The sequence below is a fragment of the Phosphitispora fastidiosa genome, assembly GCF_019008365.1.
GTDB classification, from domain to species: Bacteria; Bacillota; Thermincolia; order Thermincolales; family UBA2595; genus Phosphitispora; species Phosphitispora fastidiosa.
This window is the reverse complement of record NZ_JAHHUL010000001.1, coordinates 1-461,373: the sequence shown is the minus strand read 5'-3', so window position 1 is coordinate 461,373 and position 461,373 is coordinate 1. Positions and strand designations below refer to the sequence as shown.

454 protein-coding genes, 3 tRNA genes, 2 pseudogenes and 5 riboswitches (1 of these 464 only partly in view) are annotated in these 461,373 nt (G+C 45.2%); of the genes and pseudogenes, 349 read left to right on the top strand and 110 right to left on the bottom strand.

Going from position 1 to position 461,373, the window contains the following annotated elements; all coding sequences use genetic code 11:
- Positions 1-1,492, bottom strand: partial view of a sensor histidine kinase gene (locus Ga0451573_RS02280; RefSeq protein WP_231682242.1) — the 5' portion only. It extends 446 nt beyond the left edge of the window; the window shows 1,492 of its 1,938 coding nt (coding positions 1-1,492); its start codon is at positions 1,490-1,492; its stop codon lies beyond the left edge, outside the window.
- A gap of 243 nt (positions 1,493-1,735) precedes the next feature.
- On the opposite strand from Ga0451573_RS02280, the gene Ga0451573_RS02275 reads away from it, so the two are divergent.
- From Ga0451573_RS02275 to Ga0451573_RS02250, 6 genes are all read left to right on the top strand, one after another.
- Positions 1,736-2,650, top strand: a complete 915-nt coding sequence (locus Ga0451573_RS02275) for a ClpP family protease (RefSeq protein WP_231682241.1) — start codon at positions 1,736-1,738, stop codon at positions 2,648-2,650.
- Positions 2,647-2,880 carry a YlzJ-like family protein gene (locus Ga0451573_RS02270; RefSeq protein ID WP_231682240.1) on the top strand — a complete coding sequence of 78 codons (234 nt, stop codon included), beginning with the start codon at positions 2,647-2,649 and terminating at the stop codon, positions 2,878-2,880. Before Ga0451573_RS02275 ends, Ga0451573_RS02270 begins: the two co-directional genes overlap by 4 nt.
- Positions 2,867-3,310, top strand: a complete 444-nt coding sequence (locus Ga0451573_RS02265) for a hypothetical protein (protein ID WP_231682239.1) — start codon at positions 2,867-2,869, stop codon at positions 3,308-3,310. The genes Ga0451573_RS02270 and Ga0451573_RS02265 overlap by 14 nt, the downstream gene beginning before the upstream one ends.
- A 182-nt stretch (positions 3,311-3,492) precedes the next feature.
- Positions 3,493-4,266 (top strand): undecaprenyl-diphosphate phosphatase, encoded by a 774-nt coding sequence (locus tag Ga0451573_RS02260; protein WP_231682238.1) that lies wholly within the window; start codon positions 3,493-3,495, stop codon positions 4,264-4,266.
- A gap of 284 nt (positions 4,267-4,550) precedes the next feature.
- Positions 4,551-6,854, top strand: coding sequence for a DNA translocase FtsK (locus Ga0451573_RS02255; protein ID WP_231682237.1), 2,304 nt, complete (start codon positions 4,551-4,553; stop codon positions 6,852-6,854).
- Positions 6,855-6,869: 15 nt separating this feature from the next.
- Positions 6,870-8,081, top strand: coding sequence for a BMP family lipoprotein (locus Ga0451573_RS02250; RefSeq protein WP_231682236.1), 1,212 nt, complete (start codon positions 6,870-6,872; stop codon positions 8,079-8,081).
- Here Ga0451573_RS02250 and Ga0451573_RS02245 read toward each other — a convergent pair.
- Positions 8,078-9,130 carry a YkvI family membrane protein gene (locus tag Ga0451573_RS02245; protein ID WP_231682235.1) on the bottom strand — a complete coding sequence of 351 codons (1,053 nt, stop codon included), beginning with the start codon at positions 9,128-9,130 and terminating at the stop codon, positions 8,078-8,080. The genes Ga0451573_RS02250 and Ga0451573_RS02245 overlap by 4 nt on opposite strands.
- 225 nt (positions 9,131-9,355) lie before the next feature.
- Here Ga0451573_RS02245 and Ga0451573_RS02240 point away from each other — a divergent pair, with 225 nt between their 5' ends.
- The 17 genes from Ga0451573_RS02240 (at position 9,356) to Ga0451573_RS02160 (ending at position 26,235) form a co-directional block, all read left to right on the top strand.
- Positions 9,356-10,150, top strand: coding sequence for a DUF1614 domain-containing protein (locus tag Ga0451573_RS02240; RefSeq protein ID WP_231682234.1), 795 nt, complete (start codon positions 9,356-9,358; stop codon positions 10,148-10,150).
- On the top strand, positions 10,143-11,360 hold the full coding sequence (gene spoIIP / locus Ga0451573_RS02235; RefSeq protein ID WP_231682233.1) for a stage II sporulation protein P: 1,218 nt from the start codon (positions 10,143-10,145) through the stop codon (positions 11,358-11,360). The genes Ga0451573_RS02240 and spoIIP overlap by 8 nt, the downstream gene beginning before the upstream one ends.
- A gap of 25 nt (positions 11,361-11,385) precedes the next feature.
- On the top strand, positions 11,386-12,279 hold the full coding sequence (locus Ga0451573_RS02230; protein WP_231682232.1) for a YIEGIA family protein: 894 nt from the start codon (positions 11,386-11,388) through the stop codon (positions 12,277-12,279).
- A 10-nt stretch (positions 12,280-12,289) separates the two neighbouring features.
- Positions 12,290-12,472 (top strand): capping complex subunit for YIEGIA, encoded by a 183-nt coding sequence (locus Ga0451573_RS02225; protein WP_231682231.1) that lies wholly within the window; start codon positions 12,290-12,292, stop codon positions 12,470-12,472.
- A 23-nt stretch (positions 12,473-12,495) separates the two neighbouring features.
- Entirely contained in the window at positions 12,496-12,984 is a 489-nt protein-coding gene (locus Ga0451573_RS02220; protein ID WP_231682230.1) for a DUF3189 family protein, read from the top strand.
- A gap of 11 nt (positions 12,985-12,995) precedes the next feature.
- On the top strand, positions 12,996-13,436 hold the full coding sequence (locus Ga0451573_RS02215) for a DUF3189 family protein (RefSeq protein ID WP_231682229.1): 441 nt from the start codon (positions 12,996-12,998) through the stop codon (positions 13,434-13,436).
- 119 nt (positions 13,437-13,555) lie between these two features.
- Positions 13,556-14,875 carry a DUF512 domain-containing protein gene (locus Ga0451573_RS02210; RefSeq protein WP_231682228.1) on the top strand — a complete coding sequence of 440 codons (1,320 nt, stop codon included), beginning with the start codon at positions 13,556-13,558 and terminating at the stop codon, positions 14,873-14,875.
- 12 nt (positions 14,876-14,887) lie between these two features.
- Positions 14,888-16,219: a ribosome biogenesis GTPase Der gene (gene der / locus Ga0451573_RS02205; RefSeq protein ID WP_231682227.1), complete on the top strand. Its 1,332-nt coding sequence runs from the start codon at positions 14,888-14,890 to the stop codon at positions 16,217-16,219.
- A gap of 20 nt (positions 16,220-16,239) precedes the next feature.
- A complete protein-coding gene (gene plsY, locus Ga0451573_RS02200) occupies positions 16,240-16,830 on the top strand; it encodes a glycerol-3-phosphate 1-O-acyltransferase PlsY (RefSeq protein ID WP_231682226.1) in 591 nt (196 codons plus the stop codon).
- A gap of 34 nt (positions 16,831-16,864) precedes the next feature.
- Positions 16,865-17,899: an NAD(P)H-dependent glycerol-3-phosphate dehydrogenase gene (locus Ga0451573_RS02195; RefSeq protein WP_231682225.1), complete on the top strand. Its 1,035-nt coding sequence runs from the start codon at positions 16,865-16,867 to the stop codon at positions 17,897-17,899.
- Between the two features lie 145 nt (positions 17,900-18,044).
- Entirely contained in the window at positions 18,045-18,746 is a 702-nt protein-coding gene (locus tag Ga0451573_RS02190; RefSeq protein WP_231682224.1) for a MerR family transcriptional regulator, read from the top strand.
- 21 nt (positions 18,747-18,767) lie between these two features.
- Positions 18,768-19,934, top strand: a complete 1,167-nt coding sequence (locus Ga0451573_RS02185) for a GreA/GreB family elongation factor (protein WP_231682223.1) — start codon at positions 18,768-18,770, stop codon at positions 19,932-19,934.
- Between the two features lie 231 nt (positions 19,935-20,165).
- Positions 20,166-21,050, top strand: a complete 885-nt coding sequence (locus Ga0451573_RS02180) for a glycoside hydrolase family 130 protein (RefSeq protein WP_492207349.1) — start codon at positions 20,166-20,168, stop codon at positions 21,048-21,050.
- Positions 21,051-21,167: 117 nt separating this feature from the next.
- Complete coding sequence (locus Ga0451573_RS02175; RefSeq protein WP_231682222.1) at positions 21,168-22,412, top strand: glycosyltransferase family 4 protein; 1,245 nt, start codon at positions 21,168-21,170, stop codon at positions 22,410-22,412.
- The gene (locus Ga0451573_RS02170; RefSeq protein ID WP_331459369.1) at positions 22,387-23,430 is read left to right on the top strand and encodes a glycosyltransferase; all 1,044 of its coding nucleotides are present in this window, start codon (positions 22,387-22,389) and stop codon (positions 23,428-23,430) included. Before Ga0451573_RS02175 ends, Ga0451573_RS02170 begins: the two co-directional genes overlap by 26 nt.
- Entirely contained in the window at positions 23,427-24,815 is a 1,389-nt protein-coding gene (locus Ga0451573_RS02165; protein WP_231682221.1) for a mannose-1-phosphate guanylyltransferase/mannose-6-phosphate isomerase, read from the top strand. Before Ga0451573_RS02170 ends, Ga0451573_RS02165 begins: the two co-directional genes overlap by 4 nt.
- A gap of 16 nt (positions 24,816-24,831) precedes the next feature.
- On the top strand, positions 24,832-26,235 hold the full coding sequence (locus Ga0451573_RS02160) for a phosphoglucomutase/phosphomannomutase family protein (RefSeq protein WP_231682220.1): 1,404 nt from the start codon (positions 24,832-24,834) through the stop codon (positions 26,233-26,235).
- Positions 26,236-26,321: 86 nt separating this feature from the next.
- Here Ga0451573_RS02160 and typA read toward each other — a convergent pair whose 3' ends face one another.
- Positions 26,322-28,166, bottom strand: a complete 1,845-nt coding sequence (gene typA, locus Ga0451573_RS02155) for a translational GTPase TypA (RefSeq protein WP_231682219.1) — start codon at positions 28,164-28,166, stop codon at positions 26,322-26,324.
- 284 nt (positions 28,167-28,450) lie between these two features.
- Between typA and spoIVA the strand changes: the two genes are divergently transcribed.
- From spoIVA to thrB, 8 genes are all read left to right on the top strand, one after another.
- Entirely contained in the window at positions 28,451-29,929 is a 1,479-nt protein-coding gene (spoIVA, locus tag Ga0451573_RS02150; protein ID WP_231682218.1) for a stage IV sporulation protein A, read from the top strand.
- A 198-nt stretch (positions 29,930-30,127) separates the two neighbouring features.
- Positions 30,128-31,741, top strand: a complete 1,614-nt coding sequence (locus Ga0451573_RS02145; RefSeq protein WP_231682217.1) for a peptide ABC transporter substrate-binding protein — start codon at positions 30,128-30,130, stop codon at positions 31,739-31,741.
- 25 nt (positions 31,742-31,766) lie between these two features.
- A complete protein-coding gene (locus Ga0451573_RS02140) occupies positions 31,767-32,690 on the top strand; it encodes an ABC transporter permease (protein ID WP_269438033.1) in 924 nt (307 codons plus the stop codon).
- Positions 32,687-33,511 carry an ABC transporter permease gene (locus tag Ga0451573_RS02135; protein ID WP_231682215.1) on the top strand — a complete coding sequence of 275 codons (825 nt, stop codon included), beginning with the start codon at positions 32,687-32,689 and terminating at the stop codon, positions 33,509-33,511. Before Ga0451573_RS02140 ends, Ga0451573_RS02135 begins: the two co-directional genes overlap by 4 nt.
- A gap of 163 nt (positions 33,512-33,674) precedes the next feature.
- A complete protein-coding gene (locus Ga0451573_RS02130; protein ID WP_231682214.1) occupies positions 33,675-34,655 on the top strand; it encodes an arsenic resistance protein in 981 nt (326 codons plus the stop codon).
- 342 nt (positions 34,656-34,997) lie between these two features.
- Positions 34,998-35,447 (top strand): ACT domain-containing protein, encoded by a 450-nt coding sequence (locus Ga0451573_RS02125; RefSeq protein ID WP_231682213.1) that lies wholly within the window; start codon positions 34,998-35,000, stop codon positions 35,445-35,447.
- A 26-nt stretch (positions 35,448-35,473) separates the two neighbouring features.
- Positions 35,474-36,766 carry a homoserine dehydrogenase gene (locus Ga0451573_RS02120; RefSeq protein ID WP_231682212.1) on the top strand — a complete coding sequence of 431 codons (1,293 nt, stop codon included), beginning with the start codon at positions 35,474-35,476 and terminating at the stop codon, positions 36,764-36,766.
- 24 nt (positions 36,767-36,790) lie between these two features.
- The gene (gene thrB / locus Ga0451573_RS02115) at positions 36,791-37,696 is read left to right on the top strand and encodes a homoserine kinase (protein WP_231682211.1); all 906 of its coding nucleotides are present in this window, start codon (positions 36,791-36,793) and stop codon (positions 37,694-37,696) included.
- Positions 37,697-37,796: 100 nt separating this feature from the next.
- Here thrB and Ga0451573_RS02110 read toward each other — a convergent pair whose 3' ends face one another.
- A complete protein-coding gene (locus Ga0451573_RS02110) occupies positions 37,797-39,107 on the bottom strand; it encodes an HD-GYP domain-containing protein (protein ID WP_231682210.1) in 1,311 nt (436 codons plus the stop codon).
- Between the two features lie 222 nt (positions 39,108-39,329).
- Positions 39,330-39,406: transfer RNA gene (locus Ga0451573_RS02105), tRNA-Pro, on the bottom strand.
- A 590-nt stretch (positions 39,407-39,996) separates the two neighbouring features.
- Here Ga0451573_RS02105 and Ga0451573_RS02100 point away from each other — a divergent pair.
- The 6 genes from Ga0451573_RS02100 (at position 39,997) to hslO (ending at position 47,908) form a co-directional block, all read left to right on the top strand.
- On the top strand, positions 39,997-40,833 hold the full coding sequence (locus Ga0451573_RS02100; protein WP_231682209.1) for an HDOD domain-containing protein: 837 nt from the start codon (positions 39,997-39,999) through the stop codon (positions 40,831-40,833).
- A 104-nt stretch (positions 40,834-40,937) separates the two neighbouring features.
- The gene (locus Ga0451573_RS02095) at positions 40,938-43,148 is read left to right on the top strand and encodes a hypothetical protein (protein WP_231682208.1); all 2,211 of its coding nucleotides are present in this window, start codon (positions 40,938-40,940) and stop codon (positions 43,146-43,148) included.
- Positions 43,149-43,174: 26 nt separating this feature from the next.
- The gene (locus tag Ga0451573_RS02090) at positions 43,175-43,846 is read left to right on the top strand and encodes a L,D-transpeptidase family protein (protein ID WP_231682207.1); all 672 of its coding nucleotides are present in this window, start codon (positions 43,175-43,177) and stop codon (positions 43,844-43,846) included.
- 132 nt (positions 43,847-43,978) lie between these two features.
- Positions 43,979-44,689 carry a polysaccharide deacetylase family protein gene (locus Ga0451573_RS02085; RefSeq protein WP_231682206.1) on the top strand — a complete coding sequence of 237 codons (711 nt, stop codon included), beginning with the start codon at positions 43,979-43,981 and terminating at the stop codon, positions 44,687-44,689.
- Positions 44,690-44,733: 44 nt separating this feature from the next.
- On the top strand, positions 44,734-47,022 hold the full coding sequence (locus Ga0451573_RS02080) for a hypothetical protein (RefSeq protein ID WP_231682205.1): 2,289 nt from the start codon (positions 44,734-44,736) through the stop codon (positions 47,020-47,022).
- A 13-nt stretch (positions 47,023-47,035) separates the two neighbouring features.
- Positions 47,036-47,908, top strand: a complete 873-nt coding sequence (gene hslO / locus Ga0451573_RS02075; RefSeq protein WP_231682204.1) for an Hsp33 family molecular chaperone HslO — start codon at positions 47,036-47,038, stop codon at positions 47,906-47,908.
- A 95-nt stretch (positions 47,909-48,003) separates the two neighbouring features.
- Here hslO and rpmB read toward each other — a convergent pair whose 3' ends face one another.
- Positions 48,004-48,219: a 50S ribosomal protein L28 gene (gene rpmB, locus Ga0451573_RS02070; RefSeq protein WP_231682203.1), complete on the bottom strand. Its 216-nt coding sequence runs from the start codon at positions 48,217-48,219 to the stop codon at positions 48,004-48,006.
- Positions 48,220-48,555: 336 nt separating this feature from the next.
- Here rpmB and Ga0451573_RS02065 point away from each other — a divergent pair, with 336 nt between their 5' ends.
- From Ga0451573_RS02065 to Ga0451573_RS02040, 6 genes are all read left to right on the top strand, one after another.
- Complete coding sequence (locus Ga0451573_RS02065) at positions 48,556-48,753, top strand: DUF1858 domain-containing protein (RefSeq protein WP_231682202.1); 198 nt, start codon at positions 48,556-48,558, stop codon at positions 48,751-48,753.
- A 117-nt stretch (positions 48,754-48,870) separates the two neighbouring features.
- Positions 48,871-49,203, top strand: a complete 333-nt coding sequence (locus Ga0451573_RS02060) for an Asp23/Gls24 family envelope stress response protein (protein WP_231682290.1) — start codon at positions 48,871-48,873, stop codon at positions 49,201-49,203.
- 26 nt (positions 49,204-49,229) lie between these two features.
- Positions 49,230-50,852 carry a DAK2 domain-containing protein gene (locus Ga0451573_RS02055; RefSeq protein WP_231682201.1) on the top strand — a complete coding sequence of 541 codons (1,623 nt, stop codon included), beginning with the start codon at positions 49,230-49,232 and terminating at the stop codon, positions 50,850-50,852.
- 19 nt (positions 50,853-50,871) lie between these two features.
- A complete protein-coding gene (locus tag Ga0451573_RS02050; RefSeq protein ID WP_231682200.1) occupies positions 50,872-51,717 on the top strand; it encodes a DegV family protein in 846 nt (281 codons plus the stop codon).
- 60 nt (positions 51,718-51,777) lie between these two features.
- On the top strand, positions 51,778-53,874 hold the full coding sequence (gene recG / locus Ga0451573_RS02045) for an ATP-dependent DNA helicase RecG (protein ID WP_231682199.1): 2,097 nt from the start codon (positions 51,778-51,780) through the stop codon (positions 53,872-53,874).
- A gap of 99 nt (positions 53,875-53,973) precedes the next feature.
- Positions 53,974-54,306 carry an ASCH domain-containing protein gene (locus Ga0451573_RS02040; RefSeq protein ID WP_231682198.1) on the top strand — a complete coding sequence of 111 codons (333 nt, stop codon included), beginning with the start codon at positions 53,974-53,976 and terminating at the stop codon, positions 54,304-54,306.
- Here Ga0451573_RS02040 and Ga0451573_RS02035 read toward each other — a convergent pair.
- Positions 54,303-56,075 carry an NADH-dependent [FeFe] hydrogenase, group A6 gene (locus Ga0451573_RS02035; RefSeq protein ID WP_331459368.1) on the bottom strand — a complete coding sequence of 591 codons (1,773 nt, stop codon included), beginning with the start codon at positions 56,073-56,075 and terminating at the stop codon, positions 54,303-54,305. The genes Ga0451573_RS02040 and Ga0451573_RS02035 overlap by 4 nt on opposite strands.
- A 140-nt stretch (positions 56,076-56,215) precedes the next feature.
- On the opposite strand from Ga0451573_RS02035, the gene Ga0451573_RS02030 reads away from it, so the two are divergent.
- From Ga0451573_RS02030 to Ga0451573_RS02020, 3 genes are all read left to right on the top strand, one after another.
- Positions 56,216-56,401 carry a hypothetical protein gene (locus Ga0451573_RS02030; protein ID WP_231682196.1) on the top strand — a complete coding sequence of 62 codons (186 nt, stop codon included), beginning with the start codon at positions 56,216-56,218 and terminating at the stop codon, positions 56,399-56,401.
- Positions 56,402-56,508: 107 nt separating this feature from the next.
- Positions 56,509-56,727: an alpha/beta-type small acid-soluble spore protein gene (locus Ga0451573_RS02025; protein ID WP_231682195.1), complete on the top strand. Its 219-nt coding sequence runs from the start codon at positions 56,509-56,511 to the stop codon at positions 56,725-56,727.
- Between the two features lie 59 nt (positions 56,728-56,786).
- Positions 56,787-57,017, top strand: coding sequence for an alpha/beta-type small acid-soluble spore protein (locus Ga0451573_RS02020; protein WP_231682194.1), 231 nt, complete (start codon positions 56,787-56,789; stop codon positions 57,015-57,017).
- 48 nt (positions 57,018-57,065) lie between these two features.
- Here Ga0451573_RS02020 and gpr read toward each other — a convergent pair whose 3' ends face one another.
- The 3 genes from gpr to Ga0451573_RS02005 all read right to left on the bottom strand — a co-directional run bounded on the left by gpr (position 57,066) and on the right by Ga0451573_RS02005 (position 60,760).
- Positions 57,066-58,073 carry a GPR endopeptidase gene (gene gpr / locus Ga0451573_RS02015; RefSeq protein WP_231682193.1) on the bottom strand — a complete coding sequence of 336 codons (1,008 nt, stop codon included), beginning with the start codon at positions 58,071-58,073 and terminating at the stop codon, positions 57,066-57,068.
- Between the two features lie 166 nt (positions 58,074-58,239).
- On the bottom strand, positions 58,240-59,559 hold the full coding sequence (locus Ga0451573_RS02010; RefSeq protein WP_231682192.1) for a nucleotide sugar dehydrogenase: 1,320 nt from the start codon (positions 59,557-59,559) through the stop codon (positions 58,240-58,242).
- A 25-nt stretch (positions 59,560-59,584) separates the two neighbouring features.
- Positions 59,585-60,760, bottom strand: coding sequence for a glycosyltransferase (locus Ga0451573_RS02005; protein WP_231682191.1), 1,176 nt, complete (start codon positions 60,758-60,760; stop codon positions 59,585-59,587).
- A 201-nt stretch (positions 60,761-60,961) separates the two neighbouring features.
- Between Ga0451573_RS02005 and Ga0451573_RS02000 the strand changes: the two genes are divergently transcribed.
- Positions 60,962-61,429 (top strand): ribonuclease H-like YkuK family protein, encoded by a 468-nt coding sequence (locus tag Ga0451573_RS02000; protein WP_231682190.1) that lies wholly within the window; start codon positions 60,962-60,964, stop codon positions 61,427-61,429.
- Between the two features lie 246 nt (positions 61,430-61,675).
- Here the strand turns inward: Ga0451573_RS02000 and Ga0451573_RS01995 are convergent, their stop codons facing one another.
- Positions 61,676-62,626 (bottom strand): reductive dehalogenase domain-containing protein, encoded by a 951-nt coding sequence (locus Ga0451573_RS01995; protein WP_231682189.1) that lies wholly within the window; start codon positions 62,624-62,626, stop codon positions 61,676-61,678.
- Between the two features lie 198 nt (positions 62,627-62,824).
- Between Ga0451573_RS01995 and Ga0451573_RS01990 the strand changes: the two genes are divergently transcribed.
- From Ga0451573_RS01990 to Ga0451573_RS01960, 7 genes are all read left to right on the top strand, one after another.
- The gene (locus Ga0451573_RS01990) at positions 62,825-63,565 is read left to right on the top strand and encodes an ROK family protein (protein WP_231682188.1); all 741 of its coding nucleotides are present in this window, start codon (positions 62,825-62,827) and stop codon (positions 63,563-63,565) included.
- A gap of 132 nt (positions 63,566-63,697) precedes the next feature.
- Positions 63,698-64,546 carry a phosphate ABC transporter substrate-binding protein gene (locus Ga0451573_RS01985; protein WP_231682187.1) on the top strand — a complete coding sequence of 283 codons (849 nt, stop codon included), beginning with the start codon at positions 63,698-63,700 and terminating at the stop codon, positions 64,544-64,546.
- Between the two features lie 45 nt (positions 64,547-64,591).
- Positions 64,592-65,485 carry a phosphate ABC transporter permease subunit PstC gene (gene pstC, locus Ga0451573_RS01980; protein ID WP_231682186.1) on the top strand — a complete coding sequence of 298 codons (894 nt, stop codon included), beginning with the start codon at positions 64,592-64,594 and terminating at the stop codon, positions 65,483-65,485.
- Positions 65,482-66,333 (top strand): phosphate ABC transporter permease PstA, encoded by an 852-nt coding sequence (gene pstA / locus Ga0451573_RS01975; protein ID WP_231682185.1) that lies wholly within the window; start codon positions 65,482-65,484, stop codon positions 66,331-66,333. The genes pstC and pstA overlap by 4 nt, the downstream gene beginning before the upstream one ends.
- 86 nt (positions 66,334-66,419) lie before the next feature.
- Complete coding sequence (gene rsmD / locus Ga0451573_RS01970; protein ID WP_231682184.1) at positions 66,420-67,004, top strand: 16S rRNA (guanine(966)-N(2))-methyltransferase RsmD; 585 nt, start codon at positions 66,420-66,422, stop codon at positions 67,002-67,004.
- A gap of 17 nt (positions 67,005-67,021) precedes the next feature.
- Positions 67,022-67,525 carry a pantetheine-phosphate adenylyltransferase gene (coaD, locus tag Ga0451573_RS01965; RefSeq protein WP_231682183.1) on the top strand — a complete coding sequence of 168 codons (504 nt, stop codon included), beginning with the start codon at positions 67,022-67,024 and terminating at the stop codon, positions 67,523-67,525.
- 91 nt (positions 67,526-67,616) lie between these two features.
- A complete protein-coding gene (locus Ga0451573_RS01960; protein ID WP_231682182.1) occupies positions 67,617-68,093 on the top strand; it encodes an ATPase in 477 nt (158 codons plus the stop codon).
- Between the two features lie 316 nt (positions 68,094-68,409).
- Here the strand turns inward: Ga0451573_RS01960 and ylbJ are convergent, their stop codons facing one another.
- Both ylbJ and Ga0451573_RS01950 read right to left on the bottom strand, forming a co-directional pair.
- Positions 68,410-69,645, bottom strand: a complete 1,236-nt coding sequence (gene ylbJ / locus Ga0451573_RS01955) for a sporulation integral membrane protein YlbJ (RefSeq protein ID WP_231682181.1) — start codon at positions 69,643-69,645, stop codon at positions 68,410-68,412.
- 122 nt (positions 69,646-69,767) lie between these two features.
- Positions 69,768-71,057, bottom strand: coding sequence for a nucleotidyltransferase (locus tag Ga0451573_RS01950; RefSeq protein WP_231682180.1), 1,290 nt, complete (start codon positions 71,055-71,057; stop codon positions 69,768-69,770).
- A 201-nt stretch (positions 71,058-71,258) separates the two neighbouring features.
- Between Ga0451573_RS01950 and pta the strand changes: the two genes are divergently transcribed.
- The 15 genes from pta (at position 71,259) to Ga0451573_RS01875 (ending at position 84,700) form a co-directional block, all read left to right on the top strand.
- Positions 71,259-72,281, top strand: coding sequence for a phosphate acetyltransferase (pta, locus tag Ga0451573_RS01945; RefSeq protein WP_231682179.1), 1,023 nt, complete (start codon positions 71,259-71,261; stop codon positions 72,279-72,281).
- Positions 72,282-72,328: 47 nt separating this feature from the next.
- Positions 72,329-72,850 carry a YceD family protein gene (locus tag Ga0451573_RS01940; protein ID WP_231682178.1) on the top strand — a complete coding sequence of 174 codons (522 nt, stop codon included), beginning with the start codon at positions 72,329-72,331 and terminating at the stop codon, positions 72,848-72,850.
- 21 nt (positions 72,851-72,871) lie between these two features.
- On the top strand, positions 72,872-73,054 hold the full coding sequence (gene rpmF / locus Ga0451573_RS01935; protein WP_231682177.1) for a 50S ribosomal protein L32: 183 nt from the start codon (positions 72,872-72,874) through the stop codon (positions 73,052-73,054).
- A 263-nt stretch (positions 73,055-73,317) separates the two neighbouring features.
- Positions 73,318-73,911 (top strand): transcription factor FapR, encoded by a 594-nt coding sequence (fapR, locus tag Ga0451573_RS01930; RefSeq protein ID WP_231682176.1) that lies wholly within the window; start codon positions 73,318-73,320, stop codon positions 73,909-73,911.
- The gene (gene plsX, locus Ga0451573_RS01925) at positions 73,895-74,914 is read left to right on the top strand and encodes a phosphate acyltransferase PlsX (RefSeq protein ID WP_231682175.1); all 1,020 of its coding nucleotides are present in this window, start codon (positions 73,895-73,897) and stop codon (positions 74,912-74,914) included. The genes fapR and plsX overlap by 17 nt, the downstream gene beginning before the upstream one ends.
- Positions 74,901-75,914: a beta-ketoacyl-ACP synthase III gene (locus Ga0451573_RS01920; RefSeq protein WP_331459367.1), complete on the top strand. Its 1,014-nt coding sequence runs from the start codon at positions 74,901-74,903 to the stop codon at positions 75,912-75,914. The genes plsX and Ga0451573_RS01920 overlap by 14 nt, the downstream gene beginning before the upstream one ends.
- Positions 75,915-75,952: 38 nt before the next feature.
- Positions 75,953-76,888, top strand: a complete 936-nt coding sequence (gene fabK / locus Ga0451573_RS01915) for an enoyl-[acyl-carrier-protein] reductase FabK (protein ID WP_231682174.1) — start codon at positions 75,953-75,955, stop codon at positions 76,886-76,888.
- A gap of 2 nt (positions 76,889-76,890) precedes the next feature.
- The gene (fabD, locus tag Ga0451573_RS01910; RefSeq protein ID WP_231682173.1) at positions 76,891-77,823 is read left to right on the top strand and encodes an ACP S-malonyltransferase; all 933 of its coding nucleotides are present in this window, start codon (positions 76,891-76,893) and stop codon (positions 77,821-77,823) included.
- Position 77,824: 1 nt separating this feature from the next.
- Positions 77,825-78,568, top strand: coding sequence for a 3-oxoacyl-[acyl-carrier-protein] reductase (gene fabG, locus Ga0451573_RS01905; protein WP_231682172.1), 744 nt, complete (start codon positions 77,825-77,827; stop codon positions 78,566-78,568).
- Positions 78,569-78,609: 41 nt separating this feature from the next.
- Positions 78,610-78,849, top strand: a complete 240-nt coding sequence (locus Ga0451573_RS01900) for an acyl carrier protein (protein ID WP_231682171.1) — start codon at positions 78,610-78,612, stop codon at positions 78,847-78,849.
- 132 nt (positions 78,850-78,981) lie between these two features.
- Positions 78,982-79,938, top strand: a complete 957-nt coding sequence (locus Ga0451573_RS01895) for an NAD(P)H-dependent flavin oxidoreductase (RefSeq protein ID WP_231682170.1) — start codon at positions 78,982-78,984, stop codon at positions 79,936-79,938.
- Between the two features lie 4 nt (positions 79,939-79,942).
- The gene (fabF, locus tag Ga0451573_RS01890) at positions 79,943-81,181 is read left to right on the top strand and encodes a beta-ketoacyl-ACP synthase II (protein ID WP_231682169.1); all 1,239 of its coding nucleotides are present in this window, start codon (positions 79,943-79,945) and stop codon (positions 81,179-81,181) included.
- Positions 81,174-81,905, top strand: a complete 732-nt coding sequence (rnc, locus tag Ga0451573_RS01885) for a ribonuclease III (protein WP_231682168.1) — start codon at positions 81,174-81,176, stop codon at positions 81,903-81,905. Before fabF ends, rnc begins: the two co-directional genes overlap by 8 nt.
- Complete coding sequence (locus Ga0451573_RS01880; RefSeq protein WP_231682167.1) at positions 81,898-82,971, top strand: elongator complex protein 3; 1,074 nt, start codon at positions 81,898-81,900, stop codon at positions 82,969-82,971. Before rnc ends, Ga0451573_RS01880 begins: the two co-directional genes overlap by 8 nt.
- A 223-nt stretch (positions 82,972-83,194) precedes the next feature.
- Positions 83,195-84,700, top strand: a complete 1,506-nt coding sequence (locus tag Ga0451573_RS01875; RefSeq protein ID WP_231682166.1) for a S41 family peptidase — start codon at positions 83,195-83,197, stop codon at positions 84,698-84,700.
- Positions 84,701-84,734: 34 nt separating this feature from the next.
- Here the strand turns inward: Ga0451573_RS01875 and Ga0451573_RS01870 are convergent, their stop codons facing one another.
- On the bottom strand, positions 84,735-85,181 hold the full coding sequence (locus tag Ga0451573_RS01870; RefSeq protein ID WP_231682165.1) for a hypothetical protein: 447 nt from the start codon (positions 85,179-85,181) through the stop codon (positions 84,735-84,737).
- 214 nt (positions 85,182-85,395) lie between these two features.
- On the opposite strand from Ga0451573_RS01870, the gene Ga0451573_RS01865 reads away from it, so the two are divergent.
- Together Ga0451573_RS01865 and Ga0451573_RS01860 are read left to right on the top strand one after the other, a co-directional pair.
- Positions 85,396-86,577 (top strand): AAA family ATPase, encoded by a 1,182-nt coding sequence (locus tag Ga0451573_RS01865; protein WP_231682164.1) that lies wholly within the window; start codon positions 85,396-85,398, stop codon positions 86,575-86,577.
- Complete coding sequence (locus Ga0451573_RS01860) at positions 86,574-87,131, top strand: DUF4276 family protein (RefSeq protein ID WP_231682163.1); 558 nt, start codon at positions 86,574-86,576, stop codon at positions 87,129-87,131. Before Ga0451573_RS01865 ends, Ga0451573_RS01860 begins: the two co-directional genes overlap by 4 nt.
- Positions 87,132-87,232: 101 nt before the next feature.
- On the opposite strand, the gene cobT is transcribed toward Ga0451573_RS01860, so the two are convergent.
- Positions 87,233-88,273 carry a nicotinate-nucleotide--dimethylbenzimidazole phosphoribosyltransferase gene (gene cobT, locus Ga0451573_RS01855; RefSeq protein ID WP_231682162.1) on the bottom strand — a complete coding sequence of 347 codons (1,041 nt, stop codon included), beginning with the start codon at positions 88,271-88,273 and terminating at the stop codon, positions 87,233-87,235.
- Between the two features lie 302 nt (positions 88,274-88,575).
- A riboswitch (cobalamin riboswitch) is annotated at positions 88,576-88,756 on the bottom strand.
- Between the two features lie 478 nt (positions 88,757-89,234).
- On the opposite strand from cobT, the gene smc reads away from it, so the two are divergent.
- From smc to Ga0451573_RS01775, 16 genes are all read left to right on the top strand, one after another.
- Positions 89,235-92,807: a chromosome segregation protein SMC gene (smc, locus tag Ga0451573_RS01850; protein ID WP_231682161.1), complete on the top strand. Its 3,573-nt coding sequence runs from the start codon at positions 89,235-89,237 to the stop codon at positions 92,805-92,807.
- 109 nt (positions 92,808-92,916) lie between these two features.
- Positions 92,917-94,056, top strand: coding sequence for a peptidase S7 (locus Ga0451573_RS01845; protein WP_231682160.1), 1,140 nt, complete (start codon positions 92,917-92,919; stop codon positions 94,054-94,056).
- 99 nt (positions 94,057-94,155) lie between these two features.
- Positions 94,156-95,067 carry a signal recognition particle-docking protein FtsY gene (ftsY, locus tag Ga0451573_RS01840; RefSeq protein ID WP_231682159.1) on the top strand — a complete coding sequence of 304 codons (912 nt, stop codon included), beginning with the start codon at positions 94,156-94,158 and terminating at the stop codon, positions 95,065-95,067.
- Between the two features lie 47 nt (positions 95,068-95,114).
- Entirely contained in the window at positions 95,115-95,915 is an 801-nt protein-coding gene (gene mtnP / locus Ga0451573_RS01835; RefSeq protein ID WP_231682158.1) for an S-methyl-5'-thioadenosine phosphorylase, read from the top strand.
- Between the two features lie 53 nt (positions 95,916-95,968).
- On the top strand, positions 95,969-97,000 hold the full coding sequence (gene mtnA, locus Ga0451573_RS01830) for an S-methyl-5-thioribose-1-phosphate isomerase (RefSeq protein ID WP_231682157.1): 1,032 nt from the start codon (positions 95,969-95,971) through the stop codon (positions 96,998-97,000).
- A gap of 13 nt (positions 97,001-97,013) precedes the next feature.
- On the top strand, positions 97,014-98,267 hold the full coding sequence (locus Ga0451573_RS01825) for an adenosylhomocysteinase (protein WP_269438032.1): 1,254 nt from the start codon (positions 97,014-97,016) through the stop codon (positions 98,265-98,267).
- Between the two features lie 20 nt (positions 98,268-98,287).
- The gene (locus tag Ga0451573_RS01820; RefSeq protein WP_231682156.1) at positions 98,288-99,592 is read left to right on the top strand and encodes an amidohydrolase; all 1,305 of its coding nucleotides are present in this window, start codon (positions 98,288-98,290) and stop codon (positions 99,590-99,592) included.
- 197 nt (positions 99,593-99,789) lie between these two features.
- Positions 99,790-99,987 carry a hypothetical protein gene (locus Ga0451573_RS01815; RefSeq protein ID WP_231682155.1) on the top strand — a complete coding sequence of 66 codons (198 nt, stop codon included), beginning with the start codon at positions 99,790-99,792 and terminating at the stop codon, positions 99,985-99,987.
- Positions 99,988-100,123: 136 nt separating this feature from the next.
- The gene (gene ylxM / locus Ga0451573_RS01810; protein WP_269438031.1) at positions 100,124-100,468 is read left to right on the top strand and encodes a YlxM family DNA-binding protein; all 345 of its coding nucleotides are present in this window, start codon (positions 100,124-100,126) and stop codon (positions 100,466-100,468) included.
- Positions 100,469-100,501: 33 nt separating this feature from the next.
- Positions 100,502-101,854, top strand: coding sequence for a signal recognition particle protein (gene ffh / locus Ga0451573_RS01805; protein ID WP_231682154.1), 1,353 nt, complete (start codon positions 100,502-100,504; stop codon positions 101,852-101,854).
- Positions 101,855-101,912: 58 nt separating this feature from the next.
- Positions 101,913-102,173 (top strand): 30S ribosomal protein S16, encoded by a 261-nt coding sequence (gene rpsP, locus Ga0451573_RS01800; RefSeq protein ID WP_231682153.1) that lies wholly within the window; start codon positions 101,913-101,915, stop codon positions 102,171-102,173.
- Between the two features lie 21 nt (positions 102,174-102,194).
- Positions 102,195-102,422 (top strand): KH domain-containing protein, encoded by a 228-nt coding sequence (locus tag Ga0451573_RS01795; protein WP_231682152.1) that lies wholly within the window; start codon positions 102,195-102,197, stop codon positions 102,420-102,422.
- 79 nt (positions 102,423-102,501) lie between these two features.
- Entirely contained in the window at positions 102,502-102,915 is a 414-nt protein-coding gene (locus Ga0451573_RS01790; RefSeq protein ID WP_231682151.1) for a YlqD family protein, read from the top strand.
- An 8-nt stretch (positions 102,916-102,923) separates the two neighbouring features.
- Positions 102,924-103,454 (top strand): ribosome maturation factor RimM, encoded by a 531-nt coding sequence (rimM, locus tag Ga0451573_RS01785; RefSeq protein ID WP_231682150.1) that lies wholly within the window; start codon positions 102,924-102,926, stop codon positions 103,452-103,454.
- Positions 103,455-103,478: 24 nt separating this feature from the next.
- The gene (gene trmD, locus Ga0451573_RS01780; protein WP_231682149.1) at positions 103,479-104,213 is read left to right on the top strand and encodes a tRNA (guanosine(37)-N1)-methyltransferase TrmD; all 735 of its coding nucleotides are present in this window, start codon (positions 103,479-103,481) and stop codon (positions 104,211-104,213) included.
- Between the two features lie 3 nt (positions 104,214-104,216).
- Positions 104,217-104,798: an RNA methyltransferase gene (locus Ga0451573_RS01775; protein ID WP_269438030.1), complete on the top strand. Its 582-nt coding sequence runs from the start codon at positions 104,217-104,219 to the stop codon at positions 104,796-104,798.
- Positions 104,799-104,897: 99 nt separating this feature from the next.
- Here the strand turns inward: Ga0451573_RS01775 and Ga0451573_RS01770 are convergent, their stop codons facing one another.
- Complete coding sequence (locus tag Ga0451573_RS01770) at positions 104,898-105,716, bottom strand: prohibitin family protein (RefSeq protein WP_435052279.1); 819 nt, start codon at positions 105,714-105,716, stop codon at positions 104,898-104,900.
- 319 nt (positions 105,717-106,035) lie between these two features.
- Between Ga0451573_RS01770 and rplS the strand changes: the two genes are divergently transcribed.
- From rplS to Ga0451573_RS01680, 18 genes are all read left to right on the top strand, one after another.
- Positions 106,036-106,380: a 50S ribosomal protein L19 gene (rplS, locus tag Ga0451573_RS01765; protein ID WP_231682147.1), complete on the top strand. Its 345-nt coding sequence runs from the start codon at positions 106,036-106,038 to the stop codon at positions 106,378-106,380.
- 56 nt (positions 106,381-106,436) lie between these two features.
- On the top strand, positions 106,437-107,036 hold the full coding sequence (gene lepB / locus Ga0451573_RS01760) for a signal peptidase I (protein ID WP_231682146.1): 600 nt from the start codon (positions 106,437-106,439) through the stop codon (positions 107,034-107,036).
- A gap of 35 nt (positions 107,037-107,071) precedes the next feature.
- The gene (gene ylqF, locus Ga0451573_RS01755) at positions 107,072-107,938 is read left to right on the top strand and encodes a ribosome biogenesis GTPase YlqF (protein WP_231682145.1); all 867 of its coding nucleotides are present in this window, start codon (positions 107,072-107,074) and stop codon (positions 107,936-107,938) included.
- 337 nt (positions 107,939-108,275) lie between these two features.
- Entirely contained in the window at positions 108,276-109,076 is an 801-nt protein-coding gene (gene rnhB, locus Ga0451573_RS01750) for a ribonuclease HII (protein ID WP_231682144.1), read from the top strand.
- Positions 109,077-109,253: 177 nt separating this feature from the next.
- Entirely contained in the window at positions 109,254-110,402 is a 1,149-nt protein-coding gene (locus Ga0451573_RS01745) for an HD-GYP domain-containing protein (protein ID WP_231682143.1), read from the top strand.
- Positions 110,403-110,541: 139 nt separating this feature from the next.
- Positions 110,542-110,898: an NADH-quinone oxidoreductase subunit A gene (locus Ga0451573_RS01740; RefSeq protein ID WP_231682142.1), complete on the top strand. Its 357-nt coding sequence runs from the start codon at positions 110,542-110,544 to the stop codon at positions 110,896-110,898.
- Positions 110,889-111,401, top strand: a complete 513-nt coding sequence (locus tag Ga0451573_RS01735) for an NADH-quinone oxidoreductase subunit B (RefSeq protein WP_231682141.1) — start codon at positions 110,889-110,891, stop codon at positions 111,399-111,401. Before Ga0451573_RS01740 ends, Ga0451573_RS01735 begins: the two co-directional genes overlap by 10 nt.
- Positions 111,394-111,843, top strand: a complete 450-nt coding sequence (locus Ga0451573_RS01730; protein ID WP_231682140.1) for an NADH-quinone oxidoreductase subunit C — start codon at positions 111,394-111,396, stop codon at positions 111,841-111,843. The genes Ga0451573_RS01735 and Ga0451573_RS01730 overlap by 8 nt, the downstream gene beginning before the upstream one ends.
- 56 nt (positions 111,844-111,899) lie before the next feature.
- Positions 111,900-113,003: an NADH-quinone oxidoreductase subunit D gene (locus Ga0451573_RS01725; protein WP_231682139.1), complete on the top strand. Its 1,104-nt coding sequence runs from the start codon at positions 111,900-111,902 to the stop codon at positions 113,001-113,003.
- A 48-nt stretch (positions 113,004-113,051) separates the two neighbouring features.
- Positions 113,052-114,104, top strand: coding sequence for an NADH-quinone oxidoreductase subunit NuoH (gene nuoH, locus Ga0451573_RS01720; RefSeq protein WP_231682138.1), 1,053 nt, complete (start codon positions 113,052-113,054; stop codon positions 114,102-114,104).
- A 12-nt stretch (positions 114,105-114,116) separates the two neighbouring features.
- Positions 114,117-114,584: a NuoI/complex I 23 kDa subunit family protein gene (locus Ga0451573_RS01715; protein ID WP_231682137.1), complete on the top strand. Its 468-nt coding sequence runs from the start codon at positions 114,117-114,119 to the stop codon at positions 114,582-114,584.
- Positions 114,585-114,599: 15 nt separating this feature from the next.
- The gene (locus Ga0451573_RS01710; protein ID WP_231682136.1) at positions 114,600-115,094 is read left to right on the top strand and encodes an NADH-quinone oxidoreductase subunit J family protein; all 495 of its coding nucleotides are present in this window, start codon (positions 114,600-114,602) and stop codon (positions 115,092-115,094) included.
- Positions 115,091-115,399, top strand: a complete 309-nt coding sequence (gene nuoK / locus Ga0451573_RS01705; RefSeq protein WP_269438029.1) for an NADH-quinone oxidoreductase subunit NuoK — start codon at positions 115,091-115,093, stop codon at positions 115,397-115,399. Before Ga0451573_RS01710 ends, nuoK begins: the two co-directional genes overlap by 4 nt.
- 33 nt (positions 115,400-115,432) lie before the next feature.
- Complete coding sequence (gene nuoL, locus Ga0451573_RS01700; protein WP_231682135.1) at positions 115,433-117,385, top strand: NADH-quinone oxidoreductase subunit L; 1,953 nt, start codon at positions 115,433-115,435, stop codon at positions 117,383-117,385.
- Positions 117,385-118,938: a complex I subunit 4 family protein gene (locus Ga0451573_RS01695; protein WP_231682134.1), complete on the top strand. Its 1,554-nt coding sequence runs from the start codon at positions 117,385-117,387 to the stop codon at positions 118,936-118,938. The genes nuoL and Ga0451573_RS01695 overlap by 1 nt, the downstream gene beginning before the upstream one ends.
- Positions 118,938-120,365, top strand: a complete 1,428-nt coding sequence (locus tag Ga0451573_RS01690; protein WP_231682133.1) for an NADH-quinone oxidoreductase subunit N — start codon at positions 118,938-118,940, stop codon at positions 120,363-120,365. The genes Ga0451573_RS01695 and Ga0451573_RS01690 overlap by 1 nt, the downstream gene beginning before the upstream one ends.
- A 161-nt stretch (positions 120,366-120,526) precedes the next feature.
- On the top strand, positions 120,527-120,892 hold the full coding sequence (locus tag Ga0451573_RS01685; RefSeq protein WP_231682132.1) for a YraN family protein: 366 nt from the start codon (positions 120,527-120,529) through the stop codon (positions 120,890-120,892).
- A gap of 12 nt (positions 120,893-120,904) precedes the next feature.
- Positions 120,905-122,452 carry a YifB family Mg chelatase-like AAA ATPase gene (locus Ga0451573_RS01680; RefSeq protein WP_231682131.1) on the top strand — a complete coding sequence of 516 codons (1,548 nt, stop codon included), beginning with the start codon at positions 120,905-120,907 and terminating at the stop codon, positions 122,450-122,452.
- Positions 122,453-122,463: 11 nt separating this feature from the next.
- Here the strand turns inward: Ga0451573_RS01680 and Ga0451573_RS01675 are convergent, their stop codons facing one another.
- Complete coding sequence (locus Ga0451573_RS01675; RefSeq protein ID WP_231682130.1) at positions 122,464-122,703, bottom strand: hypothetical protein; 240 nt, start codon at positions 122,701-122,703, stop codon at positions 122,464-122,466.
- Between the two features lie 235 nt (positions 122,704-122,938).
- Here Ga0451573_RS01675 and Ga0451573_RS01670 point away from each other — a divergent pair, with 235 nt between their 5' ends.
- Both Ga0451573_RS01670 and speE read left to right on the top strand, forming a co-directional pair.
- On the top strand, positions 122,939-124,681 hold the full coding sequence (locus tag Ga0451573_RS01670) for a sigma-54 interaction domain-containing protein (RefSeq protein ID WP_231682129.1): 1,743 nt from the start codon (positions 122,939-122,941) through the stop codon (positions 124,679-124,681).
- 104 nt (positions 124,682-124,785) lie between these two features.
- Positions 124,786-125,619: a polyamine aminopropyltransferase gene (gene speE / locus Ga0451573_RS01665; RefSeq protein ID WP_231682128.1), complete on the top strand. Its 834-nt coding sequence runs from the start codon at positions 124,786-124,788 to the stop codon at positions 125,617-125,619.
- 256 nt (positions 125,620-125,875) lie between these two features.
- Here the strand turns inward: speE and Ga0451573_RS01660 are convergent, their stop codons facing one another.
- Positions 125,876-126,025: a hypothetical protein gene (locus Ga0451573_RS01660; RefSeq protein ID WP_231682127.1), complete on the bottom strand. Its 150-nt coding sequence runs from the start codon at positions 126,023-126,025 to the stop codon at positions 125,876-125,878.
- 218 nt (positions 126,026-126,243) lie between these two features.
- Here Ga0451573_RS01660 and Ga0451573_RS01655 point away from each other — a divergent pair, with 218 nt between their 5' ends.
- From Ga0451573_RS01655 to Ga0451573_RS01605, 11 genes are all read left to right on the top strand, one after another.
- Positions 126,244-128,139: a PrkA family serine protein kinase gene (locus Ga0451573_RS01655; protein WP_231682126.1), complete on the top strand. Its 1,896-nt coding sequence runs from the start codon at positions 126,244-126,246 to the stop codon at positions 128,137-128,139.
- A 23-nt stretch (positions 128,140-128,162) separates the two neighbouring features.
- The gene (yhbH, locus tag Ga0451573_RS01650; RefSeq protein WP_231682125.1) at positions 128,163-129,314 is read left to right on the top strand and encodes a sporulation protein YhbH; all 1,152 of its coding nucleotides are present in this window, start codon (positions 128,163-128,165) and stop codon (positions 129,312-129,314) included.
- A gap of 40 nt (positions 129,315-129,354) precedes the next feature.
- Positions 129,355-130,788, top strand: coding sequence for a SpoVR family protein (locus Ga0451573_RS01645; protein WP_231682124.1), 1,434 nt, complete (start codon positions 129,355-129,357; stop codon positions 130,786-130,788).
- 371 nt (positions 130,789-131,159) lie between these two features.
- On the top strand, positions 131,160-131,795 hold the full coding sequence (locus Ga0451573_RS01640) for an adenylate kinase (protein WP_435052278.1): 636 nt from the start codon (positions 131,160-131,162) through the stop codon (positions 131,793-131,795).
- A gap of 397 nt (positions 131,796-132,192) precedes the next feature.
- Positions 132,193-132,999: a glutamate racemase gene (gene murI / locus Ga0451573_RS01635; protein WP_231682122.1), complete on the top strand. Its 807-nt coding sequence runs from the start codon at positions 132,193-132,195 to the stop codon at positions 132,997-132,999.
- 68 nt (positions 133,000-133,067) lie between these two features.
- On the top strand, positions 133,068-133,994 hold the full coding sequence (locus tag Ga0451573_RS01630; protein ID WP_231682121.1) for a selenium metabolism-associated LysR family transcriptional regulator: 927 nt from the start codon (positions 133,068-133,070) through the stop codon (positions 133,992-133,994).
- Entirely contained in the window at positions 133,991-134,533 is a 543-nt protein-coding gene (locus Ga0451573_RS01625; RefSeq protein WP_231682120.1) for a hypothetical protein, read from the top strand. The genes Ga0451573_RS01630 and Ga0451573_RS01625 overlap by 4 nt, the downstream gene beginning before the upstream one ends.
- A 78-nt stretch (positions 134,534-134,611) precedes the next feature.
- Positions 134,612-134,770, top strand: coding sequence for a hypothetical protein (locus Ga0451573_RS01620; RefSeq protein ID WP_231682119.1), 159 nt, complete (start codon positions 134,612-134,614; stop codon positions 134,768-134,770).
- The gene (locus Ga0451573_RS01615) at positions 134,754-135,443 is read left to right on the top strand and encodes a TVP38/TMEM64 family protein (protein ID WP_231682118.1); all 690 of its coding nucleotides are present in this window, start codon (positions 134,754-134,756) and stop codon (positions 135,441-135,443) included. The genes Ga0451573_RS01620 and Ga0451573_RS01615 overlap by 17 nt, the downstream gene beginning before the upstream one ends.
- Before the next feature lie 76 nt (positions 135,444-135,519).
- On the top strand, positions 135,520-135,819 hold the full coding sequence (locus Ga0451573_RS01610) for a hypothetical protein (RefSeq protein WP_231682117.1): 300 nt from the start codon (positions 135,520-135,522) through the stop codon (positions 135,817-135,819).
- Positions 135,806-136,513 (top strand): endonuclease III domain-containing protein, encoded by a 708-nt coding sequence (locus tag Ga0451573_RS01605; RefSeq protein WP_231682116.1) that lies wholly within the window; start codon positions 135,806-135,808, stop codon positions 136,511-136,513. The genes Ga0451573_RS01610 and Ga0451573_RS01605 overlap by 14 nt, the downstream gene beginning before the upstream one ends.
- A 3-nt stretch (positions 136,514-136,516) precedes the next feature.
- Here the strand turns inward: Ga0451573_RS01605 and Ga0451573_RS01600 are convergent, their stop codons facing one another.
- Positions 136,517-136,816 carry an antibiotic biosynthesis monooxygenase family protein gene (locus tag Ga0451573_RS01600; RefSeq protein WP_231682115.1) on the bottom strand — a complete coding sequence of 100 codons (300 nt, stop codon included), beginning with the start codon at positions 136,814-136,816 and terminating at the stop codon, positions 136,517-136,519.
- A gap of 227 nt (positions 136,817-137,043) precedes the next feature.
- Here Ga0451573_RS01600 and Ga0451573_RS19650 point away from each other — a divergent pair, with 227 nt between their 5' ends.
- Positions 137,044-137,166: a hypothetical protein gene (locus Ga0451573_RS19650; RefSeq protein WP_269438028.1), complete on the top strand. Its 123-nt coding sequence runs from the start codon at positions 137,044-137,046 to the stop codon at positions 137,164-137,166.
- A gap of 50 nt (positions 137,167-137,216) precedes the next feature.
- On the opposite strand, the gene Ga0451573_RS01595 is transcribed toward Ga0451573_RS19650, so the two are convergent.
- Positions 137,217-137,291: transfer RNA gene (locus Ga0451573_RS01595), tRNA-Arg, on the bottom strand.
- 156 nt (positions 137,292-137,447) lie between these two features.
- Between Ga0451573_RS01595 and Ga0451573_RS01590 the strand changes: the two genes are divergently transcribed.
- The 3 genes from Ga0451573_RS01590 to Ga0451573_RS01580 all read left to right on the top strand — a co-directional run bounded on the left by Ga0451573_RS01590 (position 137,448) and on the right by Ga0451573_RS01580 (position 141,033).
- Positions 137,448-139,790, top strand: coding sequence for a protein kinase domain-containing protein (locus Ga0451573_RS01590; RefSeq protein WP_231682114.1), 2,343 nt, complete (start codon positions 137,448-137,450; stop codon positions 139,788-139,790).
- Positions 139,791-140,159: 369 nt separating this feature from the next.
- Positions 140,160-140,627 (top strand): class I SAM-dependent methyltransferase, encoded by a 468-nt coding sequence (locus tag Ga0451573_RS01585; RefSeq protein ID WP_231682113.1) that lies wholly within the window; start codon positions 140,160-140,162, stop codon positions 140,625-140,627.
- Between the two features lie 67 nt (positions 140,628-140,694).
- On the top strand, positions 140,695-141,033 hold the full coding sequence (locus tag Ga0451573_RS01580) for a nucleotide pyrophosphohydrolase (RefSeq protein ID WP_231682112.1): 339 nt from the start codon (positions 140,695-140,697) through the stop codon (positions 141,031-141,033).
- A gap of 4 nt (positions 141,034-141,037) precedes the next feature.
- On the opposite strand, the gene pgsA (Ga0451573_RS01575) is transcribed toward Ga0451573_RS01580, so the two are convergent.
- Both pgsA (Ga0451573_RS01575) and Ga0451573_RS01570 read right to left on the bottom strand, forming a co-directional pair.
- The gene (pgsA, locus tag Ga0451573_RS01575) at positions 141,038-141,556 is read right to left on the bottom strand and encodes a CDP-diacylglycerol--glycerol-3-phosphate 3-phosphatidyltransferase (protein WP_231682111.1); all 519 of its coding nucleotides are present in this window, start codon (positions 141,554-141,556) and stop codon (positions 141,038-141,040) included.
- A 125-nt stretch (positions 141,557-141,681) separates the two neighbouring features.
- A complete protein-coding gene (locus Ga0451573_RS01570) occupies positions 141,682-141,894 on the bottom strand; it encodes a hypothetical protein (protein WP_231682110.1) in 213 nt (70 codons plus the stop codon).
- 375 nt (positions 141,895-142,269) lie between these two features.
- Here Ga0451573_RS01570 and pxpB point away from each other — a divergent pair, with 375 nt between their 5' ends.
- From pxpB to Ga0451573_RS01460, 23 genes are all read left to right on the top strand, one after another.
- Positions 142,270-142,965 (top strand): 5-oxoprolinase subunit PxpB, encoded by a 696-nt coding sequence (gene pxpB / locus Ga0451573_RS01565; protein ID WP_231682109.1) that lies wholly within the window; start codon positions 142,270-142,272, stop codon positions 142,963-142,965.
- Positions 142,946-143,761 carry a 5-oxoprolinase subunit PxpA gene (locus Ga0451573_RS01560; RefSeq protein ID WP_231682108.1) on the top strand — a complete coding sequence of 272 codons (816 nt, stop codon included), beginning with the start codon at positions 142,946-142,948 and terminating at the stop codon, positions 143,759-143,761. Before pxpB ends, Ga0451573_RS01560 begins: the two co-directional genes overlap by 20 nt.
- Before the next feature lies 1 nt (position 143,762).
- Complete coding sequence (locus Ga0451573_RS01555) at positions 143,763-144,803, top strand: 5-oxoprolinase subunit C family protein (RefSeq protein WP_231682107.1); 1,041 nt, start codon at positions 143,763-143,765, stop codon at positions 144,801-144,803.
- 20 nt (positions 144,804-144,823) lie between these two features.
- Positions 144,824-145,747, top strand: a complete 924-nt coding sequence (gene trxB, locus Ga0451573_RS01550; protein ID WP_231682106.1) for a thioredoxin-disulfide reductase — start codon at positions 144,824-144,826, stop codon at positions 145,745-145,747.
- Positions 145,748-145,914: 167 nt separating this feature from the next.
- Positions 145,915-146,118 (top strand): 4Fe-4S binding protein, encoded by a 204-nt coding sequence (locus Ga0451573_RS20200; RefSeq protein WP_353740059.1) that lies wholly within the window; start codon positions 145,915-145,917, stop codon positions 146,116-146,118.
- Entirely contained in the window at positions 146,076-146,324 is a 249-nt protein-coding gene (locus Ga0451573_RS01545) for a hypothetical protein (protein ID WP_231682105.1), read from the top strand. The genes Ga0451573_RS20200 and Ga0451573_RS01545 overlap by 43 nt, the downstream gene beginning before the upstream one ends.
- A 179-nt stretch (positions 146,325-146,503) precedes the next feature.
- Complete coding sequence (locus tag Ga0451573_RS01540; protein ID WP_231682104.1) at positions 146,504-146,662, top strand: hypothetical protein; 159 nt, start codon at positions 146,504-146,506, stop codon at positions 146,660-146,662.
- Positions 146,663-146,741: 79 nt separating this feature from the next.
- Positions 146,742-146,948: an FmdB family zinc ribbon protein gene (locus tag Ga0451573_RS01535; RefSeq protein ID WP_231682103.1), complete on the top strand. Its 207-nt coding sequence runs from the start codon at positions 146,742-146,744 to the stop codon at positions 146,946-146,948.
- 145 nt (positions 146,949-147,093) lie between these two features.
- Positions 147,094-147,792: a response regulator transcription factor gene (locus Ga0451573_RS01530; RefSeq protein WP_435052276.1), complete on the top strand. Its 699-nt coding sequence runs from the start codon at positions 147,094-147,096 to the stop codon at positions 147,790-147,792.
- Positions 147,789-149,567: a sensor histidine kinase gene (locus Ga0451573_RS01525; RefSeq protein ID WP_231682102.1), complete on the top strand. Its 1,779-nt coding sequence runs from the start codon at positions 147,789-147,791 to the stop codon at positions 149,565-149,567. Before Ga0451573_RS01530 ends, Ga0451573_RS01525 begins: the two co-directional genes overlap by 4 nt.
- Before the next feature lie 455 nt (positions 149,568-150,022).
- Positions 150,023-150,532: a universal stress protein gene (locus tag Ga0451573_RS01520; protein ID WP_231682101.1), complete on the top strand. Its 510-nt coding sequence runs from the start codon at positions 150,023-150,025 to the stop codon at positions 150,530-150,532.
- A gap of 189 nt (positions 150,533-150,721) precedes the next feature.
- Entirely contained in the window at positions 150,722-153,730 is a 3,009-nt protein-coding gene (locus Ga0451573_RS01515; RefSeq protein WP_231682100.1) for a helicase C-terminal domain-containing protein, read from the top strand.
- 70 nt (positions 153,731-153,800) lie between these two features.
- Positions 153,801-154,445, top strand: a complete 645-nt coding sequence (locus Ga0451573_RS01510; protein ID WP_231682099.1) for a phosphatidylserine decarboxylase family protein — start codon at positions 153,801-153,803, stop codon at positions 154,443-154,445.
- Positions 154,435-154,944, top strand: a complete 510-nt coding sequence (gene pssA / locus Ga0451573_RS01505) for a CDP-diacylglycerol--serine O-phosphatidyltransferase (RefSeq protein WP_231682098.1) — start codon at positions 154,435-154,437, stop codon at positions 154,942-154,944. Before Ga0451573_RS01510 ends, pssA begins: the two co-directional genes overlap by 11 nt.
- A gap of 586 nt (positions 154,945-155,530) precedes the next feature.
- The gene (locus Ga0451573_RS01500) at positions 155,531-156,121 is read left to right on the top strand and encodes a 4Fe-4S dicluster domain-containing protein (RefSeq protein ID WP_231682097.1); all 591 of its coding nucleotides are present in this window, start codon (positions 155,531-155,533) and stop codon (positions 156,119-156,121) included.
- A complete protein-coding gene (locus Ga0451573_RS01495) occupies positions 156,121-156,984 on the top strand; it encodes a CoB--CoM heterodisulfide reductase iron-sulfur subunit B family protein (protein WP_269438027.1) in 864 nt (287 codons plus the stop codon). The genes Ga0451573_RS01500 and Ga0451573_RS01495 overlap by 1 nt, the downstream gene beginning before the upstream one ends.
- A 41-nt stretch (positions 156,985-157,025) precedes the next feature.
- Positions 157,026-159,014: a CoB--CoM heterodisulfide reductase iron-sulfur subunit A family protein gene (locus Ga0451573_RS01490; protein WP_231682095.1), complete on the top strand. Its 1,989-nt coding sequence runs from the start codon at positions 157,026-157,028 to the stop codon at positions 159,012-159,014.
- The gene (locus Ga0451573_RS01485; RefSeq protein WP_231682094.1) at positions 159,005-159,442 is read left to right on the top strand and encodes a hydrogenase iron-sulfur subunit; all 438 of its coding nucleotides are present in this window, start codon (positions 159,005-159,007) and stop codon (positions 159,440-159,442) included. Before Ga0451573_RS01490 ends, Ga0451573_RS01485 begins: the two co-directional genes overlap by 10 nt.
- Positions 159,443-159,459: 17 nt before the next feature.
- Positions 159,460-160,422 (top strand): 4Fe-4S dicluster domain-containing protein, encoded by a 963-nt coding sequence (locus Ga0451573_RS01480; protein WP_231682093.1) that lies wholly within the window; start codon positions 159,460-159,462, stop codon positions 160,420-160,422.
- A 20-nt stretch (positions 160,423-160,442) separates the two neighbouring features.
- Entirely contained in the window at positions 160,443-161,465 is a 1,023-nt protein-coding gene (locus tag Ga0451573_RS01475; protein ID WP_231682092.1) for a 4Fe-4S dicluster domain-containing protein, read from the top strand.
- A 1-nt stretch (position 161,466) separates the two neighbouring features.
- A complete protein-coding gene (locus Ga0451573_RS01470) occupies positions 161,467-162,327 on the top strand; it encodes an FAD/NAD(P)-binding protein (protein ID WP_231682091.1) in 861 nt (286 codons plus the stop codon).
- A 269-nt stretch (positions 162,328-162,596) separates the two neighbouring features.
- Entirely contained in the window at positions 162,597-162,752 is a 156-nt protein-coding gene (locus Ga0451573_RS01465; protein WP_231682090.1) for a hypothetical protein, read from the top strand.
- Between the two features lie 91 nt (positions 162,753-162,843).
- On the top strand, positions 162,844-163,929 hold the full coding sequence (locus Ga0451573_RS01460; RefSeq protein WP_231682089.1) for a two-component system sensor histidine kinase NtrB: 1,086 nt from the start codon (positions 162,844-162,846) through the stop codon (positions 163,927-163,929).
- A gap of 151 nt (positions 163,930-164,080) precedes the next feature.
- Here Ga0451573_RS01460 and Ga0451573_RS01455 read toward each other — a convergent pair whose 3' ends face one another.
- The gene (locus Ga0451573_RS01455) at positions 164,081-164,476 is read right to left on the bottom strand and encodes a TIGR04086 family membrane protein (protein ID WP_231682088.1); all 396 of its coding nucleotides are present in this window, start codon (positions 164,474-164,476) and stop codon (positions 164,081-164,083) included.
- A 159-nt stretch (positions 164,477-164,635) separates the two neighbouring features.
- Here Ga0451573_RS01455 and Ga0451573_RS01450 point away from each other — a divergent pair, with 159 nt between their 5' ends.
- Genes Ga0451573_RS01450 through Ga0451573_RS01435 form a run of 4 tightly spaced genes read left to right on the top strand, consistent with a single transcriptional unit; the run spans position 164,636 to position 168,237 of the window.
- The gene (locus tag Ga0451573_RS01450; RefSeq protein ID WP_231682087.1) at positions 164,636-165,253 is read left to right on the top strand and encodes a TetR/AcrR family transcriptional regulator; all 618 of its coding nucleotides are present in this window, start codon (positions 164,636-164,638) and stop codon (positions 165,251-165,253) included.
- The gene (locus tag Ga0451573_RS01445) at positions 165,250-166,314 is read left to right on the top strand and encodes an HlyD family secretion protein (protein WP_231682086.1); all 1,065 of its coding nucleotides are present in this window, start codon (positions 165,250-165,252) and stop codon (positions 166,312-166,314) included. Before Ga0451573_RS01450 ends, Ga0451573_RS01445 begins: the two co-directional genes overlap by 4 nt.
- Positions 166,315-166,316: 2 nt before the next feature.
- The gene (locus Ga0451573_RS01440; RefSeq protein WP_231682085.1) at positions 166,317-167,090 is read left to right on the top strand and encodes an ABC transporter ATP-binding protein; all 774 of its coding nucleotides are present in this window, start codon (positions 166,317-166,319) and stop codon (positions 167,088-167,090) included.
- A 13-nt stretch (positions 167,091-167,103) separates the two neighbouring features.
- The gene (locus Ga0451573_RS01435; protein WP_231682084.1) at positions 167,104-168,237 is read left to right on the top strand and encodes an ABC transporter permease; all 1,134 of its coding nucleotides are present in this window, start codon (positions 167,104-167,106) and stop codon (positions 168,235-168,237) included.
- Between the two features lie 31 nt (positions 168,238-168,268).
- Here Ga0451573_RS01435 and Ga0451573_RS01430 read toward each other — a convergent pair whose 3' ends face one another.
- On the bottom strand, positions 168,269-168,676 hold the full coding sequence (locus Ga0451573_RS01430; protein WP_231682083.1) for a hemerythrin domain-containing protein: 408 nt from the start codon (positions 168,674-168,676) through the stop codon (positions 168,269-168,271).
- 508 nt (positions 168,677-169,184) lie between these two features.
- On the opposite strand from Ga0451573_RS01430, the gene Ga0451573_RS01425 reads away from it, so the two are divergent.
- From Ga0451573_RS01425 to Ga0451573_RS01365, 13 genes are all read left to right on the top strand, one after another.
- A complete protein-coding gene (locus tag Ga0451573_RS01425; RefSeq protein WP_231682082.1) occupies positions 169,185-169,685 on the top strand; it encodes a hypothetical protein in 501 nt (166 codons plus the stop codon).
- A gap of 17 nt (positions 169,686-169,702) precedes the next feature.
- On the top strand, positions 169,703-170,299 hold the full coding sequence (locus Ga0451573_RS01420; protein WP_231682081.1) for a hypothetical protein: 597 nt from the start codon (positions 169,703-169,705) through the stop codon (positions 170,297-170,299).
- A gap of 143 nt (positions 170,300-170,442) precedes the next feature.
- The gene (addB, locus tag Ga0451573_RS01415) at positions 170,443-173,928 is read left to right on the top strand and encodes a helicase-exonuclease AddAB subunit AddB (protein ID WP_231682080.1); all 3,486 of its coding nucleotides are present in this window, start codon (positions 170,443-170,445) and stop codon (positions 173,926-173,928) included.
- Positions 173,925-177,797 (top strand): helicase-exonuclease AddAB subunit AddA, encoded by a 3,873-nt coding sequence (gene addA / locus Ga0451573_RS01410; RefSeq protein WP_231682079.1) that lies wholly within the window; start codon positions 173,925-173,927, stop codon positions 177,795-177,797. The genes addB and addA overlap by 4 nt, the downstream gene beginning before the upstream one ends.
- Before the next feature lie 16 nt (positions 177,798-177,813).
- Complete coding sequence (locus tag Ga0451573_RS01405; RefSeq protein WP_231682078.1) at positions 177,814-179,031, top strand: metallophosphoesterase family protein; 1,218 nt, start codon at positions 177,814-177,816, stop codon at positions 179,029-179,031.
- Positions 179,012-182,206 carry an AAA family ATPase gene (locus Ga0451573_RS01400; protein ID WP_231682077.1) on the top strand — a complete coding sequence of 1,065 codons (3,195 nt, stop codon included), beginning with the start codon at positions 179,012-179,014 and terminating at the stop codon, positions 182,204-182,206. Before Ga0451573_RS01405 ends, Ga0451573_RS01400 begins: the two co-directional genes overlap by 20 nt.
- 122 nt (positions 182,207-182,328) lie before the next feature.
- Positions 182,329-183,414: a tetratricopeptide repeat protein gene (locus Ga0451573_RS01395; protein ID WP_231682076.1), complete on the top strand. Its 1,086-nt coding sequence runs from the start codon at positions 182,329-182,331 to the stop codon at positions 183,412-183,414.
- Positions 183,415-183,604: 190 nt separating this feature from the next.
- Positions 183,605-187,777, top strand: coding sequence for a hypothetical protein (locus tag Ga0451573_RS01390; protein WP_231682075.1), 4,173 nt, complete (start codon positions 183,605-183,607; stop codon positions 187,775-187,777).
- A gap of 77 nt (positions 187,778-187,854) precedes the next feature.
- Positions 187,855-189,048, top strand: a complete 1,194-nt coding sequence (locus Ga0451573_RS01385) for an ABC transporter substrate-binding protein (RefSeq protein WP_231682074.1) — start codon at positions 187,855-187,857, stop codon at positions 189,046-189,048.
- Positions 189,049-189,262: 214 nt separating this feature from the next.
- Positions 189,263-189,763, top strand: a complete 501-nt coding sequence (locus Ga0451573_RS01380) for a 4Fe-4S dicluster domain-containing protein (RefSeq protein WP_231682073.1) — start codon at positions 189,263-189,265, stop codon at positions 189,761-189,763.
- Positions 189,763-191,628 carry an anaerobic carbon-monoxide dehydrogenase catalytic subunit gene (cooS, locus tag Ga0451573_RS01375; RefSeq protein WP_231682072.1) on the top strand — a complete coding sequence of 622 codons (1,866 nt, stop codon included), beginning with the start codon at positions 189,763-189,765 and terminating at the stop codon, positions 191,626-191,628. The genes Ga0451573_RS01380 and cooS overlap by 1 nt, the downstream gene beginning before the upstream one ends.
- A 37-nt stretch (positions 191,629-191,665) precedes the next feature.
- Positions 191,666-192,904: an NAD(P)/FAD-dependent oxidoreductase gene (locus tag Ga0451573_RS01370; protein WP_231682071.1), complete on the top strand. Its 1,239-nt coding sequence runs from the start codon at positions 191,666-191,668 to the stop codon at positions 192,902-192,904.
- A gap of 204 nt (positions 192,905-193,108) precedes the next feature.
- On the top strand, positions 193,109-194,314 hold the full coding sequence (locus Ga0451573_RS01365; RefSeq protein ID WP_231682070.1) for a tetratricopeptide repeat protein: 1,206 nt from the start codon (positions 193,109-193,111) through the stop codon (positions 194,312-194,314).
- Between the two features lie 117 nt (positions 194,315-194,431).
- Here Ga0451573_RS01365 and Ga0451573_RS01360 read toward each other — a convergent pair whose 3' ends face one another.
- Positions 194,432-195,511 (bottom strand): GGDEF domain-containing protein, encoded by a 1,080-nt coding sequence (locus Ga0451573_RS01360; protein ID WP_231682069.1) that lies wholly within the window; start codon positions 195,509-195,511, stop codon positions 194,432-194,434.
- 82 nt (positions 195,512-195,593) lie between these two features.
- Between Ga0451573_RS01360 and Ga0451573_RS01355 the strand changes: the two genes are divergently transcribed.
- The 5 genes from Ga0451573_RS01355 to surE all read left to right on the top strand — a co-directional run bounded on the left by Ga0451573_RS01355 (position 195,594) and on the right by surE (position 198,909).
- Positions 195,594-196,238: a hypothetical protein gene (locus Ga0451573_RS01355; RefSeq protein WP_231682068.1), complete on the top strand. Its 645-nt coding sequence runs from the start codon at positions 195,594-195,596 to the stop codon at positions 196,236-196,238.
- A gap of 221 nt (positions 196,239-196,459) precedes the next feature.
- Positions 196,460-197,206: a 7-carboxy-7-deazaguanine synthase QueE gene (locus tag Ga0451573_RS01350; protein ID WP_231682067.1), complete on the top strand. Its 747-nt coding sequence runs from the start codon at positions 196,460-196,462 to the stop codon at positions 197,204-197,206.
- 13 nt (positions 197,207-197,219) lie between these two features.
- Positions 197,220-197,783, top strand: coding sequence for a GTP cyclohydrolase I FolE (gene folE, locus Ga0451573_RS01345; RefSeq protein ID WP_231682066.1), 564 nt, complete (start codon positions 197,220-197,222; stop codon positions 197,781-197,783).
- Between the two features lie 138 nt (positions 197,784-197,921).
- Positions 197,922-198,098, top strand: a complete 177-nt coding sequence (locus Ga0451573_RS01340; protein WP_231682065.1) for a YpmA family protein — start codon at positions 197,922-197,924, stop codon at positions 198,096-198,098.
- Between the two features lie 40 nt (positions 198,099-198,138).
- Positions 198,139-198,909: a 5'/3'-nucleotidase SurE gene (gene surE, locus Ga0451573_RS01335; protein ID WP_231682064.1), complete on the top strand. Its 771-nt coding sequence runs from the start codon at positions 198,139-198,141 to the stop codon at positions 198,907-198,909.
- Positions 198,910-199,027: 118 nt separating this feature from the next.
- Here surE and Ga0451573_RS01330 read toward each other — a convergent pair whose 3' ends face one another.
- The gene (locus Ga0451573_RS01330) at positions 199,028-200,581 is read right to left on the bottom strand and encodes a putative polysaccharide biosynthesis protein (protein WP_231682063.1); all 1,554 of its coding nucleotides are present in this window, start codon (positions 200,579-200,581) and stop codon (positions 199,028-199,030) included.
- 155 nt (positions 200,582-200,736) lie between these two features.
- Between Ga0451573_RS01330 and Ga0451573_RS01325 the strand changes: the two genes are divergently transcribed.
- Positions 200,737-201,282, top strand: a complete 546-nt coding sequence (locus Ga0451573_RS01325; protein WP_231682062.1) for a GNAT family N-acetyltransferase — start codon at positions 200,737-200,739, stop codon at positions 201,280-201,282.
- 40 nt (positions 201,283-201,322) lie between these two features.
- On the opposite strand, the gene Ga0451573_RS01320 is transcribed toward Ga0451573_RS01325, so the two are convergent.
- Positions 201,323-201,398: transfer RNA gene (locus tag Ga0451573_RS01320), tRNA-Trp, on the bottom strand.
- Between the two features lie 150 nt (positions 201,399-201,548).
- Between Ga0451573_RS01320 and Ga0451573_RS01315 the strand changes: the two genes are divergently transcribed.
- The 6 genes from Ga0451573_RS01315 to Ga0451573_RS01290 all read left to right on the top strand — a co-directional run bounded on the left by Ga0451573_RS01315 (position 201,549) and on the right by Ga0451573_RS01290 (position 205,236).
- The gene (locus Ga0451573_RS01315) at positions 201,549-202,406 is read left to right on the top strand and encodes a PHP domain-containing protein (RefSeq protein WP_231682061.1); all 858 of its coding nucleotides are present in this window, start codon (positions 201,549-201,551) and stop codon (positions 202,404-202,406) included.
- Positions 202,403-203,338 (top strand): D-alanine--D-alanine ligase, encoded by a 936-nt coding sequence (locus Ga0451573_RS01310; protein WP_231682060.1) that lies wholly within the window; start codon positions 202,403-202,405, stop codon positions 203,336-203,338. Before Ga0451573_RS01315 ends, Ga0451573_RS01310 begins: the two co-directional genes overlap by 4 nt.
- A 276-nt stretch (positions 203,339-203,614) precedes the next feature.
- On the top strand, positions 203,615-204,043 hold the full coding sequence (locus Ga0451573_RS01305; RefSeq protein WP_231682059.1) for a YkvA family protein: 429 nt from the start codon (positions 203,615-203,617) through the stop codon (positions 204,041-204,043).
- Positions 204,030-204,602 (top strand): GDSL-type esterase/lipase family protein, encoded by a 573-nt coding sequence (locus tag Ga0451573_RS01300; RefSeq protein WP_231682058.1) that lies wholly within the window; start codon positions 204,030-204,032, stop codon positions 204,600-204,602. Before Ga0451573_RS01305 ends, Ga0451573_RS01300 begins: the two co-directional genes overlap by 14 nt.
- A gap of 109 nt (positions 204,603-204,711) precedes the next feature.
- Positions 204,712-204,990 (top strand): late competence development ComFB family protein, encoded by a 279-nt coding sequence (locus tag Ga0451573_RS01295; RefSeq protein ID WP_231682057.1) that lies wholly within the window; start codon positions 204,712-204,714, stop codon positions 204,988-204,990.
- Between the two features lie 78 nt (positions 204,991-205,068).
- On the top strand, positions 205,069-205,236 hold the full coding sequence (locus Ga0451573_RS01290) for a DUF2197 domain-containing protein (protein ID WP_231682056.1): 168 nt from the start codon (positions 205,069-205,071) through the stop codon (positions 205,234-205,236).
- 277 nt (positions 205,237-205,513) lie between these two features.
- On the opposite strand, the gene Ga0451573_RS01285 is transcribed toward Ga0451573_RS01290, so the two are convergent.
- On the bottom strand, positions 205,514-206,458 hold the full coding sequence (locus tag Ga0451573_RS01285; protein WP_231682055.1) for a LysM peptidoglycan-binding domain-containing protein: 945 nt from the start codon (positions 206,456-206,458) through the stop codon (positions 205,514-205,516).
- Between the two features lie 220 nt (positions 206,459-206,678).
- Here Ga0451573_RS01285 and Ga0451573_RS01280 point away from each other — a divergent pair, with 220 nt between their 5' ends.
- The 6 genes from Ga0451573_RS01280 to Ga0451573_RS01255 all read left to right on the top strand — a co-directional run bounded on the left by Ga0451573_RS01280 (position 206,679) and on the right by Ga0451573_RS01255 (position 210,649).
- Positions 206,679-206,843 (top strand): Flp family type IVb pilin, encoded by a 165-nt coding sequence (locus tag Ga0451573_RS01280; protein ID WP_231682054.1) that lies wholly within the window; start codon positions 206,679-206,681, stop codon positions 206,841-206,843.
- A gap of 165 nt (positions 206,844-207,008) precedes the next feature.
- Positions 207,009-207,977: a MetQ/NlpA family ABC transporter substrate-binding protein gene (locus tag Ga0451573_RS01275; protein WP_231682053.1), complete on the top strand. Its 969-nt coding sequence runs from the start codon at positions 207,009-207,011 to the stop codon at positions 207,975-207,977.
- 28 nt (positions 207,978-208,005) lie between these two features.
- Positions 208,006-208,752, top strand: coding sequence for an ABC transporter ATP-binding protein (locus tag Ga0451573_RS01270; RefSeq protein WP_231682052.1), 747 nt, complete (start codon positions 208,006-208,008; stop codon positions 208,750-208,752).
- The gene (locus tag Ga0451573_RS01265; protein WP_231682051.1) at positions 208,752-209,507 is read left to right on the top strand and encodes an ABC transporter permease; all 756 of its coding nucleotides are present in this window, start codon (positions 208,752-208,754) and stop codon (positions 209,505-209,507) included. The genes Ga0451573_RS01270 and Ga0451573_RS01265 overlap by 1 nt, the downstream gene beginning before the upstream one ends.
- A gap of 25 nt (positions 209,508-209,532) precedes the next feature.
- Positions 209,533-210,210: a L,D-transpeptidase family protein gene (locus Ga0451573_RS01260; RefSeq protein WP_231682050.1), complete on the top strand. Its 678-nt coding sequence runs from the start codon at positions 209,533-209,535 to the stop codon at positions 210,208-210,210.
- 37 nt (positions 210,211-210,247) lie between these two features.
- The gene (locus Ga0451573_RS01255) at positions 210,248-210,649 is read left to right on the top strand and encodes a formylmethanofuran dehydrogenase subunit E family protein (protein ID WP_231682049.1); all 402 of its coding nucleotides are present in this window, start codon (positions 210,248-210,250) and stop codon (positions 210,647-210,649) included.
- A 2-nt stretch (positions 210,650-210,651) separates the two neighbouring features.
- Here the strand turns inward: Ga0451573_RS01255 and Ga0451573_RS01250 are convergent, their stop codons facing one another.
- Complete coding sequence (locus tag Ga0451573_RS01250) at positions 210,652-210,822, bottom strand: hypothetical protein (protein WP_231682048.1); 171 nt, start codon at positions 210,820-210,822, stop codon at positions 210,652-210,654.
- Between the two features lie 251 nt (positions 210,823-211,073).
- Here Ga0451573_RS01250 and Ga0451573_RS01245 point away from each other — a divergent pair, with 251 nt between their 5' ends.
- The 22 genes from Ga0451573_RS01245 to Ga0451573_RS01140 all read left to right on the top strand — a co-directional run bounded on the left by Ga0451573_RS01245 (position 211,074) and on the right by Ga0451573_RS01140 (position 233,043).
- Positions 211,074-213,557 carry a heavy metal translocating P-type ATPase gene (locus Ga0451573_RS01245; RefSeq protein ID WP_231682047.1) on the top strand — a complete coding sequence of 828 codons (2,484 nt, stop codon included), beginning with the start codon at positions 211,074-211,076 and terminating at the stop codon, positions 213,555-213,557.
- A 178-nt stretch (positions 213,558-213,735) separates the two neighbouring features.
- Positions 213,736-214,668 (top strand): TerC/Alx family metal homeostasis membrane protein, encoded by a 933-nt coding sequence (locus Ga0451573_RS01240; RefSeq protein ID WP_231682046.1) that lies wholly within the window; start codon positions 213,736-213,738, stop codon positions 214,666-214,668.
- 73 nt (positions 214,669-214,741) lie between these two features.
- Positions 214,742-215,344, top strand: a complete 603-nt coding sequence (locus Ga0451573_RS01235) for a DedA family protein (RefSeq protein WP_231682045.1) — start codon at positions 214,742-214,744, stop codon at positions 215,342-215,344.
- Positions 215,345-215,404: 60 nt separating this feature from the next.
- A complete protein-coding gene (locus Ga0451573_RS01230) occupies positions 215,405-215,638 on the top strand; it encodes a hypothetical protein (RefSeq protein ID WP_231682044.1) in 234 nt (77 codons plus the stop codon).
- Between the two features lie 128 nt (positions 215,639-215,766).
- Positions 215,767-216,894 carry a DUF362 domain-containing protein gene (locus tag Ga0451573_RS01225; protein ID WP_231682043.1) on the top strand — a complete coding sequence of 376 codons (1,128 nt, stop codon included), beginning with the start codon at positions 215,767-215,769 and terminating at the stop codon, positions 216,892-216,894.
- Positions 216,895-216,898: 4 nt separating this feature from the next.
- A complete protein-coding gene (locus tag Ga0451573_RS01220) occupies positions 216,899-217,180 on the top strand; it encodes a hypothetical protein (protein ID WP_231682042.1) in 282 nt (93 codons plus the stop codon).
- A complete protein-coding gene (locus Ga0451573_RS01215) occupies positions 217,181-218,158 on the top strand; it encodes a DMT family transporter (RefSeq protein WP_231682041.1) in 978 nt (325 codons plus the stop codon).
- A 186-nt stretch (positions 218,159-218,344) separates the two neighbouring features.
- Positions 218,345-218,701 (top strand): response regulator, encoded by a 357-nt coding sequence (locus Ga0451573_RS01210; RefSeq protein ID WP_231682040.1) that lies wholly within the window; start codon positions 218,345-218,347, stop codon positions 218,699-218,701.
- 20 nt (positions 218,702-218,721) lie between these two features.
- Positions 218,722-219,195 carry a chemotaxis protein CheX gene (locus Ga0451573_RS01205; RefSeq protein WP_231682039.1) on the top strand — a complete coding sequence of 158 codons (474 nt, stop codon included), beginning with the start codon at positions 218,722-218,724 and terminating at the stop codon, positions 219,193-219,195.
- A 130-nt stretch (positions 219,196-219,325) separates the two neighbouring features.
- Positions 219,326-221,518 carry an S-layer homology domain-containing protein gene (locus tag Ga0451573_RS01200; protein ID WP_231682038.1) on the top strand — a complete coding sequence of 731 codons (2,193 nt, stop codon included), beginning with the start codon at positions 219,326-219,328 and terminating at the stop codon, positions 221,516-221,518.
- 126 nt (positions 221,519-221,644) lie between these two features.
- The gene (locus Ga0451573_RS01195) at positions 221,645-222,289 is read left to right on the top strand and encodes an S-layer homology domain-containing protein (protein ID WP_231682037.1); all 645 of its coding nucleotides are present in this window, start codon (positions 221,645-221,647) and stop codon (positions 222,287-222,289) included.
- A gap of 415 nt (positions 222,290-222,704) precedes the next feature.
- Positions 222,705-223,556: a C-GCAxxG-C-C family protein gene (locus tag Ga0451573_RS01190; protein ID WP_231682036.1), complete on the top strand. Its 852-nt coding sequence runs from the start codon at positions 222,705-222,707 to the stop codon at positions 223,554-223,556.
- Between the two features lie 32 nt (positions 223,557-223,588).
- A complete protein-coding gene (locus tag Ga0451573_RS01185; protein ID WP_231682035.1) occupies positions 223,589-224,092 on the top strand; it encodes a cytochrome c3 family protein in 504 nt (167 codons plus the stop codon).
- Positions 224,093-224,292: 200 nt separating this feature from the next.
- A complete protein-coding gene (gene rffA / locus Ga0451573_RS01180) occupies positions 224,293-225,423 on the top strand; it encodes a dTDP-4-amino-4,6-dideoxygalactose transaminase (RefSeq protein WP_231682034.1) in 1,131 nt (376 codons plus the stop codon).
- Positions 225,420-227,246, top strand: coding sequence for a glycosyltransferase family protein (locus Ga0451573_RS01175; protein WP_231682033.1), 1,827 nt, complete (start codon positions 225,420-225,422; stop codon positions 227,244-227,246). Before rffA ends, Ga0451573_RS01175 begins: the two co-directional genes overlap by 4 nt.
- Positions 227,247-227,262: 16 nt before the next feature.
- Positions 227,263-228,027, top strand: a complete 765-nt coding sequence (locus Ga0451573_RS01170) for a glycosyltransferase family 2 protein (protein WP_231682032.1) — start codon at positions 227,263-227,265, stop codon at positions 228,025-228,027.
- On the top strand, positions 228,024-229,250 hold the full coding sequence (locus tag Ga0451573_RS01165; protein WP_231682031.1) for an ATP-grasp domain-containing protein: 1,227 nt from the start codon (positions 228,024-228,026) through the stop codon (positions 229,248-229,250). Before Ga0451573_RS01170 ends, Ga0451573_RS01165 begins: the two co-directional genes overlap by 4 nt.
- 34 nt (positions 229,251-229,284) lie before the next feature.
- A complete protein-coding gene (locus tag Ga0451573_RS01160; protein ID WP_231682030.1) occupies positions 229,285-229,662 on the top strand; it encodes an EamA family transporter in 378 nt (125 codons plus the stop codon).
- The gene (locus tag Ga0451573_RS01155; RefSeq protein WP_231682029.1) at positions 229,662-230,006 is read left to right on the top strand and encodes a DMT family transporter; all 345 of its coding nucleotides are present in this window, start codon (positions 229,662-229,664) and stop codon (positions 230,004-230,006) included. Before Ga0451573_RS01160 ends, Ga0451573_RS01155 begins: the two co-directional genes overlap by 1 nt.
- A 423-nt stretch (positions 230,007-230,429) precedes the next feature.
- Positions 230,430-231,503 (top strand): ABC transporter substrate-binding protein, encoded by a 1,074-nt coding sequence (locus tag Ga0451573_RS01150; protein WP_231682028.1) that lies wholly within the window; start codon positions 230,430-230,432, stop codon positions 231,501-231,503.
- Positions 231,500-232,276 carry an ABC transporter permease gene (locus Ga0451573_RS01145; RefSeq protein WP_231682027.1) on the top strand — a complete coding sequence of 259 codons (777 nt, stop codon included), beginning with the start codon at positions 231,500-231,502 and terminating at the stop codon, positions 232,274-232,276. Before Ga0451573_RS01150 ends, Ga0451573_RS01145 begins: the two co-directional genes overlap by 4 nt.
- Positions 232,258-233,043: an ABC transporter ATP-binding protein gene (locus tag Ga0451573_RS01140; protein ID WP_231682026.1), complete on the top strand. Its 786-nt coding sequence runs from the start codon at positions 232,258-232,260 to the stop codon at positions 233,041-233,043. Before Ga0451573_RS01145 ends, Ga0451573_RS01140 begins: the two co-directional genes overlap by 19 nt.
- Here Ga0451573_RS01140 and Ga0451573_RS01135 read toward each other — a convergent pair.
- Complete coding sequence (locus Ga0451573_RS01135; RefSeq protein WP_231682025.1) at positions 233,033-234,277, bottom strand: ArnT family glycosyltransferase; 1,245 nt, start codon at positions 234,275-234,277, stop codon at positions 233,033-233,035. The genes Ga0451573_RS01140 and Ga0451573_RS01135 overlap by 11 nt on opposite strands.
- Before the next feature lie 189 nt (positions 234,278-234,466).
- Between Ga0451573_RS01135 and Ga0451573_RS01130 the strand changes: the two genes are divergently transcribed.
- The 14 genes and pseudogenes from Ga0451573_RS01130 (at position 234,467) to ytfJ (ending at position 248,012) form a co-directional block, all read left to right on the top strand.
- A complete protein-coding gene (locus Ga0451573_RS01130; RefSeq protein WP_231682024.1) occupies positions 234,467-235,510 on the top strand; it encodes a uroporphyrinogen decarboxylase/cobalamine-independent methonine synthase family protein in 1,044 nt (347 codons plus the stop codon).
- A 79-nt stretch (positions 235,511-235,589) separates the two neighbouring features.
- Positions 235,590-235,787, top strand: a complete 198-nt coding sequence (locus Ga0451573_RS01125; protein WP_231682023.1) for a hypothetical protein — start codon at positions 235,590-235,592, stop codon at positions 235,785-235,787.
- A 133-nt stretch (positions 235,788-235,920) separates the two neighbouring features.
- Positions 235,921-237,276, top strand: a complete 1,356-nt coding sequence (gene lysA, locus Ga0451573_RS01120) for a diaminopimelate decarboxylase (protein ID WP_231682022.1) — start codon at positions 235,921-235,923, stop codon at positions 237,274-237,276.
- A 250-nt stretch (positions 237,277-237,526) separates the two neighbouring features.
- Positions 237,527-240,172: a CBS domain-containing protein gene (locus Ga0451573_RS01115; RefSeq protein ID WP_231682021.1), complete on the top strand. Its 2,646-nt coding sequence runs from the start codon at positions 237,527-237,529 to the stop codon at positions 240,170-240,172.
- A 57-nt stretch (positions 240,173-240,229) separates the two neighbouring features.
- A complete protein-coding gene (locus Ga0451573_RS01110) occupies positions 240,230-240,838 on the top strand; it encodes a site-2 protease family protein (RefSeq protein WP_231682020.1) in 609 nt (202 codons plus the stop codon).
- Positions 240,839-240,886: 48 nt separating this feature from the next.
- A pseudogene (gene trpS, locus Ga0451573_RS01105) lies at positions 240,887-241,891 on the top strand (tryptophan--tRNA ligase); the annotation flags it as partial.
- A gap of 259 nt (positions 241,892-242,150) precedes the next feature.
- The gene (locus Ga0451573_RS01100; protein WP_231682019.1) at positions 242,151-242,897 is read left to right on the top strand and encodes a segregation and condensation protein A; all 747 of its coding nucleotides are present in this window, start codon (positions 242,151-242,153) and stop codon (positions 242,895-242,897) included.
- Positions 242,898-242,933: 36 nt separating this feature from the next.
- Positions 242,934-243,536 (top strand): SMC-Scp complex subunit ScpB, encoded by a 603-nt coding sequence (gene scpB, locus Ga0451573_RS01095; protein ID WP_231682018.1) that lies wholly within the window; start codon positions 242,934-242,936, stop codon positions 243,534-243,536.
- The gene (locus Ga0451573_RS01090; RefSeq protein ID WP_231682017.1) at positions 243,526-243,921 is read left to right on the top strand and encodes a CoA-binding protein; all 396 of its coding nucleotides are present in this window, start codon (positions 243,526-243,528) and stop codon (positions 243,919-243,921) included. Before scpB ends, Ga0451573_RS01090 begins: the two co-directional genes overlap by 11 nt.
- A 122-nt stretch (positions 243,922-244,043) precedes the next feature.
- Complete coding sequence (locus Ga0451573_RS01085; protein WP_231682016.1) at positions 244,044-244,802, top strand: TIGR00266 family protein; 759 nt, start codon at positions 244,044-244,046, stop codon at positions 244,800-244,802.
- A gap of 169 nt (positions 244,803-244,971) precedes the next feature.
- Entirely contained in the window at positions 244,972-245,784 is an 813-nt protein-coding gene (locus tag Ga0451573_RS01080) for a copper amine oxidase N-terminal domain-containing protein (protein WP_231682015.1), read from the top strand.
- Positions 245,785-245,909: 125 nt separating this feature from the next.
- Complete coding sequence (locus Ga0451573_RS01075) at positions 245,910-246,809, top strand: helix-turn-helix domain-containing protein (RefSeq protein WP_231682014.1); 900 nt, start codon at positions 245,910-245,912, stop codon at positions 246,807-246,809.
- 89 nt (positions 246,810-246,898) lie between these two features.
- On the top strand, positions 246,899-247,546 hold the full coding sequence (locus Ga0451573_RS01070; RefSeq protein WP_231682013.1) for a DUF2953 domain-containing protein: 648 nt from the start codon (positions 246,899-246,901) through the stop codon (positions 247,544-247,546).
- 22 nt (positions 247,547-247,568) lie between these two features.
- On the top strand, positions 247,569-248,012 hold the full coding sequence (gene ytfJ / locus Ga0451573_RS01065) for a GerW family sporulation protein (RefSeq protein WP_231682012.1): 444 nt from the start codon (positions 247,569-247,571) through the stop codon (positions 248,010-248,012).
- 142 nt (positions 248,013-248,154) lie between these two features.
- Here ytfJ and dcm read toward each other — a convergent pair whose 3' ends face one another.
- Entirely contained in the window at positions 248,155-249,447 is a 1,293-nt protein-coding gene (dcm, locus tag Ga0451573_RS01060; RefSeq protein ID WP_231682011.1) for a DNA (cytosine-5-)-methyltransferase, read from the bottom strand.
- Positions 249,444-250,484, bottom strand: coding sequence for a hypothetical protein (locus Ga0451573_RS01055; protein ID WP_231682010.1), 1,041 nt, complete (start codon positions 250,482-250,484; stop codon positions 249,444-249,446). The genes dcm and Ga0451573_RS01055 overlap by 4 nt, the downstream gene beginning before the upstream one ends.
- A gap of 228 nt (positions 250,485-250,712) precedes the next feature.
- Between Ga0451573_RS01055 and Ga0451573_RS01050 the strand changes: the two genes are divergently transcribed.
- The 7 genes from Ga0451573_RS01050 (at position 250,713) to Ga0451573_RS01020 (ending at position 257,568) form a co-directional block, all read left to right on the top strand.
- On the top strand, positions 250,713-251,978 hold the full coding sequence (locus tag Ga0451573_RS01050) for an FAD-dependent oxidoreductase (protein WP_231682009.1): 1,266 nt from the start codon (positions 250,713-250,715) through the stop codon (positions 251,976-251,978).
- Positions 251,979-252,093: 115 nt separating this feature from the next.
- The gene (locus tag Ga0451573_RS01045) at positions 252,094-252,690 is read left to right on the top strand and encodes a nucleoside recognition domain-containing protein (RefSeq protein ID WP_231682008.1); all 597 of its coding nucleotides are present in this window, start codon (positions 252,094-252,096) and stop codon (positions 252,688-252,690) included.
- A gap of 6 nt (positions 252,691-252,696) precedes the next feature.
- Positions 252,697-253,233 (top strand): spore maturation protein, encoded by a 537-nt coding sequence (locus tag Ga0451573_RS01040; RefSeq protein ID WP_231682007.1) that lies wholly within the window; start codon positions 252,697-252,699, stop codon positions 253,231-253,233.
- A gap of 129 nt (positions 253,234-253,362) precedes the next feature.
- Positions 253,363-254,079 carry a pseudouridine synthase gene (locus Ga0451573_RS01035; RefSeq protein WP_231682006.1) on the top strand — a complete coding sequence of 239 codons (717 nt, stop codon included), beginning with the start codon at positions 253,363-253,365 and terminating at the stop codon, positions 254,077-254,079.
- 127 nt (positions 254,080-254,206) lie between these two features.
- Complete coding sequence (locus Ga0451573_RS01030; protein WP_231682005.1) at positions 254,207-255,310, top strand: hypothetical protein; 1,104 nt, start codon at positions 254,207-254,209, stop codon at positions 255,308-255,310.
- Positions 255,311-255,432: 122 nt separating this feature from the next.
- A complete protein-coding gene (locus tag Ga0451573_RS01025; RefSeq protein WP_231682004.1) occupies positions 255,433-257,079 on the top strand; it encodes an NAD+ synthase in 1,647 nt (548 codons plus the stop codon).
- Positions 257,080-257,109: 30 nt separating this feature from the next.
- Positions 257,110-257,568, top strand: coding sequence for a chemotaxis protein CheX (locus Ga0451573_RS01020; RefSeq protein ID WP_231682003.1), 459 nt, complete (start codon positions 257,110-257,112; stop codon positions 257,566-257,568).
- A 29-nt stretch (positions 257,569-257,597) separates the two neighbouring features.
- Here Ga0451573_RS01020 and Ga0451573_RS01015 read toward each other — a convergent pair whose 3' ends face one another.
- A complete protein-coding gene (locus tag Ga0451573_RS01015; protein WP_231682002.1) occupies positions 257,598-258,140 on the bottom strand; it encodes a DUF2179 domain-containing protein in 543 nt (180 codons plus the stop codon).
- 366 nt (positions 258,141-258,506) lie between these two features.
- Complete coding sequence (locus Ga0451573_RS01010; RefSeq protein ID WP_231682001.1) at positions 258,507-259,001, bottom strand: general stress protein; 495 nt, start codon at positions 258,999-259,001, stop codon at positions 258,507-258,509.
- A gap of 173 nt (positions 259,002-259,174) precedes the next feature.
- On the opposite strand from Ga0451573_RS01010, the gene Ga0451573_RS01005 reads away from it, so the two are divergent.
- From Ga0451573_RS01005 to Ga0451573_RS00995, 3 genes are all read left to right on the top strand, one after another.
- A complete protein-coding gene (locus Ga0451573_RS01005; RefSeq protein WP_231682000.1) occupies positions 259,175-259,417 on the top strand; it encodes a hypothetical protein in 243 nt (80 codons plus the stop codon).
- A 95-nt stretch (positions 259,418-259,512) separates the two neighbouring features.
- On the top strand, positions 259,513-259,977 hold the full coding sequence (locus tag Ga0451573_RS01000; protein WP_231681999.1) for a hypothetical protein: 465 nt from the start codon (positions 259,513-259,515) through the stop codon (positions 259,975-259,977).
- Positions 259,978-260,031: 54 nt separating this feature from the next.
- On the top strand, positions 260,032-260,901 hold the full coding sequence (locus Ga0451573_RS00995) for an HDOD domain-containing protein (RefSeq protein WP_231681998.1): 870 nt from the start codon (positions 260,032-260,034) through the stop codon (positions 260,899-260,901).
- 5 nt (positions 260,902-260,906) lie between these two features.
- Here the strand turns inward: Ga0451573_RS00995 and Ga0451573_RS00990 are convergent, their stop codons facing one another.
- The 3 genes from Ga0451573_RS00990 to Ga0451573_RS00980 form a co-directional block, all read right to left on the bottom strand.
- Positions 260,907-262,676 carry a vWA domain-containing protein gene (locus Ga0451573_RS00990; protein ID WP_231681997.1) on the bottom strand — a complete coding sequence of 590 codons (1,770 nt, stop codon included), beginning with the start codon at positions 262,674-262,676 and terminating at the stop codon, positions 260,907-260,909.
- An 82-nt stretch (positions 262,677-262,758) separates the two neighbouring features.
- On the bottom strand, positions 262,759-264,510 hold the full coding sequence (locus Ga0451573_RS00985; RefSeq protein WP_231681996.1) for a vWA domain-containing protein: 1,752 nt from the start codon (positions 264,508-264,510) through the stop codon (positions 262,759-262,761).
- 32 nt (positions 264,511-264,542) lie between these two features.
- Complete coding sequence (locus Ga0451573_RS00980) at positions 264,543-265,895, bottom strand: magnesium chelatase ATPase subunit I (protein WP_231681995.1); 1,353 nt, start codon at positions 265,893-265,895, stop codon at positions 264,543-264,545.
- 255 nt (positions 265,896-266,150) lie between these two features.
- On the opposite strand from Ga0451573_RS00980, the gene Ga0451573_RS00975 reads away from it, so the two are divergent.
- From Ga0451573_RS00975 to Ga0451573_RS00870, 22 genes are all read left to right on the top strand, one after another.
- On the top strand, positions 266,151-266,504 hold the full coding sequence (locus Ga0451573_RS00975) for a hypothetical protein (protein WP_231681994.1): 354 nt from the start codon (positions 266,151-266,153) through the stop codon (positions 266,502-266,504).
- A 121-nt stretch (positions 266,505-266,625) separates the two neighbouring features.
- Positions 266,626-267,039 (top strand): hypothetical protein, encoded by a 414-nt coding sequence (locus Ga0451573_RS00970; RefSeq protein ID WP_231681993.1) that lies wholly within the window; start codon positions 266,626-266,628, stop codon positions 267,037-267,039.
- A gap of 310 nt (positions 267,040-267,349) precedes the next feature.
- Positions 267,350-267,745 carry a CidA/LrgA family protein gene (locus Ga0451573_RS00965; protein ID WP_231681992.1) on the top strand — a complete coding sequence of 132 codons (396 nt, stop codon included), beginning with the start codon at positions 267,350-267,352 and terminating at the stop codon, positions 267,743-267,745.
- On the top strand, positions 267,726-268,421 hold the full coding sequence (locus Ga0451573_RS00960) for an LrgB family protein (protein ID WP_231681991.1): 696 nt from the start codon (positions 267,726-267,728) through the stop codon (positions 268,419-268,421). Before Ga0451573_RS00965 ends, Ga0451573_RS00960 begins: the two co-directional genes overlap by 20 nt.
- A 12-nt stretch (positions 268,422-268,433) precedes the next feature.
- Positions 268,434-269,669, top strand: a complete 1,236-nt coding sequence (locus Ga0451573_RS00955; protein ID WP_231681990.1) for a BaiN/RdsA family NAD(P)/FAD-dependent oxidoreductase — start codon at positions 268,434-268,436, stop codon at positions 269,667-269,669.
- A 95-nt stretch (positions 269,670-269,764) separates the two neighbouring features.
- Positions 269,765-269,995: a hypothetical protein gene (locus Ga0451573_RS00950; RefSeq protein ID WP_231681989.1), complete on the top strand. Its 231-nt coding sequence runs from the start codon at positions 269,765-269,767 to the stop codon at positions 269,993-269,995.
- A 23-nt stretch (positions 269,996-270,018) separates the two neighbouring features.
- Entirely contained in the window at positions 270,019-270,570 is a 552-nt protein-coding gene (locus Ga0451573_RS00945; protein WP_231681988.1) for a DUF502 domain-containing protein, read from the top strand.
- Positions 270,571-270,742: 172 nt separating this feature from the next.
- Entirely contained in the window at positions 270,743-271,114 is a 372-nt protein-coding gene (locus Ga0451573_RS00940; RefSeq protein ID WP_231682283.1) for a HutP family protein, read from the top strand.
- 37 nt (positions 271,115-271,151) lie between these two features.
- Positions 271,152-271,526 (top strand): chorismate mutase, encoded by a 375-nt coding sequence (gene aroH, locus Ga0451573_RS00935; RefSeq protein WP_231681987.1) that lies wholly within the window; start codon positions 271,152-271,154, stop codon positions 271,524-271,526.
- Between the two features lie 235 nt (positions 271,527-271,761).
- Positions 271,762-273,225: an anthranilate synthase component I gene (gene trpE, locus Ga0451573_RS00930; protein WP_231681986.1), complete on the top strand. Its 1,464-nt coding sequence runs from the start codon at positions 271,762-271,764 to the stop codon at positions 273,223-273,225.
- 1 nt (position 273,226) lies between these two features.
- Positions 273,227-273,802, top strand: a complete 576-nt coding sequence (gene pabA, locus Ga0451573_RS00925) for an aminodeoxychorismate/anthranilate synthase component II (protein WP_231681985.1) — start codon at positions 273,227-273,229, stop codon at positions 273,800-273,802.
- A gap of 248 nt (positions 273,803-274,050) precedes the next feature.
- Positions 274,051-275,097, top strand: coding sequence for an anthranilate phosphoribosyltransferase (gene trpD / locus Ga0451573_RS00920; protein ID WP_231681984.1), 1,047 nt, complete (start codon positions 274,051-274,053; stop codon positions 275,095-275,097).
- 2 nt (positions 275,098-275,099) lie between these two features.
- The gene (gene trpC, locus Ga0451573_RS00915) at positions 275,100-275,912 is read left to right on the top strand and encodes an indole-3-glycerol phosphate synthase TrpC (protein WP_231681983.1); all 813 of its coding nucleotides are present in this window, start codon (positions 275,100-275,102) and stop codon (positions 275,910-275,912) included.
- Positions 275,909-276,526: a phosphoribosylanthranilate isomerase gene (locus tag Ga0451573_RS00910; protein ID WP_231681982.1), complete on the top strand. Its 618-nt coding sequence runs from the start codon at positions 275,909-275,911 to the stop codon at positions 276,524-276,526. Before trpC ends, Ga0451573_RS00910 begins: the two co-directional genes overlap by 4 nt.
- Positions 276,519-277,709: a tryptophan synthase subunit beta gene (trpB, locus tag Ga0451573_RS00905; protein WP_231681981.1), complete on the top strand. Its 1,191-nt coding sequence runs from the start codon at positions 276,519-276,521 to the stop codon at positions 277,707-277,709. The genes Ga0451573_RS00910 and trpB overlap by 8 nt, the downstream gene beginning before the upstream one ends.
- Positions 277,710-278,543, top strand: coding sequence for a tryptophan synthase subunit alpha (gene trpA, locus Ga0451573_RS00900; protein ID WP_231681980.1), 834 nt, complete (start codon positions 277,710-277,712; stop codon positions 278,541-278,543).
- Positions 278,544-278,545: 2 nt separating this feature from the next.
- Positions 278,546-279,400 (top strand): 3-deoxy-7-phosphoheptulonate synthase, encoded by an 855-nt coding sequence (gene aroF / locus Ga0451573_RS00895; RefSeq protein WP_231681979.1) that lies wholly within the window; start codon positions 278,546-278,548, stop codon positions 279,398-279,400.
- Between the two features lie 258 nt (positions 279,401-279,658).
- Complete coding sequence (aroF, locus tag Ga0451573_RS00890; protein WP_231681978.1) at positions 279,659-280,672, top strand: 3-deoxy-7-phosphoheptulonate synthase; 1,014 nt, start codon at positions 279,659-279,661, stop codon at positions 280,670-280,672.
- A 39-nt stretch (positions 280,673-280,711) separates the two neighbouring features.
- Complete coding sequence (locus Ga0451573_RS00885; RefSeq protein ID WP_231681977.1) at positions 280,712-281,815, top strand: prephenate dehydrogenase; 1,104 nt, start codon at positions 280,712-280,714, stop codon at positions 281,813-281,815.
- A gap of 44 nt (positions 281,816-281,859) precedes the next feature.
- On the top strand, positions 281,860-283,158 hold the full coding sequence (aroA, locus tag Ga0451573_RS00880; protein ID WP_231681976.1) for a 3-phosphoshikimate 1-carboxyvinyltransferase: 1,299 nt from the start codon (positions 281,860-281,862) through the stop codon (positions 283,156-283,158).
- Between the two features lie 139 nt (positions 283,159-283,297).
- Positions 283,298-284,002, top strand: a complete 705-nt coding sequence (gene cmk / locus Ga0451573_RS00875; RefSeq protein ID WP_231681975.1) for a (d)CMP kinase — start codon at positions 283,298-283,300, stop codon at positions 284,000-284,002.
- Positions 284,003-284,068: 66 nt separating this feature from the next.
- Entirely contained in the window at positions 284,069-286,189 is a 2,121-nt protein-coding gene (locus tag Ga0451573_RS00870; RefSeq protein ID WP_231681974.1) for a bifunctional 4-hydroxy-3-methylbut-2-enyl diphosphate reductase/30S ribosomal protein S1, read from the top strand.
- A gap of 317 nt (positions 286,190-286,506) precedes the next feature.
- Here Ga0451573_RS00870 and Ga0451573_RS00865 read toward each other — a convergent pair whose 3' ends face one another.
- On the bottom strand, positions 286,507-287,481 hold the full coding sequence (locus Ga0451573_RS00865) for an SIR2 family protein (protein WP_231681973.1): 975 nt from the start codon (positions 287,479-287,481) through the stop codon (positions 286,507-286,509).
- 127 nt (positions 287,482-287,608) lie between these two features.
- Between Ga0451573_RS00865 and Ga0451573_RS00860 the strand changes: the two genes are divergently transcribed.
- The 33 genes from Ga0451573_RS00860 (at position 287,609) to Ga0451573_RS00700 (ending at position 320,478) form a co-directional block, all read left to right on the top strand.
- Complete coding sequence (locus Ga0451573_RS00860) at positions 287,609-288,622, top strand: PfkB family carbohydrate kinase (protein ID WP_231681972.1); 1,014 nt, start codon at positions 287,609-287,611, stop codon at positions 288,620-288,622.
- 81 nt (positions 288,623-288,703) lie between these two features.
- Positions 288,704-289,753: a tRNA 2-selenouridine(34) synthase MnmH gene (mnmH, locus tag Ga0451573_RS00855; RefSeq protein ID WP_231681971.1), complete on the top strand. Its 1,050-nt coding sequence runs from the start codon at positions 288,704-288,706 to the stop codon at positions 289,751-289,753.
- Between the two features lie 2 nt (positions 289,754-289,755).
- Complete coding sequence (locus Ga0451573_RS00850; protein WP_231681970.1) at positions 289,756-290,592, top strand: helix-turn-helix domain-containing protein; 837 nt, start codon at positions 289,756-289,758, stop codon at positions 290,590-290,592.
- A 25-nt stretch (positions 290,593-290,617) separates the two neighbouring features.
- The gene (locus tag Ga0451573_RS00845; RefSeq protein WP_231681969.1) at positions 290,618-291,118 is read left to right on the top strand and encodes a YajQ family cyclic di-GMP-binding protein; all 501 of its coding nucleotides are present in this window, start codon (positions 290,618-290,620) and stop codon (positions 291,116-291,118) included.
- Between the two features lie 75 nt (positions 291,119-291,193).
- Positions 291,194-292,981 (top strand): YgiQ family radical SAM protein, encoded by a 1,788-nt coding sequence (locus Ga0451573_RS00840; RefSeq protein WP_231681968.1) that lies wholly within the window; start codon positions 291,194-291,196, stop codon positions 292,979-292,981.
- Positions 292,982-293,057: 76 nt separating this feature from the next.
- Positions 293,058-294,401, top strand: coding sequence for a 30S ribosomal protein S12 methylthiotransferase RimO (rimO, locus tag Ga0451573_RS00835; protein ID WP_231681967.1), 1,344 nt, complete (start codon positions 293,058-293,060; stop codon positions 294,399-294,401).
- Positions 294,385-294,930, top strand: coding sequence for a CDP-diacylglycerol--glycerol-3-phosphate 3-phosphatidyltransferase (gene pgsA, locus Ga0451573_RS00830; protein ID WP_231681966.1), 546 nt, complete (start codon positions 294,385-294,387; stop codon positions 294,928-294,930). Before rimO ends, pgsA (Ga0451573_RS00830) begins: the two co-directional genes overlap by 17 nt.
- Positions 294,927-295,367, top strand: coding sequence for a phosphatidylglycerophosphatase A family protein (locus Ga0451573_RS00825; RefSeq protein ID WP_231681965.1), 441 nt, complete (start codon positions 294,927-294,929; stop codon positions 295,365-295,367). Before pgsA (Ga0451573_RS00830) ends, Ga0451573_RS00825 begins: the two co-directional genes overlap by 4 nt.
- A 35-nt stretch (positions 295,368-295,402) precedes the next feature.
- Positions 295,403-296,857 carry a phospholipase D family protein gene (locus tag Ga0451573_RS00820; RefSeq protein ID WP_231682282.1) on the top strand — a complete coding sequence of 485 codons (1,455 nt, stop codon included), beginning with the start codon at positions 295,403-295,405 and terminating at the stop codon, positions 296,855-296,857.
- An 87-nt stretch (positions 296,858-296,944) separates the two neighbouring features.
- Positions 296,945-297,358, top strand: a complete 414-nt coding sequence (locus Ga0451573_RS00815; RefSeq protein WP_231681964.1) for a hypothetical protein — start codon at positions 296,945-296,947, stop codon at positions 297,356-297,358.
- A gap of 357 nt (positions 297,359-297,715) precedes the next feature.
- Complete coding sequence (locus Ga0451573_RS00810) at positions 297,716-297,913, top strand: hypothetical protein (protein ID WP_231681963.1); 198 nt, start codon at positions 297,716-297,718, stop codon at positions 297,911-297,913.
- A gap of 2 nt (positions 297,914-297,915) precedes the next feature.
- The gene (locus tag Ga0451573_RS00805; RefSeq protein ID WP_231681962.1) at positions 297,916-298,458 is read left to right on the top strand and encodes a hypothetical protein; all 543 of its coding nucleotides are present in this window, start codon (positions 297,916-297,918) and stop codon (positions 298,456-298,458) included.
- A gap of 179 nt (positions 298,459-298,637) precedes the next feature.
- Positions 298,638-299,027 (top strand): hypothetical protein, encoded by a 390-nt coding sequence (locus tag Ga0451573_RS00800; protein WP_231681961.1) that lies wholly within the window; start codon positions 298,638-298,640, stop codon positions 299,025-299,027.
- A gap of 429 nt (positions 299,028-299,456) precedes the next feature.
- Positions 299,457-300,011, top strand: coding sequence for a hypothetical protein (locus Ga0451573_RS00795; RefSeq protein ID WP_231681960.1), 555 nt, complete (start codon positions 299,457-299,459; stop codon positions 300,009-300,011).
- Positions 300,008-301,519: an AAA family ATPase gene (locus tag Ga0451573_RS00790; RefSeq protein ID WP_435052275.1), complete on the top strand. Its 1,512-nt coding sequence runs from the start codon at positions 300,008-300,010 to the stop codon at positions 301,517-301,519. Before Ga0451573_RS00795 ends, Ga0451573_RS00790 begins: the two co-directional genes overlap by 4 nt.
- A gap of 192 nt (positions 301,520-301,711) precedes the next feature.
- Positions 301,712-302,971 (top strand): competence/damage-inducible protein A, encoded by a 1,260-nt coding sequence (locus tag Ga0451573_RS00785; protein ID WP_231681959.1) that lies wholly within the window; start codon positions 301,712-301,714, stop codon positions 302,969-302,971.
- Positions 302,899-304,350, top strand: a complete 1,452-nt coding sequence (locus Ga0451573_RS19975) for a metallophosphoesterase family protein (RefSeq protein ID WP_231681958.1) — start codon at positions 302,899-302,901, stop codon at positions 304,348-304,350. Before Ga0451573_RS00785 ends, Ga0451573_RS19975 begins: the two co-directional genes overlap by 73 nt.
- 119 nt (positions 304,351-304,469) lie before the next feature.
- Positions 304,470-306,062 carry a DEAD/DEAH box helicase gene (locus Ga0451573_RS00775; RefSeq protein ID WP_231681957.1) on the top strand — a complete coding sequence of 531 codons (1,593 nt, stop codon included), beginning with the start codon at positions 304,470-304,472 and terminating at the stop codon, positions 306,060-306,062.
- 64 nt (positions 306,063-306,126) lie between these two features.
- On the top strand, positions 306,127-306,564 hold the full coding sequence (locus Ga0451573_RS00770; protein ID WP_231681956.1) for a hypothetical protein: 438 nt from the start codon (positions 306,127-306,129) through the stop codon (positions 306,562-306,564).
- 108 nt (positions 306,565-306,672) lie between these two features.
- Complete coding sequence (gene recA, locus Ga0451573_RS00765) at positions 306,673-307,701, top strand: recombinase RecA (RefSeq protein ID WP_231681955.1); 1,029 nt, start codon at positions 306,673-306,675, stop codon at positions 307,699-307,701.
- 1 nt (position 307,702) lies between these two features.
- Positions 307,703-308,167: a regulatory protein RecX gene (locus tag Ga0451573_RS00760; RefSeq protein WP_231681954.1), complete on the top strand. Its 465-nt coding sequence runs from the start codon at positions 307,703-307,705 to the stop codon at positions 308,165-308,167.
- A gap of 408 nt (positions 308,168-308,575) precedes the next feature.
- Positions 308,576-310,114: a ribonuclease Y gene (gene rny, locus Ga0451573_RS00755; protein ID WP_231682280.1), complete on the top strand. Its 1,539-nt coding sequence runs from the start codon at positions 308,576-308,578 to the stop codon at positions 310,112-310,114.
- Positions 310,115-310,274: 160 nt separating this feature from the next.
- Complete coding sequence (locus tag Ga0451573_RS00750; protein ID WP_231681953.1) at positions 310,275-310,799, top strand: hypothetical protein; 525 nt, start codon at positions 310,275-310,277, stop codon at positions 310,797-310,799.
- Positions 310,800-310,816: 17 nt separating this feature from the next.
- Positions 310,817-311,596 carry a TIGR00282 family metallophosphoesterase gene (locus tag Ga0451573_RS00745; RefSeq protein WP_231681952.1) on the top strand — a complete coding sequence of 260 codons (780 nt, stop codon included), beginning with the start codon at positions 310,817-310,819 and terminating at the stop codon, positions 311,594-311,596.
- 139 nt (positions 311,597-311,735) lie between these two features.
- Positions 311,736-311,996 (top strand): stage V sporulation protein SpoVS, encoded by a 261-nt coding sequence (gene spoVS / locus Ga0451573_RS00740; RefSeq protein ID WP_041587715.1) that lies wholly within the window; start codon positions 311,736-311,738, stop codon positions 311,994-311,996.
- 172 nt (positions 311,997-312,168) lie between these two features.
- A complete protein-coding gene (locus Ga0451573_RS00735) occupies positions 312,169-313,161 on the top strand; it encodes a dipeptidase (RefSeq protein WP_231681951.1) in 993 nt (330 codons plus the stop codon).
- A gap of 19 nt (positions 313,162-313,180) precedes the next feature.
- Positions 313,181-314,347: an LL-diaminopimelate aminotransferase gene (locus Ga0451573_RS00730; RefSeq protein ID WP_231681950.1), complete on the top strand. Its 1,167-nt coding sequence runs from the start codon at positions 313,181-313,183 to the stop codon at positions 314,345-314,347.
- 75 nt (positions 314,348-314,422) lie between these two features.
- On the top strand, positions 314,423-314,722 hold the full coding sequence (locus Ga0451573_RS00725) for a translation initiation factor 2 (protein ID WP_231681949.1): 300 nt from the start codon (positions 314,423-314,425) through the stop codon (positions 314,720-314,722).
- Positions 314,723-314,967: 245 nt separating this feature from the next.
- Positions 314,968-317,316, top strand: coding sequence for a carbamoyltransferase HypF (hypF, locus tag Ga0451573_RS00720; RefSeq protein WP_231681948.1), 2,349 nt, complete (start codon positions 314,968-314,970; stop codon positions 317,314-317,316).
- Entirely contained in the window at positions 317,307-317,549 is a 243-nt protein-coding gene (locus Ga0451573_RS00715; protein WP_231681947.1) for a HypC/HybG/HupF family hydrogenase formation chaperone, read from the top strand. The genes hypF and Ga0451573_RS00715 overlap by 10 nt, the downstream gene beginning before the upstream one ends.
- Positions 317,550-317,574: 25 nt before the next feature.
- Positions 317,575-318,678, top strand: a complete 1,104-nt coding sequence (hypD, locus tag Ga0451573_RS00710) for a hydrogenase formation protein HypD (RefSeq protein WP_231681946.1) — start codon at positions 317,575-317,577, stop codon at positions 318,676-318,678.
- On the top strand, positions 318,668-319,678 hold the full coding sequence (gene hypE, locus Ga0451573_RS00705; protein WP_231681945.1) for a hydrogenase expression/formation protein HypE: 1,011 nt from the start codon (positions 318,668-318,670) through the stop codon (positions 319,676-319,678). The genes hypD and hypE overlap by 11 nt, the downstream gene beginning before the upstream one ends.
- A gap of 368 nt (positions 319,679-320,046) precedes the next feature.
- Positions 320,047-320,478: a DUF3842 family protein gene (locus tag Ga0451573_RS00700; RefSeq protein WP_231681944.1), complete on the top strand. Its 432-nt coding sequence runs from the start codon at positions 320,047-320,049 to the stop codon at positions 320,476-320,478.
- Here Ga0451573_RS00700 and Ga0451573_RS00695 read toward each other — a convergent pair.
- The gene (locus Ga0451573_RS00695) at positions 320,465-320,932 is read right to left on the bottom strand and encodes a NapC/NirT family cytochrome c (protein ID WP_231681943.1); all 468 of its coding nucleotides are present in this window, start codon (positions 320,930-320,932) and stop codon (positions 320,465-320,467) included. The two genes, Ga0451573_RS00700 and Ga0451573_RS00695, sit on opposite strands and share 14 nt — an antisense overlap.
- Positions 320,933-321,077: 145 nt before the next feature.
- Positions 321,078-321,249: riboswitch (cobalamin riboswitch) on the top strand.
- 140 nt (positions 321,250-321,389) lie between these two features.
- Between Ga0451573_RS00695 and cobU the strand changes: the two genes are divergently transcribed.
- The 9 genes from cobU to cobC are packed head-to-tail and all read left to right on the top strand — an operon-like array spanning position 321,390 to position 329,960.
- Positions 321,390-321,971: a bifunctional adenosylcobinamide kinase/adenosylcobinamide-phosphate guanylyltransferase gene (cobU, locus tag Ga0451573_RS00690; protein ID WP_231681942.1), complete on the top strand. Its 582-nt coding sequence runs from the start codon at positions 321,390-321,392 to the stop codon at positions 321,969-321,971.
- Entirely contained in the window at positions 321,961-323,532 is a 1,572-nt protein-coding gene (locus tag Ga0451573_RS00685) for a cobyric acid synthase (protein WP_231682279.1), read from the top strand. Before cobU ends, Ga0451573_RS00685 begins: the two co-directional genes overlap by 11 nt.
- 1 nt (position 323,533) lies before the next feature.
- Positions 323,534-324,496, top strand: a complete 963-nt coding sequence (cbiB, locus tag Ga0451573_RS00680) for an adenosylcobinamide-phosphate synthase CbiB (RefSeq protein ID WP_231681941.1) — start codon at positions 323,534-323,536, stop codon at positions 324,494-324,496.
- Positions 324,497-324,541: 45 nt separating this feature from the next.
- Complete coding sequence (locus Ga0451573_RS00675) at positions 324,542-325,975, top strand: cobyrinic acid a,c-diamide synthase CobB (RefSeq protein ID WP_231681940.1); 1,434 nt, start codon at positions 324,542-324,544, stop codon at positions 325,973-325,975.
- Positions 325,965-326,558 carry a cob(I)yrinic acid a,c-diamide adenosyltransferase gene (locus Ga0451573_RS00670; RefSeq protein ID WP_231681939.1) on the top strand — a complete coding sequence of 198 codons (594 nt, stop codon included), beginning with the start codon at positions 325,965-325,967 and terminating at the stop codon, positions 326,556-326,558. The genes Ga0451573_RS00675 and Ga0451573_RS00670 overlap by 11 nt, the downstream gene beginning before the upstream one ends.
- 17 nt (positions 326,559-326,575) lie before the next feature.
- Entirely contained in the window at positions 326,576-327,325 is a 750-nt protein-coding gene (cobS, locus tag Ga0451573_RS00665; RefSeq protein WP_231681938.1) for an adenosylcobinamide-GDP ribazoletransferase, read from the top strand.
- Between the two features lie 22 nt (positions 327,326-327,347).
- Complete coding sequence (locus Ga0451573_RS00660; protein WP_231681937.1) at positions 327,348-328,295, top strand: GHMP family kinase ATP-binding protein; 948 nt, start codon at positions 327,348-327,350, stop codon at positions 328,293-328,295.
- A complete protein-coding gene (cobD, locus tag Ga0451573_RS00655) occupies positions 328,232-329,323 on the top strand; it encodes a threonine-phosphate decarboxylase CobD (RefSeq protein WP_231681936.1) in 1,092 nt (363 codons plus the stop codon). Before Ga0451573_RS00660 ends, cobD begins: the two co-directional genes overlap by 64 nt.
- 1 nt (position 329,324) lies before the next feature.
- On the top strand, positions 329,325-329,960 hold the full coding sequence (cobC, locus tag Ga0451573_RS00650; RefSeq protein WP_231681935.1) for an alpha-ribazole phosphatase: 636 nt from the start codon (positions 329,325-329,327) through the stop codon (positions 329,958-329,960).
- Between the two features lie 39 nt (positions 329,961-329,999).
- Here the strand turns inward: cobC and Ga0451573_RS00645 are convergent, their stop codons facing one another.
- A complete protein-coding gene (locus Ga0451573_RS00645; RefSeq protein WP_231681934.1) occupies positions 330,000-330,443 on the bottom strand; it encodes a hypothetical protein in 444 nt (147 codons plus the stop codon).
- Between the two features lie 98 nt (positions 330,444-330,541).
- Here Ga0451573_RS00645 and Ga0451573_RS00640 point away from each other — a divergent pair, with 98 nt between their 5' ends.
- The 6 genes from Ga0451573_RS00640 to dinB all read left to right on the top strand — a co-directional run bounded on the left by Ga0451573_RS00640 (position 330,542) and on the right by dinB (position 334,871).
- Positions 330,542-331,231, top strand: a complete 690-nt coding sequence (locus Ga0451573_RS00640) for an aspartate/glutamate racemase family protein (protein WP_231681933.1) — start codon at positions 330,542-330,544, stop codon at positions 331,229-331,231.
- Positions 331,228-331,737, top strand: a complete 510-nt coding sequence (locus Ga0451573_RS00635; RefSeq protein WP_231681932.1) for a DUF2284 domain-containing protein — start codon at positions 331,228-331,230, stop codon at positions 331,735-331,737. The genes Ga0451573_RS00640 and Ga0451573_RS00635 overlap by 4 nt, the downstream gene beginning before the upstream one ends.
- A gap of 24 nt (positions 331,738-331,761) precedes the next feature.
- Positions 331,762-332,313, top strand: a complete 552-nt coding sequence (locus tag Ga0451573_RS00630; protein WP_231681931.1) for a DUF2284 domain-containing protein — start codon at positions 331,762-331,764, stop codon at positions 332,311-332,313.
- A gap of 71 nt (positions 332,314-332,384) precedes the next feature.
- Complete coding sequence (locus tag Ga0451573_RS00625) at positions 332,385-333,050, top strand: hypothetical protein (RefSeq protein ID WP_231681930.1); 666 nt, start codon at positions 332,385-332,387, stop codon at positions 333,048-333,050.
- Positions 333,051-333,112: 62 nt separating this feature from the next.
- A complete protein-coding gene (locus Ga0451573_RS00620; protein ID WP_231681929.1) occupies positions 333,113-333,682 on the top strand; it encodes a putative signal transducing protein in 570 nt (189 codons plus the stop codon).
- Between the two features lie 16 nt (positions 333,683-333,698).
- Entirely contained in the window at positions 333,699-334,871 is a 1,173-nt protein-coding gene (gene dinB / locus Ga0451573_RS00615) for a DNA polymerase IV (protein WP_231681928.1), read from the top strand.
- A gap of 32 nt (positions 334,872-334,903) precedes the next feature.
- On the opposite strand, the gene Ga0451573_RS00610 is transcribed toward dinB, so the two are convergent.
- The 3 genes from Ga0451573_RS00610 to Ga0451573_RS00600 form a co-directional block, all read right to left on the bottom strand.
- The gene (locus tag Ga0451573_RS00610; protein WP_231681927.1) at positions 334,904-336,094 is read right to left on the bottom strand and encodes a L,D-transpeptidase family protein; all 1,191 of its coding nucleotides are present in this window, start codon (positions 336,092-336,094) and stop codon (positions 334,904-334,906) included.
- 330 nt (positions 336,095-336,424) lie between these two features.
- Entirely contained in the window at positions 336,425-336,841 is a 417-nt protein-coding gene (locus Ga0451573_RS00605) for a secondary thiamine-phosphate synthase enzyme YjbQ (RefSeq protein ID WP_231681926.1), read from the bottom strand.
- 177 nt (positions 336,842-337,018) lie between these two features.
- Entirely contained in the window at positions 337,019-337,537 is a 519-nt protein-coding gene (locus tag Ga0451573_RS00600; RefSeq protein WP_231681925.1) for a spore coat protein, read from the bottom strand.
- A gap of 170 nt (positions 337,538-337,707) precedes the next feature.
- On the opposite strand from Ga0451573_RS00600, the gene Ga0451573_RS00595 reads away from it, so the two are divergent.
- Together Ga0451573_RS00595 and Ga0451573_RS00590 are read left to right on the top strand one after the other, a co-directional pair.
- On the top strand, positions 337,708-338,349 hold the full coding sequence (locus Ga0451573_RS00595; protein WP_231681924.1) for a hypothetical protein: 642 nt from the start codon (positions 337,708-337,710) through the stop codon (positions 338,347-338,349).
- A 10-nt stretch (positions 338,350-338,359) separates the two neighbouring features.
- Positions 338,360-338,512: a hypothetical protein gene (locus Ga0451573_RS00590; protein ID WP_231681923.1), complete on the top strand. Its 153-nt coding sequence runs from the start codon at positions 338,360-338,362 to the stop codon at positions 338,510-338,512.
- A 26-nt stretch (positions 338,513-338,538) separates the two neighbouring features.
- Here Ga0451573_RS00590 and Ga0451573_RS00585 read toward each other — a convergent pair whose 3' ends face one another.
- Positions 338,539-340,269 carry a glycosyltransferase gene (locus Ga0451573_RS00585; protein ID WP_231681922.1) on the bottom strand — a complete coding sequence of 577 codons (1,731 nt, stop codon included), beginning with the start codon at positions 340,267-340,269 and terminating at the stop codon, positions 338,539-338,541.
- Complete coding sequence (locus Ga0451573_RS00580) at positions 340,247-340,414, bottom strand: hypothetical protein (RefSeq protein WP_231681921.1); 168 nt, start codon at positions 340,412-340,414, stop codon at positions 340,247-340,249. The genes Ga0451573_RS00585 and Ga0451573_RS00580 overlap by 23 nt, the downstream gene beginning before the upstream one ends.
- A gap of 58 nt (positions 340,415-340,472) precedes the next feature.
- Between Ga0451573_RS00580 and Ga0451573_RS00575 the strand changes: the two genes are divergently transcribed.
- Entirely contained in the window at positions 340,473-341,264 is a 792-nt protein-coding gene (locus Ga0451573_RS00575) for a DUF6492 family protein (protein WP_231681920.1), read from the top strand.
- A 24-nt stretch (positions 341,265-341,288) separates the two neighbouring features.
- On the opposite strand, the gene Ga0451573_RS19970 is transcribed toward Ga0451573_RS00575, so the two are convergent.
- Entirely contained in the window at positions 341,289-342,650 is a 1,362-nt protein-coding gene (locus Ga0451573_RS19970) for a YheC/YheD family endospore coat-associated protein (protein WP_231681919.1), read from the bottom strand.
- 113 nt (positions 342,651-342,763) lie between these two features.
- Between Ga0451573_RS19970 and Ga0451573_RS19965 the strand changes: the two genes are divergently transcribed.
- The 20 genes from Ga0451573_RS19965 (at position 342,764) to Ga0451573_RS00475 (ending at position 373,727) form a co-directional block, all read left to right on the top strand.
- A complete protein-coding gene (locus Ga0451573_RS19965) occupies positions 342,764-343,477 on the top strand; it encodes a hypothetical protein (protein ID WP_331459363.1) in 714 nt (237 codons plus the stop codon).
- 28 nt (positions 343,478-343,505) lie between these two features.
- The gene (locus Ga0451573_RS00565; RefSeq protein WP_331459361.1) at positions 343,506-344,414 is read left to right on the top strand and encodes a phosphomannomutase/phosphoglucomutase; all 909 of its coding nucleotides are present in this window, start codon (positions 343,506-343,508) and stop codon (positions 344,412-344,414) included.
- 301 nt (positions 344,415-344,715) lie between these two features.
- Complete coding sequence (locus Ga0451573_RS00560; protein WP_231681918.1) at positions 344,716-345,669, top strand: Hachiman antiphage defense system protein HamA; 954 nt, start codon at positions 344,716-344,718, stop codon at positions 345,667-345,669.
- On the top strand, positions 345,653-347,707 hold the full coding sequence (locus Ga0451573_RS00555) for a DEAD/DEAH box helicase (RefSeq protein WP_231681917.1): 2,055 nt from the start codon (positions 345,653-345,655) through the stop codon (positions 347,705-347,707). The genes Ga0451573_RS00560 and Ga0451573_RS00555 overlap by 17 nt, the downstream gene beginning before the upstream one ends.
- Positions 347,708-348,327: 620 nt before the next feature.
- Positions 348,328-351,570 (top strand): DEAD/DEAH box helicase, encoded by a 3,243-nt coding sequence (locus Ga0451573_RS00550; protein WP_231681916.1) that lies wholly within the window; start codon positions 348,328-348,330, stop codon positions 351,568-351,570.
- 336 nt (positions 351,571-351,906) lie between these two features.
- Entirely contained in the window at positions 351,907-353,061 is a 1,155-nt protein-coding gene (locus Ga0451573_RS00545; RefSeq protein WP_231681915.1) for a hypothetical protein, read from the top strand.
- A 536-nt stretch (positions 353,062-353,597) separates the two neighbouring features.
- Positions 353,598-354,899, top strand: a complete 1,302-nt coding sequence (gene ltrA / locus Ga0451573_RS00540) for a group II intron reverse transcriptase/maturase (RefSeq protein WP_231681914.1) — start codon at positions 353,598-353,600, stop codon at positions 354,897-354,899.
- 92 nt (positions 354,900-354,991) lie between these two features.
- Positions 354,992-356,062 (top strand): AAA domain-containing protein, encoded by a 1,071-nt coding sequence (locus Ga0451573_RS00535; RefSeq protein WP_231681913.1) that lies wholly within the window; start codon positions 354,992-354,994, stop codon positions 356,060-356,062.
- Complete coding sequence (locus Ga0451573_RS00530) at positions 356,043-357,275, top strand: AAA domain-containing protein (RefSeq protein WP_231681912.1); 1,233 nt, start codon at positions 356,043-356,045, stop codon at positions 357,273-357,275. The genes Ga0451573_RS00535 and Ga0451573_RS00530 overlap by 20 nt, the downstream gene beginning before the upstream one ends.
- Positions 357,276-357,306: 31 nt before the next feature.
- Positions 357,307-357,504 (top strand): YwbE family protein, encoded by a 198-nt coding sequence (locus tag Ga0451573_RS00525; protein ID WP_269438023.1) that lies wholly within the window; start codon positions 357,307-357,309, stop codon positions 357,502-357,504.
- A 152-nt stretch (positions 357,505-357,656) separates the two neighbouring features.
- Positions 357,657-359,078, top strand: coding sequence for a sigma-54 interaction domain-containing protein (locus tag Ga0451573_RS00520; RefSeq protein WP_231681911.1), 1,422 nt, complete (start codon positions 357,657-357,659; stop codon positions 359,076-359,078).
- A gap of 17 nt (positions 359,079-359,095) precedes the next feature.
- Positions 359,096-360,607 (top strand): BCCT family transporter, encoded by a 1,512-nt coding sequence (locus tag Ga0451573_RS00515; protein ID WP_231681910.1) that lies wholly within the window; start codon positions 359,096-359,098, stop codon positions 360,605-360,607.
- A gap of 321 nt (positions 360,608-360,928) precedes the next feature.
- Positions 360,929-362,473, top strand: a complete 1,545-nt coding sequence (gene caiT, locus Ga0451573_RS00510; protein ID WP_231681909.1) for an L-carnitine/gamma-butyrobetaine antiporter — start codon at positions 360,929-360,931, stop codon at positions 362,471-362,473.
- A 27-nt stretch (positions 362,474-362,500) separates the two neighbouring features.
- The gene (locus Ga0451573_RS00505; RefSeq protein WP_231681908.1) at positions 362,501-363,295 is read left to right on the top strand and encodes a flavodoxin family protein; all 795 of its coding nucleotides are present in this window, start codon (positions 362,501-362,503) and stop codon (positions 363,293-363,295) included.
- 18 nt (positions 363,296-363,313) lie between these two features.
- The gene (locus Ga0451573_RS00500) at positions 363,314-363,469 is read left to right on the top strand and encodes a hypothetical protein (protein WP_231681907.1); all 156 of its coding nucleotides are present in this window, start codon (positions 363,314-363,316) and stop codon (positions 363,467-363,469) included.
- Positions 363,470-363,517: 48 nt separating this feature from the next.
- Complete coding sequence (locus Ga0451573_RS00495; protein WP_231681906.1) at positions 363,518-364,099, top strand: DUF975 family protein; 582 nt, start codon at positions 363,518-363,520, stop codon at positions 364,097-364,099.
- 15 nt (positions 364,100-364,114) lie between these two features.
- Positions 364,115-364,948 (top strand): EFR1 family ferrodoxin, encoded by an 834-nt coding sequence (locus Ga0451573_RS00490; protein ID WP_231681905.1) that lies wholly within the window; start codon positions 364,115-364,117, stop codon positions 364,946-364,948.
- 242 nt (positions 364,949-365,190) lie between these two features.
- Complete coding sequence (locus Ga0451573_RS00485; RefSeq protein WP_231681904.1) at positions 365,191-369,777, top strand: Calx-beta domain-containing protein; 4,587 nt, start codon at positions 365,191-365,193, stop codon at positions 369,775-369,777.
- A 130-nt stretch (positions 369,778-369,907) separates the two neighbouring features.
- Positions 369,908-371,548, top strand: a complete 1,641-nt coding sequence (locus Ga0451573_RS00480; protein ID WP_231681903.1) for an ABC-F family ATP-binding cassette domain-containing protein — start codon at positions 369,908-369,910, stop codon at positions 371,546-371,548.
- Between the two features lie 28 nt (positions 371,549-371,576).
- The gene (locus tag Ga0451573_RS00475; protein WP_231681902.1) at positions 371,577-373,727 is read left to right on the top strand and encodes a type IA DNA topoisomerase; all 2,151 of its coding nucleotides are present in this window, start codon (positions 371,577-371,579) and stop codon (positions 373,725-373,727) included.
- Between the two features lie 254 nt (positions 373,728-373,981).
- Here Ga0451573_RS00475 and Ga0451573_RS00470 read toward each other — a convergent pair whose 3' ends face one another.
- The 3 genes from Ga0451573_RS00470 to yneA all read right to left on the bottom strand — a co-directional run bounded on the left by Ga0451573_RS00470 (position 373,982) and on the right by yneA (position 376,283).
- Positions 373,982-374,191 (bottom strand): hypothetical protein, encoded by a 210-nt coding sequence (locus tag Ga0451573_RS00470; RefSeq protein WP_231681901.1) that lies wholly within the window; start codon positions 374,189-374,191, stop codon positions 373,982-373,984.
- Positions 374,192-374,960: 769 nt separating this feature from the next.
- Positions 374,961-375,866 carry a helix-turn-helix domain-containing protein gene (locus tag Ga0451573_RS00460; RefSeq protein WP_231681900.1) on the bottom strand — a complete coding sequence of 302 codons (906 nt, stop codon included), beginning with the start codon at positions 375,864-375,866 and terminating at the stop codon, positions 374,961-374,963.
- An 87-nt stretch (positions 375,867-375,953) separates the two neighbouring features.
- Positions 375,954-376,283 (bottom strand): cell division suppressor protein YneA, encoded by a 330-nt coding sequence (yneA, locus tag Ga0451573_RS00455; protein WP_231681899.1) that lies wholly within the window; start codon positions 376,281-376,283, stop codon positions 375,954-375,956.
- A gap of 201 nt (positions 376,284-376,484) precedes the next feature.
- Between yneA and lexA the strand changes: the two genes are divergently transcribed.
- Positions 376,485-377,099: a transcriptional repressor LexA gene (gene lexA / locus Ga0451573_RS00450; RefSeq protein ID WP_231681898.1), complete on the top strand. Its 615-nt coding sequence runs from the start codon at positions 376,485-376,487 to the stop codon at positions 377,097-377,099.
- A gap of 153 nt (positions 377,100-377,252) precedes the next feature.
- Here the strand turns inward: lexA and Ga0451573_RS00445 are convergent, their stop codons facing one another.
- The 6 genes from Ga0451573_RS00445 to Ga0451573_RS00415 form a co-directional block, all read right to left on the bottom strand.
- The gene (locus Ga0451573_RS00445; protein WP_231681897.1) at positions 377,253-377,708 is read right to left on the bottom strand and encodes a hydrogenase iron-sulfur subunit; all 456 of its coding nucleotides are present in this window, start codon (positions 377,706-377,708) and stop codon (positions 377,253-377,255) included.
- A gap of 178 nt (positions 377,709-377,886) precedes the next feature.
- A complete protein-coding gene (locus Ga0451573_RS00440; RefSeq protein ID WP_231681896.1) occupies positions 377,887-378,366 on the bottom strand; it encodes a DUF456 domain-containing protein in 480 nt (159 codons plus the stop codon).
- A gap of 21 nt (positions 378,367-378,387) precedes the next feature.
- A complete protein-coding gene (locus Ga0451573_RS19960) occupies positions 378,388-379,338 on the bottom strand; it encodes a response regulator (protein WP_331459359.1) in 951 nt (316 codons plus the stop codon).
- Between the two features lie 91 nt (positions 379,339-379,429).
- Complete coding sequence (locus Ga0451573_RS00425) at positions 379,430-380,701, bottom strand: methionine gamma-lyase family protein (protein ID WP_231681895.1); 1,272 nt, start codon at positions 380,699-380,701, stop codon at positions 379,430-379,432.
- The gene (hflX, locus tag Ga0451573_RS00420) at positions 380,688-382,556 is read right to left on the bottom strand and encodes a GTPase HflX (protein ID WP_231681894.1); all 1,869 of its coding nucleotides are present in this window, start codon (positions 382,554-382,556) and stop codon (positions 380,688-380,690) included. Before hflX ends, Ga0451573_RS00425 begins: the two co-directional genes overlap by 14 nt.
- 64 nt (positions 382,557-382,620) lie before the next feature.
- Entirely contained in the window at positions 382,621-383,613 is a 993-nt protein-coding gene (locus tag Ga0451573_RS00415; protein ID WP_269438022.1) for an AAA family ATPase, read from the bottom strand.
- A gap of 156 nt (positions 383,614-383,769) precedes the next feature.
- Positions 383,770-383,848, top strand: a riboswitch (cyclic di-GMP riboswitch).
- Between the two features lie 182 nt (positions 383,849-384,030).
- Here Ga0451573_RS00415 and Ga0451573_RS00410 point away from each other — a divergent pair.
- Complete coding sequence (locus Ga0451573_RS00410; protein WP_231681893.1) at positions 384,031-384,306, top strand: HU family DNA-binding protein; 276 nt, start codon at positions 384,031-384,033, stop codon at positions 384,304-384,306.
- 89 nt (positions 384,307-384,395) lie between these two features.
- Here the strand turns inward: Ga0451573_RS00410 and hfq are convergent, their stop codons facing one another.
- The 9 genes from hfq to miaB form a co-directional block, all read right to left on the bottom strand.
- Positions 384,396-384,638, bottom strand: a complete 243-nt coding sequence (gene hfq, locus Ga0451573_RS00405) for an RNA chaperone Hfq (RefSeq protein ID WP_231681892.1) — start codon at positions 384,636-384,638, stop codon at positions 384,396-384,398.
- 36 nt (positions 384,639-384,674) lie between these two features.
- Positions 384,675-385,625 carry a tRNA (adenosine(37)-N6)-dimethylallyltransferase MiaA gene (miaA, locus tag Ga0451573_RS00400; protein WP_231681891.1) on the bottom strand — a complete coding sequence of 317 codons (951 nt, stop codon included), beginning with the start codon at positions 385,623-385,625 and terminating at the stop codon, positions 384,675-384,677.
- A complete protein-coding gene (locus tag Ga0451573_RS00395) occupies positions 385,622-386,416 on the bottom strand; it encodes a class I SAM-dependent methyltransferase (protein ID WP_231681890.1) in 795 nt (264 codons plus the stop codon). Before Ga0451573_RS00395 ends, miaA begins: the two co-directional genes overlap by 4 nt.
- A gap of 2 nt (positions 386,417-386,418) precedes the next feature.
- Positions 386,419-388,221 (bottom strand): DNA mismatch repair endonuclease MutL, encoded by a 1,803-nt coding sequence (gene mutL, locus Ga0451573_RS00390; protein ID WP_231681889.1) that lies wholly within the window; start codon positions 388,219-388,221, stop codon positions 386,419-386,421.
- A gap of 33 nt (positions 388,222-388,254) precedes the next feature.
- A complete protein-coding gene (locus Ga0451573_RS00385) occupies positions 388,255-389,625 on the bottom strand; it encodes a histone deacetylase family protein (protein WP_231681888.1) in 1,371 nt (456 codons plus the stop codon).
- Between the two features lie 4 nt (positions 389,626-389,629).
- Positions 389,630-391,300: a hydantoinase/oxoprolinase family protein gene (locus tag Ga0451573_RS00380; RefSeq protein ID WP_231681887.1), complete on the bottom strand. Its 1,671-nt coding sequence runs from the start codon at positions 391,298-391,300 to the stop codon at positions 389,630-389,632.
- A 62-nt stretch (positions 391,301-391,362) separates the two neighbouring features.
- Positions 391,363-394,002, bottom strand: coding sequence for a DNA mismatch repair protein MutS (gene mutS / locus Ga0451573_RS00375; protein ID WP_231681886.1), 2,640 nt, complete (start codon positions 394,000-394,002; stop codon positions 391,363-391,365).
- A gap of 146 nt (positions 394,003-394,148) precedes the next feature.
- Entirely contained in the window at positions 394,149-394,550 is a 402-nt protein-coding gene (locus Ga0451573_RS00370; RefSeq protein ID WP_231681885.1) for a YlbF/YmcA family competence regulator, read from the bottom strand.
- 54 nt (positions 394,551-394,604) lie between these two features.
- Positions 394,605-395,957 carry a tRNA (N6-isopentenyl adenosine(37)-C2)-methylthiotransferase MiaB gene (miaB, locus tag Ga0451573_RS00365; protein WP_231681884.1) on the bottom strand — a complete coding sequence of 451 codons (1,353 nt, stop codon included), beginning with the start codon at positions 395,955-395,957 and terminating at the stop codon, positions 394,605-394,607.
- Positions 395,958-396,140: 183 nt separating this feature from the next.
- Between miaB and Ga0451573_RS00360 the strand changes: the two genes are divergently transcribed.
- Positions 396,141-396,662, top strand: a complete 522-nt coding sequence (locus tag Ga0451573_RS00360; RefSeq protein WP_231681883.1) for a DUF3231 family protein — start codon at positions 396,141-396,143, stop codon at positions 396,660-396,662.
- Positions 396,663-396,680: 18 nt separating this feature from the next.
- A complete protein-coding gene (locus Ga0451573_RS00355; RefSeq protein ID WP_231681882.1) occupies positions 396,681-397,199 on the top strand; it encodes a DUF3231 family protein in 519 nt (172 codons plus the stop codon).
- Positions 397,200-397,277: 78 nt separating this feature from the next.
- Here the strand turns inward: Ga0451573_RS00355 and Ga0451573_RS00350 are convergent, their stop codons facing one another.
- The 7 genes from Ga0451573_RS00350 to Ga0451573_RS00320 form a co-directional block, all read right to left on the bottom strand.
- Positions 397,278-398,486 carry an ATP-binding protein gene (locus tag Ga0451573_RS00350; RefSeq protein WP_231681881.1) on the bottom strand — a complete coding sequence of 403 codons (1,209 nt, stop codon included), beginning with the start codon at positions 398,484-398,486 and terminating at the stop codon, positions 397,278-397,280.
- Positions 398,487-398,511: 25 nt separating this feature from the next.
- A complete protein-coding gene (locus tag Ga0451573_RS00345) occupies positions 398,512-401,430 on the bottom strand; it encodes a chemotaxis protein CheB (RefSeq protein ID WP_231681880.1) in 2,919 nt (972 codons plus the stop codon).
- Positions 401,431-401,630: 200 nt separating this feature from the next.
- The gene (locus tag Ga0451573_RS00340) at positions 401,631-402,746 is read right to left on the bottom strand and encodes a Ger(x)C family spore germination protein (RefSeq protein WP_231681879.1); all 1,116 of its coding nucleotides are present in this window, start codon (positions 402,744-402,746) and stop codon (positions 401,631-401,633) included.
- A gap of 20 nt (positions 402,747-402,766) precedes the next feature.
- A complete protein-coding gene (locus Ga0451573_RS00335; RefSeq protein WP_231681878.1) occupies positions 402,767-403,882 on the bottom strand; it encodes a Ger(x)C family spore germination protein in 1,116 nt (371 codons plus the stop codon).
- Entirely contained in the window at positions 403,872-404,969 is a 1,098-nt protein-coding gene (locus Ga0451573_RS00330) for a GerAB/ArcD/ProY family transporter (protein WP_231681877.1), read from the bottom strand. The genes Ga0451573_RS00335 and Ga0451573_RS00330 overlap by 11 nt, the downstream gene beginning before the upstream one ends.
- Before the next feature lie 33 nt (positions 404,970-405,002).
- Positions 405,003-406,520: a spore germination protein gene (locus Ga0451573_RS00325; RefSeq protein WP_231681876.1), complete on the bottom strand. Its 1,518-nt coding sequence runs from the start codon at positions 406,518-406,520 to the stop codon at positions 405,003-405,005.
- A 143-nt stretch (positions 406,521-406,663) separates the two neighbouring features.
- The gene (locus Ga0451573_RS00320; protein ID WP_231681875.1) at positions 406,664-407,524 is read right to left on the bottom strand and encodes a YitT family protein; all 861 of its coding nucleotides are present in this window, start codon (positions 407,522-407,524) and stop codon (positions 406,664-406,666) included.
- A 233-nt stretch (positions 407,525-407,757) separates the two neighbouring features.
- Between Ga0451573_RS00320 and Ga0451573_RS19955 the strand changes: the two genes are divergently transcribed.
- The 5 genes from Ga0451573_RS19955 (at position 407,758) to Ga0451573_RS00295 (ending at position 411,532) form a co-directional block, all read left to right on the top strand.
- On the top strand, positions 407,758-407,907 hold the full coding sequence (locus tag Ga0451573_RS19955) for a MerR family DNA-binding transcriptional regulator (protein WP_331459370.1): 150 nt from the start codon (positions 407,758-407,760) through the stop codon (positions 407,905-407,907).
- Positions 407,882-408,133 (top strand): hypothetical protein, encoded by a 252-nt coding sequence (locus Ga0451573_RS00310; protein WP_231681874.1) that lies wholly within the window; start codon positions 407,882-407,884, stop codon positions 408,131-408,133. Before Ga0451573_RS19955 ends, Ga0451573_RS00310 begins: the two co-directional genes overlap by 26 nt.
- 42 nt (positions 408,134-408,175) lie before the next feature.
- Positions 408,176-409,468: a hemolysin family protein gene (locus Ga0451573_RS00305; RefSeq protein ID WP_231681873.1), complete on the top strand. Its 1,293-nt coding sequence runs from the start codon at positions 408,176-408,178 to the stop codon at positions 409,466-409,468.
- A gap of 196 nt (positions 409,469-409,664) precedes the next feature.
- Complete coding sequence (locus Ga0451573_RS00300) at positions 409,665-411,065, top strand: FMN-binding glutamate synthase family protein (RefSeq protein WP_231681872.1); 1,401 nt, start codon at positions 409,665-409,667, stop codon at positions 411,063-411,065.
- A gap of 17 nt (positions 411,066-411,082) precedes the next feature.
- Positions 411,083-411,532: a ferritin family protein gene (locus Ga0451573_RS00295; RefSeq protein ID WP_231681871.1), complete on the top strand. Its 450-nt coding sequence runs from the start codon at positions 411,083-411,085 to the stop codon at positions 411,530-411,532.
- Between the two features lie 52 nt (positions 411,533-411,584).
- On the opposite strand, the gene Ga0451573_RS00290 is transcribed toward Ga0451573_RS00295, so the two are convergent.
- The 4 genes from Ga0451573_RS00290 to Ga0451573_RS00275 all read right to left on the bottom strand — a co-directional run bounded on the left by Ga0451573_RS00290 (position 411,585) and on the right by Ga0451573_RS00275 (position 414,774).
- Positions 411,585-411,986 carry a helix-turn-helix domain-containing protein gene (locus Ga0451573_RS00290; protein WP_231681870.1) on the bottom strand — a complete coding sequence of 134 codons (402 nt, stop codon included), beginning with the start codon at positions 411,984-411,986 and terminating at the stop codon, positions 411,585-411,587.
- Between the two features lie 31 nt (positions 411,987-412,017).
- On the bottom strand, positions 412,018-412,365 hold the full coding sequence (locus tag Ga0451573_RS00285) for an ArsR/SmtB family transcription factor (protein ID WP_231681869.1): 348 nt from the start codon (positions 412,363-412,365) through the stop codon (positions 412,018-412,020).
- 185 nt (positions 412,366-412,550) lie between these two features.
- Complete coding sequence (locus Ga0451573_RS00280) at positions 412,551-414,131, bottom strand: S-layer homology domain-containing protein (RefSeq protein WP_231681868.1); 1,581 nt, start codon at positions 414,129-414,131, stop codon at positions 412,551-412,553.
- A 130-nt stretch (positions 414,132-414,261) separates the two neighbouring features.
- A riboswitch (cyclic di-GMP riboswitch) is annotated at positions 414,262-414,345 on the bottom strand.
- 150 nt (positions 414,346-414,495) lie between these two features.
- Positions 414,496-414,774 carry a YqhV family protein gene (locus Ga0451573_RS00275; RefSeq protein ID WP_231681867.1) on the bottom strand — a complete coding sequence of 93 codons (279 nt, stop codon included), beginning with the start codon at positions 414,772-414,774 and terminating at the stop codon, positions 414,496-414,498.
- A 150-nt stretch (positions 414,775-414,924) separates the two neighbouring features.
- Here Ga0451573_RS00275 and Ga0451573_RS00270 point away from each other — a divergent pair, with 150 nt between their 5' ends.
- The 4 genes from Ga0451573_RS00270 to Ga0451573_RS00255 all read left to right on the top strand — a co-directional run bounded on the left by Ga0451573_RS00270 (position 414,925) and on the right by Ga0451573_RS00255 (position 418,668).
- A complete protein-coding gene (locus tag Ga0451573_RS00270; RefSeq protein WP_231681866.1) occupies positions 414,925-416,295 on the top strand; it encodes an MFS transporter in 1,371 nt (456 codons plus the stop codon).
- A 132-nt stretch (positions 416,296-416,427) separates the two neighbouring features.
- A complete protein-coding gene (gene comA / locus Ga0451573_RS00265; RefSeq protein WP_231681865.1) occupies positions 416,428-417,264 on the top strand; it encodes a phosphosulfolactate synthase in 837 nt (278 codons plus the stop codon).
- A 5-nt stretch (positions 417,265-417,269) separates the two neighbouring features.
- The gene (locus Ga0451573_RS00260) at positions 417,270-418,022 is read left to right on the top strand and encodes a 2-phosphosulfolactate phosphatase (RefSeq protein ID WP_231681864.1); all 753 of its coding nucleotides are present in this window, start codon (positions 417,270-417,272) and stop codon (positions 418,020-418,022) included.
- A 193-nt stretch (positions 418,023-418,215) separates the two neighbouring features.
- Positions 418,216-418,668 carry a DUF441 domain-containing protein gene (locus Ga0451573_RS00255; protein WP_231681863.1) on the top strand — a complete coding sequence of 151 codons (453 nt, stop codon included), beginning with the start codon at positions 418,216-418,218 and terminating at the stop codon, positions 418,666-418,668.
- A gap of 43 nt (positions 418,669-418,711) precedes the next feature.
- Here Ga0451573_RS00255 and Ga0451573_RS00250 read toward each other — a convergent pair whose 3' ends face one another.
- Together Ga0451573_RS00250 and Ga0451573_RS00245 are read right to left on the bottom strand one after the other, a co-directional pair.
- Positions 418,712-419,332: a DUF3786 domain-containing protein gene (locus Ga0451573_RS00250; RefSeq protein WP_231681862.1), complete on the bottom strand. Its 621-nt coding sequence runs from the start codon at positions 419,330-419,332 to the stop codon at positions 418,712-418,714.
- 66 nt (positions 419,333-419,398) lie between these two features.
- The gene (locus tag Ga0451573_RS00245) at positions 419,399-419,794 is read right to left on the bottom strand and encodes a PilZ domain-containing protein (RefSeq protein WP_231681861.1); all 396 of its coding nucleotides are present in this window, start codon (positions 419,792-419,794) and stop codon (positions 419,399-419,401) included.
- A 103-nt stretch (positions 419,795-419,897) separates the two neighbouring features.
- Between Ga0451573_RS00245 and iadA the strand changes: the two genes are divergently transcribed.
- Positions 419,898-421,082 (top strand): beta-aspartyl-peptidase, encoded by a 1,185-nt coding sequence (gene iadA, locus Ga0451573_RS00240; RefSeq protein WP_231681860.1) that lies wholly within the window; start codon positions 419,898-419,900, stop codon positions 421,080-421,082.
- Between the two features lie 38 nt (positions 421,083-421,120).
- On the opposite strand, the gene Ga0451573_RS00235 is transcribed toward iadA, so the two are convergent.
- The 4 genes from Ga0451573_RS00235 to Ga0451573_RS00220 all read right to left on the bottom strand — a co-directional run bounded on the left by Ga0451573_RS00235 (position 421,121) and on the right by Ga0451573_RS00220 (position 424,283).
- The gene (locus tag Ga0451573_RS00235; RefSeq protein ID WP_231681859.1) at positions 421,121-421,666 is read right to left on the bottom strand and encodes a hypothetical protein; all 546 of its coding nucleotides are present in this window, start codon (positions 421,664-421,666) and stop codon (positions 421,121-421,123) included.
- Positions 421,667-421,748: 82 nt separating this feature from the next.
- Entirely contained in the window at positions 421,749-423,164 is a 1,416-nt protein-coding gene (locus Ga0451573_RS00230) for a sensor histidine kinase (protein WP_231681858.1), read from the bottom strand.
- The gene (locus tag Ga0451573_RS00225; RefSeq protein ID WP_231681857.1) at positions 423,161-423,844 is read right to left on the bottom strand and encodes a winged helix-turn-helix domain-containing protein; all 684 of its coding nucleotides are present in this window, start codon (positions 423,842-423,844) and stop codon (positions 423,161-423,163) included. Before Ga0451573_RS00225 ends, Ga0451573_RS00230 begins: the two co-directional genes overlap by 4 nt.
- A complete protein-coding gene (locus tag Ga0451573_RS00220) occupies positions 423,837-424,283 on the bottom strand; it encodes a hypothetical protein (RefSeq protein ID WP_231681856.1) in 447 nt (148 codons plus the stop codon). The genes Ga0451573_RS00225 and Ga0451573_RS00220 overlap by 8 nt, the downstream gene beginning before the upstream one ends.
- A gap of 156 nt (positions 424,284-424,439) precedes the next feature.
- On the opposite strand from Ga0451573_RS00220, the gene Ga0451573_RS00215 reads away from it, so the two are divergent.
- Together Ga0451573_RS00215 and minC are read left to right on the top strand one after the other, a co-directional pair.
- Positions 424,440-425,594 (top strand): sensor domain-containing diguanylate cyclase, encoded by a 1,155-nt coding sequence (locus Ga0451573_RS00215; protein WP_231681855.1) that lies wholly within the window; start codon positions 424,440-424,442, stop codon positions 425,592-425,594.
- Between the two features lie 328 nt (positions 425,595-425,922).
- Positions 425,923-426,654, top strand: coding sequence for a septum site-determining protein MinC (minC, locus tag Ga0451573_RS00210; protein WP_231681854.1), 732 nt, complete (start codon positions 425,923-425,925; stop codon positions 426,652-426,654).
- Between the two features lie 70 nt (positions 426,655-426,724).
- Here the strand turns inward: minC and Ga0451573_RS19635 are convergent, their stop codons facing one another.
- Complete coding sequence (locus Ga0451573_RS19635) at positions 426,725-426,859, bottom strand: hypothetical protein (protein WP_269438021.1); 135 nt, start codon at positions 426,857-426,859, stop codon at positions 426,725-426,727.
- 165 nt (positions 426,860-427,024) lie between these two features.
- Here Ga0451573_RS19635 and Ga0451573_RS00205 point away from each other — a divergent pair, with 165 nt between their 5' ends.
- Positions 427,025-427,213 (top strand): small, acid-soluble spore protein, alpha/beta type, encoded by a 189-nt coding sequence (locus Ga0451573_RS00205; protein ID WP_231681853.1) that lies wholly within the window; start codon positions 427,025-427,027, stop codon positions 427,211-427,213.
- Between the two features lie 93 nt (positions 427,214-427,306).
- Positions 427,307-427,402 carry a DUF1858 domain-containing protein gene (locus Ga0451573_RS00200; RefSeq protein ID WP_231681852.1) on the top strand — a complete coding sequence of 32 codons (96 nt, stop codon included), beginning with the start codon at positions 427,307-427,309 and terminating at the stop codon, positions 427,400-427,402.
- Positions 427,403-427,747: 345 nt separating this feature from the next.
- Here the strand turns inward: Ga0451573_RS00200 and Ga0451573_RS00195 are convergent, their stop codons facing one another.
- The 7 genes from Ga0451573_RS00195 to Ga0451573_RS20155 all read right to left on the bottom strand — a co-directional run bounded on the left by Ga0451573_RS00195 (position 427,748) and on the right by Ga0451573_RS20155 (position 433,959).
- The gene (locus tag Ga0451573_RS00195) at positions 427,748-428,281 is read right to left on the bottom strand and encodes an NUDIX domain-containing protein (RefSeq protein WP_231681851.1); all 534 of its coding nucleotides are present in this window, start codon (positions 428,279-428,281) and stop codon (positions 427,748-427,750) included.
- Between the two features lie 6 nt (positions 428,282-428,287).
- Positions 428,288-430,288, bottom strand: a complete 2,001-nt coding sequence (locus tag Ga0451573_RS00190; protein WP_231681850.1) for an Eco57I restriction-modification methylase domain-containing protein — start codon at positions 430,286-430,288, stop codon at positions 428,288-428,290.
- Positions 430,289-431,398 (bottom strand): putative lipid II flippase FtsW, encoded by a 1,110-nt coding sequence (gene ftsW, locus Ga0451573_RS00185; protein ID WP_231681849.1) that lies wholly within the window; start codon positions 431,396-431,398, stop codon positions 430,289-430,291.
- Positions 431,399-431,467: 69 nt separating this feature from the next.
- Positions 431,468-431,968, bottom strand: a complete 501-nt coding sequence (locus Ga0451573_RS00180) for a tetratricopeptide repeat protein (RefSeq protein ID WP_231681848.1) — start codon at positions 431,966-431,968, stop codon at positions 431,468-431,470.
- Between the two features lie 133 nt (positions 431,969-432,101).
- Positions 432,102-432,725, bottom strand: a complete 624-nt coding sequence (locus tag Ga0451573_RS00175; protein ID WP_231681847.1) for a DUF3786 domain-containing protein — start codon at positions 432,723-432,725, stop codon at positions 432,102-432,104.
- Positions 432,726-432,736: 11 nt separating this feature from the next.
- On the bottom strand, positions 432,737-433,843 hold the full coding sequence (locus Ga0451573_RS00170; protein ID WP_231681846.1) for an MGDG synthase family glycosyltransferase: 1,107 nt from the start codon (positions 433,841-433,843) through the stop codon (positions 432,737-432,739).
- Entirely contained in the window at positions 433,840-433,959 is a 120-nt protein-coding gene (locus Ga0451573_RS20155) for an RCKP-type rubredoxin-like domain-containing protein (RefSeq protein ID WP_337833070.1), read from the bottom strand. The genes Ga0451573_RS00170 and Ga0451573_RS20155 overlap by 4 nt, the downstream gene beginning before the upstream one ends.
- Before the next feature lie 125 nt (positions 433,960-434,084).
- Between Ga0451573_RS20155 and Ga0451573_RS00165 the strand changes: the two genes are divergently transcribed.
- Together Ga0451573_RS00165 and Ga0451573_RS00160 are read left to right on the top strand one after the other, a co-directional pair.
- The gene (locus tag Ga0451573_RS00165; RefSeq protein ID WP_231681845.1) at positions 434,085-434,444 is read left to right on the top strand and encodes a sulfite exporter TauE/SafE family protein; all 360 of its coding nucleotides are present in this window, start codon (positions 434,085-434,087) and stop codon (positions 434,442-434,444) included.
- Complete coding sequence (locus Ga0451573_RS00160) at positions 434,445-434,801, top strand: sulfite exporter TauE/SafE family protein (RefSeq protein ID WP_231681844.1); 357 nt, start codon at positions 434,445-434,447, stop codon at positions 434,799-434,801.
- A 319-nt stretch (positions 434,802-435,120) separates the two neighbouring features.
- Here the strand turns inward: Ga0451573_RS00160 and Ga0451573_RS00155 are convergent, their stop codons facing one another.
- From Ga0451573_RS00155 to Ga0451573_RS00110, 10 genes are all read right to left on the bottom strand, one after another.
- The gene (locus tag Ga0451573_RS00155) at positions 435,121-435,561 is read right to left on the bottom strand and encodes a Fur family transcriptional regulator (protein WP_231681843.1); all 441 of its coding nucleotides are present in this window, start codon (positions 435,559-435,561) and stop codon (positions 435,121-435,123) included.
- Positions 435,562-435,613: 52 nt separating this feature from the next.
- Positions 435,614-435,799 (bottom strand): hypothetical protein, encoded by a 186-nt coding sequence (locus Ga0451573_RS00150; RefSeq protein WP_231681842.1) that lies wholly within the window; start codon positions 435,797-435,799, stop codon positions 435,614-435,616.
- Positions 435,789-437,756: a ferrous iron transport protein B gene (gene feoB, locus Ga0451573_RS00145; protein WP_269438020.1), complete on the bottom strand. Its 1,968-nt coding sequence runs from the start codon at positions 437,754-437,756 to the stop codon at positions 435,789-435,791. The genes Ga0451573_RS00150 and feoB overlap by 11 nt, the downstream gene beginning before the upstream one ends.
- Before the next feature lie 35 nt (positions 437,757-437,791).
- Complete coding sequence (locus Ga0451573_RS00140) at positions 437,792-438,013, bottom strand: FeoA family protein (RefSeq protein WP_231681841.1); 222 nt, start codon at positions 438,011-438,013, stop codon at positions 437,792-437,794.
- 194 nt (positions 438,014-438,207) lie between these two features.
- Entirely contained in the window at positions 438,208-438,366 is a 159-nt protein-coding gene (locus tag Ga0451573_RS00135; protein WP_231681840.1) for an aspartyl-phosphate phosphatase Spo0E family protein, read from the bottom strand.
- Between the two features lie 92 nt (positions 438,367-438,458).
- Positions 438,459-438,544, bottom strand: a riboswitch (cyclic di-GMP riboswitch).
- 96 nt (positions 438,545-438,640) lie between these two features.
- Positions 438,641-440,059, bottom strand: coding sequence for a VWA domain-containing protein (locus Ga0451573_RS00130; RefSeq protein WP_231681839.1), 1,419 nt, complete (start codon positions 440,057-440,059; stop codon positions 438,641-438,643).
- A 16-nt stretch (positions 440,060-440,075) separates the two neighbouring features.
- Positions 440,076-440,942, bottom strand: a complete 867-nt coding sequence (locus tag Ga0451573_RS00125; RefSeq protein ID WP_231681838.1) for an AAA family ATPase — start codon at positions 440,940-440,942, stop codon at positions 440,076-440,078.
- Positions 440,943-441,022: 80 nt separating this feature from the next.
- Positions 441,023-441,319, bottom strand: a complete 297-nt coding sequence (locus Ga0451573_RS00120) for a hypothetical protein (protein WP_231681837.1) — start codon at positions 441,317-441,319, stop codon at positions 441,023-441,025.
- 103 nt (positions 441,320-441,422) lie between these two features.
- Entirely contained in the window at positions 441,423-442,877 is a 1,455-nt protein-coding gene (gene guaB / locus Ga0451573_RS00115; RefSeq protein WP_231681836.1) for an IMP dehydrogenase, read from the bottom strand.
- 77 nt (positions 442,878-442,954) lie between these two features.
- Entirely contained in the window at positions 442,955-443,338 is a 384-nt protein-coding gene (locus Ga0451573_RS00110) for an FxsA family protein (RefSeq protein WP_231681835.1), read from the bottom strand.
- A 142-nt stretch (positions 443,339-443,480) separates the two neighbouring features.
- Between Ga0451573_RS00110 and Ga0451573_RS00105 the strand changes: the two genes are divergently transcribed.
- On the top strand, positions 443,481-443,654 hold the full coding sequence (locus tag Ga0451573_RS00105) for a hypothetical protein (protein ID WP_231681834.1): 174 nt from the start codon (positions 443,481-443,483) through the stop codon (positions 443,652-443,654).
- 17 nt (positions 443,655-443,671) lie between these two features.
- Here Ga0451573_RS00105 and Ga0451573_RS00100 read toward each other — a convergent pair whose 3' ends face one another.
- The 3 genes from Ga0451573_RS00100 to Ga0451573_RS00090 all read right to left on the bottom strand — a co-directional run bounded on the left by Ga0451573_RS00100 (position 443,672) and on the right by Ga0451573_RS00090 (position 446,038).
- The gene (locus Ga0451573_RS00100; protein WP_231681833.1) at positions 443,672-443,896 is read right to left on the bottom strand and encodes a helix-turn-helix domain-containing protein; all 225 of its coding nucleotides are present in this window, start codon (positions 443,894-443,896) and stop codon (positions 443,672-443,674) included.
- Positions 443,897-443,973: 77 nt separating this feature from the next.
- Positions 443,974-445,671, bottom strand: coding sequence for an adenine deaminase (gene ade / locus Ga0451573_RS00095; RefSeq protein WP_231681832.1), 1,698 nt, complete (start codon positions 445,669-445,671; stop codon positions 443,974-443,976).
- 88 nt (positions 445,672-445,759) lie between these two features.
- On the bottom strand, positions 445,760-446,038 hold the full coding sequence (locus Ga0451573_RS00090; RefSeq protein ID WP_231681831.1) for a YkvA family protein: 279 nt from the start codon (positions 446,036-446,038) through the stop codon (positions 445,760-445,762).
- Between the two features lie 192 nt (positions 446,039-446,230).
- On the opposite strand from Ga0451573_RS00090, the gene Ga0451573_RS00085 reads away from it, so the two are divergent.
- Complete coding sequence (locus Ga0451573_RS00085; protein ID WP_231681830.1) at positions 446,231-446,707, top strand: hypothetical protein; 477 nt, start codon at positions 446,231-446,233, stop codon at positions 446,705-446,707.
- A 134-nt stretch (positions 446,708-446,841) separates the two neighbouring features.
- Here Ga0451573_RS00085 and Ga0451573_RS00080 read toward each other — a convergent pair whose 3' ends face one another.
- The 8 genes from Ga0451573_RS00080 to Ga0451573_RS00045 form a co-directional block, all read right to left on the bottom strand.
- Positions 446,842-448,065, bottom strand: coding sequence for a cytochrome c3 family protein (locus Ga0451573_RS00080; protein ID WP_231681829.1), 1,224 nt, complete (start codon positions 448,063-448,065; stop codon positions 446,842-446,844).
- A gap of 145 nt (positions 448,066-448,210) precedes the next feature.
- On the bottom strand, positions 448,211-449,410 hold the full coding sequence (locus tag Ga0451573_RS00075) for a cytochrome c3 family protein (RefSeq protein WP_231681828.1): 1,200 nt from the start codon (positions 449,408-449,410) through the stop codon (positions 448,211-448,213).
- Positions 449,411-449,475: 65 nt separating this feature from the next.
- The gene (locus tag Ga0451573_RS00070) at positions 449,476-450,546 is read right to left on the bottom strand and encodes an NHL repeat-containing protein (protein ID WP_231681827.1); all 1,071 of its coding nucleotides are present in this window, start codon (positions 450,544-450,546) and stop codon (positions 449,476-449,478) included.
- 21 nt (positions 450,547-450,567) lie between these two features.
- Positions 450,568-451,206, bottom strand: coding sequence for a tetratricopeptide repeat protein (locus tag Ga0451573_RS00065; RefSeq protein ID WP_231681826.1), 639 nt, complete (start codon positions 451,204-451,206; stop codon positions 450,568-450,570).
- Between the two features lie 253 nt (positions 451,207-451,459).
- Positions 451,460-452,830: a cytochrome c3 family protein gene (locus Ga0451573_RS00060; protein ID WP_231681825.1), complete on the bottom strand. Its 1,371-nt coding sequence runs from the start codon at positions 452,828-452,830 to the stop codon at positions 451,460-451,462.
- 22 nt (positions 452,831-452,852) lie between these two features.
- Positions 452,853-454,265: a fused MFS/spermidine synthase gene (locus tag Ga0451573_RS00055; RefSeq protein WP_231681824.1), complete on the bottom strand. Its 1,413-nt coding sequence runs from the start codon at positions 454,263-454,265 to the stop codon at positions 452,853-452,855.
- 191 nt (positions 454,266-454,456) lie between these two features.
- Positions 454,457-454,726, bottom strand: coding sequence for a DUF1294 domain-containing protein (locus Ga0451573_RS00050; protein WP_331459358.1), 270 nt, complete (start codon positions 454,724-454,726; stop codon positions 454,457-454,459).
- Entirely contained in the window at positions 454,723-455,421 is a 699-nt protein-coding gene (locus tag Ga0451573_RS00045) for a type 1 glutamine amidotransferase (RefSeq protein WP_231681823.1), read from the bottom strand. Before Ga0451573_RS00045 ends, Ga0451573_RS00050 begins: the two co-directional genes overlap by 4 nt.
- Before the next feature lie 508 nt (positions 455,422-455,929).
- On the opposite strand from Ga0451573_RS00045, the gene Ga0451573_RS00040 reads away from it, so the two are divergent.
- From Ga0451573_RS00040 to Ga0451573_RS00005, 8 genes and pseudogenes are all read left to right on the top strand, one after another.
- Positions 455,930-456,349, top strand: coding sequence for an exoribonuclease R (locus tag Ga0451573_RS00040; protein ID WP_231681822.1), 420 nt, complete (start codon positions 455,930-455,932; stop codon positions 456,347-456,349).
- A gap of 945 nt (positions 456,350-457,294) precedes the next feature.
- Positions 457,295-457,675, top strand: a complete 381-nt coding sequence (locus tag Ga0451573_RS00035; protein ID WP_231681821.1) for an AbrB/MazE/SpoVT family DNA-binding domain-containing protein — start codon at positions 457,295-457,297, stop codon at positions 457,673-457,675.
- A 1-nt stretch (position 457,676) separates the two neighbouring features.
- A complete protein-coding gene (locus tag Ga0451573_RS00030; protein WP_231681820.1) occupies positions 457,677-457,970 on the top strand; it encodes a type II toxin-antitoxin system RelE/ParE family toxin in 294 nt (97 codons plus the stop codon).
- Between the two features lie 952 nt (positions 457,971-458,922).
- Positions 458,923-459,228, top strand: coding sequence for a type II toxin-antitoxin system RelB/DinJ family antitoxin (locus Ga0451573_RS00025; protein ID WP_231681819.1), 306 nt, complete (start codon positions 458,923-458,925; stop codon positions 459,226-459,228).
- Complete coding sequence (locus tag Ga0451573_RS00020; RefSeq protein WP_231681818.1) at positions 459,225-459,539, top strand: type II toxin-antitoxin system RelE/ParE family toxin; 315 nt, start codon at positions 459,225-459,227, stop codon at positions 459,537-459,539. Before Ga0451573_RS00025 ends, Ga0451573_RS00020 begins: the two co-directional genes overlap by 4 nt.
- Positions 459,540-459,907: 368 nt before the next feature.
- Positions 459,908-460,303, top strand: a pseudogene (locus Ga0451573_RS00015) (IS91 family transposase); the annotation flags it as partial.
- Positions 460,304-460,604: 301 nt separating this feature from the next.
- Positions 460,605-460,973, top strand: coding sequence for a hypothetical protein (locus Ga0451573_RS00010; RefSeq protein ID WP_231681817.1), 369 nt, complete (start codon positions 460,605-460,607; stop codon positions 460,971-460,973).
- Positions 460,966-461,271 carry a plasmid mobilization protein gene (locus tag Ga0451573_RS00005; protein WP_231681816.1) on the top strand — a complete coding sequence of 102 codons (306 nt, stop codon included), beginning with the start codon at positions 460,966-460,968 and terminating at the stop codon, positions 461,269-461,271. The genes Ga0451573_RS00010 and Ga0451573_RS00005 overlap by 8 nt, the downstream gene beginning before the upstream one ends.
- Positions 461,272-461,373: the final 102 nt, after the last annotated feature.

Sequence of the window (461,373 nt, the reverse complement as noted above, 5' to 3'; positions counted from 1 at the left end):
AGGATTTTACAATACCCAGCTCGTATTCAAGAGAGACAGATGTGTTTTTATGATATAAGTCAAAATTAAATTTGCCATGAAGATAATTGCTTAATTCTGTAAGCAGGCTGCGGGCCTTTTCCGGCGATTCCCTGGTGAGATGGATGATGGTATTCAGGGTGTTATACAAAAAATGCGGGACAATCTGTGCCTGTAAAAAAGCCATCTCTGCTTTAGCCAATCGCTGTGCCTGTTGAAAAACATCTGCTATATATAAAGATAATGAGTGCATTTGACAAAGAATAAAAATAATGAGTCCGATGGAAAATGTATAAGCCAGGTCATAATTATTATGAACCTTGTAAACATAACCCATATCTATCAAAGCAGTTAGAAGCAGGAAACAGGTACCAAAAAGCAGCGTACCTGCACCCGGCTTCTTTTTTTTGGCAGCAGCGGCAATAACGGTAATCAAATAAATAAAGGCAATGACGAAAAGAATCAAATACAAGTGCATCAGAGGCCCAAATATTTTTAAGGGGGTAAAAATGATAATAATTATGTAAACCGAAAAAACAGTTACAATAGTATATAAAACCTTCTTGGGGAATTCTGCCTGGTACAGGCTGTACAATGATAATGCCAGGAGAACAGGCCCTGAGGGGACTGTAATGTATTCCAGCTTTGATATGAGGTTGAAGGATGTATTTGGAAACAGTAAAAAAATGACCACCTCTCTGACTAATAGCTCCCTTAAACCGGCCATTAGAGAAAACATGGCCAGATACAGACTGGTCATATCGTTTTGCATTACTGAAAAAATGACCAGGTAATAAAGAACTGAAATGAACAACACGCCAATCAGAATAAAGCTAAGCAGGAGGTTCAATTCCCGGTTTTTGTAAACCGCTGCTTCGGTGCCCAGTACAATGGACTCCCAGATGCCGCCCTTCACATGGTGAAAGTTAGAAACGTGAATCACAATATCCAGTTGGCTGGAATTAGTGTTTAAACTCCTAATCAAGGGCTTCCATTGGGGGAGTTCTTCTGTCGGTGATGTCCCCACAATGCCATTGGAGGATATCTCTTCACCGTTTATAAAAAGACGGTAGCTGCAGGACATATCAGGTACTTTCAGGGCTAGTTTTTCTTTGGAATCAGAGGGAAGTAAAACCTTTAGTTTATATGTACCGTAACCGGATGAACCAATTTTTGCCCCGTTATATTCAAAGGAATTCCATAAACCGGGGACAGTAATAACTCCATGAGCTGAACTCTCTTTGTTATCAGGTTTGACAAACTGTTGATAGAAAAATAACCATTCGCCGTCAAGTGAGTGTAATGGGTAATTAGCAAAATCCCAATCAGTTAAATCAAGTATGCCCTGTTGTGCTGTAAGTTCAGTTCTTACTATGCCTCTGTTATTTTTAAAACTGTTGTATTCAATAACAATAATCAGGGAGACCAGGGAGATTATTAATAGATAGATTATGTAACCTTTGTAATGCTTCATCTAGTTTCCCCCTGTTATTTAGTATCTCAACTTTCGCTGCTTCTGTTCTCCGGTTCTTTTTCTTATTTCACATTTTACCATAATACGACATTCTATGCAGTGAAAACTTAATGGTAAAAATTTAAAAGTTTGATTGATGCTGTAATATGATTGAGGCTGTAATGATACTAATGATAATTCGCTGAGTAATTTGTTAACAACTGTAACATACTAAGGGGGAAATAATATCAGGAGCGTGATTAGATGTCTGAATATTACTGGACGCGTTACCCCGGGCCGATGAATTCCGACGGTTCCGTACCGGGACGGTTTCCTTTTACAGGGGGACAGACACCGTTTGACCCCAACTATTATAATCCCCAGTCACCTGTGCCTCCGGGGACACCGGGAACCGAAGGTGAACCGGGGATACCTCCATTGCCCGGCGGGGAGCCACAGGCTGAACCTCAGCGGGTTAGAAAAACAAAGCAGGCAGCTAATAAAAAGGGGGATGTTGTTGATACCATAAAAGAACTGGGACAGATGACTGTGCCCCAGACCAAGACCAATATTCACTGTATGACCATTGTAGGTCAGATAGAAGGTCACTTGGTGCTGCCACCGCAAAATAAGACAACAAAGTACGAGCACATAATACCACAATTGGTTGCTTTGGAAGAGAATCCTGAAATTGAAGGGGTTCTGATTGTGTTAAATACTGTTGGCGGGGATGTGGAGGCAGGTCTGGCAATTGCTGAAATGATAACTAGCATGTCCAAAGCCACTGTGTCACTAGTGCTGGGTGGTGGACACAGTATTGGGGTTCCCATCGCCGTTTCCTCCAATTACTCATATATTGCGGAAACTGCAAGCATGACAATACACCCAATCAGGCTTACCGGACTTGTTATCGGAGTACCCCAAACATATGAGTATCTGGATAAAATGCAGGACAGAGTGGTAAACTTTCTTACCAGGCATTCACAGGTTACCGATAACAAGATTAGGGAGTTGATGTTCCGGACTGGGGACTTGGCCCGGGACATTGGTACGGTTCTGATAGGCAAAGATGCTGTAGAAGCCGGCCTGATTAATGAAGTAGGAGGAATCTCCCATGCTGTCAAAAAGCTCAACCAGTTGATTGAAGAAGGCAGAAATTCAGGGGGACTGGTGCAATGACACTAATATATACTCCGCTGCCAATAGAAATGGTTCTTGAGGGTATTGACAGAACCGGGCCGCAATATCAGGAATTGGAAGTCCAGGGGGTTAAACTTCAGGTTGAACAGTGTGGTCTTGACAGGTGCAGGATTGTACGGCTGATCAGCACCAATCCCATGGATTACCTAAAAAACGAATATCAGCCGGGCACTGAGCTTAGGTTCGTGCCACAGTTTGCGGATAATTGACAGGAGGCAGGAGGCAGGAGACAGGAGGCAGGAGACAGGAGGCAGGAGACAGGAGGCAGGAGACAGGAGACAGGAGACAGGAGACAGGAGACAGGAAACAGGAGACAGGAGGCAGGAGGCAGGAGACAGGAGACAGGAGACAGGAGACAGGAGACAGGAGACAGGAGGCAGGAGACAGGAGACAGGAGACAGGAGGCAGGAGGCAGGAGACAGGAGGCAGGAGACAGGAGACAGGAGGCAGGAGGCAGGAGACAGGAGACAGGAGACAGGAGACAGGAGACAGGAGGCAGGAGACAGGAGACAGGAGACAGGAGACAGGAGGCAGGAGGCAGGAGACAGGAGACGGGAGACAGGAGACAGGAGACAAGGAATGGACAGAGAGTGTGGGACGGCGGTTATCCGATTGGGTGTCGCCGTTTTTTTCATTTGATTTTATCCTGGAAATTCTCTATAATGTTCATTGTAGCCGTTACTTCTTCAGCAGTAAAGTCGGCAGGCGTTGCCAGGCGATTTTGGTTAAATGCGTGAAGCATGTATCCTTAGCATTCAGCTCATTTTTGATTCTGACTACTGACTACTGGCTACTTACTACTTTTTTAAAGGAGTTGTCACATGGGTATTCTAGAATCCATAATTCTTGGAGTAATTCAGGGTCTGACGGAGTTTCTGCCTATCAGCAGTTCAGGTCACCTGGTTTTGTTTCAGAAACTGCTGGGGGTTGAAGAGGGTGTCCTCACTTTTGATGTTCTGTTACACTTGGGAACACTGGTTGCAGTAATTGGTGTGTTCCGGAATGATATCATATCAATACTCAAACGCCCCTGGCAGAAGCTGACAGCCCTCCTCCTGGTGGCGACAATTCCAACAGGAATAATTGGGCTGACCTTTAAAGATTTTTTTGAAAGGCTTTTTGAATCTGGAAGTACTCTGGGAATTGAGTTCATCCTCACCGGTCTCATTATATGGTTTGCTGACAAAGCCAGGGATCGCGGCAAACAAATGGAGGATATCTCGTATTTGGATGCGGTGCTTGTTGGGACAATGCAGGGGGTTGCAATTCTGCCAGCTATTTCGCGTTCCGGGCTCACCATTGCCGGGTCATTATTTAGGGGAATTGACCGGGAGACTGCGGCGCGGTTTTCCTTTCTGGTATCCATACCTGCAATAGCGGGGGCTACCATTTTGGATCTCAAAGACCTCCAAAGTCTGCCGGCCGGAATGGGACTGCCTTATCTCATCGGTCCTCTGGTAGCTGCTGTGTCCGGCTATTGGGCCATTAAATTTATGATCAGGGTCCTGCAGAAAGGGAGTATGAGAGGTTTTGCTTATTATGTCTGGGGGCTCAGTATAGTGGTAATAGCGCTCCAGTTGACTGGAAGACTGTAGGTTCATTTGGCTCTTCTTTAAGCTGGATTAAAGATGAGGGCTGATGCCATTAGCCTTCTAATAGTGACATTGATTTTGTGAATGCCAATTGAGACAGGGGTAGATGTGTTCCGGAAGGCGGAGATGTTGCCCGCCGGAGGAATATATCTACCCCTGCCTTAACTAATCGAAAAAAATGGGGTTATCAGTAGCTGATGGCATCAGCTCTCCTTTACTTTTCTGGCCGGCACAAGAGGAATTGATTCGAGAATGTAGAATTTATTAATGTTGAGGTGACTTTTTATATGGCAAAGGCTTCGGACCGGCAGAGAAATAGATTTTATCAAATAGTTGGCATTGGCTGCCTGACTTTTGCAGTCCTTTCCTTTGTCAGCCTGTTTTCAAATTCAACAGGAGTGGTTGGGGAGTTTGTGGTTAAAGCAGTTAATGTAGTAGCAGGGGAAGGAAAGTATGTATTTCCCCTTGTAATTGCCTTTCTGGGCGTAAAAATGATGATGGAGTGGCACAAGGCAAGGTTTGAAAAGGAAATGCTGGTCGGGGTCGCCCTGCTTTTTGCCCTTGTACTGGTACTTTTACATTTACAGTTGGATACTGCCCAAAAGGATTTAACCAAGGTCGGAATTCAGGGCGAGGGCGGCGGGATAATCGGCGGGGTATTGTCTGCTATTCTCCTTACGGCTTTTGGCAGAACAGGGACCTACATAATTCTGGTCGCCCTTGTGGTAATTGCCGTGATGCTGACCACAAATATATCCTTTCCTACCATGTGGAAATTTGTCAGCGGTCAGGCAGTAATGATATGGAACCGCATTAGGGATATGGTCTCAGGTTTTATATTTACCGAGGTCGAGGAAGATGATGAAGATACAGTCCCTGAGGTTTTGCCCAAAAAGACGCCTGAGAAACGCCGGGTACTTTTTGACAGCAGCATTTTCAATTTCGGGAAGGAGCAAGATGAAGATATCACGGTAAAGGCCGAAGAAGATGATTTTCCCAAGATAAATATATATCCGGAACCTATTGAAAAGATTCTTGCAAATGAAGAGAACAGGGAGCGGGCTGACGTAATCAGTATTGAAGAGAGAAAAACAAGAAGCAAAAAAACTGAAAGTCAAAAAGATGGAACTCCCCAGTTACCAACAAGTTCAACCTCGAACTTCAGCCTTCCTCCACTGACACTGTTTTCAAAGAATACGAAAACCAGAAGCCCCAGGATGAATAAAGATATCACAGATAATGTAAGAATATTGGAGGACACTCTTGAAAGCTTTGGTGTCAAGGCCAAAGTAACCCAGGTGTCCAGAGGACCCGCAATAACAAGGTATGAGATCCAGCCTGCACCCGGTGTGAAGGTAAGCCGGATTGTAAATCTGGCAGATGATATATCACTGGGGCTGGCAGCATCAGGTGTCCGTATAGAGGCGCCGATACCCGGCAAAGCAGCGGTGGGTATAGAGGTCCCCAATAAAGAGATTTCGGTTGTAACTATGCGCGAGCTTTTAGAGTCTGAGGAGTTTGCTAAGGCCTCTTCCAAGCTTGCCTTTGTTCTGGGCAAGGATATTGCCGGGACAACTATACTGGCTGATCTGGCCCAGATGCCTCACCTCCTCATTGCCGGGGCCACCGGGTCAGGTAAGAGTGTGTGTATGAACACCCTGATAGCAAGTATACTTTTCAGGGCCAGACCTGATGAGGTTAAGCTCCTCATGATTGACCCCAAAATGGTTGAACTGACAACGTACAACGGAATTCCACACCTTATTTCACCTGTTGTCACTGATTCCAAGAAGGCAGCTACTTCACTGAGGTGGGCTGTCCGGGAGATGGAAAAGAGATATGAACACTTTGCCAGATCAGGGGTAAAGGATATATACAGGTTTAATCAAGCTGTGAAGGCTGGGAATGCAGAGTATGAATCGGGATTTATGCCCTTTATCATGGTAGTTATTGATGAACTGGCTGACTTGATGATGGTGGCGCCTGCCGATGTGGAGGATGCCATATGCCGCCTGGCCCAGATGGCCAGGGCTGCAGGCATGCATCTGGTAGTGGCCACCCAGAGACCCTCGGTTGATGTAATTACAGGATTGATTAAGGCAAATATTCCTTCGCGGATTGCCTTTGCCGTATCCTCACAGACAGATTCCAGGACCATTCTTGATATGGCCGGCGCCGAAAAGCTGCTGGGCAAAGGGGATATGCTTTTCTTCCCTGTCGGGGCTGTCAAGCCTATCAGGGTTCAGGGAGCGTTTATGTCAGACAAGGAAGTGGAAGCCCTTGTTTCTCACCTTAAACAGCAGGGAGTCCCGCAATTTGAGGAAGGGGTTATCCAGGATGATTCTCACAGCGCTAAGGACAGCGGTGAGGTAGACGAGCTGTTTAAAGAGGCGGTCCAGATATTGATTGAAAGCGGTCAGGCATCTATTTCCATGCTGCAACGGCGATTACGGATTGGGTATGCCAGAGCGGCCAGGCTGATAGACATGATGGAAGAACGCGGGATTGTTGGAAAATATGAAGGAAGTAAGCCAAGGGCGCTATTAATGACAATGGAACAGTTTATCAGAACCTTTGGGGATGAGCCATAGCAGGAGGGGGAAAAGATGGCGTTTAGACGTGTGGTAATATTTGGTTTACTGGTGGTAGTAATTTCTATCATTGGCGGCTGCTCCGGGAAGGCTGCTTCTGACAAACAGGAATATAAGCAGTATGGCTCTCGCGGACCGGAAAGCATCGGGGTTATTCTGGGGTCTGCGGAGAAGACCGGAGGGTTATTAAATGCTGCTGCAGCTTCAAGCGTGAAGGGATTAGCCGGAGAGCAGGGTTTGGAGTACACCATATTGTCACCCGGCGACCTGGTGAACAATGCCGAAACAATTAGGTTTCTGGCTGAGAACGGCCATGACCTCATAATTGCCGTCGGCCCGGAGCTGCAGGAGGATCTTAGCCGTTTAGCGCCTGAATACCCGGATACGGCGTTTGCCATTATCGAGGGCGAAGTAGACCAGCCAAATGTTTTAAGTATAAAAATCGGTGATGATGAAGGCGTTTTTCTGGCCGGAGTTGCTGCGGCATCTCTGACCAAAACAAACCTCGTTGGCTATATCGGAGGGGAACTGACTGATACCAGGCAGGAGAAAGCCTTTGCCCAGGGTGTCCAGTATATTAATCTGGCTGAAGGGAAACAGGTAAAGGTTGTTGCTGTCTATGCAGGGGTTACCAAAGAGGCTGCCGCGGAACCGGAACGTGGTAAAGAACTGGGGAACAAGCTGTATGACGCGGGGAGTGATGTGGTTTTTACGGCAGCCGGCAGCCTTGGCAAGGGTTTAGCCGGAGCGGCTGCAGAAAGGCGCAAAATTGCCCTCGCCAATGACCGGCAGCTGCTGGAAACAATGTCCTCGAATGTTTATAGTGCAGTTGTGCAGAAACCCGAAAAAGCGGTTTATACTGCTGCCGCCGGGATACTGAAAAACGGTGTTTCAGGTGGCAGGGCTGCATACGGCCTCAAAGAAGGCAGCGTCGATTTTGTCTTAAGCCAGGAGGTCTCCCCAGAATTAACCAATAAAATCATCGCTGTCAGGGAACAGGTTAAAAATGATCAAATAAAGCTCTATACGGTGCAAATACCGGAAGGGCTGGTAACTAAACTGAGCCACCTGCCGGTTGATCTTAAACGGACTTCAGGAACTGCACAGCCGGGAGTCCGCGAAACCCGCCAGGGAACAGGCTCATCCGGTGCAGCGGGCAGTACTGCGCCCAATGCAGGAAGTCCCACCGGTAACGGCAGTGCAGGAGAAGGTCAGCCTGGGGATTAACTCTTCTTTATAAGTGGGTATGAAAAAAGGCAGATCAGGAAGACCAGCGAAACATAGCCAAACAACGGGTACAATGTGCCCACCAGACCGGAAAATCCGAACTGGCTAAGGACCAGCGCCCCTAACAGGAGTACAATGGTCACACTTAAGTAACCGAATCTGGTATTAGCTGTAATCCTGGCTGCAAGGCCATAGATAGTGCCGATGATAGTTGTGAAAATTTCAGCCCAGAGGACAAAGGAAAAAACAGCCTGTATGACTGCGGTCATTGACCCGGCTACAAAGAGGCTGGGAATTTCATAACCGGCTGAAGCCGGGTAGTGGCTGAGGATGGCAAGGTTAATCAGCATTGCCAGCCCACCAAGTCCAAGACCGCCAAAAACACCGCCGAAGACAAGGGAACGGCGGTCTTTTATTTCATTGCCCAAAGGGGCCAGTACAGATACACCAAGGGTCAGATTATAGGCGGCATAAAGCAGGGCAGAGACATACCACAGGCTAGAAGCTCCCGCGGAGACAGGACGGAAATCCGAACATATGGCCAGAAGCCTGTCGCCGGATATGGCCGGAACAATGGCCAGAAGACATATAGTAATCATTAAGGGAACAACTACCGAGTTGGCGCTTATGATGCCCCGGATTCCGGAGAGGACGACAGCCAGTGAGATTATCAGGGTAAACAGTGTTCCCAGCCAGTATGGCAAACCCCACTGTTGGCAGAGTACTGCTCCAGAACCGGCCAGCATCACACTGAGGCTGCCGAACAGGAATACCCCGAGCACAAGGTCAACCACACGGCCCAGCCTGCTGCCACAGACATATATGACAACATCACCGAAGGAGCTGGCTCTCAGCTGATGACCGAGAACCATGATGAGGGTTCCCCCGGCACAGAAGATGATGCAGCTTAGCAAAATACCGAGAATCCCTGGCGGACCAAAGTGGCCGAAAAACTTTAAAATTTCCTGTCCTGATGCAAAGCCTGCCCCCACGATTGTACCTATAAAGGTTGTGGCAACCTTCCAGGTATCCTTGATAGACAGCGGCATTGGCACACCCCACTTATCTTTTGATTGGGCTCCAGATATGACCATTTTAAATTTCTGGTCATTTTCGAGAACCTACAATCAATATATTTTTTGTTTCGGGAAAAGATTACCTGACCAGACCAAACAGTTAGTCCGCGCTTTGAGAGATTTTGCATAAATCCCAATGGAGCAGGGAACTCTAGAGTATGCATCCATTACAAACACATTTTTGAAAGGAGAGTTTATATGACCAGGTTTCCATTGGGAATAATTGCGCTTGTTATTGTTTCAGTGCTGGTTTACTTTGGGCTTGCACATAGGATTTTGGATCGTCTTAGAATATCTGACAAAGTTGCACTGGGGATTTTGGCCGCTATGGTTGCGGGAAGTTTTGTAGATATTCCCATTGCTTTTGGCAGAATCGATGCCTCTGTCAATGTGGGTGGCGGACTAATCCCTATTGGACTGGCAATATATGTATTGACAAAAGCAGGAACCAAGAAGGAATGGTTCCGGACTCTGATTGCAACCGGGGTCACCGGAGTTGTCATCTATTATATAGGGTCTGTTTTGATGCAGGGTAATCCGGGAGGCCCTTTTGACAGGCTGGACCCCATATGGATGTACCCGATTATAGGGGGGGTGGTGGCATATGTTGCCGGAAGGTCCCGGAGGTCGGCTTTTATTGCCGCTACATTAGGGGTTCTCCTTTTAGATATCTTTAACTGGGTTTACCTGTTGTCCACAGGCACCCCCGGAAGAATAGCCATTGGAGGGGCCGGGGCCTTTGACTCTATCGTTCTGGCAGGAATTATTGCCGTACTGTTGGCAGAAATTATCGGAGAGTCCAGGGAAAGGCTTCAGGGAGGGCCGGCCAGCCGTGGCCGGGATCCCGAGCTTCTAAGCAATCTGGAAAACGCCGAATATGCAAGTACTATGGGCATTAAAGATAACAGTATTAAAGACAAAGGCATTAAAGAGAAGCCGGGTTTGCAGGATTCCTGCCAGAAGAAAAAAGAGGCGGGTGATTCTAATGAATAGAAGGCCACAGCTAATATTTGGTATCATAATAATGGTATTTGGGCTCGGGCTGATGTCAGTTCCCCTGATAAGGTTAATTCCGGCAGTGCAGCAGGCCTCAACAATACCTTTTCTGGATAGGCTTGCTTCCGGCGGTTTTGAACAGGAACTCAAGGCCGGGGAGTATATAAGTGTAGTTGATGAAAAGACGGGAGCAGCTCTGGATATGACCGGAAGGGTAGTATATGTCGGAGATGAATTTATAAATGAAAATAATGAGCAGTATAGAATAACTAAGGTCAGGGGCGATCAGGCCTTTGCCAAAAAGACAGGAGTGGCTTCCGACATCGTCTATAAGGACGAATGGGATACAGCACCTGCTGCAGGGATTGGCAGCGCCGGCAGCAATGGAAAGGCCCAGATAGCTATTTACCATACACATACTGATGAATCATATGTTCCTACCGACGGAGCTGAAAGCAAGCCTGCGGAGGGGGGGATTCTGAAGGTTGGCAGCAGCCTGGCTGAAAAGCTGAAGGCCAAGGGAATAACGGTTCTTGATGATAAAACACCTCATGAGCCGCATGATGCCAATGCCTACCACAGGTCCAGGAAAACAGCCGTCAGGCTTCTTAAAGAAAGCCCTGTGGCCCTGCTGGATGTCCACCGGGATGGGGTTCCTGACCCGGAATTCTATAAGGAAACCGTAGAAGGTGAAGATATCACCAAAATTAGGATGGTTGTCGGCAGGCAAAACCCCAAGATGGCCACCAACCTGCAGTTTGCCAAAGATATCAAGGCTTATATGGATAAACATAAACCAGGGCTTATTAAGGGTATTTTCATCGGTAAGGGGAACTACAACCAGGACTTGGGCCCAAAAGCAATATTACTTGAAGTAGGAACCCATACCAATAAACGGGAAAGCGCTGAAGATGGCGCTGCGCTGTTTGCCGATGCCTTTCCTAATTTACTTAATTTAAAACCCGCCGCTGAAGGAGGCGGAGCAGGTGGAATCACCACACCCGGCGAAACTCCGGGACAATCGGGCAGCGCTTGGTCAACTCTGGGCTGGATAGTGGGAATAGTACTTGCAGCAGGCGCGATATTCCTGTTTGTCAGCACCGGAAGCATCAAGGGTGTTACCAGTAAACTGGGTGAACTGAGGAAGACTGAGTTTGCCAACTTCTTCGGGTTGAAAAAGGATAGCAAAAGAGATAAGGAAGAATAAGCTATGATACACGGGGGCAGTCCGGATGGATGAATATGGCATGACTATTGGCCTGGGGGTACTTATGGGACTTCTGGCCAGAGCATATATGTTAAGATCTGATTATCGTCAGTACCCGGGTTACCCCCATGGCTATGTAACTCATTTATCACTTGGCTTTATTGCCGCAGCTTTGGGGTCGGTAGCTTTACCAGCAATTGCAGAAAAGGAATTTGCCGCAGTCACGTTTCTGGCTCTGGCGGGCCAGCAGTTCCGGGAAGTACGGAACATGGAACGCGAGAGCCTGGCAGCACTGGAAGCAGCAGAGCTTGTACCAAGAGGACATGATTATATCGAAGGAATAGCCAGAGTATTTGAGGCCAGAAATTATCTTGTTATACTGACTGCACTTGCAGCAAGTTCAGCTAATTATATTACCGGCCGGCCCCTATTATCAATATTTGTGGGAATTATTTTGACCCTATTATCTGGTGTTCTGATGCGCGGCAAGGTTATTGGGAACATTGCCGGAGTGAAGGCAGGTAGACTTAGTTTTAAGGGAGCGCTCCTCCTGGTAGATGAAATTGATATTATGAATATCGGGCTGCCTGGAATGAGGGAAAAGGTATTAAATGACGGCCTTGGTGTGGTTATCCACCCCAAAGATGATAATGCCAGGGCAACTCTCCATAATATGGGCCAACGGCAGGCAATAGCTCATGTAGCCACAACCATACTGGGGACCAAGAAAGATGTTGACACACCCGAATTTACACCTATGGTCAGAAAAAACATCGATACCGGCGCTATTGCCCTGTTTTGTGTGCCTGCTGAAAAGGATATAGACAGCCTGGTGGCAGCAGTTGAACGGGTTCCAGTCCTGGAAAGTGCCTGGAGAGCGCCGCTAAAAACAAAGGCCGGCAGAATTGCCGCAGACTGAGGAGGCCTCTATGAGCGCTGAAGAACTTATGGCAGTTGTCACAATAAATAAGGATGCGGTGGGGGGGGATGTCCCCATCTTTTATGCCAAGACAGATGAAGAACAGGCTCAAATAGCAACAACCCTGGCCAAGGTACTTAGAGGCATGGTTCATGACATCGGCAATGGCGATTATGTAATAGTCAGGCATTAAACTAATCTGTCAGGAGGCCAGAGATGAAAATCATATATCACTGCTACGGAGGCGCCCATTCTTCGGTAACCGCAGCAGCAGTTCACCTGGGATGGCTGCCTACAGACCGCATTCCCGGGTCGGATGAGATAAAGGCAATACCTTATTTTGACAGGCCGGTAACCGGTGACCACGGAAGGCTGCAGTTTATGGGAAATGATGAATTCGGCAATGACATATACGTAATTGGGCGGCGGAATGCGGCCCGGGTTTTTGAAAACATGGCCATTGGAATGGCTCAGGTCTATGGTTTTTGTTCTGAGCAGCTTGTTTTAGTCAATGTTATGCCATATGTTAACTGGAAGATGGTTGTCGGAGGTTTTACCTCCCGGAAACTCGGCTTTACAGCTATCGGGAGACCGGTGGTTACAGCAGGTGTCAAAGCTGCTTACTGGAAAATTGTAAGTATTGTTAATCGCATTAAGGTTTGCACGGCCTCGGGAAACACAGTGGGACTGAAACGGGCAAATTAATGGGAGGAGCAATGAAGGTTTTTTTCATTTGCCGGTCAGGGCATCATACTTCAGTTATTGCGGCATCCCTGTATCTAGGGAGACTGACCGAAACAAAAATAAATATAAAAGATATCTTCAGCCTCCCGGGCTTTGATGAAACAGATTTCAGGGAAACCGGAAGGCCCTTTTTTGCTGGGGCAGATTGCTCCGGAACAGAGGTTTATACCATTGGGGCATTATCTTTTGGCAGTTTATTAAAAAAAGCAGCTAATGAAATGATAAAACTCTTCAACGGGACCACCACAGGCTGGCAGGTTATTGACACCTCTTCGTGTGTCAGCAGGTGGACAGTGTGGGGGCTAAGAGCCAAAAGGCTGCACCTGAGGTTCCTGGCAAAGGCTTTTTTCTGTCTGGGGGCCATAAAGGAGACCCGCCGGCTGGCAGGCTTGTTAAAGACAATTGACAATTGACAGTGAACATTTGGCCAATTGGTAACCGATAAAGCGCATTTGGCGCTTTTTCTTGACTTCAAGGTAAACTTAGAGGATAATTATTGGAGATAACATACAAGATTTGGGGCTGAAACACGGTGGGTAAACAAAAACCGGTTGTAGATGTAGTCAGGGCAGGCAGTATTGCTGATGAACTGGGAGTAGAACGGGGTGATAGGCTCCTGACAATTAACGGCAGCCGTCCCGGGGATCTGATTGACTACAGGTTCTTGTGTGCAGATGACTACATTCAAATAGAAGTAATGAAAAAGAATGGCGAAGTTTGGGCCTGTGACATAGAAAAGGATTTTGACGAAGACCTGGGCATTGGTTTTGTCCGGGATACCTTTGACGGAATCAGGAACTGTGCCAACAGGTGTATTTTTTGTTTTGTCGACCAGATGCCACCCGGGATGAGGGAAACCCTTTATGTGAAAGATGATGATTTCAGATTGTCATTTTTGCACGGCAACTTTATTACCCTAACCAACCTGACAGCTAAAGACATGGAGCGGATAGTCAGCATGAGGCTGAGTCCTCTCTATATTTCGGTACATACAACTAACCCTGAGTTAAGGAAACAAATGCTGGGAAGTCCCAAGGCTGTTAAGATAATGCAGCAGATGTCCACCCTGGCGGAGGCGGGTATAGAAATGCATGCCCAGATTGTACTCTGTCCCGGTATTAACGATGGCCCCGAGCTTGACAGGACTATTGGTGACCTGGGTTCATTATATCCCGGCATAAAATCAGTGGCTATCGTTCCGGTGGGTCTGACCCGGTTTCGCCGGGGTCTGGCGGATCTCAGGAAGTTTACCCGGAAAGAGGCGGGGTATCTGATTGAACACCTGCAGAGACTCCGGGAGGGGTTTTTGGGCAGATATGGCGACCCGCTTATTTATCCGGCAGATGAATTTTTTGTATTGGCCGGGCAGGGTTTTCCACCGGCTGAGTATTACCGGGATTTTCCCCAGCTAGAAAACGGTGTCGGTCTGGTACGGCTTTTTTATGACAGTTTTGAGGGCTGCCAGGGGTTACTTCCGGAGGAACTGGCGCAGAATAAGAGTATTGCCATAGTTACCGGGGCATCCGGAGGCTATGTGCTGGAACCGGTGGTCAACAGGCTTAACAGGGTTCGGAATCTTCATGTTAAGACCATATGTGCGGTTAATGCCTATTTTGGTGAAGATGTAACCGCTGCCGGGCTGTTGACAGGCCAGGATATAATTGATGCCCTTAAGAGGGAGGAAACCCGGTTTGATCTGATTCTCCTGCCCTCTGTTACCTGTAAAAAGGATGAACCCGTTTTCCTTGACGGCAAAACACCGGATGCACTGGAACAGGAACTGGGGATTAAGGTGCAGATAGTTGATACAGACCAGGGAGCAGAACACCTGATTAAGATGATAATTGACTGAGGAGGTCCTGTTGTGGCAAAACCAATCGTAGCAATAGTGGGCAGGCCTAATGTGGGCAAATCCACGATTTTTAACAGAATAGCCAGCTCGGGAGGCATGGTGGCAATTGTTGAAGACAAGCCGGGGGTGACCCGTGACAGGCTTTACCGGGATGCCGAATGGCTGAACACGGAATTTACTCTTGTAGATACCGGAGGTGTCGAATTCCGGGATGTTACTGACACCATTTCACAGGGAGTGCACCTTCAGGCCAAACTGGCTATAGATGAAGCTGATGTAATTTTATTTATTGTTGATGCCAGGGAAGGACTGGTGCCGGTTGATGAAGAAGTAGCCCGGGTACTGCGGAAAGCCAACAAGCCTGTTATTCTGGTATCTAATAAGGTTGAGGATTTTTCAGCAGGTTATGATATATATGATTTCTATAGGCTGGGCTTAGGTGAACCGGTAATGATATCGGCTGCCCATGGCAAGAATATCGGTGACCTGCTGGACCGGGTAATCGAGCTCCTGCCTGATTCGTCAGGGGATGAGGATATTGATGAGGATACGGTGAAAATTGCGGTAATTGGGCGGCCCAATGTGGGGAAATCTTCAATCGTGAATTCAATTCTGGGAGTAGAACGGGTGATTGTCAGCGATGTTGCCGGGACTACCAGAGATGCTATTGATACATACTTTGAGCAGGGCGACCAAAAGTATCTCCTGATTGATACTGCCGGAATGAGAAAAAGGGGTAAGATTAATGTACCTACGGAACGTTACAGTGTCATCAGGTCATTAAGGGCTGTTGACAGGTCTGATGTGGTTCTGATGGTCATTGATGCCGTTGAGGGTGTAATTGAGCAGGACAAGAAAATAGCAGGTTATGCTCATGACGGAGGAAGAGCCATAGTAATTGTTGTCAACAAATGGGACCTGGTGGAAAAGGACGATAAGACCGTCCTCAAGTATACCGAAGACATTAGGGAGCAGCTGGGTTTTATGCAGTATGCGCCGGTTATCTTCGTTTCAGCCCTGACCAGGAAACGGGTTCCGAGAATTCTGGAACTGGTGAACTATGTTGCTGAACAGCACGCGATGAGGATTTCCACAAGTAACCTCAATGAATTGATTCAGGAAGCTATTTTGCTTAATCCGCCTCCATCAGATAAAGGCAAGAGGCTGAAAATACTATATGGGACTCAGGCTTCGGTTAAACCACCCACATTTATTATTTTTGTCAATGACACTGAGCTGATGCACTTTTCTTATCTGAGATACCTGGAAAATCAGCTGCGGAGCAGTTTTGGTTTTGAAGGGACTCCTATCAGAATGGTTGTCCGCCAGCGTAAGGAAGATTAAAAGAGTCTGGAGGGGAGTCAATGAGCGGATATGTGGCGGTATTTGCCGGTTACCTGCTGGGGTCGATACCTTTTGGCTACCTGGTGAGCAAATACTGGAAAGGCATCAACATTCTTGAACACGGCAGCGGTAATATCGGGTTTACCAATGTCCTCCGCACCTTGGGCTGGCCCCCTGCAGCTGTTGTTCTGGCGGGCGACATCAGTAAAGGCTCCCTGGCCGCATGGCTGGGATTATATACCGGTGGCGAAGTTTTTGGTATTATTTGTGGATTGGCCGCCCTGATCGGTCACAGTTTTTCTGTTTTTCTTAAATTTCGGGGGGGTAAATTGGTAGCTTCCGGTTTTGGGGTACTGCTGATGCTTGTTCCTGAGGTTGCTCTCACGGCGCTGGCCACCTGGCTGGCCGTGGTATTTCTGACCAGATATGTATCCCTGGCTTCGATAACTGCCAGTGGGGCTATGTTCCTATCCGTGTTCCTGTTTCATGAATCTGCTGCAATGAAGATATTTGGCGCTGTTGCTGCAGTTTTTGTTATCCTGAGACACAGGAGCAATATAAAAAGGCTGCTTAAGGGAGAGGAGACTAAGATCAGCCGGAAAAACAGGTGAAAGTGTTTTTCGCGGCGTTAACGGGAGGTAAAAAATGGAGAGAGTAACCGTCATCGGGGCCGGAAGCTGGGGTACGGCTATAGCCGTACTTCTGGCAAGAAAAGACCTGCAGGTGAAAATGTGGTCAGTGGAAAACCCGGTCGTGGAGGAAATGAATAGTAAAAGGACAAACGAATCCTATCTTCCGGGAGTTATCATCCCGGACTCTGTATCTGTTTATCATTCTGTTGCAGAAGCCCTGAGGGAAGCCACCGTTATTATCATGAGTGTCCCTTCACAGGCCTTTCGTGAGGTAGTGCAAAATATTCTCCCGCTACTTACCGGGGAAGAACTGATTGTAAATACCGCCAAAGGAATTGAGGAGGCATCTCTAAAGCGGCTCTCTGAGGTGTTTTATGAAGAAGCAGGCAGGGATTTATATGACAAGTATGTTGCCCTGTCAGGCCCCAGCCATGCTGAAGAGGTGAGCCGGGAAATCCCCACCACCGTATCTGCTGCAGGAACTAACAGGAAAAGCTGTGAAAGGGCACAGGAACTGTTCATGTCACCGAGGTTCAGGGTATATACCAATCCGGACCTTGTGGGAATAGAAATCGGAGGGGCTTTGAAGAATGTAATCGCAATTTGTACAGGTATTTCAGACGGGCTGGGTTTTGGTGATAATACCAAAGCAGCGCTGATGACCCGGGGTCTTGCCGAAATATCCCGGCTGGGTGTTGCCATGGGTGCTAATCCCCTTACTTTTGCAGGTCTTGCCGGGGTGGGGGACCTCATTGTCACCTGTACCAGTATGCACAGCCGCAACCGGAGATTCGGCATAGAAGTGGGCAAAGGCCAAACAGTTGCAGAAGCCCTGAAGACTGTAAGGATGGTCGTTGAAGGTTACCGCACAACGGGAGCGGCTTACCGGCTGGGCAAAAATGCCGGGGTAAGCATGCCTATAACCGAACAGGCCTATAATATACTCTATGAGGGCGGGAACACGGCGGAATCTGTATCCAAGCTGATGATGCGAGGTAAAAAGCACGAAATGGAAGAGGTTGTTGAGACCGCTTACCCCGAATGGTAAAGGCCAGTTTCGCTGAGCTGTGAGGTGATACCTTGCAGCTTATTTTATTTTATAGTGCTTTCGGATTAATGATGAAAATATTTATATCACCTTGACTAAAGATTACAAATAATATATAATCATAAGCATATGGAGGGATTATTTGGTGGATACTAATAAAGAAATTGAGGAGATTAAAGGAAGACTTAAAATAATTGAGCAGAAACTTGAGATTTTATCTGAGAACAAAGAAATATATCTTACTCTGGATGTGGCCGCAAACGAATTGGGGAAATCCGAGTTAACTGTTAGAAGGTGGGTTCAGGAAGGCAAGGTTAATCCTGTGCTAACCTCAAAAGGACAAATGTTATTTACTCTCAAACAAATAACTGAGTTAAGTGAGGAACTTCAGGTCGGGAGTTCTTATGGACTGAAGATTTTATATGCGAATTGGACCCGGGAGGCGCCGGAGAGGATTGCGTTTCCCAAAAACAGATATAACATAGCAAAAAGTATGGCACCAGGCATGTTGTGTTTGGTTTACCTTACCCATCCAATTAAAAGGATTGTGACTGTAACTGAGATTACAGGGACAATTGAGACAGGTGCAAAACGATGGCCTGACCAAGAGCGGGAATATCCTCGCTGGCCATTTGTTGTTCCGCACAAAAAGATATTGGGTTTAAAAGAAGGGCTGACTCTTAAGGAAGCGGGAATAGATTTCAGACCACGGCCAGGCGATACTTATCTGAAATTAGATAAAGCAACATTTGACGGAATTGTCAGCACTTTAAAAGAACAGCCGGATTACGACTGGTGCAAATGGTTAGAACTGTATAGTGATTATTGTGAAATCAATACACGATAGATGGTAAAGGAGGAACACAAAATGCATTTAAAAGCAGAACAGAGAAGCAGTTGGCGAAACTCTGTCAGATTGAATAGTATTGTAACACTTAGATATCAATATACGGTTAATGACGAAAAAGAGACGGCCTATGAAACCTTTAAGATTGTAGGCAGTTTGGCAGACGATTGTGTTCACAATTGTGTTAGCTTTAGCAGCAAAACCGGCAAGGCTCTATGGGGTGGGGTTAAGGATCAGAATGTTTCAATTGAAGGATATGATACTGCCTCAATTGTTAAGATAGTAAACAATGCGATATCTTACGGGGTTGGCCAGGACAGCATTATAGAAATAGAGCTTTACAAAGACTTTGATTGCACAGACTTTGCCGGGACAAAAGTGGTGGGTTGTCATGATGATATCAGGAGTCAATTTAAAAATAAAGAAATCAACAGTGTCGTAAAATTATATCACCCCAGAAAGAGACCGGAGTTTGCTAAAATAAGAGGAACTGTTTCCTGCCAGGAAGCACAACTGATTAAAGGGGCAAATATGAATTCTTACCTGGATGCCGGCGATTATCGTGAAGCCTTAAAAGCTATCAGTGGTATTCGGGAGTTTATTGTGGATTCTGGAGATATCACAGAGAATACCATTGAGATAATTGAAAAAATGGTAATTTGTTACCTGAATACCAATTCCGTTACAGATGCTATAGATGTTCTGAACTATTTGCTTAATTTTAAATTTGACAAGGGTCTGATGAACAAGGTGAATGTCATGATTAATATTCTGACGAAAGTTAAGGCCGAACTTGAAGCTAGTACCATTGAGGAGAAGACACCCGCCACCAGAAGCAATGCTTATAGTTCATACGCTGGTTTGGGCAGAATTTCCAGTGACTTGGGTGTTTTTAGCGAAGCAATTAACTTTTATAAAAAAGCGATAAAGATCGGTCATGATCAGCAGTGTGGGGAAGAGGAGTTAATTGAGGCTTACAAGGGATTGGTAACAGTGTTTGTTAAAACCGAAAATATCGAAAAAGCCCAACAATATGCTGAGATTTGGAATGGTATAGCGGAAAAGGTTATGAATGCCGACCTGCAAAAAACATTAAAGTCTATATCTGATTTATTAAGTACATTTTCTAATAATCCACGGGCTAAGGACACAAAACGCAGAATACTTGCTTTATTGAATTGTGCTTAAAGAAATAAACGGCGCTGTAAATTTAGCGTATTAAATATACGCTGGGATTGCGGCGCCGTTTATTCCTTGGCCTACAGAAGTGTATTGTATATTTAGGAGGTTATTTAAATTAATCATAATAAATTTGAGACTAAACTGAAAAGCAATGGCAGTGGCTTTAAAGAACTCTTTCTGCGGAATCCGAACAATCCGATTTTGACGGCCAATGATTGGCCGTACCCGGCACATACCGTGTTCAATCCAGGGGTGACTATTTTTCATGGAAAGGTCCTGCTCCTTGCCCGGGTAGAGGATAGACGGGGATTTTCCCACCTTACCAAGGCCATCAGTGAAGATGGGGTTGGCAACTGGCAGATTGACGCCGTACCGACCCTGGAGCCTGATTTGGATAATCACCCTGAAGAACGATGGGGGATTGAAGACCCTCGGATTTCTTGGCTTGGAGAACTGGACAAGTGGGCTATTACCTATACTGCTTATTCTCGCGGCGGACCGCTCGTAGCTATGGCGTTAACGGACGATTTCGTAAATTTTAACCGGATTGGACCGGTTATGCCGCCGGAAGATAAAGATGCCGCGCTTTTTCCGCGCCGGATTAACGGGAAATGGGCGCTCATCCATCGTCCGATTGTTACTAACTACGTACCAGGCGCACACATCTGGCTGTCATACTCCGACGACCTGGTCCATTGGAGCAACGGCAGAGTCCTTATGTACGCCCGTCGAGGCGGCTGGTGGGATGGCGGCAAAATCGGCCTTTGCGCCCCTCCCTTAGAGACTGCTGAAGGCTGGCTTATGATATACCACGGGGTGCGCCATACAGCTGCCGGAGCGATTTACCGGCTTGGGTTGGCATTGCTTGATCTGGAAGATCCTCTTAAGGTCTTGCGGCGGAGTGATGAATGGGTGTTTGGCCCGGTGACGCCGTATGAACGGCAGGGAGATGTGGCCGATGTGGTTTTTCCGGGTGGCTGGGTGCTGGATGATACGACCGGACTGCTAAAAATGTACTACGGAGGAGCGGATACGTGCATTGCTTTGGCTACAGCTTCCATAGGCGATTTACTGGAATACCTGCGCAAGTGTCCGGAGCCAAAGAATGAGGTGAATTACTGAAAAGATCTGAATTTGCTGCGAGGAGACAATCGGAGCAAATTAAAATACTGACGGAAACAATGACGAAAATGATGATACTGAAATGATGATACTGAAATGATGAAATGGAGTGAGCCGATGAAGGTGAAAAAAATGAGCCAGATAAGGAATGTTACGTTTTTAAGCACATATCCTCCTCGGGTATGTGGGTTGGCTACATTTACGGAAGATCTGGTGAATGAAATCGACAAAGGGTCGTTATTCCGACCGACGGTTATTGCGGTTACCAATACTGAGGAATACGAGGACTTGCGGGTGGTGGCCAAACTTAGCCAGCACAACCGTGACAGCTACTACCAAACAGCCAGATGGGCAAACATGCATACCGACTTGCTGGTTATTGAGCATGAATATGGAATATTTGGCGGAGACTGTGGCGAATACATTATCGATTTAGCCAAGAATTTAACGGTACCTTTTATAATCACGACACATACTGTACTTATGAATCCATCCCAAAAACAAAAACTGGTTTTAGGGGAGCTTGGACGACTGGCCTCAATGGTGGTGACGATGGCTGAAAGTGCAGTCCCGCTATTAATAGAGACGTATGGTATTGAGCCAGGTAAAGTAATGGTTATTCCCCACGGGGTTCCAAGCATATCAGTTAAACCGCGGGAAGAACTAAAAGTCAGTCATGGCTTGGATAACAAGCAGGTCATCAGCAGTTTTGGCCTCTTAAGCCCTGCTAAAGGGCTGGAGTATGGAATTGAAGCTGTGGCTAAAGTTGTGCCGGAATACAAAAATCTGGTTTACCTCATCCTCGGCAAAACCCATCCCTGTGTTAAACAACTGGATGGCGAAAGTTACCGGGATAGCCTGATCGCCTTGGCGGAACGCCTGGGGGTGAGGGATAATATCCGGTTTATCGACAAGTACCTGACGAAAGATGAAGTAATAACATATCTCCATTTGTCTGACATGTATATGACGCCTTATCTGTCAAAAGAGCAGGCGGTCAGCGGGACATTGGCGTATGCTGTGGGATGCGGGCGGGTCGTCGTATCGACTCCATATCGTTATGCCCAGGAATTGCTGGGCGGTGGCCGGGGTATGCTTGGTGAATTCAGGGATGCCGGATCTTTGGCGTCGTGCATCAGAGGTGTACTCGACAATCCTTGGCAAAAAAAAGAAATGGAAAAAAAGATCTTGGCAGTCGGACAGCAGATGACGTGGGCCAAAGTAGCCGGTCGCTATACCAGGCTGTTCATAAACCTCATAGATGCACCCCAACAAAAGGGAGTATCCCTGCCGAAATCATTGAAGTATCCTATTGACGGGAAAGTGGGTAGAATAAGTGAATCAATTTGCAGAAACCTTTAATGATGCCCATATCTTCCGAATGACAGATGACACAGGCATGTTCCAACATGCGCGCTACAGCCTCCCGGACTTGCTGGAGGGTTATACCACCGACGACAACGCCCGGGCCCTGATAATGGCTGTGATGCTTTATGAGAGCCTCCAAAAACCTGAGTACCTTGCGCTGGTTTACCGCTATCTGTCTTTTGTCCTGTATGCTCAGAATGAAAGCGGCGGATTCCGAAATTTTATGACTTACAGTCGAATATTCAAGGAAAAAGAAGGCTCAGAGGATTGTTTTGGTCGCTGCTTGTGGGCCTTGGGATATACACTGAGCTCGTCAGCTATGCCTTGTGGAGTAAAAGAGGCCTGTAATGCTGCAGTTAAGCGAGCCCTGCCCAGGATTCCCACTCTGGAATGGTCGCATGGCCAGGCGTATGCTCTGATTGGCCTGAGTCTTATCGAAGGGGCTGAAGTTGATTGCCTCATGTCCGGCCTGGCCGATTCACTTGTTAACCGGTTTGCACACTTCGCCGGGGAGAAGGATTGGCGCTGGTTTGAGAACAGTCTTACTTACGGCAATGCAGTGCTGCCGTGGTCTTTGTTCGCGGCTTACAGCCGCCTTGGACAGGATAAATTGATTGATGTGGCGCGGGAAAGTCTGGAGTTTATTGACCAGGTTACTTTTTATGACGGATGTTTCCGTCCGGTGGGTTGTAAAGGATGGCTTGTGCGGCATGGTGAGTTGGCCAGGTATGACGAGCAGCCTATTGAGGCATGTGCGGCTGCTTTGGCTCACCTGGCAGCACATCAGGCCACTGGAAACAGCGCGATGCTGGAGCTGGCGCAGCGGAGTTTTGCCTGGTATTTGGGCGAGAATTCTTGTCGTGAATCCCTGATTGACGCTGAGACCGGGGGATGTTGTGATGGCATCACTCCCGACGGCCTTAACCGCAACCAAGGGGCTGAAAGCATAGTCGGCTACTGCATTTCCGGCCTGGCTTTGGCGCAATATGAAAGGAAAGTGATTCTTTTATGAAAATTATCATTCTGGCAGGCGGGGGAGGAAGCCGCCTGTTCCCTCTTTCGCGCACCAGGTTTCCTAAGCAGTTTCTGAAATTGAATGGCGAAAGATCGTTGCTGGCCCAGACAATAGGGCGGTTTGCGGAACTGGTTAAGCCATCAGATATAGTTATTGTGACCAATCAGGAATATGTTCATTATGTAAAAACTGAACTGATCGCATCTCAGGCCCAAGAGGCGCATGTTTTGCTGGAGCCTGTGGCGCGGAATACCGCACCGGCCATTGCCTTAGCGGCCAGGTATTGTGTGGATCGACTGGGCTGCGGGTTGGATGAGGTGGTGGTTGTGACTCCCGCCGACCATATTATTCGATCAGCGGAAACATTTACTGCCAATCTGCGCCAGGCATTAAACATGGCTAAGATGAACAAACTTGTGACGCTTGGTGTAAAGCCGGATAGTCCGGAAACCGGCTATGGCTATATTCAGGTCGGCCAGCCATTGGGCGGCGGTTTTGCCGTCGAGTCGTTCCATGAGAAGCCGAACCAGGCAACGGCCGAGGCTTATCTCACCGCTGGGAGTTACTATTGGAATTCCGGGATGTTTGTGTTTACAATTGGCTGTTTTATGGATGAGTTACGGGAACATCAGCCGGATATTTACGCGCTCTCTGACACGGGCCTGGACACTATGACGGAGAATTTTGCTGAAATGCCTAACATCTCCATTGACTATGCCATAGTTGAGAAATCGAAACAGGTGGTGATGTCGCCGCTTACGACAGAATGGAGTGACATCGGCTCGTGGGATGCCATCTTTAACGTGTTGGACAAGGATGAGAATGGCAATGCTATTCAGGGTGACTGTATTCCCATTGACTGTTCAGATACTTTGATTTTGGGACACAGCCGTCTTATCGCCGGTATTGGACTGGAAGACCTCTTGGTAGTTGAGACCGACGATGTTATCTTAGTCGCCAAAAAGGGCGAGTCGCAGAAGGTAAAAGACTTAGTGAGTGAACTCACGGCACAGGGCCGGGTGGAAGCGGATGAACATACAACCATATATCGCCCTTGGGGGCACTATACGGTGCTAGGTTCCGGGCAGGGCTATAAAATGAAGAAGATCGTTGTTAATCCGGGGCAGGTACTTAGCCTGCAGATGCATTATCACAGGAGTGAGCATTGGATCGTTATCAGTGGTACAGCAAAGGTGACTATCGGTGAAACCCAACAGATGGTCCATGAGAACGAAAGCGTGTTTGTGCCGCAAACGACCAAACACCGTCTGGAAAATCCGGGCAGGCTTCGGCTTGAGATTATTGAGGTGCAAAACGGCAGTTATCTGGGTGAGGACGATATCGTACGATTTGAAGATATGTATGGCCGGGTAAGCACATAGAAGAGGGGGGATTGCAGTGATAGAATTTGGTACTGACGGTTGGCGCGGAATTATCAGTGAAGATTTCACCTTTAATAATGTCCGACTGGTCTCTGAAGGCATTGCAAACTATGTTAACAGTAACCGCGAAGCAGGAAAAGGCATTGTGGTTGGTTATGATGCCCGGTTTTTGTCGGCGAAGTATGCGGCTGACTGTGCGGCAGTGCTGGCCGGTAAAGGAATTAAGGTTTGGCTGGCCGATAGTATTCTGACAACCCCGGCGCTTAGCTGGCACGTAAGAGATTACGCCGCTGCCGGTGGTGTCATGATTACGGCAAGCCACAATCCGGGCGAATATAATGGGCTCAAGTTTAAAGCCGCTTATGGCGGGTCTGCTTCGCCGGAAATCATGGTCGAAATCGAGAAATTTGTCAGGCCGCTGGAAGAGAGCGGACGTACGTTTCCCAAGCCGGCCATGTCGCCGGAGGTAGAGTATTTTTCGCCGCGCGCTGCATATCTTGAGCACGTCAAGGCGATGCTGGATAAAAAGACTCTGACTGGTTTAAAGGGAAAAGTTATATTTGATGTCATGCACGGCGCGGCGATGGGATACCCGAGTGAACTGGCAAAGGAATACGGACTGGATATGCTTGAACTGCACAGTGAGTATAATCCTTCTTTTGGCGGCACAAACCCGGAGCCCATCGAGAAAAACCTTGCTGCACTAAGGCAGGCCATGGGGGAACATCAGGCATACATCGGCCTGGCCACAGATGGTGACGGTGACCGCATAGGCGCTATGGACGCCGACGGTCGTTTTATCAACCCTCACCAGATTATGGCCCTCCTGATAAAATATTTTGTTGAAAAGCGTGGCTGGACCGGTGGGATTGCGCTGACGGTAACAGTATCGGAACTGGTGAAGCAAGTCGCCGGGAAGTATGGCCTGAAGCTTTATGAAACGCCGGTTGGGTTTAAGTATATCACTACACTGATGCTAAATGAGGATATTTTGCTTGGTGGTGAGGAGTCAGGCGGCATTGGTCTGAAGGGCTATATCCCTGAACGGGATGGCATTATGCTGGGATATTTTTTAATTGAGATGGTGGCCGCTTATGGCAAAACGCTGGGCCAGTTAATTGATGAGATGATGGGGGAACTAGGCCGGTTCTGTTATGAACGGGAAGATATCCACCTGGAAATGGAAAAAAAGGATCATCTCATGAAGACACTTGCCGGGAACCCGCCGAGGATGTTGGATGGGCTGGAGTTTTTGTCAAACAATTTATCGGATGGATGCAAACTATATTTGTCGGATGGCTGGGTAATGTTCCGGGCTTCCGGTACGGAGCCTATCGTGCGCATTTATGCTGAGGCTAATGACCCCGGCCGTCTGAAGGAAATTATAAATAAAGCCATACGCTATGCAAACAACGCGTAAGGCCTCATTCCCGATAAAACGGATAATTTACATATCTATGGTTAAGCCGGCGATGCCCAAAATTGGCATCGCCGGCTTATTTTTTTCTACTGGGCCTTCATTACACTTAACTGCTTATTGTACTTGGCCCGTTCATCCTTATTCAGGACCTTTTTCCTCATCCGCACATTTGTTGGCGTTATCTCTACAAGTTCATCATCATTAATAAATTCAATGGATTCTTCAAGGGACAGCAGCCTTGGTTCCTTCAGTTTCAGTGTCTCGTCGGAACCGCTGGCCCTCATGTTGGTCAGGTGTTTGCGCTTGCAGACATTAATCTCAAGGTCTTTGTCACGGTTGTTCATGCCTACAATCATACCTTCATATACCTTTGTTCCGGGCTTTATAAAAAGTATGCCCCGGTCTTCAACCTGCAGCATCCCATAGGTTACTGCCTCTCCGGTTTCCCATGCTATCAGGGCTCCGTTGTATCTGGCCTTGATCTCCCCTTTGTATGGCTCGTAGCCGTTAAAGTTATGGCTCATAATCCCCCGGCCTCTGGTTTCGGTGAGAAACTCGGATCTGAACCCGATTAGTCCCCTGGCGGGAATGTTAAACTCGATTCTTGTCTCACTGGTGCTTATCGGGGTCATATTAATCATTTCACCTTTGCGTTTGCCCAGATTTTCAATAACCGTTCCCATGGCATTCTCAGGGACATCTATCATCAGGTATTCCATTGGTTCCATCAGTGTACCGTCTATGGTTTTATAGATAACCTCCGGTTTGGAAACCTGCATTTCGTAACCCTCACGCCTCATGTTTTCAATCAGGATGGACAGGTGAAGCTCACCACGTCCCGAAACCTTCAGGGCATCGGCGCTGTCAGTATCCTCCACCCTCAGGCTGACATTGGCGTCCAGTTCCCGGTAGAGTCGTTCCCTTAATTTGCGGGAGGTGACGAACTCGCCTTCTCTTCCGGCAAAGGGACTGTTGTTGACCATGAAATGCATGGAAAGGGTGGGTTCATCGACAGTGATTACCGGAAGCTGCTGGGGATTGTTGATATCTGCCAGCGTCTCCCCGATGTTGACATCCTCAAAGCCGACCACAGCAATGATGTCACCTGCTTCAGCAGTGTTGATCTCAGTTTTTTTCAGCCCTGAGTAAGTGAAAAGCCTCGCAATTTTGCCCCGTGCTACAGTTCCGTCATGTCTGATTACCGCAATTGTGTCTGACTGGGAAACGGTGCCCCGGTTTATTCTGCCGACAGCATACTTGCCAAGGTAATTATCATATTCCAGGTTTGCCACCAGCATTTGAAAGGTCCCCGCTGCATCACAGGAAGGAGCATCCACGCTGGAAATAATTGTTTCGAACAGTGGTTTCATATTAGTACTGCTGTCTTCAAGTTCTTCTTTGGCCCAGCCGTCTCTTGCAGAGGCGTAAATAACGGGAAAGTCCAGCTGTTCATCGGTGGCCCCAAGTTCGAGAAAAAGCTCAAAAACCTCGTCAATAACCTCATCAGGCCTGGCATCAGGCCTGTCTGCCTTATTAACCACAACGACGGGTTTCAGACTTGCTTCCAGGGCCTTGCGCAGCACAAACTTGGTTTGCGGCATGGGGCCTTCAAAGGCATCTACCAGCAGCAGTACGCCATCCACCATGCTGAGGGCGCGTTCAACCTCTCCTCCGAAATCGGCATGTCCCGGTGTATCAACAATGTTTATCTTAATTTCATTGTACATGACCGCTGTGTTTTTGGCCAAAATTGTGATACCGCGTTCCCGTTCCAGGTCATTGGAATCCATGATTCGCTCCGCAACTGTCTCATTATCCCTGAATATTCCGCTCTGTCTGAGCATACAGTCAACCAAGGTTGTTTTTCCGTGGTCTACGTGGGCGATAATGGCAATGTTCCTTATATTTATAACTTCTGTTTCATGACTCATTAAAAAATCACACTCCTTATTAAACGCAACATTCTTAGTATAGCAATATAGACGATATCTATCAAGTTATTTAATTTTAAATTCTTTTTTTTTACCGTCATAAAGGGGGGTTAGTCTCATATATATATATTGTTAATGTATGCCAATGGTAAAAAATTCAGGGACCTGCTATTACCAAATTAGAATTTTATTTGATATCTTATTAAAGTGTCTGCAGAGGAGGGATGGCCAGGGGAAAAACCTTAACACTTCAAATAGAATTTGCAAGAAAGGAGTGTGTGTAGTTGGAAAAACTGGACATCTTTCGGGACATAGCTGAGAGAACCGGGGGAGACATCTATTTGGGTGTCGTCGGCCCGGTGAGGACTGGTAAGTCAACTTTTATTAAGCGTTTTATGGACCTGTTGGTTATCAATAATATTAAGAATGTGCATGACAGGGAGAGGGCCAGGGATGAACTGCCGCAAAGCGGCGCCGGACGGACGATAATGACGACCGAACCCAAGTTTATACCCCAGGAAGCTGTGGAGATTCCTGTGAGCGCCAGCTTGAAGGTGAAAATGCGGGTTGTCGACTGTGTTGGTTATTCCGTGGAAGGAGCCTTGGGCTATGAGGAAAATGATGGCCCGAGAATGGTTCGAACCCCCTGGTTTGATGAGGAGATACCCTTTCAGGAGGCAGCGGAAATGGGAACCCGGAAGGTTATTGCCGACCATTCAACAATCGGGTTGGTAGTTACCACCGATGGGAGTATCACCGAGATTCCCAGAGCTAATTACATTCCTGCCGAAGAAAGGGTAGTGGAAGAACTTAAGGAACTTGACAAACCCTTCATTGTCGTCTTGAATTCTATCAAGCCCAAAGCTCCCGAAACCCAGGAACTTGCGGAGTCGCTGCGGGAAAAGTACAATGTTCCTGTCCTGAGTATGGATGTGGCCGAAATGATGCCGGAGGATATCCTGGAAATTCTTGAAGAAATCCTTTACGAATTCCCGGTAAATGAAGTTAATATTACCCTCCCCAAGTGGATCGAGGAGTTGGAAGAGAAGCACTGGCTTCGTGAAAAGTTTGAGGACGCTGTACGTAATACCGTAAGGGAAGTCCGCCGGTTGAGGGATATTGATAATGCGGTTGACCAGCTGGGGACTTTTGATTTTGTTGGGATGGTAAACCTTAGTGAAATGAATATGGGCACAGGTATTGCCACTATCGACATGGATGCTGAGGAGGGCATGTTTTACCAGATTCTCCAGGAGGTCTCCGGTTTTGAAATTGAAGGTGAACATACCCTGCTGCGCCTGATGAGAGACCTCAGCTTTGCGAAGAAGGAGTTTGACAAGGTCGCTTCAGCCCTTAATGAAGTAAAGGAAAGTGGATATGGTGTGGTAACCCCGCGTCTCGATGAAATGAACCTGGAAGAACCGGAACTGATTCGTCAGGGCAGCAGGTTTGGTGTCAGGCTTAAGGCAAGCGCCCCGTCCCTTCATATTATCAGGGCTGACATTACCACTGAACTGACTCCTATAATAGGTACCGAAAAACAGTGTGAGGAATTGGTTCGGTACATGCTCAATGAATTTGAGGAAAACCCGCAAAAAATCTGGGAGTCAAACATTTTCGGCAAATCACTCCATGACCTGGTCAGGGAAGGCATCCAAAACAAACTGCACCGGATGCCGGAAAATGCCCAGGCCAAACTCCAGGAAACCCTGCAGAGGATTGTCAATGACGGCAGTGGAGGCCTAATCTGTATAATAATTTAATCTGATGCCGATTGCAGGCTAAAGCATATATAACCCGTTTTAAACGTGTTTTGACATATTGTGATGTCAATGCCGGTTAGGACGGGTTTATTAATTAACTGAATTCCGGTCACACTGGAATAATTAGGAGGAATTTAGCGATATATGTCGAAGTGATAGGCAATTTAAGCATTTATTTTTAAGGGGGCGCGGGATTCAGTGATAAATAAAAAGGGCGCGGCTTTAGGCTTGATTCTTTTTTTAATAATGGTAACCGGTTGTGGTGTGGCTCAGAAACAAACTGCCGTTCCGCAGAAAGCCAGCCAGGTTGTCAGGTACAATCTGGGCGCTGAGCCTGAGTCTCTCGACCCGGCTAAAATGACCGGTATGGTCGAAGGCACTGTTGCCAATGCGCTTTTTGAAGGTCTGGTCAGGTATGATGATGCCAACAGACCACAGCCGGGAATTGCTGCTGAGTGGCAAATTTCTGATGACGGCCTTGTTTATACATTTAGGCTGCGGGATGCCAAATGGTCAAACGGTGACCCGGTAACTGCAGAAGACTTCAGATTTAGCTGGCTGCGGGTTTTAAACCCTGATACTGCTTCTGACTATGCTTACCAGCTTTATTACATCAAAGGGGCTGAGGAATACAACAGCGGCAGAGGAACGGCCGAAGATGTCGCTGTAAAGGCCAAAGATGCCCATACCCTTGAGGTCACCCTTAAGGCTCCGGCCAGGCAGTTTCTTGGTCTGACTGCTTTTCAGACTCTGATGCCGGTAAACCCAAAGGTAGTGGAGAAATATCCTGACTGGTATGCATCGCCGAAAAACTATGTGGGAAATGGGCCGTTCTTATTAGAAACATGGGAACATAAGCAAAAAATCACCCTGGTTAAAAACCCCAACTACTGGGCTGCCGGAGACGTAAAATTGGATAAACTGGAGATTTATCTATTGGAAGACGACAATACCGCATATGCCATGTACAAAACCGGCAGACTCGATTTTGTGGAACGGACACCGGCCCAGGAGATTGCGTTGAAAAAGCACGATTCTGATTTCCGTATTTTCCCTGACCTTTCAGCAGAAATATTTTGGTTTAATACCCAGCGGAAACCCCTGGACAACCCCAAGGTCAGAAAGGCCCTGGCGATGTCCATTGACAGGGCAGCTATAGTCCAACATGTGACTCAGGCAGGAGAGAAACCTGCTTATGCCTGGGTGCCTTTTGGTTTCACTGATGAACCGGCTGCAGTTGACTTCAGAGAAAAAGGAGGGAACCGGTATTTTACCGAAGATGTGGCAGCGGCCCGGAGGTTATTGGAAGAGGCCGGTTACCCACAAGGCAGGGGGTTTCCACCGCTTACCCTGCAGTTTAACAATAATGAAAGACACCGTAAGACAGCTGAGGCCATCCAGGAAATGTGGCGTCAGAACCTGGGCATAGAGATTAAGCTTGCTCCCAAGGAGTGGCAGGTCTATATGGCAGACCAGGCAGCCATGAATTATGATATTTCCAGGTCAGGATGGGGGCCGGATTACCTCGACCCGATGACCTTTATGGATGTGTTTTTGTCCGGCGGGGGTAACAATATTACAGGATGGTCAAATTACCGCTATGACAGCCTTATTGCACAGGCTAACGGAACTGGCGATAACTTTCTCAGAATGAAGGCAATGCATGAGGCGGAAGCTGTTCTTATGAATGAAATGCCGGTCATGCCGCTATATTTTTATGTCAATGATAATCTTATCCGGGAAAATATTCAAGGCATTATTGTTCCGCCTTTTGGGACTTATGCCGATTTTAGGAATGCATATGTAGAATAGGGTGGAGACCTTGGCTGGATATATTATGCGCAGGTTGGTAAACAGCCTGCTGGGTCTGTTGACAATTGCAACACTGGTGTTTTTTCTGATGCACGCTGTTCCTGGCGGCCCCTTTGCCTCTGAAAAGCAGCTTCCCCCTGAGGTAATCAACAATCTTAATGCCAGATACCACTTGGATCAGCCGCTTTGGAAGCAGTATGCGGACTATTTGGGAGGGCTGTTCCGCGGGGATCTTGGCCCTTCTTTTAAATATCCGGACAGGACTGTAAATGAACTTATCCGGGAAGGTTTTCCCGTTTCGGCCACCCTGGGCATAGCAGCTGTCTGTATTGCGGTTACTGCTGGATGTTCCCTGGGAATTTTTGCTGCATTAAACCACAACAAATGGCAGGATTTCCTGGCAGTAGGCTTGGCAGCGCTTAATTATTCCATTCCGGGGTTCGTGATGGCCCCGCTTCTTATTTATGTGTTTTCACTCAAGCTGGGTTGGTTTCCACCTGCCATGTGGGGTACCGCCGAACACCTGGTACTCCCTACACTGGCGCTGGCCGCCGGTCCGACAGCATTTATTGCTGCCCTGATGCGTTCCAGCATGCTGGAGGTTCTCCGCCAGGACTATATCAGGACTGCTCTGGCCAAAGGACTATCCAAAAAGGCTGTTGTTTATCGACATGGGATTAGAAATGCCCTGATACCGGTTATTGCTTACCTGGGGCCAATGACTGCCAGTGTATTGACCGGGAGTTTTGTGATTGAAAAGGTTTTTGCTATACCTGGGTTGGGGGAATATTTTGTTACTAGTATTACAAACAGGGACTATACCGTAATCATGGGGGTTACTTTATTTTATAGTGCAGTTCTCCTGGCCATAAACTTTATTATTGATATTGTGTTTGTGCTGGTAGACCCCAGGATAAGCCTGAGCGGGTCTGGGAGGTTGAAGGGATGAACTATGCCGCCTGGACTGTTTTAAAAAGAAATAAACCGGCGGTGCTGGGGATGATGGTAATAGGACTGCTGGTAATTATGGCTTTGGCTGGGCCGGCTGTCAGCGGCTATTCTTATGCGGGCCAAGACCTGGAGAACGCTAACCTGGGGCCTGGCGGGGACCATTGGTTTGGCACAGACAGCCTTGGGAGGGACTTGTTCACACGGGTCTGCTATGGAGCAAGAATTTCACTGGCAGTAGGTATTTTGGCTTGTATCGTCAGCGGTCTGTTAGGAATTGCATATGGCGGGTATTCCGGTTATGCCGGAGGCAGAACAGATGATATCATGATGCGGATTGTGGATATTTTTTCTGCCGTTCCTTTTATTCTGTATGTAATCCTATTGATGGTTGTAATCGAACCGGGCTTGATAACCGTCTTTGCGGCCCTGGGTATTACCGGTTGGATGAACATGGCGAGAATTGTTAGAGCCCAGGTGCTCAGCCTAAAAGAGAGGGAGTATGTACTGGCGGCGAAATCTATCGGAGCCGGCACCGGGCAGGTGCTTTTCCGGCATATTATCCCCAACACTGCTGGGCCTGTGATGGTAACTATGATATTTGGCATACCTGAAGCAATCTTTGCAGAGGCATTTCTGAGTTTTCTCGGACTGGGAGTAAGTATTCCCAAAGCCAGCTGGGGGGTGCTTGTCAGTGAAGGGATTGGCACGATAGGTCTTTATCCCTGGCAGTTGTTTTTCCCCGCTTTATTTATCAGTATTACCATAATGGCCTTCTACTTCTGGGGCAATGGCCTGAGGGATGCCCTTGACCGCTGTTGAATCTTAGAGTCCTTTAACAAGGGCTTTTTTTGTTTTCGTTTTTTACCCTTTCTACCTTGACAGATGAGAGATACGCAGAGTATAATCTAGGAAAATACCCCTGGGGGGTATAAGACTAATTCCGGCTTTTCCGGGGCAGGATATTGCCAGAAAGGGGATTAATATGTTAACCAAAATTTTTCACTTTCCTTCAAAGAATCTAATTGTAGCTATACCGGTTACGTTGCTTGCGGGGTTTATTACCGGGTACTATACCGATACCTCTTTTCTCAAAGCAGTAATTCTGCCTTTAACTTTCTTGATGATTTATCCCACTATGATAGGTTTCAAGGTTCAGGAGGCCTATAATCTTACACATATCAGGGTATTGGGGTTTTCACTGGCAATAAACTTCGTGATTATTCCGCTGCTGGCGTATATGCTGGGTATCCTGTTGCTGCCTGAACAACCCGAAATGATCGCCGGACTGGCTCTGGCATCTCTGCTGCCTACCAGTGGGATGACTATATCCTGGACTATGATATTTAAGGGGAATGTTCCTGCAGCCATCAAAATGACTGCTGTAGGGTTAATTACAGGTTCACTGCTGGCCCCTTGGTACTTGCTTGTCATGGTAGGCAAAATGGTCCCGATTAATATTACTCAATTGTTTTTCACCATATCGGTTATTGTCTTTTTGCCGCTTATATTAGGTAATTTAACGTTCAAGTTCCTCATGAAAAGGATGGAACCCAAGGAATTTCAGGCAAGGCTCAAGCCTCTTCTGCCCAGTTTCAGCCAGTGGGCCATGCTCCTGATCATATTTTCCAGTATCAGCATGAAGGCCAGGATGATAATCAGCCAGCCTGATCTGATTATAACAGGGTTTATAGTTCTGCTCCTGTTTTATGTATTCAATTTTCTTATCAGTACTGTTGCCGGCAGGGCCTTTTTCGGCAGGGAAGATGCCATTGCATTGGTCTATGGTACGGTGATGCGGAACCTGTCTATCTCTCTGGGAGTAGCCCTGGCTTCATTTGGTGTTAAGGCGGGACTGATTGTTACCCTGGCATTTATCATCCAGGTACAGACCGCTGCCTGGTACGGCAAGTTGAATGAAAGGTATGGTTTCATCGGGGAAAGGACCGCACCGGCAGAAAAGTAGGAAAGTCAGCCTCATATTTTAAGCATTAAATTCTAATATGGACAGGGGTAGATGTGTTCCGGATGGCGGAGTCTGTCGTCCGACCGGCCAGCGACCGGCGAAGCGGGAGCTGCTGCCGGCGGAGATGTAGCCCGCCGGAGGAATTCATCTACCCCTGTCTTATAACATTTTAAGCTTAAAATCACTGACTTTGTCAACATCCTGAAGGGCGGGAAATCCCGCCCGTTTTTCTATATTTTTCTTCGGGAAATTGGCTTGATATTTTTTCATACAGATGGTATACTTTAGAGAAAGTCCGTGCATGGTGGATGATATTCCGCGTGGGAGAGACGGTGGCGACATATGGTGAGAGAAGAGGCCAGGCAATATTATATCGTTGCTGTGGATATTTTGCCTGAGGCAATTAAAAAGACTGCAGATGTTAAAGAAATAATAGCCCGTGGCGAAGCTGGGACTGTAAATACAGCTGTGCAGAAAGTTGGAATGTCAAAAAGCGCTTTTTATAAATATCGCGATGGCGTATTTCCTTTTCATCGGGCGGTACATAACAAGATTGTTACTGTATCTCTTCTCCTGGAACACAAGTCAGGAGTCCTGTCTACCATTTTGAATACAATAGCGGCAGAACAGGGTAATATCCTGACAATTAACCAGGGTATCCCATTACAGGGACTTGCCAATGCGACTGTATCCATAGATACAGCCGGGATGACCGTGCCTGTAGCCACTCTTTTACAGGCGGTTGGCCTCATTAAGGGTGTAAAAAAAGTTGAAGTAATCGGACAGAGTTAGCATTGACACTAAAAGGAGGGCTAAAAATGGGAGGGAAATGCATTCAGGCAGCTTTGTTAGGCTGCGGCACTGTTGGTGGTGGAGTATGGAAGGTTTTAAACAACAACCAGGATATTATCCGGAAAAGGGCCGGTATTGATATAAAGATTAAGAAGGTCCTGGAAATTGATTTTGAGAAAGCGCAAAAAGCCGGTGTCCCGAAAGCTGTCCTGACTAAAAATCCGGATGATATTATCAATGATAAGGATATTGATATTGTAATTGAGGTTATTGGGGGAACTACCCTATCCAGGGAACTTATCCTGAGAGCAATGCAGGCTGGGAAGAGTGTTGTTACTGCAAATAAAGACCTGCTGGCTCAGGATGGTGAGGAACTTTTCGGCGCTGCTGGAAAAAACAAGGTTGATTTACTGTTTGAGGCCAGTGTAGGTGGTGGAATTCCCATAATCCACCCATTAAAGGAAGGCCTGTCAGGCAACCAAATCAAGGCTATTTACGGAATAGTTAATGGGACGACCAATTATATGTTAACCAAAATGAGCCAGGATGGCAGCAATTATGCAGATGTATTGACAGAAGCTCAGGAGAAGGGCTATGCTGAGGCTGACCCTACTTCTGATGTTGAGGGATATGACTCTGCCCGCAAACTGGCCATTCTATCATCTATTGCTTTTAATACCAGGGTTTCCTTCAAGGATGTTTACTGTGAAGGTATTTCTAAAATTACTGCAAGGGATATCATGTATGCCAAGGAATTGAACTATGTTGTCAAGCTCCTGGCAATAGGGAAAGAGACTGATGGCGAAATCGAAGTCAGGGTTCATCCCACGTTTATTCCACAGAGCCATCCCCTGGCATCGGTAAATGATGTTTTTAATGCCATTTTTATCCAGGGTGATGCTGTTGGAGATGTTATGTTTTATGGGCGTGGGGCTGGTGAACTGCCCACTGCATCTGCGGTGGTAGGAGATGTTATAGATGCCGCCCGAAATAAAATCATGAATGTCAGGGGACGTATTGCCTGTACCTGTTATGATAATAAGATTATCAGAGATATCGGGGATACCAAGGCCAAGTTCTATGTGCGTATGAAGGTCTTGGATAGAACGGGTGTATTGGCGGCTATTGCCAGTGTATTTGGTAACCAGGAAGTAAGCTTGGATTCGGTGATTCAGAAGAGGAATATCGGAAGTCTGGCTGAAATTGTATGGGTTACCCATGACGTACTGGAAAAAAATATTCAGGATGCCTTGAAAATTATCGGAGGATTGTCTATAGTTGAAGAGATATGTAATGTTATCAGAGTTGAGGGCGAATAAGCGGCAGATTTCGGAGGATTGGAAATGATTCGAGTTCAGATACCGGCCACTACGGCTAATATGGGTCCGGGTTTTGATACCTTGGGCATGGCCCTAAAACTGTTCAACATTGTGGAGATGGAAGAGACCCGCGCCGGGCTGCAGATTGATGTTGAGGGAGACGGTGCGGAAAAAATACCCCGTGACCCCGGCAATATTGTGTATATCGCTGCCTTAAGGGTTTTCAAGCATACGGGTTATGAACCACGAGGCCTAAGGATAAAAATAATAAACAATATTCCTGTTGCCAGGGGTTTAGGCAGCAGCGCTTCCGCAATAGTGGGGGGGCTGTTAGCGGCAAATATCCTGTCAGGAAACCGCCTTGGGGAGAAGGCGTTAATTAATCTGGCCACAGAAATTGAGGGACATCCGGACAATGTGGCTCCGGCTCTTGTTGGGGGGATAGTTGTTTCAGCACAGGCTGATGGGGAAGTGAAGTACTCCAAAATTGAACCACCGGCTAAACTCAAATGTATTGTGGCTATCCCGGATTTTGTACTGCCCACCAAACTTGCCCGGGAGGTGCTGCCACAGTCAGTATCTCTTTCTGATGCCGTTTATAATATTGGCAGAACAGCTCTTCTGGTTACTGCTTTGATGAAGCAGGACTTCACTCTTCTGGCTACAGCAATGGATGATAGGATACATCAGCCCTACAGGGCAAACCTGGTGCCTGGCATGAAGCGGGTTTTTGCAGCAGCTAAACTGGCAGGGGCCCGGGGGATATCGTTGAGCGGAGCAGGGCCAACCTTGATTGCCTTCTGTGACCATAATACTGATTTGATTGCTTCTGTAATGAAAGATACCTTTCTGCAAAGCGGAATTAAGGCCAGAGTACTGGAGCTGGAGCCAAACCCTGTTGGCGCTATAGCTCTTGAAGTTATGAAATAAATTAAATGATGCAGGCGTCGGTGTCCTATGGACTAATATCCAAGGTTACCCTGAGCGGCCTGCATCCTGTTTTTCTTGATGAACTTTTGCAGATGACTTTTCACGCAGTACGAGTGACTGCCTTATTGTTGTCCATGGAGAAGCCCAATTCATCAACAAGCACTTTTACCAGGTCAGAGTCAAACTGGGTACCGGCGCCTGAAATTATTTCATTGATCGCTGTTTGCTTGGATACAGGATTGCGATATGACCTGACTGATAACATGGCGTCAAAAGCATCAGATAGGGCAATAATCCTGGCGTGAAGGGGGATTTCGGCGCCCTTCAGACCAAAAGGATATCCGGTGCCGTCAATGCGTTCGTGGTGGTAAAGTACCGCTGGTGCTACATAACTTAAAGAATCAATTGAAGAGACTATTTTCGCCCCAATTTCGGGGTGTTTTTTTATGCGTGTAATTTCATCATCTCCTAAACTCAGGGGGTTGTTTAGGATACCTTCATCTATACCGATTTTTCCTATGTCGTGAAGAATTGCCCCACAGTACAGTTTGGTAAGCTCCTCAGGAGTAAGGCCAAGCTTGTTGCCTATTAACATCGCGTATTCAGTCACCCTGTCAGAGTGGCCTCTGGTATACTTGTCTTTGGCCTCAAGAGAAGTGATAAGGGCTCTGATGACATCCTGATAAGATTTTTCCTTGACCATGGTTTTTTCTTTATCAGCCTGGATAATATTCCCGATTATTTCCTTATGAATCGTAGAAATCGTTGCATAGAAATATAATATCAAGAGAGCAGGCTCGGCAGCCAGGAAAAGTACCGATTGGTCTGTAAGCAAGTATATATTCGTTAAATGAATAAGCTGTTTTACTACCAGAACAGATGTTGAGATGATCAGACCCTGTTTGATGTGCACATCAGATTTAGAGATGGCCGTGATTGTATAGATTAGCAGAAATGTATTCCATAATTCATAAAATGATTCTTCTACGATACCCATAAAGGGAGGTTGGATTGCATTACTGTTATGCAGCCATAAGGCTCCCACAAATGGGGTGAACAGGATTAACAGGGCCAGGTTAACCAGCAAAAATCTGGAATGATAGTCTGGTTTTGCGGTGACAAATGCGGCACCGATAAATATATAGCTAAGTGTTCGTAAAGCATGGTCAGCGACCGGAATTAATGAAGTATTGTATGACGTGTCTGAGATGATGGAATATATACTAATACCTGCGATAAGCGAGATTTGCAGCAGCATTGTGCCAAAGCCCAGGGCAAGGTATTTATAGACAGTATTTCTAAAGCGACGCCATTCTACCAGGGTCATCTGGGTGAGCAGAAGGGCAATCACGAAAGAGAAAATTTTAATGTAAAGGCGGAAATTTATATAGTCAAAATTGGAATAGTCCAACCAAAGCTCCCCCCCCTTTTTTTAATTTGACAAAATATTCTCAAATTTTATATTCGCCGGTATTTTTAAATTTCCTTCAAGATGTTTGAATATTTAAAAAGTTGTTCCCCAAAAGGTTCTGAGGGGCAGATATAATGCTATGCTGAGGAGCAGGCTCACAAAAAAAGCAGGGTACTGAACATTGTCAGCACTCTGCCGGTTAAATAATCGGATTAAATTAAATGGTCGGAGCGACACGATTTGAACGTGCGGCCTCTACCACCCCAAGGTAGCGCTCTACCAAACTGAGCTACGCCCCGACACAATAAGTATTATATACTATTAATCTTTATTTTGCAAGGTGCATCATCTGGTAATACTTCGAAGACTGTAGGGATAAATTATTGGGGTATTTCAACCCTCCATTCCGGTATTTCACGCCCACAAAACCGCATTATAGGCAGAATGCAAAGGGAAAAGAAGAGTATTGTCGAAGAAACGTAGAAGGATTTCAGAAGGGGATAATTGGCAAGGAAGGCGGGTTTTTAACTATGTACAAATGCCCATTGGGACAACAGTGTTTTCTCTTGGCAACAGATGATTTGTTAATGGTCTTAAAGAAAACTATTGTAAAAATGTACTGTAACAGAGCTTTTGAAAAATGTATCAGGTATCAGCTCTTCTTGCAGGGCAGGAAAGTGCCAAAGAATCTACTTCCGAATGACAGGGAATGCCTTACAATAGGATAGACAAAGCATACATATTAAGAAGCCGCTTGATGAGTTAAGCAGGCTTCTTATCTTAATGCGAAAAAAATATCGAAATGTGTCGAAGGAAAATGCTTATTTTGGTAGAATTAACTTGATTAAGCATGAGTTTATTTATATTTGGTTATCCTGGGAGGATGCACATGGATCAGCTTACCTTGAGCAAAATATTAATGAAGCTTGGTGATTTGCCTTCACTGCCGCAGGTAACCCATCAACTTGTCCGGTTAACCGAAGACTCCCGGGCAAATTCTGCTGATGTGAGCAGGATAATATGTCAGGATCAGGTATTGGCCTCGAAAGTGCTGAAAATGGTTAATTCAGCATATTATGGCATGCACAGGAGGGTTGCCACCATTTCAGAGGCAGTTACCATCCTTGGCATGAAAACGCTAAGGACTCTTGTGCTGGGGGCATCTGTACATAAGACTTTGAGTTCATTAAAGGGCAGGAGAGCCGTAAATCCGGAAAAGATATGGCGTCATTCTTATGCCTGTGCAGTATCAAGCAAATTGTTGGCCCACAAAATGGGAGTTCTTGAAAAGGAGCAGATATTTATTGCCGGCCTGCTTCATGATATCGGCAAAATAGTTTTTAATTTCTTTTTGCCTGACGACTATGCCGAGGCTGTCAGATTTGCAGCGGCGAAAGGATGTTCACTCTATCAGGCAGAAAAAGAAGTGTTTAATTTAACACATACGGATATTGGCAGACTTGTAGCCGAAAAGTGGAACCTTCCTTCAGCTCTGGTTGATCCGATTGGTCTGCACCATACTCCGCTGGCCCCCTGTGAAAATCCGAAGACAGTTCAGGTGGTATACTTTGGCAGCATATTGGCTGTGTTGGCAGGATACAGTGAAATCGGAAACAACAGCATTATGCTTGATAATAAGATGCTGGAAAAGTGGAGTCTTACATACGAGATGCTTCATAAAATGGCTGAAGAAATTAGGGGTAACATAAGTGTGGATTTCCTTTAATCCGGACCGCCTGAGAGCGGTTTTTTATTTTACTACAGGACGATAAGGTGCTAAAATTGTATTTAGGCTTTTGAAAACATATCAGACCAAGAGGGAGACATGTTATGTCCTTGAAAACATTTGCCAACAAGAGTATCAGAACGCTGCTGCTTTGTATAACAGCGGCAGTTGTATTGGCTGTCGCTGTACCCCTGGCAGCAGAAGCTGATACAGGCCGGAAAAAGGCGGTTGTTCTTATTGTAGATAATATCGCGCTTCAAGACCTTTCTTATGGAAATCTGCCTAATTTCCGGAAAACAATTGATTCCGGCGGAGTGGGACTGCTGAATACAAGGGTACAGTCCTATACGGAACGAAACCGGGCCAGCGCCTATCTGTCTATTGGTATGGGTGTACGTACATATCTTGATACTGCTGAAGTAGCCGCGAAAAACGGTAAACCCCTTGGGTCTTTGTATGAGATAACAGTAGAAAATGCCGCTGACCTGAGAGAAATTATTTCCAGGGATTTCTCTAACTATGTTTTTGGACAAATTGGGGAAACAGCCAGGCAGCATGGGTTTAGGACCGCTATTGTTGGCAATGCGGATACTGACAGGGAGATGCGGGAATCAACCCTGTTGGCAACTGACAACAAGGGTAAGATAAGCTGCGGTAATGTCGATGAAGATTTGCTCATAAAGGATGAAAAAGCTCCTTGGGGCCACCGTACCAATCCAGAAAGGCTGCTGGCAGATTCAGTTGCAGCCATGGAAAACTCTGACCTCATCTTCATTGATTTTGGTGATACTGCCAGGGTATATGAGGCACAGCAGCGACTCGGTTTAAAAGGAGACGCGTTCCGGGAGGCCAAGCTTAGGGCTTTAACAAATGCCGATAAATTTCTGGGTGACTTGCTCAGGGAGATGGATGACAGCACAGTTCTTGCCGTTATCAGTCCCACCCCGCCTGATGGTAAGGGCGCCAGCGCCCTTACACCAATTATAATCTATGACAAAAACACCCCGGTTTCCGGTGTTCTTGTCTCAGATACCACTAAACGGATAGGATTGACGGCTAACATCGATATCGGTCCGACTCTGTTTGACAGGTTAATATCTGTAGAATCTAATCCTGCTTTTGTGGGGGAGGGAATTTCTGCCGAAGCCGACAATGATAATTTGAACACTGTTTCCGGCAGCCTGTCCAGGTTTATACACTTAAACCGGTCCCGTTATGTGGTGCATGGCCTATACACATTTTTGCTGGTCTATGCGCTGGCGGCGCTGTTTATGCCTCTGACGGGAAGAAAGGTATTGTTCAAGCCCCGGGCGGGACGTGCAGGGGCATTAATGGTCCTGGCCCTCCCAGTGGTAGTTTTTGTAGTTTATTCACTTGTCAGGGATATTTCTGCCGTCAGGTATTACCTGGATGCTTTACTTACAATACTAATAACGGCAGCCCTGGGAATTGTTCTATCCAAGAGCACAGACCGAACCCTTGCGGGAATGGCAGCGCTAAGCCTGGCGGCAGCAGTTTTTCTGGTGACTGACCTGTTAACCGGATACCGGTATATTATTAACACTCCCCTTGGCTTTGACAATGTTTTCATGGGTGGCCGTTACTATGGGATAAATAATGATTGCATGGGTATTTTGCTGGGGTCATCGGTTTTTGCCCTCTTTTATATGCTGGAAAAATTTAAGATTGGCAGGTATCTCAGACTGGTCTTGGTTTTTACTGCCTTTATTCCGATAATTCTGTCACAGATTCCGGGTAATGGGTCAAATGTAGGGGGAACCATCGCAGCAATGAGTACCGCAATTATTGCGCTTCTAGCCTTGGTTTCCCACTATCCGGTGAAGAAGAGGAGGCTCTTTTTAGCTGTTATCTTTGTGTTCCTGCTGGAACTGTTTATAGCTTATCTGGATTATTTGTTCGGTGGGCAGACTCATGCCGGAAAAGTTATGGGGGCGCTGATTTCAGAGGGATTTGGGTCAAAGTTTATGGAAGTGCTGATCTCAAAACTCACACTGTTTGCCATAACTCTGGCCCTGCCGCCATGGAATGCCCTATTTGTTGTCCAGTTATATATTTACTATTTTGTAATTCGCAAACAGGCAGCCGGCAGCAGTCAGGTCAGAGAACATTTCCCCTTATTATTCCGCGCTTTTGAAGTTATCCTGTATGGCGGTATTATCGCATTTTTGTTTAATGATACCGGCCTGATAGCAACAGGGTTGATGTTTACTTATATGACCATGCCAATGGGGGTATTGGCAGTTGAAAATGATATTTTTGACGTATACACCTGTAGGCAAAAACAAAGAATATAAGCGAGATTATTCAAGGAGATGAGAAGTTGCTTACAAATTATCTCGCGGTAGTTATCTTTGTTTTTGTTGTCCTGGGACTGCCCGGTGGAGCCGTAGCAGATGTAAATCCTGCAAAGGAGGCGCCTGCAGGTAACGTTGAACTGGTTATCAGTGTAGACAGGCAGACATTAACTGTTTATGATGACGAAAAGGAATTCAAGGTATACCACGTTGCTGTGGGCAAACAGGAAACACCTACACCGATAGGTGTCTGGCAGGTTAAACGCAAGGCCAAAAACTGGGGTACCGGTTTTGGTTCCCGATGGATGGGACTGAATGTACCATGGGGGATATATGGGATTCATGGCACCAATAAGCCGTGGTCAATCGGGTCACATGCCAGTCACGGATGTATCCGGATGCACAACCGTGATGTGGAGGAACTCTATCAATGGGTCGAACAGGGTACGGTTGTCAGAATAGAGGGGAAGCTCTATCCGGCTTTATATGAGCTTCGGGATAAAGTCTACCGTGGGTCCAAAGGAAGTGTGGTCATGGAAGTACAGCAGGGGCTGATCAGAGAGGGGTATCTTAAAGGACCTGTTGACGGGATATTTGGAGGCGGCACGGAAGCTGCTCTGAAAAAGCTGCAAAAGGACCGGGGATTCGAGGTAACCGGTCAGGTTGATGTTGATATTTGGGGAGTACTGGGGTTATAAAGAAAAAATTATTAGACTCAGGTAAGCAAGGGGCCGCTCACGGCCCTTCTTGTTTTTTTCAGGAGGGGAAAAAGGATTCTTGTCGAATATAATTATTCCGGAAAACAAATAATTTCTGAAAAAGCGGGGTAAATGAATTTAATGGCAAAGTACGAGATAATAAAACCGGCGCCATTCCTTGCTGCTGCACTGGCAGTATCTTATTTTTTCCTGAACCTCATTTACTACATAAATCCGCCTGTTATTTTTAACGGAATTACTGATGAAAAGATTGTCGCCCTGACCTTTGATGATGGTCCGGACCCTCGCTTTTCACCTGAGATTGTTAGGATACTCAATGATTACCGGATTAAGGGTACCTTTTTTGTGGTGGGGGAACAGGTGGAGAAATACCCGGAACTGCTTAAGCTGGAGTATGAGGCCGGTCATGAAATAGCAAATCACTCTTATACTCACCGCAACATGGATTCTCTTGACCGTACCGCGGTGAGGGAGGAGATAACGAAAACAAATGGAATAATATACAAATACACGGGGCAAGATGTAAATTGGTTTCGCCCGCCTCGCTGTAAATATGACCTGAAGGTTAAACAGGAAGCCAAACATCAGGGGATGGACACAGTACTGTGGACTTCTGCTGCAGAATCCAAGAAGACATGTAATCCTGACGAAATGGCCTTATTAGTGGCAGCACAAGCCAGGCCCGGGGGCATCATCCTGCTCCATGACAGCCGTCTTGACAGAAGCGGGACGGTGAGAGCACTGCCTATGATTATTGAAAGTCTGCAGCTGCAAGGCTACAGATTTGTAACCCTTTCTGAACTGTTGGACCGAAAAAGCTGAAACACCGTGGGGACTGCACCCCGACCGGCTAAGGAGAGGCTAGTATGTTACAAAAGGTACGGTTATACATATTAATAATGATCATGGTTTTGCTTTTTTCAGCCTGTCCGGGTATGTCTGCACCGGCCCTTGGCTCTCCTCAGAGTGAACGGGATTGGGGCGGCAGGGCAATTATGGTAGTAGTGGATCGCATCACCTGGGATGATTTGATGAAAGCAGATGCCCCGGTGATGAAAAAGCTGGCTTTAACCGGAGTATGTGGGTTGATGACCACAAATCCTGCGGCCGGTGGGTCCAGAGAACCTGAGAACACCTATGCCACAATTGGTGCAGGAACAAAAATTCTGGGCGGGTCGTCGGGGGATCTGGGGCTTAACCTGTCCGAGCCTATGGAGAATGATACGGCGGGACATGCCTATTTCAGACGCACCGGAATCAGGGCTGGTAATGGACAGGTGGTGCATCTGGGGATTGCTGAAATGGAGAAGGTTAATCACAGACAGAAATATGGCTGGAGTATTGGCTCTATTGGAACCGTATTGCATGATAACGGGTTGAAAACTGCGGTGCTGGGAAATGCTGATCTGCCCGACAGCAGAAGTCCCCAAAAAGGATTGCGGCGGCAGGTGGCAAGTATTTCCATGGATGTTAACGGGATCACGGACTTTGGAGATGTTTCAGACAAGACATACAGGCCTGACCCCGGAAGTCCTGCAGGAGTTCGGACTAATTTTACCTATATATTAAATGAAGTTGTCAAGCTTGGAGGCGAAGCTGATTTTATAGTTATTGAAACCGGTGATACCTCGAGGATTAGTGAAAAAGCGCCGGTGCTGGATGATAAAGTAATGCTCAAACACAGGTATGATGCCATTAAACGGGTTGATGATTTTCTGGGCAGGCTCTTGGGGAAAATTGACCTGGAAAATGATATGCTGCTGATTGTAGTTCCGGGACCACCCGGGGAAGCCATTAGGAACGGAAACCTGGTGACACCTTTTATAATGGCCGGCAAAGGTGTTGAACAGGGCCTTGCCTGGTCAGGCACAGTTAAAAGGCCGGGCCTGATTGCCAATGTTGATATTGCCTCAGCCGTGATAGCATTTTTTGACTTGCCGGGGAAAACCGAAAGAGATAAGGATCCGGGACCCTTGTTTACAGGACAGGCTATCAGAACCCGGGATGTCACCGGATCGGGGACAATGCAAGCTGATGCTCTATCCGCTTTAAGCCGGCTAAATGAGGATCTGGTGTTTACTGCAAAGGCACGGAAACCTCTGGTCAGGGGATATCTTAATATAGAGCTAATAGTGATAGCTGTATGTGCACTTGCTGTCGGCCTGAGGAGACCCCTGGCCAGGCGGGCAGTTCCGCTATTGGCGGCTCTCACTGCTGTTCCCGGTGTATTGCTGTGCGTAAACCTGCTGCCCCGGTACGGGATGCTCTTAATAATAATCGAAGTTATCACCGTGACTGCTGTGATAACGTTTCTGGCAGTAAAACTATTCCCTGTGGGTTCACTGGCGCCTTTTGCAGTTACTACGGGGATGACAGTCCTGCTGATTATTGCTGATCTGTTTGCGGGAACCACTCTGGGCAAGACTTCTCCTATGAGTTATGACCCCATGGCCGGGGCCAGGTTTTACGGAATAGGTAATGAGTATATGGGGGTATTGATAGGAGCTGCTCTGGTATTTAGCGGGCTGCTTCTGGATACCGTGAAAAACTCACATTTCAAATGGTTAAAGCTTCTATTAGCGCCCTTGTATATAATGGTGATTCTTGCAATTGCCGCACCTGCACTGGGAACAAATGCCGGAGGCGCTATTGCTGCTGTTGCAGGTATGAGCAGCGCCGGGTTAATTCTCTTCGGGTCAGGTATCAACAAAAGGACTGTCTTGGCGGTTTCGGCAGCAGTTATCCTGAGTATAATTTGTTTTACATTCTATGACCTGACGAGGGCTGTTGAGGCACAGACCCATATTGGAAGGGCAGTTGGCCTCATAAATGAAAACGGTTTTACGGAGATCCGGAACATTATTTCCCGGAAACTGGCAGTAAACCTGAGACTCTTAAAATCTACTACCTGGAGTTGGTTTTTCTTTACCTGTATTTTGGCTATACTGTTATTAAAGAAAGGGTTTCCGGGGAAGTATGAAGGTTTTAGAAAACGGTATCCATGGTTTAACAAGGTGCTTACTCCGGTAATAATTGCCAGCTTTGCCGCCTTGGCCTTCAATGATTCCGGTATCGTGGCTGCAGCTACCATGATTACTTATGCGGTGGCGCCATTCCTGGCCGGACTTGCTTTGACAGATAAGAAGGTTTTGTAAATGGGGGATTTTAATGAAGGATTATCTTGTAGTGGGAACTAATAAAAAGGAAAATTTAAGAGTCTATGCTGCAGTAACCACCGGATTAGCCGAAGAAGCCAGGAGGAGGCATGATACCTCGCCGACAGCATCTGCGGCCCTGGGACGGGGGCTGACAGCCGGTGTACTCATGTCTGCAAATCTAAAGGGAGATGACCTGCTGACACTAAGGATAATCGGTGACGGTCCATTGGGCGCCCTGATAGTGACTTCAGATTCGGCAGGTAATGTCAGGGGCTATGCTCAGTGTCCTGAAGCAGACCTGCCATCACGGAACGGGAAACTGGATGTCGGTGGGCTGGTAGGGAAGAAAGGCGAGTTGTATGTAACAAAAAACATGGGCTTAAAGGATTCCTATACTGGCAGTGTTCCTATTGTGTCAGGTGAGATAGGTGAAGACATAGCGTACTACTATGCAAGGTCAGAGCAGATACCTTCTGTTGTAGCCCTGGGAGTGCTGGTAGATACAGATATAAGTGTCAGGGCTGCAGGGGGTTACCTTGTTCAGGCCTTTCCCGGCGCCGGAGCAGAGGATTTGGCAGCACTTGAACAACGGGCTCTGTCTTTGCCCGGCATCAGTTCACTCATAAATGAGGGGTCTGCACCTGAAGAATGGTTTAAAATACTGCTGGGAGATTTTGTGGAAATTGACCGAAGGCCGGTAAGCTTCCTGTGCCGGTGTTCCCGGGAAAAAATTGAGCAGGTGCTTATTGGCATGGGAGAAGCAGAAATCAGGGACATTATTGAGCATCAAAGAAGGACCGAAATAAGGTGCCATTTTTGCGGCGAGAAGTATTATTTTGAGAGACACGAAATGGAGAAGCTGCTTAAAGAGGCACAAAGCTAGCATAAAAAACCAAAAGCCACTTGAAAGTGGCTTACAGCTTGAACAAAATATTGCCTTATTATATATACCGTGCGCAACAATACTTCGCCGGGCAGTTAAACTGCCCTGTTAACTTTTCCGGAACGGAGGCACCTTGTACATACATTTATCCTGGCAGGAGTTCCGTTAACCAGGGCGCGCACTTTTTGAATGTTTGGTGACCATGTTCTTTTAGTACGGATATGGGAGTGACTCAGCTTGATTCCGGTTTTTACTCCCTTACCGCAGATTTCACATTTAGCCACGGAGATCCACCTCCTTAATGAATTCATAGCTTTACTATTGTAACAAAAAAATGGGTTTTATGCAAGAGTAGAGAAATTATTAATTATGAATTATTAATAAAGAAGGATTTATATTAAGTTTCATAGAATTTGTAAATATAATATTACCAGGTAAATAGATATAATAAGGTAAATAGATATAATAAGGTAAATAGATATAATAAGGTAAAGAGATATAATAAGGTAAATAGATATAATAAGGTAAAGAGATATAATAATATATAGGTAATGATGGTTTAATATATAGGTAATGATGGTTTAATATATAGGTAATGATGGTTTAATATATAGGTAATGATGGTTTAACAAGAAGGAGGGCAAGGTATGTTTAGCAAGGAGATGTCGATACTTGAGGCCCTGCAAGCTCATCCGAAGGCAAGAGAGATTTTCAGACAGCATGGTATGGCTTGTTTAAGCTGTATGGGAGCTGTAGAGGAGTCTATTGAGGCCGGTGCAAATATGCATGGGATTAATATTGATGTCCTGCTCAAAGACCTGAATTCATTGGCGGACAACTCATGATTCTCAGAAATTAATTTACTGTTAGGCAAAAATAAGATGGGGGGAACCTCATCTTTTTTGGCAGATAGGCAGAAAACTGCTTGAAGGGAGTGGATGGTTTTGAGTCAGCACGGTGATATGGGAGCAGTTAATATATCTGAAGAAGTTATTGCAACTATTGCGGGTGTCACTGCAGTAGAGTGTTACGGACTTGTTGGGATGGCATCCAGAAAACTGAAAGATGGTATTTACCAGCTGCTGGGAAAAGAGGATATCAAAAAAGGAGTAGAGGTAGCTATCAGCGGACGTGAAGTAACCCTGAGCCTTTTCATAGTTGTGGGCTATGGTGTTAATATTGCTGAAGTTGCTAAAAATGTCATTGAACGGGTTAAGTACAGTGTGGAAAATCAAACAGGACTTGTCGTCAAAAAAATCAATGTAAATGTTCAGGGAGTTAAACTGAACACCTGATAGTCAGCTTCAGGGGAGGGACATAAGTGGAAACTCATAATTTAACTGGCTATAATTTAAAAGCCATGCTGGATTCAGCTCTTTTGTGTCTGCAAGATAAATATAAAACAATCGATTCCCTAAACGTTTTCCCGGTGCCGGATGGTGATACCGGCACCAATATGTATCTAACGATGACTGCCGCCGTTGAAGAAGCTGCTAAGGCTGGCAGCCGGTCATCAATTACAGAGGTAGCTGAGGCTGCTTCCAGAGGCGCTTTGATGGGGGCCAGGGGTAATTCGGGCGTCATTCTTTCACAGCTTTTAAGAGGTCTGGCTCTTGGGCTTAGGGGCAGGGAAACCGTTACCGGGGAGGTCTTTGCAGAAGCCCTTAATGAAGGAGTCAGAGTTGCCTTTAGGGCGGTTATGAAACCTGTTGAGGGAACTATTTTAACTGTTGCCAGGGAAGCTGCTGCGGAAGCGGTCAGGGCTGCTGGGTATAATGCATCTGTGGCCGGACTTCTTGCTAAGGCATGTTCAGTTGCTGAAGATACCCTTAACCAAACCCCAGAGCTGCTGCCGGCATTGAAGGAAGCCGGAGTTGTTGATGCAGGTGGGATGGGATGGCTGGTTATATTAAAGGGCTTTTACCTTTCTGTTGGCGGAGAACAGCCGCTTCCTTCGCAAAAACCGGTTTTCACTGCCGCTCCGGATAGCAAAGATGCCGTACCTTTGGAAGGTGACCTCAAGTATCCCTACTGTACCGAAGTCCTTATTAGAAACCAGATTGAAGGCGGACAGGAACTGAGGGACCTCCTGGAGGGTCTCGGCGACAGCCTGATAGTTGTTGAGAATGATGGCTTAACGAAGGTACATGTGCATAGCAGCCATCCTGGGGAAGTGCTCGAAGTATGCCTCAAATTTGGTTCCCTTACCCAGGTCCAGGTCAGTAACATGAGTGAACAGTCTGAAGCCGCTCTTGAAGGTAAGCAGGAAAAGCAGGCAGACGGGCTGAAAAAATTTGGGATTGTATCTATTGCATTCGGAGCAGGAATTAAAAGCATTATGGAAAGTCTGGGGGCAGATATAGTAGTTTATGGGGGTCAGACCATGAATCCCAGCACACAGGAACTGAAAGATGCCGTGGATCGGGTCAATGCCGATACAGTGTTCATCCTGCCAAACAACAAGAATATTATTATGACTGCAGGACAGGTAGAAAATCTTACCGATAAAAACATTCAAGTTATTCCTACCAAAACTATGCCCCAAGGTATTTCTGCTTTGCTGACAGTGTCTCCCGAGGCAGGTATTGAAAAAATTTCCGGATTGATGCTGGAAACTCTGAAACACGTAAAGACCGGAGAAGTAACCTATGCCGTAAGAGACACCAGTGTCAACGGAACTGAAATAAATGAAGGAAGTATTATCGGTTTGACTGATGATAAAATAATTATTTCCGGAAAAGACCTCCCTGAAACGTTATCCGGACTTTTGGAAAATCTGGTAACTTCAGATGATGAGGTCTGTGCCTTGTATTACGGTGAACAGGTTACCCGTCAGGAGGCCGAAGAGGTGCTGGATATGCTCGAAGAAAAGTTTCCCCATATTGAATTTGAGGTGCACCAGGGGGGACAACCGCTATATTATTACATAATATCTGTTGAATAGAAGAAATGAGGTTTTTGAGATGGGTAATGTCAGAATTGTCACAGACAGTACTGCCGACCTGCCGCAGGAGCTAGTAGAAGCACTGGATATCGTAGTAGTGCCTCTGAAGGTCAGCTTTGGGAAGGATATATACCGTGACGGGGTTGATATCTCTTCAGATGAATTTATCAGCAGGCTGAAAAAAGAAGATTATCTGCCGGTTACCTCACAGCCTTCACCGGGAGAATTTGTTGCTATATATGAACAGCTTACATCCAAGGGTGACAGTATTATCTCAATTCATATTTCGTCACAGCTGAGTGGAACTGTCCAATCGGCCAAAACTGCCAAGGCAATGGTGGATTCCCGTGGTGTTTATGTTGTTGATTCCTGTTCAGCCAGCATGGGGCTTGGACTCATTGTCCTGGCTGCTGCCAAGGCCGCCAGGAATGGGGCTGCTGTGCGGCAGATTCTTGACATTGTCAATGAAAGAGTAGATAAAGGGTTTATAATCTTTATGGTAGGGACTTTAGAATACCTTGAAAAAGGTGGACGCATAGGTAAAGCAAATTCCTTTGTGGGGAGTCTCCTGAAGATAAAACCGATCCTAACACTAAATGACGGGGTGGTTGTTCCCCTGGAAAAAGTAAGAGGGGAAGGCAGGGCAATCAAAAGAATGGCGGAAATAGTCAGGGATATGACTGAAGGATCGAAGAAGTACAGCTCTTCTTTGGTTTATGGCAGCAATTATGCAAGTCTGATGCGGCTCAGAGAAAAAATTGTGCCCGGGTCTAACCTTCAGACACCGATAATAGCCAAACTGGGTCCGGTAATTATGTCACATACCGGGCCGGAGGTTATCGGAATTGCTGTTTGCCCGGAATAACCCTGAACAGTTATTCCCGTTGGTTATTTCCGGACATCAGTTGAAAAGTTGGTGCTCCTAATGGAACGTGTTGACAAGTCACCTGACAGATATAAAAAATCAGCTTCCTCCGGACTGCAGTCGTTAAAAGGTGTTGGCCCCAAGAGGGCGATGCTGCTGAGCAGGCTGGGGATTCATACAATAGAGGATTTGCTGTATCATTTTCCCCGAAAATATGAGGATAGAAGCCTGGTAAAGAAGATATCTCAGCTGCAAGATGGGGAAACCGCAACATTATTTGGCATTGTGACCGGCGTTAGGGATATTCGCCCCGGACGCGGGATGACCATAACTAAGGCTGCTCTTTTTGATGGGGCTGCAACCGCCTGCGCGGTGTGGTTTAATCAGCCCTATATCAAAAGAAAGGTACATAAAGGTACAAAGATTATTGTCACCGGTAAAGCAGAGCGAAAGTATGGTGATTTACAGCTTTCTGTATCTGATTATGAGGTTATTGAAAATGAAGAACCGGTTAATAGTGCAGGGATCGTTCCTGTTTATCCGGCAACAGAAGGCTTGCCGCCCAGAACGCTGCGGTTAATTATTAAAGATGCCCTTGAGCAGCGCCTGGATAGTATCAAAGAGTTTCTGCCATCTGATGTGCTGGAGAAATACAACCTGATGCCGATTGACCGGGCTATTAGCAGTATTCATTTTCCCGGAGATTTGGATGATGCGCAAAAAGCCAGGCGCCGGTTGGTTTTTGAGGAACTCCTGGTGCTGCAGACCGGTATTTGTATGCTACGCGGGACAGTTTCCCGGACAGTAGGTATTTGTCATAAGAAAGACGGTCCTCTGACCGCAGGTTTTCTGGGGAGACTGCCCTATAAAATGACCGGCGCTCAGAAAAGGGTTCTTAATGAAATCAGCAGGGATATGGAAAGTAAAAAGCCCATGAACAGGCTGATTCAGGGTGATGTGGGCTCAGGAAAAACGGTAGTAGCTGCAGCCGCACTTGTGAAGACTGTTGAAAGCGGATACCAGGGTGTGATGATGGCGCCAACCGAAATCCTGGCAACTCAGCACGCTGAAGGACTAATGGAAGTGCTCGGCCCCCTGGGGGTACAGGTAGCCCTGCTTACCGGAAGCTTGGGGAAAAAGGAAAAAGAAGCGATTATTCAGGATATCAGAGATGGCAGAACGGATATCGTGGTTGGGACTCATGCCCTGATACAGGATGGGGTAGCGTTTCAAAAATTGGGACTAGCGGTTACTGATGAGCAGCACCGGTTTGGGGTTAAACAGAGGGCAAAGCTTAACGATAAGGGCCAAAGACCTGATGTCCTGGTGATGACGGCGACACCGATTCCTCGTACTCTTGCTCTAACGGTCTATGGTGATCTGGATATTTCCGTAATAGATGAACTTCCCCCCGGACGCCGTGAAATAAAAACCTACTGGATTGCTGATACTGAGAAACAGCGAATATATAAGTTTATCCGCGAACAGGTAAATCAGGGGAGGCAGGTTTATTATGTGTGTCCCCTGGTAGAGGAATCAGAAAAAATGGATATCAGCGCTGCCCTTGAACTAGCAGCTCTGCTGCAGTCCGATATTTTTCCCGACCTTCAGGTTGGCCTGATGCACGGAAGGATGAAACAAGATGCCAAGGATATGGTAATGAAGGCTTTCCAGAATGGGAGCATCAACATTCTCACAGCAACCACTGTCATCGAAGTGGGAATAAATGTGCCTAATGCCACAGTAATGGTAATTGAAAATGCCGACAGGTTCGGGCTGGCTCAGCTGCATCAGTTAAGAGGCCGGGTAGGCAGGGGAGCACACCAGTCATATTGCATCCTTATTGCCAATCCGGCAACTGCTGAGGGCAAAGCACGGATGGATATTATGACTCGGACTAATGACGGGTTTTTAATAGCAGATGAGGACCTTAAGCTGAGAGGTCCCGGAGAATTTTTTGGAACCAGGCAATCGGGGCTGCCTGACCTGAAGATAGCTGATATTATCAGGGATTATAAAGCTCTCAGCGCCGCCAGAGAGGAGGCCATGGCGCTATTGCGCCGGGATCCCTGTTTAAAGCTTCCCGAAAATGTTAAGCTGCGGGAAAAATTAATGGCCAGATTTAGGGATACAGACAATTATTTCAGTACCAGTTAAGCAGGTGTTATTGACAAGGGGAATGTTTTGGCAATATAATTTCCATAGGGCAGGTCTTCTGCCTAAACTGAAATCTTTGAATAGGGGAGTTTTGCCGGGATGCCCGAAAACACACTTGTTTTTACTCCTGATGAGGAGGAAAAGGTACTAAAGAGAAGGCTTACAGACGTCTATGAATTCACCAGACCTCTGTTTAAAGAAGAAGATATCTGCAGTTGTGTTACAGAAACAGATATCATTCCTTTTGCCTATGTCAAAATACTGGCAATACACCGTCATAATTTCAGCCAGATTCTCCACTTTGATGCCGTATCTGCCGGTTACCTTACACTGGACAGCTTTAAGGAGGCCTTGGTAAAGAAGACTCCAAATGCTGTCAGTGAAGGAACTAAGGTTTGGCACATTATTTTTGAATTGGTAAAACAAACTTAATCCATGCTTGATGCTGACCCCTGTAGATCGTACAGGGGTATTTCCGTATAAGGGGTGTGCAGCAGCTGCCGGGAACGCTCACTTAACGGTTCACCCAGGAATTCGTCATAAAGCAGCTGTACATAAGGGTTTTCATGAGATTTCCGGATTTCTTTCAGCTTATCCTGCTGAAAAAGGGCTTCAGCCCTTTTATAGCGCTGCTCCATCTGACCGTCCCAGGTGTCCAGCCCGGGATAAACCGGCTGTCCGCCGCCTCCTACACAGCCCCCGGGACAGGCCATTATTTCAATAAAATCATACTTTAGTTCCCCAGATTTAACCCTGTCAATGAGCCTGCGGGCCTCACCGGTAGTCCTGGCTACAGCACAGCGTAATTTACGTTCACCAAGGTCTATTTCTGCTTCCTGTACTTTTTCAAATGACATTACTTCTCGTAATGGTATTTTTTCCAGTTGTTTGCCTGTCATCTTCTCGTATACTGTTCTTAAAGTCGCTTCCAAAACCCCGCCGCCGGAACCAAAGATAACCCCGGCCCCTGAGGCATAACCCATGGGATTATCATATTCCTCTTCCGGCATATCAGCTAGATTCAAGCCTGCGGTACGCAGCATATGTGCCAGCTCCCTGGTTGTCAGGACCACATCCACATCCTGGCCTCCGCTTGCCCTGGTGCCTTCCTCTCTTACAGCTTCCCATTTTTTGGCCACACATGGCATTACTGAAACACTGAAAATCGATTTTGGATCCAGACCCGCTTTTTTAGCATAATAAGTTTTTGCCAGCGCCCCAAATAACTGTTGTGGAGATTTGACACTGGACAGGTGGGGAATCAGCTCCGGGTAGAATAACAGGCAGAACCGCAGCCAACCCGGACAGCATGAAGTAAACTGGGGCAGGGGTCCGGCATTTTGCAGGCGATGCATCAGTTCATGCCCTTCTTCCATAACCACTACATCAGCCCCAAAGCAATCATCAAAAACTTTGTCAAAGCCAAGTCTTCTTATAGCTGCAACCATTTTCCCCGTTACCAGGGAACCCACCGGCATGCCAAATGCTTCACCAATCGTGGCTCTGATTGACGGCGCCGTTTGGATAATCACATGTTTAGAGGGGTCATTCAGGGCTTCCCAAACCTTCTCCTGATCCTCACGCTCATGTATGGCAGCAGTTGGACACAAGAGCAGGCATTGCCCACAGTAGATGCAGGGTGTCTCGGCAAGGCTCTTCTTAAATGCGGGTGATGCTACGGCGTCAAAACCCCTTTCTACTATCTGGTATATGCCGATTTCCTGGACATCCCTGCAAACTCTGACACACCGCCGGCATACGATGCATTTACCGGGTTCCCTGACCATTGCAGGTGACTGGTCATCTTTCGGCGGGTTTTTTCTTTCGCCTTTTACCAGCAGATTTGTGATATGGTATCGTTCTGCCAGAGATTGCAGTTCACATCTCTGATTTCGCACACATGTCAGGCAGTCAAAAGGGTGGTTGGATAAATAGAGTTCCAGGACCATTTTTCTTGCTTTAACCACTCGCGGGGAATGGGTATTCACGATCATTCCCTGGGCAGCCGGCATTGCACAAGAAGGCTGAAGCGTTTTTGTCCCTTCTATTTCAACCAGGCAGACCCGGCAGGCGCCTGTTACATTGAGTTCTTTTAAATAGCAGAGAGTGGGTATGTAGATTCCGGTGCTTCTGGCAGCTTCCAAAATCGTTGTCCCCGGTTCAACACTTATTTTTAATCCGTCTATAGTTAATGAAAACAATTTTCCACACATCCTTTCCGTATTTTAGTATGCCCGTTAGGAAGAATCAAATTTAATCAACCCCAAAAAATTTGTTGTTAAATGAACCAAGAATTACACAGTATTAATTAAATTATACTGACGATAATACTTAATGGGAGGTGATAAAACTGCATAAAAACAATAAATTCAATCAGAACAATAAGATAGATAATCTCAAGAATCAGGCGGAGTTGGAATTTGCCAACAGCAACTTTTTTAAACCATTATCACTGGACCAGAACTTCGCCGCAGACCAAGGCTTCACCAATCAGGTTTTTGAGGAAAAAGAAATTGATTCAAAGTAAATCTTTACTGCAACTTAATGCTGAACTGTCAGTTAATCATTTCTAGTATAACGCTCTTAATGGGAGCCTATACTATAACTAGCATCAAAGAGAGGAGGTGAAAAAGCATGGGTAGTGGTCAAAAAAGCAACAAACTGGTTGTACCTCAAGCTCAACAGGCAATGTACCAGTTCAAGTATGAAATGGCTAATGAAGTTGGTGTTTCCAACCAGATTCAGGGTGGCTACTGGGGACAAATCTCTTCAAGAGATTGTGGCGCTGTCGGTGGTCACATGGTTAAAAGGATGATTGAGGCTTATGAACAGTCACTGGCAGGGAAGGCTTAATCAACCCCCACAGTGAATCCAGATAACGAAGACAAAATGGAAGGGGGGATTTTCACTAGATGGGTACTGGTCAAAAAAGGAATGGTTTAGTTATCCCTGAAGCTTCTCAGGCAATGTACAACTTCAAGTATGAAATGGCTAATGAAGTTGGCATAACCAATCAGATTCAGGGTGGTTACTGGGGCCATATTTCGTCCAGAGATTGCGGCGCCGTTGGCGGTCATATGGTTAAAAGAATGATTGAGGCTTATGAGCAATCTCTGGCCGGACAACAAAAACCCCAGTTCTAATATAGATTGGTAAGCAGGTCTTAAAAGGCCTGCTTACCTTTTAGTTTCTTAGTGAAGATACATGTGAAACTCTTCAGGATCAATTGATGGATGTAGAGCAATTGAGATTCCTCCGGAAATAATTTTACCTATTGCTTCAATAAGTTCATCGATTTCTTTGGGTGTAACCATCAGGTTTGTCTTATATGGTCCCAGCACTTCCTTAACTATATTCTCCAAAATGATAGGATTAAAAGAACCTGTATTCTGCCCGATAGCAGCAGGGTTATTCGCCATCTGCTTCAGAAAGCTGTCCAGGGTGCCCTGGGCAATTACGGCGGCATTTACCACGGTAGGTACTCCAATGGCAATAACAGGTACTCCCATTGTTTCCCGGTTAATTCCCATTCTCTGGTTACCGATGCCGGAACCGGGGGCTATCCCGGTATCTGCAAGCTGGATGGAAGTTGCAATCCGCTCCGTATTCTGGGCTGCCAGGGCATCAATGGCAATTATCAGGTTTGGCCGGGTTTTTTCTACAACCCCCCTGATTATTTCAGCTGTCTCAATCCCGGTAATCCCAAGGACTCCCGGAGCCAATGCGCTGACGGAACGGAGACCGCCGCTTAAATCCTGTGGAGCATATTTTTTTAGATGCCTGGTTACCAGGGTATAGTTGATTACCCGCGGACCCAGGGCATCCGGTGTAGCATTCCAGTTGCCCAGTCCAACCAATAGGACACTGTCATCAGGACCAAGCTTAAGCATTGAGCCTAGCTGTTCTGCCAGAACTTCGGCAATTTCGTTGTGCACCTGCTTATTATTTTGTCTGATTTCCGGGGCATCAATCGTTATATATGTACCGACCGGTTTACCCATCATAGCTTCTGCAGAGTTATCCATGATGCGTATAATGGAAACCTCGGCATTGTCATAAGTTTTTTTGTCCATCACGACTCCCGGCACTTCCTGACCGGTGTCTCCCCTTACTATATCGTGAGCTTCCAGGGCCATATCTATTCCAATGCCCATATTTTCATATAATTCCCGTTTTCTCACTTTTACCCCCCTAAACATAATGAATTGCAGAAAAAATAATCACGAGATTAAAATATCCAAAATGATGTATATTATGCAGACAGAGAAATTGTATACAATATTTTTTTGTGAAAGGTGAGTTTGATCCAGAAACAAACAAAATGTCCAAGGCGTGAAAGCCTTGGACATTGAGGGAATTTTAAACTTATATTGAGTTAAATATGAAGCCTTGTTCTTCGACCTCGGTTCTGTTGTAAAGGTTTTTAGTGTCAACAATCACCGGTGCGCCTGCCTGGCTCATCAAGCTCTTAAACAGCCGGTAATTTGAATAACCGATGCCGTTTTGTTTTGCCAATACCAGAATGGCATTAGCGTCTTGAACAGCTTCTTCTAAGGAATTTACCTTAAAGCTGTGTTCGGTGGGAACAGCCGGGTCAAATGCGGCCACTTTGATTCCAGACATTTCCAGGAGTTTAATAACTTCCAGGGCCGGACTCAGCCTGTCATCACTGGAGTAATCCTTCATGGCCAATCCCAGCACAGCAACCTTGGCATCTCTGGGAGCAACTGGCAGGTGTTTGGTCACCATACTGACCACAAAGGCAGGCACATCTTCATTTATTTTCCTGGCAGTGCGCAGTAGTTTAAGAGGCACACCCAGTTCATCAGCTTTTGGGGTAAGGTAGTGCAGGGCGTTGGGGATACAGTACCCACCAACACCTGGGCCAGGCATGAGAAGCTTAACCCTTTTATGTGTATTTGCCAGTTTGATGACCTCGAAAATATCAATCTCAATTCCCTCACAAAAACGGGCAAACTCATTGACCATGGCTATGTTTACATCGCGGGAGATGTTTTCCATTACTTTGGCTGATTCTACCGCTTCGATTGAACTGGCAAGATGAAGTTCAGCTTTGGTAACAATGCCCATAAGTTGACGGGCCTTTTCGCGGCTGGCATCGTTAAATCCGCTGACAAGGGTAGGCATGTTTTCAAACTCATCAAAGGCCTTTCCTTCGGCGATACGTTCTGAGGAATATGCCAGGTAGAAGTCTTCCCCGGCTTTAAGCCCTGATTCCTCAAGAATAGGTCTCACGAAATTCCGGGTCATTCCCGGCACGAGAGTGCTTCTGACAAGCACCAGATCGCCTTTCTTGAGCCCTGAAGCTATGGTCCGTGAGCATGATTCGATATGGCTGAAATCATGTTCATTATTTACAACAGGTATACCGACTGTCATTACGAAGAAACTGCAGTTTGCCAGCGCTTCTGCGGAATCGGTGGTAGCCCTGAACTTTCCTGAGCTTAGCTGCTCTTTTAGAATCTGCTGAATAGGAGTCTCCTGATATTTTTCCAGGTGATGTGTAATCCCACTGTTTAATTGTTCCACCAGGTGAGAGTCAACATCCACACCGGTAACACTGCAGCCACGCAATGCGTAACTCAGGGCAAGGGGAAGACCCACAAACCCAAGACCAAAAATAGCTACTTTAACCCCTGCTGGGTCCAGATGCTTGTTAGACACTATCGTTTCCTCCTTTGATCATGTTTTAACTTTTATGTTTATATTTTTCCATTATTTTCTCAGTCATAAATTCAACCCGGCTTTCCCACGAATTCTCCCTTGCTCTTTCCAGGCGTTTTTCGAGTTTTTCAGGAGTTTCCTGAGACAGGGCTTGTTCAATTCCGCGGATAAATTCATCAGAACTGCCGGCAATTTCAACAACATCGGCAAAATCTGATACTCCCGGCATCGCGACAGATACAATCGGTTTTCCGGAAGCAAGGTATTCATAAAACTTCAACGGGCTGACTTTGTCGGTCAGTTCATTGATTTTAAAAGGGTTGATACAGACGTCAAACCCCTTTATATAGCGGGGAAGGTCGCCGACATCCTTGCGGCCCAGGAAATACACGTTGGGCATAGCTTTTAGGGCTGATACGTCTATTCCGGGGCCTACCGGGCCAATCATAACAAAAGACCATTCGGGATGGGCTGCAGCTGCATCCTTGACCAAATCAAGGTCAATCCAGTCCTGAATGACCCCGACAAAACCGATAACAGGACCGGGGACTGCTGCCATTTCTTCAGGAACTGCTGTATCCGGATCCTGGGCCTTCATGAAGTGTTCTACATTTGCCGCATTGGGGAGAAAATAAATTGTTTCAGCCAGGTTTTTTTTGGCCTCATAGAGGCCTTTGGCAGTTACAAAAACAATATCACAAAGGGCCATCAGGTCTTTTTCCATATCTGTCATCGTGGCCTTGTTAATAATTCCGGTATATTCTGAGTGTTCATCAACACAGTCATATATAAGCATATCATAGTCTCCGATGCTGTTAAGCAGGTCAGCTGTGTTTGGCATATATGTCCATAAAACCGGATTCCTAAAGTTAAGGGATTTTATCGCCTTTTTCAGGAAAAGTGAAATCCACCACTGGTTTAACCGGTTAATCAGACGGAATTTGTTGCCAAAGGGCAGTACTACAGGCGGGGAATACAGGAATATATTATTATTGAGCCGGCGCAAGCCCTGAAACCACATCCGCCATTTTTTCCACATACCATGGTCCTTGAACGGGGAAAGTAGTGTAATCGGCGGTTCTACATAGAGAATGGTGTTTGATTCCGGCAGCCGGGACATTACCTGTTGCTTTCGGGTCCAGATAGGGTCCCAGTCAACTGAAGATATGCAGATAACATGCTTGTTTTTAATACCCGACATTCCAGGCCTCCGTGTTCAATTTCTTTATGTATTAATTCCCCGAAATTCTATCTTTTCTATCATATTACAACTCAAATAAAAAGTAAAGAAGCTTGCAAACAACGCAAATTTTTCAATATTTCGGGTAAAAATATTGTAATAATTTTGCGGGTGTATGTATTTTAAGACATCTGATATAATAGTAACAGAGGTGTATAATTTATGCATTTTATCAGTCCCACGAGAGGAAAGCTGGAAATCGGAGAGATGTGTGATGATATAGGTAAATTTGTCAGTCAGCATCCCAGAGATAGGTTTCGCCTGATAATTGGCACTGATTCCCAACCTGGAAAGGCGACTTGTTTTGTGACGGCAATTATCGTCCACCGGGAAGGAAAAGGGGCTCGGTTTTATTACCGCCGTACTTATGATAAAACCCCTTTCACCTTGAGACACAGGATATTTGAAGAGGCTTCCAGGAGTCTTGAAATGGCGGGGCATATTATCCAATACCTATCAAGTATGCTTCCTGAAGTGACAATTGAGATTCATGTTGATATTGGCGAAAAAGGACGGACAAGAGACCTGATCCAGCAGGTAGTCCAGATGATTAACCTGAGCGGATTTGCCGCCAAGGTGAAGCCCTTTTCGTATGGAGCTACCAAGGTGGCAGACAGATTTACAAAATAGCGACAATGGAGGTAGCCCATAACCGTGGCTATTATCTTTGAATCATAAAAGTACAGGGATGGCAGATATATTCCTCCACGACGGCTACGATTCAGCTTGTTACCGGCTCCCGCTTGCGCGGGGCGCCGACAAGCGGACATCAGACTCGTCGTTCCGGAACATATCTGCCATCCCTTATTTTCATGGTCAAATATAGCCTTTATGGACTACTCCTTTGTCCCCATTTTTTTAACCGCGAATACCCTGTTACCGGGTATTGTAGGGGCAGTACTTCATACAAAGGGCACAGGCCAGGTTGTTGTCCGGATCAGCGGCCCAGTACTTTATACAGGCATCGGCATTTAGCGGCCATTTACTGACCCCGCGGACAACGGTTTTTTCGCCGTCTGGAATGGCATCAGCCGGACATAGCTGGGAACAGATAGCACAGTAATTACAAAAGTCCTGAATATGGTTGTTAGTGGGTTTGTCAATTTCCATAGGCAGGTCGGTGGTTACCACACCTGTCCTGAACCGGGGGCCATAATCAGGGGAGATGACATAACCGTTGCGGCCCAGTTCTCCCAGGCCGGCAGCGACCGCCAGGGGGGCGTGCAGCACTTCTTCCTGCCTGAAGTGATGTGCCAGGGCCGGGTATCCCAGCTCACGGATAAACTCCGCCAGCATAACTGCTATTTTGGCTGCTTCTACATACGCCCTTCCGGTTTCTGCATCAGATTCATAACTATTGGATTTTTCTATGTGGTCATAATCCATTACATAGCCCACTACAATGGCATACTTATGATTGTTTACAATTTCTTCTCCGAAGGTTCCATCTTCCAGGTCGGTGTTCCGACCGCGGTGGGTATATACATAAGCCTGGTCCAGAAGAGTGATGCCAACCAGAGAGGCCCCGAAGAATTTAGCTGCTCTCTTAATCTTTGTGCTGGTTTCGCCAGGGCTGTCCAGTTTTACCCGCTCCGGCTTAACCGGACCGTTGACGGCTCGGCGGAGGTGCCAGACAATACTGTTTTCTTTTCTGGTATAGGCGTAGAGCATACGCCAGAAGGGATCGGGAGATTCGCTCATCCAGCAGTCTTTGACATCTTCGCCAAGCAGCCCCATACCCAGCCGGGTAAAGGCTACATTGCGCTGGTCAAAACGTTCCTGGCGGCCGACTATTTCGGTACTGCCCAAGAATTGTTTTTTGTTCATTTATTAGCCGCTCCTTTTAAGATTATTTGAATTCAGTGCTGCTTTTGAAATAATATCAGAGATTCTATTTTTTCAAAAAGATTCCTTCCCGAAACAGAAATAATTTTACGATTCAAAAAATCGCGAGAAAATGGTAATATAAACAAACAGTATTAGATATGTCTCGACAGCTAATCATAAAGAAGGAGTGGGAATGGTATGAGATATACAATGGGTGTTCATATTAAAGCTAATTCCGTAAAGGTAGGGATGTTTGATTTGCGGGGCCATTACCTGCATTTCCGGGAAGAGAATTTGGATATTCATGAACCTAACCTTGTTGTGGAAAGGTTGTCTGCAGGTGTTAAGTACCTCGTTGATTATCGTGGCTCGAAATATGAAAATGTTGCCGGGATAGGTATTGCAATCGACGGCCAGGTTGATTTTAAAAACGGTGTGATCACAACCGCGCCTGAAATGAAATGGGAAAACGTGCCTATTACCGCGATGGCGCAGCGTTTACTGGACAAACCGGTTTTTGTAGACGACCTTCTTAATGTGATTGCCCTGGCAGAATTGAAAGAGGGTGCCGGATGGGGACAGAAAAATACAATTACGGTCTATTTCGGGGACTGTGTTGAGGTACGAATTATTAAAGACGGCAGGCTGCTGCGAGACGAAATCAAAGTATTCACGGGCGATGCCGGGGATTACGGGACAGTTAAGGAGTGGGACAGGAAACTTTTTCCGGAGCTGCGGAGACTTTCCGGGGAAATCAGCGCCGGCGTGATTGTCTTTCACGGTTTACCAGGAACTGAGAATGAGAGCTATTGGAAAACAGTAAACCTGTCCTGGCACAGGCACGCAGGAAAGAATATGCCGGATATCCTGCCGGCGGAGTTGGGCGAGGAAGCGCCGCTTTACGGTGCTGCCGGATTGGCTGCATTAGAACTCAGATAAAACTTTACAAGAATTAACACAATCTTAACATGGTATCAATTGCATCTTTACATTAATCATCTATAATCACAGTTGTGGGTAGTCAGATACCTGCTAACAAAACAGCAGAGCAAAGGGAGGAGAATCGGGAAGATGCATGCTTTGAAAAGTTTAAAAATCGCAGCAGTGATGGTACTGGTAGTAGTTACAGCAGTATTTGCTGCAGGATGCGGACGTTCAGAACAAAAGGATAATGAAAATGCTTCCGACGTCAGTGGAACGGTCAAGGTAGCCGGGTCCACATCAGTCCAGCCATTGTCGGAGGAACTGGTAGCCGCCTTTGAAGAACAGTATTCTGATGTGATGGTTAATGTACAGGGTGGCGGGTCAAGCGCCGGAGTAGAAGCCGCGAATTCAGGAACAGCTAATATTGGCACTTCTTCAAGGGAACTGAAAGACGAAGAAAAAGCCTATGGCCTGACGGAAACAGCTGTTGCCAGGGACGGGATCGCAGTTGTTGTTAACCCGGCCAATAATTTGGCAGACCTTACTGTGGAACAGGTTAAGAAGATTTTTAGCGGTGAAATTAAAAACTGGAATGAAGTTGGCGGAGGAAACAAGCCGATTACGGTAATTGTCCGTGAGGCAGGTTCGGGTACCAGAGGCGCTTTCGAGGAAATAGTGCTGGGTGATGATGCCAAATTTATCGCTAATGCTATTGTCCAGAACTCCACCGGTGCGGTTAAAAAAGGTGTCATCAGTGATCCCTATGCTGTCGGATTTATCTCCATGGGTTCAGTTGACAGCGCTGTCAAAGCGGTAAAAGTTGACGGAGTTGCAGCTTCGGCTGAGACTGTAATTGATGGTTCATATAAGATTGCAAGGCCTTTTCTTTACCTCACCAAGGGTGAACCTGATGCTGCCACCAAAGCCTTTATTGAGTTTGTACTTAGTGCAGAAGGCCAGCAAATAGTTGCCGAAGAGTTCATTCCTGTAAAATAAGCGGGCGGACAATGTCCGCCCTAATTCCGTTGGGAGTGATGCATATTGGACTACAAGGCGAAGGAAAAAGTATATGAAAAAATACTTTTATTCAGCGCATTCATATCTGTAATCACAGTTGTTTTAATCGGAGGATTCATCTTTATCGAAGGGTTACCTCTCATAAAAAAAGTAGGTGTGATTGATTTTCTGCTGGGACAAGAATGGTATCCCACAAAAGATATTTTTGGAATTCTGCCCATGATAGTGGGTACCTTTGCGGTTACCTTTGGCGCCCTTATTCTGGGAGTACCTCTTGGGGTGGCTACAGCTATTTTCCTGGCAGAATTTGCTCCTCCCAGAGTAAGTAAATTTGTGAGACCGGCTGTGGAGCTCCTGGCCGGTATTCCTTCAGTTGTTTATGGCCTGTTTGGGATGGTTATAGTTAATGAACTACTGATGCATATAGAAAGGACATATCTGGCTAATATCCTGAAGCCAGAATACCAAAGAGGGTACAGTGTGCTGTCAGCTGCCATTATTCTTGCTATTATGATATTACCTACTGTAATAAATATATCTGAAGATGCCATCCGTTCCGTCCCTAATGAATACAAAGAAGCATCACTTGCACTTGGGGCGACAGACTGGCAGACAATTTACAAAGTTACCATACCTGCCGCCAGTTCAGGCATCATAGCAGCTATTGTCTTGGGAATGGGACGTGCCCTTGGAGAGACGATGGCAGTTATCATGGTTGCGGGGAATACAGTTGCTGTCCCGGACTCAATCTTCGCACCGGTCCGTACCCTGACCGGGAATATTGCCATTGAAATGGGATATGCTGCCGGTGATCACGTTAAGGCTTTGTTTGCAACCGGTATAGTTCTGTTTGTCATTATCATGCTGCTGAATACAGTGGCTAGTTTTCTCGCCCAAAAGGGGGTCAGCCAGTCATGATCTCAGTTAAAACAAGCCAGAAAATAGCCAAAACAGCACTTTGGATTGCAGGTTTTTCCACTGTGGCCATATTGATGCTTGTTATCGGATATGTTCTTTTTGAAGGTCTCCATGTTGTTAATTGGGAATTCCTGACCGAGAAACCCAGGAAGATGGGGTCTCAGGGCGGTATTTTCCCCACCATTGTGGCTACCATATATTTTACGCTCTTAACACTGTTGATAGCTACACCAATCGGGGTCGGGGCTGCTATTTTCCTTACCGAGTATACCAGGGAAGGGAAAGTTACCCGGATTATCAGATTCGGTACCGAAGCTCTGGCAGGGATACCTTCTATTGTATTTGGCTTGTTTGGCTTTGCTTTTTTTGTAATTCTGCTGGAACCCATTACTCACGGATGGTCCTTGATATCAGGCGCCCTCACCGGAGCTACGATGATTCTGCCAACTTTGGTAAGGACTTCGGAGGAAGCTCTAAAAACGGTGCCATCCTCATACCGTGAAGGCAGTCTGGCTTTAGGCGCTACTAAGTGGCAGACTATTGTGAAGGTTGTGCTGCCAAGCGCTTTGCCCGGAATTATCACCGGAGTGATTCTTTCCATAGGCCGCGTTATCGGAGAAACCGCTGCTCTGATGTTAACCCTCGGAGGTTCCCTGAGGCTGCCGGAAAGCGTGTTTGACCCGGCGCGGACCATGTCCATGCACCTTTACCTGGTTGCTATGGAAGTTGGTACAAAGGAGGCCACTGAGAAGGCTTTTGGTACGGCAACAGTTTTAATTATAACAATATTCATTATAAATACTGCGGCAAATCAGATAATGAAAAGATTTATTGCCAAATCTTCTTGATAGTGCAATAATAAAATCGATTTTTAGATGAAATTGTGTTATAATTTGGATGTGCTAAAAATCCTCCAAAGAGGTGAGCGGAACAGGTGCGGGTAATAACCGGTACTGCAAAGGGACGCAGGCTGAAGTCACTAAAGGGTATGGAAACCCGGCCCACAATGGACCGCACAAAAGAATCCCTTTTCAACATTATCACTGAGTGGATTCCCGGATGCCGTTTTCTGGACCTTTATGCAGGAACCGGGGCAATTGGCATTGAAGCCATCAGCCGGGGAGCCGAGAGGGCTGTATTTATCGAAAAAAATCCGCGGGCTGTTAAAATAATTAGTGATAACCTTGAGTTGACCGGCTTGTCCGGCAGTGCGGAGGTTTTTTGTACAGATGCGGATAATGCTGTGGCGGTGCTGGCAAAAAGAAAACAACAGTTTGATATTATTTATATGGACCCTCCTTACGGCAGGGAACTTGTGCAGCAGAGCATAGGCCAGGTGTGTCGTAGTCCGATTCTTAGGTCTGAAGGCGTAATTATTGCAGAAAGCAGCAAAGTAGATGTGCTTCCGGAAAAAATTTTCTGCTTCAGGTTGTTTAGGCAGCAGAGGTATGGTGATACGATGCTGTCATTTTATCGGATGGAATCCGGGGCTTTTACGCGCGGAGAGGGGCAGTGTTAACAGAAAGGTGGCTTATTATGAGACTTGCTATATATCCCGGCAGTTTTGATCCTGTGACCAATGGCCATATCGATATAATTGAAAGAGCTGCCGCTCTATTTGAGCATGTTATTGTTTCTGTTTCTATAAATTCCGGCAAGACTCCACTGTTCACCCTGGAAGAGAGGGTAGAACTGCTCAGGGAAGCCCTTAAGTCATACGGCAATGTATCAGTCGACAGCTTTAAAGGCTTAACTGTTAAGCATGCAGCTGAAAAAAACGCCCAGGTAATCATAAGAGGACTGCGGGCAATTTCGGATTTCGAAAATGAATTTCAAATGGCCTTGACCAATAAAAAACTTCAGCCTGATGTTGAGACTGTATTTATGATGTCACAGGCAAAATGGTCATTTGTGAGTTCAAGTGTGCTCAAAGAAGTGGCTTCACTGGGAGGATGTATCGCTGATTTTGTTCCCAGTATAGTGGAGCAGGCTTTGAAAGAAAGATTCGAAGAATTATGGCAGCGCAGTAAAAACTCCTGAAATTGTTTACACCATAAAAAGGGAAAATGCCTTTCCGGGTTGAAATATAATTGTAGTTTCAGGTAAAACATTGTTATTGGGAGGAATGGACATGGATATCCTGGATGTCTTGAATGAGCTGGAAGAACTGGTTGAAGAAAGCACCAAGGTCCCCTTAATCGGTAAAATACTGATTGATGATGACCTGATTCTTGATATGATTGACCACATTCGCACCGCTCTCCCCGAGGAAATGCGTCTGGCCAAGTCAGTAGCTGTGGAGCGGGAACGAATAATCGAGGAAGCCAGAAATGAAGCCAAGAGAATTGTTATTGAAGCCCGGGATGAACTGAGCCGGATGGCAGGTGAAGATGAGCTGGTGAAACGGGCAAGGGAACAGGCCTCCGAAGTAATGGAACAAGCTAAAACCATTTCCCGGGAAATTAAAATTGGCGCATACCAGTATGCGGACGATCTATTGGGCAAGGGTGAGGATAATATCGAAAAAATTCTGAATCAGATCAGGAATGCCAGAGAAGAACTCCGCACTCCGCCGAAAAGTGAGCAGGAAGCTGCCCCCACTGAGTAATATATGGCATGCATTGATGCATCCAGGAATACATAACTTATGCGCGTGTTTTAAAGACATGCGCTTTTTTATTTATTAAGGAAATTACCCTTTTGCAGGGTTGTGGATAATTTCCTTAATAATGGGGGTTATAGGGGGTATGCCCCCTATTCTCCGGGGGTAACAGGAGCGAAGCGACGTCATAGGGGGCTGGCCCCCTTTGAACAAGAAAATTGACATCGAAGATAAATTTGACGAAGTCAATTTTCTTGTTATACTGCAGGATACGATTGTCTTTTCCACAAACATCCGCAAGGGGCAGGCTGCAGCCCGAGATCTAGATGCGTATCCGAATAACGGAAAAAGTACGAAATATATAAACAACTAGCGCTGTGGCAACCCAGAATGTTACTGTGTAAAAGCAGAGCCTGCTGCTTATGGCAAGGCTTAACCACCAGGAAAAAGTATATCCTGAACCGGGAACAGCGACTGCCGGCTTTGCCAGCCAGATCAGGACCGGTTTTAAATTAAGCATAATGGAGCATAACAAGCCGGCCAAACAGCCGTGAAAGATTCTGCTCAGAGTAAACAGTTTCATTCTTAGATCTGTTTCTCCTGTCATTGCAGCCACCTGGGCCAGAACCGACAGTCCGCTCCAGCCAAGAATGATACTGGCTGCGGCAGCTCTTTGGGCCAGTGGAGAAACTGTTTCTGAAGCCGCTTTGGTACCCAGGGTCATTTCGAAAAAACCCTGGCCCAGTGCGCTGACAGCGGCATCGGAAAATCCGGCAGGCGCCGCCAGGATACTCAGCGCCTGAGTTATCAGGGACATGACCCCGGTAAGCATGGTTACCCTGATGATAACAGAAAAGACAATTACAAAACCTCCGATCAGGAGGAGTTTGTTGACAGAGGAACTTATCGCATCCCCCAGCGCTCTCCCGAAGGGGAGCGGGTTTGACCCCGTAACCTTATGCATTTCTGCCAGGGCCCGGCGCAGGATATTATCTTTTGGTTCAACTCTGGGTGTGAATTCGGGGTCATTGGTCTTGTAAAAACGGAGCAGCAGACCAAGGATGAAATTAGCTGCATAGTGAGCCAGGGCAATGACGACACCCAGACGTGGATTGCCGAACATGCCCACACCTACGGCCACCAGCATAAACAGGGGAGAAGCATTGTTAGTGAAACACATCAGACGTTCACCTTCATATCTGGTACAGAGCCTTTCTTTTCGTAAGCGAGCGGTCAGAGAGGCGCTGATGGGAAATCCGGAACTATATCCAACTGCCATGACAAAGGAACCTGCCCCGGGAAGGTTAAACAGGGGACGCATCACGGGTTCCAGGAGCACTCCCATGAACTGGACGACACCATAGCTCATCAGGAGTTCAGAACTGATAAAAAAGGGCAGCAGCGCCGGAAACACAATGTTCCACCAAGCGCTTATTCCTGCCTTAGAGGCCTCAAAAACTTCTCTTGGATAAATGACCATACAGAATATTAAAAGGACGATTGCAGGAACAATCAGGCATATAGCAGTGAAACGGATTTTCCTTTGATTCGGGTGCATAATAAGTTCCCCCCATATAATGTTACGCCGGTAGGTATTCGGCACTAAAATTATATAAAGAGAACCTGTCTGGTAGAACGAAAAAAAATAAGGAGTTCAGGTATGCGCCTATCAGCACAGGGTCATTTGACAAAAGGCATGATTTTGCAGTCAAGGCCCTGGCGCGTTACGATCCGACCCGGATAAAGCAGGGTATAAATGTCTGTAGCTCTGACATCAAAAGCTAGCATTTGAGACACATTGTCACCTTGACCAAGGTAGGGTGATGTCCTGGTGATGACAGGTACTGAGGCCTGTTTTTTTATATTTTTCAGGGATGCCCGGCCCTGGGCCGACAGTCCTAGAACTCTTACATATAAAGGACCGCTTTTTTCAAAGGCATCTGCCATGTCCCTGGTATAACCCAGGAGGATGTATGAGAGTATCCTTTGTATCCGTGTCCAGGTATAGCGTTTTGTCTTAATCCCTTCCAGCAGCTTCCTGACCGAACCGGCTGTAAGGGACATTTCCAGAATACGGTTTTCCAGACCCTCGCCAACATCATTTAACAGTGACAGGTATTCGGGAGACAGGGTTCGCAGCAGGTAAAACAGAATCCTGTCGTAGTTATCTATATAGACAGGCCCCTGACCGCCGGCAATCTCACGTTTAATCACTTCCAGAGACGCAGCCGGGACAACCGCTGCAATACCATCTGTGCGGTTATTGTCACTTATCAGGCGTTCCCGGATACTGGTGGCGCTGGCAATACTGGCTGGGGCATCGCTGATAATATTATTGCTGTCCACTCCGGCGCTGTCAGTGCCGATTTCTCTGTCGTGGTAGCCGGAGGCAAATCTCTTGATAGCAGCGGGCACGATGCTGCTGCCGGTATTTATCAGCGCCTTCAGGTATTCAATGCCAAGGATGTTGTTGGGGCTTTTAAAGGTTTCTTCAGTCACCTCAACTCCCTGTTGGGCAAGGTGACGGGTTAAGGCTGCGGCTCGGGCTGCGGGGTAGGGCAGACCGGTACTGAGCAGCGTACTTAGGATTTCTTTGAATTTTACCGGCTCGCGGGCCAGCACCCGGGCTGCAGGCCACAGCATATCAGTATTGCCTGCTTCACTGCCAAAACAGACATGGGTGACCACACCCATTCTATCCAGCAGGGAAATAGAACCGAGGGCAAAGGCACTGGCGCTGCGCACCGAAAATGCAGTCGGGAGCTCCACTACCAGGTCGACACCACTGCGCACTGCCATTTCGGCCCGGGCCCATTTGTTGAACAGGGCTGGTTCCCCCCGCTGCAAAAAATGCCCGCTCATCACGGAAACCACCAGGTCAGCTGCACATTCTTGCCTGGCTTTCCGGACATGATACAGGTGTCCATTATGAAATGGATTATGTTCAGTAATAATTCCGACTATATTCATTGGCGCCTCCTAAATTTTTCCTGTCTGTTCCCGGTGTGTTCCAGCCTGACAAACAGGTTAGTTACTATATTATTTCCATCTTAAGCCAATAAAACCTGCCATATGTTAAGCTTTGGGTATATTTTAGTTAAAAAATTATGATGAAAACTTCCTCTTTGTGTAATAACTATAATAGTTGTTCCCGGATGAAGGGGGAGGACCATGAAGCTGCTTAAACAGATAAGGGAAAAGGCAAAAAAGCATTTGGCCAGGATAGTACTTCCCGAATCTACCGACCCCAGGGTACGGGAGGCTGCAGAGGTAGTAGCTGAAACCGGCGTTGCGGAGGTCATGCTGTTAAAAGGCAACAGGCATAATATACGCTGGCCCATAAAGCCGGGTATAAAATATGTGGATTTTCCACAGGACCATAAGGAAGAACTCAGTGGAATGCTCTATGAGCTAAGAAAAGGCAAAGGGCTGACTAAACAGGAAGCGGACCGCCTTTTGGAAAACCCTCTGTATTATGGGACCATGATGGTCAAGGCGGGATATGCCGATGGAGTGGTTGCGGGGTCATTGAGCCCCACGGCAGATGTTCTCAGACCGGCCCTGCAGATTATCAAGGGAGCGCCAGGCATATCAGTTGTTTCCGGAGCCTTTATAATGATAATGGGCAACCGGAGCTTTGGCCAGCAGGGTGTGATGGTTTTTGCCGATTGTGCTGTTAATCCTGACCCAACAGCGGAGCAACTGGCTGAAATTGCATACTCTTCTGCAATGACTGCCAAAACACTGGCCGGAATTGATGAACCGCGGGTTGGGATGCTCTCCTTTTCCACCAAAGGCAGTGCGGAACATAAGATGGTGGCCAAAGTGCGCCAGGCAACGGCCATAGCGAGTAAACGATATCCATTCCTTAGTGTTGATGGGGAGCTGCAGGCAGATGCAGCCCTGATTCCTGATGTGGGAGCGAGCAAGGCCCCTGAGAGCGCTGTGGCTGGACGGGTCAATGTGTTGATATTTCCGGATCTGCAGTCAGGAAATATTGGCTACAAGCTGGGGCAGCGGCTTGCCGGGGCAGAAGCGATTGGCCCTATTCTACAGGGGATAGCCCAGCCTGTAAATGACCTGTCAAGAGGCTGCAGTGTGGAAGATATAGTTAATGTAACTGCCATAACTGCGGTTCAGGCTCACAATATGGAAATTAAGGCAGGGGAAGTCACTTTTTCCTTGACAAAGTAAATCCCTAATGAGTATAATACTTGTTGTGATACTATGAGGTGGATAATATGTTCATCGATCTAACTACTGTCAGGAAGATACCGGGAAAAAAATTTCATTTTGATCTCCGGAAGGATATCGAGCCTCTGACACTGGGGAATGACAGGGTTGAATTCGTCAATTCGGTTCAGATTTCCCTTGATGTTAAAAACACCGGGAAGGTAATTGTCTTTAGTGGGCGATTCGACGGTGACACTGAGCTGGTGTGCAGCCGGTGTGTGGAGCGGTATCCATACCATGCAGGCTTTGACTTTAAGGAAGATTTCTGCCATGAGTTTGATGCTCAGGGGTTGTCTGACGAGGTCAGGGATCCGGAAGATGTTCACATTTTTCAAGGGAACAAAGTTGATTTTGGCAGTGTTATCAGGGAAAACCTTTACCTGCATATTCCCATGAAATCCGTGTGTGACGAAAACTGTAAGGGTCTATGTGTCCTTTGCGGTGTCAACCTGAATAATGAAACCTGTAAATGCACTAAAGAAGAGATAGACCCCAGGATGGAAGTCCTGAAAAAGTATTTTAACCGCTGAGATTTAAAGGAGGTGTAGGAAATGGGAGTACCGAAGAGAAGACATTCCAAAACCAGGAAAAACATGCGCAGAGCACAGCAGAAGATAGAAGCCCCGAGGTTCATTTTATGCCCGCAATGCCATGAACCCAAAATGCCTCACCGGGTTTGCCCGGGATGCGGCTATTACAAGGATAAAGAGGTTATTGCAACCGTAAATGAATAATTGTATTGGTCGCATCAGGTGTTTTCCTGATCAAATATTATGGCAGGCTGTCAGAGGGACAGCCTGCTTATTTGTTTATCCCGGAGTAATTTCGGAATAGAGGATTATTTTTTGCAGGCTCCCAGAGCGATGAAATTTATTAGTAATGACAGGACATCTACTGCTTGGAGGAATATTTTTCTGTGATATCTTGCAATATAAAAGATGGTATTATATACTATTGTTAGGACCAGGTACTAAATATAAATGGTGGTGGGGGAAGAATGGGTAGTGTATCTCTGCCAAAACCCATTAGACACAAAAAACTAAATTCATTTATTGCCGGGAACCCGTTTGTTACAGATGAGGAACTGGCCCGCATGTTTAATGTCAGTGTGCAGACTATCAGGCTTGACAGGCTTGAAATGGGTATTCCTGAACTTCGTGAAAGAACAAAGCAGTATGCCGAGAACTCTTATGCCAAGGTCAAGTCCCTGGCAGGCAGGGAAATTATTGGTGATCTAATCGACCTTGAACTTGAAAAATCCGGTCTGTCCCTCTTGGAGATAACGGGGGACATGGTGTTTGAGAGGAACCGGATTGCCAGGGGGCATATCCTGTTTGCCCAGGCAAATTCATTGGCTGTAGCCATTGTTGATGCCGAGGTGGCTCTTACGGGTGTAGCTAGGGTGTCGTTTGAAAGGCCCATTTCACTGGGGGAGAGAATTGTAGCCAAGGCGGTTATAAACAGCAAAAGTGGTAATAAATATAATATTTCGGTAACATCCAAATCCGGAGCTGAGGTGGTTTTTAAAGGCAAATTCAGAGTATTTGCCGTTGACCTCGAGGAGGGAGTAAAAATTGAAAATCGCGGTTGATGCCATGGGAGGCGATTACGCCCCGGTTGAAACAGTTAAAGGCGCAGTTGAAGCATCACAGGAGCTTGGATTGGAAATAATCCTGGTTGGGGATGAGGTTAGGATCAAAAAGGAATTGGCCCAATATGAAATCGGAAAAGCCGCTGTTTCCGTGATTCATGCTCCGGAAGTAATTGAAATGGGAGAAGCGCCTGGAGCAGCTATCAGAAAGAAGAAGAATTCGTCTATCGTTGTCAGTACCAGGCTGGTAAAGGAAGGCGCTGCTGATGCGGTTGTTTCGGCAGGCAATACGGGAGCGGCTATGGGTGCGGCCCTGCTGGGACTGGGACGGATAAAAGGCATTCACCGCCCGGCTATTGCTAGCGTGCTTCCTACAGTAAAAGGCAGAAGCCTTTTTCTGGATGTAGGCGCAAATGCGGTATGTGATCCCCAAAACCTCCTCCAGTTTGCGGTTATGGGTAGTATTTATTCTAATAAGATTCTTGGTGCAACAAACCCGAGGATAGGCCTGCTTAACATCGGCGAAGAGGAAACCAAGGGGAATCCCCTATATGTGGAAGCATATCAGCTTATTAAGGAAAGCGGGCTGAATTTTGTGGGCAATGTGGAGGGCCGTGACATTACGGGCGGAATTGCCGATGTTATTGTATGTGACGGCTTTGTGGGAAATATTGTCCTGAAGTTTGGTGAAGGCCTGGCCAAGGACCTTATGTCTATGCTCAGAGAAGAGTTCATGAAAAACATCTTTGTCAAAATCGGCGCTGCCTTGGTATTTTCGCAGGCCAAAGGCCTCAGGAAAAAAATTGATTATGCTGAAAGCGGCGGAGCTCCCCTCCTGGGAGTTAATGGAGTAGCGGTTATCAGCCACGGCAGTTCACAAGCCCGGGCAATCAAAAACGCCATCCGGGTGGCCAAAGAATGTGTTGAGATTCATGTAGTTAATTGTATAAAAGACAGTATTACGGAGAAACCGAATGGAGATGATGACAGTGCCAGTGGGTAGCATACCGGTGGGGATAACCGGTACCGGTATTTGTCTTCCGGAGAGGGTATTAACAAACCAGGAACTGGAAAAAATGGTTGATACCTCTGATGAATGGGTGAAAACAAGGACAGGTATTGGAGAGCGCAGGATTATTGACGAAACCATGACAACTTCTGACCTCGCCGTAAAGGCAGGAGAAATGGCACTGGAAAATGCCGGATTAACACCTGATGCAGTTGATTTAATTGTTGTGGCCACTGTAACGCCTGATATGTACTTTCCGTCAACGGCCTGTCTGGTACAGGAAAAGATTGGCGCCATAAAGGCGGCAGCATTTGACGTTTCCGCAGGATGTACCGGTTTTGTATATGCATTGGCTGTAGCCAGCCAGTTTGTTCAAACCGGTATGTATCAAACAGTTTTGGTTATTGGAGCAGAGGCTTTATCCAGGGTAATTGACTGGGGCGACAGGAATACCTGCGTTTTATTCGGAGACGGCGCCGGTGCGGTAGTTTTGAGACCGGTTGACCAGGGGTTTGGTATTCTTTCCCTCGAACTGGGCTCCGATGGTTCCGGCGGCGAGTTGTTAAAGCTCAGTGCGGCCGGATCCTTGTGCTGCGGGATCCCGGGAACTTCCGGTAAAGAAAGCAGGGCCGGATACGCAGAATATTTACAAATGGCTGGTTCAGAGGTATTTAAATTTGCTGTCCGCATTATGGGTGAATGTGCTGCCAACGCTGTTCTCAAAGCTGGGATGACCAACGGAGACATTAATCTTTTTATACCTCACCAAGCCAATATCCGGATCATTAAGGCTGCAGCAAAGAGGCTGAGACTGCCGGATGAAAAGGTATATGTAAATGTTGCCAAATACGGAAATACGTCTTCGGCATCAATACCAGTTGCCTTACATGAAGCTTTGCTTGAAGGGAAAATCAAAAAAGGTGACAATATTGCCCTGGTGGGCTTCGGAGCAGGCCTTACATGGGGAGCCGGGGTAATCAGATGGGCAGTATAACCGGAAGAACATTTGGAATAATCAGTAGGAGGAATTAGATGAGAAAAACTGTGATCTGTGATTTACTGGGTATAGAGTATCCCATTATTCAAGGCGGAATGGCATGGGTTTCTACGGCTTCGCTGGCAGCGGCCGTATCTGAAGCCGGGGGCCTGGGTATCATCGGTTCAGGCCATAATGACGGAAAATGGGTCCGGGAACAGGTGATAAGGGCCAGGGAAATAACGGCTAAACCTTTTGGGGTCAATGTTATGATGATGTCACCCTTTGTTGAGGAGGTAATGCAGGTTATTCTCGAAGAAAAGGTGCCGGTGATTACAACCGGAGCCGGAAACCCTGCAAAATACATACCCCAGCTTAAGGAGATTGGGACAAAAGTTATTCCTGTGATTCCGTCTGTAGCCCTGGCTCAGCGTTTGGAAAAGGCTGGAGTAGATGCTGTGGTGGCCGAGGGTACGGAATCGGGAGGACATATTGGTGAGTTAACGACAATGGCGCTGGTTCCTCAGGTTGTTGATGCTGTGAAAATACCTGTCATAGCAGCCGGAGGAATAGCGGACGGCAGGGGAGTGGTTGCGGCTCTTGCCCTCGGGGCAGCAGGAGTGCAGATTGGAACGAGGTTTATGTGTGCCCTGGAGTGCGAAATTCACGAAAACATCAAACAGATGATTTTGAAGGCAAAGGACAGGGATACTGCAGTCAGCGGTCGTGTTACCGGTCATCCGGTAAGGTCACTGAAAAACAAGCTGACCAAACTTTATGAAGAAATGGAAAGAAACTGTGCACCTGTTACGGAAATGGAGGAACTTGGCGCCGGGAAGCTGAAATCGGCCATGATTGACGGTGACACAGAAACAGGCACTGTTGCCTGTGGGCAGATAGCCGGCCTGATAAAAGAGATCAAGACAGCTGAGGAAATTATAAATGAAATAATCACAGGAGCCCGGTCAGTAGTGGCCACCCTGGAGGTGTAGCCATGAAAACTGCTTTTGTTTTCCCCGGGCAGGGGTCGCAATATGTAGGTATGGGCAAGGAATTATATGATAGTTTTTCTATTGCCAGGCAGGTTTTTGAGCAGGCGAATGAAGTCCTTGGATTTGACCTCAAGAAGCTGTGTTTTGAAGGCCCGGAGGATGAATTGAAAATGACCTCTAATACCCAGCCGGCAATTCTAACCGTAAGTACAGCCTGCCGGGAGGTGTTGCGGGAACATGGCATAACTCCTGACGCTGCTGCCGGGCACAGCCTTGGGGAATACTCTGCCCTGGTGGCCGCACAGGCCTTGACCTTTCCGGATTCAGTGCAGCTGGTCAGGAAACGGGGACTGTTTATGCAGGCTTGCTCCTCTGATGCCGGGATGGCAGCGGTTTTGGGGCTGGACACAGATAATGTGCTCAAGGCCTGTCAGAAAGCCTCGCTGGAAGGTGTAGTGGAAGCTGCCAACTATAATTGTCCCGGCCAGATTGTAATCGCAGGTGAAACACGGGCTCTTAACAAGGCCATGGAGTTATGTCTTGAATATGGGGCTAAGAGAGTTGTTCCATTACAGGTGAGCGGACCTTTTCATTCTAGTTTGATGCAGGAAGCAGCTGAGCGACTGGCTGCAGAGCTGGATAAGGTTACATTTAATGAGCCTGTCTGTCCGCTGATTTCAAATGTTACGGCCGAGACGGTCGGTTCCGCTGCCGAGGTCAGGCGGCTGCTGCTAAGACAGGTCAGCAGTCCCGTAAGGTGGGAAGGGTGCACCAGGCAGTTGGCGGAAATAGGTACAGAAGTATTTATTGAAACAGGCCCGGGTAAGGTATTATCGGGATTAGGCAAAAAAATTGTCAGGGAAAAAATATTTTTAAATGTCGAGGATGTGACGTCATTAGAAAAGACCCTTGATAATTTGAAGGAGGTTATATAGAATGGTTCTTAGAGGCAAAACTGCGCTTGTTACCGGTGCAGGCCGCGGTATAGGAAGAACAATAGCTCTCAGGCTTGCAGAAAGTGGAGCTGATGTGGCAGTAGTTGACCTTAGCCAGGAATCAGTTGCCGAAGTTGCTGCTGAAATCCGTAATCTGGGTCAGCGAGCTCTGGAACTATCAGGAAACGTTACTGTTGCAGATGAAGTTGACAATTTTGTAAAAAAAGCCGTAGCTGAATTTGGCAGAATAGATATTTTGGTGAATAATGCCGGTATCACCCGAGATACACTGTTACTACGGATGAAAGAAGAGGACTGGGATACAGTTCTCAATGTAAACTTAAAAGGCACGTTCCTTTGTACCAAGGCTGTTTCCAGGATAATGATGAAACAGAGGTATGGTAGGATAGTCAGCATATCGTCTGTGATTGGTTTGATGGGAAATGCCGGACAGGCCAATTACGGGGCTTCCAAGGCAGGAATTATCGGTTTTTCAAAATCGGTAGCCAGAGAGCTGGGGTCGCGGGGGATTACATGTAACGCTGTCGCTCCCGGGTTTATTGAAACCCAGATGACCGATGCTCTACCTGAGGATATGAAAAAAGAACTGATAAACCAGATTCCTCTTGGCAGGATTGGGAATCCTCAGGATGTGGCAGATGCGGTTTTGTTCCTGGTGTCTGATGCGGCCAGTTATATTACTGGGCAGACCATTGCTGTTGATGGCGGGATGGTAATGCAGTAATTTGAAAATACTTAGATGTTTGCTGGAAGGAGGTGCTGGAAATGTCAGCTGTTTTTGACAAGGTGAAAAGTATAATCGTGGACCAGTTGAGTGTCGAAGATGAAGAGGTAACCTTGGAATCCACGTTTGTAGACGACCTGGGTGCAGACTCATTAGATATAGTTGAACTGGTTATGGCTTTCGAGGAGGAATTTGATATGGAAATTCCTGATGAGGATGCTGAAAAAATTAAGACTGTGGGAAATGCTGTCAAATACATCGAAGAAAAGGAAAACCAGTAAGCGTGGTTTGCCGGAGTCCCGTGGATACATGCGGGACTCCTTACGAATTATTCTGACTGGTCTTTGAGGGTTTTTAACTGCAGAGTTTGTCAGCCTTGTGTCCTTTCTGCAGTGAAGAAATGGAGGAGAGAAATGAAATTTCCGGACTTTAAGATCGGGGACTTAATACCTGACATGCCTATAATCCAGGGTGGCATGGCTGTTAGGATTTCAACAGCCGACCTTGCCGCAGCTGTTGCTGAAGAGGGTGGAGTAGGCTTGATCGCGGCAACAGGGATGAGTGTTGATGAATTAAGAAAAGAGATTGCTAAAGCCAGGGATTTAACCAAGGGGATAGTAGGTATCAACATAATGTTCGCTGCCAGGGAATTTGCTAACCTTGTGAAGACCGCAATAGATGAAGGTATTGACCTGATTGTTTCCGGGGCCGGGTTTTCCAGGGATATGTTTACCTGGGGCAAAGCCTCCGGGGTGCCGGTTGTGCCTATTGTCTCAACACCAAAACTAGCCCAGCTTTCTGAAAGGCTGGGGGCCGCTGCAGTTGTTGTTGAAGGTAAGGAAGCCGGAGGGCATCTGGGTACTTTGGAATCAATGAAGGATCTTATTCCCAAAGTAAGAGCAGCTGTTAAAATTCCTGTTATTGCAGCCGGCGGAATTATTGACGGGAGCGCCATCAAAGAGGCTTTCGGGATGGGAGCCAATGCAGTCCAGATGGGCACCAGGTTTGTAGCCAGTGAGGAATGTAATGCCTCAGAGGAATTTAAGAGACTGTACCTTAAGGCCGAGCCTGAAGATGTTGTCCTTATCCAGAGTCCGGTAGGACTTCCGGGAAGGAGTATTATGAACAGTTTCATCAGGCGGCTGTTTGACGGAGATGACCTGAAACCCGATACCTGTGATAACTGTCTTAAAAAATGTTCCCGGTCCTTCTGCATTCTAAAGGCTCTCATCAGGTCACAGCAGGGTGATACAGAGAACGGACTTGTTTTTTCCGGGGAAAGAGTCGGTGAAATAAAAGATATATTACCGGTAAAAGAAATTTTTAAAAGACTTCTTCTTGAGATGGATAAGGCCGAGAGTGGGGTGTAGCAATTTGGATAAAAGAGTTGTAGTAACCGGAGTAGGGATGGTGACACCGGTTGGCACGGGCCGGGATAAGTTCTGGGATTCAATTGTCAACGGCAGGAGCGGCATTGTGCCAATCACACGGTTTGATGCACACCAGCTGCCTACCAGGATAGCCGGTGAAATCAGAGACTTTGATCCATTAGACTATCTTGATAAAAAAGAGGCCCGCAGGATGGATAGATATACCCATTTTGCCATTGCGGCCACAAATATAGCTCTGGAGGATGCCGGAATCCAACCGGATCAACTGGAAAAGGAGCGTGTCGGCATTCTGCTGGGTTCAGGTGTTGGGGGCATTGAGACCGTGGAAAATCAGGCCAGGGTTCTTATTGAAAAGGGCCCCGGCAGGATAAGCCCTTTCTTTGTCCCGATGATGATTGCTAATATCGCAGGCGCTCAGGTAGCTATTAGCTATGGTTTTAAGGGACCCAACCTGACGAGTGTCAGTGCGTGTGCATCTAGTACAAACTCAATCGGAGAAGCCTTCCGGCTTATCCAGAGGGGTGAGGTTGATGTAATGGTAACAGGAGGCACCGAGGCTCCGATTATTCCTCTGGCCATGGCAGGGTTCTGTTCCATGAAGGCTATGTCCACGAGGAATGATGCCCCTGAGAAGGCAAGCCGTCCCTTTGACAGGGAACGTGACGGTTTTATTATGGGTGAAGGTGCAGGTGTCCTGATTCTGGAATCACTTGACCATGCCCTTGCCAGGAATGCCCGGATTTATGCTGAACTGGCCGGGTATGGAGTAACTTGTGATGCGTATCACATCACTGCTTCAGACCCCGAAGGGGAAGGTGCAGCCAGGGCAATGGAACTTGCTCTCAGGGATGCCGGTATTGACCCCGGTGAAGTGGATTATATTAACGCTCATGGCACATCAACTCCGGTTGGTGATATTAGCGAAACCAAGGCCATTACAAAAGTTTTTCGGGAACATGCCCGGGATATTGCCATAAGTTCCACCAAGTCGATGACAGGTCATTTGCTTGGCGCTGCCGGGGGCATTGAAACCATTATTTGTGCTCTGGTTATCGTAAATAGTATCATCCCCCCGACGATTAACTATGAACACCCGGACCCCGAGTGTGACCTGTACTATGTGCCCAATAAGGCTGTAAGCCGTAATGTCAAGGTGGCGATGTCCAATTCCTTCGGATTTGGTGGTCATAATGCCACTGTGGTAGTGAAAAAGTATGAGTGATTTCCTGAATCAACTGAAAGCAAAATTAGGTATTGCATGGGATGACAGTAGTCACCTTACCCTGGCTCTTACCCATAGTTCTTATGCCCATGAAAACAAGAATGCTGAAATGGAGCATAACCAGCGGCTGGAATTTCTGGGAGATGCGGTACTGGAACTGGTTATCAGTGATTATCTTTACAGACAGTATCCCCAGTATCCTGAGGGAACCCTGACAAAGATCAGGGCAGGCATCGTATGTGAGCCGTCATTGGCAGAAGTGGCCGGTTCCCTGTGCCTGGGGGATTATTTGTATATGGGCAAGGGAGAGGAAAGGAGCGGGGGCAGGGAACGTCCCTCAATCCTTGCAGATGCCATGGAATCTCTTATCGGAGCAATCTACCTTGATCGCGGCATGGACACAACCTACCGGTTTATTCTGGATAAGCTGGGGCCGGTTATTGAGAGAGTTGTTAAGGATGGGGGTATTATCACAGATTATAAGACCCACCTTCAGGAACTTGTCCAGAAATACTGTGACAGCCCTCTTTCCTATGAGATAATAAAGGAGCATGGTCCCGACCACTGCAAGACCTTTGTTGCCGGAGTAAGTATCAGGGGCAGGCTGTGGGGCGAGGGAACCGGACGGACTAAGAAAGAGGCCGAACAGTTGGCGGCAAAAGATGTTTTAGAGAAAATTAATAATGGCGAACTTGATTTGGCAGGCTTGTGGAATAATGAATAAATCACATTATATTATTCCTGTCTTTGTTCCCGACCTTGGCTGTCCGCATCGGTGTGTTTTCTGCAATCAGAAGAAGATTACCGGACTGGAGCAGGTTCCCGACAGCAGGGAAGTGCGCAGAAAAATACAATCTTACCTGGAAACGATGCCCAAGGGTGAGGGGATTGTTAGGGAAGTAGCCTTTTATGGGGGAAGCTTCACAGCAGTGGATAAGGACTTGCAGAAGGAACTTCTGCAGCCCGCCTATGAATTCATGGTCAAAGGCGATATTAACAGCATTAGGGTTTCTACCAGGCCTGATGCGATATCGGAAGACATTTTGCTCCTGCTGTCAGGATACGGTGTTTCTACTGTTGAACTGGGAGTCCAGTCTATGGATGATGAAGTTCTCTGGAAGTCAGGCAGAGGGCATACCAGCAGAGATGTGCTGAGGGCCGCAGCCTTACTCAGGTCATGGGGTTTCAGCCTGGGCCTGCAGATGATGATCGGGCTTCCCGGGGCTGCAGAGGCAGCGGACCTGTTTACCGCGTCTGAACTGACAGCGCTGGCGCCGGATATGGTGAGGATTTATCCATGCCTGGTTTTAAAGGGGACACATCTTGAGGAACTGTATTGCAAAGGCGATTACCTTCCCCTGGAACTGTGGCAGGCTGTGCAGCGCTGCAAAAAAATCCTGGTTATGTTTGAAAAGGAAGGAATTAATGTAATCAGAATAGGGCTGCAGCCAAGTGAACAGATTAACCTCACGGGAGATGTGATAGCCGGGCCTTACCATCCCGCCTTTAGGGAGCTTGTTGAGAGTGCGGCGGCAAGGGATATGCTGGAACATCTCCTGGTGGAAGTGGCCGGTATTTCCCATGCCCGGGAAATAGTAGTTGAAGTTCCGGACCAGGATATTTCTGTGGTCAGGGGACATTCAGCAGGTAATGTAAAGTATTTGGCCCAAAAGATTGGTCTCAAGCGCCTGATTACCAAACCAAGCAGTGTTCTTGCCAGGGGCAGTATCAAGGTTGTTGGTATTGACGGACAACAGGCCTGTTACCAGATGCACAGGACAGAACTTTAGTAAGGGCTATCGACTGGTGACCAGCTAAAATGGCTAGTCAGCAGTCGGCAGCCCATATTTATTTACAATGAGGCAGATGTGTTCCGGAAGGCATGAGACGCCTGCGGGTACATCTGCCTTTTGTCTTTCCGCAGGTAAGAGCTACAGGTGGAGAGGGTTTTCCAAACTAATGTCGAATCATGAAAACATTGGTTTTTATGTTACTATACTGAGGAGGATTTTCATGAACAGGAACTTTTGCAGGCCGCTCAGCAAAGCTGTCTCAGTTATTGCAGTTATCACCCTGCTATGTCTTTCGGGACCCAATTTCGTTTCAGCACAGGAAAACAGCAACGCCGGTTCCTTAGAGTATCTGGACAGTATGATGGACTTCATTCAGGACAACTACCGGGATGATGTTTCTGACAGGCAGCTATTGGAGGGCGCGCTTAAAGGAATGTTTGCCGGACTTGACGACTATTCTGTCTTCTTTACTCCGGACGAAGCCAGTGATTTTATTTCAGACATGCAGGGTGAGTATTTTGGTATCGGGGTTATGATTTCAAAGGCTGGGGATTATGTGCTGGTCACCAAGGTGTTTCCCGCATCACCGGCTGAAGCTGCGGGAATTGTTCCTGGAGACCGGATTGTCGCTGTAGATGGGGAAAATATTATCGGTACTGCTATATATAATGCTTCAGCATTAATCAAGGGGGAGGCCGGGACTACGGTTGCTCTGGAGATTATCAGAGGCGGACAGCAGGGCGTGATAAAAGTTGAGGCCGTCAGAGGACCTGTCAGGGTCAACCCGGTTTCTTATGAAATAAATAATGAGATAGGTTACATAAAAATAGATGTCTTTAATGCAAACACCGCGGAATTTCTTGCTCCGGTCATGGAAGATATGGAGGACAGGAATATCAGCAAAATTATTCTTGACCTGAGGGGTAACCCCGGTGGAGAGGTGAATGAGGTAGTTGCAGCAGGCAGGTACTTTATCCCCAAAGGGCTGATTACCAGACTTGACTTCAAGTCTGAGGAGGCGGAAGACAGAGAATATTATTCTGATCTGGAAAAAGTCAGGTATGAACTGGTGGTACTGATAAACGGTATGAGCGCGAGCGCCAGTGAAATTCTGGCCGGAGCGGTTCAGGATACCGGAGCAGGGGTTTTGGTGGGAACCAGGACCTTTGGCAAATCGCGGGTTCAGAATGTAATTCCGCTCTTGACACCCGAGGCATCCGAAAAGTATCAGAAGCGGCTTGGAGTAAGGCTTGTGGACGGTTTTGAGCTGATTTCCCGGTATCAGGTTACTCCTGCCGATGATGAGATAATTGGGTGGGTGAAACTGACTACGGGAGAGTACTTTACCCCGGCAGGCAGGACTATCGACGGGGTCGGGCTGACACCGGATGTTGTTGTAGAGGACCCTGTATTGCTAAACGGAATCAGTGTTTACAATGTCAGCCGGCTTACCGTAAAATCCAAACCGACTCTGCATACCGAGAGTGTCGATGTCTTTAATGCAGAAAAAATACTGCAGATGCTTGATTACGATCTTGACGAACCTGATATGAAGTATGATGTGAAAACCGTAAGGGCAGTCGCCACATTCCAAAAGGATATGGGACTCTATTCCTACGGGGTGCTGGATTTTACCACCCAGAGCGCACTGAACAGAGAACTGGAACGACTCATTAAGGAGACAGACAAACAGTATGCCAAGGCGGTAGAGTTGTTGGACAGCTAGACCTAAACTTCGGTTAACATAAGCACTCTATTGATTAGACATGGAAGACACTCATTTCCTCAATCATATTATTGGCCCATGATTTCATAAACCCCATTTTTATCAGTTCATGGCAGTGGTAAATACTCTTTTTTAGTGATTCCCGGTCAAGCTTGTGGTTTTCGTAATGAACCTGGGCCAGGTTAGCATGTATCCAGGCGGTGTCTTCGTCATTTCCGGAAATCGACAGGGCATGGTCGAGCAGCCGCCGGGCAAAGTCAAGTTTGTTATCCGGAATTGCATTTGCCGCCGACGCCCAGAGCAGTTGGGCCCCGTTTTGGACAAGAAAACAGCTGTCACACCCGGGACTGCATACAGTCTTGTCCGGCGGACAGACGAGATACCTGGAATACTGTGCCAGATCCTCTTTGTCCGCAACAGAAAGGGAAAAGTAAAACTCTGTAAGCCCGTAGGATTTGATTGTCTGCATTAAATTTGGCAAATTAACCTGCTCCTTGATAAGGTATTTGCCGTTAGTGTTACCAATAATATACAAAATATGTGTTTGGCACTTGTCTTGTACGGACGAAATATAGCTATGATTGAAATTTTGTTTAGAAAAGATTAGGCAAGATATAATAATAAAGGGTGTTTTTGGAAGGGTAATTAATTTTTATGAAGAATATTATTTGAAAGATTATTGTTGGAGGGGTCTTATGAAAATTGAAGGACTACGGTTAAAGAATTTTAAGATTTTTAAAGACCTAAGACTCGTTAATTTACCGGATATGGTTGTTTTTTTAGGAGCGAACGGCTCCGGAAAATCAACTTTGTTCGATGCTTTTGGTTTTTTGCATGATTCCTTGATAGACAATGTAAGAGCAGCCTTAACAAAACGAGGCGGATTTAAGGAAGTTGTATCACGAGACCAGCAAGGACCAATCGAATTTGAAATTAAATTTAGGCCAGAACCGGGGGAACCATTAGTTACATATGAGCTCCATATTGGTTTAGACTGCTCTGGTCTGCCAGTAGTATCAAGAGAAGTATTAAAATATCGTCGTGGACAACAAGGTGCACCATGGCACTTTCTGGATTTTTCAAATGGCTCAGGGACAGCTATCGTAAATGAAAGCGAATATGGTAGATTAGGGGTAAAGGAAGAGCGTGAAGAACAAAAACTTGATTCGCCAGACATTCTTGCTATTAAAGGACTAGGGCAATTTCAAAAGTTTAAGCAAGTAGCTGCTTTCAGGAGATTAATTGAAGGGTGGCATGTTTCCGATTTTCATGTTCAAGCGGCTCGTGCTAGTGCTGATGCGGGTTACGCAGAACACCTTTCGCCTACAGGAGAGAACTTGCCACTAGTAGCGCAGTTTATGTATCAACATTATCCGGAAAAATTTAAGCAAATTTTACGCAAAATGGAATACAGAGTCCCAGGTATAAAGTCTGTAGAAGCAGTGGAAACTCCCGATGGACGAATAGTACTCAGGTTTCAAGATGGTTCTTTTAAAGACCCGTTTGTTGCGAGATATGTTTCTGATGGGACTATAAAAATGTTTGCTTACTTGTTATTATTGAATGACCCCAAGCCACACCCATTGTTATGTATTGAGGAACCTGAAAATCAACTGCATCCCGAACTTTTATTTGAACTTGCAGAAGAGTTTAGAGCTTACACACGAGCGGGAGGACAAGTGTTTATCTCTACGCATTCGCCTGATTTTGTTAACGGAGTTGAATTAAACGAATTATTTTGGTTAACAAAAAGTGATGGTTACAGTGAAGTTAAACGTGCATCCGACGATGAACTGCTCAGAAATTTAGTAGTTGAAGGTGATTTGCCAGGGGCATTATGGAAGCAAGGCTTCTTCGAGGGAGCTGGACCGCAATGAAGCATATAGTATTTTTATTGGAAGAGATTTCAATGAAAGCAGTTTTAGACGAAATACTTCCATCCATATTACCAGACGGATGTACCTTTCATACTATTAAACATGAAGGTAAAACAGACATGGAGAAATCAATTCCTCGTAAATTGCGTGCTTATAGAATTCCCGAAGTACAGTTTGTAGTGCTTCGTGACCAGGACAATAGTGATTGCAAACAGGTTAAACAAAGGCTATTGCAACTGTGCTTTGAAGGCGGACGAACTGATGCGTTAGTTCGTGTGGTCTGTCACGAGTTGGAATCATGGTTTTTAGGTGACCTTTCAGCAGTTGAAAAAGCTTTCAATTACAAAGGAATTGCTAGAAAACAAGAGAAAGCTCAATTTCGAAACCCAGATAAACTTGCTAACCCGTGCGAAGTACTGCAAAAAATGGTGCCCGAATATCAAAAATATAGTGGTTCGAAAAAAATTGCTAAATTCATGAAGATTGATACAAATTGTTCTTTGAGTTTTAACGCTTTTATCGAAGGGATTCGCAAGATTGTCGCAGCAAGCTAAATTCTTACTGCCCGGATGTTTCGTACTGTGGCATTTGGTGAGGTGTTGTACAAGATTTCCCCCGTGGCAGCGAGGAAAATCGGGTACAACACCTCATTATCTTACATGCCGATATCTTTAAAGGTCCCCACTTCATGAAGCATTTTTATTGATGCATCCAGCACCGACATGGCCAGGGCCGCCCCAGTGCCTTCCCCTAGTCTCATTTTCATATCCAGGATTGGCCTTAATCCCACGCATTCAAGCATGGTCCGGTGGGCCTGTTCTGCGGAACAGTGTGATGGAATCATAAAGCTCACCGAATTGGGAGCCAGTCTGGCGGCAATGAGAGCACCGGCGCTGGAGATAAAACCATCAACCACAACCGGAACCCTGCTTGCTGATGCTGCCAGTATGGTTCCGGCTATGCCGCCAATTTCCAGGCCGCCCACTTTTGCCAGGACATCAACAGGATCGTTCTTATCCGGACGGTTTAACTCAATGGCCTTCTGAATTACTACTGCTTTATTGGAAAGAGATTGGTCGTCAACACCGGTTCCCCGTCCGGTAACCTCTTCAGGGGTGAAACCGCCCAAAACCGAAAGGATGGCGCTGCTGGGGGTGGTATTACCAATTCCCATGTCCCCGGTACCCAGAACCCGGGCACCCTTGCTGATTTCATTATTGGCTATCTCAATTCCGGTTTCAATTGCCTTGACGGCTTCTTCCCGGGACATTGCCGGGCCCTTGAGCATATTATCGGTCCCGAATTTTATCTTCCGGTTGATGACCCCCGGGTGGTCAATTGGGGCAGCCACTCCGATATCAACGGGGACAATCTCTGCCCCGGCATGCCTGCCAAGTACGCAGACACTGGCAATTCCATCAGCAAAGGTTGGCATCATAGCAATAGTTACCATTGGGGGGAATGCGCTAACCCCTTCCTGGACCACACCATGGTCAGCTCCCATGACTATGATTACTTTTTTTCCTGTTTTGGGCATAGGGTCACTGTAGATGCCGCTAAGCTGAAGGACCATTTCCTCGAGTACGCCTAGGCTCCCGGGGGGCTTGATCAGATTGTTCAGCCTCTCCTGGGTCTGTTCCATGCTGGCACGGTCTAAATCCCCAATTTGCTGCAGGGTCTTTTCAAGTAAACTCATTTTTGTTTCCTCCTTGATTTTTAATAAATTTTTTTATTTAATTTTTTTTGTATATTCAAGGCTTTATACCTTGGATTCTTTATATGGTGAGATGTTGTACAAGATTTTCCTGGCACTGCCTTGTTGCCGGGGGGAGTGGCAGCTTAGACTCATAGGCGGCAGTGCGGAAAATCGATGCAATAGCTCACCATTCCCGCTCATTTCCAAGAGCTTACCTGCCGGAGAAAAACAAAAAGTTCACAGCTTATAAAGCTGTGAACTTTGCCATCATTCACCAATACCTGCATCATTCCACGAGATGCAGCAATATGACGGCTATGGCAGGTCTCCTGGCTTGTGATCATCACATGCTTTTCACCTTCCCCGAAAAACTCGAGTGGTCTGTTGAAGGCATGCTAACACTTACAGTGGCGGGACCGCTTGGGATTTTCACCCAATTCCCTATTCTCCTCATTAGAGGCACCAATAACCTTTGGGATATTTTTTTGTTTGAAAGTATATTATTATTATAAAAGAGTTGCCTGAAATTATCAATAAATAATTTTTAATATGTAATTAGAATTAAAATTGAGTTCTTCATAAACCCATCCTTTCTTTAACTTCTTTATTTATTGTAACATTAAAAGCCGGAAATTTCCCGGCTTTTGTAATTGTTATTAACGAATATCACAAAAACTGCGGCTCTGCATACCCTGATTAAAAAGGGTGAATTGTTGTGACCACCGTTTACTGTAATGAAGAGTGGTGCCGCTGGAATCGCTCCGGGAAGTGGTGTATCGCTAAAAAGGTGTGCATCAAAAGCCAAAATGGTCAACTGGTCTGTGAAACCAAAGAAATGTTTTTTGAAGAAAGGGACTGAGAAGGAAAGTGCCCTTTTTTTGTTGAATTCATTAAAACAGGAAAGCTTTAATTGATAAGTGTCATTAAGGCTGGTTTTTTCAAAATGTAAGGAGGAACCCTTTTGTACCTGAAGAGAATTGAGGTTCAGGGCTTCAAATCCCTGGCTGATAAAATAGAACTCCAGTTTACCCCGGGCATTACCGCTGTTGTTGGACCTAATGGGAGCGGCAAGAGTAATATTGCCGATGCTGTCAGGTGGGTGTTGGGTGAGCAGAGCGCCAAGACCCTCCGGGGCGCCAAGATGGAAGACGTAATTTTCTCCGGCAGTGACAGGAGAAAATCCGTAGGGATGGCTGAGGTATCTCTTACCCTTGATAACAGTACCGCCATATTTGCGCTGGATTATTCTGAAATAACGGTCACTCGGAGGGTTTATCGTTCCGGAGAAAGTGAATTTCTGATCAACAAATCTCCCTGCAGACTGAGGGATATCCATGAACTCTTCATGGACACCGGAATCGGCAGGGAAGGGTATTCCATTATTGGACAGGGCAAGATTGATGAAGTCCTCAGTACCAGGTCTGAAGACCGTCGAAATATTATTGAAGAGGCCGCCGGAATAGTAAAGTACAGGAGCCGTAAACAGCAGGCGGTCAAAAAACTTAATGACACAGAACAGAACCTGGTCCGTATCAGTGACATTATATCCGAACTGGGCATCCAGGTTGGCCCCCTTGAGGAGCAGTCCCAAAAAGCCGGGGAATACCTTGAGTACCGGAATGAGCTGGTTGAACTTGAGATTAACCTTTTGATTAATCAGATTGAGGACCAGAAACTGAAACTTGATGGGATTAATAATCAGGATGATGAATTGAGACAAAAGTTAATTGGCTTGGAGACCGGGTTAAGAAACCGCGAGTCAGAGATCGAAGAACATAAGCTTCATAACAGTAAACTTGATGAAGAAATTGCCGCCCTGCAGAAAGGTATCTATGATACCGGCAGCCTGATAGAAAAAAAGGAAGCCGAAATTACGGTGGCCCGCCAGAGACTACAGGATATCGGGAACCGGAAAGAGGGTCTCATCAGTGAAATAGAGGAACTGAAATGCAAAGAAGAGGCTGAGCGCAGCAGGCATGCCGGTGATGCCCGGTCTCTTGGGGAACTCAGGGGCAGGCTGGCTGATACAGGAAAAAAGCTGCAGCAGGCTGAGGATAAATTATTGCTGCTGGAACAGGAACTAGTGGAAGCACAGCAGAAAATCGAAGAAAAGAAGTCGGATATGATAGATTTGTTAAACGAGACTGCCGGAGTTAGGAATGCAATTAATTCCGGTGAAATAGAGGTTAAGAACCTGGGCCGCAGGATAAAAGACCTGGAGCAGCAGAGTGAGACCCTGAAACAGGAATACAGCCGGATTGTTGAGCGGGAAAAGGAACTGGATTTGGGACTGGGGGCTGTCAGAGAATCAATAACCGGCCGGAAAACCGAAAATGCCGGCTTTGAGGAGAGCAAAAACGGCTTCTCAGGTCAGCTGAAGAAACTGGCCGCAGACCTTGAACGGGATCGTGAGCAGTTGGGGCATAAATCCTCCCGCCTCAAGGCTTTGGAGGATCTGCAGAATGACTACGAGGGGTATTTCAGGGGCGTCAAAGAAGTGCTGGTGGCAGCTAAAAAAGGCCGGGATTGTCCCGGTATATGCGGGGTGGTTGCCGAGCTTATCACTGTTCCCCAAAAGTATGAGACTGCTGTTGAGGTTGCCCTTGGCGGCGCAGTCCAGCACATAGTGACTCAAACAGACGGTGATGCCAGGAAGGCTATCGAATATTTAAAAAAGAACAAGTTTGGCAGGGCGACCTTTCTGCCAATGAATACTGTCAAACCCTATAAAGATAAAAAAGCCGGAAACGTTCCTGCCGGCAGCGGTATATATGGCAGGGCTTCCGCGCTGGTAGAGTCTGAAGCCGGGTATTCACATATAGTTGAGTACCTCTTAGGCCGGGTCATTATTGTTGATGATATGAGGGCAGCCGCTCAGGCTGCCAGGGATACTGGATACACTATGAAGGTAGTCACTCTTGACGGGGATGTCGTTAACCCCGGGGGCTCCATGACGGGTGGGTTCTACAAAAAAGGAAGCTCCAACCTTCTAGGGCGGAACAGGGAGATTGCGGAAACCAGGGAACAGCGGGATACTCTGAAAAGCAGGGTTGCCGGAATGGAGAATCAGGCTGCCGCTATAAGGAAAGAATACGATGATTGTGTGCAGCGCATTGCGGAAAATGAAGCCCGGCTCCAGGAGCTTTGGATTGAAAAGACATCCCTTGAAAAGGATCTGGAGAATTTAAGAAAAGATAAAACCAGGGCTGAAAGTACAGAAAGTCTGGTCGGGGACGAAAAGGCAAATTTGGTCCAGGAATTGAGCAGCATCCAAAACAGTCTCAAAGAGCTGCAGCTGCGTCTTCAGGAAATGCAGTCAAAAGACGGTGAAACCCGAAAAGAAATTGCGGCCCAGCAAAATCGGCTTAAGAGCAGGGAAGAAGAACTCAGCCAACATTCCCGGCAGGTTACCGGAATCAAGGTGGACCTGGCCGGTCTGCAGCAGGCGGAAGTCAACTATGCCCAGATTATGGACAGGGTTACTGATGCCATTAAAGATATTGAGGTCCAGGTACAGCGCAAGCAGGGCCAGGTTATGGAATTTGACTCCCTGAAGGAACAGCTCGGGCAGGAAATCATCGGCCATCTGGAGGCAGTTGAGCGCTTAAGCAGGCAAAGGGGTGAAGGTGAAGAACTGTTGAATGAACGCAAAAACGAGAAGCAGTCAGCCGTGGCCCACATTATGGACAAGGAAGCCGTGATTAAAAAGCTGGCCAGGGAGACCGGACTTATCAGGGAACAGCTTCATTCTTCAGATGTTAAAAGGGCCAGGTTGGAATTTGAAATCGAAAACTCCCTGACCAAACTGGGAGAAGAATTTGAGATCACTTATGAAGAGGCGCTGTTCAAGAAATCAGAAATTCAGAATAAGAGAGAGGTCACTTCAAGAATCAAGAACCTCAGGGAATTAATCTCCGCCCTGGGAAGTGTAAATATTGGCGCTATTGAGGAATTTGAAAGGGTCAGGGAACGCTTTGAATTCCTGACTAAACAGTATGCTGATATGGAGCAGGCCAAGGAATCCCTTTATAAAGTTATCGACGAGATGGACCAGATCATGACCAGCAAGTTCAGTACAACATATCAGGAAATTAACCGGAATTTTGGCCTGGTATTTTCCAGGCTCTTCGGTGGGGGAAGAGCTGAGTTGGTATTAACCGACAGTGAGAATGTTCTGGAAACGGGAATAGACATTATCGCTCAGCCTCCCGGGAAAAAGCCTCAGCACCTATCCCTGCTGTCAGGGGGAGAGCGGGCGCTGACCGCAATATCACTCTTGTTTGCCATCCTGAAAACAAAGCCAAGCCCGTTCTGTGTGCTTGACGAAATTGAGGCCTCACTTGATGAGTCAAATGTAGATAGGTTTGCCGACTATCTGAAAGAGTTTGCGGTAAACACCCAATTTGTTGTGATTACTCACCGCAAGGGCACCATGGAGGCTGCAGATGTTATCTATGGCGTTACCATGGATGATGCCAGGGTTTCCAAACTGGTCTCCATGAAGCTGGGTGACGAAATCAGCAAGGTAAGCTGAAATAAATTACCGCATATGAAGTATATCCCCCGGAAAAGCTAAGCAGAAAAGGGGGTCTAAGGGCGGTTTGCCGCTGGACCCACAAAAATTACGGGGGAATAAATATAATATGACAGAGGTTAAAAGTATTGCCCATTACATTGTAAACAAGTTGGTTGATACTACCAGAGAAATCAGCCAGGGGCGGAATGCTGGCTGTTTTGGTTTCGTAAATGACCAGGGCATAGTGGACCGGATAACACCGGTGGCAGAGGGCGGGCTCAGCGGGATACCCCTCAGAAAATTATTGGGACATATCACGGATATGAAAGGGAAAAGTGTGATTGAGGGTCTTGAAGCTATTCCGGACAATGCGGCCTTCATTTCCACCAGGCCCGGGAAAACAGGACTGATCACAGATGTTACCGCTGCCGATTTCTTCAACATGCCCGTAATTGCCATTGGGGTAAAGCATGGGCAACTGGCCGGGGTGGGCATTGTATTTCCCCGGGCAAACTACTTTGATATGGCTACTGAATCAGAGAAAGTTGAATTGAGGATTCTGGCTGCCAGGACTGCTGATGAGGAAAAAGAGGTATTGCGTGAAACCACCGAACTGAGCCTGAAATATCTGGAGATTTCTGCAAGGCTTGAGGTGACGGAAACACCCGAACTTCCACCATATACACCCGAGAAACCAAAGGATTGGAAACTGCCGCAGCATCAAGTGAATTCAATTTCCCGGGAATTTGCTGAAACGCTTGTGGCCAGGTCTGTTGAAGTAGGCCAGGGCAGGGAAGTTGCCGCCATGGGAAGAATAGAAAAGAATGGCCACATCGTACAGGACGGGGAAATAGTAGTCGGGGGAATAGGATATGTCCCGTCTCGTATGCTGGCTTCCAGCAGCGTGGATATTTCGGGGAAATCACTTCGGGACATCTATGCCAATGAGGTATCCCAGGATGCGGTGATTGTGCATACACACCCAGGAGGAACCGGGGTCATGCATATGGGAGATGCTAATGCCGGACCAGGTTCCTGGGGACGTCCCATCGTCGCCATCGGACATGATTCTGCCGGCAAGGTGCGTGGTGCAACGGTAATAGAGGCTGTCACAGATGTCTACCGTTTTGCCGATGAAGATGAAGATCTGGGCCAGAAGTTCTTTGAGGTTGATACCCCGCAGGAAGAAGCAGAAATCAGGAACCGTAAATTCGGCGTAGCCCAGGAGTATACTAATTTGTGTAAACTGATTGAGATACAACTGTGATTATGTTACAATATTTGGGTTAGGTGAAAACCTGACCCGATTTTTGGTTATGCAGCACCTTCAGAGGAAATGGTAATATATTGGCAGGGGGAAAGACAAATGGGACTGTTTTCAAAGCTTAAAGAAGGCCTTACCAAAACCAGGCAAGGGTTTGTTGCCAAAATTGAAACCCTTGTCAGCGGGGGCAAAAAGATTGATGAAGAGTTATATGAGGAAATTGAAGAACTGCTGATTCAGGCTGACGTGGGAGTTAATACTGCTGTTGAGCTGGTGGAGGACCTCAGGAAAGCCGTAAAGGAACGTAAAGTTGATGATGCGGCTGAGTTAAGAAACATATTAAAAGAGTTGATAGCTGATATAATGGGTGAAGAACAGGCAGGCTTAAGCCTGAGGAGCAAACCTGCAGTAATAGTGGTGGTGGGAGTCAATGGGGTGGGGAAAACGACCACCATCGGCAAACTGGCCCACAATTTTAGGGAAGAAGGCCGTAAGGTGCTCCTGGCAGCAGGGGATACTTTCCGGGCTGCTGCTATAGACCAATTGCAGATATGGGCCGGCAGGGTTGGGTGTGACATAATCAAACACAGTGAGGGCGCCGACACAGCCGCTGTAGTATTTGACGCTATACAGGCCGCCAAGGCCAGGGATATTGATGTACTCATAGTCGATACGGCAGGACGGCTGCACACTAAAGCCAACCTAATGGAAGAACTGAAAAAGCTATTCCGGGTTATTTCCCGTGAGCTGCCTGATTCCCCTGATGAGGTTCTGCTTGTTCTGGATGCTACCACAGGGCAGAATGCCATCAGTCAGGCTAAAATATTTGGTGAGGCGTCCGGAGTAACCGGAATTGTCCTTACCAAACTGGATGGAACAGCCAAAGGCGGCGTAGTTATTGGGATAAAAACTGAGCTGAACATCCCGGTAAAATACGTAGGGGTGGGAGAAAAAATTGATGACCTCAGGGAGTTTGATCCTAAGGAATTTGTAGAGGCCTTATTTGGCGATTAGAACGCCGGGAAGACTTTGTTAATTGATTATTGACGGGGGTATTTAAAATGGTGAAAATCGGGATTATTGGCGGGACAGGTGTTTATGACCCTGAAATGCTTGATGGGATATCGGAGGAGCAGGTTAATACCGATTATGGTAACATAAAGGTAATGGTTGGAGAATACAAAGGGGTAAGAGCTGCCTTTCTTCCCAGGCACGGCGCAGACCATGCCGTTCCGCCGCACAAGGTAAACTACAGGGGCAATATCATGGCCCTGAAAAAACTAGGCGTAGAGCGTGTGGTGGCAACTGGAGCGGTTGGGTCCCTCAACCTGGAGATGATACCTGGTGAAGTCGTTCTGGTGGATCAGTTTATCGATTTTACCAAAAACAGAATTCAAACCTTCTATGACACTCCGGGAAATGGGGTGGTACATATTGATATGACAGAACCCTACTGCAATGATTTAAGAAAACTTGTGGCCGCTGCTGCCGAGGCGGTTGCTGTTCCGGTTAAGGGAAAAGGCACCTATATCTGTACAGAGGGGCCGCGATTTGAGACTCCGGCGGAGATTAAAATGTATAGTGCCCTGGGAGGAGAAGTGGTGGGGATGACCAGTGTCCCGGAAGTGGTGCTCGCCAGGGAAGCTGAAATGTGTTACTGTACCCTTGCCATGGTTACTAATTTTGCTGCCGGTATTTCACCTAATCTCCTAACACATGCAGAAGTCTTGGAAGCAATGGAAAAAAATCATGCCAACCTGAAAAAGCTTATTATGAAAACAATCGAAACCATGCCTGGCGAAAGAAACTGCCGCTGCGGGCAGGCCCTTGGAGAACTGGGTTCGCTGGGTCAGGGAAAGTAACATATATAAGGGAAAGTAAACATATATAATCAAATGAAAAATGGGTGTTGCCAATGAAGACAATGGACTGGTGTGATAAGGGACTGATACTGCTTGACCAGACCCGGCTTCCTCTTGAGGTAAGCTATATAACCTGCAGCACTGCAGAGGAAGTGGCAGTGGCTATTAAAACAATGCAGGTAAGGGGTGCTCCTGCCATCGGCGCGGCTGCAGCTTATGGTTTGGCGTTGGCAGCCCTTCATTCGGATAAGAGTGAGCGGAAAGCCTTTATCGATGAAATTGAAGCTGCCGCCTGGATGCTTGGGGCCACGCGGCCGACTGCAGTTAATCTTTTCTGGGCTCTGAACCGGATGACAAAAGTGGTCCTTAGTGCCGGTGACGCAGGAGTCCCGGAACTGAAAAAACTGCTTCTGGACGAGGCCCACCTGATTCTGCGGGAAGATATTGAAATGAATCAGAGGATGGGGAAGCTTGGCAGCCAGTTGGTGCCTCACGGCGCCAGGATTTTGACCCACTGTAATGCCGGGGCTCTGGCTACCGGTGGTTATGGCACCGCTCTTGGTGTTATCAGGGCGGCACATGAAGCTGGCAAAGAAGTGCAGGTTTTTGCCGATGAGACAAGACCTCTGCTTCAGGGAGCCAGGCTGACGGCTTGGGAATTGCAGCAGGACAGCATCCCGGTAACCCTGATTACTGACAATATGGCCGGGTATCTGATGCAAAAAGGTTTAATTGACCTTGCTGTGGTAGGTGCGGACAGAATTACAGCAAATGGCGATGTCGCCAATAAAATCGGTACTTATACAGTTGCGGTGCTGTGCGGGGAACACGGGATTCCGTTTTACGCTGCCGCTCCTTTTTCAACGATTGATATGAACCTTGAAAAGGGTGATGATATAATCATTGAGGAGAGGGAGGCATTTGAGGTGACCACTGTTTTCGGTCAGCAAATAGCTCCTCAGGGTATAAAGGTTATTAACCCGGCTTTTGATGTCACCCCAAATCGCCTGGTGACGGCAATAATTACGGACCGGGGCATCGTAAGGCCGCCATATATAGAAAGTTTGCGAAAATTATTCACTTAAGGAGGATTACATAATGGATTACATCGTCAGAGACATCAGCCTTGCTCCTTCAGGTAAACTTAAGATTGACTGGGTACGGGAGCATATGCCTGTACTTAATGAAATCCGTGAAGAATTTGAAAAGACCCAGGTGTTTAAAGGGGTAAAAGTAGCTGTAAGCATACACCTTGAGGCAAAAACAGCCTATCTGGCCACAGTATTGAAGGCCGGAGGTGCGGATGTTTCCATATCAGGAAGCAACCCGCTGTCTACCCAGGATGATGTGGCTGCTGCCCTTGCTGCAGATGAGATTAAGGTATATTCATGGTACAATGCCACTGCTGAAGAATATAAAGGACACCTGATCAAGGTGTTGGAAAACAAACCTGATATAGTCATTGATGACGGCGGCGACCTGGTAAACCTGCTGCATAATGAATGCAGCAGTCTGGCCGGACAGGTTATCGGAGGATGTGAGGAAACCACAACCGGTGTGCTGCGCCTGGAGGCCATGGAAAAGGCCGGGATTCTCAATTTCCCCATGATGGCCGTCAATGATGCCCTCTGCAAATACCTTTTTGATAATAGGTACGGGACCGGTGAGTCTGTCTGGACCGGAATTATGCGGACAACTAACCTGATTGTGGCCGGGAAGACCGTAGTGGTTGCCGGATATGGCTGGTGCGGCAAGGGTATTGCCATGAAGGCCAAGGGACTTGGCGCCAAGGTGATCATCACTGAGATTGACCCCATAAAAGCCATTGAGGCACATATGGATGGTTTTACTACTATGAGCATGGATGATGCTGCGGCTTTGGGTGATGTCTTCATTACCGTTACCGGCTGTAAGGATGTTATCCGGGGGAAACACTACGAAAAAATGAGGCATGGCGCTTTGCTGGCCAATGCGGGACATTTTGATGTTGAAATCAATAAGCCGGAGCTGCAGGCTGCTGCCAAAGGCACCCGGACAGTAAGGCACAACATAGAAGAATTCATGCTGCCTGATGGCAGAAAACTATATTTGCTGGCAGAAGGAAGATTGGTCAATCTTGCCGCAGGTGATGGTCACCCGGCAGAAATCATGGATATGTCTTTTGCCCTTCAGGCATTGTCAGCGAAATATATGCTGGAAAATGGCAAGGAATTGGGTAACAGGGTATACAAGGTTGCCGAAGAGATAGATAAGCGGGTTGCCGCAATCAAGCTTAAATCTCTGGGGACCACCATAGACAGGCTGACACCTGAACAGGAGAAGTATCTGTATGGATGGGAGCATGGGGAATAAGGATTATTAGGAGGGGGATTATGAGCAGACTTAAGATAACAAATGCCGTTATTATTCCAATGACTGAGGAAAACCTGATTATTAATGGCGGCGAAATTCATATAGAAGACAGTATCATCGTCTTTGCCGGCGCTTCCGGGGATGCCCCGCAGAACTGGTTGGCTGAGGATACTATTGATGCCGGAGGTATGGTGGCTATGCCCGGTTTTGTAAACTGCCACACCCATGCGGCGATGACACTGCTGCGGAGTTATGCAGATGACCTTCCCCTGATGCAGTGGCTGGAACAGCGGATCTGGCCTCTTGAGGAAAAATTGACCGGAGAAGATGTATACTGGGGGACCATGCTGTGTGTTCTTGAGTTGCTCAAATCAGGGACCACCTGTTTTGCCGATATGTACTTCTTTATGGACGATGTTGCCCGTGCTGTTGAAAAATGCGGCATTAGGGCCAGCCTTTCCCGGGGCATGGTCGGGGTGAATCCGAATGCTCAGTCTGCCCTTGTGGAGACAGAACAGTTCATCCAAAAATGGAACGGGGCGGCTGATGGCAGGATTAATACCATGGTTGGCCCACATGCTCCATACACCTGCCCTCCCGATTACCTGAAAAAGGTGCTGGCAATTGCAGAGAAGTACAGCACCGGGGTACATATTCATCTGGCTGAAACCCGGGTAGAATTTGATGATATCAAAAAACAGTACCGGAACACCCCCACAGAGTATTTAAATGATTGTGGAGTGTTGGATTACAAGGTTTTGGCAGCCCACTGTGTGCATGTTACCGAAAATGACCTCAAAATACTTCAGGAAAAGAACGTGGGGGTAGCCCATAACCCTGAAAGCAATATGAAACTGGCCAGCGGAATTGCCCCGGTTGCACAGATGCTGGCACAGGGGATTACTGTTGGTATTGGTACCGATGGAGCAGCCAGCAACAACAACCTTGATATGCTTGAGGAGATGCGCTCAGCCGCTCTCCTGCAAAAAGTCAGCACCGGAGACCCGACGGTAATTCCCTCCTACCAGGCGCTGGAAATGGCCACTGCAAACGGAGGCCGGGTTCTCGGGCTGGATATTGGAATGTTACGTCAGGGGTACAAGGCAGATATTATCCTGATTGATTTTGAGAAGCCTCACCTCTATCCCAAGCATGACCTGATAGCCCATACTGTATATGCCGCCCAGTCATCTGATGTGGACACCGTTATTGTTGATGGCGCTGTACTGATGCGGAACAGGAAACTCCTTACAATTGATGAACGGGAAGTACTGGAAAATGTTCAGAAATGTGCCAAGAGGATGGTTGGAGAGAAGACCATATAACCAGATAACCATACGCAGTGGATGTACATTTGAATGTTGGGGAAATTTGGTTAAGAATTATTTTAAATTAATTTAATTGATCAGAAGGAATTTGTTCTATTATGAAGAATAGTATGGTAAAATAAATAGTGAAAGTAATCACAAACACAAATAGCAGCTCTTGTTAATAGCAAGTGATGCTTATGGAGGTGAAGACAATGGCGGGACGGAGACTTACGGCTCTGCAGACAGAAAGAAGCCATCTGATTGACAGGTTGATGAGCCGTAACAGCGGCGAAAGGGCTAAAATCCTGGTGCGGATTATGGATCTGGAAGACGTTATCGAAAAGGCTGCGAAGGATGAAAAAAAGAATACAGCGCATAAAAAGCCTAGAACGAATAATGTACTTAGCTAGAGAAAAACTTAATTAAGAATTTTCGCAGTCAGGGGAGAGACCCCTGATTTTTTTTGTTGTTAATTACTTGACAAAGGCTGCCTGTTCTAATAAAATTCTAATGTAAAGGAAAAAACCTTTACAGGAGGGACGGAGCATGGTGAAGAAATTACAGCGGGTAGCCATGTTATATGATTTTTATGGAAAACTCCTGACCCCCAAACAGCAGGAGATTCATTCTTGTTATTATGAGCATGACCTGTCACTGGGTGAGATAGCGGAGGAATTTGGCGTTAGCAGGCAGGCAGTTCACGACATCCTGAAACGGGGAGAAAAGATCCTCGAATGCTATGAGGAAAAACTGATGCTGGTGAAGAAATTTAACATTGAGCATGATAAGCTAAACCAGGTATTAGCTCTTCTTGAAAGCCTTGAAAATGAATCCCTCAGAGAGAAAATAAGACAGGTAATCAGTGAAATAATTGACATACAGCAGGAATAGTCAGAACCCAATCGAATTCAAGGAGGTCTTCTGATGATTTTTGAAGGGCTTGCCGAGAAACTTCAGAAAACGTTTAAGAAGCTTAAGGGCAAGGGAAAGCTTAATGAAAAAGATGTTGAAGAGGCAATGCGGGAGGTGCGGGTCGCCCTCCTGGAAGCCGATGTTAATTTCAAGGTTGTCAAGGATTTTGTAAAAAAGCTCAAAGAGCGTGCCATTGGTCAGGAAATCATGGAGAGCCTGACACCGGGACAGCATGTAATTAAAATAGTAAATGACGAGTTAACCGAACTAATGGGCGGCACCCAGAGTAAAATCAGTATTTCTTCAAAACCACCCACTGTTATCATGTTGGTTGGTCTGCAAGGAGCAGGGAAGACGACTACGGCTGGAAAACTGGCCAATTTGTTGCGAAAACAGGGTAGGAGGCCTCTTATGGCTGCCGGTGACGTCTATCGCCCTGCAGCTATCAAACAACTGCAGGTACTGGGTGAACAGCTGGATATACCTGTTTATACTCTTGGAGATAAGACAAATCCTGTTGATATAGCCAAAGGGGCCGTGGAACATGCCCGTTCTTATGGGAACGACCTGGTTATTATTGATACCGCTGGACGGCTGCACATAAATGAAGAGCTTATGGATGAGCTGAAAAACATCCGGAGTACGGTTCATCCCCATGAAATTCTCTTTGTTATGGATGCAACAACCGGGCAGGATGCGGTTACTGTTGCCAAAACCTTTGATGAACAGTTGGGCATTGATGGTGTTATTATGACAAAACTTGACGGTGATACCCGGGGGGGAGCCGCTTTATCGGTTAAAGCCGTTACCGGAAAACCCATCAAGTTTGCCGGTATGGGTGAGAAACTGGATGCCCTGGAGCCCTTTCACCCAGACCGGATGGCTGCCAGGATACTTGGTATGGGTGATGTCCTGACCCTGATTGAAAAGGCCCAGACCGGCATGGATGCTGAAAAAGCCTTGGAAATCCAGCGGAAAATTAAGGCACAGGAATATACTCTGCAGGATTTTATGGAACAGATGGACCAGGTCAAAAGCATGGGACCTCTGGATGAGATAATCGGTATGATTCCGGGATTGGGCCAGGCAAAACAGCTTAAAAACCTCAAGGGAGCTGTTGATGAAAAAGAATTTGTTCACATGAGGGCAATTATTCAGTCAATGACCCCCAGGGAGCGCAAGGAACCCAAGGTGATCAAGGATAGCCGCAAAAAGCGGATTGCCAGGGGCAGTGGAACCAGGGTGAGTGATGTTAACCGTCTCCTGAAGCAGTTTGAAGAGACCAAGAAAATGATGAAACAGCTTACCGGAATGGAAAAAAGCATGAAAAAAGGCGGGGGATTAAAGCTTCCGTTCTTTAAATAGAGCCAAACACGAATAAAAAAGAAAATTATGGAAGACAATATCAAGGAGGTGATAACACATGGCAACAAGGATTCGTCTGAAAAGGCAGGGTGCTAAGAAAAAGCCCTTTTACCGCATAGTGGTGGCTGATTCCAGATCCCCCAGGGATGGTCGTTTTATTGAAGAAATTGGTTACTATGACCCGTGCAAAGATCCTGCAGAAGTCAAGATAAATGAAGAACAGGCAGTTAAGTGGCTGCAAAACGGGGCACAGCCGTCAGAGACCGTAAGAGCGCTTTTAAATAAAGCAGGGTTGATTGAAAAAGCCGCCGAGAAGTAGTACTGAGGGGGTTCCATTTTTATGAAAGAATTAGTTGAATTTCTTGCCAAATCCTTGGTTGATAACCCGGATGAGGTTATTGTGGATGTGGTTGAGGGAGATAAAGCACTGGTTCTGAAACTGAAGGTGACATCTGAGGATATGGGAAAAGTCATCGGAAAACAGGGAAGAATAGCAAAAGCTATCAGGACTATTGTCAAGGCTGCTGCCAGCAAGAAAGGCAAAAAAATCACCGTGGAAATTGTATAGCCGGCGGACGGTGGCAGAAATTATAGTTTACTAAAGGGGCTTGCTAAGCCCCTCTTTTAATCTGAAAAGAGGTATGCTTATGTCTGACGGCTTGAAAATAAAAAGGCCGGTAATCGTTAAGGTAAAGGTAACGGAAGGGTTTAAGGCCCGGATGGCTGCGGAAATCCAGGAAAACATCAAAAGACTTGACGCTGAAATGCAGCAGCTTGAATTCCAGGTAAAGAGAATGGCAGCTGAGCTGGAAAAGAAAAATCCCCAGGGGATTCCGGCAGCCAAACAGCATGTGGAAAATGAAAGACAGAAAAGAATAAATGCAAAAAACAAGCTGACAGAACAGTTGAAGAATATTGGCAGGATTGCCATTGGTGCCGAAGTTGTTCAAGGGTCCCTGGAATCTTACACCGAAATCAACATAGGCGATAACTGGGAAGACATAATGGGTGTTGAAGTTTTAGTCTGTGATAATAAAATAATAGATATTAGAAGGAGTTAGAAGGAGAAATGAAAACTCCGATGGATGAGCATGATAAACTGATTACTGTTGGAAAAATAGTCAACAGCCAAGGTATCAAAGGTGAAGTCAGGGTCTGGCCGCTGACTGATTTCTCCGAACGATTTAAAGACAACAGTACAGTTTTACTGGATATTAATGGTGAACTCAGACCCCTGACAGTTGAACACTCCTGGAAACACAAGAATTTTCTGGTGGTCAAGTTTAGGGAAATAATTGATATGAATTCTGCAAAGTCTGTAAAGGAAGGCTTGCTTAAGGTATCAAGGGACAGCTTACGGGAACTCCCCAGGGATACGTTTTATATTTTTGAAATTCTGGGTATGGAAGTGGTTACATCAGAGGGGTTCCCCCTGGGCAGGGTTAAAGATGTTATCCAGACCGGCAGTAATGATGTTTATGTTATTGCGGGACAGGAAAAGGAATACTTGATACCTGCCATCAGAGAGATTGTGAAAAATATTGATAGGGAAAACAGGCTGATAACTGTCGAGCCTATTGAAGGGCTTTTGGACCTCTAAAGCCTTGCAGGAAGGTGTAGGTTTATGAAAATTGATATCCTGACCCTTTTCCCGGAAATGTTTGCGGGCCCTTTTGACAACAGTATTATCAAGAGGGCCAGGGAGAAGGGCATGCTTGAAATTCACCTGACCAACATCAGGGATTTTGCCCATGATAAACACAGGATTGTTGATGATTATCCCTTTGGCGGCGGTTCCGGGATGGTAATGAAGCCGGAGCCGGTTTTTGAAGCTGTAGAACATGTTACAGCTGGGGGTAAAGGGAGCGCTGCCAGAGTTATTCTACTGTGTCCCCAGGGCGGGGTATTTGATCAGGAAACCGCTAAGAGGCTTGCCCGGGAAGCACACCTGGTCTTTATCTGCGGACATTATGAGGGTATTGACGAACGGGTCAGGGAGCGGATAGTTGATGAAGAACTCTCCATAGGTGATTTTGTGCTCACCGGTGGCGAAATTCCGGCAATGGTAGTGGTTGACGCCATTTCCAGGCTCATTCCCGGTGTTTTGGGAGATGAGGAGTCCTTTATTCACGACTCCTTTTATGACGGCATTCTGGAACATCCCCAATATACCCGTCCCAGGGAATTTGAAGGAATGCCGGTGCCTGAAGTTCTCTTGAGCGGCAATCATGAAAAAATCCGTCTGTGGCGCAGAAAAATGTCTTTACAGCGGACGATGGAACGCAGGCCTGACCTGTTGAAACTGGAAGACCTTTCTGCGGCAGACCGCAAACTTCTGGAACAGACTGAGGAGGATTAAGAGTTGGAGCCTGAAAACAAACCTAATGTCTACATAGGATTGCTTCATTATCCTGTCTATAATAAAAGAATGGATGTTATTTCAACATCGGTCACCAACCTTGATATTCACGATATTGCCAGGATTTCATGTACATATGATGTGAAACGTTATTATGTAATTCACCCCCTGGATACCCAGCGCAAGCTTATCGGGGATGTCCTGGACTACTGGCAGAATGGCTATGGGGCCACCTACAACTCTGACCGGAAGGCAGCCCTTGACAAAGTGGCGCTGATTCCGGGACTGGAGGAGACAAAAGAGGAAATCCGTAAGGAGACCGGTGTCCTTCCCACAGTCGTAACAACCGATGCCAGGATTTACCCCAACACCATAACCTACCGCGAGCTTCGCCGGCGATTGGGTGACGGCAGCCCTTACCTTATTTTATTTGGGACAGGCTGGGGCATCGAAAAAGATACTATGCTGGAGTGTGATTATATCCTGGAGCCTGTTTACGGCGCCGGAGATTATAACCACCTCAGTGTGCGCAGCGCTGTGGCTATTATTTTGGACCGGCTGCTGGGTGAGACATGGTGGTCCTGATAATCCGGGGCCGGAATATGTACTTTGGAGCTACAATGAATACTCCCCAGGAGCACGCTCCTGGGGAGTATATTTAAATACAGCTTAATTTAAGAAGGGCTATTTTACTGTGTTGACATCAATGAACGGAGTTGCACCACCGGTTACACTTGGGAGTTTACCGTCCCATTTCTCAATGGCTTTGATTTGAGCTTCAATTTCTCTCAAATCAATTAACTCTTGAGTAACTTCTTGTTTTTGAAGACGCAGGGATTCGGCTTCAGCTTTGGCCTGCTCGATTTTTTGTTGTGCCTCAACTTCGATACGCTGCAGGTCAAGCTTCGCTTTTAAGGCGTTTTGCTCAGCGATTTGTTTTTGTTCAATGGCGTTATTGTATTCTGGACTGAACTTGAACTCAGTGATGTTAATTTCATCGAGAGCCATAAAATAAGTTGAAAGTTTAGCGGCAAGAGTTTCCTTGACTTTAGCGCTAACCTCTGAACGTTTGGAAATCAGTTCTTCAGCAGTATATTGTGCAGTAACTGCTTTAACTGCTTCTCCGATGGCAGGGGCTACGATTCGGTCTTCATAGGCTAAACCAACATTTTGATAAAGCTTGTTGACTTCGTCCGGAACGAGGTGAAAGTTTACCGCGACGGTTGTGGTAACAACTTGTAAGTCCTTGGAAGCAGCAGTCTGATCTGACTGGGCTTTGCCAACTCGCACATCAATGGGGATAATTTTTTGAATGAAAGGAAGTTTAAAATGAAATCCTTCATTCAGGACAAGGGGTTTCACTGCGCCTAATTGAAGTACTATCCCTCGTGTACCTGGTTGAACAACGACGACAGAGTTGAAAGCAATCATGAGCAGAATAAGTCCTACTACTACAAGGGGAATTAGCACCTTGGTAGCTTTTCCGTTTGATTTGGGAATCATGTTCGTGATTTTGTCTTGATCCAATACATCAGCCTCCTTATGTTTAGTTAAATTTACTTCACAACTTATATCATACCTTAGGTAGTTACCAAATAGCTAGTAAATATTTTTGTAAATTCTTTTTGACATCTGCCGGTCAATAATCGTGATGTCAATAATCTTAACGCATTAGGAACAACTTTCTTGCTATTCAGGAATCGCTGTGATATAATATCATTTGTTAGCCTTGTAGGATCATGCCTTGGTCCTGCGGCAGGAAGGACGGTCCTCTGCCCGTTTTTGAGGGTTATGAACGTTCAAAGGAAGGAGGGTTACATAAATGGATTTTGTTAAGCTCATAGAAGAAGAGCAAATGAAAACGGGATTTCCTGAATTTAAACCTGGTGATACCGTTAACATCCACGTTAAGGTAGTGGAGGGCGGCCGGGAAAGGATTCAGCAGTTTCAGGGGGTTGTAATCAGGAGACGCGGCGGAGGAATGCGCGAGACGTTTACTGTACGCAGAATATCATATAATGTGGGAGTTGAAAGAACTTTTCCGCTTCACTCACCCCGAATTGATAAAATAGAAATAGTCCGGAAAGGGAAGGTGCGCCGGGCCAAGCTGTTCTATCTTAGAAAACTTAGGGGCAAAGCTGCCAGAATTAAGGAACAACATAGATAAAACTAAGGAGGGACTGGGTGACAGTCCCTTTTTGCCTTTAAACAGGGGGGAACAGGATGGAAGGGCAGAACTCAGGCGAAAACAGAAACATTTCGGAGGTAACGGGAATCGAGCCTGTGATGGAAGCAGCTGAAAGTGTTCCGGCTAAGAAGTACCTTTTTGGAGAAGTTCTTGAGTCTGTAGCTATTGCGGTTGTTTTGGCGGTTATCATCAGGGTTTTTCTGTTTCAGCCTTTTTTTATTCCTTCAGGGTCAATGGAACCGACCCTTATAGAGGGAGACCGTATTATTGTCAGTAAAATACATTACCGGTTGGGCAATCCCCAACGGGGCGAAATTATTGTGTTTAAATATCCTGTTGACCCTAAGAAAGACTTTATTAAGAGGGTCATCGGACTGCCGGGAGAGACGTTGGAAATCAGGGACAGCAAGCTTTATATAAACGGAGAGTTTGTGGAGCAGCCATTTCTGCCCCCGGGATTGAGTTATGGCAGCTACGGTCCGGTCACAATTCCCGAGGGGCAATACTTTATGATGGGTGACAACAGGAATAACAGTGAAGACAGCCGCTTCTGGGGGATGCTTCCCCAGGAGAATATTATTGGGAAAACACTTTTGATATACTGGCCCGTTAACAGGGTCCAACTGTTGCACTAGGATATATTTTTAGTGAACGAAGCAGGTGAACATTTATGGAACTTGATACAATTCAATGGTTTCCGGGACATATGGTCAAAGCCCGGAAAATGGTTCAGGAGAACCTGAAACTGGTAGATATAGTGGTTGAATTATTGGATGCACGGATTCCATTAAGCAGTCGCAACCCGGATATAGACTCCATTCTTGAAAAAAAGCCGCGGATTGTGGTTTTAAATAAGGCGGACCTGGCTAATGATTCACAGACAGAGCAGTGGAGTCGGTGGTTTCGTGAGGGAAACGGTCTGCAGTGTGTTGCTCTGGATTCCCAGCAGGGCAAGGGCATTGGCAGGCTGATAGGACTGGGACAGGAACTGGCAGTTCAGATAAATAAAAAACTTGCTACCAAAGGAAGAAAACCAAGGGCGGTCAGAATGATGATGGTGGGCATTCCCAATGTGGGGAAGTCTTCATTGATTAACAAGCTGGCCGGAAAGGGTTACACCAGAACAGGGGACCGGCCGGGCTTAACCCGCGGGAAACAATGGATAAGAGTTGGCCGGGGACTGGAACTTCTCGATACCCCGGGTATCCTGTGGCCTAAGTTTGAAGACCCCGAGGTTGGCTTCAGACTGGCTGTTACCGGAGCTATCAAGGATGAAATCATAAACATCGAACAGATAACAGTGAAGCTGATTAATTTCCTGACTGCAGCTTCACCTGATACTTTGATTAACAGGTATAAGCTTGGAGAGGTTGGTCCAGATCCCTATGAAACCCTGAGGTTAATTGGCGCCAAGAGAGGGTGTCTGGTATCTGGGGGTAATGTTGATACATTTAAGGCTGCAGTTATCGTTCTGAATGAGTTCAGGGGCGGAAAACTGGGACGGTTTACTCTGGATACAATTGAAAGCGATGCTTAAATAGTATAATCAGTTTAGTTGACAAACTCCATATTTTTTGAATACTAAACGTAATATGGACAGGGGTAGATGAATTCCTCGGGCGGGCTACATCTCCGCCGGCAGCCGCTCCCGCTTTGCGGTCGCGGGCCGGACGGACGACAGACTCCGCCCTCCGGAACACATCTACCCCTGTCTCATAACATTTTTAGAGTTCAATATTGTTGACTTTGTCAGCAACTGACGACACCTCAAGCATCATTTTTAATTTGAAATAAATTTTTGAAATAAGGAAGGGTTTTTTCCATTGAAGCAGAAAAAATATTATGTTATCCTTTAGTTTGAAATCGGAGGTTCTATGGATTTTTGCAATATGACGCTCAGTCAAATTCAGTCATTTTTAGCCGGAAATGGTCAGGAACTTGATGAGGAATCAATAACTGCCCTTAGCTGTGACCCGAGAGCCGGGGTCCGCAAAATTTACCAGCGTATCTGCCGCGAACGGGTTCTTGCTGAACAGGAAAGGGTTCGCCTGGGGAAGATGACTATTTACGAACGTGATGCTTTGGACAAAGGCTTTAGGTTTATCGCAGGTGTTGATGAGGTGGGCAGAGGCCCATTGGCAGGACCTGTTGCTGCTGCTGCAGTTATACTGCCTGTGGGGATTTTCCTCCCTGGATTAAACGATTCCAAAAAACTATCTCCTGCAAAAAGGGATTGTCTCTTTCGGGAAATCACGAAACAGGCGGTTTCCTGGTCTGTAGGGTTCGCCTCTGTTGAGGAGATTGACAGTCTTAATATCCTCCAGGCCAGCCTGGTGGCCATGCAGAGGGCTGTATCCAGTTTGCAGAAAGGCCCTGATTATATATTGGTGGATGCAGTAAGAATCCCTGGAATCAAGATTCCCCAGCTCCCGATAATAAAGGGGGACGGGAAGAGCGTCTCGATTGCGGCAGCATCGATAGTTGCCAAGGTAACCCGGGACCGCATGATGGAGGAATTGGAAAAGCTTTACCCCGGATACGGATTTGCCGGTCACAAAGGTTATGGCACACCGGAACACCTGGAGGCACTAAAGGCCTTTGGAACCTGTAACCTGCACCGGAAAACCTTTACCAGGAATTTCACGGCTGCAAAAGTACAGGGTAAGTTGTGGTAGTGTCTGAAACTGAACTCTATTAATCCTGTTATAACATAAAAATACACAAACATACAAAAGATACTGAATTTTTGGCAATTTTCTGCTGACAAGAAGGGATTTTTACTTTTAGTATAGAATATATATTAGTCAGGTGTTAAAGAATAATTGCACAATTAGCGTCCGGAGGCGAAGCTGTTGAAAAGGATAGCTATATATAACGCTAAGCCGGATATGGTTATTGCAAAAGAGATATATGGCCGAAATGGCCGCCTTCTTTTGAGCAGAGGCACTGTACTGACTCAAAAGTGGATAGACAAACTGTATTTATATGGTGTTCCGACTGTCTATATTGAGCCGGCAAGAATTCTGCCTGAGCCTGTCAGAAAAGAGGAAACACGCACACCGAGCAGGAAGGTGACGGCAGACAAGCGATGCCGGGAAGAGCTTCCCGACATCGTACCATATATTATCAGAGAAGAGGCTGAACAGGTTGTCAGGGAGATAATGCAGGATATCAAAGCAGGCAGCCTCTTTAAAGCTGAAAAAGCCCGTGCGATTATTGAAAAAATAACAAACCAGTTGATTAAGAACAGGCATATAAATGGTAAGTTGGCAGACATCAGAATTCTTGATGATTATACTTTTTCTCATTCGGTAAATGTCTGTATATTTGCAATTTCGACAGGGATTTTTATGGGGTATTCCAAGATAAGACTCAGAGAGTTGGGTATTGGAGCCCTGCTTCATGATGTCGGGAAGATGAAAATCCCAGAGGCAATTCTTCAAAAATGCGGTCCCCTTACTGAAGGGGAATTTGAACAAATTAAAAAGCATACCGTTTTAGGTTACCAACTTCTCAGTGATAACAGGGAGATAACTCCAAATGCTGCTCTGATTGCTTTGCAGCACCATGAATGTTACAATGGTTCGGGTTATCCCTGGGGTATAGATAATAAAGATATTCATGAATACTCGAAAATTGTTGCCATTGCTGATGTTTATGATGCTTTGACAGCGGACAGGGTATACAAAAATGCCATACTACCCTATGAAGCGATGGAAATCATCATTGCCTCCGGTGGTTATCAGTTTAATCCCAAAATTACAAGGTTATTTGTAGAACACTGTGAAATCTATCCCGTTGGCAGTACTGTTGAACTAAACACCGGAGAGTGTGGCATCATTACCGATGTCAACAGGGTGCTTCCAACCAGACCTACAGTTAAAATCATAAAAGATGTACAAGGGAATGAAATTGATAATGGGGCTGAAATTAACCTGATGGAAAAACCTACGGTATTTGTAAACACAATTATAAGTTTCCGCAGAATACCTTGCCTATAACCATAAGGCAGCCACAGTTGGGGTGCTGAATTGCAAGAATTTTCAGAGAAACACCGATTCAAAATACCTGTGGTTCCTGGTGGATATAGATAGAGAAAGCACTAATTAAATAAAAAATTCTAGTGAAAGGAGGGAAACTATGCTGACTGAGTATTCGGGAATACCGATAATAATTGTTTGGGCAATTGTATTCCCAGCGCTAATATTGGGAGCTTCAAAGTTGTTCCACCCGAAGAATCCCACACCGGTCAAGCTGCAGACTTATGAGTGCGGCTTGGAAACCCAAGGGGATACCTGGGTACAGTTCAAGATCAGTTATTTCATGTATGCATTAGTTTTTGTGGCCTTTGATGTGGAAACTGTTTTTCTTTATCCCTGGGCAATTAAATTCCAGAGCCTGGGTCTGTTTGCCATTGTTGAAATGTTTGTATTTATTGCCATTTTACTAGTTGGATTTTGGTATGCATGGAAGGAAGGGGCGTTAGAATGGATGTAATTAAACCACACGAATATGATGAGTTGCTGCGGAACAATGTTATCCTAAGTACCGTTGATGCTGCATTCAACTGGTGCCGTTCGCGGTCCATCTGGCCCTTGACCTTCGGTCTTGCCTGCTGTGCTATTGAGATGATGGCTGCAGGTGACGCGAGGTACGACATTGCGCGTTTTGGGTCTGAGGTTTACAAACCGTCTCCGCGGCAGTGTGACCTAATGATTATTGCCGGAACAATTACCAAGAAGATGCAGCCCCTGGTGGCTCGTCTTTATGAGCAGATGGCTGAGCCAAAATATGTTCTGGCCATGGGAAGCTGTGCCATAAGCGGTGGCCCATTTACAGATTCGTACAATGTTGTTAAGGGTGCAGATACCTTTTTGCCGGTAGATGTTTACGTTCCTGGATGCCCACCCAGGCCAGAAGCGCTGCTGTATGGTTTCTTGCAGATTCGGCAAAAAATTGCAAACCCAAAAAAGATTGAGGGGTTAAGGAAACATGGATAAAATTGTTAACAGAGAAGCTCTGGTGGGAGAGCTGAATAAGAAGTTCGGAGACTGTGCCGAGATTTTTGAGGACAATACTAATCAGTCAATTAAGGTTAACCCGGAAAAAATCGTAGAGGTTATGCAGGAAATCAGGGAAAATCCTGATTACGATTTCAAGGTTCTGATGAACCTGAGTTCTGTTGATTATCCGGAAAACTTTACAGTTGTATACCACTTGAATTCCTTGACTTATTTTCATAAACTGACTGTTAAAGTTGAACTGGATAAGGCAAAACCTCAGGTTCCCTCGATCACTTCACTTTGGATAGCCGCCAATGTTCAGGAAAGAGAAGTATATGACCTGATGGGGATCGAATTTACCGGACACCCCAATTTAAAGAGAATTTTGCTGTCTGATGATTTTGACGGCCATCCGCTGCGCAAAGACTATAAAAACTAAGCGCAAAAATTGTCATTACTGACTCCAAAATCGGGATTGTAGAGGTGTTAGAATTAATGTTAAAAACACAAGAGTTAACCCTGAACATGGGACCTCAACACCCTAGTACTCACGGCGTTTTCCGGTGTGTTTTAAAGCTTGAAGGGGAATATATCAGAGAGTGTGTCAACCATACCGGATATTTACACCGCGGGCTTGAAAAACTGGCTGAAGCCCGTACCTATACCCAGTTTATTCCCTATAATGGCAGGCTGGATTATGTATCAGGCATGCTCAATGAGCTGACATATGTCCAGACTGTTGAGAAACTAATGGGAATTACCGGAGAGATTCCGGAAAGGGCTGAGTATCTCCGGGTTATTATGGGCGAATTACAGCGTCTTGCCAGCCATGCTATCTATGTTGGCACCTTTGCCCTTGATATGGCTGGATTTACGCCCTTTATGTATGCGTTCCGTGATAGGGATAGAATGCTTGACCTTATTGAAGCGGCATCAGGACAGAGATTGATGCCCAATTATATGAGAATTGGCGGCGTGGCTGCAGACGTGGATGAAGCATGGTTTAAGGAACTGGAAAACCTGATGAATGATATGCCTGCCTGTATTGATGAGTATGACGGCATCCTTACCGGCAATGAAATCGTTCGGGCGAGAACTATTGGAGTAGCGCCTGTCAGTGCGGAAATGGCGCTCAGCTTTGGTTTTACCGGTCCTAACCTCAGGGCATCCGGTTTTGACTACGACCTCCGCAGGGATGAGCCTTACGGCATTTATGACAGGTTTAAGTTTGACGTGCCGGTAAGGAAAGATGGTGATACCTATGACAGGTACTGTGTTAGGGTAGCAGAAATGAGGGAAAGTGTTAAAATTATTAAACAGGCCATGAAGGATATTCCTGAAGGACCGATTATGGCTAAAGTTCCAAAGGTAATCAAACCACCGGTGGGTGAAGCCTTCCATCGCATAGAAAACTCCAAGGGTCACCTTGGGTTCCACATTGTCAGTGACGGTTCTACCAAGCCCTATCGCACCAGGATCTATTCACCCTGTTTTGTAAACCTGGGCTTCCTGCCGACAACTGCTAAAGGGCTGCACCTGATGGACCTGGTTGTTGCCCTCGCATCTATTGATATAGTTCTCGGTGAGGTTGACCGTTAAGTTGACCCAGGAGATGGAAGGAAAAAAAGGTTATAGGGGAGAAGATGCATGGAAATTTTTAATACAATTGCTAACGGCTTAAGAGACTGGCTAATGGGCAGTTTGGGATTCTCCGCTACGGCTACAGAGATAATCACTACGGCTGTTTGGACACTTGTGGCCATTCTGTTTGTAATGATTAACCTGATAATTCTGGTATGGATGGAACGTAAATTAGCCGCTTATTTTCAATTGCGTAGAGGTCCCAACCGCCTAGGACCGGCTGGGTTTTTACAGTTTCCGGTCGATATCGTAAAAGTGCTGGGTAAAGAAGATATTATTCCTGCAAATGCCGACAGGTTTATTTTCAAGATTGCCAGCACCTGTGCTTTTATTACAAGTCTTACGGCCTTTGCCGTGATACCTTTTAGTGAAGGAGTGGCTTTGCTGCAGAACCTCAATATCGGGATATTCTACTTTATTGCAGTTGGTTCCACAGCAACCCTGTCACTTCTGATGGGTGGCTGGTCTTCCAACAACAAGTATTCACTGCTTGGGGGCATGCGTACAGTTGCCCAGATGATTAGTTACGAAATTCCCATGGTTTTTTCACTGTTGGGTGTGGTCATGATAGCCGGGTCATTAAACCTGACTGATATTGTCAATGCTCAGAAGAACACGTGGTTTGTGATTCCCCAGTTAATTGCTTTTATTGTTTTCTTTGTTGCAGCTACAGCAGAGCTTAACAGGGGACCTTTCGACCTGGCAGAAGGTGAGCAGGAACTGGTTGCCGGTTACATGACCGAGTATTCCGGAATCCGCTGGGCTATTTATATGATTGCTGAGTATGGGAACCTGGTTGCCAGTTCAGCCATAATTTCCATTATGTTCCTTGGAGGATGGAATGCTCCTTTCGGCCTGACATTTATCCCACCGTTCCTATGGCTTATGCTCAAGATTTATCTGGTTATTTTCGTGTTTATGTGGATGCGTTGGACATTGCCAAGGATCCGGATAGACCACTTGATGCACTTCGGTTGGAAATTCCTTATTCCTGTTTCTTTGGCTAACATTTTGGTTACAGGCATAGGAGTTTACGTTTACCGGATGATAACTCTTTAAGGTGGTGAGATAATGTTTGGAAAAGGAATTTTTAAAGGACTTAAGATTACTATTGGACACCTTTTTGAGAAGAAAGTTACCCAACAGTATCCAGAGGAAAGACCCGTTTTACCTGCCCGTTCTAAAGGGTCCTTTGACCTGAATGTGGCCAAGTGTATTGCTTGCGGTCTTTGTTCCAATGCATGCCCTAATCATGTTATCAAGATTGAATCTGTTAAGGACGAAAACAACAAGAAGAAGCTGTCAGGTTACAAAATGTTGGCTGAACAATGCCTTTACTGCGGTTTTTGCGTAGAGGTTTGTCCTACCAAAGCCCTGCAGTGGAACCATGATTACGAAAGGGCAAAGTTTTTCCGTGATGAGGTAAATCTCGACCTTTATGCAAAATATACCCCGTCACCGGATGATGATAAGAAGGAAATACCCGAGAAAAATGTGAAACCTGAAGAAAAACAAGATGAATCGGCAAAGGCGAGTTAGGGGTGAAATAGTTAAATGAATTTTATGTTCTGGCTCATTGCCATAATTACGTTAGGGTCAGCATTAATGATGGTAATGAATAAAAACATTTTCCACAGCGCTCTTTTTATGGTAGTTACCTTTTTGGGGGTAGCCGCAGTTTATCTGATGTTATATGCCGACTTTATGGCTGCCGTACAGGTTCTGGTTTATGCAGGCGCGATTACTATCTTTATTGTTTTCGGTATCATGCTGACTCAAAGAGGAAACATGAAGGAAACCAACCTGTTTTCAAATCATGCGGCTTTGGCTGGCATCGTATCCCTGGCATTAGTTGTAATTAATGCCGTCATGGTTGTTTCAACCAACTGGCCTAAGACTGGAGCTGAGCCGCCTCAGGAAACTGTTGGCAGTATTGCAGAATTAATGCTTACCAAGTATGTAGTTCCTTTTGAAGTCGCTGCAATTCTCTTGCTGGTTGCACTCATCGGAGCGGTAATCATTGCGAAAGAGGTGAAAAAGACCTCATGATCGGATTAGAACACTTTCTGATTTTAAGTGGGACATTGTTTTGTATAGGTCTGTTTGGGGCTCTGGCTAAAAGAAATGCCATCGCAATTTTAATGGGCCTTGAACTTATGCTGAATGCGGTAAATATTAACCTCGTTGCCTTTGCCAGGTATGTTACCACAGGTATCCTGACAGGACACGTATTTGCCATCTTTGTAATTGCCGTAGCTGCCGCAGAGGTAGCTGTCGGTTTGGCGTTAATTGTTGCTATTTACCGTGACCGTATTTCAGTTAATGTCGATGATTTCGATTGGTTAAAATGGTAGTTTCTACTAACGAAGGTAGGTGCAAAGAACAAGATGATTGATTTTGCTCTTCACAACGCCTGGTTGATACCTCTCCTACCGGCAATTGCATTTTTGCTGATATTTCTTGTTTTCAGACCACTTCCTAAAGTAAGCGCTTTTATAGGAATTACAGCAATTCTGATGTCGTTTTTGCTGGCGGTTTGCATAGGTATAGGGGTAATCCAGGCCGGGGACCAGTTTGTCGAACAACCGCTCAAACAGGTGGTAACCTGGTTTGAAATGAGCGGTCTCAAGGTTGAAATGGGTGTCCAGATTGACCCGACATCAGCCATGATGCTGTTCATGGTAAGCCTGGTGGCTTTAATGGTTAATATTTATTCACTTGGCTACATGCACGGTGATGAAGCGTTCTCCCGTTTCTATGCTTTTTTGGCTCTGTTTGCCATGTCCATGCTGGGACTGGTTATCGCTCCCAACCTGTTGCAGATGTTTGTCTTCTGGGAGCTGGTAGGTTTGTGTTCATACCTGCTGATAGGTTTCTGGTGGCATAAGTACTCGGCACGGGAAGCTGCGAAAAAGGCCTTTATCACCACCCGCACCGGTGACTTTGGCCTGCTGCTGGGGATTCTTCTCCTGCAGATTAACTTTGGAACTCTTGACTTGATGACACTGGGTGAAATGATCCCCAACTTCCAGGATTATACCAACCTGTCTGTAGGTGGTTTGACAGCTATTGCTGCTATCCTGTTCTTGGGTCCGATCGGAAAATCAGGCCAGTTCCCGCTTCATGTGTGGCTGCCTGATGCCATGGAAGGCCCTACTCCGGTCAGTGCGCTGATTCATGCCGCAACTATGGTTGTCGCCGGTGTCTATCTGGTAGGGCGTAGTTTGATTCTCTTCCAAACCGTTCCGGGTGCAATGGCTTTTGTGGCCTTTATGGGTGGATTTACAGCCCTGTTTGCGGCGACTATTGCTATAACCCAGACCGAGATGAAAAAGATACTGGCTTATTCGACAGTATCACAGCTTGGTTATATGATGCTGGCACTGGGTGCTGGCAGCCTCACAGGCGGTATGTTCCACCTGTTTACACACGCCTTCTTCAAATCCCTGATGTTCCTTGGCGCAGGTAGTGTTTTGCATGCCATGAATAATGATGCCGACATCTGGAAGTATGGCGGACTGAAGAAGAAAATGCCGATTACTTACTGGACATTCCTTGTTGGATGTCTGGCTATTGCCGGTATCTTCCCCTTTGCAGGCTTCTTCAGTAAAGACGAGATCCTCCTGGTAGTTAAAGAGGCTTCTCACGGAGGTCAGTTTGCCGGACTTTATTTCGTGCTGTTTTGGATGGCTACGATTACTGCAGCCCTGACAGCCTTCTATATGTTCCGGATGTTCTTTATCTGCTTCCACGGCGAGCCGCGTGACAAGTCATTCCACCCGCATGAGGCACCGTTTTCGATGGCATTCCCCTTGGTTGTACTCTCAATATTCTCCATTTTCGGTGGGTTCATTGGGGCGCCATGGGTTGAGCATGGCTTCGGGTATTATGTAAGGCTCGGAGAATTCCACCATGCCGGTGTTGACTGGGCTATAATCATAGTGTCAACTATCCTGGCGCTGGGGTCAATTTTCCTGGCTTATTGGATTTACGGCAAAAAAGCTGTATCCCATGAGGCTCTGGCTCAGAAATTTGCCCCGCTTTACAAGCTGTCATTTAACAAGTACTATATTGATGAGATTTACCTGTGGCTGATCCACAATGTTCTTGATGGACTTGGCCGCGCCCTGTGGTGGTTTGATATCACAGTTGTTGACGGGATTATCAATGGAATCGGAAACGCTGCCAAAATACTTGGCAGTATCTTAAGACGTGTTCAGACCGGTAAACTCCAGCACTATGCCCTGGTATTATTTGCCGGAGTTGTGATCCTGGTATTAATCATGAGTTTTGCTGATACCAGTTCAGCCAGTCTGAGTCTGTTAGGAGGTGTAAGGTAATGGGTTTTCCCGTACTGACTGCTATTTTGCTGTCACCAATCATTGGGGCATTAATCAGTGTCTTTATACCCAAGGAAGAATCCAAGATAATTAAGGCAGTTGCCGGTATTACCACCTTCATCTCTCTGGTTCTGACCATTATTCTATACATTGTGTACTATACCCAATATGTGAAGACTGGAATAGGCGGTTTCGCTTTTACCGAAGACATCCCATGGGTTGCTGACCTTGGAGTCATTTACTCCCTGGGTGTTGACGGGTTTAGCCTGCCGATGCTGCTCTTGACAAACATTATCGGGTTTACATCAGTATTTTCGCGTTCCTGGAGTGTGGAAAAACGTGCCAAGGAATTTTACATCCTGCTCCTGATTCTGATTACCGGGGTTATGGGTACATTTATAGCCCGTGACCTGTTTATCTTCTTCCTCTTCTACGAAGTAGTGGTAATCCCCATTTATATTATGGTTATTATCTGGGGTAGTGGAAGTAAGACAAAGGATGTTACCAAGGAATATGCAGGTATGAAGCTGACTATCTACCTGCTGATAGGAAGCGCCTTCCTCCTCGCAGCTATGATCTGGATGTACAAGGAGGCGGCAGGAATTCTTGGTACCCCGACATTTGACATTGCCAAACTGGCAACTATTGATTTTTCGACTCAGTTTCAGATAGTGGTGTTTGGGATGATGGCATTTGGCTTTACCTGCCTGTTGTCAATGTTCCCGTTCCACTCCTGGTCACCTGACGGGTACGCCGGAGCGCCTACGGCGGTTTCCATGATTCACGCCGGTGTACTGAAAAAGATTGGTGGTTACGGTCTGATCCGGATTGGCCTGTTTATCCTTCCGGTTGGAGCAAAGTTCTGGGCTCCGCTGATAGCGATATTTGCAGTTGCTAACGTGGTCTATGCCGCACTAATCTGTCTGGCTCAAAAAGACATGAAGTATGTTGTCGGTTATTCCAGTGTCAGTCACATGGGCTTTGTTCTCATCGGGGTGGCATCTATGAACATCATCGGTCTTAACGGCGCTGTTGCCAACATGTTTGCCCATGGTGTCATGTCGGCCCTCTTCTTCTCTATGGTTGGTTACATTTATGCGGCCACCAAGAGCAGGTATATTCCTGACCTTGGCGGGTTAGCCCACCAGATGCCGGTTGCGGCTGTCGGTTTTGTGGTTGCAGCTATGGCATCAGCCGGTCTGCCGGGCCTGGTAAGCTTTGTACCTGAGTTTACGACCTTTGTAGGCGCATTTAAGGAACCATCCCTACAGATTCCGGCAATAATTGCCCTGACCGGTGTGGTTCTCGGTGCGGTCTATGTGCTGCGGATGGTTGCCAATGTATTGTTTGGACCCCGTAAGGAAGAGTGGGATCATGTAGAGGATATCAAAGGCTCGTACTGGATTCCGGTTGTAGTCTTAATTGTATTCATCGTCGCCTTTGGTGTATTCCCCTCCTTGCTCATGGATATGGTAGATTCCGGAGTGCAGCCTATTGCGGCTAAATTGGTTCAGGCCACAACCGCTGCAGCTCAGATGGGAGGGAGTATCTAATGGATCTGTCTTTGCTGACTATTGAAATTGCAACTGTCCTTCTGGCGATTGCGGTATTGGTCATCGGTCTGCTGATTCCCAAAGAACAGCGCTATGGACTGGGATATCTGGTAACCATAGGCCTGGCAATTATACTGTTTATCAGTTTTGGGTACTATGGTATAAATGCAACGGCATTTGAAGGTATGTACTATGTCGATGATTTTTCGATATTCTTCAAACAGCTGATCCTTGTTGCCGCTGTGCTGGTTACTCTTGCTGCAACACTGTATGTCAAGAAAATGGGCACAAATTATGGCGAGTTCTTCGTAATGACGGTTTTTGCAGCTGTTGGGATGATGGTGCTGTCATCTGCAGGTGAATTTATCACCCTGTACCTTGGCTTGGAAACAATGACCATCTCCTTCTATATTCTTACCGGGTTTAAGAAAAATGACAGCAAATCTGCTGAAGCCGGTATCAAATACCTGATTCTCGGAGCAATGTCCTCAGGTATTCTGCTTTACGGTTTAAGTCTTGTATACGGGATGACAGGGACAACGGTTATTTCAGAAGTTGCTGTGAAACTGGCGGAAATGGGCAGCCTGCCACCGGCTATGGTAGTCGGGATGGTCTTCCTGGTGGCCGGTTTCGGTTTTAAAATTTCTGCAGTACCGTTCCAAATGTGGTCCCCTGATGTATATGAGGGAGCCCCTACACCTGTTACCGCATTTCTTGCCGTAGGTTCCAAAGCAGCGGCATTTGCGGCTCTTATGCGGGTGTTCCTGGTTGCCTTCCCTGATTACAGTCTCCAGTGGAAGATGCTCTTTGCAGCACTCGCTGCTCTGACGATAATCATTGGTAACCTGGTAGCTATTCCACAGACAAACATTAAGAGAATGCTGGCTTACTCCAGTATTGCCCAGGCAGGTTACATCATGACCGGTGTAATTGCAGCCAGCGCGGCAGGGGTAAGGGGTGTAGCCTTCTATGGTATGCTGTATGTGTTTGCGACTATTGGAGCCTTTACTGTAGTCATGAACTTTTCCGCAAATACCGGCAGTGATGAGATTAAGGATTATGCAGGCCTGGCCCAGCGGTCACCATTAATGGCTGCAGTTTTGACGGTTTGTCTGCTCTCAATGGCAGGCATTCCACCTCTGGCAGGTTTTGCCGGTAAGTTTTACCTGTTCTCATCAATCGTAGACCAAGGCTACCTCTGGCTGGTCATTATCGGTCTGTTGATGAGTATGGCGTCAGTTTACTACTATCTTTCAGTTGCCAAAATAATGTATATGGCTGACCCGGTAGATGACAGTCCGATTGTGGTTCCGGCAGGAGCAAAAGCAGTTCTGCTGATTACTATGATAGTTACCGTGTTCCTCGGTGTTTATCCACAGCCGTTGTCAGTGCTGGCAAACCTTGCAGCTAATTCACTGTTCTTCTAAAAAAGAGCAACGGAAAGAAAGAAAAAATAAAAAATCAAACCTAAAAGGAAGCTAGGAAAAAGGAACCTGAGCAATCAGGTTCCTTTTTTTGGCCCAGATAAGTAAAAAAATGGTTACAAAGGAAAGCAGTGGCATGGTATAATGTTTCTGAGGTGTTAAAATTGGAGGGTCTTAACAAAAAGGAAATTGGAGCCATCGGGGAAGATATAGCAGCCAATGCCCTGATAGAACACGGCTACAAAATTCTCGAAAGGAATTTCCGGTGTCGGTATGGGGAAATCGATATAATTGCTGGATTCGGGGATACCGTTGTTTTTGTTGAGGTGAAAACGCGCCGGAATGGGCGCTACGGTTTTCCGGAGGAGGCTGTTGATTATAGAAAACAGAAGAAATTGAGGCTGCTGGCAGAATATTACCTGGCTAAAAATCGTAATTTGCCGCGAATCTTGAGATTTGATGTATATGCCATCAGGCTTGATGAAACTAATAGGCCGGAATCGGTCCGGGTATTGGAGAACTGTTTCTGAGGAGGAAGGATTTTGTTAGCAGTCGTTAAAAGTTTTGCCCTGAAAGGACTGGACGGATATCCCGTCGATGTTGAAGTAGATATTACTACCGGATTGCCAGGACTGGAAATCGTTGGACTTCCTGATACAGCCGTAAAGGAATCAAGGGAACGGGTCAGGGCTGCGATTCGCAATTCAGGAATGGAGTACCCCCTGGGAAGGATTACGGTAAATCTGGCTCCGGCTGATACAAAGAAGGAAGGTGCTGTTTTTGACCTCCCCATTGCGATAGGCATCCTTGCTGCTTCCGGACAGCTAATGAATAATGACTTTGGAAAACATGTCTTTCTTGGAGAACTCTCACTGGATGGCTCAGCCAGGGGGGTAACCGGTATCCTGCCATCAGTTATGGGTATTATGGAAAAAACCGCTTATCGAGAGATAATCGTTCCTGTTGACAATGCAGATGAGGCTGCTTTAGTCGCCGGAGTCAGGATACTGCCTGTAGCCAGCCTGGCTGAGGCTGTGGCTATTCTTGACGGTAGAGTATCAATAAAACCCCATGAAATCAATATAAATGAAATGCTGAAAAGCGGAGCTGACCCCTGTTCCGAAGATATGGCTGATGTTAACGGACATTACCGGGTTAAGAGAGCCCTGGAGGTTGCCGCTGCAGGGGGACATAATATCCTGATGACCGGACCCCCGGGGTCCGGGAAAACAATGATGGCCAGGAGACTGCGCCAGATTGTACCACAAATGGCTCTACAGGAGGCACTCGAAGTAACCAAAGTATATAGTGTGGCCGGATTGTTAAAAGCTAACCTGCCGCTGCTGACCGGCAGACCATTCAGGTCACCACATCACAATGTCTCCAGGGCAGGGATGATTGGCGGTGGGAGCAGTCCCAGACCGGGTGAGATCAGCCTGGCCCATTATGGGATACTTTATCTTGACGAGCTGCCAGAGTTTGCCAGGGATACCCTGGAGTCCCTGAGACAACCGATGGAAGACGGGAAGGTGTGTATATCCAGGGTGCATGGCAGTATTGAGTATCCTGCCCAAATGATGGTTGTGGCCTCAATGAATCCATGCCCCTGTGGTTATCTCGGAGATACCTCGACACAGTGTGTCTGCACTCCCATCCAGGTTAGCCGGTACAAGCACAGGATTTCCGGACCCTTAATAGACAGGATGGATATCCATATCGAGGTGCCTAGAATCCATTACCGCGAGCTTCAGGAAACGCACAAGAATGAAACTTCCGCACAGATCCGCCTAAGGGTCGAGAGGGCCAGGCAGCTCCAGCAGAAACGTTTTACCGGGACCGACATCCAGTCAAATTCACAGATGGGTGGCAGAGAAATAAGAAATTATTGTCAAATTGATGAAAAAACTGCGGAGCTTATGAAGAGCGCCTTTGAAAACCTGCAGTTAAGCGCCAGAGCTTATAAGAAAATACTAAAGGTTGCCAGAACGATAGCTGACCTGGACAAGAATGAAAAAATCTGTGAAAAACACCTTGCAGAGGCAATTCAGTACAGGAGTGGTGACCGTAGGTATCAACCCGGGACCTACTAACCCCAGTTGAGTCACCTTTCATTTCCTGGTTTTCCTGATTCCAATATATTTTCTAATTCTTGATTTCCCTCTGTCCTATTATCCAGCTTTAGATTATTAGCTGAATAGTTCAATTGGTTTCTTTTAGACTGCTGTTCCGGTTTTTTCTGGAACTGTGGATTCACAACGGCAATTAATGATTTGTACAGTACAGACAGACTGGCCCCAACACCGAACAAGAGCAGCAGAAAAGCTAATATTTTAGCGGGCACTGTCGTTTCTCCTTTAGTTTCTTTTCTTAATAGTAGTAGTGCCGCTATTCAAATTGAAATATTCTTATGAAATATTACTGGAACCATTAAGCTTCAAAAAACTACTATTTAGCACCGTAGAAACCCGTTTACCTTTCAAAACCGACCATTGCAGGAAAAACTAAAGTCAATGTGCCCACGATAAGATACAATAAAAACTGAAAAGGACTGTAACTTATCATGGGGTGTGAAGCAAATGATTTTATCTAGAAGAGCTGTCAATAACCTAAACTGGGAGTACAGCCTCAGTTCCATTCTGGACTCTGCCTATAATGGAATCATAGCGGTGGATAAAGATGGATACATAGTGATATTTAATAAACCTGCCCGGGAAATTTTCCGGCTTTTAAAGGATGTAGGGGGGATGCATATACAGGAAATAATGCCTGAATCATGCCTTCCTGTTGTCCTGCATGCCGGAATACCTGCATTAGGGCAGAAAGTTACTATTAATGGCAGAGAGTGTATTGCTAATTCGACCCCAATCATAAAGGATGGAGAGGTTGTTGGCGCTGTTGCGGTTCTTGAGGATCTAAATGCTTTTCAGGAAATCATTGATGAAATGGTATCGGTAAAAGAGTCCAGAGGAGTACTGGAGACTGTTCTCAGTAATGCCCACGAGGGTATAGTGGTGACCGACAAGGACGGTCATATTGAGATATGCAATGAGGCCTTCTGCAGCTTCTTGAGACTTAATAAGGAGAAGGTTATGAGTAAACATATCTCGGTGGTGCTGCCCGAACTCCAGATAAAAAGAGTTCTTGACAGTGGGGCACATCAATTGGCAGAGCCTATCCAGATAAAAGGCAGTGATGTAATTGTTTCTATAATTCCGGTGTATCATGAAAATGAATTATCCGGGGCTGTCGGCAAGTTAAGGTTCAAACCTGTGTATGAAATGGATTCTCTCGTTAACCAGGTGAACACTCTTAAAAACAAGCTGGAATACTATAAGGATCAGCTTGAAAAAGTATCTGGCGCCAAATATAAGGTGGAAAACATTGTCGGCAAGAGCCAGGTGATTATACAGCTTAAAGAAACAATAAAAAAAGTAGCCAACGGAGATTCAACAATATTGCTGCGGGGTGAATCCGGTACCGGAAGGGAACTTTTTGCCCACGCTATCCACCTGGAAAGTTCCAGGAAACACGGTCCCTTTGTTAGGGTGAATTGTTCGGCAGTCCCTGAAAACCTTATTGATGCTGAATTATTTGGTTTAGCTGAAAGGACCGTTAGTGGAACACTGAGACATGGGCAGATTGGTAAATTTGAATTGGCAGACCAGGGAACAATATTTATCGATGATATCGGAGCTGTTTCTCCTTCTCTGCAGGCCAAAATTATGAATATAATGCAGACCAGGGAGATTAAGAGAATTGGAGATGACCGCACAAAACTCGTTGATGTAAGGATTATCGCTGCTACAAAACAGAACCTTGATGAGATGGTCAAGCAGAACCTGTTTCGTGAGGATCTTTATTACAGGCTTAATGTCCTTACTTTTTATATCCCTCCTCTGCGTGACAGGCGTGAAGACCTTGAACCATTGATAAATTTTATGATTGGAAAATATAACAACGAATATGGTAAGAAGGTTATCGGGATTTCTTCTGAAGTATACAATATTTTCATCAAACACACCTGGCCTGGTAATGTTAGGGAAATGGACAGTGTAATGGAACGGATTTTTAATGTCATCGAAGACCAGATAATCCAGCCTCACCATCTCCCGGTATATCTTAAAAAGATGTCACAGGCACAGTTGCAGATAAATGACAGGATGTCACTTAAAACCATTCTGGAGGATACGGAACGAAATGCATTGATTCAGGCCCTCCAGAGGTCAGGAGGCAATAAGGTTAAAGCTGCCAGAAGCTTGGGGATTTCCAGGGCTGGTCTATACCAAAAACTGGAAAAATATCATCTCCTTGAAGAGTAATATCAAGTAGAACAATTTAAAATCTAGGTTTGATGCAGGATTTCCTTAATTTTGGCTAGAATAACTTACAGACACTATTCAGAGGAGGTTTCGAAGCTGAGATTATGGAATTCTTGATAAATGAAAAGCACACTGACGGATACTCAGTTACGTGGAAATTCAGCGAAACTGTTTATACTGAACGGACTGATTATCAGGATCTGGCTGTTATTGATACCATGGAGTTTGGCAGGGCTCTTGTTCTTGACGGCATTATTCAGACAACAGAAAAAGACGAATTTATATACCATGAAATGATAGCCCATCCGGCCATGATGGCTCATCCTAATCCCCAAAAAGTGCTGGTTATCGGCGGAGGGGACGGGGGTACTGTCAGGGAAGCGGTAAGATATCAGTCTGTCAAGCAGGCAGACCTTGTTGAAATTGATGAGAAGGTTATCTGGGCATCCCGGAAGTACCTGCCCGAAATAAGCTGCGCTCTTAGTGACAGCAGAGTAAGAATTTTTGTTGAGGATGGACTTGGATTTATCAAGAGGAAACAAAACTATTATGATGTGATTTTAGTAGATTCATCAGACCCCATCGGTCCCGCAATCGGACTTTTCGGGAAGGAATTTTACACAGATGTATACAATGCTTTAAAGGATGATGGCATACTTGTAGCTCAGACCGAGTCACCTGTATTTAACAGGGAACTCCTTTCAAGTGTACATAGAAATATTAAAGATATTTTCCCCATAACCAGAACGTACCTTACAGCAATCGCAACATATATCGGAGGTTTCTGGACGTTTACCTGTGGCAGCAAGAAATATGACCCGCTTGCCGTCACACCTGACTCGGACAGGTTACAGGAGATGAACCTGAAATACTACAATAAAGAAATCCATCAGGCCTGTTTTGCACTGCCCAATTTTATCAGGGAGATATTTGAATAAAGTGTCCAAGGCGTTACGCCTTGGATTTTTTGTTTTTCCTCTTTTAAGTATTATTTCCGGAAATGACTGAGGAATATGGTGAGCTATTGTACAAGATTTTCCTTGCACTGACACCGTTATGAGACTAGCTGCAAATCACCGGCAACAAGGCAGGGAGTCCCCGCATCCAAATACCATTACCGGTCATTTTCAGGAACCATTCACCTTGCGGAAAAACAAAAAAACTCAGGTTCAGTGCCTGAGTCCAAGTTAAGTCCTAGTATTTTAAGCTGACCTTACGGGGATAGATTCCTTTGCCCGATTTTTTAATTATCAGTTTTGCGATAGCAGTTTCACAGTCAGAACAGGTACCTCTTGATTTTTCTTCGATGGATATTTTTTCTCCACATATTTTACATGACTGCATTTACCCCACCTCCAAAGTTTTATTTTGATATTATCCTAAAATTCATACAATTGCCATAATATTTCTGCGAATAGAAGTTTTTGCCCACTGAACGGTTCTGAAAACGACAAAAATTGCAAAAATGCTTATTTAGGTTTTCATCCTACAACCTTAAGCATATAATGTTTAAGAAGAAATTAATTCCATAAAACTAAGGTCGTTTGGGGGGGAAGAATTACGTGGAAATACTTAAAGAGTTAGCCGATTACAGGAAGCAACAGGAAGTTTTGCAGTGGGAAGGTATCTTTGCTCAGTACCTGGATATGGTCACCAAGGATCCCCAAATAGCCCAATTATCTCATGCAAAAGTCTATCAAATGATCAAAGATAGCGGTATTAACGAAGAAAACGAAAGACTAAAGTATCATTTCTTTGATAAAGAAATCTTCGGACTGGATAAGACCATTGAACGGTTGGTTGAGGAGTACTTTCATCCCGCTGCCAGAAGACTGGACGTGCGAAAGCGGATACTGCTTTTAATGGGCCCGGTAAGTGGCGGGAAATCAACAATCGTGACTATGATCAAAAGAGGGTTGGAACAGTATTCTAAAACTGATAGGGGAGCAATGTACGGAATTAAGGGGTGCCCCATGCATGAAGAGCCTCTGCACATGGTACCCAAGGAAATGAGGAAGGAGTTTTGGCAGAGGCACGGGGTTTATATTGAGGGTGAATTATGCCCATCCTGTAGGATGATGCTGGAAAGAAAATATAATAACGATGTATCCCAGGTTATCGTGGAAAGGGTTATCTTATCTGAGGATCAAAGGATTGGCATTGGTACTTTCAGCCCGTCAGATCCCAAGTCTCAGGATATTGCAGAACTGACAGGAAGTATTGACTTTGCCACGATTACGGAATTTGGCAGTGAGTCCGACCCAAGGGCTTACAGATTTGACGGGGAATTGAATATTTCCAACAGGGGAATTATGGAGTTTCAGGAAATGCTCAAGTGTGATGAAAAGTTTCTCTATAACCTTTTAAGCCTGTCCCAGGAAGGAAACTTCAAAGCAGGACGATTTGCCCTCATATCAGCTGATGAGGTAATTATTGCCCATACCAATGAAGCTGAATACAGGAGCTTTATTGCTAACAGGAAGAATGAGGCTCTGCAATCAAGGATTATTGTGATGCCAGTTCCATATAACCTGAAAGTTTCTGAAGAAGTCAAAATTTATCAGAAGCTCATATCTCAGAGTGATATGACCGATATACACATTGCACCACATGCCTTAAAGACGGCTGCTATTTTTTCTGTCCTGTCAAGATTAAAGGAATCCAAGAAACAGGGTATGGACCTGATGAAGAAAATGAAGCTTTATGACGGTGAAGATGTGGAAGGATTCAAGCAAAAAGATATCAATGAACTTCAGGCAGAGGCTGTGGAAGAAGGCATGAGCGGTGTGGACCCGCGTTATGTAATTAACCGCATATCGACTGCATTGATAAGGAGTGGGACGGTATGCATCAATGCCCTGGACATTCTGCGGGCGTTAAAGGATGGTCTGGACCAGCACCCGTCAATAAGCAAAGAAGAGAAGGAACGGCTGCTTAACTTCATATCAGATGCAAGAAAAGAATATGATCATATATCCAAAAAAGAGATCCAAAAGGCATTTGTCTATTCCTTTGAGGAGTCAGCCAAGACGATGTTTAACAACTATCTTGACAATATTGAGTCCTACTGTAACGGGGTCAAGGTTAAGGACCCGATTACCGAGGAAGAAATGGACCCTGATGAGAAGCTCATGAGGTCTATAGAGGAGCAGATTGGCATATCTGAGAATTCCAAAAAGAGCTTTCGGGAAGAGATTCTGATTAGGCTTTCGAGTTATGCCAGGCAGGAAAAAAGGTTTGACTATAGTTCGCATGAACGGCTGAGGGAAGCTATCGAAAAGAAACTGTTTGCAGACCTCAAAGATATTGTTAAAATTACTACCTCCAGCAAGACACCAGATGCGGAACAGTTGAAGCGGGTTAATGAGGTTACTGCTAAGCTTATCGAAGACCACGGCTACTGCTCCGTTTGTGCCAATGAGCTGCTAAAATATGTAGGAAGTCTGTTGAACAGGTAAGTACTGTTATACTTCGGGAGGTGATGGCGTTGACAGGCACCAGCTTCATTGTGTCCAAGGACGACTGGTCCTTGCACCGTAAGGGGCATATTGACCAACAGCGCCATATGGAAAAAGTTAAGGAGGCCATTAAGAGAAACCTGGCCGACATTGTAGCCGAGGAAAGCATTATCATGTCCGAAGGCCGAAAAATAGTAAAAGTCCCGATAAGGTCCCTGGACGAATTTCATTTCAGATTCAATAGGAACAAGCAAAAGTATGTCGGTCAGGGTGATGGTGATACCAAACAGGGGGATGTACTGGGCCAGGACAGCAGCTCACAGGGCCCGGGAAAAGGGCCGGGGGCCGGTTCGGAGCCGGGAATGGATTACTATGAGGCTGAAATTACGGTTGATGAACTGGCCGAGCTAATCTTCGAGGATTTGGGTCTGCCCAATTTGAAGGAAAAAAAGCAGCAGGAGCTGATAAGCGAGTCGTTCCAGTTTAGGGATGTCAGAAAAAAAGGGATTATGAGTAATATTGATAAGCGCAGGACTATAATGGAGAGCATTAGAAGGAATGCAGTTGACGGGACCGGTGAAATTGCTATCAAGCCTGATGACCTGAGGTTTAAAACATGGGACCAGGATATCAGATACCAGTCAAATGCGGTTGTGATTGCCATGATGGATACTTCAGGTTCAATGGGTCCCTTCGAGAAGTATATAGCCAGGAGCTTTTTTTTCTGGATGGTCAGGTTTCTCCGGACCAAATACCAGAATGTTAACATCTTGTTTCTGGCACACCACACTGCTGCCAAGGAAGTCAGTGAAGAGGAGTTTTTTACCAAGGGGGAAAGCGGCGGTACCCGGTGTTCCTCTGTGTATGAACTGGCTCTGGAGATAATTCAAACGAGGTACAGTCCTGAAGACTATAATATCTATCCCTTTCATTTTTCTGACGGGGATAATCTGCCGTCAGATAATGGGAAGTGCCTGGAACTGGTACGAAAACTGCTTGATTTTTGTAATATTTTTGGTTATGGCGAGATTGAGGGACTATACTATAATTCAAGTTCACTTATGTCTGTCTACCGTAAGATAAATGATGAAAAGTTTACCAGTGTGCTCATAAAAGATAAAACAGGAGTTTATCCAGCGCTGAAGACCTTTTTCAAGCCCCATAACGAGACCTGATAAACAGAGCTCTTACAATTAACGGGTTAGGTGTGATGGGATGACTTCAGAAGAAATCAAACTGTTTCAGGAATCACTGGAACAGATATCAAATAAGGCCAAGGAATTTGGCTTGGATTTTTATGATATGCGTTTCGAAATTATTCCTTCTGATATTATTTACACATTTGGGGCATATGGAATGCCGACCAGATATTCTCACTGGTCTTTTGGCAAGGCATTCCACCGGATGAAGACACAGTATGACTATAATCTAAGTAAAATATATGAACTGGTCATTAATTCAAACCCTTGCTATGCCTTTCTCCTGGACGGGAATTTACTGATTCAGAACAAACTGGTAGCCGCACACGTTTATGCGCATTGTGATTTTTTCAAAAATAATAAATGGTTCAGGCATACCTCAAGAGACATGGTTGAGTCCATGTCCAGAAATGCGGACCGTATCAGGGAGTATGAATACAGGTTCGGGCGGCAGCGTGTGGAATCGTTGTTGGACTCCGCCCTGGCAATACAGGAGCATATTGACCCCAGACATAATATCGGCAGAGAGCAGGCCCCGCAGAAGGAGCAGTGCCAATATGGCAGATGCCGGCAGGAGCACAAGAAGAGAGTGACTCCTTATGATGACTTATGGAATATAGGGGTCCGCCAAGAAACAGAAAAAGATGCTGTCAATAAAAAGAAGAAGAAATTCCCGGTTGAACCGGAAAAGGACCTCCTTAAATTTATTGCTGTTTATGGCAGAGAGCTGGAAGAGTGGGAAAGGGATATCCTGTTTATTGTCAGGGAAGAAATGCTGTATTTTTGGCCACAGGTGGAAACTAAGATTATGAATGAAGGCTGGGCTACACTCTGGCATTCAAGAATAATGCGGGAAATTGATCTCGACGAGGAAGAAACCATAGAGTTTGCCAAAATGCATGCCGGAGTTGTCCAGAAATCAAGGTCTGGGCTTAATCCCTATTACATAGGTCTGAAAATCTGGGAGGATATCGAAAAAAGATGGGATAAACCATCTGAAGAGGAAAAGAAGAAATATGGTCGTTTGGACGGTCAAGGCCGTAAAAAGGTATTTGAGGTCAGAGAGACTGAAAATGATATCTCCTTTATCAGGAATTACCTGACTAAAGAACTTGTTGAGGAATTGGACCTTTTTCTGTTCCAAAAGGTATATACCAAGTGGCAGGTGGTGGAAACTGAGTGGGAAAAGGTAAGGGAAGGGTTTGTTACCATGCTGACAAACGGAGGATTCCCGCATATCCTGGTTGAAGACGGAAATTACAAGGGTGATGGTGAACTATACCTGCGCCACAGCCATGACAGCAGGGATCTGGACCTGTATTACCTTGAAAAGACCCTGCCATATGTATACAAACTGTGGGGCCGGACAGTCCATATGGAAACTGTAGTGGACAATAAAAAACAGCTGTATTCTTACAATGGGACTAAAATATCGAAACAGAGTCTGTGAACAATGGAGGCTTGTGTGTTAACAAGGCCTAAGACTAATGACAAATCATTGCACTGTTTTTGAGTAGCTAAAGTTCTTAGAAAACAAGGGTATATGTGTTCCAGAAGACGGAGTCTGTCGTCAACCGGTCCAAACCTTTGGGTAACGGATTGGGGGCCCCGTCGGAGGAACACATATACCCCTGTTCATGTAATAATTTGACAGCCAAAAAGAAGGTGTTAAGACTTCATCCAAATGTTAAGAATTTTCGCAGTAGTGTGTTTTTTTATGGGACAAAATGGGACAGATATGGTATAATTTTCTTATATATGATGCCATGGTAAATGGTATCGGAACATATAATTGAGGGAGGGGTAATACTTTTGAAACTGATGATTATGGGACCGCCCGGAGCAGGCAAAGGTACCCAGGCAGAGAGACTCGTTAAGGAACTCGATATCACCCATATTTCCACAGGGGATATGTTCCGCGCCGCCATCAAGGAAGGAACCGAAATGGGGAAAAAGGCCAAGGAATACATGGATAAAGGCCAACTGGTTCCTGATGAAGTGGTTGTCGGAATGGTAAAAGACAGGCTTTCACAGCCTGATTGTGAAAAAGGATTCCTGTTGGACGGCTTTCCGAGGACAGCAGCCCAGGCAGATGCCTTAAGCAAGACTTTGGATGACATGGGAATTAAGCTTGACGGGGTTATCAATATTGGAGTTCCCAGGGAAAGGCTGATGGCACGTCTGACCGGCCGCAGGGTTTGCAAAGCCTGTGGTGCCAGCTACCATGTTATTTTCAACTCACCCAAGCAGGAAGGTGTCTGTGACAGTTGCGGGGGAGAACTGTACCAGCGTTCCGATGATAATGAAGAGACTGTTTCCAACCGCCTTGATGTATATGAAGCTCAGACTCAGCCATTGATTGACTACTACAGCGAGCGGGGGGTTCTTTTAGAAATTAACGGTGATCAGGATATCAACCTGGTTCTCAAAGATGTGTTGGCAGCATTAAAGAAATAACTGCCGCCTACCTCTCACAGCAGTGTATATGCGGACCCGCGTACGGCGGTTCAATAGTTTGAGTGCGATACCTCGTATTTCTTAGCTATGTTAACATAGCTAAGGGATTCGAGGTATTTGTCTATACCTGTCCGTTATTTTGTCAGGCGCATTTTTGTCTTCAGTATATTTCAAAAAACGGTATATTTCTAAACACCGAAATGCCGAATTATATGATCGTGAAAATCGGAGGCCAGGTTTGACGCCAACGAAACGGCAAAGGCGGCGTGCTTCAGCAAATTGAAGGTGAAGCTGCTGGATACCAATAGTTTATTACAAAAATACAATAATTGATAAAGAGGAATCACATAATATATTATAGAATTTATAAAAGATGAACTAACCTGGGAGAGAACTAATGAACAATAATCTTAACAACTTACCTATTGGTGTATTTGATTCAGGAATCGGTGGCATCAGTCTTCTTGCGGAAATGGTGAGAACTATGCCTGGAGAACATTTTCTGTACCTTTCCGATTCGGCTAATGTCCCTTATGGGACCAAGAATCGCGAATGTATCAGGGAAGTTTCTCTTGCTGCGGCCCGACTGTTGTTTGCCAAAGGGATTAAAGCTCTGGTTGTTGCCTGTAATACTGCCACCAGTGCTGCGATTACATATATTCGCGAACAATATGAAATGCCTGTTATCGGAATGGAGCCGGCCATAAAGCCGGCTGTAGAAAAAAACGGTAAAGGTAAAATAATCGTTCTGGCCACACCGCTGACCTTAAAGGAAAACAAGTTCAACGACCTTTTCCGGAGATTTAACTGCAGTGCTGAAATTATTCCGATACCATGTCCGGGTTTTGCAGAGCTTATAGAGTCAGAGGCACAACCGGAAGTCATCAGGGAGTACCTTATCCATATTATTGGTGATGGCAGCCGGGTAAATTTCAATGAGGTATCAACTGTGGTTCTGGGATGTACTCATTACTGTTTTGTCAGGGATGAGATTTCCCGGGTTGTGGGGCCACAGGCAGTCATTATTGATGGAACTGAAGGAACCGCCAGGCATGTTATGAGGACATTAGAAGCAGGGGGCCTTGTGGCTGCTGAAAACAGCCCTAAAAGGGGTGTGGAATTTTTGACCACAGGTGACCCTGATTGCGTCATCCCCCTTTGTGAACGCTTTTTTGATAAAGCCTTGGGTATGCTCAATAAGTAATTTTTGTAAACATGTTTTTCAGTTACCAGCGAAATAACTAAAAACCAAATAAAATGAGGTGCCGGTAAATGTTCAGTCTGCGACAGCTTAAAGCGTTTGTTCTGGTAGCTGAAAATAAGAGTTTTACCAAAGCCGCCAAAAGGCTATATATGACACAGCCTGCGATAAGCGCCCAGATAAAAGTGCTGGAAGATAGACTGGAAGTCCAGCTTATGGAACGCAATGACAAGAGTGTTGTCCTCACTGAGGCTGGACAGCTGTTTTATGAGGAAGCAGGGAAGATATTGCAGCTATATGAAGGCTTTATGGAGGCTATTGATGAACTCAAAGGCATTCGCAGAGGCCGGCTCTTAATTTCAGCCAGCACTATTCCGGGAGAGTATGTACTGCCTATGCTGATGGGGGAATTTAGCAGGGAGTATCCAGGGATTGAACTTTGTCTTAAGATTGCTGATACAGGCGTGGTTGTGCAGCAGCTTATTGGCAGGGATATCGATTTAGGAATAATCGGGGCTCCGATACAACATGAAACTATTACTTTGAGTGAGTTTATCAGTGATGAACTAATAATAATTGGTCCTGCCACAGAGGGAACCCGAGACTTAGAATTAACCCCCAGTGAATTAGTGGCATCAAAGCTGATTCTCAGGGAACCGGATTCGGGGACCAGAATGATGTTTTGTAAAACGCTTGAGAATAATGGGTTTGATACAGAAAGTCTGCGGGTGGTAATGGAACTGGGAAGCACCAGGGCTATCATTACAGCTGTAGAAAGCGGTTTGGGTCTGAGTGTGGTTTCCCGGCTCTCTGCCCTTGATGCCCTCCAATTGGGGAAAGTCAGGGAAGTCAAGGTCAGCGGTATGGGCAGTCTGGAACGTTCCCTTTATTTAGCCTGGAATCATAACAGATATATTAGTTATTCTGCCCGGGCATTGTTAGAATATCTTGAAACAAATAAAGACCGTATTAATAAACTGATTTGGAGCCGAAAATGATGAAGATGCTGAAGATGCTGAAGATGCTGAAGTTGTTATGGAGAGCCTTGATTTTTATAGCTCGGGATGTATTTGTCGGATTTCTGGTGGCCCTCAGTGCTGCTCTGGTTATGTTCAGGTTAAATCCTGACATGAACAGGGTGATTGCTATACTGATACCGGCAGGAATAATTGCGGGGTTTTTTAAAGGTGTTGTGAAGTTTACTTTGCTAAATATTACCAGCTCTCTTCCCAGCAAAGGCTACCGGTTTAATTACCCTAAGTTCAAGCTGTTGGGCTTTTGGCTTGCAGCGCTGCTAGGTGCACTCTTGTTTGCATATGGGACTAATTTAAGTTTATGGTTTTCCGGTCCCATGGATCTGCTGAGAGACAATATAGTGCTCGGATTGTCAGATGAACAACCGCTGGAGTTGATGGCAGTCTTGATCTTTATCCTGGGTATTTCTGCTCATATTTACGAGCCCCCATATAACGAAGACGAAACTCTGCCTCCGGAAGAAGATGAGACCTCTGAAGAAGATGAGACAGAGTTGGAGTGAAACCTGGCGTTTGGTAATGTATACAGCTAATATTTACCCCCCTTTTAGGGCAGATTAAGTGTAAAAGGGGGTGGGACAGTGAACAGTCAGCCGTGTTTCGCTGATTGTGTTCATGCTGCTGACGGGGAATGCATGGTGAACGTGATTGGTAATGACAGGCTTGGTGAAGTGGAGTGTGCGTGTGAATTTTATAGGAAGAGAAAAAGAGAGAGCCAACAATATGAAGAACTATCCTAATAAAGCGGACAGGCCGTCCGGAAGCGGACAGCCTTTTTCTATAATAAGCCTTGCAGTTGCTGTTGTTTCGATTATAGGACTGTATTTATATAAACCGGTAAATCTCGAAGAAGTGTCTACTATTGAAGGTTTTGTCAGGTATGCAAAGTCTTTTGGGGTAATTATGCCGATAGTCATTTTTGAAATTATTCTTGTTCAGGCTATAGTTCCTGTGATTCCTTTTGTAATGTTATGCAGCGCCGCCGGCATACTAATTGGAGTGGGACAGGGAATAGCAATAATCTGGGCGGGAACACTGACCGGGGCTTCAATAACTTTTTTTTTATCAAGAACGATGGGATTCCGGTGGGCTCTTTCAAAGCACGAGGGAAAGGTTCCGGGATACCTGGAAAAGATGAATGGTACGGGGGGGTTCCTGGCTGTATTGACTCTAAGGCTCCTGCCATATTTTCCGGCTCCAATTATTAATATCACTGCCGGGATAAGCCAGATGAGGTTTGCCTCGTTTTTTTTGGCTTCTGCTATTGGCAAATTACCCTTTATAATAGGTTATACCTATGTGGGCAATAATCTTATCAACAGTAAAAATTATGCTCTGATGATGGCATTATTTGCGGCTTTGATTATTGTGCCTTATTTGATAATGGTAACCCTAAAAAAGAATTCCTCTTAAAAAAGCAAATAGGCAGGAAATACCATTTTCTGTGTCGAATTACAGGATACATAATTCTGGATTTGGGAGAAATGATATGCCTGTTAAGAGATGTATTTTATGTGGAAGACCTGCACATACCACAGCCGTTATTGGGATCAGAGATAAAAACTGGGTATGTTCATCATGCCGGGGCATTATTGACAAAAAGCTGTGTAAGGAAACCCCGGCAGATGATTCTGCAGGTGGACGTATCTGTAAAAACTGCATAAAAAGAAGGAACAGCGAGTGTCGATTTTTGGCAAGTGAAAGGCAAAAGATTATCAGGTGCAGTGACTGGGAAAGTAAGAACTTTGAGCGTTCCAAGAGAAGATGGGCTAAATTTGAACAGGAATGAAATTGCGAGTGCCCCAAAGGCTGGTGAAAACAGTATTCATGAACTAATGCAGATTTATAACAGGATGTTTGTATATTTTGGGCCCAGGAAATGGTGGCCGGGTGAAACAATTTTTGAGATCTGTGTTGGCGCTATACTGACACAGAGTGTTTCCTGGAAAAACGTTATGAAGGCTGTCGATAACCTGAAAAGAGCCGGACTTCTTGAACTGGAAAGTATGCACAACGCCTCAGTTGAAGCGATTGAACAGTGCATAATTCCCACAATGTATTATAGAATGAAAACCAAAAAATTGCAGGCGTTTGTAAGTCATGTAATGCAAAAATACGATGGAGACCTGGCCAAAATGTTCAGTAAAGATATGGACAGTTTAAGGATAGAATTACTGAGTATTTACGGCATTGGTCCAGAGACAGCGGACAGCATTATCCTATATGCGGCAGAAAAACCCGCCTTTGTTGTTGACGCATACACGCGGCGGATTTTCTCCAGATTGGGCATCTTCAATGAAGATGTTACCTATGACGAAATGAAGGACTATTTTATGCAGAGGCTTTCTCCTGACGTGCCCTTGTACAATGAGTACCATGCCTTAGTAACCGGAATCGGAAACAGGTTCTGCAGCAATAAAAGACCAAAATGTAAAGAATGTCCTTTATGTGAGAAATGCTGCTTTCCTCAGGGGAGGGAGTAGCTCTTATGAAATAACGGTAAAAGTTTCAATAGCGGGTTCCCCGGACAGGTGGATTAGCAGCTGAAGCATCGCTTTTTTGGTCCGGGGGTCTTTTTTGATTTCTTTTTTTGCCTGTTCATAGAGGGACTCATTCTCCCAGAGGGAATATACCAGAAGCTCATTTTCACTTTCAGTGCTTTTAGCCAGAAAACTGCTGATGTGTCCCTGTTTACTTGTTCCTAGTTCAGTGTTTTCCTGCAGCAGGGGTACTATTTTATCAATACGGCCGCTGCGTGTTTTTATTCTGGCAATGACTATTAACACCCAAAAACCTCCTTTTAATCTAGCCGGCGTAACAGCATCTTACCGGCATGATATATTGTATTCAGGGCATTCGTCCATGTGTTATTTTTGTTATGGAAATATAGTGAGCTGCAAAAAAAAAGATTGTGTCATAATTATTGAGGGAAATGCATATGATATTTTGTCTGTAACAAATACTGATTGAATGGGCTAAATGACATTCTATCAGCAGAATGGAGGAATTGAGAATGCTTAAGGAACTTATTGACCGGATTCTTGAAGACATTGGCCTTGAATCCATCAATGGCCGTGAACCGGAGGAAAATGGAGGATGGGGAGGAAAAAATGAGGAATTGGCAGATATAACATAAAAAGCGCCGTAAAGGCGCTTTTATGGTTGAATTATGTTTTGGTTAGTTTATGGTGCGCCCGGTAGGAATCGAACCTACGCTCCAGGTTCCGGAGACCTGTGCTCTATCCACTGAGCTACGGGCGCATTTTAATAGAACAATAATTAATATACCTGAAATCATGGGTAATGTCAAGATGGGAAAAATACCAAGGAGGATTTATACAGCAGAATGTAGAATGCTTGAACAGTTTGGGACTTATACCTGACATTTATGACAAATCTGGTAATGGTGGGAACAGCATGGGTAATGTTCTGAAAAAAGTCTCAATAATTTCAGGGGTTTACGGGCAGCCTGGGGAAGAAAAGGTGTCCGCTTTTCTTGCTGAGAATCTTTCGGACCGGTATGTTATTCTTAATTCCCCAAGAATTTACTATCATGGGGCTACCTATGATATTGATCATATTGTGATAGGCCCAAACGGTGTTTTTGTAGTTGAGACCAAAAATATGCAGGGACAGATTCAAGGCGGGATAATGGGTAACTGGGTTCAGGAAAGGCGCAAATCAGGCAAACGCTCCAAGGTGAAGATTGGCAATCCTGCCAATCAGGTTCACCAGTATGCCAAGGTGGTTAAGTCTTATATTGGTTCCCGGTGGGCTTACGAAAAAGATCATAAAATGAATGTCAAGGTTTATCCTGTTGTTGTCTTTGTTCACGAGGATATCGACATATCTAAAATGGAGTTCACCAAGCCGGGTTATATCGGCAGGGTAAAGATTCTGGAATTGGCAGAGCTTGTTGAATTTATTAACCGCAGAGAGGGAGCGGAATATACCGACGAAGAAATTCACGGGATGGCTGAACTGGTTGTCCCCGAAGACCAGAGGGACCAGACTGTATATTATTCGGTGGACAAGCTGCAGGAGTTTAGTGAAAGCTCTGCCGACCGCTATGAACTTTTTGAAGAAATTGGCCGCGGTAGTTTTGGCTCAGTTTACCGTGGCTTTGATTTTAAAGTTGATCGGGAAATTGCTGTCAAGCGGGTTTCCCTTTTAAACCGGTCCGAACACAGCACAATAAGCCGTTTTTATCGTGAGGCCCAGATAGCTTCAGAATTGAAACACGATAATATTGTAGGGGTATATGACTACTATGAAAAGTCAGGTGAACTCCACATTATCATGGAGTACATTGAAGGACAAGCCCTGGATGAATATGTAAAAAGCAATGATATTTCTGTGACCGTGGCCTTTGAGATTATGAAGAATATCTGTTCCGGGGTTTCCTATGCACATGAAAAACAGGTTGTGCATCGGGATTTAAAACCGTCTAATATCCTGATTTCTCATGATGGCGAGGTAAAGGTCGCTGATTTTGGGATAGCTAAAATACAGAATTCCACCAAACTTACCCTGGAAGGTACAGGCGCCGGAACTCCAATAATCATGTCACCGGAACAGATTGCCGGGCAGCCGGTAACCGAAAAAAGTGATATTTTTGCTCTGGGTGTGCTTCTCTATTACCTGGTTTCCGGAAGGTTACCTTTTGACGGAGAGTACATCGGAGAAATCATAAAGAAAATCACCCATTTGGAACCTGAGCCTCCGGGGCGTTACAATAAAGAATTAACCGGTGATATGGAGTCCGTAATTCTAAAGGCTCTGGAGAAAAATCCCGAGGACCGGTTCAAAAATGTGGCTGAAATGCTGAAAGCAATTGAAGAAATACTGGATACAGGGAGGTTAGCGGTCAAAGTCGGCCGGAAAAAATGGCTTAAATACCTCCCCAGGCATATCAGGGCAGCTTTCAGGTCGGAACGCAAGGTGTTTACAACCATTACTTTGATAAGTCTGCTTGTGTTTGCAGGTATTCTGGCAGTTCAAGGATTTAAAGATTCCAGGCAGCTTTCACAGGATGTACTGCTTACTAAACAATACGGGTTTAACAACGAAAACCTGCAGTTGTTGTTTGATAACCCTAAACTCTATATGGGACTTCCGGTTAATCTTGTCGGCAGAATTGAAAAGCTGGTAGAAATAGATAAAAACAATACTCAGTTTACTGTATCTGTAGGAGTTGGCGGCCAAGTGCGAACCAGGGATATTATCGTTAGTTATAACCTGCCTCACTCAGTGTTGCAGTTTTCCAATTTTATTGAAATTACAGGCAGCATCCAACATGTTATGAAAGTGAACGAAAATGAAGAGGTACCGCTTATTGTTGCTGATAAAGTGGAAGGTATTGAAGACCCGTGGTCAATACTTGCCCCGGCAAAGTATACAATTTACCCTGACAAAACCGTTACCCAAAACAATAAGGTCGTTCATCTGGAAAAGGTCGAATTTGCCGAGCGGGAAACAAGGCTTTATGTACAGATGGAAAATACGGGTAGTTCGGATGAACTCCTGGTGTTGACAAACACTATCGGCAAACAGGATGGACAGGAGTTTAAAGAACTGAAAAATAGTTATTATGGTCAGGGATTTCTTTCAATAGTTCAGCTGCAGCCTAAGCAGGAAGCCCGGGGAGTGATATTCCTGGAACCCATGGACAGCCAGAAAGGGGCAGCTATGGTTAGCCTGGGATCCACCAATGATGTCCTTATGGGACAGGAACCTTACGTTTTCGATATTGAGTGGTAAGAGGCCTGCATTGTTTTTGAGACGCAAAATTGTTGATTAATATAGGGGTAGATGTATTCCTACGGCGGGCTACGTCTCAACCGGTTAACCAAACCCACAAAAGTGGGTTTGGACCGGTTGACGACAGACACCGCCTTTCGGAACACATCTACCCCTATCTGATAACATTTTTATGTTCAAGAACAATGCAGTCCTTTACATTAAGCTGTTCCAGCAAAATTGAGGGCTGCCTTTGAGCTCATACTTTTGTTTCGGCGTAACCTCTGCGGGAATTTTGGGATAGAATACAATAACCAATGTTCGGGTATATTGTCCGGTAGATTTTAAAAGAATAAAAAATAAAAAGATGTTACAAAAGCGGGTGGTTTTATGTTAACGGTGCCTGCCAGCAGTCTGTCCCGATATCTTCCTCTGTTTGAGAGCCTCCAGAATAAGACCGTACTCGACTACGGATCAGGGAATCTCCGCAATGCTATTTATCTGCACCGGAGAGGGTATAAAGTCTATGCTGTTGACCTGCCCGGGAGGATTAAAAGCAAAGCTTTGCCAAGGCTAAGCCTTTTATTTGCAGATGAATTAAAAGACCTTAGCCTGGATGCAAATATAGCCATATGTACTTTTGTCCTAAACCTGATAGACTCAAACAAGAGAATAGAAGTAATGGATACAATTGCTGCTAATATGTCCAGGGGAGGGTATTTCCTTGTGGAGACCAGGGGATTAACCCTCAGGGAACTGGATCTGCTGATAGTACCCCGGGGGTTTGCCAGGATTCATGACCAACGTGGTAGGTATACCATGATAGCATTGTACAAATACCTTGGAGCATATCACTAAGAAATGTTTACAAAAGAGCCGGAGTGATTTACCATGTTGTTAACGATATGTCTGGGGAGGTAGTGTTGTGGAAGTCAGGGATATGCAGCAGGAGGTTGATCAATGGATCGGACAGTTTGAGGAAGGCTACTGGCATCCTCTTTCAATGCTGGCCCGAATGACTGAGGAGGTCGGGGAGCTGGCCCGGGAAGTAAATCATATTTATGGACAAAAAACCAAAAAAGCAGGTGAAAAAGAAGGCAGCCTGGCTCTGGAACTGGCTGATATACTTTTCATTATTATCTGTATGGCTAATTCACTGGAGCTTGATTTGGAAACAGCCTTCCAAGAAATGATGGAAAAATACCGGCAGCGGGATTCTGAGCGATGGACACGAAAAAGTGAATCAGACAGCAGCCGGAAATAGCCGGTTAATATGTACGGCGGCGGGCAAAACTCAGGGCGTAATTACTCAGGGCTATAACTGATATAATTCCGGCAAGGACAGTTACCAGGGAAGCTCCTGTAATTTTAAAAGCGCTGAAAAACAGGGCGGCATAAATGGCAATTGTGGCAGCTTTACCGTAGAAGTTGGCGCTTACCTGCAGGTGTTTCCTGATCACCATGAATAAGCTTCCGGTCACCAGAAGCAATTCCTTAACTATTACCAAGACCACCAGCCAAAAAGGAAACCTTCCAATCATAAACAATGAGGTCATCACAGATATTACCATGAGTTTATCTGCCAGGGGATCAAGGATTTTACCCAGAGGTGTTACCATATGCAGTTTTCTGGCCAGATAACCGTCAATTACATCAGTTATTCCTGCCACCGCCAATATTAACATTCCCCATAGCACGCGGTGGGGGCCGGCAGCCCAGAACACTATTAGAAAAACCGGAACCAGCAGTATTCTGACAACAGTTATCATATTTGGTAGATTAATCATATTCTGTCTCCTTTTTAATTGTAATACTATTATAAAACAAAAGACTGCTGATGTGCAAAACGGTTTTGTACAAGTTTGACAAATTTAAGCCTACCCTTAATTATTTCTCTAAGGGTAGGCTTAAATTAATCCTGCCAGTCGATGGTTTCATCATCAATTGTCGTAAGTTCGCTGTCATCAAGTGATATCAGGCCTTCACCGTCAAGTTTTCTAACCACCCGGAACAGGGATTGACGTTCATTTTCAGGCAGTTTGCTTACATACTCATTAATTTTAGAAGGGGATACATTGTTGGTAAATTTTATGCCCCCGTATTTTACAAAATTTTCTTCAGGCATTGACAATCACCTCCCTCAAACATATAATCTGGTTTAGGGGAGATATTATTATACACTCAAACATATTTTTAATGGAAAGTGGTGACCATGAGTGAACGCCAAGCTGTGCCCGTATTGTAATGAATATTCTTATTCTGCTTACATAGGCGCCCAGTGGATTTGTCCCAAGTGTGGAAAAGACATCACAGATGTTGGCTTGATGCCTGCTGAAAATTATTCTCAAAAATAGTGAAAGCCATATGCCGAAAAATGAAAAAGACTTTAACCCCCTTGGGCGGGATCACGTCAAGGGGTATTTTTTTTCCAATATGCAGAGATTAATTTCCAATATGCAGAGATTAATTTATTACATGCTCAGATTAAGTTGGTGGATAAATGAACATAGAGATCAGGTTTATGGGGGACAGCGCCTTAGTCATATTATATGGGCCAAAACAGACAAAAAGCGGTCTCTCCGCACTACCTCAGGATGAGGATAGGATCCAACGGGAAACTGCCGGAATAGAGCGGGACTATCTTTGCCTGTCCCGTGACAGACCTCTGTGGATAACGGATATTGTGCCATGTTTCAGCAGTATCGGGGTATACTATAATCCTGTATTAATCAGCCCTGTTGAAGCTGAAGACTTTATCCGCAGGCGCTTAACCCGGGAGGCCGGACCTATCCCGGCAAAAACCGCAGCGGTGTCCATTCCTGTCCGGTATGGAGGTGAGTATGGTCCCGACCTTCAGGCAGTATCAGAAGTTCTCGCCATGACCCCTGAAGAAGTTATCTGCGAACATTGTCAAAAGACTTATAACGTTTGGGCAATTGGCTTTTTACCGGGGTTTCCTTATATGGGGAGCCTCTCTGCTAAAATTGTCCTGCCTCGCAAAGCGACTCCGGTCAGAACAGTGGCGGCGGGTTCAGTGGCTATTGCCGGATACCAGACAGGGATCTATCCTTATGATTCCCCTGGGGGTTGGCATATCATCGGCAGGACTGAAATGAAAATGTTTGACCCTGAAAGGGCAGAACCTTGTCTTTTGAAACCGGGTGACAGGGTGCGTTTTGTCAGAATGGGAACATAATGGCGGGAAGAACGGGGTGATATGGATGCCTTCGATAGATATAAACTGTGATCTGGGAGAAGGTTTTGGCATATACAGCTTTGGCCAGGACCGGGAAATTATCGGCCTGGTAACCTCTGCCAATATTGCCTGTGGATTTCATGCCGGCGGTCCTGAACAAATGCATGAGACGGTAAGCTTATGTTTACGGAATGATGTGGCTATTGGAGCGCATCCCGGTTATCCTGACCTGCAGGGGTTTGGCAGGAGGGCAATCACATACAGCTTTTCCGAAATTAAAAACATGATTATTTACCAGGTAGGCGCCCTTGCAGCAATAGCCGGTTCCCTGGGAGGCCGAGTGGAATATATCAAGCCACATGGGGCGCTCTATAATACTGCGGCGGTTGATTCTCTTACCGCTTCAGCTGTACTCGAGGCTGCCGCAGGTTTGGGCGGACTGCCCCTGATGGTTCCCGCGGGGTCCGTAATTGCACGGTTGGCAGAGGAACAGGGAATGATAGTAATCAGGGAAGGATTTGCTGACCGTAACTATAATGACGATGGGACTCTGGTCGCCAGGGCCGGAGGAAATGCTTTAATCAAAAGCCCGGTCAGGGCTGCAGCACAGGTAGTAATGATGGCCAGGGAAGGAAAAATTACTACTGTAGGTGGAAATGAAATAGATTTAAATGTGGACAGTGTCTGTGTTCATGGTGACAATCCCGAAGCGTTAGCTGCTTTAAAGGAAATTCGCAGGGCGCTGGCAGAAAACAATATTGGTGTGGTCAAGATATCACAATTATTGGGTGGTTGAAATGTTTGCTGCTAAAGTAATTCACCGGGGATTCCTGACGACAGTTCAGGACCTGGGCAGGTTTGGATATAGACATCTGGGGGTACCGGTTTCCGGTGCAGCCGATTGTTGGGCTCTGATTACTGCCAATCGACTTGTGGGTAATGAGCCTGGTGCGGCTTGCCTGGAGATGACCCTGGCAGGCCCCGGTCTGTTATTTAGCAAAGATTGTATTGTTGCCATGACAGGTGCAGACATGAGTCCCAGGATATTCGGCAGGAAAGCCCCCATGTGGGAAAGTTTTCTCTGCAGTGCGGGTGATCTGCTTAGTTTTGGTTATCGCAGGAAGGGGTGCCGGACTTACCTGGCATTTGCCGGTGGAATTGATACTGCGCCTGTTATGGGAAGCCGGTCCACCTTTTTGACCGGGGGATTTGGCGGCCACGGTGGGCGGCTCCTGGCAAAAGGGGACTGCTTACCGGTTAGAAACGGTCCTGAAATCGAAAAATTATCCCTTGAAAACATGCTTGGAAAAAGATATCCTGTAAACAGACGACCTGTATATGCCGGTAGAATTACCGTCAGGGCTGTACCCGGTATTGACCGGGGCCTATTTTCAGAATTAGTATACCGTAAACTATTTGACACAGAATATATGGTAACCGGGCAGTCCGACAGGATGGGCTGCCGTCTGGAGGGTAACAATCTAGTTGTTTCCCGGACAGAGGCATTGACAGAGTCCTTTCCGGTAACTCCTGGCAGTATCCAGGTGCTGCCGACAGGGAAACCGGTTATTCTGATGCATGATGCCCAATCCACCGGAGGATATCCTCAGATTGGTTGTATCATTGCTGCTGACCTGTGGAAGGTGGCTCAGGCTGTACCGGGGGATGCAATAAAATTTTTGGAGACAGATGTACCTACAGCTCTAAAAATATTAAATGATAAGTATAAAGAAGCTGAGGTCATGGACAGGGCTCCACAAACCGAGTTTTACCAAAACACCGGAGAGAACCGGTATAAAGTGACCATAAAGGTTCAAAACCTTTGCTATAACAAATAACAGGACAGGAGTGTGACATTATGAATGATTATGATGCAGTAATTATTGGCGGCGGGCCGGCGGGCTTGTCGGCAGGTCTTTATGCAGCCAGAGCGAAACTGAAAACCGTTCTGATAGAGCGGGGGATGCCGGGAGGCCAAGCTTCCACAACTGATATGATTGAAAACTACCCGGGATTTCCTGAAGGGATACCCGGTCCCGATTTGGTGATGAATATGGATATTCAGGCCAGACGTTTTGGGGTTGAGCCCAAATTTACCGATGTGCTGTCAGTTGCCGAGATGCCTGCCGGGGGGTATCAGGTAAAGACTTCTGATGGGGACCTGACCACCAAAACAGTAATAATTGCAGCAGGGGCGCTTTCCAGACCCCTGGGTATTCCCGGGGAGGAAGAGTTCCGGGGACGCGGGGTGTCATACTGCGCCACCTGTGACGGGGCGTTTTTCCAGGGGAAAAAAGTAGCGGTGGTCGGCGGAGGGGATTCCTCAGTTCAGGAAGCCATATACCTGACAAAATTCGCGGAGAAGGTTTATATCATTCACCGCAGGGATGAGCTCAGGGCTACCAAGGTACTGCAGGAAAAAGCCCAGTCTAATGACCGGATAGAATTTATCCTGGATTCTGTGGTCACAAATGTGATGGGGAATGAACAGGTTGAAGCTGTAAAGGTAAAAAATATTAAGTCCGGTGAGGAAAAAGCCGTTGCTGTTGACGGGGTCTTTGTATACATCGGTAAAGATCCTTCAACAGAGCTTTTTAAGGGCTTTGTAGATACCGATGAACGGGGTTACATCATTACTGATGCCAAGATGCAGACATCCCGGCAGGGAGTGTTCGCGGCAGGTGACGTACGCCAGACGCCGCTGCGTCAGGTGGTCACAGCCGTCGCTGACGGAGCCGTGGCTGCAGTGTCAGCTGAAGAGTATATCGAATACTTGAAGTAAAGAGACTCTCAAAGAAGAGAGTTAGGGGCAGATAGGCCGGATGGACGACAGAGTTCACCTTCCGGAATACATCTGCCCCATTTTTGTAAACTGTTGTTGACATTTTTCCGGAAAAAGCTTAAAATGATAAATAAATACCCCCTGGGGGTATGGGCAGGCGTTAGCAGATGGGAATGATAATGATGGAGAAAAGAGCGGTAGTAATCCCGGACAGATGTAAAATATGCAGGTCGTGCATGGCGCGTGAGGCTTGTCCTGCCAAGGCCATTGAGCAGGAAGAACCAGATGAACCATATTACATTAATTCCTTTTGCCAGGGCTGTGGCAAATGTATAACACATTGCCCTTCAAAGGCTGTGATTATGGTTTGAAAACAATTATGGATGATGATAAAAAGCTGGCAGAACTGGAAAACCAATTGAGAGATCTGAAACAGAGGTGGCCTGCACATTCGGTTAAGCCGCAGATGATTGAGGAAATGGAAAGAATTGAAGATGAGATTGAGAACCTTCGGAAACTCCGCTCTCATAAAGATGTGGGATCCCCACGGGTTCTGAAGCAGGGAGGTGGCGCTTAATGAGTCAAAAGGTAAAAATTCAGGTATTTGGGTCCCGGCTGTTTGATAGCTGTTCTGGCGGCGGTTGAGGGTCATCACGGTCTCAGGAGGAGATCACGGCGCTTTTTCGGGAGATTTTAAACACAAAGTATGGCCAACAGGTATCCATACAGTATATTGATATTCAGGACAAAGAGGAGATGGCAGGATATCCCCGGGCCCGGGCAGTTATAAAAGAAAAACCGGTTTCTTCTCTGCCCCTGGTTGCTGTTGATGGCATACCATTGTGGATGGGCAGTATCTCATACAGCTACCTGGTAAAGGAGCTGGACAAAAAGGGGATTATGCCGGTGGCCTGAATACTTTCCTTTATTGACTTTTGGAGTATAGTTTTATATAATTTGCACAACCGGAAAACATAACATTGGGGGTGTAATTATGCCGGCTTATGATTTCAGGTGCAAGAGCTGTGACAGTCAATTTACCGTCAGGGTATCGATAAGCGAAAGAGATAAGGTAAGGTGCCCTGACTGTGGGACTTCAAATGTCAAACAGGTCTTGACGCCATTTTCTGTTACGGTTAAAGGCTCGCCGGGAAAAACTTCGTGTGACTCCGGGTGCGGGTCTGGCTCAATGTTTGGCTGAGGCTGACATTAAAGGACTGGCAGTCCTTTGTAAGAAAGATAAATAACCCGGAAATGAACGGTGCGCGCAATGCCAGGTAAATGGTGCGCGCCTTTTCTGATTTAGTCAAACATAATCCGGGTTTGAAAGAAGGAAGGTGTTTATTTTGCTGAAAAACGGTATTATTCTTGTGGCAGACGATGAACCGAAAATGCGGGATTTGGTGAAAATGTACCTTGGCAGGGAAGGATTTGAAGTTATTGAGGCCGGGGACGGGGAGAGTGCCCTGGAGCTCCTCAAAAAATCGGAAATTGACCTGGTTATTCTTGATATTATGATGCCAAAGGTTGATGGCCTGACGGTATGCCGGGAAATAAGAAGGGATTATGATATACCGGTTATTATGCTCACGGCAAGGGGCGAGGAAATTGACCGGGTACTTGGCTTTGAACTGGGAGCTGATGATTATGTTGTCAAGCCCTTCAGCCCCAGAGAGCTGGTTGCCAGGGTCAAGGCTCTTTTAAGGCGGGTTGGCGCCAAACAGCCCGGTGAACCCGGAAATATTCTGACCTTCCCCGGGCTTGTAATCAATCATGATGCCAGGGAAGTTGATGTCCAGGGCAATAAAATCAGCCTGACTCCGAAGGAATTTGAATTGTTGGCCTTTTTGGCCAAAAACTCCGGCAGGGTTTTTACCAGAGAACAGCTGCTGGAGCACGTTTGGGGTTATGATTTCTATGGTGACCTGAGAACCGTGGATACACACGTAAAAAAACTTAGAGAGAAATTATCCCGCTTCGGAGAGGCGGCAGCCTATTTGATTACCGTTTGGGGAGTTGGATATAAATTTGAGGTGGGCAAATGATCAACCGCAGCCTGGTAGGGAAATTATGGCTGGCAATATTGGTTTTGATTATCCTGGTAATGTTTTTCCTGGGTGTCTTTTTATCCCAGTTTTTTGGTGACTTTTACTTTTCCCTTAAATCCCAGGAACTGGTTAGAAATGGCGCCGAAATTGCAGATATGATTGCATCTGCTCCGGATCGCCAGGAATGGCAGGAAGAGCTTACGATGATAAGCCGGTACATAGATGCCAAAATTGTGATTACTGACAGGAGAGGGCTTATCAGGTCGTGCACTATTCAGGGCGGGGGCATGCATCGGGGAGATAAACTAATGTACCCTGATGTTGAAAGAATCCTGGAAGGTGATATTGTCACCCAAAGGGGAGAATATCCCGGTCTGGAGATGACCGTGCTTTCCGTGGGAGTACCTATCAAAATAAAGAATCAGGTAATCGGTGCAGTATTTCTGCATTCCCCGGTTGAGCCGGTAACCGATACGGTAAAAACTGTTCAGAAGTTTATTATGTATGGCACTGTAGGCACCATAATTTTGGCCACGATACTTGCATTTATCCTTTCCAAAAAAGTCACCAAACCCGTCCTTGACATGAATAGAGTCGCTTTGGAAATGGCCAGAGGCAATTTTCGGGAACGGGTAATCCCGGAATCTCAGGATGAGTTGGGGCTATTGGGCAACACCCTTAATTTTCTTTCTGCTGAGCTCCAGAAGAACATTGAAGCGCTGTCAACTGAAAAGGACCAATTAGAAAGCATTATCAGGAGTATGACAGATGCAGTGGTCACTTTTGATATCAATGGCAGTGTTTTGTTGATCAATCCACCTGCCAGGGAGCTTTTTAAACTCAGAGCAGAGACAGGAACCCCGCATATTAATGACCTTTCGGCCATTCCCATGGTTGCGGAAATGTTTCAGGAGGCATTGGCGGAGAAAAAGGAAATGAAAGGTGAGATACCTTTTGAGGAAAAGACACTTAAAGCTGTGCTGGCTCCGCTGCGGAATCAGGATGGAAACATCCGGGGAATTGTGGCAGTACTCCAGGATGTAACCAAGGAAAAGAGGCTGGAAATGCTGCGGAGGGAGTTTGTGGCCAATGTCTCCCATGAACTCAGGAGCCCTTTAAGCCTGCTGCAGGGATATGTGGAGGCCCTTGCTGACGGGTTGGCGGAGAACGAGGAAGAGCGCGGGCAGTACCTAAATATCCTGCTTGACGAAACCCTTAGACTGCGCAGGCTGGTTAATGACCTGCTGGACCTTACTCAGATGGAAACTGGAAACATGACTATGAGATTTGACAAGATATCCTTAAGTGAACTGATAATAAGGGTTACCGACAGGCTGCGGCCGCTCTTTGCGGAAAGAGGTAAAGAAATGACCGTAGCTGTTCCGGATAAGCTGCCTCCGGTATTGGGGGATGAAGACAGGCTGCAGCAGGTCTTGGTCAATCTCCTGGACAATGCAGCCAAGTTCACTCCCGAAGGGGGTGTGGTTCGGGTTTCCGCAGTTACCGGGCATGACCGGGTTGATATCAGTGTAACGGATTCCGGCCCCGGAATTCCGGAATCAGAGCTTGAACAGATATGGGAACGCTTCTATAAGGCCGATAAGGCCAGAACCAGGGACGAGGCAGGGGGGACGGGTCTGGGGTTGGCCATAGTAAAAAATATTATTCAGGCTCACCGGGGCAGTGTAAGTGTGACCAGCGAACCGGAGCGAGGGACTACTTTTAAAGTCAGCCTGAACATATATGATGAAGGGGTAAGCAAAAAAATATGACTGTATCGCAAGGATACAGCCGCAGAGAATAGGGAGAGGAGTTTTAGCATGTATTTGACATTGATTATGTTTAAATACTAAACCTTTACTGAAAAATTTTCTATAGTTACTCTCTTAATTGTAAAAAGTCAAAGGTTAACGGTTTCATTTCAGTAAACTATGGAGAATTTAGCTGCTGCATGTCTTTTTATTGTGTTGATATTACATATGTAGGTGATATTAAGCCCTCAAAACACCCATTTAACCTGGCATATAACCTTTTACACATATTTATTGTCCGGTTACCAGTAAAAAGTCTTAGTTTAATTTTGGAGATAAGGCAACAAAACGGCAGTTCACCTTTTATTTTTGCAGGTTAGCCGGAAAACCCTTTCAAATTCATAGGTATATTAATTAAAATATTCTTAGGAAGCTGGCTGGGCAAGGTAAGGGAATGGGGTTAAGGGGGAGTTACAATGGAGACGAATGAAGTTAGGGAAAAAAGCGCAGAATGGATGACCATGGATGAAATAACCGCTGTTCCCCAACCTGTTAAAAAGATTTTACTGGCTACTGACGGGTCGGTATCAGCAATAAAAGCTACTAAATTCTCTATTGGGCTGGCAAGAAAGGTAAATGCTGAAATCCTGGCTGTATATGTATCGGGAAACGAAGATAGTTTTGAAATCCCTAAGGAACTAAAGGGCAAAAAGTTTTTTGGGGGTGTACACCCGTGTGAGGCAGGGCTTGCTGTTGCCAAGGCCTTTGGTCAGGAGAACGGGGTGACGGTAAACACCACCATTCTGAGGGGAAGTGTACCCAGGAATATTGTCAAGGCTGCGATTGCGGACAATGTTGACTTGATAGTATTGGGTGAATCCGGGAGAACCGATTTGTCCCGCATATCCCTTGGTTCTGTATCTGAGACAGTTATGAGGCTGGCGCCATGTTCAGTGCTCATAGCACGTGACAGCACAGAAAAATAGAAATTCTAACAAAATGACAGGTATATACCTGTCATTTTTTTTCTGGACGTATAGGAAAGTATAAATTTTTTACCGGACTGGAGAGCTAAATTTATCCCTTGCGAATGTTTCAGCCGGGTCAGTGTTGCCATTGATACGGGTAATGGGTTAAAATCTAATATATAAAGTGAAGCAGGGAGAAAACAATTAATGGCAGATACTTACGTTTTTTTGGATATTGAAACAACCGGACTTAATCCTGAATCTGATGAAATTATTGAAATTGGGGTCATAGCTGTCAGGAAGGGTGAGGTTGTTGACAGGTTTCATACCCTGCTGAATCCCGGGAGAAAGCTTCCCGTTCAGATTGTGACCCTGACAGGCCTGACAGATGACATGTTAAGAGATGCCCCGGCGCTTTCCGGGGAAGCCGGAAAGTTGTGGAACTTCATCGGCGACTGCCCAATCTTTGGACATAATATATCCTTTGATATTAATTTCCTGCAGCAGAAGACAGGGTATTTGCTGTTAAACCCCAGCTTTGATACCCTGGACCTGGTTCAGGCAGTGCTGCCGAGGGCTGAAAGTTACCGTTTGGAAACTGTCAGGCAGATTCTGGGGGTAGGCAGCGCCGTTTCTCACAGGGCATTGGATGATGCCGAAGCAGCATGGGAAACGTTTAAAAAGTGTATAGAATTATTTGATCACTTTGACAATGAGATCCTGTTTCGGGCTGTTCAAGTACTCGGAAATTGTCAAACGACCTTTGCGGAAATCTTGGGCAGGCATTTAACCGAAACTGCGACTCGTTTTTCGGACCGGAAAAGAGGAGTTCCCTATGCCTATATGAGTGATTCCGGATCGGGAAACAGGAATCCCGGCGACCCGGGTTCAGACCGCCTGTTTACTGATAAAGCCGGAGGCAAATATCGTGGACCGGCTTTTGCAGGACTGGAAGAATATCTGGGACCTGAAGGTATTTTTGCAAAGAATGATCCCAAATACAAATACCGGCAGGGCCAGGTGGATATGCTGAGAACAGTTTCCGCCGGGTTTCGGGAAGGCAGGCACATTCTGGTCGAAGCCGGCACCGGTATCGGCAAATCCCTGGCATACCTGCTGCCTGCAGTTGTCTGGGCCTTAACTGACCGGACCAAGGTAGTTGTCTCCACACATACTATTAACTTACAGGAGCAGCTGCTCAATAAGGACCTTCCCCAAATAAGGGACATTGCAGGAATCGATTTCAAAGCAGCGCTCGTTAAAGGCCGGAACAATTATATCTGCCTGAGGCGCTGGGAAGAGATGCTGAAAAATGCTGCAGAGCCACGTGATACCGGCAGTGATAACAAATACCATCACCGGGAAACCGTTTTCTGCCTTAAAGTACTGGTATGGCTGACCATGACAGTTTCAGGTGAACGGTCAGAACTAAACATCTCCCCTGACCAGACCAGGTACTGGAGTGAGATAAATTCAGAGCAGGATCACTGTATTGGTCCCGGCTGCCGCTGGTTTGCCAGGCAGTGTTTCGTAAACAAGGCCAGAAGACAGGCTGAAACGGCAGACCTGCTGGTAGTCAATCATTCACTGCTGCTGGCTGATATCAAGGTCCAGAATAAGCTGCTGCCTCCTTACGATTATCTCGTCATCGATGAAGCCCACCACCTGGAAGACAGCGCTACACAGCAGCTGGGGTGGACAATCAGCCTCGCGGCTCTAAGGGTCTTTCTGTTATCAATGAATAGAAGTTTTAGAAAGGGCGGGGGACCTGGCCTGTTATTTCTGCTGAGGCAGATATTAAAAAATTATACCTGGAAACTCAGTGATTCTGCTGAGAAACTCGGAGGGTTTATCGATGAGGCCGTGGACCGGGTCAGCAAGAACTGTGACTCGGTTAATGAAACGGAAGAATTTTTCATAGAATGGGTAGACTGTAATTGTAATGAAAATTTTGATAATAACTGCTCTGTTCTCAGAATACGGGAACATCATAGACAGGATGCGTCATGGAAGGCTTATGCAAGTATTAAGGAGAATTACACCTACCGGGCGTCTCTGCTGGAAAAGATACTGGGGAAAATCGCTGGGTTACTGCAGAAGGAAGACGAAGAAGGTGAACACAAGGAGTTCATCTCCCTCATCAAAGATATTGAATATCAGCGCGGTTTCCTGAGGGAAGTTATTTCTCAGCTGAATCTGTTTTGTGATGGTGAATTAAACTCCGTGCACTGGATGGAAGTACAAAGGGGAGAAAAACCGGAGGTGAAGTTCCGCAGCGCCCCGGTTACGGTCAGCAGGTTATTGAGTGAGAACCTTTTTCTGACCAAGAAGAGCATACTTTTAACCTCGGCAACAATAAGTGTTGACGGAAAATTTGATCATTTTATGGAACGGACGGGACTTTCCCTGATCCCGGAAGAAAAGGTAGTTACCCGTCTTATTGAGTCTCCATTTTCCTATGAGCGTCAATCCCTCCTGTGTATTGTCAGGGACATTCCTGACCCGTCCTCTGTATGTGAAGCCGAATACGTCCAATTCATTAACCCGGTTATCAGGGATATTGCCCGGATATTTCGGGGTCGGACCCTAGTCCTGTTTACTTCACATAAAATGCTCCGGGAATCCTATCACAAACTGCGACCGGAATTGGAGCCCGAAGGAATCACTATTCTGGGGCACCGCATTGATGGCGGGCGGACCAGACTGGCAAATGAGTTTAGGAAAAACCCGTGCTGTGTCCTGTACGGTTCCAGCAGTTTCTGGGAAGGAATAGACCTGCCGGGAGACATGCTGCAGTGTGTTATTATTGTCAGGCTCCCTTTTTTACCGCCAAATACGCCGGTTATTGAGGCCCGGACGGAAAAGATTGCCAGGGAAAACAGGGACCCTTTTTTCGGGTTTACTGTTCCTGAGGCCGTTATTCAGCTTAAACAGGGATTCGGACGGCTTATCAGGACCGAGGAGGATGAGGGCGTTGTGGTTGTTCTTGATTGCAGGCTGGTGACAAGAAGGTATGGGCGGAAATTCCTGAGTTCTCTGCCAATAAAGACCCATATAAAAGGAGACACTCCGACGGTACTGCAGAAAGTCTCAGACTGGCATACCGGTGAGCGCGCAGGCTTCAGGGTTCGGAATCTTTTGGAAAATGCCGGTGATATTGAGAAACAGCTTGAATCATGGCGCAGGAAAAGAACAGAGGATGCTGATACGACATAAAACCCTTTTATTATTTATAAAAAGGTGGTAAAATGTAATGAGTTGATTTTTCAGGAGGTCTTTGGGTCACATGAAACAGAGCTTTATTATTGCAAGCGATGCCGCACCGTATCTTGCCGTTTTGGGGATTTTGACAGCAATTGCCCTTTATGTTTTTCCACCTGTTGCGTTGCTTCCGGGAATTTTACTTTTGTTTGTGGCCTTCTTCTTCAGGAATCCCAAAAGGCGGATACCTTCAGATGAAGGGGTCTTGGTGTCACCTGCTGATGGGACCGTCATGGATATTTCAGAGATTTATGAGGACAGGTTTCTGAAAAGCAGGGCTGTAAAAGTAACTATTTTCCTGTCGATTTTTAATGTTCACCTTAATCGGTCTCCTATCAGCGGAACTGTCAAATACCGCAGTTACAGGCCAGGCAAGATGATTCCTGCTTTCAAGAGTCATGCTTCGGAAATTAATGAAAGGAACTATGTCGGTATAGAAAATGATATTCTTAAGGTAATGGTTATCCAAATAACGGGGTTTATTGCCCGGCGCATCGTGTGTTGTGTGGAAAATAATGACACCTTGTCAAGGGGAGATCTCTTTGGTCTCATCAAATTCGGTTCTTGTACGGAGTTGATTGTCCCGACAGATGTCCATATTTTGGTGGCAAAAGGACAGAAAGTTGTTGGAGGGGAAACAGTTATTGGGAGGCTTACAGATGAACATTAAATTTATTCCGAGCCTGTTTACTTTATCCAACCTGCTGCTGGGAATAACCTCACTGATTTTTACCATGGAGGACGAGTATATCATATCAGCATCCATGATTTTGCTTGCTATGATTCTTGATGCCATGGACGGGCGGGTAGCCAGGCGACTTGATGCAACTTCTACTTTCGGGAAGGAATTGGATTCTCTGGCTGACCTGGTTTCCTTCGGTGTTGCGCCGGCTATACTGGTCTATGCTCTTGAACTGAAGTCCTTTGGGCCTGCAGGACTCATAGTATGCATAGCCTTTGCCCTTTGCGGCGCTATCAGGCTGGCCAGGTTTAATGTATTAAATGTTTCAGACTATTTTATAGGTGTTCCCATAACTGCTGCCGGAAGCTTGGTGGCTCTTATTGTACTGATTGGACACAGAGTATTTATACCGCCAATGGTTTATCCTGTACTCATGGTTGTCTTATCTTACCTGATGGTAAGCAATATTAAGGTGCGGAAATACTGAGACAATTTGGATACAAAATAATGAGGCTGTTGAAAACCGTCTGAGGTGATAACGGTTTTAACAGCCCTGAAGGTTGCGGGAAACGTTTCCCGCCTTATTGATTGTTATCCGCATGTGTTTGCGGATGGTGTTGTGGCGATTTGTGTCGAAATCATTGCTAATTAAATATTTTAATCAATGCTTTTCTGACAAATTGCGGAAGTCTGATAAAGTAAACTCGCAAGACCTCTCACCCCTTTATAATTCCGAATCTGTATATATATTATGGGAGACCGGCAGAATGGTGACTGTCCAATTCAAAAGTTCTTCAGAGAGATGTTTCAGGTCTCTTTTTTTTAATTGCGAACGCACGAATTACGCGGGTCTACAATTTTATTTAATTTTCGGAAAAATTTTTAAATGGAAAAAGGAATTATAAGGCCCGCATAGAATAAAATTATACAGGACATACTGTGTAATTTTATCACTTAATTTTGTTATAGTTTTCACATGGAAATTTATTCATTTTATAACCTTTTTAAGGAGGTGTTGGAACCGTCCATCACTGATATTCGGGTATTTACTTCTGACAAAGAGGGGTTGAGTAATGAGTTCTATGTTAAATTTATCTGCACAACAAAGAGAACACGGCGACTTCGCTGACAGGGTTTTTGAGGAATGCGGCGTAGATGTCCGTAAGTGCTACCAGTGTGGGAAGTGTTCTGCCGGATGTTCTGTTCATATCTGCGGCGGCATGGATATTTCCCCAAACCGTGTTATGCGTATGGTACAGCTCGGGATGGAAGAAGAGGTCATGAGGACAAGGACCATCTGGGCGTGTGTCCTGTGTTCCACATGTACAGCTCGCTGTCCCAGGGATATTGATATCCCCAGAGTTATGGACACAATCCGTATTATGGCCAAAAAGCGCGGTATTACCGAGGGCTTTAATAATGCTAATGTGTTCCACGATATCTTCATGAATTCCATTATAAAGTATGGCCGCGTATATGAGGCCGGATTATTTGTAACCCTGAAATTAAAGCAGTCAGGTACTATGTTTGCCGACCTGGCCATCGGTGTTCCGGCGATGATAAGCGCTGTTTTCAGAATGCCAAAATTTCCGCCGAAGATGAAGAATTCGGACCAGATCCGTAAAGTTGTCGAAAATTGCAAAAAGATTGAAGGTGAGAACTAATGCGATACGCTTATTATCCAGGATGTTCCCTCCATTCAATGGAAACGTCCTATGACCTTTCCGTGAAAGCGGTTTGCAAGCACCTGGGAGTCGAATTATGGGAAATTCCGGACTGGGTTTGCTGCGGCGCCAGTTCGGGCCATAGTATGGGCCATCTTGTCGGCCTGGCTATTCCGGCTAAAACTCTGGTCAAGGCTGAAAAAGAGGGCCTTGATGTTTTGGCCCCTTGTGCCGCCTGCTGGCAGAGGATGGTCTGGGTTAACCACGAAATCAACAACAGTCCGGAAATGAAAGACAAGATAAGCAGGGCTATTGAGGAAGAAATTAATGGTACCAGCAAAATATTTTCCATAATTGACTTCCTTGCCGCTATTGGTATGGATAAGATAGCCCAGACGGTGAAGAAACCCTTAAAAGGCTTGAAGGTAGCTTCATATTATGGCTGTTACTATGTTAAACCGCCAAAAGTTGCTCATGTTGATGATTCGGAAAACCCGCATTTAATGGATGACATGATGAAGGCTCTGGGCGCTGAGGCTGTTGACTGGCCGTTCAAAACCGAATGCTGCGGCGCCTCAATGATCTTCCAGGATGTGGACACTACGGTGTCAATGAGCAAAAAAGTTGTTGAGATGGCTTATAAGGCCGGTGCAGATGTGATTGTTACCGCCTGTCCGGTATGTGAGATGAATCTTGATATGAGGATGGAACAGATTAACAAGAAGTTTAAGACCAATTATAAGATTCCGGTGGTTTATTTTACAGAGTTAATGGCTTATGCCATGGGGTCGATGCCGCAGGAAATCGGTCTTGACAGCGGACATTGTACCGACACCCAATTATTGATGGCTAAAATCAGCTAGATTTTAACTAATAAAATCTTATTTTATGGGGAGCGATGCAAATGAAGAGAATAGGGGTGTTTCTTTGCTGGTGCGGCTCCAACATCGGGGGAGTAGTTGAGGTTCCTAAAGTGGCGGAATTTGTCAGAACCCTGCCCGGTGTAGCCTTCGTCCAGGAGAACAAGTATACTTGTTCTGAACCCGGACAGGCAGCCATGATCCAGGCAATCAAAGAACACAAAATTGATGCAGTGGTAGTTGCTTCCTGCTCACCGCGGATGCACCTGCCAACCTTTCAGAAGGCTGTTGAAACTGCAGGCTTGAACCCGTATCTGGTTGAAATGGCGAACCTCAGGGAGCATTGTGCCTGGGTACATTCTGCTGAACCGGAGAGGGCAACCCAGAAGGCTATGGATCTGGTTCGTAAGGCTGTGGCTAAGGTAGCCAAATTGGAACCGCTCTATGAGAGCTTTATCCCGGTAACCAAGCGTGCGCTTGTTATCGGCGGCGGTATTGCCGGTATCCAGGCTGCTCTGGATATTGCTGATGCCGGCCACCAGGTTGTTATTGTGGAGAAGGAAGCCACCATCGGCGGGAGGATGGCACAGCTTGACAAGACCTTCCCGACCCTTGACTGCGGCGCCTGAATTCTCACACCAAAGATGGTTGCTGCGGCGCAGCATCCGAACATTACGCTTTACACCTACTCTGAAGTTAATGCGGTAGGCGGCTATATTGGCAATTTTGATGTAACCATTAAAAAGAGAGCTAAGTATGTTGATTACTCCAAGTGTACCGGTTGTGGTATGTGTGAAACCAAGTGTCCCACCAAAAAGGTAACCAGTGAGTTTGATGAGGGTATGGGTCAGCGGACTGCCATTTACAAGCCCTTTGCCCAGTCAGTTCCTAACAAGCCGGTCATAGACAACAAATCCTGCAAGAAATTACTCGAAGGTAAATGCGGGGTTTGTGCCAAGGTTTGCCCTGCCGGGGCAATCAATTATGAAGACCAGGACGAACTGATAACCGAAAAATTCGGGGCTATTGTTATGGCCACCGGTTTTGACCTGATTAAATGGGGAGATTACTATCCTGAATATGGCGGGGGAACCATTACTGATGTTATTGACGGCCTGCAGTTTGAGCGTCTGGTCAATGCTGGTGGTCCCACCGGAGGCAAAATCAAGCGTCCCTCAGATGGCGAGACTCCTCAGACAGTTGTATTTATTAAGTGTGTTGGCTCAAGGGATACCCTTAAAGCCAAGTCATACTGTTCCAGAGCTTGCTGTATGTATACTGCCAAGCATGCCCACCAGGTGCGCGAGAAAATCAAAGGCTCCGATGTGTACGTCTTCTACATGGATGTACGTACTCCGGGTAAGCTGTATGACGAATTCTACATGCGGACCAGGGAGCAGGACGGAGCCAAGTATATCCGCGGCCAGGTATCCAAGATATATCAGGATGGCAGTAAGCTTATTGTCCGTAGTGAAGACACCCTGGTTGGCAAGAGTGTTGAGGTTGAGGCAGATATGGTAGTTGTAGAGACTGCTATGGTGTCCCGTCCGGATGCCGTTCAGGTGGCTCAAACGGTTGGTTTCTCATATGACAAGGATGGTTGGTTCACGGAAGCCCACCCGAAACTCCGTCCGGTGGAGACAAATACCGGAGGTGTGTTCCTTGCCGGATGCTGTCAGGGACCAAAGGATGTTCCTGACACTGTATCCCAGGCCAGCGCTGCGGCTGTCAAGGTTGTTGGCATGTTCTCCAAAGACCAGATGGCTACCAACCCGCAGATTGCAGCAGTTAATGAGGCAACCTGTGTCGGGTGTCTGCTCTGTAAACCAATTTGCCCATATAAGGCTATTGAGGCTAAGGAAATTCAAGAAAGAGTTCATGGTGAAACTGTTACCCGTACGGTTGCCAGCGTAAACTCCGGTCTCTGTCAGGGATGCGGGGCCTGTACCGCTGAATGCCGTTCCGGTTCCATTAACCTTAAAGGCTTCACCAACCTACAATTACTTGCGGAGGTGGATGCTGCATGTCTGTAAACGAAAAAGACCTGTCAAACTGGCAGCCAAAGATACTCGGTTTTGCATGCAACTGGTGCAGCTATGCAGGTGCGGACGTATGCGGGGTAAGCCGTTTTCAGCATCCTTCAACCATGAGGGTTGTCCGCGTTCCCTGTTCCGGGCGGGTTAACCCGCACTTTGTACTGAGGGCATTTCAGAGGGGGATTGATGGTGTCCTCGTAGGTGGCTGACACCCGGGAGACTGCCACTATGTTAGTGGTAATTATTATACCAGGAGAAGGTTTCTGGTCCTGAAACGACTCCTGGAGTATGTTGGATATGAACCTGGCCGTTTTAACGCACGCTGGATCTCTGGTTCGGAAGGCCAAAAATGGGCTGATACCACCAAGGAAATGACAGAACAGATTAAAGCCCTGGGTCCGAACAAGAGATTTGCAAAAGAATAGGGAGTTGAGGTGTGCATATGAACAAGGTAACTGAAAATCTTAGAAAAACAGCGGCCAAGTTATTACAGGACCAGGAAGTTAAAATGGTTATTGGGTACGGCACCGGTTCAGAGGCCGGGCGGACCCAGCCGGTATTTATAACATCCCCCGAAGATGCTGAAAAATTAGTTTGGAACCCATTCTGTGTTAATGGTCTGACCAAATACCTGTCAGATTTAAAGGGTTTTGACGGCAAAATTGCCGTTGTGGTTAAAGGCTGTGATTCCCGCGGTATATTCAGGCTGACCCAGGACAATATCATCCCGCGGGATAAAGTTGTTGTCCTTGGTATTCCCTGTGCGGGACAGATGTCATATCAGAAACTGGCAGCCAAAATCGATGTTTCCGGTCAGCTTACTGATGTGGATGAAAAAGGTGATAACCTGGAGCTTAAGACGACAAAGGGTAATTTCACTGTCAAGAAGAGTGAAGTTTTGCTTGACAAGTGTGCCCTCTGTGAGAACCATAACCCGGTTATTGCCGACCATCTGCTGGGTGATAAGATAGAGATAGCGCCTAAGCCGGAGGATTACGAAGAGATTAAGAAATATGAAGCTTTGTCAGTTGAAGAGAAAGCCAAGTTCTGGCTGTCTCACTTTGAACGCTGCATCCGCTGCTATGCATGCCGGAATACCTGTCCGGGATGTACCTGCAGGGAATGTGTGTTTGATGCTATTAAGCCTGACTGGGTTGGCAAGGAACTGAATGTTTCCGAAAATGAACTTTTCCACCTGACCAGGGCCATGCACCTTGCCGGTCGCTGTGTTGACTGCGGCGAGTGTGACCGGGTATGCCCCATGGATATCCCTATCAGACTGTTAAACAAGAAACTGCTCAAGGATTGCAAGGAATTATTTGAAATGGCTACTCCGGGTTCATCCGAAGAAGGCGGCTCCGTACTTGGACAGTACCGCCTGGAAGACCCCGAAGAATTCATGTAGGATGGAGAGGTGATTAACAGATGGCGAATAAATCCATTAAAAAGGACCAGGTGAAAAGCCTGCTTGATAAGCTCGCTCAGAGCAACCAGCTCATCGCCCCCATCCAAAGTGAAGGGATTACCTTATTTAAACCTGTTAAATCAGGTGAAGGCGTAGTGCTGGATTACCAGAATGCTCTGGTGCCGCCAAAGGACTTTTTCTTCCCTCAGAGTGAGAAGATGTTCACATACGATACTACTGACCCGTCATGGGCTATTACACCTGTAGATGGAGTCCCCAATAGGGTTTTGTTTGGGGCCAGGCCCTGTGATGTTAAGAGCATCCTGCTTCTCGACAAGGTATTTGATGCCGAGTTCAGAGATGACTATTACCTTGATAAGCGTAACAAAACCACCATTGTGGCTCTAAGCTGCAATGATGCCAGGCATACCTGCTTCTGCGGCGCATTTGGGATCTCACCGGGTGAGGCTGAAGGAGCAGATATCCTGCTGACCGACCTTGGTGACAGATACCTGGCAGAAGTGCTGACTGAAAAGGGTGAGGCTTTGGTCTCTTCTTGCAGCAGCCTGTTTACCGACGATGACGGTAATGGGCCGGCTGCCAAGGAAAAGGCAGTGGCTCCTGCCAAAGAAAAACAGATGCAGATAAGCCTTGAAGGGGTTAAGGAAAAACTGGATAACATGTTTGACCATCCCATTTGGGATACTGAATCTCTCAGGTGTATCGGGTGCGGGACCTGCACTTTTGTATGTCCGACCTGCCACTGCTTTGATATTGTTGACTTCAACAACCAGAGTTCAATTGGATACCGGTATCGCTGTGCAGACTCCTGTCAGTTTGCCAACTTCACCAGGGCTGCCGGCGGGCATCAACCGCGCCCCAGTAAGAAGGAGCGGACCCGCCAGCGTTTTATGCACAAGCTGAGGTATTTTGTTGACCGTTACGGCGATTTTGGCTGTGTAGGCTGTGGCCGTTGCGTTGAGAAATGCCCTGTCAACCTCGACATTGCACAAATCATCAACAAAGTAAAGGAGGTTGGCTAATATGTCCTGTAACTGCAATACTAGGGAAATAAAAGCCCCGTTGTTACCCAAAATAGCAACTATACAAAAGATAATCGATGAGAATGATAATATTAAAACATTCCAGGTTACTTTTGATGAAGAGGGAGTTTTAGAAAACTTCGGGAACCTGCCGGGCAACTGTGGGATGCTGTCCATCCTGGGAGTTGGCGAGGTCATGATTTCCATTACTTCTTCACCGACCAGAAAAGGCTTTTTGGAGTTCTCTATTGCCAATGTTGGAAGGGTGACCAATGTTATCCACCAATTAGATGTTGGTGAAAAGATAGCTATCCGCGGCCCATATGGCAACAACTTCCCCTTTGAAGAGATGAAGGGCAAGAACTGCCTCTTCGTGGCCGGTGGTATTGGTCTAGCGCCGCTCCGTTCTCTGATTGACTATGTTCTGGATAACCGTGATGACTATGGTCGTGTTGACATCGTCTATGGCGCCAGGACTTATGACCTGTTGTGTTTCAAGTATGACATCTTTGACAAGTGGCCCAAAATCAAGGATACCCATATCCACATTACCCTGGATGCTGAAGATCCTAAATGGGATGGACGCATAGGATTTATTACCCAGGACTGGTTACAGGAAATTATACCCAATATTGAAAACACCGTTCCGGTAACCTGTGGACCGCCAATTATGATTAAAATACAGCTCGGCAACTTCCAAAAAATGGGCTGGAAGCCCGAACAGATTATTACCACCCTGGAAATGAACATGAGATGCGGTGTTGGTAAATGCGGTCGCTGCAACATTGGTGAAAAGTATATCTGTGTTGACGGACCTGTATTTAACGTGGCCCAGATTAACCAGCTGCCACCTGAGTATTAATTCTCCAGGTTAGCCTATTGAGATTCATAGGATGTATTGAGAGTTACCAGGATGTAAATATGTGTGTTTTATAATGAGAGTGTCCCGTAAACGGGACACTCTCTGCTTTATTGCCATAGACCATGTATTTTTTGAGCCTTAAATTGTAATATTGACAGGGGTAGATGTGTTCCGGAAGGCGGTGTCTGTATGCTGCAGCCGGTCCGGTTCTTGGGAAGCTGCCTGACGCATATATATTAGTACGAAAACTAATGGCGGAGGTTGCACAAATGGGTAATGTAATTGCACGGGCCTTAACAAAGGGGTTAGATTCTCCTGCCCGCAGGGGGAACAGAAGGATGAGTTTTAGGCTTTTCTTCGGAACAGGTCTATTTATCGCAGGAGTGGTCATAACAGTAGCTGGAATTATTTCGGGAGGCATATAAAATGTATTAAAAATTTGTATAATGCAGAAGGAAAATTCTCGCAGAGAGTCGAAAAATCAATGTATTAGAAAAAATTTCCGGAGGTAACTTAATGGCCTCTATGATATCGCAGAACTGTTGCTTGAATAAAAAGAAATACTTTGCTGAACAATATGTAGACAATTCTGCATCTGCCATTATTGCAATAGACATAGAAGAAAAAGTGGTCATTTTCAATCAGGCTGCTGAAGATATAATGGGTATACCGGCAGATGAGATTCTGGGAAGGCCTTTTTGCGAACTTCAGGACCGAAAAACAGGAACACAGGACAGTATCTTGCTAAACACTCTGCGAATCGGGAGGCCATACAGTCATGTTGAGGCTAATATCGAAACACCATTGGGAATCATGAATGTAATGGCCTATACTACCCTGGTGAAAGATGAAAATGACAATGTAATTGGCGGGATTTTGAGCATACGGGATGTCACCGGTCAGAAACAGCTTGAAGAAAAAGTTGTGAAAGCAGAAAAGTTCTCTGTTATCGGGGAACTTGCGGCAGGTATTGCCCATGAGGTGAGAAATCCCCTGACATCTATCAAGGGGTTTCTGCAGTTGTTGGCACAGCGATTTCACAAGAACGACCAGGTTCAGCAGTATATAAGTATAATGCTTGATGAGATCCGGAGAATCAATAATATCATCTCCGAATTTTTGCTCCTGGCGAGACCGACGGTCCCTATCAAAAAGGTTACCGGAATCCATGGTATTCTTGACGAAATTGTCCTTTTAACTGAGGGAGAATTATATATAAAAAATATCCATTTAATAAGGGAGTATGATAATAGCTGTCCGACAGTTACAATTGATGTGGAACAGATAAAACAGGTATTTTTAAATTTGGTTACCAATGCCACTGCGGCAATGCCTAATAAGGGCAGGCTTACCATAAAAACGGCATATGACAGATTTGAGAATGCAGTCAGGATTTATTTTACCGATACTGGAATTGGTATAGACCCTTCTCACCTGGGCAGTATTTTTGACCCCTTTTTTACCACCAAGGAGGAGGGGACAGGCCTTGGTCTTACAGTATCGTACCGGATTATAGAAAATCATGGTGGTAAAATAGAAGTTCACAGCAGGCTGGGAGAAGGAACCAGCTTTATTGTCACCATTCCGGTAAACAAACAATAATTGAATCCGGTTCTTTTCAGAACTAACAGTTGGAGGAGACATGTTCATTCCAGAAGGGATCTGCAAATGCAGCGGTCCGCTCGGAATTAATTTGTCTCCTCCTTGCGTCAGATGGAGTTCAAACTTCACCTGAGATCCAAAAATCCGGTAATTATTCGCCAACACCCCAGATACCGCCCAGACACCCGGCTATTACAGCAGCCAGGATTTTTTTCAGGACCGCAAACCCCAAAACCCCATGAGGGAATACAGTACTGAATACTGTTGCCAGGACCAGGAAGATTAATCCGACTCCCAAACCGTGCAGCCAGCCCATCTTACCGGCCCTTCGTGCCGAAACCAGACCACCCAGGAAGATACTGACAAACAATATTGCCAACCCGATGACAGGGACCAGCCGTTCATTGAAAATGGTGTAAAACATTACCGTACCGCTTATTGTCATAAGAATCACCGATGCTATAACCGCGAGCAGAGAACCATAAAGAATTGCTGTGAAGTTAATATTTCCCTGTGGTTTTACTGTAGTGGTCAGCTTAAAGCTCACTTAATCACCTCCCAAAATTCAATTGTTTGTACAAAAATATTACCGAATCTCCGGAAATATTACTTATATTAAAAAAGTTGACACAGAGCCAAAACAGGAATAAAATTATGAGTGAGTACTCACTCATATGAATGCGGTTTTGGAAGGGGATGTTTGCTTTTGGGGGAACAAACCTCAAAAAGACGGCAGCAGATAATGGATGCTGCTATAAAAGTATTTGCAAAAAAAGGATTTAACGGTACAACAACAAGGGAGATAGCAAGGGAGGCCGGGATTGCTGAAGGAACTATTTTTCGCTATTTTAAAACTAAAAAGGACCTTTTGTTAAGCCTGGTGAGCCCATATGTTGTTCAAAGCCTTGCCGATACCCTTGAAGAGGTTTGCGGTGAAGATGACGAAACGGTTTTAAAAGCAATTCTTCGGAACAGGTTAAAAATTATCAATAAAAACATTGATCTTGTCAGGCTGCTGCTTGCCGAATCTCAGTTTCACCCCGAATTAAGGGAACTGTTTGTAGCTAAAATCGTAATGGAGGCAGCGGGCTTGCTGGAAAGGTATATTGCGCAAAAGATCGAAGACGGGGAGTACAAAGATATCGAACCTGCTATTGCGGTACGCGCTCTTGCCGGAATGACAGGAATTTTTGTGCTGTGGAGAGAGTATTTGGCGGGTGAAAAATACATTGCCTTTGAAGACGAAAAAGTTGTCGATGCAATTGCAGACATATACTTAAACGGAATCAGGAAGAGGTCTGGAGGAGGGAGTGTACAGGGATGATAACACTATATGGCAGTTTTGCAAAAAAAAGGACAGGTATATTATTAACAGGCGCCGCATTATCGGTCCTGGTATCATTTCTGTTTACAGCATCAGGCTGTGGCAGCAAGACTGATGACGGAATCCATGTTTCCGGTACTGTCTCTGCCGCAGAGGTGACTGTTAGCGCTGAAACCGGGGGAAGGATTACTGATATAACTGTTCAAGAGGGTGTTTATGTAAAAAGGGGAGAGGTTTTAGGGCGGCTTGACTCTAAAGTCCAGGCTCTCCAGGTAAATAAGGCCGAGGCCGGGCTGCGGGCAGCCGTTGAGAAAGCCAGGGAGACCAAATCAGGAAGCAGAGAACAATTGATAGCCCAGGCAGAGTTCACTGTCAACCAGTTTGATTCTCTTCAGCAGGGAGCCAGGCATACTATGCAAAATGCCGGCGAGACCCTGGAGCGGTTGAAACGGCTGTTTGCAGAGGGGGGGGCCACCCAGCAGCAGTTGTCTGATGCTGAAACAGGTTTGGCAGCGGCAAAGGCTCAATATGAGTCTTTTGCCTCGCAAAAAGGGTCAGCAGAGAAGCAGCTTGAGCTGTTGAAAAACGGGGCGACCAAGGAGACGGTCAATATCGCTGATGCCGGGGTAGAGTTGGCCCAGGCAGAGCTGGAAATAGCCAGGGCAAACCTGGAAAAAACGATTCTCTGTGCCCCGGTTGATGGGATTATAAGTTCAGTGAACTTCAATAATGGGGAAGTGGTTGCACCTGGTGCCGGATTGGTAAGCGTGCTGGTGAACAGAGACCTGTGGATTGATGTTTACGTGAGCGAGACCGAATTGCCGCATATAAAACTGGGGCAGCAGGCGGAAATCAGTATTGATGCTTTTCCTGAGAAAATATTTCATGGCCGGGCAGCCTTTATTTCCCCTGAAGCCGAGTTTACTCCCAAAAACCTTCAGACAAAAGATGAAAGGGTAAACATGGTTTTTGCAGTAAAAATTATGGTGACTGACGGAAACGATATTTTTAAGCCGGGGCTTCCGGCAGATGTCAGGATTCTGACCAGTCAGGAGGAATAACAGTGCAGACTGCAGCTCAGGTGAAGGAATTGACCAAAAGCTTCGGAGACCATGTCGCGGTTAGTCAGGTTTCCTTTGCAGTAAAAAAGGGTGAGATATTCGGGTTTCTGGGTTCCAACGGCTCAGGGAAGTCTACCACAATCCGGATGCTTTGCGGAATTCTGACCCCGACCTCTGGAAGTGGACAGGTATTAGGCTATGATATATACTCCCAGGCAGAGAAAATTAAACAAAATATCGGATACATGTCACAGAGGTTTAGTTTGTACGAGGAACTTACAGTTATGGAAAACTTGGAGTTTTATGCGGGAATTTACGGCCTGAACCGTTCACAGCAGAAACAGCGCATTTCTCAGGTGATTGAACTGGCCAGCCTTGAAGGCAGAGAGGGTTTTCAGGCACGGATGCTGTCAGGGGGCTGGAAACAGAGACTGGCTTTGGGGTGTGCTTTGCTTCACAGGCCGCCCCTGCTGTTCCTGGACGAACCTACCGCAGGTGTTGACCCGGTTTCCAGAAGGATTTTTTGGGAAATTATTAGGTATCTTGCAAATTCCGGGATTACAGTATTTGTGACAACCCATTACATGGATGAGGCTGAACTATGTGATTCTATCGGCTTTATCCATAATGGAATATTAACAGCTTATGGAACACCGGAAAACCTTAAGAAGGAATATGGGTATAAAACCCTTGAGGACGTGTTTATTGCGTTAGTGGGGAGCGAGGAGCTGAACAGGGTCAGGGAATTATTTGAAAGGGAGACCTTAATCCCATAAGGGGAGGGAAATAATGAACATACGCAGGATACTGTCAATTGTTAAAAAAGAGATAATTCAGATTAGAAGAGACCCACCCAGTCTGGTTATGGCTTTTGTGGTGCCGGTAATGATGCTGTTGATATTTGGTTATGCAGTAACTACAGATGTGGAACATATAAAAACTGCTGTCATGGATATGTCCAAGAGCCAGCAAAGCAGGCAGATGATTAGTGTTTTCAGAAACACCGGATATTTTGACCCTGACCTGTATGTTGAAAGCACCGGTGAAATGACCCGTCTTCTTGATAGCGGGCAAGCCAAGGTGGGGCTTATCATTCCCCCGGATTATGCGGTTAAGCTGCACCGGGGCGAACAGGCAGCGCTGCAGCTTTTGGTTGACGGGTCAGACCCTCTGGTAGCCCGCACCGCGCTATCTACAGCCCAGGTAATCACACAGAAAGAGTCCTATGATATAAAGGTGAAAACAATCAGGCAGGCAGGTGCCGGCGGTGATTTTCAGCCCGCGGTGGATCTGAGATACAGGGTCTGGTATAACCCCGATATGGAGAGCATGAAGTTTAATATCCCGGGCCTGGTGGGTCTGATACTGCAGAACATTACAATTCTGCTGACAGCTTTTGCCCTGGTCCGGGAACGGGAGAGGGGGACACTCGAACAGCTGCTGATAACTCCGGTCAGGCCTGCAGAACTCATAATCGGCAAGCTGATACCATATACAGTGATAGGTTTTGTTGATGTATTAATCATTTTAGGTTTCGGTGTGTTTTGGTTTAATGTGCCGGTAAATGGGAGTATCGTCCAACTGTTGTTTTTTTCTTTACTATTTTTAATGGGCGCCCTGGGGCTGGGCCTGTTTGTTTCCACAATTGCCAAAACTCAGCTTCAGGCCATGCAGATAGGATTTGCTATCATACTGCCCAGTGTACTCCTGTCAGGGTTTATGTTTCCCAGAGAATCGATGCCCCAGGTAATCCAGGCGATTGGTTATGCTCTGCCCCTGACCTATTTTCTGCAGATATTACGGGGAATTATATTAAAAGGGGTTGGCTTCACCTTCCTGTGGAAAGATATCATGATGTTAACTGCATTTGTTATAATTATACTTGTCCTGTCAGTAATCAGACTCAACAAACGACTTGACTGATCACGGCGCTAATTTAAGCCCACTGACAGCATTAGTTATTTAGGAAAGATGGCAGTTGGTCTTCCTCTTTGATTATATGGTGTCTTAGAACATGCTCAAGCCGCGTGCTGATATCAACGATTATTGCAGTGTCCTGTGCCTCAACAGCTGTGATGTACGCATCAAAAAGAGAATAAAGTTCTTCGTGCTCCTGCAGCATATCATCAATGAAATCCGACCCTGCAGGACTCTTTTTTTTAATTTCAACATAGATATTGGTTTCTTCACTTTTAAAATGAGGGATAATGACATTGTTGATAATATCGGCAAATTCTCTGAATTCAACAAATGTATTGGGTGTTGACATCCCAGCCTTCAGGTCCATTACGTTGCCGGTAAACTTGGCCAGCAGAATCATTACTGATTTGTGGTCCTCATGATATGTTTTCATCCAGTCCATATTATCTCCTCCTTAGTTTTTAAGTTTCTTGGGAATAGGGGTTTTTTATGTTCAAGGTTTTGCGCCTTGAACTTTTTTCCTCTAAGCTGCTATTAAAATGACTTTGCAGTACGGTGAGGTGTTGTCCAAGATTTTCCTAGCACTGATGCCGTGAGAAATATTACCGCAGTTCCGCTAAGCGAAGTACGGGACGCGGGCCACGGAAGGCCCGCGCCGCCACTGACCAGTGCGGAGCCGTTGCCGCTTTAGCGGCTTACGGCTTCCGGCCTACCCCTTGCGGGTACGGATGGCGAATTGGCGGTGCTCCCGGACTTCGTCAGGAACAAGGGTAGATTTCTCCGGCATCAGTGCGGAACATCGGGACAACACCTCACCGTATTTCATTCCACGAAAACCGCATTTCAGACCTTGAAACCTGCATTTCAAACCCATATGACAGGAAACGAACCGAAATATATGTAATAATATCATCAGATAACGAAACTAAATGCGATGGAGTTGAGGAGATTTGAACATTTCCGGCCACAATACATTTCTTTTATCTGATACAGCAATTATACCATCTATAATCATTATTGCAATCTTTTTGGTGTTTGTATACATCAGAAGCAAACGAAATCTTATCCGAGATGTTCAAAAAAAGGTGTTGATTCAAAATCCGTGTCTTATTTCTAACATAACCTTTCCAGCCAGGCATAAGAGAAGTGTATCACTTATTGCGGGCTTGACCGGAATCAGCGGAAGCGGAATATTGACAGTAGCCCAGGAGGGGGTTCAATATTTTGGCTACAAAGGTAGGGAAATCCCCTTGAATATTTCGATTGATGCAGCCAGACTTGAAGCAGTCTGGCTCGGGAAAGTCAGGCCTTTAAGCTCACGGCACTGGTTAGTGGTGGGTGATGGCAGCGAGAAACATTATTTTACTGCGGAAACAAGCAAAATGTTTGCTGACAACCAAGAAGAAACTAAGGAGATTTATGACTGTATTTGCTCAAAGGTGGGTAAATAAACCAGTCAGCTATGATTATGGAAAAGTCATTGACCTCAGGGGACTTAAAGGTAAAAGTATTATCAGCGCTGAAAGTGGTTTGTGAAGCCCGGTTGTTTGATAGGTCACTTATGGCATCACCTGTTGTTTTCTCCATTTATGAAATGGGGTTGTCAGGCAGTAGGCAGTTTAATGTAGTGGCAGAGCTTCGCTACAATTACAGGAATGGCTTGGCAGACTATAAGCACTGGTTCATCAACTGCGATGATGCTGAGATTGTTACAGTTGATACCCTGAAAAGATTTTTAGTCAGTCTGAGACACTTTTCTGAGCATAATATCAGAAAAATATTCATTACCTCAAGGTATCCTTTCAACAGAGGCGCCGTAAGGTATGCATTTGAAAAAAGGATTGGTCTGGCGCGTGTTTCTCCTGCTGCCGCAAATAAAAAACCTGATACAGGCAGTGACCTAATTTTGGGGATTGGTCCCCTGGAACTGAAAAAAGCGCTGTGCAACAATGAGTTTGGCATCAGAAGAAAATCATTTTACGGTTTTACCAGCAGGGGTAAGATAGAACACTTTGGATCTCTGGAAAACTATTTTCGCAGGGAAATGTTCAATATAATTCCATAAACGGCATAACTGTCCTGACTAAAGAGGGGCAATTTTTTTTGCGTTTGAAGAGGCAGGAAAGCATTACCTGACTTCCATAGTAAAGGAATAATTAAATAATGTGGCGAATTGTTCCTAGAACCAGACAAAGCGAGGTGGAAGGCTTGGAACTGCGGTTTATACTGGGGCGCGCCGGCGCCGGGAAGACGGGATATATATTTAAATATGTTCAGGAGGAGCTTGAGCGAAATCCGGACGGGTCCCCCATAATAATATTAGTACCGGAACAGGCGACCTTCCAGATGGAATATTACCTGTCAGCAAAGCTTGGCCTGGAGGGGTCTGTGAGGGCACAGGTCCTGAGCTTCCGCAGGCTTGCTTTCAGAGTGTTGCTGGAGACCGGAGGAGCGGCACGAACACCGGTGGGTGAACTTGGTAAAAGGATGATTTTGCGCCGCCTTCTGGAAAAGCACAAGCATGAATTAAGATTGTTTGGAAGTACTGCCGGACGCCCCGGCTTTCCGGACTGCCTTGCCAGGAGTATCGGGGAAATGAAGACTTACCTGATATCACCGGAGAAGCTGGAAAATGCGGCATCGCTGCTGGCAGAAAACGGACGGCTGCTGACAGATAAATTAACTGATATGGCTTTTTTGTATAAAGAGTTAGAAAAACAACTTGAAGACAGTTATACAGATCCGGATGATTACCTGAACCTTCTGGCAGAACAAATGCCCAAGGCCGAGACCTTTAATCAGGCCGAATTCTGGATAGACGGTTTTAAAGGATTTACGCCACAGGAACTGAAGGTAATTGAGGCCATCGTGCAGTCAACCGGTGCAGTAAACATATCTCTTTGTATTGATTCCACAAGTGTGGCGGAAAACCTTACCGAGAACGATGTATTTTACCCTGTATGGGAGACTTATAACAAACTGAAAGGGATCGGGGATAGGCTGCAGGTGAAAATTGCCAGCCCGGTCACATTCTCTGATGAGCCGCCCCGGCGTTTCTGTTCGGCAGGCGATCTGGCTCATCTGGAGAAATACTTTTTCAGCTATCCGGCCCCGCAATATCCGCCAAACCCGGGAAATGTCAGAATTGCTGCTGCTGCCAACAGAAGGGCTGAAGTAGAGGCATGTGCCCGGGAAATCATCCGCCAGGCCAGAGATGAAGGCAGGAGGTGGCGTGATTTCACAGTTTTGCTGCGGGAACTGGAAATGTACCATGACTTGATTACCGGTATTTTCACAGACCACCAGATACCATTTTTTATTGATCACAAACGAAAGGTAATGCACCATCCCTTGATTGAACTGATTCGTTCCGCACTGGAAACATCTGTGAAGAACTGGGCTTATGAGCCGGTATTCCGCTATCTGAAAACAGATCTGGTTCCGGTTGACCGGGAAAGTATCTATATGCTGGAAAACTACGTGTTAGCGAACGGCATCAAGGGATTTCGGTGGACAGACGACCGGGATTGGTCTTACCGGAAACAGAATACCCTGGGAGATGACCGGGAATTAACTGAAGAAGAAAGGGCCGGGCTGGCACAGATTAACGATACCAGGAGAAGGGCAGCCGGGGCGCTGACGGATTTTTGCCGTAAAATTGATACTGCCGGGAATGTTCGGGAGATGACAGCTATTCTGTATGAACTGCTGGAAGACCTGGGGGCCTGGAATACAATTAAAAGGTGGCGCGAAACCGATCATTGTGCAGGTAATATAGTATCTGCCAGGGAGCATACCCAGGTCTGGAAAAGTGTTATTGATTTATTTGATGAGGTGGTCGAAGCCCTGGGAGATGAGCAGACAGATTTGCCTACATATGCCGGAATCCTGGAAGCAGGTTTTGCCGGCCTGACACTTGGCATGATACCTCCCGGGCTTGACCAGGTGGTGGTGGGATCCCTTGACCGCTCCCGCAACCCGGATGTTAAAAACGTATTTATCCTGGGAGCCAGTGATGGGGTGTTTCCGGCCAGGCTTTCTGATGACGGGATATTTAATGATACTGAAAGGGAAAGGCTGGAACTGGCGGGAATAAGTTTAGCGCCGGGAAGCCGGAAAAAGTCTTTTGAGGAACAGTTCCTGGTTTATACTGCCCTCACCAGGGCCAGTGAGCGGTTGTGGGTTAGTTACCCGCTGGCTGATGACGAGGGCAGGGCCATTGGAGTATCACCGGTGATATCCAGGATCAGGGAACTGCTTCCTGGGGTCAGGGAAGACGGTTTTCAGGTAGAGCCCTTTACCGGTAGTGAGGCTGAGGGCATTGAATTCCTGGTTCATCCGGGGAGAGCACTGTCATACCTGGCTGGAAGGCTTCGCGATGCCAGAACGGGAAGGCCGGTTCACGGTATCTGGTGGGAGCTTTATAACCGGTTTATCTTAAGGGATGGTTCGGGTAAGGCCGGACAGGTCATGAATGCGGTATTTGGAGACAATACCGAAAAAAACCTCTCAAGAAGTACCAGCAGTATGCTTTACGGGAAAAACATCAAGGCCAGTGTTTCCAGGATAGAGCGTTTTGTATCCTGCCCTTTTGCGCATTTTTCTTCTTACGGGTTAAAGCTGAAAGAAAGGAATACGTTTCGTCTGGAAGCCCCCGATATGGGGGAACTTTTCCATGCCGCTCTGAAGGGGTTTGCCCAGGCGGTGGAGCGGAAGGGGGACGACTGGGGTAACCTGAGCAGGGAGGAATGTCTCCGGCTGAGTGAACAGACAGTTGATGAGCTGATACCGGGACTGCAGAACCAAATTCTATTGAGCAGCGCCAGATACCGGCACTTGGCCGGGAAACTTAAAAGGGCGGTTAACAGGGCTGCCCTGATACTTACCGACCATGCGCGCCGCAGCAGCTTCAGGCCGTGTGGGCTGGAAATATCCTTTGGGCCGGGAGGTCTGATGCCGGCAAAGATTATTCAGCTTCCGGGGGGTGAAACCCTGGAACTGGCCGGGCGTATTGACAGGCTTGACCAGGCTGTTTCTGAAAACAGCATTTATCTGAGGGTTATTGACTATAAATCAGGAGACCGCCGCTTAAACCTTGAAGAGGTTTATTACGGGCTGAGCCTGCAGTTGATTACATATCTTCATGTTGCTCTGGAGTATTTCGCTAAAGCCCAGGCCCAAGGCTGCCTGGTAAAGCCTGCCGGGATTCTCTACTTCACTGTTACCGATCCTCTGCTGCCGGTCCCTGGACCAATGACAGCCGCAGAGGCTGAGAGAGCAGTTGCTCTAAAATTGAAGATGAAGGGACTGCTGTTAGATAACCGGGCTGTATTCCGGTTAATGGATGCCTGGACTGAGACAGGCTATTCTGATCTATTTCCGGTCGGGATAAAGAATGACGGGACTTTTTACAGCAGCGCACCGGTCATTGGAGAAAAGCAGTTTGAACTGCTGTGCCGTTTTGTGGAGACGATTTTTCAGGATTACGGAAAGGGAGTTCTTGGTGGCAATGTCAATATCAGTCCTTATAAAATGCGGCATCAAAATGCCTGCCAATACTGCCGGTTCAAACCTGTATGCAGTTTTGATACCCTCATGGAAGGCAATCTTTTCAGGGTCCTGCGTCCTGTCCCGGAAAATGAGCTTTGGCAGAGGATATCAATGACAGCTGCCGGGGAAGGAGGTAAATCATGAGCGCTCCGAAATGGACACCGGAACAGCGTGATGCCATAACTGCACGAGGCTGTAACCTCCTGGTTTCTGCGGCGGCAGGCGCCGGAAAAACCGCCGTGCTCGTGGAACGGATTATCAGGCAGGTTACTGATATCTACAACCCTATTGATGTGGACAAGCTGCTGGTGGTGACTTTTACTAAGGCAGCGGCTGCTGAAATGCGGGAGCGGATAAGCGCCGCTATTGCCCGGGAACTCAACAATAACCCCGATTCCCTGCACTTAAGGCGCCAGTTGACCCTGCTAAACAGGGCTTCGGTAACTACCCTGCACTCCTTCTGCCTCGACATTCTGCGCCGGTATTTTTATAAAACAGACCTGGACCCTGCCTTCAGGATAGCTGATGATAATGAGGCTGCCCTGCTGCGCCTGGAGGTATTGGGGGAGTTATTCGAAGACTGTTATGAGAACAGAGATGAGGAGTTCCTTAAGCTGGTGGATGCATATGGCGGCTTACGGGATGACAGCTTTCTTCAGGACATGGTCCTGAAACTCTATGAGTTTTCTCACAGCAATCCGTGGCCTGAAGAGTGGCTGGAAGGTATTTATGATAAGTACTTGGCTGCGGGGGGGGGAGCCCCTGAGGCCCTTGACTGGGGCCGTTCCATAAAGGAATCAGTGCAGCTGCTTCTTAAGGGATGCGGTGACATCCTGGCTGACGCCGTGCGGACAGCATCCAGACCTGGCGGTCCTGCTGTCTACCTGCAGAACCTCAATGATGACATCCTTCTGGTTGACGATTTGCTGAAGGCTGCTTCAAGCTCCTGGGATGCCCTGTACAGCGTAATTAACAGCGCTCTGTTTAGTAAGCTGAAGCCTTGCAAAGGCAGTGATATAGACGAATATGCCCGGGACAAAGTAAAGCACAGCCGGGATGAAGTGAAGAAGACGGTTAATAGAATCAGGGCCGATTTTTTCTCCCGACCGGCGGCAGACCTGACTGCAGACCTTGTATTGATGGCGCCTCTGGTGAAGCGGTTGTCCTGTCTGACCATGGAATTCAGGGAAAGATATGCCAAAGCCAAGAATGACCGCTCCTTGGTTGACTTTTCAGACCTGGAGCATTACTGCCTGAAAATACTGATGGACCCGGCCTCAGTTCCCGGCAGGATAATCCCCTCAGATGCAGCCTGTGAAATGCAGGAGTATTTTACGGAGGTCTTTGTCGATGAGTATCAGGATACAAATGAGGTCCAGGAAACAATTCTGAATCTCGTTTCCGGAACAGGGGAGAATGCCACCAACCGGTTTATGGTTGGGGATGTCAAACAGTGTATCTACCGGTTCCGGCTGGCAGAGCCTGATTTGTTTCTGGAAAAGTATCACCAATACCCACGCTCCCAGGGGGGGCCTGAGAGGGGAATTGATCTGACCCGGAATTTCCGCAGCCGTTGTGAAGTTGTGGCTGCTGTTAACTATATATTCAGGCAGCTAATGAGCGGAACCCTTGATAGACTGGTCTATGATCAAAAGGCGGAATTAGTCCCCGGGGCGCAGTACCCTGACTGTGCAGCCGGTGTTTATAGTGCGGCCGATACCCCTATTGAAGTATATCTGCTGGAAAAGGATAATGTTTCCGGTGATGGAGATCTGCCGCAGGCTGAAGAACTGCCGCAGTCCGAAGGGCTGCCCCAGGACGGGGATTCTGACTCCGGCATGGAGTATGAACCGGAAGACCTGGATGCCACTCAGCGGGAGGCGCGGGTGACTGCAAAGAGAATAAGGGAAATGGTGTTAGGGAAAAAAGATGACGACACTCCGGGTCTTTTTGTGTTTGACGGGAAATCCGGGGATTACCGGCCGGTCAGGTATCGCGATATTGTTGTTCTGCTCAGGACAACCAGGAATACGGCAAATGTATTTCTGGAGGAATTCAGGGTTATGGGAATTCCGGCTTATGCCGATCTGGGCACAGGATATTTTGAAGCTGTTGAAGTAGAGACAATGATGTCACTCCTGAGGGTGATAGACAATCCGAGACAGGATATCCCGCTGGCCGCAGTCATGCGCTCTCCGGTGGTTGGGCTCAGCGCCGATGAACTGGCTTTTGTCCGCACCCATGACAGTAAAGGTGATTATTATGATGCGGTGCAGAAGTGTGCTGCCTCCAGTACAGGTATCGGTATCAAACTGGGGGCATTTTTGGAGCGGTTGGAAACCTGGCGGACCCTGGCAAGAAGGGGACCCCTTTCAGACCTTATTTGGAGGCTGCTGAATGAAACCGGGTATTTCGCCTATGTGGGCGGCATGCCCGGGGGCGCCCAGCGCCAGGCGAACCTGCGTGCCTTATATGACCGGTCCCGCCAGTTTGAGGCAACCAGTTTCCGGGGTCTGTTCAGGTTTCTCAGGTTTATCGAAAGATTCCGGGAAACAGGCAGTGACATGGGAACTGCCGGGGCGCTGGGTGAGAATGAAGATGTGGTCCGGATTATCAGCATTCATAAGAGCAAGGGGCTTGAATTTCCGGTGGTTTTTGCTGCCGGACTGGGTAAACAGTTTAATACCGCAGATCTCAGTAAAAAATCACTGCTGCATAAGAAAATGGGCCTGGGGCTGCCGGTTGTGGACCCAGAGCTGCGCCTGACCTATCCGACTATTGCTCAGCATGCCATTAAGCTATGCCTGAAAAAGGAACTCCTGGCCGAGGAGCTGCGCATACTGTATGTAGCGCTTACAAGGGCCAGGGAAAAGCTGGTCCTGGTAGGAACAGTGCCAAACCTGGCCAGGGCAGCTCTCGGGTGGTGTGAAACAGGTCGCAGAGCCGACCCGGAACAGCGCTTTCTGCCAGAAACCGCGCTGATGTCGGCAAGGAGTTACCTGGATTGGATAGGTCCTGCTTTGTCAAGACATCCCGACGGCGCCGCCCTGAGAAAAATATCCCCCGAAACAGGGGATGATTGGGCGGTCCTGGCTGATATTACGAGGTGGGAAATAATCATCCCTGAGCCACGGGCATCCCTAGCTGTATTGCCTGAGACGGGCTGTGAGCATGAGCAATTTATGGCACAGGTAAGACACCTGGAACCGGTTGCAGTTGAAGACCGCTATGGTGAATTCCTGGAAAACAGCCTTAACTGGAAATATCCCTGCACAGAATCTGCCGGTATCCCTGCCAAGGCTTCGGTAACGGAAATGAAGCAAAGATTTGCTGAAGCGGCAGAGGAAGCAGTGGAAGTAGACGAAGTAAATGAAGCAGTGGAAGCAGGCTCAGCAACAGATAAAGAAACAGAGAAAACCACAGCTATCCAAGGTGTCAGGCCCAAATTCCTGCAAAGGGTATCCGGTTTGTCGGCAGCGGAAAAAGGCTCGGCCATGCACCTGGTGATGCAGCATCTGACACTGGCAGAAGAGATGGATCATGACACTATCGTCCGGCAGGTACAGAGCATGCAGACAGCCGGGATGCTTACAGCTGAACAGGCGGCAGCCGTCAACATCACTGCTGTGCTGAAGTTCTTTAACGGGCCTCTGGGGCACAAGATGAAATCTGCCCTTAGAGTTAAACGGGAACTGGCATTCACTATGGCTGTGCCGGTATCCGAAATATATTTTGCCACAGGTGATAGTGACGCTGCAGGTGTGCTAGGCGGCAGCGGAGAGGAAAAGGTGATAGTTCAGGGTGTCATTGACTGCCTGATTGAAGATGCTGATGGATATAGCCTTATTGATTACAAGACCGACTACATTCCACCTGGAGGAATAGCAGAAACCGCAAAGAAATACCAGGGCCAATTGCGTCTATACGGCATGGCGGTGGAACGGATACTCAAGAGACCGGTGAAGGAGAAATACCTGTACTTTTTTGCAGCCGGCAGTGAAGTAAAGTGTTAGGGGAGATGTTTAAACAATGAAAATTCTACATACATCAGACTGGCATCTCGGCCGCACCCTGGAAGGCAGGAGCAGGATACCGGAGCAGCGCCTGTTTATTGATGAACTCTGTGCCATTGTTGACGAAAACGGGATTAATCTGATTTTAATTGCCGGAGATGTGTTTGACACCTATAACCCGCCGGCGGAGGCCGAGGCATTGTTTTATGAGGCTGTAGAACGGCTTGCCGGAAACGGTCTCAGGGGCGTTGTTGCCATCGCCGGAAATCATGACAGTCCGGACCGGCTTCATGCCGCCAATCCCATAGCACAAAAGCACGGCATCTATCTTTACGGTTATCCGGGTGAAGAGCTAACAGGGAGCGCTATGGTAAAAGGCGGGCCCGGCTGGGCGGAAATTGCGGTTCCCGGCTGCAGTGAGCATGCCTTGGTAGTTGTCCTGCCATATCCCTCTGAACAGAGGCTCAATGAGATATTGTCCGGATCCCTTGAGGATAAGGACATGCAGCTAGCCTATTCGGAAAGGGTCAAACTGGCCTTCAGTGAAGGAGCGGCTCACTTCCGGGATGATACAGTAAACCTTGCTGTGAGTCACCTGTTTGTTCTTGGCGGCAGGGCCTCGGAGTCAGAACGGGAAATCCAGTTGGGCGGAGCCTATGTGGTGGAACCCGCCGCTCTGCCGGCTAATGCCCACTATGTAGCCCTGGGCCACCTGCACCGCCCCCAGAAGGTTGGCGGCAGCCCGGTACCCAGCCGTTATTCGGGATCACCTCTCTGTTATAGCTTTTCAGAGGCTGACAGGCAAAAGGAGGTTGTCATTATTGATGCATTTCCGGGAAAAATAGCAGAGGTGGGCACTTTATGCCTTACCAGCGGAAAGCCCCTGCGCTCTCTCAGGTTTTCCTGCTATCAGGAGGCTTATAGCTGGTGTGAATCTGAGGAAAACCGACATTTGTGGGCCGATATGGAAATCGCCAGCGCGGAACCGCTGACTGCCTCACAGGTGGTTGATATAAGGAAATTGCACCCGGGTGTAATCAGTATCCGGGTTCTGCTTCCAGGGGTCAGTGAAGAAGAAACCGGTAACGTCCGGCGGCTCTCGGAGCTTTCGGCAGAAGAAAAGTTCAGGCGGTTCGCTGCCAGGGAAACAGGTGCATTCCCTGAACAGGAATTGGTGGAGATGTTCCTGGAACTCCTTGAGGGAGGTGATGCCGATGCAGCCGGTGATGCTTAAGTTCAGAGGACTGCAGAGCTACCGCGATGAACAGGTAATTGACTTTGGGCAGTTAGGCGCCGCCGGTATTTTTGGGGTATTTGGCCCGACAGGAGCGGGAAAATCCACCATTCTTGACGGGATTACCCTGGCCCTTTTCGGAAAGGTGACCCGGGCCAAAAGCGGGACCCGCGGCATAATGAATCAGTACGAGGATAAGCTTGCTGTTTCTTTTGAGTTTTCTCTGGGTGGGGAAAGATATCTTACCGAGCGGCTTTATCACAGGGACAGGCATGACCCTGATTCTGTCAAAATAAAGAATGCCAGGCTGGTGCAAACCTCTTCGGATTCTGTCCTGGCAGATAAGGCGAGTGACGTGGATGCCAGAGTAGCGGAACTTTTGGGGATGTCTTATGAGGACTTTTCGAGGGCAGTAATCCTGCCTCAGGGGAAATTTGACCAGTTTCTCAAACTAACCGGCGGCGAGCGGGCACGGATGCTGGAGAACATATTGAGGCTAGAGAGATATGGGGAGCAGTTATCAAAAAAGGTAACTGATCTGGAAAATGATTTGAAAAACAGGCTGGAAACTAATAATGGGCTCCTGGCCCAACTCGGTGAGGCTTCCGAGGAAGTAATTGCCACAGCTGAGGCTGACCTGGGAAAACAGGTACAGGCAGTAATGCACCAGGATCTGTTAAGAAAGCAGGCTGAAATTGAATTCAGGGAATTGGAGAAAACCGCCGGGCTTTACAGCGAGTTAGAGATAATGGTAAAGGAAAAACAGCGGCTGGATGCGGAGAGGCCGGTCATGGATAAACAGCGGGAGCGGCTCGAAAGGGCTCTCAAAGCTGAGCCTTTGCGCAGGCTCCTGGAGCAGGAGGCAGAAAATGTTCGCAAAGCCACAGATGCCGGTATGGTTTTAAAGCGACTGGAAGAAAAACAGGCAGATGCCGGGCAGAGGGAAGCAGAAGTTTTAATCCGGCTGCAGTCTGCAGAAAAAAAAGCGCCGTTAATTGATGACCTAAAGGAAAAAGAACTGCCACGGGCGGCCCTGGCAGCGGAATTTGAAAAACAGGTCTTGGTGTTGGAGGCAGAAACCGGTCGAATAAGAAAAGATCTTGAAGAGAAAACCAGCCAGATGGCAATGGCTTTTGATCAAGGTAAAAAACAGGGTGCGCTGTTGGAAAAGACCGGTAAGGAAAGTGCTTCCCAAAAGAAAAAACGTGAAGCCCTGTTACGGGTTCTTGAGTGCCGCGGCGCAATGGAAAGATGTCTGTCTGCCCTGGCTGAACTCGAAGGAGCCGAAAAACAGGAAACTGAAGTAAAAAATGCGCTGGCGGGAAAACAAAAGGCGCTTTCTGCCCAGGAAGAAAAAGTATTACAAATGCTGTCTGAAAACATGGAAGTCAAGCACGCAAAACCGGGTGAAAATGGTTTAGCAGACCTGATGAATAAGGCTGCCGCTGTTGTCAGTCAGGCTACCGACACTAAGCGGCTTCAGGCTCAAATCCTGGAAGGAGTAATTGCAGGGAACATGGCCGGGGCATTGGCAAACCGGCTGCGGACCGGAGCGCCCTGCCCGGTATGTGGGTCATTAAATCATCCCCAGCTTGCGGCAGAAGCTCACGGGGGAGATAGTGGGCTGGAAGATGCCAGGTCCAGGGCTGCAGAGGCCGGGCAGAGACTGGAACAACTGCTGGTATGGCAGCGCGAAACGGGGATAGAATATAATACCTACAAAAACATCCTGGCAGATATTAAAACAGAATACCTGCCTAACCGCGAAACAAAGACCCTGGCTGTAGAAGCAGCAGCGGCGAAGTTTACCACAGCCTTAGCACTGCTGGCTGAGGCTGCCGCTAAAACTGAGACTGGCGATATACTCGGATTGCCCTGGGACCCCTGCCGGGACCGGGGAAAGGTCCGTGAAGCCAGAAACACCCTGGTAAATGCAGAAAACAATGTTAAGTCCCTGGAGGACCAAATCAGGGTATCTGAAGAAAACATCAGGGCTGCTGAAGCAGAACTCTTCGAATTGAGGACCAGGTACAGGGAATTGGCTGCTGAAAAAGCCGGACTGGAAAACTCGCAGAATGCGGCAAGCAAAAGTCTGTTGGAGCAGCAAGCCGGGTTAACTGAAATAACCGGCGGGAAAACTGCCCGCGCTTTTGAGAAAGAGGTCAGGGACCAAATTGCTTTACTCCAGAGAGAGCTTACCGAGGCCCGCAAAACATGGGAATCGCTGCAGCACGAGAAACAGGAAATATCCCGGGATTTGGCTGTAGCTGCTGCGGGTATGAGCGGGTTAAGTGAGAGCCTGGACCGGCTGCGCAGCGAGCTTCGGGCTCAGGTTGCCAATGAGGGATTTGACAGCATTACAGACCTCAGGCAGGCCCTTATTGAACCTGGCGAGCGGAGTGGGATACAAAACACAATCAATGAGTATGATAACCAGTTGGATCACCTGGATAAAGGCATCAGGGGACTGCAGAACAAAATTGGGGCCGCGGAATTTGACTGCGAAAAACTGGAGCTGGCCAGGGAAAGCCTCGAGAAACTGGCCGTTGAATATGCTGAAGCCGTGAGGACAGAAGGTGTGCTGAAAAACCAACTGGCAGTGCTAAAGGAAAAACACAGCATCTGGAATCAGCTCAGGGAGGAAAAGAAGTATCTCCTGCGCAGGAGGGAACTGGCGGGTAAACTGATAAGTCTGCTCAAAGGAAGAAAATACGTTCAGTTTCTCGCTGAAGAACATTTGAGAGATATGGCTGCTGAAGCCTCCCTCAGGCTGGGGGCCCTTACCGGACAGAGATACAGCCTGGAACTTGACGAAAGCGGTAATTTCGTGATGCGGGATGATTACAGCGGTTCACAGAGGAGGCCTGTCAATACCCTGTCAGGAGGGGAGACCTTCCTCACTTCACTGGCCCTGGCTCTGGCCCTCTCATCAAAGATTCAGCTAAAGGGGCAATACCCACTGGGTTTCTTCTTCCTTGACGAAGGCTTTGGCACCCTTGACCAGGAAAAGCTGGAGATTGTCATGGGTACTCTGGAAAGGCTTCATGATGGCAGCCGGATGGTAGGTGTGATAACTCATGTGCCTGAACTAAGAAACAGGCTGCCCCGCAGTCTGGAAGTAATCCCGGCACAGCAGGACGGGACAGGAAGCAGGGTTGAGATTAAGGCAAATTAAAATCGATCAAATTTAGGATTTTCGAGCCCGGCGCAGATTGACCAAGTTACAGATGTAGTCATAAATATAAGATTACATCATAAGTTTAAAAGTAAATGGTTTAGTTTGCGGGAGGGTTGTTTTTGAAAAAAGATGATTTCAGCAGTATACATGAACAAATAGAAGTATACCTGAAGGCAGTAGAAAACAATCCCCAGGATATTTGGTCATTATTAAGGCTGGGCTATACCTATACCCGGGCTGAAATGTTCAGGGAGGCAGTCGCGGCATACATGAAAGCGATTGCACTTGACCCCTCCATGTACCTGGCACATTACGGGCTCGGTTATTCCTATATGAAGTCAAAGCGGATTGAAGAGGCTATCAGGTCTTTTGAGAATGCCCTGCACTACAATCCAAATTATGTCCAGGCGCTGTACCGGCTGGGATATATAGCCTGTGAACAGCAGCGGTATGAAGATGCGGTTGCTTATTTGCACAGACTGGTTAACCTGGAAGAAAAGCACGGGAAAGGATACTTTTGCCTGGGTAAAGCCTATAATTCGCTGGGAAACTGGGATGCAGCCATCGCAGCCCTGAATAGAGCCCTGGAACTTAACCCTAACTTTGAGTTTGCCTGGTATCAGTTAAGTCTTGCTTATACAGGCAAGAAACACTTTCACAAGGCATTGGAAACACTTCAGAAGGTGGCTGAGATAAACCCCAGGCTGGAATATGTATATGACCAGATGGGCCGGATTTATCTTAAAATCAGGCGCGGCGGGGATGCTGTTTTGATGCACCAGAAGGCGGTAGAAATAGCGCCTAAATTGGCACATCTGTGGAAAAACCTTGGCGTGGCTTATTTAAGAGAGAAAAAATACTGGGAGGCAATTGCAAGTCTGAATAAATCACTTGATATTAATAAAAATAACGGGACAGCCCATTACTATCTGGGATGTTCATATAGGAGTCTGGGAGAAAAAGAACTCTGCATAAAACATTTCCGGGAAACTCTGAGGCAGTTGCCAAATCACCAGAAGGCCAGAATGATTCTGCAGGAAATGGATGAATCCGGTGAAATGCTGCAGGAAAAAACCGCGGTGAGAAGCGGGGAAAACCAAATAGTGGGCGAAAGCAAAACAGGGGACGAAAACAGCAGGGTTTCAATGGATGAAAAGTTACTTCAGCTTAAGGAAAAGTGGCGGGATAATACTCCCTGCAAATGATTGACCGGCAATTTGCCGGTCTTTTTGGTATATTAATAGAGGCAAAGCTTGGGAAGAAAATAAGGGAAAGAGGTAGAAAAATTACCAATATTATTGTATACTATTATTGATAAAATACTATTTTCAATAGTACATACAAAACCGTAGAAAACGACAGGACACAGCGAAGGCGAATAGGGAGGGAAATGTCTTGACAGAAAAAATTGTTAATGCTTATCGTTTGATGAGCCTTCCAAAAAGGATTATACTGATTTTACTTATTCTTGCTGTGGCTGTCTCCGGTTATGTCGCTGCAGCTGCTGCTGCCGGCGGGGTTTCGTACAGCGATCGGTATCCGGCGGGAGGAAGTACTGTCGGCAATGCAGCACCCGATATCGGGGTCAAAATTTCCTTTACCGAAGGAATGGTTTCTGCTGATACTGTAAGCATGACACTTAATTCCCAACCTGTGCAGCCTTTAATTGATATATCAGCGGGAAGCGCTCTGGTGTCTTATACTCCTCAGGAAATGCTGGCAGACGGGGATTACACGGTTAATGTCAGTGTTTATGATTCCATAAAAGGCAGTGATGAAACCGATTCCTGGACTTTTACGGTTGATGCCGCACCTGACCTGGCAAACCTGGTTCCTGCCAGAGATGCTGTTATCTCTTCAGCCAGTCAGCAGGTTTCCATGAGCATCAGTGACAGGCTGGACAACCTTGACAAAGCTGCTCTTAAAGTAAAAATTGACGGTAAAGCAGTAACACCGGTGTTTAAATTTAAAGGACATAATGAAACCAGGATATATAGTGATTCCTGCGGTACATGGACCCAGACAGTATGGGTTGTGGACAGCTACCAAGAAGGAACGGTAAACTTTTCAGCCGACGGACTTGCAGATGGACTGCATGCTGTGGAAGTAAGCATAGCTGATGTAAAAGGGAATGCGATGACCGAAACATGGTCATTCACAGTAGGCACGCCGCCATCGTTCAGCGGACTGGTACCCGGGGCCGGCAGCTTTCAGGGAACAGTATCCCGGGTTTCTGCCGTGATAACTGATACCAATCCGGTTGACTGGGATACTGTGGTCATGAAGATAGACGGGGAAACGGCAGCACATACTGTTGATGCAGCAGCAAATACAGTTTATTTTGACGGCAGTTTTCCCACCGGCAGTTATGATGTTCATCTGGAGGCCGCAGATTCAGATGGAAACCTGGGCACAAAGACCTGGCAGTTTACTACAGATACCGGTTCTCCTGAGCCGGTTGCCCGGACTCCGGAACAGGGCAGCTCTGTAGAGAGCGCCGGCCAGCAGGTTTCTCTCGTGGTCAGGGACACCCTGGACAATCTGAATCAGGCCAGCGCCAGGGCCAAGCTGGACGGTGTTGCGGTAACGCCGGTATTTAAGTTTAAAGGACATCATGAAACACAGACCTTTGGCGACTCCTGCAGCAGCTGGACTGAGACCGTATGGGTAGTTGATACCTACAGGGAGGGAACAATAAGCTTTACGGCTTCCGGCCTTAAGGATGGCAGCCATACTGTGGAAATGAGTATAGCTGATACAAAAGGAAATACCATGACTGAAACATGGGCATTTAATATAGGCACACCGCCTTCGTTCAGCGGGTTTGTACCTGCTGCAGGGAGCAGTAAGGGCGGGGTGACCAGGGTTTCTGCAGTGATTCAGGATTCAAATGCCATTGACTGGGATACGGTGGTTATGAAGATAAACGGGACACTTGTATCACATACTGTTGACAGCATGACAAACACGGTTTATTATGACGGCAGTTTCCCCAGCGGAAGTTATCAGGCATATCTGGAAGTGAGTGACACTTCAGGGAACCTGGGTACCACTGCCTGGCAGTTTAATACAGATACCTCTTCACCTGAGCCTGTTGCCTGGACCCCTGAAAAAGGGGGAACCGTAAGAGTCTCAAATCCGGATGTGTCATTATTGGTTAGAGATACCCAGGATAACCTTGATAAGGCCAGCGTCCGGGCCAAAATTGACGGTGTTCCGGCTGCCCCGGTATTTCAATTTAAGGGCCACAGTGAGACCAGGACTTATGGAGATTCCTGCAGCAGCTGGACTGAGACGGTCTGGGTAGTTGACAGCTACAGGGAAGGAACGGTTAGTGTTCCGGCTTCAGGGCTGGCAGACGGGACTCACACTGCAGAGGTCAGCATAGCTGATACCAAAGGCAATGTAATGACCGAAACATGGTCCTTTACTGTTGGGGTGGCCCCAAAATTTACCGCTATTTCTCCGGCTGCCGGCAGTAAAAACAAGGGCAACGGTATTTCGGTCACCGCAAGTGACGGGAATGGGATAAACTGGGCCAGTGCTTTGATGCAGGTAAACGGACAGCCAGTGGACCCGGTGGTTGATCCTGCTGCCGGAACGGTTTCTTTTGCCGGAAGCATTCCGGACGGGAATACCTCGGTATATGTTGAGGTTAAGGATATTCTGGGCAATACCGGTTCACAGACGTGGAATTTCATCAAAGACTCCACACCTCCGGAAATGAAGTTCTTCCTTTACCGGACTGATAATACCGGTGTTGCCGGTACTGCAAAATCATTTGATAACGGCCTGGTGATTACCAACGGAATCCTCAAATTTACCGCACAGTTACATGACCTGATTAATATCCAGGGCGCTTCGGCAAACTTAAGGGGAACTGAAACCCTAAATGGCAGTATCGTGTCACTGGATGCTATGAATCTTGGCCTGCGTTACCGTGGTTATAATGATTCCTGTACAGGGGACTACATTATCACAGACAGGACTGAAGCTTATCTGAGTCACGAAAGTGTAATCAGAGACGGTGAATATATAATGACCCTCAACTACACTGATGAGCTGGGTAACTCGAAAGAATATCCGGTAACCTTTACTGTAGTATCACCGCCGGTTATCACAGGATTCGCACCACTTGAATATGGCATTGAGTGTCTGGAACCGGAAATATCGGCAGTGGTCAGGGATCCCAATGGAACTATTGGATCAATAGATATGAAACTGGACGGGGTTATAGTAAACCACAGCTTTGACCCGGTTTCGGGGAAGGTATCATATAAACCATCCCAGCCGCTGAGTGATGAAAGCTACCATACTGTTGTCCTTACTGCGGTTGACGACCAGGGACTGGTTACCACAAAGACATGGAAGTTCTACACCAATTCTAACCGGTATCCTGATATGGCTGATGCCAATTATACCAACTGCATGGCCTGCCACGATGTCAGCAATACCAGCATTCCCATTGAAAGCTCCATGCACCGGAAACTGCAGTTTTCCGGCAGTCACAGCGCCAATTGCGGGGAGTGCCACGATTATATTACAGCATATGCAGGTTGTGCCCAGTGCCATGGTGACCCTGATGAAGCAGAGGACTGGGGAGAGGGCCATGGTTACACTAAAAATATTGAATATAGCGCTGCCGGTTACGATACCATGTTCCCTATCAGGGTAAAACAGAATCGGGAGATCTTTGACTGTGTGATCTGTCACCAGCCCGGTTCCCAGGCCAAGGCACATGTGGGCTACCTGTATAAGGCTACCATGGTTATGGATAACCACGATATCCCTGACCTTCATAAAGTGTCTGACTCAGACTGCGCCAAATGCCACTCGACTTCTCTTACCAGGGAGCATGCCAGAGATGGCAGGGTTGACGGCAGCGGGAATCCGATAACCTGTAACACGTGCCATATGAGCACTGATACCATGGTAAAGAGCGCTATTGCAAATAATGACAAGAACTGCCTTTCCTGTCATGAGAACGCTGACCATGGAACAGTACATACAAGCAGCCTTGACAGCAACTGCCAGACCTGCCACAAGGCAGAACTTACATCAGAGCATATAAGCAATACAACAACTGCAGGCAGGAATTACAGCTGTGATACCTGCCACACCAGCTCCCTAAATGACGTTAAGAGAACCGTTGCCCGTGACAGCCTGGAATGTGCAGGATGCCACAGGCAGGGGCATAACATGGTCTTTGCTGATAAGTTCCCGGGAGACATTCCTCTTAATGACAACTTCCTGTGGAGTACTCCAATGGAAGCATCCATTTTCGCCGGGGAATCTGCGACTCCGGTGGGTTACGGCAGCGGACAGGTGGTTATATCGTCCAGAAGAGCTGATATTACTCCGGACACAGTATGGAATTATTACTATAACCAATTAAAGGCCGATGGCTGGATACTTAAGTCAGGAATGCCGTCAGACACAGCAGTTTACTTCTCTGAGGAGTTTGAGAAGGAAGGCAGATTTATTACCATCAGATGTTTTAACACGGTCTTAGCTGATGGCACAGGACCCGGAAACCTCGGTTACCGGACCGAAATATGGTATAAGTAGCAGACAGACCACACCAAGACCACGTTTAGACCGCGCCTTGGCGTGGTCTCTTGATAAAAAGAAAGGGGAATTTACTCTTGTATAAGAAAAGTTTAGTAATGATTTTAATCCTGGTGATTGCCATTGGCGCCGTTGGATGCGGCAGTAAAAACGAATCGGGAACCCAAAGTGGGCCCGGCAGTCCGGAAACCCAGGGGACCCAGCCGGAAGTTGTAGAAGTTGAGACAAATGCTGAAATTGGCCGGGATGTTATCAAAGACAAAGATTTGCTGAGCATTGCCTATGTAGCCATGACCAATGGCTCAGCCCAGGTTTTTATTAATCAGAAGTACCCAATCTTTGCTGAGGAAATGGAGAAGATAGGAAAAAGGGTTGAATTCATCGATGCCCACGGCCTTCAGGAAGTATATCCCATGTTGGACAGGAAAAAAGGGGCTCCGGAATTCATTTATATTCCTCATACCGCTTTTACAACTTATAACACCGGAAAATCAAAGTACGGCGGTAGTGACAAATATACGGTTATTGCCGGAAGCGTCCAGTCCAATGACGTAAATCTTGTTGCAAGGCCCGAAATAAAATCTCTTAAAGATCTGGATGGGAAAAAAGTGGGGATAGCAAATCTTAGGTATGCCGATGATTTTCAACTGAACAGGGTTTTAGCAGGTGTGGGGCTGGGGACCAGTACATATGGAGGTACTGTAGAAGTGGTCTGGGACAACATAATCAGTAACCTCTGGCAGAATTATGCAGACGGGGAATATGCCGCTATTGTTAACTTTGATAATGCCAATAACCTTCCCACAGCTTTGAGTAAGGTGTCAGGCAGTCATGTCTTTTCACTTAACCCGGATGGCTTGTTCGGCGAAATTCAGCCCCGGGTCTGGCTGGCGGCACAAAAAGAGCTGATTAATAATAACCCCGATTTGGTTAAAGCCTTTTTGCAGGCTCATGTAATGTCAACAGACAAGGCCATGGAACAACGGGATGAACTTCCTGCATTGAACAGGGAACTGCGTATTAAATGGTTTGCTGATAAAGGGGCTGCCAAAGAAGACCTGGAAAAGCAAAATACTTTGGATAAATTTGAAAAGTCCTGGCAGGAGGCGGCGGTTAGCTATGATCCCGGCATGAATTATGCTGCCGGGTTGCATGAATATATGAGCAAGGAAGGTCATTTTAAAGATTTACCCTTAAATGAATTTGTGCAGGTTGATTTGTTAAATGAGGTTTTGCAGGAAATGGGCAAGAAGCCCGTAAAGGCTGAATAATATTGTACCACGAGCGGAGCGAAGTGAAGTGAAGCATGGGGCTGACCCGAAAGTCTTAAATGACTGAGGGGCGGTCCCTTTAATTATTGAAAATGTTATGCAGGATAATTCTGAAAAGTGGCGAAAATTAGTGGTAAAAGCCAGAAAATAACATATAAAATAACATAAAATTCATATACACTTCTGGGATATCTTGAAGAAAGGAGGTGGAGGAATGAAGCAGGTCATGATTGATATCAGCAGGTGTTTGGGGTGTAAATCCTGTGAACTTGCCTGTGCAGTTGCCCATTCAGAATCAAAAAGCCTTGTAGGCGCGTTATTTGAGGGGGAAAAGCCTAAAAGGCGGGTCTGTGTTGAAACTGGCGATAAGATAACTTTTCCGCTGCAGTGCCGGCACTGTGAGGATGCCAGGTGTATCGATGCCTGTATGTCAGGCGCCATGTTCAGGGATGCGGAAACACAGACTGTGCAAGTAAACCCTGACAGGTGTGTGGGCTGCTGGATGTGTGTCATGGTATGTCCCTTTGGAGCAATTTTGCAGCAAAGGGAAGAAAACACAGCCATAAAATGTGACCGCTGTATTAATGAGGATGTTCCTGCATGTGTACAGGCGTGTCCTACAAAAGCGATAAAATTCATTGAAATAGATGCTTTCAGTAGGGATAAAAGAAACCAGTACCTGACAAATTTTCGGTTCTTGGAGGAGGGTAAGTAATGAAGTTTGATGAGATAACCATTGACCGGGCATCACAACAGATGCTGGGCAAGGCTGAAAAGGAAGGAATTGAGACAGTCTGGGACCGGCTTAAGGCACAGGAGCCGCAGTGCGGGTTCGGCCTGTTGGGAATTTGCTGCCGCAACTGCAATATGGGTCCTTGCCGGATTGACCCTTTTGGAGACGGCCCTGACAGGGGTGTCTGTGGGGCGACTGCAGATACTATTGTAGCCAGGAATCTCCTGCGGGCTATAGCTGCCGGAGCGGCAGCACATTCGGATCATGGCCGGGACATAGCAAATACGTTTTATGCGGCCGCCGCCGGTGATGCTGCAGACTACACCATCAAAGACGAAGCTAAGCTGAAGGCACTTGCCGGCGAGTTCGGGATTGGAACTGAGGGAAGAGAAAACAATAAAATAGCGCTTGATCTGGCCGGAGCAATTCTGGAGGAGTTTGGCAGTACCAAAGGGAAGCTTCAGTTTATCAACCGGGCTCCGGAAAAGAGGAGACAGCTCTGGGAAAAACTTGATATCCTGCCCAGAGGTATTGACAGGGAAATTGTTGAATGCCTGCACAGAACTCATATTGGAGTAGACAATGATTATGTCAACCTGGTTTTGCATGGACTGCGGACCTCCCTGGGTGACGGGTGGGGCGGTTCCCATATTGCCACTGAGCTTTCCGATGTCCTGTTCGGAGTTCCCAAGCCGGTTAGAGGGTCTTCAAATCTGGGGGTACTTAAGGAAGACTATGTTAATATAATTCTCCATGGTCATGAGCCGACACTTTCTGATATGATTGTTTTTGCAGCCCGTGATGAGCAGATCCTGGCTGAAGCCGCCAAGCTGGGGGCAAAAGGAATCAATGTATGCGGCATCTGCTGCACCGGAAACGAGATTCTGATGCGCCACGGTGTCCCTGTTGCCGGGAATTTCCTGCAGCAGGAACTGGCTATTATCACTGGAGCTGTGGAAGCCATGATAGTTGATGTCCAGTGTATCATGCCTGCCTTGACCCAGGTCGCCGGCTGCTATCATACCAGGATTATTTCAACTTCACCAAAAGCAAAATTCCCCGGCGCTGAGCATATTCCCTTTGAAGAGCACAATGCCCTGGAAACAGCCAAAAAAATTGTCCTCACAGCAGTGGACAACTTTAAAAACCGCAGGCCGGAGAAAGTCAGTATTCCAAATGACAAAATGGAATACATGGCGGGTTTCAGCGTTGAGGCCATTCTTGCTGCTTTGGGAGGTTCCCTGAATCCTCTTCTTGATGCCGTTAAGTCCGGCGCCATTAAAGGGATAGTGGGGGTTGTCGGGTGCAATAATCCGAAAGTTAAGCAGGACTCAGGGCATATTACGTTTGTCAGGGAACTGATTAAAAACGATATTCTGGTGGTAGGTACCGGGTGTGCTATGATTGCCTGTGCCAAACAGGGTTTACTCCTGCCTGAAGCTGCCGGGGAAGCGGGACACGGGCTTCGCAGTGTCTGTGAAAGCCTGGGAGTCCCTCCTGTGCTGCATATGGGGTCTTGTGTGGATATCAGCCGTATTCTTACGGTGGCTGCTGCCATGGCTAATGCCCTTGGTGTGGATATCAGTGATCTGCCGCTGGCCGGGGCTGCTCCCGAATGGATGTCTGAAAAAGCCGTTTCCATTGGCGCCTATGTGGTTGGTTCGGGAATCTATACCATCCTGGGGACCGTACCTCCCGTTCTGGGAAGCCCGAATGTGGTTCAACTGCTGACTAAGGGAGCTGAAGACGTGGTCGGAGCAGCCTTTGCTGTTGAGACAGACCCGGTGGCAGCCGCAGGCTTGGCACTGCAGCATATCCAAAAGAAGAGGGCAGCGCTGGGAATTTAGAGTAATCCAGAACTTGGTATCTTACGGGGGTGTAACCGTGCATTATGTTATTATAGGAGCCAGTGCAGCCGGGATAAGCGCGGCCGAGACCTTGGTCCGCCTTGAACCTGATGCGGAAATTACTGTGGTTTCCAGGGAAAAGGATATCGCCTATTCCCGCTGCCTGGTAACTTATTATATTTCAGGACAAATCAACAGGGATGCGGTTTTCATCAGAACCAGTGAGCAGTTAAAGGCCTTGGGAGTGCGCTTTATAGCCGCAACAGAGGCTGTAGGGCTGGATGCGGAGCAAAAACACATGACCTTATCAGATTCTGCGGTTATTTCCTATGACAGGCTTCTGGCGGCCTCCGGAGCATCACCGGTAATCCCGGATATTAAAGGAATAATAGGGCAGGGAGTATATACTCTGAGAACAATTGCAGATGCAGACAGCATCATTGCTGAAATAACAGAGAGTAAAGCTGTCGCTATTCTTGGGGACGGACTGGTGGCGGTAACTGCAGCAATAGCCCTGAATAAACGGGGGATGCGAGTTAGTCTGGTGGGGATTGCACCACATATTCTGGCGGGATTTCTTGACAGCAGGGCTGCCGGAATGATTCAGGACAGGTTGGCCGAAACCGGTATCCGATTTTACCTGGGGAAATCCTTTAACGAGGTGAATCGTGACACCGAAGGCAGACTCAATGGTGTTATCCTGTCTGACGGTACAAGCCTTGAGGCAGATATGGCTTTGGTTGCCGCCGGTGTGAAACCGGAATTAAAATTCTTCGGGGAAACGGCGGTTGCCGCAGAAAACGGGCTTCTGGTTGATGAATACATGGAAACAAGTATTCCGGGAATATATGCGGCAGGGGATGTGGTCCAGGCTTACGATGTTGTCAGAAATGCGCCGGTATGGAATCCACTGTGGCCCAATGCCGTTGAGCAGGGGCGTTTTGCCGCCCTGAATATGGCAGGAAGGAAAGCGCCGTACCGCGGCAGCGCCAATATGAATTCCCTTAATATAGGCGGTATCCCGTTGGTTTGTGCGGGAATTGCCAATTCCGAACTTCCTGACTATGAATCATTTTATGTTTCTGATAATAATTCGACATATGAAAAACTTGTATTCCGGAATGAAAAATTAGCAGGATTTATTTTGTTGGGAAAAACCGAAAAATCCGGTGTTTTAACATCTTTACTGAGACATGAAACCATCTCACCGACACAAAAGGCTAAACTTTTGCGAGGAGATTTTTCTTATACTGCCCTTACAGGTCCGAATCACTAAGAAGCCTGAAAACTGCATAAATTTAAACTGGAAATCCCCGGAAATGTTCGCATTTTTTCGGGGATTTTCGTTGTCATTTTGTGATGGTATTTGACGTACGATTCTTACTCTTTCTAGCAGGGAAAGGAATTTAACAAATTGAAACCCTTATTATGAATACTGAGGGAAACAAGTTAAAGACAAAAATTAAAGGAGAGGTCTGAAATGAGTAATATGGTTTTCCAGTATCAAAGGGTTTCTAATGCTAAGCAGGTATTTGATTCTCTGAAAAGGCTGTTCAGGCAGTTGTTTACCGTCACCAGTGTTTATTCACTGACCGGGTGGTTCTATGAGATAACAAAACAGGAGGACAAGGCGCTTCATTATTACGAAAAGGCTGTTAACACCTCATCTCAGAAGGGAAATTTGCATTTCAGAATAGGCCACCTACAGTACCGGAAAGGTCTGGTGAAGGAAGCCGGGGAGTCATTTCGCAAAGCTGCAGACTCAGGCATAAATGAGGCCCCGGTTTTCTGGGTAGAGGCAGGGGGAGTGAATGGTGTTCCGGAGGTTATTGATACAGATGCCATTAGCTGCCAATTGGTAAATATGCCTAACTCAGTTGAAGCTATGATTGCCAAAGGCAAGTACTATTACCAAAACGATTTGAGCAAAGAAGCCAAGTCCTGTTTCCGTCAGGCTCTGGATTTTGACCCGGAAAATACGGAAGCTCTGCTCCACTATGGTCTTTGCCTCTGTTCCGACGGTGAATATGAGGATGCGCTGGAACGATTTAAAAGATCTGCCGAAATTCAACCCGGTAATCCGGCAGTATACGTGAACATGGGATTGTGTTTCAGCAACCTGGGCGAGCATAAAAAGGCGCTAAAGTGCTACGAAAAAGCAGAGGAGCTTAAGCTGATTAATGTTGAACTCCTGAATAACAAGGGATTTTCCCTGGCCCAGTTGGGGGATCATGAAAAATCACTGCTTTGTTATGACTTAGCCCTGGAATGGAGCCCCAGTGACCTGACACTGCTGAGCAACAAGGGCACCTGTCTCTGTCAGGCCGGAAGGCATGCAGAAGCCATAAAATGTTTTGATACGGCTTTGGGAAAATACCCCAATGATGTCACCCTGCTAAACAATAAAGCCTTGTGTCTTGAAGCTATGGGAAGACATTTAGAGGCTCTGGCAGTATATAATGCCGGCTTGAAAACCGACCCCAAAAACAGTATGCTTAGTTTAAACAAGGGCGGATGTATGATTAAACTCAAAAGATATCAGGAAGCGCAAGCCTGTTATGACCGGATTATAAAGTATGACCCGGATAATCGTGAAGCATGGGGCTTCAAGGCTTCATTAATGGAGCAGATTGGAAATGATGACGATGCGGTTTACTGTTTTAACAGGTCTCTCGGACTGCACTGAACTGATGTTATATGTGGCAACAAATAGCCTTATACTATTCCGACTCAGCAAAAAAAAGTTACCGGTCACCTGGAATACCAGTGTGACGGGTAACTTTTTTTGCTGCGGTGAAAAGAATCATCTCCGCCGGTGTATCTTGTTGCGCCCTTTGTGCTTGGCAGTATACAGGACTTCATCGGCAATCCTGAGCAGCTGTTCCCCATTGTTGGCATCAATGGGGAAGCAGGCGACACCTCCACTGATAGTAATATTAACAGAGTTAGCAGTATCGGGGACATTTAGACAATGCTGCTCCACTGATATCCTGATTCGTTCTGCACAGGTGTATGCCTCCTCAATCCCCGTTGAGGGAAGAAGGATAAGAAACTCCTCGCCACCGTAACGGCATAATACATCTTTATCCCGGATATTGTTTTTAAAAATCAGAGTTACCTCTTTTAAGGCAATGTCTCCAGAAGGGTGACCATAGGTATCATTAAAATCCTTAAAATGGTCAATATCAATTATAATAAGTGATAAAGGCCTGTTAAACCTTTTAGAAAGGTCAATTTCCTTGTCCAGGCGCTGGGTGAAAAAGCGGTAGTTGTATAAACCTGTAAGCGGGTCTGTATTGGCCAGTTCCTCAACTTGAGCGTTATAGATGCACAACTGCTGGTAGGCCGACTGCAGCTCTGCTATTAATTCTTCTTTTTCCAACTGCTGCTGGTAAGTTCGCTTGAAGATGAATGAACTTAAAATCCCAAAGCATGCAGTAAAAGTCAGCTGAATTAAGAGTAATTCCGGGCTCAAAGTAATTTTATGGTAAACAAAGCCTACCACAGAGGTGCAGAGGTAAAGCAGTATGTTAATCAAAACAATCAGAGGGTATTTGGAAATTCCGTGCCTGATACCCATAACCAGCATGAGAAAATAGAATACCTGGGGAAGTCCTCCCGATTCATTAAATGTCAGGGTGAAGATATAAATCAGGTAAAGCGAGTCTATTATAGACAGAAAGAGAGAATACCGGTTGAGAGAAAGTTTTTCATGGTAAAAACTTATCAGGTAGTTGTAAAAGATAAAAATAACTGAAACAAAAAGGAGCCCGGTAGAAATCCTGCCGCTATAAAGCCAAAAAAGTACCGGGAAACCAAATATGGTCAACCAGCGTGCTTTGCAGATGAATAGTTCGTTAGCGCCACTGTTAAGGTTTTCCATAAGACACCGCCTTAACCGGTTAGATTCAAAAGAGGAAAAACCAATAATTTCGAGAAAAAGTATAAAAAAGGGGGTTGCACAAATGTTGAAAAAGAAGAGCAGAGTTATTGCTATATTGTTTGTCTTTGCCTTATTAATCATCCTGCTGCCCGGTTGCGGTACTGGAGATAAACCTGCGGCCGATAGCAGTGGATTTCTCAAAAATGATGCCCGGAAAAGTCTGCAAAGCGCTTATGCTGAAGACTATACCAGGATTTCCATAATCCGCGGAGCCTTAAACAAATACATTGTCAACCCCGATAACCCCAAATACCTCGGGACTGTGATGGGCGCTCTGGAAGCTGCCGTATTTCCCGAAGAGTACGAATTAAAACGGTTTACCCAGTTGGAAAACATATCGGCAGAGATGCGTAAAGAAATCATCAGCCAGCCTATGCTTGACATCACCGTTCAAACCAGGATAGTACTGAACCATATATATAGTGCAGTAATTAAACCGCTTTCGGACAGCCTTGATAAGGGTAACCCCATCACTACCGAGGAATTGCAGATAATCAATGCCGCAGCTCAGCAGCTTGACAGCCTGGCACAGGGTTATTCTGTATTATCCAATGATGGGGTTGACTTTAACAGTTCAGAGGCGCAGCGCTCTTTTATTTCACTGCAGAATTCTTTGAATGAACTTCAGAAGCTTGAACTTGTCAAATTAAGGGAAAATGAGCTGTGACATACTAAAAGGCTGCAAAAAAAATTAGCCGGAAAAAACTAACAAATTAAATAGATATAACAGTATTCGATATAATTCTTAATTATCCTGCCGTAAATAGCACTAAAAAAAAATCGCGAAATTTAGCAGGAGGTTTGGTTAAAATCTCGAATATAGTCTGAATAGAATTTTGAATTGCATAACAATTCAAAATATATCCTGGCAGATAAGGAGCATAATCGGTGGTGGCGGCAAATCTGGTCGAGGTTTTTACTTCCATTCAGGGTGAAGGACCCTATACGGGTGTCAGACAGGTCTTTATTCGGCTTTCCGGATGTAATCTGAGTTGTCGCTATTGTGATACAGATTGCGCCTTCGGGCAATACTTCCGCGTGGAGACCAGTCCCGGCAGCGGACGTTTTACCAGTTTACCAAATCCGGCAGAGACAGATACTGTCGCCGGGATAATCACCGACGCTGTTTCGGCGGCAGCAGTGCACAGTATCAGCCTTACCGGGGGAGAGCCTCTTCTGCAGCCAGAATTCATTAGCCAGTTAGGTTCAGTTTTGAAAGCCGAGGGATTCAGGATTTATCTGGAAACCAATGGAACTCTTCCGGAAGAGTTGGCTGAAGTTATGCCGGTAATTGACATAATAAGCATGGACATAAAACTACCGGATACTTCAGGTTATGATGATTTATGGGACAGACACGCCGAGTTCCTTAAAAAGAGTGCAGAGAAAGAAGTTTTTGTAAAGGTTGTAGTATCTTCAGAGACAAAAGACTCAGTGCTTATTAAAACGTGTAATTTGATAAGAGAGGTTGACCACAGGATACCTCTTATTATACAGCCTGTAACACCACATCAAGGGTTACCGGTTAGGCCCATGAGCATTGTGGCACTGATGGAATTGCAGGAGAAGGCGCTACAGTATATTTCAGATGTCAGAGTAATACCCCAGGTGCACAAATTTATGGGGCAGTTGTAAGGAGGACTAAAATATGTTTGACAAGGAAAAAATTGAAACAGCGGTTCGTATGATACTTGAGGCTATCGGTGAAGATCCGGAAAGGGAAGGTTTGGTGGCAACCCCTTCAAGAGTAGCCAGGATGTATGAAGAGATATTTTGCGGTATGTATGAAGATCCGCGCAAGCACCTGCAGGTGATGTTCACTGAAGACCATGAGGAAATGGTGCTCATTAAAGATATCCCTTTCTATTCCATGTGTGAGCATCACTTGCTGCCATTCTTTGGACAGGCACATGTAGCTTATATACCCAGAAAGGGAAAAATCACCGGACTTTCTAAACTGGCCCGTACTGTGGAGACCATTGCCAAAAGGCCCCAGCTGCAGGAACGGCTGACCTGTACTATTGCCGATATGATTATGGAATCCCTTAATGCTCTTGGTGTGCTGGTAGTTGTTGAAGCGGAACACATGTGTATGACCATGAGGGGTGTGAAGAAACCCGGGTCAATGACTCTTACTTCAGCGGTGCGTGGTTTGTTTAAAAGTAGTCAGGCTACCCGTGCGGAGGCTTTTTCATTGATAAGGAAACACTAAGAAAAGAAATGCCGGCATCCCTTTGGTTCATTGGGATTGCCGGTGTTTTATTATTCGCGGAGTACAGGCCACTTGATTTCTTGGTAAAAACTGATTACAATAGTTTCAGGCTGTATTTTCGGAAGGGGATTGTTTAACATGGCTGAGCAGGAAACCGATAAGCTGGAGCTTATTGCTTCCAAGCATTTTAAAAGTTATAATGAAATGTACAAGGTTGTTGATTATCTGAATAAGACCTTGAAGCATAAAAAAGTTATGTTTGGGCTTAATAAGAATCAAGATGGAACCCTGACAATTAATATATACGAAATATAAAGCAGGTTTGGCCTGCTTTTTTAGTCATAGGGAGGGACTTATGCTTATTCTTGTTAGTAATGATGACGGCATACAAGCCCCGGGTATCAATGCACTCAGAACAACCCTGGAACAGCTGGGGGATGTTTATGTGGTGGCACCGGACAGACCGAGAAGCGCTTCCGGCCTGGGGATAACCATCCACAAACCGCTGCGGGCTGAGCAAGTTGAGTTTTCCGGAAGCAGCTCTAAAGGCTATGCAGTCAATGGAACACCTTCAGATTGTGTCAAACTTGCCATCCAGGCGCTGCTGCCCCGCAGGCCTGATATTGTGGTGGCCGGAATTAATCTGGGGCCAAATCTGGGTACAGATGTGCTTTATTCGGGAACAGTCTCAGCTGCACTTGAAGGGGTAATCAATGATGTACCTTCAATCGCTGTCTCACTGGCTTCGTGGGAAAGTGCGGACTTTGATTTTGCGGCAGAGTTTACCCGGCGGCTTGTAGAGGTTGTAGTATGTAATGGGCTGCCGGATGAAATGCTTCTCAATGTAAATGTGCCTGCCCTGAAGGATGGCAGAAAACCTGCCAAAGTCGCAGTAACCCGACTGGGTAAGAGGCGTTATGAGAATACTTTTGAAAAGAGACGTGACCCCCGCGGCAAGGAATATTACTGGATGGGCGGCGAGGTTATGGATATAATGGCTGAACCGGGTACTGATATCGCCTCGGTCAAGAATGGCGAAATATCGGTCACCCCCTTGTGTTTTGATGTAACAGGCAATGACTTTATCAACATGGTCAGGGAATGGAATTTAGGCAGTATCTTATAAACTAATCGGATTATTTGGGGCCGGGATGGGTTATAGCAGTACCCGTCCCGGCTTCTGCTTAATGGGGCGTGCGCCGCTGATGTGCTGCTTGAAGAAGCTGATGTCTGAGCGGTGTTAATTATCGGATCAGTCTATTAATATATGGAAGCTTGCGGAGGTCATTTTTTTTCAGTGACCCCATCAAGGCCACAGCAAAAATGTAAAACACAAATCCACAGCCAAGGGAAACAATCACACTCAGGAAGTTTAGTCCCAGCGCCTGATGCAGTAACTTATATAATCCTGAGTAAATCATGGCCGTAAGCAGACCGGCTGTAACAGGCTTGAAGACGTCATTTTTGATGTTTATATGACAACCCGTTTTCCGGTAAAGTGACAGGATGTTAAGTCCGGCAGCCAGAATAAAAAAAACATCAAAACAATAAGCTATTGCATTTATCCCAAGTGACGGGCGAGAAGAAATTGTGTAGATACCGAGAATCTTGACGAATCCGGCAACAATCATATTTCTGAGAGGTATTACAGGGTAACCCAGCCCCTGAAGCACCCCGGTAGTCGTCTGCTGCAGGTAGGCAAAGAGTCCTCCAAAAGCAAGGATTGCCAGCAACTGCCCAGCTTCAGAAGAACCAAAAATAGCCTGAGTTATGGCATCGGGGAGAATCATAAATGCAGAAACAAAGGGGACCGCAGCCAGAAGTGTAACCCTTATGGCTTCACTGGTTCTGGAACTGACCACATAGCACCTGTTTTGCGCTACTGCCTCGGAAATTGCGGGAACCAGGCTTGTTGCCAGGGAAACTGTGATAACCGAGGGTACGGAAAGTAAGGTCAGAGCAACACCTGTAAGCTGCCCGTAAATTGCTGTCGCAGCTGATGTCGAATGACCGGCTTCCCTCAGTACATAGGGAATAAGCATTGAATCAATAGACAGCATTAGAGTTGCGGCAATTCGTCCCAGGGTTATCGGGGTACACATTTTAAAGAGTTTTCGTAAAATATTGTATGATGCAGTTATCCCTGGCAGGGATAGGACAATACTTAATGGCTTACGGCGCACAAAGCTGGTTATCAGGACTGTTAGACCGAATAACTCTCCGATAACACCGGCCCCGGCAATTCCGGCTGCTGCCCACTGGATTCCCCGGGGAAGCAGGTAAACAGCCAGACTTATTCCAAAAAAAACCCTGATTACCTGTTCGACAACCTGACTCACAGCAGGTGGCTTCATGTCCATCAAGCCCTGGAAGAAACCGCGAAATGCGGAACTCAACGAGACGATAAAAATTCCCGGGAGCAGGCACCTGAATACCGGATATACCATTTTATTAACAAAAACATGTTTCAGCAGCAGTGGTGATGCCATATAGGAAATTACCGTAAAAAAGCCTCCTGATACTATCAGAATTATAAGAGAGAGCCAGAGCACCTGGTAACTAAGCCTGCGGTTGCCGGTGACTTCCGCTTCTGAGACCAGTTTGGATATCCCCAATGGGATACCTGCTGTTGTGAGCACAATAATCAGGATATAGACGGGATATACCAGATTATACAGGCCCACACCTTCAGGCCCGATTAACCGGTAGATAGCTGCCTGATAAATAAAACCGATTACCCTGTTTACAGTGGCTGCTGCCATTAGTACCAAAGCACCGTGTACGAACGACCTTTTCATTGGTGACCTCCGGAATGGTTTATGCTTAATTAAATATTTATTAATCCAGGCTTGGATTATGTCTTATCATTGCTTTATCCCACAGCTAATTAAGAGGAATCTGTGGACGATTGTCTAATAATAATATCAACAAAGGAACAGGAGGATACCGCTTCATGAACTTGGCAGGAAACAAAGTCAGGATAAGAAACATTACCAGGGCAGATATTCCGCTGCTGGTTAAATGGAAAAACGACCCGGAAATAGCGGATCTTGTCAGGGGAGCGCCGATTAACACCACATTTGAAATTGAGAGCCGGAGATATGAAAAGGGCCTGGGTGAATATGATACCTTACGGCTGATTATTGAATCACTGACAGGCAGTTCGATTGGGTTTATATCACTGGGATCTATAGATAAAGAGAACCGGAAGGCAGAAGTGGGGATGCTCATAGGAGAGAAACGGATGTGGAACCAGGGGTACGGCACGGATGCACTGGTTACCCTGCTGAGGCATCTGTTTCTTGAATTGGATTTTCACCGGGTTGGACTCGAAGTTTTTGAATATAATGTCAGGGCTAAAAAGGTTTATGAAAAAATAGGTTTCAGTATAGAAGGCCTGGAACGACAAGGGTTATACAGGAATGGGAGATATTATGATGTTATTCTGATGGGAATTCTCAGGGACGAGTTTCTCGGTAAACACCGGATTTTCACATAAAAAAAACACTGTAACTTTGACAGTGTAAAAATCGTGTTTATGGCAGGGGAGACAGGACTCGAACCTGCAACCAACGGTTTTGGAGACCGCTACTCTACCAATTGAGCTACTCCCCTGCGATTCGTAGAACATCATTTAGTATAAATGATATGCGTTAATTTGTCAATTGATTCTGTCTTGTAAAATTGTAGCGGATTTTTATAAAAATTTAATGATATACTTAAAAAATGAGGTTTCCGGTAATATAATATTCTATGGAGGTAAAAATGTGTATCGATTTGCATATTCACACAACCGCGTCAGATGGCAACATTGACCCGGTGACGGTAGTTAAAATGGCTTTTGACGCAGGTCTTAGAACGATTGCTCTTGCAGACCATGAAAGTACCTTAGGATATCATCCCGCACGCCGTGCAGGAGTGGTATATGGCGTTAAGGTGATCCCGGCCGTTGAGATACTGACACTGTATCAGGGCAGAGAGGTGCATCTGCTTGGATACTTTAATGATCCGGATAACAGCTTTCTGCAGCAGGGACTTGCGGAGCTTCGCAATCGGAGAACCCTGTGTGCCAGGGCAACAGTGGAGAAATTAAGGGAGCTTGGCTTTAAAATATGCTGGGATGATGTGAAACAAATAGCTCATCCTGACAGCCCTGTCAGTAAAGGACATATTATGCGGGCATTGCATAATGCCGGGCATATCAAAGAACCGAAAGCTGCGATAGAAATTCTGACAAAGTATCTGCAGCGGGGTGGTCTAGCATATGTTGACTACGCATATCCTTTTGAGGAAGCAGTTAATTTTATCAAGGACTCTGAAGGGCTTGTTATTCTTGCCCATCCCGGATTAATCCGGGATGACCGGATAGTTGAGGAACTGTGCTTAAAAGAAATTGACGGGGTTGAGGTTTTTTATTACTATCTTGATGAACACAGAGACGAATATGTCTGCAGATATTATAAAAAAGCCCAGGAGCACAGACTTTTGAAAACCGGGGGAAGTGACTACCACGGTACTATAACACCGGTAATCCTGGGTGAAAACCCAGTGCCCTATGCGGAGGTCGCAGAATTTCTCAGCCTTTTTGGGATATCTGGAATAAATTTCGGAGGTGTTATATGACAAAAAAGGTAGCTATACTGTATGGCGGTCTGTCAACGGAGAGAGAAGTTTCCCTGAATACCGGGAAGTCCATCTTTGATGCCTTAAAAGACAAAGACTTTGATACTGTGCTTATTGATGCCGGAAGGGATCTCAGTGAAAAACTGCGGGAGATTGGGCCAGATGTTGCAGTTATTGCTCTTCATGGCAAATACGGAGAGGATGGCTGTGTCCAGGGACTTTTGGAAATTCTGGGCATACCCTATACAGGACCGGGAGTAATGGCGTGTTCTCTGGCAATGAATAAAATTATGACCAAAAAAATTTTCATTTACGAAAATATCCCCACACCGGAATTTTTGGTAATTGATGGGAAAAGATCCTCGCCTGTGGAAATCTCGCAAATTGTATTAAATAAAATGAAACTCCCTGTTGTGATAAAGTCTGCCAGTCAGGGTTCCTCAATCGGGGTCTGCTTTGCGTTCCAGGAAGATGAAGTAAAAGAAGGCATTGTTGAGTGTCTTAAGTATGATAATGAGATTCTTGTGGAACAGTTTATTAAAGGCCGTGAACTGACGGTATCTGTCATGGGTAATTCAGACCCTGTAGTGCTTCCCATCCTTGAAATAGTGTCTCAGTCCGGGTTATATGACTACCACGCTAAGTATACGACCGGAGCCAGCAGCCACTTTGCGGCAGAGCTTCCTGAGGCAATTAACAAGGAAATCAGGGGAATTGCTGCCAGGGCTTACCGTGCTGTTGGGTGCAGGGGCTTGTCCAGAGTTGATTTCCTGCTTAGTGAAAATAATGAGCCTTATGTCCTGGAAATTAATACAAGCCCTGGAATGACTGCTACGAGCCTTTTTCCTGACGCTGCCAGAGCGGCCGGGATAAGCTTTCCCGACTTGATTGAAAGACTCATTAACTACGCCTTCCAGGCCCCAAATACCTAAAAAGGCTAAGTTCCTATGTGTAATTTAAAAAATTATAATGTATTGCAGGAATTTAGAGATTATTGTAGAATTAATTAAATCACGCAGTAAATACTGGTTACTTTTACCAAACTGTGGTTGTTTTTATCAAAAAGCCCGCCTTCACCTTATATATTTAAGGTGTTTGCCTTAAGCGTCAGCTTGAGGCTTTTTTTTTACTTCAGGAAATTATATTTTCCCACATTTGTGGAAAAATGCAGCGGCATGAAGTATGCCTGGTGAAAGGAGAATGTTATTTTGAAAAAGCCCGCCGGTTTCGAAGCGAGCAGACGTAAGGCGGCAAATCTTGCCGGTGACCTCAAAAAGACAACAGAGATAATTAACAGGGCGATAATCAAGTCTGAGAAACAACAGGGGAAAATCGATAAAGTCCGTGATGAAATGGATTTGTTAATAAAAATGGTGGGAGCATGGGCAAGGGGAGAGTACAGAAGAGTCCCCTTAAAAACAATAATCACAGGGCTGGCAGCGCTTCTTTATTTTGTAAACCCGATTGATATGATTCCCGATTTCCTACTTGGGTTAGGGTTTCTTGATGATGTAACAGTGATAGCTTTTGTATTCAATTCAATCCGAAAAGACATCGGGGAATTTTCCCAATGGTGTGTGGATCAAAAAAGGCAATCTGGTGAAATTAAGGAAGGCAACGATTATGGACTCCAATAAAACGATTGTGAACTCCAATAAAATGGTATGTTTAGGTGACAGTATAACATGGGGTTATCCTTACGGGCCCGAATACTCGTGGGTGGCCTTGGCGGAAACTGCGCTGGGGACCCCGATGATTAATAAGGGTATTAACGGAGAGACGGCCCTGGATTTGTGGCGTCGTTTTGCCAGAGACGTTATTTCTAACGTTCCCAGCCACGTATTTATTATGGCGGGAACTAATGATGCCAGCATCGGAGTTTCCCTGGAGGAATTTAAGAGAAGTATTTTACAGATGACTGCCGGAGCTTGGGAAAAAGAGATTCGACCGGTGTTGGGACTGCCTATTCCAAGTTCTGACAGGTTTCTGGAAAATAATCTGCAAAAATATCGTCAGTGGCTCACAGAATACTCGGAAACGTCCGGGGTCTTGGTTGTGGATTTTTCTCCCGCTATGACAGACCTTTCGGGGCAGATAAATTACGGGTGTTATAATGATGAGGTTCACCCCAGCAAAGCAGGTTACCGGGCAATGGCGGGCGTTTTTAGTGAATTTTACCAAAATGTCATTAGATAATTTGCAGGAATTTCAAAATATTTGCTGAATAATTAACTAATGACTAAATTCGTATTTCTTTGGTTGTGAAAATTTTTTCATCCGAAACTGATCCTGGGTCGGAAGGGGTGTGGCTATTCTGGAACTTCATAACTACACAGAGAAAGTAGTCAGGGAGGTGCTTGATGAAGTCCTTGACAAGAAAGAGGGCTTGTGCAAATGTGAGCAGTGTCGTTTGGATATAATGGCTATTGCGCTGAACAACCTCCCTCCACAGTATTATGTATCTCAAAAGGGTGAAGTGTTTTCCAAACTTCTGGCATCATACATGGACACCAGGATAAAGGTGATTACTGAGATTACCAAAGCATTGCTTCAGGTGCAAAAAGAGCCGCATCATGATTTTTGAGCAGCTTGTAGAAGTATCCAATTTGGTATAATTATGATATATTAATAATAAAAGAGCCACTTTAAAGGGGGGGTAGGAATGCAAGTCAAGTGTATGATGTGTGGGAGAAAAGAGGGCATTACCGAGGAACATGTTGATTACAGAAAGATGCAAAAAAACCCTAAGGCCGTTTATATTTGCAACCTTTGTATGGCCCGGACCTTTCACGAGGCCAAAGAGGGTCAAAAACCTCATAAACCGATGTAATTCATTAAAAATATAACGAATAAGTTTATATTAGTGTAATTTCTTGCAAAATCCTAAATAGAATTTGTCTATAGTAAATAAATTATTTGGGGGAGGGGTAATAAGATGTTTCTTTCATGGGTGGATGCAGTTGTTTTTGGAATTATTGCCACGTTTTTTACCGGAGTTTTAGCGAGCGTCATTGCCAGGGCCGACTTGAAAACAGTGAAATCACGCAGCAAATAAAATAACGCCCTAGGGCGTTATTTTATTTGCTGTGTGTGGATTCGCTGAGTGGTCAAGGCCGTAAGTCACTCCCCTTGGACTCCGGCTGAATAGTAAGCTTCTGCCCGGCATAAAGGTTTCTGGGATTAAAAATATTGTTTGACTCCAGAATTTTATAGAATTTGAATCCGGTTCCGTAGAACTTTTCAGAAATAACCCACAGAGAATCGCCTTTTTGTACGATATAATAAATCGGTTCCGGTTGAGAAGTATTTTCCGATACCAGGATGGCGGGAATATCTATATCGGGCTCTGCGGATTTGTCTTCCGAAGGGGACACCAGAGCCGTGTCAGCGGGGGAGGAAGCTGTTTCCACTGGCGGTATGGGAGTTGCCCTTGAACTATCAACAATGGGGTTGGTAAGGTCTTTATACATAAGTCCTAAAACGCATATTGCAAAAAAAACCAAAAACAGGCCGGCTTTTTTCAGCCCAATTTTCAGACATAGGTTGGATGTTGCTTCCGGTTTTGAGTCCCCGGCAGAATCGCAGTTTCCCCCCGGGCTGTATTGTCCGGTAAATTCAGAAGATATAACCGGAATTAAACTATCTCCGGATTCACTTTTCTGATAGCAGTGGGGTGTGCCGTTACGGTCCAAGAAAAGAAACACCTGACCGGGAGTATCAAAGAATGTTTTATGAATATCGATATTTTGTTTCGGGGGCTGCCCGGAAGCTGGTGAATAATAATACCAGCCAACTATTTTGGCGTCTGGGTAATGCCGGTCCCGTTCTGTGTAAAACTCCTTCCACATTTGGGAATTAGTACGGAACTCGTCCAGAAAAGACTTTTTGTAAGCTGCCGGGACTGCGCCATAAACAATGGTAGTAACAATGCCGTCTTTTTCACTGATTTCACCCAGAAGAACGCCGCCCCAGTCACATGAAGGAGAGGCTTCAAAGATACCGGTTAGTTCAGGAATAATTGCAGTTGAAAGCAGTACCTCTGCAGTTGACATATTACCACCTTTTTCTACAATAAGTTCTTTAATATTTAACAGAATTCTACAAAATATTAATATTACCTGCCTTGATGTAAAAATGTTCCTGCTTTTTGGCATCGGGAAGTATTAACCCAAGAATGCTAAAGTAATAGTGAAGTATTAACGATATTTAAACAGAAGGTATCATAACTGTGTTTCCGAACCGGTTTAAGCTTTTCATGAAGGGTGGGAGACAATGAAGTTATTGGCAAAACTTGTTACTGAAAACAGCGGTCAGGGTTTGACAGAGTACGGCCTGGTGCTCGGACTTCTGGTAGTTGCCGCTGCCGGCGCATTGCTGCTGGCAGGACAAAGAGTGGTGCAGCTTTATACGGATTCAAATCTAGCCATACCCGACTAAGGGTGATTTGGGCGGTCAGATGAGTATACTCTAATAGTGAACTCATCAGCCGCTCATATTTTTTTCGCGAAAAGACAAAGGGTATTTGCCCGGAACTGTCGAAAAATTAAGATGCAATAAAAATAGCTGTAAAACTACAAATAAATGTTAAAAGGGGAGAGACCGGTGAAAAAGATATTGATTTTAGGAGCGGTTTTGCTTCTGGCGGTTGGCAGTGCGATAGGCTGCAGTGGTCCGGAGGAAACCGATTCCGCATCGCTTGACAGTCAGCCGCTGAAAATAGGTGTTCTGTTCATAGAGGATAATCTGCCCCTGTTTGTGGCCGATTCCGAGAACCAATTTAAACAGGCTGGGCTTAATGTAGAACTTATTCCTTTTCCCAGCGCTGCTGAACGGGATGCAGCCATGCAGGCAGGTCAGATTGACGGCGAGGCTGCTGATATTATTGCAGCATGTCTCCTGAAAAAAGGAGGCACCGATGTCAGGATAAGTTCGCTAACCCTTGGGGTGACCCCTGAAGAAGGAAGATTTGCCCTGCTGGGTTCGCCGGATTCAGACTTTAAGAGTCCTCAAGACCTGGCCGGAGTTGAAATAGCGATCTCAGAAAACACCATTATTGAATATGTTACTGATAAATTGCTGGCTAACGAGGGACTGGCAAAGGACCAGATAAAAAAAATAAGTATTCCCAAAATGCCTATCAGGGTTCAAATGCTGTCAAACAACCAGGTAAAGGCAGCCCTGCTTCCGGACCCGCTGGCTTCACTGGCTGAAAAACAGGGCGCCAAAGTGATTTTGGATGATACCCTTTCCGGGATTAACGTTTCCCAGGTTGTGCTGCTGTTCCGTAAAGAATCTGTTGACACCAAAAAGGAAGCCATCAGGAAGCTGATTCAGATTTATGGCGACGCAGGGCAGGATCTAACTCAGAACCCTGAAAAATACAGATCTCTGCTGATAGATAAGGCTAAAATACCTGAACCTGTCAAGGATACTTATAAAGCGCCTACATTTTCTTCTCCTCAGGTTCCGGCCCGTGAAGATGTGCTCAGTGTGGTAGATTGGATGGTAGAAAAAGAGCTTTTGAAAGAACCATATACCTATGAGGAACTTGTTGACGAATCCCTGATATAGTGTTCAGAAACTAAAGGAAGATATGCAGATGATTAATACTTATGAGCTTTCCCTCACTTATAACCAGGCCGAAAATCAGGTAGATGCCCTTAAAGATGTCACCTTTAACCTTGCAAAAGGGGAGAGCATGTCAATTATCGGGCCATCGGGATGTGGTAAGAGCACCCTTCTTTTTATCATTGCCGGGCTCTTAAAACCAACTTCCGGCCGGGTGGTAATTGATGGCTGTGAACCTGATGGTCCCGGGTCTGAAACTGCCTTGATCCTTCAGGATTACGGGCTGTTTCCATGGAAGACTGTCTATGAGAATGCCGGCCTGGGGTTAAAGGTAAAAGGATATAACAGAAAAGAACAGCAGGATATAATAATTCCGATCCTCCAGAAGCTTGGCCTGGCCGATTTTATGAGCAGCTATCCGGCCCAGCTCAGCGGCGGTCAGAGGCAAAGGGTGGGGATAGCCAGGTCTCTGGCTTTAAAACCCAAAATTCTGTTGATGGATGAACCACTGTCATCACTTGATGCTCTCACCAGGGAGACTTTGCAGCATTTTATTCTGGATATCTGGAGGGAGCATAAATTAACCCTTGTTCTGGTAACCCACAGCATCGAAGAGGCTGTGTTTCTGGGAAAAAAAATCTGTGTCATGTCAGACCGTCCCGGTATGATTAAGGAGATGATCCCAAACCCCATGATGGGAATGCCGGGGTTCAGGCAGCAGCAGGAGTTTCACCAATTATGTTCCAAGCTGCGGCGGCTTTTGGGGGTAGTAGAATAATGAAAAGAATTTCCCTTTGGAAGAAAACAATAGAAATATTTGCTGCTACACTGGTTATCATGGTTTTCTGGTATTTACTTGCAATATACGTGAAGAACAACATCCTGCCTACCCCTTTGGAGGCCATGAGTGAATTTTTTATGATTTTCAGCGGGACTCTCTGGAAGCATTTTTATATCAGCGCTTTTAGGGTTGTCATCAGTATTATCACTGCTATGCTCCTTGCTGTTCCCTTGGGACTGCTTCTGGGACGGGAAGAAAAACTGGACAGGTATATTGCGCCGGTGGTTTATCTTATTTATCCGATTCCCAAAATTGTCTTTTTACCGGTAGTATTTCTGCTTATGGGGCTGGGTAATTTACCCAAGATTTTCATGATTGGGCTGATTGTGTTTTTTCAGATTCTGGTTACTACCAGGGATGCCTCAAAGGGAGTACCGGTGCAGAATATCCATTCCATGACCTCCCTGGGGGCTGCTAAGTGGCAGATTTATTACCATGTTGTATGGCCGGCATGTCTGCCCAAGATACTGACTTCACTGCGGATAAGCCTGGGCACGGCAATTGCAGTCCTGTTTTTTGTGGAATCATTTGCAACTACAGAGGGGCTGGGCTATTTTATCATGGATGCCTGGAGCATGGCTGCGTACAGCCAAATGTTTGCCGGTATTATCGGGATGAGCTTTCTTGGCCTGATTCTGTATATTGTTCTGGATATGCTTGAAGCTAAATGGTGCAGGTGGCAGTACCTATAGAAACCTGCTGTCAGGAGGTCTCTACTTGTCGAAAAACAGGCTGAAGAAAATAATTATATCTACTCTGGCCGGAATTGTTCTGGTGATTAGTGCATATAATTTATGGGCTTACCAGGGAACCCTGTTGTCCCCTTTTATAAAAGATACAGTAACCGGGGAGCCTCACAAGCCGGTAACCACGATTGCAGCTGAAAAGGGCCTGGCGGCAGTGCCGGATGCCGGCATCCGGGTCGAAATAATTAAATCGGAGTATTTATTGGTTTTGTATGCCGGTAATGATGTCCTGAAAAAATATCCGGTCTCTCTGGGAAAACACCCTCTGGCAGATAAGGAGAAGGCCGGGGATGGCAAAACACCCCTGGGGGAGTTCAAAATCACGGAAAAGGACAGTTATTCTCCCCCTAAACGTTTTTATGGTTCACGGCTAATGATGTTGAATTACCCCAACAGAAAATATGCCCTAAAGGGTTTACACCAGGGGCTGATAACAAGCAAGGACTTCCTGGCCATCGAAAATGCCGAAAACAAAGGGGTCACCCCTCCACAGGATACCGAGATGGGCGGGGGCATAGCCATTCATGGCGGTTGGGGGCCGTTTATGGGCAATTCCTGGACCGGAGGGTCAATCGGACTTTATTCAAAAGATGCCGAAGAAATTTTTGAGTATGTCAATGAAGGGACAGAAGTTATTATAAAACAATAACCTGAATGAAGACAAAGGGTTGGAAGAATGGAGGATAATGATGGAATACAAAGATCTTCCTGAAGAAATCAGGGGCCTTATGGAGCACCACGGGCATCTCTGCTTTGGTGTCCTGCTGGGCTATAGGGCATGTAAGTATGCTGTTGATATAATCGGCATGTCGGAAAACATGAAAGTAATCATAGACAAAGGCGGGTGTGGCAATGATGCCGTCAGTTACCTGCTCAACTGTACCACGGAAAACGGCAGACTTGTGGTTCGGGAGGGGAAGGGGCAATATTGGTCATTTTTTAACTATGATGAAGATGAAGGCATCAGCCTGAAGCTAAATCCGGTTATTATATCTCAACTCCCCAAAGATAAGGAACAGGCCGAAAAATATATCATGGAACTGCCGGGAAACCTGCTGTTCATGGCAGAACCGTTTTTTGAAGCGTAATTTCAAACGGTTTCTTCTGTGGGATTAGGCTCTTCTGTCTCTGCGGCCTCTCCATTTGTACCCACACCGGGATAATCCTCATGAACTCCTGAATATGTGTCATAAACACCGGAATACATATTGTGTACCCCATCATAAGAGGCCTTAGGTGCTTCTTTCTTTTTTTCTGCCACATTATCTCCTCCAAAGAATATTATTTCTTTTATTGTTCCGCACATGATGGGATATATGCGTTGAGCTCTTTTAGCAAAAAAACGCACTACTATTAAAACCATTGCCTTGATAACAAAAAAGGGGATTGTGCATAATAAGCAAAACAGGAAAAACACTTAATGAAAGTATTTCCTTATAAAGTTGACTTTAAATAAAAAAGGCGGTAAAATTTAGAAAACATACCGGGTAAGGGTATGAGGGAGTGAGACCAATGAGCAGCAGGAAAATGAAACAAATAGAGCTGGATGTATCTGGGATGACATGCCAGCACTGTGTCAGAAGAGTAGAAAAGGCCCTGGAAGGGTTAAACGGGATATCCGATGTGCAAGTTGACCTGAAGGAATCTAAGGCAATTTTTAAATACATCCCTGAATTGGTCAATTTGGACCAAGTAAAAGATGCTGTGAGAGAAGCTGGGTATTCTGTGGGGGAAAAAGAAGTTTCCGGTAATGAAAGACAACCGGTTTCGGGATTGGATAACGAGTCTGATTTGCAAAACACAGCAGCAGTAAATGAAGGCAAGACGCAATTCAAAGTAAGCGGCATGACTTGTGCTAACTGTGCCCTTTCCATAGAAAAGGCCCTCAGGAATGCTCCGGGTGTCAGCAACGCTGCGGTCAACTTTGCCACTGAGTCGGTAACCGTTGCCTATGACCCTGAGCTGATAAATATTAACTCAATATATGACCGGGTCAAGGATGCGGGTTATACTCCGCTAGAAAAAGATGGAGCCGGCGAAGATGACCGGACAACAGTGAGAGAGCGAAACTGGCTGATATTCACTGCAGTCCTGGCGCTTCCGGTGATGCCTCTGATGTATCTTGTAGAGATGACGCCGACAGTAATGTACACCCTCCTGGTTATGGCCACAGTTGTGCAGTTTACGGCTGGCTGGACCTTTTACCGGGGTGCCTTCCACTCCCTAAAGAACAGGTCTGCAAATATGGATGTTCTGGTGGCCATTGGGATAACTTCGGCCTACGGGTACAGTGTCCTGACAACCTTTCCGGAGGTGTTTTTTCATGGACCTACTTTTTTTGATACCTCAATGCTGCTGATTATGTTTATCCGTTTTGGGAAGTTTCTTGAGGCAAGGGCGAAGGGAAGGGCCGGACAGGCCCTGAAAAAGCTTCTGGAACTGCAGGCCGACCGGGCGCGTATTCTTGTTGACGGAGTGGAACGGGAAATTGCGGCATCTGAGGTGCAGCCAGGAGATACAGTTATCGTAAAACCGGGGGAAAAGATCCCTCTTGACGGCGAAATTACCGAGGGCAAGGCAAGTATAGATGAATCAATGCTCACCGGAGAGTCCATTCCGGTAGAGAAGGGGCCGGGAGACCAGGTTATCGGGGCTACAATTAACAGGTCAGGAAGTATCAGAGTTAAAATAGAAAAAACCGGGAAGGATACTGTTTTGGCAGGGATTATTAAGATGGTGGAGGACGCTCAGGGTGTCAAACCGCCCATTCAGCGCCTTGCAGATACCATCTCAAATTATTTTGTGCCTACAGTTGTGTCTCTTGGAGTTGTTACCTTTGTTACGTGGTATTTTCTGCTGCAGGCCGATTTTGTTTTCTCATTTACGGCAACTATAGCCGTGCTCGTAATTGCCTGTCCGTGTGCCCTGGGATTGGCGACTCCTACAGCCATAATGGTTGGCAGTGGAGTCGGCTTAAATAGGGGGATATTATTTAAATCTGCGGCTGTGCTTGAAGGTATTGCAGGTTTGCAGGCTATTGGGTTTGATAAAACAGGGACACTTACCAAGGGCGCCCCTGAAGTAACTGATATTGCAGCTTATCCACCATATAGCGAAGCTCAAGTATTGAAAATTGCAGCAGCCGGTGAGGCGCCTTCAATTCATCCTTTGGCCCAGGCTGTAGTTGCTAAAGCTAACCGGGATGATGTAGAGATAAGTGAGGTTAAAGATTACACTGAAGAAAGCGGTTATGGAATTATCTGTACCCTTGAGGGCAAAAAGCTGCTCATAGGCAATCTGAAACTGATGCGGAAACACAATATTGACACAGAAGCTGCCGACAGGGATTTTAGCAGACTGGCAGAGTCAGGGAAGACAACCATGTTTTTGGCTTATGATGGCAGGATTGCGGGACTTATCGCTCTTTCGGATGTGCTCAAGGAAAACGCGGCTGAGGCCGTAAAAAGGCTTCATAACCTGGGTCTGAAGACTTTTATGATTACCGGTGACAATAAAAAGGTGGCTTCAGTTGTCGGCGCACAGGCTGGTATCGATGAAGTTGTTGCAGAAGTTCTGCCCCAGGATAAAATTGAAAATATCAAGCGCTATCAGGAGATGGGACTCAAGGTTGCCATGGTGGGTGATGGCATCAATGACGCTCCTGCTCTGGCCCAGGCTGATATAGGTATTGCCATTGGCTCAGGGACAGATGTGGCCAAGGAAACCGGTGACGTGGTTCTGGTCAAAAACGATATTATGGATGTAGAACGTGCTGTCAGGCTGGGGCGCAAAACCTTGGTCAAAATAAAGCAGAATCTGTTTTGGGCCCTGATTTATAATATGATTGGTATTCCGGTGGCTGCCGGAGTTCTCTATCCACTAACGGGAAAACTGCTGCCACCTGAGTGGGCTGGCCTGGCCATGGCATTTTCTTCTGTTTCGGTGGTACTTAATTCCCTGTTGTTAAAGGGCTTTGCCAAAAAGATTTCAGCCTGAAATTAACAGGTTTATACAAATATATGTTGAATCTTTGTCCCTAATAGAATAAAATATTAGTTGGACAGAGGGAGTAACTGCCCGTTTCACCACGGGAAGCAAAGTCGTCAGTACGGCGTAAGCCCGGCTTTGCCGGCCAAAGGTCTAGTGAGACTCTGCATCCGCCGTAAATGTGTGGATGTGGAGTTTTTTAATTTTGCATACTATTTGCGGTTTGTTTTTGCATCTCGGGGGTATGATTGCTGTAGAGGGGGCAGGCAAAATGTCAATCAAAAAAGCTATTAGGTGGGTCGGGTTTTGGATGGCCCTGGCGCTTTCCTTTAACGTTGGAGTTTACTTTTTCTTAGGCAAACAAAAGGCGCTTGAATTTCTGGGTGGGTATATTATTGAGCTTAGTCTTAGTTTAGACAACCTCTTCCTGTTTTTGCTCATTTTTTCAAGCTACTGCATTGCGCCGACTTATCAAAGAAGGGTGCTCAACTGGGGCATAATCGGGGCGGTTGTCCTTAGACTGATTTTTATTGCTCTGGGGGTTTCCATTGTAAACCGGTTTCACTGGGTATTGTACATTTTTGGGGTAATTCTGATTCTGAGCGGCATAAAAATGTTTTTGTCCAAAGAGGCTGAAGAATGTCGTTCCGACAGCGTTTTGCTTAGAATTTTGGGTAAAATCATGCCCATTTCCCGGGAATTAGACGGAGAAAAGTTTTTTGTCAAAATAAACGGTGTTCTTCATGCAACACCCCTGTTTGCAATTCTGGTCCTTATTGAAGGGTCAGACGTTTTATTTGCCATCGATTCAATACCGGCGATATTTTCAATAACAACAGACCCTTTTATTGTGTATGCATCAAATATTTTTGCCATACTGGGACTGAGGAATCTTTATTTTGTTCTGGAAAGAGTCCATAATGCATTTCGCTTTGTCAAGTACGGCGTAGCTGTAATCCTAACCTTCACCGGGATTAAACTGAGCATACTTTTTTTCCATATAGAGATACCCCTGGTGATGTCAGTTGTAATTATATTCAGTATAATTCTCCTTAGTGTCATAGCTTCATTGGTGTTTCCCAGCACTAAAGTGGCTAATGAACACGAAAGTGGCCAATAAACATGAATATGCTAATAAGGCCCGAATAAAAATGCAATAAAAGCTGTATATATTATAAGGGCGGAGGTAAAAAATGTTTTCGTGGCTGGAGCAGATACTAAAAAATGATCTTGAGCAATATAGACTGTTAGCGATATATGTTATGATGACCCTTGAAAGCGCCTGTATTCCAATTCCCAGTGAAATTGTCATGCCATATGCCGGTCACCTGGCTGCCAAGGGAAAGCTCGGTATAATGCAGGCTGCATTGGTGGCATCTGTAGCGAACCTGTCGGGAAGCTGGCTGGCATACGCTGTGGGCAGATATGGCGGCAGGGCTTTTATAGACAGATATGGCAGGTACATTTTTTTGTCCAAAAAGCATCTTAACCAAGCCGATTATTGGTTTGCCAGGCGCGGGGAAATCACAGTTTTCCTGTCCAGAATGCTTCCGGCAGTCAGGACATTTATTTCTCTGCCGGCCGGAATAGCCAAAATGGATTTTTTCAAGTTTTCCTTTTATTCATTTTTGGGTTCGCTGCCATGGAACCTTGCCTTGGTGTACCTGGGGTATATTTTTACCGATAAGTGGGATGTGCTGCAGAAACACCTTCATGAGTTCAATATCATTGTTTTTGCAGTTATCGGACTATTTGCAGCCCTATTTCTTGTTATCAGAAAACGAAAAAGACGTTAGCCACCGGATAAATTTTCTGGTAAGAGGGTATACTACCTGCTAAAAAACCGGAGGTTTAAGATGAACATAACTCTAGATTTAAGAATAGGCAATGAGGATGGGGTGCATAAGCTTAAAGATACCATTTCCAGGCTGGGGCCTGATGCGGAGCTCACAATTATAGTGGATACCATGGATGCCCAAAGTACAGACAGGCTTGTAGAAGAACTCCTGAATCACGGGTTTGACTACCTTCCCAAGGTATCGGACGGGACAGCTTATAACATTATTGCCAAAAGACATCTGCTCCAATAGAGAGATGCCTGACAGGCATAAAAAAATTTCTCCGGAAGGAGATATTTTTTTGTTCCCGAATTAGTTTATAGCAAATTGGTTATCAATAAGCACGGAGTTAGGTGATGGAAAGGTCGGAGGTGTGATTAATGAGTAAGGTTTGGTTTTGCAGGCTGGAAGACATGGCGGCTGATGCCGCGGTAGCCGAAAAAGTACTCTTGCTTTATGAAACGGCGGGATTTCCGGATATGTTTGAAGAGGGGGAATATACTGCCGTTAAAATCCATTTTGGTGAGGAAAACAATATCGGACATATTAGACCTGCTTGGATTAGGCCGCTGTTGGAAAGGATAGCTGCTACAGGAGCCAAGCCATTCCTCACAGATACAAATACGCTTTACAAGGGACAGAGGCAGAACTCCGTTGACCATCTGATGCAGGCTTACAGGCATGGGTTTAGTATAGAAAACCTGGGTGTTCCTGTGATTATTGCCGATGGTTTGCTGTCGAAGAACTTTTCGGAGATAGCTGTTGAAGGTATCCATCTAAAATCGGTAAAAATAGCTAATGACATTCTCCATAGTGAATCGATGGTCGTGTTGAGCCATGTAACCGGACATATTCTCAGCGGTATGGGAGCGGCTATAAAAAATGTGGCTATGGGGGCTGCTCCCCGCAGCGGAAAACAAGTACAGCATGCTGATGTAAAACCTGAGGTGGCGGCTGATAAGTGCAGAGGATGCATGAGCTGTATGGAGTGGTGTCCAAAAGACGCCATCGGGCTTTATGATGGGGTTGCCAGGATAGATAAGGAAAAATGCTATGGATGTGCTGAGTGTATTGCAACCTGCAGGCATGAGGCTATTAATCATTCGTTCAGGGGCACCAGCAGAATGCTTCAGGAAAAAATGGCGGAATATGCCTTAGGGGCGGTTAAAAATAAGCAGGGTAAAGTCTGTTATATCACCTTTTTGACACATATAACCAGGGAATGTGACTGTTTGAATGAAGCTCAGGATAGGATTACCCGGGATATTGGCATTCTTGCTTCTTATGACCCTGTTGCAGTCGATCGGGCTGCAGCTGATATCCTGAAACAAGAAGCAGGGAAAGATATTCTCAGGGAATTATGGCCTGATAACGACTATAACAACCAGATAAGCCATGCCGAAAAAATTGGTCTGGGAAAAACTCAATATGAGATTATAAATTTGGCAGAAGGTATATCCACAGATTTGTCGAATTCTGTGACTCAAGATAGTGATACGGGGAGGTAACCGGATGAATGTCTATTCCAAAATACTGGTCATAAATTTTGTTGTTCTTAATTTGTTGGTTCTGTTGTTACATTCCGTTTTCGTGGATATATTTGTAGGTCTTCTAGCGGTTTTTCTTGTTACCCTGGGAGTGATAACGGCAATTATCCGGACCTTGATTTATGATAATCCGGACAGGAAAAAAATGATTCTTGTGCTGAGTCTCCCGGCCTTCGGGATTCTAATGATAATTAATTCCATTGTTGCCAGCGGTTCTGCACAGGTATGCAGCATCATATTTAAATAGATGAAAACTCTAAAACATAAGATTTTTAATTACCAACCCGCTAAATTGCTTACCAACAAATATGGAGTTCTGGCAATTGCCGTATTTTGTTCAGTACTCTGGGGAAGCGCCTTTCCCGTACTTAAAATCAGCTATGACGAACTTGGTATGCTTCCGGAGGACTTCTCTGCCCAAATTGTCCTGGCCGGCATGAGGTTTTTCCTGGCTGCCGTTTTGTTATTTATTGTGATTTTACTCCAAAGGCAGCCGATAAAAGTAAAGCGGCATTTGATTGCTGAACTGCTGATCCTTGGCCTAGTGCAGACAGGACTACAGTATTCCTTTTTTTATTATGGACTCGCTCACACCTCAGGGATGAAGGGGTCTGTGCTTGCTTCCAGCGGAGTATTTTTTGTTGTCTTACTGGCTCATTATTATTATCAGAATGATAAGCTTAACCGGAACAAGGTCTTCGGCATGGCAGCAGGCTTAGCGGGAATAATCCTGGTTAATTCGGATAAGCACTTTAACCTTGTTTTTACCTGGCAGGGGGATGGCGCCCTAATCATGGCGGGTTTTCTCAGTGCAGTGGGACTTATCTTGGGCAAGAGGCTGTCCGGAAGTTTGCATCCTTTATTGGTTACCGGATGGCAGATGCTGTTTGGTTCAGTCTTAATGATTATGTTTGGGCTGACAGGGCTAAAGCCCCAATCCCTTTCATTTACCACAACAGCTTGGGTCTTATTGGCGTACTTAGCATTTCTTTCTGCAGTGTCATTTTCCCTGTGGTACTCACTGCTGAAATACAACAAAGCAGGGGAAATTGGCATTTACCAATTCATGATTCCGGTATCAGGGGTGCTTTTGTCATCAGTTTTTATACCGGGTGAAAGTTTTGATTTGATAGTGCTTGGCGGCCTGCTGCTGGTAACAATGGGAACAATTGCGGTTAACAGAGATCAGAAGCCGGAAATGATAAGCGCGAAAGAGAGGATTTAACGGACTTTGTGTCGAACTAAAAAGGAGCAGAGTCCTTTTTAGTTGGGTGAAGTTACCCAGCCAAGTATAATTATGTTGAAAAAAACATGCCAAAATTTGTTGTTGTGTAACAACTTATGTAGACAGTTGCTAAAAATTAGGTTAGAATTTTACTTAGGGTGAGTGACAGAAAAGGAGGACTCTCAAATGGCGACGGTTCTTGTTGTTGATGACGCCGCATTTATGAGAATGCGAGTAGCTAAACTGCTAAAAGAAAACGGTTACAATGTTGAAGAAGCAGAAAATGGTCAGGTAGCTGTGGAAAAATATGCTCAGATTAAGCCTGACATGGTATTAATGGACATTACCATGCCCGTTATGGATGGGCTGGCTGCTTTAGCAGAAATCACCAGGTATGATCCCGGGGCAAAGATTGTAATGTGCAGTGCACTGGGGCAGCAGAATACCGTTATGGCTGCTATTAAGGCAGGAGCTAAGGATTTTATTGTTAAACCCTATCAGCCTGATAAAATAATATCATCTATTAAACGTTTTGTAGGCTAAACTGAGGAGGAGGAGACGATTTGAAGGCAGAATTTATTAACCCCTTTATCATAGCAACAAAACAGGTTTTAAGCCAGGAACTGGGGAAACCGATAGGCATCCAGATAGGCAGTCTGACCATGCAAAAGTCCTCTTATACCGCCCTGGATATGACCGTGCTCATTGGTGTAACCGGAGCTGTCCAGGGGATTGTAATGTTCGGCCTTTCGGAAAGGGCTGTGAAAAACTTTGTTTCCGGGGTGCTGGGTGAGCCTGTCCCGGTAATTGACGCTATGGTAGAATCAGCAATTGCAGAAATGGGAAATGTGGTTACCGGTATTGCCAGTACAGAACTTGAAAAGGCCGGGTATCCCTGTACTTTGGCCCCACCTACCGTAATTACCGGCCGGGGGGTAATGATTTCGACAATAAATATACAGCGTCTGCAGGTTCCGCTGAAGACAGATGTTGGAGACATGGAAATTAGTGTGGCTTTGCGCGAGAACAAAAAATAGTTTTACATAACAGCTGTCATGGGACAGCTTGTTTTTTTTTGAAAAACACTCTTGGAAAATGGAACATTTTTCATCTGCTGCCGTCATAAATAATGAAAAGAATTTCAAATAATTTTGAGGGGGAGTAAAAATGAAGAGGGCTCTTGCGTTGTTACTGGTGATCGTTTTTGTCACCACCTTCCTTTTCCCGGCTTATAGTTTTGCCCAGTATGACCGGGATCTGGAAAAAGCCATCGAAACTGCTAAAACCGTTTTTGAAATCTCTGATGAATATGACAATTTCAGCTACAACATGCATAAACAGGGTGAAAGGACTATTTTTGAACTGATGTGGAATGACGAAAGTAATCGGCTGGGCAGTAAAAATGTGTCAATTGATACCTTGGGCAAGATTACCGGATATTATTCCTATAGTCCTGCTCCGGTAGATTACAGACCGAAGCTTCCGGCAATAAATAAGGAAGACGCCCGAACAAAAGCGGAAGACTTCATTAAGAAAATTAATGCAATACCATTTGAAAACCTCCAGTATCAACAAGAAGACCAGCGTTTGAATGTAAATGAATCGTCATATTATTTCAGGTACAACAGGATCGAAAAGGGAGTTCCCTATTACATGAACAATGTCCATGTATCGGTGAACAATGTAACCGGTAAAGTGGAAAGCTACAATTGTTCATGGAATTATGAACTTGATTTCCCGGATGTCACTGGTATTATAACTCTTGAAGAGGCACAAAAGATTTATGTTCAGGAACTGGGGCTCAAATTGCAGTACAAAATCAAATGGGAACCTGATAAGTACAATCCTTATCTGGTTTATACCAATGTATATTATAATCATTCGATTGATGCCGCTACAGGCGAAGTATTTGTTGCCGACCCCTATTACGGAATTTATAATGAAGGCGGCGCCGGTGAAAGGAAAATGGCAGATTCCGGCATGCACAGCTATGGCGGAGGAAATGAGGGAGTTTCCCTGACACCCAAAGAACGTGAAGCGATTGAGAATGCTGCCGGCATTATGAATGAAGACAAAGCAGAGGAGACCGCAAGGAAAGCGCTCAATATTGGAAATGACCTTAAGGTAACTAATATAAACCTGTATAAAAACTGGATAAATAACCAGGATTACTTATGGAATATTTACTTTACCAAGGAGCAGTCCGCCAAGGACAGTGTGACCAGGGACAGTTATTTCGTACCCGGTGAAAATTACAGTGTGAGTATTGATGCCAAAACGGGGGAACTGGTTAACTTCTATAAATCCGAGTATTCGGAAGTGAGTAAGCAGCCCAGGTATAATGAAGCACAGTCATTAAAGATTGCCACTGATTATATTAAAGCCCTGCAGCCGCAAAGGTATATTGAAACCGAGTATGTTACCTGGAATCAGCCGGTCAGACCACTGACAATAGAGGGTGAAAAACCAAGGCAGTACTATTTTACCTTTGAACGCAAGACCAATGGCGCATACTTCCCTGATAACGGTTTTAATGTTGCTGTTGATACGGTGACGGGAAGTGTCATCAGCTACTCATTTAACTGGTACAAGGGAGAGCTTCCCAAAACTGACGGAATACTCACCCTTGCTGATGCCAATACCTCCCTGCTGGAAAAGGTGGGACTGCAGCTGCAGTATACGCCGTACCGGAAAGAGGATGCCGCAGCTAAAATAATGCCTCCTCCTTATGAAGGACTTGAAGACAATGTAAAACTTGTTTATGCCCTAAAAACTGGCGTTCCGGCAAATATTGACCCTTACAGCGGGGTAATTCTTGACTACAATGCTGAACCTTATAGTTTAAATAATGTAAACCAATATACAGATATCAGCGGACACTATGCAGAAAATAAGATTATGGAACTGGCTACCTTTGGCATATCGCTGCCAGGGGAAAAATTTGAGCCTGATAATAAGATAACACAGAGGGAGTTCCTCTATTTACTGGAGAAAACTATCAATTCATATTACCCGAACAAAACGGATAAGGAAAAAGACAATGAACTCTACGCTAATCTTATCAGCAGGGGCGTAGTCCGTGAAGGTGAGCAGGCTCCTGATTCGTTTATGACAAGACAGGATGCGGTTAAGTTTATTATCAGGTCCCTAAACTACTCAAGGGTTGCCGAAATTGACAAAGGAATTTTTACTCTGCCCTTTAAAGATGCTGCCAAGATCGACAGAAAACTGTTCGGTTATGTGGCCGTAGCTTATGGTCTGAACATTGTCCAGGGAAACAACGGGTACTTCAACCCAACGGGACAGCTTACCAGAGGGCAGGCGGCAGTGACTATACATAATTTCCTTAATGCAAGATAAGGCAATTGATTTACCATATATTTCATGCCTCTTTGGGGAGGTAAAACTGCATCCATAGTCAAATAGGATAAATATATCAAAAATAGTTATGTTCATCAAAATCGACCCTAATGAGGAGAATTTACCATGATTAAGAAGGCCTCCCTGCTTATATTAATCCTTGCTGTGACAACCGCCCTAAGCTCTACCTTCCTCTTTGCCTCATGGGCGGGGCAGTTCAAAGACCTGGCGTCTTCACACTGGGCTTATGAAGAAATAAACAAATTAAAACAATTAGGATATATTAATGGTTATCCTGACGGAACCTTTAAGCCCGAAAACAACATCACCAGAGCAGAATTCGCTGCCATTATGAGCAGGATGGCAGGAGACCTTTACCCTGAAGGAAATATGTATGACAACTCCAGGATACTCGCTGATATGAATAAGGGGCACTGGGCATACGGGGCGGCAAAGGATATGCTAAGCCATATGAGTGGTCAGGATGCACAGAATATATTTAGTGCAGGTTTCTTACCGGAAAAGAAAATTACCAGAGAAGAGGTTGTGGCTATTATTCATGCCATCATCAAACAGCATACCGATTTTTCCGGCATAAAAATCACGGATTCGGGGTTCTCCGATATCAGCAGCGCCAGGTTTACCCAAAGCATAAATCTTTGTGTTCAGCAGGGTATTATCAACGGTTATCCCGACGGGACTTTTAAACCAGCCAGGAATATTACCAGGGCTGAGATAACAGCCATTCTCATCAGGGTAGCAGAGGGTTAGCAAAAAAAGTTTTAGAGGTAGATGGTCCAGGAGACAGACGATGTCGCCCGGCATACATCTACCTCTTTTTTTATTCCAAAAAAAATAAACTCGGGCTGAATTGTTTTAAAAATAAAAAAATTAGAAAAATTCAACAAACTAAGTATATACGTAAAATGAAAAAACATTACCTGCTGTAGCAGGAATTTTGAATTTATGATAGAATGTTAAGAAAGGCACATAGAGTAAATCTGCGACAATGAGATATAGAACTTAGTATATAAGAAACACAACATGTAATTAAATAACAAATATACCTATGTTTAATAAAACGAATTGTAAAAAATAGAAAGAGGTGGTCTGTTTTTTTTGAATGGCGGGAGATTGTGATTGGGAAGGAAGTATAACTACTAGAGAACAGAGGGAGGTTGTTTTGATGTTGGAAGAAAAGATTAACACAGACAAAGAGGGTCTGGAGAAACAGGCCAAGAGCCTTACAAGGAGAAAATTTCTGCTGGGTGCCGGGGCGCTGGCAACAGGTATGCTGGCTACCGGTATAGTGGGATGTGGCACAACTGCGCCAACTGATGCCGGTGCAGTAAAGACTTCCGGTACTGCCAAAGGTGAAACTGCTGCTGTGCCGTGGACTTATAAGAAACTTGATGTGGAATTGGTCAGAAAAAGAGGGTATGAGAACTATAAAAAAGGCGGCTGTATGTATGCTGCCGGAAACGCCCTTTTGGAAACACTGCAGGAGACTGTTGGCGGGCCTTGGAATACTCTGCCTAAAGAGATGTTTATGTATGGGGCCGGCGGCGCTTATAGCTGGGGAACTCTCTGCGGCGCCTTAAATGGCGCCCTGCTGATTCTAAACCTGGCAGCAGAGAACCATGCTGACCTTGGTAATGAGTTGATGGGATGGTACACTGAGTTCCCGTTCCCTTCCAATAAACACGAAGGATACTGTGAAATTAAGAATCAGATTACAACAGTAGCAAATTCCCCGCTTTGCCATGTTTCTGTGAGTACATGGGCAAATGCGGCCGATGCCAGGATTAATGAAAAAGCGAAAAAAGAACGCTGTGCCAAGCTCAGCGGTGACACTGCGGCACGTACTGCCGAACTTCTCAATGCAGCAATGGAGCAAAAGTTTGTTCCCGCATTCAAAGTCTCTAACGAATACTCCCACTGCATGGCCTGCCATCAGGGAGAAAAGAGTCTGCTGGACAACGAACAGGGTAAAATGAACTGCATCGATTGCCACGATGACCATACCAAGAAAGATTAACAGACACTGAATGAGGGAGGGAAATAAGCAGCATGGCGGACGGAAAGAAGCTGAAGATGTTTATTATTATCTTAGGAGTACTGATCTTGGCTGTAGTTAGCTTTGGAGCTCTTGAATATACATCAAAGACAGGATTCTGTAATAGCTGTCACGAAATGAATACGGCTTTCGCCGGGTGGGATACCGGTGTCCACCAGTCGTTACACTGTTATGAATGCCATACGGATGAAGGAATCATTGCCAAGGCCAAGGTTAAGGCCAACGGGCTCAGGGAAGTATATATCCATTTCACCCAGGATGTTAATATGGATGAGGTTGAGACAGAAGTGCCGGAAAGCAGATGTATTAAATGTCATGATATGTCTCAGCAGGATGAGTATGGTGAAAGGGTGGTCAATTTTCATAAACAGCATGAGCAGTTTAAATTTGACTGCCTCACCTGCCACAAATCAGCGGGGCATACCAAAAATTACTTTGAGGGTTTTGAGAATGAGGCCTGTAAGCAGTGTCACTTACCTGAGAAGCAACCCGGCTAAACCCCTTTGGGGCAATGTTAATTAATTTTAAATAAAGGCTTTGAAGCCCTGAATAAGCTTCAAGGCCTTTATTAGTTCGGGTTTTTAAAAAAAATTACAAGGATTTTGTCATTTTCTATCGAAATAATACGATTGGAATGGGCTTTAGAAGCTAACAATAGGAAAACAAGATAACCATGATATAAGGGGAACCAAATAAAATGAAGATACCATTTAATGTGCCACCGGTTACAGGAAAAGAAATTGATTATATCTCACGTGTTATCGTAAACAGAAGTCTATCAGGTGATGGTGAATTTACTGAAAAGTGCCGCCACTGGTTTGAGGAAAAACTGGGCTGTTTTAGCGCCCTGATGACCACTTCAGGAACCCATGCTCTTGAAATGGGGGCTATTCTGGCCGGTATCAAACAGGGTGACGAGGTAATTATGCCGTCATTTACTTTTGTTTCCACAGCTAATGCATTTGTCCTCAGAGGAGCCAGAATTGTTTTTGTCGATATTCGTCCTGACACAATGAATATTGATGAAAAACTGATTCCAGGTGCAGTTACAGAAAAAACCAAAGCGATTGTACCGGTCCATTATGCCGGTGTAGCCTGTGAGATGGAGGCAGTTATGGAGGCTGCCGGGAGATATGGCCTAACAGTCATTGAAGATGCTGCCCAGGGGGTAATGAGCGGTTACCGGGGCATGCCTCTGGGTACTATTGGGAATTTGGGGTGCTTCAGTTTTCATGAAACAAAGAACTATACCTGCGGGGAAGGCGGGGCCTTAGTTGTCAATGATGACAGCTTTGTCAAAAGAGCGGAAATAGTAAGGGAAAAAGGCACCAACCGCTCTGAATTTATACGGGGTGAGGTTGATAAATATACCTGGACAGATGTAGGCTCATCTTATCTGCCAAGTGAATTGAATACAGCCTTCTTATATGCACAGCTGGAAATGGCAGATGAAATAAAAGATGACCGGCTGAAAAGCTGGAAGTATTACTATGAACTCCTCAAGCTTCTTGCCGGCAGCGGGTATCTGGAGCTTCCCGTGATCCCGCAAGGCTGTGAACATAATGGCAGTATTTTTTATATTAAGCTTAAAGATAAAGCGGAACGCAGCAAAATTATCAGGTATCTCAGTGATAACGGAGTCAGGAGCGTGTTCCATTATATCCCTCTGCATAGTTCAATTGCAGGGGCCAGGTATGGATGTTTCCACGGTGAAGACAGGTATACAACCACTGAGAGTGAGCGCTTGTTGCGGCTGCCGCTGTATTATGGGCTGGCTGCTGATGATATTGAGTATACAGCAGGGCTGCTGAAGCGGTATTACCGGTGAAGGCTGTGAAGGTTGTGAAGTTTGTGAAGGAAAAGCGTACCAAACTGTACCACTTAATAATTCTGCTGACTGCAGTTTACCCGCTTTTGTACATCTGGCAGGGTCTGGACTTTACCGATACCGGTTTTTCCCTGACGAATTACCTTTGGGTATTTGATGACCCGCGAAGTATCGAAACAAGCAGCCGCATCTGGCTGACAAACATCCTGGGCGGCCTGTGGGTCCACTTTTTTGGAGACTCTCTGGGGGTCGCCGGATACAGGATGGCCGGCGCTATCCTGGCTTATGCAGCAATTTTTATGACATACCGGGCTCTGAGATTCCAGGTGAAAAAAGAATACCTTTTTCCCGGACTGTTTTTTGCCATGGTCTTTATCGGCAGGTCAGGTTTTATGCTGAATTATAACACTCTTACAGCATTCTTTTATGTATGGTCTGCATATTATCTGCTTACAGGCTTAAACAACGGCAAACAGCATTACCTGTTCATATCAGGGGCAGTCCTGGGGCTCAATATGTTTATCAGGCTGCCCAATATTTTGGGATTAATGCTGGGTGTATGCATATTATTTCACGGTTACCAGGACAGGGCGGGTATTTCCCAACCGGGAAGACGGATTTCCCTGTTTCTGGCAGGATATGGTGCTGCTGTTTTGGCAGTTCTGACTGCAATGTTGTTTCTGGGACATCTGGACAGTTACCTGGCTTCATTTGGAGAAACTCTTGTCATGCTTGGTGAAAATGAGGGACATCACGGCACCGGCAGGTTAACCGCAGCGCTGCTGGATATTTATAAAATAAGTTTTTTGAAGGCGGCAGCGCTGGCGGGGTATTTTGGCATTCTGTCGGCTGTGCTCAAATTGGTTGATAAACTGAACATAAAATTGAACAATAAGCTGAACAGTACATCGAACAGTACATTGAGCAGTAAATATGTACACTATGGAGTTATTACACTTGCCGGATTGCTGCCGCTGGTTGTTTATGAAGACTTCTACCGCAATTGGTATGGCATGGTGGGAGTTGTATCTGCACTTTTATTCCTGGGTTTGGCACTAAACCTGGTGCGCTTCCGCAAACTGAGCGGCATGACTGCAGATGGCGTCATTTCGGGCAGGGCCGGCAGTTCAGCAGCGCTGGCGGCATTAATCATTCTCCTGATTGTCCCGGCCGGTTCAGCAGATGGTTATGTTACCTCAGTATATGGAATGTACTTGGCAATACCCCTGGCTGTTCAGGGTATTGCGGAGTTTAATTACAGGTGGGGTCTGTCAACAGAGCATTACAGCTATACCATTAAACTGGGTTTTGTGTTACTGCTTGTCCTGACGCTGGCTGCGGGTTACCGGTATACCTACCGGGATTCTTCTTACAGGCTAAGCATGGCTTATCCGGTCGGCCATCAAAAGCTTCAGGGTGTCCTGACAACACGGGAAAGGGCTCAGGTCGTCACCGAACTGCTGGAAATCATGCCCGAATATGTAAAAGAAGGGGATTATCTCCTGGCCTATGAACAGATACCCCTGGTGTATTTTTTAACTGGAACCAGGCCTTATCTGTACGGTTCCTGGCCGATGCTCTATAGTCCGGGGAAATTTCAAAAAATGCTGGACAGGGCCCTGGCGGAAAGACCGGAACTTCCGGTGATTGTCCGGGCCAGGGGAAGTACTGAGAAGTTCGACTGGCCCCACAGCAAGACCCTCAGGGATGGTTATTACCTTGAGGGTTCGCGGAAGCTTATGAATGAATTTATTGCAGCCCAAAACTACCGGAGGGCATGGGAAAACAGTTTTTTTGAGATCCTGACACCTCCGGGGAAATAACAGGAGACGGATTATTATGGGGGGCATCATGTACTCAGTGGTAATTCCTGTTTATAATGGCGCAGAAACAGTTACGGCGCTGGCTGAAGGAATTTCAGATCTCTTTGACCGGATTGACAGCAGTTTCGAAGTGATTTTTGTTGATGACCACAGTGAGGATAATTCCTGGGACATCATCAGGGGACTGGCTGCCGCTGACAGCAGGATTGCAGCTATAAAGCTGGCTGCAAATTATGGGCAGCACAATGCTACTATTTGCGGCCTGTACTATGTGGTGGGCGATTTTATTATTACAATGGATGATGACCTTCAGCATTCTCCGGAGGATATCCCGAAGCTTATCCGGGAGATGGACGAATCCGGGGCTGATGTTGTAATCGCCAGATTAGTCAATAAAAAACATGACTGGCGCCGCAGAAAGGCCAGTGATTTAATGAGGCAGCTAAATGAGCTGTTTGCAAAAAAACCCAAGGGGTTACACCTGTCGTCTTTCAGGCTGATGAAAAAGGAAATTGCTGAAAAAATGCTCCGTACAGGAATGTCTTATATATTTATCCCGGCTCTTATATTCGGGGTTACCCAGAATGTTGTCAATACAGAAGTGGAGCATAGGAAAAGACAGTATGGAAACAGTGGTTACAGCTTTGGCAAAATGGTCGGACTGGCTGCCAGGCTGTTTATAAATGCAAATCCTGTATTACGGAGACTGCTTGTTAATAAGCGGCTTTCATATGTTGTGGAAGCACAGGCTGGAAGCCTGGAACGGAGGAAAAGTGATTGAAGGGAAAAGTATTGGTTCTGGGTGGGGGGCTGCTCCAGGTCCCGCTGCTGAAAATGGCCAGAGATAAGGGATATGAGGTACATCTCTCAGATTACTATAAAAATCCTCCCGGGCGGGTTCTGGCAGATAATTTCTTCCGGGCAAGCACTTTTTCTCTTGAAGAAAACCTGAAATATGCGGAGGAAATGGGGATAAATTGTGTCATGACTTTAGGCACAGACCAGCCGGTATATACGGCAGCCTTTGTTTCGGAAAAACTGGGACTGCCTCATCCTATAACCGCAGACCAGGGACTGAGTGTGACCAACAAGCAGTATATGAAGAAAATAATGACCGGTTCAGGTATCCCCAGCCCGAACTTCCGGGTGCTCAGAGAAAAGGGTGATCACAGCAGTGTGGGACTTAAATATCCGGTAGTATTAAAACCGGTTGACAGCCAGGGGCAGCGCGGGGTGTTTCTGCTCAACGGGAGGGAAGACACTGATACCATCGACAGGTATTTTGAGGAATCCATGGGATATAGCCGTACCGGGAAAGTAATCTTAGAAGAGTATTACAAAGGCGCTGAAATAACAGTCAACTGCTGGGTAAAGGGGGGGAGGGCATACCCCCTGATGATTACCGACCGTCTTCATTTCGATGATTCTGTAGCCCTGGGAATATGCAAGCAGCAACGTTTCCCGGCCAGGGGCGCCGCCGGTTATGACCAGGAGATTGACCGGATAATAAATAAACTTGCAGACACATTTAAAATCAGAGAAGGTCCTTTATATGTTCAGGCTGTGGCCGGCAGTGCAGGGATAAAAATTATCGAGTTTGGCTATAGAATTGGCGGGGGATTTGAGTCGGAAATCATCCCCAGGGTAACCGGAATTGATATCCTGGACCTGTATTTCACCCTTGTTGCCGAGGGCAGGAACACCTTTGAACCTGAACTGGCTGCGCGGAAAGCTGCCATGGGCTCAATATTCTTCATGCTGGCCAGGCCCGGAGTGATAACCAGGATAATAGTCCCGGAGGAATTTGCCGGATGTGGCAGGCTGTTTGTGAATTCAGGAGACGTTATCGGCACCGTAAAAAATGCGACCTCAAGGGTTGGCTGTTTTGCTTTTTACACCGACTCGCAATTGGAATATAACAACATGCTGGACAGGTTTGATTCACAGATGGCAATACTTGATGAAAACAATACCGATATCCTTATGCATGGAATATGGGAGTAACAATATGCAGACGAAGCCATATAGGAGTGACAATATGCAGATGAAGCCGCATGGCAGCAGCAATATGCCAATAAGGTCAAATTGCTGGCTTGTCCTGATTCCACTTGTGCTGATGGTCTTCGGTCAGATAATGTTTAAAATAGGTTCCGCTTATGGTGATTTTCTTAATATTTTTGTAATCAGCGGGTATATCGCTCTGTTGTCCAGGTCAATAATCTGGATAGCTGTTTTGCGGCGTCTACCCTTATCCTTTGCCTATCCTGTTTTGAGTCTGTCATTTGTATTTATCTTGTTGGCCTCATATTTTATTTTTCAGGAGCAGTTAACTTTTTGTAAGTTAACTGGATGCGTACTTATTATACTAGGAGTTTCTGCAATTTCCGTGGGGATGCAAAAAGGAGCAGAAAAATAATGGGTTATTTATATGTCTTTTTTATGGTATTATTCACAGTGGCAGGACAATTGCTGGCGAAAAGAGGCGCTTTGGATATGAACTTCACGTGGTCAGGACCAACCAGTTTGATAATGATTTTTAATAGATACATAATTTTGGCAGGGGTTATACTAATCGTCACACCGGTTTTCTATTATCTGGCCTTAAAAGAGCTGGAGCTTTCAGCTGTCTTTGCCTTTACGGGATTGAATTATGTTCTGGTCAGCCTTGGCGGGAAGGCATTTTTTGCTGAAAAGCTCAACAAATATCACTATATGGGAATGGCGCTGATTTTCCTTGGACTGTTGGTTTTCCCATTATAGTCAGGTCTCGGAAATGACCCGTGTGAAATCTGGTGAGCTATTGTATCGATTTTCCGTACTACCGCCTATGAGCTTGAGCTGACATCCCGCGGCATCAAGGCAGTGTCCCCGAACTCGATGGCTCATTGGGCTATTCTAATAAGATGGCCGCCTCTCGTTTTGGCGGGCCAAAACTTCCCGGCGGTCTTCGCCATCTTCGGACAGGCGGGGACTCCCTGCCTTGCTGCCGGCGCTGTGCAGCAAGGCTCATAACGGCGTCAGTACAAGGAAAATCTCATACAACATCTCACTAGATTTCACGGGTCATTTCCCGGACCTACCCGTGGGAAAACAAAGTCCAGGTTTAAAGCTTTAAACATAATGTAAAGCTTTGAATTAAAGGAAATGTTATTTGCATGATTAAGTATAAAAGGAGGGAAATATGTGAAAAAAAGAATTAATTCTGTGGCAGGTAAGGCCCTGACGTTATTACTGGTAGCACTGCTTATATCAGCAGGCGCCGGGTGCACCCGCGAAAAAGCTAGCGATGAAACAACGGAAGTAAAGATTGCTCCTGCAAAGATTAGGGTGTCACTGCAGTTCGGATTGGGCTATGCGCCGCTGCAGATAATGAAAGAAAAGAAGCTGATTGAAAAATATCTGCCCGGCATACAGGTGGAATGGATACAAATGGGAACAGGGGGTCTAATCAGAGAATCACTTATTGCAGGTGAACTTGATGCCGGTTTTATGGGTATTCCACCCTACCTGATAGCCTGGGATAAGGGAGTAGACTGGAAAATTGCCACAGCTCTGGCCAGTTCGCCACAGGGGCTGCAGACATATAGGGATGATATCAAGTCTCTAAGAGATTTTAAAGAGCATGACAAAATCGCTGTCCCCATCCCGGGCAGTGTGCAGCATATCCTGCTGGCAATGGCTGCCGAAAAGGAACTGGAAGACCCCAAGGCGCTTGACCACAACCTGGTTTCTATGGCTCACCCTGACGGGACGAATGCACTTATCAGTGAAAGGGGCATTACGGCACATTTTACTTCACCACCATATATTTTTGAAGAACTTACTTCAGCTAATATCAAGCAGGTTATCGATGCTGAGGAAGCCTTTGGCGGGGAACATACCTTCCTTGTCGGGGTTGTTACCAAAGAGTTTCATGACAAATATCCTGCTGCCTATGCAGCCTTTGTGGCAGCAGTCAATGAGGCTATCTACTATGTGAATCAAAACCCACGGGAAGCGGCTAAGATGCTGGCCCCTGAATTTAAAATGTCTGAAGAAAAGACATATGAATACCTGACATGGCCGGGAACAAATTTTACTTCTACTCCTTATGGCTTGATGGGATTTGCCGAATTTATGAAAATGTCGGGATATATCTCCAAAATGCCTACAGATTACAGTGAAATTGCATGGGAAAATGTAGGCGCCGCCATTGGCAACAAGGCAGGCGGTAAGTCGCCTGTGGAGGAAGCACAGTACAGGAAGACAACCAAATGAAAAAGAAATTTATCAATAGGTTAATATTTATCATTGGCTTGTCCGTGCTATGGGAAGGTACTGTCAGGTCCGGAATTTTTCCCAAAGCTGAACGGTTATTTCCTTCATTGGTGGATATTTTCAAGGCTCTTGCAGAGGTTACTGCCAGTGGCGAATTATTCGGGTTAATGGGATATTCTCTTTACCTGATCGTCTTGGGATTGTTTATTGGTCTGGTTCTGGCTCTGGTTTTGTCAATTCTGGCTATGTCATCACAGACAATAGCAAGTTTTGTCGATACGGCAGTTACCATTATGCACCCCCTGCCCGGAATAGCGTTGCTGCCTCTGGCAATACTGTGGTTTGGCACAGGCCAGGAACCTATTATATTTATAATAGTACACGCCATATTATGGCCTATGATTCTCAACATCATGGCCGGTTTCAAAGCTATACCTGCCATTTACAGGGAAGTAGGACAAAATATCGGACTGTCAGGCCCGAGACTGGCCATATCAATTATGCTGCCGGCGGCATTTCCCTACCTGCTGGCAGGACTTAAGATTGGGTGGGCGCGGTCCTGGCGGGCCCTGATAGCTGCAGAGATGATTTTTGGAACCTCTGGAACCCAGGGCGGCCTGGGCTGGTACATTTACCAACAGAGGTATTTTATCAACGTTTCCGGTGTTTTTGCAGCACTGATTGTGATTATGGTTATTGGGATACTTATTGAAGATATCTTATTTGGATTAATAGAAAGGAAAACGGTAAAAAAATGGGGAATGATAGCCTGATAGGACGGGAGGAACCCGGGAAACTAAGAATTTCAGATGTCAGTAAAACGTTTACCGGCGGCATTCAAAACCTGGCTGCTTTGGAAAAAGTCAGTATGGAAATAGATGAAGGTGACTTTGTATGTATCCTGGGACCCTCCGGCTGTGGTAAAACAACGCTTTTACGCTGTGTTGCCGGGCTGGAAAAACCGGACAGCGGAGAAATAGTACTGGGAGAAACTCCTGTCCGGGGCCCCGGCCCTGACCGGATAGTTGTCTTTCAGGATTTTGACCAACTGCTGCCATGGAAAACGGTAAAGGAAAATGTCGCGTTTCCCTTAAAAGTTAATAAGAAGGCCTCGGAAAAGGAAATCAGGGACACCGTGAAACAAAATCTGGCTCTTGTCGGCTTGAATGAATTTGAAAATTATTATCCACATCAGCTATCCGGGGGGATGAAGCAGCGAGCTGCCATCGCGCGAGCCCTTACAGTACATCCGAAAGTCCTTTTGATGGACGAGCCTTTTGCCAGTGTTGATTCCCTGACAAGGATGTCGCTCCAGAATGAACTGATTAAAATATGGGAAAAATTTCACCCGACAATTGTTTTTATTACACACAATGTTGAGGAGGCAGTGATCCTGGGCAGCAGGATTGCAGTAATGAGCAGCCGTCCCGGTACGATTAAAAAAGTTATCACAAATGAACTGCCAAGGCCTCGGACGGTTGGAAGTGCGGGTTTCAGCGAAAAGTGGAATGAGTTGAATAATTTGTTGGTCAATAATTGACCTGGATAAAACGCACTGTCTCCCAAATTTGTTCAATGAGGTGTACTGAGCTTATTATCAATAAAGGCATTAATGGAAATACATATCTGGGCAGCGGCAGAAAGACAAGCTGAATCAGAGTAAGCATGATGACGGCAGCGGCAAGAACCTTTAGCGGAGGTTTCCGTAACCCTGCCAAAAGTCCCACCCAGCCGAGGATCACTACAGGCAGGTGGATTATTTTCAGACCAAGCAAAAAATTACCTGTAAATCGCAGCCAGGGTTCCCGGAACATGATACTGAATTTCTCGATTGTAAACCATTTCAGGTATAATAAGGTTTCATTTTTAAAACCGCTGACAATCCGGTTCAGGGCATGTGTGGTCTGGTCTTCGGGATTGACACCTGCAAAGAGTTTTTCAACACCCAGCCGGTAATAGGGGTCTGTACCCGCCAGGAGCGGGTTGCCGGTCTGGGTCGCGGTAAGAATCAACTGATGAAAAGTAAGGTAATTTCTTATCCACCATGGTGTCATTAACAGAATAAAGAACACACTGAAGACAAGGAACATTTTTAAGGTGTTCCTTGTCTTTTGCTGAAACCGGGCCAGAACAAAGGGAACGAAGAAAAACGGCGCCAACTGGGGCTTTGTCAGCACCGCGGCGCCGAAAAAGATACCGCTGATTCCGGTGGCAGCCATAGAGTCCTGATCCAGGGCCAGGATTATTGTATATATATATGCCAAGAATAAAAAAGTAAAAAGTGATTCAGTCAAAAAAGCGCTGGTACTCCAGATTAGCGGCGGGTATACTGCTGCCACCAGAGCAGCAGTCATTGCGCCGGGCTTGCTGCATATGCGGCGGGCTAGCAGGTGAACAAGGCCTGCTGCGGCTGTCATCATTAAGGCCTGGTAGATGCGGACTGCGGTAACCGGACTGTCCGGGGAATAGCCGTGAACTATGTAAACCAGGGCCAGAAACATGGGGAATCCAGGGGTAACATACGTATTGGGAGATTCTGAATGATAACCGTAGATTTTTTTGTCAAGGAGCTGCCTTACCATGAGGTTATAGTTTTGCCCGTCGCTGAATGGTCCGGGCTGCTCTATTCCTAATAAAAAATAGAACCTCAGGCCAAGGGCTAGCAGGAGTATCAAACCAAGCAGCGCTAACTCTCTGGCGCTCCAGCGTGGCGCAGATGACCCCTGATATACTTTTCCTGATGATTTCAGGATATTTTGATTATATGACTTCATAGTTATGCCTCACTTTGCACTGATTACCGACTATATTTCTGATAGCTGACCGTATTAGTATCTCAATATCATACCAGTTTATGACACATATCACAGAAATTGCACTTAATTAACGTTAAAATATATTCAAAGAACAGACAATTATATAATAACAAAATTACCATAAAAAGGGAAGGAGGATACTTGAAAATGGAAAAAATATATAAGCTGCCGGGTAATTGTATGACAACCGCTATGGGGATTCTGCCCCATGATCAGGTGGAGGAGGCCATGAAACTGGCTCTCGGTGTTGATATCCCATTTTGGCCGCAGCTGCCGCATGCCGGTTTTTATGAAGACATGTATGTACAGATAACTGATAACTTCCCAGGCATCAGGATAGATGAGGGTGAACAGCGCATCCTTTTTGACACGGCTGAGTTTTACCGGGAACTTGACAGCTATGTGGAGAACTTTGACAATGACGACTATTTTCGGATTCAGGGAAGGTATTCGGCTGTTTACCGAAACTTTCTGGAAAATCCCGGGATAAAAAAATACCCCCTGATCAGGGGACAGTCCATCGGACCCATAAGCTTTGGCCTTAAGATTACTGATGAAAACAGGAAACCAATCATCTATAATGATGAAATAAGGTTCTTTCTGTATGAGTTTATGTCACGGAAAATCAATGTCCAGTATCGGGAGATATCAGAGGTTAATCCAAATAGTTTTGTATGGATAGATGAACCCGGGTTGAGTTTTATATTCGGCTCTTTCACGGGATATCCCGCCGAAAAAGCAGGGAAGGATTACCGGGATTTCCTCAGTCTGATTGAGGGGCCTAAGGGGATTCACCTCTGTGGCAACCCTGACTGGTCTTTCCTTCTGGAGACACTTGACCTCGATATACTCTCAGTTGATATCTTCAGTAATGGTAATATTTTCGTCAGGTATGTCGATCAGATTAAGGCATTTCTCGAAAAGGGAGGAATCATCTCCTGGGGCATAGTGCCCACCCTGACTGAGGAGTATGTTCAGGAATCTGCAGATACCCTGATAAGCCATTTAGAGGGGTTGTGGAACTATCTGGACAGCCGCGGCATCTCCATAGAAACTGTCGTTCGGCAGGCCTGGTTAGCGCCGGCAAGGTGCTGTCTGGTCAATCTGGACGGAACGGCAACGGTTACCAAAGCCTTTGATGTGCTCAGAAGAGTTTCTGAATATTTCAAAAAAAAATATAATTTAGAGTAAAAAAGCTAAAGTTTTGGTAGTATTGTTCCGATAAATACTTAAAAAGGGATACGGGATAACGTGGCAAGGAGGAGTTTAGGTGCACATTTCATCTCTGGTTAATTCGGCTTATTTTAAACCTCTGGTTTTAACTAAGGACCGCGAGAGCAAAAGTGCTGTAGACCGCACTCCGCCAATGAACGCGCTAAACATCAGTACAGGGGACACCCGGGATTTTGCGGTAATCCTTGAACTGACATCAAGAAAGAACAGCAGTAACAGTGAGCGTCTCAAATAGGCGCTCCTTTTCTTTTGCCCTGGTTCAATTGACTGTGGGTACAATATGTGTTAAAATTTAATGAAAATTTTCTTTTGTTGTCGGGAAATTGTTTATCGAACTGAAGCCAAATGTTGGGGAGGTAATCTGGACAGTGAAATTGCACGGGACTATGCGGATTAATGATAAGGGACACCTGGAGGTTGGCGGATGTGATACTGTTGAACTTGCCAGGGAATTTGGCACACCTTTGTATGTCATGGATGAAAACCATTTGCGGGACAACTGCAGGCAGTATTATGAGGCCTTTACCGGAACGTATCCGGACTCTCTGGTCATTTATGCCAGTAAGGCTTTTCTTACCCTGGCAATGTGCAGGCTCATTGAATCTGAGGGATTAGGGCTTGATGTGGTGTCAGGAGGGGAATTGTATACTGCTCTTAAAGCCGGTTTCCCTCCGGAATTAATTTATTTTCACGGCAACAACAAGTCAACTGAAGAACTGCGCATGGCTCTGGAGGCAGGTATTGGAAGAATTGTTGCCGACAATATGCAGGAACTGGATAAAATCAACGAGTTATCAGACAGGATGCATACCAGGACCGATGTGCTTATCAGGGTGACCCCGGGGATAGAGGCACATACACATGAATACATTCAGACGGGACAGATTGACTCCAAATTTGGCCTTGTTGTCAGCAATGGTCAGGCCCTTGAAGGGATTAAAAAGGCCCTGGAGTGTAATCACATCAACCTGATTGGGCTGCACTGCCATATAGGTTCTCAGATATTTGAACTGGAATCATACCAGCATACGGCTGAAGTTATGATGGAATTCCTGATAAAAGTTTACCGGGAAACAGGGCACAGGTTTGCTGAGCTTAACCTGGGAGGCGGTTTCGGGATATATTATGCTTCAGGAGATAAACCGGCAAGTATTAAGACTTATGCTGCCATGGTGATGGAGACAATCAGACAGCAGTGTGAGGAAAACCAGTATCCGATGCCCAAGGTCATTATTGAACCGGGCCGATCCATTGTGGGAACTGCAGGAGTTACCCTTTACACTGTGGGGACTGTCAAGGATATTCCCGGTGTCAGGAAATATGTTGCTGTTGACGGGGGAATGACAGATAATCCCAGACCGGCGCTCTACCAGGCGCGTTATGAGGCGATACTGGCCAATAAGGCTGACAGCCGGAAGATGGAAGAGGTATCGATAGCCGGAAAATGCTGTGAGTCAGGTGATATGCTGATTTGGGACCTGCATGTGCCTGAAGTCCAACCGGGCGATATTCTGGCGGTTTCCAGCACCGGGGCATATAACTATTCCATGTCCAGCAACTACAACAGGCTGGGCAAGCCTGCGGTGGTTTTTGTCAGGGACGGCCGGGCCGACCTTGTAGTGAAAAGGGAAACCTTTGATGATATCGTGAGAAATGATGTCCTGCCGGAAAGAATGAAAAAAGGACTGCCCAAAACAAAGGCAGAATTAAAAATATCAGGTTAAAATTGCGGGGTGGGGCTTGTACCCACCCCGCTGCTGTTGGGGTGCTCCGGCTATGTAAGGATAAGGAGTCAGAATTCAGGCGACAGGAGTCAGAATAACATTGATTTTATCCTGAAACTTATCTATAATTTTCATTGTAGCCGCTATTGCAGAAGAGCATTCTGAATTCTGATTTCTGAATTCCGACTTTCGTTTGCAGGTTTGCTGTGGTATGATATAAAGTTCCGGTAACGGCACAAGGAGGACAAGTATGGAGATAATAGTCAGCCACAATAATACGGATTTTGATGGACTGGCTTCAATGATAGCAGCCAAAAAACTGTTTCCTGATGCCGAACTGGTTTACAGTGGGAAACTACACCGTAATGTGAGAGAATTCATGTCCCTGCATAAGGATACTTTTAATTTCCGGCTGGCCCGGGATATTGCTCTTAAAGAAGTGACCAGGCTTATTCTGGTAGATACCAAAGGCATTTCCCGGATTGGAGAAGTGCGTGAGGTTCTCAAGAATCCTGAAATCGAAGTATACATATATGACCACCACCCGGCTTCGGCTGATGACCTGAAAGGTTCCCTGGAAGTAATTGAGGAAGTTGGTGCAGCCACTACTTTATTGGTTGAAATAATGAAAAAACAGGGCCTTGAAATAAACTCTTTTGAGGCCACGGTTTTTGCTCTGGGAATTTATGAGGATACGGACTGCCTGACCTTTACCAGTACCACCTCCAGGGACGCGGAGGCTGTTGCTTATTTGCTGTCACATGGGGCCAAGCTGCCGGTGGTTTCCGAGTTTATTGACAGACCACTGTCTGAGCAGCAAAAAAACCTTTTAAACAAACTCATTGTAGCTTCAGAGTCATATGATATAAACGGGGTGAAAATCCTTATCACCAGTGGAGAAATTGGGGAATATGTCGGGGGACTGGCCTTATTGGTGCACAAGATGGTTGATGTCTCAAATGCGGATGTGGCTATAGCAGCCGTCCTTATGGATGACCGGGTCCATATTGTGGGCCGGAGTCACGACCGGGTGGTAGATGTGTCCAGAATACTGGCCGGTTTTAACGGCGGCGGGCATGCCATGGCGGCATCGGCAACTGTCAGGGACGGAAATGTTGAGACTATTATCAATAAAATAAAAACCCTGCTGCAGGAGCATGTGAGACCGGAAGTAGCAGCAGAGAATATTATGTCTGCTCCTGTGAAAACTGTTACACTTGACACAACTATTGAAGAAGCAGGCAAGATATTGCTGCGGTACGGTCATACAGGACTTCCTGTGGTTGACGGGCAGAAAATGGCCGGGATTATTTCCCGGCGTGATATTGATAAGGCCAAACACCACGGACTTGGCCATGCTCCGGTAAAAGGCTTTATGTCACGGAGGGTAATCACAATTTCCGGAAAAACCACCCTTCCTGAAATCCAGCACCTGATGATTGACCATAACATAGGAAGGCTTCCTGTAGTCAACAATGGCCGTATTGAAGGAATAGTATCCCGGACAGATGTCTTAAGGTCCCTTCACGGTGAACACTACCCCGAAAAGTATGAGCGGATATATAATATCACCCAGGTGTCAACCGGCAACGGTTCCGATAACCTGAAGCTTCTTATGGCAGCCAATCTTTCTGGCCCCATCAGGGACCTGCTGGGACAGATCAGCTACCTGGCAGACCGCAGCGGGTACCGTGTGTTTGCGGTCGGCGGGTTCGTCAGAGACCTTATCCTGGGAGTGGAAAACCTGGATATTGATTTGGTGGTTGAAGGGGACGGACCTGGTTTTGCCCGTTCTCTGGCAGAGTTCCTCTGTGGGAGAGTCAGGGTCCATAACAAGTTCGGTACAGCTATGGTGATCCTTCATAATAATTTCCGGGTCGATGTGGCCACCGCGCGGACTGAATATTACGAATACCCGGCGGCGCTGCCAAAAGTAGAGGTATCATCATTGAAACAGGACCTCTACCGGCGTGACTTTACCATTAACGCCATGGCTTTAACTCTCAGCGCCAGGAATTTCGGCAAACTGGTGGATTATTTTGGCGGCAGGCGTGACCTTGAAGAAGGAATTATCAGGGTTCTGTATAATCTTAGTTTTGTAGAGGATCCTACCAGAATACTGAGGGCAGTCCGTTTTGAGCAGAGATATGGGTTCAGGATTGAAACCCAGACCCTTTCCTTGATAAAAAGGGCTATTAAGGCCAAAATGCTGGCAAAGCTGTCGGCAGACAGGGTCAGGGAAGAACTGAAACATATTCTTGGTGAAGCTTCACCGACGGGCGCTATTCTCAGGATGAGTGAACTGAATATATGGCCTTTTATTCTTCCCGCTGCCAACACTGACCAGGAGTCTCTGAGTATCCTGAAAAAGCTGCCCTTTGCCATGGAATTTGTCAGCTCTACAGGTGGCGGCCTGAAGTTGAATACATGGGTCCTGTACCTGGGGGTACTGGTAAGGGAAACCGGATGCCGGATTTCCCTGATTGATGAAAAACTCAGGATGAGCAGGGAAGAACAGCGGAAAATGAGTGAACTGCTGTGCCTCTGCCCTGAGGTTGTGAAACGGCTTTCCGGCAGGAAACCGATGAAGATGAGTGAAATCGCCTCAGCAGTACGGGAACTATCGGGCGAGGGATTTGCCTTTATCCTGGCAGTTGCCGGGGAGGAGGTTGTCACGGAACGGCTGAAAAATTATCTGGCCCGTGCCGGACACAATAAATTGTTAATAAGCGGAGAAGATATAAAGAGGCTGGGATATCAGCCGGCGCCTTATTTTAAAGATGCCCTTGATGCCGTTAGGGATGCCCGGCTTGACGGCGCAGTTGCCACCAGGGAGGACGAAATTAGATTTGTTGCTGAATTTCTCGACGGGCTGGGGGTCAGCAAGATCCAGTAATGCAAAATCCAGTGATGCAAAATCCAGTGATGCGGTTTCTGAAAGGAGTTAATTATTTTGTTTTTTGACATCCAGACCATGATATATATCCTGCCGGCCCTGCTGCTGGGGCTTACCCTGCATGAGTTTGCCCATGCCTATGTGGCCTCCAGACTTGGAGACCCCACTGCCAGGAACCTGGGCAGGCTTACCATAAACCCATTAAAGCACCTGGACCCTCTGGGGACCATATTTCTGCTGTTTTTTCATTTTGGATGGGCTAAACCGGTGCCGGTAAACCCGTTTCATTTCAAAGGTGACAGGCAGCGGGGCATGCTCTGGGTGTCCCTTGCCGGACCGGCTACAAATTTGCTGATAGCTGTGGTAACGGTACTTTTATGGAGGATAATGATGCCTCAGGGTGAAGTTATCCAGAGGATTCTTCATCTTATCGTGTACATTAATATTATCCTGGCGGTTTTCAATATTATTCCGGTTCCGCCGTTGGACGGGTCAAAAATTTTGGCCGGGATTCTGCCACACAAATATAGTCATATAATATACAACCTGGAAAAATACGGTTTCGTAATCCTGATTCTAATGATGGTTTTTGGAGTGATAGATGCTTTCCTGATGCCAATAGTAGGATTTGTTTATGATTTGCTGTTTAAACTGGCAGGGTTTTAAAAATAGTATCTCAGGGTTTTAAAAAAGGTTGTCACAGGAGGAGATAAGATGAGTAAAGGCACGATATTGAGCGGGATGAGACCGACGGGAAGGCTGCATATAGGACACCTGAGTGTTCTGGAGAACTGGGTCAGGCTTCAGGATGAATATAAATGTTATTTCATGATTGCTGATTTGCATTCCCTGACCACTAAGTTTGACGATACCACAGAACTGCCTAATGATACCAGACAGATGGTGTTGGATTGGCTGAGTGTGGGTATTGACCCGGTGAAAAACGCTGTTTTTGTGCAGTCATCGGTAAGGGAACATGCGGAACTGCACCTGTGTTTTTCGATGAATGCCCCTCTGGCATGGCTGGAAAGGTGTCCGACCTACAAGGACCAGCTGGCACAATTTGAAAAACAGGGCAAGGATATTACCACATATGGTTTTCTGGGATACCCGCTGCTCCAGGCGGCAGATATCCTGGTTTATCTGGCTGATACAGTGCCTGTGGGAGAAGACCAGCTGCCTCATATTGAATTAACCAGGGAGATTGCCCGCAGGTTTAATTTCCTGTACAAGACAGACTTGTTCCCCGAACCTAAAGCGCTCCTTGGCAGGTTTCCCATGGTTCCCGGGGTTGACGGCAGGAAAATGAGCAAAAGCTATGGAAATAATATTGCCATTTCTGCGACCACAGATGAGGTGAAGAAACGGGTCAATGCCATGGTTACTGACCCGCAGCGGATACGCAAAGAAGATCCGGGCCATCCGGAGGTGTGTATTGTACACAAATACCAGGAAATCTACAATAATGACATGTTGGAATATGTGCAGAAAGCATGCCGGGGTGCGGAACGCGGTTGTGTGTCCTGTAAAAAGGATCTTTTGGAAATCGTGGAAAAGATGCTGGCCCCCCTCCGGGAACGCCGGGCCAAATATGAAAACAGTACCTATAATGACCTTAGGCAGTATATAATGAATTTAAAAGAGCATCTGGCCGGCCAGGGTATCGGGCAGGCTGATGCTGCTGATAAGGAAAGGAAGCCGGAAACGGTTGTCGGTCGGTTTAAGGAGTTCAGCGGAACACGAAAGGAAAAAAATTATCTCAGTGAGATTGGCCAGTCAATTATTGATGACTATATGGCAGGTCTTTTTAGCGAAAGTGATGTCCGGGATATCCTGGATGCCAAATTGGACCTGGTAAACCTGATACTTATAAAGGGCAGCCAGAGGGCTCGGGTAACAGCCCGGGATACCATCAAAAAAGTCAGGGAAGCCATGAACCTCAGGTACTAGTTGAAATTATTCGGAGGAGGGAAGTCTTTTGGCCTACCAGATCAAGCTGGAAGTGTTTGAGGGCCCGTTTGACCTCCTGTTTCACCTGTTGGAAAAAAACGAAGTTGACATCTATGATATCCCCATCGCGAAAATTACCGCACAATACCTGGAATACATTACTGCTATACAGATGCTGGATCTCGAAGTTGCCAGCGAGTTCCTGGTAATGGCGGCAAGCCTCCTGGCAATCAAGGCCAGAATGCTGCTGCCCAAACCGCCGGTTGAGGATGAAGAGGCTCTGGAAGAATATGACCCCAGGGATGAACTGGTGGAAAAGCTTCTGGAATACAAAAAATTCAAGGTAATGGCTGACTTCTTTCAGGAAAAAGAGACTTTAATGAACAGGGTTTATACCCGGCCAAATGAAGAGGAAATGTTTTATCACCTCTTTCGGGAGGAAAACCCTCTTGAAGGGATAAACATGTCCACCCTCCTGGAAGCGCTGCAAGAAGTGCTGGAGCGGACAGTTGACCGGGAACTGACCGGCGAGATTCCAAGGGATGAAGTAACTACAAGGGACAAAATGAAGGAAATTATGCGCAGGCTGTTTTTTCACAACCGGGGAATTGCTTTTAAGGACCTGTTCCACCCCAGGGTTACCAGAGTAGAGGTGATTGTAACGTTTCTGGCCCTTCTGGAGTTGATTAAGCTTGGCCGGATAAGGGCATATCAGTCCAGGGCCTTTGGGGAGATAATGATTTACAGCAGAGAGAATGATACTGCCGAAGCCTAGAGGATATCGCTGCAGCCTAAAGGAGTGAATCAAACTATGGGCCTGATGTTCCCCCGGGAAACGAAAGCCATAATTGAATGCCTGCTGTTTGTATCAAAAGAGCCGCTGACTCTAAAGGATATGGCTCAGGTACTGGAGATGCCCGAGAATGAAATCAAAGTCCTGGCAGATGAACTCATGTCCCAATATACCAATGACAGCCGGGGCATTAACATAAACCTCGTTGCCAATGGGTATCAGATGTGTACCAGACCGGAAATGGCAGGTTATATTGAAAAACTTTATAAGCCTCAGGGGACACACGGACTTTCAAAAGCAGCCCTGGAGACCTTGGCCATAGTTGCCTATAAGCAGCCCATAACCAGGGCGGAAATTGAGGCTATCAGGGGTGTGAAGGTCGATAGCGCCATTGGAACACTGGCAGAAAAGAATCTGGTAAGAGAAGTAGGCCGGAAGGAAGGCCCCGGGAGGCCGATGTTGTTTGGGACAACACCGAGTTTCCTCAGGTATTTTGGTTTACAGGATCTTTCCGGATTGCCTGACCCCGACGAGTTTACCAGGCGTCATGGCGGCGGTGAAGCAGACAATTCCGGTGAAGAAATAATAACAGGTGAGGAAGGTGAAGAGGATGGATTTTGAGTCCATTGAGACCATTGCTGTTGTCGGACTTTCCAATAAGCCCGACAGGTCCAGCTACTGTGTAGCCAAGTATCTGCAGGATTGCGGATACCGGATTATTCCGGTTAATCCCACAGTTGACAGTGTCCTCGGAGAGAAGGCCTATCCTGATATAGATTCCATCCCGGCAGATATTGTTGTTGATGTGGTCGACATTTTTCGCAAATCCGAAGCTGTAATGCCCTTTGTCAGACAAGCGGTAAACAGGGGTGATGTCAGAGTCATCTGGATGCAGGAAGGTGTTTTTAATGAAGGAGCGGCTGAAGCTGCGCGAAATTCCGGACTTGAAGTGGTAATGGATAAATGCATCCTCAAGGCACACCAGAAGTGCAGCCTGAATTATTAAGGCTCGGCAAAATGAGCAATATTTTTATAGTAAACCGCAATGATTGGATAGCATAGTATTACCTATGGTGGTAAAGTTAAAATGATTACTCTTTACATAAAAATATGATGGGAGGCAGATGAATGGCTGATGTAATCGATTACAAGATTTATGGTGATGACATGCAGATGGTGGAAATTGAACTTGACCCTCAGGAGGGGGTGCGTGCCGAAGCCGGGATGATGATGTATATGGAAGACGGGATTGCCATGCAGACAGGTACCGGAGGCGGGCTGTTCAGCGGTTTCAAGAGAATGGTAACAGGTGAAAGCTTTTTCATCACCACATTTATGAACAGTGGCTCCAAAAAGGCAAATGTCGGTTTTGCAGCCCCGTATCCCGGAAAGATTATTCCTCTTGACCTGGATAAGCTGGGAGGGACTTTCCTTTGTCAGAAGGACAGCTTCCTGTGTGCCGCCAATGGAATTGACATTGAGGTGGCCTTTACTAAGAAGCTTGGAGCCGGACTGTTCGGCGGTGAGGGCTTTATCCTGCAAAAGCTGACAGGGAACGGATTGGCATTTATTCATTCTGGGGGCACAATTGTGGAACGAAACCTGGCTGCAGGAGAATCTCTTAGAGTGGATACCGGGTGTCTGGTCGGCTTCTCGCCATCGGTAGATTATGACATTCAGTTTGTCGGTGGATTTAAGAACGCCCTGTTTGGCGGCGAAGGTGTCTTCCTGGCACGGGTTACGGGACCGGGACTGGTTTACCTGCAGACCCTACCCTTTTCCAGGATGGCTGACCGGATTAAGGCAGCAGCAGGAGGGGCCCGTAACGAAGGTGGCTCAACTATAAATGCGGGGAACCTGATTGGATCGTTTTTTGGCAAGGACTGATTAAAGCGGCATGAAAAAGCGCCGGGGCTAAGACCCTGGCGTTTTTTTAATTACAGCAATAATACAAAAGTACATAGCAATATTGCGAAAGAATCCTGTGGCGAAAAATGTTAAAATAATTTAAGGCAAGCGGATATACCTACCAAAATTACGAACGGAGGGAATTTTAGTGAAAAAAAAGGTTGCTTTGATTCTGATGCTGACAGCAGTGCTGTGCCTGGTCTTTGGCGCTGCGGCCTATGCTGAGACCAAGACAGTTGTACTCAGGATAGGTGATCCCAACATGAGTGTTAATGGCTTGACACAGGAAATTGATCCGGCAAGGGGTACCAAGCCCGTGATTGTAAATGGCCGGACCCTGCTGCCTATCAGGGCTCTGGTGGAAAATATGGGGGCCACTATAGCGTGGAATGGCGATACTCGTCAGGTAACCATTACCACAGCCACAAAGACTATTCTGATGACTATCGACTATAATCAGGCCAGTGTCAAGGACATGACTTCAGCCACTGCTGACTGGGTTGTGAAGACACTGGACGTTCCCCCGACAATCATCAACAGCAGGACTATGATGCCGGTCCGGTTTATAACCGAGGAACTGGGCGCTCAGGTGGGCTGGGATGCCGCCACACAAACAGTAACTATCACCTTTACCAGTGGGGCAATTGACCAAATGAGTTGGACAGGGACATGGGACGCCGGCGATAGCGGAATGTTTATTTTTAATCAGTCGGGAAATAATGTAGCCACTGTCCAGGATAACGACGAATATGGTAGAATTACCGGTACTGTGTCCGGAAATGTGCTCACCGGCAAATGGTTTATCGATGTCGGCAATCAGGGAGATATAGTGTTTACTATGTCGGAAGACGGGAAAACCTTTGTAGGTGACTGGAAGTACAACTATCCCGGATTTGAAGTAGACCCTGAAGACGAGAATCAGGGATGGTGGAAAAATTATATTTTGGGTCAGCGAAACTAGACAATTTCAGGCCGAATTAGGGGAGAGACAGTTAATTCTGCCTCTCCCTTTTTGGCAAACATGGCGTTTTAGATAGATCTGTCGGCTTGGGACTTTATCAAGTGCAGCAATGTGAGGATGGTCACATGTATAACCGGGTTAAAAGGGTAATGAATCAAATACCTGCAGAACTTTTGGAAGGCATACAGGTGTGTTACAGTGAACGAATTGTTTTAGTGATGCCATTTAAAAAGAGTGGTAACCGCGAGAGCTTAGGAATACAGCCTGATGCTGACCATGAGATAATGGCCGAGATGATTAGTTTTCCATCAGATATGTCCCCAAATGATGTCAGGGATGTAATGTGTGACGGAATAACAAAAGTGTCCAGCTGTCATCAGGATAAATTGAAAAACTGCAGGCCAAATTTGATAGTGATCATGGTAGAAGATGTTTTTTTGAAAGATGTCTGCTCTTCAGTCTATCCGGAATACTTGGTTCAGCCTATAGCAGCCTCGGTAAATCTGGATGGCAGCATCATAAACCAGATAAACCTGTTTCTTGAAGAATACGAAAACCCCCGGTCAGGAAGTGAATATGTTTTAAGAAGCCTCAATTACCAGATTGTAGTCAGTTTGCTCCGCAACATTAACGGCACCAGGGGGGAAGTTGAGGTTAAAAAAAGACCTGCTAAGACTAATCCCAAAAAACGCTTAGAGAAAGAAAACATTACCAGGGCCATAAAATACCTGCAGAAGCATGTTACCGGAAACTTTTCCCTGAAACAGGTATCTAAGGTGGCCAATTTAAGTCCTTTTCACTTTATCCGCGTTTTTAAGGCTTATACCGGGAAAACTCCTTATGACTATTTCCTTGATATTAAAGTTGGCAGAGCCAGAGAGTTATTAATCAGGGAAAACAAGTCGGTCACAGAGGTGTGTTACCTTTGCGGTTTTAACAACCTCAGTCATTTTACGGCACTGTTTAAAAAAAGAGTGGGCCTGTCGCCTTCGGTATACAGAAAGAACCTTCATAACAGATTATAGGTATAGATATAGAATGTAAGTATAGCAGCCGGGCAAATCAGATAAAATATAACCTGTAGAGAGAAATATTTCCAACAGGGTGATTATCTATGTCCGGTTTTATCATTTTCGCGGGGGTTATGCTGATTATAATGGCAGCTGCACTTTTTATTCAAGTGCGGTTTGAAATTTATTTTGTGCGCCAGGGGACTAATGACCATTTAAGGGCAGAAGTATCACTGTTCAGGGGGCTTATTCGATATAAAGCAGAAATACCGATAGCAGAAATTGATATTAACCGTTTTAAACCACTGGTAAAGGTGAAAACAGATGCAGAAGGTGTCTCACCTCCTGTCGGACAAAAGGCAAAGGTTCTGAAATTCCCATTGTCAGAGCTGCTGCATCGTCTGCCAAGTTATATCAGACTGGGACTTAAGTATCTGAAACGTTATCGGAAAGCCTTAAAAGGCCTCCTCAAGTCAATCAGATTCCGTCATTTGAGCTGGAAGACTGAAATAGGCCTGGGAGACCCGGCAAATACCGGGATTGCCACAGGCTTTCTCTGGGCTGCCAAGGGTTTGATATACGGTGTTGTCAGCAGGAATGTCGGGACAGTTGACAGTCCTCCCATAATATCCATAATCCCATGTTATCAGCACACCTGTCTGAGACTAGAATTTCATTGCATATTTGATTTGCGAATAGGCAATATTATTATTGCAGGACTAAAATTTGTAAAATACAGATTTATTTCATAATGCCACAGGGAGGAAGATATTGATGAGCGATCATCCGATAGAAGGGCTAATGAAAACAGCAATGGAAAGTATTAAGGAAATGGTTGATGTGAATACAATTGTAGGCGATCCGGTGGAAACTCCTGACGGCAGTGTAATCATACCAGTGTCCAGAGTAGCCTGTGGATTTGCTGCGGGCGGCGGTGAGTTTGAAGGGGCCGCAGGGCAGCAGGAGAACGGCGGTGGCGGTGGCGGTGGTCAACAGGGCAGCGGTACAGCAATGCCGTTCGGCGGAGGCAGCGGAGCAGGTGTGTCTGTTCAGCCGGTTGGTTTTCTGGTAGTGGGACAGGGACAGATACGGTTGATGCCTGTTGATGGTAATGCCGTGGTTGACCGGATAATTGATGTTGCCCCACAGATGGTGTCACAGCTGCAGAGTATGTTCCGCAGAGAGCATCGACACCATGAACACCATGACGAATGTTAATAAACTAAGAAAGATAATTACGGTGGAAATGATTATCTTAATATAAAAATATCGAAAAAATTAATGGATATTGGAAACTTTTAACTGGTGTTTTAAAAAAACAAAGACCTGCATTAGCAGGTCTTAACCATGAGTCATAAAATTATCCACAAGCTTCGTCTAATTGTGTAAAACCTAAAGACTCTTGATTATTGTCTAATAAATCTTTTAAAACAGCCTCTACTACAGGAACTGTTACAGAATTTCCAAATTGCTTGTAAGCATAAGTATCGTTTGGATGGCAAATATATCTGTCAGGGAAGCCTTGTAACCTTGCACACTCCCTTGGAGTAATTCGCCTAACTAAATTATTCTGTACTATACCAAGTCTGTTAGCATCGCTAGAGGTTAAAGTAATTGAAATACTATCAGGGTCTAAGAATTTAAAGACTTCGAATGACATATTACCACAGACAGGATTATACTTATCATCGTCTTTTTGCAGGTATCCTTTATCGACAAGTGATTGAATGGTATCTAACAAATGAGGCTTATCGAAAAAGGTTTTGATTTGTTCAAGAGTTAGTTTCTTTCCATCTTGGTGAGTACCGAATTTTTTCTTTCTACGGTTAGCAATTAAACTATTCATAAACTCAATTTCTTCTGAAGTACAATCTCCTTTAATACCAAGTTCCCAAGAGTGAATTGAACTGCCACCTCTATAGTCTATTAAACGATAACCGTGAAGTGATTCGTAATTAGTCCCTACAACTTTGGATAATTTTCTTACAAAATCATCGGAACACATATATTGTTCACCTGGTGTTGTTTCCAATATATCTCTAACTAACTGAAACTCATGTTCTTTAAACAAGTCTAATTGTGTATTGCTACTCTTAAATATATGTGAATCAGCCGAACCTAAATCAGATTGCAATGTCAATCGTGGTTTTTTACCTAAGATACCAACAATGTACAATCTCACCCGATTCTGAGGAATTTTAAAATTACAGCTATTAAGTAATAAGTAGTCTACACCGTAGCCTAGATTCTCCAAGTTTGTAAGTATAGTCTTGAATGTTCTTCCCTTATCATGTGTAACCAAACCACGAACGTTTTCCAATAAAAATGCGGTTGGTTTGTGAGTACTTAAAATTCTTTCTATTTCAAAAAATAAAGTACCTCTCGTATCACCAAAACCTTGCTGTTTTCCAGCGTAAGAAAATGGTTGGCATGGGAAACCAGCTAAAAGGAAATCGAAACGAGGAATCTCATTTATCTGGTAAATATCTCCTGAAGGATACTCACCAAAGTTCAACTCATATGTTTCACATGCCTTAGTATCTATTTCACTTGATAAAACGCATTTGGTTTCAATCCCGAATGTGTTACAAGCGTTTTCAAATCCTAAACGAATACCACCTATCCCAGCAAATAAGTCGATAAAGCTAATCATCCCAATTTCTCCTTTATGAAACCGACTAAGATGTTCAGTTCATTGTCGCTGTATGCCACAGTACAATCGCTGTTTTCACAAATCGTTGAAATGGCACTTCTGCGTTGCATATTACCAGCACCGTCTATAACATAAGCTATATAGTTACCCGATTCTCTAAGCATATCATGTCGTGCTTTAGCTTGTCCTGCCTTCCTTTCAATTGTACTATTTGTGGTAACTTGAAAACTAACTTCGATTGCTACTGCTCTTTTGTTCTTCAGAACAACTATATCGAATGAAGTTAGTGTTCTAAACTCATTATGTGTAATTTTTTCAATATGTCCATTGCTAGTGACTTCGTAACCTTTGCCCAAGTTTTTTTTCAGATAATCGACGATATATGTTTGTGCTATTTGTCCAAGAGTATTAGCCTCTGCACCACCTGTAATTCGGCTGACAAAAATATACCTTTGTTTTATGAAATTATTTAGCTCATCAGTTTTCCCAATTAGGTTTCCAATTTCACATTTACTCAGAACATTAGAAACATCAGGGTCGATGGCGTTTGCCCCAAACAACAGTAACATAATCATATCAGATTTCAAATCATCTAAATCGTGTTTATTACTTAGCGTTGAACCGTCTATATGTAATTTCTTGTTGTTGAGTAACCCTTTATAAGGTAGCGAGGAAAAAGTATACCTGTAAGTAGTTTCATTCCAAATGAAATCAAAGTACCTGCGTGATGATGATTTTGGTGCTGGGAATACATTATGGAACTGCTGGTTAAGCCTTTGTATTTTTTCACCGCCAAAATCAGCGAGGACTACAAGGTGTTTTAAAAATAAATTGGCAGGAAAATTAGAAGTGGCAATTAACTCGAAAATCTTATCAGGTTTTTCAGTTGATAAATTCAAAATGGAAATAAATTTATCCTGAGTTTTAATTAATAATGGGATAACACTTGTTGAAGATTCCATGTCCGAAAGATAGTCGGGCCACCATAAAACAGCAGTTCTTTCAAGTTCTTCAACAGTTTTTTTCAATTTAGCCAAGTAATCACCCCTTTTCGATAACATATTGCATTTTTTAATTCTAACATTGTATATAAAGTACGACGTAATATGGTTGTTTTCCTTTAAAAACTGGTTACAAACTGTATCCTCTCAAGTTGAGAGGATTTCTGTTTTTAGTAAATAGTAGCGAAATCTTAATCTTGCCGCATATAATGGTGAGAACAGTAATTTGCTTTTGAGTCAACCGGCAGGAAGGAGGACTCAGATGTGAAGGTTGTTGTCGTCGGAGGAGGCTGGGCCGGGTGTGCTTCTGCCTATTTTGCATCAAAGGCAGGAGCAGAAGTAATCCTGGTAGAAAAAACCGACCTTTTACTTGGAACAGGCCTGGTTGGCGGAATCATGAGAAACAACGGGCGCTATACAGCGGCAGAGGAAGCAATAGCCCTTGGTGGAGGAGATATCTTTAAAGTTATTGAAACGGTAACCCGGCACCGGGACATAGATTTTCCTGGTCACAGGCATGCCCTGCTGTATGATGTACAGCGAATTGAGCGGGTAGTCCGCAGATGCCTGGAAGAGCAGGGGGTTAAAATATTATGCAGAAACCTGATCAAAGGTGTAGCTGTACATGACCGGGGAATAGAACATGTAGTCACTTCAGCAGATGAAGTAATTGCAGGTGATGTCTTTATTGATGCAACCGGGACAGCCGGACCAATGAATAATTGTATTAAACACGGTACAGGTTGTGCCATGTGTATCCTTCGCTGCCCTTCTTTTGGTTCCAGGGTGAGCCTGACAGCTTTGGCAGGAGTTAACGAAATTAAAGCAGGAGAAGGTACACAACAGTTCGAAGCTATGAGCGGTTCCTGCAAGCTTGACAAAAAATCCCTCAGAAAGAGCCTGGTCAAAGAACTTGACCACAATGGTGTTGTCATTATTCCGCTTCCGGAAAAGTACCACAAAAAAGATTCCCTGCGCAGAAAAGCCTGCCAACAGTATGCTATGGAAGAATATGTGACAAACCTGATAATTTTGGACACAGGACATGCCAAACTGATGACTCCTTTTTTCCCAATCGAAAGTTTAAGAGAATTAGAGGGCTTTAGGGAAGCCAGATATGCAGATCCATATTCGGGAGGACAGGGCAATTCCGTTAGGTTTATGGCTATGGCTCCCTGTGATGACTACCTCAGGGTGAATGGCATAAACAATCTCTTTTGTGCCGGGGAAAAAACAGGCCCTTTGGTAGGGCATACCGAAGCTATTATTACCGGAATGCTGGCAGGAGACAATGCCGCAAGGCTGGGAAAAGGCATGACTATGCGGGTTTTACCCACAGAACTTGCTCTGGGAGATATCATCTCTTTTATGCACAAGGAAATAAAAACAGAAGAAGGCCTGCAGCGCAAATATACCTTCTCTGGGTCCGTGTATTTTGAACGTATGATAAAAAAAGGCCTTTACACAACTGACCGGAAGGCAGTCCGGGAAAAAGTCAGGAAATTGGGGCTAAACGGATATTTTCAATAGTTTGAGTTTTAAAGGAGCAGAACCGTAGGGGTTCTATTTTTTTTTTGCTAAACATAATTATCAGTATAATAGGGACAAAGTACAGACTCAAAATTTTCCCTGCTGTGGAGGAACCATGGTCAATATAATCTGGGCCGCCATGCTGCTAACCGGCATTATGGTGGCTGCCGTCAATGGAAACATCGAAGCTGTAACCACTGCAGCCTTGAAGGGGGCGCAGTGGGCGGTTGATTTTGCCCTGGGTTTGATTGCTATTATGACGTTTTGGCTGGGTATTATGAAGGTAGCTGAAGAAGCCGGAATGGTTAGAATCCTTGGCACTATAGTTGAACCGGTCACCAGGTTCCTTTTCCCGACAGTGCCCAGGGACCACCCGGCAATGGGAGCGATAATCATGAACCTCAGTGCAAATGTACTTGGGTTGGGTAATGCGGCGACTCCCATGGGTTTGATAGCTATGAAGGAACTGCAGAAGCTGAATAAGTCTGAGCCTGAGTCCGCCAGTGAAGCCATGTGTACGTTTCTGGCTTTGAACACCTCATGCATAACCTTGATTCCGGCCACTATTATCGGGATTAGGATTCAGGCCGGGTCGCTAAACCCGACAGAGATAGTCGGGACAACGATTTTTGCCACATCCTGTGCAATGTTTGTGGCTATTGTTGTTGACAGGATTTTAAGAGCTTTATACAGGCGCAGAACATGGAGGTAGAAAAAGATGTTTATACATATGGTTACCCTAGCAGCAAAATGGGCGATTCCAGTGGTCCTTTTTGTGATAACTGTTTTCGCTCTGACAAGAAAGGTAAATGTTTATGAAGCATTTGTCCAGGGCGCCCAGGAGGGCTTCGCAACCGCGGTGAAGACAATTCCTTTTCTGGTAGCCATGTTTGTGGCCATAAGCGTATTCAGGTCATCAGGAGCCATGGACCTGTTTGTCAAATTAGTTTCACCGGTAACAGAAACCCTGGGCATTCCTGCTGAAGTGCTGCCCCTGGGAATCATGAGGCCGCTTTCAGGAGGCGGGGCGCTTGGGATTACGGCAGAACTCATCAAAACTTACGGCCCCGACAGTTTTATCGGGAGGCTGGCGTCAACACTGCAGGGCAGTACTGATACAACTTTTTTTGTATTGACACTCTATTTCGGGTCAGTTGGGGTTATTAGGTACAGGTATGCGGTATTTTCCGGCCTGTCAGCAGATATTACCGGATTTATAGCCTCGGTGATAGTTTGCAATATTGTGTTCAGGTAGGCGCTGCCCCAACCTTTACTTTCATAAACAGGGTTTGTACAGTATAATGAATGAAACATTGTATAATTCTTGAAAAACGGTATAAAGTAAACTGATGCAGTGTATTAACTTAAAAAGTAGGTGTTTTTTGTGGAACGTTTACAGAAATACCTTGCTCATGCAGGTATCGCTTCCAGGAGGTTTTGTGAGGAACTGATATCACAGGGAAAGGTTAAGGTTAATGGGAAAACAGTGACAGAAATGGGTGTGAAAATAGATCCGGAAAGTGACAGGATTGAGGTCAGGGGTAAATTAATCGGGAAGCCTGAAGAAAAGGTATATATTTTGCTGAATAAACCTAAGGGATATGTTACCACAGTGAGAGACCCACAGGGGCGGCCTAAGGTTACCGACCTTTTGACAGGTGTGGAGCAGAGGGTCTATCCTGTTGGCAGGCTTGACTTTGATACTGAAGGACTGCTTATTCTGACTAATGATGGAGATATTACCTATGGGCTGACCCATCCCAAACATGAACTGGGCAAGACCTATGTAGCTACGGTAAAAGGTGTTCCGGACAAGGACAAGCTGAAACGGTTCGGCAAGGGACTGCGCTTGGCAGATGGGGTGACTGCACCGGCAAAAGTGCGGCTGCTCAATAAAAAAGGGAGTAACGGTGTTCTGGAAATTACCATTTATGAAGGACGTAACCGGCAAATAAGAAGGATGTGTGAAACCATCGGGCATCCGGTTCTGGAACTAAAGCGGGTTTCCGTGGATTTTCTCAGGCTTGAGGGACTGGAAAAGGGGAAATTCCGATACCTCAATCAAGAGGAGATCAGTAAACTGAAAAACCTGATCGAGTAGACAGGTGGAGAAATACATCTCCACCTGTCTTATTTGGCAAGCATACTTTGGGCCGACAAAAATATACTTGTTTTAGCCGGAATTAATTTTTAAAAAGTATCCGGTTAAAAGGTATGGGGGTATTTAGATGGGCAGGCCCAAGGTGCATTATATTGACACCAGAATACTCTTTTTGCAAATAGCATTTATTGCTTTGGCGGTTATCCTTGGCGTTTCCTATCTGCGCTGGACTAAAGTAACCAGGGTTCAGTTCAGTTCCCCGGAGTTTAAGTCATCATGGGAAATTACTGATCAGGAGGTTGTCAGGGGAATTGCCGCAGGAGTTAAAGAAGCATCTCAGATTAATGGCGCTGAGCCGGAAAACATTTATGTAATGAAACTCTTCAGCAAAAAGGAGACCAGGGTATACCTTTTTGCCTCACCTGAGGTCATTTATGATATTAAGGGCAGCAGGTGTCTGCAGCCATTTGGTCAACTGCGCGGGGTATTAAATAAAGCAGCAGAGGAGTTGCGGTTGAGAAGCCCATATGGACAATTAATGCAGTGGGAAGAAGCACAACAGCTTTTACCACCGGGTGAAAATGTGAAAATATTTGATGTGGATACAGGAAAGAGTTTTCATGCAGTAAGGAAAGGCGGTTACAGTCACGCTGACATAAAGCCGGTAACTGAAAATGACAGTAAAGTCATCAGAGAAATTTTTGGCGGAACCTGGTGCTGGAAGAAGAGGGCTGTGGTGGTTCAGTCGGGTGGGATTAAATTTGCAGCTGCCCTCACGGGAATGCCTCACCTGCAGAACGGGGAAAGCGGGTGTTTTGACCTTAGGCTCCCTTTGACGGGTGATCGCAATAAGGGTGATACGGTGGCCTGCCGGCTGATGTATTACAAGGCCTCGGGCAGGCTGGATGAAGTCCTGCAAGAGGCAAATCCCTACGAAACCATACTCCTGCTGTTCACGGCCATAGACCAGCGGGATTGGCAGTCAGCCCGGTTGATGCTGACATCTCCGGAAGGGGTAAAGCAGAACAAACTTGAAAAATTAATCGGGGTCAGTGTATTGAATATAAAGGAAAAAGAAGACTTGGTTTACCGGCTTTCGGTGTCAGTTTCTTTTACAGACGGGCCCTATAATAACCGCAGAAACATCGAGGTGCAGCTGCGGCAGGACAAGAAGACCGGGACCTGCGTGGCTGAACCGGAGTTTCTGGCAACCCTCTTTGCCGGAGAATAATATACTTTTTTTTCAATTTTAATGTCAGAATATACAATTTTGTCCCGGTTTTTGGTATAATTGAACAGGAAATTACTATTAATATCGGAAATAGCGGTCAAATTTGGCAGGGGGGCAGACTAATGAAGGTAGTCATAGCACAGGTTAATCCAATTGTAGGTGATATTGAGGGAAACATCAGGAAATTGACTGAAACCCTCGGCAGCCTTGATAAGGAACGACCTGATCTGATTGTGTTTCCGGAGCTGTACCTGGTTGGCTATCCTCCCCGCGACCTCTTGGAAAGACAGTGGTTCATTGAAAGGACTGAGCAGGCAGTTGTCAGGATAAAGAAATTATCAATGGAATACCCGGAGACGGGGATTTTGCTGGGGGCTCCGACGCGCAGCAGCAGAAAAACAGGGAAGGCGCTGCATAACTCGGCATTATTGATTTGCAATGGAGAGACTCTGTTCAGTTATCACAAATCGCTCCTCCCGACCTATGATGTATTTGATGAAGCCAGATATTTTGAACCGGAGTTTGAAGTGGAAACAGTCAGCTTTAAGGGAGAGATACTGGGGATTTCGGTATGTGAGGACGCCTGGAATGTGCAGGATATGTGGAGTATCAGGAATTACGGATACGACCCGGTAGAGGAGCTTGTCAAAAAGGGGGCTACCCTGCTGATTAATATTTCGGCTTCGCCGTTTCAGGTGGGCAAAGAAGAGCTGCGTTTCCGGATTATCAGTAACCATGCACGTAGACACGGTGTGCCGTTCCTGTATGTTAATCAGGTGGGAGCCAATGATGAGCTGGTTTTTGACGGCAGAAGCATATGTGTTGATAAAAATGGTGTGCCTGTTAAAGTTCTGGCTGCTTTTGAAGAAGAACTGGCGTTTGTGGAGACCGGGATATCAGGAAGTCCCGGACTTTATACACCACTGGACAGGACAGGCTCCATATATAACGCTTTAGTTACCGGAATCGCGGATTATATGAGGAAATGCGGGTTTCAAAAGGCAATCCTGGGGCTGTCAGGGGGAATTGATTCTGCCGTGGTCTGCTGCCTGGCTGCAGCTGCAGTGGGGAATGAAAATGTGTTAGGGATATCGATGCCGTCACCATATTCCTCCACAGGCAGTGTGGAAGATTCCAGAAAGCTGGCTGAAAACCTTGGCATTGAGTTTAAGGTGATTCCTATTTCCGGCATTTATTCTTCATACCTGGGGTCTTTTGAGGAGCATTTTCGCGATCAGGAACCTGATATTGCTGAAGAGAACATCCAGGCCCGCATTCGCGGCAGTATTGTGATGGCCTTTTCCAATAAGTTTGGCTACCTGCTGTTGTCAACAGGTAATAAGAGTGAAATGTCAGTAGGTTATTGTACCCTTTATGGTGATATGAGCGGCGGTCTGAGTCCCATTTCAGATGTTCCCAAGACAATGGTTTATGAACTGGCAAGGTACATTAACCGGGAAAGGGAACTAATCCCGGAGGAGACCATTACCAAACCGCCATCAGCTGAATTAAAGCCTGACCAGTTGGACCAGGATACCCTGCCGGCATATGATATCCTTGACGGGATTCTGCATTACTATGTTGATGAAGGCTATGGTGCCGAAGATATTATTAAAAAAGGCTATGAGAGCGAAACGGTGTATTGGGTAATTCGCAATGTGAACAGAAACGAATATAAAAGAAAACAGGCTGCACCCGGCTTAAAAGTAACCACAAAGGCATTTGGAATTGGCAGGAGGATGCCTATTGCAGCAAAGTACCAAAGTTAGGCATGTTGTTACCGGAAGGGGGAAAGTTCTTTGAAAGCAGAGATTATAAATCCATTCCTTAGTTCAGCGAGAGAAATATTAGAAATGGAAACGGGTTTGACAGGAATAAGGGGGGAACTGTCCCTGGCTTCTTCCAAATGGACTACTCAGGAAATAACTGTAATTATAAACATAATTGGTGATGTTAAAGGAACGTTTCTGATCGGGATGACGATTAACACCGCAATGGAACTCGTTGGGATAATGCTGGGGGAAACAATTGCCGGTTTCAGCCATATGGTTATCAGCGGAATTGCCGAGATGGCTAACATTATTGCCGGAAGGGCGCTGACCAAGCTTGAGGAACTAGGCCATAACTCAGATATTACCCCTCCGATGCTGATATATGGGCAGAAGGCCAGCATTTCCACACTAAACCGGAAAAGAATCCAGATACCTCTCAAAACTGATATTGGGCTAATCGAAATAAGTATTGCTCTTGAAGGGTGACAGAGCGCAGCTAAGGGTTACTGATAAAATCAGTAACCCTTTCGCTTAATTGGGAAAGTGCCGCCGTGGATATTTTTGGCATCGGAGACTGTGAAAAACACATTAGGTGATACCTCGTCAAGAATTCTAACAGCGAGTTTGAGATCCTTCCGCTTTAGAGCGGCAAACAGAATGGTCCGTTTGCCGTGACGACCTTCGCCCTCCACCAGGGTTACCCCAAAACCGCGGCTTCTGAGGCTTTCTGCAATGAGCTCACATTGGCAGGGCTGAGGGAAGACCTGAAGGGAAACAAACCCAATAGCAAGCCTGTTTTCTATAAGGCTGCCGATGTAATTACCGGTGGCGAACCCGCCCGCATATGCAATTACTTTACCGATATCGTCTAATCCACCGGCCAGCACCTGGTTCAGAGCCAGGACAAAAACGGTGACTTCACAAAAGCCTATAAATGATGCCAGGATACGGCGGTCACGCATAAGCATCAACATTCTTAAAACATCCAGGGTCATGTCAATAACACGGGCAAAGAATATGAACAGATATGCTCCGACAGCAGGCAGCAGCCATTCCATGATAGAGTTCTCCCCCCCAAAAAAAACAAATAAAAATAGTCTACCTGTATATTATAAACAGGTTTCTGGATAATGCAATTGGAAACCTTTATTATTTTTAAGTTTTTTAATTAATGCAGGCTCATAGAAAAGAGAGCCCTCTACTTCGTTTATGTAGAGGGCGTATTATATTAAGTCCTGGGATGTTAATAAGACAGGGGTGGATGTGTTCCGGCAGGCGGAGTCTGTCGTCCGTCCGGCCCACCATGGCAGCTCTTAGCGCTTTAGCGCTTAGAGATGGCGGTACCCTTGGGGTAAACCCGCGAAGCGGGAGTGGAAGCCGGCGGAGACGTAGCCCGCCAGAGGAATACATCCACCCCTGTACTTTTAATTCCATGGTCTTAAGGGTTTGTCAATCGTTTTACTCCATTTCTGGACCATATGGGCTCCGAACTTGTTAAGCAGATTGGACACTTCACTTGCTTTACTGTTGTTTGTTTCGATTACGGTAAGGAAAAAGCCATCACTAACAAAGTTCTCCAGTTGGGCTGCATATTCACCGGAAACGCCGTAATAAGTCAGGGATTCTGCCAGAGACTTGTCACCCTGAACCAGTGCGCCGGCCAGTGGTCCTCCGGCAGAAACAGTACCCACTTCCGGGAGGTCAATTGTATCTGCCTGGACCAAAACACTGTTGAAGTCATGCAGGGACCCGGCAGTGGGATCAATCAAGCTTTCACCGGTATGGTTTTCACCATGTTCGGAGGTTTTCTTTAAGACAACGGAGATTTGGTTATTGGCATATCCCTGTAATTCAATTTCATCAATAGCCCGTTCAGCCTGGGTAACAGATCTAAAGACTCCGGTAATAGTACGGCGCAATAAAACCACCCCTTCAAAGAAAATTTTGGCATCATGCGTTTAAAGTATTGATAGTATTATGTTGATTTTATAGAAGGATTTATGCATAGAAAAACAGAGACTGTTCAATGATATTGGTGAATACTAAGGGGACTTCCTGACGATATTTAGAAAACGCTTAAGGAGTGGTAGTTGTGCCAAAATGCGCCCGGTGTGGCAATACATTCAGTTTTGGGAGTTCAGGAGTGCCGCCGGCTGCCCCGGCTGCAAACGGACCGATTTCAGGGTTAATCGCCAATTTTGATAAACAGGGATACATCACAGAAATGGACTCTCTGGCAAATGATCTGGACCTGGTTCAGGAAGCATGGGAGATGCCAAAAGAATATTTTGACACTTGTTATGAGTGTGGGAGTAATGAAATAATCTGGAATTAAGGGTCTGTGGCGTACTTTTTAGAAGTTCTTAGAAGGATTTTAAACAAGGTTGGCGAAAATGTACAGAAATTGCGGAGTTTGAAAGGGGATCAACAATGGTCAGGACAAGCATTGGTGATGAAGTAGTCAATACAGCTGTCAGAGTAAAGATTCGGCTTGACTATAAAGGCGTACAAAAGCCAGGTAAATTCTTTTTCGGTGGTAAAAGCACCGAAGAAGTAGCTGAGGAAGTCAGGGAACAACAGGTTCAAATGCTGCGAAATGTACCTATGCAGAGTATTGCCATTGAAGAAGTAGATATGAGCAGTGATGTATATATTGTATTTGACGAATTTATTAATGCACAGATAGCATTCGCTCCGGTTATCCTGACTGTAACTGCTGACAGCTTGGAAGATATAATCAGGTTTATTGCCAGGGAGGAGTTCCGAAAAATAGAGATAATTGAGCCGGAACATGTTGTCTTAAACAAGGTAGATATTGAACGTGTATTATTTAAGGTTAGTGAGGAACTAAGAAACTACCGGATGCTTATGGAGAGAAAATACAGTTCCAGATAGGCAGCAGCTGCGGGCAGGCGGCAGCGTAGAGCAGGCAGCAGTAGGCGACGGCTATTGAAAGGACTGATTTTTGTGGGGGAGTTGTCTTTAAATGATGTTGTCCAAAGGGTCGAGGAATTGCCGGCTTTACCGCATGTGACATACAGGGTGCTGGAACTGACCAGCAGGCCGGATACCACTCTGAGCCAACTAACAGAGATTATTACACAGGACCAAGTACTCACAGCAAAGGTGCTGCGGATGGCAAACTCGGTTTATTACGGTTATGCGCGGCGTATATACGGAATCACTGAAGCCCTGCTTATACTTGGCTTTAGTACCGTCAGGAACCTGGTTATGGCGGCTTCGGTGTACAACGTGATGGACAGGGAGGTCCAGGGGTATTTTTTGCCGCGGGGTGAATTGTGGAAACATTCCATGTCAACTGCCCTGATAGCCAGGTCCCTGGCGAAAAAAACCGGTTATGAACTTCCTGACCAGGCATTTGTGGCCGGACTGCTGCATGACATGGGGAAAATTATCCTCAATACATACATGAATCAAAAATTTGAAGATGTGATTTCCAAGGTGAACACAGAAAACATACCGTTCATGGCAGCAGAACGCCAGATACTTGGATTTGACCATGCCATGATGGGTTCCCGGGTAGCTGAAAAATGGAATCTGCCCTCTGAACTGGTTGAAGCAATCGCCAATCATCACACTCCCGCGCTGGCGAAGCATAATCCTAAGCTGACCTCTTTGGTCCATGTTGCTGATGCTGCCAGCATGTCTATGGGGATAGGGCTTGGCGGGGATGGGCTGCTTTATCCTTTTGACGGTTTTGCTACAGAACTGCTGGGCATGACCAGTGAATTAATAGAAGAAACGATTGCAGAAATAGCAGATTCCCTGATAGATGCGGAAACTATGATTGAAAACTGATACCACTATGTGAACGAAAACTGCTTATGACCGCTCTGGAATTCTTTTTTCACCTGGCTGACGATTCCTATCAAATTATTTCTGTCATTATCGTCAACTATATAAGAATTACCCTTTCCGGCTTCGGCAAGAAGGGGAAGAAACTCATGATTCGGGTCTATCCCGATACAGATGAAATGGATATTTTCTTCAGCAATCATTGCTGCTGCCTTGATTGCATCCTCTATAGGGTCTGTTGTCCACAGGGGATAATTGGGAATCCCGTCAGTAATCAGAACGAGTAGAGGATTGCGCGGCCGCTCTTTTTTAAACATGTCTACAGTGGTCTTCAGTCCAAGCGCCAGGGGGGTCAAACCACCTGGTATTATTTTTGACAGTCCCTGGTGCAGTTCACTATAACTGCGGGTAAATGGCACCAGAACTTTGGCCTGTCTTTCCTGAAAGGTAACCATGGATACCTTTTCCCGGCTGTTTAAGAGCAGGTACTCGGCAACATTGCTGACCGCCCTGATGCGGTCACCCATCATACTCCCGCTGCAGTCAACCAGGAGGCAGGTATCTACAGGTGCATAGGACTTTCTTGCATATACCTTGATATCTTTGACAGTAATATTGATAGAAGAGCTTTTGGAGAGAAAACTTCTCCTGGCTGCCTCCACAACTGTTTCCGGTACTGCAATTTCGCCCTTCCAGGATACAGGGTCATTTGGGGTGACCACTTTACGCCTGTTGGGAAACTGTTTTTCTTTTGATTTCAGGTGTGAATAACGGAATGATTGAAACTTTGGCTGAGTATGCCTGAACTGCCTGATGCACTTCCGTATTTGGGCAGCCAGTTCTTTCTTGTTTTTCTTTAAGAAATCCTGCATTTCATTACCTGTATCGGTAAGGGTATATCCAAAAAGTGTCTGCTTAACAATATCGTTTTTGACCAGCTGAGACACCAGCTTATCAAATTCTTTTTTGTCTTTCTGGAAACTCCCCAGCTTAAAGTTTCTGATAGGGGAGAGATACTTGAAGAAATCTACTACGGCTTCAATACTTCCCAGCCGCATCGCCAGGCTGTTCATCACCTGAAGCATGTTCTGGTGTCGCAGCGCTTCCGACAAACCTTTGGAAACCGGGGGTAGATAAAGGGTTGAAGCGGCGCTGGCTGCTCCTTCGTCAGCGCTGCCATAGTGGATAATTTTTATTACCTTGCGGAGTTGGGCGCCCTGATAGATGATGGCCCTTTCAATCTCATCAATCAGGCAGTAGGCTAAACTGTAATAACGGGGTTTCAGTTTTGCCAGCAGGTGAATGTGATTCAAATACCGGTCGTCAGTGCCCTTTACGGCCTTTTGGTCAGGATCCATGCTTGTCCCATAACCCAGCGCAGTCTGGAGATGAATTCCCCTGGAAATGTTGGCCGCTGCCAGATCCTGTTCTTCAGGGCTCAAGTCCTGATTACGGTCAACTGTATTCAGGTAATTGGGGATTATCTGTCTGATGCGGTTGGCTACATCAACCTGATTGATTTCGGCAGAGTTATGGAGGACGTCAATATGAACAACTTTACGCGGCTCTTCGAGATTAAAGTAGTGCTGCCCGGCATCCCTATCCCTGGAAATACCCACTTCACCCAAGGATTTAGCTGATTCATGATGGGCCAATTGACTCACAACTGCGGTTGTTCCCATAATGACGCCCTGGTTCATATCAAAATATCCGCCAAGGTTTTGGGAGACGATTTTCAGTTTTTGATAATTATAAGATGCTCTCTGATTTGCTGACAAGACTGTCACCGACCTTTCGTCAAACAATGTTAGCTAAAAAACAAAAAGGCCAGCGCAGTTGCTGGCCTCCGGACTGTACGTCTCAGGACTTTGTTTTTGATATTACCTTTCGTTCACCATGCATAATATTTATCAGACTGCTGCGGTCAATATCCTCCACGAGGTAGTAAGTTCCCTTTGCGGCCTCAGCCAGCGTGGGGATGAATTCTCCCAAGGGGTCGATTCCCACAGCAGTAAATCTTATCCTGTGTTTAGGAAAACTCCGGCATATATTAACGGCATCGGCAACAGGGTCCAGGCTGACCAGAGGGGTATTTGGCCTGCCGTCTGTAATTAAAACCAACAGGGGGTTCTTGGGTCTTGATTGTCTGATAAGTGTCAGCCCTGTTTCCAATCCTTTAGCCAGTGGAGTAAGGCCATGTGGTGCCAGGTTATTGAGGCTGGAGTGCATATATGAGTAATTTCTGGTAAATTCAATATTCACAGCGGCATCCCGCTCCTGGAATGACACCAGAGCTACTTTATCCCGGGTGGTTAGCAGCAGGTGTTCGGCTACCCATCTGACTGCGGAAATTTTGTCACCTTTCATGCTTCCGCTGCAGTCAGCTACAATGCAGATGTCAACAGGGGCCCGGGATCTTTTGGGACACACCATGATATCACGGTTGCAGATACATAAGGCGCTACTGTTTTCCAGATAACTTCGTTTGGCCGCATTAATGACAGTTTCGGGAACTGCAATGGGGTTTGAGCTGTTTGTTTCATTCCGGTTTACTGATTTTTTGTAGTTGTAATTAATGTTTTCTTTAACCGGACAGCGAGCAGGGTGTCCTAAGGGGGTTGCTCCCGCCTTTGCAGGAATCTGCCTGATAGCTTTACGGATTTGGGCAGCCAATTCTTTCTGGTGCCGGTGCAGGAAGTGGTTTAATTCATAGCCGCAGGCCGTTAAGGAATAACCCATCGGCTTTCCGATTACCAGATTAAGTTTTTCCATGTCCTTCAAAAGAATACCGAGAGATGGATGAGTTTTCATCATAACTCTCATGTTCAGAAATTTGGCAGGTGAGATGGAGCTTAAAAACTTAGCCAGTATTTCCAGGCTGCCAACCTGGACAGCAGCAGAATAAAGCGCTTGGAAGTAATTTTGAAACATTACCTCGGGTGGGGTACCGGTTTTATTGAAGGTAACCGGTACCCCTAAGGGAAAATTTTCGGGATTTGTCCTTGTAGTGGAATGATGTACAATATTTGATATCTGTCTCAGTTTAGTGTCCTGGTAAAGGATTGCTTTTTCGGTTTGGTCAACAATTGAATATATCAGTCCCAAATACTTTTGGGGAAGCCGGGCAAGGATGTGGACATGACTCATGACAGCGCCACCCGGGAGCCCCGGCGCTTTAAAGGGTTTCAGGACAGTACCTTCACCGGTGGCTGTTCTAAGATGGACCCTCTGAGCCAGATTAAGGGTAAGGGCTTCTCGTTCAATGCTGAGCCTTTCTTCCTTGCCTTCAACAAGGTCAAGGTATTCGGCTGTGGACACCAGAATGCGGTTGGCAAGATCGAAAACGTTAATTTCTGCAGGTTGATGATAAACATCTATGTGGATTACCTGATCATTTTCGACCATGTTAAAGAAAATCTTCCCGGCATCCCGGTCAGTGTAAATAATGACTGTTCCTTCAGAATCTCTGGGCTCAAAGTGAAAGTTCCGGCTGACAACTGCACAGCTTCCAAGGATAATGCCTTTACCGCATTCAAGATGGTCAGCAAGCGCTTTCCCGAGGGTAATCACCCTGGAACGCTGATAGACATTTTGTTGGTCTTCTTTTTTCATAAAGACACCTTCTTTAAAATTTAACGTACATATCAGGGCTTAAGGTTTTTGTCAGTCCGAATGAGGTCATTTAAATTGATTTCACTTATCCGTTTCAGGTCCGGAGGATGACCGGGAGTTTCGGAAACCTCCGGGAGGTCCGACTGAGTGTTTGCAGCAGCAAAGCTTATTTCATCGTGGTCCTTTTTTAAGCCGAGAGTGTTGAGCATCCTGTTTACCAGAGATTTACCGTCAGCAGATTGTTTTTCTTTTACCGGCACAGGTTCGGGAGAATCGGTTACTGCCAGGGTTTCATCATCCCGGCCCGCGCTTGCGGAAACCGTATTCACGGGAGTTGAAGAATGTCCGGGAGTGGAATTCATTATTCTTGTCAGTACTTCCACGTCAACCCGGTGGCGCAGGGCGAGGGGCAGCACTGTGATAACATCACTTACCAGTACGGTATCACGCTGTCTCAGGGCACAGTTTAACAGGGCAGCATGCTGGATTGCTTCGATAGCCCGGAAGCTCTCGATATCATACTTGACATAAAGCCTGGCAATGTAGTTTCTAAGGAAGTCAGGCAAGTCAAGTCCGGCATGTTTTCTGGCAATACCCTCAAGCTCTTTTCTGGCCCTGATATTCCGCGCCTGGATGTCCAGTGGGTTAACCGGTTCCTGAATCCTGACGTGACTGGCCTGTTTAAGGATATTGGCAATTGCGTCAGGGTCATCGGTCCGCTTCATATCAATTACCAAATCAAAGCGGTCGGCCAATTGACGCCTGATTTCCTGAAGCGGACCGGGTTCCTCGTCAGGGTTGGAAGCAGCCCAGACGGAGACTTGAACAGGAATCTCCACAACCGGAAGTCCTGTTTCCTCGATCTGGACACGGCCGGGTTTGGTACCCATAACATCAAGCAGGACATCAGTGAGTTCAGGAGAAGTGTCAGCGAGCCTGTTAATTTCATCAATGAAAATGATACCCCGGTGTGCCTGTGGAATGATGCCTGGCAGAATAGCTGCGGTTGGGTTTGTTCTGTCAGTGATTCCGGCTAGGTCAATACTTCCGACAATAGTTCCTATCTTAGCGGAATGAGAAATTTCCAGAAATGGCATTGGAATTTCCTCGGTTTCCAGCTGGGCAATGACATCAGGGTGAAGATCCCTGTGTGCTGGGCAGTGAGGCCTTTGCGGATCACAGTTGTACAGGCAGCCCTTGATTCTGGTTATCCGTGGGAAGATATCCCTGGCTGCACGCATAATAGTTGTTTTTCCGGTCCCTCTGAGACCTTCTGCATGAAGATGCAGGGGAACCCCCCATTTGGACGAAATGACTGTCATTTCGACAACGTCAAAGAGGGCGCTGTTGCCCTCGTGACGGGCTAACTGCAGGTAGTTTTTCACCAAATAAACCTCCTCTCGGAAGACGCCTGGCGCCAAAATTAAAAGGCCAGCAATAAGCTGGCCTCTGGACTCAAAAAACGTCTCCGGACTTTAAAAATACTCTGGACGCTAAAATATATTTACTTTTAATTTTTGTATTCGTCAGAATTCATATTTTTCCTTCCCAAGTATGTAAATTATTTCACTTTTTATAAGGAGACGGGAGTCAGGAGACAGGAGGCAGGAGTCAGGAGACGGGAGACGGGAGACAGGAGAGTGGAGTCAGGAGTCAGGAGACAGGAGGCAGGAGACAGGAGGCAGGAGACAGGAGACAGGAGAGTGGAGGCAGGAGTCAGGAGTCAGGAGACAGGAGTCAGGAGAGTGGAGTCAGGAGACGGGAGGCAGGAGACGGGAGACGGGAGGCAGGAGAGTGGAGTCAGGAGGCAGGAGACGGGAGGCAGGAGAGTGGTTAGGATGCAAATAACTCCGGCGTTAAATACACCATTGATTTTATTCCCGAAACTCTCTATAATTTTCCTTATAGCTGTTACCATAAGTATAGCTGTTACCATAAGTATAGCTGTTACCATAAGTGCCGTAAAGCCCCTGGCTTTAGCCATGGGGATATAAGGCACAGCGACCGAGGGGCTCAATGCCCCGAAAGTTGCTATATTATTTAAAAGGTGAACATATTTTCCCCGAACATAGGTTCTATATGGTATAATATTCCTATAGAGGGGAGGTGAACCAATTGTGTGTGACACAAAAAAACCATAAAAAATTGCAAATCACCGTAAAAATCAAACTTGAGCCAGGCAAAGAACAGGCTGAACGTCTTAAAACAACATCGGCAGCATATATTTGTCTGGTAAATCAAATCGTTGTTAACTACGTTGAGGCGGATATGAATCTCAAATATACAAGCAAAGATGTAATCGCAAACCTGCCCAGCGCAGTTAAAAATCAGGCTATTCAAGATGCGAAAAGCGTTTTTGCTAAGTATAAAAAAGCTGTTCTTACAAATGGCAAATTGAAGCCCGAAGACCAAAAGCAAATTAAAGTGCCTGTTCTCAAAAAACCCGTAGCTATTTGGAATAATCAAAACTACTTAAATATAAGTGCGGTTGCGGATACAAAACCCATCGGGATAGGGTTGGGGCTATGAATATTATGTCTGCAACTGTGGTAGACGGTGTAGCGTAAGCGATAGTCTGCCAGCCCCGGGAGCTAATACGCTCTGCCCGGGGACGGGCTGATGGCACAGCCCTAAGCTTGGGGCTATACTCCGATACCAGAAATGGACTTCGGTTTAATCACCCAAGAATCCCCTGCCTTTAGGCATGGGGAGTGTCAATTTCTAACTACTGAATTCTGACTACTAACTACTGTCTCCTGACTACTGTCTCCTGTCTCCTGACTACTTTTGTATACCAACTGATCAATCCTGATATTGGAAAAGGAGGACTAACCGGATAATGGCTGCCGTACATAAAAAGAAAAGGACAATAAAACTGTTTGAAGGGTTTGTAATTTTACTTCTAATGCAGAGTACCGGGACATTCCTGTCCAGGTATTTTGATCTTATCCTGCCGGGCAACCTCGTAGGATTGCTGCTGCTGTTCCTGGCCCTTGTCCTCAGGATAATAAAACTCGACCAGGTCGAAGAAGCGGCAGGGCTGCTGCTGGACAACATGATGGCCCTATTCATTCCGCTGAATGTCGGGCTGATCACAATCCTTCCCAGAATAAAACAGGAATGGCTGGCCATCATGGTGAGCCTGCTGGCAAGCACTGTACTGGTTATGGTGGTTACCGCCAAAGCAGTGGAATTCAGTGAAAGGGGGCGGAAGAATGTTAAACAGCCTTCTTAGGGAACCGTTAATCCAGATAACAGTTACCCTTGTTGTTTACCTGCTTGTGAATAGACTATACAGGAGATTCCATTTTTTTCTTTTTAATCCCCTGATCCTGGCTACAGTAATTGTCATCTATATATTGCATTATGCCAAAATTGATTATGCCGTCTATTCACAGGGAGGGGATATGATAACTTTTCTCCTGGGCCCGGCAACGGTGGCCTTAGGAGTTCCTTTATACAAGCAGCTGCCAAACATCAAGTCAAATTTGAAGGGCATTTCTGTTGGAGTCATTACAGGCAGCATAACTGCAATAGTCAGTACGATTTTCATCGCTAAGGCGCTGGGGGCCGGCAAAGAAACCCTCCTCTCAATTGCGGCTAAATCGACCACCATGCCTATCGCTATTGGTATAACCGGTATTTTAGGCGGGAACGATAAAATAATAGTGATGGCTGTAGCCATAACCGGGATTTTCGGCGGCGTTATCGGGGCTGAGGTTATGAAACTGGCGGGAATTAAGAGCAAGATAGCTGTTGGTATCGGAATAGGTACCGCCTCACATGCCGGAGGAACCTCCAGGGCCATCCAGATTGGTGAAACAGAAGGCTCCATGAGCGGCGCTGCCATAGTGCTGACCGGGCTGGTAACCGCTCTGCTGGCTCCATATATCGTCAAATGGTTAATCTAAGGATGGTGTATCATGAAGGTAATAGTTATCGGGGCAGGAGCTGCCGGTTTGATGGCAGCAGGACAGGCTGCTGCAAACGGAGCAGAAGTAACTGTCCTGGAAAAAAACGACCGGCCGGGCAGAAAACTGCTGATAACCGGAAAAGGCCGTTGTAATATCACCAATACCGATGAAATCAGGGAATTGATCAAAAACATTCCGGGCAATGGGCAGTTCCTTTACAGCGCTTTCTCCAAGTTCGGCAACTGGGATTTGATTTCCTTTCTAAATGAAAACGGTTTGCCGACAAAGGAGGAACGGGGTGGAAGGGTATTCCCTGTTTCTGACAAGGCCCAGGATGTAGTGGAGACCCTGGTTAATTACTGTGTCTCCAAAGGGGTTGAATTCAGATACAATGCAGGTGTCACCGGTATTTTGGCAGAGAATCAACAGGTAACCGCAGTCAAGTTAAAGAACGGTTCCCTGCTGAGTTGTGATGCGGTTATCCTGGCCGCGGGGGGCGCCTCCTATCCGGGCACCGGTTCCACAGGGGACGGTTACAGGATGGCTGCGGCGCTCGGTCATACTATAGTACCTCTTAAGCCATCGCTGATACCTCTGGAAACGGAAGAGGAATGGGTTAAAGAGCTTCAGGGCCTTGCTTTGAAGAACGTTGAGGCTACTGTTGTTTATGAAGGAGGTAAAGCTGCCGCAGAATTTGGAGAGATGCTGTTTACCCATTTCGGAGTCTCCGGACCTGTTATCCTGACTCTCAGCAGGATTGCTGCCGGTTTACTGGAAAAAGGGGGCCGGGCTGCGCTCACCATAAACCTTAAACCCGCCCTGTCACCGGAACAGCTTGACTCCAGAATACAGCGGGATTTTAGCGGACTTTTACGAAAGCAGTACAAAAATTCTCTGGGAGAACTGCTGCCAAAGTCATTGATTCCGGTTATCATAAAATTGTCGGGGATTTCCGGGGAAAAGCCGGTCCATCAGATAACTCGTGAAGAGAGACTGGGACTGGTCAGACTCTTACAGGGGCTGACATTGAACATCAGGGGTCTGCGGCCCCTTGCAGAGGCAATTGTCACCGCGGGAGGGATTTCGGTTAAGGAGATAAACCCCAAGACTATGGAGTCTAAACTAATTAAAGGACTTTTCCCGGCAGGGGAAGTTGTTGATGTGGACGGGTATACCGGTGGTTACAACCTGCAGGCAGCCTTCAGTATGGGTTTCCTGGCAGGCATTAACGCTGCCGGAGGATGAGGGGACCTTCCTTTAGATTACAGCGGGCAGGAAAACCGCCTCAGGCGTTGAATATCTCATCAAAGCCTGTTGCAGAAAAGGGGGTAAATACCGTTTTGACCAGATTAGGTTTTTATGTGGTGTTGTTCTATTTATGGCTGTTAATCTTGACAGCGACACATGTTGCGCTAAGTATTATTGTCTACAAGGATGCCAGGACCCTGAAACGGTCAGCGTTGGGACTAACCCCGGTGATGTGGGGGGCAGCAGCATTCTCACTGCCTGTAATTGGAATGTTTATATACTGGGTAATGAATTATTCGACCCTGAAACAGGGTTCCAATTAAAAGGAGACTGGAGTTGACCGGAAATGAAACGCATTGCCAAATACTTCTTTGAAGGTTTGATTATCCTGATGCCGGTGGCGCTTTCCCTGTACATAGTTTTTGTCCTGTTCAAAAAAATTGACGGACTGTTGAGGATTCCCATTCCCGGTTTAGGTTTTTTGGTTACTGTTGCTATAATAACCCTGATCGGCTTTTTGGCCTCAAACATCTTCACTAAAAAGCTCTTTGAACTGGTTGAAAGGCTGTTTACCAGGCTGCCGCTGGTTAAACTGCTGTATGGTTCCATCAAGGATCTAATCGGGGCTTTTGTCGGTGACAAGAAGAGCTTTGACAAACCGGTTGCAGTCAGCCTTTCCGGAGACGGCGCGGTGAAGGTGATCGGTTTCATCACAAAGGAAAGTCTGGATAACCTGGGGCTCAATGATTATGCTGCCGTTTACCTGCCCCAGTCATATAACTTTGCCGGAAACCTGCTGGTTTTGCCCAGAGAACGGATTATGCCCCTAAATGCAGACAGCGCCGATGTGATGGCATTTCTTGTTTCCGGAGGGGTATCCGGCGGCAAAAAAGCCTGATTGATTGCATTTTAAAAAACCATGTATTATAATTGTAATAAAACAGGCAGCAAGGCAGTTCGGGAATCAAGGGAAACCAGAATACTCCCCTTCCGGGGAGTATTTTAATTAGGGGGAATTATAGGTGTCAAACCATACCGGGAGCAGAAAAACTGCAGGAGTGGCTATAAAAATGGCCCTTACAGAAAGCAGGGAGGAAGAGAAGGCCCTGCAGAAGAGATATGCTACCGAAGGGATAAAGACCGCTGCCGTTGATTACGGCGGGGAATTTATTACCTCAGTTAAGAAGATCGTAGAGAGAGCAGTGGTGGCTGCCAAGAGAGAGGGAGTTATCAAAGATACCCATACCGATGAAGGGGCAGTAGCCGGGGCTACCAGGGAGGCCTTGAGCCAAATCATGCCAAAGGCTATCGGGTTGAATGTCGGCGGGAAAATAGGGATTGCCCATCAGAATGACCACATAACTGTCGCCGTGTTTTTTGGTATCGGGCTCCTGCATTTGGACGAGGTATCGATCGGATTGGGACATCGCGCTGTGTCGTAGTAATTAATAAAGCAAAGCATCAAGGAGGATGGTATTTATGGGAGAGAAATTGGTTCGCGGTATTAGGGGAGCGATTGCGGTTGGGGAGAATACGGCTGAAGAAATATTTAGAGGGACCGAGGAGCTTCTCAGGAGAATTGTTGAGGAAAATGGGATAAACACCGAGGATATTGCCAGTGTTTTTTTAACCACTACTCCGGACCTGAATGCCGAATTTCCGGCCACTGCGGCCAGGAGAATGGGGTGGACACTGGTGCCGCTGCTGTGTGCCAGGGAAATCGATGTACCCGGTAGAATGCCCAGGCTGATAAGGGTTCTGATGCATGTTAATACAACTAAGACCCAGGCGGAGATAAAGCACCAGTACCTGGGTGAGGCCGCAGCACTGAGGTCTGACCTGATGGAGAAATAAAACCATTGACACCACAAATTTGTCTGTGATATATTGTATACAATAGCAGTTTTAGAACAGTTGCTTATTAGAATAGTTGCTTTATCAGAAGGTTTAGTTTAGCAGAGCAGAGAAATGAAAAGATGAGCTGAGATGAGCTGAGATGAGTTTTGCTGGGTAAAGTTAATGTACCGGTACTCATTTGAGTACCGGTTTTTTGCGTTTTTCAGGAGGAGAAAGGTGGGGACCGTTAATAATGATATATCCTTGCTGTGATGAATACCTGGAACTAAGTAAGACATATAACCTGATTCCCGTTTATACTGAAATGGTTGTTGATATGGAAACAACAGTGTCCATTTTTAAAAAGGTCTGCCATGAGGATTATACATATATGCTGGAAAGCGTAGAGGGTGGCGAAAACCTCGCCAGGTATTCATTTATAGGGCTGGAGCCTATGGTGATTTACCGGTATGAAAATGGCTGCGGAATAGTTGAGGAAAATGGCGCTCAGACGAAGCTCACCGGGGGCCCGCTGGATATCCTGAAGCTTATAATGGACCGCTACCAGGCGCCTAAAATTGAGGGGCTGCCCAGGTTTTACGGGGGAGCTGTCGGTTACTTTGGTTACGATGTGGTCAGACACCTGGAAAATCTCCCCAAAGATACGGTTAAAGACCTTGACCTGCCTGATTGCAATTTTGTGATTACCCGCCTGGTGCTGGTATTTGACCACGTCAGGCACAAGATAAAAATAGTCTGCAATACCCAGCCGGGAGCAACACCTGAAGCTGCATACAATGATGCCGTTAACAGAATCAGGGATGTCCGGAATATCATCAAAGCACCTGCAAAAACCGGCAGATGTCAGGCAAAGAAATGCAGCTCCGGTGAAATTGATTCCAATATGTCCAAACAGGAATTTATGAACCATGTTGAAAAGGCCAAAGAATATATCCGGGCCGGTGATGTTTTTCAGGTAGTGCTTTCCCAGAGGCTGAAAACACCGCTCAGGAGTGACCCCTTTGACATTTACCGGGCTCTGCGGACAATAAACCCGGCGCCATACATGTATTATCTTAACTTCGGGGAAACGGTTATCATCGGGTCATCCCCGGAGATGCTGGTCAGGGTGGAAGACGATCAAGTACAGACCTGTCCTATAGCCGGTACCAGACCAAGGGGCTTGACAGCAGCGGAAGATGAGACACTGGGGATCGAACTGCTGGCAGACGAGAAGGAAAAAGCTGAACACATCATGCTTGTAGACCTTGGCAGAAATGACTTGGGGAAGGTCTGCGATTATGGTAGTATTAATATAAATGGCTTTATGGAGGTACAACGGTATTCCCACGTGATGCACATTGTGTCAACTGTCAGCGGACGCCTGCTGCCCGGAAAGACGGTATTTGATGCCCTGAAAGCCTGTTTCCCTGCCGGGACTGTTTCCGGAGCGCCCAAAATTCGGGCCATGGAGATAGTTGAGGAACTGGAACCCGTACGCAGAGGAGTTTATGCCGGGGCTATCGGGTATTTTGGTTTTACAGGAAACATGGATACCTGTATCACCATCAGGACCATCCTGGTGCACAACGGAATGACTTATGTGCAGGCAGGGGCCGGAATTGTTGCCGATTCCGACCCGGAAAGGGAATATCAGGAAACCATAAATAAAGCCATGGCTCTGCTGGAGACACTAACTCTTGAGGAGGTTGGCTGAAGTGATATTAATGATAGACAATTATGATTCCTTTACCTTTAATCTGGTGCAGTACCTGGGTGAATTGGGTGAGGACATCAGGGTTTACCGCAATGACAAAATCTCGGTTGCCGAAATCGAGGATTTGAATCCGGGACATATTGTTATTTCACCTGGGCCCTGTACCCCTAATGAAGCCGGAATATCCCTGGAGTTAATTGAACGGCTTGGCGGGAAGATTCCCATTCTCGGGGTCTGCCTGGGGCACCAGTCAATCGGACAGGTATACGGAGGCAGGGTAATCAGGGCCGAAAACCTGATGCACGGAAAGACCTCACTTATTCATCATGACGGGAAATCTGTATTTGCCGGCCTGCCTTCACCATTTACTGCCACCAGATATCATTCCCTGATTGTGGAGCGGGAATCACTTCCGGAATGTTTTGAAATAAGCGCCTGGACCGAAGAGGGTGAGATTATGGGACTGCGGCACAAAGAGCTTATTGTCGAGGGAGTCCAGTTCCACCCCGAATCCATCCTTACCGAGCATGGCAAGACATTGTTGAAGAATTTTCTCAATATGGGCTATGGGAAATGACCGGGAATGGAATATGGTGAGCTATTGTAACGATTTTCCGCCCTGCCGCCTATGAGTCTAAGCTGCCACTCTCCGGCAACAAGGCAGGGCAAGGAAAATCTTATACAATACCTCACCATATTCCACGGTCATTTCCAGAGCCCATAATAAAAAATAAAACAGGTCCAAGGCATAAATAAGGGTCTAAGGCACAGAATCTTCAACATAAGGGAATTATGTCGAGTATAGCTTAGAGGAGGAGAGATGAGATGATTAAGAATGCAATTGACCGGATTGTCGATGGTCAGAACCTGAGTGAGGAAGAGGCTGTTGTGCTGATGGAAGAGGTTATGAGCGGAAAGGCCACAGATGCCCAGATAGCTGCATTGATTACGGCTCTCAGGATTAAGGGGGAAACTGTTGCCGAGATTACCGGGTTTGCACGGGTGATGCGCAACAAGGCCACCCCTGTGAGGACAGGACATCCGTTTGTGGTGGATACCTGTGGGACCGGTGGCGACGGTTCCCATACCTTTAATATTTCCACAACGGTGGCGTTTGTTATCGCAGGCGCCGGAATCCCGGTGGCTAAGCACGGCAACCGCTCGGTTTCCAGCCGGAGCGGGAGCGCTGATGTGCTGGAAGCTCTGGGGATAAATATCAATCTGACGCCGGAACAGGCCGGGGATTGTATCGACCGGGCCGGAATCGGTTTCCTGTTTGCCCCTGCACTCCACGGGGCGATGAAATATGCCATCGGTCCCAGGAGGGAAATCGGGATCAGGACAGTTTTCAATATCCTGGGGCCCCTGACAAATCCGGCCGGAGCCCAGGTACAGATACTTGGGGTCTATGACCCGGCCCTGACCGAGGTAATGGCTGGTGTTCTGGCCAATCTTGGCACCAGAACGGCATTTGTGGTTCACGGCGCTGGAGGGCTTGATGAAATATCTATTATTGGGCCGAGCAGGGTGAGTGAAGTCAGAGATGGGACTGTGGTCACCTATGACCTCGATCCCAAAGAATATGGCATCAATTATGCTGCAATAGAGGATCTCAAGGGTGGCACAGCAGAGGAGAATGCTGTCATCACTCTTAGGATTCTGAGCGGCGAAACCGGTCCCAAGAGGGATATTGTGCTGCTCAATTCAGCTGTAGCCCTGTTGGCTGCAGGCGCTGTGCCGTCAATTGCAGAAGGAATTCAACAGGCTGCTATGATAATTGACTCCGGGGCGGCCCTGAGAAAGCTTAATGAGCTGAAGGAATTCAGCAATTCATTTACAGGTACGGATATGACTACAGCAAAGGTAGGATGACAGTGATTCTTGATAGAATAGTTGCTCAAAAAAAACTTGAACTGGACGAAATGAAGCGGCTTGTCCCTTTTGCTGAACTTAAGGTAAAGTGCGGCCTTTTAATTCAAAACGGGACCGGACAATATGGCCAGCAGGCAGAGTTTGCCTCTGGATTGAGAAAGGATGGAGAGGTGGCCCTGATTGCGGAAATCAAAAAAGCCTCACCGTCAAAAGGGCTGATTCGCAGCAGCTTTGACCACCTGGAGATTGCACAGATATACACTGCTTCAGGAGCTTCCGCCATATCTGTGCTGACTGACCGTGAGTTCTTCCAGGGCAGCCCGAACTATCTTAGTGATGTCAGCAAGACCACAGACCTGCCGTTACTCAGAAAAGACTTTATGATAGACCCCTATCAGCTTTTTGAGGCCAAACTGCTGGGAGCTGATGCGGTGCTGCTGATAATGGCAATTCTCACTGACGGGCAGGCAGCAGAACTAATAGAATACGCCGTTTTTCTGGGTCTTGAATGCCTGGTTGAGGTCCATACCGAACACGAACTGGAAAGAGCCCTGGGCTTGGAAGTAAAGTTGATAGGAATCAACAACCGGAACCTGCAGACCTTTAAAACCGACCTGGAAACCACCTTCAGGCTGAAAGAAATGATTACTGACAATGAAGTAACAGTTATCAGTGAAAGCGGGATTAATACCAGAGAAGATGTGCTCAGACTAAAGGAGCATGGGATTCATGCCATGCTGGTGGGTGAAGCCTTGATGAGAGAAACTGATATTGCTGCTAAAATAAGGCAGCTGCTGGGGAACCCAATGATATGATTATAAAAATATGTGGTTTGAGTGATGTCACAAGCGCCGTCTTTGCAGCAGAACAGGGCGCTGACCTGCTGGGATTTGTTTTTGCGGAAAGTACCAGAAGGGTCACTCCGGAACAGGCCAGGGGGATTATCGACGAAATCCCTTCAGCTGTAAGTAAAGTCGGAGTTTTTGTTAATGAAGACCACTCACTGATAAATGAGATTACAGAATTTTGCGGGCTGGACATGGTTCAGCTTCACGGCCGGGAAACACCTGAACAATGCCGGGAGATATCTGTCCCGGTAATTAAGGGCATTAGGATTAAAGATGACAATTCCCTGGAGGATATGGCCTGTTTCCAAGATTGTGTGGAAATGTTCGTCCTGGATACTTATGTTCCCGGGGCAGCGGGCGGCACAGGGAAGGTTTTTGACTGGAATACGGCCCTGCGCGGGGCAGCTTATGGCAGAATTCTGCTGGCAGGAGGCCTGACCCCGGAAAATGTCTGCAGGGCTATCGGGGCGGCAAAGCCATTTGGAGTAGATGTCAGCAGTGGAGTGGAAAGCTGCGGGAAAAAGGATTTGCATAAAATAGAGGCATTTATAGCGAGCGTTAGGGGGCTGAAAAATGTATAGATTACCTGATAACAGAGGACATTACGGCGATTTTGGCGGGAAATATGTCCCGGAAACCCTGATGCCGGCTCTCGAAGAACTGGAAAAGGCATATCAGGAAGCGCTTAATGATACTTCCTTTAGGGAGGAAATCAGATATTATCTCAATGAGTATGTGGGCCGGCCTTCACCGCTGTATTTTGCCGAAAGACTGACTGCATACTGCGGGGGCGCCAAAATATATCTGAAGCGGGAAGATCTGAACCACACCGGCGCTCATAAGATCAACAATACCATCGGACAGGTACTTCTGGCCAGGAGAATGGGCAAGAAAAGGGTTATTGCCGAGACCGGTGCAGGGCAGCACGGAGTCGCTACGGCGACCGCTGCTGCAATGTTCGGACTCGAGTGCGTGGTTTTTATGGGTGAGGAGGATATCCGCAGACAGGAACTGAATGTTTTCCGGATGAAGCTCCTGGGAGCAGAGGTCAGGCCTGTTGCTTCAGGAAGCCGCACACTCAAGGATGCCATGAATGAGGCTATTCGTGACTGGGTCACTAATGTCAGGAACACTTTTTATGTCCTGGGTTCTGTTGGCGGACCCCACCCTTATCCGATGATGGTGCGTAATTTCCAGAAGATAATCGGTGAGGAGACACGGGAACAGGTGCTCCATAAGGAGGGCCGCCTTCCTGACTGTATCATGGCCTGTGTGGGCGGGGGGAGTAATGCCATCGGGATATTCTACCCCTTTCTGGAGGACCGGGATGTGCAGCTGGTTGGAGTGGAAGCGGCCGGCCACGGTCTGGACACTCCTTACCATGCAGCTACCCTTACCAAGGGGTCCCATGGTGTCCTCCACGGCGCTTACAGCTATATCCTTCAGGATGAGGACGGGCAGATCCTGGAAGCCCACTCAGTTTCCGCAGGGCTGGATTACCCCGGGGTAGGCCCGGAACACAGCTATCTTAAGGAAACAGGCCGGGTCCGGTATACCAGTGTTACCGACAGCGAGGCCCTGGAGGCCTTTGGGGTGCTGTGCCGCACTGAGGGCATCATCCCGGCCCTGGAGAGTTCACATGCCCTGGCCTATGGTCTCAGGGCAATCCCGGAAATGCAGCCAGATGACATTGTGATTATCAATTTGTCAGGCCGCGGCGACAAGGATGTGCATACGGTTTCCGGAATTCCGGAGGTGAAATAAATGAATCGGATATCTCGAAAATTTGCGCAGCTCCGGGGTGAAAACAGGAAAGCCCTGGTTACCTTCATAACCGCAGGGGATCCTGACCTGCAAACCACTGTGGAACTTGTCCTTACCCTGGAAAAGGCAGGCGCTGACATCATTGAACTTGGGGTTCCTTATTCAGACCCGCTGGCCGACGGACCGGTGATTCAACAGGCCTCACAGCGGGCTTTGCAGTCAGGAACCTGTCTCAAAAAAATATTTGAGGCTGTGGCCCAACTGCGGCAGCAAACCGATATTCCCATTATCCTGATGACATATTATAATCCCCTTTTGCGCCACGGCCTGGAAAAGGTGGCTGCAGATGCTGCTGTTTCAGGTGTTGACGGGTTTATAGTACCTGACCTGCCCATGGAGGAGTCCGGTGACTTGAAACAGGAATTAACTCTGCGGAGCATTTCCCTGATTCCTCTGGTGGCCCCAACCAGCGGCCCGGAAAGAATAAAACAGATTACCACCGGCGGTTCCGGGTTTATTTACTGTGTGTCACTTACCGGCGTTACCGGGGTAAGAAAAGGACTCCCCGAGAACCTGAAAGAATTTACCGGGATTGTAAGGAGCGCCAGCCCGGTTCCTGTTGCCGTGGGATTTGGTATTTCAACACCGCAACAGGTGGCCGCAGTATCCCAATACTGTGATGCCGTAATAGTTGGCAGCGCTTTGGTCAAAACTATCGGTGAAAAGGCCGGTATGCCCGAATTTTACGATGCCATTTTCAGGCTTGTCAAAACCCTGAAAGAACCGTTATTATTAGAAGCAGAGAACAGTACCGGTCTCCGGGAGGTAAAATAGAAATGAGATATAAACTGGCCAGCAGAACAGAAAAAACTGATGACACTATTATTACTGTAGGTGACAGCAGTGTTGGCGGAAAACAGCTTGCAATCATTGCCGGACCGTGTGCCGTTGAGGACCGTGACTTGTTTATAAAAGCTGCAGTTCAGCTCAAAAATTATGGGGTCCAGATGCTCCGGGGAGGCGCCTTTAAACCACGGACATCACCCTATGCCTTTCAGGGGCTTGCCGAGGAAGGCCTGAAAATACTTGCCGAAGCCAGACGCACGACCGGTCTTCCCGTGGTTACCGAGGTTATGGATACCAGGGATGTCGAACTTGTTGCCGGCTATGCAGATGTTATTCAAATAGGCAGCAGGAATATGCAGAACTTTGTCCTGCTAAAAGAGGTGGGAAGGGGCAGCACGCCTGTTCTGCTGAAGAGAGGCCTGGCGGCAACTATTGAGGAATGGCTGATGGCTGCTGAATACGTCATGGCCGAAGGAAATAAAAATGTAATTCTATGTGAACGTGGTATCAGAACCTTCGAAACACATACCAGGAACACTCTGGATATCAGTGCGATACCGGCGGCACATCATCTTTCACATCTCCCGGTGATTGTTGATCCCAGCCATGCCGCGGGGAAATGGGGTATGGTTGCTCCTCTGGCTAAGGCTGCTGTGGCGGCAGGCGCTGATGGGCTGATTATTGAAGTTCATCCCTGTCCTGCTGAAGCCCTGTCTGATGGCGGGCAGTCCCTTAATATGGCTAATTTTTCTGAGCTTATGAGTCAATTGGTTCCGGTCGCAGAAGCAGTTGGGCGAAAGTGTAATTATGAGGGAAAAAAACTTGTCAGGCAAAATATAATATGATACGATAAATAATGTAGTTTTAATTGCAGGATGGTTAAAATAGCAGGATGGTTGTAACGGTAGGAAGGATTTATTGCAGGAGTGGTGGTTAACAAAAGACATCGGTAGAACGGTAGGAAGGGAGGTCATTATGCGAAGCTCAGGGGCACTCCTCTTTCAGGGGTGCCTTTTATTTCATTTATTCGTTCGGTTTCTATATGTTTGGTTTTAAAATGGCAGATACTTATATTTACATGAAAAGATAATGGAGGTACTGATATGATTATTGTTATGCACAGCGGCACTCAGAAAAATGAAGTGGATGAAGTCCTGAAAAGACTAAAAAATCTTGGTTTCCAGATACATCTTTCGGAAGGTGTGGAGCGGATCATTATCGGAGCAATTGGTGATAAGACAAGATTAAATGAAGTGTCCCTTGAGGCTATGCCCGGTGTGGAAAAAGTTGTACCTATTTTACAGCCATACAAGCTGGTCAGCCGCGAATTCAGGCATCATGATTCTGTAGTCAGGGTTGGGGAGCTTGAGTTCGGGGGAGGACAGATTCAAATCATGGCCGGACCCTGTGCGGTGGAAAGCAAGGAACAGCTGATGACGACTGCAGAACAGGTACGTAAGGCAGGGGCAACAGTGCTGCGGGGAGGTGCCTTTAAGCCGCGGACATCCCCTTATGCCTTTCAGGGTCTGGAGGAAGAAGGTCTGAAGATGCTGGCTGAAGCCAGGGAAAGAACAGGCCTGAAAATTGTGACTGAGGTGGTAGACCCCAGAACAGTTGAACTGGTATCCCAGTATGCGGATATACTACAGATTGGGGCCAGAAATATGCAGAACTTTTTTTTGCTTAAAGAAGTATCCTCTGCCAACAAACCGGTAGTTTTGAAGCGCGGCCCGTCAGCTACAATTGAGGAGTGGCTGATGGCTGCAGAGTATATTATGGCAGGCGGTAACTATGGGGTTATTCTCTGTGAAAGGGGCATCAGGACCTTTGAGACTTACCTCAGAAATACCCTGGACCTCAGCGCAGTGCCGGTAGCCAAGCACCTGTCACACCTGCCGGTAATCGTTGACCCCAGTCATGCCCTGGGTAAGTGGAGATTTGTCACCCCAATGGCCAGGGCAGCCATTGCTGCCGGTGCCGACGGACTCCTGGTAGAAGTTCACCCAGACCCGGCCAGCGCTCTTTGTGACGGCCCGCAGTCACTGACACCGGACAATTTTAGTGAACTGATGGATGAAATTAAAAAAGTAGCAGAGATTATGGATAGAACAATCTAACAATAAGTGACTGACAGAAAAGTAATGGGGAGATTTAACATGCAGCCAATATTTGATAAGATAACCATTATAGGTGTGGGACTCATCGGCGGTTCACTGGGGATGGCGGTTTTGAGCCGGGGACTGGCTGCCAGGGTTACCGGTGTTGATGAAAATCAAAACCTGGAGCTTGCAGTTGAGGCTGAAGCAATCCATGAAGGGGTCTCCTGTCTGGAAACTGCAGTTTGTGATGCCGATTTGGTAGTTGTGGCCACTCCTGTAGGGGTTACCACTGAAATTATCAGGAAAGCTGCCCCAATGATTAAGCAGGGATGTATCATTACAGATGTAGGCAGCACCAAGTCAGATATTGTCAGGGAGGCAGAAAGACTAATGCCTCCCGGAACCTGTTTTATCGGCGGACATCCGATGACCGGTTCGGAGATTAGTGGTGTTAAGGGCGCTGACAGGTATCTGTTTGAGAATGCGGTATATGTTTTAACACCCACCAAAAGCACAGATCGTGATGCAGTCGCCAAGGTAAGCCGTCTGGCCGCCGCCATTGGCGCCAGGGTGATTGAAATAGACCCTGACGAACATGACCTGATGGTGGCCACGGTAAGCCATCTGCCTCACATTGTGGCCACAGCGCTGGTAAATACTGCAGGAGACCTGGATTTTGAACACAGGGGGCTGTTGATGCTGGCGGCGGGAGGCTTCAGGGATACCACCAGGGTCGCTTCAGGACACCCGTTAATGTGGCGGGATATCTGTATTACAAACAGGGATAATATTCTAAAGGTTCTTGACCGGTTTGGCAGGGTACTTAAAGAGACCAGAGTGATGGTGGCAGCATGTGATCACAGCGCTCTGGCAGAGAGCTTTGGGAGGGCAGGAGAAACCAGGAGGAATATTCCTTCAGGAATTAGGGGTTACCTGCCACTGATGTATGAAATTACAGTGACCGTGCCCGACAGGCCGGGGGCAATTGCCGGACTGACTGCCTGTCTGGGTAATGCAGGTATTAACATTAATGATATTGAAATACTAAGGGTCAGGGAAGGCGAGGGAGGCACCGTCAGACTTGCTTTTGGAAGCCAGGCTGACCAGGACGCGGCTGTTATTCTCCTCCGCTCCCAGGGCATTGCTGCCAAAAAGAGATAAGAATAGTAGTGAACACGAATAGATTACATCAGAGGTGTATGTTTTTGAAACTCCAGGTTAGAAAAGCAGGTAAAATAAATAGTGAAATATCGGTTCCCGGTGACAAGTCGATATCCCATAGGGCTGTTATGCTGGGAGCATTGGCACAGGGACCAACTACGGTAACGAATTTTCTCATGGGAGCGGACTGCCTCAGTTCCATTGACTGCTTCAAAAAAATGGGCGCTGAATTTAGCAGGCCTGATAATAATACTATCATTGTTAAAGGAAATGGGCTGTATGGTCTCAGGGAACCTCAAGATGTCCTGGATGTCGGCAATTCCGGTACAACCATCAGACTGATGTTGGGAATCCTGGCCGGACAGCCATTTTTTTCCACAGTGACTGGTGATGCGTCTATATGCAAAAGGCCAATGGGAAGAGTTACTGAACCGTTGCTGGAGATGGGGGCAGTTATTGACGGCAGGCAAAATGGGTCTCTGGCCCCGCTGGCCGTCAGAGGAGGCGTTCTGAAACCTATCAAATTCAACTCGCCGGTAGCCAGCGCTCAGGTGAAATCAGCCATAATTCTGGCCGGGCTGTATGCCCGGGGTCAGACTGAAATTTGCGAACCCCATAAGTCCAGGGACCATACCGAGCGGATGCTTGCTTATCTTGGAGCGGAAATCGAGGTTAACCCAGGTGACGTAAAAATTAAGGGTGGGCCGACCTTGTCAGGTAAACCGGTTGAGGTTCCCGGGGACATTTCATCAGCTGCGTTCTTCATGGTTGCTGCAGCAGCAATTCCCGGTTCCCGGCTGATAGTTAAACGCGTGGGCTTAAATCCCACCAGAACAGGTATCATAGATGTTTTAAAAAATATGGGAGCAGAGATAACTATTCTTAATGAAGATGAGGTTAACGGGGAGCCGGTCGGAGATATCTGTGTCTGTGGAAGCGAACTTAAGGGGACTGTCATTGAGGGCAGCCTTATCCCCAGGCTTATTGATGAAATACCGGTAATCACTGTTGCCGCGGCAGCCGCAGCAGGAGAGACCGTGATCCGGGATGCGGCGGAATTGAAGGTTAAGGAATCCAACCGGATAGCGGTAATGGCCGTTGAGTTAAGGAAACTTGGTGTAAATGTAAGTGAATTAGAGGATGGTATGATTGTACAGGGAGGCGGCAGCTTAAAAGGCGCTGTCTGTGAAAGTCATGATGACCACAGAGTGGCCATGTCCATGGCGGTTGCAGGTCTCCTGGCAACAGGAGAGACCGTAATCAAAAACACCGGATGTATCGGGATATCATTTCCGGGGTTTGCCGAAACCTTGGCCGGCCTTACGGATTCTGCAAATATCTGAATAGAACCCGAAAAGAGACTGTGCGTTTTGCATAGTCTTTTAAAAATGTCCGCCACCACAAGGAAAAACCGTTCTTTTGTCGAAATAAAATACCTAGTTTGTGAAAATTCGGGGAATGACTATCTTAAGGAGTGGGAGCATGCGGCGAGAAGGGCGAAATTTGGTTGTGGCAATTGACGGGCCGGCCGGAGCCGGCAAAAGCACTGTGGCCAGACAGGTATCCAAGGATCTCGGGTACATTTACATCGATACGGGAGCCATGTACCGAGCGCTGACCGTGAAGGCCCTCAGGCAGGGAATCATCCTTAGTGACGAAGCAGCGCTTTCCCGGCTGGCAAAGGAGACCGAAATCCGGCTGACCTACCAGGACCATACCCAGGCTATTATCATGGATGGTGAGGATGTTAGTGTCGCCATACGTACTCCTCAGGTTTCGCAAAATGTTTCCCTGGTTGCCAGGGTGCCGGGTGTGAGGACTGAAATGGTAGAACTGCAGCGAAGACTTGCCCAAAAAGGCGGTATTGTCATGGATGGCAGGGACATCGGGACTTTTGTCCTTCCGGAAGCAGAATGCAAAATCTTCCTGACCGCATCTGCCAGGGAAAGAGCTATGAGAAGGGCCAGGGACCTGGAAGCTTCCGGTTATGAAGTTGATATTGACGAATTGGAAAAGGAAATTGCCACCAGGGATCGCATAGACAGTACGCGTGAAATGGCCCCGCTTCAGCAGGCATCTGATGCCATTCTAATAGACACATCTGATATGTCATTTAACGAGGTTGTCGACAAAATCAAAGAATATATCCGGCAAACACAGAGGAATTCGTTTATGGGCCTAGAATAAAAAAAAATACCGGTAAATATGAAATAATTACTAAAAGAGTTAAAATAAGCCCTTAGAGGTGGTATAATGAAGACAATCCTTGCACCCAAGGCAGGATTTTGTTTTGGGGTTAAGCGGGCTTTGGACCTGGCCATGCATACGGCTCAGCAGGAGGAAAAACCCATTTACACTCTGGGTCCCTTGATTCACAGTCCACAGGTAGTTGAAGACTTATCCCAAAAAGGGCTGAAGGTTGTCCAGGATATAGAAGAGATTCCTGAAGGAGTTATTATTGTCAGGTCACATGGCGTAGGCCCTGAGGTATTTGAAAGAGCTAAGGAACGAGGCCTCAAGGTCATTGATGCCACATGCCCTTTTGTAAAAAAAGCACAGGAACTGGCTAAGAAATTAAATGAACAGGGTTATCAGGTCATTGTTGTAGGTGATAAGGAGCATCCTGAAGTAACAGGTATTCTTGGCTGGACAGGGCATCAGGGTATAGTCGCCGAAACTCCCCAACAGGCCGAAAACATGCCTGCACAGAATAAAATCGGGATAATCAGCCAGACCACACAACCAGAGGAGAATTTCAACAAAATTGTTTCGGTTTTGCAGCAAAAATCTGATGATACTATCACTTATAACACAATCTGCCACGCTACCAGGGACAGGCAGGATGCTGCGGTTGAACTGGCCAAAAGCGTCCATGTGATGATTGTTGTTGGCGGGAAGAACAGCGCTAATACGCAGAAACTTGCACGTCTTTGTGCCGATACCGGCACTCCGACGTATCATATAGAAACTGCCGGTGAAATTGACAGGAAATGGCTTATCGGAATGGAACTGGTAGGGATTACTGCCGGGGCTTCGACCCCGGATTGGATAATAGAGGAGGTTAGGAGTTACATGGAAGATGTTACTAATCAGGAAAACGAAAAAAAACAACTTGAAGAGGCATTGACCGTAAAAGAACTCCGTAAAGGAGACATTGTCAAAGGTGTAGTGGTCCAGGTTGGCGATGATGAAGTTCTGGTAGATGTCGGCGGAAAGTCTGAAGGAGTTATCCCCATGAGGGAATGTTCATGTTGCGATATAAGGTCACCGAAAGATCTGTTTAATGTTGGAGATGAAGTAGAGGTTGCAGTCATTAGAGTGCAGGATGATGAGGGGAAAATACTCCTTTCCAAAAGAAAGGCAGATGCTGAAAAGGCCTGGGATGAGCTGGTACAAGCAGTAGATGAAAAAAGAATAGTTGAAGGTGTTGTTATGGAGGTTGTCAAAGGCGGTCTCCTGATGGATGTGGGTGTTCAGGCATTTATGCCTGCTTCACTGGTGGAAAGAGGCTATGTTGAAGATCTTGCCAAATATGTTGGGGAGAGACTTCAGGCCCGGGTTATTGAAGTGAGAAAAGAATCCAGAAAGGTAATTCTTTCGAGAAAAGCAGTTGTAGAAGAAGAATACCACAAACAGAGAGCTGCTCTCTGGGACGAGATTGAAGAGGGCCAGGTTCGCAAAGGAACTGTACGCAGGATGACAAATTTTGGCGCATTTGTAGACCTGGGTGGAATTGACGGCCTGCTCCATGTGTCTGAAATGGCTTGGTACAGGGTTGGCCATCCCTCGGAAATATTAAAGGAAAATGACGAGATTGAAGTTTTTGTCCTCGGTATTGACAGAGAAAATGAAAAAGTATCCCTCAGCCTGAAGAAAATAGTCCCAAATCCCTGGGACAAAATCGAACATAAATACAGCCAGGGACAGGTAGTCACAGGAAAGGTTGTGCGGTTGGTACCGTTTGGGGCATTTGTGGAACTCGAACCAGGTGTTGATGCACTTGTACATATTTCACAACTTGCACATAAACGCATTGGAACTCCCGGAGAGGTTGTCAGTGTTGGTGAACAGGTGACTGCAAAGGTTATTGAAGTTGACACCGAAAAACACAAGATAAGTATTTCCATAAAAGAGCTCGCTGAAAAGGAACCGGAAGCTCGTCAAAATGAAGTTACAGCAGAGAACATCGTTCAGGAAGATGTTCCGGCGCCAACCATCGGAGAGGGTCTCGATGCTGAAACGCACAAAAAGCTTATGGCAGCAATTGAAGAAAAACCGGAAGAAAAACCGGATGAAAAACCTGAAGAGGAAGCAAAAACAGAGCAGCCTGAGTCTGAAGATACAGAACCCACAGACACAGAACCCGCGGAATAAGACAACTTTATTCATTTTATGACTATTAAATTGTAATATGGACAGGGGTAGATGAATTCCTCTGGCGGGGCCCCCAACCCGTTACCGAAGCCCCGGCCTTTAGAAAGGCCGGGGCTTCGACGGATCGGGGGGACCCCCAGACGTCTCCGCCGGCAGCAGCTCCCGCTTTGCGGATTTACCCCAAGGGTACCGCCAACTCTAAGCGCTAAAGCGCTAAGAGTTGCCATGGCTGGCCGGACGGACGACAGACTCCGCCTGCCTGAATACATCTACCCCTGTCTTATAACATTTTTATAGTCACAAAATTATTGACTTTGTCAGGTGTTCATTTTACTTTCGGTCCACTCTGCAAAGGTCATTCCTGTATTACAGACTGAGTCCCCAAATAGCTGTTTAAACCGCTTAGCCGGTTTGTCCCAGCCGTTAACAAGAAAGACTCTTTGCTCAAGGCGGGATAATCTTGCGCCAAAGTCAAACAGTTGGTATGACAGTATATCGGCCGGAGGAAGGGAATAGCCGATAAAAAAGATTTCCCTTGCATCAGCCAGGGTTTTAAGGGCGCTGAACCACAGGCTGCGCAGTTTTGGCAGGGAGTAAGACTTAAAAAGTGTAGGGGCAATTATACAATGTCTGAGCCTTATGCTTTTACCCTGCAGGGAACAGTTCGGGCAGCTCAGAAGCGCTGAGGTGTCCTTATTTTTTTCGGATACACCGGGCAGGGGATGGATGGTGACAGATTCCGGAAAACGGTATATCTGCCCACAGTATGGGCAATAATACATGTTTATGGAACCATGCAGCTTAAAAACCCCGATGCCGGAGGCGCTGTTTTTACACATGGAAAGGCCGGGGTAATGGAAATCCTTACCTGAAACACTTAACAGGTTTTCTATTACCAGGTCGTAGTTAAAGGTGATTATGGAATCACCGGCTTTAAGGATACCGGCAAATATCTGGTACGATTTTTCCAGATAGTTGGTTTTGTCAGGACTGAGCAGTCTGGTAAATTCTTTCAATAGCAATTCTTCATAATAGATTACTTCATCATAATCGACATCGGGATAGGGTTTATAGTGTCTGATAATATCCATCCTGCTTAATATTTCTTCAAGGCTTGAGGCATTAATCCAATCAGACCTGCCCTGATAGAGGAAGTCGCTGATATAGGATTTCAGTTCTACAAGCTGCCGGGTGACCCGACCCTGGTGAAATATTTTTCCTAAAGCAGTTCCGGTTAGGGGAGCGCCCGCATCAGAAGAAAAACCTGAACCCAGGACAAAAACGCAGTTCATAGCAACCCTCCTGGCATTAGGGTGAAACAATTAGAGGTTCTTTATACCTTGACCAGAAAAATATAGTTTGATATACTTTTGTTGGCACCCATAAAGACAACCAAACAATTGTTTACGGAGGCTCTTTATGAGTAAAATAACCGAACGGGAAAAAGAAATCCTTAAAATATTAAAAAATGACCCTATGATAGCACAGGATGATCTGGCTCGGGTATTGGGGATATCCAGGTCTGCGGCGGCAGTTCATATTTCCAATCTAATCAGGAAGGGATACATTTTGGGGCGGGGCTATGTCTTTAATGACCGGACCGGAGTGTTGGTGATCGGCAGAATTTTTGTCGAAATTTCTGCGATAACAACCTGCGCCGGTGATTCTACAGCAGAAATCGATATTCGTCCAGGGGGCGCTGCTTACAATATATCTCTTCATCTGGCGGCACAGAATATCTCTACTCTTCCCGTAAGTGTTATCGGAAGAGATGACTATGGTGAGATGATACGGGAGAAACTGAATAGAAAAGGCTTGGATACCAGGCTGCTGGTGGTTCAGGATTGGTTCCCCACCCCCAGGAGGATTACCTTTGTTGACAAAGGCGAACCCGCGGAAATAATTGACGGGCGGGCAGCAGAGCTGCTTTCACCAGAGAAACTGCAGAGCATTGAAGTTACCATCAATAACTGCAGAATGGTCATTATTGATTCCGGTATTCCTGAGAGTACAGTCAGTCACATATGTGGTCTTTCTGCTGCGGCAGGAGTTCCCGTTTGTTTCAAGTTTAATGGTGATGTTTACGAAAAACATTATTATCAAAGAATTCAAATGTTTGATACTGTTTTGATGACAAAGGACACTGCAGAGGAGCTTTGTGAGTGTAAGATCAAAAACCTTGATGACGGTATCCGGGCTGCCCGGCAGATTGCTGAGAACGGGGCTGCCAAAGCTGTTATCGTCCTGCCTGAACTTGGGGTAGTCATGTTTGGAGAAGAGGGTTCTGTCTCTGTTCCGCTGCAGCCGGGTCGGGAAAAACTGGACAGGCGGGCTGTGGACATTTTTGCTGCCGGAGTAATCAATGGCATTATCAACTCCTATGACTACCGTCAGTCCATGAGACTGGCCCTTGGCGCAGCGGGACAGCAGTAGGACTGATACCTAATTTGCCAAAACGGAAGGAATAATAGTACTTTATGTAGAAACATAAATAGCCATAAGGGTGAAATTAAAATGTCAAATGAAATTTCTGTCCGGGAAGCGCTGGAGTTGCCGGGTGCAAAGATAATAGATGTCAGGTCCGAAGCCGAGTATGCAGAGGCTTCAATTCCGGGAGCTGTGAATATCCCTCTGCTTGATAACGCCCAAAGGGCTGAAGTGGGGAAGCTGTATAAGGAAAAAGGCGCCGGGGAGGCTGCGGAGCTGGGAATTCAGTTTGTTTCCCCCAAACTATCCGGAATCGTCAGTCAGTTCACCGAACAAGCCCAGGAAGGTCCCCTGGTAGTTTTTTGTTGGAGAGGCGGAATGCGCAGCAAGTCCGTGTGTTCTTTAATGGAATCAATGGGATTGCCTGTTTACAGACTGGTTGGCGGTTATAAGGCTTACCGCAAGTACGTCAATGAGTATCTTGCCAGGCCTTTGAGACACAAGGTGGTAGTTATTCATGGCCTGACAGGTGTCGGAAAAACCGAGGTGCTCCATGAACTGAGAAGGATGTCTTTACCTGCTGTGGATTTGGAAGGGTTGGCCAACAACCGGGGTTCAGTCTTTGGACAGATAGGGATGTATCCTCAGCCCAGCCAGAAGATGTTTGACAGTTTATTGGTAGAGGAACTGGCCTTGTGGGAAGCCGCCGGATATATCATCGTCGAATGTGAAAGCAGGCGGATAGGCAGGCTAATTCTTCCCGAAACCCTTACAGAAGCTATGAGAAACGGCATTAAAATATTGGCTTACTGTCCTTTAAAAATACGTATGGAACGTATAAAAAGAATATATAGTTCTAAAAATGAGTTTGGACTAGTAGAAAATAAGGAAGAATTGAAGAGAGCCATAAAATCTCTGGAAAGAAGAATTGGCAAACAGAGAACGGCTGATTTTTGCATGATGGTTGACCAGGGACAGCTTAATGAAGTAGTGGAACATCTCCTGGTTAGTTATTATGACCCTTTGTACCGGTATCCGTCCGAACCCAGTGGGCAGTATGACCTGAGTGTTGATACCAGTGATATTTCCACAGCAGCAAAAGAAATAAGCGCAGTACTTTCAAAAATGGAGGTGTGACCATGGGCGGCATTGGAGATAATCTTAAGAATGCGCGGGAGTCCAAAGGCATAAGCCTGAGGAAGGCTGAGGAAGACACGAAAATCAGGAAAAAATACCTCCAGGCACTTGAGGAAGGGAACTATGAGGTTATTCCGGGAAGAGTATATGCAAAGGGATTTCTACGTAATTATGCAAACTACCTTGGTCTTGACCAGGATGAAATACTTATGGAATATAAATTGCTGGGCACACCGGTGCGGGAAGGTTTTCAGGAATCCGAGTTCAAAAAGAAGTATCAGCAGCGGAGGACAAACCGTTCCAACAGAAAGACTTACCTGATGACAGCAGTGATCGCTCTTCTGGCGGTCTTTACACTTGTGGTTTACGGCTATATAAATAAAGACAATGGAGGTCTGGGGTTACAGGATGAGGACAATACTCCGCCAACTGAACAAACAGACAAAAACGATGGCCGGAACACAGGTGAAGGCGATAATCAGGAAGACGCCAATGTGCAGCAGGAACAGCAGTCGGACGAGCCGGGAGAAGCGGGAATTCCTCCTGCGGGGCAGAATGAAGGCCAGGGCGGTGCAGAAGGTGTTCAGCAGAATACCATGACAATTTTGCTCAAGGGTAAGGACCAGGTCTGCTGGATAAATATCCGGGTTGACGGGGCAAACACTTTTACCGGGAATATAGTTCCCGGGGAAACCAAAACCTTTACCGGAAGCAGTGTTGTAATGACCCTTGGCAATGCGGGAGCTGTTGAGGTTGTAAAGGACGGAACCAGCCTGGGGGTTTTGGGGGGATATGGAGAGGTGGTCAAAAACAGAGAATTTAGTGCGGAAACTCTGTAAATAATCAGGAAAGGAAGGCGAAATCATGGCAGCCAAAGAGAACAGCTTTGATATAGTATGTGAGGTTGATATGCAGGAAATTGACAATTCTCTCAATCAGGCAAGACGGGAAATTGAAACCCGCTTTGATTTTAAGGGCAGCAAGAGTGAGATAAAATTTGATGGAGAAGTGATTACTCTTATTTCAGATGATGATTTCAAGCTGAAAAACGTTATTGATATCCTGGAATCAAAGGTTATCAAGAGAGGTGTAGACGTCAGGACATTAAAGTATGGCAAGGTTGAAGCTGCCGCTGGAGATACAGTGAAGCAGCAGGTAAATATACAGCAGGGAATTGAGTCTGAACTTGCCAAAGACATTGTCAAAGAAATCAAAAAATCAAAAATTAAGGTCCAGGCTTCCATTCAGGGGGATAAAGTCAGAGTCGCCGGGAAAAACCGGGATGACCTGCAGGCGGTAATTCAACTGCTTAAGGAAAAGGAATATGATATTCCCCTGCAGTTCACCAATTACCGTTCCAGTTGATTATCCGAGGGGTGGTTAGCTGTCTTAAATTAAAAAAAATCAGGTAAATCCGGTGATAAAATGAGTCGTGATAAGATGAGTTATACTGACTTTCTTCCGATGACAAGGGAAGAAATGGACAAATACCACTGGCATTATGTAGATTTTCTTGTGGTAACAGGAGATGCCTATGTGGATCATCCCAGTTTCGGGACGGCAATAATAGCACGACTGCTGTCAAAACTGGGTTTTAAGGTAGGCATAATTGCCCAGCCTGACTGGCATGACACCGGTGATTTTACCAGGCTGGGAAAACCCAGGTATGCATGCCTGGTAACGGCCGGGAACCTTGATTCCATGGTAAGTAATTATACCGGAAACCGGAATCACAGGAAAAAGGACCTGTATTCACCGGGGGGCGTGCCGGGAAAACGCCCCGACAGAGCTGCAATTGTATACTCTAACCGGATCCGGGAGGCCTGGCCGGGGATTCCGCTGGTTATTGGCGGAATTGAAGCTAGCTTACGCCGGTTGGCACATTACGACTATTGGGACAACAAGGTGAGGCGTTCCATACTTCTGGATTCCAGGGCTGATATTCTCGTCTACGGCATGGGGGAAAAGCAGGTAGAAGAAATTGCCCTGAGACTTGCCAATGGAGAAGCAATAGGGCAGCTCACCGATATTCCGGGAACTGCGTATGTGGTTGGAGAAAAACCGCCGGCAGGTGCAATCTGTCTTCCGGGGTTCGATGAAGTCAGCGCTGCAAAATCTAAATATGCTGAAGCTTTCAGGCTGGCGTACGGTGAGCAGGACCCCTTCCGGGGCAGGACCCTGGTCCAGCCTCACGGGCTGCAGTATGTGGTGCAGAATGCGCCGGCTCAGCCTCTGACAACAGAAGAAATGGATGCAGTCTATGAAATGCCGTTTATGAGGAGTTACCACCCTGCCTATGCAAAATATGATGGAATCCCAGCCCTAAAGGAAGTGAAATTCAGCATTACTGCTCAAAGAGGATGCTTTGGAGGTTGTGCCTTTTGTGCCCTTAATTTTCATCAGGGCTGTATTATTCAACCCAGGAGTCATGACTCAATTTTGCGGGAAGCCAGGCTGTTAACGGAACTGCCGGATTTCAAGGGGATCATTCATGACGTGGGGGGCCCCACTGCTAATTTCCGCAAGCCTGCCTGCAGGGCCCAGCTTAAAAGAGGCACCTGTGCGGACAAGCACTGCCTGGCCCCTGATAAATGTAAAAATGTTAACGTTGACCATGCGGACCTCATTGAACTGCTTCGCAAGATACGCAGCCTGCCTGGGGTCAAAAAGGTATTTCTGCGTTCAGGTCTGAGGTATGATTACCTCTTATATGAAAAAGACCCGGAGGTCTTAAGAGAAATCTGCAAATACCACGTCAGCGGACAACTAAAGGTAGCTCCTGAGCATGTATCTTCAGGGGTGCTTAAAGTTATGCGGAAACCGGGACACGACATCTACAGGAGGTTTACCGATAAATTCTATGAGGCCAACCGCCTGCTTGGCAAGAAGCAGTATCTTGTGCCGTATTTTATTGCATCACACCCAGGAAGCACCTTAAAAGATGCCATAGAGCTGGCCGAGTATATCAGGGATATGGGATACAACCCGGAACAGGTTCAGGACTTCACCCCGACACCGGGCAGCCTTTCTACGTGTATATATTACACTGGAATTGATCCCCTGACCGGGCAGAAGGTCTATGTGCCCCGGTCATCAAAAGAGAGACAAATGCAGAGAGCCCTTATTCAGTACCGCAACCCCAAAAACCGCGGTCTGGTGAAAGAGGCTCTGAGAAAAGCGGGCAGGGAAGATCTGATCGGAAAAGGTCCCAAATGTCTGGTCCGCTGAAAAACTTTTTTGACACTGTACTGGTCATAATCTATACTAGTAAATATATACTTACATGCGGAGGTTTTAAATACAGGTGTACAAAATAAACATTTTAAGTCTTGGTTGTGCCAAAAACCTAGTTGACAGTGAAGTGATGACAGGCATGCTCCGCAAGGCAGGCTTCGAAATTACAGGCGCTCAGGATGTCGCAGATATTATAATAGTGAATACCTGTGGCTTCATATCCGATGCTAAGGAAGAAGCAATTGATGCTTTACTTGAGGCCGCACAGCAAAAAAAACAGGGTTCCTGCAGGGCTATTGTGGCTGCCGGCTGCCTGGCCCAGCGATACAGTAATGAGATTATGCAGGAGATACCGGAAATAGACGGTTTGATAGGCACAGGTGAGATCCCGCGTATTGTTGAAGTTGTTACGGCTGTTGCTGCAGGCGAAAAAATGATCTGTGTTGCTGCGGCACCTTCTTTTATTTATGATCATAATATGCCCCGGGAGCTTTTGACCCCGCACTATACTGCTTATATAAAGGTGGCTGAGGGCTGTAACAACAGGTGTGCCTACTGTGCAATTCCTCAGATAAGGGGAGAATATCGCAGCCGAAAACTGGAGTCGATAACAGCAGAAGCCCGGGCGCTTGCTGAGAAGGGTGTCAGGGAAATTAACCTGATAGCCCAGGATACCACCAGGTACGGACTTGATATCTATGGTGAATATAAGCTTGACGAATTGCTCCAAGGCATTTCAGGAATAGACGGGATTGAGTGGATTCGGATTCTCTATGCGTATCCGACACACTTTACTGACAGCCTTATTGAAGTCATGGCCTCTAATGATAAAATATGCAAATACCTTGACATCCCGCTGCAGCATGCAGATAACAATATACTCAGGAAGATGAACAGACAGGGCAGCAGTGAAGATGTGCTCAGCCTCATCGAAAAACTGAGACGAAACATTCCCGGGCTGGCCTTAAGGACATCTTTGATTGTAGGTTTCCCCGGCGAAACAGAACAAGAATACCAGACTTTGGCCGATTTTGTAAAAAAGGTCCGTTTTGACCACCTGGGTGTGTTCGTGTTTTCTCCTGAAGATGGAACTCCGGCTGCCGAAATGCCGGGACAGGTATCTGAGGAGATTAAAGAATATCGCAAAGACAGGTTAATGAAAATACAGCAGGAGCTATCCTATGCCAGGAATATTGGTAAAATAGGGGAGATAATTTCTGTTTTGATTGAAGGAAAAGTCGAAACTGAGGCAGAATTATATGAGGGTCGTACACAATATGATGCCCCAGAGGTTGACGGAATAGTATCTGTCAGGGGCATAAACCTGAAACCAGGTGATATTGTGCCTGTGAAAATTACTCATGCCTACGAGTATGACTTGATAGGAGAGGTAATAGATGAACCTGCCCAATAAGATAACCCTTGCCAGAATAATTCTGGTTCCAGTGTTTCTGGCCATTGTTTCAATAAAAATAAAATACGGTCATTTCCTGGCTGCGGGATTATTTATTTTAGCTGCCAGTACAGACGGCCTTGACGGCTATTTTGCCAGGAAACGGAACCAGGTAACCAAACTTGGCAAGTTTATGGATCCTCTCGCTGATAAACTGTTAGTTTCTGCTGCTCTGATTTCACTTGTTGAGCTTGATAAGATTACTGCTTGGGTGGCATTTGTGATTATAGGCCGGGAATTTGCGGTAACAGGGTTACGTTCAATAGCTGCTGCTGATGGTATTGTTATCTCTGCCAGTAAACTTGGTAAGTTGAAAACCATTTCACAGATAGTGGCTATTGTTTTTCTGTTAATTCAGGATTTCCCCTTCAGCTTGCTGAATATCCCAATAGGAAAAATCTCCATGGGTGTGGCCGTGTTTTTTACCATCTGGTCAGGCATTGATTACTTCAAGAGAGCCCGCCACTTCCTCAAAGCAGGTCAGAAATGAGAAAAAACATCATAATTCTACTGGCATCAGGTTTCGGACTTGGTTTAATTCCCAAAGCCCCCGGAACCTTTGGCACACTTCTGGGGCTTGTGCTGGCAGTATTATTTCCTGACAATATTTTTCTGATTACCAGTACTGTGGTTCTTGGGATATGGATTTCCCAGGAGGCAGAAATGGCCCTTCAGGAGCATGACAGCCCCAAGATAATTGTTGACGAAATTGCTGGTTATTTGATTGCGGTCTATACATGGAATGGAATTTACCTGATTATTGGATTCCTGCTTTTCCGTGCCCTTGACATTCTGAAACCGGCACCGATTAACCGTCTGCAGAAACTGCCGGGGGGATTTGGAGTTATGGCAGATGACCTTGCAGCAGGTCTTATTACTAATATTATCATGCAGGCTGCAGTATTTGTTTTTTTACATATTTTTTAAATATTATAGAGTTTGGGGGGCCCCATGTGAAGGCCATGTTTAATATCAGGCAGAATAGCGGAAGAGGCTTTAAAAAGTGGAAAACAATTGTTGTTTTCCTGCTTTTATTTACGGTGGCAGGCGCAGTTTATGGAACGCAAAAACCGCTGCCGGAAGGTGTTTCTGTTGCCAAGACACCCAACAATGTTTCCGATGTTGAATTTCTCTATGACCTTACGTATATGAAGGATGGCCAAAAGGTTCATGATCAGGAGATTTTTGACCGGGCCCTGGAGATTATCGGGGACGCTCAGGAATATATAGTTGTCGATATGTTCCTTTTTAATGATGAATACAACCGACAGTACAGTTACCCCGCATTGTCATCAAGTCTGGCAGATGCCCTGATAGAGAAGAAGCGTCAGCACCCTGAAACAGAGATTACCGTCATTACCGACGAAATTAATACTTTTTACGGATCTTATCCCTCAAAATATCTGGAACGAATGAAGGATAACGGCATCAGGGTTACTATTACCGACCTCACGAAGATAAGGGATTCAAACCCGGCATATTCCGGTTTCTGGAGAGTAGCTCTCCAGTGGTTTGGGTCACGGGGCAAGGGGTGGCTGCCCAATGCCTTTAGTCCTGATTCTCCGGAAGTAACTATGCGTTCATATCTAAAACTGCTTAATTTTAAGGCTAATCACAGGAAGGTCATCGTAACTGACAGTTATTCTCTGGTAACATCGGCAAACCCTCATGACGCCAGCGCTTACCACTCCAATATTGCTTTTGTGGTTGCAGGTGGGATTTCAGAACAGATTCTTGAGTCTGAAACTGCGGTGACAGCTTTTTCGGGGAATGCTGGCAGACAGCAAGCCACGGTGAATAGTGGTTCAGAACCTGAAGCAGGGGGAGATTTACAGGTAAGCCTGCTGACTGAAGGGAAAATTAAAAAGCACCTGATAGATTCTTTCAGAAACTCAGGGCCTGGGGATATGATCCAAATGGGGATGTTTTATCTCGGGGAACGGGACCTCATCGTGGAACTCCTGAAGGCATCAGAGAGAGGCACTGACATAAGACTTGTCCTTGACCCCAACAAGGATGCCTTTGGTATGGAGAAAAACGGGATTCCCAACAGGCCGGTGGCGTCAGAACTTAATGAAAAGTCGCAGGGCCGGATTAAAATCAGGTGGTATGATACCCATGGTGAACAGTATCACACCAAAATTGTAATGATCCAAGGAAAGCAAAAAACTGAGATTTACGGTGGTTCGGCAAACCTGACCAGACGGAACATCGGTGATTATAACCTGGAAACAGACCTGAAAATTACCGCCCCAAACAACAGTGATTTGGCACAGGACGCAGCTGCGTATTTCGAAACAATATGGAATAACCAGGGCGGGGAATATACATTGGATTTTGAAAAATACCGTGATGATTCCAAAGCAAAGTATTTTGTCTACCGGCTGCAGGAATGGAGTGGTCTCTCCAGTTTCTAAAGAGACCACGATTTTTTTACAGATAAGCGCTGCTACAGATAACTATCCACTTTTTTGCCGCATAGTATGTAATCAGGAGTGGATGCTATGAGAAAGAGTCCGGTAATAAATCCTGAGCAGGCGGCAAACATGGGAATGCGCCTGCAGGAAATGGGGCAGTTGCTTATCGCTGTCACCAACTTATTGTCCCAGCAGCCAATGCCCACCAGCAAAGGTGAAATACTGGCAGAAAAACCCAAACTCCCAAAGCTTCAGGGAAACTCCCAGTCTTCCCAACAATTGCAGCAGCTATTGCAGCAGTTATTCCCGCAGTTTAAGCTGCCCCAGGCAGGAAGCGAACTATCTGTACAATTGACAGCAGATCTGAATGACCGGCTAAACCGGCTTCAGGAAGATTTAGAGCCGCTAAAGGATCAACTGCCACAACTCAGGGAGGAGATCAGCCATTTCAGAGAACAGATGGCAGTCGTCGAAAATCTAATCAGGAATCAACAGACATAAGGAAACCACCTGCAGAGCAGGTGGTTTCCAGCTTATTGACAAACCCCATACTTTTTGATTATTAAAACGTAACATGAACAGGGGTTGATGAATTCCTCGGGCGGGGCCCCCAGACATCTCCGCCGGCAGCCGCTCCCGCCCTCCGGAACACATCTACCCTTGTCTTACAACATTTTTAGAGTTGTTTTGGTAATATTTATGTATTACAATCGTATACTATTATGTGCTGCCAGTTAGAATAATTAAATCAAGAGATTTCTTGACAAACATTTAACACTTTTATACATTATTTTGTCGACAATCAACTGGTATTTTATCATATTTCTCTTGATTTCGACACGAAAAGGGTGGTAAAATATGGACAGGAAAATTAATAAGAAAAGGAGGAGAAGCAAAATGGCTACTCAATTACAAGCTACTCCTACTCTTTATGGTAAAGATGCGAAGGAAATATTTAATGAAATAAATAGAGTTCCATCAAAGGAACAACGTATTAAAATACGTGAACATTACCGTAAGATGTTTGAAGGAGTTAAAACGAAGGGGCCTAAGTAATCATGTCTGAAAAATTAAATCGCAAGGCAATATTATTGGCTAAATTAACCGAAGAAGAATTAGGTGATTTAGCCAATTTTGATTGCAAAGATGAGGGAATGAATAAATTCTTAAAAAAAGAAGCTTATTCTGAACAACAGCTTGGAATGAACAATACTACGTTAATGTACTATGAAGGAACTTTAGCTGGTTTTTATTCCATTTGTGCTGATTCATTAAAACTAGCAGAAGAAGAACAATCTGAAGATTTAGTATATGCTACGGTTCCAGCTATAAAAATCGCTAGAATAGCAAGGGATGTAAAATTTAAAAACTTAGAAATCGGAAAATTTTTAATAGACCATGCAAAATATAAAGCGTTGGAAATTGATAATGAGCACTGTGGAGTAAGAATGATTACTTTAGATGCATACCTTAATCGTGTAGAATATTATGAATCACAAAAATTTAAGAAAAATGAACATAGAATGTATAATGGCAAAAATAGAACAACGGTAAGCATGAGATATGATATATACAGTGAAGCATTTCAAGACCTTCGATAACTGCGAAGGTCCTTTTATTTTGATTACTTCCGAATAGCCCAGCCGTTTCCACCAGTATTTAGGCGATGGACTGTGGCAACCCTAAAATTACTAACATTTTCATAAAGGCATTCTCCCATGTTGTCTAGAATACAGCAATATATTTTCTTATATCATAATAATCGGAAGGACTGTTGCTTATGTCAAAGAAGGTTACTCTTTTACTGTTTGTTATGCTGCTCTCGTTACTAACAATTAGTTCTTTATTATCAGGTTGTAGCAATTCATCAAAAAATGCGTTAAGCAAAAATAAAATTGCCTACGATAACCCATATAACGAAACCTTTTTCCCAAACGGAAAACCCACAAAGGAAGCTGCCACTTCATCCAATCCTGCTGTACAATTGGCTTATCGGATTTTTATGAGTAAATCAGTTCTGGTAGATTTGACTAAGGCTAACAATAACCAGGACGAATTAAAGGAAATAACTGCAAACCTTAAAAAGCTTGAAAAACTCGAAGGAGACCTAAAAGAAGGCAATAGACCCATTGAAGACATCAAAAGTGATTATATTAAAATAAGTCAATAAAAATAAAAGATAACTAAACTCCTCGTACATGAACTACCAGTGGTATTCTTATTTTTAACCCAAACAGTACAGTATTTCGTCTAAATTCGTTACTTGTTACATACATTCTCACAAGGAATTTTTTTATATTGCCACCTGCTCTGCAGGTGGTTTCCGTTTTTTATCACAGAGGGGGAGATGTGTTCTGAAAGGCGGAGTCTGTCGTCAACCGGTCCTCCCTTATAAATTGCATAGTGGCAGATGAGTTCCGAAAGAACGAGTCTGACGTCCGCCGGCCTGCGACCCGCACAGAGTGCGGAAGCAGTATGCCGGCGGAGTTGTAGCCGTTCTGAGGAACTTATCTGCCACTACTTTTCCAAACTTTCCATAAGGAACTGTCCAAAGGCATATGTTATAATGAGCCTATCAGGCAGAAAGGGGAGGAAAAAGTTGCAAATTAAAGGAATCAGAGTATCTGTCGTAATAGTAGTCCTAGCCGTAACTCTAGGTATCCTCCTGACTGTACAGTATTTTTACCAGAAATACAATGTTGAACAACCACTGTTCAAAATGTATTCAGATACTGAGCTTGTTGATGATGTCAAGCTTGACAACGAGGGGGAAGTGGTAACAGTTAACCTCAGTGTGAGGAAAACTGAAGACCTCAAGGAGGCATACCTTGAACTGAACGGTTACACAGAAAAAATACTGGGACACAATCAGTTTCACATGGAATTAAAGGACAAAAGGACAAAGGAACTTTCGGAAGCTTATTATAACAGCCAGTATATAATTTATGAGGCGCTGGCAAAGGGTGATTTCACAGAAATGGCTGCAGAAATACAGAATAACGCCAGGGATACCGGTGCTCAAGCAAGGGTATTTATTGACAATGATAATGTTTATATTTCATTTATCAAGGGCGATAAGTACCTTTATGAGGTGATCCCCAGAAATAATGCAGCCTCCAAAGTTTCTGGAATGTTAGGAAGTGATGCGTTATGACAAAAGGATTGATTAAAGAAATAGGGCTGGGAATAGGACTTGCTTTTATAGGCTTTCTGATTTGGAAAGGCTATGATGTATTACCACTGATGTTTATACTTGGCTTTTTTGCTGCCATGTATTTTCTTGCGGAAAGCAAGGGTCTGGTTAAACCTGTGGGAGTACAGGAGGTCACCGGCAAAAACACCAGTGAGGTTTATTTTGATGATATTGGCGGCCAGGCATCTGCCATCAAGGAGCTTAAAGAGGCCCTTGACTTTATCAAAAACTATGAGAAGATAAAAGAACTTGGTATCAGGCCCCTGAAGGGCATTCTGCTCCTGGGCCCTCCGGGAACCGGGAAGACCCTGATGGCAAAAGCTGCAGCAACCTATACAGATGCCGTATACATTGCCACCAGCGGTTCTGAATTTATAGAAATGTATGCCGGCGTAGGCGCCCAGAGGGTAAGGAAGTTGTTCAAATCAGCCCGGGATAAGGCTGCCAAGCTGGGGAAAAACAATGCCATGATTTTTATTGACGAGATAGAGGTCGTTGGCGGCAAGAGAGGCCAGAACAGCAGCCACATGGAATATGACCAGACCCTTAACCAGCTTCTGGTGGAAATGGACGGGATGAAAAACGATGATTCGGTAAAAGTCCTTTTAATTGCAGCTACCAACAGGGCAGATATGCTTGACCCGGCGTTGATGAGGCCGGGTCGGTTCGACAGGCATGTAAGGGTTGACCTGCCGTGCAAGGATGGCAGAGTTGAAATACTAAAGATTCATACCAGAAACAAACCCCTTGAGAATGATGTTGAGCTTGGGGCAATTGCCAGAGAGACCTTCGGCTTTTCCGGGGCTCACCTGGAGAGCCTTACCAATGAGGCTGCCATTTATGCTTTCAGGGAGGGAAGGGACAGGGTCAGCCTGAAACACTTCAAGGAAGCAATCGACAAAGTTATTATGGGGGAAAAACTTGATAAGCGTCCCAATGCAGATGAACTTAAAAGGGTTTCCATCCATGAAACAGGACATGCTCTGATAAGTGAAATCGTAAAGCCCGGTTCTGTTTCCACACTCACAATAAGCCCCAGGGGGAATGCCCTTGGGTATATGAGACAGACACCGGAAGATGACACCTACCTGTATACCATTGATTACCTGGAAAATCAGATTTCAATTATGCTGGCAGGTGCGCTGGCAGAGGAACTTATTTTCAGCAACAGGAGTACCGGGGCGTCTAATGACTTCGAAAAGGCAGTTGATTTAGCCAAAAGAATCATCCTTTCGGGGATGTCCAGGCTGGGTGTGGTTTCAGAAGACAGTCTTCCTAAGGATAAAATGTATGATGTGATAACTGAAATTATCAGGGAACAGGAAGGCATAGTTCAGAACACCTTATTGCCGTACAGAAAAAGAATAATTGAAATAACAGAAATACTTCTGGAACAGGAACAGCTTTCCGGGACTGATTTCAGGAAACTGGTTATTGAGGATGATGAACCGGCAGAAAAAGCCGGTTAAAAAGTTAATATTTTTTACCAAACAGGGCCGGCTGTGAAAGAAAATTTTCAGCCGGTCCTATTGAATTTAAACCGGCGCCTTCCAAACACGGAACAAATAATTAACTTCTGCCGGAAGGTTTTAAGGCTTACTTAAAAGAATAATATGTAATATTAAAGAAGTTACCAATTATTTTTGGAAAGGGGCTGGGTTATGCGGGCCGAACTGATTTCAACGGGAACAGAACTCTTATTGGGACAGATTGTGAATACAAATGCCCAGTTTATCGGCCAACGACTGGCCAAACTGGGAATAGACGTATTTTTTCAAACAACTGTGGGAGACAATGAATCACGCCTCAGAGAGGTTGTCAAAACTGCCATGGGAAGAGCTGACCTTATAATAGTTACCGGAGGACTTGGTCCGACCTCAGATGACCTTACCAGAGAAACCATTGCCGGAATGTTGGGTGCGGAGTTGGTTATGGATGAGGAGTCACTGGCACATATCAGGGATTTTTTTGAGATCAGAGGACGGATAATGCCTCAGATAAATGCCAAGCAGGCCTTAAACATTCACGGCGCTGTTACTATCCCCAACCGGATTGGGACTGCACCCGGAAGTATTGTGGAATTTGAAGGGAAGAGTATAGTCATTCTGCCGGGACCACCGGTCGAAATGAGGCCTATGTTTGTGGAAACCGTGGAGGACTATTTAAGGAAAATGACCGGGACTGATAAGGCCGTTATTGTCTCCAGGGTACTAAAAATTCTGGGGATGGGAGAATCCATGGTGGAAGAGCGTATCAGTGACCTTGTTGATAAACAGGTTAACCCTACGATTGCATTTCTGGCTCCCAAGGGAGAGGCATATATCAGGCTCACAGCAAAAGCAAACTCAGATGATGCAGCCGGGGAGATTATCTCCGGTGTCGAAGCAGAGATAAGGAACAGGCTGGGAGATTATATCTATGGAACAGATGATGACACCCTTGAAGGTGTTGTGGCTGGGCTGCTGCATAAACACGGGCTGACTGCTGCTACTGCAGAGTCTTGTACAGGGGGACTTATCGCCTCGCGGCTGACAGAGATACCTGGAGTGTCGGAAAACTTTGTCTGTGGATTCATTACCTATTCTAATGATGCCAAAATTAATATGCTGGGGGTATCCCGTGATACTCTGGAAAAATACGGGGCGGTCAGTGAACAGACAGCGCTGGAAATGGCTGTCGGGGCCAGAAATGCCGGAGGCACGGATGTAGCAGTTTCTGTAACCGGAATAGCAGGTCCCGGAGGGGGGACCCCCGAAAAACCTGTTGGGCAGGTATATATTGCTCTTGCCGGACAAGATAACGCCTTTGCTGTCAAAAACCTCTTTACCGGTGACCGGGAAGTCATCAGGTGGCAGTCGGCAAATGTGGCTTTGAATATATTGAGGAGGTATCTGCAGCATTACAACAGCCAGAAGGGATGAGCCTGATGAAGAAATATTTGCACTGTGTTTCGATCCCTTTATTTGCAATAATCGGAGCAATTGTTTTTGTAAACCTTTTTGCTCAGGTGGATTTTAATCTGCAGGCACTAAAGGCGACGATTTCAGTTCAGGCTTCCACTAAGGGGTATACTGTCTTACAGATAAACCCCTTTGGAGAGGTAATGGCAAAGACTCATAAAACGCCCCTGAGACTGAATATTTCCGTTGCCAATATTGATATGGAGCGTCTTACCAAACTGTTGGCATCAGGAACGGAACAGGATAAGATTATCAAAGATGCCAGAGTCGCTTTAGAGGAAGCTGTACGTAAGTTTATTATCCTTACAGCTATATTGGGTTTCACCGGTGGAATGTTCGGAGTGCTTGTCATCCAGAAAAGAAACCTTAAGGAGCTTATCCTTGGGGGGTTAATTGGTGTTGCTATTGTGTCCATGCTTATGCTGGGGACATACAGGACCTTTAATCTTGACCGGTTTCAGTCCCCCGAATACAATGGTGCGTTAAAGGCTGCCCCGTGGATGATCGGGCTGGCCGAAGAGGCGTTTAACACTGTAAATACCTGGGGGAAGCAGATGCGAGGCATCGCCACAAACCTGAACGGACTGTTTCAACGGGTGGAAAGCCTTCAGACCATGGCTTCCGGTGAAGGTGAAATAATGGTCCTTCATGTATCTGATATTCATAATAATCCGGCTTCACTGGAGTTTATTGACCAGATGGTGAAGACCTTTGGCATAGATATGGTTATTGATACCGGGGACCTTTCGGATTTTGGCACACCTCTTGAGGCCTCTCTGTTTGAGGGAATCAGGAAACTTGCAGTGCCATATGTCATTATCCCGGGCAACCATGAAACACCGGCAATTATTGAGGAAATGAAGCAATTGCCAAATGTGCTGCTTATTGAAAACGGTGTTTTGGATGTCGCCGGAATAAGGATAGCAGGTATCGCTGACCCTGCTTCAAATTCCCCGGATTACTCAGTGAATATGGACAAACTAAAGGAATTTGCACAGATACTGGAGGGAAATATAAAAAATGTGGAAAACAAGCCGGACCTGCTGGCAGTCCATAATGTGAAATTGGCGGAAAAGTTAACCGGTCAGGTTCCGGTTATCCTCAGCGGTCATGACCACCGGTTTAAGATCAATTTTAAAGGGGACTCTTTGTTTATTGACGCCGGAACATCAGGAGCTTCCGGTATAGGGGCTTTACAGACTGACAGTGACATACCCTATTCCTTTGTACTGCTGCATTTTGACCGCAGTGCTGCAGGAGTAAGGTTAAAATATACGGATACAATAACAATATCTGGCAGACAAAGCGGGTACAGCCTGGAAAGGAAGATTTATCCCTAATTATATGAAACAGTTTCCGAAAAATAATGACAAATAACGATTATTTGATATAATAAAATAAGTGTAATAATTGATGGAAAAGAAAGTGCAGTTTATTTTGAGAGGAGACCATAGCTTTCATGTATGACAAAAAGAAATTCGGTAATCTTGAATTCAGCAAGAAGATTTTTAATGCCATTAGTGAGATGGGCTTTGAAGCGCCGACACCGATTCAGGCAGAGGCGATTCCACTGCTTATGGAAGGGAAGGACGTAATCGGACAAGCCCAGACCGGAACGGGGAAGACTGCCGCGTTCGCCATTCCAATTATAGAAATGTTAAACCCGAGGTTTCGCGGTGTTCAGGCTCTGGTTCTGACCCCCACCAGGGAATTGGCCATACAGGTGGCCGAAGAAATAACCAGGATTGCAAAATATAAAGATGCGCGTGCCCTGGCCATCTATGGCGGCCAATCCATTGACCGGCAGATCCTGGCCCTCAAAAGAGGAGTACAGATAGTTGTCGGTACTCCCGGAAGGATACTGGACCATCTAAGGAGGAAAACCCTCAGGCTGCAAAATGTCGCCTTTATGGTTCTGGATGAAGCCGATGAAATGCTTGATATGGGATTTATTGAAGATATTGAAACAATCCTGAAGGAAACCCCTGAAGCTAAACAGACACTGCTATTTTCGGCAACAATGCCCAGGGAGATACAGGTACTGGCCCGCAAATACCTTAGAGACCCGGAAGTGCTCTCTGTCAGCAAGGATGAGCTTACTGTACCCCAAATAGAACAAGTTTATTATGAAGTCAAGGAATTTAATAAACTGGAAGGACTGTGCCGTGTCCTGGACACCTCAGAGATAAAACTGGCCATTATATTCTGCCGGACCAAGCGTGGTGTTGATGAGCTTGTCGCGGGCCTCGAAGCGCGCGGCTATGAGGCTGACGGGCTCCACGGGGATCTGACTCAAGCTCAGCGGAACAGGGTTATGAAAAAGTTCCGTGAGGGACATGTTGAGATACTGGTTGCCACTGACGTTGCCGCCAGGGGGCTTGATATTGACAATGTAAGTCATGTTATTAATTATGATCTGCCCCAGGATCCGGAATCTTACGTGCACCGCATAGGGCGAACGGGAAGAGCAGGTAAATCCGGTATTGCCGTATCATTTGTGATCCCTAAGGAGTACAGGCTGCTGAGACTGATAGAGAAAATAATTAGCACCAGAATCAAGAGGCTTAGGCTGCCAAGTTTTGAAGACGTCTTTGAAAGGCAGAGGGAAATTATTATCGAGAAGCTCTCCGAAACCATTGAACAGGGGAAATTAAGCCATTACCGCGCTATCATAGAGGAAATGGGAAATACTCATGATACTGTTGATATAGCAGCAGCAGCCCTGAGACTGGCTTTTGATATCGAAGGTTCCCAGAATTTCAGTGAAGATGCTGCGGTAGAGTTTGGCAATACCGGGGCTGAACCGGGAATGGTAAGGCTCTTTATGAGCATCGGAAGAGTTGATGAAGTTAGGCCTCAGGATGTAGTTAAAACTATTGCCGAAGAGGCCGGAATCCCCGGAAAGGTTATCGGCGCTATAAAAATATTTGACAGGTTTACTTTTGTAGAGGTACCCCAGGATGCTGCAGAGAAAGTGCTGTATTCAATGCATAAAAATGTCATCAAAGGCAAGAGGGTCCATGTAGAACCCGCAAAGGCAAGAAACAGATAGCAGCCGTGTGGTTGCTTTTTGTTTTTACCAGCTGCTAACACTTATTGAGATTGAGGGAAAATGAGTGGAAGAAGAAATTGTCATTCAAAAACTTAAAATTGACGCACAGGGGATAGCAAATGCCTGGTATGCGCTGCATGTGCTGAATACCGATAAGATAGGTCAGTTAAATCCATATCTGAGGAGCCGTTTCGGTATTGACAGGCAGTTGTGCTACAACCTGATACATATCATCTGCAGGTATCTTGAAAACAATGATGTAGGTAACGAAATACAGGAGTGGATAAACAGCTCTCTGTCAGTCGGGCAGTTGGAAACAGTTTCCGATGAACTCGTCAGTTTAAGAATTAATTTTCTCATGGAAGTTATTGATAATGAGTTAAACAGCCTCAGAGAAAACGGGAAGGTATCAGAGCCCATTATCTGGCAGTGCCGGGGCAAAATTACCGGAGTGCTTGAGTATGTTAAAAAGGAATATGTTGAGGCTCTGTTGAAACTGTGAATTAAATGATTTCAAAAAGAAAATTTTAAAAATATTTATTGACAGGGCTTCAAATTATTGGGTATAATGAACCTAAGAAACCGAACACATGTTTGAGGAGGGTATTTTATGTCAGATAAAGTTAAGGCTTTGGAAATGGCTTTAAACCAGATAGAAAAGCAGTTTGGTAAGGGTTCCATAATGAAACTGGGTGAAGCTGCGGCCAAGATGAATGTTGAAGTGATTCCCACAGGCGCAATAAGCCTGGATATTGCATTGGGAGTAGGCGGGATTCCGCGGGGAAGAGTTGTGGAAATCTATGGGCCGGAATCATCAGGTAAAACAACCGTAGCTTTGCACATCCTTGCTGAAGCCCAGAAAATGGGTGGGACTGCGGCATTTATAGATGCCGAGCATGCTCTTGACCCCGTTTATGCCCGGAGACTGGGAGTTGATATAGATAATTTACTGATATCTCAGCCTGATACCGGGGAACAGGCTCTTGAAATTGCAGAGGCCCTTGTCAGAAGCGGGGCAGTTGATGTTATTGTAGTTGATTCGGTTGCCGCCCTTGTTCCCAGGGCTGAAATCGAGGGAGAAATGGGTGATTCCCATGTGGGACTGCAGGCCAGATTGATGTCACAAGCCCTCAGAAAACTGACGGGAGCGATATCCAAATCCCATACAGTGGCTATTTTTATTAACCAGATCAGGGAAAAAGTAGGGGTCATGTTTGGAAACCCCGAAGTAACCCCAGGAGGCAGGGCACTGAAATTTTATGCCTCTGTGAGGCTTGAAATCAGGAAAACCGAAACCCTGAAACACGGGGCAGATATTGTCGGTGTGCGCACCAAAGCCAAAGTTGTTAAAAACAAGGTAGCGCCTCCCTTTAAACAGGCTGATTTTGACATCATGTATGGTGAGGGCATTTCAAGAGAGGGATGTATTATTGATATTGCCACAGAAATGAAAATAATCGAAAAAAGCGGTGCCTGGTACTCTTATAATGGGGAACGCCTTGGTCAGGGAAGAGAAAATGTTAAGGAATTCTTCAAAGAAAATACTGCTGTGGCCACAGAAATTGAAACCAAGATAAGAGAAGTCATAAATCCTGCTGCAGCAGCCGATAACCAGGTTAGTGCCACCAACGAAAAGTAGTATGCCTGCTGACCGTGAAAAAAAGGCACATGCCAAGGACGATGCCCTTAATTATATTTCATACAGACCGAGGTCAGCTTGGGAAGTACGGAAGAAACTTTTTGAAAAAGGATATGAAAGTGAAATTGTTTCCGAAGTGATTGGTTTTCTCGAAGAATACAGGTTTATTGATGATCTGGAATTCTCCCGGATGTGGCTGCGCAGCAGGACCAGGGACAAGCCTTCCGGGCGGCGTAAAATATCACATGAATTATTCCAGAAGGGGATTTCGCGTGATATCATCGAAGAGTGTCTTGCCGGTTACTCACCGGAACAGGAGGAAGAAATTGCCTGTCTTCTGGCAGAAAAGAAAATATCCCAGAAGGGATTTGAGTTAAAAAAAATAGAAGGTTTTCTTTTAAGAAGGGGATTTGACTACAATATAGTGAGAAAGGTTCTCTCAAAAATCTTAGAGAAAATTGGCTGATTTAAAGGCTGTGTTTCGCCGAAGGAAACAGTCCCGAGGCGCTTAGACAGGCCTTTTTACTGAAGATAAGCAGTAATTGTCAGTGTGAGAACGCTCAATGCTTGACATAACGGCCAAAAAAACTTAAAATTATACTTGGGAGAAACTAGAATAGGATTTAACTGCCATACATTTATGGTTTCTTATAGAGTAGAACTTTCCTCTTGTTTTTTTAAAAATAAAATATACTAAAACAATATATATGAGGCAGGTTTAAAATATAAGATGCTAACAGGAAGGTAAGCTGTTTTTACCGTACTTGATTGTTTATGGTAAGTAAAATCTCTTTCTGACCGGGTTTCTACTCGGTTTTTTGTTTGTTAAAAACAAAAAAATGACGACAAATAAAAAAATAGGAGGTGAACTAATATTACAGGGCAAACAATAATAATAGCAGTTGCTACAGGGTTTATTGCATTCATTGTTGGCTATTTTATCAGGAAATCACTGGCAGAGGCAAAGATATCATCAGCAGAAGAAGCCGCTAAAAAGATCAGGGAAGAAGCTGAAAAAGCCTCTGAAGCCAGAAAAAGGGAAGCGATTCTGGAAGCCAAGGAAGAAGTTCACAAGCTTCGCAGTGAGGTTGAGAAAGAACACCGCGAACGGAGAAACGAACTCCAGAGGACAGAACGCCGCCTGACTCAGAAGGAAGAGACTCTTGACAGAAAAATAGAATCAATTGAACGCAAAGAAGAAGGCCTGGGCCAAAAGGAAAATGAAATTGAAAAAGTAAGAACACAAATTAAGGAACTTCATGCAAAACAGCTTGCAGAGCTGGAACGACTGTCAGGACTTACTTCTGATGAAGCTCGGGAACTACTGCTGGCAAACATTGAGGATGAAATTCAGCATGAAGCAGCAATGTTGATTAAAGAAATTGAGTCAAAGGCCAAGGAAGAAGGAGAAAAGCGGGCCAGAGACATTATTTCACAGGCAATTCAGAGATGTGCTGCCGACCATGTGGCTGAGACAACAGTAACTGTTGTTGCACTGCCAAATGATGAAATGAAAGGCCGGATTATCGGTCGTGAGGGAAGAAATATCCGGACCCTGGAAACCCTTACAGGTATTGATTTAATTATTGATGATACTCCTGAAGCCGTTATTTTATCAGGCTTTGACCCGATTCGCCGTGAAGTTGCCAGAATAGCGCTTGAAAAATTAATCCTTGATGGAAGGATACATCCGGCCAGAATCGAGGAAATGGTGGAAAAAGCTCAGAAAGAAGTAGAAGTACAAATCAAGGAATCCGGTGAACAGGCAACTTTTGAAACAGGCGTACACGGTCTGCATCCTGAACTAATCAGACTTCTTGGCAGGCTCAGGTATCGTACAAGCTATGGTCAGAATGTTCTCAGACATTCGGTTGAGGTATCACAGCTTGCAGGTCTGATGGCTGGTGAACTTGGAGTTGATATTACTCTTGCCAAAAGGGCAGGTCTGCTTCATGATATAGGTAAATCCATTGATCACGAGACTGAAGGGCCTCATGTGACCATTGGAGCTGACCTGGCAAAGAAATACAAGGAGTCACCGGCAATAATAAATGCAGTTGGTGCACACCACGGTGATGAGGACGCTAAGACCATTGAGGCAGTACTGGTACAAGCGGCTGATGCCATTTCTGCAGCCAGACCGGGGGCTAGAAGAGAAACTCTGGAATCGTATATTAAACGTTTGGAGAAACTTGAAGCCATTACCAACTCCTTTGAAGGAGTTGAAAAGTCTTTTGCTATCCAAGCAGGGCGCGAGGTTCGGGTTATGGTTAAACCCGATAAGGTAGATGATTTATCTTCTGTCCGCCTGGTTAGGGATATTGCTAAAAGGATTGAAGAAGAGCTTGAATATCCCGGACAAATCAAGGTCATGGTAATCCGGGAAACTAGAGCAGTAGAATATGCGAAATAAGAAAACAGAGGGGTTGTCTCATTAGAGACATCCCCTTCTTAATTTTAACCTCACCACATATTGCCAGGGAAATATTTTTGTTTTGCAGGGGGTTATAGCAGGAAAAGCAGCTTGAGGTACAGAATCCTTTTAAATTGACTATTTTTGCGAGGTGACTTAAATGCAGCTACAATATAAGACTGCCCCCCAGGATGAGGTTTCAGACAGTATTGGACTTTTGATATCGATTTTAGTGCGTTACCCTGAATTGGGTACCATAAATTATGACCCTGAACTGCAGCAGCTACGGTTTACTTTTATTTTTTCGGGTGTATTAGATGAAGAAAAAATGGTTAATTTTAAAGACATGGTGGTTGCGAGTATTGAAGCATACAATTCTTTAGAGAATCGATCTCCACTGGTAACCGAGGTCAGGTTTAACCCATGTGAAGAGTTTACGATGCTGGAAATAATCAGAGATGTAGGCACAATGAGCCAGGAAGAATTATCAATGCTTATTGAACTGGTGCATTCTAATTTTAAAAAAGACCTCATTTTTGAAAAAAATGAATACCTTTTGGAAGAGGATCTCTTAATTCAAGAAGAGCTTATAGAACATATGCTTGAAAACATAAAGTTATCATTCCCCCAAAAAAACCTGATTGCTTTCAGGGAGGACGGCAGGGTGCTGGTATTCAATAAATAAATCGGAGGATAGATCCTTTGCGCATCTTAATGATTGGTGATATTTTCGGCCGACCGGGCAGGAAGGCTGTCAGGGAAAACCTGAGTTCAATTAAACAGGAACTTAAGCTGGACATGATCATTGCCAACGGAGAAAACGCATCCGGTGGAAATGGCATAACTCCCGCTACGGCCAATGAACTTTTTGATTATGGGATTGATGTCCTGACAATGGGCAACCACGTCTGGGATAAAAAAGAAATACTCGGACACATACAGAAAGAGCCAAGGATTATCAGGCCTGCCAATTATCCTCCGGGTACTCCGGGCAGAGGTTACGGTATATTTAATATTAACGGGGTCAATGTTGGAGTAATCAACTTATCAGGTCTGGTGTACCTTTTGAACCTTGATTGTCCCTTTAGGACTGTTGAACAGATTCTTAATGAAATAAATGATTTGACCAACATTATTATTGTGGATTTTCACGCGGAAGCCACCTCGGAGAAAATTGCCCTCGGATGGTATCTGGATGGTAAGGTCACTGCAGTAGCCGGTACACATACACATGTGCAGACTGCTGATGAAAGGATACTTCCAGGGGGGACAGCATATATCACAGATCTTGGCATGACAGGACCTCTTAATTCGATAATAGGAGTCAAAATAGATATTGCCCTAAAGAAGTTTATCACACAAATGCCTGTAAGGTTTGAGTCTGCTGACGGCCCCTTCCAGTTCAATGCAGTTGTTATTGAAGTTGATGAGGATACAGGCAGTGCAGTAAGCATTAACAGGGTATTCAATATTGAGTACTAAAGATGTAATTATATGAAATTTTTAAATAAGTCTGAAATATTTACTTGAGAAAAAGAGGAATTTTTAGTTAATTATCGAATATATTCGTTTATAAAGGATACGGCTAAAATTGATGCGTTCAAATAAGGAGGTTTTGATCATGGAAGTATTGAAGGTTTCAGCAAAATCCAACCCAAATTCAGTAGCAGGTGCTCTTGCCGGTGTTCTTCGGGAACGCGGCGGGGCAGAAATTCAAGCAATCGGCGCCGGCGCTTTAAACCAAGCTGTTAAAGCTGTAGCTATTGCCAGAGGATTCGTAGCACCTAGCGGAGTTGACCTCATTTGTATCCCTGCTTTTACTGACATTATCATTGATGGCGAAGAACGGACAGCAATTAAGCTTATTGTGGAGCCCAGGTAATTGGGATTATGGTAAGGCCAGGTAATTGATGGTTGTGCTGGGAACTAAGATTTCTAATACAAATCTATAAGTGAGACCCATAACCTGTTTGTTCAGTAGAATAAACAGGTTTTTCCATCATATATTGTCATAATAGAAGGTAATCAAACTAAAGAAACGCAAAAGGACTGATATGATGGTAAAGAAGAGTATTTCTGCAGATGCCCTGAACCTGCACCGGAAGTTAACTGTAGTTGACTGCCATTGTGACACCATTCTTCAGGTGGCCAGGGGAAAGGCTAAACTTGGACAATATAACCAAGCAGCACACATAGACATTCCTAAACTCCAGGAAGGCGGCACCAGAGTACAGTTTTTTGCCTTGTTCATTGAAACTGTCTTTAAACCGCAGCGCGCGCTGTCCAGGACACTGCAGCTAATTGATACCTTTGATGCGGAAATTGACTCCTGCAGCCATGTTTTATCTCAGGGACAGAATATGAAACAAATTAAAAGGGAATTGAAAAACGGTAAAATAGTTGCGGTAATGGGAATTGAAGGCGGGGAAGCCTTAAATGGTGATATTTCGGCATTAAGAATATTCTACAAGCTTGGAGTACGTTTCCTTGGACTGACGTGGAACCAGAGAAATGACATAGCTGACGGGGTTGCAGAAAAAATCACCGGTGGAGGGCTGACCTGTTTCGGACGCAATGTTGTCCAGGAAATGAACAGGCTGGGAATGATAGTTGACCTGGCTCATGTATCTGAAGCCGGTTTTTGGGATGTCCTGGAAATATCAAAGTTTCCGGTTATGGTATCACATGCCAACTGCCATAGTCTGTGCCATCACCCCAGGAATCTAAATGATGATCAGATTAAGGCTTTGGCGGAGACTAAGGGCATTTTCGGATTAAGCTTTGTTCCTGAGTTCCTTGGCAAAGGAAAAACCGGTATAAGTGACCTTTTGGACCATATCGACCATGTTGCCGGGCTGGCAGGAACAGATGTAATTGCCTTAGGTTCGGACTTTGACGGGATAGAAGAAACTCCTGCAGGCCTTAATGACTGCTGCTGTTATCCGTCAATTACTGCAGGGTTATTGGACCGCGGCTACACTGAAAAAGAGATTAAAGGAATCATGGGAGAAAACATGCTTAGATTTATGAAGAAAACTTTGAATTGATTAATAGGGGGAAACTTACTTGAAGACATCAAACAGGCTTGAAGGACTGAAGTCAGCAGTATTTGCTGAGCTTGACGAAATTAAGGAAGAAGTCGCCGCCGGGGGTTTATCTATCATTGACCTGAGTATCGGCAGCCCGGACATGCCGCCTATGCCGCACATATTTCATGCACTTCAGGAGGCCATTGATGATCTTGATAATTACGGGTATCCATCATCAAGAGGAACCCGGGATCTTAGGGAAACTATCTCCTGGTGGTATGGGCAGAGATTCGGGGTTCAGCTGGACCCGGAAACTGAGGTGCTGGTTTTGATGGGCTCCCAGGACGGGCTGGGACACATGCCTCTCTGTCTGCTTGATCCTGGTGATATTGCGCTGGTGCCAGACCCGGGATATCCTATTTACACTGCTGGAGTTATCCTGGCCGGGGGTGAGGTTTACCATATGCCCCTCAAGAAGGAGAATCAATATCTTCCTGACTTTGAGAAGATACCCGAAGATATTGCCAAAAGGGCTAATATGATGATTTTGAATTATCCTAACAATCCGGTAGCCGCTGTCGCTGACTCAGTCTTTTTTGACCGGGTGGTTGAGTTTGCCTCCAGGTATGATATTGTGGTCTGCCATGATGTTGCGTACTCAGAACTATCTTTTGACGGTTACAGGCCGCCAAGTTTCCTGGAATCGGAAGGCGCCATCAAAGTAGGCGTAGAGTTCCACTCGGTATCCAAAACCTATAACATGGCCGGGTGCAGGCTTGGCTTTGTGGTGGGCAACAGTGAAGTGATTGAAGCGCTGACAAGGGTGAAATCAAATATTGATTATGGTGTCTTTTTGCCCATCCAGATGGCTGGAATTACCGCATTGCGGGGCCCGCAGGATATCATTCGGCGGAATGCCGCCGCTTACAAAGCCAGAAGAGATATCCTGATTGACGGCCTGGCTAAAATCGGCTGGGTTATGGACAAGCCTCAGGCTACTATGTTTGTTTGGGCCCCGCTGCCAAAGGGATATACCTCCTCTGAAAAGTTCGCTGAAGATATCTTGCGCCAAACCGGTGTCGCTGTGGTCCCAGGAGTTGCCTTTGGCAGGCAGGGAGAGGGCTATGTTCGGATTGCCCTGGTCCAGGATAATGCGATAATTCAAGAAGCCGTAAGGCGCATTAGTGACAGATTCAGCTTCTGAACCGGTTCCTTCAATGTCTAAACACCGCCTTCTCAGCATATACTATAACTAGAAGTATCTGGGAGGGGTTACCGAATGGGAAATGACCGCTCTAAACTGCTGGAAGACAGAATCAGGGAGTTGGAGGGTAAAATCGAACATCTCAGGTTTAGCCGGCGGGTATTAATGAACCTGATAGAAAGAATAGAAAAAGACAAGTGTGATATTTTAACGAAACTTGAAAAAGAAAACCGCAAACTGCAGAAGAATAACAGCAGATATGCGCAGACACTCTTGAACAAGAACAGACAGATTATTGAGATGGAAACAAAATTGCAGATTATGATAAAAAGTTACCCACAGATTTATCCACATAGAGTCAACAATTGTGAATAATCTGAAAATGCTGCAAAAATTATAAAATTTCGCGGGAAACAGGACGTAAAGTCCTGTTTTTTGCGCAGCATTCAACTGTGTTAATTGGTAATTGTAACAATATTTGCAGCAGAGGGACAAAGTGCCGAAATTGCACCTGCCATGGTAGGTATTGCTAAAACAAAGAATATACTGGTATAATCAAGTTAAGCCCTAAGCGGAATAAGACAGTATCCACAGAAAACAGAAAGGTCCGGGGTTGTCAATTGTCAATTGCGAGGTATTTAATTACAGTAAAGGGTATTGTTCAGGGGGTTGGTTTCCGGCCCTTCGTATATAGTCTTGCCAAATCACACTCCCTCAGGGGAGCAGTAAAGAACAATCCCAAAGGTGTCGACATTGATGTCGAAGGAGAGCTTGAATCAGTAAAGAAATTTGTCGATGAACTTAAGCAGAAGGCTCCACCGCTGGCGAGAATAGAAGAAATAGCTATACAGACGGCTGCGCCGGAGAGGTATGCGGAATTTATCATTAAAGATTCGGAATGCAATACAGATAAAGACCTAATGGTTGCTGTTGATTCCGCCATCTGTGAGGACTGTCTGCAGGAACTTTTTGACGGCAGCGACAGACGGTTTAGGTATCCCTTTATTAATTGTACCAACTGTGGACCCAGGTTTACCATTATTAAAGATGTGCCTTATGACAGGGAACTTACCACTATGAAGGCTTTTCCCATGTGTCCTGACTGTCTTCAGGAGTACCGTGATCCGGGCAGCCGGAGGTTTCATGCCCAGCCTAATGCGTGTGCGGCATGCGGCCCCAGGGTCAAGCTGCGGGACTCCTCAGGCGGGCTCATTGATAAAGCAAACCCGATACAGAGGGCTGCTGAACTCCTGAGCGAAAATAACATCATTGCTGTTAAAGGACTGGGCGGGTATCACCTGGCCTGTAATGCACTAAGCAAAGAAGCCGTTTCCAGCCTGAGAGAAAGGAAGGTCAGGGAAGAAAAGCCTTTTGCAGTCATGGTCAAAGATGCGTCTCAGGCCGGCCTGTACTGCCAGGTCAGCAAGGATGAACAACTGCTCCTGGAGTCAAGGGCGCGACCCATTGTACTCCTGCGCAAAAAAGATAGTTTGCTGGCTGAAGAGACAGCCCCTGGAAATGCGTTTCTCGGGGTGATGCTTCCATACACCCCGCTGCATTATCTGCTTTTTGAGTATATTGACTTTCCTCTGGTAATGACAAGCGGAAACCTGAGTGATGAACCAATCGCTTATGAAGATGAAGATGCTTTTTTACGGCTTGGCGAGATAGCGGAATACTTTCTCACCCACAACAGGGTGATCAGCCACCGCTGTGATGATTCGGTAACACGTATATATAGGGAAAATGAATATCCTCTGAGAAGGTCCAGGGGATATGCGCCTGCCCCTATTAAGATTTCTGATTCATTTGTACCGGTACTTGCCGTTGGCGGGGAACAGAAAAATACCTTCTGCCTTACCAGGGGCAGTTATGCCTTTGTTAGTCACCATATAGGGGATCTGGAGAACCTGGAGACACTAAGTGCATTTGAAAAGGAAATACAGCTATATAAAAGGCTTTTTAATATAGAACCGGAAATTGTTGCCTATGACTATCATCCGGAATACCTGTCAACCAAGTATGCCCTTGAACTGAAGGGGATTCCCCAAACCGGGGTGCAGCACCACCATGCCCATACAGCTGCCTGCATGGCGGAACACGGTTTACAGGGCAGTGTCATCGGAGTCTGCTTCGACGGGACGGGTTTTGGACCTGACGGTTCCATCTGGGGAGGAGAGTTTTTACTGGCCTCACTGACAAGCTTCAAGAGGATAGGGCATCTCAGATATGTTCCCATGCCCGGCGGCGCCAGGGCTGTCAAAGAACCTTGGCGGATGGCTGCAGGTTACCTGCACAGCATGTTAGGAAGCAGTTGGCGGGAAGTGCCCGGAATCAGTTTCCTTAAGGTAAAAAACGGGATGCTCCTGGATACTCTTGGTGATATGATGGATAAGTGGCTGAACTGTCCACCCACATCGAGTATGGGAAGGCTTTTTGATGCAGCGGCAGCCCTGTTGGGAATCAGACATGAAGTGAATTATGAAGGTCAGGCGGCTGTAGAAATGGAGCAGCTTGCTGTGCAATATTTATATCATTGGAAACACATGAAGAGTAATGAACATATAAAAGGTATTCAACTTATAAAACAGGAAATACCGGGTTATTCATTTGCCTTAGAGGAAAAATCGAACACTTGGGAAATTGATACCAGGAACCTGATAAATGATATTATCAAAGAAATGTCCGAAGGAGTTCCGCTGGGTGAAATAGCTTATAGATTTCACCTGACTGTCACAGAAATAGTTATCAACACCTGCAGGATGGCCAGAGATGTCTATGGAGAAAACCGGGTGACCTTGAGCGGCGGGGTTTTTCAAAACATGCTGCTTCTTGATATGGCCCATCGACGGCTTGCAGAAGACGGTTTTGAGGTCTTTATTCACCGTGTTGTTCCCGCAAATGACGGGGGAATCTCCCTGGGACAGGCGGTTATTGCCAGTGAGAGGAGGAAGGCGGGATGTGTTTAGCGGTACCGGCAAAAATTGTATCCCTGGCAGGGATGACTGCCGAAATTGAAACCGGAGGGGTGACTAAAATGGTTAGTATTGACCTCGTACCTGAGGCTAAGATCAATGATTATGTACTTGTTCATGCGGGGTTTGCCATCCAGATCATCGATGAGGAAGAGGCCCTAAAGACCCTTGAATTATTTAGAGAAATATTGGAGTATGAAGCTTCTGAAGGAGTTAACGGAGCATAAATATTCTAAAGGAGTATAAGGCAGTATGAAGTTTCTGAAGGAGTACCGTGATAACGATATTGCCCGTGTGATTATCAGCAAAATCAATGAGGTTTCCCGCAAACCTGCCAAACTTATGGAGGTCTGCGGTACCCATACTGTTGCTATTTTCAGGCACGGTATCAGGGAGGTGCTGCCCCAAAACATCTCACTGATATCAGGACCGGGATGTCCTGTCTGTGTTACTCCCAACAGGCATATTGATGAAGCTTTGGAAATCTGCCGTCAACCAGGAGTTATTCTGACCACCTTTGGTGACATGATGAAGGTTCCGGGGTCATCGTCCAGTTTAGCTGCAGAGAAAGCAGCAGGGGCAGATATCAGGATTGTATATTCCACTATGGATGCCGTTGACCTGGCCAGGGACAACCCTGATAAAGAAACGGTTTTTTTCGGCATCGGGTTTGAGACCACTTCACCAACTGTGGCCGCAGCCATTCTCAGGGCCGAAAGAGAAGGTATCGGTAATTTCTCGGTGGTTGGAGCCCAAAAGCTTATTCCACAGGCCATCAGGGCCTTACTGGAGAGTAATGAAATCGGAGTCAATGGCTTTATTCTTCCCGGTCACGTAAGTTCACTGATTGGAACCAAGCCTTATGGTTTTATTGCAGAGGAGTTCTTGATACCGGCATTGGTTATCGGGTTCGAACCCGTGGACATCCTCCAGGGGATTTATATGCTGGTCAGACAGATTGAAGAGGGGACAGCCAGGGTGGAAATCCAGTATAACAGGGGCGTGCCTCCTGAGGGTAATCCACATGCTATGAATATCCTCTTTAAGGTTTTTCAGCCCGCTGATGCTATCTGGCGGGGGATGGGCACTATTCCCGGAACGGGGCTTGCGTTTAGACCCGAATACAGACGGTTTGATGCAGTAAAGAAGTATGGCATCCGTATTCAGGAAGACAGGGACCTGCCGGGGTGCAGGTGCGGCGAGGTGCTCAGAGGGGTTATTACTCCTCCCGAATGCGGCCATTTTGGACGAACCTGTATTCCTGAAAACCCGGTAGGCCCATGTATGGTTTCGGTTGAGGGCACGTGTGCCGCTTATTATAAATACGGGAAAGGAGCATCCGGTGATGAGGCATGACAAAATACTTCTGGCCCATGGCAGCGGAGGGAAGCTATCTCACGAGCTGGTCACGGAACTTTTTTTGCCGGTTTTTGATAACCCGGAACTGAACAGGCTTGATGACCGGGCAGAGGTCCAGGCTGAGGGAGTCAGACTGGCCTTTACCACAGACTCCTTTGTTGTCAGTCCGCCTTTTTTCCCCGGAGGAGATATTGGTAAACTGGCAGTCTGCGGGACGGTAAATGACCTGGCCATGGGTGGTGCAAACCCGCTCTGGCTGAGCACAGGCTTTATAATTGAAGAGGGTTTTGCCATGGAAAAGCTCAATGCTATTGTGCTTTCCATGAAAAAGGCGGCAGATGAGGCCGGGGTGAAGATTGTCTGCGGAGATACCAAGGTCGTTGAACGAGGTTCTTTGGACCAGATATTTATTAACACCTCAGGAATTGGCACAGTGCCTGAAGGTGTCCATATATCAGGCAACCGGGCTAAACCCGGTGACAAGGTGATTATCAATGGTTTTATCGGTGACCATGGGATAGCGGTAATGGCGGAACGCCAGGGCCTGTCCTTCAGGAATCAGATAACAAGTGATTGTGCGCCCTTGAACACTTTGGTCGCTGCAATGCTGAAAGTATCCAAAGATATCCATGTCCTCAGGGACCCAACCAGGGGAGGAGTTGCCACAACCCTCAATGAGATTGCAGTTCAGAGTAATATGGGAATTGTGCTCGACGAGAAATCGCTGCCGGTCAGGGATGAGGTCATGGCTGCCTGTGAGATTCTGGGTTTTGACCCCTTGTATGTTGCCAATGAGGGCAAGGTTCTGGCCGTAGTGCCCAAGGATGTGGCCGAATCAGTGGTTAGCGCCATGAAAAAAGACAGGTATGGCATTGACAGCGTGATTATTGGCGAGGTTATCGCTGACCATCAGGGGAAAGTAGTCTTATCCACCGGAATCGGTGGCAAAAGAATAGTAGATATGCTGGTTGGAGAGCAGCTTCCCAGGATATGTTAGTTATTCCTGCTCAGGCTGACTCCGGGAAATGACCGGCAATGGCATATGGTGAGATGTTATACCTATTTTCCGCACTGCCGCCTGAGAAATCTATCCTTGTTCCTGGCGAAGCCAAAGACTAAACCGCCAATTCGGCTCCTGCCTCAGTGGCGGCTCCGCCATCCATGGCTCCGGTCTTTGGCTTCGCTTAGCGGAACTGCGGTAATATTTCTCACGGCGGCAGTGCAAGGAAAATCTTGTACAACACCTCACCATATTCCCCGGTCATTTCCGGAGCCAACGGTTGCAGGAATAAATAAAAAATATAAGGTACAAGCTTTGAATACAAAAGATATCTAAATCAAAGAACAGTTCTGAGGAGATACTTTATGAAAATTGCTGTGATTGACGGTCAGGGTGGCGGAATCGGTAAATATATAATTGAACGGTTCAGGAAGGAGTTCCCGGAAGAAATAGAAATTATCGCTTTTGGGACCAATGCCCTGGCAGCTGCGGCCATGCTTAGAGCGGGGGCTAATGAAGGCGCTTCGGGTGAAAATGCCATTATATACAATTCCGGGCGAGTTGACCTGATTGTGGGGCCCATTGGAATCATTATAGCCAATTCGTTTTTAGGCGAGGTTACTCCCGGAATTGCCGCAGCCTTAGCTTCCAGCAGCGCCCCCAAGATACTGCTGCCGGTAATCAGGGACCGTATCGAAATAGCCGGTTTTAACCCTGAACCCCTGCCCCACCTTACAGATGACTTGATGGACAGGGTCAGGAGGTATTTGCCCCCTGGCATGATTAATCCCGGTTAAACTTTTCTGCTGTGAATAAATTGGCCCCGTGTCCTGCTGCCCTATGGCATTCCAGGCATTTGCGGTCACTCTTGAGCCATTGGTAGTGTTTGGCATCAAGCCTTACAGTATCAGGGTAATTATGATAATCCCCCAGGTGGCAGGCAACACAGTTTTGTTCAAAAATCTGTCCTTCTATAATAATTGTGTGCTGACCGGTTAATTCTTGATAGAGATAGTTAAGGCCCCGGGATTTTGAATGGAGCTTACCCAGGAACCCCATTGGTTCGTGACAGTAAAGGCAATTAATGTCCTTGTGAGCAGACTGCCGCCATGACACCAGATACGGCTTTACATCATGGCAGGTACCGCAGAAGGAAGGAAAGGATGTAGCGTAATAGCCTGCCATGAACGCAGCATAAAGCAAAATAATCGTCACTGAAATGATTAGGGCGCCTTTTTTCCAGGAAAGCAATATTATTACCTCCAATAGTACACCAAACGGTAATTGAATTTGTTTTAAATATCAGCTAATACTAGTATTTCATTATTGAATAGGATTTTATGTTTAATATTTGCAGACAAGTCTGAAAAACTATGATATAATTGAAATCACAAAAAAATATTTGTAACTTCTGGGTTTTTTTTAAAATGGGAATCAGGTTAAGCCTGAGCGGTCTCCGCCACTGTAACCGGGGAGTGCCCTTACATGATGCCACTCGTTTGAAGGGGAAGGCGTAAGCGGCATGTTTATCCGGGAGCCAGGATACCAGCCTGGAAGTGACCATACAGTCCTTCGAGAGAAAGGATTATGGTTGTTTCACAGGGGTTTTATGCCTTGATAACCATGTCCTCAGTCGTTGACTGGGGATTTTGTTTTGTCATGACACATAATACTATCCCGGCAAATACATACTTATGGAGTGTGCTTAATGAGAGGAAAACTGATTTTTGTTACCGGAGGTATCAGAAGCGGGAAAAGTGAATTTGCCGAGCTGCTAACCTCTAAACTTGGTCATAGAGTTACATATATCGCCACAGCACAGGCGCTGGATGAGGAAATGCGGCATCGCATCAGGCTCCACCGGGAAAGAAGGCCTGACATCTGGCAAACGATTGAAGAACCATACCGGGTGACGGAAATTATCAGGGAAAAAAACCATGGTTCTGATGTTATTTTGCTAGACTGCCTGACTCTGCTTTTGAGTAACCTGATGTTTAAAAAGGAACAGGAAACCGGTGGGGATTTTAAAAAAGAGTTTCAAACGGAGATTCTCCGGGAAATAGGTTTTCTTGCCAAGGCAGCCGCAGAAACTGAGGCCCATGTTGTCATTGTCTCCAATGAGGTGGGCATGACACTGGTTTCAGATAATTTTCTCGGCAGGCAGTATCAGGAACTGGTGGGAAAAGCCAATCAGATTATTGCCGCGGAAGCTGATAAGGCATACCTGGTAGTTGCCGGACATCCCATTGATCTGAAAAAGGAAGGGGCAGCAGTAAATGATGAATTCTAAATGTATCATGTTTCAGGGGACTGGCTCACATGTTGGTAAAAGTGTTTTAGTGGCAGCCTTGGGAAGAATTTTTCTGCAGGACGGATACAAGGTGGCGCCTTTTAAATCACAGAATATGGCCCTCAATTCATATGTGACCAAAGACGGAGGCGAGATGGGCAGAGCTCAGGTAGTTCAGGCTGAAGCCTGCGGTCTGGCCCCGGATGTGGTCATGAACCCGGTCCTGCTAAAGCCGACCGGTCAGGCTACATCCCAGGTCATTGTCCTTGGCAGGCCGGTGGGAAACCTTTCTGCCAAGGAGTATCATGAAAGGTATAATATGACGGCACTTGATGTGGTTGAGAATTCCCTCAACAAACTTAGATCAGAATTTGACATTATTGTCATTGAGGGTGCAGGCAGTCCGGCTGAAGTCAACCTACAGGCAACAGAAATCGTGAATATGAGGATTGCCAGAATGGCTGACTGTCCTGTACTGCTGGTGGCTGACATAGACAAGGGGGGCGCCCTGGCTGCGGTTGTAGGCACTCTTGAACTCCTTGACCCTGACGACAGGGCCCGGGTAAAAGGGGTGGTAATAAACAAGTTCCGTGGTGATGTCAAACTGTTTTACCCTGCAGTGGAGTTCCTGGAGCAAAAAACAGGGATTCCGGTAGTGGGAATTATTCCGTATTTCCAGGGCTTCAAAGTTCAGGAGGAAGACACAATTCCGGAGGACACCATTAAGGAAGCGGACAGAGTCCTTGAGAACAAGCTGGATATAGTTGTGATTAACCTGCCCCATATTTCCAATTTTACTGATTTTGACTGCCTGGCGGATGAGCCTGATGTACAGCTCAGGTATGTGTCAAATGGTAATAAGCTGGGCAATCCTGATATGGTTATCATTCCGGGCAGTAAGAATACCATCCACGACCTGGCGTTCCTTCAAAAATCCGGATTGTTTGCTCAGATTATTGCCCAGGAAAAGAGAGGGATACCCATTGTGGGCGTTTGTGGAGGGTTCCAGATACTGGGTACTGAGCTTCATGACCCGCTGCACACTGAGTCAGATATTGACAGCATGAAGGGTCTGGGGCTGTTAAATATGATAACAACTTTTGATCCTGATAAGATCACCACTCAGGTTCATGCGAAGATTGTAGGAAAAGGTCTCTTTTTTGATGGGATGCAGGGACAGGAGGTAACCGGGTACGAAATCCACATGGGACGTTCCGAGATTGGAGAAGGTGTGATACCTGCATTCCGGATATTTGAAAGGTCTACCAGGGAAGTCGATATCCTTGATGGAGCAATCCGCTCAGATGGCATGGTTTTCGGAACATATATCCATGGGATATTTGATAATGATTCCTTCCGCAGACACATCCTTGACCTGCTCAGAAAGCAGAAGGGCTGGGAGCCGCTGGAAGCCAGCGAAATAATGACAGTTTACCAGCAGCGTGAAAAGGACTTTAATAAGCTGGCTGAGGTGGTCAGGGGCAGTATGGATATGGATAAGGTATATGAAATTATGGGATTAAACGATAAATCAGGCCAGCAGGAGCAAGGAGCGGTCTAAGATGATACAAATAGCAGCCGCCTATGTGGTTGACCTGATAATAGGCGACCCCAGGCAGATTCCGCACCCGGTGGTGCTGATCGGAAAAATGATAGATGCCCTGGAGAGACAGCTCCGGAGATGGGCAGCCCCCGTGGTCGGCCTGAAAGTATCGGGTATGCTGCTTACTGCCATTACAGTGCTGGCAACATACCTGATAATGTGGGGAATTATTGCCGGAGCCTATATCATAAACCACTGGCTGGGTCTGTTCACCAGTATCTGGTTCCTGAGCACAACCATTGCGGTAAAAGGGCTGGGCAGCGCCGCTATGGAAATATACACACTGCTTAAAACAGGCAATTTGTCTGAGGCGCGAAAAAAGGTTGGCTGGATTGTCGGCCGCGATACCCAGAATCTTGATGAAGGCGAAATTTCCCGCGCAACTGTGGAGACCGTTGCTGAAAACATTGTTGATGGCATTATTGCACCGCTGTTTTACGGATTTATTGGCGGAGCTCCGTTGGCAATGGCCTATAAGGCGGTTAATACCCTTGACTCCATGGTAGGGTATAAAAATGATAAATACAAGGAACTCGGGTGGGCCTCAGCCAGGTTTGACGACCTCTGCAATTATATCCCTGCAAGGCTGACCGGGATATTTCTTATAATGGCCTTTCTATTAACCGGAAAGCCGGTAAATAAAGCCCTCAGGGTCATTGCCAGGGACTCCTCGGGTCACCCGAGCCCAAATAGCGGTATCCCTGAAGCCGCTGTAGCCGGGGCGTTAGGTATTCGCCTGGGCGGGGTCAACTATTACGGGGGGATTGAGTCTTTCCGGGCATACATGGGAGACCCGGAAATAGGTCTGGGGAAGACCCATATTCTGGATACAGTAAAAATAATGCATCTTACTTCTCTGATTACAGTACTAACCGGCAGCCTTGCCGTTTATGCAGTGCAGTGGCTGACTGCCGGATTATAATAACTGACAGAGCCGGATTAAAATAACCTTAAGGATGGAAAATACATGAAAATACCGAGGTTTATGATAGCCGGGACCCACAGCGGAGTGGGAAAAACAACTATAACAACAGGTATTATGGCTGCATTGGCAGAAGCCGGGTTTAATGTCCAGCCCTATAAGGTAGGACCTGACTACATTGACCCGACATATCACACCATGGCCACGGGAAACAAGAGCCGGAACCTGGATGCCTGGATTCTTGACGAGGATACTGTGAAAAAAGTATTTTTGAAGTCTGCCCCCAAGGCAGACATTGCAGTGGTGGAAGGTGTCATGGGTGTTTTTGACGGATCTTCAGGGACTGTTGACTTGGGGAGTTCGGCACATATTGCCAAACTGATTGATTGTCCGGTTGTCCTGATTGTTGACGTCAGGTCAATGGCCCGAAGTGCAGCCGCCCTTGTAGCCGGATTTCAGAACTTTGATCCGGACCTGAAAATCGCCGGTGTTATCCTCAACCGGATTGGCAGTGAGCGGCATCTCAAACTGGTAACCGAGGCCATAGAGACGTACTGCAGTATTCCCGTAGTGGGACATGTGAAGAAAAATGCCGGGCTGGAGCTGCCCTCACGGCATCTGGGGTTGGTTCCCACTGTTGAGGGAGGAGATCTCCCTAAAATGGTAAAATCACTTGCAGGTCAGATAATCGAAGGTATTGATACCGAAAGGCTGGTAAACATTGCCCGGAATGCTGCTGAAATCCCCGATGAAACCGCAGCATACTACATCGGGGCTTTAAGTTCAGGAATAGACCATGGCCGGCAAAACGTCAGGATTGGGATTGCTTTGGATGAAGCCTTTTCCTTTTACTATCAGGACAGCCTGGAAGCGCTGGAGTCAAAAGGCGCCGAGCTGGTGCCCTTCAGCCCGCTTCATGACCAGGCGCTGCCCGGAGAAATAGACGGTATGTATATTGGCGGCGGTTTCCCGGAAATATTCATCCAGGAACTGTCACAGAACAGTCCCCTGATGAAGGAAATCAAGCTGGCCGGGACGCAGGGGATGCCGGTATTTGCAGAATGCGGGGGCCTGATGTACCTTTCCCGGGAGATTGTGGATTTTGACGGAAACGGATACCAGATGGCAGGTCTTGTTCCCGGTTCCTGCATCATGGAAAAGAAGCTTGTCGGCATGGGTTATGTAGAGGCTGAATCGTTATCAGACAACATTCTTGCCCCCAAGGGCAAAAAAGCCAGGGGCCATGAATTTCATTATTCAAGAATAGAGCCAAGCAAAAATTCATATTTTAAATATGCATACAGGTTGCAGCGAAACCGATACCGGGAACCCGTCCTTGACGGATATGTTGACGGAAATATCCTTGCTTCTTATGTGCACCATCATTTTGCATCCGACCCGGAGTTAGCAGAACGGTTTGTGCAAAACTGTAATAATTTTAAAAAGAACCGTTTAAGGAAGTGTTCAGATGAAAATTGAAAAAGAATTCGGACTGGTGCAGGTTTATACAGGAAACGGCAAAGGTAAAACAACTGCTTCATTGGGATTGGCCGCCAGAGCTGTGGGGCACGGGTTCCGGGTCCACATGATCCAGTTTACCAAGGGCCGCTGCTATGCAGGCGAGCTGGCCCTCGCCCATCGATTGGCGCCCCAGTTTTCCATCAGCCAGTTTGGCAGAGGCTGCCGCATCGGTGTTTTGATCAAACAGGGATATAAGAAGTGTACCGGGTGCGGGGACTGCTTTCTGAAGGACCGCGGACCTGATGAGGACGACTTTGAACATGCGCGCCTAGGTTATGAAGAAGCTCTGGAATACCTGTCTGAAGGCAGATGTGATATGTTGATATTGGATGAAATTGGAAATGCAATACGCTATAATCTGGTTACAGCCGACCAGGTAGTCAAGCTGATCAAGAATAAACCGGCTAATATTGAACTGATTCTCACAGGCAGGGCGATTCCAGAGCAAATTACGGAACTTGCAGATCTGGTAACTGAAATGACAGAGCTTAAACACCCCTACAAAAAAGGTGTCGGGAGCAGGCGCGGTATTGAATATTAAGAAAAAGGGAGACAAACATGTGGTCTAGTTTTGTATTTGCACTTCAGTTTTTAACCCGGATACATATTGCAGACCCCGAATGGGATTACCGGAAATGCGGGGAGGGTTCGTCGTTCTTTCCGGCAGCAGGCCTTATCATCGGGGTATTTTTGTATCTTACGGCATTTCTGGGTTTAAAGCTGTTTACCCCCCTGATAGTGGCAGCTCTTCTGATTCTCATCGGGGTGGTAGTCAGCGGCGGACTTCATCTCGACGGTTTTATGGACACCATTGACGGGTTATTCAGTGGGAGAAGCCTTGAACGTAAATTGGAAATAATGAAGGACAGCCGGGTCGGCTCGTTTGGGGTTGTTGGGCTGGCATGCCTTTTTCTGATAAAGCTGGGTTTCATGGTTGAGCTGCTGAACCTGGGGAAAACCGGGTGGCTGTTTGCGGTACCTGTGTTTGCCCGCTGGTGTATGGTTTATTCCATAAGATATTTTCCGTATCTCAGACAGGCGGGCTTGGGGAATCCATACTCAGACCACACCGGGAAAAAGGAGTTTTTAACCGCATCAGTAATTACCGCAGTAGTTCTGCTAGGTGCCATGAGAACAGAAGTTTTGGTGTTTTTAGCCCTGATACCGTTAAATCATTTTTTTGCCAGGTGGGTCAACAGGACCCTTGGCGGTCTTACCGGAGACATCTATGGAGCAACGGCGGAACTCATGGAAGCCGCCGGCTTAATGGCCGTCTATCTGGCTTATACCACTCGTGTTTTTTATTAAGCTTAAAGGCAGGTAATGCAATATGCTGGGAATTGCACGGGCGCCGGGAACTTGTGGTGAACTGGTCCAGGGGAAACTTGATGGGACCAATTTACTGGTAACTTGTCCGGTTGACCTCTATTCAGTTGTTACGGTACAGTTAAATAAAACAGGAAATATAGTAGTTACCGACAACCTGCCCAAAGTAAAACTGGCTGTGGAAAGAACCCTGCAGTTTTTCGGTAAAACAGGCTATGGCGCGGAAATAACCGTGTTTTCACAGATTCCTTGCGGCAAAGGGATGGCCAGCAGTACTGCAGACATTGCCGCTGCCTGTGCCGCTGCGGCAAAAGGGCTGGACACGGAGATTTCCGATTGGGATATAGCCGGGATTGCGCTGTCAATAGAGCCGACAGATGGGCTGATGTTCCCCGGGATAACAGTTTTCGACCATATTGGAGGCAGGGCCGCCAGGATCCTGGGTCCGGCCCCGGAAATGGAGATTCTTATTATAGATCTTGGCGGGACAGTAGACACAGTTGGTTTTAATGCCAAAATGGACCTGGATGTTCTGAATATAGCAAAAGAAAATAAAATAGCGTTAGCTATGGCAAAAATCGAAAAGGGACTGGCAGTGGGGAACTGTCAGCTAATTGGCCAGGCTGCAACTGAAAGCGCTTATGCAAACCAGCATATGCTGCCCAAACCGGACCTGGATAGGATTTGTGATATCTGTAGGATGACCGGCGGACTGGGTGTCAATGTAGCCCACAGCGGCACCGTGATAGGTGTGCTGTTTGAAGCCGGAACCGGGTTTGCAGTTCGGGCCAGGGAGGTGTTCAGTGCGGAAGGGTTCGATGTTTTTTGCAAGACACGTATCATAAACGGCGGGATTGACGTTTTAGAAGAGAGAGCAGGTGATAAGTTTTGGAAACCATTGAACATATACACGGAGGAAACCTACGGGAGGCTGCGGAAAGGTACGGGATAAATGAGGCCGGTATCGTTGATTTCAGTGCCAACATAAATCCATTCGGGATGTCTTCCAAAGCTGTTGAAGCAATTATTAACAATATAGATGTGGTTACAAATTATCCGGATCCTCAGGCTGTGGTTTTACGCAGAGCTGTGTCTGAATGGCTCGGCCTGCCTGATAATATGATTGTTGCCGGTAACGGCGCAGTCGAAATACTGTATCTTCTGGCTAAAGTAATCGGGCCCGAACTGGCTTTGATTCCTGCCCCGACCTTTAATGAATATGAGATTGCAGTCAGGAACAACAAGGGTAAGGTAAGAGACTGCTGTCTTGATGAAGGCAGTGACTTTTCCCTGGACACAGGGGATGTTATCCGCCTGTGGCAGGATACGGATGCAGTCTTTATCTGTAATCCCAATAACCCGACCGGGAGACTGATTCCCCGGGATAAGCTGGAGGAATTGATAAAAAAGGCCGCCGGGCTCAGAAAATGGGTGATTGTAGATGAGGCCTTTATGGACTTTGTTGCCGATAGGGAAAACTACTCAGTTATGGACCTGGTTACCAAATACAGTAACCTTTTTGTGCTCTATTCACTGACCAAGTTTTTTGCCATTCCCGGACTGCGCCTTGGGATGGGAATCGGCAGCCCGGATATTATCGCAAAGATAAACAGAGTCAGGGACCCGTGGAATGTGAATTGTTTTGCCCAGCTTGTGGGTGCTGCGGTATTAAAGGATGAACAGTACATCTCTAATACCGTCTCTTTCGTTAATGAGGAAAAAACATTCCTTTATGACCGGATTAATAATATAATTGGACTAAGACCAATTGCCCCGAGCGCCAACTATATGCTGATTAATGTGGCCGGAACGGGGTATTCGGCTGCTGAGGTATGCCAAATGCTGGGTGAACAGGGTATCCTGGTCAGGGACTGCTCATCTTATAAGAATATGAGGCCTGTCTATATCAGGACAGCAGTTAAAAAGAGGGAAGAGAACAAGCTTTTGATTGAATCCTTGCAAAGATTGGGGAGAAAATAATTTGTCTGACACGAGAACCAGGCTTTATATAGTGCGCCATGGTGAAACGGAGTGGAATAAAACCCTGAGATACCAGGGGCACCGGGATATCCCCCTCAGTGAGGAGGGGCGTGTACAGGCCGCCCAAATTGCCAAAAGGCTGTCAGGAGAAAAACTGCACGCCGCCTATGCCAGTGATTTATCAAGGGCATTGGAGACGGCTGAGGCTATATCAGAATATCATGGCCTAGATGTGGCAAGAGTTCCGGAACTCAAGGAAACAAACTTCGGTTTATGGGAAGGCCTCACCTATGGTGAAATTGACAGGCAGTTTCACAGTGTAATGAAAGAGTGGTATAAAAATCCCCGGGATACCCAAATTCCTGGAGGCGAATCCCTGGGAGAGGTAGCAGACCGCTGCCAGGCTGGGATAGACAGAATTTTGAGTGAAAATCCCGGGAAAAATGTGCTGGTAGTGGCTCATGGCGGGATAATCAGGATAATTGTGGCCACCGTTCTGGGTATGAGCCTTAATGATTACTGGAAAATTAAACAGGATAATGTATCCCTTAATATTGTAGAGTTCTTCGAACCCGAACGGGCTATATTATGTTTACTGAATGACACGGCACACCTGGGGATGACTAACCATGGATAAGTTTACCTTGCCGATAAAATACCGCCCTTATACCAGCCCTTATACCAGCCGGGTATCTAATACCTTTAAAGAATAAGAAACAACAAGTCCATATATCAAGGCACCAATGAAGAAGAAGACTACGGTCTCCGGATAAAATCCCATAATAATAGGTATTTTAAAAATGGTTGCACCGGCCTTGATCAAATACCAGACAGCTGCTCCATAAAGCATTCCTTTCCAGATATAGTAACGGCTTGTGGTGCTGCTGATAATGTAAGCAAATAATATTCCAACTATGATGTCCCAGACAAGGTGGCTCACCAGACCCAGCGAGTTTGATAATAATCCGCCATTATCTTCAATAGCAAGAACTATTTTACCATAGGTAATGTAACCGGGACCGGTATAGCCAAATAACCTGGCTGCTGCTGCATACAAATTCTGAACAACTGCCCCTGCAGCGCCGGCGATAGCGCCATTGATAAGTCTGTCTTTAATCATATTTATTAACTCCTTATTTCGTTGTGATGTATGTTACTAATTTGCCTAATCTGATTAGAGGTTATACGGATATTTGTTCAGGGGAAGGGGGATTATTGATGCAAAAGCTGGGGATTATTGGAGGTATGGGACCTGAGTCAACTATTGACTACTATCGCTTAGCAATCAAAAAATACCGGGAAATGACCGGTGGTGCAGATTACCCAGAGCTGTTAATTAACAGTATAAGTATGACTAAAATGCTGCAGATGGTGTCTGATAAGGAGTGGGACAGCTTAACAGGATATTTGTCCGGCGCCCTGAAAGAGCTGGCAAATGCCGGCGCTGAATATGCAGTCATCGCTTCCAACACCCCACATATTGTGTTTGATGAGGTGCAGGCATTATCAAGTATACCTGTATTAAGTATAGTTGCCGAAACCTGTCAAAAGGCTAAAGCCCTGGGCTTGAAAAGAGTTGGTCTGCTGGGCACCGGGTTTACGATGAAGGCAGATTACTATACCAGGGTATTTGAAAAGGAAGGTATTGCAGTTATTGTACCTGATGCCGGGGAACAGGAATATATTAACACCAAGATATTTGCGGAACTGCAGTCATTAGTAATTAAGGCTGAGACGAAAAAGGAACTTTTGGCAATTGTAAAGCGGATGATTGACGATTCCAAGATAGAGGGTGTTGTTCTGGGATGTACAGAACTGCCCCTGATACTGGACCGGGATGAATATGGAATCAGTTTTTTGAACACCTCATTAATTCATGTGGAAAGTGCCATTAGGTACGGATTATGAATCAGGACCAGATGTATGAAAGTTTTATCAGGCGGGCCTGTGAGTTAGGGGCGGCCGCGGCAAAGGTTATTGATCCCAAAAATATCATAACCGCCGCATGGGTACTGATGAAGTGCCAGTTCGGATGCAGCGGCTATAACAGCAGCTGCTGCTGTCCGCCCAGGACACCCACTCCCGGGAAAATGCGTGAAATTATAGATTGTTACACAACAGCAATTTTGATTCACGGTGATGATTACAGAATTCAGAACAACCTGGTGGCAAACCTGGAGAGGGAAATTTTCCTGGCCGGATATCACAAGGCTCTGGGATTGGGCGCCGGGCCCTGTAAGCTGTGTCAGAAGTGCAGTATGGAAAAATGTATTCACCCCGAAAACGCCCGGCCTTCCATGGAGGCTTGTGGAATTGATGTCTATGCAACGGCGGGATTAAACGGGTTTCCAATAGAAGTTGTCAAAGATCGGTCTTGTGAGCAAAACAGTTTCGGCTTAATTCTGGTAGAATAGTACTACTTATTAAGGGGTGCTGCAATGTCTATTGATGAATTGATAATGCTATTAAAACAAGAAATATCCGATTCCAGGGTTAATTTCCGACCATTTGAAATTTCGGATGTTAAAGTTGAAGAAAGTGTTCGCTTGAAATGTATGATTCCGCCATGTCCGGATTTTGGACGGCGTAAATTCTGCCCACCAAATTTACCTGACCTTGACTTTATCCGAAAGGCTATATCTCAGTATCAGGGCGGTTTGCTTGTCAGTTTAACGATTCCGTTTAACAGTGAGGCCGTGACCGGAGTTAAACAGTTTGAACCACATCTGGAGTTGTTGAAAATTATCGGGCAGTGTGAAAAAATTGCCTGTGAAAACGTAAATCACCTGGCCTTTGGGCTTACCGTAGGGGGCTGCAATCTTTGTCCGGACTGTCCTCCGGCAGACGAACCATGCCGGCGTCCCCTGGAAGCGCGCCCCGGCGCCGATGGCTTCGGGATAGATATTACCGCCTTGGCCAGACAATTAGGAGTAAATATTGAATGGCCGATAACAACAGAATTGAACTTTTTGGGCATGATATTTGTATAAGCTGCAGCGGTAAGGCAGGCAGCTCTGATTACCTGTTAACAGCTTAAATGATAAAAAGAGGGTGGGTTAATTTGAAAAGGTTGTTTTTATTGCTGACTGTTGTTCTGATAGTTATTTTTTCTGCCGGATGTACCGGTTCTGCGGACGACAAGGCCAAACAACCGGATACGGAAAAAAAGACCGAACAGCCTAATAATGAAAACAAAGAAACAAAGGAAACAAAGGAACCGGTATCAGTTGAGGTTAGGAGCCGTGAGGCGATTACGGCGCTGAAACAAGATGACATGGAAAAACTTGCAGATATGGTCCATCCGGATAAAGGGATACGTTTTACCCCCTATGCTTATGTAAATACAGAAAAGGATGATGGCAACCTGGTTTTCACTGCAGCACAGGTCAGAAATTTTCCGAATGACAACGAAAAGTATACCTGGGGATACTTTGATGGCACCGGTGAACCGATATTATTGACTCCTGTGGAGTATTTCAAGAAATTTGTATATACTGCGGACTTTGCCAATGCCGAAAAGATAAGCGTTAATCATACTCTCGGGACAGGGAATGCCCTGGAAAACCAGTTTGAAGTATATTCTGAGGCCGATATTGTAGAATATTATTTTTCCGGCTTTGACGAACAATATCAGGGAATGGACTGGCAGAGCCTGAGACTGGTATTTGAGGAAGTTAATGAGAAACTGTATCTGGTGGGAATCATTCATAACCAGTGGACCATATAGCTCACCTGATATTGATACCGGCAATATGATGAGATAGAGTCATTGATTGGGGAGGGATAGTAATGCCCTGGTGTCCGAAATGCAGGAGATTTCAGGAGGAAGATGACCTGTGTGCTTACTGCTGGGTCGAAACCGTGCCCGAATTAGACCCTGAGCCTGAAGCAGAAGCAGAAGCAGAAACACCTATATGGGGCAAGGCAGCAGAAGTGCTTTTGGTTACTGTATCAGATGAACATGAAGCTGATCTGATACAGGCGCTGCTGGAGTCTCATAATATACTGACACTTCGCAAATACCGAGAAGGTGGGCAGTACCTTAAAGTATTTATGGGGGTTTCCAGGCTGGGTATCGATATTTTTGTATTGCAGCACCAGCTTCGGGAAGCCATGTTTCTGATTAACAGTGAAATTGCTGAAGATGATGATACCTGCGAATATTGTGAAGACAATGATATCTGTGAAGATGATAATAACTGCGAAGATGATGATAACTGTGAAGATAATGGGAACAGTGAAGGCAGTGAAGAGCGCGGGCAGATGGCTAAAAAGCTGACTTGGGTAATACTAATTCCTTTGATATTCGGAGTCTTATTTTCCGTTTGGTACTTGTTTGTTGAAGCGGGAAGATACTAGCAAAGAGGTTGGTAATTTGTGCAATATAATGCTGATTGATATGAACTCGTTTTTTGCATCAGTTCACCAGGCCCTTGATCCAGCCCTGAGGGGTAAGCCGGTAGTGGTTTGTGGGGACCCGGGCAAGAGACACGGCATTGTGCTGGCTGCCTCTTATGAGGCGAAGAAGTTTGGGGTGAAGACCACCATGCCCAAATGGGAGGCTGAGCAGCTGGTGTCGGGGGGTATTTATCTAAAGCCTGACCATGGGAAATACCTGGAGTTTTCCAAACGGATTATGAATATCATCAGAGACTTTTCTCCTCTTGTGGAGCAGTTCTCGATAGATGAAGCATTTGTAGACATGGCTGGGTCCCATTGTGATATTGTGGAGACAGCCAAACTGATAAAGAAAAGGATCTGGGAGGAAGCAGGCGTTTTGTGCTCTGTAGGTATTGGTCCCAACAAAGTTGTGGCTAAAATGGCTGCTGAACTGGAAAAGCCTGACGGCCTTACCCTGATTGCCAAAAGTGAAGTGCCGGCAAGACTCTGGCCGTTACCGGTGAAAAAATTATTCGGGGTAGGGGGCAGTACTCAGAAGAAGCTGAATTCCCTTGGGATTTACACAATTGGTGACCTGGCCGGATTTCCTCCGGATATCCTTGAAAGGAAACTGGGGGCCCCAGGACGGGTGCTGCACATGTCGGCAAATGGAGAAAGCTGCAGTTCAGTTAACCCCAATTCCCATGATGACCTTAAATCAATAGGGAATCAATTTACATTGAGCCGGGACTACAAAGGGGCGGAAATAAAAAAAGCCATTATGGAAATAGCTGAAAAAGTTGGGCACAGGGTAAGGCAGGGCAGGTATATGTGCAAAACGGTGACCCTGATACTCCGGGAAACAGATTTTACTAACCATGCTTGGTCACATACACTAAGTGAACACACCGATATTTCAGAAGAAATATGCAGCACGGCTGTAAGGCTGTTTAAGAGTAATTGGCCTCAGGACAAAAAAGTCAGGTTAATCGGGGTAAGTGTTTCCAATCTGGTCAAGAAGCGTTTTGAACAGGTTGACCTGTTTAATGAAAAAGAAAAACTGCGTAAACTTGACAATGCCTGTGACCAAATAAAGAATCGGTTTGGGTATGACAGTATAGTAAGGGGCATATCTCTGGAAAAACATTGGGATGACCCCATGAAATGAACTTAAAAATGATCCAGTCCCACTTCATTTGGTTATAAGTGAATAAACACCATAGTACCTCTGGGGATATTTTGGTAAACCCATTTAGCGTCTTCTTCGCTTAAACGAATACAACCATGGCTTGCCGGCAGTCCGAGTTTATCATGTTCATCCTGCTTAATTTCCCATTTATTATCCCGCGGAACAGAGTGTATCAAGACCTGTCCGACCAATCTGACCCAGTATGTAGCCCCTTCTCCAAACCGTGGAGACCAAAAACTGTGGCCCCTGTCTTGGGTATAAAAGAGGCCCAATGGGGTGGGAGTTTCCGGACGTCCTCCCGATGCCGGCATCAGGCGAATGATTTCATCACCTTTATATACTATGACACTATGGGTTTCCCCCAGATTGACATCCAACCAGTAGGTATCCTCCATCTTTAACGTATTAAAAGAAAAACAGTAATCTTCCAGTAACTCATTGGTAGCAGCTGTTACATTCAGATTTACTCTGTACTCTCTTCCCGGCAAAAAGCAATTGACAGGTTTGAAGAGGATTTTTTTTTCGCTTATTTCTGTTGCTCCGGTGAGGATTTTTTTTGTTTTCAGGTCTGTAATCTTCATGGAACCATTAATTATATCCTGGTCGAGAGTAACTTCTATTTTTTTATATAGAGATATGCCGGTACTTTGATCAGCCGGATTAGTGCTTAACACGCTAATTGGAGGGGCTGTGGCAAAGGTTATTTTCTTTTCTGCATCAAGTTCAGCCCCGCTTTTGCTGTGCAGGCCCGGAGTAATTATGATTTCATAAGAGGTGTTGTTTTCAAGGGGATGGAACGGTATGTACTGCCAACGGCTGTGGTCAGAATAGATTTTACCCTGATAATTAATGTTTACCGGCTCCACTTTTCCCGGTGCGGGAAGCTTGATAAATTCTTTGATGTCCTCAGGAGTTACGGGAGTGTTAAATAAAATTGGGACTGGGCCTCTCGTAGAGATGTCATGCAGTTCCTGATCTGAAACCAAAGAAACCGGGACAGAAGACCGAAACCTGGTTTTGAAACTCTTCTTAATGAAGGGCAGTTTCGTTCCAGCCCGATTAATTTTAACTGTTAACAGCTGGCCATATGGAAGACCATCTTGTTTCAGTGTTAAAACTGCAGTTGAACGGTTTTTCCACCTAAGCTTATAGGATATCTTTGTGGTTGGTATTTCAGGAAGAATGCTTATTTTAGACTTCAAATCATCCTGCTGCATAGGTAATATAAAATTGATTATCAGGTCTGTTTCAGCAGGGCCTTTATGTGTAGAGATTTTATAGCTGGAGTACCGTGTTATCCATAAACTCATTAACATGAAACAAATTAGACATATTACTAAACCCAAACCAGTCTTACTAAACAGAAAAATCTGGGGCCCTCGCAATAGGATACCTCCCGCTTTATTTTGGTTTTTGACTGACTTATTTTTATTTAACTATATTTCGGGAATGTCAAAAACATGCGGGTTTTCCTTTATCCAGAGAAGTTAAGCCTTCAGGCATAAAAAAAGAAGACAATTTGGTCTACTTTGTTATTCACCGATTATCTTAACTAATACCCGTTTTTTGCGTTTGCCGTCAAACTCACCATAAAATATCTGTTCCCAGGGGCCCAAATCCAATCTGCCGCCTGTTACGGCCACAACCACTTCCCGTCCCATGACAGTGCGCTTTAGGTGGGCATCAGCGTTGTCCTCATACCCATTATGGTGATATTGTTCATAGGGTTTCTCAGGCGCCAGCTTTTCCAACCAGGTTTCAAAATCCTGATGCAGCCCGCTTTCATCATCATTGATAAAGACACTGGCAGTGATATGCATGGCATTACATAGCAGCAGACCTTCCTTGATGCCACTTTCAGAAAGTACCTGTTCCACCTGTGGGGTGATGTTGATTAGTTTCCGCCTTTCTCTGGTTTCAAACCATAATTCTTTTCGGTGGCTTTTCATGATTTATCCCTCCCAATATACAACATCTAAGATATTAAAATTATTTCATATATATTTTACCTCAATGATGCCGAAAGTCAAAATGACGGCATTGATCACAGCAAAATAAAAACCTCACCGCTGGCAAAAGCCGGTGAGGCGGGGGATAACTTTTAGCGCATTTTAAGCTATTGCATGTTATTGAGGATTATACATACCCATACTTTTCATATAATTAAAAATATCTTCTCCATGCTGCTGTTCCTCTTTCTGAATGTGGTTAAGAGTCTGGCGCACGTTAGAATCTGTCATTTCGAAAATGGCGGTATCATATGCCCCGGAGACGTATTTTTCGGTCATCAAGAGGTCATTACACAAAGCCGCATCATTTGAGTCTGTTAACCCCATTCCGGACAGTCCCTGGTTAAAAGCATTCTGAAGCATGCTTTGCTGTTGTGCCCCTTGCTGCTGCATCCCTTGCTGCTGCATCCCCTGCTGCTGGGTTTGGGACTGCAGGTTTGGCGTCTGTCCGGAAAGAATCTGATTAACTGTGTTTAAATGCTGCTGTTCATGCTGGGCATGAGTATTAAACATTTGCTTTAACCGGGGATCCTGTGCCTTGTTGGCAAAACTGGTGTACTTCTGAATACAAATTTCCTCGTGCTTTTTCTGGTCTTCCAAAAGAAGCCTTTCTTTTTGGGTTAAGTTTAGTGACATATATACTACACCTCCATGTTATAGAGTGCCTAGAATAATGATTTTTATGCAGGTTCTTCTAAGACGGGGTGTTCGGGCTGGGGGCGGTCACAACTAAGTCTGTGATTCTTGGAACTCTCAGATGAGGGTTTACATATCTTATATGGGAGATCATAGAAGGAGGGATGTTTATGACAGACTTCCATGTAGTTTGGAGAGGGCCGGTTCTTGATGCCACCGGATATGGAACAGCAAGCAGAGAGTATGTCTTTGCCTTAGATAAACTGGGTGTCGATGTTAAGCTGGAAACATGGTCCTGGGGCCATCGGGTAAAAGAATGGGACTCTGCTAAAAAAACCAAGATAAAGGCCCTGATGGAGAAGCCGGACGCTTTATTCAAAAGAAGAGTTTTAGTCTACCATTCCCCGCCATGTAAGGTCGACATAAAAAAAGAAAGCATGAAGTTTGACCGCATTATTCTGAACACAGTTTGGGAAACAACCAAACTGCCTGATAACTGGCTGCCGATAATCAGCAAGTTTAATGCGGTGTGTGTCCCATCCCGGCTGAATATAGATGCCATGCATAACAGTGGTGTAAAAATACCGGTATTCCTAGTCCCGCACGGAATAGATAGAAATGAGTTTAAACCGGAAAATCAGAAGCTGCCATTCAAACAAACAGATGGGAAATTTGTGTTCCTGTCTGTCTTCGAGTTCCAGCGCCGCAAAAATCTCGAAACCTTGTTGAGGGCCTATTGGGAGGAATTTACCCATAAAGACAATACAGCTCTGTTAATCAAAACCCATTGGGGCAGGCATAATAGCCGCTGATATTCATGATTTGAAAGAGAAAATGAGAAAAGCCTATGAAAACCCTGAGCTTTGCAAACAAAAAGGACGGCAGGGCAGGGAAGATATGCGCCTGTTCTCCTGGGACAGAGGCGGTTTGGCGCTGAAAGAAGCCATAGAAGCTGTAATCAGCAACAGAATATAACCACCACTAAAAGCCATACCTGACAATCAAGGTATGGCTTTTGTCTTAAAGCTTTTCAGGAGAAATAAGTTCTTGTTTAAGGTCATCCCATTGTGAATTAGCTGGTTTACGATGGGCTGCATGGGTTTAAGGTCCCCCAGAACCAGAATACCATTGATTATTCCTTGTTTAAAAAGGGAAAGCGCCTGGTCAATATGCCGGTTATCGGTTTGTTGGTCTTTGGTATACCGGAGAGACAGTTTTATTTGAATCCCGGTTTCCGCACAGACGGTCTTGGTGAAATAATCGGAGTCCTCTTTGGAAGCAAGAAGGGCAGTGGCAGGGGTAAGGCCGTTTTTTTCATACCTTCTTTTTATATGCCTGACCGATATTTTTATAATTGCGGCCCGGGTCTCTGAACGGTTCTTTTTCGAGGTTGAATTGCGATCATAACGGTACTGATAAAGTACCCTGGGAACCATATCGATAGCGCCCAAATCCATCAAACGCAGGAACAGGTCATGGTCCTCTCCAATTCTATACTGTGGGTCATAACCTCCCGCCTGTAAAAAAGCCTTTCGTGAAATAACAGCCGAACCGTAACATATCCAGTAGCAATAAAATCTCCTTCTTTTTATGCGATTTAGGGTAAGATGAGGGGATGTCATCGATTTTGAAATGATTGGGGAATTCTCAGTCACCGGTGTTTCCGTTTTAATTATCTGGAACATCGAAAGTGCAGAAATCAGATCCGGGTGAGCCCTTAGATACCTTAACTGCTCTTCGATTCTGCCGGGAAGGCTGATATCATCGTCATCCTGCAGCACAAGCCATTCGTATTTTGCCTTGGCAGCAGCGAAATTACGGGCATAGGAAACGCCATGGTTTTCGGCAAGGTGGAAAACCTTCACCCGGGGGTCTGTTATGCTATCGAGAATTTTTGCGGTGTCATCCCTGGAGCCGTCATTTACAATAATAAATTCAAAATGTGGATAGGTTTGGTTTAAAATACTGTCTATGGATTCTTTCAGATATTCCTGACCATTATAGACAGCCATGATCACAGAAACCTTGTCTTCCACCAGGCTGTTATCTATTTCTTCATTGATATCGCGGGCAATATTATTCCAAGAGTAGTTATCGTTAACATAGCTGCGTCCACATGCAGCTATCTCTTGCAAAAGATCCTTCTGATGGCAGAATTCATTGATGATCTCAGGGAAATTTTCTATTTCGGCTTTCAGATAGTGTTTTTTATCAATCAGCTCCAATCCCCGGACACCAAACCCGGTAGAAAATAAGGGGATTCCTGCAGAGAGGAACTCAAGTGTTTTGATATTGACACCGGCGCCCGAAATTACAGGATTAACCGCTATATCCACACCGGCAAACAAGTCAACTTTTTTCCTGTTATTCACTCTGCCTAACAGTTTGACATTAGGCATTTCCCGGTCTTGAAATGGGCCGCAGCACCCTCCGGCAACAATAAAATCTATCTGGGGACACTTGTCTGCCAGATGATTGATAATATAATCAACTGCCTGGATGTTCGGGGGATAGTTAGCCCCGATGAAAAATGCGGTAATTCTATCACCGGCTGCTTCTTTGCGGGTAAGCCACTCATTTGGATTGATACCATTGGGCGCCAGCTTTACTTTTCCAGGGTTAAGGTTATACAGGGCAATAAAGCTTTCTCTTTCTTTTTCCGAAGTTGCGAACACCAAAGCAGCATTTTGGGCTAATTTATTTTCGAGGTCATAAACCATTGGAAAATACAACTTTTTCTCTGCGGTAGGATTGAGACAAGAGCGTTATATCATAGTAGTTACTAAGCTTATCATAAAGGTGGAAATATCTTATCTGGCCTCCAATAATGGGAGGCCTGGCGGCAGGGAAAAGATTTAAGACCAGTATTCTTCTCATTAAAACAGTCTCCTAAATATTTCCCATTCATATGATATCGGGAAAGGAGATGTTGTGCATGAATAAGATAGATGTTCTGATACCCGTTATTGAAAAGGACTTAGATGTTCTGCCACATGCCATTGACGCAGTCAGGAAACAGGTAAGGCATCCCTTAGGTGAAATTTTTATTGTCGCCCCCCAAAGTGCAAAAATCAGAGACTTATGCAGCGCCAGGAAATGCAGTTTTGTTGATGAAAACTCCGTATTGCCACTTACAAAAAAAGACCTGAACTACACCCCGACCAGAAATAATGTCACCGTGGACCGCTCAGGCTGGTTATTTCAACAATTGCTCAAGCTAAGCGGGGACACTCTTGGCAGCAGTGAGGGATTTTTGGTGCTTGATGCAGATACAGTGTTGATTCACCCGCACGTTTTTGAATATAATGATAAATCAATCCTTTTTTGCAGAACACTTTATTACAGACCCTATTTTTCAACTTATAAAAAACTGTTGGGAGAAGAGGCGCCAGGCCCTGCGCAGTCGTTATTCTTTGTCAGTCACTACATGTATTTCAAGAAAAAGCGCCTTTATGAGCTGAAAAAATTCATTGCATCCAGGCATGCCACGAATTGGTATATGGCCATATTAAACTCCATGAATAAGAGACAATGGGATAGTTTTTCGGAATATGAGACCTATGGGAATTTCATGTTGAAAAACTATCCACAGGAAATCATTTTGAAGCCGCGGCGAAACTTGAGTCTCAAAAGAAGCAGTATACACAATATCGGCAAAATTGACCTGAATCAGCTTTTCAAAAAGCATGGGATTCGTTCGGTTTCTTTTCACAGCTGGAATAAGTAGTTAAAGACTAATTTGCTGGTGATGCTAATATTCGAAACCGGCCAGGTGTACTGCATACGAAACCGGCAGTTTGAACATCTGATAAACCCAGTTGGGGAAATCAACCATGTGACTCCTGGGAACCATTCCCGGGTTGCCATTACCTTCAAGGACGAAGAGCTTACCTGATTGATTGACTACCACATCAAGGCCCAGTTCTCCCAGCGGTCCGTATTTTTTATCGAGCAGGTCTGCCGTTCTGGCGCCCAAGGCGGCCAGGGAATCGATGAGATCAGCTTTGGTGGTTTTAAGCCTGTTTTCAATATCGTTAAACAGACTGTTTAAAGGAATGAATCTACTGGCGCCGGCGGCGTGATTGGTCAAAAAGGAATTGCCTTTGGCCGCATTGGTAAAAATCGCCGGAACCACCCAGCCCCCCTGGCCGTTTTTGCATACCATGACCCGGAAGCAAAAAGGTTTGCCCCGATAGCCCATGATAGGAACCGCCTCCTGAATTATATATCGTCTCCGTGGATGACCAAATGCCTCCAATAATTTTAATACCTGGCGGGGCTTGGTCATTTCTTTTTCCAGAACCCTTCCCTTGACCATATACCGGCATATGATCCTGTCATCCTCCAGCGCAGCGGTGACAATTCCCGCACCCTGCATACCGGCCGCCGGCTTAATGAAAATTCTGCCGTGTTTTTCCAGTAAATCTGTAATGTCTGAAGCATCAGTGCAGAACCTGGTTTCGGGCAGGTGATTTCTTAAAACATTATCTTTACATAATGCAGTGTAGAAATCCAGCTTATTAATCAGGGTCTTTTTGTTAAATATTTTGCCTTTACCCATGTGTTTTTCAAGCTGGGTATGGATGCGGTAGGGGTTAGGGTAACACCTGTCGATAACGGCATCCGGATAGGGCAGGTCAGCCGGAGTCCAAGTCTTTACAGATGGATTGTAATAGTAACCTTGCACAGTATTTGTTTGGGGATTGACTCCCTGACTGCCGAAAACAAAAAGGAACCCGCTTTCCAGCATCACATGATAATTCAAATAGAAGTCAAAGTATTTATTGGCATAAGTGTTGGGGAAGGTGAGAATTCCAATAACAGGTCCCAGCCTCAGCTTTTTCTTCTTAATTCTTCTGATGGATAACTTAATATTTTCAGGTATGTGGAGTTCCTGCATAACTTTACGCGAGAGCTGCATTTCGCCTCCGGTTGGCGGTTGTGCTGCATTTAATTGAATGACATTAACTGAACATGCCAGGCTGCCAAATTTTAATTGCACCGGTTTTCCGACATCTATTTTCAGTTTGCTTATTAATGCAGGATAAAGCTTTATAACCGGTTCGCCGGTATCTAATTTAAGGATTTTGTAACTCATATTATTGGTGGACACTCAGTTTATCTCTCCTGTCTGTTTAGTTATTCCTTTCATAATATGTGAATTGAAGGCAGGTTGGTGAATTAATCCCGATAGATTACTCTTTAATGGAGAAGCTTCCGTCTTTTATGATCGTTTCCGGCAGTTTTGGCTGGGATGACCTGGGAACATGGCGCTCACTGGAGACGATTTACCCGGAGGACCCGCAGGGCAATATAAATGTTGGCAGCGCTGAATTCCTTGATGCTGCTAATTGTGTGGCCTATGCTGAGGATATGCCGGTTGCGGCCATCGGGGTAAAAGACCTGGTGATTGCTGTGAGCAAGGAGGGCGCTTTAATTTGTCATAAAGACCGGGTGCGGGAGGTCAGGCAAATAGTTGACAGGCTGAAGAACAGGGTGAACCCGGATATTTTCCGGGAATATGATATTCGCGGCCTGGCCAAAACTGAGCTTACGCCGCCGGTGATCTTCAGGGTAGGTCAGGCCTTTGGCCGGCTTATGGGAACAAAAGGCCTTCAGAGAGCGCTCATAGGGGGAGATATACGCCTATCAACACCGGTAATTCGTGAGAATCTAATTAAGGGGTTAACCTCTGTGGGGATTAATGTTGTGGATATGGGAACAGTTACTACTCCTTTATTTTATTTTGGCCTGCAGCAGCTTGATGCAGATGGCGGCATCATGATTACCGGAAGTCACAATCCCAAAGATTATAACGGCCTGAAGCTGGCTCTTGGCAAAACCACTATATATGGCAGTGAGATCCAGAAAATCCGCAGCCTGGTGGAGGAAGGCCCCAGCGCTGCAGCCGCCAGCCGCCCAAAAGGGAGAAGTCACTAAGATTAACATTTCAAATGATTATCTCAATATGCTGACCGATAAGATTAAACTGGGCCCCCGTAGATTAAAGGTAGTGGCAGATGCCGGGAATGGAGGGGCAGCCCTTTATATAGAACAGTTTTTGCAGAGCCTGGGTGATGAGGTCATCCCATTGTTTTGTGAAGCCGATGGGAGCTTCCCCAACCATCACCCTGACCCGGTCAGGAGAGAGAACCTGACACAGTTGACAGAGATAGTGCAAAAACACAATGCCGATGTGGGAATTGCGTATGACGGGGATGCAGACCGCCTCGGAGTTGTAGATGACCAGGGCCGGATAATCTGGGGTGACCGGCTGATGGTGCTCTTTTGGCGGGAAATACTGGCCAAACACCCGGCAGAGACGGCCCTGGTAGAAGTTAAGTGTTCTCAGGCCCTGGTAGATGAGATTACCAGGCTTGGCGGCAAACCTGTTTTTTGTAAAACGGGTCATTCCCTGATTAAGGCCAAAATGAATGAACTCAAATTGCTGTTTGCCGGGGAAATGTCAGGACACATGTTTTTTGCCGATGAGTTATATGGTTTTGATGATGCTTTTTACGCAACAGGCCGGTTGTTGAGAATCGTCTCCAATACTGAGCGGAAATTATCGGAACTGGTAAGTGATATTCCCATTTACCACAGTACGGATGAAACCAGAATCGACTGCCCCGATAACCGGAAGTTTAAGGTGATAGAGGAAATACGTAAAGGGGCCCTAAAGGAGTATCCGGCTATCACCATTGATGGGGTAAGAATTATTTATCCGGAAGGCTGGGGCCTGGTAAGGGCATCCAACACCCAGCCGGTTTTGGTGGCCAGATGTGAGTCCACCAGCAGTGAGGGGCTGGAGTTCATTGCCAGGGACCTCAAGGAGCGCATTCTGAGAGCCGGGGTTATGGATTTTACCTGGGAATAAGTTATGCCTAAAATGAGCGGCAGGAGAGGGGAGGGGGGTATTGGGCCATTTTGTGAGATGTACGATTTTGTGAGATATGTAGACAGGATGTGAGGAAATAACATATAATAGTACTAGCTGGGAAAATAAGACAAGCCATTTTTAGTATGGGGGGCGACCGCAGGCTTTTTGTGGTGTCCTTTTTTGTTGGGGGAAGATGGGACAGGGGTAGGGATGTGGTGTGGTGTTGGGGGAAGTTGGATCTTAAAGAAACTTGGTTAGAGAAAACTGGACATCTAACCTTAAAATTGAAGGTGTAAAGATGGCACAAAAAAATCAGGAAATAATACAAAAAAAGTTTGACTGCTTCAATGTATTTTCCTTTAAAGATAACTTTTCATTTTTTCACATTGAATTAGAGAATACTCTCAAATTCTATGAAATAGTATTTGATTATTTTTTTAGTGATGATAAGCTTATTCGGTATTGTGAAAATACAGCAAATATAAAATTCACACCTTCGATCACTCATTTTGTAATTCTTTATAAGCATTTAAAAACATACATAGATGATTTTAATTTGGAAAAGGATGTTTCTGAGTTTGATGAAACGATATGTTCTATTTTAATGGAAGAAATGAATTTAGAGGATAGAGACGGAAAAAGAATTGTACGATTGGATAAAATTGGTAAAATAGGTGAATATATTTTTTGTTGCTTATTATCTGATTTCTTTAACTTCAACTGTATTATACCAAAAGCTCATTTACAAACAGATTATAATATGAGTGTTTACGGTATAGATACACTTTTTTATTCAGAAGAAAATGATTTGCTATTGTTTGGAGAATCGAAATTTACTTTAAAGTTGGATAATGGGATTAATCTTATTAATAAATCATTATGTGAGTATGAAAAACAACTTTCCGATGAATTTGAATTAGTATTAAGTAGTCGCTTGTATAAAAATAAATTAAACAAATTCTCTGATGCCTTCGGTGATTTTGCAGAAATTAGTATAGATATTAAACAGTTTATTGATAAAGCGGGGATTACCCAAATAGGCATTCCCATTTTTATTGCACACGGAACAGAAACGGATCGTGCAATCATACTTAACAAATTAAGTAAAATTAAAAAATATACATATTTTGGACTAGATACAAAGTACATTTCTATCTCTTTGCCAATTATAGATAAAAATAAGTTGATAGGTGTTTTTACAAAAAAGATAAGAGAAAAGGAGGATTATTATAAGAATGAAGCAAGCAAATAATCCTCAGGTCTTGCGTGATAAATATATTCGGGAGTTGGCCAGAGCAGATAATCATACAACTAGGGCAAAAGAATTAGCCGATGATTTGTTCGCTTTAGACCTGACGGTATACTCTCAGAATTTCTCTTTTAATTCCGTTGTTTTTAATTCATTTGCAATCTCAGAAATTGATGAAGGGATATCATTACATCCAGAGCAAATGCAAATTATATTGCATATAACTAATCACCTAGCAACAATTATTAGCGCACCAACTAGCTTTGGAAAAACATTTTGTATTTTCGAGTATATAGTTAGGTATAGACCTCAAAATGTTGTATTGATAGTTCCCACATTGGCATTGGTGGATGAATACTTTAAAAAAATCATCAAAAAGTATCGACATAAATTTTTTAATTACAAGGTTCATACAGGGATAAATGAAGATAAAACATATAATTTCAACAGCTACAATATTTTTATTCTTACACATGATAGAATAGTGCATGAAACTGCATATCAAAAAATAGAGAAAATAGATTTTCTTGTTATCGATGAGGTTTATAAGCTTGAAACCGATAAAATGAATGCAAGAGTACTAGTTCTTAATATGGCTTATTACTATTTATCTAAGAAGGCTGAAAGATATGTTTTACTTGCACCATTTATTAAAGAGGTTCACGATACTGAAAAGCTAGAGAAAGCACCTGTTTTCTACAATTCAACTTACTCTCCTGTTGTAAACGATGTAAAGGTATGTCCGATAATCAATGAGGGTGATAGATTTACAGAATGTAGAAGGTTACTTAATCAACTAAATCCGTTAGATAAGACCCTAATCTACTTCCCAACAGTATCACGAATGTATAAATATATTACAGACGTGATTTCCTTGGAAGAGCCGTTGACTTCTTTGAATTCAAATATACAATTTTTTATTGAATGGGCTAAAGAAGAGATTCATGAAGAGTGGTGTTTAATAACGGCGTTAGAGCGTGGCTGTTTAATTCATAATGGCCAAATCCCTGTAGGAACAAGAATGTTCCAATTAGATTACTATCAGCAAAATGAAAACTATAATGTGATGCTTTGTACCTCTACGCTGCTTGAGGGAGTCAATACAACTGCAAAAAACATTATAATAACAAAACCGTCTAGACAATCAAATAACCCTGGAAATTCTTTTTCTGCATTTGATTTTTTTAATCTGGTTGGAAGAACAGGGAGATTATATCAACACTTTATAGGTGATGCCTATTACATTAAGTCCCCGAATGATCCGGAGTTCCATAAGACCGATGCAATAAAAAGTATTCGGTTTGAGATCACAGATGTTAGCAAAGATATTGATATACAAAAAGGTAATATTGAAGGACACCCAGATGTCTTGAAATTTTTGGAACTGTTGAATATAACAAAAGAAGAGTACCTTGAATTTATTGGGACAAAAACTAGATTTGACACCGTACTTGAGCTATATGAGAGATATTGTAAGAATAAAGATAACTTGTTGAAAAAACTTCAGTTTATCATGCTTAGCTCTAAGCCAGCGAGGCATCCATTAATTAAAGTGTTGGATTCAATTTGCGAATCAAGAACCAATAATTTGAGAGTCAATTTAATAACGAGCCTATTGAACAAACAACGGCCACGTATAAAAAAAGTTGTTGATGACGCAAGAATGTATTTTAAAAATGACATAAATTATCTCATATCAGAAGCAATAAAAATGAAAACGAGTTATATCGAACACACTTTTTACAATAAGGTCTCAATAATTCGTTTCTTTTTAATGAAAGATAATGTTGAAAACGAGCTGATAGATGTTCTTGATGATAGAGTGCTTGAAACAATTGAATACTTATATTTTTCGAACATTAAGCATAAAAAGATGTTATTGGATTTGGGAATATACGAACGTGATGTTGATAAAGTGATTAAAATTATTGGAGATGATTTTGATGATGCCTTCGAATTAAAGCAGAGGTTAACAGATAATTTTTTGAGGCTCAAGGGTATCAGCTATCTTTCAACGTACGTTATTAATAATATCATATGAATTGGACTAAGTAACCAGTTTTTCCTGAACTAGGTTTTATATAAGTGTTAATGTTTGTATGTCCATGTTTATAGGCGAACTAGCTGTAGGAAAGTAGTCAGTAAGATATCCTTAGATTGTATTGTCAGCACTGTCTTTAATAACAAAATAAGTAAGGTATTGCTCAAGCAATGGAAATTTATGTTGGATTATATATAACTTGGTAGGAAGTATTAATCTGTCTAGAACGGGAAGCTATGGAGGAATAGATCAAACATAAATTATGCAAGGGAATTAAAAATATTTAATGAAAAAGATAAAGTTGCTATTATAAATAATAAATTATAGAAGTACTAACTTCCATTAATTCATAAATGATTTGCTGGAAATCAATTGAACATTATAGCAAATGGATTTGCAGTCATCACAGACTATAACTATTGTTCATCGTTATGGGTATAAATCTCGGTAGTAGCAGTACATTCGTGGCCCGGTGTTTGCTGAAGAGAGCGAAGATATACCCTACCAAAATTATACATAAGGGTTGCTGCTTTAGGGCGTAGTTTATAGGCAGATATAGCTTTCGGGTCAAGTAATTATAGCCATATGGTGTGGGATTGAAATGATTGGGGGAGAGAAGAATGTATAAGTATTTCCTAGAGAGTCATCTGAAAAAGATAGGCAAATATCAAGATGCCTTGGTATTTTACAAAGGATTCCCGGAGAATTTTCTTGAGGAATTGAACCAAAGTTACCCTCGGTTTTATCAAGGGAATTCTCAAAGTGGTAAAGGACTTGATACCATCGCCCTTGAAGCATCCGCAAAGAAGGTTCAAGCAAAGTTCCTAAGCCTCGAGGAAGGTATTTACTGGGGCATTTATGAGGAGTATGTCCTTTTAAGCAATAGGTTTCAGGATCTGAATGATAGTTATGACGGCTCCATCATTATTGTAGAAAATAATTTCTTTAACAATGAATACCCTGTAAATTTTTCTCCAGAAATGGGACAAGCGGTCTTGGCTTATGTAAAATATATTGAATCAGAAGAAGAAAATATAGAGCCTTCAGAAGACGTAAAAATACTTTTGAATTATTATGGATACATAACTACCCGGTCAGCACAGCACTACTGCTCCTATGTAAACAAAGAAGACCATAATAGTAACGTTATTAATAAAAAGTTTTTTGATAACTATAAACCTATTAATAGAGAAGCTGTAAAGGCGGCAAGTCCGAAGTATGAAAATGATTATATATTTCCCAACTATCTAGATGATAGTTTTTATCAACTTAAGGAAAGCCTGCATTTTGGTGAATATCTTTACAGCCAGGGGATAGACATAGTTTTAGAAAGCACTGTCTTTCGGGATGAGTACTTAAAAGATGAAATCAGTATATTGAATCATGTTTGTAATAACCTCGGAGCTCCTATCAACCTTTTTTTAAGTAAACCCCAATTTACGCTTGAATACAGACCTGAATTACTATCTATTCTTAAAAGATACTGGGACACTAATGCTTCCTTCCGGGAACTGACCTTTTATGAAGATCCAGATGCAACTTTTGACATCATTAAAATTTCCCAAGGTGCCTTAATTGAAGATATTGTTAAACAGTGCGAAATAGCTAAAGAAGGAAACCATGAGTTTAAAGACATATTTATTACTGCGCCTACTGGGGCTGGAAAATCAGTATTGTTTCAGATACCCGCCATTTACTTAGCAGAAAAACATCAAAAATGGATGACTATAATTGTTACCCCTCTTATAGCTTTAATGCATGATCAGGTAGAGGCACTCAAGGATCGTGGGATTGATTATTGCGCATTTATTAATTCGGAGTTATCACTGGATCAAAGAGAATATACTTTAGAAGGTATCAGAGATGGGTCAATTTCTATACTGTATCTTTCTCCTGAACTTTTATTGTCCAATGACATTAGAAATTTTCTTGGAGAGAGACAAATAGGACTTATGGTAATAGATGAAGCCCACCTTATTACTACCTGGGGTCGTGACTTTAGGGTTGACTACTGGTATCTCGGAAATTTTATTAACAAAATTAGAAAGTATGAATTAGTTAATGATTTTCCAGTATTGGCCCTAACTGCTACGGCAGTCTACCATGGGCCGGATGACATGGTTCTTGAAACTATTGACAGTCTTTATATGAAAAACCCCAAGATTTATCTTGGTACTGTAAGGCGGGATGAAATATCATTCAAAATTATTAGTTTTAAGGAAAAAGGAAGCCACGAAGACCTAAAAATTCAACGAACAATTGAACGGATAAAAGAATTTGTTGACAATGACGAAAAAACAATAATCTATTTTCCGTGGGTAAGTCAGATAAAAGATGTTTTGACCAATGTAGACTCCCAGTACCGCTCATATGTTGGCACTTATTACGGACAACTCGACGCCTACTCAAAAGAAGAACTTATGGGTAAATTTAAAAATGGGAATATTAAAGTAATGCTTGCTACTAAAGCCTTTGGTATGGGCGTTGACATAAGCGACATAAATATCGTATATCACCATGCTCCTTCAGGAAATTTATGCGACTATGTTCAGGAAATTGGAAGAGTTGCTAGAGACAAAAACATAAAAGGCTTGGCTAAGGTTGATTTTCACGCTAACGACCTGAAGTTTGCAAGAATATTATATGGTTTATCAAGTATGAAGCAGTATCAGTTAAACTTCATGTTGAAAAAAATCCATGATATATACAAGAGAAATAAAAAACAAAACTTTTTAGTTTCGCCGGAAGCATTTAGTTACATATTTGACCAAAAAGATGATATTGAGCAAAAAGTAAAAAGTGGGTTACTCCTCATCGAAAAGGATTTACTTAAGAGGTATGGTTATCCGGTTGTACTCGTTAGACCCAGAAGCCTATTCTCTAAATGTTATGCATGCGTACCTGCTTCGATTGGCGAACAATTCCTTAAAAGTAAATTTGCAAAGTACGCTGTTGAAGTATCGGATATTGATCAGAACTGTAGATTCAATTCCGGTAATTTTGGAAGTAACGAATATATGACCAAGGACGTGGGGTGCATCTATGAGTTGGACCTAAAGGCAATATGGGAAAATCATTTTGAAAGCTTGAGTTTCCCACAGGTAAAAAAACTATTTTTTGACAAGGAGCTATTTGACTTTAGTGAACCAGTATACCCTCGTTTTAGGTTTAGTATAGAACTTATTGATCTTGCGGAAAAGGTAAAGGCTGGCATGGAAAAATATTTCGAATTGTTAAAATCGTGTTTTACAGAGATTTCCGGTAAGTATTTTGCACGGCAAGAACTTATTTCATTGCTAAACTACAGGTTGAAAAACGAGGTACTAGCCAGAAAAATCGCTAATATAATGCTAAACTTATTTGTTACTGATGTTAACTGGGGAGAATCTGGGAGGACTTTTAATAATGAAGAATTCATCCAGAAAAAGACTACTGAAAAAGGTGACGTTTATCGAGTAATTGACAGAGCTTACTATAAACTTAAAGGACGTTTTCTTCGGACTTTTAATGATCTGTTCCAGCATTCACAGTCAGATTACGAATTATTAAAATATATATCGTATGGAGATGTCAGGGGAAACCACGTAATAAAGCTCGCATACTTACTCGAAGCAATGGAATTAGGGACATATGAATTGTCAGGAGGTAAGAATCCGGAGATATTCATTCGTATTAACGATCCTTATAAGGTAAGAGTTATGGTTCAACGCAACGAGTACAGCAATGCAATTCTTACAGATGTTGACAGGCGGCAAAAAAAATCAATAGACATTATGCGAAATTTCTTTGCTGAATCTTATGAAGACATCGAAAGATGGGACATGATCGAAAACTACTTCCTGGGACGTGAAGTGTTAGAATAGAAGAGAAGTTTTTTGGGGGATATCAAACATTGCTTTTCTGAAGCTTATTTAGAAGAAGCAGATAAATATTGTTTCGAAGAACTGAAGTATCACGGTTTGTAGCCCGGATATATCTCATGGTGGCGACTATCTGGAACGGGAGGTTATTCTTAAAGAACGGTTGAAAGATGCCTTTAGGAAGGGAATTAATTTCATCTATTAGTTGTAAGGACAGCTACGTGTTATTATACGATGGTATGGAACTCTCCCTAATCCCCATATCATGGGAAATATGTAAACGTTATTGATTAGGCTAATAATGTGAAGTGTTAAGATGAAATAGGAGAAATTAGCATTATGAAATTAAACATATTCTATTCATGGGAATCGGATTTGCCAAACAATAAAAATCGTGGACTAATTGGCGATTGTATTGATAAAGCAATGCTGAATATTTATAGTAGATATAAAACGATATCTGAATATATTATTGAAACAGATAGTCGAAATGAATTGGGAACACCTGATTTGGCACAAACAATTTTTTCGAAGATAGATATTTGTGATATTTTCATTGCTGATATAAGTATTATTAATGCTAGAGGTGATAGTCGCCTCACACCTAATCCAAATGTTTTGTTAGAATTAGGTTTTGCATCTAAATCTATAGGATGGTCAAATATCGTATGTATTTATAATTTGGAATATGCCGAAGTTGAAAAACTGCCGTTTGATATTAGGTATAGAAAGCCAATTTGCTATAATACCGCAGCAGATATTGCATCGGCCAAAAAACTACTGATTAAATTATTGGAGTCATATATAGCCGAGATTATTGAAAAACGCGTGATAGACAAAAAAGAGTATCTAGAGACGAAACGACAAGTAGACTTGGGTATACAAGCAATTTTGATTGATTTGTGTACAATACTTTTCAAAAAGAGTGATAGAAATATTGATAGATATAACTATTCCAGAATGTTAAATAGTTCGGAAGAAGATATAGCCAACTTAATTGCCGATGAGAACTATCTTGGTTTTGAACTCTACAAAAATGTAACGCTTAACATTACGGAATTTGTTGACTTCTTTAAAGATGAAATAGAAACATATTTCTTACCTGAAAAAGAAAAAAGATTGATAGCAAAAATGGTGTATGCGCTGAGACAGTATAAACGTGTATTAGATAATGATAAAACCCTAGAGTTTATTGAAAAAGATACAGTGCATAAGATCATTTCAGGTAATGATATAAATCAAAATAATCCTAAAAATTTATTGATTTTGGTAGAACCAATAGATGATCAAAAAGCAATCGTTATTAGTGAAGGTAATTTCGAAAGACAAGATATTGGTATTTTGCTCTATAGATACTCAATTTGCAGGGATTCACAACCTTTTTTTGCGAGAAGCATATATAGCATTATTCAAATTGCAAATGATTGGATTAGAGAAACAGGAAATTACTTTATTCTGAACCCAAGACATTTTGAACGAGATAACCAAGGATAATACTGCTCATCTTCTCATTATCGTGCGCCGGATGACGGCATATATCTTAGCAGGTGGAAATCCTGTCTGGAAAGGTTTAAGCTGAACCACCAGTAGCGAGTCATGGATTCAATGCAGTAATGTATTAGGTCAAGCGTTGACAGCCAGGTGATAGGTATGAAATGTGATAGAGCCCCGAAATGAAGATTAGTGAAATGGCCGACATTCTGATAATGATGGAAGGCAACACACTATGAGCGTTAATAGCGAGCGAAATAGTGCATTTCCGGGGTCGAAGAGCCATACATGTCATACAATGGATACATGCTAACCCGGGAGACCCTGCTGTTTCTTAACATAGTAGTCCATATGTTGAGTATGTCGAACGACTAGGAAGGGAGGACGGCAAAAGAATGGCAGGGAGTCGGACAGCCACATATTACTGATGAACGTGGGTAATGCCACGGGAGGAAAGGTGCGAGGTGAATGAGAATTCACTGCTGCGTAGTACTATATCTTTAAGGAAACATTATCTGTACGCTGGGACAGGAGACATAATGGAAACGAAATTAAAGAGAATATCAGAAATATCTCAAGAAAACCCCAAGGAAGTATTTACATCCATCGGACATCTCATCAATGAAGAGATGTTAAGACAATGCCACAAAGAAATGGATAAGAATAAAGCGGCAGGTCTTGATGGCGTAAATAAGGATATGTATGACGAAAATCTGGATGCGAATCTGAAGAGACTGGAGAAGGCCTTGAAACAAAAATCGTATCGGCCACAACCAGTCAAACGGGTACATATCCCGAAAGACAACGGCAAAACAAGGCCGTTGGGAATAGCGGCGTACGAAGATAAGCTTGTTCAACAGGCTCTTAAGAAAATACTGGAAGCAGTATTTGAACCGAAATTCTATGATTGCATGTTCGGGTTTCGCCCGGATAGGAGCTGCCATGACGCACTGAAGAAACTGAATACCATGATTGAAAGAAACAGCACCAGCTATATATTGGATGCAGACATTAAGGGTTTCTTTGATAATTTGGACCACAAATGGTTAATAAAGTTTGTGGAAGTATGTATCAAAGATCCTAACATCATACGTCTAATTAAGAAGTTTCTAAAGGCCGGCATAACCGAGGATGGTGTATATAAAGAAACCGAAACTGGTACAGCACAGGGCTCCGGCTGTTCTCCAATACTGGCCAATATATACATGCACTATGTGCTGGTACTGTGGTTCTACAAAGTAGTAAAGCCACAGTTTAAAGGGTACTGCGAAATTGTGGTATATGCAGACGATTTTGTTTGCTGTTTTCAATACAAACACGAAGCAGAGCAGTTCTACGACCTACTCAAAGAACGGTTTGGTAAGTTTGGGCTTGAACTGGAAGACAGTAAAAGCCGCCTGATAGAATTCGGAAGATATGCTGAAGTCAACCGAAAAAGCAGGGGTGAAGGCAAGCCGGAAACTTTTGACTTTCTGGGATTTACCCACTACTGCAGTAGAAGCAGAAAAGGCTATTTTCGGGTGAAAAGGAAAACCAGCAAGAAGAAATTCAGGGCCAAACTGAAACTCTTTACTGAATGGGTGAAGCAAAATCGGACATTAAGGAAGAAAGAACTGATAGAAAAGTTGAACATAAAGCTGTCAGGCTACTACCGCTACTATGGGATAACGGATAATTTTACGGCGATGGATAAATTCTGGCGAAAAATCGTAAGAGCCGTCTTCATTTGGCTCAACAGACGAAGTCAGAGGAAAAGCTATACATGGGACAGATTTTATGACATGTTAAAGCACTATCCAATAGTTCGCCCCAAAATTTACGTTAATATTTATGAGATATGATGGGATAAGTACTTCGAGGAGCCGTATGCCCGAATTGGGCACGTACGGATCTATGAGGGTTGTGCGCTCAATTTAGCCACGGAGCAAATATTGTGGCACTCCCAAAGGAAACGGGGAGAAACGGTGAAAAAACTGAAATGAATAAACCACAAGCAGGGCAAATGCCGGTTTTCCCTTTCGGGTTTAATTTAAGCCAAAAATCTGCTGCTGAAAAAGCCTTGACCGAACAAATCAGTGTCATTGAAGGGCCTCCGGGAACGGGTAAAACCCAAACCATTCTGAACATTATTGCCAATGCCATCATAAATGAAAAAACCATTGCCGTTGTGTCCAATAACAACGCGGCAACGGCTAATGTTTTGGAGAAACTTCAGACATATGGCGCAGATTTTATTGCAGCCTACTTAGGAAACACCGAAAACAAAGAAAAATTCTTTGCCGGGCAAATGCAGGATTATCCTGATATGGCCGATTGGGTAATGGATAGCGACAGCTTTAATGCTGTAAATGACACACTTAAATCAAGTGGCAAAGAATTAGAAGAAATGCTTGAAGCGAAGAACGAGGCTGCTGTATTAAAGCAAGAGCTATCGTCGTTGTTAACCGAAAGAGAGTATTTTTACACCTATTATAATGAAACCAATGAAGAAATAGCGCCATATCGCTCTTTATATCGGCTTAATTCAGGCGCCGTTATGGAATTATGGTTGAATTACCAGCGCATAGCTAATGAGGATAAAGTTATCACGCTAAAACATAAGCTATTAAATCTGCTGCGCTATGGCATTTTTAGCTTTTCGTTTTATCAAAACTCCAACGAAAAGATTATAGCTTGTTTTCAAAAGTTTTATTACGAGAGCAGGGTAAACGAATTAACAAAGCAAATTGCTGCCCTGGAGACGCGGCTTGAAAGCTACCAGTTTGAAAGGTCAATAGAAGAATACACCCAAAACTCGCTGAAGCTGTTCAAGGCCAAACTGGCTGCCAGATATTCTCAACAAAAAAGCCGCAAGGTATTTACAAAGAAATCGTTATGGAGAGATTTTGCCTCTTTTATTGGAGAATATCCGGTTGTACTGAGCACGACTCATTCTTTGCGCACGTGTGCTGGGGACAACTATTTATTTGACTATGTGATTATGGATGAGGCCTCACAGGGTTGATATTGTTACCGGGGCGCTGGCGCTCTCTTGTGCAAAGCAGGCCCTTATCGTCGGAGATTTAATGCAGCTACCCAATGTTGTTCCGGAGAATATAGCAGAAGAAACCAATCAAATTTACCATAAATTTACCTTGCATAGCGCCTACCGGTATGCGGAACACAGCATTCTTTCTTCAATCGTAAAACTATATGAAGATGTTCCCCGAACATTATTAAAAGAGCATTACCGCTGTCATCCGAAAATTATCGGCTTCTGTAACCAAAAATTCTATAATAATGACCTTATTGTAATGACTGAGGAGAAAGGGCGTGAAAAACCCTTAGCAGTATATAAGACTGCCAAGGGAAATCATGCGCGGGGCAATTACAACCAGAGGCAGATTGACGTTATCTTGCAAGAAGTACTGCCACAACAAATCAGCAGTTCCGGTGAGCAGTCTATCGGTACTATTGCGCCTTATCGGCTGCAGACGAAAAAACTAAAAGAGACCGTCAGAGATGGAAACATTGAGGTGGATACAGTTCATAAGTTCCAAGGCCGTCAGAAACATGTTATAATTTTAACCACAGTTTCGAACAAAGTGAACGAATTTGTTGATAACCCAAACCTGATTAATGTGGCCATATCCCGCGCCATCGACAAGCTGATTATTGTTGTGTCAGATGAAGAAAATAAACACAATTCCAATATTGGCGATTTGATAAGATATATTGAGTACAATAATTACGAATTCATTAACAGCAGCATTTACTCGGTGTTTGATTTGTTATATCACAGCTACTCTGAACGGTTATTTTCAATTATGAAGAAAAAGAAGCATGTATCGGAATACGAATCGGAAAACCTGATGAATGTTGTGATTGAAGATGTTCTGAAGCAGCCGGAGTTCCAAAATCTAGACCGGGTAATGCATCAACCTCTTAAAATGCTGATTCGTAATCCGGAAAATTTGGATGATGCCGAATGCCAATATGCCATGAATATTTCAACACATACTGATTTCGTTATCTTTAACAAGCTTGATAAAATGCCTGTGCTGGTGGTGGAGGTAGATGGATATGCCTTCCATGCTAACAATCCAAAGCAGCTTGAAAAGGATAAGATTAAAGATACTATTTTGCAGAAGTATGAAATCCCGATTTTGAGAATTAAGACCAATGAAAGCGGAGAAGAAATGCGGCTGCGTGATAAACTTCTCCAAATTCTAAAGTGAAACCAAATACTTTTATAAGGTGGTAATATATTTGTCAGAACACACAGTCAGAAAAAATATCAAACCGGGAATGCAGGTTGAAATAGTTGAAAAACAAAACCAACGGTCCGGCAAATTAACCGCCGGTGAAGTGCAAACTATCTTAACACCTGGTCAAATTCATCCCAGGGGGATCAAAGTCAGACTAACTTCAGGGCAGGTGGGAAGAGTGCAACGGATAATCAAATAAAACGGCGCACCGCTTCACCTGCACACTTAATATTTTGAGTATCTTTTTAAGAAGGGTTCTTGGGGAAAATGTCGAATGATAAAATCTGCACCATTTTTTTACTTTGTTAGTAAATACAATAGTTCAGAATTAGGGTCTATGGAGGCAGTGTCATGACAGGAAAAAAGTCTCCCCAAAAGTCTGTGCCTGAGATACAAAACGAGCTTGATCAGGAAACCTTTCAAAAAATATTGGATAATTCCTATGATGAAATATTTGTCACTGATAAAAATGGAATTACCATCTATGTTAACAATGCCTGTGAGAGAAACTACGGAGTTACTGCTTCCCAACTGCTGGGCCAACAGCCAGGTCAGATGGCGGCAGAGGGCTACTGTTTTCCCCCGATAACTCCTCTGATTCTCAGTGAAAAGAAGATTATCACCCTTGAGCAGAAGACCATCACCGGAAAGAGGATTGTCACTACAGCGACACCCGTCTTTGACCAAAACGGCGAATTGGAGCTTATAGTTCAGAATGTGCGTGATATTTCCCAAATAGGTGAAATCAAACACGACCTGCAGGATACTTTAAAGCTGGTAGAAAGATATAAACACGAGGTTCAGGAGTTAAGAAAAAAAGAATTTCAAATCAGTAATCTGGTTGTCCGGAGCAAGCAAATGGAAGAACTCCTGGAATTAGTTCATAAGGTTGCCAGGGTGGATGCAAACATATTGATACTAGGCGAATCAGGAACCGGGAAAGGCGTTCTGGCAAAATATATCCATAATCTGAGCAGTCGCAGAGAGGGGCCCTTTATGACCATAAACTGTGCTGCCATCCCTGACCAGCTGCTGGAATCAGAACTATTTGGGTATGTCCCCGGCGCGTTCACCGGAGCTGAAAAGAAAGGTAAAACCGGGCTTTTTGAATTAGCTGATGGCGGCACCCTGTTCCTTGACGAAATCGGGGAAATACCTTTGAGACTCCAGGCCAAACTCTTACACGTTATCCAGGAACGCAGCTTCTGTCGTGTCGGGAGTACTGAACCCATCAAATTAGACTGCCGGATATTAGCTGCTACAAACCGCGACCTGAATAAGATGGTTCACGAAGGAGGGTTCAGGGAAGACCTGTATTATCGTCTCAATGTTATTGAGATAGAGATGCCGCCTCTCAGGGCAAGAACCGAAGACATCCCACACCTCATTTACTTCTTTATTAATAAATTTGATAAGGAATGCCACACAACCCACCAACTTTCTCATGAAGCCCTTGAAATACTTGTTCACTACCCTTGGCCGGGTAATATACGTGAGCTTGAGAACATGGTCGAAAGGTTGATAATAACTGTTACGGAGTCGGTAATTGAACCAAAACACCTGCCCAGGCAGCTCCGGGATAATTTTGAATCCCAGGAGATTTCAGGCACGGATTTTACCTCACTTGATTTGGCATTGGAAATGGTTGAAAAAAAATTGATAACCAGGGCTTATGAAATGTTAAAGAGTTCATATAAGGTGGCCAAGGCTTTAAATATAAGTCAAAGCAAAGCATCCCGGCTAATTCGGAAATACGGTCTTGAACAGGGTTAATTAATGGAGGAATTCAGGTGAGGAAAGCTCGGATTGAGCCGGGTATCTTTTGGCCCGGGTTGGTTAGCGTGATTACGGTGACAGCAATATTAATAACACTCCCAAATGCTGAAAATAAGGCAGCCTCACTGTTGGCGGCCATAACACATTCATTTGACTGGTTGTTTCTCGGCTCAGTTTTTGCAATGTTTATCCTCCTGTTGTGGCTGGCATTCAGCCGGTATGGAAAAGTGAAGTTCGGCGCTCCTGATGACGCTCCTGATTTCTCTACTTTCAGTTGGATAGCGATGTTATTTAATGCCGGAATTGGGTCCTCCCTTTTTTACTGGGCAATGGCAGAACCGGTTTATTACATCAGCGGCCCACCGTTTGGAATTGCGCCAAACTCCGGTGAATCTTTGGAATGGGCAGTTGTATATGGAATGTTTCACTGGGGTTTCAGCGCCTGGGGTACATATGCCATCCCGGCTCTGGCCATTGCTTACTCATTTCATGTGCGTAAGAGCGCCCTGTTAAGGCCAAGTTCCGCTTGTGGTCATATTGGGCAAAGGGCAGGAGGCTGGGTCGGTAAAATCATTGATTTAACGATTGTTATTGGCCTGGTTGGCGGGATCGGAACAGCCCTGGGTGTGAATGTTCCGATGGTATCCACACTGGTTGGCAAAATGCTGGACAGACCTGATTCACTCCAGATGCAGATAATCATCCTGGTAATCTGGACTGCTTTGTTTGGAACCAGCGCCTATTTGGGGCTAAGACGCGGCATAAAGAAGCTGAGTGACTTTAATGCCATAACTTCAATAGCGCTATTATTTTTTGTTTTATTGGCAGGGCCAACTCTTTTTATTCTTTCAAATTTCACCAATAGTATGGGCCTGTTATTGAACAACTTTCCCCGGATGAGTTTTTATACCGATCCTATCCTGAAATCAGGGTTTCCGCAGAACTGGACGGTTTTTTACTGGGCCTGGTGGATTACCTGGGCTGTGTATATGGGACTTTTTGTGGCCCGCATTTCCAAAGGCAGAACTATCAGAGAACTGATTTGTGCCGAGTTGGTATGTGGCAGCCTGGGTTGTTTTGCTTATTTCGCGGTTTTCGGAGGTTACGCTGTTTACCTGGAAGGCCAGGGGGCGCTTTCCCTCACTAAAATACTGGAGCAGCAGGGGGCAGCAGAAGTTATCGCGGCGATTCTAAGCTCACTGCCCGCTGCAGGGTTAATTCTGCCGCTGTTTGTCCTTATATGTATAATTTCACAGGCTACCGGTTTGGATGCCGCGGCATATACCCTGGCAGCTATCTGTACCAGGCAGTCGGACCACTTTGATGAACCGGCGCCGTGGCACAGGTTATTCTGGGCGCTGGTGCTGGGGACCATGGCGCTGGGTTTGCTGGTTGTGGGCGGACTGAGAGTTGTCCAGCTATCTTCCGTAATTACAGCTGTTCCCATCATCTTCATTCTGTTTATTTTTATCTTTTCTTTATTTAAATGGCTGAGAGAAGATCATCCCTTGAAGCCGCGCAACTGACGGCAACAAAAAACGGTACATCTCCCGGAAAGGGAGTTGTACCGTTTTTATATTATTGAAAATGCAAATAAGTCACAAATGACTGAGGTAAGTCTCGATTGACTTAAATTCCCTCGGGTTAATATGCGCAGTTATAACCATATGGCGCTTAAGAGAAAAATTTATTTGCTTCTTCATCCTTGATATATAAGGGCTTATGGTATTCCAATGGTTAATTTTATAACACTACCTAATTTTGGCACGATATTTGCTAAATAAGTAAATGGATAAAACAAGTTATAGAAATTGGCAAACTCAATATTGTAGAAAGTGAGGAACTTTATGAATAGGCCCCAGAGGAATAGGCTTAAGACAGACCCGATGGTTTTTATTCCGCCAATTATTTTAATTTCCGCTTTTTGCTTATATGTTGTTTGGGATTCTCAGAGGGCCTCATTTTTACTGGAAAGCGCTTTTGATTTTGTCACTAATACCTTTGGATGGGCATTCCTGTGGTATACAGTAATTCTATTCGGGCTTTTCCTTTACTTTGTATTTGGCCCTTATGCTCATCGCAAGCTCGGCTCAGGTAAACCCGAATTCAATACCCTAACCTGGTGGGGGATGATGTTTACCACAAATTGCGGCGCCGGTGTTCTGTTCTGGGCTACCATGGAAGGGTTTTGGAATTTCCAGTCTCCGCCCTTCGGAGTAAAGCCATTTACACATGAAGCAGCCACCTGGGCTCTTTCATACCAGTTGTTTCATTGGGGTCCCTTGGCCTGGGCGATGTACACCGTCTTTGGCTTGGCATTTGGCTACCTGTTTTTTGTGAAAAAGAAAACTGTGGTCAGACCCAGTACGGCATGTGAGGCTTTACTGGGGCATCGTTTGGTAAATGGCTGGTTGGGAAAGGTCGTCGATATGTGCTACTTTTTCGGACTCATTGGAGGGACTGCAACTGCGATGGGCGCTAATACTCCCGTAGTATCAGAGCTCTTTGCCAAGACTTTTGGAATTGAACGGACTTTAACCCTGGATGCTTTCATTCTGATTACCTGGACTGTTTTTATAGCAATTATCGTATATTCCGGTCTTAATAAAGGCATTCGGCTGTTAAGTAATTTTAGGGTCTGCTTATCCATCGCCGTTATCCTGCTGGTATTAGTATTTGGCCCAACAAGGTTTATTATGGCAACCTTTACTGAGTCTGTTGGCAATCTGCTGCAAAACTTTTTTAGAATGACCTTCTATCTGGACCCTCATGCGGAATCGGGATTCCCTCAGAAATGGACTATTTTTTATTGGGCGTGGTATCTGACGCTGCTATTGCCAACCGGCATTTACTTTGCCAGAATCTCCAGGGGGAGGACAGTTCGGGAGTTTGCAGTGGCTACGGTTGCTTCCAGCACCTTAGGTGCGTGGTTGTTCTTTGGGATATTTTCCAGCCATATGCTGGATGTTTATTACAACAACCTGGTCCCGATTGCAGAAATACTGGATAAGAGCGGCCCCGCCGCGGCATCTGTGGCAATTTGGGGTACACTGCCCTTTGGTCGGGTAATGTTGTTTGTATTGACTGTACTTGCTTACATCAGCATGGCTACTGTGGTTAATGCATCTGTATATTCAATGGCCATGGTCTCTACTAAGGAACTAAGCGGCTATGAAGAACCGGCTGGGTGGAACAGGGTTTTCTGGTCCATAGCCATGGGGGGATTAACACTTGCCCTGGTATCTTTGGATCAGTTTAAGCCGGTACAAACTGTTACTGTTATTACTGCAGTACCCATGATTGTAATTACCCTAATGGTACTGGTCAGTTTCATGAAAAATATCAAGAAGGAATGGAGTACAGATAACGGTTTGAAACGTCAGAATGTATGATGGAATAAATTGAGGGGGGTTTAATTGATGAAGATTACGGCTGTTGTCGGTAGTCCCCATAAAGGGCAGACCTACCGGGTGGTTAAAACCTTTGCAGACGAATTAAAGAAGCATGGGGAAGTGGATTTTGAATATATATTTTTGAATGATCTCAACCTGCAGCTATGCCGGGGATGTGGCATCTGTCTGGAGAAAGGCGAAGAGTACTGCCCTTTGCACGATGACCTTAAAGCAGTTTCAAAAACGCTGATGGAATCAGATGGAGTAGTTTTTGCCGCACCGGTATATTCCCTGCAGGTACCTGCACAGCTGAAAATCCTGTTGGACCGTATGGCATATGTCTTCCACCGGCCATGTTTTTTCGGAAAAACCTTTATGCCGATTGTGACTCAGGGAGTATATGGTGATAAAGAGGTGCTGAAGTACCTGGGGTCTGTGGCCCAGTTTTGGGGTTTCAAGCTTTGCCGGGGAGTAGGGGTTACTACACCTCTTAAAGGTGAGCCTACTGCCGCTCAGCAGCAAACAATTGCTTTGGAAACAGCCAAAGCAGCTAACCAGTTTCATGAGCTGCTTACAAATCCGGAAATGCCGGCGCCCGGGATAAAGGAACTGATGATATTCAGGTTTGTGCGTACTTCACACAAAAGCGGTACCGGCCTGCCGGCGGACTATGAATACTTTAAGGCAAATGGATGGTTTGAAACAGATTATTTTTATGAAACCAAACTTGGCCTTATTAAGAGGGCTATTGGATGGTGGGCAGACAGGCAGTCTGCAAAGCAAGGTGAGAAAACGAGAAAACAACAAGCTGAATTAGTTTAAAGAAATGGGGGGAGTTATATGAACACAATCGAGGAAAAATTTAATGAAGTTGATGTTTTTGAGGAGGTTTTTGAGGGGGGAAAGGTTAATTCAGAATGGGATGAAACTCATACCGGGACTGAGATGCCTATTGCATATGTCTGGTCTTGGCTTTTTGATTTCATGATGTTCTAATTTATGGCGTTCTAATTCATGGTGTTCTAATTGAAAGGGGATAATTGATTGAAAGAGAATGCAGAATTACGGTTAATGGCCAGGGAACAGTTGAAGGGTAATTGGGGGATACCTATTTTGGTAAGTTTCCTTTTTACACTTATCATCAGTATTCCAGGCAGTATCACTGATTCCGGAGGATTGCTGGCTCTGATTATCACCGGCCCGATGACTCTTGGGCAGATTCAGTATTTCACCAGATTTAGTGATGGTGAGAAGCCACCGGTGGAGGCGCTTTTCGGAGGGTTTAAGCAGTTTGTTCCGGCAATGCTGCTCCAGTTGATTGTGACCGTACTGGTAGTCCTGTGGTCATTACTGCTGATTGTTCCGGGAATTATTGCGGCCTTAGGTTATTCCCAGGCATTTTACATCCTCAACGATAACCCGGGAATGGAAGCAATGGAGGCCCTGCGCCGGAGCAAAAATATGATGGAAGGCTATAAAAGCAAACTATTTATGATGTGGCTTAGCTTTATAGGCTGGGGACTCTTATGTATATTGACTCTGGGAATAGGTTTTCTCTGGCTGGCTCCCTATATCCAGTTATCCCTGGTACACTTTTATGCTGACCTAAAAGTCAATAGGGAGTAAGGGGAGGTTGTTCTCATGACCACGGAAATATATTATTTTTCCGGAACCGGGAATTCCTTACATGTGGCCAAAGAATTACAAAAACGTCTTCCGCAGACAAATCTAATACCACTTGTCAGCCTGTTAAACCAGGACGTCATTGAAACATACGGAGACGCGGTGGGTTTTGTATTCCCGATTCACTTCGCCACAGTGCCTATGATAGTAAAGAGTATTATCAGGAAAATGGATTTAAAATCAGCCCAATATGTTTTTGCAGCAGCCACCAGAGAGGGTACCCCCTGCAGCAGCGCATTCAAGAAAATAGAAAAGGGCTTGAAGAAAAAGGGGAAGGGCTTGGATTCTTATTTGATCCTGAATATGGCCAGCAATGACCCGAAATTTAAAGGATGGCATCAGGCAACGGTTACAGAAATAGCGGATTTTGAATTAGTAGTCCAGGATAAGCTTGATTTGTTTCAACATATTATAACAAATAAAGTACCCTATCTGGTAAATGACACCGATATTACTCATCCGGTTAACTTTTTCTTTGAATTTTTGGGGTCTGCTCTTATTGAAATCCCCAGCGATTACGGCAAAGCCTATTATGCTGATGAGAATTGTTCCGGCTGTGGGGTATGTGAAAAGGTTTGTTTATCCCAAAAGATAAAAATGGTTGATAAGAAACCCGTCTGGCAAAAGACAGTTACTTGTTTTGCCTGTGATGCCTGTCTTAATTTCTGTCCTGCGCAATCGGTCCAGATGAGATCCGGTCGTTTTATTAAATTTTACACCGACAAAAATGGACGGTATACACACCCAAATGCAACAGTAAATGATATTGCCGCGCAAAAACTAATGGTATAAATATTTTGTACAATTATTGATAGGAAAAGATTGGCTAACCGTACTACTTATGGTAAGATATATGTAGACAAAACATATGAGGTGTACGGTTATGAGAACAAAAAATAAAACCAAATCAATGGAATGTACCGATAAACACTAACAACCCAGTTAATGCTGGGTTGTTAGTTGTTTTATCTGTTAATCCTTAACAAACATAGCGATAATTGTTAGGAAAAGTACAAGAGGCAGGTTGATGAGGTATGCGTAAAAAAATCTACATTATCCTTTTAACAATAATATTAGCAGCATCATGCATATCTGTTTCTACCGCTGCTGATGCCAATTGGGATAAAAATAATCATAGTCAACAGATACCCCAGCCTGAATTGGTTTTTCCCGATCAGGGGAAGACATTTGCTACCTCAAGTCCTTTGTTAATAATAAGTGTTAATGCTTATACTGAATTAAAAGATGATGTTAAAATAAAAATTAATAAAAAACCTGTAAATGGCAAGGTAGAATTTACTAATTCCAATAACAAGGCCACAATTCTGGTGCAGCCTGAAAATCTGAATGATGGCGTTAACAGTATCGAAGTTAAAGTGAAGGATATCTCCGGTAACCAATTAACCGAAGAATGGACCTTTAATGTTTCCGAGAAACCCGTTGTCATTGAGACCGTTCCGGTTAATGGTGGAACGATTGCAAAAAACGGCACAATATCTTTTGAGCTTGCTGACAATGGCAGCATTGACCCAGACAGCATTTTATTACAGATTGACGGTATTCGTGTGGAACATAGTTATGACGAAACCACCGGCATAGTATCTTATAATTTAAGCAATATGAAGTTTCCACAAGCTGCTGCCATGTTTAGTCTGCTGGCCTCAGATTACCAACCCATCTTAACAAGTACTTTAATAAATGATTCACATATTGCAACTATTACTGCTTCTGATTCAAGTGGGAATATCCTTACAGCTTCCTTGAACTTTAATATACTTTCCACCGGACTGGAACCAAGTCTGAGCTTTAATTATCCGGGAGCTGTGATTGACACAGGCTCACCTGATTTAATAATAACTGTGAAATCAAACTCAGCAGCTAATGTATCAACTGATAATGTAGTTAAGGTCGATGGTGTGATTGTCTCCACAGACCTTCAGTTTCAAGGCCATTATGAGTCCGATAGCTGTGGCAGCTGGTGGGTTGTTGACAGTTATCAAGAGGCTGCAATAACATATCACGCGTCTGATTTGACAGATGGTCCACACATCATTGAGGTAACTGCCAAAGATATTGCAGGCAATATTTCAACACAATCCTGGTCATTCAGTGTGGCCGAACCAGCCAAATTCGACAGTAAATTTCCAAACGGGATAACAAATATTAATAATGCGGTTTCTGTCCGGGTTACCGACAATGACCCTATTGACCCATCATCTATTGTATTAAAAGTGGATGGTATGATAGCAGCACATTCATATGATAGTACCGCAAAAACCATCAGTTATCAGCCGGGAGCGCCTTTGGCTGATGGCTCTCATACCGTTTGGGTTTCCGCAAAGGGGACCGGCAGCGGCATTACAGGGAGTTCCAGTTGGAGCTATACTATTGAAACTTCGGGGCCGGAGTTGACGTTTTCTGATACGGGAGAATCTTATCCAACAGGTTCACCCCAGTTGGTTGTTACAGCGACAACTTCAATCAGCGATTTGGCAAATTATAACCTAGTTAAAGTTGACGGTGTGATTGTTTCCGCAGACCTTCAGTTTCAAGGCCATTGGGAGTCAGACAGCTGTGGCAGCTGGTGGGTTATTGACAGTTATAAAGGGGCGGCAATATCATATCAGGCCTCCGGGCTGCGAGATGGTCCACACACCATTGAAGTGACGGCCAAAGATAATTTAGGCAATACTGCAACCCGGTCCTGGACATTTAACGTGGCCGAACCACCCGCCTTTGACAATAAGTACCCAACCGGAGTAACAAATATTAATAATGCGGTTTCTGTCCGGGTTACCGACAATGACCCTATTGACCCATCATCTATTGTATTAAAAGTGGATGGTATGATAGCAGCACATTCATATGATAGTACCGCAAAAACCATCAGTTATCAGCCGGGAGCGCCTTTGGCTGATGGTTCTCATACCGTCTGGGTTTCCGCAAAGGGGACCGGCAGCGGCATTACGGGGAGTTCCAGTTGGAGCTATACTATTGAAACTTCGGGGCCGGAATTGACGTTTGCGGGTTCAGGAACAACTTTCACAACAGCGTCACCTAACCTGGTTGTTACAGCGAAGACCATTTTCAATAACATAGTAAACTACAGTATCGTTAAAATTGATGGGGTCATAGTTACAGCAGCCTTTGAGTATCCGGGGCACTGGGAATCAGATAGCTGTAGCGAATGGTGGGTTGTTGACAGTTATAAGGACGCATCTTTCACTTGTCAGGCTTCAGGTTTAATGGATGGAGCACATACCTTGGAAGTCACTGCAAAAGATGCTGCCGGGAATATCACAATTGCACAATGGACGTTTTATGTGGATACCTCGGCCAGCCGGGCCGTCAGGTTCAGTACTGCTAACTACGCTGTCACTGAAGGAGATCCGGTCACCATAACGGTACAAAGGACAGGCGCTTTATTGAATAATCCTTCTACAGTCATTTTAAGTACCGCAGATAATTCGGCAATCGATAATTCGGCAATTGCCGGAGAAGATTATGCCCCATTAACCCAAACTATTTCATTTAATGCCGAAGAAACCACGAAAACCGTCATTATTTCAACATTAGATGATATTTCGTTTGAAGGTGCGGAAGAGTTTAAGGTTACCCTCAGCAGTCCGGGTGGCTGTGTTTTGGGCAGCATTAACTCTGCAGCCATTAATATTTCCGATAATGATTCAAAACCCGAAATATCCTTCACCACAGAAGGATACACAGTCGATGAAGGAGATACAGTTACCGTTACTGTATCCAGAACCGGTTCAATAAGAGGCGCTTCTGCAGTTAATTATGCAGCTTCTGCGGGTACTGCCGGTTTAACGGATTATATCCCGACTGCCGGAACTCTGAATTTCGGACCGGGAGAGTCTGCCAAAACGTTTACAGTTATCACAAATTCAGACCTGGAAGTAGAGGGAGATGAAACAGTTAATATCAGTTTAACTGCTCCGGTTAATGCTGACTTGGCTGCCCCGGCAGCAGCGGTTTTAACAATTATCGATACAACACCACTGCCTGTAATAGAAGTTGAGGACACTAATTACAGCATGAGTGAAGGGGGAAGTGTTGCTGTCACGCTTACTCGCTCAGCCATAGGGACTGTTTCAACTGTTGACTATACTAGTTCCGACATCACAGCCGCCGCCGGAAGTGACTATAGTCCGGTTTCAGGAACGATAACCTTTGCAGCTGGTGAATTAAGCCAAGCCATTACCTTAACATCAATAGATGACGGCATCTTTGAACCTGATGAAAACTTCAGTTTAACCTTAAGCAGCCCAACAAATGCAGAGCTCGGAACTAATATAAACGCAAATGTTATCATAGTTGAAAACGATGCCCCGCCCCTGGTTGAGTTTGTTTCGGCAGCTTACAGCACAGTTGAAAACGCAGGTGTTGTTACTGTTACCGTGCAGCGGGCAGCAGCAGCGGTAACGTCAACCGTTGCTTATGCAGCAATTGATGGTACCGGAGAAGCAGGCGCGGATTATACCATGACTTCGGGAACACTTACATTTAATCCGGGTGAACTTGTAAAAAGCTTTGACATCCAGATTATTAATGACACTCTTTACGAATATGAGGAGAATTTCTACATTGCCTTAAGTAATCCTGTGATGGCAGCTTTGGGCACTCAAAATATAACTGAAATAACAATAACTGATGATGACCCGGCGCCGTTTGTGCAGTTTGAGTCCGCTGTATATAGTGTTGATGAAGGTGATTCTGTAGTTGTAACACTGACCAGAACAGGCGGAACAGACGTAGTTTCCACCATAGACTACAGCACCTCTGACGGTACAGCTGTGGCAGATTTGGATTATACCGCTTCCTCCGGAACGGTGACCTTTAATGTTGGGGAAGCTGCCAAAACCATAACAATATCAACCCATGATGACAGCTTATTTGAAGCAAATGAGACAATAACCCTGGTCTTGACAAATCCCCTCATAGCGGCAGTGGGAACTCCGGCGGCAGCCCAAATAATGATCAAGGACAACGAATTATCACTTATCGCATTTTCCTCAGCTTCGTATGAGGTCGCGGAAGGTGATACCATCACTGTTACTGTAATAAGAACAGGTGATACAGCCAATAGCGCTGATGTAAGTTATGCTGCAATTACCGGAGGAACAGCAGCGGCCGGCGTTGATTACACACCGGTTTCAGGAACATTGACCTTCAACCCCGGTGAAACCTCAAAAACGTTCTCCATCAGCAGTATTCATGATACCAGAGCCGAATTTAATGAAAGTGTAAATATTGAGCTGCTGAGCTGTTCCGGAAGCGCCTTAGAAGGTACAGATGCCCGGAAATCTGCGGTTCTGACTATCCTTGACGATGACAGTCCTTCGGAAAATATAGTTGATCTGCAGTTCAGTTCCCCATCTTTTGTTGCCGTACCTGTGGGAGCAACAACAGAAACTTACCTCTACGGAATTGACAACAACGGAGAATCCGCTGATATCACTCAGATATCGACGTGGAGTTCATCAAATCCGGAGGTAGCAACTGCGAATGCGGGGAAAATTACAGGCCGCGGAATCGGAACCACTGTAGTAAGTGCCAAATACAATAGTCTTGTAAAGCAAATTACAGTGGTTGTCAGGTAGAAGAGGGGTAACCCCCCTCTTTTTTCTTCCCCAAATACATTATAAAAGTTTAATTAATTTTGATTTTCTAGTATAATAGTTAGATAGTGACTTTTTCAGAATAACTATAAATTATAAAGGCGGTAGAAAATTGATCAGTACAAGCGGAGTTAGTTTGACTTATGGCAAAAGGACGTTATTTGAGGATGTGAATATTAAATTTGTTCCCGGGAATTGTTATGGTTTGATTGGAGCTAACGGAGCAGGCAAGTCAACCTTTCTGCAGATACTGGCAGGGGAAATCGAGCCTACCAAAGGGGAAGTAATTATTACTCCCGGAGAGAGATTAGCGATTCTTAAGCAGGATCACTTTGAGTTTGATGAATTTGAGGTTTTAAAAACGGTAATTATGGGACACCGCAGGCTGTATGAAATTATGGATGCCAAGGATGCTATTTATGCCAAGACTGATTTTTCTGATGCCGATGGCATGGAGGCTGCCGAACTGGAGGCTGAATTTGCAGAACTTAATGGCTGGGAGGCTGAGTCGGAGGCGGCTGCATTGTTAACCGGCTTAGGTGTACCTGTGGAACTCCATGGTAAGAAAATGAAGAATATAGAAGGCATGATAAAGGTCAGGGTTCTCTTGGCCCAGGCATTGTTCGGCAATCCCGACATTCTTTTGCTGGACGAGCCCACAAACCATCTCGATCCCCAGTCCATTACCTGGCTGGATCATTTTATATATAATTACAAAAACACCGTCATCGTTATTTCACATGACAGGCACTTTTTAAATAAAGTATGTACCCACATCGCTGATATTGATTACGGTAAGGTCCAACTGTATGTAGGTAACTACGATTTCTGGTATGAATCAAGTCAGTTAGCGGTTAAGCTGTTGAAAGAGGCTAACAAGAAAACAGAGGAAAAAACCCAGGAGCTAAAGAAATTTATCCAGAGATTCAGCTCTAATGCTTCAAAAGCCAAACAAGCTACGGCCAGAAAAAAACAATTGGAAAAACTCACTTTGGAAGATATCAAACCTTCGTCAAGAAAATACCCTTTTATTGATTTCAAACCTGAGCGGGAAGCAGGGAATAACCTGCTGTCTGTGGAAGAGCTGAATAAATCTGTTGATGGTGAAAAGGTTCTGGACAACCTTACTTTCACCGTATACCCCGGTGATAAAATAGCCCTGGTGGGTCCCAATGAACTGGCTAAAACTACCCTCCTTCAAGTCTTGATCGGCGAAATTGAGGCTGACAGCGGGGAGTATAAGTGGGGCGTGACAACTTCCCAGGCTTATTTCCCTAAGGATAATAACAGCCATTTTGATGTTGATCTGAACCTTGTTGATTGGCTGCGCCAGTATTCCTCTGATCAGGATGAATCTTTTATTCGGGGATTTTTAGGTCGAATGTTTTTTTCCGGTGAGGAGGCTCTCAAAAAAGCCAGTGTTATTTCAGGCGGCGAAAAAGTCCGCTGTATGCTGTCCCGGATGATGCTGAGCGGAGCTAATGTATTATTATTGGATGAACCTACCAACCACCTGGATTTGGAATCTATCACGGCCTTAAATAACGGCCTTATTAATTTTAAGGGTACTGTCTTATTTGTGTCACATGATCACCAATTTGTGCAAACAATTGCTAACAGGATTATTGAGATTACCCCTAAAGGGCTAATTGATAAGCAAATGACATATGACGAGTATATGGAAGACGAAGCTATCGCCAGATTGAGAGATGACATGTATTCAGAGGATAACCTGCTGACAATGGCAAACTGAAGCAGGGTTTATGAAGGGACAGGTCCTATTGACTAAACTTGTAATAACTGAAAAACCCAGTGTTGCCAAAGATATTGCCAGCGTACTGGGGAGGTTTGTGTCTAAGAGCGGCTATCTGGAGAATAAAGACTATCATATAACCTGGGCTGTCGGACATTTAGTGGAATTAGCGACACCGGACGAATATGTGGGCGCCGGCAGGTGGAAATTAACTAATCTGCCGGTAATACCTGATACTTTCAAACTCAACATATCACCCAAAACAGCCAGTCAGTTCACCGTAATAAACAACCTCATCAAAAAAAACAGCTATGAATTTGTCATCTGTGGTACTGATGCCGGAAGGGAAGGGGAGTTAATCTTCCGGTACATCTATCAGATGACAGGCTGCACTCTGCCTGTGAAAAGACTGTGGATTAGTTCGATGGCCGGCCCTGACATTCAAAAGGGTTTTGATACCTTGCTGGATGGGACGGCCAAGGATAATTTAGCCCAGGCTGCCTACTGCAGAGCTGAAGCTGATTGGTTAGTCGGCATGAACGGTACCAGGGCAATGTCAGTGAAACATGGTGTTACCCTTAGTGTCGGCCGGGTACAGACTCCTACGCTGGCGATGATAGTTAACAGGGAAGAACAAATCCGTAATTTCATACCGACACCCTACTGGGAAGTACACGCTGTTTTTGAAAACCCTGACGGACACTACACGGGTAAATATATTAATGATAATAATACGAAAATTGACACTGAGTCAGCAGCAAAAGAAGTATCAGATAATGTAACCGGTAAAGTTGGCATAATTGGTTCTGTAGTCAACAAAAAAACTGAAGAAGCGCCGCCAAAACTGTATAATCTAACCGACTTACAGCGGGAATGCAACAAAAAGTACGCACTATCTGCAGCCAAAACTCTGGAAATAGTACAAAAGCTTTATGAAGAATTCAAGTTTATTACATACCCCAGAACAGACTCAAACCACCTTGCTGCGGCCCAGATCCCAACATTTCCGGTTATCCTGAAAAATCTGCAGTCTATTCAGGAATTGGCTAAATTCATTGCGCCGTTACTGGCCTTGCCAAAGCTGCCGGTTAATAAGAAATTTGTGGATGATGCAAAACTCACAGACCACCATGCCATCATTCCGACTGAAGTAAAACCCGATCTAAAGCGTTTAAATACAGATCAGCGCAATGTATATATGTTAATTGCCAAGCGGTTTACAGCCGTTTTTTATAGCCCGTGCAAAGCTGAAAATACAACAATCATTACCAAGGTTGAAAAATATAAGTTTAAAACAACCGGCAAGGTAATCATTAAGCCCGGCTGGACAGCCATATATACGGCTGAGCCGAAGGTGAAGGATGAGGATACAGATAAAGAAGACGAAGAAGCCCAGACCCTCCCGGCGGTGAAAAAGGGAGATTGCTTTAATGTTGCCAAGGCAGTGGTGCTCTCCAAGAAAACAAAAAAACCATCCCAGTTTACTGAGGCCAGTCTGTTGGGAGCAATGGAAACTGCCGGCAAGCTGATTGAAGATGAAGAACTGCGGACAAAAATGAAGAGTATCTCCCTGGGCACTCCCGCAACCAGAGCTTCAATAATCGAAACCCTGATTAGCAGAGAGTATATAGTGCGCAAGGGAAAAATATTAATCCCATCAGAAAAAGGAATAAGACTAATAAAACTCATCCCGGAAGCGGAATTAACACAACCTGAATTAACTGCCAATTGGGAAAAAAGGCTGGCTGATATCGAAAAGGGACTGGATACCAGACAGGAATTTATGAATGATATTAAAAAATTCACTGCTGCACTTGTTTCAAATGTAAAAATGCAAAATACCAATCAAAATACCAATCAGAAAACCATGAAAAGGCCAGTCGTGGGTATCTGCCCTAAATGCGGGGGACAGGTGATTAGAGGAAACAATGCCTGGGGATGCCTGAATATTAGGAGCGGAAATTGTGACTTTAAAATAGCATTTAAGATTAACAACATTGTACTCTCCGATGCACATGCCAGGCAGCTATTGTCACCCGAAAAAAAGACGGAAATAATCAGGGGTTTTTACGATGAAGACAAGAAAACCTACTTTGATGGAAGATGCACTTTAGATGCAGGCAATCCCGAAAAAATATTAATAGAAATTGACAAAAGTAATAAAATGACACTCCAATAACATTATCTTTCGCTAGTTTACATAATTATTATTATAGGAAGTTAATAAATACGCTATTTTTCGGTGTTCTTACATCATTGTTCTCCAGTACAAAAATACCACTCTTATCCTCCGGAAAACGAAGCCTCAGATTGCCCTGTAAGCCGCTTAAAAAGATGCCCTGGTATCTTTGTATCCCCTGGTATATTTCCGGGCCAATAATTTTACCTGTGTTGTTAGTAAAATACAAAAAATGAAGGTTACAAACAGAACCTTCATCTTTGCTTGAAAACTTTTGTATCAATTATTCTTAATTTTCTTTTGAGATCCTCAGCAATTATCACATCATCAATTTCACGTAATATTGCTCCGAAATCAATACATTTTGCACAATTGTCACAAATCTTATTTGGATCTAAATCACACGTATGGCATTCCAGGCAGTTATCACAGATTTTATTTTCTTCAAGCATACATTTTTTCATGTTCCCCACATCCTTTTGCTCACTGAGTCAAAGGAACTACCCATAAAATGCTAGTTTACATAACATAAAACAGGGGGGAGAGCAAGCTTAATAAGATTGCATAAGACTGCAAACTTATTACCATTCCTTTGATCTAATGAAAATAATCTAATGTAAAATTAATGTTGCTATCGTGGTTAGCAACGCCAACAAAAACGTTGACATACGCGCCGCTTGGACTGCTTTCAGTTCATGACCAGTTAGTGCGAATGAGTCTGGATTCGGTAGGACGTTGGATTCTGACAAATGTTGCATAAGTCTCGACCCACTTTCGGCTCGTGATAATATAAAGTTTTTCTAACAACATTTTAATATAGTACGCCAAACCAGGCATTATTATTTTGCCCAATAGGAAAAACTCGTTATTTAACGGTTAACTGGTAAGTTAAATGGTTATCTTGTGAAGAATATAGCAATTCAAAGGATGATTACTCCCATTAATAGTCGGGAGCCGTATTAATAAACGCTATCCCCTCTTCAATGGCAGTTCTGGCCACTTCTCTTGCTACTGCAGGAGCTACTTTTGTATACCGGGGAAAGCAAGTAAATTAATAATTTGGTTCGGGTAATCCGTTCTCCCTGTAGCAATAATATATGCACCGGCATCGCTGATTGGCTTAATCCGGCGCAGAAAGAGATGTCTCTTTTAACAAACAAAGATAATGTATAGTGAATTTATTAACTTGATGGCACACATAAGCCAATAATATTTGCGATGGCTAACCCTAGCTTAACTGATCTGATATTTCTTTAATTTATTATAGAGAGTTGCCAAGGATATATTGAGCGCCTTGGCAGCCTTTTTCTTTCCTTCAACAGAATATCCAAATCTGGTTAGGGCATGTCTCAACATTATTCTCTCCATTTTATCGATTGCCATTACATCTGATATATTTAGTTCATCTAGACCGTTAATTTGTCCCAGTCTGTCATAGAGACCCTCTATGATTGAGGTTGAGCGCTGTAGTTCCTCCATTAGACGGAAAATATCCGGACTCAGCCGGAACACTCCAATAACACCAGTCAGAGATTCTCTGACATTTATAGGAGTAACGGTATAACTGAATTCCTTAGTGTCATCACCAAATGAATATCTTTGGCCCACAATCTGCTGCCCGCACTTAGCACAGTGGTCAAACGGACTTCCCGGGTATTTTTCAAAGATATTATGATTTAGAAATTCTTTAGCACGTAATCCTAAGTATTTTTCGAACGTTTTGTTTATAAATTTAACGAAGCCATGGCGGTCTACAATTATAATGGCATCTTGTGCGGAGTTGAGCAGTGAAAATAATTCTGCCTCAGCCTTTTCTTTGCAGTCAGCAAGATTAACCAAAAGTTCAAGACTTGATGACTCTATCACTAGTGTATTGCTATTTTTAATTTCATTGATCTTTTCAGATATTGAAGGATTTCGCACAGTGTTGACGATTAGATTTATTTCCTGGTAATCAGATAATTGTTCAATAGATTTTAAAATGGCAACTTCATTTTCTATTTCTCTTGAAAATACATTGGAATCAAGCTCTAAGTCCACAATGCCGGTAATCTCAACCTTGGGATTATCGCGAAAGCAATAATAAAGAGAGGTTCCTTCACTGTCTGCACCAACAATGACCAGCTTTATTTTATTCACTTCCCCCAGCCCCTTAGGATTATTTTCGTAATATTGTATATTATTTGACAAATCATGAAATTATCCTTCGGCCAGAGGTAAAAAATTCTAAAAGTTTAATGGAATTTTTATTTTTTGCCCGGGATAAATGTCTGAATGTTTCATATTATTAATTCTTTTAATTTCATAGACTACCTTTTGGATGTTTTCGTTCACACAATATTGTTTTGATATTTCCCATAAAGTGTCTCCATTGTGCACTACGACCTCCCGATATTCTGCGCCGGTATAGCCGCTGGCAGTAGACCTAAAGAACAAAGACATCGCAGCCAACAGCACTAACGTAAGACAAAGCATCTTGGTAAACTTAAAGGGATTGAACTTAATTTTCCTCCTTTTATCTTTGCAGACTCTGTTCTTTGTATTAAAGGTATTCATCAGCACAACCTCCCGAACACTTGTTTGATAACAATATAGCACGAACAGGTGTTCTGTGTCAATCGTTTTTCGCATAAAACATAGGAAAACTTCTAAAAAAAACGAACAGACGTTTGCGCAAATATGTAAATAATGTTATAATTAAATTGAGCCTTACCGGTGGTCAGCAATCGGCAAATAACAGATTAAGGGGTGACTCTAGTGTATTCAGATATAAGTGAACGCCAGATATCAATTCTTAATTTTATAAAAAAAGAACTGCAAAAGAGAGGGTATCCCCCTTCGGTAAGGGAAATTGGCGTAGCTGTTGGGCTCAGCTCCAGTTCAACAGTCCATGGTCATTTAGCCCAACTTGAGAAAAAAGGTTATATCAGGCGTGATCCCACAAAGCCAAGGGCTATAGAAGTTATTGAGGGAGAGGGTAACTTTGTCCGCAAAGAGATTGTAAATGTTCCCATTGTCGGCAGGGTAACTGCAGGGGAACCCATTTTGGCAGTTGAAAACATCGAAGATACCTTCCCGCTTCCTATAGAATTTGTTAACAATGATAATGTATTTATCTTATCTGTGCGCGGGGAAAGCATGATAAATGCCGGGATTCTTGACGGGGATTACGTTGTGGTCAGGCAGCAATCTGTTGCCCGAAACGGTGAAATAGTTGTTGCTCTTTTAGAAGATGAAGCAACTGTAAAAACATTCTATAAAGAAAAAGACTATATCAGGTTACAGCCTGAAAATCCGTATATGGATCCCATTTATGCAACAGATGTCAAAATACTGGGTAAGGTAACCGGGGTGTTCAGACGCATTCAATGATTTAATTGAAATGTTTTCAAGTTGAATATAATTTTGCTTAGTATAATTAATAAACCCAGGCTTTTCCCAAGCCTGGGTTTGGTGTTATCAAAATGATGTCACTGTTTAATTATGTCACTGTTAAATTAAAGTATGCCAGATTCGACCGGAAAACTAGTTAACCCATCGTAATATACTGGGATGTGCTCCTTCAGTTCCCACGAAATTGCATTCAGCACCGTTTTGGTACTCTGTTTTCAGAAATTCAATCATATGTTCAACTATTTGAATAAGTTGTTCCCCACCGTATGGTGAAACACTGGCAATCTTTAGTTGTTCTTTGTGTAAACCAAATATGGGAAGAATATCTTTTAGAATTTGACGCCGCTTCATTATGGCTTTATTTCCAGGACAGCAGCAGGCATCCTTCGGACAGGCTACAACTAATCCGTCACAGCTTTTCCGAAGCAATTTAATGAAAACAAAAGGATCTAATTCGGATGGGCAGGAAACAGCCATCAACCTGACGTTTTCAGAAAAACGCAACTGCATTTCGGGCAGCAGTCTTTCCGACATGCCTTTACAGTTGTTGCATATTAGCAGAAGCACCAGTGGGTTACCAGTGTTCATAGTTCTCCCCCCTAACGGACTCTTGCACCAGTTAGTGATAAAAGTGTCAAAATATACATTTAAGTTCAAATCTTCTTATAATTAATTATAAAATAAAACTCCTGACAGTTCATGCAGTTTTCCGTTAATAAACCTATTTAAAGGTTTAATGGTCTGTGTTGAAAGTTACCGGAGAAGATTAAAAAACACCGGAAATAAAAATCATAATCATTGCAACTGCAAATATTACTTTGAATAATGCTCCACCTGCCAGGCCAACAAAACTGCCAAGGCCCACTTTTACAGCTTCCTCCGCCTGACGACCGCCCAGCAGCTCTCCAGTTACAGCCCCCACAAACGGACCAAGCAAAAGACCAGGAATACTAAAAATAATAACCCCCAAAATCCCACCGATAAACGAGCCCCAAGTACCATATTTTGTTGCACCATACTTTTTGGCCCCCAGAACTCCGGCGAAATAATCAATTAAAAGGGTTATAACCATTAAACTAAAAAGAATACCCAGAATCAGAGGAGTTATTTGATTAAAACCCTCGTAATACGCGTAACCAAGCGCAGAAAGAAATATTAAAGGAGTACCTGGGACTACCGGCAGCAAGGTGCCTGCAGTACCTAAGACCATAACCAGTAAAGCTATCCAAAAGGCTGCATTTAACAAGTCATTCCACCCCTGAGGTTATTATCTGTTTCTTCTATCCTTAACATACACACTGCCGAGTTTGGATTTTGCGTATTTTTTCATCTCTGCAGCAATTTCTGCCACCTGCCAATGACTGTCAATAAACCTGTTTTCATTAGATACGATTGCTATGGAAATGGTCATTAAAGGAAACTCTGTTTCCTGATTTGTCCTGTCTCTGGTGATAATGTAACCTCTTCTTCGGTCCTCTGAAGAATAGAACAGTGATATTGTACTGTCAAACTGACTGATAATTGATTTGCAGATTATATCAACTCTATCTATTGAAGTTATTGAAATAAAGTCATCACCACCGATGTGGCCCACAAAATCTCCCAAATTGCCATGTTCCTTGACATTTTTGTTTAGAAGATGTGCTACAAACTTAATAACTTCATCACCTTTAAGAAAACCGTAAACATCATTATATGCCTTGAAATTATCCAAATCAAGATAGAGTACTGCAAAAACCGACCCGTCTGCCAGCCTCTGTTTAATTTCTTCTTCAATGAGAATATTCCCAGGAAGGCCTGTCAGCGGGTTAAAGGATTTTTCCTGTTTTGCCCTGCGTAGGTGAGTCCTAACTCTAGCCACCAGTTCAAGAGTATCAAAGGGTTTGGTAATATAGTCATCTGCCCCGGCCTCAAGACCGGCCACTTTATCTTCTACCTGAACCTTGGAAGTAAGCATAATAATAGGAACGTGGCTGGTTCTGGTATCGTTCCTGAGCAGTCTGCAAATTTCATAGCCATTGAGTTTGGGCAGTACAACATCAAGCAGAATTATATCGGGAGTAGACTGATAAATTTTATCCATTGCGGAATTAAAGTCTGTAGCGCTGTCAACAGAAAAACCTTCTTTATGAAGACAGTCCTCAATAACCCTGAGCATAAATCTGTCATCATCAACAACGAGAACCTTAGCGTTTTTTGTGTTCTGCACTTTTTGCACTACCCACCCCCCTTTATCGACAACAATTCATAAATTTTATATTCTACTTTAAGATACTAATTCCTTCTATACTAACGACATAATTTAGTTACTAACGACACAATTTAGTTTTTTCAGCGATACACTCTCTGGCAGCAGAAATCAAGCCGAGCTTAACGTAGTCCCTGGAAATGCCCCCCTGCATATAAATCGCGTAGGGTTCCCTGATGGGACCGTCGGCGCTGAGTTCAATAGTTGACCCCGCTATAAAAGTACCTCCTGCCATGACCACCTTATCTGTGTAACCCGGCATAAGGACAGGTTCCGGAACAACATATCCGTCCAGCGGAGAGCCCTTCTGCAAACCGCGGCAAAATGCTACCATTTGTTCCTCGTTTTCCAAACAGAGGCCCTGAACAATATCTGACCGTGATTCGTTATATTTTGGAGATACCAAATAGCCCATTTTTTCGAATAGAGCTGAGGCAAACACAGCCCCCTTGATAGCCTCGCAAACTATATGAGGAGCCGAAAATATCCCTTGGAGAAACATCCGGTTATAGTCCAGGGTGGCGCCCACTTCCCCGCCAATTCCGGGGGCAGTCAGGCGGTGTGCCGCCATTTCAACCAATTCTGCCTTCCCCACTATATACCCACCTGTAGCAGCGATACCACCACCCATGTTTTTGATTAAGGAACCTGCAGCCAGGTCTGCACCGGCCTCAATTGGTTCAGTTTCTTCCACAAACTCACCATAACAATTATCAACAAAAATTATGGTGTTGCCGCTCACGCTCCTCACCGTTTCACAGACCTCACTAATTTGGGATATGCTTAGGGCAGGGCGCCATTCATATCCTCGCGAACGCTGTATAATCACCATCCTGGTGTTCTTATTAATTGCCGAAATTATCCCTTCCCTGTCCAGTCCACCATCAGGAAGGAAGTCAACTTCCCGGTATTTAATCCCCCATTGGGCAAGGTTGCCGGGAGCATTTCCTCTGATTCCCAGCACCTCCTGGAGAGTGTCATAGGGGGCTCCTGACACAGATAGGACTTCATCACCCGGTCTTAAGATGCCAAACAGACAAAGTGTTATAGCATGAGTCCCCGATACTATCTGACCTCTTACCAGAGCAGCTTCCGAACCGAAAACAGATGCAAAAACACTTTCGACAGCATCCCTGCCGGCATCTCCGTAACCATACCCTGTAGAACCCTTTAGGTGAAACTCGCTAACCCTGGCCTTATGAAATGCCTTGAGCACTTTGCTGTGGTTATGCAAAGAAATTTGATCAAGTCCTCTGTATACCGGGGTGATCAGTTCTTCAACCTCGCCAATGATTTTTTCCAAATCGAGGCTATTTATATCAGGTTTTTGCATTGGTGTTACCTCCGTCTAAACTGTCCGTTACCCGGAACTCTTCAGCCAGCGCCTTAGTCTCTTCATCGGCATCTATCATGATTTCAATATAGTGGTCAAGATAATTCTCCTGAAGCACTCTGGCCCGGTCATGAAACAAGGAGACCAAAGAAGCATTGGAGTAGGGAATTCTGCAGGTAACCCGGGTCATCCTTCCGGGAAGGTTTAAAGAAATCATTTCCAGCAGTTTGTCTATTCCCTGCCCTGTTTTGGCCGAAATAAAAACACTGCCGGGAAACCTGTTACGCCATAAGTCGGCTGCTCGTTCTCTATCTGCCTGATCAAGTTTGTCAATCTTGTTAAAAACAGTAATTATTGGGCTGTCATAAACTCCAAGGTCTGCCAGCAGCCTGTTAACCGAGTCCATTTGAGAGTCCATGGCCTGATGGCTGATATCAACGATGTGCAGCAGAACATCGGACTCAATTACTTCCTCAAGAGTTGCTCTAAAAGCCGCAATCAGGTGATGGGGTATCTTGTTAATGAATCCCACGGTATCAGATATCAGCGCCGGCCTGTTATCCGGCAGTTTCAACTGCCTGGTAGTAGGGTCAAGGGTGGCAAAAAGCTTGTCCTCAGCCAGGATCCCGGCGCCTGTCAGTCTGTTAAGCAGCGTGGATTTGCCTGAGTTGGTGTATCCGCAAATAGATACCACGGGTATGGAAATACGTTTTCTTCTGGCCCTGTGCAGTTCCCTGTTTTTCCGGACTGCTTCCAGTTCCTTTTTTAAATCGGTTATTCTTTTCCGAATTCTTCTGCGGTCAACTTCCAGTTTGGTTTCACCCGGTCCCCTTGTGCCGATTCCGCCTCCCAGCCTGGATAGAACCAGCCCTTTACCTGTGAGCCTGGGCAAAAGATAATTCAACTGGGCCAGCTCTACCTGCAGCTTTCCTTCCATTGTTCGGGCCCGCCGGGCAAAAATATCAAGAATGAGGGTTGTCCTGTCAACAGTTTTTATACCGGTTATCTCCTCCATGTTTCTCTGTTGGGCCGGACTCAGCTCATCATCAAAAATCAGTAGATCTGCCTTCAGGACCTGTGCCTGGAGGCCAAGCTCACGGGCCTTGCCCTTGCCGATATAGGTTGCCGGGTCTGGGCGCATTCTGGGCTGGATGGCTTGATACAACACTTTGACTCCGGCGGTATCAGCGAGCAGCGCCAGTTCTGCCAGAGATTCGGCAGCCTGTTCATCCGAGTCCGCCCGTCTTTTTACCGCAGCAAGAATCGCCCTTTCCGGGTGTTCTGCGGTATCTGGCGGCATTGCGGAAGCCTTTCCTGATATCTTTTTTTCCGTCATCCGTATAATCTCCATCAGACTGCTGTCGGAGATTGCTGAAATACTATATGGTCCGTAAAGAATATAATTCCCGGAACTGTCACCAGGATAAGGTTCGGCATGGTTCCTCATCCCCACATATATCTCAGTTTCCTGGTCACTGCCGAACCCCACTGAAGCAATAGCATCAAGATTAAGGGCATCTAAAGCTGACAGGTCAACATCACTGGGCATTGCGCTGCCTCCCGGATGGGTATGTACACACCTTACTCCGCTGAACCGTCTTTGACTGCGCCTGCATTTTACTTCTCCAAGGGTCACAGTTGATTTGTCGCCGACCGAAACATCAACAACTTTGCCTTTTCTATTAATATAAACCGAGATTTCCCTGTTAGTTTCTGCAGAAACAGAAATAACCAGAGATAAAATATCCCCGGTAACAAATTCGGAATCTTCGGTAGTCATCGTATATAGTTCTTCCAACCGCTGCAACTGGCTATTTTTCAAGCCGGCGATATTACCGCTAACATTTTCGGGCATTTTAGAACTCCTTTGTTATTACAAATTAGAATCACCTAACAACCAGAACGTTATCTGTTATTCGTTATAATATAAAATTCTCCTTCTTTACGTGATTACAAACTCTAAGTACTTCCTTTGCTTCCTCTATATCGTCATCAGTAATCAACATCAGGTCGGCAACGGTAATTTCCTCTCTGTTTATCAGTCGGACCGCCTGTCGTCTCATGGCCTTCTCAATCAAGTTTCTGACCAGCCTGGCATTTCCTGAATGCTCATATCCTTTTCCGGTGCTTAGTTCAATAATTCGTTTCAGAGCATCCCGGGCGGAGGGGGTTAGTTTATACTGCCGCTTCTCAAGCATCACGTCGGCAATTTGCAGCAGTTCTTTGATGGTATAGTCAGGAAAATCGATGTGTATCGGAAATCTGGACTTTAATCCGGGGTTTGTTTTAATAAATTCATTCATTTCCTGGTTATAACCGGCAAGTATCAGAATCAGGTTGTCTTTTTGGTCCTCCATGGCCTTCACCAAGGTATCAATAGCCTCTTTCCCAAAGTCTTTTTCTCCTCCTCTTGCCAGGGAATAGGCCTCATCAATAAAAAGTATGCCCCCTGAAGATTTCTTTAATTGTTCTCTGGTCTTCTGGGCTGTATGTCCAATATACTCACCAACAAGGTCGGCACGTTCAATTTCAATCAGATGCCCTTTTGACAATACATTCATTTCCCGGAAAAGTTTTCCGAGAATGCGAGCCACAGTGGTCTTCCCTGTCCCTGGATTGCCTCTGAAGATCATGTGCAGGACCAGGGGTTCCGAAACCAGTTTTTCCTGCTGCCTTCTCTTTTGAATTTCAATAAAGGCGCTTATTTCATATACCAGTTTTTTTACTGAATGTAAGCCTATCATATCATTAAGCTCATTGGTTATATTTTTTATCTGTTCTCTGCCTGCCGGCGCAAACGGCAATTCCTTGGACCCGGTATCAATGTGTTTTTCGACATGCTCCGCGGCATTGCTTTTTGCGGCATTGCTTTTTGCGGCCTTGCTCCTGGGGCGGACAATTCTTATTTCCAAAAGCCTTCCCCCTTAGTGCAAAGTATTTTACTCTACTATTATACGCACAATTACAACATCTGTGACAGGAAAATAAAAACCTTGTTATAATTTGGATATAATTGCAGGAATTTCAGAAGTTATGTAGAATAATTATTATCTGAATTAGTAAATTAGCGCTGATAAAGGCAAACTTTTCGTAAGAAAAGGACGCAAAACTACAGGGTCCTAAATAATGGGACAGCCAGTTGCCGCGAACAATGCATTTTTACCTGCTGGCAATGTTGGCAGGTTATTTTTTGGCGGGAATTCACACGGCTGCAAATTTCGTTCCGAAATATGCCGGCTGGCTTAAAACACTCGAAGGGAGGGTTCAATTCTTTAACAACATATATTTTTTGCGCCTGATAACCCAAAATATCAAAGGAGGTTTTCTTGTTGACCAAAACTGACCTGGTTGCTCAAGTTGCAGAGAAGGTAACTCTCAAGAAAAAAGATGTTGAGAAGGCTGTTAATGCGGTTTTTGACAGTATTCAGGATGCTCTTGCCAAGGGAGAAAAAGCTCAGTTTATCGGTTTCGGCACATTTGAGGTGAAAGAGCGTAAAGCCAGAAAAGGCCGTAACCCCCAAACGGGAAAAGTTATCAATATACCTGCTGCCAAGGTGCCGGTTTTTAAGGCAGGTAAAGCTCTTAAGGGTAAAGTAGCCAAATAAATTGACTAGAAAAAGAGGATGCCTCAAAGGACATCCTCTTTTATATTACCCTTATATTAAAAGTAACAGTATAGAATCTTATTGTAATTTCATGACTTCATTTGGTCACTCATGTTTGTGGAAATGGCCTTAAAAGGAGTTATTGTGGAAATGGCATGTTTGTATACCATTTGCTGTTTTCCATCATACTCAAGGATAACAGTAAAATTATCAAATCCCCGGACAATTCCCTTTAATTGAAAACCGTTAACCAGATATATAGTAACGGGAATATTCTCCTTCCTAACCTGGTTCAAAAATGAATCCTGTAAATTTATCTGCGTCTTTGTCATTCTGGTCCCTCCAAATTTCAGTTTTTCTTTTCTATTCTACGTTTTACCAAATTGTCCTTCTGATTCAGATACTATTTCGCTCGCAATTTCATCAAAATTGCTGTAGCTTTCGACATCTTTCCATTTGATTCTGGAATCTCGCCGGAACCATGTCAACTGCCTTTTGGCAAACCTGCGGGTATTACGTTTGATTAATTCCACCGCTTCTTCAAAACTGCATATACCGTTCAAATAATAAATAATTTCTTTGTACCCAATCGCCTGCATTGAAGTGTGGTGAGCCCCATATCCCATTTCCAAAAGTTTTTTTACCTCATCAACCAGCCCCCTTGAAATCATAACATCAACTCTTTTTTCTATTCTCCGGTATAAATTTTCCCTATCCATGGTCAATCCAAAGTATGCCAGATTGTACTTTGGCGGAAGCCTCTCTGAATGATACTGAAATTCAGAAATTGGCCTGCCAGTTGCATAATAGACTTCCAGCGCTCTGATAAGGCGTCGTGTATCATTGTGATGAATTCTTCCGGCTGAAACCGGATCAATGCTTTCCAGAAGCTTGACCAGAGGCTCTGTCCCCTGCTCCTCAGATAATTTCCTGAGTTCCTTCCTCTTTGCCGGGTTTTCACCCGGTGGAGTGAAATCATAATAATCAATAACAGACCTGATATAAAGTCCTGTGCCCCCAACAATAATGGGTAGCTTTCCTTTATTATGTATACTAACCAGATATTTTTCAACAAGTTTTTGGAAGACAGCCACATTAAATTCTTCATCCGGCTTAATGGAGTCTATCAGGTAATGTGGAATGCCACCCATCTCTTCTCCCGAAGGTTTGGCAGTACCAATATCCATGAATCTGTATACCTGCATGGAATCACCTGAGATAATCTCACCATCTATCATTTGAGCAGCCTTTACTCCAATTTCTGTTTTGCCGACCGCGGTCGGTCCCACTATAACTATTAAAGGCAGCAGCTCGTTCATAATCCTGCCTCCTGTTTTTCGATAATCCCAAAAGCAACGGGACTGTACCTGCCCCCAATAACAGCGCGGAATCCCAGCCTGGCGAATTCCTGGCTGAAGTTGTTTTCTTTCATAACTACCCGTTCCCGGGCAACCCTCAGGGCTTCTTGGACCGCTTCCGGGGATAAGGGGTCATATTTTACAATTCCCCTTAGCGGTTCCATCGAACTGGACTTCAGTCGGGGATGTCTGAACATGGGGTCGAAATAGACAACATCATATGCCTGATCTGGAATCCCGGTCAGGTACTGCTCATAAAAAGCACATTCAACCCGAATCCTTTCCACAGCCGATTTTAGGGCTAGTGATTCTGATTGGTAATTTGCCATCCCGTGTTTTACGAGCAGCGCTAATTCAGGGACTGCCTCAATACCGGTAACCAGGCCTTCCGGACCGGCGGCGAAGCTGGCAACAATAGCGTCAGAGCCGAGACCAAGGGTGCAGTCAAGCACGCTGCCGCCGGGTTTTAAAGCCATGGCAGCAATCATGTGGTCACTTTTCCCCTGTTTGATAGCTTTTATCCGGGGAACACTCATACTCGGGTGAAAAAAATATTCACCCCGGGAACTGTAAAGCTTCATATCACCATTTGCCACCACTATGATATTTTCTGCATTATGCTTAATTTTAAGGGCTTCGAGTGACATTCTGCTGCGCTCAACAAATTCTGTTTTTAAAACTTCAGCTGCCCACACGCCTATGACCACGGAACGCGGGTCAGGCTTGTGAGATGTGGTCACAATTGTCTGCATAGCTATAAAACCCTTTTAAACATTTTTTCCAGGTCATAACCGGAAAAATGTACCAAAGTAGGTCTGCCATGTGGACAGGTGTACGGATTCCGGGTATCTGCCAGTTGGTTCAGGAGTGACTCGATTTCCGGCATCCCCAGCCTGTCATTTGCTTTAATGGCGCTCTTGCAGGCCATTATAATCAGCATTTTCTCTTTAAGGGCCTTACCTGATATTGTGTACCGGTTGCGGGAAAAATAATCCAGTAAATCTAAAAATATTTCTTTAGCGCCATTTTTTACAACTGCCGCAGGAATAGCCCTGATAAGAAATGAATCTCCGCCGAAATGTTCCACTACAAAGCCCAGGTCAGCCAGTATTAGTATATTTTCATTGAGCACCTGGACTTCCTGGTGTGTTAACTCCAGGGTTACCGGAAAAAGAAGCTGTTCACTCACGATAAACTCTTCCGGCCGGTCCATGAATTTTTCGTAGAGTATCCTTTCATGGGCTGCATGCTGGTCGATGAGATACATCCCATCCACCCCCTGAGCAGCAATAAATGTGCTGTTAATCTGGCCGATAGGCCTGAGCCAGGGGAAACCCGGATCAGAGTCAGCAACCATGTCTCTGGCGGCGGTTTCCGTTTCAGCCGCCACGTATGGCACCGATGTGGCTGCTTCAGAAGCTGAGCAATAATCGACCTCCGGCATTTCAGAGACACTGTCCGGTTCCGGTGCAGGTCTGTTGAATTTAGGCTCCCAGACTTCCTGAACCGGTTTAACCGGCTTGATTCCCGGAAAAACTTTCTTCGGGACAGCCGCAGGCGGTATGAGCCTGTTTGAGCAAAGCGCTCCGGATACCGCTTCTGTGATGAACTCCGGCAAATCCAGGCTGTCCAGAAGCCTTACTTCTGTTTTAGCAGGATGGACATTGACATCAACCTCTGAAGGGTTAAGCGCAATCTTAATTACGAAAACCGGATACCTGCCCGTCATCAGCATTCCGTGATATGCTTTTTCAACAGCTTCACTGATTATCCGGTTCTTAACAAACCTGCCATTTATGTAAACAGTCTGGTGACTTCGTGAAGCCCTTGACAGTGAAGGCTTACCGATATATCCCCATAGCCGGGCGGTATCGTTTGCCGCCTCAAGAATCAGCATGTCCCTAGCCGTTTCCGCTCCGTAAACAGCCGCAATACTATCCCGCAGACTGCCGTTTACCGGTGTCTTCAGAAGAATACGGCCATTACTTTTCAGTTGAAATGAAATCTCCGGATAACCCATTGCAAATTTATTAACAACATCACTGACATGTCCTGCCTCCACATTTGGTGTTTTCATATGCTTCTTTCTGGCCGGAGTATTAAAAAAAAGTTCTCTTATACTTATTAATGTTCCCTGAGGGGAACCAGTTTCAAAACTATTTAGCGTATTTCCTCCCTCAATAACCAGACCGGTACCGGAAACAGCGCCGGCAGCACGTGTTTTCAGGCTCAGCCGTGATACTGCCGCAATACTTGGCAGGGCTTCACCCCTAAAACCAAGTGTCAGTATATTTTCCAAGTCTGCAGCATTCCTGATTTTACTGGTGGCATGGCGTGCAAAGGCAAGAACAGCATCATCGGGGTCCATGCCGCCGCCATTGTCGAAGACAGTAATTTCAGTCAAACCGCCGTCTGTGATAGAGATTTCGATACGGGTACTGCCGGCATCAATAGAATTTTCCACCAGTTCCTTTACAATTGATGCAGGTCTTTCGACAACCTCACCGGCTGCTATTTTATTGGCAACATGTTCTTCCAGCAGGACGATTCTGCCCATTCTATTCACCTGGCCTGTTTATCTTAGAATTTGTTATATTTCTTCCCGTTCCCGATCCTTTTCTCTGGAATAAACCCTGTATGTATCAGAAACCCGGTCCTGGAAGTACACGTAGTCATAAGCCTTTTTATCCATACCATGTTCGTATTCTGAATATGCTTCCTCCCTGCACTCATGACAGCCATTAAAGGGTATGCTAAGTGCAAGTATGTTTTGCGGCGCACCATGATAATGATATGCCTGTGAAACTATGGAGAGATATCCTCCACATTCCGGGCACAGCCTAAGCCTTTCGGTCTGTTGTTCATTAATCCCGTCAGTATCATAGAAGATTGATTTTTGTCTGCTGAAAAAATCGTTTTTAGCTCTCAATGCTCCCAAATCAATAGTGTTCCTCCGGTCCCACAGCTCTCTGACCTCATGTACCAGTTCAATAATCAGGGACATCTTTTCATCACTCATCTTATGCATTCCAGGCCTGTATTCGGGTTCCACAACATTACTGTAATCCATACCGGCCATTGCCAGGATAATTCCTGTATTCAGATAAGGAAGCGCTGTTTCAATGGCATAGCCTCCTTCCAGAACTGCCAGATCAGGCCTGAGTTTTTCATTAAGTCTTGCATAGCCCTGGGTGGTAACCTTCATATTTGCCAGGGGGTCGGTAAAGTGGTTATCCTGACCCGCAGAGTTGATTACCAGCTCAGGCTTGAATTCGTCCAACACAGGCAGAATCAGGTTGTCAAGGATGTAATGGATACCTTCATCAGTTGTGCCCACAGGCATAGGTACATTCAGGGTTCTGCCAAAAGCAGTTGGCCCTCCTGTCTCATTGGTAAAGCCGGTGCCCGGGAAAAGGGTGCGCCCGTCCTGATGAAAAGAAATGAAGAGCACCTCAGGGTCATGGTAAAAGATGTCCTGGGTCCCGTCACCGTGATGCACATCTGTATCGATTATGGCAATCCTTTTCAGGCCATATTGTTTTCTCAGGTAGTCTACCATTATTGCTTCATTATTTATATTACAGAACCCCCTGTTACCGTGCACAACTCTCATGGCGTGATGTCCCGGGGGTCTGATTATGGCGAAGCCGTTCCTGATCTCTCCTGCCATCAGGGCATCAGCCAGGGCCAGAGCGCCCCCTGCAGAAATCAGATGTGCTTCAGTTACCTGGTCCCTGACTCCGGGAACACAGATATGTGTCCTGGCAATGTCTTTGCATGATGCCATGCGTGGCTTGTACTCTCTAATCTGGGGCAGGTCCATGATTCCTTCTTCGAATATCTGGTCTCTGGTATATAAAAGCCTTTCCTCGCGTTCCGGGTGGGTCGGCGTTATCCGCCAGTCAAAAGCCGGAAAAAAGACCAGTCCGGTCTGCCCACTCTTTTTGCAGTTCCTGTTCATATTTTCACTGCTCCTGTCCCAGGTAAAATAAAATATCTCTCGGAGTCTGGACTGAAATGTCAAATATTTTACCTGTTGTTGTCCAGTTGCGCACCATGTTAAAGACTTCGCTGTGAACTACCTCCAGCTCTTTAACGTATTCCTTCACTCCCAGCCGTTCAGCTCTGGCAAAGAGAGCATCTTTGGCCAGTTTGACAGCATCGGACTCGTTAAATTGCTTACTTTGGGCTAATTTCCCCGAGTATCCGTCCTCAACAACGGTATAAGTTCCCTGTTCAGTATCAATCCGGACATTTGCCGTCACAGTTGGTTGGGCAACTGCGGCTCCAAGGGCATTGGCAACCTCGGCATGCTCAGGAATAATGGCATTACAATTCATCAAGGCAGCAGCTGCCGGGATAAGGCCTTTGGCAGCCCCGCCAACCCCAACCACGTTATTGGGGCGTATTTTGGCCCTCTGTTTGAACTCCCATATTCTGTAGGCGGGTTCCTGTTCCCAGTTAGTAAACATTTGCTCAATAGCATTAACAATAATTCGGGCTGCCTCTGAAATTATTTCAGCCGCTAATTCTTCAGGTTTTCTTTCTGCTTCAGCCGCTATTTTATTAACGATGTGAACTGCTCTGGATAAATCGCCGACATCGGTCTTGTTTAAAAACCTCAGGGCATCAGTAGGGGTAAGCCCTTCCCCTCCCATACAGTATGCCGGACCTTGTCTCTGGGGAAGTATTTGCACCTTCCCCTTCGTAATGACAACTGTGCTGTCACCTCCTAGGGGTACAGACCGGACGGCAAATGAAGTAATATTTGTCAGGTAATCCTCAACTGCTGCCCCTTTTGAGGCCAGCAGCGGTTTTCCTGACAATATCAGGGCCAGATCGGTAGTTGTCCCGCCAATGTCTGCCACAACAGAGGTCTGGCCTTTTGGCGACAGTGACATCGCCCCAAGAGCGCTGGCGGCGGGTCCCGAAAAAATGGTTTCCACCGGCATTCTGAGAGAGGAATCAGGCGGCAGCGTCCCTCCATCTGCTTTTAAAATAAAAACAGGGGCCGCAATGTTTCGCTTTTTCAGGGAATTCCTGACTGCCTCCCAAAATCCGGCAAAGACACCCTTGGTGGCAGCAGTCAGCATAGTAGTCGCTATCCTTCTGGGATAATTGAGCCGTCCTGATATCAAATGCCCCATCTCAATGTGCAGGTCACTGTCCAGCAGTCCCTTCATCAGAATTTCGTGACTGTGATTACGGTTGGAAAACTTGCCGACAACAGCTGCTGTACTGTAACCCTGTGCCTTGATATCCCGTCCTGCCCTGATGACCTCTTCCCTGTCTATGGGCACAATTTCCCGGCCTCTGAAATTAATGGCGCCGGAGACGATGTGTGTCAGGGTGTGAAAACGATACTCGCCGTGGCTCAGCCCCGGACCCGGCGACAAAATAAGGGCCACCGGCGGGATTTTCTTTTCAGCAATGACATTGGTCACCAGGGTAGTACTCAAAACAATCCGTTTGAGTCCTGTGACATCAATGTTAAGGGTGACCGCATCAAGGGCAGCAATCAGGCTATCCAGCAGACTATCATGTCTGGTTATGGTTTTATGTTTGGCAATAATTTTACTTCCGTCGGTAAGTACCGCATCAGTATAGGTTCCTCCGACATCGATTCCAATAAACAAGGTATCACCTTCACTTTACTTGTAGATACAATTCTTAAATTAGAAGCCTGTTACTTTAACTGCTATTCTTCACGTAATTTCAGGTGAAGCTTGTAAAGCAGGTTAAGAGCATCAATAGGTGTCAGGTTGAGAATGTCCAGTTTTTTGATTTCCTCTATAGCAGGGTTAATGTTTTCGGGTTCCTCAAAAATGCTTAACTGCCGGCGTTCATCAACCCGGGCATGTTTTTTCCTCCCGGCGGCAGCCTCCCGCTGTCCTTTAGCCAAGTCCTCAGTGGTTTCCAGGGTGGCCAGAATTTCCCTGGCCCTGGTAAGCACCTCACCGGGAAGGCCTGCCAGCCTGGCGACCTGAATGCCATAACTCCGGTCTGCTCCTCCCGGGACTATTTTTCTGAGGAATATTATATCTTCACCCTTTTCCCTTACAGCTATGCTGTGGTTTTGCACACCGGGAAAGATTTCGGCAAGCTCGGTAAGCTCGTGATAGTGAGTGGCAAACAGGGTCTTGGCCCCAATTTTACCGGTGTCCAGGATATATTCGGCTACTGCCCAGGCAATGCTCAAGCCGTCAAAGGTACTGGTGCCGCGGCCTATTTCATCAAGGATTACCAGGCTCTTAGAGGTGGCATTATTCAAAATATTGGCTACCTCATTCATTTCCACCATAAAGGTGGACTGCCCTGTGGCCAGGTCATCAGAAGCGCCGACTCTGGTAAAGATCCGGTCCACAATCCCGATTTTGGCATATTCGGCCGGGACAAACAAACCGGTCTGGGCCATCAGGCAAATCAGGGCAACTTCTCTCATATACGTACTTTTTCCAGCCATGTTCGGCCCGGTAATTATGTCCAGACGGTAGCCTGACCCGTCCAGATAAGTATCGTTGGGAACAAAAGGCTCATCTGAGAGCATCTTTTCCACAACAGGGTGTCTGCCCTCTTTTATTTCCAGCACATCACCGTCTGTGACCACCGGTTTGGTATAATTGTTTCTTACGGCTGCTTCCGCGTGTGACCGGTATACATCAAGAGCCGCTATCAGAGAGGCGCATTTCTGAATGCGCCGGACTTCCCTGTTTATTTTTTCACGTATCTCGCAGAACAGGTCATACTCCAGCTGGGTTACCCGGTCCTCAGCGCCCATAATCAGGTTCTCATATTCCTTCAACTGTGGTGTAATATAACGCTCAGCATTTGCCAGGGTCTGTTTCCTGGTATATTCCACAGGCACCATGGCCAGGTTTGACCTGGTGACTTCAATATAATACCCAAATACCTTGTTAAAACCTACTTTCAGGGACTTTATCCCTGTCCGTTCCTTTTCCTGGGCTTCAAGGGAGGCTATCCACTGTTTCCCTTCCCGGGAAGCGGTCCTCAGCTTGTCAACATCAGGACTAAAGCCTGTTTTAATAATGTTTCCGTCTCTTACCGAAAGAGGCGGCTCCTCATGAATGGAGTCCCTGATGAGGCTGACGACATCGTCCATGGAGTCAAGCGTTTCCTGGATTCGTGCCAGGCCGGGAGAATATGCATCCCGAAGCAGATCACACACCTGTGGCATAACCTCCAGGGAACCCTTCAAGGCTATTAAATCCCTGGCATTGGCAGAACCATAAGCAATCCTTCCTGCAAGCCGTTCCAGGTCATAAACCCTGTCCAGCAGCTTCCTGAGGTCACTCCTGATGATTGCATTGCTTGCCAGCTCTTCTACCGCGTCAAGCCGCTCCGAGATTGTGGCTATATCCAGGAGGGGCTGTTCCAGCCAAAGCTTCAGCAGCCTCGCTCCCATTGCGGTAACAGTGTGGTCAACAACCCACAAAAGCGACCCTTTTTTCTGGCCATCCCTGATTGTCTGGGTCAGCTCCAGGTTTCTGCGAGTGGCATTGTCCAGCAGCATGTAAAAGTCGGTGGTATATGGCACAATCTTGTTGATATGTGTCAGGGCCTTCTTCTGGGTTTCCTTGAGAAAGGCCAGCACACCTCCGGCAGCTCTGATCCCAAGTTGGATCCCTTCACAGCCAAAGCCCTCCAGGGAACATGTCCCGAAATGCTCCAGTAAAGCGTTATAGGAGACGCCGGAGGAGAATGACTTCCGCAAAAAATAATTTAAAGACAGGCCCCTGAATGCCGATAATTTGGCCTGGATTTCTTTGTTTTCTTTTAATTCATCGGGAAGGATGCACTCAACCGGTTTCAGGCGGGATATTTCATCAAGGAGCCTGCTCAAGGCCATGGGCCCGGTGATTTCAGTCATAGCAAAGTAACCCGTGGAAACCTCGGCAACTGCCACTCCGTATCCCAGGTCATCCCTGACAATACCTATCAGGAAATTATACCTGGTTTCATCCAGCATACTGCTTTCGGTAACCGTACCGGGAGTGATAATACGGGTCACTTCCCGTTTCACAATCCCTTTAGCGGTCCGGGGGTCTTCCACCTGTTCACAGATAGCTACTCTGAAGCCTTTGTCAATAAGGCGGGCAATATATGATTCAGCGGCATGATAAGGCACGCCGCACATGGGGGTTTTTTGTCCGCTGCCGCTGTCACGTGCGGTAAGCGTGATTTCCAGGGCTTTTGAGGCAACCTCTGCATCATTGAAAAACATCTCATAGAAGTCTCCCAGTCTGAAAAAAAGGATTGTATCCGGATGCTGTTCTTTTATAGTGAGATACTGCTTCATCATTGGAGTGAGTTCTGTCAAGAGTGTCCCTCCCTAGTATTAATGCCCTGTCCATATAATAATACCATAATCTGGCCTTGAACAAAAGTTTGTTAAAGTAAAGAGAGTGCCTCTTTTCGAAGACACTCCCCTGATTTTTTCCCATAATTCAATAAATTAATGAAGTTTTAGCTGCAGCTGCATCCCGAACCACAGGAAGGTCCGCATTCATCTGACCCGCAGTCACAGCCCCCCTGGTCTCCGGAAAGAGCTTTGGTAATAATAAGGTTTACACTCCTGAGGAGATTCTCAAAATTCTGGGAAGCCTCGATATAAGCCTTAATAGCAGGATTGCCATTCATTATGACTTCCATTTCAGAAACATTCTTTTTATCCTCATCACTAAGTTCCTGCCCGCTCATCTGCTTTTTGTAAATGTCTTCCTGAACCTTTTGAAATTTACCGATAATCTTGACTGCCTCCAGGTCCTTATTCATGTCTGTTTCTCTGATCTTCATAATCTCGAGTTCGGCGCTGCCGGCAATAAGTTCGGCTAATTCATTGGCCTTTTCCATAATCGCTGCTGACATCTGACTCACCTCCAATTCATAATATCTTCGACAATAGAATATAAAAACCTTTTTTTAAATCAGCTCACCATCAAGATGCCAGGTTCCGGCTTCGGTTATCCTGACCTGCAGCAGCCGCCCTGTCATTTCAGGAGTTCCCCTGAAAAACACCAGCTTATTTGTCCTGGTACGGCCTTCCATCAGGTCCGCGTTGCCGCTGTTAACACCTTCAACGAGTATTTCATGGGTTTTGCCCAGCTGGGCCAGGTTGTTTTCCTGGCTGATACTGTTCTGCAGGGTAATCAGCTTTTGAATCCGTTCCTTTTTAACTTGGTCATGAACCTGGTCAGTCATTTCAGCTGCCGGAGTCCCGGAACGCTTGTTGTAAACAAAGGTAAATGCCGCATCAAACCTGACCTGCTGCAGCAGGTCAAGGGTTTCCCTGAAGTCATCATCTGTTTCACCCGGGAATCCCACGATCAGGTCTGTAGTGATACTGGCATGAGGCATTTTCTTTCTTATTTTATTTACCAGGTTCAGATATGATTCCTTGGTATATCCCCTGTTCATTTCCTTCAGAACATTATTGCCACCGGCCTGCACCGGCAGGTGGAAGTGTTCACAAACCTTCTCAGTTGAAGCAATTACATCTATCAGCTTGTCATTGAAATCCCTGGGATGGGAGGTCATGTATCTGATCCTTGCCATGCCCTCAATCCTGTCAAGTTCCTGAAGCAGGTCGGCAAATTCAGTCTTGGGTTCCAGGTCTTTTCCATAGGAATTAACATTTTGTCCCAGGAGCATTACCTCTTTAAAGCCTTCACTAACGAGTCCCGCAACCTCTCTGATGACATCTGCAGGCAGACGGCTCCGTTCCCTCCCGCGCACATAAGGGACGATACAATAAGTACAGAAATTATTGCAGCCATACATAATGGTCACATAAGCCCTGATGCCTTCAGTCCGCTTTGAGGGCAGGTTCTCGACTATATTCCCCTCAGTTTCCCAGATATCTATAACTGCCTGGCGTTCTTCCTTTATTTTGCCAACCAGTTCCGGCAGCCGGTGCACATTATGGGTTCCAAAAACCAGTTCTACATGAGGAGCGCGTCTCCTGACCTTTGCTGCCATTTCAGACTGCTGTGTCATACAGCCACAGATGCCGATAATCAGGTCCGGGTTTTCACTCTTCAGGGCCTTCAGTTCCCCAATTCTGCCCCAAACCTTGTTCTCGGCGGTTTCCCTGACACAGCAGGTATTGAGAAGAATGATGTCTGCCTTGTTTAATTCACCCGTTGGCTGATACCCCATCTCCTGAAGCATGCCGGCAAGGATTTCCGAATCCCGTTCATTCATCTGGCAGCCAAATGTCATCAGGCAGTAGTGAAGCCCCTTATGTTCTATATTTATAGTCTTTCGTTGATTCATCTTATTCCTCCATGGAAAATCTTTTATTATTATATCACAACAGAGGAAAATATAGCAAAAATAACATTTTGTCTGCCTCTTTACGAAACTGTTTTCTTCCCTACCCTAAATTTGACAACCGATAACTGCACATAGAGAACACACAATTCTTGCATAATATTAAAAACAGAGAGGATGTTTCCTATGGTCGAGATAATGGATAAGATAGAAAGGATTGGTCAGATAGGGCTGTCAATTGGTGAAAAGCAAAATCTGATTGGTGTTAATGAATCTTGGTACGTATGGGATATGTTAGTGGCAAAGTATGATGCGATATATACAATCAATATTTTAGTTAATCTGACAAAGGACATGGACTTGATGTTATTGGATAAAAAAATATTAAAACTTTATGTAGAAGTAGCAAAAACGATGGAAGGTTTATTGACAGAATTTGGAGTACCGTTACCGGATAGATATCCTGAACGGGTAACTGCTATAGGAAACGTAGAGGTTATCACGGATAAATATATTTATTTGACTATGTTTGATACTGTGCAATCAATTATTTCATTAGCAGCCAGGTCTTTTACCCAATCCATGTCCCCTTATATAAGAAAAAAATTCAAGAAAATACTGTTAGCAAACGTTAAGCTATTTGATCTCATTGTAGAGTATGGTAAAATGAAAAATTATTTGTCGATGCCACCTATTTATAGACAATAATATAGGAGTGAGTCTAAATTGGATATTTTTAGCGGTTTTCAAAAGATTTCTGAGTTAGGGACCACGGTTCGGGATAAACAAACACTAATTAGTGTATCTGAAGTATGGCATCTTTGGGACCATTTGTCGGAGAGATATTCTATCTTAAATACAACTATTATTTTTCGAAACTTTGCCAGGGATAATGATCTTAAAATGGTTCTTGACCTGGGGGGTAAGACCCTTACCCAACAGGTTACTGAATTGGAAACTATCCTTGGCGAATACGGAATACAGCTTCCATACAGACCACCTGTTGATGTGGTGAGTGCAACCCAATATGAAGCTATAGATGATAAATACATTTTTAGACGTGTATTTAGGGGAATTCAATCCTTTGTTGAAACTCATGCTGAAGCTTTTTTGAGTAGTACCACACCGACAATCAGGCAAAAATTTAAGAAATTTGCAATTGAGGAAATGGATTTGTACGATAAACTGTTTGAATATGGAAAGCTGAAAGGCTTTACCATGGAACCACCGCCATATAGGGTCTAACCGTGAAAATAGGAGTGGCTCAAAGAGTTTTTCTTGCCAGAAAATATAAAAACCCGCAAAGGCGGGTTTAGATTGTTCTTATGCCAACCTGAACCGTACTGAAAATGTGGTTCCCCGGGGTAAGGATTTCACTTTGATAATAGCATTATGCCTGGCTGCTATGCTGTAACAAACCGTAAGACCCAAGCCGGTACCGTTTTCTTTAGTGGTAAGAAAAGGGGTACCCAATCTTTCCATCAGGTCGGGCTGGATTCCTGTTCCCTGGTCCTGAACGGCTAATACAACCGCTTCACTGTCTACATATGTTTTTATGGTCAGAGTTCCTTCGAATGACATGGCTTGGATGCCATTATTAAAAAGATTAAAAATCACTTGACGAATTTCTTCCTCATCTACCAATAGATCAGGGATATCGCCGAGTTCCAACTTAATGTTTTTACCGGTCCGGAGCGCATCAGCCAGAAGCAATGGATAGAGTGCTTTGACAATAGTGTTCAGATTATGATAATTTAAATTAACAACCTTGTTTTTTGCAAGTGAAAGAAACTCCGAAATAATTGAATTGGCCCGTTCCAGTTCTTCTAGCATAAGGTCAAGGTTTTCTTTATGATTCATAAACTCTTTGCTGCATTTAAACAATTGCAGAAAACCGCTGACTGTAGTCATAGGATTCCTGATTTCGTGAGCGATACTCGCAGCCATTTCACCTATTAAATTTAATCGTTCAAGACGGGATAGTTCTTTTTCCAACATTTTGCGTTCTGTAATATCTGTAATAATGGTTCTATAGCGAGAAATGTTTTTGCCGGCGATTTGAATCGGGACACTAAGTAATTGCACTTGAACAGGTGAGCTGTTTTTGGTAACAAGACTTAATTCTGTAACAACCTTTTGATTAAATCGCCTGCAATTACGCAGATGGTTTAGAAACAGCTTCAAATCGCTTTTTATTACCAAACTGCAAAAAGGAGTGCCTATCAACAGGGACCGTTCTTTGCCAATTAAAGATGCGCCGGTAAGGTTAATCTCCTGAATGCAGCCCCTGTCATCGAAGGTGACATAACCAACCGGAGCAAAGTCGTACAGAGCCGCATAACAGTTCCTTGATTCTTCCAAGTCCTCAAGGGCTTCCATCAGTGTCTGGCGTTGCGTCTCCAAGTCCAATTGTTTAGTCTGCAATTCTTCCAATAGCCGCTGAATTGCACCTGTTTCTACGCTGTCAATAGATTGCGGAGTATTGACTGATTTAATATCCTCTGGCGCAATATTTGTATCAAACTTGGCCAAGACAACTCCTCCTTTTGGGCTAGGGCTATTTCCCATCAGTAATGTCTTCAATGGCCATCAGGATCAACTTCACCCGGGTTTTTAAAGTAATGATCGGACGGGCATTGACCAGCATTGTCCTGCGACCGATATTTGGAAAATCATATTCGACTTTAAAATCCGTGAAAATGGTATTGTTGCAGAGAATATCCGTTAAGAGTTCTCGCAGCCGGGGAATATTCCACTGACCGTTTCCCATATCAAAAATAAGCTGATTTCGGGTTTCCTCCGGTGTAACCCGAAATGTATGATAAAAAGCCATGTTGGCTGATGTGAGATGCAGATTCGCGTCCAGGACCAGGAGCGGTTCTCTCACGGTCTCCACAATTGCTTCAGCGTATTCACAGGCTTCCTGGGATAACGTCAGGCTGTTTTTTAAAGCATCAATATCAACAAATGTCAGTACTACCCCGTTTATCTTGTTTTCTGCGGTTTTGTAGGGCCGTATTTGCATGGAATACCAGAAGCCCCACTTATCCTGCACTTCTTTTTCTTTAGAGATAAATTTATCAATAACTTCAAGGATTTCTTGCTCTAAATCAGGGATATTAACATTGGGATTAATATTACTGATGGGGCGGCCGACATCGGTAGCAATCAGGTTCAACAGCTTTTCCGCCGGGTAATTGAAACGACGTATGCAGAGAGCACCAGTGAGTATAACGACGGGGATATCGATACAGCGGAACAGGTTTTGTACATCGCTGTTGATGTCGTTTAATTCCTGGTTGCGGTGATGTAATTCGTCATTTAACGTCATCAACTCTTCATTGATAGATTGGAGCTCTTCTTTGGCAGTCTCCAGTTCTTCATTCATACTCTGCAGTTCTTCGTTGCTTGACTGTATTTCCTCGTTTGCAGCCCGCAGTGCCTCATTTGCAGACTCATGCTGATCGATAACAGAATGAAGATACTCCTTGTTGACAATAAGTTCTTCCTTCAACCTGACAATCTCACGATTTTCGTCCTGTTGCTTGATTTGTCCTTTTCTTCTCAGATTAGGATGGGTATTCCATCCCTTGGAAAAAGTTGGCAAAGCAGCGTTCTCAAATAAAACCAAGAAATAACGTGCTTTGTAAGATGATTCCTCGATAGGAATTACATGAACACTTACAATTTTGGATTGGCCATTATAAATAACGTGTAATCCTTCCTTTGTGAACGGACGATTTTCCTTTTTGGCCTGGTTAACAGCAGCTCGAAGCCCAAGCAGCAAGCCGTCACGGGCCATTTTTAAAAGGTTCAGACTCGGTGTTCCGGAAGCATGTTCCAGATAAGCCCCGGTATGTCCGCGAAACTGAATAACTTCCAGCGCTTCATTAATAATTACACCAGCCGGAGCAAATTTATTAATGACAATACGGTCTGATTGTTCTTTCACATCAGAAATCAGCCGTTCAGCTGCAGGATACTGACTTTTTACCTCAATCTTTTCAATAGTTGGTGCATACTCGTTGAATGGACAATCATAAATTAACGGAGTTGATACCGACTTTTTCAAATAAATCTTATACTTTTTATCTGCCAAATCAAATAAATCTGAATATACACCAACAGACTCCGATGTTCCAAGAAAGAGAAATCCTTTCGGCTTGAGGGCATAATGAAAAAAGGCAAACATTTTCTTTTGTAAAACAGGACCCAAATAAATCATTACATTCCGGCAACTGATCATATCCAACCGGGAGAAAGGCGGGTCCTTGGATATATCCTGCCTGGCGAAAATGCACATATCACGGACTTTTCGATTAATCTGGTATCCTTCTTCCACCTTGACAAAAAACCGTCGGAGACGTTCTGATGAGACATCGTTCTCAATAGTTCTCGGGTATATGCCTGCCCGGGCCCTTTCAATGACAGTCTCATTAACATCTGTGGCGAAAATCTGAATAGGGATATTGATGGCTATAGACTCCAAATACTCCGTTAAGAATATTGCGATTGAATAAGCCTCTTCTCCTGTCGAACACCCCGGTACCCACACCCGAACAGTTTCATCAGGAGTTCTGTTTTCCATAATGCTCGGGAAAATCAATTTTTTTAAGGTCTCAAATGCTTCAAAGTCCCGAAAAAAACTAGTCACATTGATTAATAAATCTTGATGCAGGGCGGCAACTTCCGCTGGGTTTTGCCCAAGGTAATCGACATAATCATCCAGTTTTTGAATCAGGTGTAAGCCCATGCGCCGCAATATACGCCGCTGTATTGTAAGTTGTTTATACTCAGCAAAATTTGTGCCGCTGACAGTATACAGCATCATAAATACCTTGTTGAGTTCATCAGCATTAAACAACTCATCGGTTTCTATCTCTATTTTTTTTAAAACACCGGAACAGGCTATTTTCCCCAGCTTACCGGCAATTTCTTCAGGCGTCAAGACAAAATCGACAGCACCTAAAGTGATAGCGCTCTGCGGCATACCATCGTATTTTGAAGATTCTGGAGTTTGGGCAAAGGTTATGCCGCCAACAGTTTTTATAGCTCTCAATCCCTGGGAACCGTCCGTACCGTTTCCCGATAGTATCACCCCAATTGGCGTACCATTTTGATTCTTTGCCAGTGATTCCAAAAAGGTATCAATAGGCTTATACTGCGAAACTTTTTCCGTCCGTGGCACAAGGTAAAGGGTCCCTTTTAAAACAGTCGCGTCCATTCCTGCTGGAATGACATAGATATGGTCAGGTTTTACCACAGTTTTATTTTTCACATCGATAACTGGCATATTGGTCGTCCTGGAAAGAATGTCAGCCAATATGCTCTTATGTTTAGGTTCCATGTGCTGAACAAGTACAAACGCCATACCGGTATCAACAGGCAGATTTCTTAATAATCTCGAAAAAGATTCCAAACCTCCGGCCGAAGCACCAACACCAACTATCGGGCAAATTGTTTTTCTGCTCCCCAAACTCTTCAGCTCCTCATTCCTGCTTCGTTCGATTGGACTCAATAAATTTCTTGTTTAAATCATATGTAGTTTGTGATTCGACATATGCAGATATTTATCCTTTGGAGAAAACGTCGAATTTTGGTCATAATGGAAAAAACCCACAATAGTGGGTTTGAAACTTTTGGGGGAGTAGAGACAAAATCGCAGTCTCCTGCGTTCTACCTGAATAATCCTGTTTCTTTTAAGGTGAAACTGGTATTTACAAAAAATTTCGCTGCCGGGTACACCTGATGCCAGTCAATTTTATTCCACTGACTGGGATACGCAATCCGTAATTTATCCCCAAAACCTACCGGGTCTGATTCTAAACCCTGTAGTTTCACTATCAGGTCTTCGATTTTTCTTTTGGTTAACATCTCAGCCTGTCTTTCGATTTCCTTTTTTTCTTTCAGTAAAATTTCGCGGCGTGGAACGTTTTCTACCATAACCCCATGGATTTTAGCTTTAACGTCAAAAGTCATTGTTCCGTCAGAAGATAATTTAGGTGTTATTTGGGTTTTGGAAACAACATTCTTAAAAGCCGCATACTTGTTTTCCCCGAGTGGTATTGTTTGGTATCCTACATCTGTACCCCTGATCAAAGCAAGGGTTTGCGTTTCATCCACACTCAATTCGTCAACCATACGGTTGCGGGAGAAAACTGCGGTGCCGGCTATTTTGTAGTTATTTTGCGATTGGTCAATTATCGGAATATATAAATCACCTGTTCTTTTATCAAGAACAGAATAGACTCTCCACAAATCCACGGGGATAGCCAATGACCTCTTAAACGGCGAACGAAAATAAAAATCGACATAGTTGCCTATAGGGTCATTAGCATTATTTTTTATATCGAAAAGTTTTGCGGGATCTGTTTTTGTAATCAGAACATTTGTGTTGGGCGGCACCAATGGAATCCGCCCGATAAAATCCAACAGATCATTTATATTCTTACGGGCCACCTTGTCTGAAATAACAATTACCCGGGTCTGTCCAAAGAAAATATTTCTTTCAGTGTTGGATTGAATTTGGGTCCAGGCATCAACTAATGAGTCACCTTCTCCGGATATAACGAAATTGCGTTTCTCAAATTGCTGAACTGCCCCAACATTGGGAGGCACCTGAGAACCGGGAACAGTTAAAGCAACACCCATTTTTAATTTTTTGGGATTGCCGGTATCAAAAAACACGGCATTTGATATTCCCCGCCGGGGTATTTCTTCAACATCCCAACATCCTGTTAAAAAGGGCATGATAAATAATATAACAACCAAAAATATATTTTTACGCAACATTTTTAGGCCACCTTATTTCCTTACCTGAATAATCCAGTCTCTTTTATTGTGAATTTTGTCTCAACATTAAATTTTGCCCCGGGATAGACCTTGTACCAATCAATATTTTTCCACTGTCCGGGATATTCAATCCTTACCTTATCGCCAAAACCTACCGGGTCTGAGTCTAAACCCTGTAGTTTTGCTAACAGGTTTTCGATTTTTCTTTTAATTAACATCTCACCCTGTTTTTCAATTTCCTTTTTTTCTTTTAGAAGAATTTCCCGGTGAGGGACATTTTCTACCAATATCCCTTGAATCTTAGACTTAACATCAAAAGTAAGTATTCCCTCAGACGACACTTTTGTCGTTATATCAGTTTTTGAACGAACATTCTTAAAAGCCTTATAATTGTTTTCTCCCATGGGGAATGTTTGGTATCCCACATCTGTACCCCTGATTGTGGCAAGTGTCTGGGTCTCATCCATAGACAACTCGCCAACCATACGGTTGCGGGAAAATACCGCCGTGCCCGCTATTTTATAATTGTTTTGTGATTGTTCAATCATCGGAATATAAATATCACCTGCTTTTTTGTCAATAATAGAATTAACCTTCCACAAGTCTACCGGGATAGCAAATGATCTCTTAAACGGTGACTGGGCAAAAAAATCCACGTAGTTACCTATAGGGTCATTAGCATTGTTTTTCATGTCGAAGAGTTTTACAGGGTCAGTTTTTGTAATCAGAACCTTTGTCTTTGGGGGTACCAGCGGTATCCTCCCGATAAAATCTAAAAGGTCATTGATATTCTCACGGGCAAACTTGTCTGAAAGCACAATAGCCCTGATTTGGCCGAAGAAAATATCTCTCTCTACATTGGATTGAATTTGGGCCCAAGCCTCAACAATTGAATCGCCTTCTCCGGATAAAACGAAATTACGTTTCTCAAACTGCTGTAGAGTCCCGACATTGGGCGGCACCTGCGTACCGGGAACGACTAAAGCAATACCCATTTTAACCTTCTTGGGGTTTCCAAGGCCAAAAAATACTGCGTTTGCGATTCCCCTGCGGTTCACTTCTTGGACGTCCCAACACCCAACCAGTAACGGAACCAGCAATGTAATAACGATAAGCGCTAAAACTCTACGAAACATTTTTAAACCCCTGGTTTCTTAACAGCGCCACAAGCAATATGACTGAAGGCAGGCCAAGCGTCAGAGCAAGACCGGCAATGCGAAGATACGGGAAAATATAACGCACATCAATTACTCCGGAAGGCAGCATAATCAAGAAATAAGTAACGGGAAAAAGAATAAGGGTAAACCACTTATAATTTAACACCTTTAACAACTCGGACATCCCCTCTGACAGGATATAGTAAAAGAACCCCGTTCCAACCAAAGCCTGGCTCAACCAGGTCGCCCCAAAAAACAACCCAAAGGATTGCAGCGCAAAAGGCAGGTTAGCCTTTCTGGTTAGTTCTAAAGTCGCCCAACTGTACCGCGAGATCCCTGGAGCGCTGTAGTTGCCTATTCCACTAAGAATAACCAAAAAAATAACGGCAAAAACCAGTGCAGTTGCCCCAGTTATAACCTTAAAACTTTTTTGTTTTTCCGTCAGGTATGGATAAATCATCAATACTGTCAGCAGCGGAATAAACGGGTAAAACATATGCAGCGACCCATAAGGTATTTTGAACCCGTCGATTAAAAAGATTGGTCGGATATTATCCAGTTGAAAGTTTTGAAAAGAAAACAATATCGCCAATATACCAAAAAGAAAGGTTACCGGAAAAATGAATGCCGCCAGCCTGGTGAGCCCTTCAATACCCTGGTGAGCTATATAAGCAGCAACTCCCAGGAAAACAAAAATTGATACCCACATCGGTGTCCTGCTGAGAAAATAAACACTGATTTCTTCCGAAATGGCTCTGCTGGCCCAAATCATTAACACCATGATAAATCCAAGATAAATTAAACCCAGGAACTTCCCCGTAAAAGTACCAAAAACTTCCGGCAGATATTGTATCACAGACTTTTTGGGAAAACGTTTTCCTAACAAGGTTATTAAGGCTATTACCGGAATCGATATGATAAAAGCCATCAAAAATCCCCAGTAACCGTTATTGCCCATATATTTTGCAGCCACAGATATTGGATGCATTACGCCATAACTGAACATACTGATATACATTACCATGAACAAAAGTCCGGGACCAATCCCTGTTTTCTCTTTTAACATTATGCCTCGTCCTCCCCTTCGGTTTCTCCCAGCCTATCTTCCTGCTGCGGGCGATATGTCGGCGGTCGCCTGTAGCTCAGCCACCAAGGAAGTCTCACCGGAGCATCGGCTATCAACCATCAGGGGCGGCGCCCATGGCGCCAGATATGATACTCCGAATGACTTTAGCCCTGCCATATGCGCCAAAACTATAACTCCTGTCGCTATTACTCCCATAAATCCAAAAATGGCGCCGGCAAAAAACAGGATGTACCGGATCCATCGCCACGCCTGCTCTTTGGCTGGATTAGAAGTCGTAAAGGTAGCCAGGACGCAAAATGCTGCAAGAGCAACAGTTATGCCGGAAACAACACCGGCATTGATAGCCGCTAAACCCATGACGATGCCGCCGCCAACCCCCACGATCATATTCATGTTTGTAGTATATCGCACACTGGCTTCTCTTAGAATTTCATATGCAAACAGAGTTGTGATCATTTCAAAAACCGCCGGAAATGGCATCTGAGTCCGGGCAGACGCTTCCAATTGTACGACCGAAGGAGGCAGCAACTCTGGATTGACTGAAATCATCGAAATATAAAAACCCGGTAGTGTCACAGCAAAAATCGTGCCCGCTGCCTTTATCAGTCTGATTATGGTTCCTGTAATCCAGTTAGAATAAAAATCTTCCTGGGTCTGGTAAAACTCGTTGGAGGTTACCGGTACAATTATATTGAAGTTAGAACGGTCAACCATGATGGCAACTCTTCCCTCCAATATGGCTGAAGCAACCTTATCCGGTCTCTCCGTTTCCTGCACCAGGGGAAAGGGTGTCAACCGCCGGTCGGTAATCAACTCAGCTATGTAACCGCTTTCGAGGATACCATCAATCTTTATCTGCTCAAGCCGTTTATGGACTTCCTTGACAATGTCAGGGTTAGCAACATCGTTGAGATAAACTACGGCTATTTCGGTTTTGGTCCTTTCCCCGATTTTTTTCTTTTCCAGCCTCAGATTAGGGTCTTTGATATATCTTCTAATCAAGCCGATATTATCAGTAATGGTCTCGTTAAAACCTTCCCGCGGGCCTTTAACTGCTCTCTCTGTCTGGGCGTCCTCTATGGACCGGCGGGCAAACCCGGGCAGGGACACTGCAAAAATACTTTTAGAATTGGCAACCAAAACAAGGGCAAATCCTGAAAGTAATCTGTCAATTGCATTATGAAGATCATTTACTTCAATTAATTTTGATGCTGAAAGCAAGAATTTGACTTGTTTTTCGGTAAGTGTCCCTGTATTTCCCTGAATGAACTTGTTCAATGGTTCGATGATGTGCTGACCAAGAAGATTGCTATCCACCAAGGTGTCGAAATACACGGCAACAGCAAAGATTTTAACACCGTCCTCTACCCGGTGGATAAAAAGGTCATCAGGACTGCCGGTAGACTTCAGGATGTTTTCTAAGTTTTCTTCCAGGCTTTTGTTTATTTCTCTATAACGGACAGTACTTGAACTCTTTTTTTCGGAAGCAACTACTTTTTTTGACGCTTTCAGGAATTTATCGAAAAACAAAATTCTAGCCTCCTATAGATAGTATGAGTATTGGTATTATGATTCTTCCTTGAAGTGAACGTTTATGTTATGATAACCAATTTCAGAACAACATATCAAAGTTTGACGGCATAAAAAAAACCCACCAGGTGGGTTTCACAAATTTAGTGAATCGCTCTCTTTTTAAACCTGCCACCCATAACTTCGTGAACATCACTAAAGGTCACAAAAGCATTTGGATCCTTTTCCTCTATAATCGACTTCAGCTTGGCAATCTCCAGCCTGGTTACCACACAGTACAATACACCCTTAAATATCCCTGTGTAAGCGCCTTTCCCCTGAAGGATGGTAACTCCACGGCCCAATCTTGCCATAAGTACTTCTGCTATTTCTTCGGGCTGGTCAGATACAATTATAACAGATTTTGATTCCTCCAGACCTTCCACAGTCACATCAATGACCTTAAAAGCAATGAAATACGCTATAAGTGAATACATTGCTTTATCCCAACCGAAGACTAAACCGGCGCTTGATAAGATAAAGAGGTTAAAGAACATAACAATTTCACCGATGGAAAACCCTGTTCTCTTGTCCAGGATAATGGCTACAATTTCCGTACCGTCAAGGGATCCTCCATAACGGATGATTAGTCCGACACCGATGCCTATAGTAATCCCTCCGAAAACAGATGCCAGTAAAACATCTTTTGTTAAGCCAGGGATAGGGTGAAGAACAGTTACACCTATTGATAATGCCGTAACTGCAAATAAGGTTGACCATACAAAAGTTTTACCTATCTGTTTGTATCCTATCGCCAAAAACGGCAGATTTAAGATGAAAATGAATAAACCTAACGGAAGTTTGGTGAGATGACTGGAGATAATTGATATACCTACCACTCCACCGTCAATTATATTATTTGGGACAAGGAATATTTCTAATCCTATAGAAGTAAATACTGCACCAATCAGCAGAAAAACGTACCTTTTGATTGTTCTCAGGACTATTTTGCTTTTATTAGGCATTTATGACTCCTTTTTATGCTTTTATCATTATTATATAACGAATTTCAGCATTTATCCAGAAGCCATTATCAGCTTGGTAAAACTACTCAACAACCAGCTGCAGTATACCGGTTACATGATCACAAATTTCGGGCAGTTTTTGATTGAGAACAGGGCTTAAACCAAAGTGATAATTATAGTATTGACTAACATAACGCGCTACTGTATATTCATGCTAAGCAGAACAACTTGTCATTATCCATAAAGGGGTTGGTTTATTTGGGGACGCTGTAAAATTCCTCCGGATCGGTGAACTGGCCCGGTTAGCCGGCGTAAGCTCCCGTACCGTAGATTATTACACACAAATGGGCATAATTAATGAAGCAGCACTATTCCCTGCATGAAATCTGTGAACTATTTAAAGAAAATAAAAGCAGCGATTTATTTGAAAAAACTGCAAATATTCGGCGGTATTTGGACAATTTACAAAAAGAAGTAGCCGGACTTTATCCTGCTATCCGTCTCTGCGGGTCAGATGAACAGGTCAGGGTGGTTTCAGCCGATATCATAAATAAGAGTGTACTGGTTCTGCAGGCATTGATGATTATGTTCAATGAACCTATTGATTAATTAAAAAATCTTAAAAGGAGATGTTTTCCCATCGAAAGCTTTATGTGGAGTTTGTTTAAGATATTGGTGGCATTATTCCTGGTAGTTTTAAACGGATTCTTTGTGGCTGCAGAGTTTTCTCTGGTTAAAGTGAGGAAGACCCGCCTGGCAGAACTTGAGGAAAATGGTTCTAAAAAAGCCGCTGTCGCTCTTGATGTAACTTCCAAGCTGGATGCTTATCTATCTGCCTGCCAGTTGGGAATCACGCTCGCCTCCCTGGGATTGGGCTGGCTGGGTGAACCTGCCATTGCCTCACTGCTGGAACCCTTGTTTTCCAATACAATTGGCTGGTCACCTGTTTATACACATACTGTTGCTTTGATTATTGCCTTTTTAATGATAACCTTCCTCCACATTGTCCTGGGTGAACTGGTGCCAAAATCACTGGCAATACAGAGCGCCGAAAAAACTGCTCTGGCAACTGCCGGTATGTTGAAGACATTCTACCGCATTTTTTATCCGGTTATTTTTCTGCTTAACGGCTTGGCCAACTCCATACTGCGGTTATTTGGCATAGCGCCGGCAAACGAAGCAGACCTTGCCCATACTGAAGAAGAACTGCGTATGCTGGTAGATGCCAGTGAGCGTCATGGATTCCTGGACAAAATGGAAAGCACTCTACTGGATAATGTATTTGAATTCTCCGACCGGATAGCCGGCGAAGTCATGGTTCCAAGACAGGACATGATTTGCCTTTATATTCAGGATACAATTGATGAGGCATTGAATGTGATCAAAGAATACGGGCATACCAGATATCCGCTATGTGATGATGATAAGGATAATGTCATCGGGATGATACATGTCAGGGATATGATCTCAATCAGAGACAATCCGGTAAAGGATATTTCCCAATTAAAGCGTGATATTCTAATCGTTCCCGAAGGGGTACCTATTTCCCACCTGGTGCAAAAGATGCGCAGCCAGCGGACTCATATGGCGGTAGTTGCGGACGAGTTCGGTGGTACTGCGGGTTTGGTAACAATTGAAGACCTGTTAGAGGAACTGGTTGGGGAAATATATGATGAATTTGACCGGGAACAGCCTCATATAAAAAAGGTTAATGAAACGGATTATGAGGTCAATGGGCGGGTACTGCTGGAGGATATCTCAGAAATTCTCGGTGTTGAGATTGACGAGGAAGGCATCACAACCATTGGGGGGTATGTTTTCACCCAAATAAGCCGGAAACCCAGAAATGGTGACGAGGTTTCATTTGATGGCTATATATTCCAGGCCGCAGAGGTAGTGGGCTCAAGAATATTAAAAGTAAAGATAATTAAAAAAACACAATGAACAAATAAAAAAAGAGCGGTTCAACTGCCGCTTGCATGGGAGTGTCACATAAGTACCTAACTTATGGGCGCTCCCTTTTTATGGTGATGAAACAAAAACCTCCGCCAATGGTCCGGATTTAAATAAAAGGATACAATTAAGGGAAAGTTAATCATGGAAACATTGGAAAGGGATGTTGGACAGGATGTTTGACAGGATGAACAGCAAGTTATCTGACAGGTTATTAATCTACTCCCTGGGATCGATCCTGGGCTATCAGGCTGTAAAATTGCTGGGCAGGTTAATCTTCAGGGATGTGATAACAGATGCCGCTAAAACGATTATGACTGATTTATATGATGAGAACTTGTGGGAGCTGTTTTCAGCAACAACAAAGTATACGCCTCAGGTGATTGCCGAAACGAACCTGCGGGCACAGGAAGGTAAAGTTATTAAACGTCCTCTGGGTACTCCAAAAAAGTTTCCCGGTCTTGAGCAGGTAATGTTTAATATCAGCCAGCTCCATACAATGCCGACTCCACTGGAAACTCCGGTGAATACAAAGGTTCACATCGGTAAGGCTTGTAAGAGACCCCTGATAATCGATATTCCTGTTATGATAGCCGGGATGGCGTATGGCGCGGCACTGTCGGAAAAAGCTAAAATCGCTCTTGCTAAAGGAGCCGGCATGGCAGGAACCGCAACCAACACCGGAGAAGGACCGTTTCTCCCCAGTGAAAGAAAGGCAGCCAAAAAACTTATTTTACAGTATAACCGGGGCAGCTGGAATAAATCCGATAAAACTATTCGACAGGCAGATGCTGTAGAAATCCAGTTCGGACAGGGGGCAACCGCAGGTACAGGTCACAAAAACAACATAGGTTTCTTTGATTTGAAGCTGCAAAAAGGATTTGGAGTGGGATTGGGCAAAGATGCTGTGCTCCATGCACGTCATGCCGAAATTGAACACCCATCTGAAATCCCCCGGCTTGTCCGCAAGCTGAAAAGTATTGCCGGTGATATTCCTATTGGCGCCAAGATAGGCGCCGGTAAGCATCTTGAAAGCGATCTCAGGTGGCTGGTTAACGGTGGTATTGATTTCGTTACAATAGACGGCGCTGAAGCAGCTACCAAGGGCTCGGCTCCAATCTTGCAGGACGACTTCGGAGTACCCACCGTATTTGCCGTTAACCGGGCTGCAGAATTTTTACGAAAAAATGGGTTAAGTAACAAAGTGTCATTAATTGCATCAGGGAAAATACAAACCCCTGGAGATATCCTGAAGGTACTGGCCTTAGGTGCAGACGCCGCATATATTGGCGGCATTTCTTTGTTTGCGATGTCACATACCCAGGTATTAAAGGCTTTGCCTTTCGAGCCGCCAACTCAAATCGTCTGGTATGATGGAAAATATGCCGTTGATTTTGATGTGGCATCAGGAGCCCAAAGTCTGGCAAAGTATCTTAAATCTTGTAAGGAAGAACTTGTAGAGGGCGTCCGGGCATTGGGGAAGACATCTGCCGCCCAGGTTAATAAGGATGACCTATTTGCCCTGGATGAACTTATTGCTAAAGGCTTGGGGCTTTCAATGGCATATTCGCCGGACATACCTGAATAAAAGGAGGATTCAGCAATATGAAAGATAAAGAACTTATCAGGGAATTAAATAAGATCCTGACACTGGAGCATGGCCACCTGGGTATGTATGAAAACTTCCTGAATCATCGTGACAAGGATACCCGCAGAACCTTCAGAAGGTTTATGGAAATTGAAAAAGAGCACATAAATAAAGTAACAGCCGTTATTTTAAACATGGGTGGAAAACCATCAATTATTGTGGAAAGCGGCGATATCATCGGACAACTGTTTGGTATTACCGTAAATGCTGCCAGTGATCGTGAGGTTATTAAAGCCTACAGTTTTATTGAAAAGAAATCCCACCAGGGGTATAACGATTTTGTCACCAAACTGGAGAATGATTCTGAAATAAGGAACCAGTTCATTGCCGAAATAGCCAGTTCCAATATGGTGGAAGCTCAATTAATGCATCTATGGCTGGAAGACAAATTAAAAACTTTAAATTAGATGACTTAGTTTGATGCTCATTCTGTTTATCCAAAACAGATTATTTCTAGCCTCAGCCTCCGCCGCCGGACTGGTTATTCTGCTCTGGCTCTGTCCCTAGAGATTGCTTTTGAATTTCATTTTCAGGCGGCGGATCACAAATTTCTATGCCTGTGATTCTGATTTTCTGCTGCTGTGCCAGCCTGCTGATAAAAAATATGACACTGTTCTCACTAATCTTTAATTGATCCGCAATTGCAGACGGAGCAGCCTGTTTATTTGCTTTAATAAAATTCAGAACATCCTTTTCTGCTTCGGTAACCCAGTCTTCAAATAAAGCCCTCACTTCGGGAGTTGCATAACTTCCCATTTCGGCTGCTTTGGTTACAGATGAAGTCATCTGGCGGCACATCTCTGAAGGATTAAAGCCAGCGCCAGCCATCGGACCCATTTTACCCATCATGCCCATCATCACATTAAATCCCTCCTTCAAATTTATAATCTTTTTAAGTTTTCTTAAAGAACCATGACGGACAAGAGCAAAATATTTGTGGTCCGTCAAAATTATTATCACCTTCCGAGGTATAGGTCTCACAGGCAGAAAGCAAATCTATCAGGCCGTGATCTTTCAGCCGGTAATAAATAAAAGCTCCCTTCCGTTCAGTTTCAACAAGTCCGGCTTCACGCAATATCCTGAGGTGAAAAGACACTAGTGTCTGGGGTAGTCCGGTATCATTCATTATTCCGGAAACCGAACACTCTGTTTTCCCGATTGCCGATATTATCCTTAAACGGTTAGCGTCAGCTAATATCTTGAGGAATTTTGCAATCCTGTCAATAGCCTCCACACCCATTATATCACCTGCCTTTTACTAGGATTTATCAACATGAGTGTCTATTGATATATGTACTTACTCATATAATATACTTCAAAGCACTATTTGTCAATGATACCGGTCAAAATAATAAGAATATACCTTCCTGAAGTATAAAAAAAAACCCCTGAGCGGGGGTTTTTAACGGAAACTTACCTTAAGAATTACATTTTTTGTTTGTAGCCTTTTTTACCATTATCATTCTGAATATTTACATTGGCTGATACGTCATCGTCATCATCATCATTGTCGTCTTCATCTTCATCATCTTCATCGTTTTCGTCTTCATCATTATTTTCATCATCCTGAACAATTGTTTGGGTTGGCATTGAATAGGCCTTTATGGTTGTTACCTCATTGTCATCATTCAGAGTCAGGATAACGATATCCCCTGCCTCCAAATCCTCAAGCTCAGCATTATCACCGTTTAAGGTAATAGCTGCATCATCTGTGACTGAGTATTCAACAGGAACTGCCGTAATGGCAATTGTTTCAGTAATGTTTTTTTCCTGTTCCTGTTCTTTGGGCTGTTCACCTGATTTTTTGGTATTTTTCAGAGAGCCCATTAACTTGTTTGCGTTTCTGTTACGTTCCTTTTCCTGACCCCAGGTTTTTTCCACAATCTCTATCTTATTATCATCTGCATCAACAGCATAGACAATGCCTTTTACAGTTACCGGAGCCACCTCGATGTAAACAGCAACACCGTTTTTGTCAACTACAAGTTTGGCGGTTACACCGACTGCCACATCACTGAGTTCGGCTTCCTGGTTGTAAACATATATCAGCGCATCTTCAGAGACAGGATATGTAACTGTTCCGGATTCTTCATCCTCATCCTCATCCTCATCTTCATCCTCATCTTCGTCTTCATCTTCATCCTCATCTTCGTCTTCATCTTCATCTTCATCTTCGTCTTCATCTTCGTCTTCATCTTCGTCTTCATCTTCGTCTTCATCTTCGTCGCCTATATCAAGGGTAATGGTGCCCTGGCAGTAGATTGTCTCAGTAATAGAGTCTTCTACAGTTGTGTCATCAGTGGAGACTTCAACTACAGTACCGTCAATGTAAGTCTTTATCTGCCCCGGGATGGGAAGTTCATCTGTTGAGGATCCCAGCATAACTGCTAACTCAGCTCTGGTAACAGGTTTATTGGGCTTGAATGTTTTGTCAGGGAAACCGTTGATAATATTGTTTTTCATTGCCGAGGCTATAAAGCCTGTATCAGAAATTTCAGCAGCATCCTTGAAGGGCAGCAGCACATTTTGCATCTCAGCGGCATCTTCCTCCAAGCCCAGTGCATTTATAATAAGTTTTACAACCCATTCTCTGCTGGCTGCCTTGTTTGACTGAAAATTGCCCGAAATTGATTCTTCCAGGAAACCGTTTTCATAAGCATAGGCTACATGTTTTTTCGCCCACTCAGGAATCTTATCAGCATCTTTGTAAGGCAGCACCACTGAAGCTGAATCTAAATCTGCCACTTCTTCTTCGAGTCCGGCTGCCCTCAGGGTTAAGACAACAGCTTCTGCATGGGTGACGGGTTTGTTAGGCTGGAAAGAACCGTCAGGATAACCCATGATAACATTCTGCGCCTTCATTTTATAGACATGTTTTTGCGCCCATTTTGCCTGATCCATATCCTTAAAATCAACAATACTCTTTTTGGCAACGGCGCCGGTTGTCGCAGTCATCAGGATAAATACGCTAATCATCAAAACTGCTATTATTTTATTTTTTCTCACTAATATCCCTCCCAAATTAATTATTGGTTCAAACTCAATTGAGCTGCCTGTTATCCCTCCTCTCCAAGTTTCCCAACAGAAAACCCTTCACTGTAAATCTCTTCTCTGAAGGGCAGCATTTGAAACGTTCTCTGGCAGCCTGGCAGTCGTGGCAAAATGCCTTAGACCCATAGCTTTGCGTCCCCGGCTTTCACCGGGTTTGCCCCTGCAGATTTTTATTGGGTTTTCTTTGATATAGGATTTTCTTAATTATGAATACGAAAGGTTTTGCCCATTTAATACCGTCGCCATCCGGACATAGGTACATTTTACAGCCTGTTAAAGGTTTGTTTACTTTTTGTTCATATCTTCACGGGTTTGAAACTTAGTGCTCTCTGGAAACTCCAAAAAATATCAGGATTACCCCGGCAAGTATTATCCCGAATTTAACAGGAGAAATCCTGCCACTGAGGCCGCTCAGGCCAATTGCCATGACCACTGCCATTATAGTAGGACCGATTAATGCCAGGATTGCATTAATTTTAAGGGCAGTCTGAATGCTGTCAAATTTAATAAAAAGCAGTGCAGCCGTGAGTTCAATCAGACAAGATAATATCCGCATCATGGCCATTCCGAAAACAATTTTATCTTTTACAAAAAACATTTTCCCCTCCGCAGATTAAGAATATATGTTTTATTTATGCAGCGCTGATATTAATTAGACATTTGGTCTCCTAACCCGGGTTTTTTCTTTTGGAATACGAAGACTGGATTGTTGGGAAAATAGTCTTGCAGATGAAAGGAGAAGTGGAAATTGAAGGCAAAAACCATACCAATCCTTGCGGCTCTAGGGGCAGTGCCTTTTATCATGGTACTTGGAAATTCAATGTTAATTCCGGTGCTTCCTGAAATGCAGAAACAGCTTGGGATTACACAGTTTCAAACGAGTTTGGTAATCTCTATGTTTTCAATTCCGGCAGGTTTGGCAATTCCCTTTGCCGGGTTTTTATCAGATCGCCTGGGGAGAAAAAAAGTCATCGCCCCGTCTTTGCTGATTTATGGAATTGGCGGTCTGATCGCCGGCATTGCCGCACTTTGTATGGAAAGGTGTTATTGGCTGATTATCGCCGGCAGAATTGTCCAGGGTATTGGCGCTGCCGGAACGGCTCCTGTTGCCATGGCCTTGGTGGGAGACATCTTCACCTCAAAGGAAAGGAGTAAGGCTCTGGGATATATTGAGGCTTCCAATGGTCTGGGGAAGGTCGTCAGCCCTATTTTGGGTTCACTTATCGCAATAGTTGCCTGGTTCGCCACTTTTTTCCTGTTCCCCGTCCTTACCGTTCCTATCGCGGTTGCGGTATGGTTTTTGGTAAAAGAACCTGCATCAGGCAATAAACAACAGAGTATCCGCCAGTATTTAAAGTCAGTACTTACGTTGTTTAAAAACAAGGCCGCCTTTTTGATTACAGCATTTATTACCGGGTCTCTGGCCTTGCTGCTGCTGTTTGGCTTGCTGTTTTACCTATCAGACTACCTGGAAGCATCTCTGAAACTGTTTGGGGTAAAAAAGGGCTTCGCCCTGGCAGGACCGGTACTTGCAATGAGTACAACATCCCTGGCTGCAGGAAGTCTTATCAAAAAAAAGGTCTCCCTTATGAAAAAACTGATAATTACCGGTTTAGGCATTATTACTCTCACTCTGGGTGTACTGCCTTTTTTTGAAAACCCATGGTTAAACATTGCGGTGATGTCTGTTACCGGAATCGGTGTAGGGCTGATTTTACCCTGTTTGAATACCCTGATCACCAGTTCTGCCTCCACAGATGAACGGGGAATGATCACATCTCTCTATGGAGGAATAAGATTTTTTGGCGTAGCTGCAGGCCCCCCGCTTTTCGGGCTCCTTGACAGATTCGGCAGATATGTGATGTTCTGGTCCGGTGCAGGTGCAGCCTTAGCTGTTGGAATACTTTGTGTAATAGCCCTCCCGGTCAAAACCCCGGAAAATCAGAAATCTTCTGAAGCGGAGCACCCATCTGCGGTAAGGAAAATCGGGCAGACACTCTTTGATACCGTAACCTTCCGAAACTCTATCGGACAACTGGTAACAAGAAAACCGCTTAATAAAAGCCCGGATAATCCGAAGCCAGAAAAGGAAAGCCAATCTGACAAGAAAACTAAATAATTTATAGATAAAATGATGTTATTGCCACTGTAATTACAGGTGAACAATAACATCATTTTTTAGGTAACCTTAAAAAAGCCCGGTGAATACAATACAATTGTAATAGATTTACCATCCATAAAGAGGAAGGAGATGAAAGCTGTGGCCGGATTTGGTTTGGTGAACCCATGGGAAGGGACCATAGCATTCCCTGATAAAGCCAGGTTATCAAAACCCAGGGCAATAGGCTTAACAATGGTCATGGACAAGGGCTTAGGGTTATCTGAGACTGCAGAATTGCTGTCAGTTGCGGGAGAGTGTATTGATTATATAAAACTGGCTTTTGGTACTTCTGCCCTGTATCCCGGTCAAATACTCAGAGATAAGGTTTCCCTAATCAGATCATGGGGAATTCATGTCTACCCCGGGGGAACATTTCTGGAAATCGCGTCAATCCAGCAGCAAATTGCAGGTTTCCTTGTTAAATGCCGCGAGCTCGGGTTCTCAGCCATTGAAGTTTCCGACGGAACCATCAGTTTAACCCCTGATGAGAGAACAAACATAATAATGCAGGCAAAAGATATGGGATATCACGTACTCAGTGAGGTTGGTAAAAAATCGCCCGTGGAAAGTTCCGGGGTTGAAGAAATTGTGTCCCAGGTGAGCAGTGACCTGAGAGCAGGAGCTGATCAGGTGATTCTGGAGGCCAGAGAGTCAGGAAAAGGAATCGGCATCTTTGATAAAAACGGTGAGATTCGAGATGAATTTTTCAGAAATCTTGCTCGTCATCTCAGAGACATTCCAGGGATTATCTGGGAGGCCCCGCTTAAAAATCAGCAATTAGAGCTTATCAGAACCTTCGGACCCAATGTAAATCTCGGCAATATCCCTCCGGGGGAGGTTCTGGCTCTTGAAGCCCTGCGGGTTGGTCTGCGGAGTGATACTTTAAAAGACATCCTATGCAGACAAATACCCCTGGCCATGGTGTGAACGTTATGAATGTTGATATTATTCCCACGCTGAAGGAAGTAAGGGCTCAGAAAATCTATGGCAAAACTGTCATAGTTTTAGATATCTTCAGGTGCAGCAGCACCATCGTTACCGCACTGGCTAATGGTTGTACCGAAATTATCCCTGCCCTGACCCCGCAGGAAGCAAAAACCATTCTGGAAAAAAACCATCCGGAAAATGTCCTGATTGCCGGGGAAATACGCGGGTCCAAATGCAAGGATTTTGAGACAGGCAACTCACCGCTGGAATTTCAGGAATCGCTGGTAAAGAATAGGACTATTATTCTGACAACTACAAACGGGACTAAAGCCATCAGACACTGTAAGCCCGCAAAGCATGTCCTCATTGGCAGCTTTTTAAATGTCAATGCTGTTTGTTCACGTGCCTTAGGATATCAGAAGGATATCATTATTGTGTGTGCCGGCTCACAGGGCAACATAGCTCTCGAAGATGTGCTGGCCGCAGGATATCATGTTTCCATCCTTAAGAAGCAGATGCCTGATATCAGATTTGGTGAATTGGCCCGAACCTTTTATTACCTGTATCTGTATTTCAGGAATAACCTTAAACAGATATTGTCAACAACCAGGAGCGGAGTTAACCTCCAGAACCTTGGCTGCACAGAAGATATTGAATATTGTCTGCAGGAAAACAAATTCAGGGTTGTGCCGATTTTCAAGAATAATACAATACGATTAACCCAGCCGATAGCGCTGCATATTGAACCCGAATACTAAAATCGGCAGAACAGCTTTAAGAATTTTGGAAACAGTGTGCTCACCCCCTGGCAATTACATATTATCCCTAAATGCTACCGCACCTGCCCTTAGCTGTACTATTACTAAATTAATGGCATAAATTTAAAATGTGTCATATTGTATAAGGAAACAGTTACCGGACTTTTTATGTTACTTAGGGAGGTTCCTTCTCATGTGGGGTGAGACTATTCTTTTATCACTGATAATAATAGGAATCCTGGGAAAGTCCAGTGTATTGGCCACAGCTTCGTGTATTCTGCTGATAATTAAACTGACCCGGCTGTATTCACTTTTCCCTCTTCTCGAAAGGCGCGGTCTCGAGTTAGGGTTAATGTTTTTGATGATTTCGGTACTGGTCCCTTTTGCTACAGGTAAAATATCTCCGGCGGAAATCGCCGGCAGCTTTACAAGTGTCACCGGAGTTGCGGCGATACTGGGTGGCGCGTTAGCTACCTATATGAACGGTCAGGGTCTGAACATGCTCAAATTGGACCCTGAACTTATGGTAGGCCTCGTTGTCGGGGGAATTATCGGTATAGTTATGTTCCGGGGAATTCCCGTCGGCCCTCTTATGGCAGCCGGACTGGCTGCCCTTTTCATTAAGTTTATTCAACTTTTCAGGTAACAAGGTATATATTCAGCAGTTACTTTCATATGTTCCCTCCGGTTTAAATATATTGTTGTCCATTAGTATGCCTCAGTTTTCTGGAAACCTCAGCACCCATTACCCATAATGCTGCTGTAGTCAGGTGAAGTGGGGCTGTGCTGTCAAATAGGATGTTGGCATTGGCTTCAAATTCGTCATCACCGGTCCAGATGCAGACTGCCAGCGGCAGTTTTGAAAAAACCGGAATCACTGCCCCGCAGTCGGCCATGTCAATTGATTGCGCTGAAAACTTTGCGGTCACAGCTCTAAACATATCGAGATTGTGGCCACCCCGGCCAAATGTGTCAGCTAATGGTTTGATGGCTTCTGCCACAAACGGTGCATGATGGTGCGGTCCATCCGGAAGTTGCATGAAGGAAACCCATTTTCCCCGTGGCAGAACCCCACAGGACTGCTGCAGGTACTGTAAAATAAGTACCTGGTCATTGATTACAGGTGTTTCCCGGTAGGCCCATCGCATCTTTCCGGAAGGATACTCTATGGTAACATCATAACCGAGATATTTAAGGTGAATCACTTTTTCCGACTCTTTATATACAGCCCCTGCTTTTGCAGCCATTTCAAACGGATCTGCTGCTGCAAAAAGCCTGACAGCCTCAGAAAACACGTTTATTTGATGCATTAACAAAACCTCCAGACCTGGAAACATAAGGGCGGCAGATATCTAACCGACATCCTGCCACCCTGTTTATTTAAAAAATTTTAGGAACTTATAACTCTCCTTAGTCTGCCTGGCGATATAATTTCTCAGTTTATCCTTTCTGGGACCATGAAGATTTAAAAACTGAACTGCGGTAAGATACCCGGAATCAATCTGTGTATTACGGATAACCCTGGCAAGAATGTGATGGTCGCCATATCCCGGAAGTTCAAATACTACCCTGACCACAATATCTTCAGGAAGGCTGTATTGGGATATAAAGCTCATGCCGTCCTCACCCAAATCATGGCCCTTACCTGGACCGTGTTTGGCGCTCAAATGAGTTATATAACGGCGTTTGTATTTTAGAATCGTAAAATCCACCGGGCGGTCAAAAGGAATGCGGAAGTACCGCCTTGGAAGCAGATTAGTCTTGTTTCTCATGTTCGCCAGCCCCATTAACAATTACTATATGTATCAATTTTACTAAAATCTTACTTTTAATGCTACATTTTTTTTATATTCATTGTAAAAAATATCTGTGGTGGTGATAAATCTGTTTAAGCTAATACTAAACGGCGAACTCTATGCTCCTGAATACCTTGGCAAAAGCGACATTCTGATGGCCGGCGAAAAAATTGCTCTGGTAAACAATGATATTGGAAAAATTACCGGTATCCCTGAGATTGAAGAAGTAGACGCCACAGATTATTTTGTGGTTCCCGGCTTCATCGACCAACATGTTCACATAGCCGGAGGAGGCGGTGAAGGCGGACCCGTAACCAGAACTCCCGAAATAACTGTCAGCAGACTGACAACAGCAGGAATAACCACGGTTGTGGGGCTCTTAGGAGCTGACGGAATAACCAGAAGTGTGGCCGAATTGCTGGCAAAGGCTCGCGCCCTGGAACAGGAGGGACTCTCAGCCTACATCTTTACCGGCGCCTATGAAATCCCAACCCGGACCCTGACCGGCTCCGTAAGGTCTGACCTGGTCCTGATTGACAAGGTCCTCGGTGTTGGTGAAATCGCAATCTCCGACCATCGCTCATCACAGCCAACCCTGGAAATGCTGGTGAAGGTAGCTGCTGAAGCCAGGATTGGCGGACTGCTGGGTAAAAAACCAGGGATTGTGCATGCCCATATCGGTGAAGGGAAACGGGGTCTGGCCTTACTGTTCGACCTGGCCCTAAAAACTGATATTCCCGTGCAGCAGATAATCCCAACACATGTTAATCGTATTAAACGTTTGCTTAGCGACACTGTAGAACTGGTTAAACTGGGGGCTTTTGCTGATCTGACAGCGGGAATATATCCTGAAAACACCTCTCCCGATGCGGTAGAGGTGTGTGATGCCTTAGCATTCCTGATGAAAAAAGGTGTGGATATCGCAAGCTTAACTATTAGCTCTGACGGCAATGGCAGTCTCCCGGCTTTTGATGACCGGGGAAACCTGACAAGCATCCGGGTAGGCTCAGTTAAAGTACTCTGGGAAGATGTCCGGAAAACTGTCCTTAATGAGACCCTTCCTTTGGAAAAAGCCCTGTCCCTGATTACCCGAAATCCAGCCTTGATATTAGGGCTACTGCCTGTTAAGGGAACTATCGCCCCCGGAAGCGATGCTGATATAGTCATGCTGGACAGGGATCTGAACATCCAAAAAGTCTTTGCCCGGGGAAGGCTAATGGTTGACCGCGGCTTCCCGGTTGTTAGAGGGTATTTCGAAAATTAAACATTATATGTTTTTAATACTAATGTTTTTAATAGAAACTAGCTTCCTCCTGGCGAACCTCCGCCGCCGGATGTGCCGCCACCTGAACTGCCTCCCTGTTGCTGGATGCCTCCTCCTCCCTGAGTCCCACCTCCCTGGATAAGCTGCATCATTGATTTTTGTACTGCTGTCGAAAGAGCTTCCTGAAACTCAGGAGTTTCTATGGCTTTCTTGATTTGTTCCTGGAATACTTTTTTCATCTCAGAGGTTTCCAGGGCTTTTTTAATTTCTTCCTGCAGCATTATATTTACCTCTGATGTCTCAAAGCTTTTAACGACCTCCTCGCTGAGCGCCACATCAGCGCCAGGTGTTTTAAGTAATTCTCCAAGCTTTTGTGTTTTTGCTGAGTCTTTGATAAGCATGCGGATTTCTTCAGATTTCATTTCTTTGGCAACATTTCGTTCAACTTCCCTTGGACTTACGTATGGTTTTTTCTCCGGACTTCCTCCTAAACTGAGGGAACAACCGGGAAGCAGCCCGCCAACCGCAAAAATAGTGACTATATAAATTAGTCTGATTAATAGTGAACCGGAAAGCTTTTTCACAGCATACAGACTCCTTTCAAAAAAACCTTAACTTAGGTTTCCGCCTGCTGTGCTGTTTTATTCAACACCAATTTGGAGGTGCTTATCTGCTTCTGGGTAGTACAAATCCGATTTCCGTGCCGCTGCCTTTGACGCTGGAAACAAATACTCTTCCACCCAGGGACTGAATAATATGTTTTACTATCGCCAATCCCAGCCCTGTACCTCCCTGACCGCGGCTGCGTGCCTTATCAACTTTATAGAACCTTTCCCATATATGTGGGAGATCTTCTTCAGGAATTCCCTCTCCCTGGTCTCGGACCGAAACTGTAATATCTGCGGCGTTTCCCGAGAGTCTGACCCCTATTTCTGACCCTGCAGGTGCAAACCTGCAGGCATTATCCAACAGGTTTGTCATTACCTGTTCCAGCCTATCCCGATTGCCCATGACCATCACGTTTTGGCCCGGCTCGTCCTGGTAAACTCTTATTTCCTTATCATTAACTGCAGCGTTTACCCTTATTGCTGAATCCTGAACAATCTTTGCCATGTCTACAGATTCCCTGACAATATTCATGCTTCCCGACTCCAGTTTTGACAGGTCCAGGAGTTCATTTACCAGTCTTGCCAGTCTGAGACTTTCGTCATGTAGAATCCCCAGGTATTTTTTTCTCTTTTCAGGTGTCTTATCCTTACCGTCTATCATAGCCTCAATAAACCCCTGGATGCTTGTCAGCGGACTTCTGAGTTCATGGGAGACGTCTGCCAGAAAATCGCGCCTCATCTTCTCGTTCTTTTCTATTTGCGCTGCCATATGGTTAAAGGCCATGCCCAAATCTCCGATTTCATCACCCTGTTTCACAGATACACGTTCCGCAAGATTCCCCGATGCCAGCTGCTTGGCTACCCTGTTCATTTTCTGCAGCGGTCCGGTTACATACCTGGAAAGAAAGTAGACGACTACCGTAGAAAACAAAATCGAAACAACCGCAGAATAAATAAAAAGATTTCTCACCTTGAGCATAGTCTGGGCAATCCCTATAATTGGCGAATACATAATAATGCCGCCGATAACACGATTGTTTTCCTCGACGACCGGAGTAATGACCCAGAGAACTGTTTCATCATAGAGCTGTGACTTCCCCTTCCGGATACTCACTTTGCCCTGCTGCATTTCCCGGATGTCGGCAGGATCTACCAGATTCCCTTCATGTGCTTCTTGATCAGCGGCAGCAGCGATAACAAAGCCTCTGGGGTCAATAACCCATATTTCCGTACCCAGGTTCCTGTCAGCCAGGTTGAGCAGACTGATAAGCTCTGCAGGGTCCCTTTTGTTTATTAAAAAGGGTTTTACCAGTTTGGTGATGTCATTTGACTTCACCTGCATTTCCATTTGCTTGTTATAGATAAAAAAATTGTTTAACAAAAAGGACAGGAGAACACCCAGCATAGCCAGTGTAGAAATAATTATACATAAATAAGTTACCAGAATCTTGATAAATAACCGGTTTTTTATCATGGCTGCACCTCAAATTTGTAGCCTATCCCCCAAACTGTATGTATGTATGAGGGATTGTCCGGTAATATTTCCAGCTTTTTGCGCAGTCTCTTGACTTGGGAATCGACAGCCCGGGTATCCCCATCGAAATCGTATCCCCAGATTTTATCAAGCAGACTTTCCCTTGAAAATACCCTGCCGGGGTTGGAGGCCATCAGCAAAAGCAAGTCAAATTCCTTAGGAGTGAAATCAACAGGATTCCCGTCGACTTTTACCTGGCGGCTTTCAATATCCAGGACAAGCCCGGGGAACCGCAACACCTGGGCCTTGCTGCCTCCGGAACGGCTTCTTCTGAGAACTGCTTTCACCCTTGCTGTCATTTCTCTGGGACTGAAGGGCTTAGTTATATAGTCATCTGCCCCGAGTTCAAGTCCCAGCACCTTATCCGTCTCATCTCCCTTTGCAGTCAGCATTATTATTGGTATATCCCATTCCTGCCTGATTTCCCGGCATATCTCCCAACCATCTCTGACCGGAAGCATGATATCAAGGATAACCAGGATTGGGCAGATTTTTCTTATTTTTTCCGGAATACCGCGGCCATCATTGGCAATCTCCACTTGGAAATCATCTTCCAGGTACATTTTGATAAGTTCACATATATTTGGGTCATCATCCACGACCAGAATGGTATCACTCATTCCTGGAAACCCCCGCTTCAATCATTTTTTTTAGAATATCAGTGGCTTCTGCAGTTATTTTTCCGGTTTTCAGCTTAAAAAATAACTCCCTCGGCTGGGCGCTTTGACCATAAAACGTGACATTAAGGAGATACCTGTTCCATAGCGGGTTCCAAAAAAGAAAATAGTATGGATTACCCTTGCACCTTGAAGCCCAGAGATTTTTGTCAGGATTCAGAGAAATCATTTTTACCTTAATAATCTTCTGAAAATCAAGCGCTAGGGACCAAGCCTCCACGGCCAGTTCCCGGTAACGGATCTGTTCCCTGGAGAAGCACAGTATCCCCCTGCTCTTGGGCAGCCAGAACGACCCCTTTTTATTTGAAGGGATATCCCCGTAATAGTCCGCACGTACAATAAATTCATTATTGTTTTGCTTATCAGTGCTAATTCTTTTCAATATAACCACTTTCCCCTTGTTTCGCCTTATTGTAAAAATATTAATAATTAGAGGTTTTCTGGGTACTTTTATCGAATTGGTTTTTTATCGAATTGGTTATCGAAATAATTATTCTATTTGTTAGTTGGCAGCACCAGTGAAAGGGGGTAGATGCATATGACAGACAAAAGCGGTTTTCCAAACTCAGGGAAGAGATATAAACTGGGAGCTTCACTGCACCAAAATTCGATTTTGCTGCGGAAAAGGCTGGAGGATTACCGTCTTAAGAATGCCGAATTAATATCACAGTTAGAGAGAACCGAATTTGAGAGTAAGCTTTTTCGGGAAATTAATACGGCCATAACTTCAACCTTCGAGCTGCAGGAAATCCTCTCTTTAATATTACAGGTCCTGACTACCCTTGTAAATACCCAGGGAGTATCGGTTATCCTGATTAACGAAACTGACAACACGCTTCGGATAGCTGAGAGCTATGGTCTTGCTACTAAGGATATCGAAAATTTCTATATCTATTATGCCAGACTAAACGAAGGATTCTTCTATGAAATGACTGTAGAGAAAAAACCCAGGTTCTTCGAAAGAGATACCGGTGTTTTCCCTCTTCTTCTATCCGTTCCCCTGATTTCCAGAAACAAGGTCATTGGTTTTTTAAATATCCACTCGATGTACAAAAACAAGCCCCTGACCACTGAAAAAACGTTTCTGGTTTATGCTCTTGCCAGTCAGGCATCTATTGCCATCAGCAATGCCCAGATGTTTGGCGCTATGCGGGAACAGGCAATAATGGATCAGTGCACCGGACTATATAATTTCCGGTACTTCCAGCAAAGGCTCGATGAAGAAATGACCTATGCTGAAGAAAACAATGAACCCTTGTCACTGATGATTCTGGATATAGATCATTTCAAGCGGGTCAACGACACCTGGGGTCACTTATATGGGGATACCGTACTACGGGAATTAGCCAACCTGCTGAAGCGGAATGTCAGATCCGGAGATGCGGTATGCCGTTATGGAGGCGAAGAATTTGCCATTATCCTGCCCAGGTGTGAAAATGAAATAGCGCAAAAAATAGCTGAGAGGATTAGGGTCAGAATCCAGGAAACAACTGCCAATGACAGGAGAAATGTCTTTAAAGATCCAATCACCGTCAGTATCGGTGTCTCCGGATATACTACAGGTGTCAGCAAAAATATCCTTATCCGACAGGCGGACCTTGCTCTTTATTGGGCTAAAAACAATGGCCGCAACAAATCCCATCTCTTTAATCCGGACTTGAATATGGAATATGAAAAATATAATCAAAAATAAAACAGGCATAAGCCTGTTTTATTTTTGTATAATTACTGCTAATATACCGATTAGAAAAGTAAGTCTTAGTAATCCGTATTTGATCCTGATTCCTTGGTACGGCTTTTTCTCCAATGCTACATTTGAGCTGAGCATTTTAGAGCCTCCTTCCGTGGATTTGTAACGGTTCATCCTTGACCCGTTTATTTGATTTGTATCTTTTATCGGGTTAATTCGAAAAAAACTTTAGGGTTTTTCAAATAACTTTTTGGAGGATATAGGCATACCGGGTCGAATTTCTATAACATGGATTTAATGAGGTATTTGAAATTTGGAGGATTGATATTTTATGAACGGTGACATCATCAGCATCAAGGGCACCCGCAACGGACTGGTTGCTCTGATTAATACAGAATATGACTTCACCGAAATCAAAAATATGCTAAGGGTAAAAATTGTAAATTCGAGAGGGTTCTTTAAAGGGGCTCGGATAACATTCCATTATCCGTCAGATAAGTTCCTCACGGAAGAGATGACCGTAGAACTGGAGAACATTTGCAGCGAATATGGGCTGCTGCCGGACAGGCAAATTACCTGGCCCACAGCGTCGGAACCCAGAAATATCACTGCACAGGCTAATAACGAGGTGGCCGTATCGCTGGCAGATGATGTCAACCCTGTTATGAAGGAGGCATCTCCTTCTCTCCCGGAATCAGGCATCACACAGGCTGACCGGGAACCCAGCCTTCTGGTCAACCGCAGTTTGCGTTCAGGACAGAAAATTTCCTATGATGGAAATGTTATTATTATGGGTGATGTCAATCCCGGCTCTGAGATTACAGCTTCCGGCAATATAGTAGTTTGGGGCAGTCTGCGGGGAGTTGTTCATGCAGGCGCCGGCGGAAAACAAGACTGTTCAATTATGGCATTTCGCCTGAAACCTGTTCAGTTAAGGATTGCTTCAATTATCAGCCGGTCTCCCGAGAATCAGCAGTTAACTTCTTATCCTGAGGTAGCCAGTCTGGCTAACGGAAAAATGGTTATCGAACCTTACCTTACATATGGACTGAGGAAAAACTGAATGTTGCCCAGAAAAGATAAAAGGCCTGCTGATTGTAGTCAGCATGCCTTCTATTTTAAATCCTTAAACTTTACTTTTCTAAAGCAATAACGTAAACCTCTGACCCGTTATGCATCTGGTTCATGTCTTTTTCGAACTTTTCCAGAGCCCCGATTTCTTGTTCATTCAGGTTAGAAATTTGCAATTCATTCAGCTTGTTTTTCATACCCACCCTCCTTACCATCATAAGATATAATTACAAATCATTAAACCATATTATTGCCCCTGCGGTTAATTTTTATACCTGTGATGGATACATAAAATGATGGATACATAAAAAATTGCAATTAACAAAAAATAAAACTGGTGTAAAATATAAAGGAGGCCTGTAATGTCAGGAAGGCATGGAATCATGTCCGATGCCCTGAAATATGAACTGGCAAAGGAACTCGGTGTTCTCGAAACCGTTCAGAAGGACGGTTGGGGTGACGTATCCTCGAGAAACTGTGGTAATCTGGTCCGCCTGGCTATTGCAAGAGCTGAACAAGCGATGGCAGATGGTACACTCCTGAACAAATAAAAAATAAATATTTTACACCACCAGGAGGAATTTACTCCTCCTGGTAAAAATAATACAGAGTGAAAATATTTTCCGGAATGGAGGCTGTTTAATTTGATAGCAGAAAACACAATTATCCTTGAGGTTATCCGCAATTACCCGGAATCGGTGAAGGTTTTTGCCAAATACGGTCTTAAATGCCTTGGCTGAGGCGGCGTAGCTTACGAAAGCGTTGGGCAGGCTGCCCGCGTTCATGGTATTGATGGGGAAGCTCTTTTAAAAGATCTGAAACAATTAGAAAAATCACCGGTCACCTAAAAACTGTTTTCAAATTGCCGTTTAAACGTGCATAGAGAGGGGCAGATGTATTCCTGAAGGCGGGTTCCACCCGTCTTCAGGAATACATCTGCCCCTCTTCTTAGTATTTCTTTTATGTTCAATGTTTTGCCCTTGGACTATTTTTTTTGCGGTTGGCTCTGGAAATGACCGTGAAATATGGTGAGATGTTGTAGCTCACCATGTTTCATTACGGTCATTTCCGGAGCCAACAAAATGTCAGGTAGCCTCAATCCGCAAAGATGCCAGCAGAATCCCGGCTATCGACTTGGCATCTGCTATTTCACCGCGCTCAATCATCTCAGTGGCGTTTTGCATAGGTATCGGGTGAATTTCAATGAATTCATCGTCATCCATTTCCTTTTTATCAGGATATAAGTCTCTGGCGAGATAAACATACATTAATTCATCACTGAAACCAGGCGAGGTGTAAAAAGTTGCCAAATGCTGCCATTCCCTGGCTCCGAACCCGGTTTCTTCGGCCAATTCCCTTAACGCACCTTCCTGAGGAACCTCACCTGCATCAATCTTGCCGGCAGGTATTTCCCACAGTATTTTTCCGGTGGGATACCGGAACTGCTTTATTAAAATAATATCACCCGTTTCGTTAACCGCCACCACTGCGACCGCCCCCCGGTGTACCACTACTTCCCGGTCAGTCGTCTTCCCATTTGGAAGGGTAACTGTATCTACCTTAAGGTCAAGAACCTTACCTTTGTATATGGTTCTGCTGGCAACAGTTTTTTCTTCCAATCCGAATCAATCCCCTTCCATCAAGCCGATTATTTTCTCGATTTTCGCAGCCGGAGTCTGTAAAAAGTTCATAACAGTTTTTGCCTCAGCAGCGTTAAACCCATACAACCCAAATACCTGCGCCTCGGCCCGGTTTTGCAGGTCTTCCCATTCGCGAGTACCCGGAACAGCGGTTTCCAGGGCTGCCCCGGTCAGAATAATTTCCTTCAGCAAATCTGCCTGGATACCGGTAATACCCTGTACAGGGATTCCCGCAAGGTAACCGCTGTTAAAACGGAGATACCCATCTGCCAAATGGATAGGCCAGTATACAATCCGGTAATAGAAATTGAGCAGGAATGAGTTAAAGAGAACAGCCAGGTATCTTAAATTAAGGAATAAATCTTCGTTAGTAATATAATATACTCTTCCCAGCAGACTTCCCGAATAATCTACCGCAGCAGAAAGTCTGCGGGCAATACCCGGAATGACCAGTTTAGGCATTTTTATTTTTCCCATTTTGCCATACTTTATCTTACTGCCATCTATCCAGGCCCCTGGTTTTACTTGGTAGGGTGTAATATCACCTGCCTGGATAAATGACAGGAAATGCTCATGCGGGTTTTCCTCAGTTCCTCCAGGCAGCTCTTCGGTAACCCATTTTCCAAAACCCGCGACAGCAAGACCACATGCTATTTGGCTGCGGGAAATGCGTCCTTTGACAGAGTCCAGCTTATTTATCAGCGGTAAGGTATCTTCAGTAAGCTCTGTTGTCAGCAGGTACTCCTCACGCTGTTGGAAAAAATCCTGTTTGACGACGACAGGTTTGCAGTTGTGCGCATTTTCCCAGCAGGATATATTTATGAGATTTATCAATCTCTCTGCTGCCGGAGTCTTCCGCGAATTGGCGACTGTAATAATAACCGGATAGGCTGCAGTACCATGGAAGTCCTTTAGTGTGGAAACATCAATAATCTCAGTCACATGGTAATTCTCCAGCAGTAATTGGCGCAAATTCAGACCATATTCTGCTGCCAAAAACTTATTAGAGGTTATATAGCAAAGCAAACCTTCCGGACCCAATAATTCCAAGCCCTCTTCGAGAAAAAGCACACTGAGGTCATACTGCCCTCTGGCCGACCGGTACTTCTCACGGTATTGTTTCTTTTCCGCGGCTGATATCAACTTATTGGATACATAAGGAGGATTGCCGATAACAAGATTAAATCCCCTCAGGTCAGCAGATATACCGGTATCAAACAACCAAGGATAAAGGACCCGCCGGTCGGCTGTAATGGTATTGGCAGCTATGACATTTTTTTCAATGATTTTTTTGGCTTTTAATATAGATGAAAGTTCTTCGCAGTTATGTTCTGATAACTTTGACAGACATAAAACTGTCAGCAGAAAAACAGCCAATTCTACAGCATCAGGATTAAGGTCTGTGCCGTAAACAGCTTCCAGGGCTTGTGCCGGAGAATAACCATATCCTGTCAGGCTCTCAAACAGCTCAATGAGAAATGACGCCCCGCCACAGGCAGGGTCAATTGCCTTGAATCCCTTGGGGATACCTTTGTTTTTCGATACCCTGATTATTTCGGCAGCAGAGCGGGAAACCATGAATTTCACGATATCCGGGGGTGTATAATATGAACCGGTGTTTTTTCTCACCGTACTGTTCTTATTGCTGTCCCTTAGACCCATCGATGCTTCAAACACCTGACCGGGGACATGCAGGATCTCACCGGTTGACACGGAACACATATAATCCTTTATCAGAGCCGCCGTTTTCTGGTAATCTGCTGCAATCTCAGAAACATCTGCAAAAAAAGAAGAAAAGCAGCTGATTAATCCCGCATTTCTCGTGACAACCTGTGTAATAGACCAGTTTCCATATTCCCCCGGATTTTCATAAACCTGTTGATGCAGCAGCATATCTGCTGCAATCAGGCCGGCCGCCTTATAAACGATTTCAGCTTCTTTGCCTCCTGCTTCAGCCAGAGACCAAGCGTTTAAAATGGGTTGCATTTATTCACCTATTGACCTTTGCTGATTTTGGGTAAATCTCGAAATATTCAGCAGAACTCCGACTGCAGCCATTTTGAAGATCAGTGATGAACCACCGTAGCTTATAAATGGCAGGGTTATCCCGGTGACCGGCATGGAAGAGGTAACCACTGCAATGTTGATTACAGCTTCTACAATAATCAGAGTTGTAATTCCAATGGCCAGCATACTGCCAAAGTTATCCCTGGAGTTGCGGGCGATCAGGTAGCCCCGGGAGGCAAAAATAACGAACAGTATAATTACAAAAACCGCACCTACAAAGCCGAGTTCTTCTGAAAGCACACTAAATATAAAGTCTGTGTGCTGTTCTGGAATATGTCCGAACTTCTGCATGGATTGGCCTAACCCTACACCCAGAAATCCACCTGATCCTATCGCATAAAGTGACTGCACTATCTGATAAGTACTCCCAAGAGGATCTTCAAAAGGATTCAGAAAGCCATAGAATCTATCCATCCGATAACCTTCCACCATCACAGCAATGGAAGCCACCATACATCCCAGCAGTGCAATTCCGCCCAGGTGTTTCCAGTTCGCTCCACCGGCGTATAGCATTATGTAAGACGTAATCCCTATTACCATTGCTGTCCCCAGGTCAGGCTCTATTACAACAAGTCCCCATACAACCGCGATAAGTATCAGCGGCGGTATCAAACCTTGTATAAATGAATCCATTTTATCATGTTTTACACTGATAATTCTTGCCAGCATCAGGATGAGACAAAGTTTTACAAGCTCTGAAGGCTGAAACTGATAATTGCCGATGAATATCCAGCTGTAAGCGCCGTTTCTCGGTTCAAAAGCAAATACAGCCAAAAGCAGCACAACTGTCAGAACGGCTGAGGGAATAACCAGGTCATTCAGCTTACGGTAATTAAATCTTGACATGACCAGCATTCCGAAAAGGCCAACACCAATCCAGCCTAGCTGTTTCCGGAAAAACAAAAACCCATCTTTGCTAGCTCCGGCCACAGTAGTGGGTGAACTTGCACTTAACACCATAATTATTCCTATGCCAAGCATCAGCAGCACGGAAACCAGGACATACCAGTCGATATTTCTATTTCTCACGATTATTGCTCCTCTTATTGGTATGATGTTGGGAACACATTCTGTAAGTATATTTTCCACAAATGAAGCTTAAATTCCTGCCCCGGAACAGGTCTTATCTATCCAAAACAGCGCATCGCTGTTACCGGGCTCCAGCTGCAGGGCATTTTCAAAGCATTGTTCAGCCAGGTGATACCTTCCGGAAAAATAATATGCCTTGCCAAGGTTTATTAAGGAAGGCAGGTGCTGAGGTGATAATTCCAGGACTGCTTCCAGACTTTCTGCCGCTGATTCAAAGTCTCTTGTGTCGAGACCGATCATCCCCAGACAGTAAAGTGCAGAAATATTGTGATCATTTTCAAGAACACCCTCCATGACATTTTTGGCCTTATCCAAGCTGCCCATTTTGTAATAAACCCATCCGGACTGCACCGTTTTTTCTTCATCCGCATCCGATGCAGCTAAATCCACCTGGCGTTGGCTGTACAGTGAACCAAATAACCTCGCCAGATCCCCAGCGTCAGGCACATTGGTCTGAACTGATACTGTAAAGACGATGAGAAACATCATACTGCAAAAAATACGGCTCATAAAAAACAATCACCTCCGGTCTAGTCACTTACTATTTTACACCGGAGGCTTCCTGAAACTTGTTGAAATCACAGAAGTGGAAACCAACAAATACTTGTATAAATTGACTCCTGTGAGAAAATCACCTGATTATTTACTTTTTTTGCAGCAGGCTGCCCAGTTGGTAGATAATCAATCCTGAAACAAGGGCATAGTCTTCAGTTGGCAGGTAAAACGGCGCCGAAGCATCGAAAAGAATGTTCCCGGAAGCCGGGAATTCATCATCACCTGACCAGATAACATAGGTGATGGGTACATTCGGGAAGGGGTAAATGGTCACACTGGTATCACCAAGGCTTTGTTTTTCAGCGCCAATGCCTTTTGCCAGTTCCACAAACTCATCCTGTCTTTCGGCAAACAAATTCAACATCGGTTTAATGGCCCGTCTGGTGAATGGTTCGATATAGATGGCCCCATCAGGAAGTTCTTTAAACGAAATTAATTTGCCCTGAAGCGGCGCCCCGTTTGCGGTATTCAAATAATGCAGAATGAGTATTTTTACTGTAAGGGACACCTCTTTCCCATCTTCTGCAGGTTCCACTCTGCCATCAGGATATGAAACCCGAAAAGTGTCTCCCAGATATGTTATTAAAATTCCCCCGGTTTCAGGGTTATACTCAGCGCCGGCGTTTCTGGCCGCTTCCCGGGGCTCTTTTTTTTGAAGCTGTTCCACAGCAAATTGATATGTTACATCAAGATTCAGATAGCTTTTTGGCAAGGTAAATCCCCCTATATAATCAGAGTCTCCATATAATCCACAAGCCTGGCCGCAGAATCCGGTCTGCCAATCAGGGCGCACATCTCTTTAATCTGTTTCAGCCTAATCTTATTTTCTAAGAGATTTTTGATCTGAGGCGCCAGGTTCTGCATTTTGCGGACCTTTACTGCAACGCCGTTGTTAAGCAGGAATTCGGTATTCCGGTCTTCCTGCCCCGGCAGCGGATTAACTATCACCATGGGCAGCTGCTGAGCCAGAACTTCAGCCGTAGTCAGCCCCCCCGGTTTGGTAATAATAAAATCGCTGGCCGCCATAACTTCAGCCACATTATCAATATATCCAAATACCTTTATCCTGTTTTCAGTTGTAAGCAGCTGCAGCGTGTTCCGCAGTTTGTCATTTTTCCCGGTCAGGGCAACAATCTGTAATTTAATATCCGCATTTCCCAAGGTATTAATAATATCCTCGATTTCGCCCATGCCCAGTCCGCCGCCCATCACCAGGACGGTGACTTCTGGTTCCAGACCAAGCTTTTCTCTCATTTCCTGCTGATTCATCTTTTGGGCGAACTGTGGTCTCAGCGGTATCCCGGTACACATGGTTTTTTGTTCACTAATGTGGTATTCCCTTATCTGGTATTTAATTTCTTCACACGGGATTACATACATGTCAATATTTTCATGCACCCAGAACGGGTGAATGGTATAGTCGGTCATAACAGCAATCACAGGAATCCGGAGCCCATATTTTGATTTAATTATTGACAGTATTCCGGCGGGAAATGCATGAGTGCAAACCATCACCTGGGGGTCAAACTCTTTAATCAGTTTCTCCATCTTTGAGGAAACAAGTTTTGAAAGTATCTGATTCAGGTCAATAAACTTGTCCCCTGCTTCAGCCTGATTATATAAATACCCCCATATTTTGGGGTTGAATTTGAGGGACTCCATGTAGCTTCCCGCAATGACCTTGTTAAGTACAGGATTGATGTATTTGAAGGTATCAACGGTCATGGTCCTACAGTCAGGGAAGCGTAACGTAACTTCCCTGGCTGTGGCTTCAGCTGCAAGATCGTGGCCTGACCCGATAGAAACCGAAAAAAAGAGAACTCTTTTCATTTGTTGTTTTCTTCTTTCTTTGCGAAAGAATCATTAGAACCGCATTCGGGACACTTTTTCGGTTTACACCTGGTTTCTTTAGTAAAACCGCAGTTTGCACATACAAAAACTGCCATTTTAAAACCTCCTAAAAATAATTGATTTCTTGTTATAATATACCACAATTTTACCTGAGTCAAAAGGAGGAATAGGTAAAATAATAACTTCTGAATCACAAAAATTAATCTGTCACAGGTGGAATATGAAACATATTAGTCTTCTGCTTCTCATCGGGATAGGAATTATAACCGGTTTGATAAATGGCCTTCTGGGAATTGGCGGAGGGACAATTCTAATTCCGGCAATGGTTAGTTTGATGGGGATAGCCCAGCACCAAGCCCATGGAACATCACTCGCTGTCATTCTGCCGACAACTGTTGCCAGCTGTTTAATTTATGGGCTGAATGATGACCTTAACCTTAGGCTTACCATGCAGGTAGTAGCGGGAGGCGTAGTTGGCGGCTACCTGGGGGCAAAATTGATGAACAGAATTCCGGCCCGAAAACTGAGACAGTTTTTCGGTGTTTTCATGTTTTTGGCCGGGCTGAGGATGATGTTTTAAATGATTGTGACAATCATCGGATTTTTTGCCGGAATACTGAGCGGACTTGCAGTCGGCGGCGGCACTCTGCTGGTCCCTGCTTTGGTGTTCCTGACCGGGATTACCCAGCATACTGCCCAGGGTGTCTCCCTGTTGTCATTTGTGCCAACATCCATTGTGGCTGTTATTACCCACTACCGGCAGGGCAATGTACGGCCACGGCTGGCAGGTTATCTGGCCATTGGCACAGTGGCAGGAGCGCTGCTGGGCGCTATGATAGCAGTAAGGATTCCTGCCCCCGCTCTGCAGCGGATTTTTGGTATTTTTTTGATGGCAATGGGTTTTTACGAGTTCTTTTACAAAAGCCGGGATGAATAGAGTCTGACTGTGCCTCTTCTTTAGAGGCAGTCAGACTGCTGACAAAGTCAATAATATTGAACTGTAAAATGCTATAAGACAGGGGTAGATGTGTTCCGTAGGGCGGAGTCTGTCGTCCGTCCGGCCCACGACCGCAAAGCGGGAGCGGTTGCCGGCGGAGATGTCTGGGGGTCCCCCCGATCCGTCGAAGCCCCGGCTTTCTGAAAGGCCGGGGTTCGGTAACGGATTGGGGGCCCCGCCCGAGGAATTCATCTACCCCTGTTCATGTTACATTTTTATTATCAAAAAATATGGGGTATGTCAACAAGCTTACTGCCTCTCATTTAGAGGCAGTACACTTTTCACAGTAACCATAAAATTTAAGCTGGTGGTCCACAATCCTGAACCTGCTTTTTTTCTCAATAGCTGATTCCAATGATTCCAGCAGGTCGTCTCCAAACTCCATTACTTTCCCACACGAGAGACATATCAGGTGGTGGTGGTGATGAACTTCAGAGGTGCAGAATTCGTATCTGCTGCGACCGTCGCCAAAATCCATTTTTTGAAGGATATCAAGTTCCGCAAAGAGGTCCAGGGTACGATAGACCGTGGCCAGTCCTATCTCCGGATTGTTTTGTTTAACCATTCCATAGATATCTTCAGCGCTCAGGTGCTTTTCGAGACTTCTGGTAAAGGCCTCCATTATAATCCTTCTTTGAGGGGTTAATTTATATTCCCGGTCACACAGCTTTTGTTTTAAGGTCTCAAGTGAGAACTCCATACAATCACACCTCAACCTAATTATATTTTAAATAGCGCAGTTTTGCAATAATTTAACATTTATCTGCACACCCGCTGCAGTTTCCCCCACACCCCAGCTTGACGATAGATGAAAAACACCTGGGACATTTCAGGCTTTTGGGGGCGCTGATTTTATTCCCACATGTTGGGCATTCGATTGCGTCGTCAGCCTTTTTGTTTTTGCTCTCTTTATTGTTACCTTTAGTTTTATCGCCCATAGTTTATTCCTTCTGATGTTAATTTTGGTTTTCTGACAAAAATTTTCGTGAGCAGCAGAACAGCCACCAGGACTAAAACCAAGCCGATAATTACAGCATATACAGACCCGGTGACCTGGTAAACCTGATTTAGGGAACCACCGATGATGAAGGCCAGGAATAAAACACCGGACCACATAATAAATCCTTCCCGCCGGCTGCGTTCTTTAAATATAATCAGAGTTGAGGCTATACAGGGCACAAAAAGGGTAATTGTGACCAGGCCGATTACAGTCTGAAATTCATTCAGACCCAGGTTGTACAGCCCCGCTGCGCCAAAATCACGCCTGACAAAACCCATAATAAAAATAGTTGCCGATTCCTTCGGCATCCCCAGCCAGCCAACAGTAACCGGCTGCAGCAGTCTCTGCAGCATTTCCAGCAAACCCGTTACCTGCAGGATTCCTATCAGGAGAGCGCCTCCTGCAAAGAGCGGTGTTGCCTCCAAGACAAAGTGATATGATTTTGTAACTGTTTTCTTGAGTACATTCTCAATCCTGGGCATCCTTAATGGCGGCAGGTCAATCAAAAGGTCTGTCGACTCACCCGGTAAAAACCTGTTAAGCAGTGTACCTGTAACAATAAGCACAGTCAGGATGGAAATAACATAGAGGGCAACCAACACCCCGTCTAAGGAACTAATCAAACCCGCAATAACTGCTAGCTGAGCTGAACACGGGATAGCCAGCGCCAGCAGAAACACAGCAATCCGCCGCTCTCTTTCCGAACCCAGAACTCTGGTTACAATAGTAGCCAGGGTAACACATCCAAAACCGAGAATGATGGGAATTACAGCCCGCCCGTTCAATCCGATTCCAGATAGAGCCCGGTCTGTAAGGGCAGCTATTCTGGGAAGGTAACCGGAATCTTCAAATGCAGAAAGTACCAGATAAAATCCAAAAACAAGGGGTAACAGGAGTCCGAGTATATATGTTACGGTCATTGTCAAAACACCAAATTCACCAATAAGAATTGTACCCAGTACAGAACTTTCATTGAAATACTGTCCAACCAAGGATCTGATAAAAGGTTCGTATTTACCCTGCATCAGGGTTTCTTCGGTAAAGCCGACAATATCACCGGCAATAAAAACACCAATAAATTTATACATTAAATACAGACAAAATGCCAGAATCGGTATTCCGGTAACAGGCTTAATCATCATTCTGCCCAAGATTGTACCAATTCCCGAATTATTGCAGCCTTCTGAGACAACATGTCCCACTATATCATTTACCCTGGCCCTTCTGTTAAGGTAAATTTCCTCCCTTTCAGAACCCGGGGCAATTCCATGCCGTTCTGCTACTACGGAATCTCCCTCCAGTATCAGAAGAGCCTCTCCCTGGTTGGCAACCCGGTCATGGAGTTCATGTAACTTGCTATGAAGCCCGATGTCAATATGGCCTGAGCGGGCGCTGCATATTTTCCCTTTGAGCTCATCCATGCCCATTTGCTTTACAGCTACGGTTTGGATAACGGGAACACCCAGCAGGTCTTCCAAAAGATCAGTATCAATCTTTCTTCCCTGTTTCTCTGCTTCGTCAAGCATATTCAGGGCAACTACCACTGGGACACCTGTATCTATTATCTGTTGGGTCAGGAAAAGATCCCGTTCCAGGTGGACTGCATCTACGATATCGATTACAACATCAGCCTCAAGGATAATATCCCGGGCAATTCTTTCCTCATCATTAAATGATGAGATGCCATAAACTCCAGGAGTGTCAATGATAACATCATTTCCGTATCTTCCGTGGGAAATCTCAAGAGTTGTGCCAGGGTAGTTGGATACATCAACATATAATCCTGTCAGAGCATTGAAAAATACTGATTTACCAACATTGGGATTACCGGCTAAAACGATTTTTCTTGAATCTGGCGGAATATTAATTTTAACACCGCTATCATGACAATGCATAATATTTCAAATCTCCTTTGCTGTCACATAATATGTCAACTGATAAGTTCCACTGCAATCTGTCGTGCCAGCCTCCTGCCGATGGCAATTTCCTGGTTGTTCTTCTGCACCACAACCGGACCTGCAGGCACAACTTCAGCACAACAAACGATCTCCCCTTCAGAAATCCCGAACCTGATTGCCTGTGCTCTGATATCACTATTGCCGATACCGGTAATTCTTACCTTATGTCCCTTTTTACATTTATCCAGGTTCATACTCCGTTCCCCCCATTTTTTAATATGATGTTTTCTACTGATAATTACTTTTTACTGAGAAGCATTTTTCACTGAGAAGTATTTTCCACTGAGAAGTATTCTCATTTCCAAGTATAGATTATGATTAGCTAATAGTCAATATGTTTATAATAAAACTTCTGTTGATTTTGCAAAAAAAAATAGGCCTGATTGGCCTATCCCTTGGAATCACCAAGTTTCATGAATTGCACGATCATATTGTCAATAATGCAACTCTGCTGATAAATTTCGGGGTCACTTAAAATGTTGTTTTTTTCTTCCGCCAAGGTATTGAGTTCCCGCTGCATTTTTTCGATCTCCTGCACAAGATCCACTAAGGACTCCTCCTTCCCCTTTGCCGCCACCTATCAAAACATAAATTAACCGGTATCGATCATCAGATACCGGACCAAAGGTGAAGCAGCACTTCGGTAACCCGGCTGTCATAGCTTTTGTAGCTTTAGACCCGCAGTTTTGCGCCCCCAGTTTTCACTGGTTTTGCCATTTCGATACTCATATTAAATTTTATCGCTTTACATATAAAATTATACCAGAAGATTTCCAATTGTTGTGTCGTAATGTGTCGATAGACTCGAAAAATATTTCACATTATATAATTTTTCTGGCTACCCTGTCTAATTGCTCCAAATTCCGGCATTCGAATACCTGGTCACACAATCCTCCGTAAAGTGATATCAGGCTGTCTTCCTTGTCCCAGCTTTCAACAGGTTCCGGGTTCAGCCAGATAGTTTTTCTGACTTCCTGACACATATTCCGGAAGCAGTCTGCATGATCCCTGTGATAATTGTTGCGGGCATCCCCGATAATAACCAGAGTAGTCTTTTTATTAAGAATCTCAAGATACTTCTCATTAAAATCAATAAACATCTGGCCATAATCAGAGAATGCTGTTTTGGAGAATCTGGCCAGATTATAGATGTCTTTAATCCCATCTTCAATTTCTCTGTTCTGAAAATATCCGGTTACTTCGTCAGGAGTATCCACAAAAACAAATGACCTCACATGAAGATACCTGCTCTGAATGGAATAGACAAGCTGGAGGATAAACTCACTGAATATTTTCACTGAACCTGACAGGTCAAAGAGGACAACAAATTCCGGCCTTGTAGGATAGTGGTCGCGATAGGCAGGCTTTATTGGTACACCTCCATATGACATTGATCTTCTGATAGTCCCGGCCAGGTCAATCCGTCCCCTTTTTGACCGTTTTTGTCGAAACGACACTCTTGAGGCTAATTTATGCGCTATTTTACTTATTTTTTTTCTTATTTCTGCTGTCTGTTGGGAAGAAAGTCTGTAAAAATCCAGCTGATTAATATTTTCTCTGATTAAAACTGTTTCCAGCGCATCTGAGCCAAGTTCAATGATTAATTTTTTTTCCAGCTCCAGGTAAAGCATATCTTCAAGGTTTTTTAAGCGTTCCTGCCAAACCAACCAGGTTTTTTCATCCAGTTCACTCGCTGTATTTTCCAGTTTATATATGCCCATGTTCCATTCCAGAAATACTTTAACCTGTCTGATGGCATTTTTCATGTCCTCCAGGTCGTCTTCTTCCAGCCTGCCGAGGCCTGCAACCCCCTTTTTAACCAATGCGGACATTTCTTCAGGGACACCTGCCTGAATGACCTGGATGAAGTTATCAACTGCCGCGGAAGCCAGTCCCCTGCCCTGTCCAAATCCGGTGGTTCTCCCTTTGCTCATTCCCGGAACAATGTCGTTTCCCTGACAGGTGGTTTTCGGATTAGCTGGAACCAACGGGCCAAACCTGCTGCAGTTATCATGGCGGGCACTCATAAATTCAGGGTTGAAGTAATATTCAAATATCTTTTCAAATATGCGCATATCTGTCTGCACTTTTATCATTGTTGCCGAAATGGCATTAAAAAAATTAACCCTGTCAATTCCGGTTAGGGTAATTGCCTTCAAGGCTTCGGTAACCTCTGCATGCGAGACCCTTATCCCGGCCTTTCTCAGGAGTACGGCAAACTGAAGAATAGCTTTATCCAATTTGTTTCACCCGGCTTTATTCCGGCAGAAGACCGCTTATTCGTTCTTCAACCTTTTTAATATCCTGCTGGTATTTCAAAAGAATATTGACTGTATTCATAACAAGTTCCTCATTTAAAGAGTCCGCCCCCAGCAAGACCAAGGTCCGTGCCCAGTCAAGGGTTTCGGAAATGCTGGGAGACTTTTTGAGGACCATCTTCCTCAGTGACTGTACGAATTCCACGATTTTCTCAGCCAGAATGCCATTTATTTCCGGCACTTTTATTCTCACTATAGCCAGTTCACGCTCCAGAGAAGGGTAATCAATATATAAATGGATACACCGTCTTTTCAGGGCATCACTGAACTCCCGGTAGTTGTTGCTGGTCAATACAACAATAGGGATAGACCTTGCTTTAACTGTACCCAGCTCCGGAATGGATACCTGATAATCAGAGAGCGCCTCTAATAGAAAACTTTCAAACTCCTCGTCACTCTTGTCCAGTTCGTCAACCAGTAAGACAACGGTATTTTCTGCCTTTAACGCCTGCAGCAGCGGTCTGGCAAGGAAAAATTCTTCCGAAAAAATATTGGCCTTGGTTTCTTCCCAAGTCTTTTCGGTAAGGTGGTTTGCCTGGATGCGAAGCAGTTGTTTCTGGTAATTCCATTCAAAAAGCGCCTTTGATTCATCTAACCCTTCATAGCACTGGAGCCTGATAAGGCCGGTATCCAGTGCGCCGGCTGCGGCTTTGGCCAGTTCTGTTTTCCCAACACCTGCAGGGCCTTCGATAAGAAGTGGTTTTTGCAGCTTAACTGCTAAAAATACAGCGGTGGCTGCCCTGTAATTAATTAGATAATTCTGTTTGGTCAGTCTCTCTTTAACATCTTCTATCGACCCAAACAATTGACGACACCTCTCCTCATAACAATCAGCTATATAGAAAAATAAACCACTAACCTTTTGGTTAGTGGGATGTGTAACTACTACATCAGCTTACCGGGATCAAACATAGCAGTATACTGATCCCAGCCGCATTCTCCGTCATCTTCAAGCCAGTTAATAAAGTATTCCAATTTCTCCCGGCTAGGACGGTACTGTTCAAATATCATGCCAACATCATGAAAGCTGACCAAATTAAAGAGAACCTCGTTCACCAATTGATCACTTGTTTCACCCTGTTCATTGATCATATTATATGCCCAGTCGGATATCTCTTCTCTTGTAACCCGGCCTGACAGGTACTGGTCCAATACCATCCGCAGTGTATCCCTGTCAATCATTTGAAGTACACCCCCAATTTGGCATCTCGCATGAACTATTATAACACTTTTTCAATATTATTTCCAATATTTATTTTAGCATTAGTTTAAGCGCTGCAACGGCTTAAACACTGTAATTGGGCGCTTCTTTGGTAATTGTAACATCATGTGGGTGACTCTCACGCAGACCGGCATTTGTGATCCTGATAAATGCCGACTTTGTCTTCAAATCATTGATGCTGGCAGTGCCACAGTATCCCATACCCGCTTTGAGACCGCCAACCAGCTGGTACACTGTTTCCGAAAGGGAGCCTTTGAAAGGCACCCGTCCCTCAATCCCTTCGGGAACTAATTTCTGCTCGTTTTCCTGGAAATAACGGTCTTTACTGCCTTCTTTCATGGCGCCCATTGAGCCCATGCCGCGATATACCTTAAAACTGCGTCCCTGGTAAATTTCCAGTTCCCCCGGGCTCTCCTCAGTTCCGGCAAAAAGGCTGCCGATCATGACAACATCCGCTCCGGCAGCAACAGCCTTGGTAATATCTCCGGAGTATTTTATCCCGCCATCACCAATGATAGGTGTACCCGTCTTGCCTGCTTCCTCGGCACAGTCAGCGATTGCAGTTACCTGAGGAACTCCGATTCCTGCCACTACACGGGTTGTACATATAGAACCCGGACCTATGCCGACCTTGACACAGTCAGCGCCAGCCGCAATCAAGTCTCTGGTGGCCTCTGCAGTAGCAACATTTCCTGCAATTATATCGATTTCCGGGTACTTTGACTTAATGGTATATACCGCATCAAGTACTCCTCTGGAGTGACCGTGGGCTGTATCCACACATATTGCGTCAACCTTCGAACTAACTAGGGCTGCAGTGCGTTCCATCATATCTTTGGATACTCCGACAGCAGCTCCTACTACCAGCCTTCCATTGCTGTCTTTCGCCGAATTTGGATAAATCCTGGCCTTTTCAATATCTTTTATCGTGATCAAACCCAACAGGTGATTTTTGTCATCAACAATGGGCAGCTTTTCAACTTTATGATGCCATAAGATATTCTTGGCTTCTTCAAGGGTTGTCCCCACAGGTGCGGTAATCAAGTGATCTTTTGTCATTACTTCCTTGATAGTTTTGGTATAATCAGTTTCAAATCTCAAATCACGGTTTGTCAGGATACCAACCAGAATATTATCAACTGTAATAGGTACTCCTGATATCCTGTACCTTGACATTATTTCCAGAGCATCACTGACAGGATGATCAGGTGACAGGAAGATTGGATCAGTTATAACACCATGTTCTGAACGTTTCACCCGGTCTACTTCCATAGCCTGTTTATCAATACTCATATTCTTATGTATTATCCCTATGCCGCCCTCGCGGGCAATAGCAACTGCCAGCCTTGATTCGGTAACTGTATCCATACCGGCGCTCATTAAGGGTATATTAAGCTTAATTTTCTTGGTCAAATAGGTCGTTGTGTCAACTTCTTTTGGAATAACCTCTGATTTGGCAGGTACCAATAACACATCATCAAATGTGAGTCCTTCTTGTGCAATTCTTATCGCCGCCATACCGACTCCCCCTTCGTTTTTTTATACCCCTCATTTATTTTGAATATTATATCACAACAAGTGTCCAAGCGCTACATTTAATAAATAATGACTTTCCCCTCATCAATCCATCTGCGAAGCCTTTTTTTAATGAATTCTCTGACATAAACACGTGTCAATGGCAGTAGGAATATAAATCCCGTCAGGTCTGTCAGGAGCCCGGGGGCCAGCAGCAGAATTGATCCCACCAGGACAAGCAGACCGTCAACCAGCTGATTCCCCGGGACAACCCCTGACTGCAGATTCTCCCGAAACCTTTGGATGATATAGAATCCCTGCTGCCTGCTCAGGATCACGCCGGCAGCCCCGGTGGCCAGAATAAGCAGCACAACCGCCGGCATTCCCACATATTTGCCCAGTTGAATGTAGATAAATATTTCGGCTGCCGGAATCAGCATAAAAACCAAAATCCATTTCAACATATCACTTCACCTTTACTCAAACCTATTTTATCTTATATATTCACCGTTCCCCCTGATTATCCTCTGTATCTGCATAGCGGATTATTCGTGACACATAATATTACTTAAGGCAAGCGGAAAGGAAACGGAGGTGAAATTTATAGTGACAGGTGATAGAAAGAACAAAGACTGGATAGATAACAATACATTGAAAACTCCCTCGAAAGCTTCTGATGACAGTGAAAAACTTCAGGAACATAAAATGAGACAAGAGCAGGACGATAAAGTCAAAGATGAACCGGTCGAAAGCTGGGGCTGGGTCCAGAATACAGATTAGGGCAGCCTAAGGCTGCCCTAATCCTGGCCTACAGTGGTGCCAAGTCCCTTACTGTAGAAATGTTCCTTTAGCGTCTCTATCGTTTTTTCACTAACCCCGAACTCAGATGCCATTTCCACATCGGTCCGGTTAGCTCCGATTGCTTCAACAAAACTGTCCATATCAACCCCAACCTCATCGGTCATTTCTTTGAGGTTAGGTCCAGCCTCCCAGGGAACCCGGGACCTTAAGAATATTTCCATAACACAACCCTCCGTATTTATCTTTTACTTTTATCATTCCCTTTAAAGAAAAAGATAAACGTTTGCTACGGATGGTCTTAGACAAACAGAGATACAAAGTCAAATTCATTGACATCAACAAGCCCTTTATCGGTTATTTTCAACTCCGGAATAACCGGCAGCGCCAGGAAGGACATCGCCATAAAAGGTTCATCCACCCTGCATCCCAGTTCACCGGCAGCTTTTTTCAACTCGGAAATTTTCAGTGATACTTCGGAGGCATCACTGTCTGTCATTAACCCGGCAACAGGCAGGGGTAATCCTGCTCTAATCCTGCCTCCCGAAGCAACAGCCATACCGCCGCCGAAGTTGATAACTTCCCTGGCAGCCGCTTCCATGTCGGCATCACTGCAGCCAACAACAATAATATTGTGGCTGTCATGGGCCACTGATGAGGCCAGCGCTCCCCTTTGCAGTCCCAAACCCCGTACAAAGCCCAGCCCTACATTACCGGAGCCCTGGTGTCTTTCAATGACAGCAATCTTTAAAATATCATTTGCAGTGTCAGGCACGGCATATCCGTCAACTATCCTGGGACTCACAGTCAATGACCTGGTAAAGAGTTGCCCCGGGACCAGGCCAATAACCCTTGCCTGATTACCTTCGGCGCAGATTACAAAAGGATTTTCCTTCAATTTAACATCCATGGCTGTCATCACCGGAAAATTAACCCCTGGCCAGGGCGATGCCGGTTGGCCGTTTTCAGCAGTTAGCTGGCCGTCCTTGAACACCATCAGAGGGTGAAAATCCGTTAGGCTGTCAAGTACCACCAGGTCTGCCCGATATCCCGGAGCAACAGCTCCCTTGTTTTTCATCCGGAAATATTCTGCCGGGTTCAGAGTAACCATCTTTATCGCTGTAACCGGATCAACCCCCGCTGCCACGGCCTTTTTCAGTAATAGGTTGATGTGACCGTGAAGCAGATCCTCAGCATGGGCGTCGTCAGTTACCAGCATGAACCTTGCACAATTGAATGTGTTCACAGCCGGGAGCAGTGCAGCCATATTTTTTGCCGTAGACCCCTCCCTGATCATGATATACATACCTAAGCCCAGTTTTTCCACTGCTTCAGCAGCTGAGACACATTCATGATCAGACCTAATTCCGGCAGCAATATATGTGTTCAGATCCCTGCCGGTCAGGCCTGGTGAGTGCCCATCAATAATTGCGCCCGAAGCGCTCCTCAGTTTATCCATAACCTCAGGGACACCGTTAATAACCCCGGGGAAGTTCATCACTTCAGCAAGGCCGCAGAAACCTCCCTGGCGGAACAGTTCTTTGATCTCAGCTGCCTCAAGCCTTGCCCCCGATGTCTCCATATCAGTTGCCGGAACACATGAAGGTATCATCATTTCCACATTAATCGGACCAAGCTTTGCGCTGGCCCGCATTAGTTTGAGCCCGTCTGTTCCCAGGACATTGGTTATCTCATGAGGGTCAGCGACAACTGTAGTGGTTCCCCAGACTACTACCGCCCTGGCAAAGTTGTGTGGCAGCAGCATAGAACTCTCAATATGTATATGCCCGTCAATAAAACCGGGAGTCACATAACTGCCGGCCAGGTCATACTCACTATTTCCCCGGTAATCTCCCAGCCCGGCAATATATCCATGATGAATTGCAATACCGGTTTTGACAATCTCGCCGGAAAAAACATTTACCACCCGGGCATTCTTCAGGACCAGGTCAGCTTTTTTGATTCCCCTGGAGACTAATAAAAGATCTTCTGGCAGCAACTAAAACTCCCTCCTCTACTGCTTTCCTGGCATATAGTTCAACGGGAGCTGCCAAACTCCTTCCCTAAAGATAAAATTGTAAATTTTATTAATACTGATTTACTATATAATCCGGAATCATAGAAATAAAACGTTCCATTAATAAGAACATCACTGTCAGGTCATCAAGCTGTCCCAGGAGAGGAATCCAGTCAGGAATCAGGTCATAGGGCAGCAGGAAATATGCTAGGGCCGCTCCCGGGAAGACCAGCTTGGCTGTCCATTTGACCCTCTTATCCCAGACAAGATTCCATACCAGGGGAACAGATTTCGGTAAGTTCAGCAGCATCACCAGCCTCCTGGAAACCTGCTGGTCAAGCCATCCCATATGTACAACCTCCTTCGATAAAAAAACATTTCAATATAATATTACTTAAATATATGTTTACATATACATTTTTTCGGCTTCATTCTGAACCATAATTCCTGTCTGCCACTGCTATGCCCAAATGGATATTGTTTTTTGTCGAATATAATCATATAATATATTCAACACATCATGAGGGAGGCATAAATTAAAATGGTGTCAAGAATATTATCAGTGATACTTGTACTTATTCTGTCTTCAATTTTTACCGGTTGTAGTAGTTTACCGTTTGCGGGTCCTAAAAAACCCGATGCAGCGATTCAAAAACAGGTAGTTAACACATACCTCGAAGGGCTCAGGGACCTTGATTATGAGAAACTAAAAGAGACGGTAACATATAGTGTTTACAGTTCCTGGCCCCAAGATCGTGAAAAATTTAAAGAAAAACTCTCCCAACAGCAGCAGCCTATCGGTAAAATCAAAACCTGGACATTTGAGCCTGACCCTCATGTTGACGAAGTTAACAATCAATCAATAATTATTACAAAGGTAAAAACGGAAAAATATCAGGTGACATTAACTTTTGATTTGCGTAAAAAAGGTGATAAATGGCAAGTGTATGGTATAAAAACAGGCAAGATGATATCCGTTGATGAGGAATCCACGCCGCCAAATCACCCTTCAATTTAATGGTTTGTTCCTTCAGGGAAGCTTTACACATCCCTGAGGTTGCAATATATCGCAGGAATGCCGGTTATTCCAATTCCAGTTGCAGATAAGTGATGATACCTAGAAAACTGCATCCTTATGGTTGCAGTTTGTGCTTAAATCCTGAAATTATTTGGGTTGTGGCAGTTGGTGCAGAAGTCATCACCGTTTTGCTCAGTCAGCAATGCGCTGTTGGTACTCAAGTGTGGAAAAGTACCTCTGGATGGATAACCGGCTCCTTTTATATCAAATCCTGCCCAAAATGCCGTATCGACATCACGCGGGTTGGCATGGCACTGCTGGCAAACAGGTCCATTTTCGGCATCATAAGGAACACTGCCATCAGGACGCGTTTCACCGGTCATCGGGTCAGTGTCATTCATCACATACCACTTGTTGCTCCGCGGGTCGAAGCTGAGATCGGCGTTTCCTGCCGGGGCGGGATTGCTGTCAATAAACACATTTTCTTTATTAATCACTTCTGCAGAACTTGAACCATTAATCCACTCAGAAGCGTTATTCCTGCCAATACCAAGCAGATCATAGGCCATCCCTGTCCCATTAACCGGATGGTCATAAGAATATACTCCGTCACTCACTGTCATCTTATTAATCCGCCCCTGATGACATCCGGCACACCATGCGGCACTAAAAGTTCCGCCGGTGTCGACCCCGTTTATCTCTCTCTTAAGGAGCCTGTTAGTCAGGTGGATTCTTCTCTGTCCTGAGCTTAAGCCATTTTCGGTCTCCTTGACAGCAGACTCACCGAGGTAAATATCTACAGTATTATCATTAATTCCATGTGGTGAATGGCAGCTGCCACAGGTAAAGTCCGTGCCTGATAGTTTGCCCTGACTGGCGGTATTTAGCGGGGCGTCTCCGCCGGTAGCCGCATCACCGCCGGGAATTGTTGGGGAACCATATTCTGAATTATAATTGAAGCCGTTTAAAGCTCCAAAAACCCGGTGAGAGGCCTGAACATCATTTCCATAGGCAGGGTCCGGAAGGTCGCTGGTAAAGTACGGCGCCAGATTGGTTCCGGTAATATCATGGCAGAACTGGCAGACCTCAGTTACTGTCTGCGCCGGCAGCAACCGCGCATTACCGGCATTATGGACCTGGTGGCATATCTGGCAGTTGCTGCTGGAGGCTGTATATCTACCGTGCAAGCCTGAGTTATTGGCAGCAGTTCCGCCATGGCAGTCGTCACAACCATCGGCCTCGTAGAGGTCATCCCAGCCGGTACGATCACCAATGTCAGAATGAGCCGCATAAGCGGCCTCTGAAGGCAGTATCACTGTAAATAATATCAGGACAGCAGCTAAAATAATCTTACGCACTTTTTTCACTCTCTTCCGGATTACATGTTTGTTTAAAAGGATATAACTCCCATGTTTGTTTTGGAAATCAAAACTGCAACCTCCAGGTTGCAGTTTTGATTTTATTAAGTTGGTTTCTAAAAATAATCTTCTTAAGTCGTTATTCTTATGGTAAGTTCAAGTTATGGCAGTTGGTGCAGAAGTCATCACCTGATTCCACCAGCAGAGCTGTGTTGGTACTTAAGTGTGGGAAAGTACCTCTTGATGGAGCGCCATCACCTGCTGTGTCTAAACCTGCCCAGAAGGCCCCATCCACGTTACGCGGACTGGCATGGCACTGCTGACAGCTAGGACCGAGGCCGTCGTCATAATCAGCGAACGGAACAAATCCGTCAGGACGGACAGCATCACCATTTACCGGGTCTGTACCTTCCATTGCATACCACATATTGGTCCGTGGATCTACATCAAGGTCAGCAATTCCATTCAGACCTGCGGTATCAACAAACAGATAAGCTTTGTCAACAACCGTTGCCTCATCTGAACTGTTAAGCCAGGTTGCACCGGCAGGTAAAGCAGCGCCTAACATATCATAGCCAAGACCGGACTCGTCAACCGGGTGGTTAAAGGCATCACCCATGTTATCACGACCTTGATGACAACCGGCACACCATTCGGTACCGTATGTACCGCCGGTATCGACACCGTTAACGGTTCTCTTGAGGATCCGGTTAGTGAGGTAAAGCTTCAACTCCGTAGCCTGTAAATCTTTTGTAGTGGCTTTGACATGAGACTCGCCAAGGTAAATACCAACAGTATTGCCGGCAATCGCATGAGGTGTATGGCAGCTGTTACAGGTGAAGTCAGTCCCGGAAAGGGCGCCCTGACCGGTTACATCAAGTTCACTGTCACCACCGCTGGTGGCATCACCGCCAGGGATTGTGGTAGAACCGTAAACATCATTGAATACAGTGCCTTCTATAGTACCAAATACCCTGTGGGCTGCCTTAACATCTGAACCGTAAGCCGGACTCGGAAGATCACTGGCATAATACGGAGCTGTATCAGTTCCGGTAATGTCGTGGCAATGCTGGCAGGCATCTGTAACTGTCTGACCAGGCAATAAGCGTGCACTGCCGGCATCGTGAACCTCATGGCACAACTGGCACTTGTTACTGGTGGAGGTATACCCGCCGTGCGGTCCAAAGGTGTGCTTGTCAACACCGGTAGGGTGGCACCCGCTACATCCACCTGCTTCAGCGTAACCGGTACGGTCACCACTGTCGCCGTGAGCAGCCAGGGCGGCTCCTGCTGTCAATAAAACCATGCAAACAGCCATTACAGCAACTAAAGTAATTTTTCGCATCTTTTTCACCTCCTTTCTCAAAATGATGCTACCTGATTTTCAGGTAATATTTAAAATATAAAATTTTATTCCTTTTTTTCATCTTCGATAACAAAATCAGTCAATCTGACAGCCTGTACCCTATCATTGCCCTTATCTGCCACATAGATGATTTTATCCCCGGTGACCGCTATCCCATTGGGGAAATTAAAGGTCCCGTCATCAACACCGCGCTGGCCCATTTCAGCCAGTAACTTTCCTTTAGAGGAGAGTACTTTGATATTGAAATCGAAGCTGTCAATCACATAGATGTTGCCATCAGGCCCTACCGCAATATTACGCGGCAGCTCAAACTCCTGGGGCTTTCTGTTGAAATTGTCAAAGGCATTGATAACCTTGCCATACACCCATTTTACTTTTCCGTCAGGGTCTATGGCCTGTAGTCTCAAATTGTTAGAATCAGCGACATAAATGGTCCCATCTTCCCCGGCGGCGATGCCGTTAGGACGGTCAAACTGGCCATCTCCGTCTCCGGGCATACCAAAGTCCTTGACAAACTCGCCCTTAGTGGTGAAAACTACTATATTGAACGGGTTGGCTACATATACCTTTCCATTCCTGATATCCATGGCCAGTGGGAAGATGTCATCAGCAAAACCGCCATAAGGCTCTTTGGGGAACCAGTCGAGAAACTTACCCTGATTATCAAATATCTGTATCCTCTTGTTAACGAGGTCAGCCACAAATATGTTTCCTGTTGCTTCATCGATATCAATTCCATAAGGATAATTAAACTTCCCGGGACTCCAGTCAGCTTGTTCGCCTGCCCTCGGGTGAGCTACCCCCCGGGAACCGAATTCAAACATAAACTCGCCCTTACGGTTGAAAACAACTACCCTGTTATTCCCACTGTCAGACACGTAAATATTGTTTTCGTTGTCAGATGCCACCGACATTGGTTTGTTCAGGCTGGGAAGGATACCCCTCCCCGGTCCGTAAACCGCGAATAGAAATTCTATTTTACCGACTTTCTTTTTCTGGGCGGATACAATGCCGCCACCCCCGAATTCCGGAATACTAATGTATATATATGCCATCATGGCAAGGGTCACTGTCAATACTGCGATAATTATATTAGCCTTGTGTTTCCCCTTCATCTTAAACTCCTTTCAAATTTCCTACTTCAGTCGTTCCAGTCCCTCAACTGCTTCCGGATCATCAGGTATGTATTCAAGAACCCTATTGTACTGTTCTGCCGCCTTTTCGGGATCTCCCTTTTGTTCATAAGCCCTGGCTTTAAGCAGGTGTAAATCGGTCTTGCCAGGTTCCAATTCCAAAACCTTGTCGGCAGTTATGATAGCATCATCATATTTCCCCTGAGTCAGGTAAGTTTCCCCAAGACCGATGGCAGCAATAACATGATTAGCTTTTAATTTTAAAACCTTTTGGTAATACTCCTCAGCCTCGGAAAACTTTTCTTCCTTTTGGGCCATGACCCCAAGGTTATAGTTGGCTGCCAGGTTGCCTTCTTCAATTTTGAGAACCTCCATGTACTGCTCTTTAGCCTCGTCATACTTATTCATCATTTGCAGGGTATAAGCCAACTGTAACCTGCTGTTTAGGTCAGTGGGGTTAGCATTGACTTTTTCCAAATAGCTTTTGAGTTGTACTACTTGAGGGTCAACAGTGGGTTCCTTGGCAATATACTTTTTAACAGTAAGAAATCCCATCACTATATTAGCTGCCAGCAAAACCAAAATTATAACCAGAATCGGAACAGATGTTTTTTTCTGCTGTTTTACCGATAAATCAGACAACTATTATCACTCCTAAATAAACTAATTGTTCAATAGTTCACTACCTCAGACACAACCGCGTTTTTCTAAGCTTTGCAGCAATATACGCTAACTAATATTTGTTGCCATTTTGTCTCTGCCATGTCTTTTACATAACACCATTTCGACATCTTTCGACATTTTCCTTCTTCTAAAACCAATTATTTCTACAATGTGTAGTAATTTATTTAATCTCCATGTTTTTCTGAACTTCTTCTATATTTTATAACTTTCATCACTCCCCAAAATGACATTCATAACAGTGATTCTCCGTCGGATGACATGTACTGCACCTGTTGCGGTCATAGAACCCCAACTGGTGTTCAGCTTTAAAGCCGGGGTCATGAGGCTTATTCTTCATATGGCAGTCCAGACAGAATTTCGGACTTGCCCATGGCGCTCCCGGATTAATCGGGTTCTTTGGAGAGTGACAGTAGCTGCACACACCCTGACCTTTTGCCGCAACCACCTCCTTATGCTTATATTGAAAGCCCTGTGGATGCGGAACTTCCATCCCGTGGCAGTCTGTACAGGCTACAGCCATGTCTTTTTGCCCCGGAGATGTTTGATGGCAGTATGAACAACTCTTCAGCCCGGACCTTTTTGCCAGCCCTGTATGCTCTTTTAACACATCACCTGTATGGGGCATCTTGACCCCGTGACAAACACTGCACGATGCTCTGTCCAAAGGGTTGGAAGCGGACGGTTGTGCCGATTCTGACGGTTGCTCATCAAAATCCTCCTGATGACAGTTAAAACATGTTCTCACCCCGGTCTCTGCTATGGCGGGTATATGGCCTTCCCGGTAGTTTTCCGGATGTGGCATCGCTAATTTGTGACAATCCTGACAAATGGGTTCCTGAATACCCTGAACATGACACAGGCTGCAATTCTTTTCTGTCAGGTAATCCTTGCCGTGACTTAATTTAAAAGAATCCGGGACGTGTGACGGAGGTTTGGGAATTTCTTTGTCATGGCAGTTAAGACATGCTTCCCTGCTAATCTCAGCCTTCTGTTCATGCACCAGGTTTCCGTGACACTGCCGGCAGGTAATCACTCCACTTCCAGTGTGCTTAAAATGGCCGTAATGGTCATTTCCCGTACGAGAAAAAAGGAAACCCTCGTGGCAATTGACACAGCTATTCCAGGAACGCTGTTTGTTGACATCGTCAGAAGTATCTGTATACATGTCAAAAAGAAACGTTAGCTGCTTATTTTTTTTGTCTGTATAATCGGAAATAACCTCAGCATACCCAGACATCCAGTCAATGATTTTACCAAAAACTTTGACTGCCTTGTTGGTTGTGAGTATATCCCTGGAAAGAGTATATTTCTCTCCAACCTTAGCGGCATCATCCATCTGCAGCTTCAGTTTCGTGTCTCCATGACAATTGTAGCAATTGACCTGACTGTGGCCTGACTTAGCCCATGAACTGAAATGGGGAGTCATAGAATGGCACTTGCTGCAAAATCCGGGCTGCTCTATGTATTCAAGAGCCTCAAATGAAAACCAGGGAATAACCGTGATGCATAGTACTAATGCCATTAGTAGCTTGGTACGTGACTTTAATTTTATTTTTTTTATTTTTGGCCAAATGCCTGTCATTTTCAACCTCACTGGTACATGTTTAGTAAAGTGACATAATTTTTAATGCCAGAGTGTCTACAGGAGCATAATCATCTGTCAGCACTATGGCTTTACTGAGATCGATATTTCCCTTGTATTCGGGCCGGTTTGCAAGTCGGTCTGGCGTACCCAGTTTATCCCTTGAGGCAATCAGGATTAAATTATCCAAATCAGACGGGTCTTCTGTTTCTGCCTGAAATAGACGGTATTCAGGGAAGACCTGTTGCGAAGTAAGCAATAAGCTCTTAAAGAACGTGCTATAATCGCCTTCAATGCTGCTGACAATATTAAAGATTATGATACCACCGGGGTTCAAAGCGCTTGCCATCTCAGTAAAAAATTCTCTGGTGGTCAGGTGTGAGGGAATGCTAGTGCGGTTATATGCATCAACCATAATTACATCATACCGGTTCTTTTTATCTCTCAGGAAGACTCTGCCATCACCGGCTGTTGCCTGGAGCTTGGGACTGTCAGGCATGTTAAAGTATTCATATGCCACTTTAATAACCTCAGCGTCGATGTCAACAGCGTCAACAAAGAGATCGGGGTTTTTCGTCAGCATACTGTTGATAACCGTACCGCCTCCTATTCCGATAACCAGCATATCAGTGGCATCTGGCCGGTAGTACCCGGCGGCATTATCCATCAGCTCGGTATATGGCCAAATATGTACATTTGGCTGATTTTTATCGGTAACACTCTGTTCGGTATCATTAAACAAGAGGTATCGACGGTTGTAGTAGTCCTCTACCCTGATATTATTGTAAGCAGTCTCTTTTTGGTATATCAATTTTCCGCCTTGGCTGCTTTCTTTGGAGTTAGCTGTTGTTACTGCAAAAAGTGATAATACCAGCAGACAGATGACCAGGACAGTCTGTGGCAGCCTTTTGTTCATTATTAAAATAGCTGCTGCCAAGATAACCAGGATAATACCCAAAGCAAAGATAATATGCCTTATGCCAAACCATGGGATCAGCACAAATGTGGTTGCCAGGGTACCGATAATACTCCCTACAGTTGAAACTGCATAAAACTTGCCCACCAGATTTCCCAGCCGGCTTGATTCTTTTATCCCCAGCTTAACTATGTATGGTGACACCATTCCCAATCCTACACTGGGTAAAAAAAATAACAGCATGGCTACAACCAGAGTTCCGTAATTACCCAATCCAATAGCAAAAGTAAATTTAACAAAGGGAACTACCAGGGGGGGAATAAACAGAATCAGTATGCCAGCCAAAGCGATAAAGCCTGCCAGCACAGACAGACTTGGTTTTTTATCAGATGCAATCCCACCGGCATAGTAGCCAGTGCTGAGCGCGGTCAGAAAAACGAAAATTATACTTCCCCAGACATAGACAGAACCTCCGAAAAACGGCGACAATAGCCGGCCGCCTACAATTTCCAAAGCCATCAGTATGGCCCCGCATATTATTGAGGTAAAGTATAAGACCCATATCCCCTGAACACCCAAAAACTGAGCTTGCTTTTTTGTTACGGACTTATTTTTCGCCTGCATTTTCCACACCTTACATAATGTTGTTAAGATTCACAAATACCTTCTTTCGACACATTTCGACATTTTCCTTTAATTTGTTTGGGACTTTAAGAAAATACTTGAAAAAATAAATAAGCGCTTAAAATGTTTAATCCAAATAGAATTGGAATTCCGATTACAAAGGAATAATGCTTGGTTTTGTGCCGAAATATCCTCATGCCTAAAAAAACTCCGGCAGCTCCGCCCAGCACTGAGGTAATGAAAAAATTAATTTCCGGAATACGCCGCCCCCCGCTTTTAGCCCGAAACTTGTCATAAGCCATAGTAATAAATCCGCAAATATTTACGATAATCAAAATAGTATATATTAATTTCACCGGCTTCCACCTGTTTCCTTAACATTGATAAAATTCTTAATGACTTTTGTAATATTTTCCAGGTCACTTTCCTTATCCAAATCGTTAATGAAACTCTGATCAAATTTTGGCTCAGTTTTAGAAAACAACTCAAATATTTCCTTTGACAGTTCTAAATTGTATTCGGGGTGAAATTGGATTCCCCAGACTGGGAGGTCTTTATACTGGTAAGAGTGAATCGGACAAGATTGAGAGGAAGCAATTATCCGAAAATCGTCAGTTAAATACGCTACTTCATCATAATGTAAGACAACACTCACTGCATCATTTACGCTTCTAAACAACTCATTGGAACAGTTGTAAATCTTAGCCCACCCTATTTCCGGCAGTTCTCTTTTCTTAAGACATTCTTTACCAACAATTGTTCTGGCAAGGAATTGATGCCCGTAACAAATACCTAAAACAGGCTTTTTGTCTGTAATAAAGCGGTCAATGGTTGTAACCAGTAATTCATCCCATGAATTATCGTCTAAAGCTGAGGCCTCAGAACCTGATATCAGAAGATGGGAATACCGATGTAAATCTGCGATACTTTCTGTTTGACTGGCTCTATAAGTTTGGTAAACGCAATTAGTGTTCTTAAGCAGTATTGACATGGCCATATCAAATTCATCTGCACTTTCATCTTCAACAAGACAATTTAAAACCAGCAGCATTTTATGTCTCCTTTCGTCACTACTTTTCTTAAGTCTACCATTGGCAGACGTGTTTTGCTATTGCTTTTTTTTCATTTCTTATACAATAGTAACTTTTTGACCGCCCTTCTTTGTAACAATGAAGGAGGTTGAGAAAATTAGTATGACCATTCCAACAAAAAGGGTCAAATCTTTATTGTGGTATAGGGAAAGATGGAATATGGCGAACTTGTAAGTTTGATAAAGATAGAGATATCATCGCTTCCGGTACTGCAAAAGCAATTGCTAATTCAGTAAAATTTAGCAATTTGCTTGAAATGAAAGAATACATGGAAAAACGACAATGAAATTGTTTTTCCTTCTGTTTCCCTATGTGGACGGCTTTCCCGCCCTCAGAGTATTACATCCAGGACGAAAATCACTACACGCGGCTTCGTCCAACACGTGTTGCCGCCTTTTATTTCTAATATGCATTCTGTACATTATGTGCATAATATGTTATTATATGAAATGAAAGGAGGTCATGAAAATGTTAGATGAACTTCAATTTACCGATGCGCGAAAAGACTTTACTTCTATGTATAACAAAGTGTTTAACAGTTATAAGCCTATGATAATTAAACGCAAGCAAGCCGAAGAAGTGCTTTTGCTCAGAACCGATCTTCAGAAAATGCTTTTGTCTAATTTTTCCTTGAAGCCAGAAGTATTGAACGAGGAAGACGGTTCAGTAACCTTAGCTCTAGACATTCTAGAAATGTATGTTAATGCTGAAACTCTTGATAAAGCTATTATTGATTTAGTTCAAGACCTTAAAGACTATGCCCAAGACTATATTGGCCGTTCACAACTGTTTCTAAATGCCCCCAACCGCCGTCCCCACTTTCCATATGTGTTACGAATCCTACTTTGTGAGAATGACGAAGAAATTCGTAGTTTACTGGAGACATAATTGCCACCTAAATTCGGTGACCTGAAGAAGTTTTGTGAAAAGAACGGTTGGGTATGTATTCGTAACACAGACCACTGGTATTTTGAAAAAGTTTTGATTAGTGGATTGGTTCTTCAAACAAAAGTGAGTCATGCAACACATAAAGAAATCCCAAGGCACTTATGGAAAAGAATATTAAGGCACCAACTCCAAATAACAGAAAAAGACTTTTGGGATAACCTTTAGAGACCTATCAAGGGTCTTTTTTCTTTTTGACATGCTTGTCGATATGCAAACCATGCAAGAAAAATCCATCAGAGAATTGGCCAAGGAATTTAGGACGGTTGAGGATGTTCATGCTATGCTCAGGGACTAGTTTAAAGGCCTTCTTGCCCGGTTAATGTTTCCTTTGCGGGCTGCATATTCCTGTTAACCCCGTCCCCATGTGGACGGCTTTCCCGCCCTCAGAGTAATATGGGTTAATCCGGCTCCCTGTAAGTCATCAGTCTGCCTCTTTTTCGATTGTCAGACCTACCGGCTTTTTATCACCGGAACTTAAAGGGTCTCCCAAGTTCTCAGTACTACTCTCCATACTGTCCCTACGGCCTGCATGGTTCTCTGTGTATACTTCTACCTAGCTGTTACCAGTTTCGGCGCAACACTCGATATGGGCAGTACCAAGCTTTGCTTGGCGTACTAACGCATTGGGGCTAAATGAACTTTTCCCGCCCACTGTGCTGGCGCGATTTTTGCTCTTGCATACTACCCCACTTACCGCAGAAATCGTGACAGCCGAGGACGGGGAAAGTTGGGCCGAGGCCTTGTGCCGAGCCATTTAGCCCGTTGTTCGTATAATGTATTCAACCTACCCCAAAAGTCTTGTTTAAACTTCTCATTATATGATATACTACTAGCAAGGAAACCAAGCAACCAAGTTATAGGTATTTACAAACTGGAGGGTTTAATATGTCAATTGGTCCGTCAGACCCAGGAAGACGCTTCGTAGATTCTAAGAGGATTAGCGTATCAAAGAAACGTCAGATTACTATTCCTCAAAGGTTTTATGACAGCCTCAATATCGGTCAAGAAGTTGAATGTATTATGACGAACTCTGAAATTATCATTAGACCAGTAAAACAAGAAACCGAATTTGCCGAAGAAATACTAAAAGACCTAATTGCCAAAGGATTTCAGGGTGAACAACTGCTTGATGAGTTCAAAAAAACCCGTTCGCAGATCAGACCTGCGATACAAAAAATGTTTGAAGAAGCCGAACTTATCGCTAAAAACAATAATGGCTCTGGAGACGACAAGATGAAAGAAATGTTCTCGGGCAGGGAGGATTAGTATGCTACCGATTGTCTTTTTGAGCCCTGCTGAAAAATACTTCAAAAAGCTTAAAGACAAAAAGCTAAAGAAAAAGTATGAATCTGCTTTAATGGAAATCCGGAAAAATCCTGATTACGGCGACCGTAAAACTGGTGATTTAGCAGGCATTTTAGGATGTGATGTATATCATAACAGAGCAAATTATGAAATAGCCTATTACTTAGCAGAAAACGAAAAAGGCGAGCTGGTAGTAGTAGTCATGGCCGGAACAAGAGAAAACTTTTGGGATGCTATAAAAAAGTATATGAAATGAATTCGAGGTGGCCAAAAGCCATCTTTTTTTTGACCCCAAATCAGGTTGAATATTTCATCGTCACGGTAGGAACGCCGGTTGCCCGACGCCCCCCGCACAGATTCCCGGCCTTGAGGATTAGACAAAACTAAATGAAATTGTTCTGCCTTCTATGCTATTCCCCGCAGTGAGGTTTGCATTAATTTCTCCAGTCCTTCATGCCCGGTTAATGTTTCCTTTGCTGGCTGCATATTCCTGTTAACCCCTTCCCCATGTGGACGGCTTTCCCGCACTCAGAGTAATATGGGTTAATCCGACTCCCTGTAAGTCATCAGTCTGCCTCCGCGTGCTTAGACCCCGACAGACCCTCCAGGCACCCATTGACGGGGCTGAATGTGCTTCAGGAGTACGGCCTCCCTACGGCCTGCATGGTTCTCTGTGTACACTTCACCTAGCTGTTACCAGTTTCGGCGCAACACTCGATATGGGCAGTACCAAGCTTTGCTTGGCGTACTATCGCATTGGAGCTAAATGAACTTTCCCGCCCCACCGGCTGGCGCGGTTTTTGCTCCTGATAAAGTATCCACTCCCTCTAAAGGCATTCATACCACGTCTGAGTTGGTTGGGATTTAACAGTTTGGACGTTTCAAAAGTCATTGACCGTCTCGAACATATGGAATACCTCACTGGCATGAGGCCTAATGTCATTATGGAGTCTACTGGGAATTATTCAAAACCAATTAGCTGCATCCTGCAGGATGCCAGATATCCCGTAATTATCCCCAACAGTCCAACATACGTGTTCTCCGCGAGTACATTAGCATACTCATGACACACAAAGCTCAGTTGGCTGACATACGGGCTCAAATTGTTGCAGCGGCCAAGGAGATATCAGTGGCAATCTTTTGCATAAAGCATTGCTTTTGTGCGTACAATTGATATATAATAAATTCTAAAGAAAGGAAGTGATTTTGTGGCTAAGTCTTCGAATCTCTATATACGTGTCGAACCCGATGTAAAAGAACAGGCTGAAAAAGTATTTAACGGATTAGGAATTTCAATGTCAAATGCAGTAGGACTTTTCTTAAAGCAGGTAGTTATTAATCAAGCAATCCCCTTTGACCTAAAACTTGCACCGTCAAAAATTAAATCTTTTGATTCTTTGACTGAAGCGGAGCTTGATACTGAAATAGAGAAAGGGTTCACAGACTATTTGGCAAACAAAGGGCGCCCCGTAAAAGAAGTATTTTCTGACATTCGAAAAGGACTTGGTGTATGAAAGAATACGAAGTAATCATTACGCCCGAAGCAGAAAAGGATCTTCAGAATATTTTTAGGTATATCGCTTTGGAATTATTAGAGCCAAGAATAGCTATGAATCTATGTGACACAATTGAACAGGAGATATTAAAATTAAACACCTTGCCAGACAGACACACTCTTTACAAGAAAGAACCTTGGCTTTCAAGAGGATTAAGATTCTTTCCTACCAGCAATTATCTTGTATTTTATATCGTTAGAGATTCTGACAGTACAGTACATATTCTACGCATAATGTATAGCGGACGAAATGTTCAAGAACGATTATAATAGAGTAACTTCTACAAATATGGGCAGTGATTTGCTGCTCATTTTTGCTTTCGCTAACACGCTTGGTCTGCATTTGTGACCCCAAAGTCCGGGTTATTACGCCGTCACGGTAGGAACGCCGGAACTTACAGGGTCACCCAAGTTCTCAGTACTACTCTCCATACATGCCGCGTGCTTGGACCCCGACAGACCCTCCAGGCATCCATTGACGGGGCTGAATGTTCTTCAGGAGTACGGCCTCCCTACGGCCTGCATGGTTCTCTGTGTACACTTCACCTAGCTGTTACCAGTTTCGGCGCAACACTCGATATGGGTGGCTGGCCAAAACTGGCTGTTTTGTTTCCTCCCCCAAAAATTCGTTCAGGTTAAAAGCTGTCCATGCTATAGAGTTCTGCCGCACTTCTATGTTTGGCGGCCATGTACAAGAGTGTGACGAATGCGGCCATGTGAAAATTTCATATAATTCCTGCCGCAACAGACACTGTCCCAAATGCCAGGGGATAACCAAAGAAAAGTGGCTGAAGGACAGGCGTCAGGATCTGCTGCCGGCAGGATATTTTCATGTGGTTTTTACTATACCTGAGGAGCTTAATCAAATTGCTCTCAGGAATCAGAAAGAAGTGTATTCTATCCTGTTCCAAGCTGCTTCAGATACCCTGAAGGAACTTGCCTGTGATAAGAAGTACCTGGGTGCACAAATTGGCGCTACCCTTGTCCTGCATACCTGGGGACAAAACCTTATGTTCCACCCTCATGTCCACTGTTGACTTTCTGCTGTTATCAAGAGTTTAGCCGGGGTTTACAAAACTTTGAATCCCCATAATGTTTCTGAACCCGCGGCTTCGTCCAACACGTGTTGCCGCAATTGAGCATATTGAGTAATGACTTGACGCCGGTAGGGCCAGTGCCTAACCGGTGTTTTTGCATGCTCAACTGCGGAAACACGGCTAAAATGTTAGGCGATGTGCCGGGTCTTGCTTCAAACCCTAAAATAATATATAATAATAACGCGATTGTAATACATCGTTATACAATGTCATACTTTGTCACAAGTAGGTGAACCATGTGATATTTAAAAGAATTTTCAGCTCTGAATTTTTAAAATGCTTTAATGGAACCTTGATCCTTAAAGAGGATATTGAACTGAAATTAATAGATAAACACAAAGTATATGTTGACGACTTAGTTGATGCGCTGAGTGACCCGTTCATACTCGTTATGAAACCCAGACAAAAATCCGTCACTCCCTTGGACAAAGAAAAATCTTCAGGCAACCTTTATGAAATCCTTTGCGAGACTGAAACCGGTAAAGTCATGTTTATTGTTGGCCGTTTGTTCCCGGATGGAAACCTTTATATCATAACTGCCTATTGGGCTGATTCAGGTCTTACACAGTTATATTTCCAAGAAAGAGAGGTGTTACAAAATGAGTGAAAGAAAAAGAAGAACAATAAAGGTCAAAAGGGTTAAAGACGTTGCCAGTCTAGGGCAAATTACTGATGAACAATTATTAGGAGATGCAGAAAAGTATGATAAGGACAACTATAACCCACTTGAAAATATGGAAGATAAAGAAATTCTTATTCCAAATAGAACCAAGGTAATTACTATTCGTTTTACCGAAAATGAAAACGAGAAGATCCAAAAAATAGCCCAGGAAAACGGTATAAGTAAAAGTGCTCTTGTAAGAATGCTAGTAACTCGTTCATTGAAAAAGTCCGATTTCTTCTAATATATGTCATAAAATACGACTTCTATTATAACATACTTGGAGAGATTATATCACAAATGACGTTTTATGTATGAATACTGTTGATTTTCTGCTGTTATCAAG

Bases quoted from the DNA above. Each gene is read 5' to 3' on its own strand.
- Ga0451573_RS02275 (WP_231682241.1), top strand. From the start codon at position 1,736: ATGTCTGAATATTACTGGACGCGTTACCCCGGGCCGATGAATTCCGAC.
- Ga0451573_RS02270 (WP_231682240.1), top strand. From the start codon at position 2,647: ATGACACTAATATATACTCCGCTGCCAATAGAAATGGTTCTTGAGGGT.
- Ga0451573_RS02260 (WP_231682238.1), top strand. From the start codon at position 3,493: ATGGGTATTCTAGAATCCATAATTCTTGGAGTAATTCAGGGTCTGACG.
- Ga0451573_RS02255 (WP_231682237.1), top strand. From the start codon at position 4,551: ATGGCAAAGGCTTCGGACCGGCAGAGAAATAGATTTTATCAAATAGTT.
- Ga0451573_RS02250 (WP_231682236.1), top strand. From the start codon at position 6,870: ATGGCGTTTAGACGTGTGGTAATATTTGGTTTACTGGTGGTAGTAATT.
- Ga0451573_RS02245 (WP_231682235.1), bottom strand. From the start codon at position 9,130: ATGCCGCTGTCTATCAAGGATACCTGGAAGGTTGCCACAACCTTTATA.
- Ga0451573_RS02240 (WP_231682234.1), top strand. From the start codon at position 9,356: ATGACCAGGTTTCCATTGGGAATAATTGCGCTTGTTATTGTTTCAGTG.
- spoIIP (WP_231682233.1), top strand. From the start codon at position 10,143: ATGAATAGAAGGCCACAGCTAATATTTGGTATCATAATAATGGTATTT.
- Ga0451573_RS02230 (WP_231682232.1), top strand. From the start codon at position 11,386: ATGGATGAATATGGCATGACTATTGGCCTGGGGGTACTTATGGGACTT.
- Ga0451573_RS02225 (WP_231682231.1), top strand. From the start codon at position 12,290: ATGAGCGCTGAAGAACTTATGGCAGTTGTCACAATAAATAAGGATGCG.
- Ga0451573_RS02220 (WP_231682230.1), top strand. From the start codon at position 12,496: ATGAAAATCATATATCACTGCTACGGAGGCGCCCATTCTTCGGTAACC.
- Ga0451573_RS02215 (WP_231682229.1), top strand. From the start codon at position 12,996: ATGAAGGTTTTTTTCATTTGCCGGTCAGGGCATCATACTTCAGTTATT.
- plsY (WP_231682226.1), top strand. From the start codon at position 16,240: ATGAGCGGATATGTGGCGGTATTTGCCGGTTACCTGCTGGGGTCGATA.
- Ga0451573_RS02195 (WP_231682225.1), top strand. From the start codon at position 16,865: ATGGAGAGAGTAACCGTCATCGGGGCCGGAAGCTGGGGTACGGCTATA.
- Ga0451573_RS02185 (WP_231682223.1), top strand. From the start codon at position 18,768: ATGCATTTAAAAGCAGAACAGAGAAGCAGTTGGCGAAACTCTGTCAGA.
- Ga0451573_RS02175 (WP_231682222.1), top strand. From the start codon at position 21,168: ATGAAGGTGAAAAAAATGAGCCAGATAAGGAATGTTACGTTTTTAAGC.
- Ga0451573_RS02165 (WP_231682221.1), top strand. From the start codon at position 23,427: ATGAAAATTATCATTCTGGCAGGCGGGGGAGGAAGCCGCCTGTTCCCT.
- typA (WP_231682219.1), bottom strand. From the start codon at position 28,166: ATGAGTCATGAAACAGAAGTTATAAATATAAGGAACATTGCCATTATC.
- Ga0451573_RS02140 (WP_269438033.1), top strand. From the start codon at position 31,767: ATGCGCAGGTTGGTAAACAGCCTGCTGGGTCTGTTGACAATTGCAACA.
- Ga0451573_RS02135 (WP_231682215.1), top strand. From the start codon at position 32,687: ATGAACTATGCCGCCTGGACTGTTTTAAAAAGAAATAAACCGGCGGTG.
- Ga0451573_RS02130 (WP_231682214.1), top strand. From the start codon at position 33,675: ATGTTAACCAAAATTTTTCACTTTCCTTCAAAGAATCTAATTGTAGCT.
- Ga0451573_RS02125 (WP_231682213.1), top strand. From the start codon at position 34,998: ATGGTGAGAGAAGAGGCCAGGCAATATTATATCGTTGCTGTGGATATT.
- Ga0451573_RS02120 (WP_231682212.1), top strand. From the start codon at position 35,474: ATGGGAGGGAAATGCATTCAGGCAGCTTTGTTAGGCTGCGGCACTGTT.
- thrB (WP_231682211.1), top strand. From the start codon at position 36,791: ATGATTCGAGTTCAGATACCGGCCACTACGGCTAATATGGGTCCGGGT.
- Ga0451573_RS02100 (WP_231682209.1), top strand. From the start codon at position 39,997: ATGGATCAGCTTACCTTGAGCAAAATATTAATGAAGCTTGGTGATTTG.
- Ga0451573_RS02095 (WP_231682208.1), top strand. From the start codon at position 40,938: ATGTCCTTGAAAACATTTGCCAACAAGAGTATCAGAACGCTGCTGCTT.
- Ga0451573_RS02085 (WP_231682206.1), top strand. From the start codon at position 43,979: ATGAATTTAATGGCAAAGTACGAGATAATAAAACCGGCGCCATTCCTT.
- Ga0451573_RS02080 (WP_231682205.1), top strand. From the start codon at position 44,734: ATGTTACAAAAGGTACGGTTATACATATTAATAATGATCATGGTTTTG.
- hslO (WP_231682204.1), top strand. From the start codon at position 47,036: ATGAAGGATTATCTTGTAGTGGGAACTAATAAAAAGGAAAATTTAAGA.
- rpmB (WP_231682203.1), bottom strand. From the start codon at position 48,219: ATGAATTCATTAAGGAGGTGGATCTCCGTGGCTAAATGTGAAATCTGC.
- Ga0451573_RS02065 (WP_231682202.1), top strand. From the start codon at position 48,556: ATGTTTAGCAAGGAGATGTCGATACTTGAGGCCCTGCAAGCTCATCCG.
- Ga0451573_RS02060 (WP_231682290.1), top strand. From the start codon at position 48,871: ATGGGAGCAGTTAATATATCTGAAGAAGTTATTGCAACTATTGCGGGT.
- Ga0451573_RS02050 (WP_231682200.1), top strand. From the start codon at position 50,872: ATGGGTAATGTCAGAATTGTCACAGACAGTACTGCCGACCTGCCGCAG.
- recG (WP_231682199.1), top strand. From the start codon at position 51,778: ATGGAACGTGTTGACAAGTCACCTGACAGATATAAAAAATCAGCTTCC.
- Ga0451573_RS02040 (WP_231682198.1), top strand. From the start codon at position 53,974: ATGCCCGAAAACACACTTGTTTTTACTCCTGATGAGGAGGAAAAGGTA.
- Ga0451573_RS02025 (WP_231682195.1), top strand. From the start codon at position 56,509: ATGGGTAGTGGTCAAAAAAGCAACAAACTGGTTGTACCTCAAGCTCAA.
- Ga0451573_RS02020 (WP_231682194.1), top strand. From the start codon at position 56,787: ATGGGTACTGGTCAAAAAAGGAATGGTTTAGTTATCCCTGAAGCTTCT.
- gpr (WP_231682193.1), bottom strand. From the start codon at position 58,073: ATGTTTAGGGGGGTAAAAGTGAGAAAACGGGAATTATATGAAAATATG.
- Ga0451573_RS02005 (WP_231682191.1), bottom strand. From the start codon at position 60,760: ATGTCGGGTATTAAAAACAAGCATGTTATCTGCATATCTTCAGTTGAC.
- Ga0451573_RS02000 (WP_231682190.1), top strand. From the start codon at position 60,962: ATGCATTTTATCAGTCCCACGAGAGGAAAGCTGGAAATCGGAGAGATG.
- Ga0451573_RS01995 (WP_231682189.1), bottom strand. From the start codon at position 62,626: ATGAACAAAAAACAATTCTTGGGCAGTACCGAAATAGTCGGCCGCCAG.
- Ga0451573_RS01990 (WP_231682188.1), top strand. From the start codon at position 62,825: ATGAGATATACAATGGGTGTTCATATTAAAGCTAATTCCGTAAAGGTA.
- Ga0451573_RS01985 (WP_231682187.1), top strand. From the start codon at position 63,698: ATGCATGCTTTGAAAAGTTTAAAAATCGCAGCAGTGATGGTACTGGTA.
- pstA (WP_231682185.1), top strand. From the start codon at position 65,482: ATGATCTCAGTTAAAACAAGCCAGAAAATAGCCAAAACAGCACTTTGG.
- coaD (WP_231682183.1), top strand. From the start codon at position 67,022: ATGAGACTTGCTATATATCCCGGCAGTTTTGATCCTGTGACCAATGGC.
- Ga0451573_RS01960 (WP_231682182.1), top strand. From the start codon at position 67,617: ATGGATATCCTGGATGTCTTGAATGAGCTGGAAGAACTGGTTGAAGAA.
- ylbJ (WP_231682181.1), bottom strand. From the start codon at position 69,645: ATGCACCCGAATCAAAGGAAAATCCGTTTCACTGCTATATGCCTGATT.
- Ga0451573_RS01950 (WP_231682180.1), bottom strand. From the start codon at position 71,057: ATGAATATAGTCGGAATTATTACTGAACATAATCCATTTCATAATGGA.
- pta (WP_231682179.1), top strand. From the start codon at position 71,259: ATGAAGCTGCTTAAACAGATAAGGGAAAAGGCAAAAAAGCATTTGGCC.
- Ga0451573_RS01940 (WP_231682178.1), top strand. From the start codon at position 72,329: ATGTTCATCGATCTAACTACTGTCAGGAAGATACCGGGAAAAAAATTT.
- rpmF (WP_231682177.1), top strand. From the start codon at position 72,872: ATGGGAGTACCGAAGAGAAGACATTCCAAAACCAGGAAAAACATGCGC.
- fapR (WP_231682176.1), top strand. From the start codon at position 73,318: ATGGGTAGTGTATCTCTGCCAAAACCCATTAGACACAAAAAACTAAAT.
- fabK (WP_231682174.1), top strand. From the start codon at position 75,953: ATGAGAAAAACTGTGATCTGTGATTTACTGGGTATAGAGTATCCCATT.
- fabD (WP_231682173.1), top strand. From the start codon at position 76,891: ATGAAAACTGCTTTTGTTTTCCCCGGGCAGGGGTCGCAATATGTAGGT.
- fabG (WP_231682172.1), top strand. From the start codon at position 77,825: ATGGTTCTTAGAGGCAAAACTGCGCTTGTTACCGGTGCAGGCCGCGGT.
- Ga0451573_RS01900 (WP_231682171.1), top strand. From the start codon at position 78,610: ATGTCAGCTGTTTTTGACAAGGTGAAAAGTATAATCGTGGACCAGTTG.
- Ga0451573_RS01895 (WP_231682170.1), top strand. From the start codon at position 78,982: ATGAAATTTCCGGACTTTAAGATCGGGGACTTAATACCTGACATGCCT.
- rnc (WP_231682168.1), top strand. From the start codon at position 81,174: ATGAGTGATTTCCTGAATCAACTGAAAGCAAAATTAGGTATTGCATGG.
- Ga0451573_RS01880 (WP_231682167.1), top strand. From the start codon at position 81,898: ATGAATAAATCACATTATATTATTCCTGTCTTTGTTCCCGACCTTGGC.
- Ga0451573_RS01875 (WP_231682166.1), top strand. From the start codon at position 83,195: ATGAACAGGAACTTTTGCAGGCCGCTCAGCAAAGCTGTCTCAGTTATT.
- Ga0451573_RS01865 (WP_231682164.1), top strand. From the start codon at position 85,396: ATGAAAATTGAAGGACTACGGTTAAAGAATTTTAAGATTTTTAAAGAC.
- Ga0451573_RS01860 (WP_231682163.1), top strand. From the start codon at position 86,574: ATGAAGCATATAGTATTTTTATTGGAAGAGATTTCAATGAAAGCAGTT.
- cobT (WP_231682162.1), bottom strand. From the start codon at position 88,273: ATGAGTTTACTTGAAAAGACCCTGCAGCAAATTGGGGATTTAGACCGT.
- Ga0451573_RS01845 (WP_231682160.1), top strand. From the start codon at position 92,917: ATGACAGAGGTTAAAAGTATTGCCCATTACATTGTAAACAAGTTGGTT.
- ftsY (WP_231682159.1), top strand. From the start codon at position 94,156: ATGGGACTGTTTTCAAAGCTTAAAGAAGGCCTTACCAAAACCAGGCAA.
- mtnP (WP_231682158.1), top strand. From the start codon at position 95,115: ATGGTGAAAATCGGGATTATTGGCGGGACAGGTGTTTATGACCCTGAA.
- mtnA (WP_231682157.1), top strand. From the start codon at position 95,969: ATGAAGACAATGGACTGGTGTGATAAGGGACTGATACTGCTTGACCAG.
- Ga0451573_RS01825 (WP_269438032.1), top strand. From the start codon at position 97,014: ATGGATTACATCGTCAGAGACATCAGCCTTGCTCCTTCAGGTAAACTT.
- Ga0451573_RS01820 (WP_231682156.1), top strand. From the start codon at position 98,288: ATGAGCAGACTTAAGATAACAAATGCCGTTATTATTCCAATGACTGAG.
- Ga0451573_RS01815 (WP_231682155.1), top strand. From the start codon at position 99,790: ATGGCGGGACGGAGACTTACGGCTCTGCAGACAGAAAGAAGCCATCTG.
- ylxM (WP_269438031.1), top strand. From the start codon at position 100,124: ATGGTGAAGAAATTACAGCGGGTAGCCATGTTATATGATTTTTATGGA.
- ffh (WP_231682154.1), top strand. From the start codon at position 100,502: ATGATTTTTGAAGGGCTTGCCGAGAAACTTCAGAAAACGTTTAAGAAG.
- rpsP (WP_231682153.1), top strand. From the start codon at position 101,913: ATGGCAACAAGGATTCGTCTGAAAAGGCAGGGTGCTAAGAAAAAGCCC.
- Ga0451573_RS01795 (WP_231682152.1), top strand. From the start codon at position 102,195: ATGAAAGAATTAGTTGAATTTCTTGCCAAATCCTTGGTTGATAACCCG.
- Ga0451573_RS01790 (WP_231682151.1), top strand. From the start codon at position 102,502: ATGTCTGACGGCTTGAAAATAAAAAGGCCGGTAATCGTTAAGGTAAAG.
- rimM (WP_231682150.1), top strand. From the start codon at position 102,924: ATGAAAACTCCGATGGATGAGCATGATAAACTGATTACTGTTGGAAAA.
- trmD (WP_231682149.1), top strand. From the start codon at position 103,479: ATGAAAATTGATATCCTGACCCTTTTCCCGGAAATGTTTGCGGGCCCT.
- Ga0451573_RS01770 (WP_435052279.1), bottom strand. From the start codon at position 105,716: ATGATTCCCAAATCAAACGGAAAAGCTACCAAGGTGCTAATTCCCCTT.
- rplS (WP_231682147.1), top strand. From the start codon at position 106,036: ATGGATTTTGTTAAGCTCATAGAAGAAGAGCAAATGAAAACGGGATTT.
- lepB (WP_231682146.1), top strand. From the start codon at position 106,437: ATGGAAGGGCAGAACTCAGGCGAAAACAGAAACATTTCGGAGGTAACG.
- ylqF (WP_231682145.1), top strand. From the start codon at position 107,072: ATGGAACTTGATACAATTCAATGGTTTCCGGGACATATGGTCAAAGCC.
- rnhB (WP_231682144.1), top strand. From the start codon at position 108,276: ATGGATTTTTGCAATATGACGCTCAGTCAAATTCAGTCATTTTTAGCC.
- Ga0451573_RS01740 (WP_231682142.1), top strand. From the start codon at position 110,542: ATGCTGACTGAGTATTCGGGAATACCGATAATAATTGTTTGGGCAATT.
- Ga0451573_RS01735 (WP_231682141.1), top strand. From the start codon at position 110,889: ATGGATGTAATTAAACCACACGAATATGATGAGTTGCTGCGGAACAAT.
- Ga0451573_RS01730 (WP_231682140.1), top strand. From the start codon at position 111,394: ATGGATAAAATTGTTAACAGAGAAGCTCTGGTGGGAGAGCTGAATAAG.
- Ga0451573_RS01725 (WP_231682139.1), top strand. From the start codon at position 111,900: ATGTTAAAAACACAAGAGTTAACCCTGAACATGGGACCTCAACACCCT.
- nuoH (WP_231682138.1), top strand. From the start codon at position 113,052: ATGGAAATTTTTAATACAATTGCTAACGGCTTAAGAGACTGGCTAATG.
- Ga0451573_RS01715 (WP_231682137.1), top strand. From the start codon at position 114,117: ATGTTTGGAAAAGGAATTTTTAAAGGACTTAAGATTACTATTGGACAC.
- Ga0451573_RS01710 (WP_231682136.1), top strand. From the start codon at position 114,600: ATGAATTTTATGTTCTGGCTCATTGCCATAATTACGTTAGGGTCAGCA.
- nuoK (WP_269438029.1), top strand. From the start codon at position 115,091: ATGATCGGATTAGAACACTTTCTGATTTTAAGTGGGACATTGTTTTGT.
- nuoL (WP_231682135.1), top strand. From the start codon at position 115,433: ATGATTGATTTTGCTCTTCACAACGCCTGGTTGATACCTCTCCTACCG.
- Ga0451573_RS01695 (WP_231682134.1), top strand. From the start codon at position 117,385: ATGGGTTTTCCCGTACTGACTGCTATTTTGCTGTCACCAATCATTGGG.
- Ga0451573_RS01690 (WP_231682133.1), top strand. From the start codon at position 118,938: ATGGATCTGTCTTTGCTGACTATTGAAATTGCAACTGTCCTTCTGGCG.
- Ga0451573_RS01670 (WP_231682129.1), top strand. From the start codon at position 122,939: ATGATTTTATCTAGAAGAGCTGTCAATAACCTAAACTGGGAGTACAGC.
- speE (WP_231682128.1), top strand. From the start codon at position 124,786: ATGGAATTCTTGATAAATGAAAAGCACACTGACGGATACTCAGTTACG.
- Ga0451573_RS01660 (WP_231682127.1), bottom strand. From the start codon at position 126,025: ATGCAGTCATGTAAAATATGTGGAGAAAAAATATCCATCGAAGAAAAA.
- yhbH (WP_231682125.1), top strand. From the start codon at position 128,163: ATGGCGTTGACAGGCACCAGCTTCATTGTGTCCAAGGACGACTGGTCC.
- Ga0451573_RS01645 (WP_231682124.1), top strand. From the start codon at position 129,355: ATGACTTCAGAAGAAATCAAACTGTTTCAGGAATCACTGGAACAGATA.
- Ga0451573_RS01640 (WP_435052278.1), top strand. From the start codon at position 131,160: ATGATTATGGGACCGCCCGGAGCAGGCAAAGGTACCCAGGCAGAGAGA.
- murI (WP_231682122.1), top strand. From the start codon at position 132,193: ATGAACAATAATCTTAACAACTTACCTATTGGTGTATTTGATTCAGGA.
- Ga0451573_RS01630 (WP_231682121.1), top strand. From the start codon at position 133,068: ATGTTCAGTCTGCGACAGCTTAAAGCGTTTGTTCTGGTAGCTGAAAAT.
- Ga0451573_RS01625 (WP_231682120.1), top strand. From the start codon at position 133,991: ATGATGAAGATGCTGAAGATGCTGAAGATGCTGAAGTTGTTATGGAGA.
- Ga0451573_RS01615 (WP_231682118.1), top strand. From the start codon at position 134,754: ATGAAGAACTATCCTAATAAAGCGGACAGGCCGTCCGGAAGCGGACAG.
- Ga0451573_RS01610 (WP_231682117.1), top strand. From the start codon at position 135,520: ATGCCTGTTAAGAGATGTATTTTATGTGGAAGACCTGCACATACCACA.
- Ga0451573_RS19650 (WP_269438028.1), top strand. From the start codon at position 137,044: ATGCTTAAGGAACTTATTGACCGGATTCTTGAAGACATTGGCCTTGAA.
- Ga0451573_RS01590 (WP_231682114.1), top strand. From the start codon at position 137,448: ATGGGTAATGTTCTGAAAAAAGTCTCAATAATTTCAGGGGTTTACGGG.
- Ga0451573_RS01585 (WP_231682113.1), top strand. From the start codon at position 140,160: ATGTTAACGGTGCCTGCCAGCAGTCTGTCCCGATATCTTCCTCTGTTT.
- pgsA (WP_231682111.1), bottom strand. From the start codon at position 141,556: ATGATTAATCTACCAAATATGATAACTGTTGTCAGAATACTGCTGGTT.
- Ga0451573_RS01570 (WP_231682110.1), bottom strand. From the start codon at position 141,894: ATGCCTGAAGAAAATTTTGTAAAATACGGGGGCATAAAATTTACCAAC.
- pxpB (WP_231682109.1), top strand. From the start codon at position 142,270: ATGAACATAGAGATCAGGTTTATGGGGGACAGCGCCTTAGTCATATTA.
- Ga0451573_RS01555 (WP_231682107.1), top strand. From the start codon at position 143,763: ATGTTTGCTGCTAAAGTAATTCACCGGGGATTCCTGACGACAGTTCAG.
- trxB (WP_231682106.1), top strand. From the start codon at position 144,824: ATGAATGATTATGATGCAGTAATTATTGGCGGCGGGCCGGCGGGCTTG.
- Ga0451573_RS20200 (WP_353740059.1), top strand. From the start codon at position 145,915: ATGGGAATGATAATGATGGAGAAAAGAGCGGTAGTAATCCCGGACAGA.
- Ga0451573_RS01545 (WP_231682105.1), top strand. From the start codon at position 146,076: ATGTATAACACATTGCCCTTCAAAGGCTGTGATTATGGTTTGAAAACA.
- Ga0451573_RS01540 (WP_231682104.1), top strand. From the start codon at position 146,504: ATGGCAGGATATCCCCGGGCCCGGGCAGTTATAAAAGAAAAACCGGTT.
- Ga0451573_RS01535 (WP_231682103.1), top strand. From the start codon at position 146,742: ATGCCGGCTTATGATTTCAGGTGCAAGAGCTGTGACAGTCAATTTACC.
- Ga0451573_RS01525 (WP_231682102.1), top strand. From the start codon at position 147,789: ATGATCAACCGCAGCCTGGTAGGGAAATTATGGCTGGCAATATTGGTT.
- Ga0451573_RS01520 (WP_231682101.1), top strand. From the start codon at position 150,023: ATGGAGACGAATGAAGTTAGGGAAAAAAGCGCAGAATGGATGACCATG.
- Ga0451573_RS01515 (WP_231682100.1), top strand. From the start codon at position 150,722: ATGGCAGATACTTACGTTTTTTTGGATATTGAAACAACCGGACTTAAT.
- Ga0451573_RS01510 (WP_231682099.1), top strand. From the start codon at position 153,801: ATGAAACAGAGCTTTATTATTGCAAGCGATGCCGCACCGTATCTTGCC.
- pssA (WP_231682098.1), top strand. From the start codon at position 154,435: ATGAACATTAAATTTATTCCGAGCCTGTTTACTTTATCCAACCTGCTG.
- Ga0451573_RS01500 (WP_231682097.1), top strand. From the start codon at position 155,531: ATGAGTTCTATGTTAAATTTATCTGCACAACAAAGAGAACACGGCGAC.
- Ga0451573_RS01495 (WP_269438027.1), top strand. From the start codon at position 156,121: ATGCGATACGCTTATTATCCAGGATGTTCCCTCCATTCAATGGAAACG.
- Ga0451573_RS01480 (WP_231682093.1), top strand. From the start codon at position 159,460: ATGAACAAGGTAACTGAAAATCTTAGAAAAACAGCGGCCAAGTTATTA.
- Ga0451573_RS01475 (WP_231682092.1), top strand. From the start codon at position 160,443: ATGGCGAATAAATCCATTAAAAAGGACCAGGTGAAAAGCCTGCTTGAT.
- Ga0451573_RS01470 (WP_231682091.1), top strand. From the start codon at position 161,467: ATGTCCTGTAACTGCAATACTAGGGAAATAAAAGCCCCGTTGTTACCC.
- Ga0451573_RS01465 (WP_231682090.1), top strand. From the start codon at position 162,597: ATGGGTAATGTAATTGCACGGGCCTTAACAAAGGGGTTAGATTCTCCT.
- Ga0451573_RS01460 (WP_231682089.1), top strand. From the start codon at position 162,844: ATGGCCTCTATGATATCGCAGAACTGTTGCTTGAATAAAAAGAAATAC.
- Ga0451573_RS01445 (WP_231682086.1), top strand. From the start codon at position 165,250: ATGATAACACTATATGGCAGTTTTGCAAAAAAAAGGACAGGTATATTA.
- Ga0451573_RS01435 (WP_231682084.1), top strand. From the start codon at position 167,104: ATGAACATACGCAGGATACTGTCAATTGTTAAAAAAGAGATAATTCAG.
- Ga0451573_RS01430 (WP_231682083.1), bottom strand. From the start codon at position 168,676: ATGGACTGGATGAAAACATATCATGAGGACCACAAATCAGTAATGATT.
- Ga0451573_RS01420 (WP_231682081.1), top strand. From the start codon at position 169,703: ATGGAAAAGTCATTGACCTCAGGGGACTTAAAGGTAAAAGTATTATCA.
- addA (WP_231682079.1), top strand. From the start codon at position 173,925: ATGAGCGCTCCGAAATGGACACCGGAACAGCGTGATGCCATAACTGCA.
- Ga0451573_RS01405 (WP_231682078.1), top strand. From the start codon at position 177,814: ATGAAAATTCTACATACATCAGACTGGCATCTCGGCCGCACCCTGGAA.
- Ga0451573_RS01400 (WP_231682077.1), top strand. From the start codon at position 179,012: ATGCAGCCGGTGATGCTTAAGTTCAGAGGACTGCAGAGCTACCGCGAT.
- Ga0451573_RS01380 (WP_231682073.1), top strand. From the start codon at position 189,263: ATGAAGCAGGTCATGATTGATATCAGCAGGTGTTTGGGGTGTAAATCC.
- cooS (WP_231682072.1), top strand. From the start codon at position 189,763: ATGAAGTTTGATGAGATAACCATTGACCGGGCATCACAACAGATGCTG.
- Ga0451573_RS01365 (WP_231682070.1), top strand. From the start codon at position 193,109: ATGAGTAATATGGTTTTCCAGTATCAAAGGGTTTCTAATGCTAAGCAG.
- Ga0451573_RS01360 (WP_231682069.1), bottom strand. From the start codon at position 195,511: ATGGAAAACCTTAACAGTGGCGCTAACGAACTATTCATCTGCAAAGCA.
- Ga0451573_RS01355 (WP_231682068.1), top strand. From the start codon at position 195,594: ATGTTGAAAAAGAAGAGCAGAGTTATTGCTATATTGTTTGTCTTTGCC.
- folE (WP_231682066.1), top strand. From the start codon at position 197,220: ATGTTTGACAAGGAAAAAATTGAAACAGCGGTTCGTATGATACTTGAG.
- Ga0451573_RS01340 (WP_231682065.1), top strand. From the start codon at position 197,922: ATGGCTGAGCAGGAAACCGATAAGCTGGAGCTTATTGCTTCCAAGCAT.
- surE (WP_231682064.1), top strand. From the start codon at position 198,139: ATGCTTATTCTTGTTAGTAATGATGACGGCATACAAGCCCCGGGTATC.
- Ga0451573_RS01330 (WP_231682063.1), bottom strand. From the start codon at position 200,581: ATGAAAAGGTCGTTCGTACACGGTGCTTTGGTACTAATGGCAGCAGCC.
- Ga0451573_RS01325 (WP_231682062.1), top strand. From the start codon at position 200,737: ATGAACTTGGCAGGAAACAAAGTCAGGATAAGAAACATTACCAGGGCA.
- Ga0451573_RS01315 (WP_231682061.1), top strand. From the start codon at position 201,549: ATGTGTATCGATTTGCATATTCACACAACCGCGTCAGATGGCAACATT.
- Ga0451573_RS01310 (WP_231682060.1), top strand. From the start codon at position 202,403: ATGACAAAAAAGGTAGCTATACTGTATGGCGGTCTGTCAACGGAGAGA.
- Ga0451573_RS01300 (WP_231682058.1), top strand. From the start codon at position 204,030: ATGGACTCCAATAAAACGATTGTGAACTCCAATAAAATGGTATGTTTA.
- Ga0451573_RS01290 (WP_231682056.1), top strand. From the start codon at position 205,069: ATGCAAGTCAAGTGTATGATGTGTGGGAGAAAAGAGGGCATTACCGAG.
- Ga0451573_RS01285 (WP_231682055.1), bottom strand. From the start codon at position 206,458: ATGTCAACTGCAGAGGTACTGCTTTCAACTGCAATTATTCCTGAACTA.
- Ga0451573_RS01280 (WP_231682054.1), top strand. From the start codon at position 206,679: ATGAAGTTATTGGCAAAACTTGTTACTGAAAACAGCGGTCAGGGTTTG.
- Ga0451573_RS01270 (WP_231682052.1), top strand. From the start codon at position 208,006: ATGATTAATACTTATGAGCTTTCCCTCACTTATAACCAGGCCGAAAAT.
- Ga0451573_RS01265 (WP_231682051.1), top strand. From the start codon at position 208,752: ATGAAAAGAATTTCCCTTTGGAAGAAAACAATAGAAATATTTGCTGCT.
- Ga0451573_RS01255 (WP_231682049.1), top strand. From the start codon at position 210,248: ATGATGGAATACAAAGATCTTCCTGAAGAAATCAGGGGCCTTATGGAG.
- Ga0451573_RS01245 (WP_231682047.1), top strand. From the start codon at position 211,074: ATGAGCAGCAGGAAAATGAAACAAATAGAGCTGGATGTATCTGGGATG.
- Ga0451573_RS01240 (WP_231682046.1), top strand. From the start codon at position 213,736: ATGTGGAGTTTTTTAATTTTGCATACTATTTGCGGTTTGTTTTTGCAT.
- Ga0451573_RS01235 (WP_231682045.1), top strand. From the start codon at position 214,742: ATGTTTTCGTGGCTGGAGCAGATACTAAAAAATGATCTTGAGCAATAT.
- Ga0451573_RS01230 (WP_231682044.1), top strand. From the start codon at position 215,405: ATGAACATAACTCTAGATTTAAGAATAGGCAATGAGGATGGGGTGCAT.
- Ga0451573_RS01225 (WP_231682043.1), top strand. From the start codon at position 215,767: ATGAGTAAGGTTTGGTTTTGCAGGCTGGAAGACATGGCGGCTGATGCC.
- Ga0451573_RS01220 (WP_231682042.1), top strand. From the start codon at position 216,899: ATGAATGTCTATTCCAAAATACTGGTCATAAATTTTGTTGTTCTTAAT.
- Ga0451573_RS01215 (WP_231682041.1), top strand. From the start codon at position 217,181: ATGAAAACTCTAAAACATAAGATTTTTAATTACCAACCCGCTAAATTG.
- Ga0451573_RS01210 (WP_231682040.1), top strand. From the start codon at position 218,345: ATGGCGACGGTTCTTGTTGTTGATGACGCCGCATTTATGAGAATGCGA.
- Ga0451573_RS01200 (WP_231682038.1), top strand. From the start codon at position 219,326: ATGAAGAGGGCTCTTGCGTTGTTACTGGTGATCGTTTTTGTCACCACC.
- Ga0451573_RS01195 (WP_231682037.1), top strand. From the start codon at position 221,645: ATGATTAAGAAGGCCTCCCTGCTTATATTAATCCTTGCTGTGACAACC.
- Ga0451573_RS01190 (WP_231682036.1), top strand. From the start codon at position 222,705: ATGTTGGAAGAAAAGATTAACACAGACAAAGAGGGTCTGGAGAAACAG.
- Ga0451573_RS01185 (WP_231682035.1), top strand. From the start codon at position 223,589: ATGGCGGACGGAAAGAAGCTGAAGATGTTTATTATTATCTTAGGAGTA.
- rffA (WP_231682034.1), top strand. From the start codon at position 224,293: ATGAAGATACCATTTAATGTGCCACCGGTTACAGGAAAAGAAATTGAT.
- Ga0451573_RS01170 (WP_231682032.1), top strand. From the start codon at position 227,263: ATGGGGGGCATCATGTACTCAGTGGTAATTCCTGTTTATAATGGCGCA.
- Ga0451573_RS01160 (WP_231682030.1), top strand. From the start codon at position 229,285: ATGCAGATGAAGCCGCATGGCAGCAGCAATATGCCAATAAGGTCAAAT.
- Ga0451573_RS01155 (WP_231682029.1), top strand. From the start codon at position 229,662: ATGGGTTATTTATATGTCTTTTTTATGGTATTATTCACAGTGGCAGGA.
- Ga0451573_RS01145 (WP_231682027.1), top strand. From the start codon at position 231,500: ATGAAAAAGAAATTTATCAATAGGTTAATATTTATCATTGGCTTGTCC.
- Ga0451573_RS01140 (WP_231682026.1), top strand. From the start codon at position 232,258: ATGGGGAATGATAGCCTGATAGGACGGGAGGAACCCGGGAAACTAAGA.
- Ga0451573_RS01135 (WP_231682025.1), bottom strand. From the start codon at position 234,277: ATGAAGTCATATAATCAAAATATCCTGAAATCATCAGGAAAAGTATAT.
- Ga0451573_RS01130 (WP_231682024.1), top strand. From the start codon at position 234,467: ATGGAAAAAATATATAAGCTGCCGGGTAATTGTATGACAACCGCTATG.
- Ga0451573_RS01115 (WP_231682021.1), top strand. From the start codon at position 237,527: ATGGAGATAATAGTCAGCCACAATAATACGGATTTTGATGGACTGGCT.
- scpB (WP_231682018.1), top strand. From the start codon at position 242,934: ATGGGCCTGATGTTCCCCCGGGAAACGAAAGCCATAATTGAATGCCTG.
- Ga0451573_RS01090 (WP_231682017.1), top strand. From the start codon at position 243,526: ATGGATTTTGAGTCCATTGAGACCATTGCTGTTGTCGGACTTTCCAAT.
- Ga0451573_RS01085 (WP_231682016.1), top strand. From the start codon at position 244,044: ATGGCTGATGTAATCGATTACAAGATTTATGGTGATGACATGCAGATG.
- Ga0451573_RS01075 (WP_231682014.1), top strand. From the start codon at position 245,910: ATGTATAACCGGGTTAAAAGGGTAATGAATCAAATACCTGCAGAACTT.
- Ga0451573_RS01070 (WP_231682013.1), top strand. From the start codon at position 246,899: ATGTCCGGTTTTATCATTTTCGCGGGGGTTATGCTGATTATAATGGCA.
- ytfJ (WP_231682012.1), top strand. From the start codon at position 247,569: ATGAGCGATCATCCGATAGAAGGGCTAATGAAAACAGCAATGGAAAGT.
- dcm (WP_231682011.1), bottom strand. From the start codon at position 249,447: ATGATTAGCTTTATCGACTTATTTGCTGGGATAGGTGGTATTCGTTTA.
- Ga0451573_RS01045 (WP_231682008.1), top strand. From the start codon at position 252,094: ATGGTCAATATAATCTGGGCCGCCATGCTGCTAACCGGCATTATGGTG.
- Ga0451573_RS01040 (WP_231682007.1), top strand. From the start codon at position 252,697: ATGTTTATACATATGGTTACCCTAGCAGCAAAATGGGCGATTCCAGTG.
- Ga0451573_RS01030 (WP_231682005.1), top strand. From the start codon at position 254,207: ATGGGCAGGCCCAAGGTGCATTATATTGACACCAGAATACTCTTTTTG.
- Ga0451573_RS01025 (WP_231682004.1), top strand. From the start codon at position 255,433: ATGAAGGTAGTCATAGCACAGGTTAATCCAATTGTAGGTGATATTGAG.
- Ga0451573_RS01015 (WP_231682002.1), bottom strand. From the start codon at position 258,140: ATGGAATGGCTGCTGCCTGCTGTCGGAGCATATCTGTTCATATTCTTT.
- Ga0451573_RS01000 (WP_231681999.1), top strand. From the start codon at position 259,513: ATGGTCAGGACAAGCATTGGTGATGAAGTAGTCAATACAGCTGTCAGA.
- Ga0451573_RS00985 (WP_231681996.1), bottom strand. From the start codon at position 264,510: ATGAAAAAAGAAGACCAACAAAATGTCTATCAGCGTTCCAGGGTGATT.
- Ga0451573_RS00965 (WP_231681992.1), top strand. From the start codon at position 267,350: ATGGCTGCCGTACATAAAAAGAAAAGGACAATAAAACTGTTTGAAGGG.
- Ga0451573_RS00960 (WP_231681991.1), top strand. From the start codon at position 267,726: ATGTTAAACAGCCTTCTTAGGGAACCGTTAATCCAGATAACAGTTACC.
- Ga0451573_RS00955 (WP_231681990.1), top strand. From the start codon at position 268,434: ATGAAGGTAATAGTTATCGGGGCAGGAGCTGCCGGTTTGATGGCAGCA.
- Ga0451573_RS00945 (WP_231681988.1), top strand. From the start codon at position 270,019: ATGAAACGCATTGCCAAATACTTCTTTGAAGGTTTGATTATCCTGATG.
- Ga0451573_RS00940 (WP_231682283.1), top strand. From the start codon at position 270,743: ATGGCCCTTACAGAAAGCAGGGAGGAAGAGAAGGCCCTGCAGAAGAGA.
- aroH (WP_231681987.1), top strand. From the start codon at position 271,152: ATGGGAGAGAAATTGGTTCGCGGTATTAGGGGAGCGATTGCGGTTGGG.
- trpE (WP_231681986.1), top strand. From the start codon at position 271,762: ATGATATATCCTTGCTGTGATGAATACCTGGAACTAAGTAAGACATAT.
- trpD (WP_231681984.1), top strand. From the start codon at position 274,051: ATGATTAAGAATGCAATTGACCGGATTGTCGATGGTCAGAACCTGAGT.
- Ga0451573_RS00910 (WP_231681982.1), top strand. From the start codon at position 275,909: ATGATTATAAAAATATGTGGTTTGAGTGATGTCACAAGCGCCGTCTTT.
- trpB (WP_231681981.1), top strand. From the start codon at position 276,519: ATGTATAGATTACCTGATAACAGAGGACATTACGGCGATTTTGGCGGG.
- trpA (WP_231681980.1), top strand. From the start codon at position 277,710: ATGAATCGGATATCTCGAAAATTTGCGCAGCTCCGGGGTGAAAACAGG.
- aroF (WP_231681979.1), top strand. From the start codon at position 278,546: ATGAGATATAAACTGGCCAGCAGAACAGAAAAAACTGATGACACTATT.
- aroF (WP_231681978.1), top strand. From the start codon at position 279,659: ATGATTATTGTTATGCACAGCGGCACTCAGAAAAATGAAGTGGATGAA.
- Ga0451573_RS00885 (WP_231681977.1), top strand. From the start codon at position 280,712: ATGCAGCCAATATTTGATAAGATAACCATTATAGGTGTGGGACTCATC.
- cmk (WP_231681975.1), top strand. From the start codon at position 283,298: ATGCGGCGAGAAGGGCGAAATTTGGTTGTGGCAATTGACGGGCCGGCC.
- Ga0451573_RS00870 (WP_231681974.1), top strand. From the start codon at position 284,069: ATGAAGACAATCCTTGCACCCAAGGCAGGATTTTGTTTTGGGGTTAAG.
- Ga0451573_RS00865 (WP_231681973.1), bottom strand. From the start codon at position 287,481: ATGAACTGCGTTTTTGTCCTGGGTTCAGGTTTTTCTTCTGATGCGGGC.
- Ga0451573_RS00860 (WP_231681972.1), top strand. From the start codon at position 287,609: ATGAGTAAAATAACCGAACGGGAAAAAGAAATCCTTAAAATATTAAAA.
- mnmH (WP_231681971.1), top strand. From the start codon at position 288,704: ATGTCAAATGAAATTTCTGTCCGGGAAGCGCTGGAGTTGCCGGGTGCA.
- Ga0451573_RS00850 (WP_231681970.1), top strand. From the start codon at position 289,756: ATGGGCGGCATTGGAGATAATCTTAAGAATGCGCGGGAGTCCAAAGGC.
- Ga0451573_RS00845 (WP_231681969.1), top strand. From the start codon at position 290,618: ATGGCAGCCAAAGAGAACAGCTTTGATATAGTATGTGAGGTTGATATG.
- Ga0451573_RS00840 (WP_231681968.1), top strand. From the start codon at position 291,194: ATGAGTTATACTGACTTTCTTCCGATGACAAGGGAAGAAATGGACAAA.
- pgsA (WP_231681966.1), top strand. From the start codon at position 294,385: ATGAACCTGCCCAATAAGATAACCCTTGCCAGAATAATTCTGGTTCCA.
- Ga0451573_RS00825 (WP_231681965.1), top strand. From the start codon at position 294,927: ATGAGAAAAAACATCATAATTCTACTGGCATCAGGTTTCGGACTTGGT.
- Ga0451573_RS00820 (WP_231682282.1), top strand. From the start codon at position 295,403: ATGTTTAATATCAGGCAGAATAGCGGAAGAGGCTTTAAAAAGTGGAAA.
- Ga0451573_RS00815 (WP_231681964.1), top strand. From the start codon at position 296,945: ATGAGAAAGAGTCCGGTAATAAATCCTGAGCAGGCGGCAAACATGGGA.
- Ga0451573_RS00810 (WP_231681963.1), top strand. From the start codon at position 297,716: ATGGACAGGAAAATTAATAAGAAAAGGAGGAGAAGCAAAATGGCTACT.
- Ga0451573_RS00805 (WP_231681962.1), top strand. From the start codon at position 297,916: ATGTCTGAAAAATTAAATCGCAAGGCAATATTATTGGCTAAATTAACC.
- Ga0451573_RS00800 (WP_231681961.1), top strand. From the start codon at position 298,638: ATGTCAAAGAAGGTTACTCTTTTACTGTTTGTTATGCTGCTCTCGTTA.
- Ga0451573_RS00790 (WP_435052275.1), top strand. From the start codon at position 300,008: ATGACAAAAGGATTGATTAAAGAAATAGGGCTGGGAATAGGACTTGCT.
- Ga0451573_RS00785 (WP_231681959.1), top strand. From the start codon at position 301,712: ATGCGGGCCGAACTGATTTCAACGGGAACAGAACTCTTATTGGGACAG.
- Ga0451573_RS00775 (WP_231681957.1), top strand. From the start codon at position 304,470: ATGTATGACAAAAAGAAATTCGGTAATCTTGAATTCAGCAAGAAGATT.
- recA (WP_231681955.1), top strand. From the start codon at position 306,673: ATGTCAGATAAAGTTAAGGCTTTGGAAATGGCTTTAAACCAGATAGAA.
- Ga0451573_RS00760 (WP_231681954.1), top strand. From the start codon at position 307,703: ATGCCTGCTGACCGTGAAAAAAAGGCACATGCCAAGGACGATGCCCTT.
- Ga0451573_RS00750 (WP_231681953.1), top strand. From the start codon at position 310,275: ATGCAGCTACAATATAAGACTGCCCCCCAGGATGAGGTTTCAGACAGT.
- spoVS (WP_041587715.1), top strand. From the start codon at position 311,736: ATGGAAGTATTGAAGGTTTCAGCAAAATCCAACCCAAATTCAGTAGCA.
- Ga0451573_RS00735 (WP_231681951.1), top strand. From the start codon at position 312,169: ATGATGGTAAAGAAGAGTATTTCTGCAGATGCCCTGAACCTGCACCGG.
- Ga0451573_RS00725 (WP_231681949.1), top strand. From the start codon at position 314,423: ATGGGAAATGACCGCTCTAAACTGCTGGAAGACAGAATCAGGGAGTTG.
- Ga0451573_RS00715 (WP_231681947.1), top strand. From the start codon at position 317,307: ATGTGTTTAGCGGTACCGGCAAAAATTGTATCCCTGGCAGGGATGACT.
- hypD (WP_231681946.1), top strand. From the start codon at position 317,575: ATGAAGTTTCTGAAGGAGTACCGTGATAACGATATTGCCCGTGTGATT.
- hypE (WP_231681945.1), top strand. From the start codon at position 318,668: ATGAGGCATGACAAAATACTTCTGGCCCATGGCAGCGGAGGGAAGCTA.
- Ga0451573_RS00700 (WP_231681944.1), top strand. From the start codon at position 320,047: ATGAAAATTGCTGTGATTGACGGTCAGGGTGGCGGAATCGGTAAATAT.
- cobU (WP_231681942.1), top strand. From the start codon at position 321,390: ATGAGAGGAAAACTGATTTTTGTTACCGGAGGTATCAGAAGCGGGAAA.
- Ga0451573_RS00685 (WP_231682279.1), top strand. From the start codon at position 321,961: ATGAATTCTAAATGTATCATGTTTCAGGGGACTGGCTCACATGTTGGT.
- cbiB (WP_231681941.1), top strand. From the start codon at position 323,534: ATGATACAAATAGCAGCCGCCTATGTGGTTGACCTGATAATAGGCGAC.
- Ga0451573_RS00675 (WP_231681940.1), top strand. From the start codon at position 324,542: ATGAAAATACCGAGGTTTATGATAGCCGGGACCCACAGCGGAGTGGGA.
- Ga0451573_RS00670 (WP_231681939.1), top strand. From the start codon at position 325,965: ATGAAAATTGAAAAAGAATTCGGACTGGTGCAGGTTTATACAGGAAAC.
- cobS (WP_231681938.1), top strand. From the start codon at position 326,576: ATGTGGTCTAGTTTTGTATTTGCACTTCAGTTTTTAACCCGGATACAT.
- Ga0451573_RS00660 (WP_231681937.1), top strand. From the start codon at position 327,348: ATGCTGGGAATTGCACGGGCGCCGGGAACTTGTGGTGAACTGGTCCAG.
- Ga0451573_RS00645 (WP_231681934.1), bottom strand. From the start codon at position 330,443: ATGATTAAAGACAGACTTATCAATGGCGCTATCGCCGGCGCTGCAGGG.
- Ga0451573_RS00640 (WP_231681933.1), top strand. From the start codon at position 330,542: ATGCAAAAGCTGGGGATTATTGGAGGTATGGGACCTGAGTCAACTATT.
- Ga0451573_RS00635 (WP_231681932.1), top strand. From the start codon at position 331,228: ATGAATCAGGACCAGATGTATGAAAGTTTTATCAGGCGGGCCTGTGAG.
- Ga0451573_RS00630 (WP_231681931.1), top strand. From the start codon at position 331,762: ATGTCTATTGATGAATTGATAATGCTATTAAAACAAGAAATATCCGAT.
- Ga0451573_RS00620 (WP_231681929.1), top strand. From the start codon at position 333,113: ATGCCCTGGTGTCCGAAATGCAGGAGATTTCAGGAGGAAGATGACCTG.
- Ga0451573_RS00605 (WP_231681926.1), bottom strand. From the start codon at position 336,841: ATGAAAAGCCACCGAAAAGAATTATGGTTTGAAACCAGAGAAAGGCGG.
- Ga0451573_RS00600 (WP_231681925.1), bottom strand. From the start codon at position 337,537: ATGTCACTAAACTTAACCCAAAAAGAAAGGCTTCTTTTGGAAGACCAG.
- Ga0451573_RS00595 (WP_231681924.1), top strand. From the start codon at position 337,708: ATGACAGACTTCCATGTAGTTTGGAGAGGGCCGGTTCTTGATGCCACC.
- Ga0451573_RS00580 (WP_231681921.1), bottom strand. From the start codon at position 340,414: ATGAGAAGAATACTGGTCTTAAATCTTTTCCCTGCCGCCAGGCCTCCC.
- Ga0451573_RS00575 (WP_231681920.1), top strand. From the start codon at position 340,473: ATGAATAAGATAGATGTTCTGATACCCGTTATTGAAAAGGACTTAGAT.
- Ga0451573_RS19965 (WP_331459363.1), top strand. From the start codon at position 342,764: ATGATCGTTTCCGGCAGTTTTGGCTGGGATGACCTGGGAACATGGCGC.
- Ga0451573_RS00565 (WP_331459361.1), top strand. From the start codon at position 343,506: ATGCTGACCGATAAGATTAAACTGGGCCCCCGTAGATTAAAGGTAGTG.
- Ga0451573_RS00560 (WP_231681918.1), top strand. From the start codon at position 344,716: ATGGCACAAAAAAATCAGGAAATAATACAAAAAAAGTTTGACTGCTTC.
- Ga0451573_RS00555 (WP_231681917.1), top strand. From the start codon at position 345,653: ATGAAGCAAGCAAATAATCCTCAGGTCTTGCGTGATAAATATATTCGG.
- Ga0451573_RS00550 (WP_231681916.1), top strand. From the start codon at position 348,328: ATGTATAAGTATTTCCTAGAGAGTCATCTGAAAAAGATAGGCAAATAT.
- Ga0451573_RS00545 (WP_231681915.1), top strand. From the start codon at position 351,907: ATGAAATTAAACATATTCTATTCATGGGAATCGGATTTGCCAAACAAT.
- ltrA (WP_231681914.1), top strand. From the start codon at position 353,598: ATGGAAACGAAATTAAAGAGAATATCAGAAATATCTCAAGAAAACCCC.
- Ga0451573_RS00530 (WP_231681912.1), top strand. From the start codon at position 356,043: ATGAGGCCTCACAGGGTTGATATTGTTACCGGGGCGCTGGCGCTCTCT.
- Ga0451573_RS00520 (WP_231681911.1), top strand. From the start codon at position 357,657: ATGACAGGAAAAAAGTCTCCCCAAAAGTCTGTGCCTGAGATACAAAAC.
- caiT (WP_231681909.1), top strand. From the start codon at position 360,929: ATGAATAGGCCCCAGAGGAATAGGCTTAAGACAGACCCGATGGTTTTT.
- Ga0451573_RS00505 (WP_231681908.1), top strand. From the start codon at position 362,501: ATGAAGATTACGGCTGTTGTCGGTAGTCCCCATAAAGGGCAGACCTAC.
- Ga0451573_RS00500 (WP_231681907.1), top strand. From the start codon at position 363,314: ATGAACACAATCGAGGAAAAATTTAATGAAGTTGATGTTTTTGAGGAG.
- Ga0451573_RS00490 (WP_231681905.1), top strand. From the start codon at position 364,115: ATGACCACGGAAATATATTATTTTTCCGGAACCGGGAATTCCTTACAT.
- Ga0451573_RS00485 (WP_231681904.1), top strand. From the start codon at position 365,191: ATGCGTAAAAAAATCTACATTATCCTTTTAACAATAATATTAGCAGCA.
- Ga0451573_RS00470 (WP_231681901.1), bottom strand. From the start codon at position 374,191: ATGAAAAAATGTATGCTTGAAGAAAATAAAATCTGTGATAACTGCCTG.
- yneA (WP_231681899.1), bottom strand. From the start codon at position 376,283: ATGAATACCTTTAATACAAAGAACAGAGTCTGCAAAGATAAAAGGAGG.
- Ga0451573_RS00445 (WP_231681897.1), bottom strand. From the start codon at position 377,708: ATGAACACTGGTAACCCACTGGTGCTTCTGCTAATATGCAACAACTGT.
- Ga0451573_RS00425 (WP_231681895.1), bottom strand. From the start codon at position 380,701: ATGCAAAAACCTGATATAAATAGCCTCGATTTGGAAAAAATCATTGGC.
- hflX (WP_231681894.1), bottom strand. From the start codon at position 382,556: ATGCCCGAAAATGTTAGCGGTAATATCGCCGGCTTGAAAAATAGCCAG.
- hfq (WP_231681892.1), bottom strand. From the start codon at position 384,638: ATGACAAAGACGCAGATAAATTTACAGGATTCATTTTTGAACCAGGTT.
- miaA (WP_231681891.1), bottom strand. From the start codon at position 385,625: ATGAACGAGCTGCTGCCTTTAATAGTTATAGTGGGACCGACCGCGGTC.
- Ga0451573_RS00395 (WP_231681890.1), bottom strand. From the start codon at position 386,416: ATGCAGACAATTGTGACCACATCTCACAAGCCTGACCCGCGTTCCGTG.
- mutL (WP_231681889.1), bottom strand. From the start codon at position 388,221: ATGGGCAGAATCGTCCTGCTGGAAGAACATGTTGCCAATAAAATAGCA.
- Ga0451573_RS00385 (WP_231681888.1), bottom strand. From the start codon at position 389,625: ATGAACAGGAACTGCAAAAAGAGTGGGCAGACCGGACTGGTCTTTTTT.
- Ga0451573_RS00370 (WP_231681885.1), bottom strand. From the start codon at position 394,550: ATGTCAGCAGCGATTATGGAAAAGGCCAATGAATTAGCCGAACTTATT.
- miaB (WP_231681884.1), bottom strand. From the start codon at position 395,957: ATGAATCAACGAAAGACTATAAATATAGAACATAAGGGGCTTCACTAC.
- Ga0451573_RS00360 (WP_231681883.1), top strand. From the start codon at position 396,141: ATGGTCGAGATAATGGATAAGATAGAAAGGATTGGTCAGATAGGGCTG.
- Ga0451573_RS00340 (WP_231681879.1), bottom strand. From the start codon at position 402,746: ATGTTGCGTAAAAATATATTTTTGGTTGTTATATTATTTATCATGCCC.
- Ga0451573_RS00335 (WP_231681878.1), bottom strand. From the start codon at position 403,882: ATGTTTCGTAGAGTTTTAGCGCTTATCGTTATTACATTGCTGGTTCCG.
- Ga0451573_RS00330 (WP_231681877.1), bottom strand. From the start codon at position 404,969: ATGTTAAAAGAGAAAACAGGGATTGGTCCCGGACTTTTGTTCATGGTA.
- Ga0451573_RS00320 (WP_231681875.1), bottom strand. From the start codon at position 407,524: ATGCCTAATAAAAGCAAAATAGTCCTGAGAACAATCAAAAGGTACGTT.
- Ga0451573_RS00310 (WP_231681874.1), top strand. From the start codon at position 407,882: ATGAAGCAGCACTATTCCCTGCATGAAATCTGTGAACTATTTAAAGAA.
- Ga0451573_RS00305 (WP_231681873.1), top strand. From the start codon at position 408,176: ATGTGGAGTTTGTTTAAGATATTGGTGGCATTATTCCTGGTAGTTTTA.
- Ga0451573_RS00300 (WP_231681872.1), top strand. From the start codon at position 409,665: ATGAACAGCAAGTTATCTGACAGGTTATTAATCTACTCCCTGGGATCG.
- Ga0451573_RS00295 (WP_231681871.1), top strand. From the start codon at position 411,083: ATGAAAGATAAAGAACTTATCAGGGAATTAAATAAGATCCTGACACTG.
- Ga0451573_RS00285 (WP_231681869.1), bottom strand. From the start codon at position 412,365: ATGGGTGTGGAGGCTATTGACAGGATTGCAAAATTCCTCAAGATATTA.
- Ga0451573_RS00275 (WP_231681867.1), bottom strand. From the start codon at position 414,774: ATGTTTTTTGTAAAAGATAAAATTGTTTTCGGAATGGCCATGATGCGG.
- comA (WP_231681865.1), top strand. From the start codon at position 416,428: ATGAAAGCTGTGGCCGGATTTGGTTTGGTGAACCCATGGGAAGGGACC.
- Ga0451573_RS00260 (WP_231681864.1), top strand. From the start codon at position 417,270: ATGAATGTTGATATTATTCCCACGCTGAAGGAAGTAAGGGCTCAGAAA.
- Ga0451573_RS00255 (WP_231681863.1), top strand. From the start codon at position 418,216: ATGTGGGGTGAGACTATTCTTTTATCACTGATAATAATAGGAATCCTG.
- Ga0451573_RS00250 (WP_231681862.1), bottom strand. From the start codon at position 419,332: ATGCATCAAATAAACGTGTTTTCTGAGGCTGTCAGGCTTTTTGCAGCA.
- Ga0451573_RS00245 (WP_231681861.1), bottom strand. From the start codon at position 419,794: ATGAGAAACAAGACTAATCTGCTTCCAAGGCGGTACTTCCGCATTCCT.
- Ga0451573_RS00230 (WP_231681858.1), bottom strand. From the start codon at position 423,164: ATGATAAAAAACCGGTTATTTATCAAGATTCTGGTAACTTATTTATGT.
- Ga0451573_RS00225 (WP_231681857.1), bottom strand. From the start codon at position 423,844: ATGAGTGATACCATTCTGGTCGTGGATGATGACCCAAATATATGTGAA.
- Ga0451573_RS00215 (WP_231681855.1), top strand. From the start codon at position 424,440: ATGACAGACAAAAGCGGTTTTCCAAACTCAGGGAAGAGATATAAACTG.
- minC (WP_231681854.1), top strand. From the start codon at position 425,923: ATGAACGGTGACATCATCAGCATCAAGGGCACCCGCAACGGACTGGTT.
- Ga0451573_RS19635 (WP_269438021.1), bottom strand. From the start codon at position 426,859: ATGAAAAACAAGCTGAATGAATTGCAAATTTCTAACCTGAATGAACAA.
- Ga0451573_RS00205 (WP_231681853.1), top strand. From the start codon at position 427,025: ATGTCAGGAAGGCATGGAATCATGTCCGATGCCCTGAAATATGAACTG.
- Ga0451573_RS00190 (WP_231681850.1), bottom strand. From the start codon at position 430,288: ATGCAACCCATTTTAAACGCTTGGTCTCTGGCTGAAGCAGGAGGCAAA.
- Ga0451573_RS00180 (WP_231681848.1), bottom strand. From the start codon at position 431,968: ATGAGCCGTATTTTTTGCAGTATGATGTTTCTCATCGTCTTTACAGTA.
- Ga0451573_RS00170 (WP_231681846.1), bottom strand. From the start codon at position 433,843: ATGAAAAGAGTTCTCTTTTTTTCGGTTTCTATCGGGTCAGGCCACGAT.
- Ga0451573_RS20155 (WP_337833070.1), bottom strand. From the start codon at position 433,959: ATGGCAGTTTTTGTATGTGCAAACTGCGGTTTTACTAAAGAAACCAGG.
- Ga0451573_RS00165 (WP_231681845.1), top strand. From the start codon at position 434,085: ATGAAACATATTAGTCTTCTGCTTCTCATCGGGATAGGAATTATAACC.
- Ga0451573_RS00160 (WP_231681844.1), top strand. From the start codon at position 434,445: ATGATTGTGACAATCATCGGATTTTTTGCCGGAATACTGAGCGGACTT.
- Ga0451573_RS00155 (WP_231681843.1), bottom strand. From the start codon at position 435,561: ATGGAGTTCTCACTTGAGACCTTAAAACAAAAGCTGTGTGACCGGGAA.
- Ga0451573_RS00150 (WP_231681842.1), bottom strand. From the start codon at position 435,799: ATGGGCGATAAAACTAAAGGTAACAATAAAGAGAGCAAAAACAAAAAG.
- feoB (WP_269438020.1), bottom strand. From the start codon at position 437,756: ATGCATTGTCATGATAGCGGTGTTAAAATTAATATTCCGCCAGATTCA.
- Ga0451573_RS00140 (WP_231681841.1), bottom strand. From the start codon at position 438,013: ATGAACCTGGATAAATGTAAAAAGGGACATAAGGTAAGAATTACCGGT.
- Ga0451573_RS00120 (WP_231681837.1), bottom strand. From the start codon at position 441,319: ATGATTGACAGGGATACACTGCGGATGGTATTGGACCAGTACCTGTCA.
- guaB (WP_231681836.1), bottom strand. From the start codon at position 442,877: ATGGCGGCGATAAGAATTGCACAAGAAGGACTCACATTTGATGATGTG.
- Ga0451573_RS00110 (WP_231681835.1), bottom strand. From the start codon at position 443,338: ATGTTGAAATGGATTTTGGTTTTTATGCTGATTCCGGCAGCCGAAATA.
- Ga0451573_RS00100 (WP_231681833.1), bottom strand. From the start codon at position 443,896: ATGGAAATATTCTTAAGGTCCCGGGTTCCCTGGGAGGCTGGACCTAAC.
- Ga0451573_RS00090 (WP_231681831.1), bottom strand. From the start codon at position 446,038: ATGGGATGGCTTGACCAGCAGGTTTCCAGGAGGCTGGTGATGCTGCTG.
- Ga0451573_RS00085 (WP_231681830.1), top strand. From the start codon at position 446,231: ATGGTGTCAAGAATATTATCAGTGATACTTGTACTTATTCTGTCTTCA.
- Ga0451573_RS00075 (WP_231681828.1), bottom strand. From the start codon at position 449,410: ATGCGAAAAATTACTTTAGTTGCTGTAATGGCTGTTTGCATGGTTTTA.
- Ga0451573_RS00070 (WP_231681827.1), bottom strand. From the start codon at position 450,546: ATGAAGGGGAAACACAAGGCTAATATAATTATCGCAGTATTGACAGTG.
- Ga0451573_RS00060 (WP_231681825.1), bottom strand. From the start codon at position 452,830: ATGACAGGCATTTGGCCAAAAATAAAAAAAATAAAATTAAAGTCACGT.
- Ga0451573_RS00055 (WP_231681824.1), bottom strand. From the start codon at position 454,265: ATGGCTTTGGAAATTGTAGGCGGCCGGCTATTGTCGCCGTTTTTCGGA.
- Ga0451573_RS00045 (WP_231681823.1), bottom strand. From the start codon at position 455,421: ATGCTGCTGGTTTTAAATTGTCTTGTTGAAGATGAAAGTGCAGATGAA.
- Ga0451573_RS00040 (WP_231681822.1), top strand. From the start codon at position 455,930: ATGTTAGATGAACTTCAATTTACCGATGCGCGAAAAGACTTTACTTCT.
- Ga0451573_RS00035 (WP_231681821.1), top strand. From the start codon at position 457,295: ATGTCAATTGGTCCGTCAGACCCAGGAAGACGCTTCGTAGATTCTAAG.
- Ga0451573_RS00030 (WP_231681820.1), top strand. From the start codon at position 457,677: ATGCTACCGATTGTCTTTTTGAGCCCTGCTGAAAAATACTTCAAAAAG.
- Ga0451573_RS00020 (WP_231681818.1), top strand. From the start codon at position 459,225: ATGAAAGAATACGAAGTAATCATTACGCCCGAAGCAGAAAAGGATCTT.
- Ga0451573_RS00005 (WP_231681816.1), top strand. From the start codon at position 460,966: ATGAGTGAAAGAAAAAGAAGAACAATAAAGGTCAAAAGGGTTAAAGAC.